We start from the raw sequence: 447,144 nt of genomic DNA, 5'->3' as shown, positions 1-447,144 counted from the left end.
CGCCCAGGAGGCCCACGATCTGCTGCTGAGGTTCCTCAGCCGCGTCGCCGACGCCGGCCGCCTCCGCGTCCCGGCCCTCACCGCCGCCGGCCTCCTGCACAGCGGCGTCACCGGCGTCACCCTGTCGCTGATCGGCGCCCCGGCCGCGGATCGCGATCCGGAGATCTCCGCGCGGATGCGCGACACCCTCATCGGCTCCCTCACCACCGACCCGCCCCCTGTCACCGACCCGAGCCTCGCCGCCCGGGCCCTCGCCCTCGACTCCGCCCTCGACGCCGCGGAAGAGGCCGCCGAAGGGGCCACGGAAGGGGCCGCCCTCCCGCTCCGCCCGGCCGAAACCGCCCTCCTGCGCGACTGGCTCAACCAGCTCGCCCGCTGACCCCGGACACCCCGGAGACCCTCGCGGCCCGACCCCGGCGAAACGTGGGCGCCCACGCGGAAGATCGGGCACGGCTGGCCGGGCAGGCAGGTTCCGGTCGTCGCCATCGCTTGCGCCGCCGCGCTGGGAGCCAGGCCCGACGTCCCGTCCCGGGCTCAGGTGGCGTCCGAGATCAGCGCCGGTTACGGCCGTCCGCTAGCGCACTGTTCCTTCAGTCCGGAGGGCCGCTCTCGACGCTCCATGAGCGGCAGGCGCATCGAGGAACCCATGGGCTCGTCCGTAGTTTCAGACCAACGCCCATCCGTCAGAGCCACCGACAGGTGCGCGTCTGCATCCGCGCAAGGCTCTGACGCTGGGGGCTTCTTGCCTGCTTGCCTCTACGAGATTAGGTTCACACGGAATGGACCTGCCTCTACTGTGAGTGAGGTGGGCGAGGATTTGAACGAGGCGCTTGGTGTGGTGGCGCTCCTCGGGGGTGTGCTGCTGCTTGTCATGCTGGTGTCCGGTGACTCCGAAGCCAAGCCAGCCGATAACGAAGTCGACCCGGCTGTGAAGCGACGGCGGTGGGAAGTGCGGGTCCAGGTGGCACGCCGCCTCCTGGAGGTCTGCCTCACCAACGCCGCCCACGGGGACAAGCACTACCAGGAGGCTGAGAGGCGCCTTGCCACCCCTGGTTCGGAGAGCCTCGCGGTCATGGACATCGAACAGGCCTGCATCTACAGGCACTGGCGGGCGCTGCTGCACTTGGCGGTTATCCGCGCCATGGAGATGAAGCCCCAAGAGGCGATATATGCGTTCGACAAGGCCGTCCTGATGGTGAACCCTGCGGGGATCGAGCCCGACGACTTCCGGCCCAAGATGGTCGGGATGGCCCTGGTCTGGCTGGAGGTTCGCTCGGGGCTGGCCAAGGTGTGGGAGGAGTCTGTGGGCCGGAGACATCCTGGCCTGTCCGGCTCGCAGTTGCGCGCCAAAGCGGTCGAAGAGATCATCGAGACGATCCCGCCCTTGAAACCATGACGCCCTCGCAGGGCTGCCACAGGCCGGGCGGGTTCTTGCCGCTGCCCGGCGCCGCACACTACGCCGCATCCAAGGCCGCCCTCGAACAACTCGCCCGCGGCTGGGCGCTGGAACCGGCCGGCGACGGCATCCGCGTCAACGCCCTGGCCCCCGGCCCTGCCCAAAGCCAGGCTCTGACCGCCGCCGGCCTGCCCGAGACCGTCGTCCAGCAGATCAAGCGCGAGGAGGCCGCTTGCCCGCTGGGCCGTAGTCGGTGGAGTGACAGCGTTCGGTGATGACCTGGGCGGCGCCGGGCATCTGCCGGCCCGCCCGCCGGATCGCGCGATCAGTTGAGTGATGGTGTCCTGGGTCGCGACCGCGTCTTCCAGCACCACCGAGTCCAGCACCCGCCGGGTGCGGCCGGACAGCACCCCGCTGGCCGCGGCCACCTGGCTGACCCGGGCAAAGATGCGGTTCGGATCACCCGATCGGCGCAGCGGCTGCCGGAAGTACACCAGCAGCGAGGGGTCGAACCCCCGATCGTGCAGGCCGAGCCCGCAGGCGGCCTTCCACCGCAGATCACAGCGCAGCGCCGGCGCCGCCTCCGGGTCGGAGTGATGCAGTAAGGCCTGCAACACCAGCACACACGCCAGTTCCTGCGGCGGGATGCTCGGCCGGCCATCGGTCGCGGCGTACAGGTCGGCGAACATCTCCTCGGGAAACAGCTCATCGCGATGCTCGGCCAGGAACGCGTACACGCTGCCTGCCGGAATCAGCTCCCGGCAGATGCTCCACACATCCGGCCCTACCGGCCGTGCGGGACGATGCCCCATCATGCCGCCATATGTCACAACGGGGCGTGGCGGATCGTCCTTGTGCCATGTATGTCGTTATCACGCTGCTGACGGCCGCGGTCGTCGGCCTGGCCGCCGTCGCCAACCTCGCCCGGCACTCCTACGGGCGGGCTCAGGCCGAAAGGCAAGGTGTTCCGGTCTCCTGGCAGGTCCCGCTCGGGTTCGTGCTCGGGGCTGGGGCCGTCGGGCTGCTGGTGGGGCTGGCCGTTCCGGTGCTCGGGACGGTGGCCGCCGCCTGCCTCGTCGCTTACTTCACTGTCGCGTTCATCCCTGAGGTGCGGGCGCGACCTCTGCGGATCGGCCCATGGGCCGTGTACTTCGTGCTGGCCGTGGCCTCGCTCGCAGCGAGCTTGATCCTGCGGTGAGCCCCACGTCTTGACGAACGGGCTGTCGGCCCGCTCGGCAGGCAGGGCTTGCAGAGCGGCATGGAAGCGCGCCACTGCGTGGGGAAGAGCCGTTCGGCGGGGTCCTGCTCCCGGTGGACGTGCTCGGCGCCCTGCCGGAGCCGCTCCTGCTCGGCGAGGTGGTCGGCGCGGTCGCCGGCGGGGTCCTGCTCGACCGTCACGCCGTTCTCAACCCATAGGCTGACCGCCTTACCGCCGGCCAGTGGAAAGGTGGCCTGGCAGGTCGGGCACGGCCGCGTCGCGACGGGGTGCTGAGTCATTTACACCGCTTTGCGGATCGGGGAGCTGGGGGCGGGCCGTCGCCCGGGGTGGGCAGTTGCAGCAGGCCGGCGTCGAAGGCCAGGTGGAACATGGCGCCCAGGCGCACCGCCGCGGAGCCGGGGTCGATCGCGGCGGGCGTACGGGCGTACGGCGGCCTCCGGCAGGCTGGCCAGCACGGCGTGGGTGTGGCCCAGCAGGTAATAGGCCAGGGACGTCTTGTCGGTGAGCAGCTTGGCCAGCTGCGGCCCTTCCTGTTTCAGGTCCCCGCGGATCTCTGCCGCGAGGTCGCTGATCGCCGCGCTGAAGGCCGGGTCGACGGCCGCGCACGTAGATGCCGCGCCCGTACCGCTCGTACAGCGAAGAATCCAACGAAGTGGCTTCTGACCTGCGGTGACGTTCGTCGACCCGACCCGACCCGGCGCGGTGAGGTCTAGTCGCGGCTCGCGATTCGCCTCACGGTGGAGAACGTGAAGCCTGTCTCGGTGGTGGTGACCGCGGTCGGCGTGGCGCTGGTGGTGGGGATCGTCTGGGTGCTGGACCCGGGGGCGCGCTGGGTGCTGGAGCACGTGGATGGCGTGGTGATCGGCGGCCCGACGGGGCTGGCCGGCGAGAAGCCAGCAGTGGCCGTGGACGCGGTCCGTGGCCGGGTGCTGGCGGTGGCCACCGGGCTGGCCGCGCTGGTCGCGGTGTTCTACACCGCGCGCAACGCCCACACCGCCCGGCGTACCTTCCAGCTCGGTGAGCGCGGCCATGCGACCGACCGCTACGGCAAGGCCGTCGAGCAGCTCGGCAGCGACCCGGCCCCGGGCCGCCTGGGCGGCCTGTACGCCCTGGAACAGCTCGCCCAGGACAACCGCGACCCCGTGCTCCGGCAGACGGTCGTGGACGTGATCTGCGCGTACCTGCGCATGCCGTACACCCCGCCGCTGGACGGGGACCGATCCGGTCACCTGCGCTACCAGGAGCCGCCCGCCGCTGGTGGCAGTTCCGCACCCCCGACGCTGACGACCGCCACTGGCCGGGCCTCCGCCTCGACCTCACCGGCGCCACCCTGATGGACTTCAACCTGCCCCGCTGCCGCGTCAGCGAGGCTCGGTTCGGCGGGCCGAGCAGGCCGTGGCGATCGCCGGGTCCTGCGGTTTCCGCCTGCTGGAAAGGCAGGCCCCAGTCCGCCCTGCACGCGTCACGGCGATGAGCCGCTACCCGTCGATCCAGCCGAGCTCGACCGCCCATCCGCGCGTCATGGCTTCGGCCGCGGGCAGCGTCAGGAACGAGACGGCGTACAGAACGACGAGGAGCCCGATCGGCACCGCCCAGGCGCGAGGGCGGCGGCCGGCGGGCCGGAGACTTACGTGCTCGGCGGAGCGGTCGCGACGGAGTCGCGTCTCCGGGAGCCCGCGGTCGGCGGGCCTCAGCGCCCACGACGCGATGGCGCACATCCCGAACACCAGCGGCACCCCCCACGTCCGCGGGCCGTCGCCGACGATCAGATGCGACACCACGGCGCTCGACCAGAGGAACAAGGCGCCCGCGTACGCCCATTCCTTGATCAGCGCAAACCTGGGCACGATGATCGCGACGGCTGCGGCGGCCTGCCACAGGGCCAGGATGTAGGCGAAGAAGGGCGGGTATCCCAGATGGCGCAGCTGGGCCTGCACCCATTCGATCGGCACCAGGTTCCACAACGATCCTGCGGCCAGCTCGAAGACGATCACGAACGTGGTAGCCCCGTAGACGATGGGGCGGATCCGACTCCCGTTCCAGGCGCCGCGTGCGACGGCCGGCTTCCCGCCCGTCGCGCGCGGAACCGTCGTGGTCGTCCGGGTTCGCGTCTCAGCCTTCTCGTCCAGGCCATCTGGCATGCTCACGAGATCCTCCTTGTGTTGTGTAAGGCTCCGGTCCGGCATCGCGGGTGGCGATCGACTCCATGCGGGAGCGGCCGGCGCACTGGTTCGACAACACAGCGCCGTGGAGTGTGAGGCCGGTCATAGGGGACGCGCCGACCTCACAGATCACCGCGCTGTCTTGTCGGACCCGGTGAGAGCAGATCCGAACTGAGGGAGTCAGCGCATGACGGCCAGGACACCATGACTACCCCAGCCGAGCCGGGAGGCGGCCGGCTCGATCCCGGCCTGGCCGTGATCATGGGCGAACGACGACAGCTGATCAACCTCGCCTACCGGCTCCTCGGCTCCCTGGCCGACGCCGAGGACGTCATCCAGGAGACCTACGCCCGCTGGTACGCCATGTCCCGGCAGGAGCAGGACGCCATCGCGGCCCCCGGCGCCTGGCTGACCACGGTCGCCGGCCGCATCTGCCTCAACGTGCTGTCCTCGGCACGGGCCCGGCGGGAGACCTACGTGGGCGAATGGATCCCCGAGCCGCTGCCCGAACCCGCGGAGTGGATGAGTGGGCGCTCGGACGGCGTCAGCGCCGACCCGGCCGATCGGGTCACCCTCGACGAGTCGGTCAACATGGCCTTCCTGGTCGTGCTCGAATCGATGACCCCGGCCGAGCGCGTCGCGTTCGTGCTGCACGACGTCTTCCGGTACTCCTTCGCCGAAGTCGCCGAGATCGTCGGCCGTACCCCGGCGGCCTGCCGTCAGCTGGCCTCCTCGGCCCGCCGCCGCATCCGCGCCACGCAGGCCCCCGCGACCCCGGCGCCCCTGCAGGCCCGCGTCATCAGGGACTTCAAACGGGCATGGGAAGCCAAGGACATCAACGCCCTCATCGGTCTCCTCGACCCCGCCGCCACGGCGACCGCCGACGGGGGCGGCGTCGTCGGCGCGGTGCTGCACCCGATGGAAGGCGCCGAGCAGATCGCGCGTTCGCTGCTTCATCTTGAGGGCAGGCTCCGCGACCTGACCCTCCTGGAACGCACGGTCAACGGCTGGCCCGGCCTGGTCGCCGAGCTGGACGGCGTCACCGTGTCGGTGTACGCGTTCGAGGTCGCGGGCGACCGGATCAAGCACATCTGGGCGGTGCGCAACCCCGACAAGCTCCGGCCGTGGACGGCAGGACCGCGGCACCCGACGACGACAACATGGATGGACGGACGATGACACAAGCACTGGAATTGCCGTTGCATATGCGGCGGAACGGTCTGGCCCCCGTCGAGGAGCTGGCGCGGGCACGCGACGACGAGGGGGTGGTGCGGGTGAACACGGCTTTTGGCGTGCCCGCATACCTGGTCTGCCGCCATGAGGATGTTCGCCAGGTGCTGGCGGATCCGGCCCGGTTCAGCAGCGCCCTGCCGCCGTTCCCGGGATCGGGTGGGCTGGACGCCGAAGAGCTGGCCAGGATGCGGGCGGGGGCGCTGATCGGGTTCGACCCGCCCGAGCACACGCGGTTGCGCCGGATGCTCACCCCGGAGTTCACGGCACGGCGGATGCGCAGGCTGGAGCCGCGGATCACCGAGATCGTCCAGATGGCTCTGGACAATCTGGAGCGGGCGGGCAAGCCGGCTGATCTGGTGGAGCACTTCGCGCTGCCGGTGCCGTCGCTGGTGATCTGCGAGCTGCTGGGTGTGCCGTACGCCGACCGCGCCGAGTTCCAGGAGCGTTCCGTGCGCATGCTGGATGTGTCGCTGCCGATGGAGCAGCAGGCCACCGCGCGGCGGGAGGACCGCGCCTACATGGCCGGTCTGGTGGCCCGCGCGCAGGCGGATCCGGGCGAGGACCTGCTCGGGATGCTGGTGCGCGAGCACGGCGACGATCTGTCCACCGATGAGCTGATCGGCATCGCCGGCCTGCTGCTGCTGGCCGGGCATGAGACGACCGCGAACATGCTCGGCCTGGGCACCCTGGCCCTGCTGCGGCATCCTGACCAGCCGGCGGCGATCCGGGACGATCCGGCGCGGGTCGAGCCCGCCGTCGAGGAGCTTCTGCGCTGGCTGTCCATCGTGCAGGCGCTGCCGCCGCGCACGACGACGACGGACGTGGAGATCGCCGGGCACGCCATCCCCGCGGGGTCGTTCGTGATCTGCGCGCCTCCCGCCGCCAACCGCGACCCCGCCTTCATCGACGACCCCGGCACCCTCGACCTCACCAGGGGAGCCGCCGGTCATGTCGCCTTCGGCCACGGGATACACCACTGTCTCGGGGCGCCGCTGGCGCGGATGGAGATGCGCATCGCCTTCCCCGCCCTGCTGAAGCGCTTCCCGGGCCTCGCTCTGGCCGACGAGCCGGCCGGCTTCCGGATCTTCAGCGTCGTGTACGGCCTGAACGCGCTGCCGGTGACCTGGTGACAGCCCCGGCAGGTCGATGACCTCGCCACGCCGCCTCAGCTCCTGTCGCCGGCGCCCAGGCAGAACGGAAGCGCCTGGATGATCAGCTCGCTGGTCGCTTCGACGTAGGCGTCGTCGACGGTCCGGCCGGTGTTGAGCACACGCCACTGCGTGAGCCCGACCAGGAGGTCGAGGGCCAGGTCCAGGTCGAGGGCGGCGGGCACCCGGTGACCGGCGAGCAGTCGCGGCTGTTCGACTGAGACCGGGACGAGCCGTTTCGGTGCCCTGAGGCCGGGCAGGCCCCCCACGCGAGGCGGTCCCGCGCGGCCGGGCCTCTCGGACGCCGTCACCGGACGGGTACCTGGAGGTCGCCGAACGGGCCGATCTTCACCTGGAGGGTCTCGGTGGTGCCGGGCAGGGCGAAGAGGTTCCAGAACTCGCGGGCCCGGCCCGGTGCGAACTTCCCGGTGCTGAGGCGCACCCCGGAGAGGTCTGTGCACGCACAGTGGAAGTCCACGCCGTCGTCGGTGGGGACTTCCAGGCGGCCGGGCAGGTACTGGCGGCGGGCGGCGACGTCGGTCAGGCGGACGTTGGTCGCGGCCCGGTACTTGTAGGCCTCCCAGTCCTGGGTGCGGTGCAGGTCGTTGAACCAGGTCTCGGCCGCTCCCTCGTTGGTGATCGTGTAGGTGAGCAGGCCGAGACCGCCGGGCAGCCGGCGCAGACCGGTGACCTCCAGGTTGAAGGGCCGGCCGTCCACGGTGCCGCTCAGGCCGGTCGGGCCCGGAGAGGTCGTGGCCACCGGTTCCTCCGCGGCGGGCTGAGGTCTGGCGAAGGTCACCGTGACGCGGCGGTTGCGGCGCTTGCCCTCGTCGCTGGCGTTGTCGTACAGGGGGCGGCGCGAGCCGTACCCCTTGGCCTGGATGCGGACCCCGTCCCGGGACAGCAGCGCCGTCAGGGCGCGCCGCACCGCCCGCGCGCGGCGCAGCGACAGCGGGTCGTTGATGGCGTCGTCGCCGGAGGAGTCGGCGTGGCCCGCCGCCGTCACCACCGCGGCGGGGGAGGCGTCGATGAGCGCGGCCGTCCGGGCCATGATCGACGAGGCGTGGGCGGTGAGCGTGGCCTTGTCCACCGCGAACAGCACGTCGGAGGAGAGGTTGACGTGCAACCGCTCGCCGTCGTCCGCGGTCTCCTCCGATCTGTCCAGCGACTCGGAAGGAAGGATCAGACGGCGGGTGAGGGCGCTGACGGGCTCGGCATCGGGGTCGGGGAAGTCGCCGGCCGGAGCTTCGTCGCTGATCGGCACGTTGAGCATCGGCGGCGTCGCGGGGGTGAGGACGGTGGCCGTGGCGGGGTTGCCCGACGGAGCGGGCAGCACCGCGTAGACGGTGACGGACCGGCCGGGGTCGATGAAGCGGCCGAGGCCGTCGCGGTCCAGGTCGCTGCAGAGGCATGGGGAGCCGACCGGCACGTAGGGGAGGAGCCAGGCGCGGGCCCGCGTGTCGAGGACGCCGATGCCGGAGGCCCACTTGATCGCGCTGAGGGGACGGGTGCGGTCGCCCAACTCGCCGGGCCAGGACAGGTGCTGGTCGGTGCCGGTGTTGGACAGGCGGATCTGGGCGATGAGGTGCCTGCCCTCGACGCGGTTGAGGCCGACCACCTCGACCTTGAGGTGCTCGGTCATCGTGCTGCGGGTCACGGCCAGAGCTGGTCGGGTGTCCTGATCCGATGCGGTGACCGTGGCGGCTGGAGCGCTGGTGGCGGGGGCGCTCGACGCCGGCGCGGTCCGCTCCGCCGCCGGCAGCACTTCGCACCCGGCCGCTGCCAGGGCCAGCACGGCGCTCAGCGCCAGGATCCGATCAGCCACGTGCTTGCCGGCGCTCGGTCGAGCGTGTCATGGGGCCCTCTTTCTCCTCGTGGCATCAGAACGTTGCCATACCATACGGTATAGTACGGTTCTGGTGCAGCATGAGTCATTCAATGCCGGAGGAGAGAGATGTCAGCATTGCCCGACCCGGTCTGGCCGGTCGTCATCCTGGCGATCATCCAGGTCGGCGACGCCGTCATGTGCGTCAAGCCCGTTCCGTTCATCGCCCAATGCTTCGAGAACGTGAACTGGCCGCGCCGCCACTGGTGGATCATGCCGCCGCTGAAGCTCGCCGCCGCGACCGGCCTGATCCTGGGCATCTGGCTGCCGCACCTCGGCGCCGTGACGTGTGCCGCGCTCGTCCTCTACTTCGTGGTCGCCATCGCCATGCACATCGCGGCCAGGGACTTCGGCCGCAACCTGTTTCTCAACGCCACCGCCATGCTGCTGATCTGCATCGCGGCCGGCGTCTACAGCTTCATGGCATGAGCCTCGCGAACGCGGACCGCGCCATGCCCGATGCTACGTTTGCCGGATGAGCACGGCACGTGAGCGGTGGCTGAACGAAGGTCTGAAGGTCCTCGCGGAAGAAGGTGCGGCGGGCATTCGCATCGACCGGATCGCCGCCCGGCTCCACCTGTCGAAAGGGTCGTTCCACCATCACTTCGACGGTGCTGAGGGATACAAGAAAGCGCTTCTCGCCCATTTCGAGCAGCTGTCGATCAGAACGCTCGAGAACGCCATCGCGGAGGTCGGTGCAACGGCCGGCGCCCGGGAGATCCTCGCGCACCTGACGAAACTCGTTCAACCCGGCGGCACGGGTCTCTACTGTCCGGAGCTCGACATCGCCCTGAGGGCGTGGGCGACATGGGACGCGGAGGTGCGTGCCGTGCAGACCCGCCTGGACCAGGCCAGGCTGTCCGCGCTGCAGCGGGTGTGGAGATCAGCCGTGCCCGGCGACGAGGAGGCCAGGACGGCGGCCCTGCTGCCCTACCTGATCGCGGTCGGGGCGACCGTGGTCTTTCCCCCGGTCGACGCTGACGAGCTTCGCGACCTCTACGAGCTCCTCCTGCCCCTCGTGCCGGACGGCATGACGCCGCCTGCGTGACCACCTCCCGCGAGCCCCTTTGGGCGTTTGCCGTATCGGGGTTGAGGAACCTGCGGACAGCCATTGGCGGCACCCGCGAGCAACGTGGCTGGACGAGTCGGCAGCCCCCTCGGTCGTGGCGAGCATGGGCGAACCCGGATGGCCGGGCATCCGCTCGCTCAGAGCGGTTCGTATGGCTGCCCGGCTCACTCCGTGCGCCCGGGCGAGGGCCGCGATGGAGGTGCCGTAGTGGCAGCCGAGCAGCGAGGAAGAACACCCGCTCCAGATCAGCCTGCGTCGCTGCTCAAGCCCCGCGGCGGATCCGATCTCCAGCATGGCGGGCAACCTGCCGCACGCCCCGCGACCGCGACCCGGGCGGCCGGCGCCTTCCCCGCACCGCCAGAATCGACACTATGATGATAAAAATCGACATAGTGTAGAGTTTGTGGCAGGGGAGCGGACCAGCCCCCTTCGAACACCCCGTACGGAGAAAGCGATGCAGCACCAGAACTGGCTCATCACCGGCGTCAGCACCGGACTCGGCCGCGCCCTCGCCGAGGCCGCCCTGGCCGCCGGCCACACCGTGACCGGAACCGTCCGCAACCATGACGACCTGCGCGCCTTCGAAGCGCTCAAGCCCGGCCACGCCCACGGCCGCATCCTCGACGTCACCGACACCGCCGCCGTCCCGGCCGTCGTCGACGACACCGAGCACACCGCCGGCCCGCTGGACGTCGTCATCGCCAACGCCGGCTACGGCCTGGAAGGCATCTTCGAGGAGACCTCGCTGGCCGACGTACGACGCCAGTTCGACGTCAACGTCTTCGGCGCCATGGCCACCCTCCAGGCGGCCCTGCCCCACATGCGGCGGCGCCGCCGCGGCCACCTGATGGCCGTCACCTCCATGGCCGGCCTCATGGCCGTGCCGGGCATGTCCGCCTACTGCGGCAGCAAGTTCGCCCTCGAAGGCGTCCTCGAAGCGCTCGGCAAGGAGGTCGCCCCGTTCGGCATCCACGTCACCGCCGTCGAACCGGGCAGCTTCCGCACCGACTGGGCCGGACGTTCCATGACCCGCGCCGGCCGCGCCATCAGCGACTACGACGAGCTGTTCACGCCGATCCGCCAGGCCCGCCAGAAGGCCAGCGGCAACCAGCTCGGCAACCCGGCCAAGGCGGGGGAGGCCGTCGTGCGCATCGCCGCGCTCGAACGGCCGCCGGCCCACCTCGTCCTCGGCTCCGACGCGCTGCGCCTGATCGGCGCCGCCCGCCGCGCCGTCGACGACGACATCCGCACCTGGGAGACGCTCTCGCGCAGCACCGACTTCCCCGAAGGCGCCCAGCTCTGATGCCCGCCCACGCCCCGCGCGGCCGCCGCGCCACCGAACGCAAGGGCGACGTCCGCGAACGGGCCATCCTCGACACCTGCGAAGCCCTCCTGGCGGACAAGGGCTACGAGGCGATGACCGTCGGCGACATCGCCCAGGGCGCCGGCATCACCCGCGGCGCCCTGTACTTCTACTTCGGCTCCAAACAGGAGGTGGTCACCGCGCTCGTCGCCCGCACCGTGCAGCATCTGTGGGAACGCTCGCGCGCCACGGCCGCGAGCGACGACCCGCGCCGGGCCGTCGCCGCGGCGATGCGCCGCACGGTCGAGCTGTGGAACGAGCACGGCCTGGTCATGCGTACCGCCATCGACCTGTCGCTGACCGTGCCGGAGATCGGCGACCTGTGGCGCCACACCGCCGACCTGTTCATCGCCGCCATCACCGCCGTGCTGGAACGCGCGGGCGTGCGCCCCGGCACCGGGCCCGACCAGGCCGCCGCCATGGCCCGCGCCCTGTGCTGGATGATCGAACGCAGCTTCTACCACGCCTCACAGGAGTCCCGCGACAGCCTGCGCCGGGCATCGGCGACATGCGAGCACATCTGGCTCATCAGCGCCGGCCTCGCCCCCTGACCCAGCCGGCCCGTCACGCCGAGGGGGAGGAGCCGGGCCCCAGCACGCAGAACTCGTTGCCCTCGGGGTCGGCCAGCACCACCCACGACACCTCGCCCTGCCCCACATCCGCCGGCCGCGCACCCAGCTTCCGCAGCCGGGCCACCTCGGCCGCCTGCTCCTGCCCGCGAGACGGGATCAGATCGATGTGGATCCGGCTCCGCACCGGCTCCTGCCGGGCGAACTCCAGGAACGGGCCCACGCCCCGGGACGAACGCAGCACCGCCCGCTCGTCGCCCGCCTCGTGCACGGCCCAGCCGGCCGCCTCACCCCAGAAGGCGGCCAGGGCCCGCGGATCCGCGCACCCGACCACCACCGCCGCGATCGGCCCGGTGTCCCGGTGAGTCTCCCGCGGCTCCAGCACGCGGAACACGTTGCCCTCGGGGTCGGCCAGCGCCACCCACGGCCCGTCGCCCCGCTCCGCGTCCGCGGGTGTCGCGCCGAGCTTCCGCAGCCGCGCCACCAGCTCCGCCTGATGCTCCGGGGAGGTGGTGGCGAGATCGAGCCGCACCCGGTAATGCACCGTCTCGGGGTCCGGCACCTTCACCAGATCGACGTAGAAGCCGTCGGGATCCGGCCACGCGATGCCCTCGGGCTCGAGATTGGTCACCCCCGGGCCCTCACTCGACATGCCGTACCCGAGCGCCGCCGCCCAGAACCGGCCGAGCGCCGCGTCGTCCCGGGCCTTGAAGTTCACCTGCACAAGCCGCAATGCCATGGCGCCCCACCTTATGCCCCGCACCCGGGCCACGCCGACCCGTCCTCAGCGGAAGGACGGCAGGACCATCTCCACCAGCGCGTCGACATCGTCGCCGGCCATCGGCTCGCCGGTCATGCCCATGCGGTGCAGCAGGGTCCCGACGACGACGTCGATGAAGAACAGGACCCGGTGCTCCGGCTCGCCGAGCGCCTCCTGGAGCGCGAGCCGGTACGGGTCCTGAAACCGCGAGGAGAGGATCTCGCGCAGCCCAGGATCGCTGACACCGTCGCTGAACACGCCCGCGAACGCGTCGCCCACCCCCGGCTCGCCGATCTTGGCCGCGGCCCAGCGGATGGCCGACGCCATGATCTCCGCCCGGTCGCCCCCCTTCACCGGCACCGGCCCGAACGCGTCGAGCAGGCAGTCCACGATCAGCGCCCCCTTCGTCGGCCAGCGGCGGTAGATCGTCGTCTTGGCGATGCCGGCCGCGGCGGCGATGCGCTCCACCGTGGCACGCGCGTAGCCCAGCTCGCAGACCGTGCGCAGCGTCGCGGCGAAGACCACGTCGTTGACGCCGGAGCGCGGGCGGCCGGGCGGCCGGGCGGGAGTGCTCGAGGTCAGGCTCACGCTCACACGATACCAAGTTGCGCTACCGTAGGTTTCGAAACCAGAAGTAGCGAAACTGAGGAGAGGCCCATGAACGACCCCACCGCGATACGACGGCCCCCCGAGCCCGACTGGACCACGGTGACACCCGAGCAACTGACCGCCTACCGCGACGCCGAGAACCACGCCCGCGCCTCCACGGCCGCACGCGTCATCACCGGACAGCCCGACCCCGCCGCCACCATCACCTGGCAGCACATGCCGCTACCCGGCCGCGAACTCCCCGTCCGCGTGTACCGCCCCCCGGCCGCGGGCCCCCTGCCCCTCGTGATCCACGTGCACGGAGGCGGCTTCGTCGGCACGGCCGCACAGAGCGACTGGGTCAACAGCCACCTCGCCGCCCACCTGCCCGCGGCCGTCGTCTCGGTCGAGCACCGCCTCCTCGACCCGCAGACGCCGCTGCCGGCCGCCGCCGACGACGCCTGGGACGTCCTGCGGCACCTGCTGCGGCACGCCGCGACTTGGGACATCGACCCGGCCCGCGCCGCCGTCTTCGGCGAAAGCTGCGGCGGCCTCATCACCGCCCTGACCGCCATCAGAGCCCGCCAGGCCGGCCTGAACCTGCGAGCACAGGTCCTGGTCAACCCGGCCACCGACCTGACCTCCACCGCCTGGACCTACGACTCGACGACCCGATACCCCGACACACCCACCCTGTCCCTACCGCAACTGCTCCTCTTCCAGCGCCTGGCCGTCCCCGAAGGCACCGACGCCCGCGCCCTGTCCCCCCTGCACGCCGACGACCTCCACGACCTGGCCCCCGCCCTTGTGGTGGTACCTTCCGCCGACCCGATCGCCGACCACGGCCGCCACTACGCCCACCGCCTCCAGGCGGCCGGGACACCCGCCCGGCTCAGCGAACACCCGCAGGCGGGACACGCGTTCCTCAGCATGCCGGGCTTGGCCCCCCAGGCGGCACCCGCCCGGGCGGAGATCCTCGCCTTCCTCCAGGAGCACCTCCGTGACTGACACCCGCGTGACTGACACCCGGCCGGACACCGGCACCCTGACCGGCCTGCTGCGCCCCCACGCCGGCAGCTTCGCCGCCCTCGTCACCCTGCAGGTCATCGGCGCCGTGGCCGGCCTGGCACCCCTCCTGGCGGTGGCCGAAGTCGGACGCACCCTCCTGGCGCCCGGCCCGCCCGACCACGCCCACGCCTGGACCGCGGTACTCGCCGGCGTCACCGGCCTGCTCATCCGGCTGCTGTTCACCACCGCGTCCTCGGGGATCGGGCACCTGCTCGACGGCCAGGTCCAGCTCGCCTTCCGCCGCCGCCTGGCCGCCCACCTGGGCCGCGTCCCGATCGGATGGCTCTCCCAGCGCAGGACAGGCGAACTGGCCAAGGTGGTGGGGGAGGACGTGAGCGCCGTGCACCCGTTCATCGCGCACACCCCCGGTGAACTCGTCTCAGCCTTCGTGGTGCCCCTGGTGTCACTCATCTACCTGTTCACGATCGACTGGCGCCTCACCCTGATCACCCTCATCCCGGTCCTGCTGGCCATAGCGCTCGTCCCGCTGATGATGACCCCCGCACGACAGCGCGAACAGCGCGACTTCGACACGGCCATGGGACGCATCGCCGGCTCGGCCGTGGAATTCGTCCAGGGCATCGCGGTGGTCAAAGCCTTCGGCGGCGCCGACCGTACCCACCGCACCTTCCTGACCGCCACCGACACGTTCGCCGACACCTTCCTGCGCTGGGCACGCGGCCTCGCACCCATCGCCGCCGCCATGCAGACCGCGCTGGCGCCACCGTTCGTGCTCCTGGCCGTGCTGACCGGCGGCACCCTCCTCATCACGGACGCCGGCCTGTCACCCGCCGACCTGCTGCCCTTCCTCCTGCTCGGCCTCGGACTCACCGCACCGGTCGCCGCCCTCGGGCACGGCTTCGACGACCTGCAGACCGCCTGGCGCGCAACCGGCCGGATCAGAGACGTCCTCGCCGTCGACCCCCTGCCCGAACCCGCCTGCCCCGCCACCGCACAAGGGCACCGCCTGGAACTACGGAACGTGCACTTCGGCTACGACACCGGCCACACCGTCCTGCGCGGCATCGACCTGACCCTCGAACCCGGCACCACCACCGCCATCGTCGGCCCCTCAGGCAGCGGCAAATCCACCCTCGTCCAGCTCCTGCCCCGCTTCTTCGACCCCACCCACGGCTCCATCACCCTCGGCGGCACCGACCTGCGCGACCTCGGCAGCAACCAGCTCTACCGCACGATCTCCTTCGTCTTCCAGGACATCCGCCTCCTGCGCGCCTCCGTCACCGACAACATCGCCCTCGCCCTCCCGCACACCGACCACCATCAGGTGACCACAGCCGCCAGACTCGCCAACATCCACGACCGCATCCTGCGACTGCCACGCGGCTACGACACCATCCTCGACGAGGAAACCGGCCTGTCACGCGGAGAAGCCCAACGCATCGCCATCGCCCGCGCCCTGCTCGCCGACACCCCCGTCCTCGTCCTGGACGAGGCCACCGCCTTCGCCGACCCCCACACCGAACACGCCGTACGCCACGCACTGACCACCTCCCGGAGCGACCGCACCATCGTCGTCATCGCCCACCGCCTGGAGACGATCGCCGACGCCGACACCGTCGTGCTGCTGGAGAACGGAACGATCACCGAACACGGCACACCCGCCGAACTCCTGAACCAGAACGGCAGCCTCGCCGCGTTCTGGCGAACCCACCAAGGAGACGACCCCCGATGATCCGCATGCTCCTGCGCGTCCTGGGACACCACCACGCCCGGCCCGTGCGCCGCACCATAGCCCTCATGACCGCCACCGCGATCGCCGAAGGACTGTCCTACGCCCTGCTCGTCCCCACGCTGCACGCCCTGCTCGCAGGCGACACCACCGCCGCCCGCCCCTGGCTCATCGCCTTCGCCACCGCCGTCGCCACCTACGCCGCACTCCGCTACGCCGCCGACCTGTCCGGCTTCCGCGCCGGCACCACCCTCCTGCGCGGCACCTACCGGCGGCTCGGCGACCACCTGGCCCGCCTGCCCATCGGCTGGTACGCCCCCGGCCGCGTCGGCGAAGTCTCCCTCCTGGCCAGCAGGGGAGTACTCCAGGCGATGAGCGTCCTCGCACACGTCCTGTCGCCCTACATCGCCGCCGCCGTGACCCCCCTCACCATCGTCGCCGTGATGCTCGCCTACAACCCCCCGCTCGGACTGGCCGCACTCCTCGCCGTCCCCGTCGTCGCCGCCATCCAGCACTGGACCGGACGCGCCACCCACGCCGCCGACACCGAACGCCACCACCGCGACCAGCAAGCCACCGGCCGCGTCATCGAATACCTCCAAGCCCAGCCCGTACTGCGGGCAGGCGGCCGCACCACCGAACGCTTCACCCTGCTCGACGACTCCCTGCGCGAACTCCAGCACGCCTCCCGCCGCTCCACGCTCTCGGCACTGCCCGGCATCCTCGGCCTGACCCTCACCGTGCAGGCCATCCTCACCGCACTCCTGATCCTGGCCACCCACCTGGCTCTCGGCGCCACCATCGGCCCCGCCGAAGCACTCACCCTCCTCGTCCTGGCCACCCGCTGCGCCGACCCTCTGCTGTCCCTCGGCGACATCGGCGGCCAACTCCGCGGCGCCCGCGCCGAACTCACCAAACTCGACACCCTCCTGCGCACCCCGCCGCTCCCCGAACCCCCCGACCCGATCGAACCCACCCGCCACGACCTGGCATTCGACTCCGTCACCTTCCGACACGGCGACCACATCGTGATCGACCACCTCACCCTCACCCTCCCCGAAGGCCACCGGCTCGCCGTCGTCGGCCCCTCCGGCGCAGGCAAGACCACCCTGCTGCACCTCCTGGCCCGCTTCCACGACGTGAACACCGGCGCGATCCGCATCGGCGGCACCGACGTCCGCACCATCGACACCCAGGCACTCATGGCCCGCATCGCCATCGTCTTCCAGGACGTCTACCTCTTCGACGCCACCATCGAGGACAACATCCGCCTCGGCCGCCCCACCGCCACCACCGCCGAAGTCCGCGCCGCGGCGGCCGCGGCCCGCCTGGACGAAGTGATCGAACGCCTGCCCGACGGCTGGGCCACCCCCGTCGGCGAAGGCGGCACCCTGCTGTCAGGCGGCGAACGCCAGCGCGTCTCCATCGCCCGCGCCCTGCTCAAAGACGCCCCCATCGTGCTGCTGGACGAGGTGACCTCCGCCCTCGACCCGGCCAGCGAAGCAGCCGTCCACCAGGGCATCGAACGGCTCATGGCGGGCCGGACCGTGGTGATGGTGGCCCACCGGCTGCGCACCGTACGCAACGCCGACCACATCGCCTTCCTGGACGGCGGCCGGGTGGCGGAAGAAGGCACCCACGACGAACTCCTCCGCCGCGGCGGCCGCTACGCCGCCTACTGGGACCTCTCCATGACGCCGGCGGCGCCTGAATAGGGGAGAGGCCCACCGGTCGCCTGGAGCTCCAGGCGACCGGCTCGGCCGATGACGCTCATGATCGGCCGGCGGCACGCCGGCATGGGGGAGCGGAGCGTTGTGACGCCTGACCCATGGACACTTTTCGAACGGGGGACAGGGGAGCAGAACACCCGCGCACCCCGGCGATCATCGCAGGCCGGGACCGTCATGACGACGCGCTGACATCCCGGCACTCCTCCGCCCGGCGACGGCAGCCGTTCTCCTGCGAACCGCTGCGGACGGCATCCCGCCCAGCAGCACGAAAACGCACATTCGATACGAAAATTACCCATACCATACAGAAGCCCCATTCTGTTCGGTATGGCATCGAAGCGTGACCCGGCGCGGGCAGGGGGTCACAGACGGTTGACGAAGCGGGCGGCGGCGCGCTGGCTCATCCCGGTCTCACCGCGGACGAAGAACACGGCTTCCTGGATCTGGCCGAGCGCCTTCAGCTCGCGCACCTGATCGACAAGATCGACACTGATGCCGGGACGGTTGCGCGGGCTCTTGGTGAGGCGTACCGCGAGAATGATCAGCCAGATGGCGCCGGCGGTGACGACGGCGGTGAGCGCGACGAGGCTGGGGGCGGCGATGTCGAGCGGGAGCATGCGCTGCGCCTGCCCGCGCGGGCGCGGATTATTCGGCGCTTCCGCAATTGCTTGATAATGAACATTATGTCAAGTAGACGTCGTCGGGCCGCTCCCCACCGGCAGGCGACGAGCCTCATGGTGCGGGACGGGTGCGGTTGGTGGGAAGATTTTTCCGCTCTCCCCGAGCGGCTCGTGAGGGTGGTGGTGCGGGCCGGGCGGGGGTGGTGAGCGGGGGTTTCGGGGGCGGGCGGTGCGGTGTGGCGGGCTCCCGGGTGCGTTGACGGCTGGTTTGACGTTGTGTTGATTCGCTGTCCTTGGCGCCAGGTGTGGTTTTAGGGTGGGAGTCCTGCCATTCGCGCCGCGAGAGGAGCAGCACGTGGGGAACGAGTCGGTTTTATGTCCGATGTGTCGGGGGGTTCTGCCCGCTTCCGGTAAGGAGTCGTACACGGCGTCGCGGGGGCGGCTGATCGTGACGAACGGGTACTGCTCGGGCGGGTGTGCCGAGGCGGCGGATCAGACGCAGCAGATGGCGGCCCGGCAGCAGGTGCAGCAGCAGGTTGCGGAGGCGGCTGCGGAGGTGACGCAGCAGGTGGCGCGTCCGAGGCCGGCCCCCTCCCCTGCTCCGGTGCCGGTGCCCGCGGGTGCGGGGCGTGCGCCGTTGCGGGTGGTGCGCTGATCGCTGGAGGTGGCCCGTCCGGGAGGGGGACGGGTGGCGGTCTTCCTTCGTCCGGTACGGCTCGTCGCGCGGGGCGCGGCGGGCCTTCGTCATGGGTGGGCGCCGGTGGTCAGTGGTGGCCGTCGGTGGTGTGCCAGTAGTCGCGCGTCTGTACGGCGAGGCCGTCGGCGTCGAAGCGGGCGAAGACGCAGCCGGCCAGGGTGATGGGGCGGCCGTCGTCGTGGGCGTGGACGCGGAATTCGATGGCGGCCTGGTCGCCGTCGACGATGGGGGTGGCGAAGGTGACGTGGGGGTCGCTCTCGCCGGTGAAGGACCAGGTGATGTAGTCGGCGATGGCCTGGCGGCCCTGGTGCGGGGGGCGGAAGGGCATGCTGGTGTGGAGGGCGTCGTCGCGGTAGAGGGCGGTGATGGCGGCGACGTCGTGGTGGGTCCAGGCGTGCTGCCAGGTGTCGGCGAAGCGCTGGGCGGCGGCGCGGGTGTCCATGGGCGGCGTCAGGTGGTGGTGCGGGTGTAGGGGCGGGTGGCGGTGACGCTGGTCAGGGGCAGGGGGCCGTACAGGTGGGGGTAGCCGTTCTCGACGCGGACGTCGAGGCCGGCGGGGTCGATGTCGAGGATGATCAGTGGTTCGGTGAGGTGACTGTAGAAGGCGGTGTGGACGCCGTGCAGCTGGGGCAGGTCGCGGCTGCAGTGGATGTAGCCGACCTGGTCGAGGGTGCGTCCGAGGGTGGAGACGCGGTACTCCCCCGTGGTGCGGGCGTGCTCCCAGTCGGTGTGCAGGGCGAGGTGGTGGATCATGGTGTCCGTTCGCTGAGGGACGGGGCCCCGCTCCCCCCGGCCGAGCGGGGTGCGCGCGGGGCCGCTGGTTCAGTGGCCGCCGGCGAGGTTGAGGACGACGACGCCGGCGATGATGAGCAGGATACCGCCGACCTTGACGGGGGTGAGGGTCTCGCCCAGGAAGGCGGCGCCGATGAGGGCGATGGCGGCGGTGCCGGCGCCGGACCAGACGGCGTAGGCGGTGCCGACGTCGAGCTGGAGCTTGAGGACGCGGGCCAGCAGCAGGAACGAGATGATGTAGCCGGCGGCGACGGTGAGGCTCCAGCCGAGATGGGTGAAGCCGTTGCTGAGTTTGAGCGCGGTGGTGGCGACGACCTCGGAGGCGATGGCGAGGGCGAGCAGGATCCAGGCCATGAGGCGGGCTCCAGACGAAGGCGGGGCGGGGCGGGTGTGCCGCCAGTATCGTGGGTCCGCTCCCCCGCGCGGGCGGGCGGTTGGGGGGAACGGCTTGAAAACGGAGTCGAATGCGTGTTCCACTGGTGATGTGGGTTGGGACGCGCTTGCGCTTGTCGACGCCGCCGATGAGCGTCCGCTGATCGAGCGGCGCGCCGTGGCGCGTGACGGCTTCTACGAGATGCAGGCCCGCACCGTGATCGAGCGGGTGCCGCAGGTCGCGGGCATCGCGCAGCGGTGGGCGGTCTCCCCCTACCGTGGCTGCGCCCATGCCTGCCGCGGCTGCGGCGCCCGCGCGGGTCATCGCCGGCTCGGGCTCGACGCGGGCGCCGACTTCGACACCCGGATCGTGGTCAGGCCCAACGTGGTGGAGCGGTTGCGGGCGGAGCTCGCGCGCTGGGACGGCACGGAGATCGCGGTCGGGGTGGGCGGCGACTGCTACCAGGCGGCGGAGGAACGCTACCGGCTGATGCCGGGGGTGATCGGGGCGCTGGCGGGCGCGGGGGCGGCGTTCACGGTCTACACCAAGAGCGCGCTGGTGGTGCGGGACGCGGAGCTGCTGGCGCGGGCGGGTGCGCGGGTGGCGGTGTCGATCGCGTTCGTGGACGAGCGGATCCGGCGGGCGGTGGAGCCGGGGGCGCCGTCGGCGCAGGCGCGCCTGGAGCTGGTGTCGGCGCTGGTGGAGGCGGGGGTGGAGTGCCGGGTGCTGATGTCGCCGGTGCTGCCGCTGCTGAGTGACGCGGCCGATCAGCTGGCGGCCACCGTACGGCGGATCGCGTCGGCGGGCGCGGCGGCGGTGGAGCCGGTGGTGCTGCGGCTGCCGCCGGGCACGCGGGAGTGGTACCTGCGGTGGCTGGAGGAGGCGCATCCGCAGCTCGTGGAACGCTATGCGGAGCTGTACGACCGGGCGGGGCTGCCGTCGGCGGGCTATGAGGGCCGTATCACGGGCCAGATCGCGCAGTTGTGCCGCATGTACGGGATGGGGTGCGGGGCGCCGGTGGCCGAGCCGCGGGAGCCGGCGGCGGCGCAGCTGGCTCTGGTCTGAGTCCCCTGGGGCGACGCCCGGGTTGAGGGCCGGATGTGTGGATTTCTGCGCAGACTGGCGGGTCGACCGGCTCTAGCGTCGGCGTGGTCAGGATCCGAGGATCCCACGAGAGGAGAACCTCATGACCGCGAAGGCCATACGTCGTGGCCTCGCCGTCGCTGTCGCATCCCTGGCCGCCGCGGGCGTCGTCGGCACGCCTGCCGCGAGCGCGTCGGCCCATCCGGTGCCGGGATGCCGGGGCAGCACGTTTCCGGGGTATCAGGTCCAGCATGTGCACCTGTACCTGAGCGATCCGGCCGTGGCCGTGTGCAAGGCGTTCAAGCGGATCGGCGGCGGCAGATTCCAGGTGTTCTACAAGATCAAGGGACGCGGCGGCCCCCGCCAGGTGCAGATCCGCAACGACGGGACGCGCGTGCGCACCTACTTCGTGCGCGGCGGTACGGGCACGATCAGCGACCATCTGCAGGGGCGGCGCACGTTCTTCCGCGCCTGCCGCCCGGACGGCACGGTGTGCGGGCCGTGGCTGTGACGCCCCTCCGCCGGGTGACCGCGACAGCGTGACCCCGACCGTGATGGGGTGTGCCGCGCGTTCCTGGAGGGGGACGCGCGGCGCCGGCGCGTCAGGGGGCGGCGGCCGGGGTGGAGCGGGTGACGAGGTGATCGAGGGAGATGCCGAGCACGTCGGCCAGAGCCGCGATGGTGAAGAACGCGGGCGTGGCGATCCGGCCGGTCTCGATCTTGCGGAGCGTCTCGGCGGACATGCCGGCGGCCGCGGCGACCTCGACGATGCTCCGCTCCGCCCTGGCCCGTCGCAACACCAGGCCGAGCTGCTCGCCACGGAGGCGTTCTTCGGGGGTCAGCGGGGGTCGCACCATGGCACCCATGCTATACCCGGGATAGAAATACCGGATCCACGTCGTTCAACAGTCCTGGGCCACCGGTGACGCCGGCCGCGTCACCGGTTGAACCAGCGTGCCGCGGGCGCGGTGAGCAGCGCGCCGGCCACCCCGAGCGGCAGGAGCACGCTCAACGGCAGCGACGCCCACACGAAGCGGCCCGCCACCAGCATCGACACCAGGTTGCCGCCGCCCAGGACCGCCTCCACCGCCACCGCGGCCCACCGGACGAACGAGCGCCGCGACGACCACCGCAGGACCAGCCACACCATCACCACCAGGACCACGGCGGGAAGCAGGAACAGCAGCAGGAACAGCGAGGGGGCGCTCGCCGCGGCCGCCAGCACCCCGCCCATCACGACCAGCCCCAGAACGCTGGCGGCCACCTGCACGATCAGCACCACCCGCGCGGCCCGCACGAGAGCGGGCATGGGCTCTGCGGGAAGACTGTCGCTCGTCACCCGATCATTGTGCCGCACGCGCAACCGGCCCATCGTGCCCTGGCCGGGGAACCGGGCAGGAACAGAGAAGCGCCCGGCACCGGGCCGCGCCTAGCGTGATGGTCATGCACATCGCCATTCACGCCAGCTTCCTGCCGCACGACGACCCGGACGCCTCCCTGGCCTTCTACCGCGACCTGCTCGGCTTCGAAGTACGCGACGACGTCGGCTACAACGGCCTGCGCTGGATCACGGTCGGGCCCGCCGGCCGGCCCGGCGCGTCCCTCGTCCTGCAGCCGCCCGGCGCCGACCCCGGCATCACCGCCGCCGAGCGCGCCACCATCGCCCAGATGATGGCCAAGGGCACCTACGCCGGCATCCTGCTGGCCACCGACGACCTCGACGGCATGTTCGAACGGGCGCGGGCGGGCGGCGCGGAGGTCGTGCAGGAGCCGGTCGAGCAGCCGTTCGGGGTTCGTGACTGCGCCTTCCGCGACCCGGCCGGCAACCTGGTCCGCATCCAGGAACAGCCCTGAACCGCGCTCGTCCCGACGGCGACATGGACGGCGACATGGACGGTCACACGGGCGGTCACACGGGCGGTGGTCCGGTCGCCGACGCAGCGGCGGGCGCCGAAGACCGCGCGCGCCGGGGAGCGAGAGCCCGGCTCTCCGCCACCCTCTCCCCCTTGGCCGAGCCCGGCTTCCGCCGCTACTACCTCGGCCAGACCGCCTCCTTCTTCGGCGACGCCCTCACCCCCCTCGCCATCGCCTTCGCCGTGCTGCACCTCACCGGCTCCGCCGTCGACCTCGGCATCGTGATCCTCAGCACCCGGCTGCCGATCATCGCGCTGACCCTGCTCGGCGGAGCCGCGGGCGACCGTTTCTCGCGCCGCTCCATCATGCTGATCGCCGACCTCACCCGCCTGGCCGCCCACGGCGTCACAGCCGTGCTCCTGCTGACCGGCAGCGCCCACCTGTGGACCCTGGTGGCCCTGCAACTGATCGCCGGCGCCGGATCGGCGTTCTTCAACCCGGCCGCCGTCGGGCTCGTCTCCTCCCTGGCCGGCAAGGAGAACCTGCAGGCGGCCAACAGCCTGATCTCGATCTCCCGCAGCACCGTGTCGATCGTCGCGCTGGGCGTCGCCGGAGCGCTCGTGGCGCTGGTCGGGCCGGGGTGGGCGATCGCGATCGACGCGCTGACGTTCGCGGTGAGCGCCGTCTTCCTGTCGCGGCTCCCGCGCCTGCTCCCCGGCGGCGACCGCGGCCAGGGCCGCGGGCTGCTGGCCGGGATCGGCGAGGGGCTCGCCGAGGTGGGGCGGCGTACGTGGCTGTGGGTGTGGATCGTCCATCTCGCCGTCGCCAACGCGCTGGTGATCTCCCCCATCCTCGTGCTCGGCCCGTACGTCGCCGACCGGTCACTCGGCGGGGCGCCGGCGTGGTCGGCGATCGGCATCGCCTACGCCGTCGGCGGGCTGGCCGGCGGTGTCGTCAGCGCGCACTGGCGGCCCGCCCGCCCCATGGTGGCCGCCCTGCTGGCGTTCCTGCTGATCGCGCCGCTTCCGGCGCTGCTCGCTCTGCCCGCGCCCGTCTGGCAGCTGGTCGTCGCGGCCGTGGCCGCGGGCGGGCAGGTGACGGTGCACAACGTCATCCAGACCACGGCCCTGCAGCGGCATCTGCCGGCCGGCGCGGTGGCGCGGGCGGCCTCGGTCAGCATGCTCGGCGGACTCGTGGCGGCTCCCGTCGGCATGGGCTTGGCCGGGCCGGCGGCTTCGTTCTTCGGTACGCGTCCCGTTCTGCTGGCGTGCGCGGCGACCGCCGTGGTCGTCACCGCCGTCACCTTGCTGGTGCCGGCGGTCTGGCGGATCCGGGACGACGGCTCTCGCGAGCCGGTGCCGTCATGACGGGTGGGATGGTCCGGGGCTGCGGCCGGGTAATAACTGGTGGCGCGGGGACACGGTGGATCCGTGGCCGGGTTCGGGGCGTCCGCGCGGCTGCGCGCCGTTCGCGGTCAGGAGGTCAGGGCGGCGTGCGGGCTCGTTCGCCCGGCCCGCGGGCTCCGGGACCACCGCGCCCGCTCCGGCCCTGACGGCTCCGCCCGAGCCCGGTCCGGCGGGTCGCCGTAATAAGCCCGTGGCCGGCCGCATCCCGCGGCCGGCCCTTCGCAGCCGGGCGGCCGTCAGGGCTCGCAGGCGGGTGCCTTGCCTGTCGTCCGTCAGCGGGCGTGGCCGTGACGGCGGTCTCTCGCCGGTACGTACGTTCTCACCGGGCCGCCGCCCGGACGGGCCCCGGGCCCTGCGGCGTGCACGGGCGCGCCCCGCCGCGGCAGCTGTTCTTCTCGCGAGCACAGGTGCTAACTCCAGTCGATCAGCGCCCGCCCCGCCCGCGGCCAGGGCGGCACGGCCCCGGATCCCGGACGACGGCAGGCGGGAACGGTCAACGACCCAGGACGCACAGGGCACGGCGAACCCGGCGCCGGCTACCTCGTGCCGGCGCCCGGCGAAGCGTGTCGCCTCGGCCGGCCGGTCGCCCGCACGGCGCCTCCGGGAGGTCCTGATCGTCACCGCTGTCATGGTCGCCTTCAACCGACGCGGGCAGCGGGTCGCCGAGTGCGCCGCGACCCCGTCGTCGCCACCAGGCTATGTCCCCGCGACGGCGTGAGTGTGCCCTGGTCAAGAAGCCACAGCAAGTTTTGACCTGGCCATGAGATTCGCACGGCACACCCTCGGCGGGGCCCGCTCGCGATCGGGCCCGGCTTGACCCGCACGCCACGTCACCCGGCAAGCTGGACCCCATGAGCCACTCCGTCGGACAGGTCGCGCGGATCGCGCGCATCACCGTGCGTACCCTCCACCACTACGACGAGATCGGCCTGCTCACCCCCAGCGAACGCACCCACGCCGGCTACCGCCGCTACACCGACGACGACCTCACCCGTCTGCAGCAGATCCTCCTCTACCGCGAGCTGGGCTTCCCGCTCGACGAGATCGCCGTCATCCTCGACGCGCCGCACACCGACGAGCTCACCCACCTGCGCCGCCAGCACGAACTCCTCACCCGCAAGGCCGAGCACCTGCACGAGGTCATCGCCGCCGTCGAACGCACCATCCAGGCCCGCCAGGCCGGCATCGCCCTCACCCCGGAGGAACGCTTCGAGATCTTCGGCCACTTCCGGCCCGAGGACCACGACGCCGAGGTGGAACGCCGGTGGGGGCACACTCCCCAGTACGAGCAGAGCCGCCGGCGCGTCGCCTCCTACACCAAGGCCGACTGGCTGCGGCTGAAGGCCGAGACCGAGGCCATCAACGACGACTTCGCCGCCGCGTGCAAGGCGGGGCTGCCCGCCGACGGCCCGCACGCCATGGATCTGGCCGAACGGCACCGCGGCCACATGAACCGGTGGTTCTACGACTGCGACCACGACCTGCACGCGTGCATCGGCGACCTGTACGTCGAGGACAGCCGCTTCACCGAGGTCATGGACGCCGTCCATCCCGGCCTGGCCGCGTATCTCCGTGAGGCGTTCCGCGCCAACGCGCGCCGCGCCGCCGCGCCCTGAGCCCACAACATGCACTTGCGGGCATATAACCAGTCGAGTATATTCGCCCTCATGCCCTTCGACGTGCTAGCCGAACCCGCACGACGCCACATCCTCGACCTCCTCCTCCAACGCCCCCACCAGGTCAACGAACTCACCCACCACCTCGGCCTCACCCAGCCCGGCACCAGCAAACACCTGCGCGCCCTGCGCCAAGCCGGCCTCGTCACCGTCCGCAAAGACGCCCAACGCCGCTGGTACGAACTCAACCCCCAGCCCCTCGCCGAGATCGACGCCTGGCTCACCCCCTACCGACGCCTCTGGAACACCACCCTCGACCGCCTCGAAACCCACCTCGACACCATGGAAGACCACACCCCATGAACGAGACCCTCACCCTCCACCCCGACGGCCGCACCACCCTCCAGCTCCAGCGCCGCCTCCCCCACCCACCGGAAAAGGTCTGGCGCGCCATCACCACCCCCGAACACCTCTCCGCCTGGTTCCCCGCCGACGTCACCATCGACGGCGACCGCATCGCCTACGGCTTCGGCCCCGACGGCCGCATCACCGTCAACGACCCGCCCCGCACCTTCGCCCACACCTGGGGCGACGACGAACTGCGCTGGCACCTCCAGCCCGACGGCGAGACGACCCTGCTCACCTTCACCCACACCTTCGCCGACCGCCACGGCGCCGCCAGCTTCGCCGCGGGCTGGCACACCTGCATCAAGGCCATGCTCGCCCACCTCGACGGCCACCCCGCCCGCCTGCCGCAAACCCCCGACCCCGCCACCTCCGCCCGCCTGCACGAGGACTACATCGCCATCCTCGGCCTGCCCTCCGCCGCCATCGACACCACCGCCGGCCGCGACGGCGTCCGCGTCGAACGCCAGCTCACCCGCCCCGCCGAAGACGTCTGGCAGCTCCTCGGCGGCCCCGCCGCCCGGCCCGGCAGCCCCCCGCCCGAGGCGTTCACCGTCCCCGGGCTCAAGGCGGGACCCGTCGCCCGCGCCGAGCCCGCCAAGCTGCTCGCGTACGACACCCCGGAGGGCGGTGTGCGCTGGGAGTTCACCGAGGGCACCGGGCAGGGCCCCCGCCTGGTCGTCACCCACACCGGCGACACGGCCTTCCTCGACGCCTGGCGCGTCCGCGTGGAGGATCTGGCGGCTTCCCTGGTCGAATGAGATTTGTGGACTGTTTGAGTGAGAGTGTCTTCCGAGCAGCCTCGCCCTTTACAGCGTAGATCACTAAGCGGTGAGACCCAGCGCGGCCGCCGTCACCGCCCGCGCCCGCTCCGGCGCCACCAGCAGATCCGTCGAATCCGTCAGCTGATCCACACACCCCAGCGGCGGCAGCCCGGCGACCGCCGCATCCCCCACCGCCGCCATCAGCGCCCCCGCGAACCGCTCCCCGTCGATCACCCGGAACGGCCGGTCGAAGAACGGCCGCACCCGCTCGTCCTGCCGCTCGGCCAGCGCCGCCCGGTTCTGCCAGCCCGCCACCCGCGCGTACGCGGCCGACAGCCCCTCCTCCCGCTCCCGCCACGACCGCGCCGCCACCGCCGAGCTCAGCGACTCGGCCAGCTCGGCCGAGCCGGGCATCCGCGCCAGCGCACTGCCCAGCCATTTCGCGTACGGCGGATAGCGGCGCCGCAGCAGCAGCGCCAGGCGCATCACCTCCCGCGCCAGCCGCGCCCCCACCACCGCCGAGCCCAGCTCGTCACCCACCTCGCCGCACCGGCCGGGGAACGGCTCCTCCTGCCAGACGCGGCGCCACTGGCAGGCCAGCACATACCGCCACACGTCCTGCGGATACCAGCGCAACGCCGCCCTGGCCGCCTCCAGCCCCGGCTCCCCCAGCCCGTCGCAGAACACCTCGCCCCGCGTCACCTCCGCCAGGCGCTGCCACGGCACCGACAGCCAGTCCAGCAGCGTCACCCCCTCGCGCGGATCGAAGCCCAGCCGCCCGCGCAGCCACCCGCCCAGCTCCGTCACCGTCACGCCGGGCCGCAGCGCCCCGTGATAGCCGAACACGGTGGGATACCCGGCGAAGCGCTCCGGCAGCCCGGCCACCACCTTCGCCTCCACCTCGGCCACCCGCTCCCCCGGCACGAACAGCAGCACCCTGGGGCCCCAGTCATGGTCGGCCGAACGTGCCGTGTCGAACTCCAGCACCTCCGAGCCGGGCCCGATCAGCGCCGCCCCGTGCGCGACCCCGGCCAGCAGGGGCGCCACCACTTCGCCGTAGAAGGCGCGCGACAACTCGATACCAGGTACAAAATCGGACATCACTCCGCCAACTTTGCACCAGCGGTTCGCGAACCACATCCGGTTTTTCCGCCGGGGCCCGAGACCGCCGACCGGGTGCCGGTTCAGGGGGTGACGTGCGCGGCCATCACCGGACGCCGCCGGTAGCCGATCCGCTCGTACACGCCGATCGCGACGGCGTTGACGTCGTCCACCATCAGCGCGGCCCGCCCGTAGGCCGCCACCAGCTCCCGCGACACCCACCGGCACACCCGCTCGGCCAGCCCCCTCCCCCGGAACGCCGCGTCGGTGGCCACGCCCGCCAGCAGGCCCACCGTCGGCGCCGACCAGGCGTCCGCCGCCACGGCGGCGAGCCGCCCGTCCACGCGCACGCCCGCCCACCGGCTCACCCCCGCCGCTCCCGGCACGGCGTAGGAGTGCGGCGCGGCGGCCGCCAGCAACGCCGCCACCTCGGCCTCCGCCTCCACCCAGCCCACCCCCTCGCCCAAGACCGGCGCGGGGGCGGAGGCGGGGGCGGCGGGCAGGCTCATCCACGAGAACCGGCCCCGCTCACGCACCCCGTCCAGCCTCGCCGTCACCTCGCTCATCAGCTCCGCCTCCCCCAGCGGCCGGTACGCGGGCCCCAGCTCACCCAGCGCGTGCCGCAGCAACTCCGCCGCGCAATCGGCGCCGCCCCACACCGCCAGCCGGTCACGCCGCGAGATCAGCGGGCTGCCGGCCACCACCGCGTCGCCCAGCGCCCAGGCCCGGCCCGCACCCGTCAGGCCCTGCGCCGCCCACATCACCAGATCGTCGTCATAGCAGGCCGAGCCGAGCTCGCGGGCCGAGCGCAGCTCGATGATCACAGGATCGCGCCGGGACGATACCCGGCCGCCTCCGGATGCGCCGCCACGACCTCGCCCACGGCCTGCGCGACCGCCGCCACCTGATCGGCCGCCGCCCCCGTGAACGACACCCGGTCGGCCAGCAGCTCCGCCAGCCCGTCGCGATCCAGCGGGAACCGCTCATCGCCACCCAGGCGATCCAGCAGCTCGTTGGCCGCGCCGCGCGAGCGCATCGCCAGCGCCGCCGCCACCGCGTGCTCCTTGATCAGCTCGTGCGCCTGCTCGCGGCCCACCCCGGCCCGCACCGCCGCCATCAGCATCTTCGTCGTGGCCAGGAACGGCAGGTAACGGCCCAGCTCGGCGGCGATCACCGCCGGGAACGCCCCGAACTCCTCCAGCACCGTCAGCATCGTCTCCACCAGCCCGTCGAAGGCGAAGAACGCGTCCGGCAGCGCCACCCGGCGGACCACCGAGCACGACACGTCGCCCTCGTTCCACTGGTCGCCGGCCAGCTCACCCACCATGGAGGCGTAACCGCGCAGCACCACGGCCAGGCCGTTGACCCGCTCGCAGGAGCGGGTGTTCATCTTGTGCGGCATCGCCGAGGAGCCGACCTGCCCCTCCTTGAACCCCTCCGTCACCAGCTCCTGGCCCGCCATCAGCCGGATCGTCTTGGCCAGCGACGACGGCGCCGCCGCCAGCTGCACCAGCGCGGTGACGACCTCGAAGTCCAGCGAACGCGGATAGACCTGCCCCACACTGGCGAAACGGTGCTCGAACCCCAGATGGGCGGCCACCCGCCGCTCCAGCTCGGCCAGCTTGCCCCGGTCGCCGCCCAGCAGGTCGAGCATGTCCTGGGCGGTGCCGACCGGGCCCTTGATGCCGCGCAGCGGATAGCGGGCGAGCAGCTCCTCCAGCCGCCGGTAGGCGACCAGCAGCTCATCGGCCGCCGTGGCGAAGCGTTTGCCCAGCGTGGTGGCCTGCGCCGCGACGTTGTGCGACCGGCCCGCGATCACCGTCGCCTCGTGCTCCTCGGCCAGCGTGGCCAGCCGGGCCAGCAGCGCCACCACCCGGTCGCGTACCAGCAGCAGGCTGTCGCGCACCTGCAGCTGCTCGACGTTCTCGGTCAGGTCGCGCGAGGTCATGCCCTTGTGCACCTGCTCGTGCCCGGCCAGCGCGTTGAACTCCTCGATCCGGGCCTTCACGTCGTGCCGCGAAACGCGTTCACGAGCGGCGATGGAGTCGAGGTCGACCTGCTCGACCACCTTCTCGTAGTCGGCGAGCGCACCCTCGGGCACCGCCACCCCGAGCTCGGCCTGCGCCCGCAGCACCGCCAGCCACAACCGCCGCTCAGCGATGATCTTGTATTCGGGCGACCACAGGCGGGCCAGCTCCGCCGAGGCGTAGCGGCCGGCCAGGACATTCGGGATACGCGGCTTCGACGTCACGTCGGACAAGTCTATTCACCCCGCCCGCGTGCCGGATCAGGGGCCATAGAGGCGGGAAAGGCCGTCCGCCCCCGTCCCGAGCGACCGGCCCAGGCGCGGTAACGCAACCCCTCCACAGCCTCGCACCTGACACGACCGTGGAAAGCTCGCGGCCCTGATCCCGTCGGCGTTGTGGTTGAGCAGGGGTTAAGTGTGATCTGCGACATCCCAGCGCCTTTACAACGTAGATTTCTTATTGGGGGAAAGACGCGCCCGGGCCAACTTCCGCCGGTTCCCCCGCGTCGTATCCGTCGTGGATCTTGCCAGCCCCCCGGGGACGCGCATCGCGGCCGCGGCCATCACCCTCCTCTTCTCCCTCGGCGTCGCCGATCAGCTGAAGACACCCACCCTGCCGGCGCCCGCCACCGCTGCCACCTCGGTCGAGGAGATCGCCGATCGGCTCCGCCGGCACCTCGACGACGACGCCACCCGCGCCCCCTACGTCACCCCTCCCAGCGCTCCCCTGCTCGCATGGTGCCGGCCGCAGGGCGTCGCTACCCGGACGCCGCCCGAGGGTGTGCCCGCCTACAGCGGCGAGCTGCTCCTCCCGGAGCTGGAGCAGCCCTTGCGGGTCCGCTTCTGGTTCACCTCCCCCGAGGCGGCGGCCGGCGCGGCCACGGCCGCCCGCCGGGGCACCGGGGAGTGCGATCGCCCCGGCCGTGACGCGCTCCAGGACGTGGCGGGGTTCGACCGGCTGGGGTGGCGTGGTGTGCGGGCGCTGGTCGCGATGGAGGCCTGGGACGACGGCGAGCCGGGCGCCGTGGCGACGATCGTGGCCGCGCGTGGCGGGCTGCTGGCGGAGGTGACGTGGGCCTGGCCGTTCGATGTGGGCGCCGGGCCCGGCCGGCAGGTGCTGCTCCAGGGCACCGCCGGAACGGGCGCGCGCCCGCCCGCTCGGCTGGGACGGCTCATACTCCTCCGACCAGGACGAACCGTCCTACAGCGTCGATCCCAGGCTCGACCCCTTCACCAGCGGCCCGTGGGCCGGACAGATCAGGACGTTCGCCGTACGGCACCCCGAGCCGCCGCCCTGCGCACCGGCCGCACCGCCCTCATGCGCACCCTCGCCCGCCTGCCCGCCGAAGGCTGACCTGCCGATCCGGTCCCTGACACGCGTGCGGCGGGCGACGATCCGCATCGTCGCCCGCCGCACGCGTATCAGCCTGCCGGAGGTCTTACGCGGGCTGGCCGGCCAGTTTCTCCTGGCCCGCCTCCCCTGCGCCCTCCGCCGGACGCCCGGAAGCGTGCCGCGAGCTGCCGCCGCGCTCCCGGCTCACCACCACGTACAGCGTCGGCACCAGCACCAGGGTCAGCAGCGTCGAGGAGATCAGGCCGCCGATCACCACGATCGCCAGCGGCTGCGAGATGAACCCGCCGGACCCCGTCACCCCCAGCGCCATCGGCGTCAGCGCGCAGATCGTGGCCACCGCCGTCATCAGGATCGGCCGCAGCCGGCGCCGGCCGCCCTCGATCACCGCCTGCACCACGCCCATGCCCTGCTCGCGGTACTGGTTGATCAGGTCGATCAGCACGATCGCGTTCGTCACCACGATGCCGATCAGCATCAGCATGCCGATCAGCGCCGGCACGCCCAGCGCCGTGTCCGTCGCCACCAGCAGCCCGATCGCGCCCGTGGCCGCGAAGGGGATCGACACCAGCAGGATCACCGGCTGGATGAAGCTGCGGAACGTCGCCACCATGATCATGAACACGATCGCGATCGCCACCAGCATCGCCAGCCCCAGGTCGGCGAACGCGTCGGCCTGGTCGGCCGACACCCCGCCGATCTCGTACGAGGCGCCCGCCGACAACTGCAGCCCGTCCAGCTTCGTCGTCAGCGCCTGCGTCACTGTGCCCAGGTCGCCGGAGTCCTCCGCCTTGGCCGACACCGTCGCGGAACGCTCCCCGTCGATCCTGGTCACCTGCGTCGGCCCGGCCACCTCACGCACGTCGGCCACCGACGACAGCTTCACCAGCCCGCCCGCCGTGGGCAGCTTCAGGTCCCTGATCGCCTTCAGGTCGTCCGGCGCGTCGGCGCCGCGCAGCACCAGGTCGCTCGTACGGCCGTCGAGCACGATCTGGCCCAGCGGCGCGCCGCGGAACGCCTGCGCCACCGCCTGCCCGACCTGCGCCTCCGACAGGCCCCGCTCGGCGGCCTCCTCCCGGTCCACCACGACCTCGACGCGCGGCGCGCTGGTCTCCAGGTTCGACGACAGGTCCCGCAGGCCGGACACCTCGCCCATCGCCTGCTTCACCTGGTCGGTCGCGGCACGCAGCGCCTCGGTGTCGGGCGCCCGCACGATCACGTCGATCGAGTCGGAGGCGAACCCTCCCCCGCCGCCGCCCCCGCCGCCGACGGTGACCTCGCCGACCCCGGACAGGCCCCCGATCGCCGTACGCAGCTCCTGCTCGATCGTCGCGGTGTCGGAGTCCTCCGCCAGCGTCACCGAGTACGAGGCTCGGTCTGCGCCGCCGCCGGTGCCGCCCATCATGGCGTTGCCGCCGCCCACGTTCACCTGGTACGTCTCGACGCCGTCCTGCGCGGCCAGCACCTCCTCGACCTTCTTGGCCGCCTCGTCCGTGGTCGCCAGGTCCGTGCCGACCGGCATCCGCTGCGACAACGACAGCGTGTTCTGCCCGGAGGAGTCGAGGAAGTTCGTCTGCAGCCCCCCGGCCAGCCCCATCGTGGCGACGAACACCGCCACCCCGATGAGGATCGTCACCAATTTGAACCGGGTGGCGAAACGCAGCACCGGCAGGTAGGCCCGCTGCAGCGGCGAGCGCAGCTCCTTGGCCTCGGCCTCCTCACGCTGCTTGCGCGCCTGCTCCGGCGTCAGGTCCGGCGTCTTGAGGAACCAGTACGCCAGCACCGGCACCACCGTCAGCGACACCACCAGCGAGGCCAGCAGCGCCACCGTCACCGTGATCGCGAACGGGCTGAACAGCTCGCCCACCAGGCCGCCCACCAGCGCGATCGGCGCGAACACCGCCACCGTCGTCAGCGTCGAGGCCGTCACCGCCCCCGACACCTCACGCACCGCCGTCAAGATCGCCGGAAGCCTGGCCTCACCGTAGGCGAGATGCCGTTTGATGTTCTCCAGCACCACGATCGAGTCGTCCACGACCCGGCCGACCGCGATCGTCAGCGCGCCCAGCGTCAGCAGGTTCAGCGAGTAGTCGCCGGCCCACAGCGCCAGCAGCGCGATCACCACCGACAGCGGGATCGACACGGCCGTCACCAGCGTCGAACGCACCGACAGCAGGAACACCAGGATGACCAGCACGGCGAACACCAGGCCCAGCAGGCCCTCGGTGGTCAGGCTCTCGATCGACTGCTCCACGTACGGGGCCTGGTCGAACACCACCGACACCGCCGTGTCCGAGCCGTCGCCCAGCGCCTTGGTCAGGTCGGGCAGCTTCTCGCCGATGGCGTGCGAGATCGCCACCGCGTTGCCGTCGGGCACCATCGTCACCGACACGCCCAGGCTCGGCTTGCCGTCGGTGCGGGTGATGGCCGTCGCGGTCTCAAGACCGCGGGTGATCTTCGCCACGTCGCCCAGCTTGACCGGCTTGGGCGGCTTCGGCGGTGCGACCGGCTGCTGCGCGGTCTGACCCTGGCCCGGCTGCCCCGGCCGGCCCGCCTGAGCCTGCGCCTGCGCCTGGGCTTGCTGAGCCTGTGCCTGCTGCTGTTGCTGCAGTTGCGCGGCCGAGGGCTGGGCGGGCGTCAGATACAGGTTCTTCAGCTTGGTCACCGAGTCGACCCGCGAGCCCACCTGCACCGTCAGCGACTTCTCGCCCGAGATCAGCGTCCCCGCCGGGATCGGCGTGCCGTTCGCCTTCAGCACGTCGGGGATCTGCGCCGCCGACACCCCCGCCAGCGCCATCTTCTTCGTGTCCGGCTCGATGGTGACGACCTCGTCACGGGTGCCCGTGACCGTCGCCTCCCGTACGCCCTCCACGCTCTGCAGCTCCGGCACCACGATCCGGCGCAGCTTGTCGGCCATCGCCCGCTCGTCGCCGCCGTCGCCGACCGCCAGCACCAGCACCGGGATGTCATCGGTGCTGCCCGCCACGACCTGCGGATCCACGCCGTCCGGCAGCCGCACCCCGCTGATCGCCTGCTGCATCTTGTTCAGCGACGACTCGATGTCGGTGCCGTACTCGAAGGCCACCTGGATCTGCGCCAGGCCCTCCTTCGAGGTCGACGTCATCTGCTCCATCCCGGCCAGCCCCTGGAAGGAGTCCTCGATCGGAGCGGTAACCTGATCTTCGACGATCTCCGGTGACGCACCCGGGAACGGCGCGATCACGAACGCGCCGGGAAACGACAAGGACGGCAGCAGCTGCTGTTTCAGCTGCGGGATCGTGAACACGCCGAACGCGCTCAGCACGATCGCCAGCAAGATGACAAGGCTGCGGTTGAGCAAGCTCAGCCGGGCGAATGCGGTCATACTCCCCCTCCAAGAGTTCGCCCCACACTAACACTTCGCCTTGAACGAATATTTAGACGGACCGAGCTTTCCTGATAACCTTCTCAGGAAGCGAGAGGTGAGTGTGAGCAACGAACGCGAAGAGCTGATCAGCCGGATCACCCAGACCCAGCAGGGCCTGGGCAGGCTGTTCGCCCAGCACCAATCCCCCCTGTTCAGCTCCAACCTCACCATGAGGCAGCTCAAGGTCATCATGATCCTGTCCGCCGCCGGCTCCGCCTCCGGCCAGGACCTGGCCCACAACCTCGGCGTCGGCCTCGGCACCGTCACCGGCATCGTCGACCGCCTCGTCGCCCACGGCCTCGTCGGCCGGCACGAGGACCCGCACGACCGCCGCGTACGCCGCGTCGAGCTCACCCCGGCCGGCACCAAGCTGATCGAGGACATGAGCAACACCGGCGTCCAGCACTACCGGCGCATCATGGAGCACCTCGACACCGAGACGCTGCGCGCCCTCGACCGCGTCACCCGGACGATCCGCGACGTGGCCGACAAACTCGCCCGCGAAGGCAGCGCCTGATCCTCTCCCCTCGCCGGGAGGAATTTTTCGTATGGACGGCGAGCCCTGAACCGGCCCGCCGCCTTTACATTGTAGATTTCTAGGCCAGGCGGGACAGTACCGGCGGCAGCTCGCCCTCGTGCACCACCGTCAGCCGGCGCGTCGCCCGCGTCACCGCCACGTACAGGTCCTGGCCGCCCATCGGCGACTGCCCCAGGATCCCGGCCGGGTCGACCACCACCACCGCGTCGAACTCCAGCCCCTTGGCCTGCGTCACCGTCAGCACCACCACCGGCGCGTCCAGATCCCCCCGCGGGAACAGCGCGGCCACTTCTGCGTGCCGCGCGTCCGGTGTCACGACGCCCAACCGGCCCTCCCCGACCCCGGCCCCGCCGCCACTCCCAGCCCCGGTCCCGGCCCCGCCGTCGGTCTCAGGGCTTCCGGACTCAGGGCCGGTCTCGCCGTCCGTGCCGAGTTCGGCCCTGAGTGCGGCCAGCTCGGCCGCCACCAGCTCGGGCAGCCCGGACACCGGCACGCGGACCGCCCGCGGCTCCGCCCCGCCCTCGCGTACCGACTCCGGCGGCTCCTGGCCGGGCGCGTACGCGCGCAGCACGTCGGCCGCCACCCGCATGATCTCCACCGGCGTGCGGTAGTTGACCAGCAGCCGCTCCTCGCGCCAGCGCCCTTCCAGGTACGGGTCCAGCACCTCCCCCCACGTGCGCGCCCCCGCCGCCGACCCGGTCTGCGCCAGGTCGCCCACCACGGTCAGCGACTTGGCCGGCACCCGACGCATGATCATCCGCCAGGCCATCGGCGACAGCTCCTGTGCCTCGTCCACGATCACGTGCCCATAGGCCCAGGTGCGGTCGGCCACCGCCCGGTCAGCGGTGGTCAGGCCCGTGCCGTCGTCGGCGTGCCGCTCGGCCAGCACGTCGGCCCGGTCGAAGACGCCGGCCTCGGCCAGGCCCGTCGTGGTCAGCACCTCGCTCGCGTACAGCAGCTCCCCGGCCTGCTCCTCCTCCGCCAGCCGGGCCGCCACCCGCCGCGCCGAGTCGTCCTCGCCCAGCAGCTCGGCCGCCTCGTCCAGCAGCGGCACGTCACCGTCCGTCCACTCCGCCTCCACCGGGCGCGTCAGCAGCTGCCAGTCCAGGCCGGGCGGGGAGGCCGCCCACAGCGTCTCCGGCGAGGCCAGCAGCTCCGCCACCAGCCGCTGCGGCGTCAGCTCCGGCCACAGCTCGTCAAGGGCGCGGCGTACCTCCGGCTCGCCCCACAGCCGGGCCGAGGCGAGCTCCACGTCCAGATCGTCGAGATCGCCCTCCAGGTCCAGGGGCTCGCTCAGCTCCGGCTCGCCCTCGATCACCAGCTCCTCGATGTGCAGCGACTCCTCCAGCGCCCGCGCCTCGGCCCTGGCCAGCTCCTTGAGCAGCTCGGTGACGAACAGCTTGCGCGCCATGTTGTGCGGCAGCCGTACCGCGCGCGCCCGCTCGCGCAGCCGGGCGCACGTCTCGTGCGGCACCCGCAGGCGCAGGCCGTCCAGCTCCACCACCAGCTCGCCCTCCGGCACCCGCTGGCGCAGCCGCACCGCCTCCGCCACCACCTCGGCCATGCGCGGGTCGCCCTTGACCACCGCCGCCGCCGGCGTGTCGGACGCCGTCGCGCGCACGCCGGGGAACATCTCGCCGACCGTGGTCATCACCACCTGCGTCTCGCCCAGCGCGGGCAGCACCTGGCCGATGTAGCGCAGGAACATCGGGTTGGGACCCACCACCAGCACCCCGCGCCGTTCGAGGGTGTCGCGGTGGGTGTAGAGCAGGTACGCCGCCCGGTGCAGCGCCGCCACCGTCTTGCCGGTGCCCGGCCCGCCCTGCACCACCAGCGCCCCCTGCAGCCCGGCCCTGATCACCCGGTCCTGCTCGGTCTGGATGGTGGCCACCACGTCACCCATCCGGCCGGTGCGGCCCCGGCGCAGCGCGGCCAGCAGCGCCGCCTCGCCCACCAGCGTGCGCCGATCGCCCTCGCTCATCCGTTCCAGGTCGAACACCTCGTCGTCGATCCCGACCACGACCCGGTCCTTCAGGTGCAGGTGGCGGCGGCGTACCAGGCCACCGGGATCGGTCGCGGTGGCCACGTAGAACGGCCGCGCGGCCGGCGCCCGCCAGTCGATCAGCACCGACTCGTGCCGCTCGTCGCGCAGGCCGATCCTGCCGATGTACGTGCGCAGGCCCGACCCGTCGTCCACGCGGCCGAAGCACAGCCCCCGCTCGACCGCGTTCAGCTGCGCCAGCCGCCGCGCCTGCTCCGAGGCCAGCGCCTCGCGCTCCACCATCGCCTGCCGCGTTCCCGCTCCGGAGCCCCTGGCGTACACCTCGCGCAGCGTCGCCTCGGCCCGCTCCCTGGCGACGTCGAGCAGGTCGTAGAGCCACGCCACGGTGCGCTGCTCGGTGTCAAGGGCTCGCGCAAGACCATCTTGACGATTAGCCATTCCCTGGTATACTCCTAACAGGAGGTCTGTAGACGGCTCGCTTGAAGACATGCAATGTTCGAGCTTAGCGCCGTCCCTCCGGCCCGCGCAATCCCTCCCTCGTGACGCGTCCGGTCGCGGCCGTCTCAGAGTGACCACACGGCCATGAAGGCCATGCTGGCCGCCATTCCGGCCGAGCACAGATCCATGCCGTACGCCGTGCGCCGCCCGTCCCGTACCGGCAGGACCCGGACGAGACGGGCGCAGGTCCAGACCACCCCGATCACCACCGCGATCACCACTGGCATCGCGGCCGCCGAGCCGCCTCCGTGCGCGTGACCGGCCCCCGCGTGACCGGAACCGGACAGCGCCGGCAGCACCAGCAGGACGGACATCACCACGAAGTCCTGGATGTGATGACCGGACTCCGCGCGGCGGGACGGGGAGCCGCAGAACCAGCCGGCGCCCAGCAGCGCTGCCACCGCGACGGCCACGAACCCCAGATGCCCGGCCGCCATGCCCAGCGCCATGACGACGTGCGGCCACCTCCCGCCGGAACGCGCCGAGGGCAGCAGCGCCGGCAGGAGCGCCAGCGCGCAACCGGCCGACACCCCCACCACGTGCACGAGATGCATCACCGTCTCCTCACCGTCCGCGCTCCTCGCGCTCTCCGCCTGAACAGACTCCCGGCCCGGCCGGAACTCATCGCACCGGCCGGCTCAGTGTTCGAAGGCCGCACCTTCGGCGGCATCGAGGAGGGCATGGCCTACGTCCAGGAGGTCAGCTTCGGCACCGTGATCGAACGGGGCACCCGGGCGGCCGCCGACCTGCCCTCCGGACTGGTCTACGCCGGCTTCTCCATCGGGGTGCTCAGCGCGCAGAAACTCGCCCAGACCCGGCCCGGCGCGCGGGGCGCGCTGCTGTACTACGCCTGCGTGCCGCTGACGGAGTTCGGCGACGCCTGGCCCGACAGGGTGCCGGTCCAGGTGCACGGCATGGACGCCGACCCCTTCTTCGCCGGCGAGAGCGACCTCGGCTTCGCCCGGCAGGTGGTCGAGTCGGCCGGGCAGGGCGAACTGTTCCTCTACCCCGGCGACCAGCACTACCTCGCCGACCCCACCCTGCCCTCCTACGACCCGGACGCCGCCGCGCTGCTGCTGTCCCGGACGCTGGCCTTCCTCGACGCCGTCTCCTGACGCGCCGCCGGCCTACGGGCGGCGCAAGAGCGCCGACAGCAGGAACGCCTGGCCGAACAGCGCGGCGTCGCGCGGCTGTTCCTTCATCGGGCGCAGCTCCACCTCCGTGTAGCCGGAGAAGATCCGGCGCAGCTCCTCCGGCGTGTAGGCCAGCCCTCCGTGCAGGCGGCCGTCGCGGTAGAAGTCCTCGTCGGGCTGCTCGGAGCCCATGCGGCCGGCCGCGAAGCAGGTCAGCCCCAGGTGGCCGCCGGGCGCGAGCACCCGGTCCAGCAGGGCCAGGTAGCTCACGCGGCGGTGCGGCGGCAGGTGGTGCAGGCAGCCGGAGTCGTACACCAGGTCGTACGGCCCCGCCGGCGTCACGGTGAAGGCGTCCCCGCACACGAAGCGCACCTCGGCCCCCGCCTCGCGGGCCCGCTCCCGCCCCCATTCCACGGCCGTGGGCGACAGGTCCACCGCGTCCACCTCGAAGCCGAGCGAAGCCAGGTGGACGGCGTTGCGGCCCGGCCCGCAGCCCAGGTCCAGAGCGCGGCCGGGAGTCAGCAGCCCCCTGTCCACGTACGACGCCAGGCTCTCGTCCGGCCCGGCCGCGAAGAACGGCACCTGCCTGGAGCGGTCGGCGTAGAAGCCGTCCCACCAGCCGGACGCCCGCTCCGTCCACCGGTCGGCGCCGTCGGCGAACATCCGGTCCAGCAGGTCCATGACGTCGTCGATCGTACGGATGGTGCGATTCACCCGGGACCTCCAGGAAGAGGGCCGCCCCGCGCGGCCAGACCCGTCGATCATAGACCGCCACCACCCGCGTCCGCCCTGGTCAGAGCCGTTTCCGCATCCCCTTCCAGGCTCCTGAACGGGTGCGGGGAAGGCCGCTTCCCCGCCCTCCTCACTCCCCTCCGCGAGCGCGGCCGGCGTCCGGCGGCGCCGTTCTCGGCGGCGGGCGCGGGCCTTTCAGCGGCGCTCCGGCACCGGCCGGCGGCGGGAGCGGCTGTGGGCTTGCTCACACCTCACCCACCCGCTACGACAGTGGTGGCGGAGTGCTAGCTTGACCGTCCATGTCCGACTACCTGCGGGAGCTGTTCTCCCTACACGGCCGGCGCGCGCTGGTGACCGGCGGCAGTTCCGGCATCGGGTACGCCATCGCCGAGGCCATCGGCCGGGCCGGGGCCGAGGTCGTGGTGGTGGCCCGCAGGCAGGCCGAGCTGGACCAGGCGGTCGCCCGGCTGCGCGACCACGGCGTCACCGCCTCCGCGATCAGCGCCGACCTCGGCGACCGCGCCGCCGTCCAGCGGGTCTGCGAGAGCGCCGGCGACATCGACATCCTGGTCAACGACGCGGGCAACAACATCCGCAAGCCCATGGCCGAGCTCACCGTGGACGACTACGAGCGCACGATCGCGGTCAACCTGACCGCTCCCTACCTGCTCGGCCAGCACTTCGGCCCGCGCATGGCCGAGCGCGGCTGGGGCCGGATCATGAACGTCGGCTCGCAGCAGTCGATCAGCGCCTTCGGCGACAGCGGCGTCTACGGGGCGTCCAAGGCGGCGCTGGCCGGCCTGACCCGGTCGCAGGCCGAGGCGTGGTCGGCGCGCGGGGTGTGCGTGAACACGATCATGCCGGGGTTCGTGCTGACCCCGCTGACCGAGCCCGCCCAGGCCATCCCCGGCCGGGTCGAGGTCATGGCCGCCCGGCACATGGCCGGCCGCAACGGAACCCCGGAGGACTTCGCGGGCGCCGCCGTGTTCCTGGCCGGGGACGCCTCCGCCTTCGTCACCGGCCAGCTGCTCTTCGTCGACGGGGGTTTCTCCGTCCACTGACCCTGGTCGTACGGACGCCCAGCGCCTTTACAATGTAGATCAGTCGCGGCGGAACTCTCTCACCCCCACCCCTTCGCGCCAGGCGGTGATGACGAGCTCGTCGCCGCTCACCCTGGTCCAGGCCACCTCGGTCAGCTCGATCCGGAACAGGTGGGACTCGGCGCCGGGCAGCCCGAACGACGCCAGCAGCTCCGCGTCGGTGATCTCCACCGCCCGGCCGGCCAGCTTCAGGTCCCCCTCCCACGAGGACGGGTCGGCCCGGTCGGGGTCACGGGAGGTCACGTGCAGCGCCATCCGCGGATCGCGGCGCAGGTCGGCGGCCTTGACCGCGCGCGGCATGGAGCCCGTCCACAGCTCGCCGTCACGGAAACTCGTCTCGACGCCGCTCACCCGGGGCGAGCCGTCTTTGCGCAACGTGGCCAGGACCTTGTGGGTGTAGGCGTCCATGAGGCGCCGCGCCACCGCGGCCAGCTCGGGAGCCTGCTCGTCGAACTCGTTCCATGAAGCCATGGGACCCATCATGGACGCCGCCACCGACATCAGGACCGCCCGGCGCACGATCGGGCGAGGCGTTCACGCGCGGCGGCGGGCGCGGTAGGCGCTGGCCTTGGCGCGGTTCTGGCAGGACAGGCCGCAGAAGCGCCGCGAGGTGTTCTTCGTGACGTCGAAGAAGACCAGCTCGCACCCCTCGGCCTCGCACGAGCGCAGCCGCGCCCCCTGGCCCACCCCGATCACCATGGCCAGCGCCGTGGCCGCGTCGGCGGCCCAGGCGTCGGGCAGGCTCGCCCCCGCGCGGTGGAAGGCCAGGCGCGGCGGGTCTCCGTAGAGGCTGGGGACGGCGCCGTGGCGCAGCAGGACCTGGTTGAGCGCGGTGACGTCGCCGGCGAAGGCGGGGTGCAGCTCGGCGGCCACGCCGGCCAGGCGTTCGGCGTCGGCGTCCGTGAGCGGGCGGCCCGGCGTCCAGCCGTGGCCGTGCAGCGCCTCGTCGAGCGCGGCCCGCCGGTTCGCGGGCGGGGTGACGGGACGGCCCCGGGCACGGGTGACGTGCAGTTCGTTCACCAGGAGGACGGCGAGCTCCGCCCACCTCCCCACATAACTGTCTATTTGGGATTGACCAGTGATGTGCCAGGCCTCTATCGTCACTGGCATAGCTTATCTAGACAGTGAGGGATTTGGGTCATGAACGCAGCATCGAAGCTCGCCCGCCGCATGTGGCACCAGCTGGAGCCGATTCACGCCGTGTTGTACTTCTCGCCGCAGGCGTCCGACGCGGCGCGGGCGCTGGGATATGACGTCAAGTCGCGCTGGCCCAGCTATTTCGCCTACCGCACCGCCCCGCTGGGACCGGTCGGCGCGCGGCTGGCCACGGCGGCGTACTACAGCTTCAGCCCGGCGACGGTGGCCGAGCACGTGCCCGCCGCGTGGGAGGTGGCCTCGCCCGAGCAGGTGCTGCGGGCCCGGATGGAGGCGGTCGACCTGACCTACCGCCACCTGCTCGGCGACCAGGTGGCCGGGCCGGACGTGGCCGAGGCGGCGGAGCTGGCCAGGCGGGCGGCGCAGAGCGTCACGGTGGGCGGGCGGACGTTCGCGGCGGCCAATCTGGACCAGCCCTGGCCGGACGAGCCGCACCTGGTGCTCTGGCAGGCCGCCACCGTGCTGCGCGAGCACCGCGGTGACGGTCATCTGGCGGCGCTGGCCGCGGCCGAGCTGGATCCGTGCGAGGCGCTGGTGTCATTCGCGGCGATCGGGGCCGCGCCGGTGGAGAACTTCGCCGGGCGGGGCTGGAGCGAGCGGGAGTGGGCCGAGGCCGCCGACCGGCTGGCCTCGCGTGGGCTGGTGGACGCCGCGGGGCAGGCCACCGAACGCGGCCGTGAGCTGCGCGACCAGGTGGAGCGGATGACCGACGACCTGGCCGCCGAGCCGTGGCGGCTGCTCGGGGAGGAACGCGCCGGGCGGCTGGCCCAGCTCGCCGCCCCGTTCCTCGGCGCGGTCTTCGAGACCGGCCTGCTGCCGATGACCAGCACCCTCGGCATCGCCACGGTGAAGGTCCCCGACTGAGGCGACGGGCCGCAGCCGCGTCCTGGGCCGGCTCGCCGATCGGCCGGCGGCGCGGGGAGGCTAGCGGCGGCCGTACTTCTTGTGCACCGCCTGCTTGCTCACGCCGATCGCGTCGGCGATCTGCGCCCAGGCGAGCCCGGCCACCCGGGCGCGCCTGACCTGGACCGCCTCCAGGCGCTCGATCTCGCGGCGCAGCGCGGTGGCGGCGCGCAGGGCGAGCAATGGATCGTCGTCCTGTGCCTGCCGCACCAGGGTCGCCAGGTCGTTCGTCATCCCCTAAAGGTAGTCCAGCAGCAGCCGGTTGATCTCCTCAGGACGCTCCAGGCTCGGCAGGTGGCCGGCCCAGGGCAGCTCCAGCAGCCGCGCCCGCGGCATGTCGCCGGCCAGCTTGCGGGCGGTGGCCACGAAGTACGGCAGCTCGTGGCCACCGGTCACGACCAGGGCGGGCACGTCCAGGTCCGGCGGCGACAGCTCCCGTTCGAACTGCTCGGGCTCGGGGTCGGCGCCCAGTTGCAGCTCGAACGCGTGCCGCTGCATCCGCGCCAGCCGCAACCGGGCGGCCTCGTCCGCCTCCGGGCCGAGCAGGGTGCGCACGTTGAGCTCGGTGGCCTCCTCGACCTGCCCCCGCTCCAGCAGGCGTTCCTCCTCGTCCCAGAACGCCCGCAGGTCCGGGGTGGGTTCCAGGTCGACGATGGGGTTGAGCAGCACCAGCCGCCCGGCCAGCCCGGCCGCGGCCAGCTCCAGCGCCACCCGGCCCCCGCCGGACGAGCCGACCATGGCCGCCCGGGTGACGCCCAGCGCCGCCAGCACCTTGGCCACGTCGTCGGCGTGGTTGTAGCGGCCGTCGGCCCGGTACGGCGTGTGCCCGTACCCGCGGAAGTCCACCTTGATCACCCGGAAGCGGCCGGCCAGCGCCTCCCACTGCGGGTCCCACATGCCGGAGTCGGCCGCCGACGAGTGCAGCAGCACCACCGGCTCGCCCGTGCCGCGTTCGGCGTGCCAGATCGTCATCGTGACTCCACCACCATCCGCACGCCCAGCCCGATGAGCAGCACGCCGGAGATCCGCTCCAGCCGCCGCCGGACCGCGGGCCGGTCGAGGAGGACCCTGGCCCTGGCCACCGCCCAGACCAGCAGCCCGTACCAGAGCAGGTCCACCGCCACCCACACCAGGGCCAGCGTGACCAGCGTCAGCGGGACGTCGCGCCCGGCGACGCCGGCGGGGACGAACTGCGGCAGGAACGACAGCGCGAACACCGCGGCCTTCGGGTTGGCCAGGCAGGTGCCGAGCCCGGCCAGGTAGGGCCCGCGCCGCCCCGGCGCCGCCTCGGGCGTGGCCGGCGTCTTCTTCCCGGCCTGCCACAGCGCCTGGGCGCCCATCGCGAGCAGCAGCACGGCGCCTGTCACGCGCATGACGTCGTAGGCCAGCTGCGAGGCCACGAGCAGGGCCGACAGGCCGGACGCGGCGGCCAGGCCCCACAGCAGGATCCCGGTCTCGTTGCCGAGCGTGGCGGCCAGGCCGGAGCCGCGGCCCGAGCGCAGCGTCTGGCGCAGGATGACGGCCGTGCTGACCCCGGGCACCATGGCCACCAGGACGCACGCGCCCGCGAATGCGAGAAGGTACATGCCGGGATGCTGACAGATCAACTGCCGGATCTCGCCTGGTTTTTCGCGTGTCCCGGTGTCAGCCGTACAGTTTGGCCAGCTCGGCGACCGCCTCGCCCATGAGCGCCCGCAGTTGCGGCGGTCCCAGCACCTCGACGTCGGCGCCCATCCGCAGCAGCACCCAGCGGGCGTGCGTGATCGACTCCACCGGCACGGTCAGCGTGCGCCACCCCTCGGGGTCGGGCTCGCCGGCGGCGGCCAGCGCGGCGCCGACCACGTCGGCGCCCATCGTGAACGCCAGCAGGTCCTCCCGCCCGGGGGCCACCTTGACGACGGCCTCGGCGGTGTACATCCGCTCGCGGAACTCCTTGGCGTACGCCTGCCAGAACCCGCCCAGGTCGAACCCCTCCGGCCGGGCGAAGCGGCCCGGCAGCGTCTCCAGCGTCAGGATCCGCGCCACCCGGTACGTGCGCGGCGACCCGTCGGGCGGCGCCGCCACCAGGTACCAGGAGCCGCCCTTGAGCACGAGCCCGTACGGGTGGATGATCCGGTCGACCTCCTGCCGGCCCCACCGCCGGTAGGTCATGTGCAGCGGCCGCTGCTCCCACACCGCCTCCGACACCTCGCTCAGGTGCGGCACGTCGTCGGAGGCGCGGTACCAGCCGGGCACGTCCAGCAGGAACCGCTCGCGCATCCGGGAGGCGTGCGAGCGCGGCTCGGGCGGCAGCGCGGCCAGCAGTTTCAGCTCGGCGTTGGCCGCCAGCTCGGCCATGCCCAGCTCGGCGGCCGGGCCCGGCAGACCGGCCAGGAACAGCGACGAGGCCTCCTCGGCGGTCAGCCCGTTGAGCCGGGTGCGGTAGCCGTCGAGCAGCTGGTAGCCGCCCGCCGGGCCGCGGTCGGCGTAGACCGGGACGCCCGCCGCCGACAGCGCCTCGACGTCGCGGTAGACGGTGCGGACCGACACCTCCAGCTCGGCCGCCAGTTCCGGCGCGGTCATGCGGCCGCGCGTCTGCAGCAGCAGGAGGAGCGAGAGCAGGCGGCTGGCACGCATAACCGCCATTGTATTGCGCACATTGTCCGTGTTTGTATGAACAGATGGAACGTGTGCGCGCCATCATGAACACCCTGCGGACCGCCGACAGCGTGTCCGTGGCCGAGCTGGCCGCCGAGCACGGCGTGTCGGAGATGACGATCAGGCGTGACCTGGACGAGCTGGCCCAGCAGGGGGTGGTCCGCCGGGTCAGGGGCGGCGCGCTGTCGCTGCTGCTGCGCGGCGAGGAGCCGCCGTTCGGGGTGCGCGAGCGCGAGGCGGTGGAGGCCAAGCGGCGCATCGGGCAGGCGGCGGCGGAACTGGTCGCCGACGGGGAAGCGGTGATCCTGGACGGCGGCACGACCGCGCTGGAGGTGGCCCGCGCGCTGACCGGCCGTCGGGTGACCGTGCTGCCGCTGGCGTTGCAGGCCGTGTCGCTGCTGGCGGGCGCGCCTCGGGTGCGGGTGGTGCTGCCCGGCGGCGAGGTGCGCAAGGGCGAGCTGAACGTCACAGGACCGCTCACCGAGAGCTCGATCAGGGCGCTGCGCTTCGACACGGCCGTGATCGGCTGCTGCGGGCTGTCGGCCGAGCACGGCCTGACCGCGCACGACCTGCCGGAGGTGGCCGTCAAGCAGGCCGCCATCGCCTCGGCGCGGCGGGTGGTGGTGGTGTGCGACTCGGGCAAGTTCGCGCGGACGGCGTTCGGCGCGGTCTGCCCGATCGGCCGGCTGGACGTGGTGGTGACCGACCCCGGCATCCCGCCGGAGGAACGCGACGCCCTGGTGGCGGCCGGTGTGACGGTCAAGGAGAGCGGGTGAGCGGCCGCCGGGTCCTGCTCCGCGAGCGGACGGCCGTCTACCTGCTGTTCTTCCTGGCCGGGGCGGCCATCGGCACGTGGACGGCGCGCATCCCGGCCATCAAGGAACGGCTCGGGCTCGGCGACGGCCAGCTGAGCGTGGCCCTGCTGGCCATCGCCGCCGGGTCGGTGCTCGGCATGACGGTGGTGGGCCGGCTGGTCGACCGCCACGGCAGCGCCCGGGTGATGATCCCGGCCGCGCTGGCGCAGGGCGTGGTCCTCGTGCTGCCCGCCCACGCCTGGGATCTGGCCTCGCTGGCGGGGGCGCTGCTGCTGTTCGGGGTGGTGCACGGGGTTCTCGACGTGTCCATGAACGCCAACGCCGTGCAGGTGGAGCGGGCCCTGGGGCGGCCGGTCATGTCGTCGTTCCACGCCGTCTTCAGCGTGGGCGGGTTCGCCGGGGCGAGCACCGGCGGGCTGTTCGCGCATGCCGGGCTGACGCCCGCGGTCACGTTCTGGTCGGCGGGAGCGGTGATCGCGGCGCTGGCGGTCTGGGCGGCGCGGTGGGCGCTGCGGCCCGCGCCCGAGCAGGCGGACGGCGCGCGGGGGCGGGCCGGGCTGCCGAAGGGCATCGTGTTCCTGGGCGTGCTGGCGTTCTGCTGCCTGGTGGGTGAGGGGGCCGCGGCGGACTGGAGCTCGGTCTACCTGAGCGAGGACCTGGCCGCCGCACCCGGAGTCGCCGCCGCCGGATACGCGGCCTTCTCCATCATGATGACGGCGGGGCGGCTGGCCGGTGACCGCCTGGCCGCCCGGTTCGGGCCGGTGCCGCTGGTGCGCTGCTGCGGCCTGCTGGCGGCGGCCGGGCTGGGGCTGGCGCTGCTGGCCGGGCATCCGGTGGCGGGCGTGGCCGGGTTCGGCTGTTTCGGGGCCGGTCTGTCGTGCATCGTGCCGCAGGTGTTCGCGGCCGCCGGGCACCGGGATCCGGCCTACGCCGGGCGGTCGCTGGCGCGGGTGGCGGCGCTCGGCTACCTGGGGTTCCTGACCGGGCCCGTGATCATCGGGGGCGTGGCGGAGCTGACCGGGCTGCCCCGGGCGCTGGCCGTTCCCGCGCTGCTGGCCGCGTTCGTGGCTCTGGCCGCGACGGCGCTGCGCGTCCGCGCCGAAGAGCGGGCGCCCTGAGCGACGGGCTCGGGGCCAGAGCGGGCTCGGGGGTCAGCCGAACTGTTGCCAGCCGAGCCTGATCACCATCGCGACGACCACGCACAGCAGCACGATCCGGACGAACGACGAGCCCCGCTTCAGCGCCATCCGCGCGCCGAACTGGGCGCCGGCCACGTTGCACACGGCCATGCCGAGGCCCAGCCCCCACTGCACGTGCCCCTGGACCGCGAACACCGCCAGAGCGCCCACGTTCGTCCCGATGTTGATGATCTTGGCGGAGGCCGACGCCGAGACGAAGTCCAGACCGAGGATGGTGGTGAAGGCGATGATGAGGAACGTTCCGGTGCCCGGCCCCAGGATGCCGTCGTAGAAGGCGATCCCGACGCCGGCCGTGGCCACCGCGGTGGCGACGCGGGGCCGGGTGCGCAGGTGCGGCACGGGCACCGCGCCCATCGCCGGCCGCAGCGTCACGAACGCGGCCACGGCCAGCAGCACCACGATGACGGCCGGCCGCAGCACCTCGGCCGACAGCGAGGCCGCGGCCCACGCGCCCAGCCCGGCGCACACCACGGCCAGCGCCGCGCCCGGCACGGCCACCTGGCGGTCCACCTTGGTGGAGCGGGCGTAGGCGACGGCCGCCGAGGTGGTGCCGAAGACGGACGACAGCTTGTTGGTGGCCATCGCCTCGACCGTCGGCATGCCGGTCATCAGCACGGCGGGCAGCTGCAGCAGGCCGCCGCCGCCCACGACGGCGTCGACCCACCCCGCTCCGGCGGCCGCGGTCAGCAACACCAGGACCTGATCCAGCGGCACGCGCCACTCCCCCGATTCCCCCAAGAAACGACAAGAGTGTACAAGTCGGGAATCAGTGGCTCAGTGCCCGCCCTCCCCTGACGTCACATCCGGGCGCTCAGCCCGGCGTCACCTCCGGGCGCTCAGTCCGGCCGCCTCCACGCGCTCTTGCCGTCGCCGAGCGCGCAGGACAGCTCCCGCGCCGTCTCGGCCACCGAGACGCCGATCTCGTGCAGCCTGCCGAGCGAGGCCGCCCGGGTGACGGAGACGCTGATCGCCGCCGTGATCACCCCCCGGTGGTCGCGTACGGGGGCCGAGACGCCCGCCTCGCTGTCGTCCAGCTCGACGTCGGAGACCGCGTACCCGGCCGTCCGCACGTGGTCCAGCTCCTTGAGCCACTCGTCGCTGCCGCCGACGCTGCCGTCGAGCCCGGCGGGCAGGATGGTGCCGAGGAGCTCGCGCACGCGTTCCTCGTCCCATTCGGCCAGCAGCGACCGGCCGGCGGCCGCCATGATCACCGGGACGGAGACGCCCTCCCAGACCCGGTGGTAGGCGCGCGAGGAGGGCACCGACAGCAGGGTCAGCACCATGTTGCCGCGCAGCACGCACAGGTAGGCGTCCTCGTCGAAGGCCGCGGCCAGCCGCCGCACGTAGGGGGCCGAGATCCGGACCAGCCGGGACTGCTCGGTCCGCGCGGCGAGGGCGAACAGCCGCCAGCCGAGGCGGTAGCGGCGGGTGAGCGGGTCGCGCTCGACCATGCCCTCGATCTCCAGCCCGCGCAACGCCCGGGAGACCTGGCTCTTCTCCCTGCCGAGACGCTGGGCGATCCAGCTGACGCCGAAGCCGTCGGCGTCCCGCTCGTCCCCGTGACCTGCGAGTATCTCCAGGATTTCCATGTCCCGTCGCAGGCCGGCCGAGGACATGGGCGGCTTGTCTGTCATCCTTGTCCGTTCATCACGAAAGCGTTGCACTAGTGTTGCGCTAGTTGCACCATGTTTTGCGCTCACCGCAACAAATCACATACGTTTGCGAACCCATGCAAGCGTAAGCGAAGGCGGTTCCTCCATGAGTTTCAGCGAGTACGTGGTCTCACGATGGGACACCCTCTCGCTGGCCGCCGCGGAGCATGCCATGGTGGTGGCCATCGCCATGGCCGTCGCCACCGCCGTCGGCGTGCTCATCGGGCTCCTTTTCTACGACTCCCCGCGAGCGAGGGGAGGTGCGATAACGGCCTCGGCGGCCGTCCTGACGGTGCCCTCCCTGGCGCTGCTCACCCTCCTCATCCCCATCACCGGGCTCGGCTGGGGCTCCACCCTCGTCGCGCTCACCGCGTACGCCTTCCTGCCGATCATCCGCAACACCGTCACCGGGCTGCGCGGCCTGGACGCCGCCACCGTGGAGGCCGGCCGCGGCATGGGCCTCAGCCGCACCCGCGTGCTGCTGCAGGTGCAGCTGCCCCTGGCCTGGCCACTGATCCTCACCGGAGTGCGCGTCTCGGCGCAGATGCTCATCGGCATCGCCGCCATCGCCGCCTTCGTCGACGGCCCAGGACTAGGCACGCAGATCTTCGAGGGCCTGTCCCGGCTCGGCTCGGTGAACTCGCTCAACGCCACGCTCGCCGGAACGCTCGGCATCGTGGTCGTCGCCATCCTGTTCGACCTGTTCTTCTTCGCCGTCAGCCGGCTGACCACCCCGAGGGGGCTTCGTGTTCGATCGTGACACCGAAGGCGTGCGCATCGAGTTGCGCTCGCTGACCAAGCACTACCCGGGGCAGCCCGCCCCAGCGGTCGACGACGTCACCCTCGACATCCCCGCCGGAGAGCTCGTCGTGCTGGTCGGCCCGTCCGGCTGCGGCAAGACGACCACGATGAAGATGATCAACCGGCTGGTCGAGCCGAGCTCCGGCGAGATCCGCATCGGCGGCCAGGACGTCCTCGGCCTCAACCCCGACCAGCTGCGCCGGCACATCGGCTACGCCATCCAGCAGGTCGGCCTCTTCCCCCACCAGACGGTCGCCCAGAACATCGGCCTGGTGCCCAAACTGCTCGGCTGGAGCGCCGACCGGATCAACGCCCGCGTCGAGGAACTGCTCTCCCTGGTCAGCCTGGAGCCGTCGCTCTTCCGCGACCGCTACCCCCGCCAGCTGTCCGGCGGCCAGCAGCAGCGCGTCGGCGTCGCCCGGGCGCTGGCCGCCGACCCTCCCGTCATGCTCATGGACGAGCCGTTCGGCGCCACCGACCCGATCACCCGCGAGCACCTGCAGAACGAGTTCGCCCGGCTGCAGAAACAGCTGCGCAAGACGATCATCTTCGTCACCCACGACTTCGAGGAGGCCATCAAACTGGGCGACCGCATCGCGATCCTGCGCGAGCGCTCCCACATCGCCCAGTACGACACGCCCGCCGCCATCCTCGCCGCCCCGGCCGACGACTACGTCGCCGGGTTCATCGGCCAGGACGGCACGCTCAAGCGGCTGGCCCTGCTCAGCGTCGCCGACGTGACCCCGGCGCTGCCGCCGGACACCCGCCTGCCGCAGGTGAGCGCCGACGCCAGCCTGCGCGAGGCGCTGGACCTCATGCTCTCCCACGGCACCGACCAGTGCAGTTCGCCGACCGGCGTGCTCACCTACGCCTCGCTGTGCGAGGCCGTGGGCGCCCCGGCCGAGGCGGTGGTCTCCGGTGACCGCTGACACGCTGCCCGCCGCGCCCGCCCGCCCGGCCGTACGCCGCCCCGGCGCCCTGCGTCACCTGCTCACCCCCGCCGTCGTGGCCGTCGCGCTCGTCGCCCTGTACCTCTGGGTCGGCACGCTCGAACTGGACTCCATCGAGCAACGCAGCCTGAACGCCGCCGTGATCGTGGCCAAGGCCGTCGAGCACCTGGAGATGACCGCGGCCGCCACCGTCCTGGTGGTGATCATCGCCATCCCGCTGGGCATCGTCGCCTCGCGGGCGCGCAACCGGTTCATCGCCCCGATCATCCTGACCGCGGGCAACCTCGGCCAGGCGGTGCCGTGCATCGGGCTGCTGGTGCTGTGCACGTTCCTGATGGGCGTCGGCTTCCAGACCGCGCTCGTCGGGCTCGTCGCCTACGCCGTGCTGCCCGTGCTGCGCAACACCATGGTCGGTGTGCAGCAGGTCGACCCGGCCCTCGTCGAGGCCGCCCGCGGCATGGGCATGACCAGCGGCCAGATCCTGCGCCGGGTCGAGCTCAAGCTCGCCGTGCCCGCGATCCTGGCCGGGCTGCGCACGGCCCTGGTGCTGACCGTGGGCGTGGCCACGCTGGGCGCGTTCGTCGCGGCCGGCGGGTTCGGCGAGCTGATCATCAACGGGCTCAAGCTGAACCGCATGCCCGTCACCATCGTCGGTGGCGTGCTGACCGCGTGCATCGCCTTCCTCGTCGACTGGCTGGGCGGGCTCGCCGAGAACCTGCTCAAGCCGCGCGGCATGTGACCCACCTTTCCCCTACGCGGTTGACGTTTTCCGATCATCGAAGAACACGAGGTGTTTCCGACATGCTTTCCCGTCCCGTCCGGACGACCTTCGCCCTGCTCGCCGCCGCGGCACTGACCCTGGGCGCCGCCGGCTGCGGCTCGCCAGGGGAGGTCGAGGCGGGCGCCGCGGGCGACGAGCTGGCCGGCGCCAAGTTCATCGTCGGCTCCAAGGACTTCACTGAGAACATCATGCTCGGCAAGATCGCCGTCCAGCTGCTGAAGGCGCACGGAGCGGAGATCGTCGACAAGACCAACCTGGGCGGCACCGTGGCCAACCGCAAGGCCCTGGAGTCCAGTGAGATCGACATGTACTGGGAGTACTCCGGCACCGGCTGGATCGAGCACCTGAAGAACGCCAAGCCCATCCAGGACTCCGCCGAGCAGTTCAAGGCCACCGCCGACGCCGACCTGCAGAAGAACAAGATCCACTGGATCGGCCCGACCCCGCTGAACAACACCTACGCCCTGGCCATCCGCTCGGAGAAGGCGACGGAACTGGGCGTCAAGACGGTGTCCGACGTGGCCGCGCTGGCCAAGAGCAAGCCCGAGGAGGTCAGCATCTGCATCGAGACGGAGTTCTCCACCCGCGACGACGGGCTTCCCGGCCTCAGCAAGGCCTACGACATGACCATCCCCAAGGACCGCGTCAAGCTGCTCGACACCGGCGTCGTCTACACCGAGACCGACAAGGGCCAGACCTGCAACTTCGGCGAGGTGTTCACCACCGACGGCCGCATCGCCGCACTCGGCCTGACCGTGCTGGAGGACGACAAGAAGTTCTTCCCGATCTACAACGCGGCCATGACGATGCGGCAGGAGACCTACGACAAGTACCCCGCGCTGGAGAAGGTGCTGCAGCCGGTCATCGCCAAGCTGGACGACGCCACCATGCAGCAGCTCAACGCCCGGGTGGACGTCGAGGGCGAGGAGCCGGGCAAGGTGTCGGCCGACTGGCTGGGCAAGCAGGGCCTGCTCGGCTCCGACACCTGACCGGCCGCCAGGCCCGCCCCCGGGCCGTGTCACCAGGCCCGGCCCGGCGCTCCCCCGGCTGTTCTGCCGGGGCCGGGGGCGGCGGCGCGTTCCGCCCGTAGTTCGGCGCAGCTCTCGCCGATGATGTCGAGGAGCTGCTCCACCCGGTCCTGGTGGGTGCGGTGGCTGACGACGCACACCCGGATCATGTACCGGCCGTCGATCCGGGTGCTGGACAGCAGCGCCCGGCCCCGCGCCGTCACACGGCGCAGGAGTTCGGCGTTGAACGCGTCGGCATCCGCACCGTCACTGTCGCCGTTACCGTCACTGTCGCCGCCGCCGGGCGCCCAGCGGAAGGCGACGGCCGTCAGGCTCGGCCGCCACGGAACCTCGAAGCCCTGCTCGCGCAGCCGCTCGTAGACGAGCTCGGCCAGGTCGAGCTTCTCGTCCAGGGCGCGGCGGAAGGCGCCGAGGCCGTGCAGCTTGATCGGCAACCACAGCCGCAGGCCGCGGAAGTCGCGGGTCAGCTCAGGGGAGTACTCGCTGAAGTTGGGGATCTCCTCCTCCTCGCTCAGGTCCTGCAGGTAGGCCGCGTCCATGTGGTGGGCCTGGCGCAGCAGGGCACCGTCGCGTACCAGCAGCGCGCCGATCCCGTACGGCAGGAACAGGGCCTTGTGCGGATCCATCGTGATCGAGTCGGCCAGCTCGATGCCGCGCAGCCGGGCCCGGCCGCGTTCGGTGAGCTGGAACGGCCCGCCGTAGGCGGCGTCGACGTGGAACCAGGCCCCGGCCCGGCCGGCGACGGCGGCGAGCTCGGTGAGCGGGTCGACGGCCCCGGTGTTCGTCGTGCCCGCGCTGCCGATCACCAGGAACGGCCGCAGCCCCGCCCGCCGGTCCTCCTCGATCATCCGCTCCAGCGCGGCCGGATCCATGGCCAGGTCCCGGCCCGTCGGCACGGCGCGTACGTGCGCGCGCGGGACGCCCGCCAGCAGGGCCGCCTTGGCGCAGGAGGCGTGGGTCTGGCCGGTGACGTAGACGGTGCCGTCGAGGAAGCTCTCCCCGAGCCGGGCGTTCCTGGCGGTCACGATGGCGGAGAAGTTGGCCATGGAGCCGCCGGAGGTGAGGATGCCGCGCGCCTGCGCCGGATAGCCGAACAGGTCGCAGAACCAGCGGACGGCCGTCGCCTCGATCTGCGCGCACGCGGGGGCCAGCTGCCAGACGGAGACGTACTTGTTCATCACCGCGGCCAGGAAGTCGGCGAGCGCGGCCGCGTACAGGCCGCCGCCCGGCACGTAGGCGAGGTAGCCGGGACCGGCGCTGGTGGCTCCGACGCGGGCCGCCGCGTGCAGCGTGGACAGCAGGCCGGGCAGCGGGCTGCCCAGCTCGGGAGCCGGCTCGCGCAGCGCCCCCGCCAGCTCCTCGCCGCCGATCGGGTCGAAGGCGGGCAGCTCCGGCAGGTCGCGCAGGTACTCCTCGGCGAAGGCCAGCACGGCCTCGCCCATCTGACGCACCTGCTCCGGGCCTGGCTCAAGGGGGTACCGCGTGGCATCTGACATGATCCGTATCCTGACATCCACCCCATGCGGGACAACAACCATGGTCCCCGGCGGCCACCTGCCGAAGGGCGACCGTGGTCTCCGGGCGGTCGGCGACCGTGCTCGATGACGACCATGGAGTGGTCGGCGAATGTGCGCGGCGGCGGTCGCGGAGCGGACGTCGAGCGTGATCGACGACGGCCACGGATAGGCTTTGGCGCATGTTCCCGGAGGGAGAGCCCAGGCCGCGCCTGACCGGCACGGCGGGTGGCGAGCCGAAGTACCAGGCCATCTACCGCGATCTCCTCGCCCGGATCGAGGCGGGCGACGTCGCGGCCGGCCAGCCGCTGCCCTCGCAGCGGGAGCTCGCCGACCACTACGGCGTCAGCCTGATGACCGTCCGCCAGGCGTTGCAGCGGCTCGGCGGCGAGGGGCGGATCGAGCAGCGGCACGGGCTCGGCACGTTCGTCGCGGGGCCGCCCGTCATCCCCTACCAGCTCAACAGCCTGGGCAGCCTGGCGGAAGAGCTGGCCGAGCAGGGCATCGACCTGGAGACGGTGCTGCTCGGAGTGCGCCGCGGGCCCGCTCCCGCGCCGGTGCCGGCCCAGCTGGGGCTGGGGCCGCGCGACGAGGTCACGGTGATCGAACGGCTGCGCGTGGTGGGCGGGACGCCGGTGATCCACCAGCTCTCCTACCTGCCGCCCGCCCTGGCGGCGAACCTGGGCTCGGACGCCGGCCTGGACGAGGAGGAGCTGAAGCGGACGCCGCTCTACCGGCTGATCGAGGAGCGGGGCGGGGTCACGCCGTCGTGGGCGACCGAGGCGATCAAGCCGGTGGTCCTGTCGGAGGAGCAGGCCCGCCTGCTGGAGCAGCCCGCCGGAGGCGCCGCGCTGATGAGCGAGCGGGTCACGTACGACGTGGACGATCGGCCGGTGCTGGCCGACCGGGCGATCATGTGCGCGTCGCAGGTGGTGTTCACGACGCGGCGGCAGGCCCCGGAACGCCCGGCGGTCGCCCTGCGCCTCGACCACCCCACCACCTGACCGCCCAGCACACAACCACCCGGGATCTGACCCGCCGGTAACCGGCCGATGCCGCCTGACCGCTCGGCACCCGGTCACTCGGGATCTGACCCGCCGGCGCCGGACCCACCGGCACCCGGCCGATGCCGCCTGACCACTCGGTAACTGGCCATTCCGCCCTTGACCGGCCGACACCCTCAGCGCCGGCCACCGGGCTGCCCGGCGACGGGGTGCCGGCGGTTCGAGGCCGGGCTGCGCCGTACGCCGTGGGCGAGTTCGCGAGCCAGGGTCTCCACGGCCGCGATGCCGGCGGCCGGGTCGGGGGCGTCCGTCAGGGCGCGGACGAAGGCAGAGCCGACGATGACGCCGTCCGCGAACGCGGCGACCTCGGCGGCCCGCGCCGCGTCCCCGACGCCGAGCCCCACGCACACCGGCAGGTCCGTGACCTTCTTCACGCGCGCCACCAGGTCCTTCGCCCCCGAGCTCACCAGCTCCCGCTCCCCCGTCACGCCCATCACGGAGGCGGCGTAGAGGAAGCCGCGGGAGGAGCGGGCGGCCAGGTCGATGCGTTCGCGGGTGGAGGTGGGGGCGACGAGGTGGACGCGGTCGAGGTCATGCCGGTCGGCGGCGGCGTGCCAGGCGGCGGCCTCCTCGGGCAGGAGGTCCGGGGTGATCAGCCCGGCGCCGCCGGCCGCGGCCAGGTCCTCGGCGAAGCGGGCGACGCCGTACCGGTCGATCAGCGTCCAGTAGGTCATGATCAGCGCCGGTGTGCCGCGCAGGGCGCGGACGGCGCTCAGCCCGTCGGCCGGGGTGGTCCCGCGGGCGAGCGCGGCCTCGGTGGCCCGCTGGATCAGCGGGCCGTCCATGAGCGGGTCGGTGTACGGCAAGCCCACCTCGACGATGTCCACTCCGCCCGCGACCATGGCCCGCATGGCCGCCACCGAGGTCGCGACGTCGGGGAACCCGACGGGCAGGTAGCCGATGAGCGCGGCCCTGCCTTCCCGCCTCGCCCGCTCGACGACCGCCCGGGCACTTCCGTGCCCGCCTCCCCGAACCTCCTCGGACAGGCCCGCACGGCCGCCCTCCATCGGCTCCTCAAGCCCGCCTTGCCGCGGCCCCTCGGGCAGGCCCGCACGCCCGCTCGGCTCCTCAAGCCCGCCTTGCCGCGGCCCCTCGGATCCGCCCGCGTGGCCGGCTGGTGAACGGGGGTTCATGCGTCCGCCTCCATCAGCCCGAAGTACCGGGCGGCCGTGTCCATGTCCTTGTCGCCGCGCCCGGAGAGGTTGACCAGGACGATCCCGTCCGGTCCCAGCCGCCGCCCCTCCCTGATGGCCCCGGCCAGGGCGTGCGCGCTCTCGATCGCCGGGATGATCCCCTCGGTGCGGCACAGCAGCTGGAACGCCTCCATGGCCGCCGCGTCGTCCACGGCCTCGTAGCGGGCCCGGCCGGTGTCGTGCAGCCAGGCGTGCTGCGGCCCGATGCCGGGATAGTCGAGGCCGGCGGAGATGGAGTGGCTCTCCCGGGTCTGGCCGTGCTCGTCCTGCAGCACGTACGTACGGCTGCCGTGCAGGATGCCCGGCGTGCCCCCGGAGACGGCGGCGGCGTGCCGGCCGGTGCCGACCCCGGTGCCGCCGGCCTCCAGGCCGACGAGTTCGACGCCGGGATCGTCGAGGAAGGCGTGGAAGATGCCGAGCGCGTTGGAGCCGCCGCCGACGCAGGCGCAGACGACGTCGGGCAGACGCCCCGTCAGATCGAGGATCTGCCGCCGCGCCTCGATGCCGATGATCTGCTGGAACTCGCGCACCATGGCCGGGAACGGGTGCGGCCCCGCGACCGAGCCGATGAGGTAGTGGGTGTGCTCGACGTTGGTGACCCAGTCGCGCATGGCCTCGTTCATGGCGTCCTTGAGCGTGCGTGAGCCCGAGCTCACGGGGACGACGGTCGCTCCGAGCAGGCGCATCCTGACCACGTTCAGCGCCTGGCGGCGCATGTCGACCTCGCCCATGTAGATCACCGCCTCCAGCCCGAGCAGGGCGGCGGCCGTGGCGGCGGCGACGCCGTGCTGGCCGGCGCCGGTCTCGGCGATGATCCGGCGCTTGCCCATGCGCCGGGTGAGCAGGGCCTGGCCGAGCACGTTGTTGATCTTGTGGGAGCCGGTGTGGTTGAGGTCCTCGCGCTTGAGCAGGACGCGGGCGCCGCCGGCGTGCCGGGCGAAGGACGGCACCTCGGTGATGACGCTCGGGCGGCCCGAGTACGAGCGGTGCAGCTCCTCCAGCCGGTCGCGGAACGCCGGGTCGCCGAGCGCGTCGCGGTAGCCGGCCTCCAGCTCGTCCAGGGCCACGACCAGGGCTTCTGGGGTGAACCGGCCGCCGAACCGGCCGAAGTACGGCCCGGCGCGGCCGGTCAGGGTCTCCGTCTCCGTCATCGGGCACCTCCCTTGCTTCGAGTGTTCTAGAAGACTAGAACTCAAGGGGCAGACTCGTCAAACTTCGGTCTCGGCGGCCCGGCGCGCCTTCCGTACAGTGGAGGCAGGGGGAGCGACCACGACGGCGGGGAGCCGGCCATGAGCGCACACAGCACCCATCCGGACGGCACCCGCGACGGCGGCGGAATCTCGGTCGCCGTCGTGGGCGGCGGCATCGGAGGGCTCACCACCGCGCTCTCGCTGCTGCACCGTGGCATCGACGCGCACGTCTACGAGCAGGCCGCCGAGCTGAGCGAGGTCGGCGCGGGCGTGCAGATCAGCCCGAACGCCTCCCGCGTGCTGCACGGGCTCGGCCTGGCCGACGACCTGGAGCGGACGGGGGTCAAGCCGGTGGCCCTGCACCAGCGGCGCTGGGACGACGGCCGCACCCTGGCCCGCTCGCCGCAAGCCGGGCCGCTGGAGGCCGCCTTCGGCTTCCCGCACTACCTGATGCACCGCGCCGACCTGCTCGCCGCGCTCGCCCGGCGCCTGCCCGCCGAACGCCTGCACCTTCGGCACCGCCTCACCGGGCTGACCGATCACGGCGACCACGTCGAGGCGAGGTTCGCGAACGGCGCCCGCGCCGAGGCCGGCGTGCTGGTGGGCGCGGACGGGATCCACTCCCCCACCCGCGCGGCCCTGTTCGGGCCCGAACACCCCCGTTTCACCGGCTGCGTCGCCTATCGCGGACTGGTGCCGGCCGAGCGGCTGCGCGGCCTGGGGCTGGAGGTCACCACGCAACTGTGGATGGGGCCCCGCGCGCACTTCGTGCACTACTTCGTCGGCGGCGGCCGGCTGGTCAACTTCGTGGCGATCATCGAGCGGGACAGCTGGACGCGGGAGTCGTGGACCGACCGCAGGGACGTCGCCGAGGCGCTCGCCGCGTTCGAAGGCTGGCATCCGCAGGTGCGGGCGATCATCGAGGCGGTGGACGAGACGTACCTGTGGGCGCTGTTCGACCGCGCCCCGCTCCGGCGCTGGTCGGCGGGCCGGATGACGCTGCTGGGCGACGCCTGCCACGCGATGCTGCCGTTCATGGCCCAGGGGGCCGCCATGGCGGTCGAGGACGCCGCCACCCTCGCCGCCCGCCTGGCCGCCGCGCAGGCCGGCCCCCGCCGGGACCTCGCCGCCGCCCTGCCCGCCGCGCTGCTCCAGTACGAGGCGGCGCGCCTCCCCCGGACGTCACGGCTGCAGGCCATGTCGACGGCCAACAAGACGGAGTTCCACCTGCCCGACGGGCCCGGCCAGGCCGAACGCGACGCCCGGATGTCCGAGGGCGTGCCCGGCATGTCGCTCCAGGCCCTGGCCTGGGTCTACGGCCACGACGCCGCCGCCTGACCGATCCCGCCACCTGACCCGCCAGCCGACCGGTTCCGTCGGCCGGTTCCGTCGGCCGGTCCCGTCGGCCGGTGGGTGTCAGCCGCGGCGGGCCGGGGGCCAGCCGTGCCCCCAGCCGCCCTGGATCATCGTCTGGAACGCCCACCCCTCCTCCGTCCGGACGAGCAGGTCCGCGTAGCGCATGTGCTCCTCGCGGCCCTCGATCGTCATCGTGGCGTCGGTCTCGACGACCACGAGGTTCGGGCTGAGGAAGCGGGGGGTGCGGACGGAGGTCAGGCCGAGGCCCGCGGTGCCGCCGCCCATCGCCTCCTTCATCGCCTCGACGTACTCCCGCCTGCTCCACTGCTTGACGGCGGCGTGCCCGCCGGGCACGTCGGTGACCACGTTCATCGGGAAGACCGCCAGGTCGGCGAGCTGCTCGATCGCGCCCTGCTCTGCCAGGGCGTCGTACTGCGCGAACCAGCCCTCCACACTCGCCCGGTCGTCGTCGCTCGGCTGGTAGACCATGAGAACCCCTTCCTTGTCGTACGCCGTACCGTACACCATACGGCAGGGAGTCACGACCGCTTTTCCCGGCGGGCGGCGGGGGCAGGGGCGGTCGAACCGGGGCGGAGGTCCCCGCGTAGTCTCTAGAGACCAGCCAAGACTCGGAGGAACGCTCTGTGGTGAGTGGGATCCCAGGGGCCCGGCCCGCCAGGAGACCGAAACCGAACGCCATCTGCGTCGGCGGCCCCTGTGACGGCATGCTCACCCACATCGAGCAGGATGTCGGCGTCGTACGGGTGCGCTTAGAACCCGACCCCCAGACCCACGGCGTCCGCTACCGCATCACCGCGGGCCGCGTGCACCACCCTTCATGCAACGTCCCGTTCGTCGTGCTGAGCTGGGCCGACGACGACGGCGACTGACCCCCAGAGCCCCCAGAGCCCCCGGAAACTCCCCGCAAGACCTCCGCAACGCCTCCGGCGCCCCCATGCCGCGAGGCGTCTCTGGCATGCCCGGACTCGGCGCCCCATCGTCTCCACGCAGCACTAATTGCAACTTGCTGGCAATTACGAGTTCTGTGCAGAATGTGGTGTTTCCTCTGATCACCCACCTCGCCCCCGGAGTACTCACCGCATGAGAAGGTTGCTCGTCCTGCTGGCGGCCCTGACGCTGACCGCCTGCGGGCAGGCGCCCGCCGTCCAGGAATCCGGGCCCGCCGCGGCGCCGCCGGCCGGTTTCCCCGTCACGATCCAGAACTGCGGCCGCACCCTCACCTTCGACCGGCCGCCGGCCAAGGTGGTGACCGGCTACCACCCCTCGCTGGAGACCCTGTTCGCGCTCGGCCTGGCCGACCGGGTGGCCGGGCGGACGAACTTCTCCGAGAGCGCGTTCCTGCCGGGCCACCGGGAGCTGTACGCGCGGATCAAGGAGATCTCCCCGACGATCATGCTGCCGCAGAAGGAGGTCATGCTCGCCCAGGGCGCCGACTTCGTGCTGGACAACGCGATGGCCTCCTTCGACGCCGCCGGCGGCTACGCCACGGTGGCGGAGCTGGACGCGGCGGGCTCCCCGGTCTACATCCTGGGCGGCTGGTGCAGCCCTCGGGAGACGCTCGAGTTCACCCTGGAGGACACCTTCACCGACCTGCACAACCTGGGCCGGATCTTCGGCGTCCCCGACCGCGCCGCCAAGCTGGCCGCCGGCCTGCGCGCCGGGCTCGACGACGTGCGCGAGCGGGTCGCCGGCCGGTCGCCGGTCAGGGTGCTGGCCACCGACGGCGGCAGGGGCCCGGTCAACGCCTACGGCGGCGCCGGCCTGACCCACCAGATGATCACCGCAGCCGGCGGGCGCAACGTGCTGGAGGGCGTCGAGGGCGACTACACCGAGGTCAGCGCGGAGCAGGTCAGCGCCGCGCAGCCGGAGGCGGTCCTGGTCAGCGAGTACGCCACGCTGCGGGGCGAGACGACGCCGAGCGTGCGGGCCAAGACCGCCGACACCTTCGCCGTGGTCAGGAACAGCCCCGCCGCCGCGGACCGGCGCGTGCTGGCGCTGCCGGTGGCGGCCCAGCATCCCGGCTACCGCAACCTGCTGGCCATCGCCGGCATCGCCCGCTTCCTGCACCCCGGCGCGTTCCCCGCATGACCGCGGCGACCACCCCCGCCCAGGCGCCGGGCCGGCGCCGGGCCCGTTACCTCGCGCTCGTCGCCGGGCTGACCGTGGCCGTGCTCGCCTCCACCTGGCTGGCGGTGAGCATCGGCGCGGTGCACGTCGCGCTGCCGCAGGCGTGGGGCATCGTCGCCGACCGGCTGGCGCCCGGCCTGTTCCCGCGCACGTGGACGCCGGTGCAGGAGCAGATCGTGTGGGAGTTCCGGCTGCCGCGGGCGCTGCTGGCGCTGCTCGTCGGGGCCGGGCTGGCGGTGGTCGGGGCGGTGCTGCAGGCGCTGGTGCGCAACCCGCTCGCCGACCCGTTCCTGCTCGGCGTCTCCTCCGGCGCGTCGTTCGGCGCGGTGCTCGTGCTCATCCTGGGCGCGGGAGCGCTGGGCGGGCTGTCGCTGTCGGGCGCCGCCTTCGCCGGCTCCCTGCTGGCCCTGGGCCTGGTGTACGCGCTGGCGCAGCGGGCCGGCCGCATCACCCCGTCGCGGCTGGTGCTGGCCGGGGTCGCGCTGGCCTACCTGTTCCAGGCCCTCTACAGCTTCGTGCTGCAGCAGGCGCAGAGCGGCCGGGCCGCCCAGCAGGTGCTGTTCTGGCTCATGGGCAGCCTGGGCGGGGCCCGCTGGCACATGCTGCCGCTGCCGGCCGCCGTGCTGGGCGCGGGGCTGGCGTACCTGCTCACGCAGCACCGCCCGCTGAACGCGCTGGCCGCCGGCGAGGAGAGCGCCGTCTCCCTCGGCGTGAACGTGCCCCGCCTGCGGGTCACGCTCTTCTTCCTGACCTCCCTGCTGGTCGGCGTGCTGGTGGCCACCAGCGGCGCGATCGCGTTCGTCGGGCTGATCGCGCCGCACGCGGCCCGCCTGCTCGTCGGCGCCGACCACGGCCGGGTGCTGCCGGTCACGGCGCTGCTCGGCGCGGCGTTCCTGCAACTGGTGGACGTCGCGGCGCGCACCGTGAGCGCGCCGCAGGAGCTGGCGCTGAGCATCGTCACCGCGCTGTTCGGGGTGCCGTTCTTCCTGTGGCTGCTGCGCCGCCGCTCGGCCGAGCGGGCGGTGAGCGTCGCATGAGGCTCGACGTGAGCGGCGTCTCGGCGCGCCTCGACGGCCGGGACATCGTGCACGAAGCCGGTCTGCGGGTGGACGGCGGCGAGTTCGTCGCCCTGGTCGGGCCGAACGGTTGCGGCAAGTCCACCCTGATGCGGACGATCTACCGGGCGCTGCGGCCCTCGGCCGGGCTCGTCACCGTGGACGGCGACGACGTGCACCGCCTGCCCTGGCGCGAGTCGGCCCGGCGGACGGCCGTGGTGGCGCAGGAGACGCCGGCCGAGCTGGACTTCACGGTGGGCGAGGTGGTGCTGATGGGGCGCACGCCGTACCGGCGCGTCCCGGCGGCCGACGAGGAGCGGTGCGCGCGGGCCCTCGACCGGGTCGGCCTGTCCGGCGCGCGGGAGCGCGTCTACGCCACCCTGTCCGGCGGCGAGAAGCAGCGCGCGCTCGTCGCCCGCGCCCTGGTCCAGGAGACGCGCCTGCTGCTGCTCGACGAGCCCACCTCACACCTGGACGTCCGCCACCAGCTGGAGATCCTGCATCTCGTCCGCGAACTGGGGTCCGAGCTGGGCATCGCCACGCTGGCCGTCCTGCACGACCTCAACCAGGCCGCCGCGTTCTGCGACCGGCTCTACGTCATGAGCGCCGGCCGCATCGTGGCGGGCGGCCCGCCCGATCGGGTCCTCACGCCGGAGCTGATCTCGCGGGTGTACGGCGTGCGCGCCGTCCACCGGACCCAGCTCGTCTTCGAGCGCCTCGGGGGCAGCCCCTGAGCCGCATCCCTATTACGATACAGTTCTGCTCTGTATTTTAATGGGAAGGGACGGGATCAGCCATGGGTGCGTACGTGCTCGGGTTCCGCGACGTGGGCAGGGAGCGGCTCCCCCTGGTCGGAGGCAAGGGCGCCAACCTCGGGGAGCTGTCGTCCATCGGCGGCGTCGAGGTCCCGTACGGGTTCTGCGTCACCACCGAGGCCTACCGGCAGGTCGTGGAGGAGGACGCGGAGGCCGGGGCGCTGATCAACGGGCTGGCCGGGCTGCGGGCGGACGACCGGGAGGCGATCGCCGTCGCCGCGGCGCGGCTGCGCACCCTCATCGAGGGGCTGAGCGTGCCGGAGGAGATCCGGCGCAAGATCGCCCGGCACCTGGAGCAGGCGGGCGGCGACGGCGTGCCGTGCGCGGTGCGTTCCAGCGCGACCGCCGAGGACCTGCCCGCCAGCTCCTTCGCCGGGCAGCAGGACACCTACCTCAACGTCCGCGGCGCCGCCGCGGTGGTCGACGGCGTGCGGCGGTGCTGGGCGTCGCTGTTCACCGACCGGGCGGTGACCTACCGGACCAGGAACGGCTTCGACCACCGCGCCGTGCGGCTGTCGGTGGTGGTCCAGCAGATGGTCTTCCCCGACGCGGCGGGCATCATGTTCACCGCGGACCCGGTCTCCGGCAACCGGCACGTGGTCTCGATCGATGCCGGGTTCGGCCTCGGGGAGGCGTTCGTCTCGGGGCTGGTCAACGCCGACAACTACCGGGTCAGGGGCGGGCGGATCATCGGCAGGACGGTCGGCGTGCAGACGAAGGAGCTGCGCGCCGCCCCCGGCGGCGGCACCCTGGAGCAGCCGGTCGAGCCGGAACGACAGGGCGTCCAGAAGCTCACCGACGCCCAGATCCTGCGGCTGGAGAGCCTGGGCCGGCGGATCGAGGCGCACTACGGCGAGCCCCAGGACATCGAGTGGGCCCTGTCCGACGACCGCCTGTACGTGCTGCAGAGCCGCCCCGTCACCACGCTCTACCCCGTGCCGCCCGCGCACGACGGCAGGAACCACGTGTACGTCTCCTACGGCCACCGGCAGATGATGACCGACGCCTTCGCCCCGCTCGGCCTGTCGTTCTTCGCCCTGCTGCACGACCGGCTCGGCCGCACCGCGGGCGTGGTGGCGGGCAACCGCTTCTACAAGGACGTCTCCGCCGAGCTCACCTCGGCCTGGGCCAGGCCGGCCACCCTGAAGAGCCTCGGCCAGGTGGACGTCCTCATGGCCGACGGCCTGCGCACCGTGCTCAAGGACAAGCAGTTCACCGCCGAGCTGGCGCGCGGCAGGACCTCGATGCTGGACTTCGGCGACGCCGGCCCGCTGACGATCGCGCGCCAGTACCTCAAGCTCTCTCGCGAGGACGACCCCGGTGTCGTGCCCGCCCTCATCGCGCACACCGAGGAGACGGTGGAACGGCTGCGCGCCGGCCTGGCGGGCAGGTCCGGCGACGAGCTGTTCCAGTACATCCTCGACGACCACGCCGTCCTGGCCGAGCTGACCTTCGACCCGCGCAGCGTGGCCGCGGCGTTCGTCGGCATCCAGGCGGTGAACTGGGTCGACAAGCACATGGAGTCCTGGCTCGGCGTGCGGAACGCCGCCGACGCGATCGCCCGCTCCGCCGACCACAACGTGGTGGCCGCCATGGGGCTCGGCCTGCTGGACGTCGCCGACGTCGTCCGCGCGCACCCCGAGGTCGTGCGCCACCTGGAGACCGCTCCGCGCGGGGAACTCCTCGCCGGGCTGGACGGGCTCGACGGCGGCGCCGCCGTACGGGAGGCGCTGGAGGGTTATCTGCGCGCGTACGGGATGCACTGCGCCGGCGACATCGACATCACCAGGACCAGGTGGAGCGAGGACCCGGCGCCGCTCGTCCCGCTCATCCTGGCGAACGTGCGCGCCTTCGCGCCCGGCGAGCGCCGCCGCAGGACGGAACAGGGCCGCGCCGAGGCGGAACGCGCCATGGAGGACCTGCTCGGCCGGGTCGGGAAACTGCCCGGCGGCGCGGCCAAGGCCAGGAGGGCGGCCAGGAGGATGAGCCTGATCCGCCACTTCATCGGCTACCGCGAGTACTCCAAGCACTCCCTGCTGCTGCGCTACGAGCTGTACAAGCGGGCCCTGATGGCGGAGGCGGCGCGGCTGGCGGAGCGCGGGGTCGTCGAGAAGCCGGAGGACGTGTACTTCCTGTCCATCGAGGAGTTCAGGAGCGCGGTTGCCACCGGCGAGCTCGACCCCGCGCTCGTCACCGCCCGGCGGGAGGCGCACGAGGTCTACCGGAAGCTGACCCCGCCGCGCGTGATCACCTCCGAGGGTGAGGTCTTCTCCGGCGCGTACGACGCCGGCGCCCTGCCCGAGGGGGCGCTGGCGGGCATCGCCGTGTCGTCCGGCGTCGTGGAGGGCCGCGCCCGGGTCATCCGCGACCTCGCCGAGGCCGACGTCGAGGAGGGGGACATCCTGGTGACGGTCTGCACCGACCCGAGCTGGTCGCCGCTGTTCGTCTCGGTCAAAGCCGTGGTGATGGAGGTCGGGGGCGTGATGACGCACGGCGCCGTGGTGGCGCGCGAGTACGGCCTGCCCGCCGTCGCCGGGGTGGACGGGGCCACCGAGCGCATCGAGGACGGCCGGCTGATCCGGGTCAACGGCAGCGAAGGCTATGTCGAACTGCTCCCCTGAAACGCTCCAGGCGGCTAGGCGGGCTCGGTCGGCTCGGCCCGCTCGTACAGGTCCACCGCGGCGAGCGCCTGCTCGACGTTGTCGTACACGGTCACGGCCCGCTCGGCGCCGGTGATCTCCAGCAGCCGGGCCACCCTGGGCCGGAGCCCGGCCAGGTGCACGCCCGCGCCGTGGACGCGGGCGAGCGTCGCCGCGGCGAGCAGGACGGCCAGCCCGGAGCTGTCGAGGAACGTCAGCCCGCTCACATCGACGACCAGGTGCTCGTCCAGCCGCCGGCGCACCTGGTCGAGGTAGGTCTCCAGGTCGGCGGAGGTGGTGGCGTCCACCTCGCCGGCGATCGTGATCACGCTCACTCCGGGCAGGTGACGGCCGGCCAGGCGCATCACAGACCTCCGGAGGGGGACGCGGGCGGCGCGCACACCGCCGCGGCCGCCTCCTCGACGCCGGCGTGCACGTTCAGGACCTCCTCGACACCGGTGATCTCCAGGACCCGGGCGGGAACGTCCCGCACCGCGGCCAGGTGCAGGCAGCCGCCCCGCTCACGTACGCCGGCGTGCACGCGCAGCAGCGTGTGCAGGCCGCTGCTGTCCATGAAGGTGAGCCCGTCGAGATCGAGGAGCAGCGGCTCGCCGGGCCGGCCAGAACCGCCGACGAAGGATTCGAGGTCCCCGGCGGTGGTGGCGTCGAGTTCCCCGATGACGCTGATCACTTCGCCGGCCGCCAGGGGCCGGCGGCTCAGGCTGAGGGCGGACATGGCGACCTCTTGACGCTCAGAGTGCCGACAGGATGCACGGAGGCGTTGCGGTGAACGCCGTCCACTCCGTAGGTTACGGCTGAAGACTGTTGCACGAAAGACTATTCGTCATAGGATCTTCATGTAAAACTTTTCATCCATCTCCGCAGAGCCGGAGAAGCCGCGGAGGAAGCACACACGGCCGTGCACGCAACCGAGAACGAAACGTCCACTTGGACCTTCCTGACCCACCACGCACGGGTGCTGGTGGCGATCACACGCGACCCCGGGGTGCGGCTGCGTGAGATCGCCGAAGGCATCGGCATCACCGAGCGGGCGGTGCAGAAGATCGTATCCGACCTCTACCAGGCCGGCTATCTGACCCGGGAGCGGGTCGGCCGGCGCAACCACTACAGCCTCAACCTCGACCAGCACTTCCGTTATCCGACGGAGGCCGACCTGCCGATCAGCCTGCTGATCGGGATCTTCACCGAGCGCGGGCTGCCGCACCAGGACGGCTGACGGCGCGACGGGCGCCTTTGCCAAGACCATGCGCACCCGGGCAGACCGCCAGGACGGCTCCCGGGTACGGATGAGTCGACGGGGCCAGGAGGATCGCCGTCACCGAGGATCGCCGTCACCGGCGGTCGACTCGAAAGGGGGCCCGCCGATGTCCGGGTGGAGCATCCACGAGCTCACCGCGATCGGAACGGCCGAGAAGCTGCAGCTCTCCTCCCGGCGCGGCGACGGCACCCTGCGCCGGCCCGTGCCCGTCTGGGTGGTGCGGCACGGCGACGAGCTGTACGTCCGCTCCATGCACGGCCGCGAGGGCGCCTGGTACCGGGGCACGCTCACCCGGCACGAGGGCCGCGTGTCGGCCGGCGGGGTCGAGCGGGATGTCGGCTTCGCCGACGCCGGCCCCTCCCTCGACGACGAGATCGACGGGGTGTATCTCGCCAAGTACCACCGTTACGGGCCGAACCTCCTGGCCGGCGTCGTCAGCCCCGAGGCCAGGGCCGCCACGATCAGGCTCGTGCCCCGCTGATCCCGGCTCCGGGAGGCGGCTGCCGCCTACTCGTCACCGCCCAGCTGTCGCCGCCGGCTCGGACGTACGCACGCGTACGGGAGCGGCGGGGCGCATGAGGTGGACCAGCAGGGCCAGCCCGGCGAAGAGGGCGGCGGCGACGAGGCCGGTGACGTGCAGGCTCGTCGTGAACGCGGCCCGCGCGGCGTGCAGCAGCTCCGCGGCCTGGCCCGCGGGGAGGTGCCCGGCGGCGGCGATGGCCCCGGCCAGCGAGTCGGACACCGAGTCGGCCAGCGGACGGGGCAGCTCACTGGGCAGGGAGCCGGGCAGCGACTCCGTGAGCGAGCCGGACGTGCCGTTCATCCGGCTGCCGTAGACCACCGCGCCGAGCGCGCCGAGCAGTCCCAGGCCGAGCGAGCCGCCGAGGTAGTTGCCGGTCTCCGACATCGACGCCGCCGAGCCCGCGCGGTGCGGCGGCACGGACCCGACGACCAGCCCGGTGCCGAGCGCGAACAGCGGGCCGGTGCCGAGCGCGAGCACGGTGATGCCGGTCATCACCAGCGGCAGGGAGCCGGCCCCGCCCACGGCGGCCAGCAGCAGCGCGCCCAGCGCGGAGCAGGCCAGCCCGGCGGCGATCGCGGTCGTCCGGTCCATCCGCCTGGCCAGGGCCGGCGCCAGCATGGTGCCGGCCGCCGTGCCCAGTCCCATCGGCGCGAACAGCACCGCCGCGGCGACGGGCGAGTGTCCGAGGACGCCCTGGAGGTACTGGGTGACCATCAGCCCGGTGCCGGCCATGGAGACGCCGGCCAGGACCAGAGCGACGAGCACGGCGGTGAACGGGCGGTTGCGGAACAGGCTCAGGTCCAGCAACGGGGCCTCCAGCCGCAGCTGCCGGCGGACGAACACGGCGCCGACGGCCGCGCCGGCGACGAGGGCCACCGCCGGTCCGGCCTGCGCGCCCTCGACGGTCAGCTGCTTGATGCCGTAGATCACCGCCAGGACCGCGACGAGGGACAGCCCGACGCTGACCGGGTCCAGCCGGCCGGCCTGGTCGCTGCGCTGCTCCGGCAGCAGGAAGGGCCCGGCGAGCAGCAGCACCGCCATCGCCGGGACCGCGACCAGGAACACCGACCCCCACCAGAAGTGCTGCAGCAGCAGCCCGGCGAGCACGGGCCCGAGCGCGCCGCCGGCGAACTGGCAGGTCGCCCAGATGGCGATGGCCCGCCCGCGCCGCCGTTCGTCGCGGAACAGGTCGGTGATCAGGGCGAGGGTGGACGGGGTCAGGCTCGCGCCGGCGACGCCCAGCAGCGCGCGCACGACGATCAGCATCAGCGGGCTGACCGAGAAGGCGGCCACGACCGACAGCACCAGGAAGGCCGCCGCGCCGATCATCAGCAGTCTCCTGCGCCCGATCCGGTCGCCGAGCGTGCCCATCGTGATGACCAGGGCGGCCACGGTGAATCCGTAACCGTCGGTGATCCACAGTTGCTGGACGCTGGACGCGCCCAGGTCGGCGCTCAGTTGCGGCAGGGCCAGGAGCAGGGCCGTCATGTCCATGGCGACGAGCAGGGTCGGTAGTGTGAGGACGGCCAGTCCCAGCCAGGCCCGGTTGACACGCATGTTGCGAACTTCCTGTTCTCTCGACGTTTCGCCGGGAGGTCGGAGCGGCCGGACGTTTCTTGACATCGGCGCGGGCCGGATTTTCGCCGCGTACGCGCACCGCCGGGGTTCCATGAGAAATTCGGCAAAAAGTCCGGCCGGGGATGTCAAGACGGCGGCGGCGGCTCCGACCAACCGGCGAAGGGCCCCGCTCCGGGGCTCGTACCACACGAGGAGTACGCGATGAAGTTCCTGATCAACCTGCACATCAACCCGGCCGTGCTGGACGCGCTGACCGACGAGGAGAAGGCGGCGATCGGCGACGGCCACGCCGCGTTCATCGAGGCGCTGAAGAAGTCCGGCGAGCTGATCACGACGCAGGCGCTGGCCGACCCGTCGCAGGCGGCGGTGGTGTCCGTGCGCGGCGGCCAGCCGGTGGTGACCGACGGCCCTTTCCTGGAGGCCAAGGAGTTCCTGGGCGGCTTCTATCTGATCGACTGCGAGAGCAAGGAACGGGCGATCGAGCTGGCGGCGCAGATCCCGGACAGCGCGATCGAGGGCCTGGGGGTGGAGGTGCGTCAGGTGATGTTCGCTGACGGACAATTGGAGTCATGACATCTCCGGCCATCGAGGACCTGCTGCGTGAGCTCACGCCGCAGGTCCTCGGCACGTTGCTCCGCCGCCACGGGCAGTTCGAGGGCTGCGAGGACGCCGTCCAGGAGGCCGTGCTCGCCGCGGCCGTGCAGTGGCCGGCCGAGGGTGTGCCGGACAACCCGCGCGGCTGGCTGACGACCGTCGCCTCCCGCCGGCTCATCGACCAGTTGCGCAGCGACCACGCGCGGCGCGAACGGGAGTCGGCCACGGCCGCCGAGGTGCCGCCGGAAGAGATCCCCGACACCGACGACACGCTCGTGCTGCTGTTCCTGTGCTGCCATCCGACGCTGACCGGGGCCTCTCAGACGGCGCTGACGCTGCGGGCGGTCGGCGGCCTGACCACCGCCGAGATCGCCCGCGCGTTCCTGGTGCCCGAGGCCACGATGGCGGCCAGGATCAGCCGGGCCAAGCAGCGCATCAAGGCGGCCGGCAGCTCGTTCACCCTGCCGGACGGCGCGGAGTGGCAGGAGCGGCTGCGGGTCGTCCTGCACGTGCTCTACCTGATCTTCAACGAGGGCTACACCGCCTCCTCGGGCAGCGAGCTGCACCGCGCCGACCTCGCGCACGAGGCGATCCGGCTGACCAGGATGGTGCACGCGCAGCTGCCCGGGGACGCCGAGGTGACCGGGCTGCTGGCGCTGATGCTGCTGACCCACGCGCGGCGCGAGACCCGTACGACGGCGGCCGGCGACCTGGTGCCGCTGGACGAGCAGGACCGCAAACAGTGGGACCGGGCGATGATCGACGAGGGCATCGAGCTGGCCAAGTCGTCACTGGCCGCGCCGGAGCTGGGGCCGTACCAGCTCCAGGCCGCCATCGCCGCCACGCACGCCGACGCCGCCTCGGCGGAGGAGACCAACTGGGCGCAGGTGCACGCCCTCTACCTGATCCTGGAACGCATCGCGCCCAACCCGATGGTCACCCTCAACCGGGCCATCGCCCTCGCCGAGATCGAGGGCCCGGCGGCCGGGCTGGCCTTGCTGGCCACGCTGGACGGTGACGCGCGGCTGGCCGGGCATCACCGGCTGCTGTCCGTACGGGCGCATCTGCTGGAGAAGGACGGGGATCCTGGCGGGGCGTACGAGCACTACCGGCGCGCCGCGAAGGCCACCGCCAGCCTGGCCGAGCAACGCTACCTGGAGTCCCGGGCCCGCCGGGTACGGCCTTAGCCCGCGCCGCGTGCCGTCCTGTGGGGCGAGCGGCCGCTTCGGACGGCCGCTTCGCACACGACGTCGATGACGCCTTCGACCGCCCTGACGGCCTCGGTGAGGGCGATGACCCGCGACCGGGTCGCGACCTCGCCGGTGAGTGTGACGACGCCGCGATCGATCCGCACGCCCACCCCGTCCGAACCGGTGAGCGCCGCGTCGACGTCGGCCGCCGGCTCGTGCTCGGGGCGGGTGAAGACGCGCAGGACGTCGCGCTGGTGCAGGGTGCCGGCGATCCGCCCGGTGACCGGGTCGATCACGGGCAGCCGCTTGACGCGCTTCTCGTGCATCAGGCGAGCGGCGCGGCCACGATGTCCGCGAACGACGCGTCCTGCGGCATCGCTATGGCCACCCTGCCCATGACGTCCTTGACTGCGATCGGCATGACGTCCACCTCACCTTCTCCCCTTGCCGTCCTCCGCGACGGGCCGGCCCGGCAGCGGCGAACGTCCCGAAACGCGTCACTGCCGGCCCGGACCGGGGCACGTGCCGGCGATCCAGGCCCGGCCATGCGCGGGAACCCAGACCTGATCATGAGCCAGGGCATATGCCGGCGCCCTCGATTCGGCTACGTGCTCGGCAGCCAGGACCCGGCCGCAGGCCAGGGCCAGGTTGATCGCGCGTCAATGTCGGCTGCCGGATATATCAGCACGTGCCCTACCTTCTACTGAGCGAGTGCCGACAGAGAGGATCTCCCGTACATGAGGCATCACGAGAGCGCGGCCGGAAGGCCGGGTGGGCGGCGATGAGCGGCGCCGAGCTGATCGAGCGTGTGCACGCCCTGCTGGAGGCGCCCCGGCCCTGGTCCGTCACCCAGGTCGGCGACCCCGTGCTGCGCCGCACGGCCGCGCCCTACGACGGGCAGCTGCCCGACGGGCTGCTGCGCGAGCTGCTCGACGCGATGTTCCGGCACCTGCCCGGCGTCGGCGTGGGGCTGGCGGCGCCGCAGATCGGCATCCCGCTGGCGCTGGCCGTCATCGAGGACCCCGCCGACGTCCCGCCGGACATCGCGGCCGCGCGGGAACGGCCGCCGCAGCCGCCGCTCGAACTCGTCAACCCCGTCGTCACCCCGCTCGGCTCCGAGCACCGCGCCTTCTATGAGGGATGCCTGAGCGTCGAAGGGATGACCGCCGTCGTCGCCAGGCACGCGCGGGTCCGGCTGTCGGCGCTCGACGGGAGCGGGCGCGCGTACGATGCGGAGCTGTCCGGATGGCCGGCGCGCATCGCCCAGCACGAGACCGACCACCTGAAGGGCCTGCTGTACCTGGACCGGGCCGATCTCCGCTCGCTCTCGACGATCGCCAACCACGAACGTTTCGTGGCCGCCCCGCAGACCGGCCCCGCACCGGCCTGACCGATCCCGCTCCGGGAACGTTTTCCGGAGCGGGAGCACCGGTGTGCGCCTCGGATCCGGCGTCGTGCCAGGGGGCCGACGTTTGGGTGGCGTGAGGCGGGTGATCATCTCACCTGGGGGAAACGGTCACGATGTGTCACATTCGGGGGTCGAATCCCGTCATGAAGGTATCTGGGGGAAACCCCGAAACCGCACGACAGGGTGAGCATGGAGACCTCTTCTTCACACATCGAGCACACCGGTCCCGGCGCCTGGCGGATCGCCATGGACGCCACCGAGGCGACGCTGTCCGTGGGCGCGTCGGGGCGGCGGCGTTCGCTGTCCGATCCGCCCGGCGTCAGCGGCGCCTTCTACCTGCGGCCGAGCGGCGCGCTGGCCGGGTTCGCCCTGCGCCTGCCGCTGCGGCCGCCAGCTCCCGGGGCCGAGGCGCCGGTGCTGCTGTGGGAGTCGGCCGACCTGGAGAGCGAAGGGCGGGCGTGGCTGCGGTTCGGGCGGCAGGAGGTGTGCCGGGCCGTGTCGGTGCTGTGTGCCGGGGTTCCGGGCGCGCACCCGTACGTGAAGATCGTCATGGAGACGGCCTTCTCGTCGTGGAGCCTGCGCCTGCCCGGGGTGCGGTGGCCCCGGCCCCGGATGGTGACGCTCAGGCTGTTCAGCGAGATCCGGCCGGCGTGACGCGCGCAGCGGGGCGCGGTTACAAGACCTCGTAGACGCGGGTGGTGCCGAAGACGCTCTCGCCGCCCCGCCGCCACCAGGGCGCCACCGTGCGCAGGTGGCGGAAGCGGCCGGTGCGCAGCAGGCGGTGCTCCTCGACGGGGTTGAAGTAGATCAGGGTGAGCGGGCGCGGGTTGCGGTCGACCGAGTCGAGCAGGCGGTCCATCGTGGTGGCGAACGTCTCGCCCCTGAACGGGTTGTTCAGGAAGACCACGCTGACGTCGTCGGGGATGCGGTAGTCGAGCACGTCGGAGCGGACGAACTCCACCTCGCCGGCCCGCAGCCGGAGCCTGGCGCCCGACAGGTTGGCGCGGGCGACCTCGGTCAGCTCGGCGGACAACTCGACGCCGATCACCCGCTTGAACGCGTACGCGCTGGCCGCCTCCAGCACCATGCGGCCCTTGCCGGCGCCGAGGTCGAGGAACACCTCGTGGCCGGCGACGTCGCGGGCGGGCAGCGCCCGGCGCAGGGTGCCCCAGTGGGCGGGCGAGTAGTAGACGCGTTCGGGGTGGTCGAGGCCGAAGTCGGCGAGATCGGCGAAGTCGGCGGTGCTCACGCCGTAGCGGCGGTCGTACAGGAGGCGGGCGAGCCTGCGGCGCAGCGGGCGCAGCCGGATGGGCAGGCCGCCCATCATCAGGACCTCTTCGACGGGCAGCGCCGCCTCGCCGGCCAGGGCGATCGGCGCGCTGGTGGCGAGCGCGCCGAGCAGCAGCGGGATCCGCTCGCGGACGTCCGTGCGTGGGGCCGGGATGGACGGGACGGCGGCGTGCCGGGGGCGGGCCAGGTCGTCGATCAGGGTCACGGCACGTCTCCTCGGGAGATGCGGGGTGGCTCCGGCCGGCGAGGCGGGGCAGGCTGCGGCGCCGTTCGCCGTCTCGATTATGACCCGCCGCAGGCCGCCACGCCGCATGTCCGCCTGTTGTATCGCTCCCCACCGGGCCCCACGTCACACGCCCGCAGGCTGCACCGCTCGCGGCCGGGCGCCGCGTGTCGTCGTCAGGAGGCCGGGCGGACGTGGGGTGCGTCCGCGCGGCGGCGGGCCGTGGCGCGCACGGCGGTGACGGTCAGCAGCAGTGTCAGCGCCGACACGCAGGCCAGCAAAACCAGGCCCAGCCCGTACGAACCGGACCGGCCGTACACGAAGCCCATGACCAGCGGCGGCACGAACCCGCCCAGCCCGCCCGCGGCCCCGACCAGCCCCGTGACCGAGCCCACCTTGTCGGCCGGGGCCGCCGTCGCGACCAGGGCGAAGGTGGCTCCGCTGCCCGCGCCGAGGGCGGCGGCCATGATCAGGAACGCGGCCGTGCCCGCCGGCATCAGCGGCGGGGTGAACGCCTGGGCCGCCGCGCAGAGCGCCACCACGGCGAAGACGGCGGCCAGGACGGGGATCGGGCCCAGCCGGTCCGACAGCCAGCCGCCGGCCGGGCGCGCCACCACGGCCAGCAGCACGAACCCGGCCATCCGGTTGGCCGCGTCCGCCTGCTCCAGGCCGTACGCGGACTCCAGGTAGACGGGCAGGTAGACGGAGAAGGCGACGTATCCGCCGAACGCGACCCCGTACAGGATGCAGGCCTGCCAGGTGATCGGCAGGCGCACGGCCGCGGCCAGGCGCGCGGCGATCGGCGTGACCGGTGCGGCGCGGCCGGGCGGATCGCGCATCAGGAGCCAGGCGACGGCGGCGTACAGGGCGAGCGCGGCGGCGGTGAGCAGGAACGGGGTGGCCGCGCCGCCGGCCTCGACCAGGCTGACCGTGGTGAGCGCGCTGATCGCGGTGCCGCCCATGCCCATGCCGAACACGCCGACGGCCAGGCCGCGCCGCTCGGGCGGGAACCAGCCGCTGACGTAGGGGACGCCGACGGCGAAGACCGTGCCGCCGATCCCGAGGAAGAACCCGCCGGCGAGCAGCGCCGCCAGGGAGCTCTGCCCCACCAGGCCGATGAACAGCACCGGCACGATGGTGGCGGCCGAGATCAGCGGGAACATCGTCCGGCCGCCGAAGCGGTCGGTGAGCGCTCCGACGGGGATGCGGCCCAGCGAGCCGACGATCACGGGGACCGCGACGAGCAGCGCCTGCTGGGCGGCCGTGAGGTTCAGGGTCTCCTTGAACCTCGGGCCCAGCGGGCTGAGCAGGGCCCACGCCCAGAAGTTCACGGCGAACCCCGCCGTCGCCAGCAGCAGCATCAGCGCCGGTGTGCCGGCCGGCCGTGCGCTGCTCTTGTCGATGCTCATCCTGCTCGTCCTCCCATAAGGCCTGCTCAGGGCCATATGGCCTGCTCAGGGCATTCCCCTGGGGTGGAGTCCGGTAAGCATCCGGCCGTCGGATCGCTGCCGCCGACCGCCACGACCTCTTGCGGCAACCTCACTACCTTTTATACTAAACCTACATGTAGAGTAGGTTTTGGAGCCGCTGATGAGTCTCACGTTCCTCTGGTACATCCCCAACCAGGCGCAGCCCGGCCACCGGGGCGACGACGTCGTCGAGGACCACAACAGCTTGCCGACCCTCACGAGTCATGCCCTGGCTCTCGAACAGCACGGCTGGGACGGGGCGCTGCTCGGCACCGGATGGGGGCGGCCCGACACGTTCACGGTCGCGACCGCGCTGGCCGCGCGGACGACGACGTTCCAGCCGCTGATCGCGGTGCGGCCCGGTTACTGGCATCCGGCCAAGTTCGCCTCGGCCGCCGCGACCCTGGACCACATGAGCGAGGGGCGGGTGCTGGTCAACATCGTCTCGGGCAAGGACGATCTGGCCGCGTACGGCGACAGCGAAGGCGACCAGGCCCACCGCTACGCCCGTACGAGAGAGTTCATCCGGATCGTGCGCAGATTGTGGACCGAGGAGAACGTCACCTACCACGGGGAGCACTTCGGCGTCACCGACTCCACCGTGGCGCCGCGCCCGGTCGTCCGGGGCGAGCGCCGGCATCCTCCGCTCTACTTCGGCGGCGCCTCCGAGGCCGCCGAACGGGTGAGCGCCGCCGAGGCCGACGTGCAGCTCTTCTGGGGCGAGCCGCTCGACGGGGTCGGCGAGCGGATCGAGCGGCTCAAGCGGCTCAGCGAGGAGGTCGGGCGCGAGCACGCCCCACTGGAGTTCGGGCTGCGCATCACCACGCTGGTTCGCGACACCACCGAGCAGGCCTGGGCCGACGCCGAGGCCAAGGTCGCGCAACTGGCGCAGGGCCACATCCCGCGCGACCCGAACTGGCGCGCCGCCGTCGGGCAGCAACGACTGCTGGAACTCGCCGCACGGGGCGACGTCCTCGACGACAACCTGTACACGGCGCCCGGCCGGTACGGGGCGGGCGGGGCGGGGACGACGTGGCTGGTGGGGTCGGCCGAGGACGTGGCCAAGTCACTCCGGCGCTACCAGTCCCTCGGCATCACCCACTTCATCCTCTCCGACACCCCGTACCTGCCCGAGATCACCCGCCAGGGATCGCAGCTCCTACCGCTCCTACGCCCCTGAACGCACGCCGCCGCGACATCGGCACTCCGGCGGCCATCCCAGTCCTGCGACCCACGCACCGCCGACGGCAACCGCTTCTCGGACCCCAGCGAGCACCCCCGGCCACCGAGCAGGCCACGTGAACCACAACGAGCGGCCCCTTCAGATCCGACAAGCGATCTTCGAACCAGCCGCCCCGACCGGCACAGGCACTCCACGACCGCCGGACCCGCACCTGAGCAACGGGAGCCGTGGACGACCAGCCGAGACAGCGCTCCACCACCCAATCCGCCAGCCGATCTTTCCAGGGTCAGAATGCGCTGAACGTCGCCTCCGGGCGGTCGCGCTTGGTGAAGAGCTCCCAGGCGCCGTCCGCGAGCGCGTCCGGGTCAAGGGAGCGGATCTGACCGCCGAAACGTTCGGGCTGGGAGGCGACCAGCTGATAGATGTCACCCCGTTCGATCAGCCCTCCGATGATCAGGTTTCCGGCGTACACACCCTGTTCGGCCAGGGCCGCGTTCAATGTCAGCCCGTAGTTGCGCAGTGCCGCCGAGGCGAGGGCCAGGCCGCCGAGTGCCGGCATCGGCATGACGGCGCTGAGGCCGCCGGCGAACAACAGCCCGCCCTCTCCCCTGCCGAGCATGCCCGGCAGCACCTTGGCGACCACGTCGATCGCCGGATAGAGCAGTTCCATCGCCTCCCTGGCCTGCGCCTGGGTGGTCTCGGTGATCGGTTCCGGCCAGGCGGACGGGTCGGCGGCCCCCGGGCCGTAGTAGACCACGTCGATCGTCCCGAACCGTTCGGCGATCTCGTCGAGCGCGCCGTGCAGCCGGTCGCGGTCGTGCACGTCGGCGGCGAAGCCGGCCGCCTCGATGCCCGCCTCGGCCAGGGACGCCACGTATCCGGGATGGCGATCTGCGCTGCGCGAGACGAGCGCCACGGCGTACCCCTCGCGCCCGAACCGGTGCGCCACCGACAGTCCGAGCCCGGGTCCGGCCCCGATGACGACGATGGTCTTCCTTGCTGCTGTGGACATGACTATCCCCTTCCAACCAAGTCGAGGGTTGCCTCAACTTTCTCTCCAGACCGTACCACGGAACTTGAGGGTGTCCTCGATTTCGTATGATGGAGGGCATGGCAGCCGAATCGAAGCCGCTGCGGGCGGATGCCGCGCGCAACCGCGACAAACTGCTGGTCGCAGCCGCCCAGACCTTCGCCGAACGCGGCCTCGACGCGCCTCTGGAACACATCGCCCGCCGCGCCGGGGTCAGCATCGGCACGCTCTACAACCACTTCCCGACCCGGGAGGCACTGCTGGAGGCGATCCTCCCCCAGCGGCTGGCCGCGCTGGAGGAGATCAACGCCTCCGCCCTGGCCGACCCCGACCCGTGGTCCGGGTTCGTCGGCCTGCTGGAGGGGATCTTCACGCTGCAAGCCGAGGATCACAGCCTCAACGACGCCATGGTGCAGAACTTCTCGCTGAGCACCGACATGAGCCAGGCCTGCGGCGGCGGCCTGGGGGACGTCGAACGCATCATCGAACGCGCCAAGGCCGCCGGCCGCCTCCGCGCCGACTTCGACGTCCAGGACCTGGTCACCCTGATCTGGGCGATGTCGCAGGTCATCCGGGAGTCGATGGCCACGGCACCGGGCATGTGGCGCCGCTGCCTCTCCTTCTTCATCGACGGCCTGCACGCCGAACCCGCCGCCCAGCCACTCCCCTCCCGGTAGCCTCCGCAGCCGACCCGTCCCAGCCTGACCAGCTCGCCGGTGACCAGCCGGCTGGAGACCGGTTGACTCCACTTCCGATCCGCGGGACGAGGCGAGGATGGTGGGCTGCTGGAAGTCAACGGGAAACACTGCGACTGTCTGGTCCGTCCGGCCCTGAGGACGAAGCTTTCCGAGGCCGAGATCGCCCGCTACTACCCGGCCTGTCAGCAGCGTCTTGGTTCAGGTACGCGGGCGGCTTCGTCAGGGGCCGGTCACAGCGGGGTCACTGGGCTTGCCTCCGGTACATAGATCAGGGCGTCGTAGGACTTGGCGGGCACCATCTCCACCGTGTACGCCCACAGGATGGAGCTGTAGGCCGACCGGAAGCCGTCGCCGACGCTGCCCATCCTGATCTTCGAGGTGAGCAGCTCACGGTTGCCCGGGTCGGCGGAGGCCTGCGCGAGGTTCACGTAGCCCATCGGCTCGCCGCCGAACAGCTTGGCCACAGGTGCGTCGTGGCTGACGGTGAAGCGTTTGCGTGCGCCTGAGTCTTCGTCCTTGCTGATGAAGGTGCTCCTGCCGAACTCGGTGCCGATCGCGAAGTAGCCGCCGCCGTAGGTCTTGGCCAGCCGCTGCCCCATCGACTGGAACGGGAACGCCGCGCCGCTCTTGTCGATGTGACCGTTGTGCCCGGCCACGATGATCTTCTTGCGTCCCTGGGCCGCTTCGGTGCCGGCGATCCACCCGATGCTCCCGGCCATCCAGGCGTCCCGTTTGGCGGCGTAGTCGTTGCCCGAGGTCTGCAATCGCGCGCCGCGCCAGATCGTCTCGGCGTGGTGCAGGGCCGGCGCGTACGACTGCGCGGAGCTCGCTTTCACGTACCGCTCCCGCCCGGCCCTCATCGTGGCGACGAGCCGGCCTGCGGCGGTGGCAGCGGCGGCGGTCTTCTTCGGGTCCTGGGTGGTCCGGGTGGCGTCGGTGAGGTCGGCCAGCGACGTCTCCGCCTCGCGTCTCAGGGCGGGGTCGACCTTGGCGAGATAACGCAGCAGCCGTTCCTTGTTGCGGTCGTAACGCTGCATGTCGAAGCCGTAGAGGCGGATCTTGTCGCGGTCGTCGGCGGCGGCGTTGTGGTCGTGGATCCACTTGATCAGGTCGGCCGTCTCGCGGGTGCGGTAGAGGTCGAACCCGAGCGCCTTCGCCGCGCCCTCCGCGCTGCCCTCGCCGCCCATGACGTAGTCGCCGGCCACGGCCGTACCGCCGAAGTCGGCCTCGATGGCGACGGTGCGGAAGCCGTGGTCGCGCACCAGCCGCTGGATGACCAGCAGCCGGGTTCTGACGAACTCCTTGTTGCCGTGGGTCGCCTCGCCGATCCCGACCACGCGGGCGGGCGCGGCGTCGGAGAGTGGCGCCTGGTCGAGGGGGACCACGTCGGCGGCTGTCACCCGGGAGGTGTCCACTCCCCCGCAGCCGGCCGCCGCCGACGCGCCGGTCAGGCCGCTCAGGATGATGGCCGCGAGCTTGCGGAACGGCCGGGCCCTCATGCCGGCCCGCCCTGGACGGCGGTGGCGGGGGGAAGGGGGTCGGCGCATGCGCCGATGTGGTCGTACTCGATCATGCGATCGATTACATCGCAGGCGGGATCGGCCGGTCATCGGACTCAGGTCGAGAGCGGACGGGCGCAGGGATAGCCGGTTCGGGCCGGACGTAGACCCGCGGCCAGGGCGATGTGGACCTGGGTAGCCAACGCGCCCGGGGTAGCGGGCCCGTGCGACGGCAGGAGACGGGGATCGGCTGGAAGCGGGCGGTGGCGTCGTGGGTCAGGAAGTGGGGCTCCAGGAGCCGGCGAAGGCGGTTCTGTAGTGTTCGGCGGAGGCGGCCATGTCGTCGCTGAGCAGTTGGAAGAACCGGCTCGCGGTCAGGAGTCTGGTGCTGGCCGGGGTGTCCGCGCCGAGCACGTCCGCGCCCTCCCTGACGGTGGCCGCCCACAGCGCCATCGACCGGGTGCCCACCAGCCAGGCGCGGTACCAGACGTCGTCGTCGATGCGGTACCGCTCGCGCCGGTTGTCACGCTCGCGCTTGAGGAGTCCGAGCTGTTCCAGAGCGCCGACCGCCTTGGAGATCGACGCGGGGCTCACGCGTAGCCGTTCGATCAGGTCGGCCACGGTCATGTTCCCGCTGTCGCTGGTGAGCAGGCAGACCATCACCTTGGCCGCCATCGGTGGCCAGCCTCCCGCCAGCAGGCCGGTGAGCTTCTGCTCGTACGCGCGCACCGCCTCCGGGTCGCGCCCCGCGACCTCATGTCCGCCGCGGTCGTGTCCTCGGGGATCACCGGCGGCGGCCGGCGGCAGTGGCGGGGTGGGGCGGCGGCGGGCTCGCCAGGTGGTCGCCTGCTGCGCCCTGGCCGCGTGGTAGCCGTGCGGCCCGCCGTTGCGGGCGATCTCCCGGCCGATGGTGGATCTCGGCCGTCCGAGGCGACGGGCGATCTCCGCGTAGGGCAGCCCATCGGCCAGCCCGTCGGCGATCCCGCGGCGCTCCTCGTACGTCAGATGGCCTCCAGGCATGAGCCCCTCCCGATCGGTGCTGCCGAGCCGAGTATGTCGCCGTTCGAGGGTCGTTGCGACACGCGGCGGGCGGTTGTTGCGTTCGGCGGCAAGGTCGTTGCGCCAATCAGTCCGTCCTGAGCTGGGAAGACATTGTAGGTACGTTGCCGCCGGCTCGAACGCGGACGTAGCTTTCCCGGTGCGTGAACGATGGCCGTTCCCGCAGAAAAGAAGCGAGATGACCCAGTCACACCTGGCGTCCGCGCCACCGATCGGGCGTGCGGCGGAGTGCCCCTTCGATCCTCCTCCAATACTCACGCGGGTACGTCGGCGTCGCCTTCCCGCTACCGGAGGCGTCCATGCCGTGACGTGGGAGGCGTGATGGCATCGCACCGCACCGGCGTCCGGGAGAAGGCCGGCCGGGTGTGCCTCGTCACCGGCGCCTCGTCCGGCATCGGGCTGGCCACCGCGCTGGAGCTCCTGCGCGCGGGCCACATCGTGTACGGCGCCGCCCGCCGCGTCCCCAGGATGGCGCCGATCGTGGCAGCGGGAGGCTACACCCTGCCGCTGGACGTCACCGAGGAGGACGACCTCCAGCGCGTCGTCAGCACCGTCATGGACCGGCACGGGCGGATCGACGTGCTGGTCAACAACGCCGGAACGGTCGTCCACGGCGCGGCCGAGGACACGCCGGTCGCCATGGCGCGTGATCTGTTCGAGGTGAACGTGCTCGCCCCGGCGCGGCTGGCTCAGCTGGTGCTGCCGGGGATGCGGCTGCGCGGGTCGGGCACGATCGTCAACGTGTCGTCGATCGGCGGCGTGATCGCCCTGCCGCTCGGCGCCTGGTATTACGCCTCCAAGCACGCACTCGAGGCCTTCTCGGACACGCTCCGGATGGAGGTGGAGCAGTTCGGCGTCGACGTGGTCGTCATCCGGCCCGGCATCATCAGGACCGGCTTCGAGGCCGGTGCGGCCCGGCAACTGCGGGAGGTCTCCGGGCACGGCGCCTACGGCCGGATGGCCGAGGCGATGGCACGCGCGGCAGAGGCCCAGACGGACGCGGAGACGCAGACGGACGCGCAGGCACAGACGGACGCGGAGACGCCAGCGGACGCGGAAATGCAAATGGACGCGCAAGCCGACGCTGAGACGCAGACGGACGCGGACGGCCCGGCGTCCCGAGCGACGGACCCGCTCGTGGTGGCGGAGGTGATCCGGCGGGCCGTCGAGGCGGACCGGCCGGAGACCCGCTACGTCGTCGGATGGCAGGCCGAAGCACTCCTGAACCTCCGCGAATCCCTCACCGACCGGGATTTCGACGCCCGCGTCACCGCCCCGCTGCTCTGAACCGCCGTCCCCATCGGAGAACCACCCATGACCCCTGCCATCACCGTCTCAGGACTCGTCAAGACGTTCGGGCCCGCCCGCGCGCTCGACGGCCTCGACCTCACCGTGAACACCGGCGAGGTGCACGGCTTCCTCGGCCCCAACGGAGCCGGCAAGTCCACCACCATCCGCATCCTGCTGGGCCTGGTGCGCGCCACCTCCGGCACCGTCCGGCTGCTGGGCGGCGATCCCTGGGCCGAGGCCGTCGCGCTGCACCGGCGGCTGGCGTACGTACCCGGCGATGTCGAGCTGTGGCCGAACCTCACCGGAGGTGAGGTCATCGACGTGCTCGGCCGCCTGCGCGGCGGGATCGACGAGCGGCGCAAGAGAGAGCTGATCGAGCGGTTCGAGCTCGACCCGCGGAAGAAGGCGCGCACCTACTCCAAGGGCAACCGGCAGAAGGTCGCCCTGGTCTCCGCCCTGGCCGCGGACGTCGAGCTGCTCATCCTGGACGAGCCGACGAGCGGTCTGGACCCGCTGATGGAGGCGGTGTTCCAGCAGGTCGTCGCCGAGGTGAAGGCCGCCGGGCGCACCGTGCTGCTGTCCAGCCACATCCTGGCCCAGGTCGAGACCCTGGCCGACCGGATCACCATCGTCAGGGACGGCAGGGCGGTGGAGTCGGGGACGCTGGCGCGGCTGCGGCATCTGACGCGGACGACGATCGTGGCGGAGACCGCCTCCCCCGTCACCGGCCTCGACCGGCTGCCCGGCGTGCACCGGGCGCGGGCCGACGCGGGGAGTGTCAGCTTCAGCGTGGACGCCGAGCACCTGGACGCGGCCGTCCGGCATCTGACCACGTTCGGCATCCGCTCGCTGGTCAGCCATCCACCGACGCTGGAGGAGCTCATGCTCCGCCACTACGGGACCGAAAAGGCCGCCGCATGACCGCCACGTCGTCCCGGCCGCGGGACGGAGGCGGCCCGCTGACCGGCACCGGCGCCATGGTCCGGCTGGCGCTGCGCCGTGACCGGCTCAAGCTGCCGATCTGGGTGCTGGTCGTCGTGGCCCTCGTCCCGCGCTTCTATTACGCCGCCACGTCCGCGGTCGTCCCCACGCCGCAGGCGCTGGCCGACGCCACACGGCTGATCCGGGCCTCGTTCATGCGGGTGCTGGCCGGGCCCTTCTTCGGCGCCGAGGCCGTCACGACGCAGAAGTACTTCCTGGCCGCGTACTGGGTGGAGTTCCTGCTGGCCGCGGCGCTGATGAACATCCTGCTCGTCACCCGGCACACCCGGGCCGAGGAGCAGAACGGCCGGGCCGAGCTGGTCAGGGCGGCGGTCGTGGGCCGGCCCGCGCAGCTGACGGCGGCGCTGGTCGTGGCCGCGGCGGGCAACGCCGTGCTCGCGCTGCTCGCCGCGGTCGCGGCCGGCGCCATCGGGTTCACGGCCGGCGGCGCGCTGCTGTTCGGCTCCTCCCTCGCCGCCGCCGGGATGGTCTTCGCCGCGGTCACCGCGGTCACCGCGCAGCTCACCGAGCATCCGAGGGGCGCCACCGGGCTCGCCGGGGCGGTGCTGTTCGTGGCGTGGCTGCTGCGCGGCGCGGGCTCGTTGCAGGCGGAGCAGGGCGGGCCGCTGTTCTGGCTGTCGCCGATCGGCTGGTCGCAGCAGACCCGGGTGCTGGCCGGCGATCGGTGGTGGCCGCTCGGCCTGTCGGTGCTGCTCGCCGCGCTGCTGGTCGCGGGCGCGTACGCGCTGGCGGGCCGGAGGGATCTGGGCGCCGCCCTGGTGGCCGCGCGTCCCGGCCCGGCCGGCGCTCCAGCCTGGCTGCGCTCGCCGTTCGCGCTCGCGCTGAGGTCCCGGCGGGCGGCCATCGTGTCGTGGGCGGCGGCGTTCCTCGCCGTGGGCCTCGTCCTGGGCGGCATGACCCGCGCCATGTCGGTCACCGACCTGCCCATCTTCGCCGGGGCGGACTTCGGGCGGGCGTGGCTCGGCCTCATGGTGTTCACCGGGTCCCTCTACACCGGCGTGCACGCGGTGCTGTCGGTTCTGCGGCTGCGTGCTGAGGAGGTGCGCGGGCTCGCCGGTCCGGTGCTGGCCGGGCCGACGAGCAGGCGGGCGTGGTTCGGGTCCTCCCTGCTGGCCTCGGCGCTCGCCGTGGTGGCGCTGCTCACGGTGTACGGGGTGGCGCTCGGGGCCGGCGCCGCCCTCTCGACCGGCGACGGGGGCCTCGTCGCCGAGGTCGCCTGGGCGAGCCTGCGCCGCGTCCCGGAGGTGCTGGTCCTGCTCGCCGTGCCCGCCGCCCTGCTCGGGCTCGCCCCGCGCGCGGCCGGCGCGACGGCCTGGGCCGTGCTCGGCTGCAGCGGGTTCGTCTCGGTCCTGGGGGCGTACCTGCGGCTGCCCGGCCCGCTGGTGAACGCGTCGGTGCTGTCCCACCTGCCCTGGCATCCGCTGGAGGCGGTCGCGCCGGTGGCCACGGTGGTGCTGCTCGGCCTCGCCGCGGCGCTGACGGCCCTCGGCCTGTACGGTCTGCGCCGCCGCGACCTCAGCACGGGATAGGCCTGCCCGCCGGTGCGGAGACGGGGCGCCTGGCCCGCCGGTTTCCCCGACGACCTCGCCGTCCTGCGGCGCGCGCCGTACGAGGCCAGGGCGGACTCGGTCATGTACCGCCAGGTCCTGGCCGAGGTCGCCCGGGCGCGGGGCCGGCTCGTTCACCTCTACGACGCCAAGGACGTGGAGGCCCAGGCCGCTCGCGTCCTTGGCGGGCGGGCCGGCGAGGTCCTGCGCGGCCCCAGGGCGGCCCTCGGACCACCCTGGACGAAGGATCAATGGCGAGCCTTGTCTACAAGCCGCGCCGGCCGTCACTGCGGCGGGCGTACGGCCGGGAGTGCCGCCTCGACGGTGTCGAAGATGGGCAGGTGGGCGTACAGCCCGGTGATCCGCAGCCACTGCCGCACCAGCGGGGCGGGCTGGGTGAAGGCCATCGGCACGCCGGCCTGGCGCAGGCGCTCGGAGGTCGAGAGCAGGCTGGAGATGCCGGCCGAGTCGAGGAACGTCAGCGCCGACAGGTCCACCAGGACGGGTACGCCGGAATCGCCCGCCACGTGCCCGTCGAGCCACGACCGCCAGTCGGCGACGGTCTCCCACACGAGCTCTCCGGCCGGTCTGACGACGAGCACGCCGTGCTCCTCGGCCACGGTCACGGCGATCGCGTTGCCGGGCATCCCGCCTCCCCATGGTGGCCGCGTCTGCTGGCGAGCGGACGGCGGCCGCGTCGCCGCCGGGGCCGGCACCGAACCCCGGCGCTCACCCACAGTACCCGGATCGGGCCGCCGCGTTCGATCGCGCCGCTCGCACACGCCGCTCGATCGCCCCGGGCAGGCGTCCTGGGCGAATCGTGGCGGTCAGAGGCGGTCAGAGTGTGGTCAGAGGCGGTAGACGCGGGTGGCGGTGGCGGTGAAGACGTCGTGGACCTCCTCGACCGTCCGGCCGGCGAGCGCGTCCTGCCAGGCGGTCAGGAGGGTACGCAGGTCGGTCCAGAGCTTCTCGATGGGCAGATTGCTGCCCCACATGCAGCGGCGGGAGCCGAACAGGTCCAGGCACGTGGCCGTCACCCGTTCGATCAGCGCTCGGTCGACGCGGTGCACGAAGGTGCCCTGGCCGCTGAGCTTGACCACGACGTTGGGCCGTTCGGCCAGCAGCCTCATGCCGCGCGTCCACTCGGCGACGGCGTCGGATCCCACCGGCATGCCAGCGTGCACGAGCACGAACGTGATCTCGGGGAAGCCGGCGGCGAGGTCGGCGGCGTCGGACATCTGGGCGGGGAAGACCTGGAGTTCGAACAGCCAGCCGAGCTCGGCGAGCGTGGCCAGATTGCGCCGGAAGGTGGCGTCCTTCATCCGGTCGGGGGCTTCGGCGAAGCGGAACTCGGGCCGTTCGTGCCAGTGGAGCTGCAGCCGGGTGCCGCGGACGAGCGGGGTGAGCGCGGCCTGGCGGCGCAGGACGTCGGCGGCGCCGGCGTCGAAGAGGTCGGCGCTGCCGACGACGGCGGTGGGCCAGCCGGTCTCGGCGTGGACGTCGCGCAGCCAGGCGACCTCGTCCAGGGCGCGGCCGAGCGGCCAGTTGGTCTGGACGTAGACCGACGAGGTGATGCCGCAGGGCGCGGCTTCCGCGAGGTATTCGGCGATGGGATAGTCGCGGCGGATCGGCTCGTACGGGCCGAAGATGCGCGGGACCATCTCCCCTTGCAGCCAGGGCAGGTCGGCGGCGCGCCAGATGTGGTGGTGCGCGTCCACGATTCCGGCGCGGTGGTGGGACGGATCGGTCATCGGGCGGCTCCCATGGGGTGCGGGGTCCAGTGCCTGGCGGCGGTGCGGCGCGGGCCGGACAGGACGGCGGGCAGGAGCCGGACCTCCGCCAGCGCGGTGGCCAGGTCGCGGACGCCGCCGAGGTGGTCCAGGCTCGGCAGCTGGGCCGACATGGCGCGGGTGGCGGGACGGTAGTCGGGTGAGCAGGCCAGCGGCGTCCACCAGACGAGCCGGTGGCCGAGCCGCGACAGCCGGGCCGTGGCCCTGACCATGGGGGCGGGGTCGCCGCGTTCGAGCCCGTCGGACAGGACGATCACGAGCGCGCCGCGGGCGAGCGCCGCGTAGCGCGGGTTGGCCAGGAAGCGGTGCAGCGCCGCGCCGATCGCCGTGCCGCCGTCGGCGTCGGTGACCAGCCGCGCGACCGACGTCAGCGCGTGGTCGGCGTACGGGTGCGACAGCGCGGCGGTGATCCTGGTGAGCCGGGTGCCGAAGGTGAACACCTCGGTACGGGCCGGCGCGGCGCGCAGCGCGGTGTGCGCCACGCGGAGCAGGTCGGGAGTGTGCTGCCGGAGCGAGCCCGAGACGTCGACCAGGAGGAGCAGGCGGCGGGGGCGGGGCGGGCGGGCGAGGCGGCGCAGGTCGACGATCTCGCCGTCGTGGCGGCGGGCGCGCCGCCAGGCGTGCCGCACGTCCAGCCGGTCGCCTGTCCTGGCCGGGCGGCGGCGTCTGGACGGGGTGGCGGGCAGGGCGGCGGGCCAGGCGGCTTCGAGCGCGCGCATGAGGACGTGCCCGCGTTCGCCGGTGCGGCCGAGGTCCCGCGTGCCGTAGGTGCTCAGGGTGCTGGCCCGGGTGCCGTCGCCGGGCCGCAGCTCGTGCGGCGGCGGGTCGTCGTGGCCCGGCGCGCCGGGGGACGGCGTGCGCTCGTCGTCGCGCGGGAGCGGGGGGTCGTCGAGGGGGCCCTGCCGGAACCAGGCGTCGAAGACGCGGTCGAAGGCGGGCAGGTCGCCGGCGTCCTGGAGCAGGGTGACGCGGGCGTACCAATACAAGGTGGTCAGGTCGGACGGTGGCGACTCGGCGATCACGCGGAGCAGGTCGGCCCGCTTCGGCGGCGCCGCCGGCAGCCCGGCCGCGCGCAGCCCCGTCAGGAACCCCCACAGGTGGTCGGCGGCTAGCCCGGCCGGATCCGCCGCCACCGAGCCGGCCCTCCCGTCGGCCCTCCCATCGGCCGCGTCCGCCGCCACGTCCGCCGCCGGCCGGTCCTCGCGCGCGGCCGGGTCAGGCATCGGTGAACAGCTCCTCGGCGTGGTCGAGGAGGAGCCGGGTGTCCTCCTCGTCCTTGATCAGCAGGCCCAGGGCCCGGCGCAGCGCCACGGGCCACGGGCTGCCGTCCTCCGCCAGCGCCACCGCGCCGCGTGCCCACTCCACCGACTCGGCGATGCCGGGCCGCTTGAGCAGCGGCAGCCGCCGTACCCGCTGCACCGCCGCGACGAGCCCCTCGGCCGCCCGTTCCTCGAGGCCGGGCACCGACGCGCGCAGGATGGCCCGCTCCCGGTCCGGGTCGGGGAAGGCGATCCAGTGGTAGAGGCAGCGCCGCTTGAGCGCGTCGTGCAGCTCGCGGGTGCGGTTGGAGGTCAGCACCACGATCGGCGGCGTGCCCGCCCGTACGGTGCCCAGCTCGGGGATGGTGATCTGGAAGTCGCCCAGGAATTCGAGCAGGAACGCCTCGAACTCGCTGTCGGCCCGGTCGATCTCGTCGATGAGCAGCACCGCGCCCCGCTCCGCCCGTACGGCGCGCAGCAGCGGCCGGCGCAGCAGGAACTCCTCGCGGTACAGCTCGCCGACGTCCTGGCCGCGGCTTTCGGCCACCCGGACCTGGAGGAGCTGCTTGGGGTAGTCCCATTCGTACAGCGCCTGGCCGGAGTCGAGCCCTTCGAAGCACTGCAGACGGATCAGCTCCAGCCCGGTGACCCGCGACAGCACCGAGGCGACCTCGGTCTTGCCGACGCCTGGCTCGCCCTCCAGCAGCAGCGGCCGGCCCAGCCGCAGCGCCAGGTGGACGGCCGTGCACAGGCCCTCGTCGGCGAAGTACCCCTCGCCCTCCAGCGCGGCGGCCAGCTCGCCCGGGCGCAGGGTCACAGCTGCGCGTGCTCGGTGGTCAGCAGGTGGACGCGCTGGGAGGTGTGCGCGGCCGCGTCGGCCGCCGCGGCCTTGCCGTGCTCGGAGCCGAACGCGGCGGCGCGGGCGTCCTCGTCGTCGAAGTAGAGCTCGTTCACCGAGTCGTACGCCCCGTCCGCGCCGTTGCTCACGCTGACCGTGTACCTGCGCAGGCCGGGCAGCTTCTTGGCGAACTCGACGTGCTCCTCCACGACCCACTTGGCGAACTCCTCGTGGGACAGTCCCTCGGCCCGCTTGAGCAGGGAGATGACCTTCAGCATGTTTCCTCCGTCTTCAGGGCGTCCAGCCCTCGCAGGACGCGTTCGGGGGTGAACGGCATCGACGTCAGGCGTACGCCGCAGGCGTCGAAGATCGCGTTGGCGATGGCCGGGATGGGGGCGTTCGCCGTCATCTCGCCGATCCCCTTGGCCCCGTACGGGCCGTTGGCGGACGGGCGTTCCAGCAGCAGGCTGTGCTGGACGGGGAGGTCGGCCGGCCCCGGCATCAGGTAGCCGGCGAAGTCGCGGGGGCCGTGGTCGCGGGCCGGGTAGTACGGCTCGGTGGTCTCGAACAGTGCGTGCGACAGCCCCATCCACGCCCCGCCCTCCACCTGCTGGGTCGCCATGGCGGGGTTGAGCGCCCGGCCGATCTCGTAGGCGTTGAACAGCTCCAGCACCTCGACCACCCCGGTCTCGTCGTCGACCTCGACGACGGCGACCGTGCACGCGTGCGCCTGGCAGGAGTCGGGGTCCATCTCCCCCGTCTCGGGCACGGGCACGCTGGGCTCCTTGAGGTAGATGCCGCGCCCGGAGATCGTCCGCCCGTGCTTGAAGTGCGCGGCCAGCGCCAGGTCGGTGATGTGCACCCGCTTGTCCTGCGCGCCCTTGACCGCGATGTAGCCGGTGCCGTCGGTCTCCAGGTCGGCCGCGTCGACCTCCAGCTCCTCCGCGGCGACCTCCAGCATCACGCCGCGCGCCTCGGCGGCGGCCATGATGACGGCGTTGCCGACGCGGTGGGTGCCGCGGCTGGCGAACGTGCCCATGCAGTGCGGCCCGGTGTCGGTGTCGGCGGTGTCGACCAGGATGTTCTCCATCGGCAGGCCGAGCGTCTCGGCGGCGCACTGGGCGGCGATCGTCTTGATGCCCTGCCCGAGGTCGACGGAGGACAGCGAGATCACGAACGTGCCGGTGGTGGTGGCGTGGACCAGGGCCTGCGAGGGGTCTCCGCCCAGGTTCATGCCGGTCGGGTAGTTGACCGAGGCGTACCCACGGCCGCGCAGCTTCGCCATCACAGCCCCTCTCGTGTCGTGGACGACATCCGGCGGAAGGTCTCGGGCAGCTCGTGCCCGGACATCTCCGCCGCCTTCTGGATCACTTCGACCAGGGCCGTTCCCTCGGCGACCTTGCGGTGCGCCTTGACGTCGCCGTCGCGGTAGGCGTTGAGCAGCCGGAGCTGGAGCGGGTCCATGCCGAGGGTGCGGGCGACCTGGTCCATCTGCGACTCCAGCGCGAAGTCGGCGATGGTGACCCCGAAGCCGCGCATGGCGCTGGACGGGGTGCGGTTGGTGAACACGCAGTGGCAGTCGGCCCACACGTTCGGGATCGCGTACGGGCCCGGCAGGTGCGCGGCGGCCTTGGTGACGCCGTAGGGGCTGTGGCGGGCGTACGCGCCGGCGTCCACGTACAGGGTGATCTTGCGGCCGATGATCTTGCCGTCGTTCATGACGGCGTCCTTGATGTAGAGGCGTTCGGCGGCGCGCGGCGAGGAGACCTGCATCTCCTCGGCGCGGTCGTAGACGAACTTGACCGGCCGGTCGGTCGCCATCGCGGCGACGCACGCGATCGGCTCGACCACCACGTCCACCTTGCCGCCGAAGCCGCCGCCGACCGTCCCGCCGACGATGCGCAGCTTGTTGAACGGCGTCTCCAGGATCAGCGCGGTGTTGTCGAGGGTGAAGAAGCACGCCTGGGTGTCGGAGTGGATCCGCAGCCGGCCGTCGGCCTGCGGGATCACCACGCAGCCGGTGGTCTCGACGGGCGCCTGCTCGATCGGCGCCGACTGGTAGCGCCACTCGAGGACGTGGTCGGCGCGGGCGAAGGCCGCCTCGACGTCGCCGAAGCGGATCCGCCGGCAGTGGTGGCCCTCGTAGATGAAGTGGTTCTGGCCGTGGTACTCGTTGACCAGCGGCGCGCCCTCGCGCAGCGCCTCCTCGACGTCGAAGACGGGCGGCAGGTCCTCGTAGGTGACCTTGACCCGGGCGGCGCCCTCCAGCGCGGCGGCCTCGGTCTCGGCTACCACGGCGCAGATGGGCTCGCCGAGGTAGCGCACCTTGTCCACGGCCAGGATCGGCTCGTCGTCCGGCCCGACGCCGATCAGCTTGAGCGGGGTGAACAGGTTGTTCGGCACGTCGGCGTGGGTGAGGACGCGCAGGACGCCGGGCACGGCCAGCGCCTCGCCCAGGTCCACGGCGGCGATCCTGGCGTGGTGGCGGGCCGAGCGGTGCATCTTCAGGTGCGCGAGCCGGGGCGGGGCCACGTCCTCGAAGAACTCGGTCCTGCCGGTGACGTGGCCGCGGGCGTCGGAGCGCTGGACCACCGAGCCGATCACGGTGAGGTCGCCGCCGCCCCGCTCGGCGGCGAAGGCGGTGGTGTCGACGGGGGCGAGCCGGTACGTCATCGCGTCACCGCCTCCTCCCTGCGCCGGGCGGCCGCCTCCAGGACGGCCTGCACGATGGGCCGGTAGCCGGTGCAGCGGCAGACGTTGCCCGAGATCGCCTCGATCACGTCCTCCTCGCTCGGGTCGGGGTTCCGGTCGAGCAGCGCCTCGGCGACCATGATCATGCCGGAGGTGCAGAAGCCGCACTGGGTGGCGAAGCAGTCCACGAAGGCGCTCTGCACCTCGTCCAGGTCGCCGCCGGTGGCGACGCCCTCCAGGGTGCGGACGGACCCGCCGGCCACGGTCTCGACGGCGACCAGGCACGAGGCCTCGGGCCGGCCGTCGACCAGGACCGTGCAGCTGCCGCAGGCGCCCTGCGCGCAGCCGCGCTTGGCGGCGGTCAGCCCCAGCGACTCCCGCAGGCACGCGAGCAGGGTGGCTCCCGGCGCGGCGATGAACTCACGGTGCTCGCCGTTGACGACGAGCGAGACGATCTGTGACGGCACGGTCCCACCTCTTCGGATGCGGGCGCTTCACGGGTGACAGGGTCGGGGATGACAGGGGTCGGGGATGACAGGGGTCGCTCAAGGGAGTTCAGGACAGGAAGGCGCGGCGGAGGTGCACGGGCAGGACGCGGGCCCGGTACCACGCGCTGGCGTAGGCGTCGTCGAAGGGGTCGATGTCGGCGCGGGCGGCATGGCCCGCCTCGGTGAGGCTCTCCTCGGTCAGTGGACGGCCGCGCAGCGCCCGTTCCGCGGACGGCGCCCGTACGGGGCGAGGGGCGACGCCGCCCAGCGCGATCCTGCACTCGCCGGCCACGTCTTCCGGAGTGGTCTTCGTGACGACGGCGGCGACGGTGACGATGGAGGCGGAGTTCAGGCGGCGGCGCATGGCCTTGTGGTAGTGCCAGGCGCCTGGCGGGGGCGGCGTGAGCCGGACCGCGACGACGACCTCGCCGGGGGCGAGCCCGGCGGCCAGGACCTCCGCGACCGGCGCGTCCCGCCGGCCGGCCGGTCCGGCGATCTCGCAGGCGGCGTCGAGGGCGAGCAGGCAGACGGCCAGGTCGCCGTACGGCTGCGCGACGAACAGGTTGCCGCCCACGGTGGCCTGGTTGCGCAGGGTCGGGGAGGCGATCGTGCGCAGCGCCGGGCGCAGGAACGCGAGCCCGGGATGCTCGGCGACGGCGGTGAGCGTGGCCGCCGCCCCGATCGTGGCCACGCCGTCGCTCACCTCGATGCCGTCCAGGCCCGCGCGGCGCAGGCTGATCAGCTCGGTCACGCCCGCGGATCCGCTGTTGACCAGCGGCATCACGACCGTTCCCCCGCCCATGACCAGGCCGCCGGCGGCCGACCGGGTCACCACGGCTTCGACGGACTCGGGCACGTGCACCGCCTCGATCACCATGTGCGGCCTCCCTGCTCGGGGTTTACGGCGCTATAATTCTCGATAATTGATTATCGAGATTCCCGCGTCAAGAGATCTTCTCCTCTTGCTGATCGGTAGGATCGCGCCATGACCGAAGAGCCCCCGAAGTTGCCGCGGCTCACGCTGGCGCGGCAGATCCGCGACTCGCTGGTCAGCAGGATCGTCTCCGGGCAGGTCAGGCCGGGCGAGCGGCTGGTGGAGACCCGGCTCGCGGCCACCTACGGCACCAGTCAGGCGCCCGTGCGCGAGGCGCTGCGCGAGCTGGAGGCCATGCGGCTGGTGGAGACGCTGCCGCGCCGGGGCACGTTCGTGCGCCCGTTCGTACAGGAGACCCTGCGCGAGAGTTACGTGGTGCGGGCCGCGCTGGAGGAGACCGCCACCCGGCTCGCGCTGCTGGCCGGGACGGTGCCGGTGGAGGCGATGCGGGCCGACGTGGAGGCGATGCGGGACGCCGCCGGCCGCGGCGACGACGAGGCGTCGGCGCGGGCGAGCGTGTCGTTCCACCGCCATCTCGTCGAGGCGGCGCGCAACGAGCTGCTCAAGCTCACCTGGGAGAGCCTGCAGATCGAGGCGCGCACCTCGGTCACCATGGTCGCCACCGAGGTCGACCTGCACGACGTCGCCCGCGATCACGCCGAGCTGCTGGCCGCGATCGAGGAGGGCGACCTGGAGACGGCGTGCCGGCGGGCCCGCGACCACCAGTGGCACTACGCCGACCTGCCCCACGACGCCCACGGCCGTACCCGTGACTCCGCTACGGGCTGACCCCCCTTCCGGGGCGAAATACATCGATATTTGATATAAATACGGGCGTGACGCCCGCGCCACCGGATCCGGAGCCCGGCTCCGCGCCGGACCCTGCACCCGACCTCGACCTCGACGTGCTGGCCACCGCGATCGAGGACTTCAACACCTACTTCATCCGGCTCCCGTCGGTCAGGAGGCTCAGCTTCTCGACGCTGTCGGTGCTGCACACGCTGGAACGCCGGGGGCCGATGCGCCTGACCGCGCTGACGGCGACCGAGCAGCTCAAGCAGCCCGCGCTCACCAGCCTGGTCGCCAGGCTGGAGCAGGACGGGCTCGTCTCGCGCCGCCCCGACCCGCGCGACGGCCGGGCCGTGCTGCTGGAGCTCACCGAGGAGGGCCTGCGCATCGTCCGCTCCCGCCACGCGGACCGGGTGGCGCGGCTGTCCCGGCTGGTGGAGCACCTGGACGAGGACGAGCGGGCGGCGCTGGCCGGCTCGGCGCGGATGCTCGGCCGCCTGACCGAGATCGCCGCGAGCCTCGGCGACTGACCGCCTACGACCTGCTCCAGGAGGAGACCCATGCCGACCCGGCCGTTCCCGCTCGAACCGCAGCCGCTGCACGTCCCCGACGAGGTCCTCGACGACCTGCGGCGCCGGCTGGTGACGACCCGGTGGCAGCCGGACGCGGGCAACGACGACGGCTACTACGGCGTGCGCCGCGCCTACCTGGAGGAGCTGGTCTCCTACTGGGCGGACGGCTTCGACTGGCGGGCCGCCGAGCGGGAGATCAACGCGTTCGAGCACTACCGGGTGGACGTCGGCGGCGTGCCCGTGCACTTCATGCGCAAGCCCGGCGTCGGCCCCGGCCCGGTGCCGCTGATCCTCAGCCACGGCTGGCCGTGGACGTTCTGGCACTGGTCGAAGGTGGCAGGCCCGCTCGCCGACCCGGGCGCGCACGGGGGCGATCCGGCGGAGGCGTTCGACGTGATCGTGCCGTCGCTGCCGGGCTTCGGCTTCTCGACCCCGCTGACGGACCGTCCGGACATGAACTTCTGGAAGATCGCCGAGATCTGGCACGAGCTGATGACCGGCGTCCTGGGGCACGACAGGTACGCCGCCGGCGGCTGCGACGTCGGCGCGCTGATCACGGGGCAGCTCGGCCACAAGTACGCCGCCGAGCTGCACGGCATCCACATCGGCTCCGCGCTGAAGCTCACGCTGTTCAACGGCGACCGCGCCTGGGACTTCAGCGGCGGCGCGCCCATCCCCTCCGGCCTGCCCGCCGACGTCCACGCGCGGATCCTGGAGATGGACCGGCGCTTCGCCGTGCACCTGGCCGCGCACATGCTGGCGCCGTCCACACTCGGTCACGGGCTGAACGACTCCCCCGCCGGCATGCTGGCCTGGATCCTGGAACGGTGGGCGAAATGGTCGGACAACGGCGGAGACGTCGAGCGGGTCTTCAGCAAGGACGACCTGCTCACCCACGCGACGATCTTCTGGGCGGGCGGCGGGATCGGCACCTCGATCCGCACCTACGCCAACAACAACCGCTACCCGTGGACGCCGTCGCACGACCGGTGGCCGGTGGTCGAGGCGCCCACGGGCATCACGTTCGTCGGCCACGAGAACCCGCCCGGCGTGCACACCAGCGAGGAGCGGGTGCGCGGGTTCCTCGAGAGTGACCGGGCGGCCTGGTACAACCACGTCAACATCACCGCCCACGACCGCGGCGGCCACTTCATCCCGTGGGAGACCCCCGCGGAGTGGGTGGACGACCTGCGCCGCACGTTCCGTGACCGCCGCTGACGGGCCCGCTGCCGGGATCCGCTCACCGGCGGCTCACAGCCCCAGCCTGACCGGCTCGTCCGGCACGCCACCGGCCAGCAGCGCGCCCAGCGTCCCGGCCAGGTCACGGGGCGAGAACAGCTCGCCGCCATGGCCCGCGGCGATCTCCGCCAGCGTCCACCAGCGCATCCCGTGGATGTGCTCGGCCGCCAGCCGCTCCGCGGACCAGGCGGGGTTCGGGACGAACGCCGGGATCCGTACCAGGTGGTAGCGGTTGATCACGCCGTCGTAGCCGGGCGCGTACCCCGGGCCGCTCACCTCCTGGTGCCAGACGAGCGGCGGGTCGCCGTCCAGGCGCAGCCCGATCTCCTCCATCAGCTCGCGGCGCAGCGCCCGCAGGTCAGTCTCGCCCGGCTCCACCCCGCCGCCCGGCATCGCCCAGACGACGGGGCCGTCCAGGGCGGTCAGGTCGTGGCGGCAGAGCAGGACCCGATCGCCCGGGTCGAGGACGATGGCGCGGACGGACCTGCGCTTGCGAGATTCCGGCATTCCACGCACCTTACCCGAGCCGATCTTGCTCGGGGCCGCTGCCAGGTGCGGCTGGAGGATCACGGGTTGCCGGAGCGGCAGACCGGGTTCGAGCGGTACTCCACGGACGCGCCGGTGCCGTCGGAGATCACCGCCCGGATGTCGTAGCGGAAGGTCGGCTGGCAGCCGATCCCGACGAACGTCCGGTTGTCGTACGCGGGCACGTGCGATCCGTCCACGAACCAGCGGACGCTGACCGGCGCGACCGCTCCGCTGAAGGCGACCGAGCAGAGGAAGCGCCGTGCGAGGCCCTCGCAGCTGCCGCCGGTGAGGGTGAGGGCCGCACTGGCGGCCGCCGCCGAGCCGGCCGAGGTGGACGAGGCCGACGCTGGGAGCGCGCCGGGGAACATCAGCATGGCGGCCGCGGCCACGGCAGGCAGGGTGAGCTTGTACGACGTGCGACGCATGTCCGTCTCCTCCGGGTAGGGGGCTCGGACGGGACCGGTGCCGCGCACGGACGCCTCCGGCGCGGCGATCCCGCTCATCCCTTGCTTCGCCCGGCCCGCGATCCCGGATGACCATCACCGGGCGCCGATTCCCTCCGGAGCCCCCTCCGCCGCGTCCGTCGCAGGCGACAAGCGGTGCGGACCGGCCAAAACGCCCCAAAGGCCCTCGGATACGCTCCTGAACGTCCAGTTCGTGGAAGGGGACAGGTTGTCGGGGGTTGTCGCGGCGTTCGCCGCTCTGGTGTCGGTCGCCGTGCTCGGGTACGTCATCGGCGTCATCGGCGTGCTGCGCGCCACCGACGAGCTGGTGCTGTCACGGCTGGCGTTCTTCGTGGCCACCCCGGCACTGATGTTCGCCACCGTGTCCCGGGCCGACCTTGGCGCGCTGCTGTCGCCGGTGCTGCTGACCCAGGTCGTCGCGGTGGCGTTCACGGCGCTCGTGTTCGTACTGGTGGCCAAGCTCGCCTGGCGGCGTACCGCGCGGCAGCTCACGATCGGCGCGCTCGCCTCCTCCTACGTCAACGCGGGCAACCTGGGCGTGCCGATCTCCCTGTACGTGCTCGGCGACGCCGCCCTCGTCGCCCCGATCCTGCTCTTCCAGCTGCTCGTGCTCACCCCGCTCTCCTTCCTCGTCCTGGACAAGGGCTCCCGCTCGCCGCGGGCCGCGCTGCTGCTGCCACTGCGCAACCCGCTCACGGTGGCCTCGCTGCTCGGGCTCGCGTTCGCGCTGGCGGGGGTCGCGCTGCCGGTCACGGTCATGCGCCCGATCGACCTGCTCGGCGGCGCGGCCGTGCCGGTGGCGCTGCTGGCGTACGGGCTCAGCCTGTACGGCTCGCGCCGCGCCGCCCCGGCCCCGGAGGAGGACGGCGTGGGCCGGGACATCGCCCTGGCGGTGGCGCTCAAGGCGTTCGCGCAGCCCGCCGTGGCGTACGCGACCGCCCGCCTGCTCGGCCTGGAGGGCACGCACCTGCTGGCCGCCACCCTCTTCGCGGCCCTGCCCACGGCGCAGAACATCTACGTGTACGCGGTCACGTACGACACCGGCAGGCGGCTGGCCCGCGGCGCCGTCCTGGTGACCACGGGCCTGTCCATCCCGATCATGACGACGCTCGGCGCGGTCCTCGGCTGACCTCGAAAAAACTTCGCGGCGGATGTCGATCCGCGCCCGGCGCGTTCGACGCCCTGGTGAACGACCACGACGACTCCTGATGGAGGGACTCACCATGCGGAAGATCACCACGTGCCTCTGGTTCGAAAGCCAGGCCGAGGAGGCCGCCACCCTTTACACGTCGCTGATCGCCGACTCCCGGATCCTGGAGGTCCAGCGGTTCGGCGAGGCCGGCCCCGGCACCCCCGGGACGGCCATGGCGGTCACGTTCGAGCTGGCCGGCCAGCAGTTCATGGCGCTGAACGGCCGGCCGGGCTCCGCCTTCACCGAGGCGGCGTCCGTGTACGTGGCCTGCGAGTCGCAGGCGGAGATCGACGAGCTGTGGGCCGGACTCACCGCGGACGGCGGCGAGGAGGGGCAGTGCGGGTGGTTGAAGGACCGCTGGGGCGTCTCCTGGCAGATCGTCCCCCGGCAACTGTCTGAGCTGCTCGGCCACGCCGACCCGATGGCGGCTCAGGGGGCGATGAAGGCGATGCTCGGCATGCGCAAGCTCGACCTGGCCGCCCTGTACGAGGCCGCCGGCCTCTGAGACCGGTCCCCGCCCGGCGCAGAGGCAGACCGCGCCCAGCGCCACCGGACGCTGAGATGCGTCGCGTCTGACGCCGGGTCGGGATGCCGCCGATGCTTGGGTGGGTCGCGTCAGCGGCTGAGGCGGGCCGCCGCCGGTGCTGAGGTGGGCCGCGTCAGCGGCTGGGACGGGATGCCGCCGCGCTGCAACGCGGGTCGCGTCAAGGGCTGACGTAGTGGTGCACCAGGGCGGGCTCGCCTGCCGCGTTGAGCCAGGCGGCCCGGTCGCTGCCGATCCTGCGCCAGCCCGCGCGCTCGTAGAAGGCGATGGCCGCCTTCCCCTCCGAGGAGACCTGCAGCTTCAGCGGCCCGGCCGCGGCGGCCCTGGCGGTTTCGAGGAGCCGCGCGGCCAGTCCGCCGCCGCGCGCCGCCGGGGTCACGAACAGCCGTACGATCTCCGCGTCCCCGGTCAGCCCCACATGCCCGACCACCACACCCGACTCCACCGCGATCCAGGCCGCCGCCAGGTCATCGGGCGTCAGCCAGCCGCCCGGATCGTCCGGCCAGTCCACCGGATACCGGTCGGCGGCCTGGACCTGAGCGAGCGCGTCGACACATGCGGGAAGGTCTTGCGGGGTTCTGGGGCGGATCGTCACCCGGGCTAGGGTAGCCGCGACGTCACCCGGCCCCGACACCGCGGTCGATCCTTATCCGGGGCGTCGCACTGGCCCTCCTGACAGACGCGTGCTCAAACTCAGCCGTCTCTGCGGAACGGCCCCGTTCCGGTCAGTGCTTCATGCTCAGCAGGACCGCGGCGGGAACAGCCGCGACGAGGGTCATGACGAGCGCGGCGGGGCCGAGCAGGTCGGCGGCCAGGAGGGGGGTGACGATCGCGGCGCCGATCGGCGGCGTCGCCTGCATGAGCGTCCTGAGGATGGCGAAGCCCCGGCCACGCAGGGGCGCGGGGATGGTCGTCGACCGCGAAGGCGTCGCCGGGCTGGCCGCCCGCCTCGGCTACAGCCCGCGCCAGGTGCACCGTCAGCTCGTCGCCGAGGTCGGCGCCGGACCCCAGGCCCTGGCCAGGACGCGACGGGCGCAGACCGCGCGGATGTTGCTGGAGTCCGGCCCGCTGCCGATCAGCGACGTGGCCTTCGCCGCCGGGTTCGCCAGCATCAGGCAGTTCAACGACACCATCAGGCAGGTGTACGCGACGACGCCGAGCCGGTTGCGCGGCGCCGGGAACGGTGCCCAGCCGCCGGGGGTCACCACGGTGCGGCTCGCCTACCGGCCGCCCATGGACGTGCCCGCACTGCTGGCCTGCCTGGGCGCGCGGGCCGTTCCCGGCATCGAGCACTATGACGGCGACGCCTACAGCAGGTCGCTGTCGCTGCCGCACGGCGCGGGCGTGATCACGTTGCTGCCCGGGGCCGGGCACGTGGTCTGCGCTCTGCGGCTGGAGGACCTCAGAGACCTCGCCGCCGCGGTGCAGCGCTGCCGGCGGCTGCTCGACCTGGATGCCGACCAGCAGGCCATCGACGCCTTCCTCGGCGCGGACCCGGCGCTGGGACCGCTGGTCGCGGCCCGCCCCGGCCTCCGGGTTCCGGGCTGCGCCGACCCCGGAGAACTGGCGATCCGGACGGTGCTCAGCCACCGGACGCGAGCCGCGACGGTACGCGACCTGCTCGCCGGCCTGGTCAGCACGTACGGGAGACCGCTCACCACCCCCTTCGGCGCGATAACCCATATGTTCCCCGACATGTCGGCCTTGGCCGATACCGCGTCCGCAGGCCGTACCGGGCGGGAATTGGCCCGCGCGCTGGCCGACGGAACACTCAGGCTGGACACCGGCTGCGACCCCGCCCAGGCACGCGAGCAACTGCGCGACATCCCCGGGATGAGCCGGTGGGCGATCGCCTGCATCCAGATGAGGCTCCTCGGCGATCCCGACGTCCTCCTCCCCGGCCTGCCGGTACGGCGAGCCGTGCACCGCCTGGCGGCCGATCCCGGCCGGTGGCGCCCTTGGCGCTCATACGCCATGCGGCACCTGGCCCTCATACCCGACACCTCCGGGATCCGGCCCCACGCCATGTCTGCCGCACGACCACGTCCGCGGCACCACCCGCTCGTAACCCGCGGCGCCGTCCGTTCGTAGCCCACGTGCCAGTCCCCATCCGCAACACGAGGCGGGGCCGGTATGCCCACCGCATCGCGCCCTCCCGCTCGCAGCACCTCAGCTCGTCTCGTCCAGGGGAGCTCGTCGAGCCGCCCATCCCGGGAGTAGGTGCACCCCGGTTCTGCCGCCACCCTCAACCATGTCCACGTCGCGTCCTGCCGCCCATATCACCCCGGCTCATCCGCTTGGAGGAGCTGGTCAAGCCACCCGCCCCGGGTGCAGGTGCGCTCCGGTCGTGCCGCCCCAGCCCCGCCGCGCCCACGTCGTGCACTCCCATCGGCAGCACGAGATGGCCCAGCCCTTCCGGGCTCCTCCCCCACAGGCGACGCACCGGGCCGCCCGACCCGTCCTCAGACCGGCGGCATCCCGAATCGCCCCCTTTGGGCGGCACTCCGGGTCGCCCAACCCGTCCTTCAGCCGCAGCGCCCCAGCTCATCCCTTCCGCTTCCCGGGAGGTAGCGCCCCGGCTCATCCCCTCCGTTCTCCGGGGGCAGCGCCCCGGCTCATCCCTTCTGTCCCCCGAGGGCAGCGCTCCGGGGCGTCCATTCCGCTCTTCGGCCGGCAACGCTCGCTCGCCCATCTCGCCCATCTCGCCCTCCCGCCGGGCAGCACGCCGGCCTGCCGCTTCTCCCCTCCGGCCGACAGCAACCCAGCCCTCCCGCGGCCACGCGCAGCATGTGGCGATTGACATAGTGGGCGCTCGCCCATTTATAGTGGGCGCATGACCACTTCTACGCCGGACTCCGGCCGTACGTCCATGTCCACCCCCGGCAACGCCCACGTCGCGAACTCTCATCGGCAGCGGGAGATGGCCGAGTCCTTCGGGGTGGACGCCGAACGTTACGACCGCACCCGCCCTGCCTACCCGGACGCCCTGATCGATCAGATCATCGCCACCAGCCCCGGGCGCGACGTCCTCGACGTCGGCTGCGGCACCGGCACCGCCATGCGGCAGTTCCTGTCGGCCGGCTGCACCGTGCTGGGCGTCGAACCCGACCCGCGCATGGCCGCCTTCGCCCGCCGGGGCGGGCTCGACGTCGAGGAAGGGACGTTCGAGACATGGGACCCTGCCGGCCGCACCTTCGACGTCGTCGCCGCCGGGACGGCCTGGCACTGGATCGACCCGATCGCCGGCGTCACCCAGGCCGCGCGCATCCTGCGGCCCGGCGGGCGGCTGGCGGCCTTCTGGCACGTCTACCAGCTGCCGGCGGAGGTGTTCGAGTCCTTCACCGCCGCCTTCCGGCAGGCCCTGCCCGTCTCACCGGTCAACGGCCAGGCGCCCGGCCAGTCCCTCGACGCCTACCAGCCGCTGCTCACCAAGGCCGCGAACGGCATCCGCGAGGCGGGCGGCTTCGCGGAACCCGAGCAGTGGCGACACGACTGGGAGCGGACATACACCCGCGACGAGTGGCTCGACCAGCTCCCCACCTCGGGCACCCTCACCCGGCTCCCGCGCGAGGAACTAGAGCCGATCTTGAACGCTGTCGGCGCCGCCATCGACGCCCTCGGAGGCCGCTTCACCCTGCCGTACGCCACCATGACCGTCACCGCGACCCGGCTTCCTTGATCAACCTGCCTCTTTGAGCAATCCACCTCCCGATACGCGCGCACCCCCTGGCGGCCCTCTTACGCCGCCCGACCGGCTCCCTACAGGGATCGGTCTCCGCTGAGCGACCCGCTTCCCACGCAAGCCGTCTCCGCATCTTGACCCACTTCCATGAGCGACCATCCCGAGAACGGTCGACCCCCGAACGGCCGACTCCCTGAAACGACCAGCCCGAACGACAGGCCCGAGCTACCGGCCCCCGAACGACCGCTCGCCTGGCCGGTCTCCCCTTGACAAGCCGCCTCCGGCACTCAACCCGCCCCATCGAGCAACCCGCTGTCGGGTCGTCGTTGCTTGTTGTGTTTCAGTTCGTTCTCTTCGAAAGATTTGCAGGTAGCGACGGCCTTTACATTGTAGATTTCTGCGGTGACGCGTCGGCGATCCCGATCAGTCGTCGCGCCTCCAGGACGAGTCTGGACGATCCCTTGCGGGCCGCGACCACCGCCACCTCCGGCAGGTCAGCCTGGGCGCCCGCGATCCTGGCGGCCCGTGCCCCCGCCGCCAGGAGGTCCGCTGCTCCGGCTCGGGGCCGCTCCCCCTCCTTGGGCAGCAGGCCGGGCAGCAGGTGGGTGATCACCGCCCACACCGCCTCGTGCGCCCCGGCCTGGGTGGCGTCGTCGAGGACCGACACCACCCGGTTGAGCCTGATGAACTCCTGCGTCACCAGATCCGTCACCGCCTCGCCCAGCTCCCGTGCCGGCACCTCGCCGCGTGCGGCCAGGGTGAGGAAGGCGTCGGTGGCGGCGGCTCGTTCCGTGGTCTTCTCGTGGCTCATCCCGCAGGCCATGGCGTAGGCCGTGGCTAAGCCGAGCGGCCCGTCGCCGTGGGCCAGGACCGCGAGCGCGCGCGTCTGGCCGTCGCTGGACTCCATGGACGACGGCAGGTAGCCCGTCAGATGTGCCGCCGCGAGCTCCCGGTGGCCGGGCAGGGCGAGCGGCCACCAGGTGAGGGTGTAGCTGTGGCCCGACCGCATCTCGAACAGGGCGCGGATCTCCTCGGGCAGCCCGTCGGACGCGGGGATCTCGGGCTCAGCCTCAAGCAGGTGCCACCCCGCCTGGTTGTAGCGGCCCCAGCGCCGTACGGACATGCTCACCGGCGGATCGGCCAGCCCCCCGCTCCGCATCCACGCCGCGCACTCGCGCCCCGCGTCGGACGTCAGCCGGCCCGCCCGCTCCACCTCCGGCTCGGAGAACGGGCGCGGCAGCCGGAGCAGCGCCTGGGCCAGGTCGGCCGGCAGGGCCCGCACGCCCTCGGTCTCCAGCGCCTCCAGCCGGTCGAGCAGGGTGGCCGGGTCGAGGTGGCCGGTGCCCGATGTGGGCGTGGCCAGCAGGACCGGGTAGCCGGTGCCCTCCTCGAACGGCGTCACCAGCTCCAGCGCGCGGCGCAGGTAGAGGCGGTCGAGCGGGCCGGGGGACGCCGGTCGCCGCCGTGTCCCGGACGCGGCCAGGGTCAGGCTGATGCTGTGCTCAGGGGCGGCGAAGGCGAGGAAGGCTCGGGAGACGGCTTGGATCAGGCCCTCGTGGATCTCGCTGCCGTAGTGACCGTACCAAGAGGGATTGAACGGGTACCACCAGGGCCGCAGCGCCTCGCGCAGCTCGTCCGGCGCGCGGTGCGACCACTCGGCCAGGCCCGCCAGCAGGCGTTCGAAGGCGTGGACGTCCTGGGCCCAGCGTCCGGCGGTGAGGACCTCGACGAGTTCGCCGGGTGAGGCGACGGGCGGGGGCATCGACGGCGCGGCGGGGAGGATCAGCGGGAGCGCGGCGGGCGCCTCGGCCGCGGCGATGCCGCCCCCGAACGCCGCCGAGACCCGTTCCCGCAGTTCGTCGGGCAGCTCGGTGGCGGCCTGGCGCACCGCCTCGCGTGCCGCCTGCCCCGCGCGGGGCGCGAGTTTGACGGCCAGGCGTACGGCGCGATCCTGCAAGGCCAGCGTGTCCTGGGCGAAGATCAGCGCCAGCGCCTCCAGCACCGTGCCGGTCCGGCCGGCGTCGCGCAGCACCGCGTCGCCCGCCCACGACATGGCCGCCCGCAGCAGCTTCTTCTCCGGCCGGAACGCCAGCGCCCGCATCACCTCCGCGAACAGCTCTTCCTCCAGCCGTCCGGCCTCCTCCAGCCGCCGCAGCTGGGCGAGCGCCAGGTCGGCCACCGCGACCGGCCCCGCGGGCAGCAACCGGGCGTAGTCTCCGGCCCGCGCGTACGCCTCGTCGATGTCGGGGTCGAGCCGGTCGTGCAGGCCCGCCAGCGGTACGAGCGCGCCGAGGCCGTCGCGCAGCAGCCGCCCCACGACCGCGTCGAGGACGGCCACGCGGTCCAGCCGGCCGGTGTCGACGAGCCGCACGACCGTCTCGACGACCTGCCACAGGTCGGTCTCGGCCAGCGCGTCGATCTCGAAGATCCGGTCGACGTAGGCGGCGAACAGCGGATCGTCCGCGACCTGCCCCAGCTTCTTGATCGCCCCCGCGATCGGCCCCGCGGTCAGCCCTTCGACCGGCTCCCTGATGGGCTCCGAGCACAGTTCGCGCAGCCAGCCGACCATGAACGCGTCGTCGCCGGGCGGCTCGATGCCCGTTTCGCGGACGAGCCGTGCCGCCAGCCCCCAGCGCCGCAGCTCGGGCACCCGCAGCCGCCCGCACATCCGCCGCGCCAGGTCGGCCCGCCATGCCACCGGCCGCCCGCCGAGCAGTTCGAGCACCCGCTCGGCGGCCTCCGCCTCGCGCCACCACCGGAACTCGCGCCGGAACAGCCACGACGCCACGGCGGCCGGCCCGCCCAGGCACACCACGCCGGCCAGCACGAGCGGCGTCATCTGCCGGTCCCACGACTCCCATCCCGCGGCGCGGGCCTCGCCGGTGACGTACGCGGGCAACTCGGCGGCGACCGCCTTCCGGCCGGCCGCGTCCAGCTCGGTGACCACCCTGATCGTGCCGAACACGTCGCCCGCTCGCACCAGCTTGCGCACGTCCGCCCACGCGTCCACGCCTGCACCTCCTTAGGGAGGCACCGCGCCTCCATACCGAAAAGGGACGGCCGGGCGCGGCCTGATCACGGCCGCGCCGACCATGATCGGGACACTAGCGACCGGGGACGACAGTTCCGGGATCACGACGGTCCCCGTGACCCGCGGCGGGATCACGACGGCTTCCCCGTCACCCCCGAGGAGGTCTCGACTGGTCCCCGTCGCCCCAGGCGAGGTCCCGACGGTCGCCAGTCGCCCCAGGCGAGGTCTCGATGGGTCTCCACTCCGCCCATGGCGGGATCATGACCGGTCCCAGGTCCCTGGCGCCGGTGGGTACACCACTTCCATGGACGCGGCCCGCCGGCGACAGCGCGCCGCCGAGCTCAGTGATGGCGCCAGTAGCCGCAGAACATGATGTGCTCCTTCGGCACCCCGGCCCTCACCCGGTGCCGCCGCAGTCGCACGGGCAGCTCCGACTCCCCCACCACCCACCCGCAGCACGGCTCCTCAGGCATGGGCAGGGCCAGCGCCGCCGTCAGCGCCGCCGTCAGCGCCACCGTGCCGGGCACCGCGCCGGGGTCGTCGCGGACGATCCAGCCGCTCGACCCCCTCAGGGTGGTCGAGCGGCTGCCGGTCCTGCGGGGAGGGGATCTCGGCCAGCGCGTGCCCGCGGGCGTCGGCGGGCAGGGAGGCCAGGATGCCGGCGAGGGCGGGCAGGCCGCTCTCGCCGGCCGCGACGACGACCCGCCGCGTCCCGGGCGGCGGGTTGAAGCCGATGCCCTCGTCGATGAGCGCCACGCTGTCGCCGGGTACGCAGGTCTCCGCCCACGTGTGGCCGTGCCGTCGGCGGCGGAGCCGTGCGGCACGAAGTCCACGTCGATCTCGGGGCCGGCGGGACGGCAGGCGCGTACGGAGTAGTTGCGCAGCACCGGACGGTCGGTCTTCGAGATCGTCAGGAACCGGGCGTAGCCGAGCGTGGTGAGCCGGGGCGGGAGGCGGGTCAGCGAGTTCGCCGAGACGGGCAGGAAGAGGCGGAACCACTGGTCGTACCCCATGGGCGTGAAACGTTCGATGTCGCCGCCCCCGAGCGTGACGCGGGCGACATGGGGCTTCTCCTCCGCAGGCGGGTGCCTTTACGTTGTAGATTCACCGGCGGAGGCTGCGGGGACGCAGGTCCGTCCAGTTGCCGGCCACGTACGCGAGACAGGCCGCCCGCGCGTCAGGCCCGAAACGGACCTCCCAGCCGTCGGGCACGGCCGCGAAGGAGGGCCAGAGGGAGTGCTGGTCCTCATCGTTGACCAGGACCAGGAACTCGCCGTCCGGGTCGTCGAAGGGGTTCATCGGTTCGCTCCTCAGTTAGGTAAGCCTTGCCTAATTTGATCGGAAAGTCGTGATCTGTCAAGGAGGAAACGGACTCCGAGGTGCAACACCCGGCGGGGGTGCCGGACACTGACCACGGTGTCAGGCACCTTTCGCGAGGAGAATCTGTGACACACCGGGATCGCTTCGAAGCGGTCTACGACGCGTACTATCCGGCGATCCACCAGTACGCCGCCCGCCGTACCGGCTCGGCCGACGACACCGCCGACGTCGTCTCCGAGACGTTCCTCATCGCCTGGCGACGCGCCGGCGAGATCCCCGAGGGCGAGCGGGCGCTGCTGTGGTTGTACGGCGTGGCACGCCGGGTGCTGGCCAACCACCGGCGCGGTGACTCGCGCCGGGCCATGCTCGCCGACCGGCTGCGCGCCGAGCTGTCGGCCCAGCGGCCGGAGCGAGCGGCGGGGCCGGCCGAGCTGGACCACGTACGCGCCGCGTTCGACCGGCTGCCCGAGCGCGACCGCGAGGTTCTGGCGCTGGCCTGCTGGGAGGAGCTGACCAGCGAGCAGATCGCCAAGGTCGTGGGTTGCACGGCCATCGCCGCCCGGACCCGCCTGCACCGGGCGCGCAGACGGCTGGCGGCGGCGCTGGAGCGGCGGCCGTCCTCGACGATCGTGATGGGGGAAGCGTGAACGACATCGACCACCTGGTTAAAGCCATCGACCCCGCACCGCGGGCGCCGGAGCGGGGGCCCGGCGCGCGCGAGCTGCGGGCGGAGATCATGGCGACCGAGCCGGCGCGCAGCCGCCCGTTTCGAGTAAGGACGCGCGGGTTCGTGCTCGCGGGGGCGGCGACCGCGCTGGCCGCGGCCGGCGCGGTCGGGATCGGCCTGCCCGCGACCGGCCCGGCCACCGAGTACGCCAACGCGGCCGTCGCCATCAAGAAGGCCGCGGACCACTTCACCGTCACCGTCACCGACCCGGCCGCGGATCGCGAGCGCTTCGAGGAGGCCTTCCGAGCCGTCGGGCTGAACGTCACGGTGAAGATCGTCCCCGTGGCCCCGGGGAAGGAGGGCGAGCTCATCGGCCCCGTCGTGCCCGAGGGTTTCCGCTGGCACGGGAGCGTCGGCGTGCAGACGGTGCGGCCTTGCGCGTCGGCGTTCTGCGGGAAGGTGTGGCTGCCGTCCGACTTCCCCGGACGGGTCGTGTTCGGGATCGGGCGGCAGGCGGCAGCCGGCGAGGCCTACGTGCGCGACGACCTCGCCACGGATTCCGAGTGCATGACCGGCTACCCGACCCACGGCAGAACGGTCGAAGCCGTGCGGGCCGAGGTGCTGCGGCGCGGGGCGAAGATCGGCTACCGCCTGCTCTGGTCCTCCCCCGGAGGCGGCTGGTACGAGCAGTCCGTCCCGGCGGAGAGGATCAAGGCGGACTGGATCGTGGCCGGCTGCCGCCCGTACAGCTCCGACACCATGGAGGTCTACGTCAAGCCCGGCCCCGGCGCCGGCCCGGCCCCCGATCCGCGCACGGTCGCCACGCCCGAGTGGTACGACGACTGAGCCGCGCCGGCCGCCAGGCGGCGCCTGCGCCTGGGCAGGCCGTAGGTGGGGTGCCGGGTGGCCCACAGCGCCATCCTGAGGATCCACGCCTTGATCCGCGCCCCCTCGCGGCCGCCGTAGTACCGCGATTTCGCCCGTCCTTCTTCGTCGAACGTCTGCAGGATCCCGTCCCGCCGTCCGAGACTGATGTGGTTGTACGTGTGGACCAGCCTGGTGTGCGCGATCGTGCGCCCGGTCAGGCGTCCCACGATCGCCTCGATGGCCTGCCGCCCGGTGTAGCCCGCCGACGCGCAGGACATCGGCAGCGGCCGGCCGTGGTCGCCGACGACGTGCACGCTGTCGCCGACGGCGTACACGTTCGGGTGCGAGACCGACCGCATGGTGCGGTCGACGACGATCTGACCGGTCCCGGTGACCTCCAGCCCGCCGGCTGCGGCGATGGAGGTGACGGCGAACCCGGCCGTCCACACGGTCGCGTCGGACGCCAGGGCGGTGCCGTCGGCGCACCGCACCCGCGCCGCTTCGACGGCCGCGACGCTGGTGTGCTCCAGGACGGTGACGCCGAGCCGGTCGCAGGCCCGGCGCAGGTGGCGGCGGGCGCCGGCGGAGAGCCGGGCGCCCAGCTCGCCGCGGGCGATGAGCGTCACCGACAGGCCGGGCCGTGATTCGGCGATCTCGGTGGCGGTCTCGATGCCGGTCAGCCCGTCGCCGACGACCAGCACGTTCCCGTTCCCGCCTGGCCCGGACAGCCGGTCCAGGCGTTCGCGCAGGTGCAGCGCCGAGGGCCGGCCGGTGACGTCGAAGGCGTGCTCGGCCACGCCGGGGACGCCGTGGTCGGCGACGCGACTGCCGAGCGCGTAGACGAGCGTGTCGTAGCCGAGCTCATCTCCACCTTCGCCGTCAGCGTCAGCGGCGGCCACGGCGACGACCTGGCGTAGGGGGTCCACGGCGGTGACGCGGGCCAGGCGCAGCCGTATCTCCGTGCCCGCGAAGACGTCGGCGAGCAGGGGCGCCTCCACCTCCTGCCCGGCAGCGACCTGGGGCATCCGCATGCGCTGGACGAAGTGCGGCACGGCGTTGACCACGGTGATCTCGGTGTCCTCCGGGGACAGCCGGCGGGCCAGGTTCCCGGCCACGTAGGCCCCGGCGTATCCGGCGCCGAGGACGATGATGCGGTGCTTCATGGGTGACTCCTCGTGTTGATCCCGGCCGGCGGAGGCAGGGCGTCCTGACCATGCGGCGCCGGCGCCCCGCGCCCTGTGACAGCGCGGCCATGTGACGTGTGTCACCGGGCACGGGTGTCACACAACGGCGGGCTCCGACGCCTTGTGCATAGAGCGACAGGCAGGAGCCAAAGATGAACGAGTACGGGGACGCCACGAGGAGCGGCCGGACGGACCCGGCCACCGAAGCGTTCCTCGCCCACCGCAACCTGCTGTTCACCGTCGCCTACGAGCTGCTCGGCTCGGCGGCCGACGCCGAGGACGCCCTGCAGGAGACCTGGTTGCGGTGGGTCAGGGTCGACCTCGGGCAGGTGCGGGACCAGCGCGCCTACCTGGTGCGGATCACCACCCGGCGCGCGCTCGACCGGCTGCGCGCCGTCCGGCGCCGCAAGGAGGAGTACGTCGGCCCCTGGCTGCCCGAGCCGCTGCTGACCACGCCGGACGTGGCCGAGGACGTCGAGCTCGCCGAGAGTGTGTCGATGGCGCTCATGCTCGTCCTCGAGACGCTCTCCCCCACCGAACGCGCCGTCTTCGTCCTGCGCGAGGTGTTCGGCGTCAGTCACGAGGAGATCGCCGCCGCCGTCGGCAAGAGCCCGGTGGCCGTCCGGCAGATCGCGCACCGGGCCCGCCGGCATGTCGAGTCACGCCATCCGCGTGAGGTGGTCTCCCCGGGCCAGACCCGGGTGGTGCTGGAGTCGTTCCGGCGCGCGCTGGAGACCAGAGACCTGCAGGGCCTGCTCGACGTGCTCGCCCCTGACGTCGTCCTGGTGAGCGACGGCGGCGGCGTCAAGCAGGCCGCGCCGCAGCCGGTCACCGGCGCCGGCAAGGTGGCCCGCATGATCGTCAACGGGCTCGGCCGAGCCCCGTTCCAGCTCACCAGCGAGCCCGCCGTGGTCAACGGCAACCCGGCGCTGCTGCTCCGCCTGGACGGCGCGATCGACGGCGTCATCGCGGTCCGGGTGGAGGACGCCCGCATCACCGGCCTCTACTACGTCCGCAACCCGCAGAAGCTGACCCGCATCGCGTCCGAGACCCCGCTCACCCTGCGCTGAACACCGGCGCCACGCCCGAGGCCGTCGCCGGCACGGACAGAACCCGCCAGATCCATCAGGAGGTCATTCATGATGAAGAGTCGCACCGAAATCGAGTTGCCGGTCGAGCGGGACTGCCCGTTCGCCCCGCCCACCGCCTACGACCGGCTGCGCGAGCAGGCGCCGATCAGCAGGGTCCGCCTGGCCGCCGGCGGCGAGGCCTGGTGGGTGGCCGGGCACGAGGAGGGCCGCGCCGTCCTCGCCGACCCCCGTTTCTCCTCCGACAAGCGCAAGGACGGTTTCCCGCTCTACAGTCTCGATCCGGCGACCCTGCGCCAGCTCCGTGAGCAGCCGCCGTTGCTGCTCGGCATGGACGGCGCGGAACACGCCGCGGCCCGCCGCCCGGTGATCGGCGAGTTCACCGTGCGGCGGCTGGCCGCGCTGCGCCCGCGGATCCAGGCCATCGTCGACCACTTCGTCGACGATCTGCTCGCCGCCGACCGGCGGCCGGTCGACCTGGTGCGGGCGCTGTCCCTGCCGGTGCCGTCCCTGGTGATCTGCGAGCTGCTCGGCGTCCCGTACGCCGACCACGACTTCTTCCAGAGCCGTGCCTCCATGATGGTGAGCCGGAGCTCGCTCGAAGACCGGCGGCGAGCCTTCGCCGACCTGCGCGCCTACCTCGACGACCTGGTCACCCGCAAGGAGTCGGCACCCGGCGACGATCTGCTCGGCCGGCAGATCGCCCGGCAGCGGCGGGAGGGCGCCGTCGACCACGGGGGCCTGGTGAGCCTGGCGTTCCTGCTGCTGACCGCCGGGCACGAGACCACGGCGAACATGATCTCGCTCGGCGTGGTCGGGCTGCTCTCCCACCCGGAACAACTCACCGTGATCAGGAACGACTCGGACAGGACGCCCTTGGCCGTGGAGGAACTGCTGCGCTACTTCGCCGTCGCCGACGGGGTCACCACTCGGGTGGCCACCGAGGACGTGCGGATCGGCGGGGTGAGCATCAAGGCCGGCGAGGGTGTCGTCGTCTCGACGCTGTCGGCCAACTGGGACCCCGCGGCGTTCACGGAACCGGGCGAACTGGACGTCGAGCGCGGGGCCCGCCACCACCTCACCTTCGGCTTCGGCCCGCACCAGTGCCTGGGCCAGAACCTGGCCAGGATGGAGCTGCGGATCGTCTTCGACACCCTGTTCCGCCGCGTCCCCGCCCTGCGGCTCGCCGTACCGGCCGGGGATCTGCCGTACAAGGCCGACGCCGTCGTCTACGGCGTGCACGAACTCCCGGTCACCTGGTGAGCGGGACGTCGATCACCTCGGCGACCAGCGGGCTCGCCGTCACTGCTGGCCGGGGCGGCGGGCCGGGGTGGGAGCCGGGCCGGCGGTGCCGTAGGCGAAGCGGTCCGGCCGGAACGGGGCCAGCAGCGCCGACTCCTGCCCGAACACCTCCCCCGCGACCTCCTCCATCAGCAGCGGCGCCAGCGTGACCCCGCTGTGCGTGGCCACCGTGTAGATCCGCCGGCCCGCGTCGGCGAACCCGGCCACGGTGAGCCCGTCGCCGGGCATCGCGCGCTGGCCGACCACCGCCCGCTCGGCCGTGGCGCCCTCCGTGCCGCGCAGGACGCCGGGCAGCAGCGTCAGGATCTCGTTGATCACCTCGCCGGGCACGGGCGCGTCCGGTCGGGCCAGGCCGTCCAGGGGCAGCGACTGCAGCAGCAGCCGTCCGCCTCCGTCCGGGCGCAGGTTGAGCGCGGCGGTGGTGAGGACGCGCGACAGCCGGGCCGGGAGCGCGGCCGTGGTGACCAGGAAGCCGTTGGTGACCGTGCCGGACACGGCCGGGTCCAGCATCGGGATCGTCACCCCGGCCAGCGCGGCGACCCGCTCGGTCCAGCGGCCGGCACAGGTGACGACCACGTCGCCGGCGAACGTACGCCCGTCGGCCAGCGTCACCTTCGCGCCCGAGGCGGACGTCTCGATCGCGGTCACTTCGGCGCCCGACTCGACCGTGGCGCCGCCATCGCGGGCCTCGCCGAGCAGCCGGCCCAGCAGGCGCAGCGGCTGCACGTACGCCTCGCCGGGGAAGAACACGTACTCGGTGCCGGGCGGCGGGGGCACCAGGTCCGGCTCCAGGGCCAGGGCGCGGCGGGCGGTCACCCGCTCCACCGGGTAACCCATGGCGATCAGCCGGCCGACCCGGGCCTCGAGCTGCTCCTTGTGCTCGTCGGTGAGCGCGCATTCGAGGTTGCCGGTGGGGAAGAACCAGTCGCCGGGCAGCTGGTGGTGCGCCCAGACGGCGGCGTGGTTGAGGTCGAAGTACTCCTTCGGCGTCTTGTTGTTGGCGTTGACCCACGCGACCGAGGTGGACGACGTGCCGGCCCCCGGGGCGCGCGCCTCCAGCACCGTGACCTGTGCGCCGCGCCGGGTCAGCCCGGCCGCGACCGCGGATCCGAGCACCCCCGCGCCGATGACGACGACTCGCACGCTCATTCCTTTCCCTCGTGCTCCTCGTCGGCGCCGAAGAGCTTGGCGACGCCGACGAATCGTTCGATGACGACGACCGCGACCAGCGCGAACAGCACCATCAGGGTGCCGATGGCGGTGACGGTGGGGTCGTAGTCGTACTGCATGTAGTTGAAGATGCGCACCGGCAGCGTCTGCAGGTCGGTGGTGACCACGAACAGCGCCACGGTCAGGTCGTCGAAGGAGGTGATGAACGCGAAGAACGCCCCTCCGATCAGCGCCCCGCGCACGGCCGGCAGGGTCACGTGCCAGAACACCAGGAACGGCGGCGCGCCCAGCCCGGCGGCGGCCTTCTCCGCCGAGCGGTCCAGCCCGGCCAGCCCGGCGAGGACCAGCCGCACCGCGTACGGGACGGTCAGCACCAGGTGGGCCAGCAGCAGCGTGAACGGGCTCGACGCCAGCCCCATCTGCGCGAACCACTGCAGCAGCCCGATGCCGAGCACGATCGTGGGCACCGCGAACGCGCTGGACAGCACCGTCTCCAGCGCTGCCCGGCCCGGGAAGCGGTAGCGGTGGATGGCCAGCCCGCCGGCCAGCCCCACCACGGCCGAGATCGCCGCCGCGGCCACCGCCACGCCCGCGCTGACCGCGAACGACGACAGGAACTCCGGCTTGCGCAGCACCTCGGCGTACCAGCGCAGGGTGATGCCCTGCGGCGGGAACGTCACGTACGAGGTCTCGGTCAGGGAGGAGGCCACGGTCACCGCGACGGGCGCGATGAGGAACGCCCCCACCAGCGCCGCGAACACGCCGCCGAGCACCCGGGTCAGCCGGCCCGTCCCGGTCATTGGAACACCACCTCCCCCTTGCCCCGCCGCAGCAGCCGCGAGTAGCCGAGCAGCAGCCCCGTCGTGACGACCACGAGCACGAAGCCGATCGCCGCCGCGTACGGCCAGTCGAGGGTGGTCGTGGCCTGCGTGTAGACGAAGTACGGCATGAGCTTCACCTTGGGTCCGCCGAGGATGGCCGGGGTGACGAAGCTGGAGGCGGTCAGGCTGAACACGATCATCGCGCCGGCCAGCGTGCCGGGCGCCGACAGCGGCAGCGTGATCCGCCAGAAGCAGGTCCAGCCGGGCGCGCCGAGCCCCTTGGCGGCCGGGACGAGCGTCGGGTCGATCCGGTCGAGGCTGCCCATGAGGGGCAGCACCATGTACGCCAGCATCACGTGAACCATGCCGATGAGCACGGCGGTGTCGTTGTAGAGGAGCTGCGGCGGCGTGAGCCCGAACCACTTGATCACCGAGGCCACGGGGCCGTTGGGCCCGAGTACCACCAGCCATCCGTACGCGCGGATGACCATGCTGATCAGCAGCGGCGACAGCAGGAGCAGCGCCAGCCAGTTGCGCGCCCTGGGCGAGCGCCCGCGCAGGTAGAGCGCGAACGGGTAGCCGACGAGCAGGCAGCCGAGCGTGGTGAGACCGGCGACTTTCAGCGTGTTCCACAGCACGTCCCGGTAGAACGGGTCGCCGAGGAAGCGCGCGTAGTTGCCGAGCGTGAACGCCCCGGTCTGCGTCCTGAAGCTGTTGGCCACCAGCGTGAACAGCGGCGCCACGAACAGCAGCGCGAAGATCACGAGGGCGGGCAGCGCGAGCAGCAGCCCCGTCCGGCGGGCGGAGCGGCCGGCTCCGGCGATCACCGCGCCGCCAGCGACGCGTCCGACGGCCGCCATGAGCAGGTCACCTCCTCCCCCGCCGCCGGCACCCGGGCGTCGAACGGCAGCGCCGCCGTCACCTCTCCGGCCGGGGTGGACACGACGCAGCGGATGCGTGAGCCGAGGAAACGCGTGTCGCGCACGGTCCCGCGCAGTCCTTCGCCCTGATCGCCGGGACCGACCCGGACGACCTCGGGCCGTACGTACACCCGCACGGCGGCGCCTTCGGCCGGAGCCTGCCCGACCGGGGTGGCGGACACCTTCCGGCCCGCGACCTCGCAGGTCCCGCCGCCGGCGGCGGTGCCGTCGAGGGCGTTGACCTCGCCGATGAACTGGGCCACGAAGTCCGTGGCCGGGCGCAGGTAGACCTCCTGGGGCCGGTCGAGCTGGTGGATGACGCCGTCGGCCATGACCGCGATCCGGTCGGAGACCGCGAGGGCCTCCTCCTGGTCGTGGGTGACCAGGATGGTGGTGGTGCCGATCCTGCGTTGCAGCGCGGAGACCTCGTCGCGCAGGCGTACCCGCAGCTGGGCGTCGAGGTTGGAGAACGGCTCGTCGAGCAGGAGCAGGTCGGGCTGGATGACCAAGGCCCTGGCCAGCGCGGCGCGCTGCTGCTGGCCGCCGGACAGCTGGCGCGGATGCCGCTCGGACATGCCGTCCAGACCGACCAGCTCCAGCACCTCGGCGACCTGTTTGCCGCGCCGGGCGGCGGCGACCTTGCGCATGCGCAGGCCGAACGCGACGTTCTCGGCGACCGTCATGTGCGGGAACAGGGCGTAGGACTGGAAGACCATGCCCATGGAGCGGCGGTGCGGCGCGACCGTGGTGATGTCGCGGCCGTCCACCTCGATCAGGCCGCCGTCGGCGGTCAGGTGGCCGGCGATCATGTTCAGGGTGGTCGTCTTGCCGCAGCCGGACGGGCCGAGCAGGGTGAGGAACTCGCCCGGCTCGGTCTCCAGGTCCACGGCCGAGACGACCTCCTTGCCGCCCAGGATCTTGCGCACGCCGTCCAGGCGCAGCCGCCCGCGCGGGGCGTCCGTCCCGGGCGGCGTCTTCGCGCTGGTCAAGGGGGTGCTCGTCACTGTTCGACCTCCTTCGTCCATCGGTCGGTCCAGGCCGCGCGGTGGGCGTTGACGTCCTTCCAGTCGAGCGCGGTCATGCCGGCCGCCTGTTTCGTGCCGACCACCCGCCGGGCCAGTGCGGCGTCGAGGGTGGCGTCGGTGACGGTGGGGCCGTCGTAGCCCTCGGCGGCGAGCTTGCGCTGGATGGCCGGCTCCAGCAGCGCGTTGACGAACTTCTGCGCCAGATCGGGATGCGGGGCCTTGGCGACGACGTTCGCGGTGGCCAGCAGCGGGATGGCGCCTCCTTCCGGGTAGACGAACGTGATCGGGAAGTCCTTGTCCGCCAGCGTCTCCACCCGGGAGCCGCCCCACACGCTGGCCACGGCCTGCCCTTGCAGGAAGTAGTTGGACACGTCGGCCGTGGTGTCGAAGGTGAAGGCGTTGGCCGCCACCTTCTTGATCCCGTCGAAGCCGGCCTCGATCGAGCCGCCGCCCTCACGGGCCGCCAGCATGAGGGCGCCCACGCCGTACGTGTTGCTGATCGAGGGCAGCACGACCTTGCCCTTGAGCTTCGGGTCGGCCAGGTCGGACAGCTTCTCCGGGGCGGGCAGGCCGTTCTTGGCGTACCACTCGCTGTTGTAGGCCAGCCCGGTCGCGGTCATCGCGAAGCCGACGCCGACGTCGCCGTCCAGCCGGGCGATCCGCTCCACCTTGCCCAGCCGGGTGACGACGGCCGGGTCGAGCGCGGCCAGCAGCCCCGCCTGCGCCGCCTGGGCCTGCGGCCCGTCGTCGATGAGGGCGACGTCGATCTGCGGGGCGGCCTGCTGAGCCTTCAGCTTGGCCACGGTGTCGGTGGAGCTGCCGGCGATGTAGGTGACCCGGCAGCCGCACGACTTCTCGAAGCCGGGCAGGACGGCCTGCTCGAACGCCTCCTGGTAGGAGCCGCCGTACCCGGCCACGACGAGCGTGCCCGCGGACGCGGCCGGGTTCGGCGGGGAGCAGGCCGTCAGGCCGATGAGGGCCAGCGCCGCGGCGAGCAGCCTGGTCATGAGGTCTCGATCTCCTTGTTCCAGCGGTCCGTCCAGGCGGAACGGTTCTCGTTGATCGCGGCCCAGTCGAGTTTGCGCAGCTCGGCGGCCCGGTCCTGGCCGACCACCTTGTCCGCGAGGGCGGGGTCGAGTTCGACGCCCTTGACGGTGGGGCCGTTGAAGTTGGACTCGGCCATGGCCTTCTGCGCGGCCGGTTCGAGCAGCGTGTTGACGAACTTCTGGGCCAGGTCGGCGTGGGGGGCCTTGTTCACCACGTTCACGGTGGCGATCAGCGGCAGCGCGCCCTCCTCCGGGTAGACGAATTCGACCGGGAAGCCCTTCTTGGCCAGCATCTGCACCCGCGAGTTGCCCCAGACGCTGGCCACGGCCTGGCCTTGCAGGAAGTAGTTGGACACGTCGGCGGTGGTGTCGAACGTGACGGCGTTGGCCGCGACCTTCTTGACGCCGGCGAAGCCGGGGTCGACCTCGCGCTCGGATCCGCCGCCGACCTTGGCCGCGATGAGCAGGGCGCCCAGGCCGTACGTCTGCGTGATGGACGGCATCACCAGCTTGCCCTTGAGCCCGGCGTGCGCCAGGTCGGCCAGCCGTCTGGGGGCGGGCAGGCCGTTCTTGGCGTAGTAGTCGGTGTTGTAGGCGATGCCGGTGGCGTTCAGGGAGAAGCCGACGCCGACGTCGCCGGGCAGGCGGGCCAGGTCGATGACGTCGGCCAGGTTCGTGACGGTCTTGGGGTCGAGCTTGGCCAGCAGGCCCGCCTGGACGGCCTGGTTCTGCACGCCGTCGTCGATGAGGGCGACGTCGATCTGCGGGGCGGACTGCTGGGCCTTCAGCTTGGCGACGGTGTCGGTGGAGCTGCCGGAGATGTAGGTGACGCGGCAGGAGCAGGACTTCTCGAAGCCGGGGATGACGGACTGCTTGAACGCCTCCTCGTACGAGCCGCCGTATCCGGCGACGACCAGCGTGCCGGGAGCGGCGGACGGGTTGGGTGCGGCGCAGGAGGACAGGGCGAGGGTGGCGAGCATGAGGCCGGCGATCGGCGTGACGGGTTTCATGGCGACCTCCGAAGGGGGCGGTCCGGGGCTAGGTGGCCGATGCCGCGCGTGGTCGCGCCGCTCTCGACCAGGTCGGCGACGATGTCGCCGAAGACGGGGGCGAGCTTGAAGCCGTGCCCGCTGAAGGCGGCGGCGACGACGGTGCGGCCCCGCCGGCCGAGCAGGCCGTGGCCGTCGGGGGTGAAGGCGTCGGCGTACGTGGCCACGCGCACCGGGTCGGGCCGCAGGCCGGGCAGCGTGGCGGCGACCGCCCGCGCGACCTGCCTGACGTACGCGGCGGGGACGCTGCGGGCCAGGGAATCGGGCGAGCCGATCTCCTGCCACGGCACGTGCAGGTTGACCTTGACGCCGGCGCCGTCCACGGAGGGGAAGCAGGAGTAGGCGGGCTCGCCGACGCGGATGGCGATCGGGCACCGGCCGGGGTCGAACAGGCTCTCGTCGCGGCGCGGGAACCAGGTCGAGGTGATCGCCTTGGCCACGATCGGCTCGTGCGGGAGCAGGGTGCGCGCCCACGGGCCGGGGGCGAGGACGGCGTGGGTGAAGCGCTGTTCTCCTTCCGCGGTGACGACGGTGACGCCGGCCGCGTCCTCGCGTACCGCCGTGACGGGGGTGTAGCGGGCGATGCGGGCGCCCGCCTGTTCGGCCGCCGCGGCGGCGGCCACCACGGCGGGCTCGGGGCGCAGGTGGCCGGCCTCGGGGTCGGCGACCATGACCTCGCCGTCGCGCAACGGGTGCTCGGGCACGCGCTCGCGAGCGTCCTGGCCGGTCAGGACCTCGACGGGCAGGTCGCAGGCGCGGGCGGCGTCCAGCACGGCGCGGATCGAGGGGTGCTCGCGCGGGCCGACGGTGACGCCGCCGACCGGGGTCAGCAGGCGGCGGCCGCACCGGCGTTCCAGCTCCTCCCACAGGTCGCGGGCCTGACGCAGCAGCGGCACGTACGCGACGCCCTCCTTGTAGGCGGTGCGGAAGATCCGTGACTCGCCGCCGGCCGCGCCGCGGTCGTGGCCGGGTGCGTAGGCGTCGAATCCGACGGCGGGGATGCCGCGCTCGGACAGCCGCCACAGGGCCATGGAGCCGACGGCGCCGACTCCGACGACGGCGACAGAGGTCATGGATCCGCTCCTTCTCGGGTGCATGGCTGGGGACGGTTACTCGTGCATGGCTTCGCGTGCATGGCTTCGCGTGCATGGCTGGGGACGGTTTTTCGGGCATGGCTGGGGACCGTGGCGCGGGCGGGCCCGGCGCACGGGGGTGGGCCGATCTGTCGGGAAAAGGGGATTCAGCTGTGGTCGGAGGAGCCGCTCAGATCGGTCTCGACGTAGAAGCGCTCGGACCCGGCCGGGATGACGATCTCGACCACTTCGGCGATCTCGCCGCGGCGGGTCCAGGTCTCGCGGGTCCAGCGGAAGACGGGCGCGCCCGGCGGCAGGGCGAACAGCTCCGCCTCGGGCCCGGTGAGGACGTGCGGCTCCACGTAGAGCCTGGCCCGCACCAGCTCGACCCCGCGATCGCGCAGGTAGGCGTGGGTGGTCAACGGTTCTAACGGCTGGTCGAGCAGGTCGGGCGCGAGCCGGAACGGCAGGACGTGCAGTTCGATGTTGGCCGCGGTGCCGTCGGGCCGCAGCTTGTGCCGTTCCATCTGGACGACCGCCTCCTCGCCGGGCACGCCCGGCAGCCGCAACCGCGCCGCCTGGGCGGGCAGCACCTGCGCGGAGACGACCCGGTGGTCGCCCGGCATCTCCGGTCCCTGGATCAGCAGGCCGGTGTAACGCAGCAAGTTGTGCCGGCCGACGGCCTGGGCCACGAAGCTGCCGCGCTTGCGGAAGCGCACGATGAGCCCGGCGTCGGCGAGATCGCGCAGGGCCCGCTGCACGGTGATGCGCGAGACCCCGAACTCCTCGCAGAGCTCGACCTCGGTGGGGATCCGGGTGCCTGGACCCCACTGTCCGTCACGGATACGTGCCTCAAGCGCCCTGCGGATCCGCACATGAAGCAAGAGGTCACGTTCTGACATGCCAAAATACTCGTTGTAGCCTTAAGTTATGTCAATAGGCCTTTAGGTATAACTTATCGGCTTACGGCGAGGTGAGCGCCGTCGTGATCAGCGTGCCGCGGACGTCTCCGCGACCCAGGGCAGCAGCAGGCGCTCGGCCAGCACCAGCGCGTAGAACAGCGCCATGCTCATGACGCCCAGCAGCGCGATGGCGGCGAACGCGAGCGCCGTGTCCGCGCTGCCGCCGGCCTGGACGATGACGAAGCCGAGCCCTGCGTCGCCCGCGCTGAACTCGCCGATCACCGCGCCGACCGAGGCCAGGGGCATGGCCACCTTCAGCCCGACGAAGATCTGCGGCAGCGCCGCGGGCAGGCGGATCCGCACGAACGTCTGCCCGCGCGGCGTGTCCAGCGACCTGGCCAGCTCGACCAGCTCGGGCGGCGTGGACGTCAGCCCCGAGGCCACCGACAACACGACGGGGAAGAAGCACACCAGCAGCGCCATGACCACCTTGGGCTGCTGCCCGAAGCCCATCCACACCACCAGCAGCGGCGCCAGCGCCACCTTGGGCACGGCGTTGAAGGCCACCAGCAGCGGCGCGAACATCAGCTCGGCCACGCGCCAGGCCGCGATCACCAGCCCGATCGCCAGCCCGCAGACCACCGAGAGCGCGAAGCCGAGCGCGGTCTCCGCCAGGGTGATCGCGGCCTGCTCCAGCAGGTAGCCGGGCAGGCGCAGGAAGGCGGTGACGACGGCGGCGGGCGAGGGCAGGATGATCTCCGGGATCGCGAAGGCCGCGGCGGCCAGCGCCCAGCCGCCGATCGCGGCCGTCACACCCAGCGCCGACCAGCCCGCCGCCGTCACCGCGTCCCGGTGCCGCCCGCCCTCCTCCACGGCTCAGCCCTTGGGGACGAGGCCGAACGACACCACCGACTCCGGCGCCACCTCGCCCGTGAAGGCCCCGGCCTCGCGCAGGACGCCGATCGCGCGTTCGACGCGCTCGCGACTCATCGCCCCCATCGGCTCGCCTCCGGCCGGGCGCACGTACGGGGCGATCAGGGTCAGCTCGGCGGCCGCGGCCTCGGCGTTCTGGGCTGGCTGGTGCGCGAGCAGGATCCTGGCCGCCTCCCGGGGGTTGTCCACCGCGTACGCCAGCCCCTTGAACAGGGCGCCGGTGAACCGCCTGACCAGGTCGGGGTTCTGGACCGCGAGGGTGGCGGAGGTGCTCAGCGCCGAGCCGTACATGTCGGTGATGACATCGCCGAACGGCAGCACCTTGACCTCCTTGCCCCGGGCGGCGTTGGCCACGGTGGGCCGGCCGACCACGTACTGGCCGATCGCGTCCACCTTCCCCGAGGCCAGGTTGGCGGCCAGCTGCGCCGGCTGCAGGCTGACCCACTTGACCTTGCTCCTGTCCACACCGGTGAGCTTGGCGTAGGTGGGGAACATCATGGCGATCACCGACGTGGCCGTGTCCCCGACGGTTCTGCCCTCCAGGTCCTTCGGCTCGCTGATGCCGCTGTCGCCGAGGGTCATGAGCGCCGCCAGCGTGCGCTGGTGGACGGCGGCGACCGCGACCGTCCCGGTCGCTCTGCCGCTGCCGGCGGTGAGCAGCATCGCGGTGAAGTCAATGGGCGAGAAGTGGGCCCGGCCGCCGGCGAGCGCGGCCATGTTCTCGCCGCTGCCCGTGCCCGGCTGCACGCTGACCTCGATGCCGGCCTCGCGGAAGTAGCCCTTGTCCATGGCGACGTAGACGTAGGCCTCACGGCCGAAGGTGCCGAAGCCGGTCACGTAGGTGACCTGGTCGGCGGCCGGCCGGGCAGGTGACGGCTCCGTGCCTCCCGAGCCGCAGCCGGCGGGGAGGGAGAGCGTCGCGACGATGGCGGTGGTCATGATGACACGCGGCAGTCGCCTCATGACACCGATCATGACCGTTTGACGCCTCCGGTCAATATCGCGGCAGGATTTCGTCAGGTGGACGCGGCGGGCGTCGTCTACGATCGAGATCGATCCGGCGAGATCGACCCGGCTGGACCCGTCCGGCTGGATCGAGCCGGCTGGATCCTCCGGCGAGATCGATCCGGGCTCGGGGCCGAGGAGGTCGCCAGGTGATCCGGCTGAGCAAGGTGTCCCAGGTGTTCGGCGGGCGCCGGGGTGCGGTGGAGGCGCTGCGCGAGGTCGATCTCGACGTGGCCGGCGGGGAGTTCGTGGCGATCGTGGGCCGGTCCGGCTGCGGCAAGTCCACGCTGCTGCGGCTGATCGCGGGCCTGCTGGTGGCCGGGTCGGGCGAGGTACTGGTGGACGGCGATCCGGTGGTCAGGCCGCGCCGTGACGTGGCCATCATGTTCCAGCGTCCCGCGCTGCTACCGTGGCGTTCCGTGCTCGGCAACGTGCTGCTGCCGGTCGAGGTGTTCGGATGGCGCGGGGAGGAGCACCGGCGGCGGGCGCGCGAACTGCTGGACATGGTGGGGCTGGAGGCGTTCCACCGGCGGCTGCCGCACGAGCTGTCGGGCGGGATGCAGCAGCGGGTGGCGCTGTGCCGGGCGCTCATCCAGCGGCCGCGCGTGCTGCTGATGGACGAGCCGTTCTCCGCCCTCGACGCGCTGACGCGGGAGGAGTTGTCGATCGAGCTGCAGCAGATCCACATGGAGCACGCGGCCACGGTCGTCCTGGTGACGCACTCGATCGAGGAGGCGGTGCTGCTCGCCGACCGGGTCGTGGTGCTGACGCCGCGTCCCGGGCGCGTCCACACGATCGTGGAGGTGAACGTGCCCAGGCCGCGCACGCTGGGCAGAGGCGCGCACGCCGAGGAGCTGGCCCGCTGCTCGGCCGAGCTGCACGAGGTGCTCGGCGCCCGGCGTGCCTGACTCCGGGCCTCGTCAATCCGGTTGCCTGGTGGGCGTCTTTGCCCGAATCATGTGGATGTGGTGCGGCTGGCATTCGGAGTGGTGACGGGACGCGACCAGCGGGTCTGGGACGCGCGGGGGCGACCGGTGATGGACCACGGTCCAAGGCGCGGCACGGGGAGCGGCGGGGAGGACCGTCCGGGGAGTGACACGGAAGGCCACGTTGGGGGCGGCGCGGAGAGCGACGCGGAGGGGCGCGTTGGAGACAACGCGGGGAGCGACGCGGAGGGCCGCGTAGGGAGCCGTGCGGAGAGCGGGGCGGTGGTGTGGGTTCCGGCCGAGGGTGCGCCGGTCGTGGTGGGGCCCGCCGGGGGCGATCCGGGGCCGGCGGTGGCTGAGCTCGGCCGGCTTCTCGCCGACGGTCCTACGGCGGCCGGGGCGGGGATGGAGTTGTGCCCGGGGTTCGTCTCCGCTCGGCTGGACGGCGCGCGCGGCGATCGGCGGGACGCGGTGCTGGCCGCGGTGCGGGTGCTGGGGATGGAGGGCATGCACCGGCTGGGTGAGCGGGCCGGGGTGCTGGTGGCGCTGTTCGGGGCGGAGGCGACCAAGCGGGTGGCCGCCGCCGCGGGTCAGGCCATCGCCGACGGCCGCTGGGCGGCGCTCCAGCTTGCTTCGGCGGCCAGCGGCGTGCTGGGGGCCGAGCAGCTCGAACGCGTCCTACGCCTCGGCCCGCCCACCCCCACCCGGGAGGGGGACGCCGCGCCGACCCCGGCACGGCCACCCAGCGATCCAGCTCCCGGGGGAGCCGCGGCCGGGGCAACTCCAGGACCAGCCGTCGTCGAACCCCTACCGGAGCCCGCCGTTGTGGCGCTCGCGCCGGAGGCCGCCGTCGTGGAGCCCACACCGGAGCCCGCACTCGCGGACCCCACACCAGGCCCCGCCGTTGTGGAGCCGGGGTTGGAGGCTGCCGCGTCTACGATGGCTGGTCATCTGGAGCGGGTGCTCAGCCCGTTTCCGCGCAGGCGGCGGCTCGATCTGCTGCTCGATCTGTGGGAGCGGGTGGCGGCCGAGCGGGAGCGGGTCGGGCGCAGGCGGCGGTTGCGGGCCATGCAGGGCAGGCAGAGCAGGCTGGAGGAGCTGACCGCCCGGTACGAGGCCCACGAGGAAGAACTGCTGATCGCGCACATCACCCAGCAGCTGGGCCACGAGCCGTCGCTGGCGGAAGCGGCCCGCTGGTCCCCCGAGCCGTGGGAGCGGGCGGCGCTCATGCGGCGCGTCGTGGCCGACGCCCTCGCCGCCACCGTGCTGGTACGCACCGCCGTGGCGGTGGCCGATCACGGTGTGCGCGAGGGCATCGCCCGGTGCGCGGACCAGCTCGTCGCCGCGGCCGCCCTCATGAAGCCGGACGAGGCGGGGCGGGCGGCCCGGCGGGTGCCCGGGCTCGCCGGTCTGCCCGCCAGGCCCGGCAACTACGTCCGGGATCTGGCCGCCAAACGGCACGACCCGCGGGAGCCGTACGTCAGGCAGCGCCTGGCCAGGGCGGCCGAGTACGCGGAGGTCGTCATCGAGGCCGTCACCGACCGCGTCCTTGAGGCCCGCCCGCAGCCGGGCGCCTGGGCGGGCGCGGGGATGCGTGAGTGGCGGGCCGTCGCCGGATACACCCCGCAGCGCGACCCCGCCTCGTGGTCGCAGCCGCACCAGGAGGAGTCGCGGGCGTCGCTGAGCGAACGGCTGGCGGCCCGGCCCGGCACGGCGCCGGAAGAGGAGGAGACGGCCGGGGACCTGCTCTGGTACGCCGAGCTCGCCGACGCGCTCGCCCAGCTCAACGGTCACGAACGGGCGGACATCGACTTCGGCCCCACCTACCCCTACCTGAACTGGAATCCCTTCCCCCGCCCGGAGGAGCAGCTCACGCCGCCGGTGGAGTCGGTCCCGGCGGCGCTGGCCGGGGCGGCGCAGCTGATCTCGTTCGGCGGGCGGCCGCCCCGGCAGTGCCGCACCTGGGAGGAGCTGGTCACGGGGCTGATCGCCGATCTCCGGTTCACGGAGGCGTTCACGCGGGACTTCTCGCTGCCCGAGCCGCTGGCGGCGCGCGACGGCACGATCCTGCCCGGTACGCGGCTGCGGGTGGAGTGCGCGCGCAACGCCCGCATGCTCACCCGGTGGTCGGCGTACATGGGGAACTGCATCGGCTCACCGCACTACGCCGAGGCGGCCGCGCAGGGCAGGTGCGTGCTGCTGGCCCTGCGCCGTGAGGACGGCGCGATCGCCGCAAACGTCGAGCTCGTCCAGCACAGGCGCGGGTGGCGGATCGAGGAGTTCCGGGCCAGGTTCAACGCCGACCCCGACCCGGCGCTGCGCCAACGCGTGCTGACCTGGGTGGCCGGTCTGCCGGTGCCCGCGCCCGCCGCGCCCGAGCCGCCTGACCTGCTCCCCGGGCCGCGCCCTGCGGCCCGGCGGCGGCCGAGGCGGGCGTCTCTCGAGGTGAGCGGCCCGCTGGCGGAGCTCGTCGCGGACGCCTTGACGGTCCCTGATGTGGTGGCGGCCCTGAACACTTTCGATCGCCTGTACGCCGCCCGCGACGGCGCCCCCACGTCCAGCACCGCTCCTGGATTCCGGGCGTCCGGAAGCGCGGTTCCCCGATCCCGAACGCCTGCGGGTGCCACGCCCTCGGCTGCCGTCCCTGGATGGCGAACGCCTGCGGGCGGTGCCGCTTCCGGATTCCGAGCGACCTGGAATGCCGCCCCCGGATCCCCAGAACCCGCGAGCGCCACCACCGGACCTCAGGAATCCACGGGTGCCACGCCCGGACACCAGGCGCCCACGGATGCCGCCCCCGAATACCAGGCGCCCACGAGTGCCGCGCCCGGATCCCGAGCGTCCGAGGGCCCCGTGCCTGGATATCGAGTTCCCACGGGTGCCGTACCCGGACCCCGAACGCCCACGAATGCCGTGCCAGGAGCCCGAACGACCGCAGGTGCCGCTCCCGGAGCCCGAGGCGCGCCCGCGATCCAGGTGCCGGCGGGTCTGACGGCGCTGCGCCGGCTGCCGGCCGAACGGATCGAGCGGGCCTGCCGGTACGGCCTGGCCGCGGCGGGCCTGGTGGCGCTGTGGCGGGCCACCGGCGTGCGTCCCCTGGAGCGCGCGCTGGCCGCTCTCGACCCGCGCCTGCGTGAGCAGTACGACCAGCTCCCCCTGCTGCTGGCCGACGCCCCGCTCCCCGGCTCGCTGCGCCGGCTGGCCAGGCATGAGGCGATCGCGCCCGCTCGCTCGATGGAGCTGGTGGCCCGCCGGATCCGTGCCGCGCTCGGCCGCCTGGCGCGGGCCGGGGATCCGGTGCTCGCCGACCACGTGGCCCGCCGTGCCGACACGGCGCTGCTGTGCGCGCTCGTCGTCGCGGTCACCTCCTGGCCGGGCGCGGAGCTGCCGACCGTCCCGGTGACGCGGCCGGGCGAGACGGGCGTGCCGGGCTTTCCCCGTACGGACCTGGATGACCCGGACGGGCCGTGGCGGCGGTCGTTCCCCGCGGCCGTCGAACTGGGCGCCGACCTCGCCGTCTTCAGCGAGCGGGTCGCCACGGACGGCCTCCGGGTCCCGTCCGCGTGGCTGGGCCACGGCGGCTGGCCGGCGCTGTGGCAACGCGCCGCACGCTGAGCCCGCCGACGCCGCCCGCTTCAGGCCGGCCCCTGGACGCTACGCACTGAGGCCGCTGATTTTGCCCGCTTTAGGCTGATCACATGGACATCTCCTCTGCCGCGGGGCTCTGGGACGCTCACCAGGGCTGGCTCAACACCGCCTCCTACGGTCTGCCGCCCCGCCGTGCCTTCGACGAGTTGCAGGCCGTGCTGACCGAGTGGCGGCACGGCAGCGGCGACTGGCAGCCGTGGGACGCCTCCGTCGGCCGCTCGCGCGCGGCCTTCGCCCGGCTCGTCGGCGCCCAGGCGGCCGATGTGAGCGTCGGGTCGACCGTCTCGCAGATCATGTCGGTCGTGGCCACGGCGCTGCCGCCGGGGGCCGAGGTGGTCGTGCCCGAGGTCGAGTTCACCAGCAACCTGTTCCCGTGGGCGGTGGCCGCCGACATCGTGACGGTGCCGCCCGACCGGGTGGCCGACGCGATCACCCGGGACACCGCGGCCGTGGCGTTCAGCGTGGTGCAGTCGGCGAGCGGCTACGTGGCGCCGGTGGCCGACATCGTGACCGCCGCGCGGGACCATGACGCGCTGGTCATCGCCGACGCCTCGCAGGCGTGCGGCTGGCTGCCGGTGGACGTGACGGGCGTGGACGCGCTGGTGTGCGCGGCGTACAAGTGGCTGATGGCGCCGCGCGGAGCGGCGTTCGCCTACCTGTCACCGCGGCTGCGCGAGCGCATGCGCCCGCTGGCCGCCAACTGGTACGCCGGCGCCGACGAGGGCGGCTCCTACTACGGGCCGCCGCTGCGCCTGGCCGGCGACGCGCGGGCGTTCGACCTGTCGCCCGCGTGGTTCAGCTTCGTCGGAGCCGCGCCCGCCATCGAGCTGCTGAACGAGCTCGGCGTCGAGCGCGTGCGCGAGCACAACGTGGCCCTGGCCAACCGGTTCCGCGCGGGCCTCGGCCTGGAGCCGTCCGACACGGCCATCGTCTCGGTGGACGCCCCGGGCGAGCGGCTGGAGGCGGCGGGGATCAGGGCGGCGGTACGGGCCGGCCGGGTGCGCGCCAGTTTCCACGTCTACACGACCGAGGCCGACGTGGACCGCGCTCTCGACGTCCTGACCTGACCTCCCCCGCACACCGAGGACGCCCACGCCAGAGGCCATATTTCACGAAATTTCGAAGTATCAGGACGGGTGCCCTCAGGGCGCCGGGACACCCGTCGAGGGGATCGGCGCTTGGCGTGTCCGACAGCGGAACGTAACCGATGGTCACGTTCCGTAGTTGCCGTGAGCGGCAAGAAGACTCATGGAAACCATCGGCCCCCTCCGTCACAGAAGGGCACCCCAGAATGCGCCAGTCAACCCGTATCGGCACCGTAACTCTCGCCGCGGCCTTCGCGCTGTCCGCGCTCGCGGCCCCGGCGGCCGCGATCGGCCCCATCTCCGTCGACGGCACCGTCAACGCGCTGAACGACACGAAGGTCTGCGCGCCCGGGCTCAAGGCCGCGGGCCTGGGCCTGGAGATACCGATCGCCTCCCCGCAGACGTCGGCCTGCGCGCAGAGCTGACGGCCTGAGGGGGGCTGAGGCGCGCGCCCCTCTCCCCCGGGGCGACGCCTCAGGCCCCCTGCCGACTCGGGACACACCCCCTCCGACCAGCGTTTCCTTCCCACCGGTACGGCCGCCCCGGCTCCATACTCGTGACATGGACCCGCGGACGGAGATCCTTCACCTGCCGGCCGGCTACCGAAACCAGGAACAGACCGTGACGCTGGCGTGGCCTGAGGTGCTGGCCCGGCTGGCCGCCGCGCCCAGCTACTGGCTGGCCACCGTACGCGCCGACGGCCGGCCGCACGTCGTGCCCGTCGGCGGGGTCTGGCTGGACGACGCACTCCACTTCGGCGGCAGTCTGGAGACCGTCCACGAGCGCAACCTGCGCCGCAGCGGCCTGGCCGCCGTGCACCTCGACGACGCCGCCTCCGCCGTCATCGCCGAGGGCCGGGCCGTACGCGTGCATCCCGCCGCCGAGCAGGCCCGCCGCCTCGCGGACGCGACACGGGCGAAGTACGGCCTCGACTCGGGCCCCGACACTTACGCACAGGGCTGCTGGTCGCTGACGCCGTCTCGCGCCATAGCGTGGACCGCCCTGGCGACGGACGCGACCCGGTTCACCTGGGACGGCAGGTGACCTCCCGACGCGTGGTCACAGTTCGTAGCGGCTCGGCCGCGGGTTCCGGCGACATCGGTGTCGGCCACCGGGCGGGTGGGCCGTCACGGGAGCGGGTCGCCCACGAGGTAGTGCTGCACCACCGGCCCGACGTCGCGCACCAGCGTCTCTATGTCGGCGTCGGCCATCGGCGGGAAGCGCAGCACGTACCGGGTCAGGGCCAGGCCGAGCACCTGGCTGCTGACGAGCCCCGCCCGGTGCGCGGCGTCGCCGGCCCCGGTGACGGCGGCCACGAACGCGGCGATCTGCGTCTCGAACACCTCGCGCATGCGCTCGGCGGCCATGGGGTTCGTGCTGGCCGAACGCAGCAGCATGATGAGCACGTCGTCGGACAGGTCGCCTTCCCACCGCGCCAGGAAGTGCCGGACGAGCAGCTCGCCCAGCCGTTCCCTCGGCGGCCGCTCGACCACGCCGAGCCGCAGGTCCACGTCCACGGCGGCGCTGAACAGCCCCGCCTTGCTGCCGTAGTAGCGCATGACCATGGACGGGTCCACGCCGACCATGGTGGCGACCGCCCGGATCGTCATGGCCTCGTAGCCGCGTTCGATGAGCAGTTTCCTGGCGGCGGCCAGGATGGCGGTCCTGGTCGCCGCCGAGCGTTCGGTGAAGGCCATGACAACAAGTGTAGGCCAACATCTGTTGGGAATCGTCCGTCGCTCACCACCCCTGCCCGGACATCCACTCCCTGACGGCGGCCGCGACGACCTCCGGCTGGTCCTCGGGGGTGTGGTGACCGGCGACCTCCTCCCGCCGGACGATCTCCAGCGCCGCAATGTTCTCCGCGCACCAGGCGAGGGTCTCCTCCGTCCACATCGTGCCGGGCCCGGGACGGAAGCCGAGCAGCAGTTTCGGCACCTCCGCGCTGGCGGCCAGCCACCGGCCGAACGCCTCCACCCTCTCGACCACGTCGGCCGGCTCCCCGCCCAGCGGCATCGAGCGGGCCCACCGCAGCAGCGGCAGCCGGCTCTCCCTGGTCGGGTACGGCCGCAGGTAGGCCGCCCGGTCCTGCTCCGTCAGGGTGGCGGCGGTGGCGGGCAGGCCCGCGCGGAGGAAGGCGTTGTCGTCCAGCATCATGGACTCCCCGACGCCGCCGGTCTTGATCGCCCGGAACAGCTCGCGCCCGCCTTCAGGGAACTCCTCCCAGGTCATCGGCTTGACGATGGCCTCGGTGAAGGCGATCCCGCGGACCCGTCCCGGATGGCGGGCGGCCCAGTCGAAGGCCAGCGCGCCGCCCCAGTCGTGCCCGACGAGCACGACGTCGTCGAGGCCGAGGGCGTCGAACCAGGCGTCCAGGTGGCGGGCGTGGTCGGCGAAGGTGTAGCCGATGGCGGGCTTGCCCGACTCCCCCATGCCGATCAGGTCGGGAGCCAGGCGCCGGCCGCGGCCGACGGCGGGCATCACGTGCCGCCACAGGTGGGAGGAGGTGGGGTTGCCGTGCAGGAAGACGATCGGATCGCCTTCGCCCAGCTCCCGGTAGGCGATCGTGGACCCGAGGACCGGCAGGCTCCGCATGACGGAGCCGGTCCCGTCCCGTCCGGGCGCAGGAGTGCGCGGGCCGACCGGAGCGTTGAAGATGCGCGGGGCGTTCATGGTGCGCGGGGTGCGCGCGGTGCCGGTCATGGGCGGAAGGCGGCGGCGTTGCGGGCGGCCCAGTCGGCGAAGGAGCGCGGGGCGCGGCCCAGGACGCGCTCCACGTCGGGGCTGACCCGCTGCTCGGCGGGGAGCGGCGTGCCGAGGATGGCCAGGGTGCCCTCGACGACCGGCTCCGGCATGAACTGCAGCATCTGCTCGCGGGCCTGCTCCGGGGTCTGCTCGACGAAGCTCACCGGCGCGCCGACGGCCTGCCCGATCGCGGCCGCCCTGTCGCGCGGGGTGACGGGCGCGGGCCCGGTCAGCTCGTACGTACGCCCTGCGTGCCCGTCCGAACGCAGCACCACGGCCGCGACCTCGGCGAGGTCGGCCGGATCGACGACCGGCAGCGCCACGTCGGCGAACGGCGCGGCGGCGGTGCGGTGCGCGCGGATCGGCTCGGCCCAGGCCAGGGCGTTGGAGGCGAAGCCGCCCGGCCGCAGGATCGTCCACTCCAGCCCGGACTCGCGCACCGCCCGCTCGAAGGCGGCCGGGTGCTCGTACGCCCCCGGCCTCGTCCCCGCTCCCTGGGAGGAGAGCAGGACGACGCGCCTGATGCCACCCGCCTGGGCGGCCTCGAGGACGGCGCGCGGGTCGGAGCCGGCGACGAGCAGGAACAGCGCGTCGGCGCCGTCGAAGGCGTCCTTCAGCGTCGCGGGGTCCGCCAGGTCGCCGGCGCTGTGCCGGACGCCCTCGGGGAACGTCGCGGGCCGGCGGGAGAGCGCGGTCACCCGCTCGCCGGCCGCGGCGAGCAGCCGGACCAGCTCGCCGCCCACGTTGCCGGTGGCTCCTGTCACTACGATCATGTCCGCTCCTGAGAGTTAGTTAGTTGACTGACTTAGAACGAGACCATAGCGAGCCGCCGGGCTGCTTGTCTATAGTCAGTCAGGTGACTAACTCAACACGGGCGGGGAAGCGGGAACGGCTGGCGGGCGCCGCCGTACGTGTGCTACACGAGCAGGGGGTCGAGAAGACGACCCTCGCCGACATCGCACGCGCGGCCGACGTCCCCGTGGGCAACGTCTACTACTACTTCAAGACGAAGGACCAGCTCATCGAGGCGGCCATCGAGGCGCACGGCCACCACCTCCAGACGATGCTCGACGAGCTGGGCCGGCTCGCCGAGCCCCAAAACCGGCTCAAGGCCCTGCTGCGCGGCTGGATCGGCGAGCGCGACCTGACCGCCCAGTACGGCTGCCCCACCGGAACGCTCGCCTCCGAGCTCGACAAGCGCGACGACGGCCTGGACCGCGCCATCGCCAAGGTGATGGGCCGGCTGCTCGCGTGGGTGGAGGAGCAGTTCGCGGCCATGGGACGGACGGACGCCAAGGAGCTGGCGGTGGCGCTGTTCGCCTCCTACCAGGGCGTCGCCCTGCTGACCAACACCTTCCGCGACCCGGACCTGATGGCCACGGAGGGAGCCCGCCTCGAACGCTGGATCGACTCGCTGACCTGAGCGCACCGACACCGCGGCATGAGAGCACGGCCGGAAAGCCGGGCAGCAGCTGGGAGGCGTGCTCGGGGAGGCGATCGGGCTCCGGGCGACCCTCTGGGCGGCGGCGGCCGCCATCGTGCTGGTCAGCCCAGGACGGGGAAGTTGGCGCGGATCACGCCGTGCGGGTCGCGGGCCCGCTTGATCGCCCGCAGCCGCGCCAGGTCAGGCCCGGTGAAGGCCGCCGCGGCCCGCTCCCCGGCCCCCAGCATCGTGTACGGCTTGCGCCCGCCGACCCGCTCCCCCAGCTCCTCCGTGTAGCGCCGCTGCCTGGCGCCCACGGCCGCGCTCAGCTCCGGGTTCAGCGCCAGGCCGAAGGTGGACAGCAGGTAAGACTCGGTCACGGGACCGCTCGGCCCTCCGTCCGGCCGGGCGGCGGCCAGCGCCCCGCCCAGGTGCCTGAGCTGCACGCCGACCACCGGTTCCGCGGGCGTGTCCAGCAGGATCCCCGCCACCTCGTCGTCCAGGCCGGTCAGCAGCTCGGCGCGGGAGCGGGCCGGCGCCGGGTCGGTGGGTTCGGCGGTGACGGCGCCGAGGTCGGCCACGGCGACCGGCCTCCGGCTGTCGGAGAGCGCGTCGCCGATCTTGTCGAGCCGGGCGAGCAGCGCCCTGCCGTCGCCCTCCTCGCCGAGGTAGGTGACGTCCAGGGTGACGAGGGGCGGCGCCTGCGGCAGGCGTACCCGGTTGAACCAGACGCTGAGCTCGTCCGGCGCGTCGAAGGTGATCTCGCGGAATGCCTCGAACACCTCCCTGGCCCGGTCGCCGGGCCAGACGACCCGGCCCCCGTACAGAGCGGGGGCGGGATGCAGGTCGAACTCGACCGCCGTCACCAGCGCGAAGTCGCCACCGCCGCCGCGCAGCGCCCAGAACAGGTCGGGGTCGGAAGCGGCGGTCACGGTGGCGGGCTCCCCGTCGGCCCGCACCACCTCGAAGGCGCGCACGCTGTCGGCGGCGAACCCGTACCGGCGGCCGAACCAGCTGAGGCCGCCGCCGAGCGTGTAGCCGGTCACGCTCACGACAGGGTTGCTGCCCGCCAGCCCGGTCAGGCCGAGCGGCCCGGCCGCGGCCAGCGTCTCCCCCCACGTCACTCCGGCGCCGACGCGGGCCACCCGCTCCTCCCCGCGTACCTCGACGCCGCCGAGCCGCCGGGTGCGCAGCAGGACGACCCCGTCGGCGTCGCCGGAGGCGCCGTGCCCGCTGGGCTGCGCGCTGACCGCCAGCCCGGCTTCGGCCGCGTACCGGACGACGGCGGCGACGTCGGCGGCGTGCGCGGCCTCCACCACGGCCGCCACGCGCTGCTCCACCGACAGGTTCCACGGCCTGGCCGCCTGCTCGAACCCGTCGTCTCCGGGCAGCAGCACCCGGCCCGCCACCGCGCCGCGCAGATCTGTCTTCGACATGTGCTCTTCCAGCCTTCCCGTGTCCGTCATCGGCCCCCGGTCGTCCGGGGGCATCGCTATGACGGAGGCCGCGGAAGAGATGTGACGGGAAGGCCGGAGTCCGGCGAAAAGGGTTTGGGGTGGGGCGACGCCGTCCGGCATATTGCCTGCCATGGAACGCGACCTGATCAGCCATCTCGCCCACGGAGACCACCCCATCGCCGCGCCCGTCTCCGAAAGCGGGCTCGAACGCCTGCTCACCAGGGCCGGGCTGCCGCCCCGGGCCCGCATCCTGGACCTGGGCTGCGGGGAGGGCGCGTGGCTGACGCGGGCGCTGACGCTCTACCCGGATGCGACGGCCGACGGGGTGGACGTCTCCGAGTCCGGCCTGGCCGCGGCCGCCGAGGAGGCGGGCCGCCGCGGCGTGGCCGACCGGCTGCGGCTGCACCGCACGCCCGCCGCCGGCCACACGAGCGCGGAGCCGTACGACCTGGTGCTGTGCGTGGGAGCCACGCACGCCTACGGCGGGCTCGCGCCGACGCTGGCCGCCGTCCGCGGCCACCTGCGGCCGTCCTCGGGGCTGGCGCTGGTCGGCGAGGGCTTCTGGGAGCGCCCGCCGACCCCTGAGCTGCTCGCCTCGCTCGGCGCCGAGCCGGACGAGTACGCGGACCTGGCCGGCACGGTGGAGCGGATGGAGGCCGCCGGGTACGCCGTGATCCACGGTCACACCAGCACGCTCGCCGAGTGGGACGAGTACGAGTGGTCGTGGACCGGCACGCTCAGCCGCTGGGCCCTCACCCATCCGGGCCCCAACGGGGACGCGGCCCTGGCCGCGGCGCGGGAACACCGCGAGATGTGGCTGCGCGGCTACCGCGGCGTCCTGGGCTTCGTCACGCTCCTCCTTCACCAGACCCCTGAGCCGGGATAAGGCGTTGTCAGCGGGTCCGTCCGGCTGCGAGGATCCCGTGCCTGTGAGCCGTTCCGTCGCCGCCGAGATCCCGGCCGGCCCTGTGACCGTCCCCGCCGTCGTCGCCGGCCTGGCCGGCGGTGACGTCATCACCCCGGTGTGGCGCAACGAGCTGGGCGGGCTGACGTTCCGGCTCGACGGCACGGGAGGCGAGGTCCGCTACGCCAAGTGGGTCGCCGCCGGCACTCCCGAGATCGATCTCGGCGCCGAGGCCGAGCGGCTGGCCTGGGCGGGGCGGTGGGTACGGGTGCCGCCGGTGCTCACCCACGGCGCGGACGCCGACGGCGCGTGGCTGGTGACGGCCGCCGTGCCCGGGGTGTCCGCGGTGGACGCGCGCTGGGCCGACGACCCGGCCGTCGCGGCGACGGCCATCGGGCGGGGGCTGCGGATCCTGCACGACGCGCTGCCCGTGGCGGAGTGCCCGTTCGACTGGAGCGTCGAACGGCGGCTGCCCCGGGTGGCCGAGCGGATCGCCGACGGCGAGGGTCCCGGCGACTGGGCCCCCGAACATCGCCCGCTCGGCCTGGCCGAGGCGCGGGCCCGGCTCGAAGCGCCGCCACCGGTCGACCGGCTGGTGGTCTGCCACGGCGACGCGTGCGTGCCGAACACACTGCTGCTCGACGACGGCACGGTCGCCGCCCACGTCGATCTCGGCTCGCTCGGGGTCGCGGACCGGTGGGCCGACCTCGCCGTCGCGGCGTGGAGCGCCGAGGAGGACTACGGGCCCGGGCACGACGCCCACGTCTACGCGGGGTACGGGATCGAGCCGGACGCCGAGCGCATCGGGTACTACCGGCTGCTCTGGGACCTGGCCTGATCCGGTTCCGGGGTGATGTTGAAGTTGTCGCGGAAGACGTTGTCCGGGTCGTAGCGGCGTTTGAGCGCGCGCAGCCGGCGCAGATGGGCGTCCGGGTAGGCGTCGTGCAGGCGTTCTGGGCGCAGGTCGGTCTCGAAGTTGAGGTAGAGGCCGGAGAAGTGGGGCAGCATCGCGTCCCAGGCGCTGTCCAGGGCGCGGCGGTTCGCGCCGAACGCGACGAGCTGGAAGTTCGCCGAGCGCCCGGCGTACGCGGTCGCGTCGGAAGGTACGTCGGCCACGGCGCCGCCGACCGAGCGGATCGCGAAGAAGTACGACAAGCCGCCCGCGATCAGCCGTCCCACGTCGCCGGCCAGCTCGGGCGTGAGGTGGCCGGCCAGCGCGGACCTGGTCACCGGCTCGCCCTGGCCGTCGTGGGGCGCCTGCGGCGCGTTCATGATCGCCTCGTACGGCAGCACCTGGATGGAGTAGTCGAGCACCGGCGCCACGGACGCGAGCGGCTTCAGGCGGGCGACGATGCTCTCGGCGTCGCGGGAGTCGACGACGGCCATGACCTGGGCGACGGTCGGCTGTCCCAGGCGGGGCCGGCCGATGATGAGGAAGCTGGTCAGGTCGCGCGGCGCGGCCTCCATGACGGCGCCCCACCGTTCGAGGAACCCGGCCGTGTCACTGGCGTCCATCACGAACTGCCCGAAACCCACCTCGCCCACCTCGTCGGCCTCGAACTCGAAGGAGGTGACGATGCCGAAGTTCGCCCCGGCGCCGCGTACGCCCCAGAACAGCTCGGCGTTCTCCTCCTCGTCGGCGCGCACCCGGGTGCCGTCGGCCAGCACCAGGTCCACGGCGCGGAGGTGGTCGACGGTGAGGCCGTGCTCGCGGACGAGCCAGCCGATGCCGCCCGACGTGGCCAGCCCGCCGACGCCCACGCCGCCGTAGTCGCCTGAGCTGAGCGCCCAGCCGTGCGGGGAGAGCGCGGCGGCGACGTCACGCCAGCGCGCGCCCGGCTCGACGCGGACGCGCCGGGTGGCCTTGTCGAGTATTTCGATGGCGTGCAGGCGGGACAGGTCGATGACGATGCCGCCGTTGTTGGTCGAACGGCCGCTGATGCCGTGCCCGCCGCTGCGGACGGACAACTTCACCGGCTGCGTACGCGCGAACCGCACCGCCTCGGCGACCTCGCCCGGAGTGCCGGGGCGCAGGACCAGGCCGGGGGATCCGCCGCGCAGGTACGTCGAGCGCACCCGGCCGAAACCGGCGTCCCCCGGCTCGATCGCGGAGCCGGCCAGCGACTCGGGGACGGCGTCGTAGGCGATGCCGTCGCGGCGGTGGCGGCGGACGTACAGGCTGGGGACCTGCTCCGACCTGGGGATCTCGCCCCGGGCGGCGCGCAGCGCCGGGGCGACGTCGGTGGCGAAGCGGCGGATGGTGGCGGGGTCGTCGGTGGTGAGGATGAGCGTGCTGACGCCCTGGTCGAGGATGAGAGGGAGCAGTGCGGCGATCCAGCGTTCGGGCGGGCCGGTCAGCGAGCTTTCCGCGCCGTCGGCTGCGGTGGTGAAACGGCCCGTGATGTGGGTCAGGCGGCGGATCTCGCGCGGATCGCGCCCAGCCGCGACGGCGGCCTGGTCGATGGCGGCATTCGCACCCGCCCAACCCTCGGCACCCGCCCATCCCTCGACACCTGCCCAGCCGTCGGTGGCCGAGCCGCCATCGGCGGGCGGCCGTAGCCAGCCGTCCGCCTTGGTGCCGGCCAGGCGGAGGAGGGCCGGGTCCGGGGTGCCGGTGAGCAGGATCGGGAGGTTGTGCGCGGGAGCGGGGCCGCGTTCGGCGCCGGCCAGCCGGTGGTGCTCGCCCGCGAAACTCAAGGGTGAGCGGAGGTGCGCCGTCCAGATGCCGCGGACGATGTCGATCGCCTCGTCCAGGCCGGGTGACGCGCTCAGGATCAGCTCGGCGCGCCCGTCCGCGAGCAGGTCGAGACTCGCCGCCGCCCGCGCCACGACGGCGGGGTTGATCCCCGGCCCGCCCGGATGCGCGGCGAGGTGGATGCGGGTGGTGCGGGCGGCGGTCCAGCTCAGCAGCGTCCACGGGTCGAGCTCCGAGGCCCCCGGCCGGAACGACACGAGGTCGTAGCCCAGCTCCTCCCCCAGCCGCGCCCGCTCCACCACCGCCTGCGGCCCGTCGTCCTCCGGGGTGAGCAGCAGGCCGAGCCGCAGCGGATGCCGGTAGTCCACGCTCATCGCCCCGCTCCGGCGACCCCGCCGACGCGGGTCGCGCGTTCGGTGGCCACCAGGTCCCGGACGAGCGGCGCCACCTCCTCGCCGAACGTCCGGATGGTGACGGCGTCGTCGCCCATGACGATGTAGCCGGACAGGCCGTACTCCAGGGTCAGCGCGGCGAGCTGTTCCGCCCACTGCTCGGGAGGCCCGGACAGGAGCCGGTCACTGCGCGGCCCGAAGCTCCCGCCGAGGTTGAGCAGGCGGCGGACGGCGGCGGGTTCGCGCCCCGCCTCCACGGCGGCGGCGTCGATGATCTCGTTGGCCCGGGCGATCTCGTCCAGGCTCTTCATGTACGGCAGCGACGGCAGCCACCCGTCGGCCTTGGCGCCGGTCAGGCGGAGCATCTTCGGCTTGTACGCGCCCAGCCAGATGCCGATGTCGTGCGCCGGGGCGGGCCCGCGCTTGGCCCCGTCGACCTGGTAGTACGTCCCGTCCACCCGGAACAGGGACCCGTCGGCCACGTCCCAGACGCCACGGATGACGTCGATGGCCTCACTCAGCGCCTCGACGGCCTGCCCCGGGGTGAGCCGCCGCCCGCCCATGGCCTCGATCGCGTCCCAGAAGGCGCCCGAGCCGAGCCCCAGCTCGAACCGGCCCCCGCTGAGCAGGTCGAGGCTGGCCGCGGCCCTGGCGAGCACGGCCGGCGGGCGGAGCGGGAGGTTGAGGACATTGCCCGACAGGCGGATGCGCTCGGTCCGCGCGGCGGCGTACGACATCAGCGTCCAGGTGTCGAGGAAGGCCGACTGGTAGGGGTGGTCCTGGAAGGTGGCCAGGTCCAGCCCCGCGGCCTCTGACTCCCGCACCAGCGAGACGACCTCCTTGGGTGAGGCGTTCGCGGGGGTGATGAAGGATCCGAACATGAGCTCGTGGCCGTAGTCAGCCATGTGCCCTCCCCTTGCGCCCTCCGACAGGGCGGATGTGTTGTTGTGAAGACTATCTAGATGTCAGACGAGTTGCACAACAGTCGGTTGCACGCGGACATTCCCCGCGCATGCAAGTACTTGGGGCGCGGCTCAGGCGCCGTCGGCGAGCACCTGTTCGGCCACTTCGCACGGGTCGGTGGCGGGCTCGATGTCGCGCACGTCACAGGCCACCCTCCGCAGCAGGCTCCTGAACGTCTCCCGTTCGGCCGCGTCGAGCGCACCGAGCAGGCCGTCCTCGGCCTCGCGTACGCGCCGCTCCAGCTTCTCGAACGCGCGCACGCCCTCGGAGGTGGCCACGATCCTGCGCTGGCGGCGGTCGGCCGGGTTGAGCCGCCGCTCGACCAGGCCGGCCTGGACGAGGTCGTCGACGAGGTACGTCATCACGGTCCTGTCGATGCCCAGATGCGCGGCCAGGGCGAGCTGGGTCGGATGGTCTCCGGCCACGACGGCGGCGAGGGTCTGGTAGCCGCGCGGGCCGTGCGGCAGGTCGCCGATCACGGTGACGACCGAGCTCTGGTACGCGCGCAGCAGCACGCCGAGCGTCCAGCCGAGATTGTCCTCACCCGAGGTCTCGCCGCTCATGCGCCCCAGCATAGTCACCACCCTGGACGGCGGCCGGTGGCCGGATGTTTCACAAAACGCTGAAGCGTGACGAAGAGGATTCCGCGCGCCACTAACGTGGCCTCCCATGACGTACGGCCCGCACCAGCCCCAGCATCCCGCGCCTTACCCTCCCCAGCAGCCCCCGCAGTCCTTCGGCCCGCCTCCCGTGGTGATCGACGTCGGCGGCGACGCCAAGGTGAAGGCGATGATCGGCGGCTCCGTCTCGGGCGTGATCGGGCTCTTCGTGATCTTCTCGGTGCTGACCGGGCAGACCACGGGCGGCGCGGGGACGGCGGTCGTGGCCGGGCTGCTGGGGCTGGTCTTCCTGGGCATCGGCCTGCTGCCGGTGTTCGCCTGGAAGAAGATCAGCCGGCCGCGCCTCCTGGTGTTCGACGGTTTCGGCGTGCGCTGGGACGATCCCCGGGGCAAGCCGTGGGCGGTGGCGTGGGCGGAGCTGTCCGGGGTGGGCATCTCGCGGACGCGGCAGCGCCGGGTCAAGCTCGCCGACTACATCTTCCGCAAGACGATGGTCCGGCTGGACCTGTTCCCCGCCGACCAGGGGTTTCGCACGCGTCATCCGGACATGGAGCACCTGTGGGAGTTCCACACGGTCAAGAACGGGTACCGGCTGCCGCTCGGGTCGAATCCCAGGTACATCCCGGTGATCGAGGGTGCGATGCGGCAGTACCGGCCGGGGGCGTACCTGGGGGTCAAGGACGAAGGATTCATGGTCGGGCTCGTCTGAGCCTCATCGAGCGGCGTCGCCGGCCGGGGTGGCCAGCGAGAGGGCGCGCAGGTCGTCGAAGGCCTGGAGGAGGTACGCGTCCAGGCTCCGCGTAGAGTCGTCGATCCAGGCCTGGGCCGCATGGTGGAAGGCGGCCCACCCGGTCTGGGCGGCCAGGCCGGCCAGCCGGTCGGCGACACCGCGCCGCCGCAGCGCTTCCGCCACGGCTTCGGCCATCGACGCGGCCTTGGCCAGGTCCCGTTCACGCAGGGCCGGCGTCTCCGCGATGACCCGCAGCCGGGGCTCCGCGAAGGGCCGGTTGCCCTCAAGGATGTGCTCGACCTTCCTGAACGCGTGCAGGATCAGGTCGAGCGGCTGCAGACCGTCGGGCGCCTCGGCCACCGCCTCCGTCAGGGCCGCGCGCAGGTCGGACTCGCCGTCGAAGAGCACCTCGCGCTTGTCGGGGAAGTGCCGGAAGAACGTGCGTTCGTTGAGGCCGGCCCTGGCGGCGATCTCGGCCGTGGTGGTCCGGTCGAACCCGCGTTCCCGATACAGCTCCAGAGCCGCCTGCTGAAGGCGGCGGCGCGCTTCTGCTCCGCTCCGTGGCACGCTCCCCAGGATACGCATATGTCAGCCACTGGCGCTACTTGACGCCAGTGACTGACGCTACCTACAGTCGGCGGCTGAACGTAGTGTCAGTAACTGGCGTCAAGCGGGAGAGTTCTCATGCATGTCTTCGTCACCGGCGGTACCGGCCAGACCGGCCCCGCCGTCGTCGCCGAGCTCATCGCGGCGGGCCACACCGTGACCGGTCTGGCCCGGTCGGACACGGCGGCCGCCCGGCTGAAAGCCCTGGGGGCCACCCCCCGTCACGGCTCGCTGGACGACCTCGGCAGTCTGCGAGCCGGCGCCGAGGCCGCCGATGGCGTTCTCCACCTGGCCTACGGCGGCGACTTCTCCGACCTCGACGACATGCTGCGGCGCGACAGGACCGCGATCGAGACGCTCGGCCGGCCGCTGGAGGACTCGGGCAAACCGCTCGTCGTCACCTCGGGCACGCTGGTCATGCCGGCCGGCCGGGAGAGCACCGAGAAGGACGAACCCGACCCGGCCGGGCTCGCCGCCTTCCGCGTCGCCGGTGAGCGGGCGGGCCTTGACTTCGCCGCCAGGGGCGTGCGCGCCAGCGTGGTGCGCCTGGCTCCGACCGTCCACGGGCCCGAGGACCACGGTTTCGTCCCCATGCTCATCGCCACCGCACGGAAGACCGGCGTGTCGGCGTACGTGGGCGACGGCGCGAACCGGTGGCCCGCGGTGCACCGGCTCGACGCGGCGGTCCTGTTCCGGCTGGCGCTGGAGCAGGCGGCCGCGGGCAGCGTGCTGCACGGAGTGGCCGAGAGCGGGATCCCCTTCAGGAGCATCGCGGAGGTGATCGCCCGGGGGCTGGGCGTGCCGGCGGTCTCGCTGACTCCGGAGGAGGCCGCCACGCACTTCGTCAGCCCGTTCATGGCCAGGGTCTACGCCTTCGACGGGCCCGTCTCCAGTTCCCTCACCCGGGAGTCGCTCGGCTGGTCACCCGGACACCCGACGCTGCTCGAAGACCTGGAACACGGCGACTACCTGGCCCCTTGACCTGCGCTTCTCACGGGCAGACGTTCTGGTACGGCAGGCCGGGCACGAAGGCCGCCCACTCCTCGCGGGTCAACGAGCGCCCCGCCTGGGCACAGGCCGTGGCCGTCACGTCTCCGGTCAGCGACGCGGTGTCCCACTTCCATACGGCGTACGCATCCCCGGTCACCTGCACGAGGTCGGCCACCGCCACCACTAACTCCCTGCCGTCGCGGGTGAACGCCAGCGCCCGCACCTCACCACCGTGCCCGGCCAGCGGCGGCCCCAGGGGCCGGCCGGTGGCGGTGTCCCACAGCCGCACGGTGCGATCCTGACCGCCGGTGGCGAAGACCGTCCCATCCGGGGCGAAGGCCACAGCGCGGACCTGCCCGGTGTGACCGATGAGCGGGCGCCCGTGGGGGCGGGCGGTGAGCGGGGTTTCGTGAGGGCGGACGCTCAGCGGGGCTTCGTGGGGACGGGCGGTGGCCACGTCCCAGAGCCGGGCCCGCTGGTCCTCGCCGCCCGACAGGAGCAGACCGCCGTCCGGCGCGAAGGCGAGCGAGGTCACCGGCAGGGCGTGGGCCCGCACCGTGCCACGCGAGCGGCCGGCCGCCACATCCCACAGCGACACGGAACCGTCCGAGGTGCCCACAGCCAGCAACACGCCACGCGGATCAAAGGCCGCCGCCGTCACCCGCCCCGCATACCCGACCGGCCCACCTTTTACCTGCCCGCCAGCCTTAGACCAGATCAGAACCCCGCCCGGCTCCTGGCCTGGTGTCCCGTCGCTCTCGTTCTCGATCTCCGTGGCCAGGAGGCGGCCGTCCGGGCTGTAGGCGAGGGGGCGGCCGCGGATCGAGGTGGGGCCGTCGAGGACGGTGGTGTTCAGGCCGTGGGCGGCGTCGTCGGAGCCGGAAGCCGACAGCACGCGGCCGTCCGGGCTGAGGGCCATGCCGTCCACGAGGTCGTCGGGGCGGATGCGCAGCCGTTCGCCGAGCCGGCGGGGCCGCCGCACGTCCCACGACCACACGGCGCCGTATCCAGGTGTCGTTCCGTCGTACGGCTGGACCATGAGCCTGCTCGCGTCGGCGCTCAGTACGGCCTGGGTGGTGTCCTGCCGCTCGTACCAGCGATCGGGCATCGGCCGGTCGGCCGGGACCTCACCGCCTGCGCCGCCCGTACCCGGCAGGGTGAGCCGGTGCCGGACGCCACGCGGGATCCGCCACAGGCGCACGGTCGCGTCGGCGCCCGCGCTGGCCAGCAGACCGCCGCCGGGGCTGAACGCGACGGCGTTGACGGCGTGCGTGTGCCCGGTCAGCGGCTCCCCGAGCGGGCGGCGGGCGCGCACGTCCCACAGCCTGATCGTCGCGTCCTGGCCGGCCGTGGCCAGAACGCTCCCGTCGGAGTTGAAGGCCGCCGAGGTGATCAGGCCGGTGTGGCCGGTGAGCGGCCGGCCGATGGCGCGCCTGGTGGCGACGTTCCAGAGCTGGATGTGCTCACTGCCCGTGGTGCCGGCCAGGATCCTGCCGCCCGGCCCGAACGCGAGCGCGCCCGCCTCCTCGCGCGGCTCCGGCACGACACTCCCCCGGACCGGCCGCAGCAGGTCTCCCGTCAGCCTGCCCGAGGCGACGTCGAACGTCCTGATGAGCCCGCCCGGATACGCGGCCGCGAGCAGCGACCCGTCCGGGCTGAACGCGACCGGTCCCGGGGCACCGTCGAGGGAGTGCAGCGCGGCCACCGGCCTGCCCGAGCCGACGTCCCACAGGCGGGAGGCGCCGGTGGAACCGCTCGTCGTGGCCAGCAGCCTCCCGTCGGGGCTGAACGCGACCCAGCGCCGGCTCCACGGAGCGGTCTGACCACCGCTCCAGCTCTCGCGGGTACGGGTGTCCCACACGCGCACCCGCCCGGTCGCCGACGCGACGGCGAGATGACGGCCGTCGCGACTGTACGCCACCGCCATCCCGTCCTCCATCCCACCCTCCGACCGCCCATCCGCTTCCTCCTCCCCTGGCGCTCCTTGCCCTGGTTCCCCCTGCCCCGGATCGCTCTGCCCTGGTTCGCCCTGCTTCGTTCCCCTCTCCCCCTGTGGCCAGGCAACGAGGGTCAGGCCGGCCGTCTCCCACAGACGTAACGGCGTGCCGCGACCGGCAGCGGCCAGGGTCGCACCGTCAGGGCCGAACGCGACGGCGTGCATCTCCCCGGGGAACCCATCCAGCACGGCCAGCTGCGGCATCACCGTGGCCGCGCGAACGGCCGCTCCGGCCTCAGCGGATGCAGGCATGATGCGGGCGGCGGCGACAGCGAGCAGCCTGGCCAACCGCGGCGATGCGACGGCCATGGCCCGGCTCTGCGCGCTGAGCTGTCGGCTGAGCGCCTGGTCACGCTGAACGCGGACACGATCAAGCTCGCCCCGGGCGGCGACGTTCACGACCACCAGCCCACCCACGACGACCAGCAACATCACCACCAGCACGGCCAGCACCACAACCGGCCTGACCCGGCGCCGCCCCCGCCGAGAAGGCGCCACCCCCAGAGAACCGCGCGACACTCGACCGACGGGCGCCGGGTCTGCGGGTGGCGGGTCCGGGGTGTCGGGTGGCATCGCGGACCTTCCCTGGGGGTGCGGACCACTCGTCACGCTAGTGAACGGTGGCCCCCACGCCTCTGACCGTGGGCGTCTCTGTTCCGTTCCGGCTCGCGTTCACAGGGACAGGACGGTCACCGAGTGGGGTGGGATGGCCCATCTGCCGTCGGCGGCCTCGACCGGGCCGAGGTCGCGGACGGCGATCGTGTCCGGCGCGGTCAGCGTGTTGGCCGCGCCGAGGTCGGGCACGTCGGCGCCCACCTCGCGGATCCGGGCGGTGGCGGGCGGGGCGGCGTCGTCGAGGACGAGGCGCAGGCGTACGGTGGCGGAGCGGTGCCGGTTGATCACGGCGACGCGTACTGAGCCGTCGTCGGCGCGGGTGGCCGAGACGTCCAGGTACGGGACGGTCATGGGCGCGGTGAGCAGGCTGCCGTCCGGCCCCCGGTTGTCGCCGAGGACGACCGAGGCGGTCCGTCCCGGGCCCTCGACCTGGCAGGGCAGCACGGTGCGGCCGGTGTGGTGCCGGTAGAGGTGCCAGATGGGGTGGATCGCCGAACGCACCGCGCCACCGGGCCGGGCGACCACGAGGCCGTTGGCGTTGACCAGGTTGACCGGGTTGGCCATGGCGACGGGGGCGGGCAGGCCGGCGGTGCGGTGGATGGCGTGGAAGACGCCGGCGCAGAAGAGCGCGTCGGCGACGGTCCTTGGGCTCCACCGGTTCACCCGCACGGCCCCGGGGCCGCCGTCGGGAACGGTGGTCTCGCGCGGGGCGACGCCGCCGTCGTCGCCGGGCATCGGCTCCGGCCAGGCGGCGGGTTCGAGATGGCGCATCGTCCACTCGTCCAGTGCGAGCGCCGGCGGCCGGTCCAGGCCGGCGTCATGGGCGAGGGCGGTGACGAGCTGGGAGTAGGTGTGGATCTCGCGCTCGAAGTAGAGCGACTGAGCCACCACGGCGTCGTAGTCGTCGCCGGTCCACAGGTGCGTGCCGGCCCCGTACAGGTGCAGGGACAGGTAGTCGAGCAGCGAGCCGGCCCGCTTGAGCAGGGGCCGCGTCCACTCCTCCTGCCGCCACGGGATGCCGACCCCGACCAGTTTGACGTCCGGGTCGACCAGGCGCATGAACAGGGCGTGCTCGCGGGCCGCGGCGGCGTACTGCCCGGCCGTGCGGTGGCCCATCTGCCACGGGCCGTAGACCTCGTTGCCGACGCCCCAGAAACGCACCTTCCACGGCTCGGCCCGGCCGTTGCGCGCCCGGCGCGCGGTGAGCGTGGTGTCCCTGGCGGAGTTGGTGTACTCGATCCACCGCACCGCCTCGTCCACGTCCCGCGCCGAGTGCACCAGGTACGGCTCCGCGCCCACCGCCTCGCACCAGGCCAGGAACTCGTCGGTGCCGAACCGGTTGGACTCCCGCCCGCCCCAGGCCAGCTCCAGCCTGCTGGGCCGCTCGTCCCTGGGGCCGACGCCGTCCTCCCAGTGGTAGGCCGAGGTGAAGTTGCCGCCCGGCCAGCGGATCGGGCCGGGCCCGAGCTCGCGGCAGAGCGCCAGCACGTCCGTACGCACGCCGCGCAGCAGGCCGGGCTCGCCGATCGACAGGGGCGAGCCCTCGTCGAACACCCCGCCGTCGATGTTGCCGAAGAAGGCCGACTCCAGGAAGTGCCCGTAGACGTCGTCGTCGAGGCGGCCCGACGGCCGGCGGGTGTCGACGGTGACGACGGCCTCGGGACTGGGGACTGGCATATCAGGAAGACTCCGTTCTGGTCGTGGCCGGCGCCGCTCCCGCGCTGCCGCCGGCGTACTGGCGGCCCCGCAACCGGGCCACCGCGCGGATCGGCGTGATCGCGGCGGCCTGACCCGGCTGCCGTCCCTTTCCCGCTCGTCCACGGCAACCGTCATGCCCACCCCCGGCGTGCGCCGACCGGGCTCGCGGGAAGAGTCCTCATCCGGCGCGCTACGACGGCGGGAGAGCCTTCATCCGGCGCACGCCGACCGGGCGCGGGAGCGGTTCTCATTCGGCGTGCGGAACGCTCCTCATCCGGCGTTAAGAATGGCCGCCTAACGTGGCCGTCTGTGCTGGTGCGAGACGACGTGGAGACGGCGGGGGCGGCGCGGCCCCGCCGGGTGTGGCGGGGCCGGGCGGTCATCGGGGTGAGCGTGCTGTTCGCGGCGGGGACGGCCATGCGGGCCGGCGGGTGGGAGGCGGGCCCGCTGCTGGTGCCGCTGGTCTCCTTCACCCCCTACTTCGGGGTGGCGGCGCTGGTCGCGCTGGCGGTCGCGGTCGCCGTCAGGAGCCAGGCCGCGATCGCGATCCTGCTGGTGGTGTGCGCGGTCCTGGCCTGGTTCGTGCTGCCGCGGGCGATCCCGGGCGACGGGGCCTCCGGAGGTCGGGCGTTGCGGGTGCTGACGGCCAACCTCAACGGCGGGCGCGGCGACGCGGCGGTGATCGTCGATCTGGTACGCAGGCTCGACGTGGACGTCCTGAGCATCCAGGAGCTCACGTACGCGGTACGCGACCGGCTGTCGGCCGCCGGATTGGAGCGGCTGCTGCCGTACCACGTCGGCCGGGCGGACTTCCGCGGCCCCGAGGGCAGCGGCGTGTACTCCCGCTACCCCCTGACCGAGCGGACCGGCCTGTTCAAGCCGGTCGGGCACCACATGCCGGTGGTCGAGGCGGCGCTGCCCGGCGGCTCGCCGGTGGAGATCGTGGTCGTGCATCCGGTCGCGCCGGTGCCCCGTACGGTGCCGGAGTGGGCGGCCGGGGTCGCCGCGCTCCCGCCCGCGCCGTCGTCGGGGCCGCCGCGGATCCTGGCGGGCGACTTCAACGCGACGCTCGACCACGCGGTGCTCCGCCGGCTGCTGGACACCGGCTACACCGACGCGGCGGCGGCCACCGGGCAGGGGCTCGTCCCCACCTGGCCGCACGGACGCTCGCTGCCGCCGCTGGTGACCATCGACCACGTGCTGACCGACGCGCGGTCGGCCGCGGCAAGTGTGCGAGTGTTCGACGTGCCGGGGTCCGACCATCGTGCGCTCTTCGCCGACCTTCGGGTGAAGAGCTGACCATTCATCGGACATCTGGCGCTTATTTCGCTTCGGGCATGACGTAAAAAGGAGTCTCCGCGTGCGGGCGTTTAGCTGAGACAGGGAATCATGGGTCCACGTGCCGGCCGGCACTTTTCAGCATCGAGGCCGGAGGTGGACGGGAATTGTCGTTTTTGTTTCGTATGGCGGTTGCGCGGAGAATTGCGGCCGGTGTGGTGCTCGGCTGGGTGGCCGTCGCCGCGGTGGCCCTCCTGGCGGGCGGGCCGCTCGACGACGTACGCGTCACCAGCGGCACCTCCATGCTGGCCAGGGGCGCCGAGTCGGCCCGCGTGCTCGACCTGCTGGCGAAACAGGACGGCAGGGTGGTGCCCGCGCTCGTGATCTACGAGCGCGACGGGCCGCTCCAGGCCGGCGACCTCAAGGCGGCCAGGAAGGACCTGCGCCGCTTCACCGCCGTCCCCAACGTGCTCGGCACGGCCTCCGACCCCATCCCCAGCGCCGACGGCCGCGCCCTGCAGACGACCGTGCTCGTCTCCGGCAAGCCCGGCGTGCTGGTCAGCCCGGTCGCCGAGGAGTTGCGCAGGATCGCCGCGGAGGGCGGCCCGCCCGGGCTGGTCACCTACGTGAGCGGCGCCGTCGGGGCCGCCGCCGACTACGTCGACTCCTTCGGCCACGTCGACGGCACCCTGCTGGCGCTGAGCGTGGGCGTGGTGCTGCTGGTCCTGCTGGCCGTCTACCGCAGCCCCGTGCTGTGGGTGATCCCGATGCTGGCCGTGGTGGTGGCCTACATCTGCTCGGCGGCGGCGGTCTACGCGCTCGCCCGGGCCGGGGTGATGACGCTGCGGGCGGCCACGCCCGAGATCTTCACCGTGCTGGTGTTCGGGGTGGCCACCGACTACGCGCTGCTGCTCGTGGCCCGCTACCGGGAGCGGCTGCGGGTGACGGCCGACGAGCGGGCCGCGCTGAAGGACGCGCTGTCGGGAGGGATCCGCACGGTCGTCGCCTCGGCCCTCACGGTGGCGGGCGGCGTGGGCTGCCTGGTGGTGGCCGACACCAACGCGCTGCGCTCGATCGGCGCGGCCGCCGCCGCCGGCATCGTGATCACGATGGTGGTGATGGTGACGCTGCTGCCCGCGCTGATGCTGCTGGGCGGGCGGCGGGCGTTCTGGCCCAGCGTGCCGCGTCCCGGCGAGGCCGCCCGCGACGGGCTGTGGCGGGGCGTCGCCGGTTTCGTCGGCCAGCGGCCCCGGCTGTCCTGGGCGGGCTCGGCGCTGCTGCTGACGCTGCTGTGCCTGGGGCTGACCACGCTGGACGCCTCGGGCATCCCGCCGTCGGCGCTGTTCACCATGCGTACCGACTCCGTGGCCGGCTACGACGCGCTGAAGCGGCACTATCCCGCCAGCGCTCCCGTGGTGGTCCTGGCCAGGCAGGACAGGAGCGCCGCCGTGGCCGAGGCCGCCCGGCGGTCGGAGGGGGTCGTCTCCGTGCGGCCGGGGCCGCCCGCGCGGTGGCGCGGCATCGACGTGGTGCTCGCCGCCGAGCCCAACACGCCGGAAGCCCAGCGCCTGGTGGAGCAGTTGCGCGCGTCCGTACGCGGCGTCGCCGGCGGGGCGGCGCTGATCGGCGGGTTCACCAGCGAACTGCTCGACGTCAAGAACGCCGCCGTCGACGACGCCTACCTCGTCGTGCCGCTGATCCTGCTGGTCGTGGGGCTGATCCTGGTCGTCCTGCTGCGCTCGGTGGTGGCGCCGCTGCTGCTGATGGGCACGGTCGTGCTGTCGTTCGCCGCCACGCTGGGGCTCTGCTCGGCGCTGTTCACCCAGTTCCTCGGCTATCCCGTCATGGACGCCTCGTTCGCGCTGTACGCGTTCGTCTTCCTCATCGCCTTCGGCATCGACTACAACATCTTCCTGATGGCCCGCGTACGCGAGGAGTCCATGCGTCTCGACACCCGCGAGGCCACCCTGCACGCGCTGCGGGCGACCGGCGGGGTGATCACCGCGGCGGGCGTGGTGCTGGCGGCGGCGTTCTTCGTGCTGACCGTGCTGCCGCTGGTGCCGATCGTCCAGCTCGGGCTGCTGGTGGCAGTCGGGGTCGTCATCGACACCGTGGTCGTGCGCTCGTTCCTGGTGCCCGCGCTCGCCCACCACCTGGGGCGGGTCATCTGGTGGCCGGCGCGAGCGACTCCGTGAGCTCCCGCCGCAGCAGTTCGGGGAACTCCTCCGTACGGGCGACGCGGGGGTCGAACACCGCCGAGATCGCCACGTTCGCGCCGGCGGGCAGGATCACGACCATGCCGGCCAGGGCCGGCGGCAGGCCGGGGACCGCGAACACCTCGCCCTGACCGGCCAGGTCCCTGGGCACGGGCAGGGCGGTGGCGCCGAGCCGGCGGGGAAAGCCCCGGCCGAGCAGCGGCGACAGCAGCCGCAACATCGGCACGGCCACGGCGGCGGGCAGCCCGTACAGGCGGCGGGCGGACCGGCGGGCGTGACCGATCCGCGTGATCGTGGTCTGCTCGGCGATCCGTTCGAGCCTGGCCGCGGGGGACGGCTCGTCGCAGGGCAGGGTGATGGGGAGCAGCCCGGTGTGGTTGCCGAGCCCGGTGTGCTCCCGATGCCCGACCAGCCCCACCGGCAACCCCACCGGTAGCCCCCTCGACAGCCCCCTTGGCAGTCCCCTTGGCAGTCCCTCGGGCAACTCGTCCGGCGGCCCCGCCGATGGATCGGCCGCCTGCCCGGCCCGCAACTCACCTCGCGGGCCGGCCGCCGGCTGCCCGTGTCCGTCCAGGGCCGGCCCGCCGTCCATGGACGGCCGGTTCCAGGTGCGCAGGGCGCCGGTGACGAGGGCGAGCCCGATCTGCGCGATGCTGGCGCCGGTGGCCCGGGCGACGGCGTCGAACGCCGCCCGGTCCAGGTTCGCCACCTCCAGCCGGGGACCGTCGCCCGTGCTCTCGCCGGGGTCCGGGTGCGTGGCGAACCACGGGGGCGAAGCCGCCGCGAGGCGGCGGAGGTCGGCGAGCGCGCGCCGGGCCGGACCCGGCGACCCCCGGTACGCCGGTCCGGCACCACGCCCCCGTCCGGCACCACGCCCCCGTCCGGCACCACGCTCCCGTTCGGGTGCGGGGAGCGTGCCGGTGCCGAGCAGGGCGCGGGCGGCGGCCACGACTCCCATGCCGTCCTGGAACGCGTGGTGCGCCCGGTAGCAGATGACGTGCCCCTCCCCCGGCTCGCCGTACAGCACCATCAGGCTCCACAGCGGCCGTTCCCAGGACAGCGGCCGCAGCCGCATGGCGTCCACGACCGCCTGGTACGCCCCGGCCCCGCGCGGCAGCCGATGGAACTCGACGTGGTCGGCGGCGTCGAACCCGGGGTCCGGCTCCCAGTACGCGTTCCGTCCCCGCCCGGCCGGCCGGTAGGTCAGCGCGGGGGCCGCCACGCGCACCCGTTCCGCGACGAGTTCGCGCAGCGACTCGGGCTCGGGCGGCGGTCCCCAGCGGCGGACGGCGAGGCCGCAGTGCATGCGGGAGTCGTGCGCCGCCCCCGCGCCGAGGCGGATCGCGTAATGGTCGCCGAAGGTCAGGGGCACCGCGCCGGCGGCGAATTCGCCTTTCACGCTTGACCACGTTATCGCCGCCACCCGCCCGGCCGAAGCCATTCGTGCGAGGCGTGCCGCGACTATATTGAGCCCCAGCGAATGGCGCGGAATGGCGGCGCAACGGGCGCGAGGGGCGCGGGACTTATGGTGGAATTCAGACCGGTTGAAAAGCTAATGCTGGGCTATTTCGGGATAATGGCGGTCATTGTGGCCGTGGCCCGGAATCGCCTGCCCGACTGGCCGATGCTGCTCACCGGCTACGCACTCGCCGCGCTGCTCCTGCTCGCCCTGGCCGCCGCCGTGCGACGGCGGCCCGGCAGCAGGCCGGTCGCCGTCCTCCGGTACGCCGCTCCGCTGCTGGTGCTCCCGTTCGTCTACTCCGCCGCCGCCGAGACCGTCCTCGTGCTCCACGGCCGCTTCGTCGACGACGTGGTGCTCGCCTGGGAGCGGGCGCTGTTCGGGGGCTCCCCGAACGTGGCCGCGGTGTCCGCCGGCAGCCCGCCGCTGACCGAACTGCTGACGCTCTGCTACTTCTCCTACTACGGCTGCTTCCTGCTCCCCATCGTCCTCTACGTCCGCGGCCGTGAGCCCCTGGCCGAGCGTTACCTGTTCGCCGCGATGACGACGCTGCTGATCTGCTACCTCGGGTTCATCGCGGTCCCGCTGGCCGGTCCGGTGCCGGCCACGCCCGAGCTCGCCGCGGCGTACAAGCCGTCCGGCTACCTGATCACGTCGCTGCAGAACCAGATCATGGCCGCCTTCGACCCGCCGGGCGCGTGCTTCCCCTCGCCGCACGTGGCGGGCGCGTGGATCACGCTGCTCTGCCTGCGCCGGCACATCTCCACCCGCGCCCGCCTCGCGCTGGGCGCGCTGACCGCCGGTCTGACGGCGGCCGTCGTGTACGACTGGTACCACTACCTCTCCGACGTGGCCGCCGGGCTGGCGGTGGCGCTGGCGGTCCACTTCGCCATCGAGCGGTACGCGGCCAGGCGGCCGGCCCAACAAGCGCGGTCACGTGTCCTGCAGAGCTCGCACCGCTAGCCGCGTCACGCGGGCCGTCGTGCGTCCACCTCGATCTCGAACTTCATCCGGGGGTCCGACAGGCCGCACACGAGCATGGTCGCGGCCGGGCGGACGTCGCCGAAGCGGCGGCGCAGGGCCGGCCAGCACGGCGGGAAGTCCTCGCGGTCGGGCAGCAGGTATCTGACCCGGACGACGTCGGCGAACGAGCAGCCCGCCTCGGCCAGGGCCGCTTCGACGTTGCGCAACGCCTGCTCGGCTTGTTCGGCCACGTCGCCGGAGATCGTCATGGTCGTGTAGTCGAAGCCGGTCGTCCCGGACACGTGCACCCGGTCGCCGTCGATCACCGCCCGGGCGTAGCCGATCTCCTCCTCGAAGGTGGACCCACTCAAGATCGCGCGTCGCTCTGTCATAGGGCCACAACGTAGAAGACCAGGAGTGATATGTCCAAGACGGTCCCCATCATCATCTGATATCTCTAAGCGTATGGACCGTCCCGAGCTCAACCTTCAGCAGTTGCACGCCTTCACGGTCCTGTCCGAGGAGCTTCACTTCGGGCGCGCGGCCGAGCGGCTGGGCATCGCGCAACCGCCGCTCAGCCAGCAGATCCGCCGGCTGGAGGCGAAGGTCGGGCATCCGCTGTTCACCCGGGGGCCGGGCGCGGTCGCCCTCACGGCGGCGGGCCGGCAGCTCCTGCCCGCCGCCCGGCGCGCGCTCGGCGAGGTCGCGGCCGGTCTGGACACGGCCCGGCGCGCGGGCAGCGGTGAGGCGGGGCTCATCCGGGTCGGCTTCGCCGCGTCGCTCGCGCTGACCGTCCTGCCGGGCTTACTGCGTACCTACCGGGACCGGTACCCGCAGGTGCGGATGGAGATCCGCGAGATGACCTCGGCGCCGCAGGTGACGGCGCTGCACGAGCACGTGATCGACGTCGGGCTGCTGCGCGAGCCGCCGGACGAGCCGGGGCTGGTCGCCGAGGCGATCCTGGCCGAGGAGTTCATCGCGGTCCTGCCGGTCGCCCATCCGCTCGCGGCCCGGCGCGTCGTCCCGGTCGAGGAGCTCGCGGACGAGCCGTTCGTGCTGCTGCCCCGCGATGCCGGGCCGAGGTTCCACGACCGGATCCTCGGCCTGTGCCGCAGCGCGGGCTTCGAGCCCCGCCTCGGCCAGGAGGCCGTCGAGTGGCAGACGGTGTGCGCGCTCGTCGAGGCCGGGCTGGGCGTGTCGCTCGCCCCGGCGAGCATCCGCCGGATCCGCCTGAACGGGGTCGCCTACCGCCGGATCAGTCCGAACGACGCCCGCACCACCGTCGCGGTGGCCTGGCGCCGCGACGACCATGATCCCCTGGTCGCCCGCTTCCTCACGGCCGCCCGCAGCGACCTCTGATGCCCTCTGGCGACTTCCGGACGATCTTGAACTGGGTGAAACCCGTCTCCTCCCGCGCCTCGCGGAGGGCGGCCGCCTCCGGCGATTCCTCCGGTCGCATGCTTCCGCGGGAACCTGGCTTGATGACCTTCTCTGTCATGGGTCCCCTTCCCGTTGAGGGCGAGCGGCGCCGCGGGGGAAGAGATGTGTCGCGGTGGCGGTGCCGAGTCGGTGGTCGGCGGTCTGCAGGATGAGGAGCCGATGCTTCCAGTGAAGTCGGACGGCTGCCGGCGAGGAGGGGCATCGCTGCTGTCGACCCGGCGCGTCACCGGGCCCGTGTGTTCCGCGAGTGCAGGGTCGCGTCCCGCCCGAAGAAGGCCACCGACGCCCCGGCCATGCGATCGCCGTCGGCTTCACAGCTCGCGGCCGTAGATGCGGTACGTCCTGGCGCGGGCGCAGCCGAGTCGGCGCAGGTAGCCGTTGACGGCCTGGTTGTCCTCCAGTGTCCAGCCGTACTCCGTGCCGCCGGTGTAACCGCGCGCCGCGATGGCCTCCTGGCCCCTGGCGAACAGCACGGTCTCGACGCCGCGCCCGCGCGCGTGCGGCAGGACGCCGAACAGCACGCCCCTGACCCGGTCGATCCGGCGCACCGCCCGGACCAGGCGCAGCATCCCGATCGGCAGGCCGAAACGGGTCAGGCGGCCGCGCGCGGCGGTCAGGGCCTGGTTGAGGTCGGGCAGGGCGAGGGCGACCCCGGCGGGTTCCCCGGCCACCTCCGCGAGCTGCACGATCGCGGGATCGAGGTGCGCCTTCAGCCGCCCGGTGACGTCGGCGAACTCGGCGCCGGTCATCGGCGTGAAGCCCCAGTTGCCCTGCCAGGCCCGTTCGAAGACCTCCTGCACCACCCTCATGTCGGCGTCGTAGCCGGAGCCCAGGTCGAGGGGCCGCACGGTGACCTGGTGACGCCGCTCGGCCAGCCGCGCCACGCGCAGCAGCCGCTCCATCGGCAGCCCGCCGGCCGTCTCCTCCCACGTCCACAGGTCCTTGGCCTTGCTCAGCCCGCAGGACTCCAGCAGCGGCGGGTAGTAGGCCGGGTTGTACGGCATCATCACGCTCGGCGGCCGGCCGAACCCGTCCACCAGCACCCCGCACTCGTCGTTGGTGGTGAACCCGACGGGCCCCAGCATGGTGCGCAGCCCGCGCCCGCGCAGCCACGACGCCGCCGCGTCCAGCAGTTCGCGCGCCACCGACGGGTCGTCGGCGCAGGTGAACTGCCCGAAGAACCCGTCGCGGGCGGCGCGGAGCTCGTTGTGCCGCGGGTTGTGCACGGCGGCGACGCGCCCGGCCACCCGGCCGCCCCTGCGCACGGTGAACAGCTCGACGTCGCCGTACTCGAAGAACGGGTTGCGCCGCCGGTCGAGCAGGCGCCGGCAGTCCTCCCGCAGCGGCGGCACGAAGGCCGGATCGCGGCCGTGCAGCCGGTACGGGAGCTCGATGAACTCCCGCAGCTCGCGGCGGCCCCGCACGGGCACGGCCGCCGTGGCCGGCCCGCTAGGGGCGTGCGGAGGTGAAGACGAGGCTCGCATTATGGCCCCCGAAGGCGAACGAGTTGGACACGACGGCTCCCGGACCGAGCGGGCGCGGCCGGCGTACCACGTCGATCTCGCACTCGGGGTCCTGGACGTCGAGGTTGATCGTGGGATGGATGAGGCGTTCGTGCAGCGTCAGCACGCTGACCACGGCCTCGATCGCCCCGGCCGCGCCGATCGCGTGGCCGAGGATGCTCTTGGTGGAGGTGACGGGCACCTGTCCTGGCCCGCACAGCCGGGCGATGACCTGGGCCTCGGTGATGTCGTTGAGCGGGGTGCCGCTGCCGTGGGCGTTGACGCAGGCGACGTCGCCGGAGCGCAGGCCCGCGTCGGCCAGCGCCTGCCGGACGCACCGCTCGGCGCCCTCGCCCTTGGGGTCGGGAGTGGTCAGGTGGTGGGCGTCGGAGGTGCGGCCGTACCCGGACAGTTCGGCGTAGACACGGGCGCCGCGCCGTTCGGCGTCCTCCAGCCGTTCGAGTACGACGAACGCCGCGCCCTCGGCCAGCACGAACCCGTCGCGGGCGGCGTCGAACGGCCGCGAGGCGCACTCCGGCTCGTTCACCCGCTGCGACAGCGCGCCGCAGCGGTGGAAGGCGAGCAGGATCGTGGGCGACACGCACGCCTCCGTGCCGCCGGCCACGACCAGGTCGGCCGAGCCGTCGCGGAGCAGGCGCAGGCCCTCCCCGATCGTGTGGCCGCCGGAGGCGCAGGCGGTGGAGACGGTCAGGCTGGGGCCGAGGATCTGGTGACGCATGCTGACGAACGCGGCGGAGGCGTTCGGCATGATCCTCGGGACGTAGAGCGCGCTCGGCTGCGCACCGGCCCCGGGCGGGCTGGGCTGCGGGCTGGGCGGCGCGGCGTACGCGGCGCCGAGCAGGGTGGCCTCGGCGGTCTCGTTGCCGCCGAGCGCGGTGCCCGTCACGACCGCCCGCCGCTCGGGCGGCACCCACGCGCCGCCCAGGCCGCTCATGCCGCTCGGATCGATCAGCCCGGCGTCGGCGAGCGCGTCGTCGGCCGCGCACACGGCCAGCAGCGTCGCCCGGTCCATGCGGCGCGCCTGCTTGCCCGTCACGTAGGGGCCGGTGTCGAAGCCGGGGACCTGGCAGGCGAAGCCGACCGGCAGGGACGAGGCGTCGAAGGAGGTGATGGTGCGCGCGGTGGAGCGCCCGGCGATCAGGGTGTCCCAGAACGTCCGCAGGTCGTTGCCGCCCGGTGTGCGCACGCCCAGGCCGGTGACGGCGACGCGGACCCGTTCCGCCATCAGCCGGCCTGGGCCCCGGCGCGGACCAGGGAGGCCACGTCGGCCAGGGTGCGGGCCTGCTTGGCGGTGTCGAGGTCCACGACGAGCTGGAAGCGGTCCTCGCTCGCCGCGGCCAGCTCGGCCATGTCGAGGCTGTCGGCGTCCAGCTCCTCGCGCAGGTCGGTGTCGGGGGCGATCCGCGCCGGATCCACCGAGAGGATCCTGGCGCAGATGGCGCGCAGCTGGTGGAAGATCTCGTCCTCGGTCATGCTCACGTCCTTGTCGGCTCTCGGCTGTCGCCCGGTCAGGTGCTGGTCGGGCGCTTGGTCGGGCATCGGGCCGGCGACGCGGCGGACCCGGGCGCCGCACGGCACGGAGCACTTCCCCCGGACCTGGGCACCGCGAAGCACGAGGCGCTTCCCCCGGACCTGGCCGGTTACTCTACTCTTACGCTTCGACACTGTCAGCTACGATCGCCTGACGCGGAGCGAGTCGCCGGACCGCTCCGGACAAGGCGGAAAGTGAGTGCCGTGACGGACCCGTTCAGCAAGTGCCGGCTGCCCGGCGAGATCGAGGCGCTCATCGCGCCGGGCGTCTACCCCTTCTACGTGCCGGTGGAGGAACGGCCGGGCGGCGGGGAGGCCGTGGTGGGCGGCCGTCGCGTGCTGATGGCCGGCTCCAACGACTACCTGGCGCTGTCCGGCGACCCCCGGTTGAAGGAGGCGGGCGCGCGGGCGCTGCGCCGGCTGGGCGCGGGCAACTCCGGCTCGCGCGCGCTCAACGGCACGCTGGCCCTGCACCAGCGGCTGGAGGAGGAGCTGGCGGCGTTCCTCGGCCACGAGGCGGTGATGGTGGTCTCCACCGGCTACCAGGCCAACCTCGCGCTCAGCGCCCTGTTCGGGCCGCGTGACCTGCTGCTGGCCGACCGCGACATCCACGCCTCGCTCATCGACGCCGCCCGCCTCGGCCTGGCTCCGCTGCGCCGCTACCGGCACAACGACCTGGACCAGCTGGAGCGCCTGCTGGCGGAGGCCGATCCGGCGGCCGGGGTGCTCGTGCTCACCGAGGGCATGTTCTCGGTCGGGGGCGATCTGTGCGACCTGCCCGGCATCGTCAAGCTGGCCGAGCGCCACGGGGCGCGGATCGTGCTCGACAGCGCGCACGACCTCGGGCTGCTGGGGCCGGGCGGGCGGGGCGCCGCCGAGCACTTCGGGCTGCAGCCGGCGGTGGACGTGCAGACGCTGACGTTCTCCAAATGCTTCGGCACGCTCGGCGGGGCGGTCGCCGGGCCCGGTCACGTCATCGCCTACCTGCGGCACAGCGCGCGGGCCGCGCTGTTCTCGGCCTCCCTGCCGCCGGCCTGCACGGCGGCGGCGCTGGCCGCGCTCGACGTGGTCCGCACGGAGCCGGAGCGCCGCCTGGCCGTGCTCTCCGCGGCCGAACGGCTCCGCTCAGGGCTGGCCGCGCTCGGCTTCGCCGTCCCGCCCGGGGGCACCCCGACCGTGTCGCTGCGGGTGGGCGACGCCATGACGTGCTGCCGGTTCTGGTCGGGGTTGCTGGAGGAGGGGGTGCTGGCCAACGCCATGCTGCCGCCGGGGGTGCCCGAGGGCCGGGCACTGATCCGGCTGAGCGTCACCGCCGCCCACACCGGCGCGCAGGTGGACCGGATCCTGGACGCGGTCTCCGCCGTCGCCACCCGCCTCTCCCTCCCCGCCGGCTGACCGTCCCGGCTTCAAGCGTGAGTCCCGGCAGTACGGAGCCGCCGCCTCTCAGGCGCCGGTCGAAGAAGCCGCGACCCCGGCGACCTGCCCGGGTCCCTGGAGCGGATGATCGGCCTCATCGGCGACGCCCCGGCCGGCGGCGGCCCGTGCGCGGGGCTCCGGATCGGACGGGATACGCTGGCGCGCGTTGCCGGTGGGCGAGCGGGAGGGGCCGATGTTGCGTACCTGGCTGACCGAGCGATTCGGGCTGGAGGTGCCGCTGGTCGGGGCGCCGATGGCGGGAGTGAGTGACGGGCGGCTGGCGGCTGCCGTGTCGGCGGCGGGCGGGCTCGGCATGTTCGGGGCGCCGGCCACCGCGTCGGCCCCGTGGATCGCCGAGCAGGCCGCCGTCGCCGCCGCGAGCGGCCGGCCGTATGGGATCGGGCTGATGGCCTGGGCGCTGGAGGAGCGGCCCGGCCAGCTGGACGCGGTGCTGGAGGCGCGACCCGCCCTGGTGTCGGTGAGCTACGGGGACTTCGCGCGTTACGTGGAGCCGCTGCGTGCGGCCGGGATCACCGTGGCCACGCAGGCGGGCACCACGCGGGAGGCACTGGAGGCCGAGCGGGCCGGGGTGGACGTGATCGTGGCGCGCGGCGGAGAAGGCGGCGGCCACGGCAGGGACGAGGTGGCCACACTGCCGCTGCTGCAGGGCGTGCTGGACGCGGTGAGCGTCCCGGTGCTGGCCGCCGGCGGCATCGCGACGGCCCGCGGGCTGGCCGCCGTGCTGGCCGCGGGCGCGGAGGGCGCCTGGGTGGGCACGGCGTTCCTGGGGTGCGCCGAGACGACGCTGTCCGGGGCGGCCAGGGAGCGCGTTCTGGCCACGGAGGAGACGGGCACCGCCTACGGCCGGGTCTTCGACGTCGCGCAGCGGCTGGCCTGGCCGCCGGAGTTCGGGGGGCGGGCGCTGCGCAACGCGTTCTTCGACCGGTGGGACGGGCGGGAGGAGGCGCTGGCCGCCGACGAGGCCGCGCGGGCCGAACTGGAGGCCGCACGGGCGAAGGGCGACTTCGACGGCGCGTACGTCTACGCGGGCCAGGCGGTGGGTTTGGTACGGCGGGAGCGCACGGCCGCGGACGTGGTGGCCGGCTTCAAGGCCGCGCGGGAACTGCTCGCCCGCCGCTTCGACGACCCGCCCGCTTAGGAACGAACTCCGCTCGGCGCGTCGCCGCCGCTCCGGGGCTGTCCCGACCGGCGCTCTACCGCCGTCCCATGGCTGCCCCTCCCGGCGCTGCACGGCGCGGCGATGTCCGGCGTTCCCCGGCGTTCGGTGCGTTCGTGATCCCGGGGGCGGCTCGGTGGGTAGGGAGCCGTCAGGGCAGGAGCCGGGAAGGGAGCGGATGTGCGGGACGAAGGTGAGCGCGCCCTCAGCGGCCTGCTGGAGTTCATGCACCTCAACGGGATGGAGGAGCTGCCGTCCGCCGTCGAGGAGCACGCGCGGCCGCTCGGCCTGTCCGAGACGGACATCTACCTGACCGATCTGCAGCAGTTGCAGCTCATCCGCCTGCCGGGCAGACAGGACCAGGACGACGAGCCGCCCAAGCCGATCCGGATCGACGGCACCCTGCCGGGCCGCGCCTTCCGCTTGGTGGAGATCGTCCGCGGCCGCTCCCCCGCCACCCCGGCGGACCCGGAGGGCCGGCCGCGGTTGTGGGTGCCGTTGCTCGACGGCGCCGAACGGGTCGGCGTGATGGGCATCACCGTCCCCGGCTACACGGAGCCGGTCGAGGAGCGGGCCAAAGCTCTGGCCTCGCTGGTGGCGCTGCTGGTGATCAGCAAGCGCCTGCACAGCGACTCCTACGCCCGGCTGGTACGCGCCCGCCCGCTGACCCTGTCGGCCGAGGTGCTGTGGAACCTGCTGCCCCCCGGCACGTTCGCCAACGGTGACGTGGTGGTGAGCGCGGCGCTGGAGCCCGCGTACGAGATGGGCGGCGACGCGTTCGACTACGCCGTGGACGGCCGCCACCTGCATCTGTCGATCTTCGACGCCATGGGGCACGACACCGCCGCCGGGCTGACCGCCTCCATCGCCATGGGCGCCTCCCGCACCCATCGCCGTCAGGGGCTGGCCCTGCCGGAGGTCGCCGAGGCGGTCGACGCGGCCGTCAAGGAGCAGTTCACCGGGCGGTTCGTCACGGGGATCCTGGCCCGGCTGGACCTGCGAACCGGAGCGCTCACCTGGGTCAACCGGGGTCACCACCCGCCGCTTGTGCTGCGGGAGGGTCGCCTGGTGACGACGCTGGACAGCGTGCCCGACCCGCCGATGGGCTTCGGCCTGACCCCCTCGACGGGCCTGCTGCGGTACCAGTTGCAGCCGGGTGACCGGCTGCTGTTCTACACCGACGGCGTCATCGAGGCGCAGAGCCCGGCCGGGGAACTGTTCGGGCTGAAGCGGTTCATCCAGTTCGTGGTCCGGCGGGAGGCGGACGGGCTCGCGGCTCCCGAGACGATGCGGCGGCTGATCCAGGAGATCCTGGAGCACCAGCATGGGCGGCTCCAGGACGACGCGACGGTGATGACGGTGGAGTGGCGCAGCCGGAGCAGCAGGCAGCAGTTCCGGCTCTGATCCGGCTGTCGCGGGATGCCGTGGGATGATCGGGACGAAGAGGCGAAAAAGGAGAGGCAGGCCACGGTGCCAGAGCAGCACGAGCGACGCGTACCCGGAATGTCAGGCCCGCTGGAGGCGGTGACCGTCGGCCTGTCGGCGCTCGGCCGCGAGCCGGACGGCGAGAAGCTGGCGGACGCGCTCATGTCCGGCCGCTTCCGCCAGCTCGACACCTCCAACGAGTACGCGGGCGGCCGCAGCGAGACGCTGATCGGGCAGGCGCTCGCGAACGCCGGCGGCGCCGGGGTGACGATCTTCACGAAGGCGGACCGCGACCCGGACACGGGCGTGTTCGACGGTGACCGGGTGATGCGCTCGTTCGAGGAGACGATCACCCGGCTGGGCGTCGAGCGGCTGCCGGTCTACCACCTGCACGACCCGTTCACGATCACGCTGTCGGAGGCGATGGCGCCCGGCGGCGCGGTGCCGGCGCTGGTGTCGCTGCGCGAGCAGGGGCTCGTCGGCGAGATCGGCATCGCGGCGGCGGGCGGCACGCTGGTGCAGGACTACATCCGTACGGACGCGTTCGACGCGGTCCTCACCCACAACCGCTACACGCTGGTGGACCGGCGGGGGGAGGACATCCTCGACCTGGCCACGGAGCGGAACATGACGGTCTTCAACGCCGCGCCGTTCGGCGGCGGCATCCTGTCGGGCTCCCCGCGCCGGGCCGGCCGGTACGGCTACCGGCCGATCTCGCCCGAGTTCGGGCAGCACGTGGAGCGGCTGCGGGAGCTGGCGGAGCGGTGGGGCATCGGCCTGGCCGCCGCCGCGCTGCACTTCTCGCTGGCCGAGCCGCGGGTCCATTCGACGGTGGTGGGGGTGACGTCGGTGGCGCGGCTGGAGCAACTGGGGGCGCTGGCCGACACGGTCGTGCCGGACGGCTTCTGGGACGAGGTGGCCGCCCTGGGCTCCCCGCCGCCCTCGCCGGTGGACTGAGCCGGTCGGCCGGTTCAGGGTAGCGGGGACAGGCCCTCGTGGTGGACCGTCCACGTGCCGGGGAAGCCCGGCGTGGGCGGGCCGCCGTCCCAGCCTCTGGCCATGAGCGCGACGGCCGTCAGCAGCCCGCCGTTGCCCGGCAGGTAGACGGGGAGCGTGGCGCTCTGCCGGTTGTGGCCGTTGGGCAGGTACGTGTTCTTCGTCTCGGGCCGCAGCAGCGCCTCGACGGCCAGGTCAGGCTCGCCCAGCCGGGTGGCGGTCATGGCGATGGCGGGGTAGTCCCAGCCCCAGGTGCTCTCCCAGTTCCAGCGGGCGAGCACGTCGTCGAGGGTGCGGCGCATGGTGGCGTTGTCGACGAGGTGCGTCGGGGGGACGACGCCGAGCGCGTACAGCATGGAGGGGTGGTCGTCGCGCACCGTGTACGGCGGCGCGTCCATGGCCGCGTACACCCCGTCGCGCACGAGCGGCCGGGCCATCCCCTCGGCCACCTCGGCCCAGCGCGGCTCGGGCGGCAGGCCCAGCAGCAGCCGCCAGCGCTGCGCCACCCGCAGCGCCCACGACCAGTAGGCCAGCTCGAACGTCGGATTCGCCGCCTCGGCGCGCACGTCCGCGTACGACTCCTGGGCCGGCACCAGCGGCGGCCCCAGCCCGTACCCCTGAGGTCCCTTGACGGCGAAGGCGGCCATGAAGGCGGCGGTGTCGAGCACGAGGTCGCCGTAGCGGGACAGCGCCCGGCGGGTGCCGGCGGCGCGGCGCACCAGCTCGGCCAGGTAGATCGGGTGGGGCTGCTGCCACACCAGGAACGGCCCGATCGGGCTCGGGCTCTCCCGCCCGTCGGGGCCGGTCTGCTTGGGCCAGCGGGCTCCGGGGCAGCCCTGCGCGCGGGCGGTCCCGCGGGCGCGGGGCAGGATGTCGGCGTACCAGGACAGGCTGCGTTCCAGCAGCTCAGGGCGTCCCCACAGCGGGAAGTGCGCCGCGTGCCACCAGTGCATCTCCAGGTGGAAACGGCCACGCCAGCTGTTGGCGATCAGCCCGGTCTCGGCGGGCGGTGAGGAGCCGGCGCAGTGGATCGCCGTGAGGTATTGCGACAGGACGATCCGCCGCTCCAGCTCCGGGGCGCGCTCGTCGCGGCTGCCGGACAGGTCCACCGCTCCGCCCGTGCTCCAGAAACGGGGCCAGTGCCGCGCGGCGGCCTCGGTGACCTCGTCGTGACCCGGGAGTTCCGCCACCGCGTAGCCCGGCGATTCCGCCCCCAGGTGAACCGGCTGTTCCGCCCCGGCGTCGCCTGGCAGGAAGGCGAACGTCAGCTCGGCGACCGGCTCGCGGAAGGTGATCAGGAACTCGTGGGCGCCGGCCACGGTCACCTCGCCACTGCCCGTCATCCGCACGCTCACCTGGTACGCGGTGCCGTCGAGCCGCCGCAGCACCGTGCCGCCGCCGGCGCGGGCGAGCAGGCGGGAGGTGTGCTCCCCCGGCCTGGTCCAGTCGGCCGCGTTCCCCCACGCCTCGGACCCGTACGGGAACGCCAGCCGCACCCCCGTCTCCCCCAGCGCGGGCGACTCCAGCCGCACGCTGATCACGTCCCGGTCGGGATGGCAGACGGTGACGACGTGGAAGGGCGCGCCGCGCAGCAGGTAGCGGCTGGTCAGCGTGCCGGTCCACAGGTCGAGGCGCTGGCGGGCGCCGCTCACGTCCCCGGGGGTGAAGGGCGCTCCGCCGGCCGAGGTCAGCCCGAACCGGCCGAGGTCGAGCCGGTGCGGGTTGGCGCGCAGCCACGACTCGGCGGCCGAGGCGGGGTTCTCGCCGTCGCCGCTCAGGTCGCCGCGCATGTCGACGTACGGGACAGGCCCCCGGGCCGTCCCGTACACGCGGGTCGTGTCCGCCAGCCGGTACGAGCCGGGCATGCTGTGCCAGCCCCACGACGCCATGGTGGCCAGCAGCGTCCCCGGCGCCGTACCGGTGCGGTCCTCGACCGGGTAGGAGCCGGGGAACGTCTGCAGCCCGGTGAGGTCAGCGGTGAAGCAGAGCTCCCCGTTGCCCACCGACAGAGGTGACTCGGGCAGGATCCGGGTCACCTCGACGGCGTGCCGTGCGGCGAGCGCGCGGCGGTCGATCACTGCTTGATCGCCGTCCCGACCTGCTGGACGAAGTCCGTCGCCGCGGCGGCGGGCTGCTGGCGGGCGAACAGCACCTCGGCGTTGACCCGGTCGAGGATCTTCGGCGTGTCGGTGGATCCGGCGGGCCCGATCACCAGCGGCGGCCCGGCCTTCGGCGTGAGCGCGTCGATGAAGGTGGCCTGCGCCTTCTCCGGCTCGCCGAGCACGTCCTGGATGGCCGTGCGGACGTCGGAGTTGGCCGGGATGCCCCGGTCAGCCAGGATGATCTTGCCCGCGTCGGGGCTGTTGACCAGGAAGTCGACGAACTTGGCGGCCTCCTGCGGATGCTCGCTCTTGGCGTTGATGCTGTAGATCTGCGAGGCCTGCAGCCACATGCCGGGCTGCGTGGCGCCGCTCTCGCCGGGCACCCGCATCAGCCGCAGCGGCTGCCCGGCGGCCTTGCTGAGGGCGCTGAGCTGGTTGCTCCAGTCGAACTGCATCGCCGCCTGGCCGCGGCCCATCAGCGACTGCTCGGGCGCGGGCTGGGTGATCAGCTCGGCCGTCTGCGAGGCCGGCGGGGTCGCCCCGGCGTTCATCAGCTCCAGCGTCATCGTCCACCAGTCCACCAGCGTCTTCTCGCCGATGCCGACCTTGCCGTCGGCGGTGTAGAGCGCCTCGCCGCGCTGGCGCGAGTACACGTCCAGCATGTCGGTCCTGGTCGGGTCGGCCAGCGCGAACGTGCCCTTCGGCAGCTTCTGGGCCAGCTCCTTGGCGATGCGCTTGAAGTCGTCCCAGGTCCAGGTGTCCTCCTCGGGCAGGTCCACGCCCGCCTTCTCGAACACGGACTCGTTGACGATGAGGGAGATGGCGTTGACGCCGGTCGGCACGCCGTACTGGACGCCGCCGAACTTGCCGTTGTCCAGCGCGGCGGCGCCGATCTTGTCGGTCTTCAGCCCGGTCTTGGCCAGGTCGAGCAGGGCGCCGCGGTCGCCGTACTCGCGCGGGTAGGCGCCGCCGAGCGTGATGACGTCGGGTGCGCGCCCGCCCGCCACCTCGGTGGCCAGCCGGTCGAAGTAGGAGTTGAAGTCGGTGTAGCCGCCCTTGACCTTGATGCCGGGGTTCTTGGCCTGGAAGGCCTCGATGACCTTCTGGGTGGCGGCCGCCCTGTCGTTGTTGCCCCACCAGCCGAAGCGCAGTTCGACCGCGCCTCCGTCCGAGCCGCCGGACGAGCCGCCGCCGCACGCGGAGACCGCGAGCAGGACGCCGGTGAGACAGAGCGCCGCCAGGCCACTGGTTCTTCTCGGCATGGCCTTCTCCTTCTGTTGGTACGTGGTGACACGGGGGGGGTGACGCGGGTGGGTGGGCGTGGCTCAGCGGAAGCCGGTCGTGGAGATGCCCTGCGTCAGGTAGCGCTGCCCGGCCAGGAAGAACCCGAAGATCGGCGCCAGGCCCACGATGGACATGGCGAACAGCTGGCCCCAGGCCGTCTCGCCCTGCCCGTCCATGAACGAGCGCAGCGCCACGGGCATGGTCCACAGCTCGGGGTCGGTCAGGAAGATGAGCTGGCTGAAGAAGTCGTTCCAGGTCCAGATGAAGGTGAACAGCGCCGAGGTGGCCAGCGCCGGCACCGACAGCGGCATGATGATCCGCCAGTAGATCCTGAAGTGCCCGCAGCCGTCGATGCGGGCCGCCTCGTCCAGCTCCCTGGGCAGGCCGCGGATGAACTGCACCATCAGGAAGATGAAGAACGCGTCGTGCGCCAGGAACTTCGGCACGACCAGCGGCAGGTTCGTGTTGATCCAGTCGAGCTGGGAGAACAGCACGTACTGGGGGACGATGAGCACGTGGATGGGCAGCATCAGCGTCGCCAGCATCATGGCGAAGAAGACGTTCCTGCCCCGGAAGTTCAGCCGCGCGAAGGCGTAGGCGGCCAGCGAGCACGAGATCAGGTTGCCGGCCACGGCCAGCAGGGCGATCACGGCCGAGTTCAGCAGGTAGAAGTGGAACGGGTGCTCCAGCGCCGTCCAGCCGTCGGTGTAGTTGCCCAGGTCGAAGCTGGTCGGCCAGATGGAGGGGTCGCGGAAGATGGTCTCGCTGGGCTTGACCGAGCTGGACACCATCCACAGCAGCGGATAGAGCATCACCAGGCCGAAGCCGATGAGCAGCGCGTGCTTCGATAGGCGGCGCGAGCGTCCGCCGGAGGCCTTGGGTTCAGCCGCCATAGAACACCCACCGCCTGGCGAAGAGGAAGTTGATTCCGGTCAGCACGGCGATGATGGCCAGCAGGAACCACGCCATCGCGGAGGCGTAGCCCATGTCGAAGGAGCCGAAGCCGCGTTCGTACAGGTAGAGCGTGTAGAGCAGGGTCGAGTCCGACGGCCCGCCGCGCCCGCCGCTGACGACGAACGCCTGCGTGAAGCTCTGGAAGGCGCCGATGAGCTGCAGGACGAGGTTGAAGAAGATGATCGGGGTGAGCATCGGCAGCGTGATGTGGAAGAACCTCGTCACCGTGCCCGCGCCGTCCACCTGGGCCGCCTCGTAGTACGAGGTGGGGATCTGGCGCAGCCCGGCCAGGAAGATGACCATGGGCGCGCCGAACGTCCAGGCGTTGAGCAGCACGAGCGTGCCGAGGGCGAAGTCCGGATGCGACACCCAGCTGACGCCCTCCGTGCCGAACAGCGCCAGCACCTGGTTGACCAGGCCGTCCTTGCCGAAGATCTGCCGCCACAGGATGGCGATCGACACGCTGCCCGCCAGCAGCGAGGGCAGGTAGTAGACCGACCGGTAGAAGCTCAGCCCGCGCACGCCGCGGTTGAGCAGGAGCGCCAGGGCCAGCGCCAGCACGAGCTGGATGGGCACCGACACGAACACGTAGACGAACGTGACCAGCAGCGACTTGTGCAGCCGCGGGTCGGCGAGCATCTCGCGGTAGTTGTCCAGCCCGAGCCATTCCGGCGGCTTGAGCAGGGTGTACTCGGTGAAGGACAGGTAGAGCGAGGCCAGGATCGGCCCCACGGTGAACAGTGCCATGCCGATGAACCAGGGCGTGAGGAACAGATAGCCGATCCGGTCGCGTGGCGGGCCGCTGATCTTTCTGTGGCCGTCCGGACGCCGGGCCTTGAGCCGCGTCCGGACGGGTGAGGTGCTGGTCGGCGAGACGGTCGTCTCGGGGGTTCCGGGGGTTTCGGGGGTTTCGGGGGTTTCGGGGGGATGCAAACGTTCGCTCATCTATTACCCTTCACGGTCGCGCTGAGCCGCACGCGACCGGGGACCATCAGGGACGCAAGCCGTGAGGCGCCTGCGAGTAACCAGTTTCTAACATTGCCCACATCGGGTGTCAACGCTTGGTCAGCCGTGCGATGACCTGCGTGGACGGGCATCGGCGCAGGACTTGCGCTGTTTTCGGCAAGCGGTTGTAATACCTGGTGAGAAACCGGTATCTCAGCGTCGGCGCCCGGCCGGGGGGCCGGTGTGATGTCATGCGTGCGAGACGACGGCCGAGCGCGTGGGGGAGAGCGGATGAGGGCGAGCCCCGAAGACAGAGACGGAGACGATGAGCGGGAAGCGGCGCTGCCCACGGCGGGGCGTGTGACGGGGCGGCGCGGGCCGCGACCGGCCGGGCCGGCCACGATCAGCAGTGTCGCCGCGGCCGCGGGGGTCTCGCGGGCCACGGTGTCGCGGGTCATGAACGGCTCGCCGAGCGTGCACCCCGAGCTGGCCGCCCGGGTCAGGGCCGCGGCCGCGGCGCTCGACTACGAGCCGAGCGCGGCCGCGCGCCGGCTCGCGCTCGGCCGCACGGGCACTGTCGCGCTGGTCGTCCCCGACCTGTCCAACCCGCTCTTCCAGAACGTGCTGCGCGGGCTCAGCCAGGCCGCCGGCAAGGCGGGCTGCCAGTTGCTGGTGGTCGAGTCGGACGAGGACCCCGAGGAGGAGGTGGTCCTGGCGCTGGAGGCGCGGCGCAACGCCGACGGGATCGTGCTGGCCTCGCCCAGGGCGCCGGACGCGCGGCTGCGTGAGCTGAGCGAGCGGCTGGCGCCGTTCGTGCTGGTCTACCGGGAGGTCGCCGGGCTGGGCGCGCCGTCGTTGTCGATCGACAACCGGGCCGGCATCGGCGAGATCGTGGCCCACCTCACCGCGCTCGGCCATCGCCGGGTGGCCTACCTCGCCGGACCGCCGGCCAGCGCGGGCAACGCCGAGCGGCTGGCCGCGCTGCGCGCCGCCCGCGGGCTGGAGCTGACCGTGCTGCCGTGCGGGTCGATGTTCGACCACGGCCACGCCGCCGCCGGGGCGGTGGTGGCGTGCGGGGCCAGCGCGGTCGTGGGGTTCAACGACATGGTGGCCTCAGGCGTGCTGACCGGCCTGCGCGAGCTGGACGTTCAGGTGCCCGGCGAGGTGTCGGTGGTCGGGTTCGACGACATCGCGTTCGCCCGCTACACCTCGCCGCCGCTGACCACGGTGGCCATCCCGGCGAACGAGCTGGGGCGGCAGGCGTGGGAGCGGCTCTGGGCGCTGATGAACGGCGAGAGCGGCGGCTACAACGTGCGCTACCAGCCCCGGCTGCTCGTCCGCGACAGCACCGGCCCCGCACCGTCCTGAAGGTCACCGCGCCCTGAAGGTCCCCGGTGTCCCGAAGGTGCCCGCCGTCCTGAAAATCCCCGCCGTCCCGAGGATCCTCGCCGCCCCGAGGATCCCGCCCTCGGCGGCCAGGTGGCGGGCGGTGGCGGCGCCGATTTCGCGGCCGGCGCCGGTATCCGTCTCCCGGCGACTGAACATCGGCGGAGCGCACTGCGTACCTCCTGACGAAGCCATGACGAGGCGACGGCGAGGCGACGCGGAGGAGGCGGGACGGTGACGATGGCCGGGCTCGGACGGATGGCGGGCGTCATGACCGTGACGGTGACGGCCGCTGTCACGGTGGCGGTGACGGGCGCCATGGCCGTGCCCGGCGCCGCGCTGGCCGATCCCACGCCGGCCCAGGCCAGGGCCAAGCTGGTGAAGCTGAACGAGCAGGCCGACCAGCTCGTCGAGCGCTTCAACCAGGCCACGGAGACCTACGGCAAGGCCAGGAAGAAGTACGAGAAGCTGGACACCGAGCTGCGCGCCAAGCAGGCGCAGGCCGAGGCGCTGCGCGGCGAGGTGGCCGAGCTGGCGCTCAACGACTACCAGATGGGCGGCCCGCTCGGCTGGCAGCGGTACGTGGTCCAGGGCCGGCCGGAGGCGATGCTCGGCGGCATGGCCTCCCTGGAGCAGATCATGCTGGACCGGGCGGCCAAGGTGCGCGCCTTCCACAGCGCGACCGAGGACCTGCGCAAGCGGCGCGACGCGGCCAAGGGTGTGCTGGCCGAGGCGGAGAGCGCCCGCGACGACGTACGCGACGAGAAGTCGAAGGTGGACAAGCTCGTCGGCGAGCAGACGAAGCTGCTGCGCAGGCTGGGCGCCTTCAACACCGGCAACCCGCGCAGCACCGGCATCACCTACACGGGACCCGCCTCCGGCAACGCCCGCCAGGCGCTGCAGTTCGCGTTCGCGCAGGTCGGCAAGCCATACCGGTACGGCGGCACGGGGCCGGGCTCGTGGGACTGCTCGGGTCTGGCCCAGGCGGCCTGGCGCGCGGCCGGGGTGCGGCTGCCGCGCACCACGTACACGCAGTGGAGCTGGGGCGCCGCCCGGCGCGTGCCGGTGAGCCAGGCGCAGCCGGGCGACCTGCTGTTCAGCAGGGGTCTCGGGCACATGGGCCTGTACGTGGGCGACGGCAAGATGGTGCACGCGCCGCAGACCGGGGACGTCGTCAAGGTCGTCGTGCTGGACGACTACTGGCGCAACCGCCTCGTCGGCGCGGTCCGCCCCTGAACCTCCTGACGACGCCTCGGACAGCGCCGCCGGCGACGACCACGGACGACAGCGCCCCGACGACGCCCCCGGCACAGCTCCCGAGAGCGCCCTGGCCGGGCACTCCGTTACAGGTTGACGGGCGCGCGGGTGAACACCGGCCCGGCGTGCCGCCCGGTGGGGACGCCGGCGGCCGGCACGGGCATGGTGGCCAGCATCTGGCCGGCCAGCTTCAGCTCGAACATGACGCCCATCGCCGCGTCGAGATGCCCGGGGTCGCCGTCCACGCAGCGCTGCAGCCCGTCGAGCAGCCGGGTGAACGTCACCCTGAACTGGTGCACGCGCCGCCACGCCTCGCTCTCCGGGTCGAGGTCGGCGGCCCGCTGGTTCGGCGTGAGCGGCCACACCCCGTCGGCGTCGAAGGGGTAGGGGGCGCCGCTGTAGGAGAAGCCGGCCGGGGCGGACGGGTCGCGCACCAGGCGGCGGCCCTTGGCGATGGCGGCGAAACGGTAGTAGTGGGCGATGTCGCCGTCGGGGTCGACCGGCGAGTCGGGCGTGCCCTCGCCCTCCTCCACGATGAGCCCGATGGCGCGGGCGGCGTCCTTGGTGGTCGTGATCGGGAAGAGCCGGTCGGGGCCGAACCACGCGGGCGCGACCACCTGCCGCCGCACGTCACCGGGCAGCACGGCCTGGGGCAGGGCGAGCAGCGCGTCGGACAGCGTGCGGTAGAACTCGCCGATCGTGGCGAACTCCGGCGGCGCGCCCGCCCCGTCGGCCTGCCGGAACGTCAGCGGGTTCTCCGGCTCCTCGATCCGCATGAACACCGACTCCATGAGCCCGAGGGAGAACGGTTCGAGCCCGACGACGAGGTCCTCGCCGATGCCGAGCGGCAGCGGCCCCGGATAGTCGGGGACGAAGTCCGCGGCGTCGAGCGCCGGCCTGGCGCCGAGGGCGTTCAGCAGATTGCACCCGATGAGCAGGTGCAGCATCTCGTCCACGACGACGTCGTGCACGGCCCACCAGATGTCGCGGTTGCGGCCCGGCTTGAGCGACAGCATGGCGGTGAGGTACGGCGGGATGGTGGCGAACTCCAGCCGGACGGCGTCCTGGACCCGCGGGACGAGGTCGGCGGGCTGCTGCGCCCTGCTCAGCTCCTCGACGGCGGCGCGGTCGATCTTCAGCATCGGTCAGTCGCTCCCTTCGGCGGCCCGGTCGAGCCGTCTCCTGATCCGCTCGGCGCTCTCGTGCGCGGCCGTCGTCTTGGCGACGGACTCCCGCTCCGCCCGCCCCGGCACGGTGCGCGCCATGGCCCGGGGGCCGGTGGGCAGCCCGCGCAGCCAGCGCAGGATCGTGGCCCGCTTCGGCTCGGACAGGTCGCGGGTGACGGGCATGTGGTTGGGGTCGGTGATGTCGCGCGACAGCGCCAGCAGCATGGCGGCCCGCCAGGGCTTGAGCGCCTCCAGGTCGCCGAGGTTCACCAGGTGCTCGCCCATGATCGGATAGTGCAGGGCGTACGGGGCGAGGAGCCGCCGTACCTCGTGTTCGAGGTCCTCGTCCGCGGGCGGGACGTGGGCGTCGCGCACGTGGGCGACGATCACGTCGAAGCGCGGGTCGAGGCCGGTGCCGTCCAGGTCGAGCGTGCCGTCCGCGGCGACGCGCGGGCTGTAGCCGACCTGCTCGACGATGCCGTCCAGCGCGCCGCGCGGGTTGCCCGGGTCGGCGGCGTCCAGGGGCACCGTGGCGGTGCCGCCGGGACCGGTCTCGACCGTGGCGGGTCCCGTGAGCACGGAGCCGGGGCCCTGGGCGGAGGCGAGGTGGATCGTCAGGCCGGCGGCGGGCGCGCCGCGGCGCCGCGCGTGCAGGGTGACCGTGGCGCGGGCGCCGGCCTCGACGCGGTGCACGAAGTCGTCGGCCCTGACGTACAGGCCGTCCGCGATCTCCCTGGAGACCACGAGCCGGCTGCCGTCGGGCCTGGCGGTGACCAGCGCGAGCGGAAGGCGGGCGAGCGCCTCGGCGGCGTCGCGGGCGAGCGGGAGCGAGACGACGCCCGCGGGCGGGAGCTCCGGCAGCAGCGAGATCGTGCCGAGGTCGAGCCCGGCGCCGGGCGCGAGGACATCGCCGGCCCGCACGTCCTCGCCGGGCAGCACGGCGACACCGATCGCGGCCGCCTCGGGGTGCACGGTCCCGGTCACGTCGGCGAGCGGATAGGCGTTGCCGAGGTCGAGCACGAGCCGGTCGCCGGTGACGACGGCCACGGCCGTGCCGATGGGGACGTCCTCGGTCAGCAGGCCCGCGTCGAGCCGGCGTCCCGCGACGAACGACGTCGGCTCCCCCTCCCGCCACGGCCCGACGCAGCCGGTGAGCCTGCCGGTCGCGAACGTGACGCCGCCGCGCCTGGCGTCGATCCCGTACACGTTGAGCCCGATCGACAGCCGCTGCGGCGACGCCTCACGCAGGGCGGCCAGCACGGGGACGGAACCGGCGCCCGGCCCGTACTCGACGTCCTCCAGGACGGAGATCCACGAGGCGCCGAGCCCGCCGAAGCCGTCATCGGGGACGCGCGGCCACAGGTCGCGGAAGGCCGCGGGCCGGTAGCGGCCGGACAGCAGCGTCTCGCCGTCGTAGCCGGTGAGCCGGACGGTCAGCCCCCAGATCTCGGTGGAGAACTGCCAGTCGGGGTCGAGGTCGGCGAGCTTGGCCGCGGCCCGGTCGCGGGTGGCGGCCACGACCAGACCGAAGGCCGGGTCGTCCTTGGTCAGCGGCCTGCCGGGCGCGCTCTCCCCGCCGTCGACCACGCAGCCGAGCAGGTCGAACGTGCCGCAGCCGTACGGGTTCCAGCCCGGATCGGGCGCGCCGCCCGTGCCGAAGGAGGACGGGTCGTTGTTCATGGTCGGCACGTCGCTGAGGAACCGGCCCGCGAAGGTGATGCGCGGGCTGTCGAGATGACTCATGGTGGCGCTCCCCCTGTCCGTTCGGTATCGGATCGTGCGAAGGACGCTGAGATCGGGCCCCGTCCCCTTCAGCTCCCACCACACACTGATGCCGCACCGCCGGGCCGGGCACTGCCCCCGGGGATAGACCTCAGGGACCGCGCTCCGGGCCGCGCTCCGCCGGAATCTTCACGACTTTTCCGGCTGCGCTCGGGTACGGCATGCTAATGATCTGTAAGCACCCGCCCGCGATCGCCGCGGGCCGAGGTCACGATCACGAGCACATCCAGCAGTGATCACATACCGCGACTGAGCGGCCACCAATCGTCGATCGAAGGTTGTGAGACTCATCGAGACACATGACGGAGGTACCCGATGCCCTTCCTGACCCAGCTCGCCGACGTCGCCCGCCGCACCGGGCACCCCGTGACCGAGGTGGGCGGCTGGAAGACGCGCGGCCACGGGCCGCAGCCGGAGGTGAAGGGCATCGTCTGCCATCACACCGCCGGACCGGCCGCCGGCGGCGACTACCCCTCGCTCGCGGTGGTGCGCGACGGCCGCCCCGGGCTCGACGGGCCGCTGTCGCACTTCGGGCTCGGCAGGTCGGGGCACGTCTACGTCATCGCGGCCGGGCGCTGCTGGCACAACGCCCCCTCGACCTCGCCGCAGCACACCAACTCCAGCTCGATCGGCATCGAGGCGGAGAACGACGGCTCCCAGCCGTGGCCGGCCGTGCAGCTGGACGCCTACCGCAAGCTCTGCGCCGAGCTGTGCCGCGAGTTCGGGCTGCCCGCCTCGCGGGTCAAGGCGCACCGGGAGGTCAACACGGCCAAGCCCGACCCCCACTCCATCGACATGAACGACTTCAGGGCGGCCGTCGCCGCCCTCGTGAACGGCGCGCCCGCGCCCGGACCGACCGGACCACCCGGACCTACCTGGACGGAGGACATCTTGCGCGAACTGCCGCTGATCCGGCTCGGTGACGACAACTACGACGTCAAGACCGTGAGGGGGTGCCTGTTCGCCCGGGGGCACGTGCCGCCGACGGCGTACGCCGGCATCCAGGACGGCCTGGAGGGCTGGCTGAAGACCACGCAGTGCGACAACGGGCTGGTGGAGCTGGTGCGCGGCTTCCAGCGGGCCGAGGGCATCGACGAGGACGGTCTCGTCGGGCCCGCGACCTGGGCGCCGCTGCTGCGCGTTTAGGCGTGCCATACTTCGGGAATGGCGCGGATCGTCTTCATCGGGGTCGGTGACGTGGAGCTGACGCGCCGCGTCGCCTCCGCCCTGATGCTCGCCCCCTCGCTGCGCGGCGAGCTGGAAATCGTGCTGCACGACGACGACCCCGGCCGGCTGGCGACCACCGAGCGGCTCGTGCGGGCCCTCGACGCCGAGGCGCGGGCGGACGCGAAGATCCGCAGTGTGTTCGACCGCAGGCAGGCGCTCAAGGGCGCCGGGTTCGTCGTCGCCCACCTCGACGTCGGAGGCTTCGAGGCGACGCTGCGCGACTTCGAGATCCCCCACCGCTACGGTCTGCGCCAGACCATCGGCGACACGATCGGCATCGGGGGCGTCTTCCGCGGCCTGCGGATGATCCCCGTGCTGGTCGAGCTGGCCGCGCAGATGGCCGAGGAGTGCCCCGACGCCTGGCTGCTGAGCTGCAGCGATCCGATGGCGATGACCGGGTGGGCGGTGCACGAGGCGACCGGGTTCGAGCGGTTCGCCGGGTTGTGCCACTCGGTGTGCGACACGCACGCGTACCTGGCCGACCTGGTGGGCCGCGACGAGGACGAGGTGAGCTTCCTCAGCGCGGGCCTCAACCACCAGTCGTTCGTGCTGCGCTTCGAGGCGGGCGGGCGCTCGCTCTACCCGGAGCTCGACGCGGTGCTCGACGCCGATCCGCAGCTGCGGCGGCACGTACGCGCCGAGCTCTACCGCACCTTCGGCTACTTCCCCACCCAGTCGAGCGAGCACGCCGCCGAGTACGTGCCCTGGATCATGCGGCACCCCGACGAGACCTCACGGCTCGGCGTGCCGGTCGAGGAATACCTGCGCCGCGTCGGCAAGAGCCTGCACCTGTACGAGGAGACGCGGCGGGCCCTGTCCGCCGGCCATCCGCTGCTGATCCGCTGGCAGCACCAGGAGCCCGCCGCGGCGGCGATCCTGGCCATGCTGACCGGCGAGGAGAAGGAGATCTACGTCAACGTGGCCAACCGGGGCCTGATCGGCAACCTGCCCGCGGGCAGCTGTGTGGAGGTGCCGGCCGACGTGGGCGCGGGCGGGGTACGGCCCAGGGCCGTGGGCGACCTGCCCGTGCAGCTGGCCGCGCTCAACCGGACCTTCCTCAACGTGGTCGAGCTGACCGTGCGCGCCGCCCTCGACGGCGAGCGCGGCCACGTCTACCACGCGGCGATGCTCGACCCGAACACGGCGGCCACGCTGCCGCTGCCCGCGATCGAGCGGCTCTGCGACGAGCTGATCGAGGCGCACGGCGACCTGCTGCCGCCGGCGGTCCGTGCATGATGGAGTCGATGCCGACCGAGGTGCGGCGCGAGCGCATGCTGGCGCTGCTCACCGAGCAGGAGTTCGCCAGGGTCGCGGAGCTGGCCGAGGCGTTCGGGGTGTCCAGCGTGACCGTCCGCGCGGACCTCGACGCGCTGGAGGAGCAGGGCCGGGTGCGCCGGGTGCGCGGCGGCGCCGTGTCGGCCGGGCCGGCGCCGCACGTCGAGCCGTCGTTCGAACTGTCGCTGGGCACGGCGGCGGTGGAGAAGTCGCTGATCGGGAAGATCGCCGCCCGGCTGGTCGGCTCGGGCGAGAGCGTGCTGATGGGAGCCGGCACCACCACCTCCTACGTGGCCAGGGAGCTGGTCGCGCGCTCCGACCTGACCGAGGTGACGGTGTTCACCAACGGGCTGCGCACGGCGCTGGAGCTGGAGCCGGCGCTGCCCAGGATCTCGGTCGTGGTGACCGGCGGCAGCCTGCGCCGCCAGCAGCACTCGCTGGTCGACCCGCTGGGCGGCAAGCTGCTGGAGGGCATCAGGGCCCACACCGTCATCCTGGGCTGCGGCGGCGTGGACGCCGTGGGCGGGGTGACCAACGTGAGCCTGCCCGACGCGGAGATGAAGCAGCGCATGTTGCGCGCCGCCGCCAGGAAGATCCTGGTCGCGGACGCGTCCAAGCTGGGCGTGGTGGAGATGGCGCCGATCTGCGCGATCGGCGACATCGACCTGCTGATCACGGGCGAGTCGGCCGACCCGGAGTGCGTGGCGGCGCTCCGGGACAAGGGACTTGAGGTCGAGATCGCCCGCTGAGCACGCGTGCTGAGCTCGCTGAGCACGCGTGCTGAGCCATCGTGCTGAGGTCACCCGCGCAGGGCCTCCGGGAGGAGGTCGCCATGGGCGCGGGTCAGTTCGTCGGCCATGCGCCAGATGTCCTCCAGCGGAAGTGACGCCGCGGTGTTGGGGTCGATCATCAGGGCGTGCCGGACGTGGCGGGGCTCTCCTTCCAGCGCCGCACGTACAGTGAGCTCATTGACGCTGACATAAGTCCTGTTCAGAGCGGCGAGCTGCGGGGGCAGCGCGCCGACCGCGGTCGGCCTGACGCCGGTCGCGTCGGCCACGCAGGGCACCTCCACCACGCAGCCGTGCGGCAGGTTCGAGATGAGCCCGTCGTTGACGACGTTGCCGTAGACGACGCGGGGCGTGCCGGTGACGATGCTGTGGATGATCTGAGGGGCGTACTCGTCGGTGCCGGCGATGTCCAGCTCGCCGCCCTGCCGGACGAGGTCGCGGGTGCGCTTGTACTCGGCCAGGTTCTCCTCGCTGACCCGCAGGTACTCCCCCACCGGGATGCGCAGCCGGTCGATCTCGGAGTCGTGGTGCATCAGCCAGGGCACGTACTCGGCGGAGTGCTCGCTGGTCTCCGTCGGGTAGTAGCCGAGCCGCCGGTACATGTCCACCCGCACCCTGCGGCGCAGCTCCGGGTCGTTCACGTCGAGCAGCGGGTAGAGGTCCTGGCCGTCGCGCTCGAAGCGCAGCACCCACGCCTGGTGGTTGACGCCGGCCGCGAGGTAGGTGATCTCCTCGTACGGCACGTTCACCAGCTCGGCCAGGTCCCGCATGGTCCAGTAGACCGAGTGGCACAGCCCGACGACGTTCCTGACCTTGCCCGACAGGTACCAGACGTTCATCGCCATCGGGTTGGTGTAGTTGAGCAGGAGCGCGTCGGGGCAGACCGCGTTGATGTCCGCGGCCAGCGCGTCGAGCAGCGGGAACGTGCGCAGCGCGCGGAAGATGCCGCCCGCGCCGATGGTGTCGGCGATGGTCTGGCGCAGCCCGTACCTGGCCGGGATCTCGAAGTCGGTGACGGTGGAGTCGTAGCCGCCGACCTGGACCATGTTGATCACGAAGTCGGCGCCGTCGAGCGCCTCGCGCCGGTCGAGGTGGGCGGTGACGGTCGCGGCGTCGCCGGTGATGCGGCGGGCGACGGCCTCGGCCACCTGGAGCCGCTCGGGGTCGATGTCGTGCAGGGCGATGCGCATGCCCCGCAGCTCGGGGAACTTGACCAGGTCGGCGAGCAGCCCGTGGGTGAAGACCACGCTTCCCGCGCCGACGAACACGATCTTCTTCATGAGGTAGCTTCCTCCCAGGTGGGCTGGGCCGCGGTGCCCCCGGCGGCGCGGGTGGAAAGGGTGCCGCAGGCCACGGCCACCGTCATGGCCTGGCGCAGCGGGCGGCCGCGCAGGAGCGCGGCGAGCAGGCCGGCGTTGAAGCTGTCTCCCGCGCCGACGGCGTCGACCACGGTGACGGGCGGGGCGGGGGCCTCGACGAGCTCGCCGTCGGCGAGGGCGAGCGCGCCCCGCTCGCCCCGCTTGACCACGGGCAGCGTGCCGCGGGCGGCCAGCTCCTTGACGGCCTGCTCCAGCGTGGTGGCGCCGGCGATGGACAGGGCCTCCGCCTCGTTCGGCAGCAGCACGTCGGTGACCGGGAGGACATCCTCCAGGCCCGCCCAGCGGCCCGCCGGGTCGTCGTTGGTGTCGAGGGAGGTGGACGCGCCCGCCGCCCTGGCCAGCCCGAACAGGCCGCCGAGCCCGGCCGCGAGCAGCGGCTGCAGGAAGTACGACGACACGTGGACGTGCGCGGCCCGCTCCAGCAGCCCCGGCGGCACGTCGGCCGCGCCGAGCCGGTCCAGGCAGCCCGGGGCGGTGAGGATGGCCCGGTCGTCGCCGTCCACGAGCGCCACCGTCATGGCGGTGGGCACCGCGGGGTCGACGACGCACGCGGACACGTCCACGCCGCCGGCGCGCAGGGCGTCCAGGACGAAGGCCCCCGCGGGATCGTCCCCGACCCGCCCGACGAACGCGGTGCGCAGGCCGAGCCTGGCGGCGCCGTACGCGGTGATGGCGCCGGAGCCGCCGAGCACCAGGCCGGCGGCGGGGACGAGCTGCTCACGCTGGCCGAACTCGGGGTGGCGAGGCGAACCCGACACGATCACGTCCGGGTTGGCGTCGCCGACGACAAGAAGGTCGAAGGTCGTTCTGGACACCACGGCACCGTCCCAGGAGTTGTGAAACCTTGTCAAGCCTTGCGCTTTTTCGAAGGTATTGACAAGACTTCGAAAGTAACCATGATTGGCTCCAACATTCCGGGAGGAGCATCCACAGTGCGAAGAAGAACCGCGGTGGCCCTGGTCACGGCGATCATCCTGACGGCAGCAGGCTGCGGGGGGTCGTCCCAGGAGGGCGCCAAGACGGTGGACCCGCAGGCGAAGGTGAAGCTCACCTGGTGGACGGGCCAGACCTCCGATGCGGAGAAGATCCTGGAGAACCTGGCCGCCGAGTTCACCAAGAAGCACCCCAACGTCACCATCGACGTCTCCTCGGGAGCGTCCACCACCGACGAGCTGCTGCAGAAGCTGTCCGCCGGCTTCGCCAGCGGCGTTTATCCCGATATTTCGTACTCTTTCGGGAACTGGGCGTCGCAGCTCCAGGAGTCGGGCAAGACCTTGGACCTGACGGAGAAGGTGAAGGACCCGGCCGTCAAGTGGGAGGAGTTCGCCGCCTCCGCCCGTACCACCGCGACGCCGAACGGCCAGGTCATCGGCTTTCCCGCGATCGTGGACAACCTCTCGCTGCTCTACAACAAGAAACTCTTCGACGCCAAGAACGTGCCGTACCCGACCGACGAGTGGACCTGGGACGACTTCAGGGCGGCGGCCAAGAAGCTGACCGACCCGGCCGCGAAGGTCTACGGGACGGCGTACTCGGTGAGCGCCTCCGAAGACACCACCTGGCACTTCTGGCCGCTGCTGTGGCAGCGCGGCGGCGCCATCCTGTCGCAGGACCAGAAGCAGGCCGCGTTCAACGGCCAGCCCGGGGTGGACGCGCTGGAGTTCCTGCGGGCGATGGCGGTGGACGACAAGAGCGTCTACCTCGACCAGACCGACGAGCGTTACGCGCCGCTGTTCGCGGACGGCCGGATCGGAATGATCATCAACGGACCGTGGACGCTGTTCGACCTGAAGCAGAAGAAGACCGACTACGGCGTGGCCTTCCTGCCCGGCACGAACGGCGACCACCAGACGGTCTCGGGTCCCGACCTGTGGACGCTGTTCGACAACGGTGACGCCAACCGGGCCTACTGGTCGTTCGAGCTGATCAAGTGGCTCACCTCGGCCGAGGGCGACTCGCAGTGGAACCTCGTCCAGGGCAACCTGCCGCTGCGGGCCTCAGAGACGTCTCTGCCCGCGTACGAGGACTACGTCAAGGAGTACCCGGGCGTGGAGAGGATGGTCGCGAACATGGCCAACGCCAAGCAGGCCCGGCCGACGGTCAGCGGATACGTGGAAATGTCGAGACATGTCGGCGAGGCCATCGCCAAGGTGCTGCAGGGCGCGGCCGCGCCGAAGGCGGCGCTGGACGAGGCCGCCACCAAGTCGGCCCAGGCGCTGGCCGGGGGCTGACCATGTCGCTGCTGTTCGCCGGGCGGCGCCAGAGCGCCGCCCCCCGCGCGGCGATCCCGTCCGGCCGGGTGCGGTGGCTGCACCGCACCCTGACCGGCTGGGGATTCGCGGGCCCCGCCACCGCGCTCGTGGTGGGCCTGTCGATCTTCCCCGCGGTGTGGGCGTTCCTCATCTCGCTGCAGAAGTGGAACGGCATCGCCCCGGCCAAGCCCATCGGCCTGCTCAACTACGAGTTCATGGCCCAGGACCCCGACCTCTTCGCGGCGGTGCGGCACACGCTGGTGTTCACCGTGCTGTTCGTGCCGTCGTCGATCTTCCTCGGGATGCTCGTCGCCGTCGCGCTCAACCGGCCGATCAAGCTGGTCGGCTTCTACCGTACGTGCATCTTCATCCCCTTCGTCGCCTCGGCGGCGGCCACCGGCATCCTGGCCAGCTTCGTCTTCAACCCCCAGTACGGCGCGGCCAACAGCGTCCTGCGCGTGCTCGGACTGCCGCAGCAGCAGTTCCTGGAGAGCCAGTCGCAGGCGCTGACCGTGATCTGCCTGATCGCCCTGTGGGGGCAGGTCGGCTTCACCGTCGTCGTCTACCTGGCCGCGCTGCAGGACATCCCCAAGGACGTGGTCGAGGCGGCCCGCATGGACGGCGCCAACCGCTGGCAGGTCTTCCGGCACGTCACGCTGCCCGCGCTAGGGCCGGTCACGGTGTTCACCTCCATCTGGCAGACGATCACCGCGCTGCAGCTCTTCGACCTGGTCTTCACCACGACCAGGGGCGGCCCGCTGGGGGCGACGCAGACGATCGTGTACTACGTCTACACGCAGGCGTTCAAGCTCACGAAGTTCGGCTACGGCTCGGCCGTCGCCTACGGGCTGTTCGCCGTGACCATGCTCATCACCGTCGGGATGATCCTCTACTCCCGGCGCAGCAAGATCGAGGCCTTCTGATGAGACGCCTGCCGTTCAGCCCCTGGCACCTGCTGCTGATGCCGCTGGCCCTGCTGTTCGCGCTGCCGCTGGTGCAGATGGTGCTGACCGCGTTCATGCCGGACGGCGACATCAACCGCTTCCCGCCCCGCTTCATCCCGACCCGGTTGCAGCTCGACGGCTTCATCGGCCTGTTCAACGAGTCGCAGGCGCTGCGCTGGCTGCTCAACACCGTCATCGTCTCCGCCATCGCGGTCATCGCCCACCTCGTGCTCTGCTCGATGGCCGGCTACGGCTTCGCCCGGCTGAAGTTCTTCGGCAAGAACGCCGGGTTCCTGATGATCCTGGCCACCATCATGATCCCGGCCCAGCTGCTGATGATCCCGACGTACGTGATGTTCACCCGGCTCGGCCTGATCGACACCCTGGCGGCGGCGTTCGTGCCGTGGCTGGCGTCGGCCTTCGGGATCTTCCTGATGCGGCAGTTCTTCCTGTCACTGCCCGCCGAGCTGGAGGACGCGGCCCGCATCGACGGCTGCAACACCTTCGGGGTGTTCTGGCGGGTGGTGCTGCCGCTGGCCAAGCCGGCCCTGGCGACGCTCACCGTGTTCACGCTGCTCGGCTCCTGGAACGACCTGATCTGGCCGCTGGTCGCGATCAGCGACGAGAGCATCTACACGATCCAGCTGGGCCTGGCCAACTTCCAGGGCACCCGGCACACGCAGTGGTCGCTGCTCATGGCCGGCAACGTCGTGGCCACGATGCCGCTGATCATCGCCTTCATCGTGGCGCAGCGGCAGTTCGTGGCCACGATGACGTTCAGCGGCCTGAAGGGGTGAGGCGAGCCGGGTTCAGCGGACCAGCCGGAAGAACGCACGGACGTCGGCGACCAGCAGGTCCGGCGCCTCCATCGCGGCGAAGTGGCCGCCCCGGCCGAACTCCGACCAGTGGATCACGTGGTGCTCGCGCTCGGCGACGCGGCGGATCCCGGGGTCGCCGGGAAAGACCGCCACCCCGGTGGGGACGTCGGACTTGTCCACGGGCTGCCCCCAGTCGGTCGCGCCCTCCTTGTACAGCCGGGCCGACGACCCCGCGGTGCCGGTGAACCAGTAGATGGACACGTCGGTGAGCAACTGGTCGCGGTCCACGGCGTCTTCGGGCAGGTCGCGGGCGGGGTCGGTCCACTCCTTGAACTTCTCGGCGATCCAGGCCAGCTGACCCGCGGGAGAGTCGTGCAGGCCGAAGGCCAGCGTCTGCGGGCGGGTCGACTGGATCATGGCGTAACCCGAGCGGTCGTGGTCGGTGTAGAGGGCCAGCCGGGCCCGCTCCGCCTCCGTCAGCCCCTCCGTCTCGCCGGGCTCGAACGACGGGAAGCCCAGGGCGCCGTTGACGTGGACGCCGGCGACCTCGCCCGGCGCGACCCGGCCGAGCTCGGGAGAGACCAGCGCGCCGGTGTCGCCGCCCTGGGCGCCGTAACGGTCGTAGCCGAGGCGGCGCATCAGCTCGGCCCAGGCGCGGGCCACGCGGCGCAGGTTCCAGCCGGTCTCGCGGGTGGGGCCGGAGAACCCGAAGCCCGGCAGGGAGGGCGCCACCACGTGGAAGGCGTCGGCCGGGTCGCCGCCGTGGGCGCGGGGGTCGGTGAGCGGGCCGATGACCTTCATGAACTCGGCGATCGAACCGGGCCAGCCGTGCGTGATGATCAGCGGGAGCGCGTCCGGCTCGGGCGAGCGTACGTGCATGAAGTGCACCGTCTGGCGGTCGATCTCGGTGGTGAACTGCGGGTACGCGTTGAGCGCCGCCTCCTGCGCGCGCCAGTCGTACGTGGTCCGCCAGTATTCGGCCAGTTCCCTCGCATACGAGGTCGGGACCCCGTAGGACCAGCCGACTCCGGGCAGCTCGTCCGGCCAGCGGGTGCGGCCCAGCCGGTCGCGGAGGTCGTCCAGGTCGGCCTGGGGAATGTCGATGCGGAACGGGTCGATGCTCGTCATGCCTCAGACGTTAGAAGCCGCCTAGGACGGATTCCGTCCTAGCTCGGAGGCAGAATGGGTCTCATGTTGGAGACCTCGGCCCGGCTGCTCAGACTGCTGTCCCTGCTGCAGACCCATCGCGACTGGTCCGGCGCGGAGCTGGCGGAGCGGCTGGGCGTCACCACGCGGACCGTGCGCCGCGATGTGGACCGGCTGCGCGAGCTGGGCTATCCCGTGCACGCCACGCCCGGCGCGCCGGGTTACCGGCTGGGCGCCGGGTCCGACCTGCCCCCGCTGCTGCTCGACGACGACGAGGCGGTCGCGGTCGCGGTGGGGCTGCGCACGGCCGCCGGCGGCACGGTCGCCGGGATCGAGGAGACGTCCGTGCGGGCGCTGGCCAAGCTCGAACGCGTGCTGCCCGCGCGGCTGCGGCAGCGCGTGCACGCGCTCCAGTCGATGACGGTGCCCCTGACGGGAGCCGCGGCACCGGTCGACGCCGCCGTGCTGACCGCCATCGCCGCGGCCTGCCGGGATCATGAGGGGCTGCGGTTCGACTACCGCTCACACGACGGCCGCGACAGCCTCCGTTCCGCCGAGCCCCACCGGCTCGTCAACTCGGGGCGGCGGTGGTATCTCGTCGGCTGGGACGTCGACCGGCGCGGCTGGCGCACGTACCGGGTCGACCGGCTGCGGCTGCGGACGCCGAACGGGCCGCGTTTCGTCCCTCGCGACCCGCCCGACGACGACCTCGCCGCCTATATGTCCCGCGCGATCTCCAGCGCTCCGTACCGGTACCGTGCGCGCGTCGTCATGCACGCGCCGGCCGAGGTCGTGACCGGGCACATGCCACCGACGATGGGGACGGTGGAGCCCCTCGACGAGCGGACCTGCCTCCTGCTGTGCGGCGCGAACACCCTCGACGAGATCGTCGTGTGGATCGCCCTGATGGACATCGGGTTCGAGGTGCGCGATCCGCCCGAGCTGGTCGAGCGGGTCGGCGTGCTGGCCGACCGCCTCCGGGCGGCGTCCCGGTGAGGATCGCGGCCGGCCGGGTCCGGGTCAGTCGGTGAGGGCGGTGCGGAGCTGGGTGAGGACGGCGCGCAGGATGCGGGAGACGTGCATCTGGGAGATGCCGAACTCCTGGGCGATCTCGCTCTGGGTCATGTTGCCGTAGAAGCGCATCAGCAGGATGTTCTTCTCCCGGGCCGGCAGGGCGTCGATGAGGGGTTTGACGGCGTGCTTGTCGAGGAGGTGGTTGAGGGAGTCGTCCTGGGCGGGCAGGAAGTCGCTGAGTTCGGCGGCGTCGTCCTCGCCGTTGTTGACGGGGGCGTCCAGGGACAGGGTGCTGTAGGCGGTGGAGGCCTCCAGGGCGAGCAGGACGTCCTCTTCGGAGATGCGGAGTTTGGCGGCGAGTTCGGCGACGGTGGGGGCGTGGCCGAGGGTCTGGGTGAGTTCGGCGGTGGCCTTGTTGAGCTCGATGCGGCGTTCCTGGTAGACGCGGGGGACGCGGATGGCCCAGGTGCGGTCGCGGAAGTGGCGTTTGACTTCGCCCATCATGGTGATCATGGCGTAGCCGCGGAATTCGTGGCCGAGGTCGGGGTCGTAGCCGTTGACGGCTTTCATGAGTCCGACGTAGGCGGCTTGGCGCAGGTCTTCCATGGGTTCGCCACGGTAGCGGTAGCGGCGGGTGACCTCGGAGACGAGTCCTTCGTGCATCTGGACGAGGCGTTCGCGGATGCGGTCGGCGTGCTGGTCGGAGATGCTCGGGTCGGCCAGTTCGGCGAGCAGGTCTTCGGCGGTGAGCTGCTCGAATGCGACGGTCATGACGGACATGTGCTGCTCCAACAGGTGCCAGCGGCTCCGCCCATGACAAAAAGCCCAGGCAGAGGCACGCTTCGGTGACGCGTGAGGGAAGCCCTCTGCTGGACTTCTGCGATCAAGAGTGCCCCCTCTCCGGGGCTTTACTCACCGTTTGCTGGTCACAAAACCGTTACGACTGCCTCGTTGAACAGATTGTTCACAACGAAAAGTTGACAACGACTTGTGTCGTGCCGCATGGTTGAACGCATGACCTCCTCCGCTGATCCCTTCATGGCGCCGCAGCCCGAGCAGGCGCGGGCCCATCGGGTCTACGCGTCCCTGCACCGCATCTCCGAGCGGCACGCCGCCACCGACGAACAGCGCGCCCGGCAGGCGCACCCCTCGATGCTGGGTGCCCATGAGGCCGTCAGGCTGGTGTCGTTCCTGCTCAGCGGGGCCGCCCAGGTGCGGGAGGGCGAGCCGGAGGTGGATCACGCCGACATCACCGCGGCGCTGAGCCTCGTTCCGCTGATGCGCGGGGAGATGGACGCGCTGGAGGCCGGGCTCCTGGAGATGGCCAGGGGGCGGGGCATGACCTGGCAGGACATCGCTTTCGGCCTCGGCCTGCGGACCGCGCAGGCGGCCAGGCAGCGGCACGAAAGACTGGCCGGCCGTACGACGGCCGATGAGGACGTGCCGGGCTCGGATTGACGGCCACGCCCAAGCGGCGCGGTGCCGCCCGGGGTGGCCGGGCGGCACCGCGCCGGGGTCGTCAGCCGGCGGCGGCCGAGTTGCCCAGCGCCACAGGGGCGGGGCGTTCGCAGGTGCTCTCGACGTCCACCGAGCGCCCGGACTTGGCCGAGGCGAGCAGCGATTCCATGATGTCGAGCACGTGGATGCCGAGCGTTCCGCCCGCCCTGGGCTCGCGGCCGAAGGCGAAGTCGATCAGGCCGACGCCGCGCCCCGCCTCCTCGTACCCGGCCGACACCGGCAGGGGGGCCGCGTCCTTCTCCCCCAGCCGGGTCAGCAGCACAGTGCCGTCGAAGCGGTTGGGGTCGGGGACCACGAGCGAGCCCAGTTCCCCGTGCACCTCGATGTTGGGGGCCTTGGTCGCCACCGCGTCGAAGCTCATGACCAGTGTGGACAGCGCGCCCGACTCGTGCGCGAGCACGCCGGTGACGTGGGTGTCCACCAGGACCGGGATCTCCTCGCCCTGGCGCGGGCCCTTGCCGATCGTGCGCTTGGCCCGCGTACGGCTGGCCGCCCCGATGACCGTGGCCACCGGGCCGAGCAGCGTCACCAGGCTGGAGATGTAGTACGGGCCCATGTCGAGGAGCGGCCCGCCGCCCGGCACGTAGTAGAAGTCGGGGTTGGGATGCCAGCGCTCGTGGCCGGGCGTCAGCATCGTCGCCGTCGCCGCGACCGGCCGGCCGATCAGCCCGTCGTCGATCGCCACGCGGGCCGTCTGCGTGCCGGTGCCGAGCACCGTGTCGGGCGCGCACCCGACCCGTACCCCCGCCTCTGCGGCTGCCTCCAGCACGCGTCGCGCGTCCGCGCCGGTCGCGGCGAGGGGCTTCTCGCAGTAGACGTGCTTGCCGGCGGCGATGGCCTGGAGCGCGATCTCGGCGTGGGCGGCCGGGATGGTGAGGTTGAGCACGGTGTCGATCCGCGCGTCCGCCATCAGGTCCGGCACGCTCAGCACCTCGACGCCGGCGTACGGCCGCACCGCCTCCCGCGCCCGGTCGAGGTCCAGGTCGGCCACCGCCACCAGGTTCACCTGCGGCAGCCGGTCGATGGTCTGGAGGTACTGGGCCGAGATGGCCCCGCAGCCCACGATGCCGAGGTTCACCGGCTGGCCCACAGCATGCCCCTTTCGATGATCGTGCGCACGCTGTCGTTCTCCAGGACGTCGACGCTGTGCCCGGGAGTGGCGACGAAGATCTTCCCGTTGCCCCAGCGCCGGGTCCAGATCGCCGGCGAGGTCACCTCGCGGTGCCAGGGGTCCCACGGGCGGACCTTCTGCGTGGTGGTGGCCAGCACGTCGATGTAGGCGTCGCTCAGCACCCAGTACTGCTCGGTGACGAGGTCGAAGTCGGCGATCCCCCGGGTGATGGGGTGGTCGGCCGCCTCGGGGAGCATGTTGACGGTGTAGGGGACGAAGTTGTGCCGTTCCGTGCCCGCGTCCTCGTCGTCCGGGTGCTTGCCGGGGTGGCAGGCGAACTGCCCGCCGATGAGGTGCAGGTAGTCGGAGGAGTTGCGGTAGGAGTCGGCGATCCCGCCGTGCCAGCCCGCCATCCCGGTGCCCGCCTCGATCGCGGCCCGCAGGCCCTTGAGCTCGGCCGGCTCGATCTTGCCCATGGTGTAGCACTGGACGATGAGGTCGACTCCGGCCATGTACGCGGGGTCCGCGTAGGGCGCCGGGCTGTCCGACAGCCGCACCTCGAAACCGTTCTTCTCAAGGAAGGGTACGAAGAGGTCGGTGGCCGCCACCGGGGCGTGCCCTTCCCAGCCGCCCCGCACCACGAGGACCGTGCGCGTGTTCTCGCCCGCCATGCAATCGCCAATCGCTCGATGAACCATAAATCGGCCGTGTGCCGCCAAAGACATAGAAGCGGCACACTTCGCCAATTGTGTCTGAGTCCGGCGGAAAACTCCCGTTGATATTGCTGCCGATGACGCCGGGATTGTCGGGATTCCGGCGTCATCGCACAACGGGCTGGTCAGCGAGGTGATCGCCGAACCGGCCCGGCGGTGGCGGGCAGGCGGGGGACGGCGGCGACCAGGTCGCGGGTGTAGGGATGGCGGGGACGGGAGAACACCTCGTCCACGTCTCCCTGCTCCACCACCCTGCCGTCCTTCATGACCAGCACGCGGTGGGCGAGGTGGTGGACCACGCCCAGGTCGTGCGAGATGAACAGCAGCGCCGTGCCGTCCTCGGTCTGGAGGTCGGCGAGCAGGTCGAGCACCTGCGCCTGGATCGAGACGTCGAGCGCGGAGACGGGCTCGTCGCACACGAGCACGTCGGGGCGCGGGGCCAGGGCGCGGGCGATGGCGACACGCTGGCGCTGCCCGCCGGACAGCTCCCTGGGGTGACGAGCGGCCGTCTCGGGCGGCAGGCCGACGCGGGCCAGCAACTCCAGGACGCGGGCGCGCCGCTCGGCCCGCCCGCCGGTTCGCAGCGGCTCGGCGATCAGGCGGCCGGTGGTGTGGCGGGGGTCGAAGGAGTCGAGGGGGTTCTGCGAGATGAGCTGGATTCTGGGACGGAACGGGCGGCGCCGGCGTTCCGGCAGGGTGCTCCACGGCTGTCGGTGCAGGGTGACGCCGCCCTCGTCGGGGGTCAGCAGGCCGAGGGCCAGCCGGGCGAGCGTGGTCTTGCCCGAGCCGGATTCGCCGACGACGCCCAGGGTCTCGCCGCGGTGCAGGGTGAAGGACACGTCGTCGACGACGCGGCGGGAACCGTACGAACGGGACAGCCCGGTCGCCGCGAGCACCGGCGCGGGGCCCGGCGTCTGAACGGTGGACTCCGGCCTGGGAGTGACGCGGGCCTCCTCCGTGGCGCGGCTTCCGTCGGCGAGGCGGATCCCGTCGGAGCGAGCGGTGCCGTCGGTGAGGCGGGTGCCTCGGGAGGAGGCGGAGGGGACGGCGGCCAGGAGTGAGCGGGTGTAGGCGTGTGCCGGTGCGGCCAGTACGTCGCCGGCCGGGCCCTGCTCGACGAGCCGGCCGTCCCGCATGACCAGGATGCGATCGGCGATCGACGCCACCACGGCCAGGTCGTGGCTGATCAGCAGCAGCGCGGTGCCCGCCGCCTTACGTGCGGCCAGCAGACGCAGGATTCCGGCCTGTACGGTGACGTCGAGCGCGGTCGTGGGCTCGTCAGCGATGATCAGCTCGGGCGCGGCGGCGAGGGCGGAGGCGATGAGCACGCGCTGCCGCAGCCCGCCCGACAGCTCGTGGGGATGCTGCCCCGCCCGCAGCGCCGGCTCCGGTACGCGTACCGACTCCAGCAGCTCCAGCACCCGCTCCGCCCGGCGCGCCCTGGGCACCACGTCATGGGTGGCCAGCACTTCGGCGATCTCCGCGCCCACGGTCCTGAGGGGGTCGAGCGAGACCAGCGCGTCCTGGAGGACCAGCCCGGCGAACCTGCCGCGCACCCGCCGCCAGTCCCCCGGCCGGAAGCGGAGCGCGTCCCTGCCCGCGATCGTGAACGCGGACGCCCGCACGCGGGATCCGGGACCCGCCAGGCCCAGCAGGCTGCGGGCGGTGACGCTCTTGCCCGAGCCCGACTCCCCCACGATCGCCACGCACTCGCCCGGGGCGATCGAGAGTGACACACCCCGCACGACCTCGGCCGCCCCGAAGCCGACCCGCAGGTCCTCGACGGCCACGAATGCGGAGGACGAGCCGAACGACCCGGTGGGGTGCGCTCCGGAGCCGGCGGCCGGGGCGGTTCCGTCGTGGGTGGTGGTCATGCGGGCGGGGTCCTTCCTTCGAAGCGGCGCTGGAGGCGGCGGCCGACGACGGTGAGGCAGGCGACGGTCAGCGTGATCGCCAGGCCGGGGAACAGCGCCTCCCACCAGGCCACCCGCAGGTAGTTGCGGGCTTCCGAGAGCATCGCGCCCCACTCGGCGGCCGGTGGCTGCGGGCCCATCCCGAGGAAGCTCAGCCCCGAGCTGGCGATGACGGCCCCGCCGAGCCCGATCGTGGCCAGCACGGGGATCGGGCCGAGCACGTTGGGCAGCACGTGCCCGGCGGTGATCGCCAGGCGGGAGCGGCCGAAGGTGAGGGCCTGCTCGACGTAGCCGGAGCGGCGTACGACGAAGGTCTGGGCGCGGATCACGCGGGCGTAGTTCGGGATCTGGGCGACGGCGATGGCGAAGATGACGTTCCCGGTGCCGGGGCCGAGGATCGCCACGATGAGCAGGGCCAGCAGCAGCTCGGGCAGGGTGGACAGGACGTCGAACGAACGGGCCAGCGCCTCGTCCAGCCACTTGGGGGACAAGCCGGCGGCCAGGCCGAGCAGCACGCCGGCGGTGACGGCCAGCACCGTGGCCGCGACGCCGATGCTGATGGAGTGCCGGGCTCCGTACACGACCCTGGACAGCACGTCGCGGCCGAGATGGTCGCTGCCGAACCAGTGCTCCCCACCCGGCGGCGCGAGCGCGCGCAGCGGGTCGGCGGCCAGGGGGTCCGCGGAGGTGAGCAGTCCCGGCGCCGCCACCGCGACGGCGAGCAGGACGAGGACGGCGACCGGGAGCAGCAGACCCGCCGACGGGACCCCGCGCCACAGCCGCCGGACCTCGGGTGCGGGGGTCGAGGTGGGTGCGGTCATGGGGTCAGCCTCGGATTCGGGGGTCGATGGCGCGGTAGGCCAGGTCGAGGAGGGTGCTGATGACCACGTACACGACGGCCGACAGCAGCACCACCGCCATCACCACCGGCATGTCCCGCCCGGTGACGGCCTCCATCGCCACCCGGCCGAGACCCGGGCGGCCGAACAGGACCTCGGTGATCACCGCGCCGCCGAGCAGGGTGCCGGTGAACCAGCCGGCCAGCGTCACGGCGGGGATCAGCGCGTGCCGGAGCGCGTGCCCGGCCACGAGCGCGCGTTCGGTGAGCCCGCGCGCCCTGGCGGTGACCGCGAACGGCTGCTCCAGCGCCCGTTCGAGGCCGCCACGCAGCACCTGGCCGAGCACGCCGGCGACGGGCAGCCCGAGCGCGAGCGCCGGCAGCACGAGCGCGCGCGGTCCCGCGGCCCCCGAGACGGGGAACCAGCCGAGCGTGAACGAGAACACCGACAGCAGCACGATCCCGATGAGGAACGGCGGCACCGACACCGCCACCAGTTCGGCCGCCGAGGCCGCGCCGCGCGCCGCCCGTCCCCGGCCGGCGGTGAGCAGGGCGATGAGCCCGGCCAGCGTCACGCCCGTGCCCGCCGCGGCGAGGGTGAGCTGCGCGGTGGGCCCGACCTGCGTGGCCAGGACCTCGCCGACACCCCGCTGCAGCTGGTACGAGCGCCCGAGGTCACCCTGGACGAGCCGCCACAGGTAGGACACGTACTGGACGATCTCGGGCCGGTCGAGCCCCCACTCGCGGACGATCGCGGCCCTGATCTCGGGCGTGTCGGCCCCGTCGCCGACCAGGATGTCCACGGTGTCGCCGGGAGCGAGCACCAGGGCCACGTACGAGGCGGTGGCGGCGGCCCACAGGACGGCCAGCCCGGTGCCGAGCCGCTTGATCACGTCTCGATCCGCACGTCGTAGGCGGAGGCGGGGGTGCCGGAGGCGGGGTCGAACCCGAGCCCTCGCACGCTCTTCCTGGCCGCGATCTGGTCGGCGGGCACGTAGATCGGGAAGACGATCGCCTTGTCCCTGACCACGATCCGCTGCACCTCGGCATAGAGCTTCGCGCGCCGCGCCTGGTCGGAGCTGGCGCCCGCCTCGGCGATGGCCTTCTCGACGCCCGGGTGAGAGAAGCGGGTGCGGTTGAGCGCGCCCTTGCCCGGCAGGAGCAGGTTGAGCGCGGCGCCGGCGTCGGAGTCGCCGCGGGAGTTCTCGAAGATCTCGTACGCGTCGTCCTCGAGCGCCTTCTGCGCCGTGCCGGTATCGACGATCTTGACCTGGAAGTCGATGCCGGCGTTCTGCTTGACCTGGGCCTGGATGGCCTGGGCGAGGACGTCGCGGCGGTCGCGTACGTAGGCGGAGGCGGAGACCGTGCGCACGCTGAGCCGCCGGCCGTCCTTGACCCGGTAGCCCTCGGCGTCGCGCTGCTTCCAGCCGGCCTGGTCGAGCAGCGCGTTGGCGCGGGCCACGTCGCCGCCGAACGAGCCTTCGAGCCCGGCGTCGTAGAAGGGGCTCGCCTTGCCGACGACGCTCCACGCCCGGGTGGCGGTGTCCTGGTAGACCGATTTCAGCACCGCGTCCACGTCCACGGCCGCGCGGAACGCCTCGCGTACGCGCTGGTCGTCGAACGGGGGGTGTGAGGTGTTGAAATAGTAGGAGAAGGCGGTGCCGCTGTTGAGCGCGGTCTGCAGAGTGAGCTCGGGGTCGCTCTTGATGAGCCCGGCTTCGGTGGCGGGGACGCCCTCGATGACCTGCACCTGACCGGAGGTGAGCGCGCCGACCCGGACGGCCGCCTCGGGCAGGAACCGGTAGGTGATCTCCGCAAGATGGGCGGGGCCCTGGTGGGCGGCGCCGGCGGGCGGCCACCGGTAGGCGGGGTTGCGGCGGTAGTGGATCTCCTGGCCGGGCACGTAGCGGTCCAGAATGAACGGCCCGGTGCCGACCAGGTCGGGCCCGCCGAACTTCAGGTCCTTGGCGCTCTTGAGCGATTTCGGGGAGATCTGCCCGGCGTACGGCGAGGCGAGGAAGTCGAGGAACAGCCCGTCCGGCTCCTTGAGGGTGATCCGCAGCGTGGTCGGCGAGACCACCTCGGCCTGCTCGAACGCCCGCAGCTGGATCGTGGCCACGGCGGCGTTGTAGCCCTCGACCTTGAACTGGTCGAGGTTGGCCTTCACCGCGGCAGCGTCGAACGGGGTGCCGTCGTGGAAGGTCACGTCGTCCCGTAATTCGAGGGTGTAGGTGAGCTCGTCGTCCGACACCTTCCACGACCTGGCCAGCCACGGCTGGAAGGAGCCGTCCTTCGCCCGCGACAGCAGCGCGTCGAACTGGTTGAAGACGAGCAGCCTGACCTTGTTCTGCGACCACTGCTGGGGGTTGAGGGTGAGCGGCTGGGTCTCGACGGCCCAGGTCAGGCCGGCCGGGGCGGTCTCCTCGGCGGCCGGCGCGGTGCCGCACGCGGCCAGCGTCACCGAGGCGAGGAGCAGAGTGGAGGTCAGGCGCTTCACGGGCGGTCCCAGGCTTCGGCGAGCAGCTCGTACGAGCGCACCCGATCGTCGTGGTCGTGCGTGATGGTGGTGACGAGCAGCTCGTCGGCCCCCGTGACACGCCGCAGCGTGCGCAGCCGCTCCACGACCTGGTCGGGGGTGCCGGTGAACTGAGTGTCGACGCGGTCCTTGACCAGCTCCCGGTCCGCCTGACTCCACTCGTGGACGGCGGCCTCGGCGGGGGTGGGGAAGCGCATGGCGCCGGCGCCGGTCCTGATGCTGCGCACCCACAGGCCGTAGGGGGAGGCCAGTTCGCGCGCCTTGGCCTCGTCCTCGGCGACGACGGCGTCGGCGGAGACGATGACGTACGGCTCGGCCAGGTCGTCCGACGGTTTGAACGCCTCCCGGTAGGCCTCGACGGCCTCCAGCACGCTGGAGGGGCTGACATGGTAGTTGGCCGCGAACGGCAGCCCGCGCTCCCCCGCCACCTGGGCGCTCTGGCCGCCACTGCTGCCGAGGATCCACACCTCGACGTCGGCGCCCTCGCCGGGCACGGCGTGCGCCTCGTGGGTGCCGGTCAGGAAGGCGAGCACGTCGTCGATCTGGTCGGCGAAGTCGGGCGTGGTGGCGCCGGGCTGCTGGAGCAGGGTGGCGTAGTGGGCGAGGTGCGGGTGCTTGGCCAGCTGGGAGAAGTCGAACGGCGGCGGGATGAGCAGCCCGTCCACCGTCCTCGCGGCCGACGCGGCTCCAGGGGCCGATGCCTCAGCCGCCGCCGTTCTGGCGGCGAGTTCGGCGCGGCGCTGGCCCGAGCGGCCGATGCCCAGGTCGAGCCGTCCCGGGTACAGCGCGTCGATGAGGCCGAACTGCTCCACCACCGACAGCGGCGTCTGGTGCCCGAGCTGCACGGCCCCCGACCCGACCCGGATCGTCGTGGTGGCCGCCGCGACGAGCGCGATGAGCACGGCGGGCGCCGAACTGGCGACGCCGGGCGCGAAGTGGTGCTCGGCCAGCCAGTAGCGGCGGTAGCCGGCCGCCTCGGCGCGCCGGGCCAGGTCGATGGAGTTGCGCAGCGCGTCGGCGGCGCTCCGCCCCGAGGAGATGGGGGCGAGGTCGAGGATGGACAGCGTCATGAGGCTCCTCGGGCTTCGGGGAACGGCCTGCTCGGGATCTCGGCGCGCAGCACGGGCGCGACCTCGGCCTGGAACAGCTCCAGCGTGGCCTGGTGCTGGGCGGGGGTGAGCCCGTCGGCGTCGGCGTGCAGGTGCATGACCTCGTGGCCGAACCGCTTGTGGTAGCGCAGGACCTTGTCGATGATCTGCTGCGGGCTGCCGACGAGGATCGAGCCGCGCTCGATGGCGTCCTCCAGGGTGAGGAAGACGATCGGCAGGCCCAGCCTGCGCTGCAGTGCCACGCGCGCGTCGAAGATCGGCCGGTACGCGGCCACCGCCTGCTGCGAGGTCGGGGCCGCGTAGAAGCCGGCCGACCCCGCCCCGACCAGCGCGTCGGCCGGGTCGTGACCGTAGTGCGCCCAGCGTTCGCGGTAGTGGTCGATCAGCTCGGCGTACGGCTCGATCGGGTTGGTGACGTTGGCGGAGAACAGCGGGTCGCCGTAGCGGGCGGCCAGGTCGACGGACTCCTTGCTGGTGGCGCTTCCGTGCCAGACGCGGATCGGGCGTTGCAGGGGGCGCGGCCAGGTCTCGGCGTCGGTGAGCGAGGGCCGGAACCGGCCGCTCCAGGTGACCTTGTCCTCCCGCCACAGGCGGCGGAACAGCTCGTACGACTCCCGGTTGCGCTCCCACTGGTCCTCGGCGGTGACGTGGAACAGCTGGGCCTGGGCCGCGCCGTTGCCCTTGCCGATGATGAGGTCGAGCCGCCCGTCCGACAGGTGGTCGAGGGTGGCGTAGTCCTCGTAGGCGCGGACGGGGTCGAGCAGGCTCAGCGTGGTCACGGCGGTGAACAAGCGGATCTTCGTGGTCTTGGCGGCGATGTGGCTGAGCACGACGGGCGGCGAGGAGGAGATGAAGGGGCGCTCGTGCCGCTCCCCCACGCCGTAGCCGTCGAAGCCCAGTTCCTCGGCCAGCACCGCGTTCCGGACGACCTCGCGGAAGCGTTCCGTGGTCGATCGTTCGCCGGTGTGCGTGATCAGGGTGATGAGCAGGAACTTCATCGTGCCTCCGCGTAACGACCGGCCGGGCGGGGCAGGCCGAGCAGCCCGCGCAGCGTGCCGGCCTCGTACCGGCTGCGGAACTCCCCGCGCTCGCGCAGTTCGGCTGTCAGGCCTGAGGCGATCTGCCACAGGTCGTACGGCACCGCTCCCGGCCGCAGCCGGAAGCCCTCGATGCCGGCCCGCCGCCACTCCAGCAGCCGGTCGGCCAGCTCCCGCACGGTGCCGGTGAAGATCGCGGCGTCGGAGACGAGCTCGGCCCCGTCCAGCTCGTCGAGGCGGGCCTTGCGGGCGGCCGCGTCGTCGCCGAGGAAGACGACGAGGTCGGCGAAGATCTTCAGCTCGCCGGACAGCCCTCTGACCTCGTCCACGATGGCGCGCGCGTGCTCGGCCGAGTGCGGGGTGACGAAGACGACGTCGGCGCTGGAGGCGGCGAACTCGTACGGCAGTCGCGCGTGCGCGAGCGCGGTCACCACCGGCTGTCCCTGCGGCGACCTGGGCGTGATCGAGGGCCCGCGGACCGAGAAGAACGCGCCTTCGAAGTCGATGGGGTGGAGTTTGTCCCGGTCGATGAACCTGCCGGTGGGTACGTCCCTGATCTCGGCGTCGTCCTCCCAGCTGTCCCAGAGCCGCCGGGCCACCTCGACCGCGTCGGCGGCTTCGGCGAACAGGGCGCGCACGTGCGGGTCGGCGGACAAATCGGTAAGGCCGGTCAGGTCGAACGGCGGGAACTCCCTGCGGCCGAAGTGGCGGGCGTCGGAGGCGCGCACGGAGACCTGCGGCCGCCATCCGGCGCGCCCGCCGCTGACGTGGTCCAGGGTGGCGATGCCGATGGCGAGGTGGAACGGCTCGGTGTGCGTGGTGGTGGCGGTCGGCACCAGGCCGATCCCCCGGGTGAGCGGGGCCAGGCGGGCGGCCAGCAGCACGGCGTCGAAGCGGCCGCGGACCTGGTCGGTACGGTCGTCGTCGCCGTCGGGCAGGCTCGACTGCAGGCCGAGCGCGTCCTCGATGGTGACGAAGTCGAGCAGCCCGCGCTCGGCCTCGGCGACGAGCCCGGCCCAGTAGCGGGCCGAGAACAGCGCGCGCGGGGCTGCGCTCGACTCCCGCCATGCGGCGGGGTGCCAGCCCGCGCCGTCCAGCGCGGCGGCCAGGTGCAACGTCATGCCAGCTCCAGGTGTTCGCGCAGGGTGGTGCCGGTGTAGTCGGCACGGAACGAGCCGCGCTCCTGCAGCAGGGGCACGACGCGGTCGACGAAGTCGTCCAGGCCGCCCGGCGTGAGGTGGGGGACGAGGATGAATCCGTCGGCGGCGTCCCCCTGCACGTGTTCGTCGATCTGCCGGGCCACGGTCTCGGGAGTGCCGATGAACGTCTGGCGGCCGGTCACCTCGATGACCAGTTCGCGGATCGAAAGCCCCTTCTCCTCGGCCAGCGCCCGCCACTTGGCGGCCACGGCCGCGCGGTCCTTGATCGGCACGCGTCCCTGGGAGACGCCCTCGTCCAGGTCGGGCTCGACGTCGGGCAGCGGGCCGTCGGGGTCGAAGGCGGACATGTCGCGGCCCCACACCTGCTCCAGGAAGGCGATCGCGGTCTGCGGCCCGACCTGCTGGCGCCGGATGGCGGCGGCGTTCTCGGCGGCCTCCCCCGTGGTGTCGCCGAGCGCGTACGTGACGCCGGGCATGATCTTGAGCTGGTGCGGCTCGCGGCCGTGCCGGGCCAGGCGGCCCTTGACGTCGGCGTAGAAGCGCTTGCCCTCCTCCAGCGTGCCGTGCCGGGAGAAGATCACGTCGGCGGTGGCGGCGGCGAACTCCCTGCCCTCGTCGGAGTCGCCGGCCTGGATGATGACCGGGTGGCCCTGCGGGGCGCGGGGCAGGGTGAAGCGGCCCTCGATCGAGAAGTGCGCGCCGTCGTGCCGGACCGTGCCGACGGCGTCCTCGCGGACGAACCGGCCCGTGGCCTGGTCGGCGAGCACGGCGTCCGGCCGCCAGGAGTCCCACAGCTCGCGCGCCAGGCGGACGAACTCGGCGGCCCGCGTGTAGCGGTCGGCGCGGTCGAGGTAGCCGCCGCGGCGGAAGTTCTCGCCGGTGAAGGCGTCGGACGTGGTCACCACGTTCCAGGCGGCCCGGCCGCCGCTCAGGTGGTCGAGCGTGGACAGGCGCCTGGCCAGCTCGTACGGCTCGTTGAAGGTGGCGTTGACCGTGCCGGCCAGGCCGAGCCGGCCGGTGACGGCGGCCAGGGCGCTGAGCACGGTGAGCGCTTCGGGCCGCCCGACCACGTCCAGGTCGTGGATGCGGCCCTTGAGCTCGCGCAGCCGCAGCCCCTCGGCCAGGAAGAAGAAGTCGAACTTGCCGCGCTCGGCCGTCCTGGCCAGGTGGGCGAAGGAGGCGAAGTCGATCTGGCTGCCGGATCGGGGGTCGGCCCAGACGGTGGTGTTGTTCACGCCGGGGAAGTGGGCGGCCAGGTGGATCTGCTTGCGGCTCATCGCGGCCGCTTCATGGGTCGGGTCACGCTGGGCTCCGGGGTGCTCAGTCTTCTGGATGCGGGAGGAACCGGCCGAAGCGGCCCTGGTGGTAGAGGAGGGGGCGGCCAGGGCTGTGCGTGGTCACCTCGGCGACCAGCCCGACCACCAGGATGTGGTCGCCGACCTCGGCCGTCTCGTACGGCAGGCAGACCAGGTGCGCGGAGACGTCCTGGAGCAGCGGCGCGCCGAGCGGCCCCGGCCGCCAGCGGGTGGGCGGCGCGAACCTGTCGATGCCCTTGCGCGCGAACCGGGCGGCCACCTCGGCCTGGTCGCTGGCCAGGATGTTGACCGCGAAGTGGTCGGCGGTGCGCAGCCAGGGCCAGGTGGAGGAGGACCGGTCGACGTAGAAGGAGACCAGCGGCGGTTCGAGGCTGACCGAGGAGAAGGAGGTGGCGGTCAGCCCGACGGGGACGCCGTCGTTCTGGGCGGTGATGATCACGACGCCGCTGGCGTGCACGGCCAGCGCCTTCCTGAAGTGCTCGGCTTCGACGGCGCGGTCGGGCAGGGTGTCCGTCATGCCCGGCCCCTCCTCTCGGATGCGTGGCGGGCGGCCATGAACCTGGTTGAGATCACGGAGTTGTTCCTCACGAAGAAGGGCGCGCTCAAGCGGCACGGCGCGAGCATGGGCGAGCGCGGGCGAGCGCGGGCGGAAGGGTTCGTCAGCGGAGCGTGGACGGCGTCGGCCACGCCGGAGCACGAGGGTGAAGGGCGGGCGGGGGCCGCGCCGCCGGCTACTGGTCCGTGATCAACGACACTGGGCGCTGGCGACGTGGCAGCAGTCCACGTGCGGGCGTCCGGTCAGGAGGAATCCCTGGCTCATGTCAACGACGCTAAGCCGCGATCCCGAATAAGTCAATATTTCCTACTGGTTATGAGGGAAATTGGCGAGGGAGCCCGGCGTAGACCTTCATCGCGTTGCCCGCGAGCACGGCCGCGGCCACCTCGTCCGGCAGCAGCCCGGCCACCGCGCGGGCGTTGGCGGCGGTGCCGGGAACGCCCGGCCAGTCGGTGCCGAAGATGCACTTCCTGGCCAGCCGGGCCAGGTCGAACCGGGCGTAGTACTCCGGTAGCCGCTTGGGCGGCAGGCCGGACAGCTCCAGCCAGACCGTCTCGTTCGACAGGGCCAGGAAGGCGGCCGCGTCATACCACCAGCCGCGCCCGCCATGTGCGAGCACCACGTCGAGCCCGGGGAAGTCGCGCACGACCGGGATGAGGAAGGCCGGGTCGGCGTTCTCGTTGGCCGAGCCGGGGAAGGTGCTGGTGCCGCAGTGGACCACCAGCGGCACGCCCTGCTCCTCCAGCACCTGGTAGGCCGGGTAGAGCGCCGCGTCGTCGCAGCGGAAACCGCCGTGGACGGGGTGCAGCTTCAGCGCGGCGGCGCCGAGGGCGAGCTGCCTGCGCACCTCGGCGGCGAGGGGGAAGTGCAGGTGCGGGTTGACGTTGGCGACCGGGCGGAACCGGGACGGATTGTGCTCGACGATCGGCAGCAGATCCTCGAACGCCTGCGTGCCGGTGGCCTTCGGGCTGTATTCGCACAGCAGCAGCGCCACGTCCACGCCCTGCGCGGCGAACACCTCGTCCAGGCGGGCGGGACGGGGACGGCCCCCGGCGTCCCAGACGTCCTCGATCAGCCCCTCGGGGCCGAAGTCGCGGGCCCAGCGCAGCCAGGCGGGCTTGAGGGTGCCGAGCACCGGCACATGGACGTGAGCGTCGATGAGCGGCGTGCCGTCGAGCATGCCCCGTACATTACGCTCTACACAGCCATAATGGTTCGGCGGTGGTTTGTAGCACGTGAACGGCGAGAAGAGAGCCTGCATGACCCAGGGCGAGACACACGTCCAGACAAAGGCCAGGGGGTCGGCGGGAGCGCGTTCGCTGCTGCTGACCGTGCTCGGCGAGTTCGTCCTGCCGCGCGGCGGCGAGGTCTGGACCGGCACCCTGGTCACCGCGCTGGGCGCGCTCGGCGTCGAGGAGAAGTCCGCCCGCCAGGCCCTGTCGCGCACGGCCGCCGAGGGTCTGCTCGGCTCCGCCCGGCACGGCCGCAGGGTGCGCTGGAGCCTGTCCCCGGCCGGCGACCGGCTGCTGCGCGAGGGCACCGAGCGCATCTACGGCTTCATGCGCGGGTCGCACGACTGGGACGGCCGCTGGCTCGTGCTCACCGCCGGGGTGCCGGAGTCGCAGCGGCGGCTGCGCCACCGCCTGCGCACCCGGCTCACCTGGCTGGGGCTCGGCTCCCCCGCCCCGGGGCTGTGGGTGATCCCGGACGCCTCGAAGGAGGCCGCGGTCCGCGAGGTGGTGCGCGAGCTCGACCTCGGCGACCGCGTCTTCGCCTGGACGGGCCCGTCGGCCGGGATCGGCGACCCCGCCAGGCTGATCACGGCCGCGTGGGACCTCGACGACGTGGAGAAACGCTACCTGGCCTTCATCGAGCGCTTCGCGGGCCTCACCACGGCCACCGGCCGGGAGGCGTTCGTCCACCAGGTGCGGATCGTCCAGGAATGGCGGGGTTTCCCGTTCCTCGACCCCGACCTGCCCGCCGAGCTGCTGGAGCACGACTGGCCGGGGCCGCGGGCCGCGGCCGTCTTCCACGACCTGCGCAACCGCTGGCACCGCAGGGCCCAGGCCGAGTGGGACGTCATGGACGGCGAGGCCGGCACCCGCCCGTGACGCCCGTCGACACTCTACGGAGTCTCGACGCCGGACCATCCGCCTGTCGCCGATCCCCGGGCTTTCCGCTCAGTTCTTGATGCCGGTGAGCGTGACCCCCTCGATGAAGTAGCGCTGCAGGAAGAAGAACAGGGCGATGATGGGCGCGATCACGGCGGCGGAGGCGGCCATCAGGTATCCCCACTGGGTGAGGTACGTGCTCTGGAAGGAGGCCAGGCCGAGGGAGAGCGTGTACTTCTCCTCGTCGTTGAGGTAGAGCAGCGGGCCGAGGAAGTCGTTCCAGGTCCCGATGAAGGTGAAGATCGTCACCACCACGATCGCGGGCTTGGACAGCGGCATGACGATCGTCCAGAAGACCCGCCACGGCGAGGCCCCGTCGATGTAGGCGGCCTCGTCCAGCTCGAACGGGATCGTCAGGAAGAACTGCCGCAGCAGGAACACGTTGAACACCCCGCTGCCCGCGCCGGCGAACCAGCTCGGCACCGTCAGCGGGACGAACGTGTCGAGCGCGCCCAGCTCCTGCCACATCACGAAGGTCGGGATGAGCGTCACCGCGTACGGCAGCATGACCCCGCTCAGCAGCACCGCGAACGCCACGTTCCGGCCTCGCCAGCGCAGCCGGGAGAAGCTGAACGCGGCCACCGAGCAGGTCAGCACCGTGCCGAGCACGCTGATCACCGCGATGACCACCGTGTTGACGAAGTACAGCCAGAACGGCTGCGCCGTGAGCGCCTCGGTGAAGTTGTCCCACTGGAACGGCGACGGGATCCACTCCGGCGGCGCGACGAACATCTGCGCGTCCTGCATGAGCGCGCTGCGCACCAGCCAGACGAACGGCAGCAGCGTCGGCACGGCCCCGGCCACGAGCGCCACGTACAACAGCGCCTTGCCGTACCTGCGCGGCCGGCGCGGGCCCGCGACCGGGGCGACCCGCGCGGCCCGCGGCGGCGTTTCCAGCGCGGTCATCGGGCCCCCGCCATCTCGTAGTAGACCCAGCGGCGGGCGTTCCTGAACAGCAGGAACGTGATCACCACGATGATCATGAACAGGACCCAGGCGAGCGCGCTGGCGTAGCCCATCTCGCTCTCCTTGAACGCCATCCGGAACAGGTAGTAGACGTAGAACAGCGTGGCGTTGTTGGGTCCGCCCTCGGTCATCACGTACGCCTGGTTGAACACCTGGAAGGTGCCGACCACGCCCACCACGAGGTTGTAGAAGATGGTGGGCGTCATCATCGGCAGCGTCACGTGCCAGAAGCGCCGCCAGGGGCCGCCGCCGTCGATCGAGACCGCCTCGTACAGGTGCCGCGGCACCCCTTGCAGGCCGGCCAGGAAGATGACCATGGTGTTGCCGAAGCCCCAGGTGCTCATCACGATCAGCGACGGGATCGCCATCGCCTCGTCGTAGATCCACTGGCCGGCCGGCAGCCCGGCCTGGCGCAGCAGCGAGTTGAGCAGCCCGAAGTCCGGGTTGAAGATCCAGATCCAGAGGACCACGTTGGCGATGGCGGGCACGAGTGTGGGCAGATAGAAGATGGTCCGCCAGATCGGCAGCCCGCGTACCTTCTGGTTGAGCAGCATGGCGACGGCGAAGGAGACGATCAGGACGAGCGGGACCGCGCCGAGCGTGTAGTACGTGGTCGCGCTCAGCGACGTCCAGAACAGCGCGTCGTCCACCAGCTCGGTGTAGTTGCCGAGCCCGATGAACGAGGGCGAGCCGCCCACCTGCCAGTCCGTCAGGCTGAACACGAGCGAGGCCACCATCGGGCCCGCCGTGAAGATCACGAAGCCGAGGATCGCCGGGAGCGCCATGAGCAGCCCCCAGCGCCGCTCCATGCGGCGCTGCCCGGACAGGCGCTGCCCGGACAGGCGCCGACCGGACAGGCGCCGGTCCGGCGGTTTCCGGCCGCTGGGGCTGTGGTCCGGAGTGCCCGGCATGTCACGCCTCCTGCACGTGCTGCCAGCCCTGCAGCATGCCGGTGATCTTCGGGCTGACCTCCTTGAGCACCTCCGCCGCGGGCCGCTTGCCCGACTCGAGCTCCTGCAGCGCGGGGGTGAGCACGTCGCTGGAGATGGCGGACAGGTTCTTGACCCGGTTGCGCAGGTCGGGCACGCCGTGGTCGCGGGCGTAGTCGACGACGGCCGTGCGGAACTCCGGCGGGTGGCCGTCGTTCCTGGTCCAGGAGTCGACGGCGGCCTGGTCCTCGTAGTACTTCTTCTCCTGCGGCATCCACAGGCCCTGCTGGTAGAGGTCCACGTACCGCGGGTCGATGTGGAAGGCGAACAGCTCGACGGCCTCCTCCACGTGCTTGGTCGTGCTGAACACCGAGGAGGCGCCGGCGACCTGGGAGGTGGTGAACGGCTCGGCGTACTTCGGCAGCACGCCGATGCCGAAGTCGACCTTGCTCTCGTTCATGTCGAGCAGGCTCCAGTGGCCGTCCACCACCATCGCCACCCGCTTGGTCTTGAGCAGGATGTTCGTGCCCGGCACGTCGTCGCCGGTGGCCGCCAGCTGGCCCGGGCCTGGGGCGACGCGGTGCTTGTGGATGAGGTCCTGGAGGTTCTGGAACACCTGGATCGCCTCGGGGGTGTCCAGCAGGCACTTCTTGCCGGCCTCGTCGGCGAAGTCGGCGCCGTTGCTGCGCAGGAAGCCGTACCAGGCGGCGGCGTAGGTGAGGCTGATGGAGATGCCGAACTGCCTGACCTGCTTGGGGTCGAAGCCGGACTCGTCCGGGTGCTTGCCGTTCTGGTCGACGGTGAGCTTGTAGGCGTTCTCCACTAACTGGTCCCACGACCAGGCCGAGGAGGCCACGGCGGGCGGCGTGGCGGCCCCGGCCGCGGCGATGGCCGACTTGCTGTACCACAGCAGCTCGATCTCGTTGGCGGTGGCCACGCCGTGCAGCTTGTCCTGGCCGTACCAGAGGTAGGCGTCCGGCAGGTAGCCGGCCAGCTGCGGATACTTCTGCAGGTACGGGAACAGGTTGACCAGGTTGCCCTGTTCGGCCAGGCGGAACGACATCGACATCGGCACGTACCCGAGGTCCGGGGTGTTGCCGCCGGCGACCAGGCTGTTGAGCTTGACGTCGTACTCGTCGGGGGTGAAGACCGGCTTCACCTTGATGTCCTGGTTCTTCTGCTCGAAGGACTTGAGCATCTTCTCGACGGCGGCCTTCTCGAACGTCGAGCCCCAGTACATGAACTGCAGCTGCGTCGCCCCGGCCGCGCCCGACCCTCCGCCCGAACCGCAGGCGCTCACGCCCGCCGCTCCCAGGGCGGCCAGGCCGCCCATCCTGAACAGGTCTCTTCTCTTCATGGGTGCGTGTCCTTACGCGAGGGGGGTCCAGACCCGCATGACGCCGCCGTCGCGGTTGTCCCACTGGTAGTAGGGAACGGCCACGGCGGTGGTGGGGGCCGGGAGGCTTGCCGGGGGTGCGGTGCCGTACGGGAGGCCGTCCGGCGGGGCGGGAGGCAGGCGGACGGCGTCCGCCTCGATGAGCACGGTCCTGCCGACGCCGGGCAGGTCGCGCTCGACGGCGCGCAGCCCGGAGTCCGGGGTCAGCGCCAGGTCTTCCAGATCGCCGTCCTGGTCGATCTGCTCGAAGCAGTAGACGAGCGGGCCGCGCTCGATCGCGGCGCAGCCGCGCAGCGCGTCGATCCTGCGGTGCGGCAGCACGAGCCTGGGCGTCATGTCCAGGTCGACGGTGAAGGTGTCGCCGGCCCGCCAGTCGCGGCGGATCTCGGCGTAGCCGTCGGCGTTGGGGGTGAGCTCGCCGGAAGCGCTCCAGGCGGGGATACGCAGCTTGAGCGTCCACTCCCCGCCCGGCGTGTCGTGGACGGTGAACCGGATCCGGCCGTCCCAGGGGTAGTCGGTCTCGACGGCGAGGGTGATGCCGCCGGCCCTGATGGTGCCGGGCACGTACTGGTGCACCGACAGGCCGTCGTCGTCGGTGGTGGCGACGTAGTGGCCGAGTGAGGCGACCAGGCGCATGATGTTCGGCGGGCAGCAGGCGCAGGCGAACCACTCCCTGCGCCGGCCCAGGTAGGCGTCCTCGAACAGGTCGGCGCGGCGCTGCAGCGGGTTGACGTAGAAGAAGCGGACGCCGTCGGCGGAGGTGGAGGCGGCGAAGGCGTTGTAGAGGGTGCGCTCGATGAGGTCGGCGTAGCGGCCGTGGCCGGTGGCCAGCAGCAGCCGCCAGTTCCAGTGGATGCCGGCGATGGCGGCGCAGCTCTCGTTGTAGGCGCGGTCCGGCGGCAGCTCGTAGCGCTCGCCGAACGCCTCTCCGTCGTGGCGTGAGCCGTGGCCGCCGGTGATGGCGGTCTTGGTGGCGACCAGGTCCTCCCAGCGCCGCACCGAGCAGGCCAGCAACGTCTCGTCGCCGGTCTCGACGGCCACGTCCACCACCCCGGCCTCCAGGTAGAGCTGGCGCACGGCGTGCCCGACGGCGGTGTCGGCCTCGCGTACGGGCAGGTGGTCCTGGGCGTAGAGCGGCCCGAGCCCGGTCTCGGCGATCAGGCCCCGGCCGCGGTTGTCGATCAGCTTGCGGGCCAGCTCCAGGTAGGAGCCCTCCCCGGTGAGCCGGTACAGCTCGACCAGCGCCGTCTCCACCTCGGCGTGCCCGTCGATGGCGTCGTCGCCGTCCACCAGGAAGCGCCGGACCAGCAGGTCGGCGAAGCGGCGGGCGACCGCCGGCAGCTCGTCGCCGAGCCCGGCCCGCGCCGCGGCCACCGCGGCCTGGATGAGGTGGCCGGCGCAGTACATCTCGTGGCTGTACTCCAGCTCGGTCCAGATCTTGTCCGGCTTGACCATCTGGTAGTGCGAGTTCAGGTAGCCGTCGGGGCGCTGGGCGCGGGCGAGCAGCGCGGCCGTCTCCGCGACGAAGGCGCGGTAGCCGTCGTCCGGCAGCCGGCCGTGCTCCCACGCGACCGCTTCGAGCTGCTTGTACAGGTCGGAGTCCTGGAAGCGGAAGCCCTGGAAGGAACCCTCGCTCTCCCCTGCGGCCAGCCGCAGATTGGGCAGGGCTCCCGACTTCTCCATCTGCTCCAGGCCGAGCGGGATGCCGGCCTCCCTGTTGATCCGCTGCCAGCGCCCGAACGGGCCTCCTTCGATCTCGACGTCGTCGATGCCCAGCGGTCGCTGAACGCCGGTGGACGGTGCCAGCGGGCCGCGGACGCGGTCCGTGCGGTCAGACATCGCGCTCCCTGTGCCTGGGAAGAGGTTTTCTCGCCGAAATGTAGGATGTGATACAGCACTAGTCAATAGTCCCAGCATGTGCGGCGTATCTTCGTCGGCAAACGATTGCCTTCTCTTGCCCCCGCCGCAGGCTCTCCGGCGAGCTTCGTGGCGGCCGAAGACGACTGGCCGCCGTGGCCGCGTCACTCGCCGAGGGCACCTCCCGGCTGATGATGGACCTGCCCAGCCGGCTCACCGCCACCGGCGCGGCCAAGACGCTGACGTTCGCGAACGCCGCCGGGTCCAAGGTCTTCCGGCTGGCCATCCACTCCAAGCGCGGTCCCGGCGCCGACGAGCGGCACACGCTGCGGCTGACGACCAGGGACGCGGGCGGGGCGACGTACGAGCAGTCGATGCCGATCTTCGTGCAGCAGGACGAGAAGACGGCGTTGCAGCCGTCGCTGCCGATCGCCTTCGACTACCGTCACGACACCGTCACCGGCTACTTCGGCGACGCCGGCGTGCGCACGGCCGCCGAGGAGGCGGTCAAGGACTGGTTCCGCTTCTTCGACATGGAGCCCTTCGACACCGTCGCGGCCGGCGCCGAGCCGAACCATCTGCCGGGCGATGACTGGCAGAACACCGCCGACGTCACCAACGCCTCCGCCTACACCGGCATGTACGTGCACTTCCGCGGGATCCAGACGCCGTACTCGACCGGCTACCCGGCCGCCAACGGCCGCTACAGCACGCGCGGCGGCCGGCAGGTCGCGGGCCCGCTGCACCGCTCGACCGCGATGATCCTGGAGTACGACGAGGCGAACATCGACGGCAACCACCACATCCCCGGCGACCAGCCCTCCTGGGACCGGCTCAGCGGGCGGAGCGGCGGCTGGACCCACCTGGTCCCCACCCGCAGGTGGATGCTGACCAAGCCGGCCCTGCTGGTGGCGGAGAACGCGGGCTGGAAGCTCAACCGGAACCTCACCCCGTTCCTGGAGCCGTCGATCACCACCACCTCGCTCCCCAGGCCACGCCCGGCTCCGCCTACCGGCAGACGCTGGCCGCCAAGAGCGGCGTCCCCTTCTGCGACTGGCAGGTCACCGGCGGCTCGCTGCCGGCGGGGCTCGCCCTCGACCGTTTCACCGGCGCGATCACCGGCACACCCACGGCGGCGGGCACCTCGGCCTTCACCGTCCAGCTCAGGGACTACGACCGGCTGAGCACCCCGGCGAGCAGGACCTTCACGCTCACGATCGGTGCCGGCGGCGGCGCGAACCTGGCCGCGGCCGCCACCCCGTCACCAGGCTCAGGGTGGTGCTGCAGGGCGGCGCGGCGTCGGTCGGGCTGCTGTAGTGAAGGCGTACGCCTGAGGGGTTCCGAGGACGTCTTGAGACTGCCTGAGGACGTCTTCAAGCGCCTGGGCGGCCTGGTCAGGCGCCTGCGGGAGCCAGGCCCGCGCCGCCGAGCAGGTCCAGCTCGATCGTCTCGGCCGACTTCACCAGCCGGAACGCCTCGGCCGCCTCCGAGCTGCCTCTGACCTGCGCGAGCGCGGCGTCGAGGTCGGCCTGACTGCGCCACAGCTCGGTCACCCAGACGGTGTCGGGCGCGTCGGCCTGCCGGTTGACCAGGTACAGCTCGCAGCCGGCCGCACCCTCCAGCCGGGCGGCGGCGGCCAGGAGGAGGTCGGCGAGCTCCTGGCCCCGGCCGTCCTGGGCGATGAACTTCCCGTAACGGGCTTGTCGAGTCACGACGCCGAGCCTACCGGTGCCGATCAGTCCCCCGTGAACAGGGAGGACGGCAGCGGGATGGCGGGGAACGGGTTGTCGGGGAGCAGGACGACCCGGCGCGGCCGGTCCGCCTGGCCGGCCGCGTCGAGGTGCAGCAGGGCCGTGCCGATGCCGGCCGCGCCGACCATGTAGCCGGTGTCGGCCGTCACCTCGCCGGGCCGCAGCCGCCGGTACGCCTGGTACCAGCGGTAGCCCTGCCCGTTGTGGTCGGTGGCCCGGCCGATCAGGTCGGCGGCGAGCGTGCGGGCGTATTCGAGGTGGCGCGCCTCGCCGGTCGCCGCCCACAGCCCGGCGAACAGCTCGATCACGCCGGCCGTGCCGCAACACTGGCAGGCGACGTTCCAGTAGCCCTCGGTACGGTGGTGCGGCACGCCGCTGCTCACGATGCCGTGCGCCAGCCGTCCGGCCCACTCCAGGTCGCCGGGGTCGCCGGCCACCCGGTACAGCTCGTAGAACATCCTGGCCACGCCCGCCGAGCCGGAGCAGAACCCGAGGTAGTGCAGGTCGCGGGCCTGCGGCACGTGGTGCGGGACTACCGCGCAGGCGCCGGTCACGTGGCTGACCTCGCGCACGAAGGCGGCGCCGCTGCGCGCGGCGTGCAGGAAGCGGTCCTCGCCCGTGACGCCGTACAGGCGGGCGAGCAGGAACGCGGTGCCGGACGTGCCGGCCAGGAAGCCCGGGGTGACGGCGTCGACCGGCAGGTCGGCGCAGTCGCCGAAACGGTGGCCCGGAACGGGCAGCCGGGCGATGCGCCGCCCGGCCTCGACCGCCGCCTCCTCGTACGCGGGCACGCCGAGGTGGGTGGCGGCGCGGAGGAGCCCGAGGATGATGCCACCCTCGCCGCGCTGCGCCGGGTCGCGTGACCACCGCACCCCGTCGCCTGAGCTCTGCTCCACGCCCCGGCGGACGATCAGGTCGGCGATGGCCGCCGCCTCCGCCTCGAACTCGGCCTCGCCGAGCGTCCAGCCGGCCTCCATGAGGGCGATCATGACGCCGGTCAGGCCGTGGTAGAGGGTCAGGTCCTCCTGCTCACGCCAGGTGGCGGCGAGCCGGCGGGCGCCTGCTCTGGCATCCTCCAGGTACGCCTCGTGCCCGGTGGCGGTGGCCAGTTCGAGGAAGAACAGCACGATGCCGGCCGCGCCCGAGTAGAGGGACCAGGGTTCGGAGGTGACCGCCGAGGCACCGCGCGCGTCGGGGTTGGCCAGCCAGCGCCGGCCGTGCTCGTCGTCGATCGCGGCCGACCTGATCCACCGGCCGGCCATGATGGCGGCGGTCAACGGGGAATCGGCGCGGGCGCTCGACGCGCGCATCTCCTCGAGGCTCATGCCCTTATTTTCCCATAGGTTGAGTAGGAATACTGGGAATTCCGGGATTTCGTCTCTTCACCCGGCGGCTTCGGCGGACCGTACCAGTATGGCGGCATCCCACCGCTCCGCCGATCCCGCCTACGCCATCGTCTCGTCACCGTGACCCGTCCCGATCGGCCGCGTCGTCGTCGGTCACGCCGAGGACCCGCAGCAGGACGGTTCTGAGCTCGGCGTGGCTCGCGCCGCCGTCGAGCCGCTGCTCGGTCGCGATCCTGCCGTCCTCCAGGACGAGCACGCGGTCGGCCAGCGCGATGGCCTCGTCCACGTCGTGGGTGACCAGGAGCACGGAGGGGCGGTGCTGCTCGCACAGGCGGCGCAGCCGGACGTGCATCTTGAGCCTGGTCAGCGCGTCGAGCGCGCCGAAGGGCTCGTCGGCCAGGAGCAGGCGGGGCTCGCGTACCAGGGAGCGGGCCAGCGCGACCAGCCGCTGTCCGAGCCGCTGTCCGGGCCGCTGTCCGAGCGGCCGCCCGACCGGACACGCCAGTCGGCGCAGCCGCCCGACGGTCCGCGTGCGGGCCGGCCCGAGAAGCCGCAGGTAGGCTGGTCGGAGCAGCCGCAAGCGGCTTCGCACGCGGCCGGAGAAGCCGGAATCCGTCCGCGTGCGGACCGGCCCGAGAGGCCGTCGGTCAGTCCGCGTGCAGGCGGTGGAGGTCGGCGAGGCTCTGGCGGTAGAAGGCGAGGTCGCTCTCCAGCTTGGCCCGGGTGAAGCGGCCGGGGGCGGCGTCACGCGCCGAGCGGCCCATCTCCGTCCAGAAGGACTCCGGATCCGGCCCGTCGGCGCCCGCGTCGCCCTCGGGGACGAACTTGAGCGCCTCCGCGACGGCGTCGGCGGCGAAGGACCAGTCGGCGGCGACGGCGTCGAGCCCCTCCGGGTCGGACGGATCCTCGGCGAGCAGGAGCCCGCCTTCCAGGGCCCGGCTCGCGTACGTGGCCGAGACCAGCACCCACTGGCCGGGGTCGAGCAGCGCGCTCAGCCCCGTGCCGAACGTCGCCTCCGACTGCCTGGCCGCCTCCTCCGCCTCGTAGGGGACGAGCACCTCGACGCCGCCGGCGCGCACCAGCCAGCCCTCGTCCCCGTCGGCGACCGCCGCCTGCTCGGAGCCGCCCGGCGCCACCAGGTCGAGATAGACGTACGCCTCCACGAGGCTCCGCGCGGGACCCGGCCCGTCAGCACGGCGGTCCAGACCGTCTGTCAGGCGGTGGTCCGAGCCGTGGTCTGGACCTTGGTCCGAGCCGTGGCCGGAGGCTTGGCGGCGGGCGTCGGGTCCAGGGCGCTCGGGGCCGTGGTCAGGCATGCCGGGCCGCCAGGTCACGGTAGGAGTCGCGGACGATCAGCAGCCGGTCGAGCCGGAACCTGCCGGGCTCGGCCGCACGCACCTCTCGCCCGCGCGGCGACCAGAACCCGTCGTCGGGCACCGCCTCCGCGCCGGGCGGGATGAACTTGACGACCTCCGCCACCGCCGCGGCCGCCACCGACAGCGTGCGCCTGGCCTCGGCCTCGTCGTCCACCGGCACGTTGCCCGCGGTCAGATCGGCCACCCACATCCACTCCCCCGCGTCCAGCAGCTGCGAGCGCTCCTGACCTCCGAAGGTCGGATAGCCCGCCGGCATCACGGGACGCTCAGGCAGCCCGAACACGAACTCCCTGTCCCTGCCGCACTCCCCGCAGACGCCGCTGTAGCGGTTGGCCGGCCCGCCTTCGGCGCCGACCAGACCGCTCTCCCAGGTCGTGTCCACCGAACCGCAGGCGCATGGGTGCAGGTCGAGGTAGAGGTGGGCCTCATCCCTCGTCCGCGCTACCGCGAAGGTCATCTCCGTCCTCTCCTCAGGGGTGTAGCCGGGGTTCCCATCATGCCCGGACCCGGCCGGTCCACGCCCGCAGTCCGCACCCGCAGGGGCCGTCCGCGGGGCAACGGCACTCCTCCTCCGGCGGCTGGAGGCCGGTGCCGTCGTTGAGGCGACGCATCCGTTCCCAGTACGCGTGCCGCGCGGCGGAGCGGCGGGTCGTTCCGAGCAGGGTGGTCAGGTGCGCGGCCATGGGAGCGGGCACGAGGTGGAACGGGGCGGCGGCGGCGAGGTCGCGCAGGACGCCCAGCCGGCCGGGGCGCTGGGCGGCGGTGGCGGTGCGGACCTGGCGTGCGGCCTCGTACAGCTCGGCCAGTCTGGCGTGATCCGCGACCGGCAGACCCACGGCCCGCGCCACGGCGGCGGCTGCCGTGGCGGCGGCGGCACGCTCGTTCGCGCCGATCGTGCGGTGATCGTCCACCTGGAACGTCAGCACGCTCCCGTCCTGAGCGGACCCGTCCCGAGCGGACCCGTTCTGAGCGGGAACCCCTTGGGCAGGTCCGCCCTGCGCCGGCCCGCCCTGAGCGGCGTCGGCGCCGGGGGGCGTGGCGCGGCCGGCGGGCTGGATCTCGACGGCGATGGACGGCCGGCCGGGCATCTGGATGTCCAGCAGGCCCGGGCCGTGCGTGCGGACGCGGGCGCCCAGGAGGGCGGCGCCGCGTTCGACGGCCTTGGCGGCGGCGATCTCGGGCAGCGCCACGGGACCGCGGATCGCCGCGATCTGCTCCTGGGTCAGCTCGCCCGCCCGCGCCAGGAAGATCGTCCTGGCCGCCGCGCCCGGCTGATCCACCGCCAGGCCCGCCCTGCGTACCTCGGCACGGAGCTCGGCGGCGGCGGTCCTGGCGTCGGACGGCGCGCCGCCCAGCAGGGACGACAGGGTGCGGCCCCGGCCGGGCGCGGGCTCCTGCCGCGTGGCGGCGTCGATCAGGCCCCGGAGGCGGGCGATCGGCCCCTCTCCTCCGCGCTCCGGCCGCTGCGGGCCCGTGCCCCAGGGCGGGGGCGGCGGGGTGTGGCCGCGGCGCTCGATGTCGGCGGCGAGGGTGCCGATCGCCTCCGCCAGCCGCGACCGCGCGGCCGGGTCCTGCTCCGCCCGCCACTTCCGTGACAGGTGGGCGTGCTCGTCCAGGCGCGGCACCAGGCAGTGGTCCGTGCCCTCTTCCAGGTCGTGCGACAACGACGGCCGGACGACCCCCTGCCGGGCCCCGGCCGCCGCCGCGGCGCTCGCCTGGGCGGCGTGCGAGATCTCGTGCACCAGCACGGAGGACACGACCTGCGGGTCCACCCTCAACCCGATCCATATCACGTGCGGGCTGGTGGCGGTGCCGGCCCGCAGGTCCGTGCGGCCGAGCAGGCCGGCGCCCGGGTCCTCGACCAGCACCTGGACGTGCTGGTCGGGCGAGCCGGTGAACTGCAGCACGATCCGGTCGCCGCCGGCCCAGCGTACGTTCGCCACCGCCCCGCCGAAGTCGGCGGCCGAGAGGTGCTGGGCGCGCACCTCGGCGAGGGTCAGGTCGGGGCTTCCCTCCGGCCTGGCCGCGGCGTCGAACGGCGTTCCGGCGATCGCCTGGTCGGTCGCCGAGGCCCCGGACCCCGAGCCCGCCGACCCGCCCGTCAGCCCCTGCGCGACACTGCCTCCCGCGGACGCGTGCGACGGCCCGGTGGCGGCGGGCCAGGCGGGCGCGGAGGGCACGCCGGGAACGGCGGCCGTGCCGGGAGTGCCCGGCGAGGCCGTGCCCGTCGCGTCAGGCGTGCCCGGGGCGGGTGCGCCTGTGGCGCCTTGCGCGGGCGTGCCGGTGGTGCCTTGCGCGGGCGGGAGGGCGCCGCGGTCGCGGAGCGCGGCGGTCACCTGGTCGGTGAAGGTGCCCTCCACCTCCGAGTTCATGAAGACGTGCCGCAGGTCCAGCCGAGGGTGGCGGACCTGGTCGGCGGCCTCCAGCAGGCCGGGCGGAAGGGTGGAGAAGGCTTCGGCGAAGCCCCCGTCGGGGGTGCGGCTGCTGATCCTGCCGTCGGGGTAGGCGTCGTAGCGGTGCAGGCCGTCCGGCTCGCGTACCGCGACGACCGCCACCGCCCCGCGTTCCCTGGCGGCGAGGCGGGCGTCGCCGAGCACCTGGATGAGCCCCTGCCGACCGGACGCGGGCACGAACGGGAAGGTGTGCGACACGTCGGACTCGGGCCCGATGCGCACGCCCGACTCCATCCGCTCGCGCAGCTCCTCGATCTCCTCGCCGAAGAGGGTCACGTCCACCTCGCCGCCGCTCGCGGCCGGCATGTGGACCGCGTCGCCGACGGGCCGCACGTCGCCGTCGCGCAGCCGGGCCACGTGCTGGAAGACGAGGTCGTAGTCGACCCGCATCCGCACGGTGTAGACCTTGCCGCGGACGAACCTGCTGCGTTCGCGCCGCGCCCCGTGGTGGTCGTTGACGTTCTCCGACGACTGCTCGCCGGCCCTGGTGCCGACATCGATGCCGAGCCCGGTCTTCGCGACGCCGTTCCCGGCCACGGGCAGGACGCGGCTGCGCGACACGCTCACGTTCTGGGCGTCGGCCTTCCTGTCCACGTCGCCCTTCTCGGCGTCGAACGGCCCGGCCACGACGGTCATGTCGGACAGGCGGGCGCTGATCGTGACGTCGGCGCCCTGGTCCTTGAACTTCTGCCGGGCCATCCGCACGACGACGTCGCCGCCGGGCCCGGCCATCCGCTCGAAACCGCTGATCAGCGCGGACGGGTCGAGCCTGGCGACGAGTTCGGCCCGGCGTTCCGCGACCGTGTTGCGGCCCAGCATCTTGCCCAGCTGGGCGGTGGCGACCTCGAGCAGCGTGGGCCGGGCTGGGTCCTGCCGCAGCGTCTCGACGAAGTGGCCGGAGTGCAGCTCGACCCGGCGGGGGTCGGTCACCATGACGAGCGGGCCGGGGTCCTCGCTCGCGGGCCTGGCCATGCCGGTGGGCAGGCGGCGGACGAGCTTGGCGTCGTACCGGACGGGGCGCACCTTGGGACGGCGGCGGACCCGCTCGGCCGCGGCCTTGATCGCGGCGGCGGCGCGGGCCCTGGTGCTCGCGCCCGGCGCGCTCCTGACGCGGGCCGGCTTGCGCTCGACCTCGATGACCAGGACCATGTCCTGCTCGACGCGGTTGAGGCCGTTGAACAGGCCGATGCGCTGCAGCCTGGTCCCCTGCTCGTTGTTGGTGCTGGAGTAGGAGCGGCCGCGGTCGGTGGACAGGCCCGCGCCGGTTCCGTCCCCGTCGTCGCTGCTGGAGGTGTCGACGCCGGCGGAGTAGGACCCGTTGTACGCCTCCACGTGCGACAGGTCGGTGTAGCGGTAGCGCTGGATGATGATGCCGGAGTCGGAGGTGTGGCCGAGGAGCCTGCCCTTGCGCGGGTCGGCTCCTTCCGCGGGCTCCAGCCGCACCCGTACGGTGACCGCCTCCGGCCCGTCCGCCGGTCTGCCGCTCTGCACGTGGTAGGTCTTCTCGAAGCCGTTGGACGACCACATGGAGGGGATGCGGATCTGCGCCCGGTCGCCGGCGAAGTCGACGCTCGCCTCCCTGCGCAGGGTCGGCGTGTTCTCCTCCGCCCCCGGCATCGCCTCGTCCACGGCGTGCAGGACCGCGTCCAGCAGGTTGACGTCCTCGCCCTGGTCGTCGGTCAGGTCGAACGACTCCACGACGCTCAGGCCCATGCCGTTCTCGTACTGGGGCGCGAGCACGACCTCCTCGGTCCGCCTGATGTGCTCCTGGGCGTCGTTCAGCACCTGGTCGAGCTGGCGTTCTTCGTCTCCCTGCCTGGCCCGCGTGGCTTCCGGGCCGAGTCCGGTGACGTCTCTGAGCGACTTCAGCAGGCTCTTGGCGGTGTGCCTCTTGGCCAGCGCCGGCTCCTCGCCGCGGGCGCGCGCCTCGGACAGGGCCTTGACGTAGGTGTTGACGAGGGGCACGGCGAGATTGCGGTCCAGGGTGAGGCTGCCGTTGCGGAAGCGTTCGACGGCGTCGGCGACCAGGTGCAGCGGGAGCGCGAGGTCCCCGTCGGCGTACATGGTCAGCGCGTCGTACTCGGGGATGGAGAACAGGACGGCGCCCTCGGCGGCGGCGGTCCCCGGCTTGCCGGCCGGGATCCGTCCCTCCTCCGTGGGCAGCGCGTTCGGATAGCTCTCCGAGCCGGTGAAGGTGACGCCCATGTCGGCGCGCAGCATGTACTGGCGGCCGAACTCGATCGTCAGCTCCTCGGTGCCCCAGATGTCCAGGATGGAGGTGGAGGTCGAGGTGCCTCCCGAGCGCGAGGGCAGCGAGAGCGTGCCGCCGTCGCTCTGCGTGCCGCCGCCGTCCAGGTCGCTGAGGCCGGTCGAGGCGCCGATCGAATGGCCGGTCGAGCCGCCCCACGACACTCCGGCGCTGCCCAGCCCGAACATGATCCGGCCGACCACGTGGTCGACGACGCCGATCACCTCGGCCTCGCCCAGCTCGCCCTGCACGTCCAGCGACGACCGGGTGGGCGCCGCCCCCTGCGGCCGGATCGCGGTGTCGCTGTTGATCGGTGTCTCCAGCATCTCGGGGTGCGAGACGAGGTTGCGCGTGTTGAGGAAGGCCGCGAAATGGTGGTACGCGGGCGAGTCCTCGCGCATCGCGGCGGGCAGCACCCGTCGCGCCGTGGCCATCGCGTCGCGCACGTCCATGGCCAGGAGCGTGGCCCGGCTCATCAGCTTGCGGGTCGGCTTGCCCACCGAGGCGTTCTGGGCGGGGCCGTCCACCGGGAGGAGGTCGAGCGGCACCGACAGTCTCGCCTTGCCGTCGCGGGAGGCCAGCGGCGTCGTCTCGCCGTCGTGCAGGAGCTCCGCGGACACCACGTGCTTGACGTCCAGGAGCGCCTGCGCTCCCTTGGTCTCCCCGAGCGTCACCACGTTCAGGGTTCCGCCGGTGCTGGAGCCCGCCGTGCTGGTGACGTTGCCGCCGGCGTTCACCCCGACCTCGTGCTTCAGCCCGTCGTGACCCTCTTCCGGGCCGTCGCCCATGCTCGCGGAGGGCCCGCCGCTATACGTCCTGGACCGGCTGATCCCCCGCGCCGAGGTGTCGGTGCCGATGTCGAGGTCGACGTTCGTGTCCTCCTCGGTCACGCCGACGTACGTGCCGCGGTCGCTGAAGTCCTGCTTCAGCGACAGGCGCACGGTGTAGTGATCGGGGGCCTGGTTGAGGCCGTGCATGACCAGGTCGACCAGGATGGCGTCCTGCGCCACCTGGCTGTAGGCGGCGCGCAGGCGCCCCTCGGACAGCTGCTGGACGATCTCCTGCAGGTTGAGCACCTGGCTGGCGCGTTCGAGGGCGTTGGAGGAGTACTGCGGGACGCCGTCGACGATCCTGGGCACCAGGCCCTTGTCGGCGAGCTGGTCGATGACCTCCTCGGTGAACCCGTCCAGCCCGAACAGCTCCTGCACGATGCCGGGGCCCGAGCCGCGGATCTGCCCCGGCCCGTCGCCCATGATCTCCGGCAGCTCGGTCTTGCGTCCCTTGATCGGCACCGGCAGAGGGTCGCCGCGCAGTACGTCGTTGCCGTCGGCGTCGGTCAGGACCTTCCCGTTCATGCGGATCAGCGCCGCGTCGTCCACGGGCAGGCCGAACCGGTAGGCGAGGCGCTCCTGCATGCGCACGAGCGCGTCGCTCCGCATCGGCGGCAGCGTGACCGGCGGATCGCCGATCTTCTCGACGGTGAACGTGTGCCGCAGCTCCAGCCGGTAGCCCTGGGTGTGCCGGGTCTTCCTGAGCACGGTGGGATGGATGGCCTGGCCGTTGGCCGTCGCCGAGTACGTCTGGGACGCCGACCGTGCCCCCTTCAGCCTGGGCCCGATGGCCGGGTCGTACCCCGCCATGATGTCGACCGCCTGCAGCCCGGGGATGTTCAGCCCGGCCGAGGAGTTGCCCTCCAGCGATCCGCCCGCCGAGACCCCGCCGGGCGACGCGGCGAAGTCGACGAGCACCTCCTCTTCCCACTCCTGGTTGCTCGGCCCGCCCACCGGGCGGCTCGCGACCAGGACGACTTCGGTCTTGACGCGGATGCGGGCCTTGGGCTGGCCGTCCACGTCGATGGTCCGGTCGATCCCCTTGTCCGTCGCCTCCCGCAGCCGGCTCGGCAGCTCGTCGATGATGAACTTGCGCAGGTTGGACCGGGAGTTCGTGCCGATCTCGGCGAAGTCGCCGCCGAGCCGGCCCGCGAGCGCGTCGAGGGCCTCCTCCAGGCCGGTCATGCCGGTGACGACGTGGTTGGGCAGCGCGCTGGTGCGGCGCGCGTCGTCGATCGAGGCCAGCTTGCGGGGCGGCTGGTCGGTGTAGGAGTGCGTCACCCACAGCCGCTGGGCGGCGCTGTCGCCGGGCAGGCTCTCGGTGACCTGGGTGGTGTCGCGCCAGGCCGTGTCCCGTCCGGTGCGGATCTCGACCGTCCACGCGGCGGCCGCGTCGAACAGCAGGGACTCGCTGCGGTTGTCGGCGACCGAGCCGCCCTGCGCGTACGTGCCCGCCCCGCCCGACGTCGACCAGTTCCGCCCGGCGCTCACGCCCAGGGCGAGTCCGATCAGCTCGCCCACCGTGCGCACCCACTGGCCCTCGGGCAGCGTCTGCGCGAGCCCGCTGGTGTTGAGGTTGCCGAACACGCCGGCGCTGCCCGACTCGGTCGCGGTGACCGTCCGACCGGCCTGGAAGAAGATGCCCACCATCATCTCGGACGCCTGCACGGCCGGGTCGATGACCTCGATCAGGTCGGAGAGCGTGAGCCGGATCCGCAGCTCGGCCGCCGACCTGCCGTGGCCGGTGCGCAGCACGACGCCTTCTGGCGTGACGACCTTGTGGAAGTCCGCCCGGATGGCGCGCCCGAGCTCGTCGGGGGTGAACTGCTTGGCGATCCCCTCGCGTTCGAGCATGGTGTTGACCGTGCGGGTGAGCGCGCCGAGGTGCGCCAGCCGGCCCGCGGGCATCGCGGCCGACAGGGAGACCTCCTGCGGCAGCGCGGCGGCCAGCGCGTCCAGATAGCGCTGGTGCTGTTGCGTGGCCTGCCTCGCCAGACGTGCCGCGATGTCGGCCATGCTGACCTCGCCCGGCGCCGGGGGCATCGTGGCGAACGGCAACGCGCCCAGCAGCTGTTCGTACGCCTGCCTGGCGCGCGTCGCCTCCTCCAGCGCGGCGGCGTAGGCGTCGGCGATCCTGGTGTGCCTCAGTTGCGTGTTGCGGTGGCCGCGCGCCTCCCGCTTGGACTGGCGGGCGCGCTCGAAGCGGCCGGCGTCGTGGTGGTTCAGCGTCCTGCGGGCCGACCGGCTGGCCTTCTTCCTCGCCTTGCGGGCGTTCTCCGCGCTCTCCCGCTTCGCGTCGATCTGCTGCTGGAGAGCCCGTTCCGCGCCTTCCAACGCCGTGACGACCGCGGCCACGTCGGCGGTGCGCGGATCGCCCGGTACGGGTGGCGCGTGGCTCGGGCGGCTGTCGCTCCCCGGAGCCCAGGGCGGGGCCGGCGGGGTGTCCCCATGCTCCTGCAGCTCGCGCATGACGCCGTCGATGTCCACGGCCAGGCGGCGCTTCTCGGGCAGCGTGCGGGCCCGCCTCCACTGCTCGGTCAGGTACGCCAGCTCGTTGCGCCGGGCGGGCACGCACTCGTCGCGGGTCGGCCGGTTGCCGGGCAGCACCCGGCGCAGGACCCTCTGCCCCGAGTTGTGCCCGGTGGCCTGCAGGCGCTGGAGGGTGTCGGTGATCTCGTGCAGCCAGAGCCTCGGCAGCTGGTCGGAGGCGACGCGGGGGTTGATGTGGACGATGTGCGGGTCGTCGGGGACCGTGCCCTGCTTCAGCTCCGTCTGGCCCATCAGGCGGGAGTCGAGGCCGCCCACGACCGGGACGAAGTGATGCGTCTCGCCGTCGCTGGTGGTGACCATGAAGGTCCTGCCGTCCGGGGACCAGGCCAGCGCCTGGACCTCCTCGGCGCCGAAGTGGTCGGGGCGCAGGTCCGCGGTGGCGTCGCGGGCCTCGTCGGAGGTGAGGTCGGGGCCGGTGCGGGTGCCGGGGACGTAACCGGTGCCGGGCACCGGCTGGGAGGTCACGGTCCCGGGCGCGCTCGCCATCGCGGGGGCCGCGGCGCTGCCCGGGGGCTGCGCGGTGTCCGGGGATTGCCCGGTGTTCGCGGACTGCCCGGCGTCCGGGGCGCCGCGTGGCGACGTGTCCGGCCCGGTGCGGGGGGCGGTGTCCTGGACGCCTTGGGGAGACGTGTTCGGGGCACCGTGCGGGGACGCGTCCGGGCCCGCGTCCGGAGCAGTGTCCGAGCTGCCGTCCAGGCCGCCTTCTGGTGCCGCCGCTGAGAATCGGTCGTCGGCCTGGGCCACCAGGAGCAGCGAGGCCGCCTCCACCTCCAGGTCGGCCTGGCTCTGTACCTCGGTGGCGCGGGCGTGGAGCACGGCGCCGATGCGGTTCAGCGTGGCGGCGGGGATGACCCGGGGGCCACCGGGGGCCGGGACGATGAGGTCGCCCGCGGGGCCCATCACCGCGTCGGGGAAGTTCGTGCCGATCGCGTCCACCAGCGCCGTCCGCGCCCGGGCCACCGGCGTCAGCTGGGCCGCGGCGGGCACCGCGGCACCCTGGGTCCGGTCGGGCCCGTCACCGGGCTCCGGCACCGGCGTGGCGTCCGCGGGACGCGACTCACCTCGCGGCACCGCTCCGTCCTGGGCCTGACCATTCTGAGAGGACCCATCCTGATTCGGGCCGCGCCGAGCGGACCCGTCCTGGTCTTGACCGTTCTGAGCGAGCCCGTCCTGAGTGGAGCTGTTCTGTGCGGGACTGTTCTGGGCGGGGCCGGTCTGTCCGGCTTCGTCCGGCCGGGATCCCGGCGAGGCCGGGTCACCGTCGGTCGGCGCGCCGCCATCCTGTGCCATCGCCCCTTGGGCGCGCGCCCCCGCGTCGGCTTGGGCGGATGCGTCCGCGTCGGCTTGGACGGACGCCCTCGCGTCGGCTTGGGCGGGGGTGTCGTCGGCGGCCGGGGGCGTCGCAGGCGACGTTTGGTGGTCGGCGGTGCCGGGCCGGCGGCCGGTGCTCTGGTCCCCAGCAGGGTCGGCGGCAGGGTCCGACTTCAGGACCGGCTCCGGCTCGGGGGCCGGCTCCGGCGTCGGCTTGGGGGCCGGGTCCGGAGCAGTGTCCGGGGTGGACGGGGCGCGGCGGGGGGCGGACGTGTCGGGGTCGGGCATCGACGGGCGGCCGCCCTGCTGCGAGGAGGACGAGGAGGTGCGCTGGGCGGGCACGCCGGGCTGGTCGGGGACCCGGGTGGCCGCCTGGTTGCCGGGCCGGCCGCCCGCGGCGGGGCCTCCGGGCGCGGGGCCGGTCGGCGCCGTGGGACCGTCCGGGGACTGCGGCCCACCGGGACCAGCGCCAGGGCCGGAGCCGGGACCCGCGCCTGGACCGGCGTCCGCGCGGGCCGCGTCGGCCCTGGCGGCGGCGGTGTGCGCGGCGGCGAGCGTGCTCAGCGGGTGGGCCAGGGCGGAGGCGACGTCCGGGTTGAACGGGCTGATGCTGCCGGTCCGCCCCGCGCCGCCGAGGAAGCCGCCCATCAGCGAGTCGGCGGTGAACGGGTTCTGCACCTGCCCGTACACGGCGGTGTTGGCGATGAAGCTGCCCACCGGGGAGGCGATCGTGTTCGTCAGGCCGGTGGTGAGGGCGCGGCCGGTGAAGCCGGGGACGCCGCTGGTGAGGCGGGACACGGGCCCGGACAGGCGGGTGCCGATGACGGCGCCGGTGCCCGCCCCGACGATCGCGGCGGTGGACTTCTGCCAGTCCCAGTCCTGGCGGGTGCCCATCTTGATCTGCTGGTATTGGGCCGCCGCGTCGATGAAGAACTCTTCGCCGATCTCCTCGATGAGTTCCCGGCCGATCGGCGAGGCCAGCAGCCGGGTGATGGCGCCGCGCCCGGTGGCGCCGCTGAGCACGGCCACCCGGGCCAGCCTGGTGGCGCCGGCCTCGCGGCCGGCCACGGTCGCCAGCCGGACGAGGATGCGGCTCAGCGCCGCGCGGGCGCCGGCCGCGTACGGGCCGATGAGCGCGGTGGAGGCCCCGGCGCTGAAGAAGGAGGTGACGATGGCGATGCCGATGGCGATGACCGTGATCCAGAACGCCACGTTGATGGAGAGCTTGGAGTACTGCGTCTCCACAGCGAAGTCGTTGGCCTGCTGCGCGTAGGCCCGCGCGTTGCGGTCCACGCCGGAGATGCCGTCGTCGCCGTACAGGGCCTTGATCCTGGTGACGAAGTGCGCGGTGGCGGGCGAGGCCCAGCCCGTGACGACGGTACGCGCGGCGGAGCCCGCGGGCCCGGCCGAGCCGACGGCCCCGTCGCCCAGCGCCTCGTACGCCCGCGCCAGCTGCGACAGCCCGCTCTCGCTGGCCTCGGGCCATTTCTGGCCGGCGGACAGCATGGGGATCAGCCAGTAGACGACCCAGCCGGGCAGCGCCTCGGTCTCCCAGACGGGACGCGTGTCGCTGTCGATGGTGACGGCACGCGTCCGGCTCGGCCGGCCGGCCGAGTTCTGGACGTCTATTCCGCCCGTGTGCGTCATCCCCGGGCGCCTCTAGACCTCTCGCCGCTGTGTGAGGCCCGTGAGGTCGTGCTTGATGTCGGCGTCCGTCTGGAGGGTGTTGTCGATGGCCGTCCTGAGCCGGTCGCCCGCGTCCGTGATCTCCTTGGCGAGCCGGGCGCACTGGTGGAGCATCTCGCCGGGCCCGTCGTCGCGGAAGTGCGTGCGGATGAACGCCTCGCCCTCCATCCCGCCGCCCCAGGGGGCGCTCGCGATGCGCGCCTCGACCTCGGAGACCAGCTTGGGCAGGCTCCGTTCGACCTCCTCGGCCATCACGGACCACGCGGAGATGCCCCGGTCGACGATCGGCTTGGCGATGGCCGCGCCTTCCCAATCCTTCACTCGGCACCTCCGGCCAGCTGGGACAGGACCGCCTCGACGTCTCCGTCGAGGTGCGCCTGGAACTGCTCGGGCGGGATCACGGGCGCGAAGATCTCCACGATGCGCTCGCGTGCGGTGGCGGCGGCGCGTTGCCCGGTGGCCACGATCGTGTCGGCCAGGCCGCGCGCGTCAGGGCGCCGGTAGATGCGCGGGTCCAGGTCGATCCGGACGAGCTCGCCGCGTGATCCGACGGTCACCGACACGAGGCCGTCGGGTGAGGTCTCCGTCACCTGGACCGCTCTGGCCCTGGTGTGCAGTTCGAGACCTTCCTCCTGTAGCCGGGTGAACATCTCGCGCAGTTCATCGGCGTAGGCCCGAACTCCCGCCACGTCTGGCCGCTCCACTGATCCCATGACCCTCTCATGACGCTCTCGCCTGTAACGACACATGTTCCTGACGGGTAAGTTTCCGTCACATGAACACCATCAAACAAGAGCCTGTCGCAAAAGTGAGGATTTCGTTGGATTTTCACGGCCTGACAGGTACGGCCTCTTCGCGCATTTCGTCCACTTCGTCCCGGTTCGCCCAGCAGCGGTAGACGCCCCGTTCGACCCGGTCGAGCCCCAGCCGGCGCGCGGTGAGCACCGATCCGCCGAGGTATTCGAGCAGCAGCCGCCCGTCCCGCTCCCCGTGCACCTGGAACGGCTCGCCGCGCCAGCGGCACACCACGGTCACGAAGTGCAGCGACTCACACTCCCCGACCGGGACCGTGCGCACGTGGCAGCCCGGCTCGACCTCCTCGAACCCGTCGGCCGGGTCGGTCCTGCGCAGGCGTACCCACAGCTCCAGGGCGTGCGGCTCGGGGCTGGCGGTGTAGTCGGCGCCCCGCCAGCGGGCCCGGTAGGCGTGCCAGGCGGTCACGACGCCCTCCCGATCAGCAGCCAGCGGCGCAGGTCGCCGTGGTAGACGGCCCTGCGGTGCTCGGTTCCCGCGAGGGTCAGCTCCCAGATCTCGGCGCCGTGGGGCAGGCCCACGCCGTACACCTTGTACTCGCGGATGACGTTGTCTGGGCTGGGCACCAGCCCCATGCCGACGAACGGCGGCTCCTCGACCACCCAGCCCGCCACCGCGTCCCGCCCCTCCTCGTCGGTCCCCCCGTACGGCGTGCGGTAGAGGCCGAGCCCGACGGGACGCCAGCGCAGGATGTTCAGCGAGCCGCTCGCGCTCAGCAGGTCAGGCCGGCCCAGCGCCGCCGCGAGGACCGCGGGCGTGGCGATGTGGGAGACGTCGAGCGCGTGGTGGCAGTAGCCCGACACCCTCGGCTCGCTCGCGGCCAGCAGGTCGGGCAGCTCGCCGGTGGCGAGCAGCTTCTGCACCACGGGCACGCCAGAGCCCGGTTCGAGCAGGAGGTCCTGGGTCAGCGTGGGCACCGCGAGCCGCGCCACCGTCCCCGGTTCGAGCTGGAACGAGACCGGCAGCCCCGCGTTGACCGCCAGCCCCCAGCGCGGGTCGGGCCAGCCGGCCGCCAGCTCCGTCATCGACGTGATCCGGCAGTGCGTGGCGGCCCCGCCGGTGGCCAGCAGCATCGCCTCGACCGAGGTGTAGGCGAGCAGCCACGTCCGCCCGGGTCCCGCGGCGGTCGCCCAGGCGGGCGTCTCCTCGCCCGCCGCCGCGGCGGCGCTGATCGGCAACGCCAGGTCGGCGCCGCGCAGCAGGCTGAGGCAGAGCGCCAGGTGCCCGTCCCGGTGCGCGGCCCACAACTGCTCCTCGAACGGGGTCACCGGCAGATGATCATCGTCGGCCATCCGCCCATTCTGCCGGGTACGCCCACCACCTACCGCGCACCGGCCCCGGCACCGGCGACCGGGCTGCCACCGCCGCGGGTCGGTCACGGGTCCGTCGCCCGGTCACGAGTGGTTCCCGGCGCGGGTCGGTCAGGAGTCCGTCACCAGGTCGCGGGTCGTTCCCGTCGCGTGGATGATGCGTTCGGTGGCTTCGTCCCAGCGCCACGGCACGTCGCGCCCGTGCAGGCGTACCCCGCCGATCCACCGGTCGAGGCCGTTGAGCTCCACGTGGTCGGCCACGCCGGCCAGCACCCGCGACCCCGCCGGGGTCAGCCGCAGCTCGGTGCCGGGCCCGACCGGGCGGCCGGCCGGTTCGGCGTCCAGGAGGGGGACGGGCGCGCGGGCCATCCGCTCCATCATGGTGAAGCACCAGGAGTCACCGAGGTACGGGCGCGTCTCGCGCGCGGCGGCGTGGACGAACGCCGCCCCGGCGTCGGTGGCGCCGCCGGCGACGGCGGCCAGCACGCGCCGTTCGGTCAGCGACAGCCCGTCGCGGGTCGAGGGGTATTCGCGGCTGAGCCGGTCGAACGCCTCGCCCAGGAAGCGCAGCTCGGCCGAGCGGTCGGCGGCGACGGCGCCCAGGCCGTCGGGGGCCGGGGCGCGGAAGGCCGCCCACGCCCGGGTGGCCAGGTCGAGCGCGGCCGGGCTGAGCCGGATTCGGGCGTTCGTGCCGGGCAGCGCGCGCAACTGGCCGGCCGTCAGCTGCCCGAGCCCGCCGAAGCGGGCGATGCCGGGGTACTCGCCGATGCAGATCAGCGTGATCCGCTCCGCCGGCACCCCGAAGCCGGCCAGGCGGGACAGGATCTCGATGATCTGCAGCTGGTCGTACAGGTCGGCCTCGAACCACAGCACGTACGCGCCGGCGCGGTTGTCCGCCAGCGTCCGGTCCCGGTCGGCGAACATGCGCTCGCCCTCCGCGTGATCGTCCGCGTCCGCCCCGGTCAGGAACGCCACCCTGATCCGGCGCAGCTCCTCCGGCTCCACCTCGGGCACGGGACCCTCGTGCAGGACGTCGCGCCAGTAGATGAGGCGGGGCGCGAGCCCGGTGCCGGGCAGGTCGGTGGCATCGCCGTTGCTCACGTGCAGCGCCGCCGTCAGGGTCTCGGCCCCGCGGGCACGCTTGAAGCCGGACAGTCTGGTCATCGTCGTCTCCCGCGCTCCGCCGGGGATGGGGCGCGGACCGCATTTTACCTGGTACGACGGCTCTTCATGAGGTGAGCAGCTGGATCGGCAGCAGCACCGCGTTCGCCAGGCCGCCGCCCAGGATCAGCCCTGAGCCGACGGTCACGGCGAAGGCGCCCTCATCCCCTCTGCGGCGCTGCGAGACCAGCTTGGCCACGCCGCCGAGCAGGATGGCGGCGGACGTGGCGGCGGGCAGCAGGACGCCCAGCCCGAGCAGGGTCGTCAGGGCCGGCGTCCAGGCGAGCGCCAGGCCGGCCAGCCCGGCGGGGACGAGGAAGAGCAGGGCCGAGCGCGCGTACTCCGGCGACCCCCGGAGCAGGCCGTTCAGGAACTCCAGGGCACTCGACGTGGGCGCGGGGAAGGCGGCGGTGCCGACGCCGCCCGCCTCGCCGACCAGGAAGAGCAGCGTGATGCCCGTGCCCACGCCGGCGACACTGCCGATCGCCTGGCAGGCGACGAGCTGCCGGGTGCGGAGCGCGTCCCGCGCCGGCGCCGTGGCGGCGACCTTGGCCGCCTCGATGAAGTACGCCGACGCCAGCGCCGAGCCGCAGATGAGACCGACGAGCAGGTACGCCGCCCCCTGCGGCACGTGGGCCAGCGCGAGGACGACCAGGGTGAGGAACTGCAGCACGCCCGTGGGCGCCATCCCGGTGGCGGCGTTGACCCGGTTGAGGATGACGGCGAAGAGCGGGGCGAGGACGACGAGGGCGACGGCGATCGTCCGGTACGGCGGCGGCAGCGCCATGAGAGCCGTTACCGTCACGGCGGCCACGCCCGCCGCCGCGAGCCACCGGTGGCCGCCTCTCCCCCGCATCGCCCTGACGGCGGCCCGGCGCGGCCCGTCCGCCGTTCTCACCACGAAACCGCAGGCGTAGCCGAGCAGCAGGCCCACTCCCGCCGCGAGGATCCAGGGCGAGCCGAGATGCTCGGCGTAGGCGGGCGCGGGCCGCGGTGCCGCGCGCAGCGCGGTGGCGTACCAGACGACGAGGGAGTACGCCGCCCCGAGGCCGATCCAGACCGTGGCGGCCCCCGACAGGCGCAGACCGAGCCCGAAGAGCATCGGCGACAACGACAGGACGAGGTACGGCGGCAGGCCGGGTGCGGGCGGCAGGGAGTCCCGGCCGGCGGCCGCAGCCGTGAACGCGAGCACGGCGGCGGCGACGGCGGACACGACGATGAGACGCTGCCGCCCCGCACCCGCGTCGCCGGAACCGGTGAGGGCGCGCATGAGGTCGATGACCGGCCACAACGCCGGATACTTCAGGCCGGGGTCACCGATGATCGAGGGGGCCAGGACGACGCCCAGGAGGAGGCCCAGGAGGTTCGCCAGGAGCGCGAGGCCGACAAGCGCGATCCAGGCCGGCATGGGCGCGCCGCCCAGGAGCGCGGCACCGATGCTCGTGTCGATCGCGGAGACCGCCAGGGTGCCGCCCGAGGCGGTCGCGTAGGTGACGAACAGGGTCCGCCAGTTGAGCTTCCGCAGCAGGCGCAACGCGGCGCCGCCGAGCAGCACGGTGATGATCGCTCCGCCGGATCCGGTGCCCGCCTTGAAGGCCAGGATGACGTTGAGCACGCTGAGGCAGCCGCCGAGCAGCACACCGAGGGCGACGGGCGCGAGCGTGAGGTGACGGGGTGACGGCGGCGGGGGTTCCTCACGGGGGCCCGGCGGCATGAGCCGGCCTACGCCCGCTCGTGAAGCAGGCGCAGGCCGGCGGCCCGGAGACGGCGATCACGCCTGGTCTCCACCAGAGATCCTCCTCACGACCGCGCGCACCGAGCAGACCACGCACGGCTCGCGTTCCTCCCGGCCGCGCACGCATGTCCACCCGGCGCGCACCTGCCAGGCCGGCCGGGACGGCGGCCCCGCTGATCCCGAGCCCCCAGGATCTGACGCGGGCCCACCCGATGTCGAGTGCGGCCGGGCGCGTACCGACCGCTCGACGCCGAGCCGGCGGGCGGCGAGCGGCTCGACCGTGAAGGGGTCGTCCTCGCCGAAGCTGTCCTCGCTCCAGCCGCCGCCCGTGCGCTGGATGAGGACGCCGGTGCCGGAGGTGGCGCCGACGACCAGGATGTTCACTGCGGCAGGGTGCTGCGCTCGCCACCGTTGGCGACGATGACGGTGCCGTTGACGTAGCTGCTGTCGGCGTGGACGAGGAACTGGACGATCGAGGCGATCTCCTCGGGTTCGCCGATCCGCTCGCGCAGGTTGACCTTGCCCATCATCTCGATGTTCTCGCCGAGCATGGCGGTGGTGCCCGCGGTGCGGACCGGGCCGGGCGAGACCCCGTTGATCCGGACGCCGCTGGGGCCGAACTCCGTGGCCCAGGAGCGGGTCAGCAGTTCGATCGCGGCCTTCGACGCGCCGTACGCGCCGCCGATCGGCGCGGGCGAGGTCGCCGCGGTCGAGGTGATGTTGACGACGAAGCCGTGCCCGCGCTCGGCCATGCCCGGCGCCAGCGCGCCGACCAGCAGGAACGGGGCCCGCGTGTTGATGGCGAACTGCTCGTCGAAGCTCTCGGCGCTGGTGCCCGGCGTGCTGGTGAAGGTGTAGATCCCGGCGTTGTTGACCAGGATGTCCACCTCCCCTGCCGCGGCGGCCAGCGCCCGGACCTCGCCGGCGTTCGCCAGGTCGGCCGTGACGAAGCGCGCGGTGCCGCCGGCCGCGGTGATCTCCTTGACGAGCTGGGCGCCGCGTTCCGGGTCGCGGCCGTGGGCGACGACGTGGCTGCCGTCGGCGGCCAGCCGCAGCGCGACGGCGCGGCCGATGCCGGCGGTGGACCCGGTCACGAGGGCGGTGAGGGTGCGTGCGGGGGCGATGGCCATGGTGCCGATCTCACTTTCTGGGTTGTTCTGTCCAGAAAACGTAGGGGCATTTTCTGGATTGCGCAACCCAATCCGGTAGGCTCTGGACGTGCCCGAAGCAACCAAGCCCCGTCGCCTGACCCCCAAGGGCCAGGCGACGAAGAACCGCATCATCGAGGCGGCGACCGGGCTCATCGCCCAGCGCGGCGTGGCCGGCACCGGCATCGAGGACGTACGCGCCGCCGCGGGCGTCAGCGGCTCGCAGCTCTACCACTACTTCGCCAGCAAGCAGGCCCTGATCAGGGCGGTCATCACCCGCCAGGCCGACTCCGCGCTCGATCCCGGCCTGCCGCGGATCACGGCGCTCGACAGCTTCGAGGCCCTGCGCGCCTGGGCCGACGCGGCGATCGAGCGCCAGCGGGAGAACGGCTGCCGCGGCGGCTGCGACCTCGGCACGCTGGCCGGCGAGCTGAGCGGCACCGACGAGGAGTCCAGGACCGACCTGGCCAACGGCTTCCTGCGCTGGAAGGACCTGATACTCAACGGCCTGCGGGCCATGCGCGACCGCGACGAGCTGCGCGCCGACGCCGACCTCGACGAGCTCGCCTTCGCACTGCTCTCCGCCCACCAGGGCGGCACGCTGCTGTCGCAGACGGTGCTCGACGTGCAGCCCCTGGAGGCGTCGATGAACGCGACGCTGGCCTACATCCGCTCGTTCGCCACGGACCAGCGCCAGCCCGTACGGTAAGGGCAGTTATCTCCCTTTTGCCCTGTCCACCTATAGTGAGGTTTACCTACCCGATATACATAAAAGCGGCCGCCCCCGTCCCGCGTGGTGGCCGTTTTGCTCAGGAGTCACCTTGACCAGGAAGTTCGCCGGCGTCGCGGTCGCCTTGGCCCTCGCACTCGCCGCATGCGGATCGGACCCGGCGGCCGCGCCCCAGGAGGGCGCGGGCAGCGGCGCCGCCACGATCGAGATCGGCTCCCTGTACGAGCCGCAGAACCTCGACAACACCGCCGGCGGCGGCCAGGGCGTGACGGAGACGTTCAACGGCAACGTCTACGAGGGCCTGTACCGGCTCACCGACGCGGGCAAGGTGGAGAATCTGCTGGCCGAGAGCCAGGAGGTGTCGGCCGACGGCCTCATCTACACCTTCAAGCTGCGCCAGGGCGTGACGTTCCACTCCGGCAAGGCGCTGACGGCCGCGGACGTCAAGCACAGCATCGAGCGGGTGAGCGCCGAGGACTCGCAGTCGGCGCGCAAGAGCCAGCTCCAGGTGATCAAGTCGGTGACCGCGCCCGACGAGCACACCGTGGTGGTCAAGCTCTCCAGCAGGTCGATCTCCCTGCTCTACAACCTCAGCTACGTGTGGATCGTCAACGCCGACGCCAAGGACCTGACGACCGGTGAGGACGGTACGGGGCCGTACAAGCTGGGGTCGTGGAAGCGCGGCTCGACGCTCAGCCTGGAGCCCTTCCCCGGCTACTGGGGTCCGAAGCCGGCCAACGGCGGCGTGGTGTTCCACTACTTCACCGAGGCCACCGCGCTCAACAACGCGCTGATCACCGGCGCCGTGGACGTCGTCACCAGCGAGCAGAGCCCCGACGCGCTGGCCCAGTTCACCGGCAACCCCGACTACAAGGTGGCCGAGGGTCACTCCACGACCAAGCTGCTGCTCGCCTTCAACGACAGGAAGGCGCCGTTCGACAAGCCGCTGGTGCGCAAGGCCGTCTCCTCGGCGATCGACGACGCCAAGCTGCTGGAGTCGATCTGGGCCGGGCACGGCAGCCTGATCGGCTCGATGGTGCCGCCCACGGACCCGTGGTACGAGGACCTGACGAAGGTCAACCCGTACGACGTCGAGCTGGCCAAGAAGCAGCTCGCCGAGGCCGGGTACGCCGGCGGCTTCCGTTTCACCCTGGACACGCCCAACTACGACCCGCATCCGACGGTGGCCACGTTCGTCAAGAGCGAACTGGCCAAGGTCGGCATCACCGTGGACATCAACGTGATCACCGCCGACGAGTGGTACAGCAAGGTGTTCAAGAAGCGGGACTTCGCCGCCACCCTCCAGGAGCACGTCAACGACCGCGACGTGGTCTGGTACGGCAACCCCGACTTCTACTGGGGCTACGACAACAAGCAGGTCACCGGCTGGGTCGAGCAGGCGGAGCGGGCCAAGACCGCCGAGGAGCAGACCGAGCTGCTGAAGAAGGCCAACCGGCAGATCGCCGAGGACGCCGCCAGCGACTGGCTCTACCTCTATCCGCAGATCGTCGTGGCCTCCTCCAAGCTGTCGGGCTATCCGGTCAACGGCCTGAACTCGCAGTTCTACGCGTACGGGATCAAGAAGGGCTGATGGCGCGTTACCTGCTGCGCCGCACGGCCTTCCTGCTCGGCTCGCTGCTGCTGGCGGCCTCGCTGCTGTTCGTGCTGCTGCGGCTGCTGCCCGGCGATCCGGCCAACGCCCTGCTGTCCATCGGCGCGACCCCTGAGCAGATCGCGGCGGCGCGCCGCCAGACCGGCTCCGACCTGCCGCTGCCCGAGCAGTTCGCCGCCTGGCTGGGCGGCCTGGCCCGGCTCGACCTCGGCACCTCCTACGTCAGCAAGCTGCCGGTCGGCGGCGAGATCGCGGCCCGGCTGGTGGTCACCGTGCCGCTGACGCTGCTGGCGTTCGCCCTGGCGGTGGTGGTGGCGGTGCCGGTCGGTTTCCTGGCCGCGCACCGGGCGCAGCGCTGGTACGGGCCGCTGCTGAGCGGTTTCGCGCAGCTCGGGATCGCGGTGCCGGTGTTCTGGATCGGCATGCTGCTGGTGACGGTGTTCGCGCTGCGCCTGCGGCTGCTGCCGGCCGGCGGGTTCCCGCGCGAGGACTGGGCCGAGCCGGGACGGGCGCTGGCGGCGCTGGCCCTGCCGGTCGTCACCATCGCGCTGGTCATGTCGGCCTCGCTGATCCGCTACGTCCGCTCGGCCACGCTGGACGTGCTGGGCAGCGACCACCTGCGCACCGCGCGGGCGCTGGGCGAGTCGTTCGCCGGCGCCATGTGGCGGCACGGGCTGCGCAACGCGGCCGGGCCGGTCATCGCGGTGCTCGGCATCGAACTGGCCACGACGTTCCTCGGCGCCGTGGTGGTGGAGAGCGTGTTCGCGCTGCCGGGGCTCGGCACCCTGCTCATCGAGGGCATCTCCGAGCACGACTATCCGGTGATCCAGGGTGTGCTCGCGGTCAGCACGTTCGCGGTCCTGGTGATCGGGTTCGCCGCCGACGTGGCGCAGCGGCTGGTCGATCCGCGGCTGCGGACCCGTCTGGGGCGGTCGTGAGGGGGCTCAGGAGCAAGGGGCTCGCCGCGGGTTGCGTGCTGGTCGGCGTGGTGCTCGCGGTGGCCGTCGTGTCGCTGGTGTGGCTGCCGTACGATCCGGCCGACACCTCGGGCGGCCGGCTGGTCCCGCCGGGAGGCGAGCACCTGCTGGGCACCGACAAACTGGGCCGCGACCTGCTCACCCAGTTGATGATCGGCGCCCGCATCGCGCTGGTGGCCGGCGGCGGCTCGGTGCTGCTCGGCGGCGTGCTCGGAGTGCTCGCCGGACTGGCCGCCGGATTCGCGACGCGCTGGCTCGACGACGCGCTGGCGGCGGCGCTGGACGCGCTCATCGCCTTCCCGACGCTGCTGCTGGCCATGCTGGTGGTGGCGGTGCGGCAGGCGTCGCTCGGCTCGGCGGTGCTGGCGATCGGGCTGGCCATGTCGGCGGTGGTCGCGCGGCTGACGCGGATCCTGGTCAAGCGGGTGCTCGCGCAGGACTACATCACGGCGGCACGTACGTCGGGCAGCTCGTGGCCGCGGATCATCGCCGAGCACGTGCTGCCGAACATCTGGCCGACGCTGCTGGTCAACCTGGCCCTCCAGCTCGGCCTGGCCGTGCTGGCCGAGGCGTCGCTGTCCTACCTCGGCCTCGGCCCGCCCCCGCCGAACGCGTCCTGGGGGCGGCTGCTGCACGAGGCCCAGGCCACCGTGCTCACCGCGCCGGTGGGCGCGATCGCGCCGGGCGTGCTGCTGGTCGTGCTCGTCGTCGGCGTGAACCTGGTCGCCGACGGGCTGCGCGACCTCGCCCCTGGGAGGAGCCGATGACCGGGGAGAAGCCGATGGTCCCGGACCGGTCGCCGGCACCGGGGATCCCGGCGGAGCCGGCCGCCCTGCTCGACGTGGACGGCCTGTCGGTGCGCCGGGCCGACGAGCACGAACTGCTGCGCGGCGTGTCGTTCACGCTGGCGGCCGGTGAGCGGCTGGGCCTGATCGGCGAGTCGGGGTCGGGCAAGTCGCTGACCGCGCTGGCCGTCCTGGGCCTGCTGCCCGCCGGGCTCAGCGCGCACGGCAGCGTGCTGCTGGCCGGCACGCAGATCGTCGGCGCGCGGGACCGCCGGCTGGACCGCGTCCGCGGGCGGACGGTGAGCGCGGTGTTCCAGGAACCCCTCACCGCGCTGGACCCGCTGATGCGCATCGGCAGGCAGCTCGCCGGGCCGATCCGGCGCCGGCGCGGGCTGCGCGGCGCGGCGCTGCGGGCCGCCGTCTCGACCGCGCTGGACGAGGTCCGCCTGCCGGAACGGGTCGCGGGCGCGTACCCGCACGAGATCTCCGGCGGCCAACGGCAGCGCGCGGCCCTCGCCATGGCGCTGGCCTGCGAGCCCGACCTGCTGATCGCCGACGAGCCGACCACGGCCCTCGACGTGACCGTGCAGGCCGAGGTGCTCGCGCTGCTCAACGGGCTGGTCTCGGGCCGGTCGATGGCGCTGCTGCTCATCGGCCACGATCTGGCCGTGGTCGCGGGCGTGACGGACCGGCTGGCCGTGCTCGAACGCGGCTCGCTGGTGGAGACGGGAAGGGCGGAGGACATCGTGCGCGAACCGCGGCACCCCTACACCCGTGCGCTGGTGGAGAGCGCGGAGGCGTTCGAGGCCGAGTTCGATCGGCTGGCGCCATGACGCTGCTGGAGGCCAGGGAGGTCGGGTTCGCCTACCGGGGCGGGACGCCCGTGCTCTCCGACGTGTCCGTCGCGGTGACGGCGGGGCGCAACCTGGCGCTGGTCGGTGAGTCGGGAGCGGGCAAGAGCACGCTGCTGCGGCTGCTGCTGGGCCTGGCCCGGCCCAGTACGGGTGAGGTTTTGTTCGACGGCCGGCCGCTGCGGCCGGGACGCGACCGGGAGTTCCGGCGCAGCGCGCAGCCGGTGTTCCAGGACCCGTACTCGTCGCTCGATCCGCGCCAGCGGGTGGACCGCATCGTGTCGGAGCCACTGCGGGCGATGCGGATCGGCGCCCGCGACGAGATCGGCGACCGGGTGGCGCAGACGCTGCGCGCCGTCGGCCTGCCGGCGGACGCCGCGCGCCGCTATCCGCACGAGTTCTCCGGCGGGCAGCGGCAGCGCATCGCGATCGCCAGGGCCATCGTGTGCGAGCCGCGGATCCTGCTGGCCGACGAGCCGGTCAGCGCGCTCGACGTGACCACCCGGGTGCGCCTGGTCGAGTTGCTGCGGGAACTGAAGGCCACCAGGGAGCTGACGCTGGTGATGGTCTCGCACGACCTGGCCGTGGTGAGCGCTCTGTGCGACGAGATCGCCGTGCTGGACGCGGGCCGGATCGTGGAGCGGGGGGCGAGCGCGGCCGTGCTCGGCTCGCCCGAGCACCCTCACACGCGCCGCCTCGTCGCCAGCGTCCCCCGCCTGCGCCGGGACACCGGCCCGGCGGCTCCCTGACCTGGGTCGTCCTTCGCGTCCTGGTCAGGGCGCGGGGCGGGGGCCGCCGTCCTTGGGCGCGGCCCGAGCCTGGTCCGTGCGCGGCTCGGGCTCCGTCGCCGGCTCCTCGCCGTCTTCATCCAGGTACGCCTCGGGTACGTCCGGCATGACCGGCATCATCTCCTTACGGGACACGAACGTGTCCACCAGCGACAGCAGCATGGCCAGCACCGGCACCGCCAGCAGCGCGCCCACCGCCCCGAAGAGCTGCGCCCCCAGCAGCACGCCCGCGAACGCGACCCCCGGATGCATGTTCACCGCCCGCCCGCTGATCCGCGGCTCCAGCGTCAGGTTCTCCACCTGCTGGTACAGGATCCCCCAGGCCAGCGCCGCCAGCCCGATCCACGGCTGGGGCGAGACCAGGCCCACCACGGTGGGCAGGGCGATCGCGATGTACGTGCCGATCGTGGGCACGAGCTGGGCCACCATCCCGGTCCACACCGCCAGCGCCAGCCACGAGGGCAGGCCGATCAGCAGGAACACGACGGCCGAGGTGGTGCCGTTGATCGCGGCCAGGATGAGCCGGGCGGAGACGTACCCGCCGGTCTTGACCAGCGACACGTCCCACACCGTGAGAAAGACCTGCTGGATGCGGCCGGGCAGCAGCTGGGCCAGCCAGCGCCGCAGCCGGGGGCCGTCGGCCGAGAAGTAGAACGTGAGCAGCAGCAGGGCGAAGGCGTTGAACACCGCCGCGGTGATCGTGCCGAGCAGGCCGAGCACGCCGCCGAGCAGGTCCTGGGCGTAGGTGGCGGCCTGCTGGGGCGTCAGGTTGATGGAACTGAGGATGGTGGAGATGTCGTACCTTGTGCCGAACCGGGTGTTGATCCACTCGATGACGCCGGTGACCACCTCGGGCAGCGCGCGGACGAGTAAAGCGGCCTGCTCGACGAACAGGTTGCCGAACAGGAAGAGGAAGACCGCGGTGAGCAGGGCGATCCCGATCATCACCAGGACGGCCGCGGCGCCCCGGCGCATGTGCCGGGCCAACCGGCCGACCGCGGGCTCCATCGCCAGCGACAGGAACCACGCCATCACCACGACGACGACCAGCGAACCGGCGTCGGTGAGGACGAAGCGGATGAGGTACACCACGACGACGACCGCGACGACGACGAACCCCACCCGCCACACGTTGGCCGGCGAGAACAGCACCTGGACCCGCTGGGTGGCCTCGGGGCGGGGCTTGCGGGGACTCCGGGGCTCGAACGGCTTGGTCATGGCACCCTCCTGACCGGAGCACGCGGCGATATGCCTCACCGGCATCTCTTCCCCGTCCGGAGTGGATCGTGCACGACGCCCCCGGGCACCTGAGCGGACGTGAGGTCCATCAGGGGCTCGCGGGCAGGTGATCACGGTGCCCGCGGCCGGCGCCGGGTGGTCACGGGCGGGTGGCCGCGGCGACGAACAGCGGCAGGGCGAGGAAGAGCCGGTCGCGCCGGCCCCGTTCGCGCTGCTCGGTGAGCCACGCCTCGGCCTGCGCGGCGCTGATCGACCCGGCCGAACGCGCCCGTTCCGCGAGGTCGGCCAGCACGGGCACCGCCGCCGCGCCCGTGAGGACCCAGGTGTGGACCTCCACGGTGACGTCGGTGAAGCCGGCGTCGAGGAGGAGGTTGCGGTGACGGCGGGCGACGCGCGGGCCGGTGACCAAGTCGGCGCGGGCGTGCACGATGGCACGGGTGAGCGCGGCGTCGTCGGAGTCGACGACGTAGGTGTCCCAGTCCTGCCCGATCAGCACGATGCGCCCGCCCGGCGCCAGCACGCGCCGCGCCTCGGCGACCGCGCGGGCGGGGTCGTCCAGGATGTGGTACAGCTTCTCGGCCCGGTAACCGCTCAGCTCGCCGTCGGCGAACGGCAGCGCGTAGGCGCCCGCCACGCGGAAGTCCGCTGCGGGCCATCGCCGGCCGGCCACCTCGATCATCCGCTCGTCGAGGTCCACGCCGACCGGCCGCGCACCCCGTCCGGCCATCTCCCCCACCGCGCGGCCGGCCCCGCACCCGACGTCGGCGATCGCCGCGCCCGGCGCGAGGCCGAGGAGTTCGTAGGAGCGGGCGCGCAGGCCGGCCGCCCCGGGGAGTTCGTCGCCGAGGTCGAGCAGGGCGATGAGCGCGTCGGTCTGCTCGCTGGTACGGCCCGTGCCCGGCGTCCTGTCCAGGTTCGTGTTCGTGTCCATGGGGGCGATCCTGCGACTTCAAGTCCGCTTGAAGTCAAGCGACCGTCCCGGGCCGGTGAGCAACGCCCCCGCCGGCGACGAAGCCCGGCGCGCCGGGTGACCATCTGGAGGACGGTCACCCGGCGACGGCCGGGCGGAGCCGCCGGTCAGGCCGCGCGGTGCACCCGGCGCGGCCGAGCCGGTCGTCAGGCTCTCGCGGTGCAGGCGCCCGGCCTGGGAGCCCTGGCCGTGATCAGGTAGCGGTCGATCTGCCGTTCCAGGCAGGTGGACCCGCCGGCGTAGGCCGTGTGACCGTCGCCGTTCTTCGTCAGCAGCACGCCCTTCGACAGCTGCGCCGCCAGCGCCTTGGCCAGCGCGTACGGCGTCGCCGGGTCACGGGTCGTGCCCACCACGACGATCGGCGGCGAGCCGTGGGCCCGCACCTTCTTGGTGAACCTCTTGCCCTTGACCGGCCAGTACGGGCAGCGCAGCTCGGGCCGGTCGAGGCACTGGATGGCCCGGAGTGCCTCCAGGGTGTTGGCGTACGTGCCGTCCTCCCGGCGCCCGTTGTACAGGTCGGCGAGACGCAGCAGCAGCGAGCCGTCGCCCTTGAACCCCTGGGCCAGCGCCAGGCGCAGCGTCGGCCAGTACGCCACTCCGTACAGCGCCTGCTGCACCCCGGTGCGCACGACCGCCTCGCTCACCTGGCGGCCGTCGTAGGTGTTGCGCAGGGGCGCGCGATCGGCCCGCTGGTACAGCGCGTCGATCCGCTTGACCGCCGCACGCACCGAGTGCTTCTTGAACGGGCAGCCCTTGGCCTTGAAGCAGTCGCGCAGGAACGACTCCAGCGCCGTCCCGAAGCCCGTGGCCTGGCTCTGGACGAACTCGCCGCCCGACTGGTCGGGGTCTTCGGCGCCGTCCAGCACCATGGCGCGGATCCGCGTCGGGAACAGGTCGGCGTACCGGGCGCCCAGGTAGGTGCCGTACGACCAGCCGAGGTAGGTCAGGCGGGAGTCGCCCAGCGCCGCGCGCATCACGTCCATGTCGCGCGCGGCCTCGCCGGTGCCGACATGCGCGAGCAGGTCCTTGCCCGCGTTGGTCGCGCACGCCTTCGCGAACGTCTTCGCCCACATCCTGGCCTGCTTGAGCTCGGCCTTGGTGTCGGGCGTCGGGTCGGTGGAGTAGTAGGCGTCCAGGCCCAGCGTGCCCAGGCAGCGTACCGGGGCCGATCCGCCCACGCCGCGCGGGTCGAAGCTCACGATGTCGAACCGCCGGCGCAGTGAGGCCGACACGATCGTCTTGCTCACCTTCAAGCTGTCCACTCCCGAGACTCCGGGACCGCCGAAGTTGAGCACCAGCGAGCCGATCTTCTTTCCGGTGGCGGGAAGCCGGATCAGGCTGATCTTAATCCGTTTCCCGGCCGGCTTCGAATAGTCGAGTGGAACTTTTAATCTGGCGCACTGGAAGCCGCCACCGCACGCTGACCAGGCCAGACGCTGTCCGTAAAAATCGGAGACCCGGCCGGGCGCCGTGGCGTTCGCCGTACCGGCCAGGCCGGTCATGGCGATCACGGCGGCGATCACGGGCGAAATGATGATGATGAAACGTCGCATAAGGAAAAAGTGACCGCTTAACCTTGCGGCCCTCTTTAAAGGCGCTGGAATAGATCGCTTGCAAGACCGCCCGCGCCATGGCCGCGCGCCGCCGTCCAACCCGCGGCCTTTCGTGACCGCGCGCCGCCGTCAGGGCGCGGAGCGCTCCGGGGCGCGCAGGCCGGCGATGATGCGGTCGAGGGCGGCCAGGTCCGCGGGGTCCAGGGCGAGCAGGGAGCGCGGCGGGCGGGCCAGGATGCGCTCGGCCTCCTCGGCGACCGCCGTTCCCGCCGCCGTCAGCGTGACGATCCTGCTCCGGCGGTCACCCGGGGCGATGCTGCGGGTCACGTAGCCGCGCCGCTCCAGGTCGTCCACCATCAGCGTGGTGTACGGCTTGTCGGTGGCCAGCTCGGCGGTCAGCTCCCGCATCGTCATCGGCCCGGCCAGCAGCCGGCGCAGCGCCTTGACCCGGAAGAAGCTCATGCCGAGCGTCTCGGCCACCTCCTTGCGACGGTCCTCCTGGCGCAGGACGAGGTCGTACATGCCGGACCAGACGCGGGCCACCGCCTCCTGGTCGGGGGTGTCGCTCATGAGGTGTACGCCGTTCCTTCCGCGGTGGGGGCGAGCCGTGCGGCGGTGCGGGCGGCGCTGTCGCGGGCCCAGCCGGTCGTGGTCAGGATACCGAGCAGGAGGATCACCAGTCCGGTGCCGGCCACGATCCACCAGCCGATGCGGCTGGCCACGGGGAAGCCGGTGACGAACGGGCCGGACACCGCCGAGGTGACCAGCGAGCCGATGACCGCGACGCCGAGCACCTGCCCGATCTGGCGGCTGGTGGAGGCCACCGCCGCGGCCACCCCGGCCCGCGCGCGCGGCATGCCGGACACGGCGGTGTTCGTGATCGGCGCGTTCACCATGCCGAACCCCAGCCCGAACAGCACGTACGCGACCATGAGCCGCCACAGCGGCATGTCCGCGGACAGCCCCGTCAGGACCAGCCCGCTGAGCGTCAGGCCGGTCCCGGCCACGACCAGCGGCACGCGCGGCCCGGCGCTGCCGACGATCCGGCCGGCCAGGGGCGCGCAGACCACGGTCAAGCCGGCCATGGGCAGGGTGTAGAGCCCGGCGTGCAGGGCGGACAGGCCCAGCACGTCCTGGAGGTAGAGGGTGTTGAGGAACAGGAATCCGCCCAGCGCGGCCAGGGCGCACACGGCGATCACGGTGGCTCCCGCGAACGGGACGCTGCGGAAGAAGCGCAGGTCGATCAGGGGTTCGGCGCAGCGCAGCTCGTACGGCACGAGGCAGGCCAGCGCCAGAGCGGCGACCGCGAAGCAGGCCAGCGTCCGCGGCGAGCCCCAGCCGGCCGCCGGCGCCTCGATGAAGGCGTACGTCACGGTCGTCAGCACCACGATGACCAGCAGCTGGCCGACCGGGTCCATCCGGCGGGCGCGCGGCGCCCGCGACTCCGGCACGAACAGCGCGCACAGCACGAACGCGGCCAGCCCCACCGGGATGTTGATCCAGAAGATCGCCTGCCAGCCGGCCGACTCCACCAGGCTGCCGCCGACCAGCGGGCCGAGCGCCATGCTGACGCCGACCACGCTGCCCCACACGCCGATGGCCCTGGCCCGCTCGCGCGGCTCGGTGAAGGTGTTCGTGATGATCGACATGGCGACCGGGTTGAGCATGGAGCCGCCGACGGCCTGCAGCGCCCGCGCCGCGATGAGCCAGCCGAGGCCGGGCGCGAGCGAGCACATGAGCGAGCCGAGCGTGAACAGCACCAGCCCCGTCTGGAACGTGCGGCGGCGGCCGAACCGGTCCCCGGTCGAGCCGGCCAGCATGAGCAGGCTCGCCAGCACCACCGTGTAGGCGTCGATGATCCACTGCAGGCCGGAGACGGAGGCGTTCAGGTCGTGGCGGATGGCGGGCAGCGCGATGTTCACGATCGTGTTGTCCAGCCCGACGATGAACAGGCTCATGCAGCAGATGCCGAGGACGAGCATCCGCCGGCGAGAGCTGAGCACGGGGGCCGAGTCAGGCGGGGCGGAGACCCGCCCGGTTATCGACATATAATGATTATATTCGCATAACTAAGTACCTTGAAACCGCATCGAGCGGGCCCGGACGCTACACGGGCGGGCCGAACCCGATGCCTTCGCCGCCGTCCTCCTCAAGCTCCAGCAACCCCTCGATGCCGTTCTCGAGGAACCGGGCGGTCTCCGCGGCGCGGGGCAGCATGGTCTTCTCGTACGTACGGACGGCGTCGCCGACCGTGGCGGAGCCGGCCAGCGCCAGCGCGAGTTCGCAGGCGTCCAGCATGGCCAGGTTGGCGCCGACGCCCAGCGGGGGCATGAGGTGGGCGGCGTCGCCGAGCAGGGTCACGGCGGGGTCGTGCTCCCAGGCGTGCGGCACGGGCAGGGCGAACAGCGGGCGGTCCACGTACGGGCCGTCGTTGTCGGTGATCATCCGGAGCATGGACGGCGACCAGCCGGAGAAGGCGTCCAGCAGCCGGTCGCGGATCCCGGCGGTGTCGCCTGCGTCCAGCCCGCTCGCCGCGATCCAGTCCTGGGGCAGGCGCTGGACGATGTAGACCCGGATGTGGTCGCCGCTGTTGCGCTGGGCGAACAGGGCGCGGTCGCCGTCGGCGGCGAGGGCGCCGCCCTGCCCGACGAGCGCGGCCAGGCCGGGATGCGCGTTCTCGACGTCGTGGAACCAGGCCTCCAGGAAGCCGGCCCCGATGTAGCGCGGCACGGCCGCCGACACCGCCGGGCGGACCCGGGAGAACGCGCCGTCGGCCCCGATGACCAGGTCGGCCTCGGCGGCCGTCCCGTCACGGAACCGCAGCCACCTCGGACCACCTCCCCGACCACCACCCGGGCCGTCACGCGAGCCGTCTTTCACCCCGCCACCCGAACCGCCCACCGGGCCGCCATCCGGGCCGTCGCCGGGGCCGCTGACCGCTTCGAGGGCGTGGTCCCATCGCACGGTGCCCGGCTCCAGCGAGTCGAGCAGCAGCTCGCGCAGCACGCCCCGGTCGATCTCCGGCCGGGACAGCTCGCCCTCGTCCGGAAGGTGACGGCGCACGATCCGGCCCCCCGGATCGAGCCGGCGCATCTCCTGCCCCTCCGGGCGGGCCAGCCGGAGGAACTCCTCGATCAGGCCGGCCTCGCGCAGGGCGATCTGCCCGTCGTCGGCGTGCAGGTCGAGGGTGCCGCCCTGGTCGCGGGCCCGTGGATGCGGGTCGCGGTCGTAGACCGTCACCGGGATGCCGTGGTTCTGCAGGATGCGGGCGCAGGTGAGCCCGCCGGGACCCGCTCCGACGACGGCGATCCTGGCGGCGGCCGGTGCTGGTGAGCGCATGACTTGTCCTCTCGTTCATGACCCCCGCGAAGCCGTGAGGGCTCCGTGGAACGAGCTCCACAAAAGCAGACTCGATTAAAAAGTGCAACCAGTCAACTTTTGAACTGTGACCACCTTTGCTAGGGTGTCCGTATGGACAAGCCACCCGTCGTCGGCCGCCGCGAGCGCAAGAAGGCGGCCACCCGTCAGGCGATCGCCGACGCCGCACTGGAGCTGTTCCTGGAGCGCGGCTACGACGGGGTGAGCATCAGGGACATCGCCGACGCCGCCGACGTGTCGACCACGACGCTGTTCAAGCACTTCCCCGGCAAGGAGGCCCTGGTCTTCGACCAGGAGGAGAATCTGGAGGCGGAGCTGATCGGCGCCGTACGTCAGCGCCCCGCCGGTCAAAGCGTCATCGACGCGCTGCGCGAGCACGCACTCAGGTCCTGGCTTCCCGTCGCGACCCACCCGCGCTGGGCCGAGTTCAGCCGGCTCCTCGACTCCACACCGGTGCTCCGCGAATACGCCAAGCGCATGTGGACCCGCCACGCGGACGCGCTCAGCGCCGCCATCGCCGACGACGCGGGGGTCGGCCACGACAACCTCGCCTGCCAGGCCCTCGCCAGGTTCGTCCTGGAGATCCCGGCACTCACCCGAAGCCGCCCGGACCATCGGGCCGCCGTGGAAGAGCTCTTCGACCTCCTCACCCACGGCTGGCGCCCGCCCGTGCCCGCGAAAGGTCAGGCCCGGCTTCCCGCTCCCCAGTAGAACGGGCCGGAGGTGGGGTACACGCTCCCGTCCAGAAGCCGCCGCCGGATGCTCGTCGAGGAGTGCTTGCAGAGGTGCGCCGACAGCGATGTCATGAGACGACTGTCACCGAACGTCCGCCGGACTGCGACACCTCTCGGGCCGGGCGGGGGTGAGGCGGGGCGTTCTCGCGGGGAGGAGACGACCATGGGCGAACCGGCCTCCGCACGGCGCGATGAAGGCGAGGAGCGCGGCACCGCGATCCTCGATGTCAGCGGGCTGCGCTGGGCCTCGGAGCAGAACGTGGTCGTGGCCGTGCTCGGCCGGCGTCCCGGGGTGCTGCACGTCGAGGCCAACCCGGTCGCGCAGACGGCGACGGTGCGCTTCGACCCGCGCCGCACGTCCGTCGCCGAGCTGCGTACGTGGATCGTCGAGTGCGGCTACCACTGCGCCGGGCAGTCCGTACCCGCCCACCTGTGCGACCCGATGGCCGAGCCGGGCCGGCCGGCCGATCACGCGACGCGCGCCGGCGCTGAGGCGGCGCCGCACGGCACGGCGGTTCACGACGGCGCGGAGGCCGCGCCGCACGAGACGGCGGACCACGGCGGTCACGGTCACGGTGGTCATGGCGGGATGTCGATGGCGGCGATGGTCGCCGACATGCGGAACCGCTTCCTGGTGGCCGTGCTCTTCTCCGTCCCGATCGTGCTCTGGTCCCCGATCGGCACGGACGTGTTCGGGCTGGAGCTGCCCGTGCCGTTCGGATGGCGGCAGGACGTCTGGGCGTTGCTGCTCAGCCTCCCGGTGATCTTCTACTCGTGCTGGATCTTCTTCGCCGGAGCCGTACGCGCGCTCAAGGCCCGTACGCTCGACATGATGGTGCTCGTCGCGGTCGCGGTGGGCGCCGGCTGGCTCTACTCCCTGATCGTCACCCTCACCGGCGGCGGCGAGGTGTTCTACGAGGCCGCCACCGTCCTGGCCGCCTTCGTGCTGCTCGGCCACTGGTTCGAGATGCGCGCGAGAGGCGGCGCGAACGACGCCGTCCGCGCCCTGCTCGACCTGGCCCCGCCCATGGCGACGGTCCTGCGCGACGGCCGTCCGGTGGAGGTGCCGACCGCCGAGGTGGTGGCCGGTGACCTGCTGCTGGTACGCCCCGGGTCGAAGATCCCCGTCGACGGCGTGGTCGAGGACGGCCAGAGCGAGGTGGACGAGGCGATGGTCACCGGCGAGAGCCTGCCGGTGCACAAGGAGCCGGGCTCGGCCGTCATCGGCGCCACCCTCAACCGCGACGGCACGTTGCGCGTCCGCGCGACCAAGGTCGGCGCCGACACGGCCCTGGCACAGATCGTCCGCCTGGTGCAGGAGGCGCAGAACTCCAAGGCGCCGGGGCAGCGGCTGGCCGACCGGGCGGCGTTCTGGCTCGTCCTGGTGGCGCTGGCCGGCGGGGCGCTCACGTTCCTGGTCTGGCTGCTGGCGGCGGGGCAGCCGCTCGGCGTCGCGACGTTGTTCGCCATCACGGTCGTCGTCATCACCTGCCCGGACGCGCTCGGCCTGGCCACCCCGACCGCCATCATGGTCGGCACGGGGCTGGGCGCCGAGCGGGGCGTGCTGTTCAAGAACGCCATGGCGCTGGAGACCTCGGCCCGCGTCGACGTCGTCGTGATGGACAAGACCGGCACGTTGACCAAGGGCGAGCCGGAGGTCACCGACGTGGTGACCGGCGGCGCGCTGCCGGAGGAGGAGTTCCTGCGCCTGGTCGCGGCGGTGGAGCGGGAGTCGGAGCATCCGCTGGCCGCGGCGATCGTCCGGCACGCCGACGACCTGGGCCTGGCCCCGATGGCGGCGAGCCGGTTCGAGAACGTCCCCGGGCACGGCGCCGTCGCGGAGGTCGGCGGGCGCAGGGTCGTGGTGGGCAACCGGCGGCTGCTGGAGCGCGAAGGCGTGGCGCCGGGGACGCTGGCGAGCAGGCGGCAGGAGCTGGCCGAGGGCGGCAGGACCGCGGTCATGGTCGCCGTGGACGGCGCCGCGGCCGGGGTGATCGGCATCGCGGACGCGGTCAGGGACACCTCGTCCGCCGCGGTCACCGCGCTGCACGAGCTCGGCGTCGAGGTGGTGATGCTCACGGGCGACAACGCGGCCACCGCGGAGCGGATCGCGCGGCGGCTCGGCATCGACACCGTGGTCGCCGAGGTGCTGCCGGAGGAGAAGGCGGCCAAGATCGCCGAGCTGCGGGCCGGTGGCCGCAGGGTGGCCATGGTCGGCGACGGCGTCAACGACGCCCCGGCGCTGGCCCAGGCCGACCTGGGCATCGCCATCGGAGCCGGCACCGACGTGGCCATCGAGACCGCCGACGTCGTGCTCATGCGCTCCGACCCGCTGGACGTGCCGGCAGCGCTGCGGATCGGGTGGGGCACGCTGCGCAAGATGCGGCAGAACCTGGGCTGGGCGATCGGCTACAACGCGCTCGCGCTGCCGATCGCCGCCGGGGTGTTCGAGCCGGCGTTCGGCCTCGTGCTCCGGCCCGAGATCGCCGCGCTGTCGATGTCGGGTTCGAGCCTGATCGTGGCGGTCAACGCCCTCGCGCTCAAACGGCTGCGCCTGCCCTCCCCCGGTTCCCCGTGACGCTCCCCTGCTGTCCGGCGTCGCACAGGGCCCGGTTGACCAGCCGGTCCACGGCCGCCTCAAGCCGCAGAGCGCGCTCGGTGGAGTCGAAGCGCTCGGTCGATACGGAGACCACAATGCTGCGTTTGCCGTCGGCGGTGACTCCCGTCCGGGTGGAGTAGCCGAGAATGTCCCCGCCGTGCCCTGAATAGGTGCCGCCGCACGGCAGCGGACGCCGCATCAGGCCGAGGCCGTAGCGGGCGCCGGGCCAGATCCGCCTGAGCTCCTTGGCGACGGGGACGGTCGTGCGCATCTCGGCGAGCTGGGCGGGCCGCAGCAGCTCGCCGCCGAGCAGGGCGGTGAAGAAACGATCGAGGTCCGCGGTGGTGGAGATGAGCCCGCCTGAGGCGTCCGCGTCGCGGTGCCGGGTGGTGTCGACGAATCCCTCACCGGTCTTGAACACGCTGTACCCGCGCGCGTGCGGCCGCGGCAGCCCGGCCGAGCGTCCGGGCCAGCGGGTGTGCGTCAGGCCCAGCGGCTTGACGACGCGCCTCTCCACCTCGGCGTGCCAGGGGCGGCCGGTCGCCTTCTCGATGATCAGGCCGAGTACGGCGTATCCGGTGTTGGCGTACGACCAGCCCTTGCCGGGGGCGAAGGCCGGCCGGTGGCGCATTGCCCTGGAGACGACCTGCCGCGGGGTGTAGGTGTCGTACCGGTGGCGGCGGTATTCGCGGGAGGAGGCGATGGCCGTCGGGAACGGGTAGTCGTCGACGATCCCGCTGGTGTGCTGGAGCAGGTGGCGGACGGTGATCTTCCGCCCGTCGTTGCCGTGCCCCTTGATCAGCCCGGGGAGCCACCGGTCCGCGGTGTCGTCGAGCGACAGCTTCTCCTCGCCCACCAGTTGCAGCACCACGGTGGCGACGAAGGCCTTGTTGCTGGAACCGATCCGGAAGTATCCGTTCGGCGGCACCGGGCTCTTCGTCCGGACGTCGGCCACGCCGGCGGTCGCGACCATGCTCCCGCCCTCGCCGGTGACGCGCACCTGCATCCCCGTGGCTCCCGCGGCGACGATCCGCTCGGCGTCCCGCCGCAAGTCCCCCCGGTCGTACCCGGGGGCGGCGGTGATCGCGGCGGCCAGCACGGCGGCGGCCATGCCTAAATGAGTGACGAACATGATTTTTCCGCTTTCGTCGGCGTACGTGATCGGACGCGTCCCACTTTCGCGGCGGGCGCGCGGGCCGGCATCGGTCGTTCGGCCGATCCCGGCTGGACGACCGGCTGATCGATCACGGCAAGCGACGACGAACGGCTCCGCACCGGCCGGTGCGGAGCCGTTCGGGGGACGACGTCAGCGGAAGCGGCGCAGCCGCAGGCTGTTGCTCACCACGAAGACGCTGGAGAACGCCATCGCCGCGCCCGCGATCATCGGGTTGAGCAGCCCCATCGCCGCCAGCGGCAGCGCGGCCACGTTGTAGGCGAACGCCCAGAACAGGTTGCCCTTGATCGTGGACAGCGTGCGGCGCGACAGCCGGATGGCGTCGGCCGCCACCCGCAGGTCGCCGCGGACGAGGGTCAGGTCGGAAGCCTCGATGGCGGCGTCGGTGCCGGTGCCCATGGCCAGGCCCAGGTCCGCCTGGGCCAGCGCGGCGGCGTCGTTGACGCCGTCGCCCACCATGGCGACGACCTTGCCCTCGGCCTGCAGCTTCTTGACCACGTCCACCTTGTCGGCGGGCAGCACCTCGGCGATCACCTCGTCGATGCCCACCTCCGCGGCGACGGTCTTCGCCACGGCCTCGTTGTCGCCGGTCAGCAGGACGGGCGTGAGGCCGAGGGCGCGGAGCCTGGTGATGGCATCCGCGCTGGTCGGCTTGACCACGTCGGCCACGACGAGCACGGCGCGGGCCTGACCGTCCCAGCCGACCGCGACCGCGGTGCGGCCGGCCTCTTGGGCCTCGTCCAGCTCCCGTTCCAGGTCGGCGGGCAGGTGCTGGGACCACTCGGCCAGCAGCCGGGGGCGGCCGACCAGGACGGCGTGCCCGTCCACGACGCCCTGCACGCCGAGGCCCTCGACGTTGGCGAAGTCCTCAGGCGCGGGCAGCCGGCCGACGCGGGCGGCGGCGCCCTTGGCCACGGCCTGGGCGATCGGGTGCTCGGAGGCGTGCTCCAGCGCGCCGGCCAGGCGCAGCACCTCCTCCTCGCTCTCCCCCTCGGCCACGTGGACGGCCGTGAGCGTCATCCTGCCCTCGGTGACCGTGCCGGTCTTGTCCAGCACGACCGTGTCGATGCCGGGGGTGGACTCCAGCGCCTCGGGGCCCTTGATCAGGATGCCGAGCTGGGCGCCGCGCCCGGTGCCGACCAGCAGCGCGGTCGGGGTGGCCAGGCCGAGGGCGCATGGGCAGGCGATGATCAGCACCGCGACCGCGGCGGTGAAGGCCGCTCCCGCGCCGGCGCCCGTACCGAGCCAGAATCCGAGCGTGCCGAGGGCGAGCGCGATCACGATGGGCACGAAGATGCCGGAGATGCGGTCGGCGAGCCGCTGCACCTGCGCCTTGCCGGTCTGGGCCTCCTCGACCAGCTTGGCCATCTGGGCGAGCTGGGTGTCGGCGCCGACCCGGGTGGCGCGCACGACCAGCCGGCCGCCCGCGTTCACGGTGGCGCCGGTGACGGCGTCGCCCGCCCCGACCTCGACCGGCACGGACTCGCCCGTCAGCATCGAGGTGTCCACGGCCGAGGAGCCCTCCTCGACCACGCCGTCCGTGGCGATCTTGTCGCCGGGCCTGACGACGAAGCGGTCACCGGCCTTGAGCTGATCGACCGGCACGCGCCGGCCGTCGGCCAGCTCCACCTCCTTGGCGCCCAGCTCCAGCAGCGCCCGCAGCGCGGCGCCGGCGCGGCGCTTGGAACGGGCCTCGAAGTAGCGTCCGGCCAGGATGAACGCCGTGACGCCGGCCGCCGCCTCCAGGTAGATGTTGCCGGAGCCGTCGGTGCGCTCGATGGTGAACGCGAACGGGTGCGTCATGCCGGGCGCGCCCGCGCTGCCGAAGAACAGCGCCCACAGCGACCAGCCCAGCGCGGCGATCGTGCCGATCGAGATCAGCGTGTCCATCGTCGCGGCGCCGTGGCGCAGGTTGGTCCAGGCCGCCTTGTGGAACGGCCAGCCCGCGTACACCACGACGGGCGCGGCCAGCACCAGCGACAGCCACTGCCAGTTGGTGAACTGCAGCGGCGGGATCATCGCCATCGCGATCACCGGCACCGCCAGCACCACGGAGGTGACGAGGCGCTGGCGCAGGGACCGGAGCTCGTCCTGCGGCTCCTCCTCCCCCGTCTTGTTCCCGGTATCGGGGGGCGCGGGCAGGGCCGCCGTGTAGCCGGCCTTCTCCACCTCGGCCACGAGCAGGCTCGGGTCGACGTTCTCGGGGAAGGTGACCTTCGCCTTCTCGGTGGCGTAGTTGACCGTCGCGGTCACGCCGTCCATCTTGTTCAGCTTGCGCTCGATGCGGTTGGCGCACGAGGCGCAGGTCATGCCACCGATCGAGAGTTCGACCGCGTTGCGCCGGTCATCGGTGAGCTGGGACATCACCGTTCTCCTTCCTCTCGCTCAGTGGCCGTGGCCGTCGTCGTCGTGCCCGGTCGCAGTCGCAGTCGCGGCCGGGGTCGGCTCGGCCGTCGCCGGCCGCTCCCCCGCCGCCGCGGTGAAGGCGGCGGTACGGACCTCGTCCCCGTGCTGGAAGTCGAGGAAGAGGCGGTAGTCGCCGGTGCTGGGCACCTCGGCGTAGAAGACGATCTCGGGGCCGGCCTGCGTCCTGCCGTCACCGGGCTCGCCGTCGGGGTGGACGTGCAGGTAGGCCAGGTCCCTGGCGCGCAGGGCCACCAGGTGGCCGTAGGCGCCGAGGTAGGGCTGCAGGTCGGTGACGGGCTTCCCGTCCTTGCTCACCTTGAGGGTGAGCTTACTCGACTGTCCGGGCGTCAGCTCGCCGTCGAGGGTGACCTCGTAGCCGTCGACCTTGGTCGTACGGGTCTGCTCGGGCAGCTTGCCTGGCCGGTAGCCGCCGGCCGCGGTCAGGTCGGCTCCCAGCGTCAGGCCGCTGCCGCCGGCCGGCACGAAGTCGGCGAAGGCGCGGTACGGCCCGGCTTCCGGCAGCGTCAGCCTGACCGACCAGACCCCGTCGGAGCCCAGCTCGGGGTGCACGTGCTGGAAGTTCCTCAGGTCGCGGGAGGCGACGATGAGGTGCAGCTTCTTGTCGTGCTCGACCTCGTAGCCGGTGACCGGCCGGCCGTCGGGCCCGGTCACCGCGAAGCGGAAGTCGGCCGGCTCGCCCGGCTCGAACGTCGCCGTCAGCGGTTCGAACGTGTAGCCCTTCTCGGACACCTGGAGCCCCCCGGGGGTATCTTCCTTCGCCTGTCCAGCGTCGTGGCCGCCGTCATGCCCGGCCTCCGCGGCGGGCGTCGCGGCGTCCTGGCCTGGGGTGGTCGCCGTCATGCCGGCGTGGTCGCCGGCCTTCGGCGCCCCTGCCACGCCGGCCTCGGCCGTTCCGATCGGGCCCACCACCTTGCCCGCGCCCAGGGCGCCGCCGAAGACGACGGCCAGCCCCAGCACGTACGCGCCGAGCTTCGTCGCGGCGTTCACTGGTTCACCACTTCATAACCGGCCTCGTCGACCGCGGCCGCGATCCGCGCCGCGTCCACGGGGCCGTCACTGTCGACGGTCAGCAGGCCGGTCGCCAGGTCCACCTCGACGTTGGTGACACCGGCCACTCCGCCGACCTCCTCCTTGACCGAGCTGACGCAGTGGCCGCAGGTCATGCCCTTGACGGTGTAGGTGGCGGTGTTCATATCGATGCTCTCCTTCAATCCTCGGGGGTCAGGAACGTACAAGTCGTGCGATGGCATCGGAGGCCTCCTTGACCTTGGCCTCCGCCTCGGGCCCGCCCTTCCGCGTGGCCTCGGCCACACAGTGGGCCAGGTGCTCCTCGAGCAGCGACAGGGAGAACGACTTCAGCGCACTGGTCGCCGCCGACACCTGCGTCAGGATGTCGATGCAGTATTTGTCGTCCTCGACCATCCGCTGCAGGCCGCGGACCTGCCCTTCGATCCGGCGCAGGCGCGTCGCGTGGTCCTGCTTGCTGCCGCTGTATCCGGCCATGTCCACCCCTTCCCTCGGCCAGCTGCTCTAACAACACCATACCCCCCTATGGTATTCCGGGCAACGCCCCCACGCCCTCACCCCCTACCGTCACCACCCCGAACCCGTCCCCTCACCCCACCACCACCGCCCCCGGGCCTCGCTCCTCCGCAGGCACGAGCCCGCGCCGCACAGGTCATGACACCGTGCGGCACGGACGCGGGTCTGCCCGTCGGCTCCTTTCCTTGAGCGGCTTCTTGGGGCGACTTTCCTTGGGCGACCTGGGGCGCGGCCGGAGCGAGTACGTCCGCAGAAAAAAACTTCCGGCGGGGATGTCGAGTGGCGTCGAGCCCGTTCGTAGCCAGGGTGAGAGGCCGGCAACGGACCGGTCGCCACTCACCGGAGGAACACCATGTCCGTCATCACCACCCCCGCTCCCACCACGTCACTCACCATCCGCGGCCTGGCCGCCACGGCCGTCGCCGCCGCGGCGACCGCAGCCGTCGCCGCGGCGGGTGAGCTCGCCGGGATCAGCCTGGTCGTCAACGGTGCGCCGATCCCGGTGTCGGGGTTCGCCACGCTGACGGTCATCTTCTCCCTGGCCGGCCTGGTGCTGGCCGTCGCGCTGGCCCGCTGGGCCCGGCACGCGCGCAAGGCGTTCGTCCGCATCACCCTTGCGCTCACGGTGGTGTCCCTGATACCGGATGTGCTGGTCGGCGCATCGGTGGCCACGAAGGTGCTGCTGATGTTGACGCACGTGGTCGCAGCCGCGATCGTGATCCCGGCGGTCGCCCGCCGCCTGTCCGCCTGATCCCTGGTCGAAGGAGTGCGTTCGTGAAGAAGTACCTGCTCGCCGTCCAATACGACGAGAGCACGCCGTGGCCGGCCGAGGACGACATGCGCGAGCAGCATGCCCAGACGGCCAAGGTGACCGCCGACATGCAGGCGGCCGGTTGCTGGGTGTTCGTGGGCGGCCTGGTGGGCTCGCATGCCACCACCGTCGTACGCCCCGGCGACGGCGCGACCACGATGACCGACGGGCCGTTCGCCGAGACCAAGGAACAGCTCGGCGGGTTCTGGGTGATCCAGTGCGACGACCTGGACCAGGCGCTGGCCTGGGGCGAGAAGTGCGCGCTGGCCTGCGGCTCGCCGATCGAGGTGCGCCCGTTCGAAGACGCGCAGTGGACGTGAGCAGCCGATGAACACGGTGGATCTGGACAGCGTCTACCGGGCCGAGTACGGCCGGTGCGTGGCCACGCTGACGCGCCTGCTCGGTGACATCGGCCTGGCCGAGGAGTTCGTCCAGGACGCGTTCGCGGTGGCTGTCCGGAAATGGGAGCAGAAGCCGCCGCCCAATCCCGGCGCGTGGATCGTGACCACCGCCCGCAACCGGGCGATCGACCGCCTGCGCCGCGAATCCACCCGCCAGGCCCGCCACGCCCAGGCACTGCTGCTGCACCAACCCGACGAACCCCAGGAGGTGGGACCGGTGCGCGACGACCAGCTCCGCATGATCTTCACCTGCTGCCACCCGGCGCTGTCCCCGCCCGCGCGCACCGCACTCACCCTGCGCCTGCTCGGCGGGCTGGAGGTGGCCGAGATCGCCCGGGCGTACCTGGTGCCGGAGGCGACCGTCTTCCAGCGGATCGTCCGTGCGAAGAAGAAGATCCGCGACGCCGCCATCCCCTACCGCATCCCCGGCTCCGCCGAACTGCCCGACCGGCTCGCGTCCGTACTGACCGTCCTCTATCTGATCTTCAACGAGGGGTACGCGTCCACGTCCGGAGAGCTGCTGCGGACGGACCTGTGTCTGGAGGCGGTCCGCCTGGCCAGGGAACTGGCCGCCCTGATGCCCGACGAGCCCGAGGCGATCGGCCTGCTGGCGCTGCTGCTGCTCACCGAGGCTCGGCGCCCCGCCCGGGTCGGGCCCTCAGGTGAGCTGGTGGTGCTCGCCGAACAGGACCGCTCCCGGTGGAACCGGGAGCTGATCGCCGAGGGACACGAGCTGGTACGCCGGTGCCTGCGCCGCAACCAGCCGGGGCCGTACCAGCTGCAGGCCGCGATCAACGCCGTGCACACCGACGGCCCCGCCACCGACTGGACCCAGGTGCTCGCCCTGTACGACCAACTCCTGCACCACACCCCGACCCCGATCGTCGCGCTGAACCGCGCGGTCGCCGTCGCCGAGGTACACGGCCCCGGCCCGGCCCTGGCCGCCATCGAGCACCTGGACCTGCCCGGCTACCACCTCCTGCCCGCCACCCGCGCCGACCTGCTGGCCCGCCTCGGCCGCACCACCGAAGCCCGCGCCGCCTACGACCAGGCCATCACCCTGACCACCAACACCACCGAACGCACCCACCTACAAGCCCGCCGAGCCCGCCTAACCCCAGCCCCCTGACCTCGCACTCGTGCGCCCGGCCACCTGACCCCGAAAACCTGACCCGCACTCGTGCCCCCGGCCACCTGACTCCGAAAACCTGACCACGGACCCTGACCCGGACACTTGACCGCGCTCCACCCGACCGGCGCCCCACGATGCGCTCCATCGCAGGCGAGGGGTCCTCGTGTCCCCCGGGCAGACCGCCGCGCCGACGCCCGGCAGCCGTGGACGAGCCTTGCCGAAGGGGGTGACGCTCCGGGTTCACCGACCCACCGGGCGCCCCGCAGCACGAAAGGTGAGGCCGGTGCCGCGCTGGTGTGTCGGTCAGCGGCGGCCGTCCGTGGTGGTGATGAGCCCGCCCTCGTAGGCGGCGACGACGAGTTGGGCCCGGTCGCGGGCGTGCAGCTTGGCCAGCAGCCGGCTGATGTGGGTCTTGACCGTGCCGACGGTGAGGTGGAGGTGCTCGGCGAGCTCGGTGTTGGACAGTCCCCTGCCGATGAGGGTGAGGACCTCGCGCTCGCGCGGGGTGATGTCGCTGAGCTCCCGGACGACGGGAGCGGGTTGAGCGCCGCACAGGAAGTCGGCGATGAGCCGGCGGGTCACGGTCGGCGCGAGCAGCGCCTCGCCGGAGGCGACGACCCGGATGGCGGCCAGGAGCTCGGTCGCCGTGGCGCTCTTGATGAGGAATCCGCTGGCACCGGCCCTGAGCGAGGCGTACACGTAGTCGTCCTGGTCGAACGTGGTGAGGATCAGCACGCGGGTCCCAGCGTTGACGGGGTCGGCACAGATCCGTCTGGTCGCCTCGATGCCGTCCATGTCGGGCATCCGCACATCCATGAGGACGACATCCGGCCGCTGAAGACGAGCCAGCCGTACGGCCTCCGCACCGGTGCCCGCCTCGCCGACGGCGGTCATCCCAGGAGTGGCGTTGATGAGCACTTTGAGGCTGTCACGCACCAGGACCTGGTCCTCGGCCAGCAGCACCCGAACCTGCGTCGCCGGCGGCACGTCGTCCGGGGCGCCATCCCCGCTCACGCCTCCACTGCTCACCCCACCACTGCTCACATCGACACCGCCCTTGTCACCGTTCGAGATGTCAACCTCCCAACCTGAGCACCCCCAACCTGAGCGCCCCCAACCTGAGCGCCACCGCGCCGACTCCGCTCACGTCACGGCGTCGTTCTGGTCGTACGGTAAGCGGGCCGCGATGCGGAAGCCGCCTTCGGGGCGGAAGTCCGCCTCGAACGTGCCTCCGTACATCTTGACGCGTTCGCGCATGCCGATCAGGCCGTGGCCGCCGCCTCGGCTCGCTCGCGGAAGGCGGCCGTGGCGGGGGCCGTCGTCGGTGACGTCGATGGTGGCGGTCCGTCCGTCGATGCCGACGGTGACCGAGCAGCGGGTGGGGCCGGCGTGCGTGATGACGTTGGTCAGCGCCTGCTGCACGATCCGGTAGACCGACATCGCGACCGTGGGCGGTAATGCGGCCTCCCCGTGGACGGTCAGCTCCACCTCGACTCCGGCCGAGCGGGCGTGGCCGGCCAGCTCGGGCAGGTCGGCCATGCCGGGGGCGGGCACGTGGGTGTCGGCGAGGTCGCCGTCGGAGCGCAGGAGGCCGAGCACCCGCTGGATCTCGGTCAGCGCGCCGCGGCTGGTCCGTTCGATGACGGCCAGGGCGGCGCGCACCTCCTGCGGGCGCTCGTCGGCGACGTGGTTGGCCACGGTGGCCTTGACGGCGATCAGGCTCATGCTGTGGCCGATCACGTCGTGCAGCTCCCGGGCGATGCGCCGCCGTTCATCGGCCACCGCGGCCTCGGAGAGGTGGCGGACGAGGCGGGCGGTCGTCTCCCGTTTCCACCTGACGGCTCCTCCCACGGCCCAGCCGACGACCAGGAACAGGCAGATCGCGCCGATCTCCACCGGCCAGGACGGCGGCAACTCGCTGGGGGTCTGCGGCAGCGGCAGGCCGGGGAGCACCTGATCGTAGAAGATCAGGATCGCGCCGGTCGCGGCGAGCACGCAGGCCACGAGGCCGCTCACCGACCAGGTGGCCGAGGCGGTGGTGGCCACCAGGTAGAGCGCCAGGACGGTCGGCACGAACGTCAGCCAGATCATGCCCGCCGCGACCGCGCCGGACAGGGTCGCCAGAGTGGCCGCGGCGCACGCGAGGACCAGCATGGGCCGGGGCCGGCGCCGCCGGAGGGCGACCGGGAGGCTCACGAGCGCCGCCACCGGCCAGGCCGACCAGGTGGGCCACGGCGACGACGGCCCGGGCGGATCGACGATGGCGTAGCCGATGGTCAGCGCCACGACGATCGCCGCCGCCACGTCGGTGACGACTCCGCCTTCGATCCGCCGGGCCCAGGTCATGACGAGAAGGTACCGTCACGGCGGATCATCGGGCATCTGACCAGGGTCGTACTTTTGCCGTCTGTCTGGGGTTGTACAACCGCTGGTGACGGCCGTACAAGATGCGACCTGAGTCAGACGCGCGGGCCGGGCGTCGCCCAGCACGCTACTGCTGTGCCCCGGCGTCCGGCCGGGGCGCTCGGACACGGACGGACGGGCGGCAGAGCATGGACATCGACCTACGCGGGCGCATCACCCGGTGGCGGCAGGACGGCGCGGCGCGGCGAGCCGCCAACGCCGAGGCCAACCTGGGCCGCCGGCCTCCCTTTCCCGGCCGGTGGGTGAGCGCCGTCTCGCTCATCGGCGGCCCCTCACTGATCATGGCAGGGACCCTCCTGCGTTCCCCGTTCTACTTCTTCGTGCCATACCAGCTCGTCGCCTACACCCGCCATCCCGCCCTCATCACCGCCGCCTACGTCTGCTTCGCGGCCGGGTTCGTGCTGCTCTGGCCGGCGATCATGGCGCTGGCGCACCGGATCGCCGTCACCCATCCGCTGTGGGGCATGTGGGGCGGCTGCCTGGTGATGGTCGGCCTGTTCACCCGGATCTTCCAGTACGGCACCGACCACCTGGCCTTCCACCTGACCGACACTCTCGGCCTGCGGACCATGCTCACCGGCATCGACGGCTACTACCTGGCCTGGCGCGACTCGGTGTGGCACCCGTTCAGATCCATGTCGGGGCCGGCCTTCTTCGGCTGGGTGGTGCTGGCCGTCGGCGCCTACCGCTCCGGCGCCCTGGGGCTGGGCCGCTCGGTCGCGCTCGGGCTGATGTCGGCGCTCGCGCTCGGCACCCTCAAGGGCACCGAACCGCAGTCGTACGTCGCCGTCGGCGGGCTGTGTCTCGCCCTCATCCCCATGGGCGTCTCGTTACTGCGCGAAGGCCCCCCGCCGACCAGGCGCGCCCTGGTCTGGGTCGTCGTCCTCGCCGCCGTGCACGTCCTCATGACGGCCTTCGGACCGAGAGGGTGACGCGACTGGCAGGTTCGCGCGGCTTGGACGGCTCCTTGTGGTCGGGTCCACGTACGGTTCCCGGCGGTTTGGCCCGTGAACGGTTCCGGGCTGTCCGGCCCGCCCAACAGTTTCGGGCTGCCCGGCCCGCGAACGGTTCCCGGTGGGCCGGGCCGTGACCGTTCCCGGTGGTCCGAGCCGTGACGGTTCCCGGTGGTCCGAGCCGTGAACGGTTCCCGCCGGTCGAGGTCTGCCTGGACGTTGTCACGATGCGAGCCGCCCGGCGCTCGGAGCCTGGACGGTGCAGCGTGCAAGGCACCCGCCACCCGGAGCCTGGGCGGTGCAGGGTGCGAGCCACCCGGCACTCGGAGGCTTGTGGCTTCAGGGTGTGAGGCACTTGCCGCCCCTGACTTGGGCGGTGCAGGGGTGCAAGTCACCAGCCGCCCGGATTCTGGAGGGTGCAGCATGCGAGTCACCCGCCACCCTGCGGCCCGGACGTTTCAGGGCACGAGCCACCCACCGCTCGGAGCCCTATGGCTTTCGGGGGTGAGACACCTGCTACCCGCTACCTGGACGGTGCAGGGTGCAAGTCACCCGCCGCCCGGGCGCTGGACGGTGTGGGCGCGAGTCACCCGCTGGCCGGGGGCTGGATGTTCGGGCTGTGAGTGGGCCGTCCCGTGGGCGGGCGTCTCTTTGTGCCTGGGGTCGGTTGTGTCAGTCGATGGCGCCGGAGCGGGTGAGGAGGTTCTGGTACCAGGTCTCGTACGGGTGGTTGGTCGCCGGGTAGGTGGCCGGCGGGTTGGTGGCCTGGGCGGCCGAGTCGATGTCCCAGCCGCGTACGAGGCGTCCCGCCTGGCGTGCTGCGGTGATGAAGGAGGACTCTCCGGCGGGTGCCGCGTAGAAGAGCGCGTCCTGCTGCAGTTCCGCGCTGTCGCCCTTCTGGAACTCGACGAACGCGCGCTGCGGGTAGCGGATGCGGTCGCCGGTGCGCCGGTCTGTGTCCACCCGGAGGGTCTGCGCCGGAGTCGGGCCGTCGGCGCCGTTCCAGACGCGCACGCGCGACGTGCCGCTGGTCGAGGTGGTCTTGTCGTAGCGGGCGTCGGAGGTCCTGGCGTTGCCGCTCCAGGTGACCGTCGCCGCGCCGGAGTCGAGCACGCCGTCCCAAGTCCAGTTCTGGCTGTTGCTCTGGCTTCGGTGGATCTCGCGGATCCGGGTGCCCGCCGGGTCGGTGAACCTGACCGTCGGCAGGACGCCGTCGTCGTAGCGGCGGCTGGACGACCAGGTGATCTCGCCTTGGGCATCGAGGCGGCCGACGCGGTACCAGAGCGTGGTGGCGTTCTGGGACTGGTGCACCTCGACCAGGTCCCCCGCGTCGTTCAGGGCGACGGCCGGTGTGACGCCGTCGTCGTAACGGCCGTGGCGGTGCCAGGTCACGCGGCCGTCGGCGCCGTACGAGCCGGTCCAGTACCACAGCTCGCCGGAGCCGGAGTCGTGCACCTCCACGACCTGACCGCGCCCGTTGATCGCGATGGCGGGGCTGTTGCCCGCGTCGCGCTTGTAGGCGGCGCGGGTCTTGCCGTTGCCGGAGATCACCGTCAGCACCCGGCCGCGCAGCGCGTCCACCGACGGTGGGCCCGCCGGGTAGTCCCGGGCCTCGAACAGTCGCGTGCCGAAGACGGAGGTGAGCTCCTGGTTGAGCGCGGCCAGGTTGCCGGCGGCGTACGAGGTGTTGTCCGTCAGGTCGTCTTTGACGTCGAGCGCGACGACGACGGGCGCGGCGGCAGGATGCCGTGCGGACCAGGTGTCGATCACGGTGAGCCAGTCGCGCAGGAGGTTCGACGCCGGGTTGCCCGAGTGGTCGACCTGGTTTCCCGGGGAGTCGTGGCCGATGGCGTAGTCCTTCGAGGTGGCGTACCCGTTGTCGTGGATGTCGAGCTCGATGAAGCGGACGCCGCTGTCGAGCTGGCGGACGATCGAGTCTCTGGCACCGTTGATGTCACCCGAGTAGCTGTTGTGCGTGGCGCGGAAGATCGCGGCGGATAACGGCGTGTCCGCCGCCGCTGCCTCGGTGGGAAGGGCGACCAGTAACGCGGACGCGGTGACGGCGAGGACGGACAGCGCGGTTCCGTTTCGGGGCATTCATTGATCTTGAGGCTTGGGAGGGTCACGGACAAGGCGATCACGCGTTTTCGTCCGCGCTCGGCAGGAGGAAGGGTTCGTCGCGCGCAGGGTCCGTCCGCGAAGGGCTCGTGGCGCGTGCCCGGGGGTCATTTCGTCGCGCGCTCCGGGATGCTCCAGGCTGCGCACCCACGAAGGGCCCAGGACAGCACGACGGTGGACGGCTCGGGCGGCGTACACGCGAAGGGCTCGTGGCGGCGGGTGCCCGATGGGTCAGTGTCGTCGCGCGCTCCGGAAGGCTCGGGGCGGCGTACACGCGAAAGGCTCAAGACAGCGCGCCCGTGGAGGGCACGGGGCAGCCACGCACGAAAGGCTCAGGACGACGCATCTGCGGCCAGCTCGGGCGACGTTCAGGTGCAGGGTCGGGGTGGTGGGTGCGGGGTTGGGCGTTGGGCGGGTGGGGGTTAGGGCCCAGGTGGGGTGGGGGCTGCGGCGGTTCTCAGGGCGGTGATCGCGCTCCTAGCGTTGCTGGCACAACGCTTGCAACGCAGGCAGAAAGCCGGAGGTGGTCGGTCGTGGGTCAGGTTACGCGCCGCGGATTCGTGGGTGGGGCGGCGGCGCTCGGTGGGACGGTGGCGGTGGGGCTGGGCGCACCGTCGAGGGCGCAGGCGAAGGAGCTGGGGCCCGTTCGGGTGGCTCCTGGTGATCCGCGTTACGAGGATCTCGCCGTACGCCGGACGAATCAGCGCTTTCAGCCCAGACCGGAGTACTTTCACGTGGTCGGCTCGACCGAGCAGGTGGTCAAGGCGGTGCAGGACGGGGTCAGGGCTGGTAAGCGGATCACGGTGCGCAGCGGCGGGCACTGCTACGAGAACTTCGTCGGCGAAGGCGCGCAGGTCGTGATCGACATGTGCGAGATGTCGAACGTGTACTTCGACGACCGGCGCGGCGCGTTCGCGATCGAGGCCGGAGCGACGCTGATGCAGGCGTACCGGAGCCTGTATCTGGGCTGGGGGGTGACGATTCCCGGCGGGCAGTGCGGCGGGGTGGCGGCAGGCGGCCACATCGCCGGAGGCGGTTACGGTCAGCACTCCCGCCGGCTGGGCTCGGTGGTCGACTACCTGCACGCCGTCGAGGTCGTGGTGGTGGACCGTTCGGGACGGGCACGCGCGGTGGTCGCCACCAGAAACCCGTCCGACCCCCACCATGACCTGTGGTGGGCGCACACAGGGGGCGGCGGCGGGAACTTCGGCGTCGTGACGCGTTACTGGATGCGCGATCCGAAGGCCGCGGGAAAGGATCCGGCCAAGCTGCTGCCCAAGCCGCCGCCGGCTCTGCTGGTCTGCCATCCGGCCTGGTCGTGGGCCGACATGACCAGAGAGTCGTTCAGCACCCTGCTGCGCAACCACGGCGAGTGGCACGAACGCAACAGCGAGGCCGGCACGCCGTACGCGGGGCTCTGGAGCGCGCTGATGGTCCAGAGCCGCGTCCAGGGCGCGGACCCCGGCGGCATGATCCTGCCCACTCTGATGGAGTCCTCGGTCCCGGACGCCGAACGCCTGCTCTCCGCCTACTTCGCGGCGGTGACGCGGGGAGTCAGCGCGCGGGCGCACATCCCGCCGGTCGTGCGGATGCCGTGGTACCAGGCGGTCAGCACGCAGGCACTGGGCGGTGACGAGGGGACGGGGATGTTCAAGGCCAAGTCCGCCCATCTGCGCCGGCGCTTCACCGACCGGCAGATCGGTGTCGCCTACGATCATCTCGCCGTGCCCGGTCCCGGCTCCGCCGGCGGCACGATGGTGCTGGCGTCGTACGGCGGGCGGATCAACGCCGTGGCCCCGGGCGCGACCGCCGTGGCCGAGCGCTCCTCCGTCATCAAGGCCCTCTTCGTGAACACGTGGGAGGAGGGGAACGGGGCCGAGCACATCGCGTGGGTGCGGCGCTTCTATCGCACGATGTACGCGGACACGGGCGGCGTGCCGGTGCCGGGCGGCGGCAACGGGGGCGCCTACATCAACTATCCCGACATCGACCTGGCGGATCCGGCCTGGAACACCTCCGGCGTGCCGTGGTCCACGCTCTACTACGGGGACAACTACGCCCGGCTGCAGCGGGTGAAGGCGCGCTGGGACCCGCGCGGGGTGTTCCGGCACGCCCTGTCCATCCGCGCCGCCCGTTGACCGAGGGCCGGCCGCGAGGCCGCCATCCGCGATCGAGGCCTCGTCGCGGTTGAGAGCGGTTGAGAAGGGCGCACGTGATCACGCGCGGTTGAGAAAGGCCAGGACGGCGAGAACGCGGCGGTTGACGTCGTCGGCGGCGTCCAGGCCGAGCTTGGCGAAGATGGCGGCGATGTGCTTGCCGACCGTCCCTTCGCTGATGTACAGCCGCCCGGCGATGGCCACGTTCGACCGCCCCTGCGCCATGAGCTGCAGCACCTCGCGCTCACGGGGTGTCAGCGAGGCGACGGGATGCAGGGGCGAGGTGCCGCCGAGCAGTTTCGCGATCACCTCCGGGTCCATGGCGGTGCCGCCGGAGGCGACCCGGCGCAGCGCGTCCACGAAGTGGCCGGTGTCGAACACCCGGTCCTTCAGCAGGTACCCGACCCCGCCGGCGCCGTCGGCCAGCAGTTCGCGGGCGTAGATCTGCTCGACGTACTGCGACAGGACCAGCACGGGGAAGCCGGGACGGCGGGTGCGGGCCTCGATGGCGGCCCGCACCCCTTCGTCGGTGAAGCCGGGCGGCAGCCGTACGTCCACGATCGCGGCGTCCGGCCGGTGCCGGGCCAGGGCGTCGAGCAGTTCCTCGCCGGTGTCGACGGCCGCCACGACTTCGACGTCGTGGGCTCTCAGGAGGTGGGTGAGCCCTTCCCTGAGGAGGTAGACGTCTTCGGCGAGGACAACGCGCATGGGATCTCCAAGGTGGCGGCGGTCGGTCCGCCGGGTGGGCTGGACAGGGTGAGGACTCCGTCGAACCCGTCGAGGCGGCGCCGGATGCCGTGCAGCCCGCCGCCGTGGCCGGCGACCGCGCCTCCCTGCCCGTCGTCGGTGACAGTGGCTCTGAGCAGGCCGTTCTCGTACGTCAGCGCCACCGAAACCTGAGAGGCGGCGGCGTGCTTGGCGACGTTGGCCAGCAGTTCGGACACGGCGAAGTAGACCGCCGCCTCGATCGGCGCGGCCGCCCGTCCCGGCAGGTCGACATGCACCTCGGCCTCCAACGGAGCGTCCATCGCCAGGGTGCGTACGGCGTCCGCGAGCCCGCGGTCGGCGAGCACCGGCGGATGGATGCCGCGGATGAGCTCGCGCAGCTCGCCGAGCGCGGCCACGGACATGTTCTTGGCGCCGGCGATCACGGCCTTGGCGGCCTCGGGGTCGCGGTCGATGAGCTCCTCGGCCGCCCCCAGCGTCATGCCGACGGCGACCCAGCGGGCCTGGGCGCCGTCGTGCAGGTCGCGTTCGATGCGGCGCAGCTCGGCGGCCTGGGCGTCGCTGATCCGAGCGCGGCTGCTGGTCAGCGTGTCGACCCGGTTCGCCAGCACGGCCGCCCTGGTCGGGGCGAGCAGGGCCCGGCTGAGCAGGGCGTGGCAGCGCAGCAACGCGGGGGCGGCCGCGATGCCGAGGGCGGCGGCGGCCAGGCCGGCGACCGGTGCGGGGATGTTCGCCGACATCGGTACGGCGGCGTGCAGCACGTCGCCGGGTGACCAGGTCAGCCCGCTGATCAGGCTCAGGGCCCCGGTCCACGCCCACAGCCAGCACAGCAGGATCAGCCCGCCGCCGATCAGCAGGGCCGGTACGGCGAACAGCACGGCGGCGACGGGCACCTCCAGGAGCAGCCAGGCCAGGTCCCGCCATGAGGCCGGGTCGCGTACCGTCCACTCGAACCGCCGGGCGCGCACGGCGGCCGCCCGCGTCCGGTAGACCGTGCCGACGGGGCCCCATCCCAGCCGGTACGTGCCGTCCGGCTCGGGCTGCGGCAGCGGCGGCTCGGGACGATAGGGCTCGGCGATCCGTACACCCGTCCACGCGCCGATCTTCGCCCGGCGCCAGGAGACGAAGCGGCGCGAGCCCAGCACCGTCTCCGGCCACAGCCGTACCGGCATCAGCGCGATCGCCAGCACCTGGGCCAGCGCGAACACCGCCGCCACGCCGGGCAGGACGGCGCTCGCGCACACGCGTGCCCCGGCGGCGGCGCTCCGCCCGATCGCGCTCATGACACGGCCCGGCGCCTGGCGGGCCGGCGGGGCGAGCAGCACCCGGGTCCAGCGGGTGTGCGCGCGCAGCAGCGGGGGCCCGAGCGCGATGCCGAGCAGCGCCGCCGCGACAGCGAGGGCGAGCCCGCCCGGGTTCGGGTGGAGCCAGGCCGTCACGAGCCCGCCGGCGATCAGCGCCGGCGCGAGTGCCGCGAGCGGGCCGCCGATCCACGGGTTGAGCGCCATCCAGGCCAGGTCGCGCACGGTCGCGGGGTCTCGGAAGATCCAGCGCAGCCGCGCCAGGTAGGCGGGCGGGAACGCCGAGCGGAACAGGGCGCCGCCGTCGCGGTACCAGCCGTCGGGATCGCGCGCGGGCGGCGGCGGAGCCGGACGGTACGGCGAGGGGAGGTCGGCGCCGCCCCACCGGGCGGCCAGCCGGCGGGCCAGCGCGGGCAACCGGCGGCCCCGCTCGACGAAGAACGCCGGGGACGGCAGGCCGGCGTGCGCGCCCACGAAGATCAGGATCAGCAGCGGCGGTCCCAGCAGCGCGAGCCCGGCCAGCGCCAGACCGCGCACGGGTGCGCGCGCGTACGCGACGACCCTCTCGCCTCGCCCCACGGTACGCCTCCATGTGCGTCACGACCCGGCACCCGAACCGTCCGTCACGGCCCGGAACCCCGGCCGGCTCCTTGATTCTGCGTCGCCGTGCCGGCGACTCGCGCACGATGAAAGCACGTGAACGGGAGTGGCGGCATGGGTGCCAGCCCCCATGCGGACCGGCGGGCGAAGGCCGGAAGCCCTCACACCCCATATGTCGCAAAAGTTACCAGTTGTCACTTATATGATCATTAAGATAGATATGCGCCATGACTGAACGCGAACGACGTACCGGCGACCCCGAACTCGACCGGATCATGACCGAGTTCCGGGCGAACTCCCAGGAGTACGCCGACGTCATGGCCGGAATCGGCGACGTCGTCGGCCAGGCGGCCGGCCGCGACGACAAGATCAGGGTCCGGGTGTCGTCCTCGGGCCAGCTGGTGGGGCTGCACCTCGACCCCCGCGTGATGCGGATGTCCTCGCACGAGCTGACGGAGACGATCATGGACCTGTCGCGGCAGGCCACCGAGGACGCGGCCCGCCGGGTCATGGAGCTGACCCGGCCCTACCTCGACATCGACGGCCGATAGGGGCACCCGACAGGGGCGCCCGTCAGAGCCGCGGGATGAGGCTGCGGCTGCCGTGGACGATGAACTTCTGGTACATGTCCTGCTCGGTCAGCCCGTGCTCGGTGCCGGGCAGCGGATTGTCGCCGTGCTGCGCGTCCAGGGTCATCGAGTACGCGGTCGAGGCGGTCAGCCGGGGCAGGAAGTTCCCGGTGTTCAGCGTCGTGCCGTTCGGCAGCGTGAGGTTGGTGGCGACCGTGCGCAGGCCCGGCACCTTGGCCATGAGCGCCCCGCTGCCGTCGATGACCCCGTCGAAGACCATGTTGGCGACGAAGTTCTCGCGGAACACCGTCAGGTTGTGGCCCACCGAGCGCACGTCGTTCCCCTGCTGGTCGGTCTTGATGCCGCCCGCGACGTTCAGCCCGAGCGGCAGCAGCACCTCGCCGGTGGCGTAGGCGGCGCTGTCGGCGACGTAGTACGTGAACAGGGGCAGCAACATCGTGACGTAGCGGCGCGCGGTGAACCTGAGCAGCAGCGCCTGCCGTTTCATGATCGCCTGGAACAGCTTCCAGGTGAACACCTGGTACCCGATGGTGTACATCATGTCCACCGTCATGATCCAGCACAGCACCCGCAGCGCGTGGTTGATCTTCTCGATGACGTCGGCGTAGGCGCGGCAGGCGTTCGCCGCCCTGCGGTGCTTGAGCGAGACGGCGAGGACGGCCGGGCCGTACCGTTTGGTCCAGAACTTCGCGAACTCCTCGACGGCCGGGCCGGAGCTCTTCGTCCAGACGACCGCGGCGGCCGTGTTCGCCTCGCGGAAGTGGCTGTCGACGGCGTCGGCGATCTCGTCCAGGACCTCGGCCGCCTCGCGGATCTTGTCCGGGTCGCCTTCCAGGTACGAGACGCCGAACAGGAACTCGGGCGCCAGCAGCCCGGCCGCGCCGGCACCGGCCATGCCGCCCAGGGCGACCTTGCCCGCGAGCCCGATGGGCATGTTCTCCTCCTCAGGCTCGCTCGACGGGCGTGGCCGGCACCGCGATGTCGTCGTTCTTGCGCTCGGCGAACTCGAAGAGCTCCTTGATGAACGGGTTGTCGCCGAGCGTGCCGGCCAGGTCGGCGGCCTTGACGTTCTTGCTCATCGCCACCACCGCGGAGCCGATGACCCGGTACGCCTCGCCCAGGTTCGTCAGGGCCTTGCTCAGGTCTTCATAGGCCTGGTCGAAGCCGGCCTGGCCCTCCTCGCCCTGGCGGAAGAGACGCGCGGCCTCGTCGCTGGACGGGTTGCCGAAGTAGGGGATGAACCGCTCCACCTGGGCGCCGAGCCGGTTCACGTCCCGCAGGAACTCCCCTCCCTCGGTGTGGACGGCCCGGCCGGCCGTCTCCATGCTCGTATGGTCGATGTCCATGATGATCACCTTCAGGATGTCCGCTGGGTGGCCAGTCTCCGTCCTGCCGATTACCGGAAGATGATCGGTATGTTGCCATCGTGCGTGCCGCCCGCGTCACCGGTGTGTCGTGGCGCCCAGATCGGCGCCGGCGATCCAGCCGGTGATCGAGCGGTGGCGGGGGCGCCAGCCGAGCTGTTCGCGGGCGCGTACGGCGCGGACCCGGCTGTTGGAGCCGAGGGCGTGCCTGGCGAACTCCGGGTGCCAGACGTCGCCGGCGGCGCCCGGCTCCCAGGGGCGCGGGCCGGGCAGGCCGAGGCGGCGGGCGATGGCCCCGGTGATGGCGGCGAAGGACTCCTCGCCGTTCTCGACGAAGCAGAACAGGCCGGGCGACGCCTGGTCCAGCGCGAGGAGGTACAGGTCGGCGACGTCGTCGAGGTGCACGGTGGACCAGCGGTTGGTCCCGGCGCCGACGTGCCTGACCACCCCGCCGGCCCGCGCCTGCCGGACGAGCGCGGCGATCAGGACGCTGTCGCGGGGCAGGCCGCGCGCGTCTCCGTAGATGAGGCTGTGGCACAGGACCGTGGCACGTACCCCCTGGTTCGCGGCGGCCAGGACGAGGCGGTCGAGGGCGAGGCGGGCCCGGCGTACGGGATGCTCGGGCTCCCAGCCGGAGTCAGGGTCGAGCAGGTCCTCGCCGAAGATCGTCCCGTCGGCTTCGCCGCTCGTGCCGACGCCCACGATGCTGGTGCCGCTGGTGTGGACGAGCGGCTTGCCCGATCCGGCCAGCGCGGCGACGAGCGCCTCCGCGGCTGCGCGGTGGTCGCTGTCGGCCGCGTTGACGACCGCGTCGGCGCGGCCGGCCTGCTCGGCCAGCGTGCCGGCGTCGTTCAGGTCGCCCACCACCGGCTGGACGCCCAGCCGGGCGAGGCCGTCCGCGGTGGCCGCGTCCCTGGTCAGGCCGGTGACCGTATGTCCTGCTTCGAGCAGGCGGGTGGCGACGGCGCCGCCGATGTAGCCGCTCGCGCCGGTGACGAAGACGTGCATGGGAGTCCTGCTTTCTCACGTGGTACGCCGGTCGTCCGGCCCTCGGCCATCGTCGTCACCCCTGTCCTGAGGGCTCAAATCCCGTTGCCGGAACGGCAAACGCGCGGCATCCACCCCGCCCACCACGGTGTCCCGGCGTGAGGGTGTCCGGCAGGCCCGCCGGCCCAGCAGCGGGCTGAGCACGCCTGCGTTCGTCTTGGCAGGCCGGTGTCGCGGGCCACCGGCTAGCAGTCGCAGCTGCAACCGTCGCAGCAACAGCCGTCGCCGCAGCAGCCGTCCTCACCGCAGCAGGAGCAGCAATCGCCGCAGTTGCTGCAGGCGTCGCAGCCGGAGCAGTCCAGCCGCCCGCAGCAGGAGCTCTCGTGCTCCTCGTCCCAGGCGGGCCGGTACAGGCCGCACGTGCAGCAACTCAGCGTGGTGCACGCCAGCGACAGCAGCCCACCGGGGTCCCGCTTTCCCGGTGGCCGCTGCTCCGGCGGCGCGCCGGGCTCACCGGCCGGGCGGCCGTCGCCGTGCGCTCCGGCGGCGGCGAATGCGCGGGAGACGGCGTTGCCGGTCTCGCGGACCAGCAGAGCACGTGTCAAGGCGGGACGGGGCAGGTCCAGCGCGCCCACGGCGGCACGCAGCTCGGCGTGCGCGGCGTCGCAGCGGCGGCGCGCCTCGTCCAGGCCGGTGCCGGTGGCGACCAGCGGGTTGTACGCCCCGGACGCCCGGTCGTCGGCCAGGTCCTCGACCGCGTCGATCAGGTGGGCCAGCCTGCCGAAGCCGCGCCCGGCCGTCTCCAGGGCCTCCCGGTTGTGCGGCTTGCCCGCGAGCACCGCCGTGTGCGCGAACGCGGCGGCCACGGCGTCCTCGGCGGGCGCCGTCAGCTCCGGTAACCCGGGCGCCTGTCCGGCCCCCGCAGACGCCCGTACCGAGGCACGTTCCAGGACCGCCTGACGTCCGGCCGCCGCCGTCAGCGGGGCGGGGTCGAATCCCAGCGTGCCCGCCATGGCTGTGCCGGCCGAGGACCAGCGGCCGGCCAGCCGGGTGGCGCCGGCGGCGACCGGGCGGCGGGCGTACACGCCGTCACCGTCGGCCACGTGGTCGCTCATCTTGCCGGCCGCCAGGAGCAGCGACACCGAGGCCGCCAGCCGTACCCCTTCCGACTCCGCCACCGTCGCGCCCTTGAAGCCGCGCAGCGCGCACGGGCCGACCTTGCGGCGGGACGTGGACGCGGGCGACTGGGCCTCGGTGAGCACGGACACGAGCAGGCCGTCGTAGTTCGTCACCAGCCGCGACAGGTGTCCGTGCTCGTCACGAAGCGCCAGGCAGAGCCCGCACAGGTGACCCATCCAGTCCGCGTAGAGCCCTTTGCACAGGACGTGCCGACACGGGCGGACAATGCCGAACATACGTCCCCTTATACGCACGGTGAGAGCCCACCGTAGCACCGGCCCACCCGGCCGATCGCCGGATGAGCTCAACGGGTCCCGGGCACGGCGTCGGACATGATCGGAGCCTATGCGGCGGCACTGACGTCTCCGGGGTGGCCGCGGCTGCCTCGCGGCATGAGGCAGAGGGTGATCAGGGCGGACGACAGAGCGAGGGCGCAGGCCGCGTTGAGCGCCGGCGCGAGGCCGGTCCACGCGCTCATCGCGGGTGCGGCGAGGGCTCCGGCCATGTTCGCGGCGGCCTCGACGGTGAGGAAGGCCGAGCTGACGCGGCCGAGGAGCGGCTTCGGGGTGGCGCGTTGCAGCCAGGTGTGGGAGGCGACCATCACGGTGACCGCGGGTATCCCGAGCAGGATCGCGGCCGTCAGCGCGACAGGGAGGGAGGTGGCGTTGAACATGAGGAAGAACGCGCCCGCGACGAGTGCCTGGCAGACGGCGAGGGTCGTCCTGGCGGGGAAGCGGTCGATCAGCGTTCTGCTGGCGGGTGCGCCCAGGAGGAAGCCGAGGCCCAGCGCCGACAGCAGGTAGCCGACCTGGACGCTTCCCCCGAGGCGGGTCACGGCGAAGGGGACGAGCAGCGCGGTGAGGCCGGCGTTCGCGAGCAGGTAGGCGCTGTTCGTGACCAGCAGCGCCCGGGTGGCCGGCGCTCGCCGGAGGTGCCGCAGCCCCTGGACGAGGTCGGAGAGCACGTTCTGGTCCCGGTCATGGGCGCGTGACCTCGTCGTGGTCCTGGCGATGGCCGCCGCGGACAGCAGGCTCGCGCCTACGGCGGCGCAGACGACGACGTCGATGCCTGCGGTGGCGAACACCAGGCCGCCGATCGGCGGCGCGCTCAGGCTCGCCACTCCGGTGGACACGGCGCCGAGCGCGTTCGCGCCGCTGAGCAGGGTGCCGGTGCCCACGACGGCCGGGGTATGCGCCTGGGCGGCCGGGCGGAAGATCACCGCGGCGGCGCCCTGACCGAGCATCGCCGCGTAGACGAGCCAGATCGTCTCAGGCGTCCGGGCCAGCAGGACCGCGGCGATCGCCGTCGCGTGCACGAGATCGGTGGTGATCATGACGCGCGGACGGTCCCACCGGTCGGCTACGACTCCGGCGAACGGCCCGAGGAGCAACGCGGGCAGAAATCTGCAGGCCAGGCTGACACCGGTCGCGAGCGCCGAGCCGGTGACGGCGTAGAGGTGGGCGGGGACCGCGACGTCGAGCAGCCCCGTGCCGAGAGCGGCGATCGAGCGTGCGATCCAGAGCAGCCGGAAGTCCCGTACGCGCAAGGCCTGAAGCATTCTTCCCCCCGAGATATTCCCTCAAGAGACAAGCGTGCTTCTGATTATTCTGTCAAGATAGTTCCATGGATCACGTCGAACTGGGCCGGCGGTTGCGCGCCCGCCGTGCCGCCCTCGGCAGGACGGTCGCCTCGGTGTCCACGGAGGCCGGGGTGTCGGTGCCTTATGTGGCGAATCTGGAGAACGGCCGCGGGAATCCGACGGTCGCGGTGCTCGACCGGCTCGCCGACGCGCTGGGGACCCGCCTGGTGATCGAACTCGCCGATCCGACCGCGGATCCGATGATCACGGCTCTGCCGCCGTCGCTGGTGGACTTCTCCCGAAGCCCCCGTTTCCGGCGCGAGGTCGGCCGGCTCGCCGCGGCGCTCGGGGAGGAGCAGCGGGCGATCCGCGCCAGGCTCGTCGACGCCCTGGCGGCGACCGCCGCCGCGCTCCGGCGCGACCTGCGCGAACCCGACTGGCAACGACTGCTCGACGCGACGGTGCTGATCCTGGCCCACCCACCGGAGTGACGGACGAGCGGCATCAGGCTGTCCGCTGCGCTCTCAGGGCGGCTCCCCGAGCAGCTTGGCGGGCTCAGAGCTGAAACCGTTGGATAGACGGCATCGGCGACTCTTGTCGAGGCCGGGAAGGGCCCGTTCAACCGGTCGATCGCGTCGACGACTTCCCCGAGCAGTTCCTCAGCTGTGATCCAGGTGACGACCTTGCCGAACCGGCAGCTCGCCAGGTCATGCGCGCTCGCCCGGGCGCCCTCGTCGAGAGTCGTCGCCACCCAACCGGCCGCCGAATGAAGATCGGGCGGAGGATTCCGTCGATCCGTTCCTCATCGACGATGCGGTAGGTCCGATTCCCCGTCATCTGAGCCATCGTAGGCAACAAGCGCCGTCTCAGGCGGCAGACGATGCTCGGCCGGGACGGCTTTCAGGCGGCGGAGGCCTGGTCGTCCACGATCTGGTCGCGTAGCGGGGCGAGGGCGCCGGCGATCGTCGTGATGGTCTCCGGCGGGACCCCGCAGTGCGTCAGTGCGCCGGCCAGGTGCCCGACCACCGTGTCGAACGCCTCGGCGGTGATGGCCAGGCCGGCGTGGGCCTCCCCCATCGTCCGGCCCCGGTACTCCTGCGGTCCCCCGAGGGCGGCCGCCACGAAGCTGCGCTGGTGGGCCTTGAGCTTGTCCAGGTCGGTGCCGGTGAAGTAGCCGGCGAGCGCAGGGTCGGCCACGACCCGCCGGTAGAACTCGTCGACCACCGCGGAGACCGCGCTCGCGCCGCCGATCTGGTCAAAGATGGACGCCATGGTGACCTTCCTTCCTGGGTCCGCTTGGAAAGAGGGTCACAGCGGGCCGTTCCATCGCGGTGACACGGCGGCAATGCGCCCGCACCAAGGTGCTCACCGCCGTGACGCGGGCGTAACGCGCGTGACGCTCAGCAGTCCGCGCCGGGGCGCTCAGCCATCCGTGCCGGGGTGCTCAGCCATCCGTGCCGGGGTGCTCGGGCAGCCAGTCGCGGGCCGGATCGTGTTCCAGCCAGCGACGGCGCTCGGCCTCCGCCGCGAAGGCGCTGGTCAAGGTGTCCAGCAGAGGGTGGCCGCCGTTGTCACGCCGGAGCAGCGACCAGGCGTACAGCGGTGTGGGGTCGATCAGCGGGACCGGGCGGATCGCCGGGTGCGGCGGGAGGGGCAGGTCGGCGGGCAGCAGGGTGAAGCGGCGCGGGCCGGCCGCCAGGTCGGCGGGCAGGTGGTCCAGGCCCAGGTTCGTGCCTTCGGCGTGCTGATGGATGCCGAAGGCCAGGGCGAACCGGTGCAGGAAGTCCAGCCGGTGCAGCGGGCCCGGGGTCCACAGCACGCCGTCGCGCAACTGCGCCGGACGGATCGCGGGCGCGTCCGCCAGCGGATGATCGGCGTTCAGTACGGCGTCCACGGGCTCCAACCGGACCAGACGATGCGTCAGCCCGGCGGGCAACGGCGCGTGCACGCGGCCGAAGGCGGCGTCGATGTCGCCGTGCAGCAGCGCGGTGATCGCCGACGGCAGGTCGCGGCCGTGGCCGAGTTCCAGCCGCGGCTCGCCGGTCGCCACCTGGGCGAGAGTGCGCATGGGCGCGTACAGGTGGCCCCACACGTCGATCCGCAGCGGGCGGCGCGTGTCCAGCACCGCCGCGACGGCCAGGTCGGCGGCGGCCAGCGTCTGCCGGGCGGGCTCCAGGAAACGCCGGCCGGCCTCGGTGAGGCGCACGCCCTGGCCGCCGCGGTCGAGCAGGCGGCTGCCCAGCGTGGACTCCAGGCGGGCGATCCGCTTCGATAGGGCCTGCTGGGAGATGGACAGCTCCGCGGCCGCGTGGCCGAAGTGCAGTTCTTCCGCCGTCCGTACGAACGCGCGTACCTGCGCCAGGTCCAAGTCCACGGCTGTCACCATAGGCGACAACCTCTGGTTGTCGACTGCTCGCGTCGGTTGTTGGCTCAGGCAAGCCGTTCGCCGGTTTCATGGCCACATGCGTAGATTGATCTGCCGGGAACGACGGAGCCGTGGCGAGGCCGTACCGACGATCGGAGCAGCGCGATGAGCGCCGCGGACTTCGCCGCCGCCAACCTGTCCCGCGCCACCGGAGCCGGGCTGGACCCGCACGAGTACCTGCGCGTCACCGGCGGGCTGACGGACCTGGACCAATGGGGCGAGGCCTTCATGCGTTCCGCGCGCGAGCACGTGGCGCGCGCCGGGCGGGCGGGCACGGCGATCTCGGCGGGCGAGCACCTCCAGGCGGCAGCACGCTGGTTCCACTTCGCCACCCTGGGACCGAACCGCGAGAGCGCGCTCGCGGCGGCCGAAGCCGACGCCGCCATGGGACGCGCGCTGGAGGCGCTGGAGCCGCGGGCGCGCCGGATCGAGGGGCCCGGCTTCACCGGCCGGCTGCGCGGCCCGGCCGAGGCCGCAGCCACGGTCGTGGTGGTTCCCGGGCTGGACTCTGGCAAGGAGGAGTTCCACGATCTCGTCGCCGCCCTGCTGCGCCGGGGATTGGCCGTGTTCGCCATGGACGGGCCGGGACAGGGCGCGCTCGCCGCCGGCAGCACCGTCCGTGCCGACTACCACCGCGTGATCGGCCGGGTCCTCGACGCGCTCCGCCCGCGCAGGGCGGGGCTCGTCGGGCTCAGCCTCGGCGGCTACTACGCCGCCGAGAGCGCCGCTCTGGAGAGCCGCGTCGCCGCCGCCGTCACCGTGAGCGGTCCTTTCCAGCTGCGCTGGGAGCTCCTGCCGCCTTCCGTACGGGAGCTGCTCAGCCGGCGGGCCGGCGGCGAGGAGGCGGCCCGCCGCTTCGCCGGTCAGGTGGACCTGTCCGCCCTCGCGCCGCGGATCACCTGCCCGCTGCTGGTCGTCGACGGCGGCCGGGACGTCATCCCCGGCGTGACCGGCGGCGAGCCGCTGGCCCGCCTGGCGCCGCACGGGCGGTACCTGTCCGTGCCCCATGGCGACCACCTGCTCGGCAACGCCCGTCCCGACTGGCTGGCCACGGCCGCCGACTGGATCGCCGCGGCACTCGCATGACCCGATCGTCCGCGAGCGGGGCCCACCCGGGGGCTCACGAGCCGGACGGCTCAGTCCCGGTTGCGGCCGCTCACGGCCTCGGGGAGCGGGCGGTGGCGAGGCGGTCGAGGATCTCGGCGAGGTTCGGGGTGCTGGTCGCGAAGTTGAGCCGGGCGAACGCGGCGGTGTCGACCGTCGTGTGCTGGGAGAACTCGGCCCCCTCGCTGAGCTTGACCCGCGCCAGGCGTTCCAGCCGCGCCGCCGGCTCGTCGCCGCCGACTGGGCTCGCGGTGAAGTCGAGCCAGCTCAGGTACGTGCCCTGCGGCGAGTGGTAACCCGGGTCCCACGGCAGCGAAGCCGCCCACTCCCCGATCAGCCGCCGGTTGCGTTCCAGGGTGCGCATGAGGCCGGCCAGCCAGTCCTCGGACCGCTGCCAGGCGGCCAGGGTGGCGACCCGGCTGAGGATGCTCGGCGTGCCGAAGAAGTCGAGCGGCGCCCTGGCCAGCGCGTCGTGCAGCCGGTCCGGGCCGACGTGCGCGACGGCGCAGCGCAGCCCGGCGATGTTGAACGCCTTGGTCGCCGACGTGGTCGTGACCGTCCGCGCGGCGGCCGTGCCGAGCGAGGCGAACGGCACGTGCCGGTGCGGGGCGAACACCAGGTCGGCGTGGATCTCGTCGGCCAGCACCACCAGGTCCAGTTCCTCGGCGGCCGCCGCGTACGCGCTCAGCTCGCCGGGCGTCAGGACGCGGCCGGTCGGGTTGTGCGGGTTGACCAGCACCAGCAGGCGGCAGCCCTGCTCGCGCAGGTGTCCGGCCAGGTCGCCGGTCGGGGGATGCCATCCGCTCTCGTCCCGGTTCATGGGCAGCGGCACGATCCGCCGTCCCGCGCGGGCGATGCTCGCCAGGAACGGCGGGTACGCGGGCACGTGGATCGCGACGCCGTCGCCCGGCGCGGTGGCGTACTCGATGATGACCTGGAGCACCTGCAGCAGGTCGGTGAAGACGCGCGTCCGGCCGGGGCTCGGGCGCCACCCGTGGCGGGTGGCCATGCGCTCCTCGAACGCCTCGACCACCGGGTCCTCGCCCGTCCAGTACGGGTAGCCGAAGTCCGCGCGGCCGGTGACGTGCAGGATGCTCTCGCTCACGGCGGGCGGGACGCCGAAGTCCATGTCGGCCACCCAGGCCCCGATGGTGCCCTGCGGCAGGGAGCCCCACTTGACGCCGTGTCCTGAGCGCAGCCGTTCGACGTCGATGGCCTCGAACGGTCCGGCCGGCCGGCCGGTCACGGCGTCGCTCCGGCGAGGATGGCGTCGCGCAGGATCTCCATCTGGCCGTGGTGCTGGGCGAGCTCCTCGTACACGTGCAGCAGCGCCGCGCCCTGGGTCAGCTCGCGGTCGGGGCCGAGGAAGCTCGGGGGTGGCGTGCCGCGGAGCCCGGCGGCGGGGACGGCGGCGCGCACGTCCGCGGCGAGCCTGGCCCGCACCGCCGCCACGTCCTCAAGCAGCGGGCCGACGGGGCCGGCGCCGGCGAACTCGGCGTCGCGGTCGCGGGCGACCTCGCGTCCCGCCACGAGCTCCCCCGCCCAGTACGAGGTCACGCCGAGGCAGTGGGTGAGCAGCGCGTACGGGGTGTTGGCGCCGGGCAGCGGCGGCCTGGTGTTGGCGAGCCGATCGCCGAGGCCGGCGACGATGGCGGCCATCCCGTCCAGGGCGCGATCGACGTAGTAGAGGTAGTCGTCTTCGGTGATCAACCTGTCTCCCAGGCGTGCTGTAACCGGCTTAGGTGGTGTACGCACACCTTGCGGCATCCGGATGTAACCCGTCAAGATGGTGTCGTGAGTTTCGTCTTCGTCAGCGGCAACCTCGCCCTCGACTTCGCCGGCACCCTCAAGTGGCGCCGCAACGAGCCGGAAGAACTGCTCGCCACCCCCGCCGACCTGGGCCGATGGGCCGTCGAGGCCGGGGCGACGAACGAGGCGCCGGCGGCCGGCGACGCCGACTTGCGGCGGTTGCGTACGTTGCGCGAGGCCGTCTACCGGCTCGTCATCCACGGCGTGAACGGCCTGCCCTGGCCGGACGGCGACCTGCGCGTCGTCAACGAGGAGGCGGCCGGGGCGCCTCCGGGGGTGCGGCTGACCCCCGCAGGGCTCGTCCGGACGGGAGACGTCGGCACGGTGGCCGCCGCGGTGGCCCGCTCGGCGGCCGAGCTGCTCGGCGAGCTGGGCGAGCTGCGTGTGCGGGAGTGTGCGCTGGCGGAGTGCACCCGCCTGTTCATCGACCGCTCCCGGGGCGGTAACCGGCAGTGGTGCGGGATGGAGGAGTGCGGCAATCGCGTCAAGGTGGCCAACTACCGCTCCCGCAAGAACGCGACCACGGCCCCGTGATGAGACCCGGCGGCGCAGGTGTCCGCCGAGTCATCGATGAGCAGCGCGTCCTGGAAGGTCAGGCCGTTCCGGCTCAGCCAGGGCCCGAAGAAGCGGACGATGCCTTCGCTCTTGAGCGCTGCGACGTCGCTGGAACAGATCAGGTCGTCACAGACGAAGGCCCACTCGGCGAACGTCCCCCGACGAGGGCCTGCCGGGCGCCGGGTCTCGCGTACCCGCCGGAAAGTGTCGGCGAAACAGTCCATGTTGTCGGTGGACACGACGATCGAGGCATCCGGCCCGACCTCGCGGAGCATCTGCAGCAACGGAACGTTGACCTGCATCCGGGCGCAGTCGGTCAGCAGCCGGCGCTGGAGGAAGTCACCACGGAACCGGCGGTCCAGCCGGATGCCCATGCCCGCGATGACCTGAGCGGCCGACACCTGGCCCTTCATCCAGCCGTGCGCCCCGTCGCCGGTGAAGATGGGGGCGAGACTCGCCACCAGTTGCGCGTGCAGCGGATGCCGGGCGTTATCCCGGATGGACGCCCAGAAGGGGTCACAGGAAAGCACACCGTGCCAGTCGACGAACACCACTCGGCCAGGGCGCGGCACCTGCTTCGTCCCTTCTCTCGCCGATCATGCCAGCGGCACGCCGTCCTGAACCGTTGACCTCGCCCAGCCGAGGTGCCGGGTGATCGCCGGGTAGACGGCGCTCATGGCGGGACCAAGATGATCCCATCTGCTCGCTGACGTCATCACACGGCTCCACTCGTGGTCGGGACACTGCGTGATCATGACTATCAGCCGGGACCGGCACTCCCGCGCGGTACGCCGACGCCGCCCGGATCGCTAGAGGTTGAAGCCGCCCGAGATCTCGATGTCCTGCGCGGTGACCCAGCGGCTCTCGTCGGAGACCAGGGTGGCGATCATCGCGCCGACGTCGCCGGGTTCGCCGACCCGGCCGAGCGCGGTCTTCGCCGCGAGGACCTCGGCGACCTCGGGGAACCGGGTGAAGGCGTCGCCGCCGAGCCGGGTACGGGTCGGTCCGGGTGAGACGGAGTTGACGCGGATGCCTCGCGTGCTGAACTCCTTGGCCATGTACCGGGTCAGCACGACCAGGCCGCCCTTCATCGACGCGTACGCCGCGTAGCCCGGCTCAAGGCCGGCCGACGCCGCCGAACTGCTGCTCGTGTTGACGATCGCCCCGCCGTCCACCATCAGGGGCAGCAGCCGCTGCGTGAGAAAGAACGGCCCCTTGAGCAGGACCCGCATGAGCTTGTCGAACGTCTCCTCGCTCGTGTCCTCGATCAGCGACGCCTCGGCGTAACCGGCGTTGTTCACCAGATGGTCGAAAGTGTCGCGCTGAAAGGTGTCGCGCAGCGCGCCGGCCACCGCGTCCCGGAAGGCGGCGAAGCCGGCCACGTCGCCGAGGTCCAGCGGCAGCGCGACGGCTCTGCCGCCGTCCTTCTCGATGGCGGCGGCCGTGTCCAGCCCCGCCTGCTCGTTGGCGCCGTAGGTCAGGATGACTCCGGTTCCGCGCTTGGCGATCTCGACGGCGGCGCTCTGCCCGATGCCGGAGCTGGCGCCCGTGACGACGGCGACCTTCATGATGTGTTCCTCCTGCGTACGTGTCCGCATGGCTGCTTGGAATGAAGTGATTCCATTCAACCGGCGTGACCTGCGGAAACGTTAGACCGATCCTCGCCCGTACGTGCACATTCCTCTCACGCGCGGGAATCGGGGCCCGGGATCGTGCTGCAATGGCCGTATGCCGCTCGACGAACTCCGTGCTCTGCTGGCCCGCCACGCCCGGCCCGACTGGACCACCGAGATCGACGGTGTCCTCGTCTCGAAGATCGACCGTTCGGAACCGCCGGCGCTCTCGATGTCCGGCACGGTGCTGGCGGTCATCGCGCAGGGCGCCAAGCGCCTCGCGCTGGGCGACCGGATCTTCGAGTACGGCGCCGGCCAGTACCTGGTCGCGTCGGTCGACCTGCCGATCACCGGGCAGTTCCTGCAGGCCGACCCCGAGCGGCCGGCGCTGGGCTTCGGGCTCACCCTGGACCCGTCCGCCGTCGCCGAGGTGCTGCTGGCGGCCGGACCTGGCGACCTTCCTCCCTCGGGTGGCGGCGCGACGTCGGGGATCGCCGTCAGCGACGCCCCGGCCGCGTTGCTCGACGCGGTGGTGCGGCTGCTGCGCCTGCTCGACGAGCGCCGCGACCGGGCCGTGCTGGCCCCGCTGATCAAACGCGAGATCCTGTGGCGGGTGATCAGCGGCGAGCAGGGGGCGACGGTACGCCAGCTCGGCCTCACCGACAGCGGTCTCAGCCACGTCGCCAGGGCCGTGCGCTGGATCCGCGAGCACTACGCGCAGCCCTTCCGGGTCGAGGACGTCGCGAGGCTGGCCGGGATGAGCGTCTCCGCGTTCTACCGCAACTTCCACGCGGTGACCGCGATGAGCCCCATCCAGTTCCAGAAGCGGATCCGGCTGCAGGAGGCCCGGCTGCTGCTCGCCACCCACCCGAACGACGTCATGGGCGTCTGCCAGCGGGTCGGCTACGACAATCCGTCGCAGTTCAGCCGGGAGTACCGCCGCCAGTTCGGCCTGCCGCCCAGCCAGGACGCCGCCCGCCTGCGTCACACGGCACGTACCCCCGCGACCGTCCTCCCCTGAGCCGGACCCTCAGTCACGACGATCGATCATCATGAGGCACCTGATCTGCTTCGAGGACGAAGAACAGGAAGCACAGGAACCTCGTCCGCGTGGGCTCGATGTCGCTCAGCTCTTCGGGGAACACGTCGCGGGCGGCCGGCACGAACGGCGGTTCGCTGACGACGCTGATCCGGAAGCCCGCCGCGGTGAAGGCTTCGGTCATCGCGTGCAGCGGCCGGTCCCAGAACCTCATCTGGACGGTCCGCCCGCCCAAGGTCCATTCGTCGGTACGGCTGCGGGTCTCGAAGTACCTGGGCTTCTCCCCGGCCAGCTGCTGGAAGAAAGTGACGCTGAAGGGATGGTCGACCGAGACGAGAAGCCTGCCACCAGGCTTCAGCACACGTCGCAGCTCGGCCAGCGTCGGCCCCCAGTCTTCGAGATAGTGCAGCACCAGGGACGCGATGACGTCGTCGAACGTCTCGTCGGGGAAGGGCAGCAGGCCGGCCAGATCGGCGACCCGCAGGTCCGCGTCGTCGCCCAGCCGCCGCCGGGCCAGCTCCAGCATCCCGGCACTCGCGTCGACGCCGGTCACGACGGCACCCCGCTCACGCAGCTCGGCGAACAGCGGCCCCGAGCCGCACCCGGCGTCGAGGATGCGCCTTCCTGCCACCTCCCCGGCCAGCTCCAGCATCGCGGGCCGCTCGTAGTAGGCGTTGAGCAGATTGCTGTCGTTCTCGGTGGAGTACCCCTCGGCCATCAGGTCGTAGTCGTTGAGCGAGGAGGTGTTCGCGGTCGCAACGTGATCTTCGGGCAAGGCAGACATGCGGGCCATTCTGTCCCAGCAATCTCAACCCTGCCCGGCGAAGTGCTCACCCTGCCACCATCCCGCGAGGACCGGAAACCGACGGACACCGTTCGTCCCACGACAACTGTTCCAGAAAGTCTGTACCGAGCCTTTTCGGTACGAATATCGGAGTGGGAACTGGTAATGATCATCTCCAGGCGAGACTTGAACTCGGCTACGCCCGCGTCTCCACCACCGAACAGTCCCTCGATCGTCAGCTCGACGCCCTTGCCGCTCGCCGGCATCCCGGACGAGCGGATCTTCGTCGGGCGACTCCCTCAGCCAGATCGCGGCCAAGACCGGCATCCCCAAGACATCGCTGCACCGCTACCTCTGCGATGCCGTCGCCCCAGCCGGCAGGGGCCGGGGCGCAGCGGGCGCGGCCGACCTGAAGATCCACCTTCCGCAGAGCCGGGAGGAGTGGGCGGCGTCGACGCCCGCCACCGCGCGGGAGCGGGCCCTGCTGCGGCGCTTCATGGACGCCCACGAGCAGGCGGACACCGCTGCGCTCGCACAGGTGCTGAGTGGAGACGCGCGGATGAGGATGCCTCCGCTTCCCTTCTGGTTCTCCGGCCGCCAGTCGGTCACGGACTTCGCCGCCCACGCCCTCGGCCCCGACGCGCCGTTGTTCCGGATAGAGTGGCGGAGCGTGCCGACCCGGGCGAACCAGCAGCCGGCGGTTGCGGGTACGTTCGCGTGCCGGGAAAGCGGAGTACCGGGCTCAGGTGCTCAACGTGCTGCGGGTCCAGGACGGGAAGATCGCCGAGATCACCGCCTTCGAGCCGCGGGTGTTGCCGCGTTCGGATCTGCCGCTGACGCTGTCCTGGCTCTCGGACACCCCTGTGCTCGATCGTCGCCCTGGGCGGTGATGCCTCTGCCTGACAGTTATGTGAGACGTGATCCGGTCACCAGCCGAGATGTCAGCGGTGCGCGGTCGCGGTTATCCGTTCGCGCAGCAGAGCGAGCTTTTCGGCGTCTGGGGTGCCGGGTTCGGCCCAGTTGAGCACGATGTGCAGGTCGGCGCACTCGATCGTGAGGATGTCGCAGTCCAGCGTGATCTCACCGAGCTCGGCGTGGACGACGGTCTTGCGTGAGCGTCCGGTCGGCACTGTCTCGTAGCGGGCCCAGAGGTCGGCGAAGCGTGGGTTCGCCTCGCGCAGGCCGCCGATCAGCTCGGCGACGGCACGGTCGTCGGGATAGCGGTCGGCGGCCCGTCGCAGGTCTGCGACCATTCTGCGCTCGAACGCGTCGGTGTGCGCGGGGTCGCGATCGATGCGGGACGTGCCGGCGGGCGGCGCGCCGGCGAAGTGGCCCCAGATCAGGTTCTGTGTCCGGGGGCCCACCTCGGTGGCGTTGCCGAACAGCTCACCCCACAGCGGGTTCCATTGCACGGCGTCCCATGCGGCGGTGAAGACGGCCACCGGGGTGTCGCTCATCCGGTCGATCATGCGCTGCACGCCGCGGGGTACTTCGTTGGGCACTGAGCCCGAGGGTGGGGCGACCGAGCCGGCCAGGCGGTAGAGCAGTTCCCGGTCCACGGCGTTCAGACGAAACACCTGCGCGAAGGCCCCGAGCACCTGAGAAGAGGGGTTGGTGGCGCGGCCTTGTTCGAGCTGCACCAGATAGTCGACTGAGATGCCGACCATCAGTGCCAGCTCCTCACGCCGTAGTCCCGGCACCCGGCGGTCGCCGCCGACCGGCAGGCCGATGTCGGCTGGGCCGATCCGCCCTCGCCATGCCCGCAGGGCGGCGCCCAGTTCGGTATGGGTCTTCATTTCTCCAGTATGCGGCGCGGCTTCAGGGACTGGGTGGTACTGGAATTCCCAGGGACGGCGGGCGCCTGGAGCGCCGCCCGGGCCGACAGCAACCCGGGCCCTCTCCGAGACCGAACTGCTCCCCCAGGTCAGCGCCCCGACGCTCGTCATCTGCTCCGGACCGACCCGCCTGAATCGCGATCTTTGTGATGTCGCCCCTGGTCAGACCGGGAGCCGGCGTATCCGAACTCGTCGAGAACAGATGTGTGCCTTGCTCTGTGGCCGCCTTGCCGGTCCGCTGCCTCAGCGCATGCCCGTGCCCGTTTACCGGATCGGGGCTCCGGCTGCGACCGCAACGGCCGGCGCGATCCTGTCGGATGCGCCCTCGAACTGGTTGTCCGCGAGCAGGTGCACCAGGACGTTGAGCTGCTCGATGTTGCGTGCGGAGGTCAGAGGGCCCGCGTCGAGCGCGGTGAAGCCGGCGTCCTGCGCGAGCGTGCGTACCTGGACCTTGGCCGAGGTGTCGTCTCCGGCGAGGAACACTGCCGGCAGGGAGCCCGGCGCGAACCACCGCAGCGGCTCGTCGAGCAGGTTCGAAGGAATGGTGTTGAAGGCCTTGACCACCCGTGCACGTGGGAATCGGCGCTGTAGCTCCTCGCTGGTCGACGACCGCGCCATGAACGCGGCGTCGTAGAAGTGCTCAAAGTCGCTGCTCACCTGCAGGGGGTTCATGGTATCGATGATGATCTTCCCGTCGATGGGCCCGACGGCGCCCGACACCGCGTCCAGCCGTGGCCAGTACACCGAGAACAGCACCACATCGCCGAACTCGGCCGCTTCCCCGGGAGTACCACGGATGGCCCGCGGATTCTGCTCGATGAACGCGTCCAGCTTCTGCTGCCCGCCGTCTTTCGCCACCATGACCTCGTGGCCCGCGGCGAGCCATGCCCGGGCCAGCGCTCGTCCGATGTTTCCTGTGTTGACTATTCCGATGCGCATGTCTTCCTCTGTGGAGCTGGTTGGTTGCGGTGCCAGAACGGTCAGAGCTTGTAGCCGCCGCTCGCCTCGATGACCTGACCTGTCACCCAGCGGCCGTCCTCGGAGGTCAGGAAGGCGACCACCGCTGCGATGTCGGAGACCTCGCCGAACCGTCCCAGCGCGGTGTCCGCCTCGATCGCGGTCACGAGGTCGGCGTTCTCACGCACCGCTGTGTTCATGTCCGTGCGCACCCAGCCGGGCGCCACGGCGTTCACCGTGATGCCGCGCGGTCCGAGCTCGATCGCGAGCGTGTGGGTCAGGTTGTTGATGCTCGCCTTGGCCATGGAGTAGACGGGGACGGCCTGCATCGGCCGGGTGCCCGCCGCGGAGGAGACGTTGACGATCCGTCCGCCGTCGGCGAGGCGGCCCAGCGCCGACTGGACCACGAAGAACGGTGCTCGGACGTGGACCGCGAACATGGCGTCCCAGCTCTCGGGCGTGGCGTCCGTCATGCCGCCCCAACCCGAATTGCCCGCGTTGTTGATCAGCAGGTCGAGCGCCGTGCTCCCGGTGCGCTCGGCGAACTCCCGGTCGAGCCGGTCGAACAGGTCCGGGATCGACCCCGCGTCGGCGAGGTCGGCGTACAGCGCGACGGCGCTTCCCCCTGCCTCCTCGATGGCCGCGACCGCCTCGTCGGCGCCGGCCTTGCTCGCGTTGTACGTGAGCGCGACGGTCGCACCCTGGCTCGCGAGGCGTTCGGCGATCGAGCGACCGATACCCCGTGAGCCCCCGGTGACGAGAGCGGTCTTCCCAGAAAGCAACAGTGACATTGAACATTCCTCGTTCGGTGATGGATCGCGGTTGGATCAGCGCGACTTACAGGCGGTTCCAGGTCGCCGCCACCCAGCCAGGCCGACCGCTCCTCGACCAGGACCGGCCGGCACGAGATCGATCCTCGGGCCGCCTGCTCTGGGGTGCCAGGCGCCCGTATTCCCCAGGACTGCGGGTACCACCCAGGCCCTGCCCGTGCCCTCCGGACGGTTCGTCCGGTCGAGGCCGCTCTGGACACCGCCGCCCGGACGACATGCACCTGCGGGTGCGCGCTACTTCTGGACGGTGTTGCCGCTCGCAAGCGCCAGGAAGATGGCGACGTGAGCCGGAGGCATGCTTGCAAGCGTTCCGCCGACGGGCGACGGGCGCACCGCGCGGTCGATCATCTTTCGGGCTGTCTCGGTTGTGACGGGCGGCACCGGGGCCTCGAGGTAGTGCCGCTTCTCCTCGTCCTCGGTGAGTCCGTCCGGCACTACGGGCGCGTACGGCCAGAAGTAGATCGGAGCGCCGGGCTCGATGCGCCAGCTCTCGGCGAGCGAGCCGGCGTCGACGACGTCGTAGCCGATCGACTTCAAGAACTGCGTCACGAGCCGCTTGGCGTCATCATCGTCCCCTGCTACCGGGATCGTCATCCGTTCGGCGTCGCCCTTCGGGCGGGCGTTGGAGTACATGTGGTTCCAGTCGAAGTTGTGCAGCCCCTTGATGACGATGGAGTCCTTGAGGTGGCGCTGCACGAGTTCGCTCGAGGTGAGCGCCAGGTTGTCCAGCTCGGCGTTGCGCCAGAACTCGGGGTAGTAGTTCGTCTGATCAAGGACCACCTTCCCGGCGAGCTTGTCAGCCGGCAACGCCTCGAAGCTGGCCAGGGGCAGTGGGAGCGCAATGATGTCACCCGCCGCGATCGCTTCGTCGACGGTTCCGGCGCGTGCGAGCGGTCCGAGCTCTTGGACCAGTCCCGAAATCGTCTCCGGGCCCCGCGAGTTGCTGAGGACGACGTTGTAGCCTGCGTCGACGGCCAAACGGGCGAGCGCACCGCCGACCAGGCCTGAGCCGATGATTCCGATGGTCTGTGTCATCACGAGATCTTTCTTGTGCTGGCAGCGACGTGAGCCGCTGCCGGGGATCTGTTCGGCAGAAGGGCGACGGGGCCCGTCACGAATCGCCGCACTCGGACGGCGAAGCGCCCTTCCGACGAGTCGATCCTCTGCGTGCTCGCGGGGCGGTACCAGGCGTCGTTCTCGCTATGACTGCCAGTACCACCCAGCCCCGCAGGCAGCGGCTCATACTGAAAGAATGCGTACCCGGACCGAGCTAGGTAGCGCCCTGCGCGCGTGGCGAGAGAGCATCGGCCCTGCCGACGTCGGCTTGCCGGCCGGCGGCCGCCGCCGGGTGGCTGGCCTGCGGCGTGAGGAGCTGGCGCTGATGGCCGACATCTCCTTTGACTACCTGGTGCAGCTCGAGCAGGGCCGTGCGACCAACCCCTCGCCCCCGGTGCTACGGGCCTTGGCGGAGGTGCTGCGCCTGAACGCCGTGGACCGGGAAGTGCTCTATCGTCTCGCCGGTTCGGCGGTCCCTCCCTCAGGCTCGGTGCCGAGAGAGATACCGGCCGGTGTGCAGCGCATGATCGACCGGATGAGCGACACACCGGTGGCCGTCTTCACCGCCACGTGGGATGCCGTGCAGTGGAACCCGCTGTGGGGAGAGTTGTTCGGCACGCCCACCGTGCTTGACTCCCGAGCGGGAGACCACGCACTGGCTCGAAACATGATCTGGGGACACTTCGCCGCTGAGGCGCCGGCCGGCGCCTCCGGCGTGGAGCGAGACGCTGCACACACCGATGCGTTCGAGCGCATGATGGTGTCTGATCTGCGGCGGGCTGCCGACCGATATCCGGACGACCGCGCCGTCGCAGAGCTGATCGACGGTCTGCGCACGTCGCCGCGCTTTGACGAGCTCTGGGCGCGCTACGAGACCCTGCCGCTCGAGGGCTCGCACAAGACGATCGTGCACCCGGAGCTCGGACCGATCACTGTCGACTGCGACATCCTCGCCATCGAGCGCGCTGACCTGCACATCGTCCTGAACTGGGCCGTTCCGGGCACTCGTCATGCAGCCAAGCTGGACGCCCTGCGCGAGCGGGCAGTCACCGCAGCACACTGACCGTCGAGCACCGAGCGGGATCCTGACGCACCCGCTCCGACCGTGCCCCAGCGTAGCCAACGGTCGACAACCTCGGTCCGTCGTCTTTGGCAGTGCTGAACCCGTTCCCGTCGCCGGCGTCGAACAACACCGTCTTGGCGACGGTGGCGGACGCGTTCGACGAACACTCCATCTCGACCCTGCCCTTCCCGGACGTGGACGCGGTGTGGGTGCAAGGGCGTTCAGCGCGTCGGTACGAGCGTGCGGAGTTCGTCGAGCAGTTCGATCTGGAGGCACCATGGCTCTGGCCTCCGGGGCTTTGAGATCCTCAGTGCTTGTCAGCGCGCGGCCAGGTCCAGGGCGAGCGTCGTGCCGGCCAAGGCGAGAAAGCAGATGCACTCCTCGCATTCGGGACCTGACCCGTGCCGTTCTGACATCCCCGAGCGCGCCGGACAACGGTGTCTGGACGCAGCGAAGAGGACAGTGGAAGCTGCTCCCGACCTGCACTGTCACTTCGATGGACGTCGAAATACTGGCGCTCGCGTCATCGAAGTTGACAGTAGTCGACCGAAGATCGTTCTTCTTGACCCGCGCAGGGATCAGGCGACCGTCAGATGATCAGGCTGAGCATGCCGGAGCATCCCAGCATCAAGGGGGCGGCGACCTCCAGCGCTTTCTGCGGTGGGTGCCGTGGGTGCTAAGCGAAATCTGGAATCGGGAGTGACAGAATCGGAGCGGGACTGTTCATCAGCTCCCAATCCAGGCGAACGCCGCTTTGGGCTTCGACCACAGCGAGGCAGGCTGCGACGATGTCCACTGACGCATCCGCCTCCTCGCTGTCATAGCACCTGTTGAAGAGACCGACATAGGCACTCATCGGTCCGAGAACCTCGGTCCAGGGTGTGAAAGGCCGGGAGGCCGGCTCGGGACCTTCAAGGTCACCTTCGGCTTCTCCGTAACGGACGTGCATGCTGGTGCAGCCGTTGATGTCGAAGGCCACATACCAGTGCCGGAAACCTTCGCCGCCCAGGTGGTCAGTCACCTGTCGGCGCTCGGGCACGGGGAAGACCCAATCCAGGGTGACGATGCCAGCACCGACCTGGTGAAGTGAGATGCTGCCGCGGGGATGCGGCAGGTCGTCGGGGTCCTGCAGGTCGGTAGCGGTATATCCCATGCGGCGCACGGCGTCGTCGATGGTGAGGACGCCCGAGTCGGGAATCGTCACCGTGTAGGCCATGTCCTCACCGAACTGATCGCACATGTCGGTGTAACGAGCAACAGCCTCATCCAACACGACCAGCTGGCCTTTCTCTGCGAAGGAGCATCCCCAAGACCAGCAGGCAAGAAGGCTCAAGGGGCCTACAGTATCCTGAAACCACGCGGGTGGTGGCGTACGGAGCTGAAGATCAACTGTTGGGCCCGTACTCGCTTCAAGGATGCCCGGACGGCTGAGGTGGTTTGCCAGGGTCGGGTGCCTTCGCCGGCCAGGAGCAGCGCGGCCTCGGGCAGGTCGAGGCCTTCGGCGGTTTCGGCTGGATGCAGGTGGTGGGGCGCGCCGGATTCGCAGAGGGCGAGCGGTTTGAGCAGCGCCGGGTCGACGGTTCTGATCTTAGGGTGGTTGAGGACCCGGTTGGTGACGGCGGTGGGGTGGCAGTCGTCGCAGTATTCATGCCAGAGGGTGCCGGCCCACGGGTCGTAGCGGGGTTGGTCCACGAAGTAGCGCAGAGCGTCCAGCAGGTTGCCGGTGAAGCTGAGTTCATCGATGATGAGCATCGCCGTCGCTCTCAAGACCGCGAACCACTGACCGGCACTCACCACCCGGCCCGCGATCAGCGCAGGCCGCCGGCGCATCGCCACCTCAAGCAGGAGTCGTTGCTGATCAGCAAGTTTGTGACTCACGACTGTCTGGACGCAGCGAAGATGGCAGTGGGAGCTGCTCCCGACCTGGGCACTGTCACTTCGACTCACGTCGAAATACCGGTGGTTGCGTCATCGAAGTTGGCAGTAGCCAGCCGAAGATCAACTGTCGGGAGAACATCTCAGCCCTCGAAGGGGGCGCGCGAGAGCCTGATGCCCCGGCGGAGGTGCCTCGGCGAGGTCGGGATGGCGCCGAGCTGCCGCAGCTGCGAGAAGACGTCCACGACCCCAGATCTCGGCGATCAGGCCGTCGGCGAACCGGAAGATGAAGATCTCGTTGTAGGTGACGGATCTGCCCGTCGACGCCATGCCCCCGGTACTCGCCCCGGTGGGTGCCGGTGACCGTGTTCCTGTAGACGACCTTGTCGCCCTCCGCGATCACGACCTCGATCGTGACGCGAAGGTCGGGGAAGGCGCGAAGGAGCACCGTCCGCACCTGCTTGTGCGCCTGCACCCCCGTCGCGTCGATCGGCGCCGGCGCGTGGAACAGCACATCCGGCGCGACGAGCTCGTCGATCGTCTTGGCGATCATCTCCGCGTCGCCGCTGTTGATCGCCTCGTGGAAACGGCTGAACAACGCCTGTTGCCGGTGACCTGCTCTGCTGACATGTGGCTTCTCTTCGTCCAGATGGCCGACGGTCGGCGGCGGCCGTCGCCTGTACGACGAAAGTGCGGCCACGAATGTGACACCCGTCGATGCCGCCCCGGCGGCATCGACGGGGCCACCATGAGCAGGGCGTAGCCGACGAGCCCGAGCGCCGCGACGGCCCCGGGTCTCGTTGATGACAGGACGGGCTCAGACGGTGATGACGATCTTTCCTCGCGCGTTTCCCGCGACGAGGTGGCGCATGGCCTCCGGCGCCTGCTCCAGTGCGAAGGTTCGGTCGATGCTCGGCGTCACCTTGCCCGCCTCGATGAGGTCGCCGAGCCGTTCGATGTCACTGGCACGTTCGCTGGCGATGAGACCGGTCAGCCGCTGGCCGACGAAGCGTGACAGGACCAGGGCGCGCAGTTGCCGGTCGATGCCTCCCGTCAGCCGGCCGCCGTCCTCGCCGCCGACGAAGACGGCCGTCCCGGTGGGCGCGAGCGCGCGGCGCAGCCGTGACAGGGTGGGGTTTCCCGCGATATTGATGATCACGTCGTAGCGCTGGGCGCCGTCGGCGAAGTCGTCGCGGGTGTAGTCGATGACATGGTCGGCGCCGAGCGAGCGCACCAGGTCGAGCTTGGCAGGGCCGCACACGCCGGTGACCTCCGCCCCGGAGGCCTTGGCCAGTTGCACGGCGTAGCTGCCGACCCCGCCCGACGCGCCGGTGATCAGCACCCGCTGCCCTTGCTGGACCCGGCCGACGTCGCACACGGCCCTCAACGCGGTGACCCCCGAGATCGGGGCCGCCGCGGCCTGCTCGAAGGTGGCGTTCGCCGGCTTGCGGACCAGCTTGTCCTCGCGGGCCACGGCGTATTCGGCGAACGAGCCCGGGGCGACCCCGAACACCTCGTCGCCCACGGAGAACCTGGTCACCGCCGAACCGACCGCGACGACCGTGCCGGCGACATCACGCCCGGGCACCGGATTCCTCGGTCTGCGGAATCCGAAGGCCAGGCGGATCAGATACGGCAGGCCCGCCATCACATGCCACGTGCCCCGGTCGAGCCCGGCCGCGTGCACCCGCAGGAGCACCTGGTCGCCGGTGACCTTCGGCCGGGCGATCCGCGCCAGGCGCAGGACGTTCGCCGAGCCGTAGGCGTCCTGCACGATCGCCCGCATCGTGCCGCCCGCCGTGCTGCCGCTCTGGCCGTCTGTCGCGGCGTTGCGCTGGTGAGATTCCATCATCGTTTCCCTTCGCGTGCCGGTGATCTTCACGCGCGCCGTCCCGGCCCATCAGCGCCGAGGGGCGCGATGGAGATCACTTCGATGTTGACCGAAATCAAATGGGCCAGGACGCCGTGCAGGTGTGAGCTGTCACCGATGTGGCCGACCAGGCGGGTGACGCCGTCGCCGGCATGGTCGAGGGTGAAGTCGTCGAGCAGCGGCCGCAGGAGCCTGGCACTGACCCGGCCCCGGATCACGATCTCGTAAGTGGTCGGCTGACGCATGACCCGATCATCACGGCGAGCGGCATGACGCGGCCTCACACCGCCGGCCATCTCACCCGGGTGAGATCCGGGGCGGTAGGTTCTAGAACGTGAGCACGATGGGGGAGACGAGCCTGGCGGCCACCAAGCTGCGCCCGCCCCCGCCGCCCGGTCAGCTCGTCCGCCGCTCCAGGCTCGACGACCTCCTCGACCGCGGCGTCGGCGGCCAGGCCCGCCTGGTCCTGGTGAGCGCCCCGGCAGGCTCGGGCAAGTCGACCCTGCTGGCGTCGTGGCTGGCCGGCCGGCCAGAAGCCGTCGCGTGGCTGCAGGTGGAGGAGAGCGACTCCGACCCGGTCAGGTTCTGGTCCTATCTGGCCGAAGCCATCGGGCAGGCGCACCCGATCGCCGCGAACGACCTGAAGGCGATCGTGGTCGGCTCGAACGGCGACGAGTTCGTGGTCGTGACCGCTCTGGTGAACCAGCTCGCCGCCGTCGCCGGCCCGCTCGTCGTCGTCATCGACGACTACCACCTGATCGACAACGCCGGCGTGCAGCGCGGTGTGGAACGCCTCATCGAGCTCTGCCCGCACCAGGTCACCATCGTGCTGTCCACCCGGATCGACCCGCCCTTCCGGCTCGGCCGGCTACGCGTACGCGATCAGCTGGCGGAGGTCCGGGGCGCCGACTTACGTTTCGACGCCGACGAGGCAGCCGGTCTGCTCGGTTCGCCCGCGCTCGACCGGGCTCTTCTCGATCAGCTCTGTGGCCGGACCGAGGGCTGGGCCGCCGGACTCGTGCTCGCGGGCCTGTCGCTCGAACGGGCCGCCGACCCCGGCGGGTTCATCGAAGCGTTCCGGGGCGACGATCAGTTCGTGGTCGACTATCTCCGCGACGAGTTCCTGGCCACGGTCGGCGCCGACGATCGGCGGCGCCTGCTGGAGACGTCGATACTCGACCAGTTCAACGGCGCCCTCGTCGATGCCGTCACCGACGCGTCCGGGGGGGCGGCCTGGCTCAACGACACCGCGAGCGCCAACCAGCTCCTGATCGGTCTCGACCGCACCCGCACCTGGTTCCGCTACCACCACCTCTTTCGCGATCTGCTGCGGCTCGAAGCGCACCAGGCCTTCCCTGAGCGCGTCCCCGGCCTCCACGCCCGCGCCGCGGCGTGGTTCGAAGCCCAGGGCGATCACGGTCAGGCGATCGTCCATCGGCTCGCCTGCGGTGACCTCCACAAGGCCGGCCGGCTGCTGCTCGTGCACGGACCGCGGCTGATCGCCGACGGCCAGACGGAGACCCTGCGGGGGTTGCTCGACCGGCTCGGCGAGGTGGCGAAGACCCTGACGTGGTGCGCTCTGATGTACGGCTGGTGCGAATACATCAGCGGTCGTTACGCGCGCGCCGAGGAGTGGCTCGGCATCATGCTCGACGCGGCGCCCGAGGGCTTCGACCAGACCCCGTCGATCTCGCTGCGCGTGAACATCCAGCTCGCCCGGGGTGACGTCGCCGCCGCGCTCGGCACCGCCCGGCAGGTGAGCGCGTCCCTGATGGCGTACTCAAGCGATCTCACGACCGCGGCCGGCGCGGCCTACGCGTGGGCGGGGCAGGCCGGCGAAGCCAGGCGGGCCCTGCGGCTCGCGGCCGAGATGGCCGCCGCCGACGAGATCAGGACGGCGCAGGTCCTGGCCCTGGTGTACCTGGCCGTGGTGGAGTTCGACGACGGCCACGCGGTGAGCGCTCAGAGCGCCGCGTGCACGGCGGTGGACACGGCGCGGCGGTTCGGGCTGGCCTCCTATCACGGAATCGCGCCCGCCTACGCGATCCGAGCCAGAACCGGCGAAGACCCGGCGCGCGCTCACGCGGACGCGACGCACGCACTGAGCCTGGCCAGACGGGCCTCCACCGATCTTGCCCTGGGCTTCGTCCTGACGGCCTGCGGCGACACGCTCATCGGCTTGGGCGATCCGGCCGGAGAGCCGCTCCTGGCCGAGGCCCGGGCCGTCTTCGCCCGCTGCCCCGACCCCGGCATCGCCGGTCGCTACCTGGCGCGTACGCGATCCCGCCATGGCGTCGCCGAGGCGCGGGCCGGTCGCGTGGCCGTGCTCGCCGAGCAACTGACCGAGCGGGAGCTGGCCGTGCTGCGGTATCTGCCGGCGAACCTGTCGCAACGCGACATCGCGTCGGAGCTGTACGTGACGCTCAACACCGTGAAGACCCATTGCCGGGCGATCTACCGCAAGCTCGGCGTCGGCGACCGCAGAGCCGCCGTCCAGGCCGCACGCGACCTGCACCTGCTGTAGACCGTCACCCCTCCGCTCGATCAAGGTTCTCCCCGCTGCTCACGGCCGCCGCCCTGCCCCTGACAGACACCAGATGTCTGGACGCAGCGAAGATGACAGTGAGACCTGCGGCCGACCTCGGCGCTGTCACTTCGACGTGGGTCAAAATATGAGCGCTCGCGTCATCCGCGTTGGCAGTAGCCGGTCGAAGATCACATGTCATACTTCGGGTTGGATTGGGCGCAGGCTATGGCGTCGGGGTCCAAGCTCAGCTCACACTGCGCCAGTAGGCAAGTTGGTGGCTCGTGCTTTTGACCACATGCGGTGTGGATGCATCCTGCGGCCAGATCCGCAGCAGATAGCGGTCAATGACCACGTCCATCGAGCTGTTCACCTCCGCGCCCTCGTCCATGTTCACGGCGTGGTAGCGCAGCCGATACCACCCCGGACCCGAGGGCAGATCCGGTAGATCGTGGACTCGTTCGCCCGCCCACTCGCATAGCCCTCTCTGCCAGGCGGACTGAGTCCTTTCCCCCACGCGGACACCTGTCAGATCCACAGCCGAGCCGTCGAACACCTCCAGGTGCATCCCACGCACGACCTCCGAGCTCACGCCTGTGGCAGCCTCGATCGCCCTACGCGTCTCCGGCGTCGTGACGATGCCGTACGCCAGTGAACGGACGTCACCTCCCGCGTATATCGAGCCCTAACGCCTCGACAATCGTCCACGCCGGACATCCGTTCCGCAGGGCCATCCGATCTACCCACGACGCGAACGACTCGCCGGACGCCGGTGCCACCACCAACGCCAGCCGACGGGGCCATACCGTCCTCATTTCCCTGGCCGACCCCCTGCTGTACACGCGCCTACTGACATCTCCGATGGGCCTACTGCCAGGTCCACTGACATCCCTGGTGCCGTACTGACATCTGCAAGGCCGTCAGACAACAACGGTCCTGATGAAACCCCGTGGGCTTGACGGGACAAATGAACGCTTTTTTAATTCGCTCAACGACGTGTCCCACCACAGACGGGAAACGAGAGCCCATGAAGGTACAGATCGACCCCGGACGTTGTCATGGTCACGGGCGCTGCTACGACCTCGCGCCCGGCCTGTTCGGCGAGGACGACGAGGGCTACGGCACCGTGCTCGGCGGTGGCGAAGTGCCGCCTGAGCAGGAGGAGGGTGCGCGCCTGGCCTCGTCCAACTGCCCGGAACGCGCGATCGAGGTGCTGGACGGAGCGCTGCGATGACGGCCGGCGAGCGCTTCGGCGAGGAACTGGAGGAACAGCGCAAGAGCCGCCCGATCGGCACCGTCACCGAGATCGTCACCGACCCGGTCGCCGACTGGGCGACCGATTTCTCCCATGTCGATCCCGTATGGGCGGCCGATCCTTATCCGATCCAGGACGACCTCCGGCAGCGCTGCCCGATCGCGCACACCGAGCGGTTCGGCGGGGTGTGGCTGCCCACCACGTACGAGGACGTCGCCGCGGTCGCGTACGACACCGAGCGCTTCACCTCCCGGGCCATCATCGTGAGCAACGTGCGCCCGCCGAAGGACTTGGCCCCGGTGGGAGCCGTGCCGCCGATCTCCTCCGATCCGCCCTTCCACCACGACGCCAGGAAGCTGCTGCTGCCGGCGTTCACCAAGTCGGCGGTGGCCAAGCGGGAGGAGGCGACCAGGGCGTTCTGCCACGCGCTGATCGACCAGATGGAGGGCCGGGAGGTGGTGGACGCCGCCCGCGAGTACGCCCAGCACATCCCCATGCGGGTGATCTCCGACATGCTCGGCTTCCCGCCGGAGGACGGCCCGCGCTTCGCCAGGTTCGTCGAGATCGCGCTGGAGAGCATCAACAAGCCGCAGGACGAGCGGCTGCAGGGCTTCGACCAGCTCACGGACTACCTGGTGGCGCAGATTCAGGACCACGTCGCCAACCCGCGCGACGACCTGACGACGTACCTCATCAACGCCGAGCTGTACGGCCGCAAGCTGGAGCCCCTGCACGTCGTCGGCACGATGACACTGCTGCTCATCGCGGGGATCGACACGACGTGGAGCGCGATCGGCGCGTCCCTGTGGCATCTGGCCAAGACGCCGGCCGACCGCGAACGGCTCGTGGCGGAGCCGGGGCTGCTGCCGACCGCGATGGAGGAGTTCCTGCGCGCCTACGCGCCGGTCACCATGGCCCGCCTGGTCAGGGAGGACATGACCTGGAACGGCGTGGACATGAAGGAGGACGACTGGGTCCTGCTCTCCTTCCCCGCCGCCAACCGCGACCCGGCCCAGTTCGACCGGGCCGGCGAGGTGGTCATCGACCGGGAGGTGAACCGGCACGCCGCCTTCGGGCTGGGCATCCACCGCTGTGTGGGCTCCCACCTGGCCCGGATGGAGCTGCGGGTGGCGCTGGAGGTGTGGCTGGAACGGGTTCCGGTGTTCGAGCTGGCCGATCCGGCGTCGGTGACGTGGGCCGCCAGCCAGGTGCGCGGGCCTCGGGCGCTCCCCCTGCGCATCGGCTGACCCGGCGGGCATGGCCCACGCCCTGGACGGCGGGATGGAGTGAATCTAGAATCGAAATCTAGAATTAAGCTCTCATACCTGAGGTGGGCCATGCCACATCGGATCTACGTTGACGGCGAGTGGGTTCCGGCCGGCGGCGGCACGGCGATACCGGTGGTGAACCCCGCCACCGAGGAGGCCTTCGCGGAGGTGCCGCGCGGCGACGCCAAGGACGTGGCCAGAGCCGTGGAGGCGGCGGCCGCCGCGCTGCCCGCGTGGTCGGCCCGGCCCGCCGCCGAGCGCGCGGCGCTGTGCGCGGCCGTGGCGGACGCGCTGCGGGACCGCACGGACGAGCTGACCGAGATGATCGTGGACGAGCTGGGCATGCCGCTCCGGCTGGCCCGGCCCATCCAGGTGGGCGCGCCGGTCCGCACGTTCGCCTCCATGCCGGACATCGCGGCCGGGCTGGAGTTCGAGGAGCGGCTCGGCGACTCGGTGGTCTACCGGGACCCGATCGGCGTGGTCGGCGCGATCACGCCGTGGAACTATCCGCTGCACCAGATCGCGGCCAAGGTCGCCCCCGCGCTCACCGCGGGCTGCACGGTGGTGCTCAAGCCGAGCGAGGTGACGCCGCTCAACGCGTTCGTGCTGGCCGACGTGATGCACGAGGCGGGGTTCCCGCCGGGCGTGTTCAACCTGGTCTCGGGCACGGGGCCGGAGGCCGGGGAGGCGCTGGCCGGGCATCCGCTGGTGGACATGATCTCCTTCACCGGCTCCACCCGCGCCGGGCGGCGGGTCGCCGAGCTGGCCGCCGCCGGGGTGAAGCGCACCGCCCTGGAGCTGGGCGGCAAGTCGCCGAACGTGCTGCTCGACGACCTCGACGACGCCGCCTTCGAGGACGCGGTACGCAAGGGCGTCGGCGCCTGCTATCTCAACTCGGGCCAGACCTGTTCGGCGCTGACCCGGCTGCTGGTCCCGCGTGAGCGACTGGCCCAGGCCGAGCTGATCGCGGCCGAGGAGGCGCGGACGTACACGACGGGCGATCCCCGCGACCCGGCCACGCGGCTCGGGCCGCTGGTGTCGGCGGTGCAGCGGGAGCGCGTACGCGATCATCTGCGGGCGGCGGCCGCGGCCGGCGCGACGGTCGTGACCGGCGGGCCGGACGCCCCCGACGGGCTGGAGCGCGGCTACTACGTGCGGCCGACCGTGCTGAGCGGCGTCACGCCCGAGTCGCGGATCGCCCAGGAGGAGATCTTCGGGCCGGTCCTGGTCGTGCTGCCCTACGACGGGGAGGACGACGCGGTCCGGATCGCCGACGGGACCGCGTACGGGCTGGCGGCCGGCGTGCGCTCCGCCGACCCGGAGCGCGCCCGCCGGGTGGCCAGGCGCCTGCGGGCCGGGCAGATCCGGATCAACGACGGCGCGCACAACGGCCTGGCCCCCTTCGGCGGCTTCAAGCAGTCGGGATACGGCCGCGAGTACGGCCGCTTCGGGCTGGAGGAGTTCCTCACCACCACGTCCGTGCAGTTCTGAATCCCGGGGGAGATCACATGCGAGGCGTCGTCCTGCGCGAGGCGGGCAAACCGGTCGAGGTCAGCGACGAGCTGACGCTGCGGCCGCCGGGGCCCGGGGAGGTGCGGGTACGGCTGCGGGCGGCCGGCGTCTGTCACTCCGACCTGTCCATGTGCGAGGGCAGGCTGCCCGCGCGCCTGCCCCTCGTGCCCGGCCACGAGGGCGCGGGCGAGGTGGTCGAACTCGGGCCGGGCGTGACGGGCCCGCCGGTCGGCACCCATGTGATCCTGTCCTGGATCCCGCCCTGCGGCGCCTGCCACCTGTGCCTGGGCGGCCAGCCGAACCTGTGCGTCAGCGTCCGCCCCTCCGGGCCGCCCGCGCTGCGGCTCGGCGCCGAGCCCGCGCACGCGGCGCTCGGCGTGGGCTGCTTCGCCGAGGAGTGCGTGGTCGACGCGCGCGCGGCGATCCCGATCCCGGACGACGTGCCGTTCGACGTGGCGGCGGTGGTCGGCTGCGCGGTGCTCACCGGCGTGGGCGCCGTGGTCAACACCGCCCGGGTCCGGCCCGGCTCGTCGGTCCTGGTGATCGGCTGCGGCGGCGTCGGGATCAACGTGCTGCAGGGCGCCGCCCTGGCCGCGGCCGCCCCCGTGCTGGCCGTGGACCGCGTGCCGGAGAAGCTGGAGGTGGCGCGCGGGTTCGGCGCCACGCACACGGCCACGCCGGACGAACTGGACGAGGTGGCCGAGGAGCTGACCGAGGGGCGGGGGTTCGACTACGCCTTCGAGGTCGTGGGCCGTTCGCAGACCATCAGGCAGGCGTGGCGGGCCACCCGCCGCGGCGGCACCACCGTCGTGGTCGGCGCCGGCAGCGCCGACGACATGGTGTCGTTCAGCGCCGCCGAACTGTTCGCCACCGAGCGGCGGCTGCTCGGCTGCCTGTACGGCTCCGGCGACGTGCGCACGGACTTCGGGCGGCTGCTGCGGCTGTGGCGGGCCGGGCGGCTCGACCTGGACGGGCTGATCAGCAGGCGCATCACGCTGGACGACGTGGGCGAGGCGTTCACGGCCATGGGATCGGGCGACGTGATCCGCTCCCTGGTCACGTTCTGACGATGCCACGGCCCACGCCCGCACCGACCTCGGGGGCCCGCCCCAGCCCTCCCGCCGAGCAGGACGAGCGGGCGCGGCTGCGGTACGCGTGGCGGGTGCTGTCGGTGGTCGGCCTGGCCAGCATCGTCACCGCTCTCGGCAGTAGCTCGCTGAACGTGGCGCTGCCCGAGGTCGTGCGGCACTTCGATTCGAGCGCCGCCGCCGCGAGCTGGATCCTGCTGTCGTTCATGCTGGCCAATACCGTGCTCATGGTGGTGTTCGGCCGGCTGGCGGACATGTTCGGCCGGCGTTCGCTGTATCTGTGGGGCCTGGCCGTCTACACCGGCGCCAGCCTGCTGCTGGGCTTCGCGCCGACCGACTGGTACGTCGTCGGGCTGCGGGTGGTGCAGGCGGCCGGCGGCGCGATGTTGCTGACCAACAGCGCCGCACTGCTCACCGACGCCTTCCCGCGCCGTCACCTCGGCCGCGGCATGGGGATCTACATCGCCTCCTTCTCGGTCGCCCAGCTCGCGGGGCCCACTCTGGGCGGGTTCCTGACGCACCGGTTCGGCTGGGAATGGGTGTTCTGGTACAACGTGCCTCTCGGCGTGCTCTGCCTGATCTGGGGCGCGGTCACACTGCGCCGCACCGAGGACGCCACCGGGGAGCGCGGCATCGACGTGCCGGGCAACCTGCTGGTGCTGGTGTCGCTGGGCGGGCTGCTGTTCGGGCTGTCGCAGGCGGCCGACCTCGGCTGGACGGATCCGGTGGTGCTGGGCGGGATCGTGCTGTTCGCCGTGCTCGTCCCGGTGTTCGTGCTGGTCGAGCGGCGCAGCCGCCATCCGGTGGTGGACGTGCGGCTGTTCGCCGACCGGGTGTTCGCGCTCGACCTGCTGGCCTCGTTCCTCAGCACGGTGGGCCGGATGGCGGTCGTGCTGCTGATCGCGCTGTTCTACCAGGCGGTGCACGGCGAGGATCCGGTGTCGGCCGGGCTGAAGGTGCTGCCGCTGTCCGTCGCGATGACGGTCGCCTCGATGTGCGCGGGGCCGCTGCACGGGTGGCTGGGCGCGCGGGTGACGGCCCTGCTCGGGAACGTCGTCGGCACGGCCGGGCTCGTGGTGCTGCTGTCGTTCGTCTCGGCCGACGCCGGGTACGCGGTGATCTGCCTGGGGATGGTGCTGGTCGGGGCCGGGGCGGGGATGTTCATGCCCGCCACCGCCACCTCCCTGCTGGACCGGCTGCCCGCGCACCGGGTCGGCATCGTCAACGCGATGCGGCTCATGGTGCAGAACACCGGCGTCGTGGTCAGCACGGCGCTGGCCCTGTCGCTCGTGACCGGCCCGCTGCCGGCCGCCCTGCGGCCCGCGGTCTTCGCCGGCACCCTGTCGCACGTCTCCCCCGGCGATGTGGCCCACCTCGTCACCGGCTACCGGATCGCGCTGGGGGTGCTGACCTCCGTCTCCGTGCTCGCCGTGCTCGCCTCCCTGTTCAGCCGCCGGACCGGCCGACAGCCCGAACCGGTGCGGCCGATCGGCGGGCCCACCTCGTGATCCTTCCTCCTGACACCTCGCGGGACGTGCGCCCCGGCTGGGTGCGGGTCGACTGTCACGTGCACACCGTCACGTCCGGCGACGCCGTCACCACGATCGCCCAGCTCGCCGAGCGGGTCGCGGCCCACCGGATCGACGTCGTGTGCCTCACCGAGCACAACCAGCTCGCGGGGACGGCGGAGCGGCTGTCCGGGGAGATCGGGGCCCGGGTGGTGCCCGGTGAGGAGATCCGCACCGGCTCGGGCGAGCTGATCGGGCTGTTCCTGACCGAGCGGGTCCCGTACGTGCTGGCGGCCCGCGAGGTGGTACGGCGGATCCGCGCGCAGGGCGGGATCGTGTGCGCGCCGCACCCGTACGACCCGCAGCGGTCGGGCGTCGGGGCCGAGCTGGGCGAGCTGTGCGCGGCCGGGCTGATCGACGCGGTCGAGGTGTTCAACGCCAAGGTCGCCGACCAGGAGCACAACCGGGCCGCGCGGCGGACGGCGCTGGCGTACGGGCTGCCCGGCACGGTGGGCTCGGACGCGCACGACCCGGACGGGATCGGGGCGGCGTACCTGGAGATGCCCGACTTCGACGGACCGGACTCCTTCCTGACGGCCCTGCGCGAGGCGGTGCGGCACGGCGAATACCGCCCGCACGCGCCCCGCTACCCGCGAGGTCCGTCCTGAGCGGTGCCGCCCAAGGTGCCGAGGGCCATGGTGAGGCCGGTGACGGCCGTGACCAGGTCCGCGCCGAGCCGCCGCCACGCCGCCGCGGCGACCGGGGCGGGCGGTTGCTCCCGGGCCAGCTCCGTCTCCAGCTCGGCCGACATGTGCACGATGAGCTGCCGGGTCATGTCCTTCGACCGGGCGCTGCCCGGGTGACCGGCGTCGTGCAGGCGGCGCAGCGAGGCCGTGTTCAGATGCGCCCGCACGGCGTACTCGCGCAGCGCCGGCTCGACCGTGACCTGCGCGAGGAAGCGGCCGTACCAGGAGGGGGTGCCCAGCTCGATGTGGTGCTCGATGCGGGGCAGCACGATGTGGCCGACCCGGTCGCGCGGCCCCGGCTCGCCCCGGCGCGCCGCCAGGGCGAGCCGGTGCCGCTCGATCGCCTCGGCGTGCTCGGCCAGGATCGCCTTGATCAGGTCGTCGCGGCCGGAGAAGTGGTACTGCACCGCCGACTTGTTCCGCTGCCCCGCGGCCTCCCCGATCTGGCGCAGGGAGACCTCGGCCAGGCCGTGGGTGGCGTACAGGCGCTCGGCCGTACGCATGATCACGTGTCTGGCCAGGGCGGAGCGGGCCGACGCCGGCGCGGAGGTCACCAGGTGACCCACACGTCCTCGAGCCCGCCGGACAGCAGCCCCTTGCGTAGCCGCAGGTCCTCCACGCCGTCGCGCAGCCGCAGCGTGGGCAGCCTGCGGACGAGCGTGCCGAGCACCACCTGCAGCTCCAGGCGGGCCAGCGGCTGGCCGAGGCAGTAGTGGGCGCCCGCGCCGAAGCTCAGGTGCTGGGCGGCGTTGGCCCGGCGCGGGTCGAACCGCTCGGGCTCGTCGAATCTGCGCGGGTCGCGGTTGGCGGCCGGGCGGCACGGGATGACGGTCGCTCCGGCCGGCACCACGGATCCGTCCAGGTCGGCGTCCTCGGTGGCGACGCGGGGGAAGCCGATGACGCTGAGCGTGGTGTCCAGCCGCAGGACCTCCTCCACGGTGCCCTGGATCAGCTCCGGGTCGTCGATGACCGCCTGGTAGCGCTCGCGCTCCGACAGGAGCATCGCCGCCATGATGGCGATCATGTTGGAGGTGGTCTCGTGGCCGGCCAGCAGCAGCGCGCGTACCGTGGCGATGAGCTCCTGGTGGCTGAGCCGCCCGTCCTCGCTGTCGGAGATCTGGGTGAGCTCGCTGAGCAGGTCGTCGCCCGGGTCGGCGCGCCGTTCGTCGACGAGGGCGGAGACGTAGGCGTCGAACTCCCGGTAGGCCTCCTCCACCTCCGCCTGGCTGTAGCGGGTCAGCGTGAGCATGACCTGCGACCAGCGGGCGAACTTGTCCTGGTCCGCGCTCGGCGCGCCGACCAGCGCGCAGATGACCCGTACCGGCAGGGGCAGCCCGAGCCCGGCCGACAGGTTGGCCGGGGAGCCCCACTTGACCAGCTCGTCCACGAGTTCGTCGGCCATGGCCTGCACACGGGGCCGCCAGGCCTCCATCCGCTTGATGGTGAAGGAGCGGCTCAGCAGCCGCCGCCAGCGCATGTGCCCCTCCCCCTCCCGCATGTCCGTGCCCTCGCCGGCCCGGGCGAAGATGCCGCCGTCCTTCGTGGTGGACACGCGCGCGGCGTCGCCGCCGCCGCGGCGGAAGCGCGAGTCGGTGAGCACGGTACGCACGTCGTCGTAGCGGGTGAGCAGCCGGGCGGTGTCGCCGCTGGGCAGCCGCACGTGCGCCACGGGGCAGCCGGCCTGCAGCTCGGCCCACTCCTGCGGCGGCTCCAGGGTGGCGGATCGGTCGAACGGGTAGTTCGGCAGGCTGTCGCTCATCGGCCCCTCCATCGTTGACATTCCGATCAACTTTAAGGCGATCGCCTTAGTTAAACCAGGGCCCCGGTGGATTCCACCTGCCCGAAGCAGGCAGGCGGGGTACGAGTCTCCCGATGTGTGCATGAAACACTCGATGTGTAGAGTGCACACCGCTTGCGTCGATCACAGAAGGGGGAATCGCGTGGCCGAGCCCGGTTCCGGGGGCCGCCCCCAAGGCATCGTCACCGTGATGGCGGTGGCCGGCATCGTCGCCTCTCTCACCCAGACCCTGGTCGTGCCCCTGATCGGCGAGCTGCCGGTGCTCCTCGGCACCTCGGCGTCGAACGCCTCCTGGGTGGTCACGGCCACACTGCTGGCCGGAGCGGTCACGACGCCGGTGATGGGGCGGCTGGGCGACCTGTACGGCAAGCGCCGCATGATGCTCGTCTGCACGGTCCCGCTCGTCCTCGGCTGCGTCGTCTGCGCGCTGGCCGGCTCCCTCACCCCGATGATCATCGGCCGTGGCCTGCAGGGCATGGGCATGGGGATGATCCCGCTGGGCATCAGCGCCCTGCGCGACGTGCTGCCGCCCGACCGGCTCGGCCCGGCCATCGCGCTCATGAGCTCGTCCATGGGCATCGGCGGCGCGCTCGGGCTGCCGGTGGCCGCCGCGGTCGCCGAGTACGCCAGCTGGCGGGCGCTGTTCTGGGCCACGGCCGTGCTGAGCCTCGCGGTCGGCGTCCTCATCCGGCTGCTGGTGCCGCCCACGCCCACCGGAGCACGCGGCCGCATCGACCTGGTGGGCGCGCTGGGACTCGGCGCGGGCCTGATCTGCCTGCTCCTCGGCGTCTCCAAGGGCGCCGACTGGGGCTGGGGCAGCGGCACCACCCTCGGTCTGCTGGCCGCGGCGGCGATCGTCCTGCCGGTGTGGGGCTGGTGGGAGCTGCGCGTCCGCGACCCCCTGGTCGACCTGCGGGTCACCGCCCGGCCCCAGGTCCTGCTGACCAACGTGGCCTCGATCGTGGTCGGCTTCTCGATGTACGCCCAGTCGCTCATCGTGATCCAGATCCTGCAGCTGCCCGAGGCCACCGGCTACGGCCTGGGCCAGTCGATGCTGGCCTCCGGTCTGTGGATGGCGCCGTCGGGGCTGATGATGATGATCGTCTCGCCGGTCGGCGCCCGGCTGTCGGCCGCCCGCGGCCCCAAGGTGACGCTGATCGTCGGCAGCCTCGTCATGGCCCTCGGGTACGGCTCCTCCATGCTCCTGCTCGGCAGCCCGTGGGGCCTGCTGATCGTCACCTGCCTGTGCGCCGTCGGCATCGGGTTCGCCTACGGCTCGATGCCCGCCCTCATCATGGGCGCGGTGCCCCGCTCGGAGACCGGCGCGGCCAACAGCTTCAACACCCTCATGCGCTCCATCGGCACCACCGTGTCGGCGGCGGTGGTCGGGCTGGTCCTGTCGCAGCTGACCATCGACTTCGCCGGCCGGGCGCTGCCGTCGGAGGCGGGGTTCCGTACCGGCATGCTGATCGGGTGCGGGGCCGCGCTCGCGGCCGCGGCGATCACCCTGGCGCTGCCGGGGCGGCGCGATCTCGACCCGGCGGCCGTGCCCGTCTCCGCCGTCGGACAGCACTGACCCCTCAAAAGCTCGCGCGCGGGCACCATCATGCCGCCTTGACCAGCGCGGACGTCGGCCCGACGCGGTCAAGATTCCTTGAACGTCATGACGCGGGGTGGTTCGTGGCGCCGCCGCCTCCCCTGGCTTAGCGTGCCGCTGCAGATCTCTTCTGCGGGTGTACCAAAGGGGGTAATCCATGCTGCGTCATTCCCTGGCCGGCGGTCTCGTCCTGGCCGCCGCGAGCTGTTTCCTGGCCGCCGGATCCGTCGCGCACGCCGACATCTACGCGCCGTACGCGAGGGCCGGCGCGATCGTCGACGCCGACGGGGGACTGAACAACTACAAGAACGTCATCTCCTCCGAGCGGGTCGCCACCGGCCGCTACTGCGTGGAGGTCTCCCACAAGGTGGACGTCACGGGCGCGCTGATCCAGATCACCCCGCGTGACGCGCGGCGGCTGCCGCACATCGCCTACCGGAACCCGTCCCCGACGTGCGAGGGGCACAACACGCTCGCCGTCCACGTCTACGACACCAGCACGGGGCACCTGGCCGACGGCGGCTTCGACGTCACCATCTCCTGACCGGGACCCGGGACAGAAAGGCACACAGACATGAACACCATCAAACGCCTGGCCGCGGCGGCGCTCACCACCGCCGCGGTCCTGGCCCCGGTCGCTCCCGCGCTGGCCGACACGCCGTACGCCCAGGCGTCGATCGTGATCGGCCGGGACGGCTCGCCGGTCGGTGACAGCAAGAACGTCGTGCACGCCTGGCAGGTGCGCGAGGGGCTCTACTGCGTCATCCTCGGCCACGAGGTCGACCTGGAGGGCCCGGTGGCGGTGCACGCCACGCCGGTGGGCCTGTGGGGCGACCCGCGCTGGCTGAGCGTGACCGTGAAGTCCCCGTGGTGCCACGCGGGCCTGCACGGCGTCTCCGTCCGCAGTCTCGACACCGAGGGTCATCCGAGCGACGCCTCGTTCGTCCTGACCGTCTCCTGACGGACCTTTCCGGGGGCCCGCCACCATCGTGGCGGGCCCTCGCCGGTTTTCCGGGACTTTCGTCCCTACGATCGCGGCCGCGCCCGCTGTAGCGTCGGAAGCATGATTCGGGTGTTCCTGCTGGACGATCACGAGGTCGTCCGGCGCGGGGTGGCGGCGTTGCTGGAGTCCGAGGACGACATCGAGGTGATCGGCGAGGCCGGCACGGCCGAGTCCGCCATCGCCCGCATCCCGGCGCTCGTGCCGGACGTGGCGGTCCTGGACGTACGGCTGCCCGACGGCAACGGCGTGGACGTGTGCCGCGAGGTGCGCTCCCGGGTGCCCGGGCTCGTGTGCCTGATGCTGACCTCCTTCGCCGACGACGACGCCCTGTTCGACGCCGTGATGGCCGGGGCCGCCGGCTACGTGCTCAAGCAGATCCACGGCTCCGACCTCGTCGGCGCGGTCCGCACGGTCGCCTCCGGTCAGTCGCTGCTCGACCCCCAGACCACCGCCGCCATGCTGCACCGCCTGCGCGACCAGGCCGCCAGGAAGGACCCCCTCGCCTCCCTGACCGAGCAGGAACGCCACATCCTCGACCTCATCGGTGAGGGGCTGACCAACCGGCAGATCGGCGAGCGCATGTTCCTGGCCGAGAAGACGGTCAAGAACTACGTCTCCAACCTGCTGGCCAAGCTCAGCATGCAGCGCCGCACCCAGGCCGCCGCGCTCTCCGCCCGGCTGCGCGCGGGACGCGGCGACTGAAGGCCACCCCGCTCACTCCACGGTGAAGACGAAGCGGTGCGCGCCGGAGGGGACGCGGGCGGTCAGGCGCACGCGGTGGATCGTCTCGCTCTCGCCGCGATGGCCGCGTACGTCCCGTTCCTCGGCCTGGGCCCGCCATCCGGGCGGGACCGCGAGCGCGAGCGGCCCCCAGGTCACCCGCCCCGGCTCCACGGACGGGCGGACGCGGGAGACGAACAGCTCCTCCACCAGCGCCTCCCCGCTGCCGAGCGTGAAGTCGTCCTCCAGCTCCAGCCGGCCGGCCCGCCAGCGGAACGTGCGGACGAGCCGGTCGAGCGCGGGGGCGTCGTAGGCGGCGGTGAGGTCGAGCGCGAACGTCAGCGCGCCGTCGCCGGCGGCGTGCGCGACGACCTCGGCCCGGCGGTCTTCCCCCGGCTGCTGGCCGGCGCCGTCGATCAGCGGGACGGAGTGCCATTCCGCCGAGGCGTGGGGCACCTGGTAGCGGCCCTCGCGGAAGTAGTCGCGGGTGTACTCCGGCGCGCCGAGGTCGTCCAGCAGCGTCCGCCCGTGCCCGCGCAGCACGAAGTGGCCGAGGTCGAGGTGGTTGTGCGGCTCGTCGTTGTGCCCGCCCTTGGCGGCGAAGGCGGTGCCGCCCGACCTGGCCACCACGATCGCGGCGTCCGGCAGGTACGAGTACGGCTCAGGACCTGTCTCGGGGACGTCCTGCGACCACCACAGCGTGCGGCTCAGGTGGGCCCACCGGTAGCAGGGGTCGTCGTGGAAGGACGGCTCACCGGTGCGGACCGGCAGCGGCACGCCGAGACGGCCGGACAGGCGGCAGAGCAGCCCCAAGGGGTAGCCGCCCTCGCCGTGCGCGTCGGCGAAGGCGGGCCTGGCGCCGTCGCCGAGGTCGATCCTGGCCGGGTAGGCGGCCATCTCCCGTACGTGCGGATCGTCCAGCGGATCCTCGCCCGTGTGCTCGCGCAGCGCCTCGGCGAAGTAGGTGAAGTAGCCGAACCCGTAGGTCCAGTAGTCCGGCCCCTCCAGGCAGGCCCCGTCCCGGCCCGCGCCCGACAGGAACGCCTCCATGGCCCCGCGCAGCCGGGGCAGCAGCGCGGGCAGGTGCGGAGAGCCGAGGGCGAGCGCGGCCATCCCGGCGGCGCCGGCGCACACGGCCGGCCAGTTGTGCCGCGCGCTCTCCCACCACATCGGGGCCGGATCGGCGTACAGGGGACGCAGCACCCTGCGGTCCACCTCCTCCCGGACGCGGGCCAGGACGCGCGGGTCGGCCAGGCCGTCGAGCAGGACGGCGGCCTCGGCCAGGGTGTGACCGGTCTCTGCGGCGAACAGGTCCACGAACGCCTCCCCCGGGCGGTCCTGGGACTCGTGGGCCGGCAGGACCCAGGTGCGCTCGTCGCACACCGACCACAGCAGATCGTCCAGGGCCGGATCGGGCCGGCCGTCGAGGTGCGCGGCCAGGACGAGGGCGGCCAGGCGCCGTCGGCGTTCGAAGTAGGCGCGCTCGTAGGCCAGCCGGTCGCCGGTGTCGGCGAAGCGGCGCCAGAGGGTGAAGGTGAGCTCGGGGGCCGGGGTGGCGCGGGCCCGGTCGGCCTCCGCGCGGATCTCACGGACCAGCCGCCCGAGGCCGGCCTGCTGAGGGATGGGGGTGGCGATCATGCGTCCTTCCGGTTCCTGGCCTCACGGCGCGGTCGTACCAGGAGAAATTGTCTCGCGACCGGCCGCGGCCCCGGATAGATTCGCTGGTGTGCACGAACCCCTCGAGATCGCGTGTGACGAGTCCGGCGCGGAGGGCGAGAAGCTCATCGGCGGCAACACCGACACGTTCGCGCACGCCAGCGTGCTGATGGACGCCGAGACGGCGGCGGCGTGCGTCGCGGAGCTGCGCGTGCGAGCGCCGACCCCCGCCACCCAGTACTCCGCGGGCCACGTGCTGCGCGACAAGCACCGGGCGGGGCTGCTGTGGCTGCTCAGCCCGAGCGGGCCGGTGCTCGGCAACGTGCGCGTGTTCCTCACCGACAAGACCTTCTACCTGGTGGGCAAGGTCGCCGGGCTGCTCCAGGACGACCACGCGCCGCGCCTCGGCCTCGACCCGGCGGCCGCGGCCACGGCCGTGACCCTCTACCGGGAGGGCCCGCGGGCGTTCGGCGCCGAGCGGTGGGCGGCCTTCCTCGACTCCTTCAACTACCTGCTGCGGGCCAAGAACGGCCAGGGGGTCGTCACGTCGGTCGAGGAGACGTTCGGGCTGGTGGACGAGCTGCGCGGGGCCGGCGGCGCGGCGGAGGCGATCATGGAGTCGCTGTGGCGGTCGCGGGACCGGGTCGAGGCGTTCAGGGAACGGCTGCTCGACGACCCCTACGTGTTCCCCGCGCTCGACCCGCTCATCCCGGCGATCGTCCGCGCGGTGACGTACTGGGGCGCGGATGGCCGCCCCGTCATGGTCGTGCACGACCAGCAGACCACGCTGACCGACGAGCGCGTCGCGCAGATGCGCGAGATCGCCGGCGGCCGGATGGCCGGGCTGCACCTGGTCGACTCGGAGCTGGACCAGCGGGTGCAGGTCGCCGACGTGATGGCGGGCGTGGTCCGCAAGGTCGCCACCGACGAGCTGCACGGCCGCGGCGATCCCGTGCTGACCGAGCTGATCCGCCCGTACGTGGATCCGGAGTCGATCTGGGGCGCTCCCGGCGTGGCCCCCGACCAGGTCATGTCCCGGTAAACAGGGCCACCCCACCTCTATCGTCACGATACGTGTCGTTAGAGTGACTTATTGTGAACAACTCTAAGCAAGTAGAGATATCGTGGCCGAGCCTCGGCATCACCGTGGCCGCCGAACTCGACCAGCGCAACCCCGCCCTGGCCCAGTGCCTGTGGGATGCGCTGCCCTACCGCAGTCTGCAAGGACACGCCCTGGTCGCCGGGTACCACCTGTACCACCTGGCCCCGGTGCACTCGCTGCTGCACACCGACGCCGAATACCGGGTGGACCGGCGTACGGTGCCCGACGGCACGCTGTTCTGCTCGCGGCTGCAGCACCTCGGCATCAAGTACGGCGAGCTGACCGAGCCCATGAACGCCACCCCGGTCGGCCTGGTCGCCGAGGACGACCTCGACGCCCTCGCCGAGGCCGGCCGCGAGGTGTGGCGCTCGGTCTACACCACCAAGGAGCCGGTCATCGCCGAGGTCCGCCGGGCCGGCCAGAGCGGCGGCCACGAGCTGCCCCGCCTGCCCATCGGCGACCCCGAGCTCAACCGGCTCGTCACCGAGGTGCACGCCGAGACCCAGCGCATCTGGCTGGAGCCGCCGCAGGAGCTGCTCGACCTGCACGAGGGCCGCATCCCCTCGGGCGCGGGCAGCTACGAGACGGTGCTGACCACGCTGCTGTTCGTCAACGGCGAGACCCGGCCGCTCGGCTACAGCTGCTACGGCGGGCTCGTCCGCGCCGCCCTGGACGGCATGCCGATGCCGTGGCTGCGCCAGATGACCCGGCAGCTGGCCCACACCCCGGCCGAGTTCCTCGGCTACTGCGGGCTGGACCGGCTGTGGGACTTCACCCAGCGGCTGCTGGCGGGGCTGGAGCGGCTGGACAGCCACGAGGACTTCGTCGCGGTGATGGCCCACATGGCCCTCTACTGCAACTGCCTGGGCGGGTGGAACCTGCACCTGTTCCCGTGGCAGGCCGGTGAGAACCTGCGCAGACTGCAGGCTCCCGCATGAGCCGCGACTCGCGCGTGGTGGTGATCGGCGGCGGCGTGATCGGGCTGTCGATCGCCTTCCACCTGGCCGAGGCCGGGGTCGACGTGACGCTGCTGGAGCGGGGCACGCTCGGCTCCGGCGCGTCCCGGGCCACCGCCGACGTGGTGCGCTCCTACTTCGCCGGCAACCCGGTCAGCTCGGCGCTGGCCGTGCGCAGCCTCGACGCCTACCGGGCCTTTCCCAGCAGGCCGGGCACCGAGCTGCCGCTGCGGCGGGTCGGCTACCTGGTGCTGTTCTCCGAGCCCGAGCAGGTCGCCGCGTTCGAGGCCGACCTGCCCGCCCAGCGGGCGGCCGGGGTCGACGTCGGCCTGATCGGCGTCGAGGAGGCCAGGGAACGCAATCCGCTCATCGGCGACGTGCCGCTCGTCGCGGCGGCGTACTCGCCCGACGCCTACATCTCCGACGCCACGGCCATCGTCACGGCCTACGCCCGCGCCGCGGAGCAGGCCGGGGCGGCGCTGCGCACCGGCTGCGCGGTCACCGCCATCGACGCCGAGGCCGGCCGCATCCAGACCGCCGACGGGGAGATCTCCGCCGACGCCATCGTGTGCGCGGCCGGCGCCTGGTCGGCCTCGCTGGTCCGGTGCGCCGGCGTGGACATGCCGCTCACCGACCCGATCGAGCAGGAGCTGCTCACCACCGACCCGCTCCCGCCCGCCACGCCGGACATCCCCGTCACCCTGCACGCCGCCACCGGCCTGCTGGTGCGGCTGCGCGGCGACCGGCTGCTCATCGGCATGGGCTATCCGGGCGCCGACCGCGAGTCGTGGCGGCGCGAGGTGGCGGAACGGCTGGCGGAGACGTACCCGAGCCTGGCCGGGCTCGCCCTGCACACCGCCGTCACGGGGCTGCGCGACGCCAGCCCGGACAAGACCGCCTTCATCGGGCACCGGCCGGGCCCGCCGGCCTTCCTGTACGCGACCGGCTTCTCCGGCCACGGCCTGTGCAACGCGCCGGCCGCCGGCGAGCTCGTCCGCGACCTCTACCTCGACCAGGACCCCGGCATGGACGTGGCCGCGCTGGCGGTCAGCGCGCGAAGGACGGGATGACCTCAGATGACCGACGACAGCCCCTTCATCCTCGACCCGGCCACCGCCGACCTGCACGGAGACAACGAGCGGCTGCGTGAGGCGGGCCCGCTCGTCCCCGTGACCGCGGAGGGCGTGCGGGCCTGGGCCGCCACCGACTACGCCACGCTGATGACCGTGCTGACCCATCCGGACATGTCCAGGGAGCTGCACCACTGGGCGGACCGGCACACGCTGCCGCCGGGCACGGCCATCGACCGCATCGTCACCGACACGTCCATGCTCAACGCCGAGGGCGAGCGCCACCGCCGGCTGCGCATGCCGCTGACCGCCGCCTTCTCGCAGCGGCGGCTGAACGGGTTGCGCCCGCGCATCGAGGAGCTCACCGCAAGGCTGATCGACCGGCTGGCCGGTCTGCCCGCGGACGCGCCGGTGGACCTGCGGCTGGAGTTCGCCTATCCGCTGCCGCGCGAGGTCATCTCCGAGCTGATCGGCATCCCGGCCGCCCACCAGGACGATCTGCACCGGCTCAGCGACGCCATCGCCCAGGTCGGCGGCCTGGAGGACTCGCCCGCCCTGCGCAGGGAGCTGCGCGAGCTGCTCGACGAGATCATCGAGGAGCGCCGCGGCACGCCCGGCGAGGACCTCATCACCGACCTGTTCGAGCTGCACGAGAAGGACGGCGGGCGGCTGTCGGAGGACGAGCTGTTCGCCACGATCGAGCTGCTGTTCATCGCCGGTCACGTGACGACCGTCAACCTGATCACCAACGCCATCCGCGTCCTGCTCAGCGAGCCGGACCAGCTGGAGCTGCTGCGTTCGGGGCGCTGCCCCTACAGCGCGGCCGTGGAGGAGACACTGCGGTGGGACTCCCCCATCGCCTACTTCCCCATGCGGTACGCCGTGCGCGACGTCGAGATCGACGGCGTCCGGCTGCGCGGCGGCGAGCCGGTGCTGGCCTGCTTCGCCTCCGCCGGGCGCGATCCCGGCCAGTACGAGCAGGCGGACGTCTTCGACATCACCCGGCCGCAGGTCACGCACCTGGCCTTCGGGCACGGGCCGCACTTCTGCCTCGGCGCGCCGCTGGCCAGGCTGGAGGGCGAGATCGCGCTCAGGGCGTTGTTCGGGGCGTTCCCGGCGATGAAGCCGGTCGCGTTGCCGGACGAGCTGCCGCCGCTGGACACGCTGCTGGGCAACAGCACCCGCACGATGCCGGTCATCCTGGGCCCGCGCGCCCGCTGACCGGGCCGCACGGGGCCGCACGGGGCCGCACGGGGCCGCCTTCCTCGCGCGCGCGGCGCGTCTCGCGCGCGCTCGCGCGGGGCGGCGGTCCTCAACCCGTGCGGGCGGTCCTGTCGTAGTGGCGCAGGAACAGCTCCTCCAGTGTGGGAGGCCGGCTGACCAGGCCGCGGACGCCCGCCCGGGTCAGCCGGCGCAGCGCCGGGTCCAGCGCCGCGGCCTCCACGGTGAACCGCACCCGCCCGCCCGAAGTACTCAGGTCATGGACGCCCGGCAGCTCGGCCAGCCCGTCGGGCGGGCCGGCCAGCTCCGCCTCGATCGAGGTGCGGGCCAGCCGGCGCAGCCCGTCCAGGGTGCCCGTCTCGACCGTCCGGCCGTCGCGCACGATCGTCACCCGGTCGCACAGCGCCTCGACCTCCGCCAGGATGTGGCTGGACAGCAGCACCGTACGGTCGCCGCGCCGCCGCTCCTCCCTGACGCAGTCGCGGAACACCTCCTCCATCAGCGGGTCGAGACCGGAGGTGGGCTCGTCCAGGATGAGCAGCTCGGCGCCGGAGGCCAGCGCCGCGACCAGCGCCACCTTCTGCCGGTTGCCCTTGGAGTAGGCGCGGCCCTTCTTGCGCGGGTCCAGGTCGAACCGTTCCAGCAGTTCCGCCCTGCGCCGCCGGTCGAGGCCGCCGCGCAGCCGGCCGAGCAGGTCGATGGCCTCCCCGCCGGACAGGCCCGGCCACAGCGTCACGTCGCCCGGCACGTACGCCAGCCGCCGGTGCAGCCCGGCCGCCTCCGTCCACGGGTCGCCGCCCAGCAGCCGGGCGTTACCGCCGTCGGCGCGGAGCAGCCCGAGCAGGATGCGGATCGTGGTGCTCTTGCCCGCGCCGTTGGGCCCGAGGAAGCCGTGCACCTCCCCCGCGCGTACGGCGAGGTCCAGCCCGTCGAGGGCGGTGGTCGTGCCGAAGGCCTTGCGCAGGCCGGAGACGGCGATGGCGTCGGTCATGACGGAGCTCCTTCGAGCGCGGCCCTGGCGCGCGCCGCCTCCTCGGGGGTGAGCAGGGGGTGGGAGTGGATGTCGAGCAGCGCCCGCAGCAGCTTGTCCTGGCCTTCCGCGCTGTCGATCGCGGCTCCCATGCCCCGCTCGACCAGCTGCGACAGCACGGTGGGGGCCAGCGCCATCGCGGCCAGCACCGCCGCGCGGGTGCGCGGGTCGACGTCGGGGGGCTCGGGCCGGTCCTGGTCGGCCTCGGCCAGCCACCGCTCCCCGACGCGCACCATCTCGTCGAAGAACGGGGTCGCCCAGCCCTCCGACAGCGCCCGCGCCAGGTAGCGCCGGTAGGGGCCCATGACCGCGACCGGATTGAACCCGGCCGGCGGCCGCTGCCCGGCCTGCTCGTGCAGGCGGTGCATGGTCTTCGTCAGGTGCTCGTCGCACGCCTCGCGCAGCGCCTGCTTCGAGCCGTAGTGGTGGCGTACCAGGCCCGGTGACACGCCGGCGGTCTCGGCGATGCCGCGGATGGTGGCCCGCTCGTAGCCGTGCTCGCCGATGTGGCGCAACGCCGCGTCCCTGATCCGGGCACGCGCCGTGAGGTCCGCTGGGTCCGGTGCGGTCGTCACTCCGCGCCTCCTGTCCGTTCGTACAGCATGCTGTTCGTCCGGAAAGCAGACTATACCGGCGTATAGTCGGTGTCGAACGGGCGCCCCCGGCCGCGCGTACGCGGCGCTACCGTTCTACGCTCCAGTACGACGATTGGAGCCGACGCCGTGCCACAGCCCGACCTGCCACCGGCCAGCGCGCCCATGCGCCTGGCCACCACCGTCCGCCCCTACGACTGGGGCTCGGTCACCGCCCTGCCGCGCCTGTTCGGCACGGAGCCGACCGGGAAACCGCAGGCCGAACTCTGGATGGGCGCCCATCCAGGCGCCCCCTCGACCGTCGGGGACGTCCCGCTGGGCGACCTCATCGCCCGCGACCCCGCCGCCACGCTCGGCGAGCGCACCGCCGCCCGGTTCGGGGCCGAGCTGCCCTACCTGCTCAAGGTCCTGGCCATCGAACGCCCGCTCTCCCTCCAGGTCCATCCCACGAGCGAGCAGGCCGCGGCCGGTTTCGCCGACGAGAACGCGCGCGGGATCGCGCTCGGCGACTTCGCCCGTACGTACAAGGACGCCTCCCACAAGCCCGAGATGGTCTGCGCCCTCACCCCCTTCCACGGCCTGTGCGGCTTCCGCGCGCCCGCCTCCGCCGCCGGCCTGCTCGACCGGCTCGGCGTGCCCGGCCTGCGGCCCTGGATCGACACGCTCATCGGCGGCGAGCCCGCGCGGGCGGTGCGCACCGTGTTCGCCGAGATGCTCGGCGACGCCGCGCGCCCCCTGCGCGACCTGATCGAACGGGCGCTGCTCGACTCGGACGAGCCCGAACTGGCCGCCTACGGCGACATCGCCCGGGCCTACCCCGGCGACCCGGGCATCACCGCAGTCCTCCTGCTCAACCACGTCGAACTGCTTCCCGGCCAGGCCCTCTACCTCGGCGCCGGGGTGCCGCACGCCTACCTCGGCGGCATCGGCGTCGAGATCATGGCCAACTCCGACAACGTCCTGCGCTGCGGCCTGACCTCCAAGCACGTGGACGTGCCCGAGCTGATGCGCGTCGTCGACTTCGGCCCGTCCGAGCCGTTCCTGGTCGAGCCCGAGCGCGACCCCGCCGGCGCGTACGACTACCGTCCTCCGGCCCCCGAGTTCGCCCTGACCCGCTACGAACTGGCCGGCGAGAGCACCCACGAGCTGGCCGGGGGCGTGCCGCGGATCGTGCTCTGCGTGGAGGGCGAGGCCCGGCTCGGCGACGACCTGACGCTGCGGCCGGGCGAGTCCGCCTTCGTGGCCGCCGCCGCTTCGACGCGGCTCTCCGGCAAGGGCACCGCCTACGGCGCCCGGCCCGGCGCCTTTACAGTGTAGATCCGTTAGCGCAGGCGTCGGAGCAGGAGCAGGTTGTCCGTACGGGTGGTCGGCCGCCCTTCCGGATCGTTCTGGAGGCGTTCCTGCTCCTCGCTGCGCAGCACCTCCCACTCGCCCTCGGCCGGCTCCAGCGAGTCGAACACCTCCTGCGGCGTCGGGAAGTGCACGCCGGGGATCGGGTCGGGGTGCCAGGACGGCCAGCCCGCGTGCCCGGCGACCAGCAGCACCCCTCCGGGCGCGACCGCCGCGGCGGCCCTGCGCAGGATCTTCTCGCGCGGCATCTCCACCGTGGAGTGCAGGAAGCAGGCCGAGACGAGGTCGAAGACGCCCTCGGGGAAGGAGACGGCGAGGTCGTGCCGCCGCCAGTCGATCCGGTCCGCCACGCCCGCCCGTTCGGCCTGCTCGGCGGCGCGGCGCAGGGCGACGCCCGAGACGTCGGCGGCGGTGACCCGCCAGCCGCGGCGGGCGAGCCAGATCGCGTCCCCGCCCTCGCCGCTGCCCAGGTCGAGCGCCCGGCCCGGCGGCAGGTCGGAGACCTCGCGGACGAGCACCGCGTTGGGCTCGCCGCTCCAGATCTGGCCGCTCTCGGTGTAACGGGCGTCCCAGTGCCGCTCCAGCTCCTCGGTACGGCGGGCGGCGACCGCCTCGCGGGTCTCCTGCGCGACGAGGTCGGCGTTGATGGCCGCCCCGGCACGCACACCCGCGGCGGCGGCGGCGACCACCTGGTCGATCACGCTGGTCACGTTGCCCGCCACCCACACGCCGGGCACCGCAGTCTCCCCCATGGGCCCCGAGGGCACGTACACGCCGAGGACGTGCCCGCCCATCTCCTGCTCGGCCGTCTCCAGCCCGAGCCCCTCCAGCAGCTCGGTCCGGCCGGTCATGCGCGAGGCGACGGCCAGGGCCTGGCAGGGCACCTCGCCGCCGGCCGCCAGCCGTACGCCGCTCAGCCGGCCGCCGCTCACCGCGAGCCCCGCCACCTCGCCCTCGACCACCGTGATCCCCCTGGCGGCGAGCTGCTCGCGCGCCTCCTCCCCCGGCTCGGGGCCGGTGTGCAGGTAGAGGGTCACGTCCTGGCTCAGCTGCCGCCACAGCAGGGCCTGGTGCGTGGCGAGCGGCCCGGTGTTCAGGACGCCGATGATCTGGTCGCGCACCTCCCAGCCGTGGCAGTACGGGCAGTGCAGCACGTCCTTGCCCCACCGCTCGGCCAGGCCGGCCACCTGCGGCAGCTCGTCCACCAGGCCGGTGGTCACCAGCAGCCGGCCCGCCTCGACGGCGGAGCCGTCGTCGAGGACGACGCGGAAACGCCCGTCGCCGGTCCGCTCCGCCTTCTCGACCGTGCCCGTCACCACCTCGCCGCCGTACCCGGCGACCTCTTCGCGTCCGGTGGCGAGCAGGTCACGCGGCGGCACGCCCTCGTGCCCCAGGAACGTGTGCACGCCCGCGGCCGGGGCGTTGCGCGGGCTGCCCGCGTCGATCACCAGCACCCTGCGTCGCGCCCGCCCCAGCGTGAGCGCCCCGCTCAGCCCGGCGGCCCCGCCGCCGATCACCACCACGTCGTATGTCGCGTCCATCACCCGATTCCTCTCGAACGTCTGCTGTGCCTGTCTGCGCTCCGGCCACTTTCCGTCCGTGAGGGCCCGCTTGACAAACTTCATTGCCGAAATGGCAATCTGGAGCGCATGGAACTCGACGACGTGCTGCGGGCGGTCGGCCCCCGGCTGAAGGCGCTGCGGCAGAAGCGGGACACGACGCTGGCGCAGGTCTCCAAGAGCACCGGCATCTCGGTCAGCACCCTGTCGCGGCTGGAGTCGGGCGGCCGCAAACCCACCCTGGAGCTGCTGCTCCTGCTGGCCAGGGCCTACCACGTCCAGCTCGACGAACTGATCGACGCCCCGGTCACCGGCGACCCGCGCGTGCACATGACGCCGATCGACCGCCACGGGATGACGTACATCCCGCTGAGCCGGCGGCCGGGCGGGATGCAGGCGTACAAGCAGATCTATCCCCCGCGCTGGCCCGGCTACGAGCCCGAGCAGCAGGTCCACGAGGGTTATGAGTGGCTCTACGTGCTGTCGGGGCGGCTGCGGTTGTTGCTCGGGCAGCATGACGTCACGCTGGCGGCGGGCGAGGTGGCGGAGTTCGACACGCGGACGCCGCACGCGTTCGTCAACCCGGACGACGAGCCCAGCGAGGTCCTGGCCCTGTTCGGCCCTCAGGGCGAACGCATGCACGTCCGCGCCCGCCCCACCGCCAAGTAAGCCCGCCACCCGGTCCGCCACACGACCCACGGCCGATCGATCCGCCACCAGTCAACCCAGCACCAGTCACCCCAGCAACGGTCAGCCGACTGTCACGATCAGTCCGTCATCACCTCGTCACGGTCAGGTCGAGGGTGGCCAGGCGGTCCGGGTCGGCCAGGATGTCGATCCCGACGATGCGCCCGTTCTCGATCGTGAAGCTCATCACCGCGGACGGCCGGCCGTCGATGGTGTTGACCAGCCCCGCCTGGCCGTTGACCAGTGCCGGGTGCGCCGACGACGGCGAATGGCGGCGGAACGTGACCGCCTGCCCGGCCACCTGCTCCGCGCCGCGCAGCTCCGCGTAGCCGCCTCGGGCCAGCGCGCCCACCTTGGCCCGCGGACCCGCGGCCTCGGCCAGCGCGCCCGCGTCGACCCGCAGCACCACGTCCGGGTCGAGCACGGCGACCAGCGCGGTCAGATCACCCCGGTGCGCGGCGGCCACGAACGCCTCGACGACCTCCCGCTGCCGGCCCATGTCGGGGTCGGGCACGGGAGCCGACCCGCGCACGCGCCGCCGGGCCCGGCTGGCCAGCTGCCTGGCCGCGGCGGGCGAGCGCCCCACGAGCGGCGCGATCTCCTCGAACGGCACCGCGAACATGTCGTGCAGCACGAACGCCAGCCGCTCGGCCGGGCTGAGCGACTCCAGCACCACCAGCAACGCCAGCCCGACGGAGTCGGCGACCAGGGCCGCCTGCTCGGGATCGAGGCCGTCGGGCGGGCTCACCACCGGATCGGGCAGCCGCGACTCAAGCGACTCCTCACGACGCGACGTGCGGGTGCGCAGCATGTCGAGGCACACCCGCCCGACGACCGTGGTGAGCCACCCGCCCAGGTTCTCCACATCTCCCGCACCGGCCCGGCTGAGCCGCAACCACGCCTCCTGCACGGCGTCGTCGGCCTCACTGAGCGACCCCAGCATGCGGTACGCCACCGCCTTCAGGTGTCCCCGGTGCTCCTCGAACCGGCCGGCCAGGAAATCGTTGTCGTTCATGGCGCCCTACCTCGTCATCGCGATCCTTCACCGCTTTGACGTTCCCGACCGCCCCGATGTGACGAGCCCGCAGCAGCGGCCACCGGCGGAAGAGGAGGATGGGTGCTCAGGGGGTGGGACCGCTGGAATCGGGTGGGGTGGCGTTCAGTGCCGAGTGGCGGCGGCTGTAGGTGAAGTAGATGATCAGGCCGATGACGAACCAGACGCCGAAGCGGAGCCACGTCGCCGGGGCGAGGAAGGTGATGAGCCAGATCGAGAAGACGACCCCGACCGCCGGCACCACCGGCATCCACGGTGTGCGGAAGGAGCGGGGCAGGTCGGGCTGGCGGTAGCGGAGGACGATGACGGCCACGCACACGACCACGAACGCCAGCAGGATGCCGATGTTCGTCAGTTCGGCCGCCTCGCGGATCGGCAGGAAGCCGGCGATCACCGCGGAGGCGGCCCCGACGATCCAGGTGACCCGGGTCGGCACCCGCCGTACCGGATGCAGCTTGGCGAACCAGGCGGGCAGCAGCCCGTCCCTGCTCATCGAGAACCAGACGCGGGTGACGCCGAGCATGAACGTGAACATGACGGTGAGGATGCCGACGATGGCCCCGACCGCGATCAGGGTGGCCAGGCCGGAGAGCCCGACCGAGGCGAAGGCCGTGGAGAAGCCGCTCTCCGGGTCGATCTCCCGGTAGTTCTGCATGCCGGTCAGGACGAGGGTGGCCAGCACGTACAGGATCATGGCGATGATGAGCGAGTAGATGATGGCCCTCGGCATGTGGCGGGTGGCGTCGCGTGACTCCTCCGCGGCGGTGCTCATCGCGTCGTAGCCGAAGACGGCGAAGAAGACGGTGGCGGCGCCGGTGATGGCCCCGCCGATCCCGAACGGGAAGAACGGCGAGTAGTTGGCGGTGTTGATGTGGAAGAAGCCGACGACGATGACCAGCAGCACGACGGCGACCTTGATCCCGACCACGACGGTCTCGAACCGGGCGGCGGCGCGGATGCCGAGGTTCAGCAGGAAGGCGATGAGCAGGCAGAGCACCACCGCGAACAGGTCGACCACGTGCCCCTCGCCGGTGCCGGGCGCGCCGAGCATCCACGCGGGCAGGCCGAGGCCGAGTTGCTGGAGCAGGAAGCCGAAGTAGCCGGAGATGCCGATGCCGACGACCGCGACGATCGCGGTGTACTCCAGCAGCAGGTCCCAGCCGATGAACCAGCCGACGATCTCGCCGAGGACGGCGTAGCCGTAGGTGTAGGCGGAGCCGGCCTTCGGGATGAGCCCGGCGAACTCGGCGTAGGAGAGCGCGGCGGCGGCGCTGGCGATGCCCGCGATGAGGAACGACACCAGCACGGCGGGCCCGGCGGTCTCATTGGCGACGGCGCCGGCCAGGGCGAAGATGCCCGCGCCGATGATGCCGCCGACCCCGATGGCGGTGAGCTGCCACAGGCCGAGCGACCTTTCCAGCTCGCCCTCGTGTTCGGTGGCGATGCGGTCGACCGGTTTGCGCCGGAACACGCTGCGCGAAGTGACCATGACGCCCCCACTGCCGATCGTCTCCCCGTGGATGCGATCTTCCCCGCTGGGCGTTCCTTAACCTATGTCCGCAGGTGAGGCGGCCTGCCGGCGGAGCACGTTCTTCTGGATCTTGCCGGTGGAGGTCTTCGGCAGCTCGCCGAAGCGGACCGCCTTGGGGGCTTTGAAGCGGGCCAGGCGGGTGCGTACGTGTTCGATGAGCTCGGCCTCGGTGACCTGAGCGCCGGGTGCGAGGGTGACGAAGGCGACGGGCACCTCGCCCCAGTGTTCGTCCGGCCGCGCGACGACCGCGGCCTCCGCCACGCCGGGATGGCTGAGCAGCGCGTTCTCTACCTCGACGGAGGCGATGTTCTCGCCGCCCGAGATGATCACGTCCTTGGCGCGGTCGACGAGGCGCACGTAGCCGTCGGGGTGGACCACCCCCAGGTCTCCGGTACGGAACCAGCCGTCGGGCGCGGCCCGCTCCGTGGCCTCCGGGTCACGGTGGTAGCCCACCATGACGTCGTTGCCGCGGACCGCGATCTCGCCGACCGTGGTGGCGTCGGCCGGCACGTCGCAGCCGTCCTCGCCGACGACCCGCACGCGCTGGGCGATCACGTTGCCCACGCCCTGGCGGGCGGTCAGCGCGGCCGACTCCTCGGCGTCCAGGCCGCTCCACTCGGGCTGGGGCTGGCAGATGACGGCGGGGCCGTAGGTCTCGGTCAGGCCGTACAGGTGGATGACGTCGATCCCGGCGCGCAGGGCGCGGCGCAGCAGCGCGGGGCTCGGGGGCGCGCCGCCGACGCAGGCCAGCAGGCGGGGGTCGAGCTCGGCCGCGGGCGCGTCGTCGTGCGCGAGCAGCGAGGTGAGCACGGTCGGGGCGCCGCACAGGTGGGTGACGCGGTGGGCGCGGATCAGCCGCCACGCCTCGCCCGGCTCGACCTTGGGCAGGCAGATGTGGCGGGCGCCGGCCAGCGTCACCGCCCATGGGAAGCACCAGCCGTGGCAGTGGAACATGGGCAGAGTCCACAGGTAGCCGCTGCCGGCGTCGAGCCTGGTGTGCAGGGCCATGGCCAGGGACTGGAGGTAGGCGCCCCGGTGGTGGTAGACGACTCCCTTCGGGCGTCCGGTGGTGCCGCTGGTGTAGTTGATCGACAGGGGCGACAGTTCGTCCTCGATGGGGACGAGGAGGGGGTCGGCCGCTTCGACGCGCTGCTCGTACTCGGCGGACGGCACCAGCAGCACCGCCGTTCCGCGGGCCGCCGCGCGGGCGAGAGCCGCGGACGCGTCGTCGTGCAGCAGCACGGACACCTCGGCGTGGCCGAGGATGTAGGCCAGTTCGGCGGCGGACAGGCGGATGTTCATCGGCACCATGACGGCGCCCGCGGCGGGGACGCCGAAGGTGGCCTCCAGCAGCTGGTGGCCGTTGGCGGCCAGCACCGCGACCCGGTCCCCCGGCCGTACTCCGGCCGCCGCCAGGGCGCCGGCCAGCCGCTGCGTCCGGTCCCACAGCCGGGCGTACGTGAGCGTCAGCTCGCCGTCCACGACCGCCGTCCTGGGGCCGAACACGGCGGCCGATCGCTGGAGGAAGCTCGTGGGGGTCAGGGGTTCGTACGAGAGCGCCGGCCTGGGTCGTTCGTTCCTCATGTGTGCTTGCTCACCTTCATCACCTCCATGCCATGGTGATCCCTTACCGGGGATCGAGCCAGGGGCGGGGCCCGGCTGGACTCTCCCCCCGGGGGAGACGGCATGCTCGGTCCCGTGCCCTTCGACCCGACGCACCACTGGAGCAGGACATGACGATCGTGCCGGACATCGAGGCCCGGGGCGGGCACCACTGCGAGACGACGGCGCTGGGCGTGCTGCTGCGGCACGAGGGGCTCGACCTGTCCGAGCCGATGCTGTTCGGGCTCGGCTCCGGGCTGTCGTTCGTCTACTGGGACAGCAGGAACCAGCCGTTCCCGTTCCTCGGGGGCCGGGTCAAGCCGTACGCGCTGACCGTGAACCTGGCCGCCCGGCTGGGGCTGACGTTGCGCACCGAGGAGACGACGTCGGCGGGCAGGGCGTGGCGGAACGTGGCCGGGCCGATCGACGCGGGCCGGCCGGTCGGCCTGCAGCTCGACTGCTACCACCTGGAGTACTTCGGGACGAGGACGCACTTCGGCGGTCATGTCGTGGCGATCTACGGCTACGACGAGCACGAGGCGCACCTGGTGGACACCGAGCAGCAGGGCGGCGCAGTGCGGACGAGCCTGGCCTCCCTGGCTCTGGCGCGGGCGGAGCGGGGGCCGATGACCGCGCGGAACCGGTCGTTCACCATCGCCGTCCCCGGCGACGCGCGCCGCTGGCAGGAGCGGCTCGTGCCCGCGATCAGGGCCTGCGCGGAGGCGTTCCTGGCCCCGCCCATCGCGAACCTGGGCCATCGCGGCATCGAGAAGGCGGCCGGGCTGGTGCCCGGCTGGCTCGCCCGCGCGGAGCGGCCAGGGCGGGACCTGGCGCTGGCCGCCGACCTGATGGAACGGGCCGGTACCGGCGGCGGCCTGTTCCGTGCCCTGTACCGGGACTTCCTCGGCGAGTGCGCCGGCCTGACCGACGCCGCCGCCCTGCGTACCGGCCATCGGCTGTACGGCGAGGCAGCCGTCCTGTGGGCGGAGGTGGCCGCCCTGGTCGCGAAGGCCGGCGAGAGCGGCGACGCGGCGCCCCTCCAGCAGGCCGGCGCCGTCCTGCACGACCTGGCCCGCCTCGAACGGGAGGCCATGCGGGCCCTCAGCGGCCTGTGACCCGCGCCGGTGGCCACGACGCGAGGGGGTTAGCCAGGCACCGGTGGTACCTGGCTGACGCCGGCGGCGGCCGGGCAGACTGGGAGCATGGACAGAAGAGAGCTGGCCGCCTTCCTGCGCAGCAGGCGCGAGCGGATCGCGCCGGCCGACGTGGGGCTGCCCGCCGGGCCGCGCCGCCGTACGCCGGGGCTGCGGCGCGAGGAGGCGGCGAACCTGGCCTTCATCTCGACCGAGTACTACACCCGGCTTGAGCAGGCCCGCGCCCCGCGCCCGTCGCGCGAGGTGCTGGCGGGGCTGGCCCGCGCCCTGCGCCTGTCGGACGCCGAGCGCGCCCATCTGCACCATCTCGCCGGCGCGCCGCCCGGACCCGCGCCCGGCCCGTCGCGCGAGGTGCGGCAGAGCATCCTCGACCTGCTGGAGCGGCTGCCGCAGGCGGCCGCGATCGTGATGTCGGCGGCGTTCGAGGTGCTCGCCTGGAACGATCTGGCGGCGGCGCTGATGGAGGACTTCTCCGCGGTGCCGCGGCGCGACCGCAACCTGGTGCGCCGGGCCTTCCTCGGCCCGCGTCCGGACGGGCGACGGCTGTACGGGGTCTCCGACGTGGCCGAGTTCGCCCGGTCCGCGGCCCGCGACCTGCGCGCCACCACCGCCCGCTACCCCGACGATCCCGAGCTGGCCGGGCTGGTGGCTGAGCTCCTGGCCGGCAGCGAGGAGTTCGCCCGGCTGTGGGCCTCGCACGACGTGGCCGCCGAGCCCGTCCTGTGCAAGACCTTCCAGCATCCGCTGGTCGGCCCGATCACCGTCAACTGCGACGTGCTGGGGATCTCCGGCCAGGACCAGCGGGTCGTGATCTACACCGCCGTTCCCGGCTCGCCGTCCGAGCAGGCGCTAAGGCTGCTGTCCGTGGTCGGCACCCAGCGCATGGACGTGGCCCGCTGAGCGCCGCCCGCGCGCGATCGTGACGGCGACCAGCAGGACGCAGACGGCCGCGACGGCCGCGACCGCGGCGGTCACGCCGATCCCGGTCGCGGCCAGGGGCAGCAGCAGGACCGCCGCGACGCCGGCCGCGACCACGGGCGGGCGCACGGCGGCCCGCGCCGTGAGCAGCGCGTGCAGCGCCGCGATCAGGACGAGGAACACGGCGACGGGTACGGCGACCGCGTAGCCGACCGCCACGGGCGAGACCTCCAGCCGGTGCCCGCCCTGCTCCACCGCGACCTCCAGCCCGGCGCCGAGCGCCGCGAGCGCGGCGAAGATCCCGTAATGGCCGTAGCCCCACAGGAACGAACGGTGGCGGCGCTCGGTCAGCCCTTCACCGGCCTCGACGAGGAAGTACAGCCACCACAGGGCGAACAGCAGCACCAGCCCGGAGCCGGCCACCACCACCAGGGCGCCGCCGCCCCGGCCCGCTTCGAGCGCTCCCTGCACGCCGCTGCTCGCGGCCAGGACGCTCTCGCCGAGCAGGATGATGGTGAACAGGCCGTAGCGTTCGGCGATGTGGTGCGGGTGCCAGGTGGTCGGGTTCACCCGTTCGGCCCAGCGCGGCACCGCGAGCTCCAGGACGGCGAGGCAGAGGAAGAACGGCAGCCGGAGCGAGGGCGGCAGCACGCCCGCCTCGTCCAGGACGAGCCGGAGCACCCAGCCGACCTGGAGCAGCCCGACACCGGCCGCGTAACGCAGCGCCGTACGACGCCGCTCCCGGTCCTCGAGCCCGGCCCGCACCCACTGGGCGACGAGGCCGAGCCGCATGATGAAGTAGCCCAGCGTGACGATCGCGTAGTCGTCGTGGCCGGCCGCGGCGGGCACCCCGGCGGCCAGCACCAGCACGCCGGCCATCTGCACCATGGTCAGCAGCCGGTAGGCGACGTCGTCGGTGTCGTAGCACGAGGCGAACCAGGTGAAGTTCATCCACGCCCACCAGATCGCGAAGAACACCTGGAGGAACGGGATCAGCCCGGCGAGGCCGTGACCGCCGGCGATGTGGTGCGCGAGCTCGGCGGTGGCGGCCGCCACGGCGACCACGAAGGTGAGGTCGAACAGCAGCTCCAGCTGGCTGGAGACGCGGTGCGGCTCGTCGATGGGACGGGCGCTCATCCGGATCCGGATCCGGGACGGGGGGCTGGCGGGTGGCAAGGGTCTGGCTCCTGTCGCTACGTGACGTCCGTACCGACAAGGACAGGACAGCCCGCCGCCCTGTGACGGCGGGCTCCGACCCGACGGTGTCGCGGTCAGCGACCGTGCCGGTGGGCGCGCAGCTCGCGGCGCGCGGCGCGGCGGTCGCGGCGGCGGTCCTCACGCCGGATGAAGGACCACTCCCCGGCCCCGCCCGCGCCGCCGAGGTCGAACAGGTAGAAGGAGGTGGCCTGCCAGTGGCAGCCGCTGAGACGGCGGTTCAGGGACGCGCTCGCGGCGGTGATCTCCGCGGTCAGCGTGCACGGCCCGAAGCGGTGGTCGTGCACGGGCGCGCACGTCACCATGGGCGCGTCGGCCAGCCGCACCCACCACGGCCGGGTCTTGTCGGTCTTGCTCATACGGTCACCTTTCGGCTCCGTGACACCCCGGGATGGGGCTGTCATGGGACCGGATGCACCGTGATCACCTCCTGACCTACGCACGAGACACGGGCGGCGCCGCGCTCCCACATTACCCAGTCGTGATCGCGGTGACGCATGACGGTTGCGGCGCCTCGCCGGCGTAGGCGAGACTCGTCCGCAGTCGCGAGGCAGGCGGAGGGGTCGATGAGCACCGCTGGCAAGGGCAACGCCTATCTGGACCAGGTCGTGGCGCAGCAGGCGGTGCTGGAGGACGACCTCAGGGCCCGCCGCGCCCCCGCCGAGCAGCCGCCCATGGCCGCCGGCCCACTGGCCAAGCGGGAGCGCGCGCTCGGCGGCGGGCAGCCGGACCGCTCCGGGCCGGGCCCGGTGGACGTGCGGATCACTGGCTTCTGGCGGTGGAAGAACGTGCTGGTGCCGCCCAACGCGTACGTGGTCCACACCAGGCGCGGGCGGGACCGGCCGCTGCACATCGGTCTCGGCGTCTCCTTCCGCTTCAACCCGGCGATCGACTCGTTCCTGGTGGTGCCGGGCGCCACCCAGACCATCCTGATCAACGCGTACTGCGTCTGCCGCGAGCTGCAGGGCGTCCTCGTGCAGGGGTACGTGCAGTGGGGCATCCAGGCCTTCCCCATCGCCTACCGCAAGCTGGACTTCGGCGACCCCGAGGATCCGATGCGGCTGGTCAACCTGCAGCTGCGCGAGCAGGCGGAGGCGGCCATCAAGGACAAGGTGGCCACCATGGGCGTGCGGGACGTGCTCAGCGACAAGCAGCCCATCATCGAGGAGCTGACCGCCCGGCTGCGCGCGGTGGCCGAGGGCGAGGACAACAGCGACCAGGGGCTCGGCCTGCGCATCGTGACCGTGCAGATCAAGGAGGCGGTGGTCAGCTCGGCGCAGCTGTGGGAGAACCTGCAGAAGCCGTACCGGGCCGAGCAGGGGCAGGTCGCCCGGCTGGCCGAGCTGCGCTCCGAGGAGGCGATCGCCGAGCGGGAGATGGCGGCGGCCCGGCTGAAGGAGACGCTGCGCCTGGAGCACGAGCGGGAGCTGGCCGAGCTGCGGGCCGCCAACGAGGCGGCGCTGTTCGACACCGAGGTCGCCGAGCGGCTGCGGCGGACCCGGCGCGAGCACGACGACTCCAGGGCGGTCGCGGAGCTGGAGGCGGAGACGATCAGGCACGGGCTGCGGATGGAGCGTGAGCGGCACGCGGAGGAGGCCGAGACCGGCAGGCTCAGGATCGAGCGGGAGCAGGAGCTCAGGCGGCTGGAGCTCGACGGCGAGCTGCGGCTGACGCAGTCCAGGGCGCTGGCCGACCACGAGCGGGCGCTGCTGGAGGTGGAGCGGGCGCGGTTGCGGGCCGACATCGACAACGCGCAGACGCCGGCCAGCCTGCAGGCCAGGCTGATCGAGTCGCTGCCCGAGATCATGGCGAAGCTGCCGAAGCCGGAGGAACTGCGCATGGTGTCGTTCAACGGCGGCGACCGGACGACGGTGTCGGGGCTGCTGACGGAGCTCGCCATGGTGGTCGGGGTGCTGCGGTCGGCGATCGACGGTGACGACCGCCCCTGAACGGCCCCCTCGACGCGTGCGGGCGGCCCCTCGACGCGTGCGGGCCGGCGCCGGGCGGAGATCTCCGGCCGATAGGATGCGCCCCTAAGGGTCGACACCACGCAAAGGGGCCGAAACAGGATGGGCGGCGCTGTCACGGCGGTCAGCAGCAACGGCGAGCACTCCTTCTCCAAGCCGACCCGCGAGAGCATCACACTGCTCGCGGGCCTCGGGGTCGAGGGGGACGCGCACATGGGCGTCACGGTCAAGCACCGCTCCCGGGTCGCGCAGGACCCCACGCAGCCGAACCTGCGTCAGGTGCACCTCATCCACGAGGAGCTCTTCGCCGAGGTGCGCGCGGCCGGGTTCGCGGTCGCGCCGGGCGAACTGGGCGAGAACATCACCACCCAGGGCATCGACCTGCTCGGCCTGCCGGTGGGCACGCTGCTGCTCATCGGCGGCGAGGCCGTGGTGGAGGTGACCGGCCTGCGCAACCCGTGCCTGCAGATCGACGCGTTCAGCAAGGGCCTGCTCAAGGAGGTCGTCGGCCGTGACGAGGCCGGGAACCTGGTGCGCCGCGCGGGCGTCATGAGCGTGGTCAAGGCGGGCGGCGTCGTCCGTCCCGGCGACACGATCGAGGTACGGCTTCCGGACGGCCCGCACCGTCCCCTCGACCGGGTCTGACCCGAAGACCTGGGAACGCCCTCCGGGCCTTCCTGCGACGCCCGCTAGCCCCTCGCCGAATTAATCCGGGTTATTGACCGAATTAGTGCGAATTAGGCAGACTAACCGGACATAGCCGGATTGGACCCGGCAGTTGCCGATCTGAAGGGACATGGCTGATGAGTGGTGCTGAGCCCGGAGCCGACGTCGGCCGGCGCTCCTTGCTGGCGGGCGCCGCCGGCCTCTTAGGAGCCGCCGCACTGCCCGCCACGGCCGCACAGGCCCAAACACAGGAGCAGGCGCACGGCGCCGAGGCGGCCAAGCGGTATCCGCCGAACTGGCCCGCTCCCGAGCCGTACGGCCTCGCCGACATCCGGCCCGACCTGTGGCCGCGCGACGACAACTCCTTCGTCCTGCCGCTCGAACACCGCCCCCGCGACAGGGAGCTCGGCCGGGTGTGGATGCGCGACACCTACGTCAACTGCTTCGTCGTCGGCGGCCGGCCGCTCTACGTGGCCACGGGCACCACCCGCGTCCCCGGCCTCCCCGCGGCCGGGCCGTGGAACGACGGCATCTTCGTCTGGACGGCCCGGTCGCTGCGCGGGCCGTGGCGGCTGGCCGACACCACCCGCGTGCGGCCCGGCGCCGAGAAGGGCAAGGTCTGGTCGCCGGAGTTCGCCGCCGAGAACCGTCGCGGCCGCACGGTCGTGGCGCCGTGGCAGGAGTACTGGACCGACGAGCAGTTCGGCAAGCGCGGCAACGTCTGGGCTCCCGAGGTGCACCGCTTCGGCGGCAAGTGGTACATCGTCGCGTGCATGGGCGACCACTCGCAGAAGGTCGGCTCGTTCCTGCTGGTGAGCGAGGGCGGCGTCGAGGGGCCGTACCGGCTGGCCGAGGGCAACCTCGGCAAGCCGTTCGGCGACTCCTTGGCCGGCGGGCCCGCGTTCATCAAGCCGGGCGCGTACCACCACATCGACGGCAGCCTCTACACCGAGGGCCGCGACGCCTGGCTCGTGCTGCACAACAACCTGTACGCGAAGTTCAGGGACGACATGGAGGACATCGTCCCCGCGACCGATCTGCCGGCCTTCCGGCAGACGCCGTACACGCCGGAGCCGTACCTCGAAGGCGCGTACGTGTTCAAGCACCACGGCAAGTACTACCTGCTGCACGCCGCCTGGGACCGGGTGTCGGGCGGCGGCGAGCGGCACGCCTACGATCCGCCCGGCGCGGGCCGCACGCAGTACCAGTACGACGCGGTGATCGCGGTCGCGGACCGGTTCGAGGGGCCGTACTCCGAGAGGTGGACGGCGGGGGTCGGGGCCGGCCACAACAACCTGTTCGCCGACCACGCGGGCCGGTTGTGGGCCACGTTCTTCCGCAACCCCGCCGCCGGCTACTGGTCCGACCCGTCGCGCGTCGCCGAGGCCGCCGTGCCCGGCGTCGTCCGCGTGGAGTGGACCGGGCCTGAGGGCAACCGCCTGTACGTGCAGCGCCGCCACGGCCGCTGACACCGCCAGGCCGGTGTGGGCCCGGCCGTCCCGCCCGGGTCCGCACCGGCGGTTCGCGCGCCCGGGACGCGGCCAACCCCGTACACCATGGTTACGGTGAGTACATGTCCTCTCACGATTCCCGCCCGACGGCAGGGTCGGCGGCGGCGCGGGCGGCGATGTTCGGCGAACTGATCTCCGCCAGCCACACCTCCACGCTGGAGCAGGTCCCCGGCCTGGTGTCCGAGCACGCGGCCCGGGTCGGGCTCTGCGACGTGCTGATCTACCTCGCGGACCTGCAGCAGGAGGTGCTCTCCCCGCTGGTCGCCGAGCCGGCCCCGGCCGGCGAGCGCGAGCGCGACGAGATCGCCATCGAGGGCACGGTGGCGGGGCGGGCCTTCCAGCACGGGAAGATCATGCCGGCGACGGTACGCGACCCGCTGCAGTGGTGGGTGCCGCTGGTGAACGGCACCGACCGGCTGGGCGTGCTGAGCGTGACCCTGCCCGCCGTCGACCATGACGCGCTGCTGGACATGGAACGGCTGGCCGGGCTGGTGGCGCTGCTGGTGGTGTCCAAGCGCACCCTGAGCGACGTCTACGCCAAGCTGGTGCGCCGCAGGCGGATGAGCGTCTCGGCCGAGATGGAGTGGCGGCTCATGCCGCAGCGCACGTTCGCCACCGACCGGCTGGTGATCAGCGCGGTGATGGAGCCCGCCTACGACGTCAGCGGCGACGTGTACGACTACTCCTTCGGCGGCACGAAGGCGCACCTGGCGATCTTCGACGCGATGGGCCACGACACCGGCGCCGGGCTGACCGCGAACCTCGCGCTGACGACGCTGCGCAACAGCCGCCACGAGGGCGACGGGCTCGCCGTGTCGGCGGCCAGGATCGACCAGGCTCTGACCGAGCAGTTCGGCGGCGACCGGTTCACCACCTGCGTGGTGGCCACGCTCGACATCGTGAGCGGCCACCTCGAATGGGCCAGCTGCGGCCACTACCCGCCGGTCATCGTCCGCAGGCGCGCCACCGTCGAGCTCGGCTGCTCCCCCGCGCCGCCGGCCGGCACCGGGCTGGGCCTGCCGGTGACGGTGTGCCACACCCAGCTCCAGCGCGGGGACCGGCTGCTGCTCTACACCGACGGCATCACCGAGGCACGCAACCGGCACGGCGAGGAGTTCGGCATGGAACGCTTCGCCGACTTCCTCATCCGGCACCAGGCCGACGAGCTGCCGGTGCCCGAGACGCTGCGCCGCCTGATCCACCACCACCTCGACTACCACGAGCACCGGCTGCGCGACGACGCCACGGTCCTGCTGGTCGAATGGCCCGGCTCGCCGTACTCCAGGCACGAGGTCGAGGCTCTCAGCGGCGTCCCTCCGGAGGACGACCTTCCGTAGCCCCCCGGCGTACGGGCGCGGCTCACTCGCTCGTTACCATCCGTCGTCGAGCGAGACGAAAGGCCGTCATGAGCGAGCACCCCCTGTGGCCCACGACCGGCGCGGCCACCATCACCGCCTTCCCCGTACGCGCGGACGCGCCGGCCCCGGCGGTCGTCGTGTTCCCCGGCGGCGCGTACCACCACCTGGCCGGCCACGAGGGCGCCCCGGTCGCCCGGTGGCTGAACTCGCTGGGGATCGCCGCGTTCGTCGTGCGCTACCGGATCGCGCCGCACCGCCACCCGCTGCCCCTCCTCGACGCCGCCAGGGCCGTGCGCTGGGTACGGCACCACGCCGCCGGCACCGGCGTGGACCCGGCCCGCGTCGGCGTGCTCGGCTTCTCGGCGGGCGGCCACCTGGCGGGACTGCTGGCCACCGAGACGGGCCCGGCGCTCGCGGAGGGCCCGCACGACGCGATCGACGAGGCCGACCACCGTCCCGGCCTGGCCGTGCTCTGCTACCCCGTCACGACGCTGACCGGGCCGGCCGCGCACCGGGGTTCGGCGGCCAACCTGCTCGGGGAGGACGCGCCCGAGTCGCTGCGCGACCGGTTGTCGCTGCCCGGCCGGGTCGGGCCGGGCACGCCGCCGACGTTCCTTTGGCACACCGCCGACGACGACGGGGTCCCGCTCGACAACACCCTGCTGCTGTCGACGGCGCTGGCCCGGCACGGCGTCCGCCAGGAGGTGCACGTGTATCCCAGCGGCAGGCACGGGCTCGGGCTGGCCGGCGAGGAGCCCGCCGCCGCCGACTGGACCCGGCGCTGCGCCGTCTTCCTGCGCGGCCAGGGCTGGTAATCCCCCAGGCTTCAGCCGCGCGGGAGCCTCGTCTCGGGCGCGGGGAGACCTCGGCCATTTCTTGCCGACCGTACTCAGCGACGGTCGGCGAACATTACTCATGCGGCGCGCGCCCGGAGGCCTCATCATGGAGTCCCCCCGCCGAGGGAGAGGTGACGCGCCATGCCGCAGCACACGTCCCACGCCACAGGTCACCACCCGGACGGGCTGTCGGGGGTGACCGAACTGCGCCTGCACGGGGTGGGCGGGACCTCGCCCGGATCGCTGCTCGGCGACCTCGCGCCCACGCAGGTCGCGGGCGACCGCATCGCCGGTTTCTACCGCACGGCCGACCACGAGGGGCGGCACGTCGAGGCGTACTCGTGGGGTGGCCTGACCTCGGGCAGCTCGTGGCGGGTGCTGTGGCTGGTGCTGCTGCCGTTCGCGCTGGCCAACATGGCGGCCCACATGTTCCCGCCGTGGCTGGCCGATCGCCCGGTGCGGTTCCGGCTGTTCCGGTGGGCGGCCCGGCTGGCCTCGTTCGGCCTGACGCTCAACCTGGTGCTGCTGGCCGCCGCCGTACCGATCGACTACGTGGCCTACCAGTGCGGCGGCGTGCCCTCGTGCGCGCGCTGGCCGGCCTGGGTGCTGCCGCCGGACCTGCCCGCGGTGCGGATCCTGGTGGGGGCGCTGGCGCCGCTGCTGCTGATCGGCGCGCTGTACCTGCTCGCCCACACCACCCAGAACCGCTACGACCAGATCAAACCCGCCGCCCCCGACCCGGGCAAGGAGCGCCGCCCCGACGCGGAGGACGGGTTCCCCGGCCTGTCCGACCCGGCGTTCTGGAACGGCGTCCAGCACACCCGCGTCCTCACCCGCCTGCACGTCGCCGGCTCGCTGGCGCTCGTCGCGGCGCTGGTCGCGTGGACGGCGCACGGCGTCAGGCCGGTGGCGGGGCCCTGGCTCTGGCCGCTCCTGGCGGTGCCGGCGGCGGTCGTCGCCCTGTGCGCGATCGAGCTGCGCGCCGACACGGCGGGCGCGGGCGGCCGGTGGCGGTCGTGGGCGCTGCTGGGCGTCGCGGGCGCGGCCGTGGCGGGGGCGGCGGTGCTGGCCGTGAGCCGGCGGCCGGGGGATCCCCTGGGGACGGGCCCGCACGAGCTGCCCGGCCTGCAGGTCTTCATGGACGCGGTGTACGGGGTCGTCTTCCTCACCCTCTTCCTCGTCCCCGTCACGCTGGTCGCGGGCGCGTGGACCAGGGAGAACTGGGCGGGGGTCGCCCGGCGTACCGTCCTGGTGGCCGCGGCCTTCGCCGCCGGGGTGGCCGTGCTGGCGATCTGGGGCACGGACTCGCTGTGGATCTGGATCGGCACGGGACTCGGGATCGCCGTCGGCGCGGTCGGAGCCCTCTCCGAGCGCCGCTCCGGTTCCGAGGGCGGCTCTGACGGCGGGTCCGGGGGCGGTCCCGGCAGCGGGTCCGGGGACGGCTCCGACGGCGGGTCCGACGGCGGCGGGAGGTTCCGGTGGGCGGCGCCGTTCGTGGTCCTCGGGGTGGCCATGGCGGTGCTCAACACGTTCATGCTGGCCACGCTGCTGCTCGTCGCCGAGTGGCTGGGCACGCTGCGGCCCTGCCACGACCCGCGCCTCGGCGGCTGCCTGGACGTCGCCACTCCGCCGGGAGGCGAGCCGCCGATCGCGGTGTTCCCGCTGATCAGGAACATCACCCCCTACCTCGTCGCCGTCCCCCTGCTGCTGGTGACCTGCTTCGCGCTCTACCAGCTGGCGCGCTGGCTGATCAGCGGGCGGACGGGCCGGCAGGCAGTGTTCGACTACTACTGCCCGCGTGACGTGGCCCGCGAGCCGGACCCCGAGTGGTGGGTCTCCACGGTCGCCCGCGGCCCCGTGCCGGAGTGGCAGCGGCGGCTGGTGCGCCGCTGGCCCGGCCGGGTGGCCAGGGCGCGGCGGCTGGCCCGGGCGCCGCGCGACCTCGATCTGCTGCTCACGGCGGTGGCGGTGGTCGGGGGCGTGCTGTTCGTGTGGATCCAGTGGCGGCTGCGCACCTCCGGCGGGCCGCCGGCGAACCCCAACTGGCTGATCACCGCCTGTTCGGGGGCCGCCATGCTGCTGCCCGCCCTGCTGCTCGTGCTGCTGCGGCTGGGCTGGAAGGACGAGCGCCACCGCCGGTCCATCGGGGTGCTGTGGGACGTGGCCACGTTCTGGCCGCGTCACTCGCATCCGCTCGCGCCGCCGTCGTACGCCGAGCGGGCGGTGCCCGAGCTGCAGCGGCGGCTGTGGTGGCTGCACGACAACGGCGGGATCCCGCTGCTGGCCGCGCACAGCCAGGGCTCGATCATCGCCGTCGCGGCGCTGGCGCAGGCGGACGCGCGTCCCGTCCGCGACCGGGTGGCCCTGGTCACCTTCGGCTCGCCGCTGCGCACGCTCTACGCCTGGGGCTTTCCGGCGTACTTCGGCGAGGCGTTGTTCCGGCGGCTGGCGTACGGGCCGGGGATCAAGGTGGCGTGCTGGCGGAACTTCTGGTGCGACACCGACTACATCGGCGGCCCCGTGCGCGACAGCGCCGTGGACGAGCGCTTGCCCGACCCGCCGACCAGCCGTTTCCTGTACGGGCAGCCGTTGCCGCGGGTCGGCGCCCACACCGGCTTCTGGGCCGACGAGGAACTGCGCCGGCAGGTGTCCGCCCTGGCCGCGAACCTGGCCGGTCCGCCGCCCCGCCCGTAAGTGGCCGTAACGTCACATCGTCTTTACGCCGGGACAGCATTCCTCACTACCAAGATACTCTACGCTTAGTGTCCGCATAACTACGTTAAGTAGCGACCGCTTGCCCGACCCCCCGGAGGAGCAATGCCCACCGAGCCCACGGACACTCGGCTGAGCCTGGACACGCGGGCCGCGCGCAACCTGGCCACCACCACCAAGACCCGCCCGCAGATGCAGTCCATCAGCTCGCGCTGGCTGCTGCGCATGCTGCCCTGGGTGGACGTTCGGGGCGGGACCTACCGCGTCAACCGCCGGCTGACGCACCGGGCCGGGCGCGGGCGCGTCGCGGTGGCCCAGGCCGGGGCCGGCGACGTGCGGATCGTGCCGGAGACGCTGACGGAGATCCCCGCGCTGCGCGGCTTCGGTGACGCGGGCGTGCTGGCGGCCGTCGCGGAGTCGTTCACGGCGCGCGAATACCGTCCAGGCGAGGTCGTGGCCCGGGCCGGCGATCCGGTCGGCGAGACCTGCGTGATCGCCCACGGCCGGGTGGAGCGGCTGGCCACCGGCCGATACGGCGACGCCCAGTTCCTCGGCGTCATCGCCGACGGCGACCAGTTCGGCGACGAGGCCCTCACGGACGACGATCCGCGCTGGTCGTGCACGTACCGGGCGGCCACGGCCTGCACGATCCTGTTCGCGCCGCGCGAGGCGCTGCACCGGCTGGCCGAGCGCTCGCCCGCGCTGCGCGAGCACGTCGCCCGCCACCGCGAGAGCCTGCTGCGGCCGGTCAACCGGCGCGGCGAGGCGGCGGTGGCCGTGTCGGCGGGGCACACCGGCGAGCCCGTCATCGACGGCACGTTCGTCGACTACGACCTGCACCCGCGCGAGTACGAGCTCAGCGTCGCCCAGACCATCCTGCGCGTGCACACCCGGGTGGCCGACCTCTACAACGACCCGATGAACCAGATCGAGCAGCAGCTCCGGCTGACCGTGCACGAGCTGCGCGAGCGCCAGGAGTGGGAGCTGCTCAACAACCGCGAGTTCGGGCTGCTCCACAACACCGACTACGACCAGCGGATCTACCCCTGGTCGGGGCCGCCGACGCCGGACGACCTCGACGAGCTGATCGCCATGCGCCGCAAGACCCGCCTGCTGCTGGCCCACCCCAAGGCGATCGCCGCGTTCTTCCGCGAGTGCAACAAGCGCGGGCTGGTCGTGGGCAGCATCGAGGTGAACGGCCACGAGGTGCCCGCCTGGCGCGGCATCCCGATCTTCCCCTGCGGCAAGATCCCGATCTCGGCCGGGCGCACCACCTCGATCCTGGCGCTGCGTACGGGCGAGGACGATCAGGGGGTCGTCGGCCTGCACCAGACCGGCATCCCCGAGGAGTACGAACCGGGCCTCAACGTGCGCTTCATGGACATCAACGAGCAGGCCGTCATGTCCTACCTGGTCAGCGCCTACTACTCGGTGGCGGTCCTGGTGCCCGACGCGATCGGCATCCTGGAGGACGTCGACATCGCGGCTCCGCGCTCCTGACCCGCCGACCCCTGGGAAGATCCTGACCGCCGAGCCTGGAAGAGACGCGACATGCTGGACTTCTCCGCATTCGATCCCTCCGCGACGCCGGTGCCCGCCGGGCCCACGGGGCTGGGCGCGTACACGCTGAGCCTGCGTTCGGCGCTGCGGCCGTACCGGCCGGGCTTCGAGGAGGGCGACGGGCACGAGGACGGCGTCCCCGGCGGGCCGCGCCCGTCGGGCGGCGACCGCGGCCTCAGCCTCGCCCCGCTGGCCTGCCGCGAGCGGGAGTGGGGCGACGGCACCTACCCGCCGCTCTACGTGCCCGAGACCGTCCGCGTCGACGACGCCCTCGGCGCGGAGGTCGATCGCCGGCTGGTGGCGTGGGCGGAGCGGACCGGCGTGCACGAGGGGCGGATGGAGCAGTTCGCCGCCACCGGCTACGGGCGGCTGGCCATGCTCACCCACGCCGACAGCGACGACCCCGACCACCTGCTGATCGCCGCCCAGCTGAACGCCGCGTGGTGGGCCGCCGACGACTACTACGCCGACGAGAGCGACCTCGGCGCCACCCCCACGGAGCTGCCGCCCCGGCTGGCGCTGGTCACCTCGGCCATGGACCCCCCGCCCGACGCCGGCCGCTACACCGCACAGCTGGAGGAGCACATCGGGAGCGATCCCGTCCTGGTCGCGCTGCGCTCGGCCACCAGCCACGCGGCCCGCCACTCCACCCCGGCGCAGGTGATGCGGATCCGCGGCATCACGAGCCAGATGTACGTGAGCTGGGCCGCCTACGCCGCCTGGCGTTACCTGGAGACGCCGCCGCCCGTCTGGCGCTACCTCGCGGCCCGCCAGCACGACAGCTTCTACACCTCCATGGTCCTCATCGACGTCGTCGGCGGCTACGAGCTGCCCGCGAACCTGTTCGGCGAGCCGCGCTTCCACACCGCGCTGATGCAGGCCGGCACCGCGAGCGTGCTGGTCAACGACCTGCACTCGGTGGAGCGGGAGGCGGCGGACGAGCTGCCCGACTCCAACGTGATCCTGCTGATGGCCGCCGAAGAGGGCTGCTCGATCCGCGAGGCCACCGAACGCACCGTCCACCTGCACAACCATTTCGTGCGCGGGTTCGAGCAGAGCCAGCGTTCGCTGGCCGCCCTCCCCTCCCCCGAGCTCAAGCGTTTCCTGCGCGGCGCGCAGGCGTGGATGGCCGGGGGCCTCGAGTGGCACCAGAGCACCAGCCGCTACCAGTCCTGACGATCCACCTGACGCAAGGAGCCCGCCGTGACCGTCACGTCCAACGCCTCGCCCGTTCTGAGCAGCCTCTACCAGCAGTCCGTCGCCGACTACTGGAACACCGAGGAGAACCCCGTCAACCTGAAGCTCGGTGAGGTGGACGGCCTCTACCACCACCACTACGGCATCGGCGACGTGGACTGGTCCGTCCTGGACGCCCCCGCCGAGTCCAGGGAGGAACGCGTCGTCCAGGAGTTGCACCGGCTGGAGAGCGCGCAGGCGCACACGCTGATGGCCCACCTCGGGCCGCTGCGCCCCGAGCACCGCGCCCTCGACGCCGGCTCGGGCCGGGGCGGCTCCAGCATCCTGGCCAACCTGCGCTTCGGCTGCCAGGTCGACGGCGTGTCCATCTCCGAGTCCCAGGTCGCCTTCGCCAACCAGCAGGCCAAGGAGCGCGGCGTGGACGACCGGGTGCGCTTCCACTTCCGCAACATGCTCGACACCGGCTTCGAGACCGGCGCCTTCCAGGCGAGCTGGAACAACGAGAGCACCATGTACGTGGAGCTGTCGCTGCTGTTCGCCGAGCACGCCAGGCTGCTGCGGCGCGGCGGGCGCTACGTGTGCATCACCGGGTGCTACAACGACGCCTACGGCCTGCCGTCCAGGGCGATCAGCCAGATCAACGCCCACTACATCTGCGACATCCACTCGCGCAGCACGTACTTCAAGGAGCTGGCGGCCAACCGCCTCGTGCCGGTCAGCGTCGTGGACCTGACTCCCGCCACGATCCCGTACTGGGAGCTGCGGGCCAGGACGCATCTGGCGACGGGGATCGAGGAGGCGTTCCTGGAGGCGTACAAGGGGGGCAGCTTCCAGTACCTGCTGATCGCCGCCGACCGCGTCTGACGCCCCGGGCGGGACGCGGCCGCACCCGCGTCCCGCCCGGAAACCGCCCGGCGGCTTCTCCCACGGCAACCTCAGAGCCGCCGCGGACGACCGCAGCACCCTCGGGCGGCACCTCCCCCACTACCTGGACGGCCTCGACGGCCGGTTCACCACCGCCGACGTGGAGTTCGGCTACCGGGCTGCGCTCGGGGTGGGCGTGGACAGGTGGCGGCGCAGGAGCGTGGGCAGGTCGGTGGGGTCGTGGCCGAGGAGGGTGGCCAGGGCCGGGTCCGTGGCGGCGAACTCGCCGGCGCGGGCGGCGGTGAAGGCGCCGAGCAGTTGCTCCGCCGCCTCGGCCGGGACGCCGTGGCCGGTCAGCCCGTGCACGAAGCGCTCGTCGGGCACCGTGTTCCTGGTGATCGGACGGCCGGTGATCTCGGCGGCCTGGCCGGCGATGTCGGCGAAGGTCAGCGCCTGTGACGCCGTGAGCGGGGGTGTGGGGCCGTCGAAGCGGCCCTCGTCGGCCAGGATGGCGGCGGCCGCCTCGGCGAGGTCCTCGTGGGCGGTCCAGCTGACCGGCCCGTCCGCGGGGAGGTCGGCCTGGCCGGTGCTGGGCGCGTCCCCGAGGAAGCGCAGCGCGTTGGCGGCGTAGAAGCCGTTGCGCAAGGACGTGAACGGCACGCCGCAGGCCCGCAGCGCGTCCTCGGTGGCGGCGTGGTCGCGGCAGGGCTGGAACCGCGACGCGGCGGCGGCGCCCATGTGACTGGTGTACAGGACGCGGCGGGCTCCGGCGGCGACGGCGGCGTCGATGGCCGTACGGTGGCGGCGCACGGCCTCCTCCCCCATCAGGTCGACGGAGACGATCAGCACCTGGGCGGCCCCCTCGAAGGCGTGGGCCAGGCTGCCCGCGTCGGCGAAGCTGCCCTGGCGCACCCGTACGCCCCGATCGGCGAGCGCCCGCGCCTTCTCGGGGTCGCGGACGCTGACGCCGATCCGGCCGGCCGGCACGCGGGCCAGCAGCCGCTCGACGATCTGACGTCCGAGCAGCCCCGTGGCCCCGGTCACGATGATCATGATGCACTCCAAGCGTTGGTTCCAGTGGAAACACTTCAACGTTAGCACTGATAATAACGCCGGAAGCAAGAATGCGATATCGTTGATACATGGCACCACCTCCGCCCGCGGACGAGTCCGACGCCACGCTCGCCGGTCGCGAGCAGACCCGGCACCGCGTCATCGAGGCCGCCGCCGGCCTGCTGGCGCGGGAGGGCCGCGACGCCGTCACCACGCGCGCCGTCGCGGTCGCGGCGGGCGTGCAGGCGCCGGCCATCTACCGGCTGTTCGGCGACAAGGAGGGGCTGCTCGAAGCGGTCGCCGAATACGGCTTCACCAAGTTCCTCGCCTCCAAGCGCGTCGACCCCGACCCGCCGGACCCCATCGAGGACCTGCGGGCGGGCTGGGACCTGGCGGTCGAGTTCGGCCTGGCCAACCCCGCCCTCTACACGCTGATGTACGGCGAACCGAGCACCTTCGCCTCCCCCGCCTTCCAGGCCGGCATGGAGATCCTCAAGGGCCGCATCCGCCGCCTGGCCGCGGGCGGCTGGCTGCGCGTGGGCGAGGAGCTCGCGATCGCGATCATCCACGCCACGGCGCGCGGCGCGGTGCTCACCTGGCTGTCCCTGCCCGAGGAACGGCGCGATCCGGTCCTGCTGACCACGCTCAGGGAGTCGATGGTCACCGCGGTGACCGTCCTGGAGCCCGCCGTCCGCGACGCGGGCCCGGCCGGCGCCGCCCGCGCCCTGCGGGCGGCCCTGCCCGAGCAGAGCATCCTCAGCGGCCCCGAGCGGGAGCTGCTGAAGGAGTGGCTCGACCGGCTCGCCGCCGACGGCTGACCGCTCGGGGCCCGGCGGGGCGTCGCGGGTGGGACAAACTTTGCCAGGCGTTGGGCCTGGGCTGGGCTCCAAGGGCGGCCATACGGGAAGGTTCGTCGGCAGATCGGCTCAAAACCACCGCACCGGGAGATGATCGTGCCCGCCAAAGGCAACAGCACCACCAGCAAAGCGTCGAGGAAGACGACGAGCAGCCAGCCCTGGCTGCACGTGGACGGCACCCAGATCCAGGAGTTCGGCACGGTCCGATCGTGGCCGCTCGGACTGTCGGACGAGGCGCGCAGCTACTCGTGCGGCCGGCTCAACCAGATCCTGGCCGACACGCAGATCCTGTACGCCCTGTACAAGAAGCACCACTGGCTGATGCGCGGCCCGACCTTCTACCAGCTCCACCTGCTCCTGGACAAGCACGCCGGCGAGCAGCTCGAACTCGTGGACCAGCTGGCCGAGCGGGTCCAGACCCTGGGCGGCATCGCAGTCGGCGACCCGCGGCACGTCGCGGAGATCACGGTCATCCCGCGCCCGCCGAACGGCGCCGAGGAGGTGCCGGCCATGCTCTCGCGCCTGATCGAGGCACACGAGACGATCCTCGTGGCCTGCCACGACGCCGCCGCCCGCGCCGAGGAGATGGGCGACGACGGCACCAACGACCTGCTGGTCTCCGGCGTCATCAGGACGGGCGAGCTGCAGACCTGGTTCCTGGTCGAGCACCTGGTGGACACGCCGCTCGTGGAGACCCCGCACAACGGTCACTCCGACCGGTCGCGCCCGGGCATGAAGTAATCGGAGCCCCGGAAGCGCCGGGTGCGGCGCCTCCGGGGTGGGCCGGGTCAGAACTGCTGGTTGTCCAGCGAGTTGACCTTGACCGCAGTGATCTTCACCTGCTGCATCCGCACCTGCGCCGTGCCTCCGGGCTTGGTGCAGCCGAAGCTGAGCAGGCCGGTGCTGGTGTAGTTGTGCACGACGTTCAGGAAGACGCTCACCTTGCCGTTGGCGGGCAGGGTGACGTCCGTCCTGTCGGTGTCGGCGCCGCCGGCGGCGCTGATCAGGCACGTGTAGTCGATCGCCGCGGAGCCGGTGTTGACGGCCGTGAGCTTGGCGGTGATCGTGTACGGCCCCGTCGCCAGGAACTGGTTGAACCCGGGGCTGAGGCTGCCGGAGTGGATCAGCTCGTTGTTCCAGCGGCTGATCACCTCCGGCGGGACCGCCTCGGCCGACGTGGCGTTGCCCGCCAGCAGCGCGCCCGTGGCCACCGCGGCCACCGCGGCGGCCAGCACAGTAAGGCGCAGGCGCCCGGCACGGCGGGACGGAACGGTTGACGGCATGGTCATGCGAATCTCCAGGGTGTGGATGCGATGCCCCGCGCGGGATCGCGGGAGGCGCGGCACGCCCGTCGCTGGCCGAGGCGGCGCCCACCGGCTCACGTGCACCCGAGGAAGGTAACGTCCCGCCACCCCGGCCAACCGCGCACAAATACCCGCCCCAGGTGTGCCCCGCGTCATCGCGCTCACCCGCCTGCCCGCGGCGTCAGGACGCCGTCGCGCGGAGTGCCGCGACATGGCACCGGCCGGCGGCACCGCGCAGGTGCCGCGCTCATCGCCTCCGCCGGCCGGCCGCCGGCGTCAGGACTCGGTGCCGAAGCCGTCCATCTGTTCCCGTTCCTCCTGGGTGGTCAGCTCCTGGAAGAGCGTGATGTGCAGGCCGGCGGGCGCGTCGAGCCGGGAGTTGAGCGACTGCCAAGGGGTGAGGGTGGGCGGCGCGACCTGGCTGGCGCCGGCCGACACGAGCCGGCCGGTCGCCTCCTCCGCGTCGTCCACCTCGAACGCGACCCGCAGCTTCGGCGCCACCTGCCGGCCCACCTCGACCTCGTCGATCATCTTCTTCTGCGCCGGGTTGGCGATCTCCAGCGTGGCCCGGCCGGCGTCCAGGATGGCCACCCGCGCGCCGCCGTCCGCGGTGAACGCGGCCTCCTCGGGCAGGCCCAGGACGTCGCGGTAGAAGGCCAGCGCGGCCTCGTAGTCCTCGGCCTCGACGACCAGCCTGAGCTGCCGGACTGCGGGGCGGCCCGCGGGGTCTGCGTTCGTGGTCATGGGGGCTCTCCTCGTGGCAGGGGTCCCGGCGGTCCCGGGGCGTCGCAAACGTTAACCCGCCCGCCCCGCGGGCTTCATCCCCGTACGAGCCGAGCGGCCTCAGCCCCGCCCGTAGCGGTCCTCGGCCCGCCAGAAGTACCAGAACCCGGCCACGAGCGCGACGAACGCCCAGACCAGGCACGACAACCACACCAGCGGCGGCGGGGCGTGGCCGGGGATGAGGATGTCCCGCATCCACTCGATGTAGGAGGCCGCCGGGTTCAGGTACATCACCGTGGCCACCCACTCCGGCAGCCCCGCGGACCCGACCACCTTGTCGTGGATGGCGAAGAAGACGCCCGAGGAGTACAGCCACGTGCGCATGATGAACGGCAGCAACTGGTTGAGGTCGCGCATCGACGAGCCCACCCGGGCCATGATCAGCCCGGCCCCGACGTTGAACATCGTCTGCAGCACCAGCACGAGCGGGATCATCAGCCAGAACCAGCTCGGCAGCTCCCCGGTGACGACCACGATGATCAGCAGCACCCCCATCGAGAACGCGAGCTGCTGCAGCTCCTGGATCGTGTACGCCAGCGGCAGCGAGGCGCGCGGGAAGTGCAGGGCGCGGATCAGCGACAGGTTGCCGGAGATCGACTTGGCGCCGGCGGAGACCGTGCGCTGCGTGTAGGTGAAGACGAACATGCCGGTCAGCAGGAACGCGGTGTAGTTCTCGATGCCCCGGCTGCCGCCCAGGATGAGGCCGAACATCACGTAGTAGATGGCGGCGTTCAGCAGCGGCGTGATCACCTGCCACAGCTGCCCGAGCGCCGAGCCGGAGTACTTGGAGACGTTGCGCGAGGTCGCGTACGTCAGCACGAAGTGCCGCCGCTCCCAGAGCTGGCGGAGGTAGACGGTGAACCTGGGCCGCGCGATGGCGGGCCGCAGCCCGTGCTTGCGGGCCAGCTCCGCCAATGGCTCGCGGGCCGGGTCTTCCACGTGGCTCATACGCACCTCGCCGGGTCGTCCTTCGAGGATCATCCCTTGTCGGAGGGGGTCCGGGTCCAGTCTCGGACCGGAGCGTCGCGGAGTCGAGCATCAAGCTCACGAGGGCCGCCCGTGTTCGTGGCCCGAGCGGCGTGCCGGAGACGCCCGTGTCCGTGGCCCGAGCCGCGTGCCGGGGGCGCGCCCGCGTCAGCCGGCGGAGGCGGCGCCGCCGCCGGGCTTCCCGAGGTCGGGCAGGTGGCGGCGGGCGTGCTCGATGAACGCCCTGGCGGCGGGGCTCATGGGGCCTTCGGCGCGCCACACGACGCCCATCCGCCCGCGCAGCGCCGGCTCGGTGACCTCCAGGACGCGCAGCTGGGACGCGGCGCCGGCGACCGCCGACTCGGGCAGCACGGCCAGGCCCAGCCCGCGCGCGGCCAGCTGACCCAGCACGTAGGGCTCGCTGGCCTCGTACGCCACCTGCGGCGCGAACCCCGCCCGCGCGCACGCGTCCTCCAGCGCCGCCCGCAGTCCGGTGCCGACGGGCAGGCTGACCAGCCGCCGGCCCGCCAGCTCGGCCACCGTGACCGAGCCGGCGCCGGCCAGCTCGTGGTCCGGGTGCACGACCGCCACCAGCTTCTGGTCCACGACGACCTGCACCGCCACGCCCGGGGGCAGCGGGGCCCCGAGCCCGAGCAGGCCGAGGTCGAGCCGCCCGGTGGTGATGCCGTCGAGCAGCGAGTCCGGGTCGTTCTCCACCAGTGCGATCTCCACGGCGGGGAAGCGGTCGTGGAAGGAGGCGAGCATGCCGGGCAGGTCGAGCACCGAGGGCGTGGAGACGCCGCCCATCACGACCCGGCCGCGCAGCAGCCCGGTGAACTCGTCGGTGACCAGCCGCATGCCGGAGACGGCCGCGAGGGCGGCCCGCGCGTACGGGAGCACGGCCTCGCCGACCGCCGTCAGCCGCACGGCGCGGGCCGACCGGTCGAACAGCGGCTCGCCCAGCTCGCGTTCGAGCTGGCGGATCTGCGCGCTGACGCCCGGCTGGGCGACGTGCAGCCGGGCGGCGGCCTTGGTGAAGCCCGCCTCCTCGGCGACCGCCACGAAGTATTCGAGCTGCCGCAGTTCCATGGCCGAGATGCTAACGGCCGCCACCACACCCGGCCCACGACCCTGGCCGCCGGTCCAGTGCTCAGCTCGGCATGGTCACGCCCGTGACGGCGAAGCGTTCGACGGTGGCGACGTGGCCGCCGGTGGAGGCCACGACGGTCAGCGTCCCGCCCGGCTGCGCCGTGAAGTCCACCTTGGCCGTCCAGGCCGCCTTCTCCCCGCCGGCGCTCAGGCAGCAGCGCTCGCCCAGCGGGCCGTCCGCGCCGGGGTGGAGCACCTGGACCCTGATGCTCTCGTCCACGCCGGTGATGCGCCCGCCGACGGTCAGCGGCGATGAGGCGGACGCGCCGTAGGCCGGTCTGGTGAGGGTGAGCGAGGTGTCGTCGGTGCCGACCACCTCCCAGGGGGCGTCCTTGCCCTTGCCGTAACGCATGAGGTGCACCACGGCCGCCACCAGCGGCTCCGGCCCCTCCTCGGCGCGGTAGCCGACGTGCACCCGGGCGTGCTCGCCGTCCTTGACGACCTTGACGGCCTGGTCGATCTCGGTGAAGCCGAGGTAGTCGCGGGAGAAGGCGACGGCGGTGCGGCCGGCGTCGAGGTGCCAGGCCTCGCGGCCGTCGGCCTGGTGGGCGCGCCGCCACGCGGTGGCCTCCGCCGGGCCGGCGAACGGCCACAGGGGGTGGTAGTGACCGGCGATCAGGCTCTCACCCGGGCCGGGCGACGCGTCCGCGGTCTCGGCCGGGTCGGGGGCCGCGGTGGACGGCGTGGCGGGTGACGGGTCCGTGGAGGTGGCGGTGGCGGGCGGCTCGGCCTGCCGGGGGTCCGCCGGCCGAGGGTCCCCGCAGCCCGCCACACCCATTCCCAGCACGATCAGCAGCGGCAGGGTTCGTACGGCGAGCACTCTCATGCGGATACCTCCAGTGACGTGCCGACGGTACGAGGATGACGTACCCAGCGGCGGGACGAAGGTCCCTTGCCGCGAGGCCCTACGGCCATGGCTGAGGTGCGCCTGCGCGGGTACCGTCCACGCATGGGGGCCATACCCGTCGGAACGGGGCATACCGGTCGCGGCGTCCGCCGCCGGGGGGCGGGTCCTCACAGGGCGAGCGCCGACGGCGCGGCCCGCACCCATGACGCGAGGAGAACCGATCATGACAGGCACCGGCGATCTCGGCCGTCGCATCATCCATCACCGCGAGCGCCTCGGCCTGACCCAGGAGCAGGTCGCCGAGCGCGCGGACATGTCACCCGGTTACCTGAGATATCTGGAGGAGAACGCCGACAACCCGGACACCGGAGCTCTGTTCAGGCTGGCCGACGCCCTGGACACGACCACCGACGAACTGCTCGGCGGCGGCCAGGACCGGCCTCCCGGCCAGGGGCCCGCCACGGCCCACCCGAGGCTGGAGACCATGGACAAGGCCGAGTGCCTGCGCCTGATCGAGCCGGGCGGCATCGGGCGGGTGGCGTTCAACGGCTCGTACGGGCCGAGCGTGCTGCCGGTCAACTACACGATGCACGACGGGGCGATCGTCTTCGTCACGGCCGTCGGCGGGGCCATGGACCAGGACCTGCGTACCGGGACGGAAGGCGTCGAACTGGTCATCGCCTTCCAGATCGACAACATCGACGAGGCCAACCGGGAGGGGTGGAGCGTGCTGGTGCAGGGGCCGGCGCACCACGTGCCGGAGGAGGAGGCGGCCAGCGTGGCCGGGGCGGAGGTGACCCCGTGGGCGGGCGGCGACCGCAAGCTCTTCATCCGGATCATCCCGCAGCGGGTCATCGGCCGCCGCATCCACGCCATGTGAGCGCCCCGCCCCTCAGCCGCGGCCCGTGGTGATCGCCGTCGTCAGCGGCGACTCATGCCGGCGAGGCGGCCCTCGTCAGCCGGCCCGTGCCGGCGGGGCGTCGTCGTCAGCGGCAGCCCGTGGCGGCGAACGCCATCATGAGGGTCATCTCCCGCTGGTCGAAGTTGTCGTCGGAGCCGATCACCAGCGTGCACTCGCCGCTGCGCAGCCGCGGCCCCCAGGCCAGGCTCTCCAGGTTCTGCACGGGAGGACGGAACTCGCCCAGGTCCTTGACCAGGCGCTTGGCCACCGGCCGGTAGCCGCCGCGGATCAAGGAGTCACGGTCGAGGACGTTCGTGGCGCCGCGCAGGTCGATCTCGTACAGCCTGACCCGGTAGCCCACGCCCTGGATCCAGGCGCGTTCGAGGGCGAGGTAGCGGTAGTCGTCGATGGCCAGGATCTCCGACACGCCGCTGTCGGTCTGCCCGGTCGGCGGGTTGGGGGCGGCGGGCAGGCGGTCGAGCGGGTAGGCGTACTGGCCGCGTACCTCACCGTCGCGGTTCCACACGGTCAGCCGGGTGACCGCGCCGCGCTCGGCGGTCGGGACCGGACCGTCCTCGTAGCGCGGGCCTTCCGTCACGGCGGTGATGGAACGCGCTGTTACGGCCAGTCCCTCGAAACCGAAATTGCGCCGCGGGCCGCGTTCGGTGTCCGTCAGCCGCAAATTCGGCGGCGTCCGCATTTCTCCCGTGTGCCGCCCGTTCAGGTCCATTCCGCGTACTGCTGCGCGTGAAAGGGGAATATCCGGATGGGCCGGGTCGGGCCGGTCGCCCTCGTCGCCCCAGAGCAGCCGCCCGCTCCACCGGTCGAGCCTGATCGACTCGGGGTCGGCCGCCTCCGGGTTGCCGTAGCCCGGGTACGGCGTCCCGTCGCGCCGGGTCAGCGTGACGGCCCCGGTCATCCGCACGCCGGTGAACGCGCCGGTCACCCGGTCGATGTCCAGCTCTCCGGTGTAGAAGCGGGCGGGGTTGTAGCGGTGGCGGTCGTCGGAGACGAAGTACCACGTCCCGGTGCGCGGGTCGCGGTCGATGCCGGACAGGCCGCCCACGACGGTGCCGTCGATGCGCTCCATGTACGGGATCCGCTGCTCCCCGAGGAAACGGGTGATCCGTACCGGCTCGCGCCGCTCCGCCGCCGCCGGCGGGGCTGCGGCCATTACCGCCGTGAATGCGATGGCGAGGTGTAGTATTTTCCGCGAACGAGCCATTTGATCCTCCGTCATGAAAATCGACGGAGGACATGAAAGCGCGATTCGGCGGCCAAGTCCACGAACGGACATCCGCGTGCCCCGCTGTAAAAGGGGCGAATTCGCTAATCGATGTCGGGCAGGGTGACGAGGTGCACGGCGCCGTCGCGCGGCCCGGCCGCGGAGAGGTCCAGGACGCTGCCGTTGGCGTCGATCTTCGTCGCGGACGTGTCCCACGTCCCGGCCGGTGTGCGTGTGCGGTCCCAGACGCCGGCGCCGGGCACCACGGTCTGGACGTGCAGGCCGCCGTCCGGCCGTCCGGCCGCCGACAGGGCGCTCACCGAGCCGTTGGCGTCGATCCTGGCGCGGGCGCCCCAGGCTCCCGCCGCGTTCCTGGCCAGGTTCCACACGCCTGAGCCCGGCACGGCGAGCTGCACGTGCAGGGTGCCGCCGGGCAGACCGGCGGCCGAGACCGCCGTCACCGCCGGGCCGGCGTCGATCTTCACCGAGGCGGCGGCCCAGGTCCCGGCGGCGGAGCGCGTCCGGTTCCACACGCCCGCCCCCGGCACGACGGTCTGCACGTGCAGGGTGCCGCCGGGCAGGGCGGCGGCCGAGACCCTGGAGACGGAGCCGTTGTCGTCGATCTTCACGGCGCTCGCGTCCCAGACCCCGGCGGCGGAGCGGGCGCGGCCCCACACCCCTGAGCCCGGCACGACCGTCTGCACGTGCAGGCTGCCGTCCGGCAGGGCGGCGGCGGAAATATCGGTGATGTCGCCGTTACCGTCGATCTTGACGGCGTGCTCGTCCCACACGCCGGCCGCGCTGCGGCCCCGGTCCCACACGCCGCTGCCCGGCACCACGGTGAGCAGGCGCAGGCCGCCGTCCGGCAGCGCCGCCACCGCCACCGCCGAGACGCCGCCGTTGTCGTCGATCAGGGCCGCGCCGCCGTCCCACGCTCCCGACGCCGTGCGGGCACGGCTCCAGACGGTGCCGCGCAGGCTCTGGTCCACGACGCCGTAGTACGGGCTCCACACCCGCGCCTTGTAGAAGGCCGCGCCGACGCGCCTGCGGGTCATGGCGGGCGCGAAGAAGTCCACGGTGTCGGTGCACCAGGTGCTGGCCACGCACGAGCCGGGCGGCGATTTGGCGGAGTCGGCCCGCGTCTGGACGATCTGGCCGGACGGCTGGCTGCCGATGGACTTGACCGCGTTCCTGTCCGCCCCGGCGGGCGCGGGGGTGAAGGTCTTCGCGGTCTTGTCGTACAGGTAAGCGGCCGAGCCGGTGGTGAGCCAGAGCTTGCCGGGGTCGAGCGGGTGGGCGTACACGTCGTGGCCGCCGCCCGTGGGCAGCTCGGCCCGGCGGCCGGTGTCCTCGCGCAGCGCCGGGGCGGCGGGGGTGCCCTCGACCGCGAGCGCGGTGAGGATGTGCCGGTCGGAGCCGGGATCCCGGCCGATGACCCACAGCCGTCTGACGGCCGGGTCCCAGAGTGCGGCGTGGGCGTCGGTGAGTCTGAACTCCGCGTACGTGGCCGCGCCCGGCCCCTGTGAGGAGGCGTACACCCTGATCCAGCCTCCGGTGGAGGCGGCCACCGCGATGTTGCCGTCGGGCAGCAGCTCGGCGGCGTGCAGGTTGCCCGGCAGGACGCGCGCCCACTGCCGGGTGCCGCCCGGGTAGGAGACGACGGCCGCCACGCCCCTGCTGCCGCCGGCCGCCACCACGAGGCTCTGCGCGCCGGACGGGCGGCGGCGCAGCTTGAAGTCGGCGATCAGCCCGAAGGCCGAGACCTCGTCGGCGCTGAAGCCGCCGGGGGTGACGGTGGGTTGCCAGGTCCACTTCACGGCCTGGACGGTGTTCCAGTCGGCGACGGCGGGATCGTAGGCGGTCAGCCGCCTGCCGGTCTGGTCCCCGCCGACCACCCAGTAGTCGTCCGTCATCGCGGCCGCGTGCGTCGTCGCGGTCGCGTGCGTCGTCGCGGCCGGTGTCGCATTTGTGGACGCCTCCGCCGGCGGGACTCCCGTTCCGGCGAGCAGGGTTCCGAGCATGGCGACGATCACCGCTGCGGTCCGCACCCGATGCCTCCTTCGTCCTGCCTCGAGACGATGATCGCCGATCAAGGAGGGATCAGGAAGGGCGCGTGCCGATGATCGCGGTGGCGTCCAGCTCGTCCGAGGTCGTCACGCGGGCGTCCAGCCCGGCCGCCGTCACCGCGCCGGCCGTGGCCTCCGCCTGGCGTTCGCTCGTCTCCACCAGCAGGTGGCCGCCGGGGGCGAGCCAGCCGGGGGCTCCGGCGATCACCCGGCGCACCACGTCGAGCCCGTCCGGGCCGCCGTCGAGGGCCATCAGCGGCTCGTGCAGCCGGGCCTCGGAGGGCAGCAGGCCGACCGACTCCGTCGGCACGTACGGAGGGCTGGCGATGAGGACGTGCACCCGGCCGCGCAGGGTGACGGGCAAGGGGTCGTACAGGTCGCCCTGGTAGACGTACGCGCCGGGCAGGTTGCGGCGGGCGCAGGCCACGGCGGCGGGGTCGAGGTCGGCGGCGTGCAGCTCGGCCCGGTCGAGGCCGGCCGCCACCGCCGCGCCCATCGCGCCGGTCCCGCAGCACATGTCCAGGACCACCGCCGCCCCCGCGGCCGTGCGCCCCAGCTCGACCGCCTGCTCGATGAGGAACGCGGTGCGCGGCCGGGGCACGAACACCCCGGGCGCCACGGCGACGCGCAGACCGCAGAACTCCGCCCAGCCCAGGACGTGTTCGAGCGGTTCCCCGTCCACGCGGCGCGCGACCATGGCGGTCAGAGCCTCGGGAGTGGGCGCGGCGGAGACGAGCAGCGCGGCCTCGTCCTCGGCGAACACGCATCCGGCGGCCCGGAGCCGCAGGACGATCTCAGCGGTGGTGGTAGATGACGAAAAAACCGACATGAATGCCTTTCGGAACGCCGATGGGCGCTCCCGCGGCCGCCTCAGTCCCGGTGGGCCGCTTGGCTGATGGAAGGGAGCACCCAGCCTGACACAGCGTTGATGGGGCTCACCTCCTCCGGCCGATCTCGTCGAACGACCGTCACAGTATCAGAACCGTTCTCACCTCCTGGGGTCGGGCGTGGAGACCACCCGCCTGGCGGTGCGGGCGCGGGGGAAGTGGTCAGGGGATGGGGGGCGGCGTACGGTCGGGAAGAGGAGAGGAAGGCGGGGCATGGGGCCGGTTGTGGTGACGGGCGGGTTCGGGCGGGTGGGCAGGCTGGTGCGGCCGGCACTGCTGACGGAGTACCCGCTGCGGATCGTCGACCGGGTGACGGGCGTGGCGGCGCCGGGCGAGGAGATCGTGACCGGCGACCTGGCCGAGCCGGGGCTGGCCGAAGAGGTGCTGGCCGGGGCGTCCGCGGTGGTGCATCTGGCGGCCGATCCCAGGACGGACGCCCGCTGGGAGGAGGTCTACCGTGCCAACGTGGCCCTCACCGAGCGGCTCCTCGACGCCGCCGCGACGCGTGCCGTGCCACGGGTGGTCCTGGCTAGTTCGGTGCACGTGATGGGCGAGTACAACCGGCCCGAGCACCACCCGGTGGACCCCGGGTGGGAGCCGCGCCCCTGCTGCTCGTACGGGCTGAGCAAGCTCGTCGTCGAGTCGCTCGGCCGGCTGCACGCGGAGCGGACCGGCGCCTCGGTGGTCTGCCTGCGTCTCGGCGCGACCGGTTACCCCCTGTCCGAGCGGCGCTATCTCGGCGTGTGGCTGTCGGACCGCGACGTGGGCGCGCTGATGCTGGCCGCGCTGCGGGCCGGTCCCGGCTGGAGCGCCCATTTCGGCATGTCGGCGAACACGAGGCGGCATTGGGACATCTCCTCGGCCATGAAGCTCGGCTACGAGCCGCGTGACGACAGCGAGCCGTACGCGGCCGCGGCCGGGCCTCCGACGGTGCCGATCTGCCGCATGTTCGTCGGCGAGGACGCCCCTTAGGCCGGATCTCCTTCAGGCCGGATCTGCTTCAGGCCGGATCTCCTTCAGACCGGGTCGGCCGGGCGCAGGGTGACGGGCAGGGAGGCCAGGCGCAGGGTGCCCGGGTCTGGCAGGTACGCGGCCCGGCCGGCGAGCTCCAGCCGGGGGAAGCGGCGCAGCAGGGCCCCGAGCGCGATGCCGGTCTGGACGCGGGCCAGCGACGCCCCGACGCAGAAGTGCGGCCCGTGCCCGAAGGCGAGATGCGGCCCCGGCTCCCTGGTGATGTCGAGGGTGCCGGGGTCGCCGAACACGCGCGGGTCCCGGCTGGCGGACAGGATCGAGGCGGTGACGCGCTCCCCCTTCGGGATGCGTACCCCGCCGAGCTCCACGTCTTCGGCGGGGAAGCGGGGGACGGTCATCGGCTGCGGGGTGCACCAGCGCGCCAGTTCCTCGACGGCGCGCGGCATGAGCGCGGGGTCGTCGCGCAGGGCGGCGAGCTGGGCGGGGTGGGCGAGCAGGGCCGCGACGGCGTTGGCGATGAGGTTCGTCGGCGTCTGGCCGGCCAGCACCAGCAGCCACACCATGGTGACGAGCTCGTCGTCGGACAGGCGGTCGCCGTCCTCCTCGTTGACGCGGGCCAGGTCGGAGAGCAGGTCTGTGCGCGGCGCGGCCCGCACGCCCGCGATGGCCGCCTTGGCGTCCTCCATGATGGCGGGGATGGCCCGTGCGAACGTCTCGCCGTGGCCCGCGGCGATGGCGGCGCCGTACTCGCGCCAGGCCGGGCGGTCTTCGGCGGGGATGCCGACCAGCTCGCAGATGACCTCCATCGGCAGCGGCCTGGCGAAGCGCGCCAGCAGGTCCACCGGCTCGTCCTGGGGCAGGTCGTCCAGCAGACGGGCGACGATCTCCTGGATGCGCGGCGCGAACTCGGCCGCCCGGCGCGGCGTGAACGCGGGCGCGACCAGCCGGCGCAGGCGGGAGTGCTCCGGGCCGTTCATCTCGGACATGGTGCGCATGTAGCGCAGGCAGTGCTCGGGCACGTCGGGGCGCATGAAACTGGAGCCGCGGATCTCCATGCGCGAGTCGGCCAGCATCGCGCGGGCCTCCTCGTGCCGCGTCACGGCCCAGAACGGGCCGAGCCCGGGAGCCACCAGCCGCGCGACCGGTGATTCCTCCCTGACCGGTGCGTACGCCGCGTACGGGTCCGCCAGCACCGCCGGGTCGGTCAGGTCGATCTCCGGCACTTCGGTCATGTCCTTGCCTCCCATTTTCACATGATCGGAGATTTTGGATGATGACATCATCTGAATGGCCACGGTATCTTGGTTCGAGCGCTTACGGCAACGAGTGGAGGACGGTTGGCCCGGCTCACGAGGGCGGAGGCCCAGGAGCGCAATCGCGCGAAGGTGCTGGCCGCGGCCAGGGAGGAGTTCGCCGAACGCGGATTCAGGGACGCCAAGATCGACGAGATCGCCGATCGGGCCGAGCTGACGCGCGGGGCGGTGTACTCGAACTTCCCCGGCAAACGGGCGCTCTACTTCGCTGTCCTCGCCGACCTGGCCGAACGCGCCCCGGTGATCCCGCCCGACGAGCCGGCGCTCACCGTACGGGAGGCACTCGGGGAGGTCGCGCGGGCCTGGGTGACCCGGCTGCCGCTGATGACCGAGGACCGGCACGCGCCCAGCAGGCTCGGGGCCGACCTGATGCCCGAGATCCTCGCCGACGAGACCCTGCACAAGCCCTTCGCCGAGCTCACCCGGCTCAACGCGATCCTGCTGGGGCTGGCCATGGAGCGGCTGCGGCCGCCGAAGGAGCCGGACGGGCGGCTGGTGCGGCTGGCCGGGGCGGCGCTCACGGTGCTGCAGGGGGCCGGGCAGCTCTCGGCGGCGGCGCCGGGGTTCGTCGACGCGTTCGACGTGATCCGGGTGTGCGAGGGGCTGGCCGAGCTCGACCTGGACGACCGCTGGACGGCCGCGCCCATGATCCCGGAGGTCCAGGAGACCGACGAGCCCTGGTCGCCGCCGCGCGCCGTCCGTGGCCTGGCTGATGGCGAGGCGGCGCGGCTGGGGCGTGACGGGGTGGTGGCGGTGCTCGGGGTGCACCGGCTCTCGGCGGCCGAGGAGGCCGTACGCGCCGCACCACTCGGGGCCGAGGTCACCGCCGTGGTCGTGACGCGTACGCCCGCGGAGGTGCTGCCGCTGGCCCGGCTGGTGGTCGCCGAGATGGGCACCTGCCTGCGCCAGGCGTTCCCGAAGCCGGCGTGGCCGAGACTGCGGATCCTGTACGACGAGTCGGGCGCGCTGGCGGCGGCGGCCGGGGTCGCGGAGCCGGAGGACACGACGGAGGTCGCGATCCGGGTCCGCTCAGGCCGCATCGTCCTGCGCACGGAGGGCTTCGGCGCCTGCCACACGGCCGCGTCCCAGCGCTATCGGCCTTGACGGCGCCCGCCTACGGGGGCGACCCGGCACCCTCGCCCTGGCCCGGCGGCACCCCCTCGTGAAGATGCGGCGCCAGCACCTCATATCTGATCATCGCCAGGGCACGCCCGGCCTCGCCGTGAAAGCGCTCGCTGTCCGGCCCGGCTTGTGCATGGTGTTCGCTCGCAGTGCTCACCTTTCATCGTCCGTCCCCACAGGGGACGCCCACCGCGTGGTTACTCCGCTTCTTCCAGCGGCCTGCTGATCTGATCGATCCGGCGGATCCGACCGTCTGACGCCAGGTGGCCGAACATGTAGATCTCCGCCGCGAAGGTCTTGCCCTTGCGCAACTTGGTGCGCAAGGTCCACCGAGCGGCGATCCGGTCACCCGAGACCAGCGCCTCGTGGATCTCGACACCAGACCAGTCGCCAGCGGCCATCGCCTCTTTGTCGACATTCTTACGGACAGGGCGGACATGATCGATCATGCGCTGCCGGCCGATCACGAGCCCGTCGTTGCAGTACTCGAAGTCCGGAACGAAGTAGCGGCCGAGGATCGCGTCAGGCTCCTCGTCGGAGACAGCCATGTCCCGGATGTAGGTGATCAGAAAGTCAGCGAGGTCGCGCTCGGAGCTGATGCCCATGATGCTTCCTTGAAGGGAGAGGGTGCCGTGTTCACGAATCATATACCGTACCCCCGTACGGTGCTACGACCTCAACTTGCGGCGCGTTCCAGCACGTGATCGGTACCAGTCGTCCGGGACACGTGCGCGATGGCGTCGAACGCCTCGAACACCGGCAGGTCCAGGAAATAGTCGGCCATGCGCGAGTGCCGGAAGGACGCCGCGTCGTGGATGTGCGGGCGGGCGGCCCCCAGATCGGCGAGCGTCCAGAGCCGGTCGGTGGAGAACGCCGCCTCGATGCTGCCCTCGGCAGGCGGTGGGAGCGGCGCCCCGTACCAGGCGCCCTGCGGACGCTGCGGGGTCGGTTCGCCCAGCACGGTGGTCCGGCCCAGGCTCGATGTCACGCCGATGGCCCGGTAACCGTCCCCGAGGGCGGCCGCGAGGTGGACGCCGGCCGGCAGGAGCAGGCGCTCCTGGCTGTCCATCGTGGGCGTGCGCTGGATGTGCCAGTTGTGGGCCGCCAGCACCACGCGCGCGCCGCCCTCGACAAGGCGCAGCACGGACTCCGCCATATAGACGTCGCGAAACGTCGAGGCGGACTCGAAACCCTCGGCGGCGTTGGCGCGATGGAGGTGATCGAGATAGTAAGCGCCGCGCAGATGCCACATCGCCGTTTCGTGCTCGGCTCCGTGGCCGCGGGCGCGCTGGACGAGGGCCAGCCGCCGCATGTGGGCCATCAGCCGGCTCAGCGCGCCGGTGAGCACATCCCGCTGGCCCGGGTCGATGTTCTCATAGCGGCCCAGAGCCGCGAAGACGACCGGGTCGTCGAACCGGCGTACGACGCGGACCGCCTCCTCCAGCACCGGGAGCGCCTCGGGCGCGGCCCAGCGCAGGTAGCCGGCCAGCTCTTCCAGCGCGGGCATGGGCGATGCGGCGGAGCCGGGCAGGTCGGTGCCCACACACCGCAGCGGCGGCCCGGCTGCGGCACGGTTGTGCTCCCGTATCCATCTCAACGTCTCGTGCATCTCCCGGCACTGCCCCAGCGACAGGGCGATGCCCTCCGCCGCGGCCTGCTCGACGGTGCCAGGACCGCCTTGGACCCAGGAGTCCAGGACCTGCCCCTGGGTGAACGGGGCCTCCAGGGCGTACACCTCAAAACCGCACCGTTCCACTAGGAAGCGCAGGATGCGGTGGCGTACCTGGTAGAACTCCCGGATGTGGTGGGAGCTCTCGCCCAGCGCCACGACCTGCGCGCCGCCGACGATGTCGCGGAGCGGCCCGAGGTCGTCCACGGGCGCCTGGAAGTCCAGGGTTTCCATGGTCGAGGCATGATCATCGACCCATCCGGCGAAACGCGTTCGACGGTTCGTTCTCACGTTCATGGCGAACAGCGTCTCGCCACAGGCCCGCCACGGTCGTCATGCCAGGGGAGGGGCTTGGAGATACGGCCGGCGAAGTAGTCCCGCTGCGGATTACGACGCCGGAAGAAGTGCCAAGTGCGCTGTCCCGCTGGACGGTTCCATGCGGCGAGTTCGGCGGCGATGTCGGCCTCGATGTCGGCCTCGATGTGAGTGACGGCGGTCATGGCGCCGCAGGCCGGCAGGAACACCGTGCGGTGGTCGCTGAGGCGGTGGTCGGTGGCGCGCCAGGCGGTGACCTGCTCGTCGGCCACCGCCTCAGCGGCGGCGGGCGTGAGCAGGCCGGCGCCCTGCGCCGCGATGGCGGCGAGCGTGGCGTACGCCGTGCCGATCGGCAGGCCGGTCGCCCACGCCGGTTCCTTGCCGGCAGGCAGCCCGTCCAGCACCGGCAGGGTGGCGCCCGGGCGCAGCTCCTGGTCCAGGTCGCGCAGGACTGGGGCGCCCTCGAACGGCGGTTCGTCGTCGGCGGCGCCTCCACCTGGTCACCTCCAGTGGCGATCGCGCCGACCGGCCGAGGGGTCCTCCGCCGGCGTTCCGTCCGACGGGTCCGGCGTCGGTGGCCGGGCGGCGGGCTCGTGGCCCGGTGCGGGGCCCGGTGCGGGGCCCGGTGCGGGGCCCGGTGCGGGGCCCGGTGCGGGGGCCGAGGTGGGGGCCGAGGTGGGGGCCGAGGTGGGGGCCGAGGTGGGGGCGGGGTCGATCGCGGACGGGGTGGCACGATCGATCCCGGCTGCTGAGCAGGCCGTAAGCGCCAGTGGCAGCACCGCCACAACGGTCCACGTACGAGCTCGCATGACACCCTCCCCCCACCGTCGGCCTGACCTCAGAGTAGGAAGGGCCGGGCCGGTGGGTCGAAGGACAAATAACGCCTCCGGGGACGTACTTTTCCCTTGCGCCGCCGCGCGAACGGTGCGCGTGACGATGACGGCAGGCGGGGCACCGGCAGCTTCAACTGGTACCGGCACCGATGGAACCGGCAGGGGTGGACGGGTGGTCCAAGTCATGGGCGACGTTCACGCCGGCGCCCCGCCGCCCGCCGTCCGCCTGTGAGCGGCCGCGGGTCCCGCGGAGCCGGCTGACGCCGCTGACGGCCCTTCCCGTCCGCGGGCGCGCGCTGAGCGTCGCCCCCCGCCAACGTCCCAGCTGACGGACGTCGCCCCGCCAGGCGTCTCAACCGCCGGACATCGCCCCCGCCAGCGTCTCAAGCGCAGAATGTCGGCCTCGCCAGCGTGCCTGGGCGTCGTCCTTCCCGCCGACGGACTACCCGCGCACCTGGCGCGTGCCGGCGAGGTCGCCGTCGAGGACGCGTTCGAGGAAGGCGTCCAGGTTCGCGGCGGCCCTGACGACGCGCTCCGCCACGCTGAGCGACTCGAACCGCTCCCCCAGCTCTGTCCGCTTCTTGTCCCGGATGTAGAGCGAGCAGTCCAGGTCGGCGCACATGTAGAGGCCGACCGTGTTGCCCTGACGGCCGGCCGGGCCGACGCGGGGCGCGGTGAACAAGGCGACGCCGGGGCCGGTGTGCGGTGTCACGCAGACCGAGCAGAGCGTGGTCTTGGTGACGCTCCTGCGTACGCCCTGGGCCAGGCGCAATGCCACGCCCACGGGGCTGCCGTCCCGTTCGGCGACCAGGTAGGCGCGCTCTGGCGCCCCCGGATCGCGCCAGCCCAGGAAGTCGAGATCGGGCCAGGAGGCGCGGAGCAGGTCGCGGGGGACGCCGAGGCGGCGGGCCTCGCCTTTGGAGCAGTTGACGAAGCTGGCGCGGATGCCGGCTTCGGTGATGGGGGTCATGACGGAATACCTCCGGTAGCCTAAGGTCTCTAGTTCTAACCTAGAGACCCTAGGCAAGGAGGTGCAAACCCTTTCCGCGCGAGCTCAGAGAGCGTCAGGGCGGAGCACACGGGCCTCAAGGGTGCGGGCTCACAGGGCCGTGGACTCAGAGGGGATGGGCTCAGAGGGTGGTGGGGAGCACCGGCAGGCCGCGCACGCCGGGCTCGGCCGTGAACAGGCTTCCGGCCAGCGGCTGCGCCGCCCGGTCCACGTCGAGGGCCGAAGTGGTGATGAACAGCCGGTCGAGGTTGTCCCCGCCGAACGTGACCGCCGTGACCTTGCGCGCCGGCAGGCTGATGACGGCGTCGAGCCGCCCGTCGGCGTCGTACCTGTGCACCGCCCCGCCCTGCCACAACGCCACCCAGACGCCGCCCTCGGCGTCCACCGTCAGGCCGTCGGGGCCGCCCTGCTCGGGGTCCACGACGGCGAACGGCCGCCGCCCGCTCAGCCCGGCCTCAGGATCGTAGTCGAGCACGTCCACGCGCCCGACCCCGGTGTCGGCGTAGTAGGCCCGCCGCCCGTCGGGGCTGAAGCCGAACCCGTTGGAGATCGTCGTCCCGGCCAGCACCACGCTCAGCTCGCCGCCCGGACCCGCCACGTAGAACGAGCCGCGGCCCGGGCCCGCGTCGTAGCCCATGGTGCCGATGTAGAACCGGCCGTCGGGGTCACAGCCGCCCTCGTTCATCCGGATCGTCGGGTCGCCGAACGCCTCGCCGAGAGAGCGCAGCGGGGCGTCCAGGTCGTCGGAGTCGGCCAGCAGCAGCTCGCGCTCGGCGGCGACGACGTAACCGCCGTTCACGCGCGGGCGTACGACGGCGGCCACGGTGCCGACGTGGCGGCGGCGTACGTTCCCGTCGTCGCCGAGCTGCAGCACGTCCCCGGCCATCATGTCCACCCACCGCAGGCCCCAGCGGTCGGACCACACGGGCCCTTCACCGTGGTCGGCGACGGGGTCGGTGACGGGGTGCGCGGTGATGGTCATGCCGCCCTCCTTGGCGATGGCAGAAGTACAGATCATGACCTTATGCGCAGCGGCCACTTCCCTACCGCGCGCCCCGGGCCGGACCACCCGCCGAGCCGTGACGCCGGTCCGGCCCGAGGACCGATGCGACGCACCGATGGAAGGCCGGTACGGGACCAGCGGCGCGATCCGGCACCAGGACCGGTGGCGGGAGCCGGGGAGGGAAGCCGGTGAGAGGGCGGTCAGCGGCGGCGGCCTCGGGACGGGCGCCGGTTCGGCCGGGAGCGAGGGGTCGGAGCTGGAGCGGCCGGTTTCTCCGTCCAGTGCGTGGGGCGGGTGAGGGTGGGGGGTAGGTGGGTGGCGGTGTCGCCTTTGGCTGCGTTGAGCTGGGCCTGGGTGAGGAAGACCGCGCCGGTGAGGTCGGCGCCTGACAGGTCGGCCCCGCGTAGGTCCGCGCCGATCAGGTCGGCTTGCCGCAGGTCCGCGCCGCGCAGGTCGGCTCCGATCAGGTACGCCCCGCGCAGGTTGGCACCTCTCAGCCGGGCTCCGCGCAGGCGGGCGCCGATGAGGTCGGCCCCGCGTCGTTCCGCGCCCTTGAGGCCGGCGCGCGCCAGCTCGCTCGTACGCAGCAGCAGTTCGTTGACGGCGGCCCGGTGGGCGGACACGTCGAGCTGCTCCAGCGTGCCGGCCTCCTCCCGGGTGAGCCGCTCGGTCTCGTCGAAGGCCCGGCGCAGGGAGGCGTGGATCGGCTCGGCCGCCTCCAGCGTGAGCGCCTCCGCCAGGTACCACAGGAGCTCGTGCAACTGCCGCATGACCGGGAACACCGCGTACATCCGCGCGGCCGTCTCCGGTGCCTCGCGCCAGCTTCGCCCCTCGAACGTGACCTGCGAGACCTTCTGACCGGCGCCGAAGCAGTCGAACACCGTGCAGCCGGGGAAGCCGCGATCCCTGAGGCGCTCGTGGATCGAGCAGCGGAAGTCGTCGCGCAGGTTGTGGCAGGGCTGCCCGCCCTCCTTGTCCACGGCGAAGTCGGACGAGGCCGAGAACGGCAACGCGACGCAGCACAGCCCGAAGCAGCTCTCGCAGTCGGCGGTCAGGCCGAGCTCGCGCGGATGGGTTCCGGGCAACGCGATGGTCTCCTAAACGGGTCAAGGAGGGTGAACGGGTCAACGGGTGGCGGCGCGGCTCACCAGCGTACTGGCGGGTGACGAGTAGGGTCGCTCACCAGCGTACTCACGGGTGAACGGATGAGGCGGCTGGCCACCGTACTCACGGGTGACGGGCGGGGCGGCTCGCCGGCGTGCTCAAGGTGAACGGGTGGCTCGCCGGCGTACTCACGGATGGACGTACGGCGTCGTCGTGGTCAGCGGTGCGAAGCCCAGCCGTTCCAGGATCGGCCGGCTCTGGTCGGAGGCGTCCACCTGGAGGTAGCGGTAGCCGCGCGCGACCGCCTCGCGGGCCCGGTAGGCCACGAGCGCCCGGTAGACGCCCTTCCCCCGCCAGCCCGGCACGGTGCCGCCGCCCCACAGGCTGGCGAACGCGGTGCCGGGGTGCAGGTCCATGCGGGCCGCGCTGATCGGCGTGTCGCCGGCCATGGCGACGACGGCGATGACGGTCCCGGCGGCGAGCTGGGCCGGCAGGGCCTTTCTGAGGTGCTCGTGGACGGCGCCGAAGGCGAGGTCGTGCACGTCGGCCAGCAGGTCGACGCCGTCCTGACCGGTGACGGGGACCAGCCGCACGCCCGCCGGCACCGCGTCGGGCTCCGCGGCGATGCCGGCGGCTTCGGCGATCATGAGTGTCTCGGCCGGTTCCGGGGTGAAGCCGGCGGCCAGGAGGCGGCGGTCGAGGTCGGCGGGCCGGTCGTGGGCGTACAGCTTCCACTCGAACGGCCGTCCCAGCGCGCCGAAATGACGCACCTGCTCGGCGATGGCCGCGTCGGCGTCGGCGTCGCCGAGGCCGGACCAGAGGATCCCGTTCCAGCCGTGCTCGGGCCCGATCATGCGCACGACGTCGCCGTCCCGCTCCACCACGCTGCCGGCGCCCCCGGGCGCGGCCTCGCGCCGCAGTTCCCTGTCGAACGCCGCCAGTACCTCGTCAGAATTCATCCGCACACCTCACCAGCCGCCCCTGCCACCTGGCAACCGGTTTACGCCCCCGCCGCGTCAGCCGCCGTAGCGCCGCTGCCGGGCGGAGAAGCTGCGCAGGGCGCGCAGGAAGTCGATCTCGCGGAACGCCGGCCAGTACGCCTCGCAGAAGTAGAGCTCGGAGTAGGCCGACTGCCAGAGCAGGAAGTTCGACATGCGCTGCTCGCCGCTGGTCCTGATGACCAGGTCCGGGTCCGGCTGCCCGGCCGTGTAGAGGTGGGGGGCGATGTCGTCCACCGTCAGCGCCGCGGCCAGCTCCACCATCGACTGGCCCTGCTCGGCCCGCTCGTACAGCAGCTCGCGCAGCGCCTCGACGACCTCCTGGCGGCCGCCGTACCCGATGGCCAGGGTGAGGTGGAAGCCGGTGGCGCAGTCGCGGGTCGCCTCGACGGCGCTCTTCAGCGCGCGAGCGGTGGTGTCGGGCAGCATGTCGAGCATCCCGGCCACGTGGACCTGCCAGCGGGCGTCGGGACGGTCGAAGTGGTCGGTGACCAGCTGCTCGATGACGCGCAGCAGAGTGGCCACCTCCTCGTCGCCGCGGCGCTGCAGGTTCTCCGTCGAGCACAGGAACACGGTCACGTGGTCGATGCCCAGGCCCTCGCACCACGACAGGACGTGGGCGATGTGCTCGGCGCCGTACTTGTGGCCGATGCTGGGGTTGGCCATGCCCATCTGCCTGGCCCAGCGCCGGTTGCCGTCAGTGATGATGCCGACGTGGCGGGGCAGGGGGCCGGTCATGACCTGCCGCCGCAGGCGCCGGGCGTAGAGGGGGTGAAGGAGGTGGGTCATCCGCATCCCTCAAGGATGGACCCACCGGCGGACCGGAATCCGATCTTTCCCGATTTCCGGCTCAACCGGCCGTGCGGTCCGCCCGGGACACCGACAGGGGCAAATCACCATCACGAGCCAACAGCTCTCAGGGCCGGATCACGGTCAGGTGGAACGGCTCGGCGTGCTCGGCGGCGTGGGCCACCGCCGCCGGCGCGTCGTCGAGCGTGAACTCGGTGACGTCGAACTGACCGAGGTCGAGCAGCCCGCTGCGGGCCAGGGCGGCCAGCCATACGGGGGCGTCGCGCGGGTACATCCACTGCCCGCGCACCGTGACGCTGTTGCGCATGAGCCACGGGTACGGCAGCGCCAGGTCGTCGCCGCCGAGCATGCCGACGCCGCCCATGAGCACGACCCGGCCCCGCTCCCGCACGGTCATCGCGGCGGCCCGCACGGGGGCCGTCCCGGCCTGGGGCGGGAGGAGGTCGAGCACGAGGTCCACGGGGGCGCCGCCGGCCGCCGCGACCATGCGCTCGCGGTCCTGGTCGGCGTCGCCGGTGAGCCGTACGGTGCCGGCCCGCTCACCGAACCGGCGTTCCAGCGCGGCCAGCGCGTGCTCGTTACGGCCGGGAGCGATGACGCGGGCGGCTCCCATGGCCAGCGCCACCGCCACCGCCGCACCGCCGAAATTGCCGGTCGCCCCGCTGACCAGCACCGTCTCCCCCGGCTGGAGTCCGCCCGCGAGCAACCCGCCGTACGGGACGAGACACAGGCACAGCGCGCTCCAGCGCCCCGCCTCGGCGGGGTCGAGCGGGCCGAGCGGCACGGCGTTCTCCGTGGGGACGAGCAGGCGCTCGGCGAAGGAGCCCTGGCCGAAGTGGCGCTGGAGGAGCAGCCCGCCCTCGCCGCGCGCGCTCAGGCCCTGCAGCGTGATGTCCGGGGTCAGCGCGTCGTCGCGGGCGCGTACGGTCGGATCGCACAGCACCCAGTCGCCCGGGGCGAGCTTCGTGGCGTCGGGCCCGCACGCGCGCACCCGGCCGACCGCCCCGGCGCCGGGCGTCACCGGCAGCGTCAGCAGGTACCGCCGCGCTCCGGCGAACACCTCGGCCGCGTACGGCAGCACCGGCGCCGCCACGACGTCCACCACCACCTCGCCCGAGCCCAGCACGGGCTCCGGCACCCGCTTCATCGACAACGGTGACCCGAACTCCGTCAGCACAGCCGCCTTCATGATCGTGACGCTCCTCTCTCCTAGGCGGGCTTCATCCTGGCCGTCGGGGGGCGTCGCAACCAGGGCCGGTATCGTCATGGGACAGCTCGATACCACCTTGCGGGGAGGCGGCGATCATGACCGCACCGGCCGGCCGTGCGTTCGGTGACTTCCTGCGCTCCAGGCGCGAACGGCTGACACCCGAGCTGGTGGGGCTGCCGCCGCGCCCCCGCCGCCGTACGGCGGGCCTGCGCCGTGAGGAGGTGGCCGAGCTCGCGGACATCGGCATCGACTGGTACGTACGGCTCGAACAGGGCCGCGCCGTCTCCCCCTCCCCCGCCACGATCGACGCGCTGGCCGGCGCGCTGCGCCTCGACGAGGCCGAGCACGCCCACCTGCGCACGCTGGCCCGCCGCCCGGCCCGGCCCGCGTTCGCCAGGGAGCGGGCGCCGGAGGGGTCGGCCCGCCTGGTGCACGGCCTCGACCGGCCCGCCTACCTGACCGGCCGCCGCTGGGACGTCCTGGCCGTCAACGCCGCCGCGGCCGAGCTGTTCACGGGGATCGACCGGCTGCCGCCCGGCGACCGCAACGTGCTGGTCTACCTGCTGCTCACGCCGATGGCCCGCGACCTGCTCGGCGACCGCTGGGCCGAGCAGGCACGGCACGCCACCGCCCAGTTCCGGGCCGCCTTCGACCTGTGGGCGCCCGACGCGGCCTTCACCGGCCTGGCCACCCGGCTGCGGCGCGGCTCGCCCGAGTTCGGCCAATGGTGGGAACGCCACGACATCGCCCAGGGCGGCGCGGGCGGCAAGGTGCTGGGCGGGCGCGCCTACGACTACGCGACCTTCCAGGCCAACGAGGATCCCGGTCTCCGCCTGACCGTCTACACGCCGCGATGACGCGCGGCCGGGTTCACTGAAGCCCAGACCCCCGCCCGACCCGGATCGAGCCTCTCGGGAACCTCTAGCCGGCGCCCGGGAACGTGAGGACCGACGGCACGGCGCCACCGTGTGCCCGGCCGAACTGCTCCTCCACGGCGGCCAGCAGGTCACCGGTGGTCAGGACGGAGATCTTCCACATGCCGCCGCCCTCGCTCCCCGATCCGGCGACGGGCGCGAGGTCGATCGAGACGGCGAGTCCGGTGCTGAGGAGGTCGTGGGCCAGGTCGACGGCCCGGTCCTCACCCTCGACATTCGTGTGTACCTCGATCATCTCGGCCATGGCGCCGTCCTTCGCGGAGGTGGGAGCCCCACCCTATCCACGCGAATCGCCCGGCGAGCCTGGTTCGCGGCAGACGGCAGGCAAAGGGTTTCACGCCCGCGGCGGGCCGGGTACGCGGCAGACGGCGGGCCAACGCTTTCACGCCCGCGGCGGGCCGGCCGTGTGCCGCGACAGGAGGGTCTCGACCGTTGAGGCCAGCAGGTCCCGGTGACCGGCAGGAAGGTCGCCCGCCAGCGTCTCCAGCCGCGCCGCCACCCCTTCGTGCGCCAGCTCGCCCATCCGCTGCCCCTCGCCGGTCAGCTCGATGAGGCAGGCGCGGCGGTCACGGGAGGAGCGGGTACGCCGGACGAGCCCGCGTTTCGCGGCCCGGTCCACGAGCCCGGTCAGGCTCGACTTCTCCAGGTGCAGCGCACGGCTCAGCTCGCCCATGCCCACCGGCCCGCCCACGAGCAGGCAGAGCAGCTGCGCCTGCTGCGGCGTCAGGTCGTGCTCGCGGCTGACCTCGCCGAAGACCTGCTGCACCAGGTGCGCGAGCCGGACCAGCGCGGAGGTGAAGGACAGCGTCGGCTCTTTCGTCGTGACCACGGGCCGAGTCTAGTTGACAAAAGTTCGTAAAACGAACTACTTTCCTTCGTATCACCAACTGTTCGTATTGCCAACTATAGCCTCGGCCCCAGGAGCCCTTCCATGCCCGACTACGGCCACGATCTGCTCTTCAGTGTCAGCGTGGTGCCGTCCGCGCAGGAGGCGGACGGCGTCGTAGCCCTCGCCCAGCTCGCCGAGCGCGCCGGACTCGACCTCGTCTCCTTCCAGGACCACCCCTATCAGCCGGCCCTGCTCGACACCTGGACCCTGCTCGGCTACGTGGCCGCCGCCACCGAGACCATCAGGCTGGCCGGCAACGTGCACCCGCTGCCGCTCCGGCCGCCCGCGATGCTCGCCCAGGCCGCCGCCAGCCTGGACCTGCTCAGCCACGGCCGGTTCGAGCTGGCCCTCGGCACGGGCGGCTACTGGGACGCCATCGCCTCCATGGGCGCGCCCCTCCTCACTCCTGGCCAGGCCGTGGACGCGCTGGAGGAGGGCATCGCGATCATCCGCGCCGCCTGGGACACCGACGCTCCCGGCGGCATCCGGCACCTCGGCGAGCACTACCGGGTGGAGGGCGCGCCACGGGGGCCGCGACCGGCGCACGACATCGGCATCTGGCTCGGCGCGTACAAGCCGCGCATGCTCCGCCTCACCGGCCGGCTCGCCGACGGCTGGCTGCCGTCCCTGCCCCGCTACCGGTCCTTCGCCGAGCTCGGGGCGGGCAACGCGGTCATCGACGAGGCGGCCGCCGAGGCGGGCCGCTCGCCCGCCGCCATCCGCCGCCTGCTCAACCTGGACCGCGAGCGGGCGCCCGAGGAGCTCGCCGAGCTCGCCCTCGACCACGGCGTCAGCGTCTTCATCCTGATGGCGCGCGACGCGCGCACCGTCGAACGCTTCGCCGCCGAGACGGCGCCCGCAGTCCGCGCCCTGGTCGCCGCCGGCCGCTCCCCCGCCGCACCCGAGCCCCCTGCCGCACTGGAACGCGACCCAGCCGTCTCCGAACGTGCTCCCGCCTCAGCCGGAAGGTCACAGATGCCCGCAGAACCGGGAAAGCCGCCGCCGTCCGCGCGCACGGGAGGGGCGCCGCTGGCCGCCGTGCCGACACCGGACGACGGGGTGCGGCTCAGCTCCGTCCGGGTCTGGGACGAGTCCACCCGCCCCGCCGGCCCGGCCCCCGACCCGCACCGCCGCTACTCCCCCAGGGAGCAGGCCGCCGGACGGCACCTGATCGACGTGCACGACCACCTGCGCGCCGAGCTGGCCCAGCTGCGCGACCTGGCCGACCAGGTCGCCGCCGGAACGCTGGACGCGGGTGCGGCCCGCGACCACATCAGCACCATGACCATGCGCCAGAACAACTGGACGCTCGGCGCCTACTGCGAGTCCTACTGCCGCCTGGTGACGATGCACCATTCGGCCGAGGACGCCATGGTCTTCCCGCACCTGCGCCGGGTGGAGCCCGGCCTCGCCCCGGTGCTCGACCGCCTGCGGGAGGAGCACCAGGCCATCCACAAGGTCCTCGAACGCGTCGATCGTGCCCTGGTCGCCTTCGTCACCGATCCGGCGGGCCTGGCCGACCTGCGCGGCGCGGTGGACCTGCTCACCGACACCCTTCTGTCGCATCTGTCGTACGAGGAGCATGAGCTGGTCGAGCCCCTCGCGCGGCACGGCCTCTGACACCCACCCGTCGTCAGCGCACGGCCCCGCGCAGTGCCTGCGCCGGCTGCCCGGGCAGGTCGCGGTGGCGCGCCCTGGCGGCCCGTCCGGGAAAGGCGTGCCGCCGGGCCGCCACGACGATCGTCAGGGCCACCGCCACCACCGGGAACGCCGTCCACGGCAGCGCCCCGGCCCCGGCGCTCTCCAGCACCACCCCACCGGCCAGCGAGCCCGCGGCGATGCCGGCGTTGTAGACGGTCGTCTGCAGCGAGGTGGCCACGTCGGCGTTGGCGGCGCCGGCTGCGTCCACCAGCGCCGTCTGCAGCAACGTCGGCACGCCGCCGAACGCCGCCCCCCACAGCCCGGCGGCGGCCAGGACCACGCCGCCGGCCCCGCCCGGGACCCAGCCCGACGTCCCGAGCAGGGCCATCGCCGTCGCCACGGCGGCCAGCGCCGCGATGAGGGTGCGGCGCGCGTACCGGTCGATGACGGCGCCGACCGCCCAGATCCCCGCCACCGTCCCGGCCCCGAACACCAGCAGCACCAGGCCGGCCGGCCCGCCTCCCGACGCCTGCGCCAGCGGCGCCAGGTAGGTGTAGACCGCCTGGTGCCCGAGCAGCGTCAGCAGGGTCACGCCGAGCGCGACGCGTACACCGGGAAGGACGACCACCCGCCGCAGCGGCACCCGCGCCGCGGCGGGCTCGCCGGGGAAGTCCGGCACCCGCCACAACACCCACGCGATCAGGACGACGGCGGCCACGGCCAGGCCGCCGAAGGCCGCGCGCCATCCGGCCACCGCCGCCAGCGCCGCGCCCGCCGGGATCCCGGCGCACAGCGCGACCGTGATGCCCGCGGAGACGATCGCGATCGCCCGCCCCCGCCGCTCCTCGGGCACCATCCTGGCCGCGTAGCCGACCAGCATCGCCCACAGGACGCCGCCCATGACCCCGGCCAGGATCCGGGCCGCGAAGGTGAGCGGGTAGGAGGAGGAGAGCGCGGTCACCCCGTTCAGCACGGCGAACCCGGCGAGCGTCCCCACCAGCACGGGACGCCGGTTGCAGCCGCGCAGGAGCGCCGTCACGGGGACGGCCGACACGAACGACGCCACCGCGTACGCCGTCACCAGGAACCCGGCGCGGCCCTCCGGCACGCCGAGCGCGCCCGCGATCCCCGGCAGGAGCCCGGCGGGCAGCAGCTCGGTCATCACGGCCGTGAACGCCGCCGCGAAGAGCGCCAGCAGCGCCGGCCAGGGAAGTCTCCGCGCACTGGCAGCGGTTACGTCAGACATGCGACCATGCTGAAACCTTCACATCAATGTGAAGGCAAATCCGGAGGAAGCACGCATGAGGATCGGGCTGTTGGCGCAGCGCACGGGCGTTCCGCCGCGCCTGCTGCGCTACTACGAGGAGCAGGACCTCCTGCACCCCGAGCGCGCCGACAACGGCTACCGCGACTATCCGGAGTCGGCGGTCCGGCTGGTCCAGCAGATCCGCGGCCTGCTCGACTCCGGCCTCACCACGGAGATCATCCGGCGCATCCTGCCGTTCCTGGACGATCCCAGCCGGATCCACCTGCATCCGCAGTGCCTCACCCCGGACCTGGCCGCCCTGCTGGAGGCCGAGGCGGATCGCCTCCAGGAGCGCATCGACTGCCTGTCCCGCAACCGCGACGCCATCCACGCCTACCTCGCCGCCGTACGGGCGCTGCGGAGCGGACCGGCGTGACGACCCTGGCCGAGATCCTGGCGAACGTGCGGCGCGGTCGCTTCCCGGCGGCCGACGGCGGGCTGACGATCGTGCCGCAGCCCTCGCCCCGCGACCTGGGCGTGCTGTCCTTCACCGCGCACGCGGTGGTCTTCGCCGACGCCGACCCCGCCTGGATCCGCGGCCTGCTGCCGCCGGGCGACCTGTCGGCGCCGCTCGGGCCGGCGTTCCTCCAGGCGCTGGCGGGCCGTACGGGGCGCGGCATCGGCAACGTGGACCTGCTCGGCCTGGCCGCGCCACTGCCGGGACCGCCGCCGGTCGCGCTGGACGAACTCACCCGCAGCGACCACCCCCGGGTGGCGCGGGCCCGCCGCTACCGCGACTCCGTCCGCGTGTGGACGGCCGCGGAGGGCGGCCTGCTGACCGTGGGGCGCGGGGTGGCGGGCCGCTGGGAGGCGGCGGTCGAGGTCGAGCCGGAGTGCCGTGGCCGGGGCCTGGGGCGGCGGCTGGCCGCGGCGGCCAGGCACGTCGTGCCCGAACCGGTGTGGGCGCAGGTCGCGCCGGGGAACGTGGCGAGCGTGCGGGCGTTCCTCGCGGCCGGGTACGCGCCGGTGGGCGCCGAGGTGCTGCTCGCCTGACCGTAGGCGTCTGACCGTGCTCGTCTGACCGTCGGCGGTTGAGCCTGTGTGCCGGACCGTCCGCCGCGAGCCGGCCGCGTACACCCCTGCCCTGGAGCCCGGTGGTGAGTTTGCTGGTAGAGGGTCGCCTGTTGGGTGAAACGGGGTGTGGCGCTGCCTTCGTCGCCCAAGATCGCTCCGTAGAGTGATGGCCGATGTCACTTCGTGATTACAGGGGGAGATCATGAGAAAGAGCCTCATCGCCGCCGGGAGTGCGCTGCTCACCGCGGCCGCGCTGTTCGGGACCACCGGCACCGCGGCCGCCGACATCTGGACCGACTGGAACCACACCTACCCGAAGGACTGCGGTGTCGGCCTGAACGAGGACACCACGTACCACCACGTCACCGACCACGGCGTCTTCGCCGGCACCCGCGACGCCGACGGCTGCAAGAGCGGCGAGCACCACGGCCACCACGGCGACCACTGGTACGGCCAGTACGGTGACCACGACGAGGTCCGTAAGTGGCTGCACCGCAACTGGCCCACCAGCGGAAACGGCAACTGGGTCGGCCACGGGCTCGGCCCCGGCGTCGGCGCGGGCGTCCGCGGCTGACCTCCCGTCACGTGACCGTCCCGGCACCCGCGGTAGGGGTGCCGGGACGCTGCGCGTCCCCACCTGAGCGGTGCTGGATTTCCGCGGTGGGTGATCACTCGATAGCCTGACCGGGTGCGACTAGGTGTGAACGTCCCCAATTTCGGTCCGGGCACCGACCCCGGCATGATCCGCCACTGGGCGCAGACGGTGGAAGGGCTCGGGTTCGATCTGCTCATGGTCTCCGACCACGTGGCGATCACCCCCGACGTCGCCGCGAAGTATCCCGCGCCCTTCTACGAGCCGTTCACCACGCTCTCCTGGCTGGCCGGCGTCACCACGCACGTCGCGCTCGGCACCACGGTGCTGATCGTCCCCTACCGTCATCCGCTGCTGGTGGCGCGCATGGCGGCCAACCTCAACGACCTCAGCGGCGGCCGGCTGGTGCTGGGCGTCGGGATCGGGTGGGCACGGCAGGAGTTCGAGGCCCTCGGGGTGGCCCACGACCAGCGCGGCCGGCTCACCGACGAGCATCTGGCGGCCATCACCGCCGCCTGGGCCGACGAACGCGACTACCGCGGCGGCGTGCCGATCTGGGTCGGCGGCGAGAGCCGGGCGGCGCTGCTCCGCACGGTGCGCTTCGGCCAGGCCTGGCACCCGCTCTGGAACACCCTGCCCTACCTGCGTGAGACCTATCCGCGTGTGGTGGCCCTGGCCGCGGAGCAGGGCGTGGCCGCCCCCGCGCTGGCCCCGCGGATCCAGCTGCGGGTGACGCCCGAGCCCGTGACCGGCACCGACCGGCTGGCCGGCGTGGGCACGATCGAGCAGATCATGGACGACCTCGAAGAGCTGCGCGTGCTCGGCGCGGAGACCGTGGTGCTCGACCCGTTCCACGGTGACCCCGAGCAGACCCTGCATCCGGAGACGTCGTGGGAGATGCTCGCCGCGGTGATCGCGCGGAGATCGGGGAAAGAACGCCGCTGATATCCTTATGCCGTAAAGAATTGTCCAGGACGGGGAGTTCCGCTTGGTCGTCTACGCAGGTCAGGGTGACGCGCGGCGGTCCATGGCACTCCTGTGGCGCAGCGGCGAGCCGGGCGAGGTGCGGCCGGGCCCCAAGCCGGGGCTGAGCGTCGACGCGATCGTGGAGGCCGCGATCGCGGTGGCCGACGCCGAGGGCATGGCGGCGCTGTCCATGCGGAAGGTGGGCCTGCGGCTGGGCCGCACGGGCATGGCGCTGTACACGTACGTGCCGAGCAAGGGCGAGCTGGTCGACCTCATGTACGACCGCGCCCTGGCCGAGTTGCCCTCCGCCTACGACCTGAGCCGGGGCTGGCGGGCGGCCGTCGCCGCGTGGGCCGAGGACACGCTGGCCTTCTACCTGCGTCACCCCTGGGTGCTGCAGGTGTCGCAGGCGCGGCCGGTGCTGGGGCCCAACGAGTTCGCGATGCTGGAGAGCGTGGTGGCGGTGCTGCGCGCCACCGGGCTGCGCCCGCGCCGGCTGCGCGGGGTGGTGGCGCTGCTGTTCGACTTCGTCAGGGGGGCGGCCAAGACGGTCAGCGAGTCGCGGCTGGCGCCGTCGGAGACCGGGGTCTCCGACGAGGAGTGGTGGCAGGCGCGCTCGTCCCTGCTGGAGGAGGTCGCGCCGGGGTTCGCCGCCCGGTTTCCGATGGTGGCGTGGATCGAGTCGGAGGACGACGGGCCCGGCGGCGACGAGCCGTACCTGGAACATCGGGTCAGCGAGACGTTCGCGGTGGGGCTGGGCGTGCTGCTGGACGGCATCGAGACGGCCGTCAAGGCGGGCTGAGCTCCGCCGAACCGGCCGGACGGCTTCGGGGCGGCCGTGCGGGCGTCGCCGGTCGGGCGCGGGCGGAGATCGGTGACGTCAGCCGAGGGTCGCGTGGCGGGTGGTCAGTTCCTCGTCGTCGCGGACGAACCAGAGCTGGCGGCCGCGGTTGCACTCGTAGATCCAGTCGCGCACGGACGAACTGCTCGCGGCGTGGCCGGCGACGTCGCCCACGATGGCCAGGCCGATGCCGTACTGGGCGAACTTCTGCGTGATCTCGCCCGCCACGCCGTTGCTCAGCGTGAAGAAGCCGCCGGGCAGGCGGTCGGCGGGCACGGAGACCCAGGTGGCGCGCGTGGACCAGGCCTCGCCGATGAGGTCGAGCACGTCGCGGACCTCGCTCAGGGGCCGGCCGTCGGGGTCGTAGCGCAGGATGTCGGTCATTTCAGGGAATCTCCAGGAAACGGGTGGGAGCCGGGGGTCAGGGGCGTACCAGCGCGTCGATGAGGCGGAGGACCTGGGCGCTCTCCTCCAGGCCGCCCAGCACGACGACCTTGAGCTGCTCGCGTTCCTCGTCGTAGACGAACTGCACGCGCACGCCGCTCGGCTCCCCGCCCAGCGCGCCCAGGACCGCCGTGCTGAGCCGGTCCATCGCGGGTCTGGGCAGGCCGTCGACCTGCACGATGCTCGACACCTCCGCGCGGCGGGACGCGGCGGGCCCGGCCGGCGTCACGGGAACGCCGGTGAACGCCTCGAGGTCCTCCTTGGCGATCCGGTATCGCCTGCCGATCCTGACGGCGGGCAGCCGCCCCTCGCGTACGTAGTTGCGGACGGTCTTGACGTGCAGCCCGAGCAGATCGGCCACCTGCTCGACGGTGTATCGCTCCATATCACTCCCTATTATGCCGTACGAAAGGGAGTCACATGGAGTCTGTCAGGCGTGCGCACCCACGGTGACCGGGCCGATGGTCAGGCGCGGCCGGGCCTCCAGCACCTCGCCCAGCCGCTCCACCTGCTCCTCCAGCTCGCGCGACCGGCCTGCGGTGAGGTCACGCAGCGGCTCGACCGTGACGTCGATCCGGTTCCCCGAGCGCCGCTGGTGCCAGACGCCGGCCACGTTCCCGTCCACCAGCAGCACGGGGAAGTTGCCCGCCTGGCCGCCGGCCAGCGCCCGCGCGGCCGCGTCGCCCGCGTACAGGAGCTCGCGGGGCCGGCCCGCCACCACGTACGCGTCGAAGTACGGCAGCAGCCGCACGCCGCGCGGCGGCTCCTCCGGCACCGCGGTGTCGCCCGCGAGGACCCAGGCCCGCCGCCCCTCGAACAGCACCTCCTCCAGCTCCACCGCGCCGAACCCCTCGCCGGCCCAGCGCACCGGCCCGCCGGCCCAGCGGGCGAAGTCCTCGGGCGTGGCCGGCCCGTACGCCGTCAGGTAACTCGTGACGAGCCGGGCGAGCCCGTCCGTCACGGGCGGCGCGTCCGGCGGGGCGGTGTAGGTGACCTTGCGGCCCCGTACCGGTCCAAACACGAACGCGCCCCGGTGCGCCGCGAGTGCCATCGCCTGCCGCCAGCGCGGCCAGTAAGCCTGGAAGGCGGGCATGACCAGGTCTGCCGCCCACGGCCCGGTGGCGGCGACGACCGCCTCGCTCAGCTCGTCGATCGTCAGCGCGGCCCCGGTGACAGCCTTCCGGATGGCCTCGACCACCTGCTCGGTCTGCTCGCCCGTCATCCTGACGTCGCCCGTGGCGACGGGGGTGGCGGCGGGGGCCGACGACAGGGCGCTGACCCACATCGGCAGGTCACGGGCGGGCAGCAGGTGTACGGTGCCGCGCGGGCCGTGCGTCTTGACCAGGGTGCGCTCGCTCCACAGCGCCTCGCGGACGGCGGCCCGGGTGACGCCGGGCAGCCGCAGCCCGATGGACGCCTCGGCGGCCGACATCACCTGCGCGTGCGCCCCGCACATCGCCGCCACCGTCGCGACGGGCCCCGCGGCGTCCGATCCCGCCGCATCCGGCCTCGCCACGTCAGGCCCGGTGGGGCCCGGTGGGCGGCCGTTCAGGCCGGCGCGTTCCAGCCGCCTCGCGCTGACCTGCGGCCACGACAGTTCGATCACCATGTCCTCCTCGTCCGGTGCACCCACGCTAGAAGAGAACGCGGAAAGGTTCGTTCCGCATGTGCGCCGTTATACCGATGAAAGTGGACTTAAAGCGATCTTTCATCTGATCGCACTAATGTCACCCGTCATGATCCGCCTCAGCCCCGCCCTCGGGCCGCTCACCCCTCGCCAGCGCTGGCGCAGAGCCCGGCTCCAGGCCTACTCCTGGGCCCTGACCGGCGCGTACCGGCTGGGCGCCCTGCACCCCGCCGTCTGGCGGCTCGTCGCCCGCGGCTACCACCCCGCGCTCGACCGGGTCGCGGCCAGGCACGCGCGGGTGGCCTGCCAGTTCGCGGCCGTGGACGTGCCCGCCTACCGCCACTTCCTGCGCGCGAACGGCGCCGAGCAGGCCCGCGGGCTGGCGGACTTCCCCGAGACCACCAAGCAGAACTACGCCGGGGTCTACGACGAGGCGAGCCGCTGCCAGGAGGGCCGGCTGCACCGGCCGGGCGTGATCGTGGACGAGTCGTCGGGGTCGAGCGGCAAACCGTACAACTGGGTACGGGGGCCGCGCGAGCTCAAGGGCATCTACCGCAACGCGGCCGGCTACATCGAGCTGGTCTTCCCCGGCGAGCGGCTGTTCGTGATCAACGCGTACTCGATGGGCGCGTGGGCCACCGGGACCACCACGGGCGCCGCCATGGCCCGCATCGCCATGGTCAAGAACACCGGCCCCGACCTGGAGAAGATCGCCGACACGCTGGAGCACTTCGGGCCGGGCTACGACTACGTGGTGGCGGCGTACCCGCCGTTCCTCAAGCATCTGCGCGACCGCCTCGACGAGGCGGGCTTCCCCTGGGCCGAGTACCGCGTGCGCGGCATGGTCGGTGGCGAGGGCATGACGGAGGCGCTGCGCGACTACCTGGAGGAGCGCTTCGAGGAGGTCCGCTCCGGCTACGGCGCCAGCGACCTGACGATCGGGATGGGCGCGGAGAGCGGGTTCAGCGTGCGGCTGCGCAAGCGGCTGGCCACCGACCAGGACCTGCGCGACCGGCTGCTCGGGCCGGGCGAGCAGCGGCTGCCGATGATCTTCCACTACAACCCGCTGGAGACGTTCCTGGAGGTGAACGCGGACGGCGAGCTGCTGTGCACGATCAACACCAAGAGCTGCCTGCAGCCCAAGCTGCGCTACAACGTCGGCGACGAGGCTCGGCTGCACACCCTGGCCGAGGTCAGGCGGGCACTCGGCGACGACGCGTACGCCCGCATGTGGACCGACGAGCGGATGAGCCTGCCGCTGCTGTTCCTGTTCGGCCGCAAGGACTCGACGATCTCCTACATGGGGGCCAACCTCTATCCGCAGGACGTCGAGTACGGCCTCTACCAGGGCAACCCGCACGCCGCCGCGATCAACCGGTTCTGCCTGTCGCTGGAGGAGCTGCCCGGCCTGGAGTACCGCCCGGTGATCAACCTGGAGGTGCGTGGCGAGGTGGACAGGGACGATCTCGTGGCGATCTGCCGCAAGGGCGTCGTGGCCCACCTGAGCGCCGTCTCGCGTGACTTCGCCGAGTCGCTCAAGGAGGACCCGTCGGCCGCCGACCTGCGGATCAGAGTGTTCGGGCTGGGCGAGGGGCCGTTCGCGGGGCTGACCAAGATGAAGAACGTCTACCTGGTGAAGGACGCATGAGGACCACAGACTTCAGCCAGGCGCCGCCGCAGGGGCGGGCGACGGCGATGTTCGTCGGGGCGACCCGCTACCGGGGGCCGCTGTCGATCATCAAGCTCACGCTGACCTGGTTCCGGATGGTCCGTGACATGAAGCGCATGCGCGGTTACCGCTGGCACAAGATCTACTGGGAGTTTCCGTACACGCTGGGCACCATCGCGTTCTTCGAGGACCGCGACGCGCTGCTGCGCTTCGCCCGCAGCCGGCACCACCGCGAGCTCATGCGATGGGTGACCGACGGCACCAGGAACGCCACCGCCGGCTACATCCGGCTCTACAACGCCGAGCCCGAGGGCTACAGCAACGGCGCGTGGCGGGCCGAAGGCGGCCCGATGGCGCACATCGAGACGTTCACGCCGCTGTCCACCGAGGACGGCGAAGGCCCGCGGGTGGTGCGCCCGTGAGCCCTGGATCGCTGAGCCGGGTCGAGACGCGCCGCGACCTGCGCGACTTCCTCGCGCTGACGGACCGCCTGTACGCGGGCGACGAACGTTTCGTGCCGCCGCTGCACGCGACCGTGCGCGGGTGGCGGCGCCGCGGCGTGCCCCTGTACGTGCTGCGGCGCGGCGGCCGGGTCGTGGCCAGGACCACGCTGCACACCGACGCCGCCCTCGACGCCAGGCTCGGGCGGGCCACGCGGCTGTTCGGGCTGACGGAGTTCGCCGAGGAGGCGGCGGAGGAGCTGTTCGACGGGATCGCGGCGGCGGGGGGCGGGCGGCCGCTGTTCGGGCCGGTCTCGCTGCTGCCCAACCAGGCGGGCGGCGTCATCACCTCCGGCTTCGCCGAGCGCGGCTTCATCGACAGCGCCTGGAACCCTCCCTACTATCCGGCCGCGTACGAGGCGCACGGCTTCACCCGGCGCTTCGAGTCCGACACCTGGATCTGCCCCGTGCCGGACAAGCCGGTCTTCGCCTTCGACGACATCCGCCTGCGGGCCGAGGAGCTGCGGGTGCACCGGGGCGACCGGCGGCGGGTGAAGGAGCAGCTGCCGATCCTGCGGGAGATGCTGAACGCCAGCTTCGCCTCGCTCGGCTACTACACGCCGATCTCGGCGGAGCAGCTGGCCGAGCAGACGGACGGGCTGGCGTACCTGCTGGACGAGGCCCTGCTGCTCTATCTGACGAAGGCGGGCCGGCCGATCGCGTTCGTCCTGTGCCTGCCCGACATCTCTGCCTTCGTGGCCCGGATCCGGGGGAACCTGCATCCGCTCAACCAGCTCCGCCTGCTCGCCACCCGCTCCCGTTTCCGCCGTGAGGCCGTGCTGATCGTCAAGGGCACGGTCCCGGACGAGCAGGGGCGCGGCTACATGCGGCTGCTCTCGCGCGAGCTGCACGACGGGCTGCGGCGGGGCGGCTACCACACGCTGCGCAGCACGTACGTGGAGCGGACCAACCCGGGCTCGGCCGCCCAGTACACCGCAGATGGGCGGCCGGCCGCTGCACGGCTACACCTTCTACGCCAAGGACCTCGTGTGAGAGAGCTGCGGGCGCTGGAGCCCGACTTCTGGCGTGCGCCCAGCGCGCACAACACCCAGCCGTGGACGCTCACGTACGACGGTGACGAGGTGGCCGTCGGCTGGGACCCCGCCCGCGCCCTGCCCGTCAGCGACCCGACGGGGCGTGACCTGCGGCTCAGCCTGGGGGCGTTCGTCGAGTGCTGCCTGATCGTGTGCGCGGACGCCGGCCTCGACGTCGCCTTCCGCCCCGATCCGGGTCCGCTGCGGGTGGGCTTCCTGCACGCGGCCGAGCGACGGTACGAGACGCCGTTCACCACGGCCGACGTACGGGCCAGAGGGGCCAATCGCGGCGAGTACCACGGCGGGCGGCTGCCCGAGGAGGTGGCCGGCGCCATGGAGGGGATGCGCCGGCTCCCCTGCCGGGACCTGGCGGACCTGCTGCACGCGGCGGACCTGCACCAGTTCGGCGACCGGCGGGTGACGCGGGAGCTGCGCGCCTGGCTGCGGCTGACCCGGCGGCACCGGCGCTACTTCCTCGACGGCCTGAGCGACCGGGCCCTCGCGCTCACCAGGGTGGAGGCGCTCGGGCTGCGCGCCTCTCTGGCCCTGTACCCGGCGCTGCGGCGGCTCGGCCTGCCCAGGGTGCTGGCGGGGGCGTCGCGGGGGCTGCTCGACTACGACGGGGACGTGCTGGTGCTGGTGGGCGACGTCACCGAGGAGGTCGGGCTGGGCCGGGCGCTGATGCGGAACTGGCTGACGTTGTCCGGGCTCGGGTACACGACACATCCGCTCAGCCAGGTCATCGACTGCGAGCCGACCAGGGAGGTGCTGGCGGGGCGGCTGGGGGTGTCCGATCCGGAGACGCTTCTCCACGTGGCCCGCGTCGGCCGCCCGAAGTCCCCGTCCCCGCCGTCGGCCCGCTGCCGCTCATGACCGCACTGAGACGGGGCAGCGGTGCCGGGGCCGGCCCGGTGCCGGTGACGGCGTCCAGCAGGGCGCTCTTGCCCACCACGTTTGAGCCGAGCAGCTCCTCAGACAGCTGGTGACATACCCGGACCGCCACCCGGCACGGCCCAGAATGACATGCTTCGACCTATGAGCGTCGAGCACAGATCCATCCAGATCCGTCCCGTTCGCGCAGAAGATCGCCAGGCCGTCATGGCCCTCGTCTCCCGGCTGGGCGAAGGGCTGCCCGGATGGACCGACCCCGACGCCGTCGTCGAGGCGGCCAGGCAGTGGCTCGCCGGCTACTTCACGCCCGAACAGGACCATCCCGGCGCCGCGTTCGTCGCCGAAGCCGAGGGCGAGGTCGTCGGCGTGGTCTCGGTCAACACCCGTCGCCACTTCACCGGGCCGATGGAGGCCTACATCGGCGAACTGGCCGTCGCCCGCCGCTTCTACGCCGCCGCGGGCTACCGGGAAGAGGCCATCCGGTTCACCCGCGCCCTCGACCAGCCGGTCTGAGCGCCAAGCCGCCCGCCTCCGGCATCGCGTTCAGCGACGCAATACCACCTGCATGTCGGTCGGCGGGTGGTCGCGCAGATCAACCGCGAAATGCTCCAGGATGTTGAGTATCGAACTGCCGGGCAGCCCCTGCAGCTCTCGCTCCTTGCGCACGAACGGTTCGAGTGCGGCCCAGGCTTCGACATAACGCCTGCGCAGCAGGGACCCGATGAACTCCCGGTCGATGACGTCAAGATGCGCGAGGATGCTGTAGAGCTGGAAGAAGTATCCGATGTCGTAGATCTTGCGCTGGACCTCCTCGTCCAGCCCGGAGATGCCCAGGTCACTGGAGAGTTTCGGTAGCTCGTTCCTGATGAAGGCGTAGTTGCGGTGAAACTCCAGCGAGCGGAACTCCTTGAGCAGTTCGACGAGCGGGCCGACATGGTTGCCGTGCCGTTGCGCCTTGAACTGGTTACGCGCCAGCAGCGCCGAGGTGACCAGAGCCAGGATCGACACGATCACCGCTCCGATGTTGATGAGCACGGACACGTCCACGATGGCATCCCCTCATCCGCCGATAAGTCCGAGCCGGGTCAGGAACTGGTGCAGTGCCTCGTTGACCGCGTCAGGACACTGCACGTGCGGCCAGTGCCCGCCGCAGCGCGGGCGCAGATCCGCTGTCGAGATCAACGGGTTGAGCGTCCGGAGCAGCCGCAGGTCGGTGTCGCGCCGGGACCTGATGTACAGGGCGGGCACCGTGACGCGGCGCCACAGGTACTCCGGCTCGAAGGCCAGAACGCTGTGCCAGAACGGCTTGGCGACGTGGATGGGCGTGCGTTCCAGCGTCCGGAACACCGCGGCCCGGCCGTGCTCGCCCGTGCCCCACGCTCGGGTCATCGCGCCCATGAAGTGGCGCCGCCAGTCACTATTGTCTGATTCGATGGAACGTGCCCGGTTTGCCTGGAGCTCGGGCTCCGTGAGCGCGATGGTGGAGTCCACGACGACGACACCACGCACGAGATCGGGTCGTGTCGCAGCGACCAGGAGGGCGGCGATGCCTCCTGCACTGTGCCCGACCAGGACGATCTCGCCCAAGCCCCGCCTGACCAGGTCGTTCTCCACCGCCGCGGCCACCGTCGCCACCCCGTACTCGCCACCGGGCAGCGGCGGTGACGCGCCATGGCCGGGCAGATCCAGGCTGAGCAACAGCAGCCGCCGATCGAGGCCCGCGAGCTGGGCAGCGAACTGGTCGCGGGCGCAGCCCACGCCGTGCAGGAACACCACGACAGGGGCGTGCTCCCCCGCGGTCGCCGCCCGCTCGGTCGCCGCCAGAGGCGGTTGGTCGTCCGGCATCGCCAGTACAACGCTCGCGGATCCGCCGCGGTTCCGGCGGTACGACGCGCGCTCCACGAAAGTTCCGGGTGCGGGCTTGAGCGGTCAGGCAACCGGGCGCCGGCTTGAGCGGTCAGGTGCTGCGGGCCGTACCCTGTCAGGTGCCGCAGACTGTGCGGACGTCGGTGATGAGGTGGGTGGCGGCGTCGATGGTGTGGCCGATCTGCTCCGGGGTCTCCCCCACCGCCGCCAGGAGTGCGCCCGCCCGGTCGCCGAAGCCGTCCGGGGCCGACGGGAGCCGGTCGGCTGAGGCGATCATGCCCTTCTCGTTGATCAGCCAGGTCTCGTCGGCCGCGTGCAGTGCGTGGCAGGCCACGCCGATCGCCCGGAACAGGGTCGCCGCCGCGTAGGCCGGGTCGCGGCCGGCGGCGCCGTACCGGGCGGTCGTCAGGGCGAAGTCGCACTCCCACAGCCCGCCGATCAGGGCCTCCCGCAGCGCGGGAGGGTAGCGCTTGGTCTCCTCGCGCAACGCGGCGAGCTCGCCCCCGGGGTCGGCCAGCACCTGGCACAGGGCCACCTCGCCGGCGTAGGCGTGGGAGTAGAAGCCGAGCGGGTGGCCGACCTGGAAGCCGATCTCGTAGCGGCCGGCCAGGCAGTCGTCCCAGATGCGGCGTACCCGGTCGAGGTCGCGGTAGATCCAGTCCACCCGCCAGCCGTCCACGGTGAGCCAGCCGCCCCCGTCCACCCAGGGGCCCCAACCGCCCGGCTCGGTGATTTCGGTGTCCTGGCCGGTCAGCTTCGCGGCGAGGGTACGCAGCTCGCCGACGTCGAGGTCGCCGCGGTAGTAGAGGCCGAGGTCGATGTCGGAGTCGGGCCTGTGGGTGCCGCGGGCCCGGCTGCCGCCCAGGACGACGGCCGCCACCCCGGGGACGGCGGCCAGCCTATCGGCGATGCCGGCGAGGTCGGGGGCGGGATCGGGGGTACGCACGGTGTCAAGGGTAGACGTTCGCCCTCACCCGTGACGGCCGGCCACTCGGCTTCTTGACAAGGATTTTTTTCGGTGGCATCGTTCAGCCCATGCACGAAGTGGCGGTGATCGAGGACCCCGCGGCGGCCGAGGCGTCGCTCGACCCCATGCGCTCGAAACTGCTGTCCGAGCTGGTCGAGCCGGGTTCGGCGACCTCGCTGGCCGCCAAGGTAGGCCTGGCCAGGCAGAAGGTCAACTACCACCTGCGCACGCTGGAGCGGCACGGGCTGGTGGAGCTGGTCGAGGAGCGCAAGAAGGGCAACGTCACCGAACGGGTGATGCAGGCGACGGCCGCGTCCTTCGTGATCTCGCCCGTCGCGCTGGCCTCCGTGCAGCCCGATCCGGGCCGGTTCTCCGACCGGCTGTCGGCGCGGTGGCTGCTGGCGCTGGCCGCGCAGCTCGTACGCGATGTCGGCACGCTGATCACGGGGGCCGCCAAGACGCGCAAGCGGGTGTCCACGTTCGCCCTCGACGGCGAGGTGCGCTTCGCGTCGGCGGCCGACCGGGCGGCGTTCGCGGAGGAGCTGGCGCAGTGCGTCACCTCACTTGTCAGCAAATATCACGACGAGAGCGCCGAGGGCGGGCGGGACCATCGGCTGATCGTGGCCGTCCATCCCGCGGTGAAGGAGCACTGACGTGGGGCACGGGTTCGAGCTCCCCCAGGAGGCGCAGGTCGGGGCGAGTCCGGAGGAGGTCTGGGAGGCCATCTCGACCGGCCCCGGCATCGACTCCTGGTTCATGGGGCGCACCGAGGTGGCCGACGGCGTCGTCCGCACGGCGTTCGGGCCGTTCGAGCTGCCGCCGTCCACCGTGACCGAGGCCGAGCCGCCGGCCCGCCTGGCGCACGGCAGCGACAAGGGCGAGGACGGCCGTTTCGTCGCGTACGAGTTCATGATCGAGGGGCGGGAGCGGAGCAGCACCGTCATCCGCATGGTGACCAGCGGGTTCCTGCCGGGCGACGACTGGCAGGACGAGTTCGAGGCCATGTCCAGGGGTCTGGAGATGTACTTCGCGACGCTGGTCGAATACCTGAACCACTTCGCGGGGCGGGCCGCGACCCCGCTCACCGAGTTCAGCCCGCCCGTCACGGACTGGCCGCACGCGTGGGAACGGCTGAACGCGGCTCTGGGCGGCCCGCCGTCACCCGGCGACCGGATCCGCTTCGGGCCCGGGGACGGGGTCGAGGGCGTCGTCTTCTATCGCAACTCCCAGACGGTGGGGGTGCGGACCGGCGACGCGATCTACCGCTTCCTCCAGGGGTTCGGCGGTTCCATGATCGCCTCACACCTGCTGTTCGGCGGTGGCGGGGAGGAGCAGGGCACGCGGTGGCGGGAGTGGCTACGGGAGCTGTACGACCCGGCATGATCGACCCAGGCGAGCCTGGCCGGTTCGTGCGGCCGGCTCGCGAGGGTAAAGCGCGGGTGAGGCGCGGGTGAGGCGCGGGTGAGGCGCGGGTGAGTGGGGGTCGGTCGCGGGTGAGGCGCGGGTGAGTGGGGAGGACTGAGCGGGTGAAGGTGGTCGCTCTATCCGACACGCACGCGCCCAGACGCTGGCGCGAGTGCCCGCCGCGGGTCGCCGGGCACCTGCGGGGCGCCGACGTCATCCTGCACGCGGGTGACGTCTGTGTCCCCTCGGTCTTGGACGAACTGGCCGCCTACGCTCCCGTGCACGTCGTCAAGGGCAACAACGACGGCCCCGACGTGAAGGCGCCGGAGACGCTGGAGCTGACGCTGGACGGCCTTCGGGTCGGGATGATCCACGACAGCGGTCCGGCCAAGGGCCGCCTGGCCCGGATGCGCCGCCGCTTCCCGGACGCGGACCTGGTGGTCTTCGGGCACTCGCACATCCCGCTCGACGAGTCGGGCGAGGGCCTGCGGATCTTCAACCCGGGCTCCCCCACCGACCGCCGCCGCCAGCCGCACGGCACCATCGGCCTGCTCACCATCAAGGGCGGCTTCCTGACGGCGGCGGAGATCGTCCCCGTCACCTGATCCGGCACCCGGCAGTCGGCACCCGGCAGTCGGCTCCGGTAATCGGCTCCGGCAGCCGACAACGGGCAACTGGCAACTGGCAACTGGCAGGCGGCTACTTCACCACGTCGTCCCGGGACTTCTCCAGGTTCGTCTTCCGCACTTCCATCACCTTGGCGTACCCGAGGTAGCTGTAACGCTCGGCCGCGTGCCACGGGTAGAGCTGGCCGGCCTTGACCGCGGGCAGCTTGGCCCAGGTCGGCTTCGCGGCCATCTCCTCGATCTTCATCGACTGGGCGACGACGCGCTGCGGCCGCCGCGGGAGTGAGATGTTCTTGCCGCGGTCATCGGTCCAGGTCCACGAGCCCTCCCCCGAGGCGGAGGGGGCGGCGGGGCCGGAGGGCGGTGCGGAGGTCCCGCCGCATGTGCTTCTACGACGGTGTACGCGGACCGCCCCTCTCCTACACCCCTCGGCGTATCCCCCGTGGCGACGACCGGCCGATTCGGCGGCGGCCCCGGCCGGACGATCCTGGAGTCCTTCAGGCGCTTAAGGGCCGCGGTAAGGCGATCGGAACAAGGCCGTAAGCGCCCTCCAGCACAGTGATCTCAGATCACCGAGGACGAGAAGGGCCGCAGACATGAGCCAGCCGTACACCATCCAGGACGAGATCCGCCTGCCCGGGTTCACCGGACCCGTGCACCTGCCCGGCGAGGCCGGCTACGACGAGGCGCGCCGTTCGCTGAACCCGGCCGTGGACTCCCGCCCGGCGCTGGTCGCCGAGGCGTACGGTGCCGCGGACGTGCGCGCCGCGCTGCTGGCCGCGCGGGCCAACGGGGTGCCGTTCGCGGTCCAGGCCACCGGGCACGGGACGCACACCGCCTGCGACGGCGGCATCCTGGTCAAGACCGCCCCGATGGCATCGGTCCTGGTCGACCCCGCCCGCCGGATCGCCCGCGTGGGGCCGGGCGCGCGCTGGGGCGAGGTGGTCGCCGCCGCCGCGCCGTTCGGGCTGGCGCCGCTGTCCGGTTCGTCGCCGTCCGTGGGCGTCGTCGGCTACACGCTCGGCGGCGGGCTGGGCTGGCTCGGGCGCAAGCACGGATTCGCCGCCGACAGCGTGGTGCGGGCCGAGGTGCTGCTCGCCGACGGCCGGCAGGTCACGGTGAGCGCGGACAGCCATCCGGAGCTGTTCTGGGCGCTGCGCGGCGGCGGTGGCGGGTTCGGGGTCGTGACCTCGCTGGAGTTCCGGCTGTACCCGGTGTCCGAGGTGTTCTCCGGGTTCGCGTACTTCCCGGTGGAGGTGGCGGCGGAGCTGCTGACGGCGTACCGGGACTGGATCGACGACGCCCCCGACGAGATCAGCACCGCCGTGGTACTCAGGCGGATGCCCGGCGACGAGGGAACGCCGGCGGCGGTGCGTGGCCGGCACGTGGCGATGGTCAAGGTCGTGCACACCGGACCGGCGCGCGAGGCCCGCGAACTGCTCGCGCCGCTGTGGCGGGCGGCCGGTCCGGCGCTGCTGGACGAGACCCGGATCAGCACGTACGCGGCCACGGCCATGGGCGGGACCCCGAACCGGCACATGGACATGTTCGACACCGTCCCCGACGCGCTGATCGGCACCCTGGTGCGGGCCGCCGAGCGGGCGCAGACGGTGGAGATCCGGCACTGGGGCGGCGCCCTGGGCCGTCCCGGACCGGACGCCGGGCCTGTGAGCCACCGTTCCACCCGGCTGTCGGCGATCGTGGACACCGTCGTGCCGGGGCTGGCCGAGGAACTGCGGCCGTACGCGAACGGCGGGACTTTCCTGAACTTCCTGGCCGACCCCGCGCGGACGGCGCAGGCCTTCACCGCGGCGGACTACGCGGAGCTGCGCGAGGTCAAGCGGGCCTACGACCCGGACGGCTTCTTCCGCGTCGGCCACGTCGTCTCCCGGTGAACGGCCGGAGTCTCACGGACCCGGCACGGCCGGTTCCGGACGGCCGGAGCCTCACGTGCCCGCCGGTCAGGACGGTTCCGGACGGCCGGAGCGTCACGTGCCCGCTGGTCAGGACGGGCGACGTGCGTCCACCGAGTGGCACGGCCGGTCGGCGCCGGCCGTGCCACATCGGAGGTCACCCCGGCCGGGGGCCGAGGTCTGGCCTTGTCACGGGCGCTGGGTGCGGTGCCCCATGTGCTCGGCGCTGCCTACGTGGTTGCGCTGCTTGCGCATACCGGCGAAGCCGAGCAGACCCAGCAGGCCCAGCAGGCCCCACAGGCCGGCGTTGCCGCCGCCTTCGTCTCTCCTGTCGTCCTGTGGTGCGGGTGTCACCTGGCTCTGCGCGACGGGCGCGACCGGCGAGTCGGCCGTCGCGACAGCAGCCGGAGCTAGCGTCAAGAAGAACGCCAGGCCCAGCCCGGTGAGGGTCTTGCGCATTGGGTTCCCCCGATCCGGCGGTCTCAGTAACCGCGGAGACCGCCTATCACGCCTTCTCTGAAGGCTCCCGATAGCGGGGCGATCTCCATATCCCCTGCTAAATACGCCTCTACCATTCTGCCGATGCCATCAAACACCTTCGCCCCACGCCCCGGGGCGGTGGTGACGCGGATGCCCGTGCGCACACGGGTCTCGGACATTTTCCGACAAATCACCCTACGAGCGCCACACCACTCTTCATAACGCTACGTGACCAAATAGGCACCCAAAGCCGCACATCAGGCGGAAATATTCGATTCCCTCCGCCGTACGCCGTCGCTACACTCCTTGATCGACGCCATCACGGGACGAGGAAGGGAGCCGGCCATGCGTGACCACACCGCCGCCGTCGTCCCCCCGTCGCGTTACGAGGTGATCCTGGTGTCTTCGCCCTCCCGGCGCCGGCTGCGCGGCCGCCGCTGGATGCTGCCCTGACGGATTCCCCTTCGCCGGGGTAATCGCGCCGTCCTCGAACGACAACGTCCCGGAAGGGGCAAGGGCCGTGCGTGCTCACCTGCTCAACTCCCTGACCACCGTCCGCAACATCGGCATTCTCGCCCACGTGGACGCCGGCAAGACCACCGTCACCGAACGGGTGCTCTACCTCACCGGCGCCACCTACAAGCGCGGCGAGGTGCACGACGGCACGACCGTCACCGACTTCGACTCCCAGGAGCGCGACCGCGGCATCACGATCTTCGCCGCCGCGGTGAGCTGTGACTGGGACGGGCACCGGATCAACCTGATCGACACCCCCGGCCACGTCGACTTCTCCGACGAGGTGGAGCGCTCGCTGCGGGTGCTCGACGGCGCGATCGCGGTGTTCGACGGTGTCGCCGGGGTCGAGCCGCAGAGCGAGTCCGTCTGGCGGCGGGCCGACCGGCACGGTGTGCCGCGCGTCGCTTTCGTCAACAAGCTGGACCGGGCCGGAGCCGACCTCGACGCGGCCGTCGAGTCGATCCGGCGGCGGCTGCATCCCGCGCCGCTGGTGGTCCAGCTGCCGATCGGGCGCGAGGACGGCTTCACCGGCGTCGTGGACCTGCTCACCCTGCGGGCCCTGGTCTGGAACGACGGCGTCTGCCACACCGGCCCCGTGCCGGCCGACCTGCGCCAGGAGGCGCTGCGGCGGCGCCGCCTGCTGGAGGAGGCGGTCGCCGAACTGCATCCGGCCGCCCTGGAGGAGTTCTGCGCGGCCCCGGCGGATGCGGGAATGCCGGATTCGTGGCCCGCGGATCCGGGATCCCCGGATCCGGGATCCCCGGATCCGGGATCCCCGGCCCCAGGGCCGGCGATCTCCGAGGCGACGCTGGCCGCCGCGTTGCGTGACCTGACCGGCAGTGGTGCCGGGCTGGTCGTGCTGTGCGGTGCGGCGTACCGCGACCGGGGGATCGAGCCGCTGCTGGACGCGGTCGTCCGGTATCTGCCCTCGCCGCTCGACGTGCCTCCCGTGCGCGGGCAGGACGGCGGGGAACGGGCCGCCGACCCGGACGCGCCCCTGGCCGCGCTGGTGTTCAAGATCAGCTCGACCGCGACCGGGCGGCTCACCTACGCGCGCCTGTACGCGGGCACGGTACGGAAGGGGGACACGGTGCTGGACGCCGGCACGGGCCGGACGGAGCGGATCAGCCGGATCCTGCGCGTGCAGGCCGACCGGCACGCCGAGACGGAGCAGGCGGTGGCCGGCGACATCGTCGCGCTGGTCGGGCCGAAGGCGGCCCGCACCGGGACGACCCTGTGCGCGCCGGGTTCGCCGCTGCTGCTGGAGCCGCCGGGCGCGACCGAGCCGGTGGTGTCCGTGGCGGTCGAGGCGCGCAGGAGCACCGACGCCGACCGGCTCGCGGCGGCGCTGGCGCGGCTGGCGGAGGAGGATCCGTCGCTGGCCGTGCGGACCGACGCCGAGACCGGGCAGACCGTTCTGTCCGGGATGGGCGAGCTGCATCTGGAGGTGGCGGCGGAGAAGTTGCGCCGCGACCACGGGCTGGAGGTCTCCGTCGGCCGGCCGCAGGTGTCGTACCGGGAGACGGTCGGGCGCGGCGTGTCCGGGCTGCTGTACCGGCACGTCAAGCAGGACGGCGGCGCCGGGCAGTTCGCGCATGTGGTGATCGACGTCGAACCGCTGGCGGAGGGCTTCGCGTTCGCCTCGGCGGTGACCGGCGGGCGGGTGCCGCGCGAGTACGTGCGCGCGGTCGAGGCCGGCTGCCGGGACGCGCTGGCGGACGGCCCGCTGGGCGGTCATCCGGTGACCGGCCTGCGGGTCACGCTGACCGACGGGGCCACGCACGTGAAGGACTCCTCGGAGATGGCGTTCCGCACGGCGGGGCGGCTCGCGTTGCGCGAGGCGCTGCGCTCTTGCGTGATGGTGCTGCTGGAACCGGTGGTGGAGGTGACGGTGACCGTTCCCGACGACATGGCGGGCGGCGTGCTGGGCGACCTGCCGGCCCGGCGCGGCCGCATCTCGGGCTCGACGGCCCGTGGCGGCACGGTGGTGATCACCGCGGTGGTGCCGCTGGCCGAGATGTTCGGGTACGCCACCCGGCTGCGCGGCCGTACCCAGGGCCGCGGCACGTTCACCACCCGCCCGGCCGGTTACGCACCCGCCTGACCGGCCGAGCGGGCTGACGCCGCCCGGAGTCGGGCCGCCCGCGCCTTGGACGCCGGCGGCCTGACGAGGGTGCGGCCTGGCCAGGTGTCAGGCGGTGAAGGAGATCCACACGTCCGGGGGGACGCCGGGCCGGTGCGGTACGGGCCGGCGTTCCTCGGTCCACGCCTGGCCGGCGAGCTCGGTGGCCACGCGGCGCCAGAACGAGACGGCCGTCGTGTTGGCGTCCTGGAAGGCGATCTCCCAGGGGCCGGGATGGCGGGAGATCACGTCCCGTACGGCCGCCATCCCGATCCCGGACCGGCGGGCGCCGCGTACCACGAAGAAGCTGTTCAGCACGCGCGCCGGGCCGGACAGCGCGCGGACGAACGCGAAGCCCACGGGATGGTCGCCGCTGGTGAACAGGTAGGCGGCCCAGTCGTCGCCGGCGAGCGCCGCGTTCAGCCGGTCGCTGTGGTACGTGGCGTCGGGGCTGGGCAGTCCGCCCTGGTAGTCGGCCATGTCGTGGCGGAACATGAGCCACAGTCGTTCGGCCACGGGACGGTCGGCGGCGCTCATGGGCCGCACCGATGCTGGTGGAGAGGTCATACAAACACCTTCCGGCCGGGATCAAATCCGGCCGGAAGGTGTGAATCTAGCACAGTCTGATCATGGGCCCGGTCAAGGGGTGGTGACCGTGACCGAGCTCGACCAGTACAGCGCCCTGGCCACCTGCGCGAACAGGCCCTTGGGATGGTTGCGGAACATCGGCTCGGTGCCGAAGAGCACCACGGCCGCGCCCCGCTCGTCCCGCCCGCTGACCACGGCCGCCTGTCCCCTGGCCGCGTCCGGGCCGCCCGCCCCCTGCCCGTCGGGCCGCCAGTGGCCGGACACGAGGGGGCCGTCGGCCGCGTACGACTGCTCGACCGTGACCTCGGGCCCGAGACCGGTGAACCAGAGCGGCGAGTACACGAACGAGTGCGCGGGCGATCCGCCGCCCACGGGCCCGCCGGAGGAGACGGTGCGGACCACGCCGTTGGCGTCGCCGCGGCCGGGCACCGTGGTGGCGGTGAGCAGGCCCGCGTCGGTGTTGAAGCGGGCGCCCGTCTGACCTCGGGTGATCACGCCGCCGCCGGCCAGGAACGCCTCCAGCGCCGTCCTGGCCGCCGGGTTGAGCGCGGCGTGGCTGAGGCCGCTGGAGACGTACAGGACGTCGATGCCGCTCCAGTCGAAGCCGGCGTTGAGCACGGCGGTGGAGACGGGCGTGACGGGGAAGCCCAGCTCGCGCAGCGTGAACAGCTCGTCCGCCGAGGCCGCGGCGGCGACGCGCACCTGACCGAGCGGAGCGCCGGCGGCAGGACCCGCCGGAGTGCCCGCCGAAGCACCTGACGATGTGCCCGCCCGAGCGCCTGCCGGGAAGCTCCCGTGAGCGCCCGCGTGACCGCCCGCCAGGGTGAACGCGACGCCGTGGCGTTCGGCGACGGTTCTGGCGGCGTTCCTGGCCGAGGCCGGGATGATCGCCGTGCCGCCGTTCCACGTCACCGCGACCCCCTGGGCCAGCAGGTCGTTGAGCGCCCTGACCTCCTTGGCGTCCCCGGCCCTGAGCGCCAGCGGCCCCGGCGCGCGCGGGACCGAGCCGGTCGGCGCGGCCGCCTTGACGGGGACGGTGTCGGCGCGCAACGACGAGACCGGCTCCGCGGTGGCGCCCCAGAGCAGGGCGTGACTCCAGCCCGAGATGTCATACATGGCATCGACCCGAGGGGAGATGTCCGCGCCGGGCTCCAGCATCACGTTGGCCAGACCACGCTTGGGCTGGCGCATGTCGACCACGTACGACCCGGCCGGGTACGTCCTGCCGCCCGAGCGGAAGGAGCTCCGCGCCCGCTCGACCCGGACGTCGTTCGCGATCAGGTGGTCCACCAGGCGGGCGGCGGCCGTGGCCGAGCGCTGCCCGGAGCCCGCGGGGATGACGTACGCGCGCGGGAAGGTGGTGGTGTAGACGTCCTCGGGCCCGAAGCCGGGCACGATGCCGAGCGGCACGGGCTTCGACGGCTCGCCGGCCGCGCCGCGCCTGAAGACCTCGATCTGGTCGGCGACCAGCCGGTCGTGGCGGGACCGGACGAAGGTGTACGTCGCGCGGATCGCGGCGGCGGCCACGTCGGTGTTGACCGCCGAGCGGCGGCGCAGCTCCTCGGCCGGGGTCTGGTCGTAGGCCGAGCCGTTGACCCGCAGCGGGATCTCCACGGTGTGCGCGGCGACCGCGCCGTGGAAGGGGGCGTACTGCGGGGTGAAGATCGGCGGCCAGTCGTCCCAGCCCTCGGCGGAGTCGCGGAACGGGATCTGGGCCGGCTCCACGCCGTCCGTCGCCGGGGTGTAGCCGAGGCCGTTGATCGCGGCCTCCATGCCCAGGCCGTTGGCGTAGGCGTTGGTGATGAACAGGTCGTACTCGTAGTTGGCGCCGTGCGGCGGCGTGGTGGGCTCGATGAGCGTGCCGTTGACGTAGCCGTGCAGGTCGAGCATGGCGACCGGCTGGGTGTCGATCATGATCTGGCGCATCGCCCTGACCTCGGGCTGCGAGGCGGTGACGAAGTCGCGGTTGAGGTCGAACCCGGCGCCGTTCTGGCGGGCGTTGTTCACCCGGCCGTCGGGGTTGGCGGTGACGTTGAAGTACAGGCGGGTGCGTTTGAGCAGGTCGGTGACGGCGGGGTCGGTGCTGGTGGCGAGCTGCTCGATGGTGCGCAGGGCGGCGTCGGCGCCCTCCCACTCGTTGCCGTGGATGTTGCCGTTGACGAAGATCGGCGCCTTGTAGGTCCTGGCCAGCTTGCGGTCCCGGGCGGCGGCGGCCGGATCGTCTCCGATGCGCTCGCGGATGCGGGCCTGCTCGCGCGCCTGGGCGGCGCTCTCGGGCGCGGTGACGGTGACGAGGTAGAGGTCGCGCCCCTGGGCGGAGCTGCCGATGATCTCCGCGCTCACCCGGTCGCCGCGCCACTGCAGGTCGTTCAGCTTGGGCGCGATGCCGTGGTACGGCACCAGGCCCAGCTTGATCGAGGCGTCGGCCGGGTTCTCCGGCGGCAGCGGCAGCCGGGTGCGCCTGGGGTAGCCGCGGTCGTGCGACCACCCGTACGGGCGCTCCCCGGCCGGGGCGCCGCGCAGGGCGGCGGCCTCGCCGGGCGTGCCGGCGGCGACCTCGTTCCGCTCGGGGCCGTTGCCGAAGTCGCGCACCGCAGGAGGCGCCGGCTCGGCCGGGTCGGCCAGCGCGGGCAGGCCTCCGGCCTGCGGCATGACGATCAGCGCGACCGCGACGACGACGCCGAGCAGGCGGGCGGGCAGCCGGGCGGGCAGCCGGGCGGGCAGGCCGGCAGGTGGTCTGAGACGCGGATCCATCACGGCTCCCGGTAGTCGGCGGCGATGCCGATCAGGGAGATCAGGCCCGCGGCGAACTCCATCGCCTCGGCGTGTCCCTCGCTGAACGGCGGCTGGAAGCCCACGCCCTCCCACCGGCGGGTCGAGGGGTTCCACAGGTCGGCGCCCACCTCGAAGTCCCACCCGTAGACGCCGTAGTCGTACCACAGCTCGTCGGCGGAGTTCCCGGCCGCCGAGTACAGCACGTCCGTGACGGGGCCGGTCTGCTGCGGCCAGATGACGGTGCCGCGCTCGGCGACGATGGCCTGCTCGATGGTGCGGGCCGAGCGCAGGAAGTACGCCTCCTCCTGGCGCGTCGGCCTGGGCAGGGTGACCCGGCCGTCGAGCCGGTAGGCGCCGGGCGGCCACATGAAGTAGCCGCCGTAGCTGTGCACGTTCATCGCGAACCTGATGTTGCGGTAGCGCTGCGCCAGCCAGACGACGTTGCGGCTCTCGGGCTCGGAGTGCTCGGCCGGGCCGGCGTACGTGCCGGACTGGCAGCTCGCCGACGCGCCGAAGTAGCCGTCGGACAGCGAGCCGACGGCGTAGTTGCGGTTGACGTCCACGCCCCACGTGTTGCGCGCCGCCGGGTCGGCCTGCTGCGCCGGGCAGTGGTTGGTCATGTTCTTCCGCTGGGCGTTGAAGTCGTAGAAGCTGTAGTTCGCCCCGTCGGGGTTGACGGTCGGCACGATGAAGATGTCGGTACGGTCGAGCAGCCGCCGGGTGGCCTTGTCCCGGTCGTGGTTGCGCAGCAGCCGTTCGGCGGCCTCGATGGTGACCAGCGGCGTCACCCATTCCCGCGCGTGCTCCTGGGCGTAGGCCAGCACGCCGGTGCGCGAGCCGTCGCGGCGGCTGCCGATGCGCAGGGCCAGCACCTGAGCGGGCGCGCGGGAGACGTCGGCGGGGGCGCTGAGGAAGTCGTCGAGCTGGACGGGCGGCGCGGGCGCCATGACGCCGGCGCCCGGGTCGGTGCGGTAGACGGAGGCCCTGACGGGCAGGCCCGGCGTGGCGTTGATCGCGGCGGCGACCTGGGCGGCGGTGCTGACCGGCGCGCCGGAGTCGTCGGTGGCCAGGCTGACGGCGACGAGCTTGCCGTCGATGCTGACGCGGAGCGGGCTGCCGGGCGTGCCGGGATCGGTGAGCTCGACGGACAGGTCGTTGCCGCCCTCGGAGCCGTAGGCCGTGGAGGTGATCACGACGGCGGCGGCGGGCGCGGTGCCGATCAGCGCCTGGGCGTGGCGGCGGTAGCCGTTGGTCCGGTACGGCAGCGCGATCAGCTCGGTGAGCTTGGGATAGCGCCGGTTCAGCGCCCTGATGCGCTCGTTGAGCTGGGCGGGCGTCATGTACTGGGTGACGAAGTCCTTCTGGTAGCCGGGGCCGGTCTTGGCGGGCCGGTCACCGCCCGGCCATTCGGCCACCCGCGCCTCGGCCTTGCCGCCGGCGGCGGAGGTGACGGTGATCCTGGTCGGCTGGGCGTCGGCCGGGACGGGGGCGGTGAGCTGGTGGCCCAGGTAGGCGCCGGCGTCCACGTACGCGACCATCTCGGCCTGCCCGCTGGTGCCGCGCCGGCCCTTCCAGGCGACGGTGAGCGTGGCGGCCTGGGCGGCGCTGCTGGAGGCTTCGACGGACAGGAAGTACCCGTCGCGCGACTTGTACCAGACCGCCCGCTCGATGACGATCCGGTCCCGGGTGCCGTCGGCCGTCGTGCTCGCCCGGGGCGCCGCGTCGGGGGCCAGGCTCGCGCCGAGCTGGGGCAGGGCGGCGAGCTGGGTGGGGGTGAGCACCGCGTCGACCTGGACGCTGCCGTCCGGCTGCGGGCGTACGCGTTCGGTGAGGTCGGCCCCGGACTCCACGAGCCGTTCCATCGCGGCCGCGTCGGGCACGGAGATGGTGACCAGCGAGACGGGTTCGGGATCGGCCGGCCCGGCTACGGCCGGGGCGGACGGCTGTGCGCCGAGAAACGCGGCGCCGACGATCAGTGTGAGGACGGCGGACACCCGTAAGCCGTGCATGTAGCCCCTTCCAGGGATCACCTGTATGGGGATCATTCAAAGCCGACAACGGGCGACCGGCAAGACCCATGAGCGCATCGCCCGCCGGGCGGGCGGGCGGTCACGAGGCCGTGACGTGCGGCACCGCGTCGTAGGCCGCCCAGTCGGCGCTGATCGCGCTCGCCGTCCTGAGCAGCAGCGGCAGGTGCTCCTCGGTCAGCTGCTCGATCGAGGTCTCGGCGGCGTGGGCGTTGACGTTCACCGCCGCGATGACGTTGCCGAGCCCGTCGCGCAGCGGCGCCGCGACGGAGCGGATGCCCAGGGCGAGCTGCTCGTCGGTCATCGCCCAGCCCTTGGCCCGCACGGCGCGCAGGGCCGCCTCCCGCTCGCCCGGATCGGGCCGCCAGCGCGGCTCGATGCCGGAGCGGCTCGGCTCGGCCAGCACCCGCTCGACCTCGGCCGGGGACAGCGCGGCCAGCAGCACCTTGCCCAGCGAGGTCTGCAGCGCGGGGAAGCGGGTGCCGATCTGCACCGACAGCGCCACGATCTTCGGCACCGCGACCCTGGCCACGTAGACGATGTCGGAGCCGTCGAGCTGGGCGATCGAGGACGACTCGCGCGTCTCCTTGACCAGGGTCTCCAGGTGCGGCCTGGCCACCTCCCACAACCCCATCGAGCGCACGTAGGTGACGCCCAGCTCCAGCACCCGAGGTGTGAGGGCGAACCCGCCCCGTTCGGCCCTGGCGTAACCCAGTTCCTGCAGGGTGAGCAGGATGCGGCGGGCCGTCGGCCTGGCCAGCCCGGTGGCGGCCGCCACCTCGGTCAGCGACATGACCGGGCAGCCCGGCCGGAAGGCCCTGATGACGTCGAGGCCTCGGGCCAGCGCCTCGATGAAGTCAGGTCCGGTCTCACCACGTGCCATGTACGCCCTCACTCGCTCGGATCTGTCGATCCGACTCTAGACGGTCGCCCGTCCGCACAGCGGCCGGTCAGAGGCGGTGCGTGGCGTCGCTGCGATAGTCCGTGTACGTGTACGGGTTGTCGAGCACCTTCGCCGAGGGGATGTCGGGGTTCATCCCCCGCTCCCACGCCTCCTCCCCCATCTCGCCCCTGAGGTATTCGATCGTGCTGTCGGCCTGGGCGCGGACGGCGGCCAGGTCGATGCCGAGCAGGCGGTGCTCGTGCTTGACCACGCGCCCGTTGACCAGCACGGTGTGCACGTCGCCGCGCTGCGCCTGGAAGGCCACGTGCCCGAACGGGTTGAGCAGCGGGAACGACACGGGCGACGCGTCGTTCTTGATCAGTACGAGGTCGGCCTTCTTGCCGGGCTCGATCGTGCCGAGGTCGTCGCGGCCGATGGCGCGGGCGCCGCCCCTGGTGGCCCAGTCGACGACCTGGTCGGCGCGCAGGGCGCAATGGGTGACGGTCTCGCCCTTGGCGTGCGCCTCCAGGTGCTCGCGCGAGCGGTCGGCGCCGAGCGTGGTGCGCATGGCCGAGAACAGGTCGCCGCTCCACCATACGCTGGTGTCCATGGACAGCGAGACGGGGATGCCGTGGGCGCGGATGGCCCACGTGGGCGGGTAGCCCTGTCCGGCGCTCTGCTCGCTCTCGGTGGAGACGGAGATCGAGCCGCCGGTGGCCGCGATGCGGTGGTAGGAGTCGGCCGACAGCGAGGCGGCGTGCACGTAGACGGTGCCGGGGGTCATGAAGCCGTGGTCGTACATGAGGCGGATGCCGTCGTCGCTGGTGGCGCCCCACACGCCGGCGTGGGTGGTGACCGTCGCGCCGAGCTCGCGGGCCACCTCGAAGGCGGGGCGCTCGGGGAAGGACGGGTCGCCGGTCACGTCGAAGGCGATCTGGAAGCCGAGCAGGTCGTCGCCGGTGACCCGGCGGCGGACGAAGTCGCGGAACTCCGGCGCGGCGGTCCACTCGGCGGGCGGCTGCTGGATGTTGCCGTAGGCGAGCACGTACCGTCCTGGCACGGCCTGCAGCGCGTCGGCGGCGGCGTCGGCGTGGTCGGGGGTGCGCAGGCCGTGCGACCAGTCGACGACGGTGGTGACGCCGGCGTCGAGGGCCTCGATGGCGGCCAGGGTGTTGCCCGCGTGCACGTCCTCGGGCCGGAACAGCTTGCCGTGCTCCAGGTAGTACCAGACGAAGTACTGGGTGAGCGTCCAGTCGGCGCCGTAACCGCGCATCACGGTCTGCCACATGTGCCGGTGGGTGTCGATCATGCCCGGCATGACGATGCCGCCGGTGGCGTCGATCTCGGCGGCGCCCTCGGGCGCCTCCAGCTCGGGGCCGACGGCGGCGATCCTGTCCCCGGTGACGAGGACGTCCGTGCGGGTGAGCACCCGCCTGCCGTCCATGGGCAGCACGGTGCCGCCGCGCAGCACCACGGGGCGTCCGGCCTCGAACTCGTTCATGACACGCTCCTCGATTGCGAACAGTCGTCCGCTGTACGGTCAACGCCACTGTGATGAGATGCCGCCGCACTGTCAAGATGGTTGACGAGACAGCTTTTAGATGCTGGGATCGCCTCAGCGGACATACGTCCGTTGAGCGGACGAACGAGCTGAGCGAACGGAAGAATGGATCCGGATGACTGACCACGTGCCCGACGGGCCGCTGTCCGGTGTGCTGGTGGCCGACTTCTCCCGGGTGCTGGCCGGCCCGTACGCCACGATGCTGCTCGCGGATCTGGGCGCCGACGTCGTCAAGGTCGAGGGCCCCGGCGGGGACGACACCCGCTCGTGGACGCCGCCCGCGCGCGGCACCGCGTCCACCTATTACCTGGGCGTCAACCGGGGCAAGCGGTCGATCGCGCTCGACCTGCGCCAGGAGGGCGACGCCGGGCTCGCCAGGGAGCTGGCCCGGCGGGCCGACGTGCTGGTGGAGAACTTCCGCCCGGGCGGGCTGACCAAGTACGGCCTCGACTACGACACCGTCAGCGCGGCCAACCCCGGCCTCGTGTACGCCTCGATCAGCGGGTTCGGATCGGGGGCCGGCGCGCGGGTGCCGGGCTACGATCTGATGGTGCAGGCCATGTCGGGGCTGATGAGCCTGACCGGCGAGCCGGACGGGCCGCCCTACCGGGCCGGGATCTCCGTGTTCGACGTGATGGCGGGCAACCACGCGGTGATCGGCGTGCTGGCCGCGCTGCGCCACCGCGAGGCCACCGGGCAGGGGCAGCACGTCGAGGTGAACCTGATGTCGTCGGCGCTGACCGGGCTGGTCAACCAGAGCTCGGCGTACGTGGCGGGGGACGTGGTTCCGTACCGGATGGGTAACGCGCATCCGAGCGTGTTCCCGTACGAGCCGCTGCCGACCGCCGACAACGACCTCATCGTGGCGGCCGCGAACGACGGGCAGTTCCGCAAGCTGTGCCAGGTGCTCGGCATCCCCGAGGTGGCCGACGACCCGCGCTTCGCCCGCAACGCCGACCGCACCGAGCGGCGGGAGGAGCTGCGGCCCCTGCTCGTCGAGCAGCTGGTCCGGCGGCCTGCCGATGAGTGGTTCCAGCTCCTGGTCGAGGCCGGGGTGCCGAGCGGGCCGATCAACACCATCGACGGCGGGTTCGCCGCGGCGGAGCGGTTCGGGCTGGACCCCGTTGTGGTGGTCGGCGAGGGCGATCGGGCGGTGCCGACGACGCGGCACCCGATCCGCTTCTCCCAGACGCCCGCCGGGTACGCCCTGCCGCCGCCCGACCTGGACGAGCACGGCGCCGAGCTGCGCAAGTGGCTGGAGGACGGACGTGCCTGAGTATCCGACCGCGCTCGGGGCGTCGACGCCCGACACGATCACCCTGCTGGGCCACGACCTGGCCGCCGACGTGATGGGCGAGGTGGGCTTCGGCGAGCTGGCCTTCTGGCTGGCCACGCAGCGCCGCCCGTCGCCCGGCGAGGTCCGCGTCTTCGAGGCCGTGCTGGCCGCGCTGGCCGACCACGGGTTCACGCCGACCGCGATCGTGACGCGGCTGACGTACCTGTCCGCGCCCGACTCCGTACAGGGGGCGCTGGCCGCGGGCCTGCTCGGCGGCGGCTCCCGCTTCCTCGGCGTCACCGAGGACTGCGGCCGCTTCCTGCACGAGGTGATCGTCGCGCACGACCCGCTGCCGGCCGAGGAGCCCGGCTGGGACGCGCTCGCCCTGGACACCGTGCGGGCCCGCCGCGAGTCCGGGCGTCTCATCCCCGGGCTCGGCCATCACGTGCACAAGAACGGCGACCCGCGCACGCCCAGGCTGTTCGAGATCGCGGAAGAGGAGGGCCTGCTCGGCCCGCACCTGTCGCTGTTCGCCGCCATCGGGCGCGTGCACCCGCAGGTCCTCGCCCGCACGCTGCCGCTCAACGGCGCCGGCGTCTGCGGCGCGGCGCTGGCCGACCTGGGCCTGCCACTGGAACTGCTGCGCGGGTTCGCGCTGCTGGCCAGGACCGCCGGGCTCATCGGGCAGCTCGCCGAGGAGCTGCGCCGGCCGGTGGCCAACGAGATCTTCCTGTCCGTGGACCTGAACAACCGGTCCATCCCGCCCGAGCCGCTCCCATCCCCCGACGGAGGTTCGCATGACTGAGGTCATCGGAGGTTCGCATGGCTGAGGTCGTCGCGGTCATCGCGTCCACCCACCACCCCTTCTACTACCGCGCCAGCACCGCCACCGGAGAAGACCGCCCGCCGTTCGCCGACGAGTGGGTGCGCAAGGTGGAGGCGTTCCGGGAGACGCTGACCAGGGCCAGGCCCGACGTGCTGGTCATGGTCGGCTCCGACCACTTCCACCAGCTCTGGCTGGACAACATGCCGCAGTTCCTGATCGGCAAGGCGCCCTTCTACGACGCCAACTTCTACAACGAGGAACGCGAGTTCGGGCTGCCGCGCATGGTGTGCCAGGGGCAGGAGGAGCTGTCGTCGTACATCCTGCGCGAGGGCATCGACGCCGGCTTCGACCTGGCCTTCTCCAACGAGCTGCGGATCGACCACTCGATCACGTGCCCGATCATCACCCTGCGCCCGCAGAACGACCTGCCGATCGTGCCCGTCTACACCAACATCTTCGCCCCTCCGCTGCCGCGGCCGAAGCGGTTCGTGCAGCTCGGGCAGGCGATCAGGGAGCTGGTGGAGTCGTGGCCGGCCGAGCAGCGGGTCGCGATCATCGGCACCGGGCACCTGTCGCTGGAGCTCGGCGGCCCGCGCCAGTTCGGGCCGCACGGCCCCGACCCCGAGTTCGACCGCAAGGCCGTCGAGTGGATCTCCTCGGGCGACATCGAGGGCTGCCTGGCCGAGGTCACCCTCGACAGCCTGCACCTGCCGGGCAACGCCACCCACGGGTTCATGGACTTCATGCTGATGATGGGGGTCGCCGGGGAGGGCCGCAAGGCGGACTACGTGGACACCTACGACCTGTTCCACACCATGGAGGCGTACTTCACCTGGTACCCGGACGGAGGCGCCGGCGCATGAGCAAGTACCTGCTGAACAAGTTCCTGTTCACCGTGGACCGCGATCCCGAGCTGCTCGAGCGCTACCGCGAGGAGCCGCGCGCCACGGTGGAGTGGTGGGAGGGCGAGTACGCCAACCGCATCCTCAACTGCCACGACGGCGAGTCGTCCACCTGGCTGCGCTTCGACGACGTGGAGCGGGAGGCACTGGCCGCCCACGACTATCCGCGGCTGTTCGAGCTGGGGGCACATCCGTTCCTGACGCTGACCCTGTTCATCGCGATGTTCGAGCGCGACCATCCGCCGCTGGGCTTCCAGACGGAGTACGCGCGGCGGCTGTCGCACATGCGGCTGCCGTATCCGGACATCGCCACCTGATCCACCTTCCGGCAGCGGCGGTCACGGAGGTCCGGGGCCGCCGGTAGGCGTACGACGCAGGAGCCCGATGATGCGAGCCCTCCAGATCGACGAGTGCGGGCGGCCGCCGGCCGTGGCCGCGCGCCCGGAACCGGTGCCGGGTCCCGGCCTGGAGCTGGTGCGGGTCGTCGCCGCGCCGATCACCCCGCTGGACCTGTTGTGCGCGACCGGCACGTCCTACTTCGGGCTGCCCGCGCTGCCGTACGTGCCCGGTGTCCAGGGCGTCGGGTCGGCCGGCGGGCGGCTCGTGTGGTTCCCGACCGCTGCCGGGATGGCTCCAGGGGACGGCAGCATGGCGGAGCTGGCCCTGGCACGGGCCGAGGACCTGGTCGAGCTGCCCGAAGGCGCCGATCCGTTCGCCGTGGCAGCGCTCGGGCTGTCGGCGGTGGCCGCGTACCAGGCACTGACCTGGCGGGGCGAGCTGGCCGCGGGCGAGCAGGTGCTGGTGCTCGGCGGGGGCGGCGCGGTCGGGCAGGCGGCGATCCAGCTGGCCCGGCTGGCGGGCGCGCGCCGCGTGGTGGCCGCGGCCCGTTCGGCGGCCGGCCTCGAACGGGCCCGCCAGGCGGGCGCCGACGCCGTCGTCCCCCTCCCCCCGGCCGCTTCCGCTTCCGACGACGTGGACGGGCTCGCGCGGCGGTTCGCCGACGCCTGCGACGGACCGGTGGACCTGGTCCTCGACCCGCTGTACGGCGTCCCCGCCGCGGCGGCGGCCAGGACGCTGCGCCCGGGCGGGCGGCTGGTCAACCTCGGGAGCGCGGCGGCGGAGACGTGCCCGCTGGACTCCGCCACCCTGCGCAGCCGGTCGCTGCGCGTCCTCGGCTACACCAACAACGAGCTGTCCAGGGAACGGCGGGCGGCGGCCGTCGCCCACGTCGCCGAGCAGTCGGCGGCGGGCAGGCTCGCCGTGACGCACGAGGTGGTGCCGCTGGACCAGGCCGCGCGGGCCTGGCACGGCCAGGCATCCGGCGCCTCCGGCGTCCGCATCGTGCTGGACCTCGGCTGACCAGCCCCCCAGACCAACCGAGACCGGCCCCCCCCCGCCAGCGTGGCTCCGGTCTGACGGCGTCAGCCGCGCGACGGCCTGACCGCGTCAGCCGGTCGAAGGGGTCAGCACGAGTCGGCCGAAGACTTCACCGGCGTTCATCTTCCGGTGTGCCGATGCGGCCTGCTCCAAGGGCAGCACTTCGTGCACCACCGCCTCCAGTTCGCCCCGGCCCGCCGCGGCCAGCAGGGCGGCCGTGGCGGCGCGCCGGTCGTCGTGGGACACGGAGTCCGCGCTGAAGACCGCGAACGACAGCGACTTGCGGAACGCCGCGAACACCTCCATGCCGAAGTCCGCCGGCGGAAAGCCCGCGACCGCGCCCAGGGCCACCATGCGCCCGTTCGGGTTGAGCTTGGCGAAGAACGACGGCAGGCCCGCGCCGGCGACGATGTCGATGATGACGTCGTACGCCGCCGGAGCGCCCTCGTCCCCCTCGCCGGAACGGTCGAGCACGTGGGTCGCGCCGAGCTTGCGCAGCCGGTCGCCCCGCTCGGCCGAGGACGTCGTGACCGCCACCACGCCGGCGCCGTCACGCGCGGCGAGCTGGACCGCCATGATGCCGATGCCGCCGGCCGCGCCGCGCACCAGCACGGACTCGCCGGGGACGAAACGGGCATGGCGGAGACCGAAGCGGGCCACCGTGCCGGAGCTCCCCAGTGTCACCGCATCGGCGGCGGACACGTCCGCGGGGAGCGGGACGAGCGCCGAGGCCGGAGCGACGGCCTGCTCCACGTAGCCGCCGCCCCCGTCGGTGAACGCCCACACGCGCCGGCCGCGCCAGGACGCATCCACGCCCTCGCCCACGGCGGTCACGGTGCCCACCACCTCGCCGCCCGGGATGTGCCCCTCCTGGAAGCCGTACCCGGCCAGGGCGCCGCTGAGGATCAAGGCGTCGACACCGCCGACGCCGATCGCCTCGGTGGCGATCACCACCTGGCCCGCGGCGGGGCTCGGGTCGGGCACGTCGATGACCGCGAGTCCTTCCGGGCCGCCGAACGTCTGGATGGCCACTGCCTTCATCATCGTCTCCTGCTGGTCGAGGCGTTCTCTCAGAGCGCTGAGGACACTAGTGGACGCCCCCGTCCGTTTAGCTAAAGTGAGAACGGTGAACGACCGTTTGACTCACAAGCTGCGCTCCGACGCCCTCGACAACCGCGAACGCATCCTGGAGGCCGCCCGCGCGGTGTTCGCCGCCGAGGGCCTGAACGTGCCGATGCGGGAGATCGCGCGCCGCGCCGGAGTCGGCCCCGCCACGCTCTACCGGCGCTTCCCGACCAAGGAGATGCTGGCCACCGAGGCGTTCGCGGACCAGATGCGCGCCTGCGAGGTCATCGTCACCGAAGGACTCGACGAGCCTGATCCGTGGCGCGGCTTCTGCCACGTGATCGAGCGGATCTGTGAGCTGCACGCCCGCGACCGGGGCTTCACCGCGGCCTTCATGGCCACCTTCCCCGGCGCGATCGACTTCGCGGCGAGCCGGGGGCGCACGCTGGAGGCGATCTCCGAGCTGGCCCGCCGGGCCAAGGCGGCCGGGCGGCTGCGCGCCGACTTCGTCCTGGACGACCTGGTGCTCGTCCTCATGGCCAACAACGGCCTCCAGGCCGCCTCACCGGCCGGCCGGGTGGCGGCCTCCCGGCGCTTCGCCGCGCTGACCATCCAGGCGCTGCGCGCCGCCCCCGACGCCGCCCCGCTCCCGCCGTCGCCCCGGCTGCTGCCAGGCCGCCCGCTCTCACCGACGGCCTGAACGCCACCCGACCGAGCACCGCCCGACCGGACGCCCGCCCGGACGCCCGCCCGGACGCCCGCCCGGCCCGGGGCGGGCGCCGCTCATTCGCGGCGGACTCGGCGCGTCATTCCCCGCCGGGCTCGGCGGTCTGCTCCCACATCGACTTCATCTCGGCGAACCCCTGCTCCATGATCCGCACCATGGCCCGCCTGGCCCGCTCGCCGTCGCGGCGCTGGATGGCGTGGGCCACGTCGGTGTGCAGTTGCAGCGCCTCCTCGTCGGGGTAGTGCGGCATCAGGTGGTAGTGGTGGCGGCCGGCCAGCACCTCGGCCACGATCAGCTGGAGCTCGGCGAACATCTCGTTGCCCGAGGCGACCAGCACCCGCCGGTGGAAGTCGATGTCCAGGTCGAGGAAGCGGGCATCGTCGCCCGCCTTGCCGGCGGCCCACATCTTGCCGGCGAGTCCCACTAAGTCGCTCGCCGCGTCGTCGTGGACGCGTTCGGCGGCCAGCCAGGCCGCGTACGGCTCGATCGCCGTACGCAGCTCGGTGATCGAGCGCATCTGCGCCATGCGGTCGTCCGAGGCCAGCCGCCACCGGATCACCTGCGGATCGAAGACCTTCCACGCCTCGGGGGGCTGGATCATGATGCCGACGCGGCGCCGGGTCTCGACGAGTCCCATGGAGGCGAGCACCCGCAGCACCTCGCGGATCACCGAGCGGGAGACCTGGTAGCGGTCGACCAGGTCTTCGATGCTGAGGACGGCGCCGGCGGGCGGGTCGCCGTTGCAGATGACGGTGCCGAGTTCGTCGAGGACACGAGCATGAAGCCCAGCCTCGGCAGGGGCCTGTGGGCTCGATGCGCCCCTGGGGGAGGACTGGGTCACCGACAAAGCATATCAATTGAACGTCGATACTTGAATAAGTCAGCTTTTTTGGCCTAGCATCCCGACATTAAACGGATGTTACGGATGCGTGGCGCTCTACCGGGGGGCGGCGACCATGACGAAAGGCGAGATGACGTGCGACATCGATCGATAATCGGTCCATCTCTGGCCGTGGTTGTGGCCATGAGCCTGTCCGCGTGCGGCGGCGGTGGCGACGGCGGCGGTGAGGGCGGATCGACCACGGTCCGGGTCACGCTGGCCAACCACGTGTGGACCGACAACATCAAGAAGGCGCTGCCCGAGTTCGAGAAGCAGTCCGGGCTCAAGGTCGAGGTCACCCAGCTCGGCGAGGACCAGCTCTCCGACCAGTACAACGTCAAGCTCAACGCCGGCTCGTCCGACATCGACGTGATGATGTACCGGCCCCTCCAGGAGGGCAAGCTCTTCGCCAAGAACAAGTACCTGGCGGACCTGTCGGACCAGGTGAAGGCCAACGCGAACTGGGACTTCGCCGACTTCCAGGCCGGCCCGACCGAGGCCACCACGTACGAGGGCAAGCCGGTCGGTGTGCCGATCATCACCGAGCAGGAGGTCCTGTACTACCGCAAGGACCTGCTGGAGAAGGCCGGCCTGGACGCCGCGCCGAAGACCCTCGACGAGCTGAAGGCCGCCGCCGCCAAGATCAAGGCGGCCGACCCCGGCGTCGCGGGGTTCGTCGCCCGTACCGGCAAGTCCACGGCGGTCACCCAGTTCTCGAGCTTCCTGTACAGCTTCGGCGGCGACTTCGTCGACGGCGGCGGCAAGTCGGCGGTGGCCAGCGACGCGGCCAAGCAGGCGTACGCCTTCTACGGCGGCCTGATCAAGGACTCGGGACCGGCGAACGTCAGCACCGACATGGGCTGGCCCGAGGCGATGGCCATCTTCACCCAGGGCAAGGCCGCCTTCTACACCGAGGCGAACTCCCTGTACAAGAACGCCACCGACCCGGCCAAGTCCAAGGTGTCGGACCAGGTCGGCTTCGCGCCGTTCCCCGCCGGCCCGGCCGGTTCGAAGCCGTACAACATCCCGTCGTGGGCGCTGGGCGTCAACGCCAGCTCCGAGAACACCGCCAACGCGTGGAAGTTCATCGAGTGGGCCACCGGCAAGGACCAGACGCTGGCGCAGCAGAAGTCCGGCGTGCCGGGCGCCCGCACCTCCGTCTGGGCCAACCCCGAGGGCACCTCGACGTTCCCGAAGGACCTCGCCGACGCCATCGCGGCCAGCACCAAGACCGGCGTGGGGCATGACCGCCCGCTGGTCGTGAAGGTCGCCGAGTCGCGCGAGATCGTCGGCCAGCCGATCGTGGACGCCATCACCGGCAAGGACGCCGCGGCGTCGGCCGACACCGCCAACACCGCGTTCCAGAAGTTCCTGGACGACGAGGCCAGGTAAGCGGCGCACGCGGGTGACGGGCACGGCCCGTCGCCCGCGTCCTTCCGCAGTCCCGCCTCATCTGGAGACCTCATGGCAACGACCACCACCAAGGCGCCGCCCGGCGCCGCCGCCACCCCCGCCACGCCCGGCTGGGCCCGCTGGGTCGATCACCACCGCAAGTGGCTGTTCGCCGCGCCCGCGATGACGTTCGTGGCCGCGCTGCTCATCTTCCCCCTGGCCTGGACCGGCTACCTCAGCCTGACCGACGCCGAGGGGTCTGTGCGCGCGGAGAGCGAGTTCATCGGCCTGCGGAACTACCTCGACGTGCTCACCGACGTCGAACGGTTCTGGCCGGCCGTCGGGCGGACCGCCACGTTCACCGTCGTGGCGCTGCTGTTCGAGGTGGTCCTGGGGATGGCGATCGCGCTGCTGCTGTGGCGGCCGTTCAAGGGCGAGCGCTGGGTCCGGGTCGCCGTCCTGCTGCCGCTGGTCGCCACCCCGGTCGCGGTCGGCATGATGTGGCGGCTCATCTTCGACCCGAACATCGGCCTGGCCAACCAGGCGCTCGGCTGGGTCGGCATCGGGCCGCAGCCGTGGCTGGCCGGCCAGCACACGGCCCTGCCCACGACGATCTTCATCGACGTGTGGCAGTGGACGCCGATGGTGGTGCTGATCCTGCTGGCCGGCCTCACCTCGCTGTCGGAGGAGCCGCAGGAGGCGGCGCGCATCGACGGCGCCAGCACCTGGCAGCGCTTCCGGCACGTAACGCTGCCGCTGCTGATGCCGACACTGACGGTGGCGATCCTGCTGCGCGGCATCGACGCGCTGAAGACCTTCGACATCCTGTACGCCACCAAGGGCCGCGGCGGCGGCTCCTTCCACGAGGTCGAGACGCTCAACGTGTACGCCTACGGCCTCAGCTTCGACTACAACGAGTACGGCGTCTCCTCCACCGTCCTCATCCTCTTCTTCCTCATCATCATCGGGGCGATGTGGGCCCTGACCACCCGGCGCAAGGAGGCCCAGCGATGAGACCCCGGACCTCGTACCAGGTGTTCCGGGGGGTGGCGCTCACGGTCGTGGTGCTCGGGCTGATCGCGCCGCTGGTCTGGATGGTCGCCGCGTCGTTCAAGACGAACGTCGACATCTACGACCCCGGCAAGGCGCTGGCCTTCGTCCCCACCCTGGCCAACTACGCGACCGTGCTGCAGCAGGCGAACTACATCGAGTTCATCCTCAACAGCCTCTGGGTGGCGTTCGCCGCGACCGTGGCCTCGCTGATCCTGGGCGTGCCGGCGGCGTACTCGATGAGCCGGTTCAACATGCGCAAGTCGGCGCTGGTGGTGCTGATGGCGCGGGTCATCCCCGGCGTCTCACTGCTGGTGCCCTGGTTCTACGTCTTCTCCAACCTGAAGATGGTCGGCGGCTTCGGGGTGCTGATCATCAGCCACATGTTCGTGTCGCTGCCGCTGGTGGTCTACATCATGATGGGCTACTTCGACAGCCTGCCGGAGGAGCTGGAGGAGGCCGCGCTGGTCGACGGGCTGACCCACGTGGGCGCGTTCCGGCGGATCACGCTGCCGCTGTCGGTGCCGGGGATCGCCACCGCGGGGATCCTGTCGTTCATCTTCTCCTGGAACAACTTCATGTTCGCTCTGGTGCTGTCCGACGCGGACACCAAGACCCTGCCCGTGGCGATCTTCGACTTCGTCGGGTACGCCAGCATCGACTGGGGCGGCCTGATGGCCGCGACCACCGTGGTCACGCTGCCCATCATGGTGATCGCCCTGTTCGTGCAGAAGTACGTCGTCTCCGGCCTGACCGCCGGCGCGACCAAGGGCTGACGGCATGACGACCATCACGCGCGTCGAGACCTTCCTGGTCGCCCCCCGCTGGCTCTTCGTCCGGGTCGAGACCGCCTCCGGCGTCGTCGGCTGGGGCGAGGCCACCTGCGAGGGGCGTTCCGAGACCGTGCGCACCGCCGTGCACCAGCTCGCCGAGCTGCTGATCGGCCGGGACGCGCTGCGCATCGAGGACCACTGGCAGGTGATGACCAAGGGCTCGTTCTACCGGGGCGGGCCGATCCTGGCCAGCGCCGTGGCGGGCCTGGACCAGGCGCTGTGGGACATCGCCGGCAGACACTTCGGCGCGCCGGTGCACCAGCTGCTCGGCGGCCCGGTCCGGGACCGGATCCGCGTGTACGGCTGGGTCGGCGGCGACGAGCCGAACGAGGTGCGCGACCACATCTCCGCCCAGGTCGAGGCCGGGCTGACCGCGGTGAAGATGAACGCCTCCGGCCGGATGAGCCCGCTCGCCTCGGTCGCCGAGCTGGACGGCGTGGTCGCCCGGGTGGCCGCCGCCCGCGAGGTGCTCGGCGACTCCCGCGACGTGGCCGTGGACCTGCACGGGCGCTTCACCCTGGCCAACGCCCGCCGGCTGGCGCCGCTGCTGGAGCCGTACCGGCCGCTGTTCCTGGAGGAGCCGGTCGTCCCGGAGAACTCGCACCTCATCGGCGAGTTCGTCCGCTCGACGCCGGTCCCGGTGTCGACCGGAGAGCGGCTCTACAGCCGGCAGGAGTTCCTGCCCGTGCTCCAGGCCGGCATCGCGGTCGCCCAGCCGGACCTCGCGCACGCCGGCGGCATCACCGAGGTACGCAAGATCGCCGCCCTGGCCGAGGTGTACGACGTGCAACTCGCCCCGCACTGCCCACTCGGCCCGATCGCGCTGGCCGCCTGCCTCCAGGTGGGCTTCGCCACGCCGAACTACCTGATCCAGGAGCAGAGCATCGGCATCCACTACAACCGGGGCGCCGACGTGCTCGACTACTGCGTCGACCGGGCCGCGCTGGCGTTCGCGGACGGCCACATCGAGCGGCTGACCGCGCCCGGCCTGGGCATCGAGATCGACGAGGCTTCGGTCCGCGCCGCCGACAAGCGGGGGCACGCCTGGCGCGGCCCGATCTGGCGGCACCGCGACGGCTCGTTCGCGGAATGGTGAGCCCCGTTCCTGTTGTGAGAAAGGCACCCTTGTGAAGATCATCGCCGCGGACGTCGTCGTCACCAGTCCGGACCGCAACTTCGTCACCTTGAAGATCACCACGGATGACGGGATCACCGGGCTGGGCGACGGCACCCTCAACGGGCGCGAGCTGTCGGTCGCCTCCTACCTGGCCGACCACGTCGTCCCCCTGCTGATCGGGCGGGACGCGCACCGCATCGAGGACACGTGGCAGTTCCTCTACCGCTCGGCGTACTGGCGGCGCGGGCCCGTCACCATGGCCGCCATCGCGGCCGTGGACGTGGCGTTGTGGGACATCAAGGCCAAGGCCGCCGGGATGCCCCTCTACCAGTTGCTCGGCGGCGCCTCCAGGACCGGGATCATGGCGTACGGGCACGCCTCGGGCCGGGACGAGCAGGAGCTGTTCGACTCGATCCGCCGGCACCTGGAGCAGGGTTACCGCTCGATCCGGGTGCAGACCTCCGTGCCGGGCATCAACGCCGTGTACGGCGTCGCCGCCCAGCCCAGCGTGGACGGCAAGCGTTACGACTACGAGCCGGCCCAGCGCACCCCGCTGCCCGCCGAGGAGGACTGGGACACCCGCGCCTACCTGCGCCACCTGCCCGGCGTCTTCGAGGCGGTGCGTAACGAGTTCGGTCCCGAGCTGCCGCTGCTGCACGACGGGCACCACCGGATGACGCCGATCCAGGCGGCCAGGCTGGGCAAGGCGCTGGAGCCGTACGACCTGTTCTGGCTGGAGGACTGCACGCCGGCGGAGAACCAGGACGCGCTGCGCCTGGTGCGGCAGCACACGACCACGCCGCTGGCGATCGGCGAGGTGTTCAACACCGTGTGGGACTACCAGACGCTGATCCGCGAGCAGCTCATCGACTACGTGCGCTCGGCCGTCACCCACACCGGCGGCATCACGGCCATGCGCAAGCTGCTCGACTTCGCCGCCCAGTACCAGATCAAGTCCGGCATCCACGGCCCGACCGACATCTCCCCGGTCGGCATGGCCGCGGCGCTGCACCTGGACCTGGCGATCCACAACTTCGGCATCCAGGAGTACATGCAGCACGGGGCGGCGACCAACGAGGTGTTCCGGCAGTCGTTCACCTTCGAGGACGGCTATCTGCATCCGGGTGAGCTGCCGGGGCTCGGGGTGGAGCTCGACGAGCAGGCCGCGGCGCGGTTCCCGTACCAGCCGGCCTACCTGCCCTTCAACCGGCTCAAGGACGGCACCGTCCACGACTGGTGAGCACGGGCCTCAGCCCCCGGTGCCTCGTTCGCGCGGGCGCCGGGGGCTTCGCCGTCTCTCGCCGGGCGTCAGGGCCCCTTCTCCGCTCCGCGCGGGCGGGCGTACCAGGTCCAGCCGCTCAGCCCGGCGAACAGCAGGGCCACGAACGGCGATCCGGCCAGCAGCGAGATGACCGCGAACGCCGCGCCGAACACGGTCATGATCGTGTACGCCTCCCTGGGCAGGAGCGGTGGCGCCGCCCGTTCCAGGCGTTGGGCGCCGGCGCCGAACGATCGGGCGAAGTCCGGATCGTCGTCTGATAACCGGCGCTGGATGTCCCGCAGGGCCGCACGTTCGTAGTCATCGAGCACGACACACCTCCAGGGCGATGCCACCAGGCACGCTCCCACGCCACCTGGACATTTTGTATCGTAGCACGATATAAAATGAAGTCCATGGACGCTGTCACCCGCGGCCCGGGCCGCGGGTGACCCGGGAGACGCGAGAGAGAGGCGGCGCGGTCGTGGACGACGCAGCGGCGCAACCTGAGCCCCTGACCAAGCAGGACTTCGAGGCGCTGGCCAGGTTCCGCTTCGCGATCCGCGCCTACCTGCGCTTCAGCGAGGACGCGGTGCGCGCCGCCGGCCTGACCCCGCAGCAGTACCAGCTGCTGCTGGCGCTCAAGGGCTTTCCCGGCCGTGACTGGGCGAGCGTGCGGGAGCTCGCCGACCGGCTGCTGCTGCGTCACCACAGCGTGGTCGAGCTCATCGGCCGGGCCCAGAACCAGGGCCTCGTGCAGCGGAGCGCCCATCCCAGCGACGGCCGGGCGGTGCGGGTGGCGCTGGCTCCGGCGGGCGAACGCGTCCTGACCCGCCTGGGCGCGCTGCACCGCGACGAGCTACGGCGGATGGACACCGCGATCCTGCCCCCTGAGTGGGAAAGCGCCTCGCCCTCGTCCTCACCCGAGCCCTCACCCGCGCCCTCGTCGTCACCCGCGCCCTCACCCGCGCCCGCGCCCGACTGACGCGCGTGTGCCCATCGGCTCCGGTTCGCTCCGCTCCTCTCGAAGGGAAGGGATCATGGATACCCAGACGACGTTGCCCATGGAACACGCCCACCTCCTGACCCAGGTCACCGGCCGGGCCCGTGACGTGCTGCGGGTCGCCGCCCAGGACCGCTGGCCGGGCCGCGAGCTGACCGCGCTGGCCGGCTACCTGCGCGCCGAGCTCATCAGGCAGGTCACCGACGAGGAACGGCTGCTCTTCCCCGCCCACGAGGCCACCCCCGAGCTGTCCCGGCTGGCCCGCGACCACGCCCGGCTGCGCGCCTGCGTGGACACCCTCGCCGCCGCGGCCCGCGAACGCGGCGCCCGCTCCCCCGCGCAGATCGCCACGACCGTCCGCGACCTGCTCACCCAGCTCGGCGACCACCTCGCCACCGAGCAGGCGGTCCTGGCCGCGCCGGGCGGACCGGCCTCCTCCACCTCCGCCCTCGGCGCCTGCCCGCACCGCTGGTACCCGCTGACCGAGGGCCCCGCCGTCGACCTGGACGCCCTTCCGGCCGACCGGCTGACGGAGGCCATCGGCGACCGGCTGCACCGGCTGTCCCGCGGCGAGCAGCTCGATCTGTGCTCAAGCACCGACCCGGGCGACCTGTGCGACGCTCTGGCGGCCGGCCACGACGACTACGGCTTCACGTACCTGGCCTGCGGGCCCGGCTTGTGGCGAGTACGCGTCACCCACCGTCTCGGCCGCTGACCCGGCCGGCTCAGGCACTGACTCCGCCGGCCGCGTCACCCACCGGTTCGGGCGCTGGTTCCGGCCAGCTGCGCCACCCCCGACCTCGGCGACGACAGCACCGGTACGCCCGGCGCATCGTGCCCCTGCGCCGCCTCCGCCACGATCCGCGCCATGGACGCCTGGGCCAGCACCACCACGTCCACCTCCCCGCTCAGCTCCCTGAAACCGTCCAGGACCAGCCGGTCGTGGCGGGCCGGGTCGCCGGAGCGCAGCGCCTCGAAGGCTCCTTCGCACAGGTACGGCACCACTTCCCGCTCCGCCTCCTGCCGGGCCGCGGCCCGCTGGACGGCCCGGGTGGTGGGGCCGAGCGTGGTGGCGAGGGTGGCCAGCACGCCGACGCGCGCGCCGGACCGTACCGCCTCCTCGGCCATCGGCTCGTCGATGCGCAGAACCGGCAGCCGCGTGAACGACCGGGCCAGCTCGGCGGCCTCGCCGATGGAGGAGCAGGTGACCAGCAGCGTGCCCGCCCCGGACTCCTCGGCGTAGGCGGCGTACGACACCACCCGGCGCAGGACGTGCGGCGGCGGACCGCCGTGCGCGATCGTGTCCTGGAGCAGGCTCTCGTCCACGAAGTGCGACACCCGCGCACCGGGCCGCACCTCGCCTGCCAGCTCGGCCAGCGGCGCGGCGAGAGCGGGCACGGTGTGCAACATCGCGATCGCCGTCCTGGTCACAGGGCGCTCCACGGCCGCGCGCACTCGATCCCCGTCCCGCTCGCCCATCCCGCGCTCCACGGCCGCGCGCACTCCATCGCCGTCCCCTTCGCTCATCGCGCGTTCCAGGGTCGCGCGTACTCGTCCACGATGGCGGCCAGGCTGCGCAGCCGGGGCACCGAACGCGCCCGCAACTGCGCGGCCAGGTCAGGCTCGCCGACGACGTCGCTCCAGATGGCCCGGCCCGCCAGCATGCCCGACGCGCCCGCCCGGCAGGCCGCCCGCACGGACGCCGGGAAGTCGTCGCGCTCCACGCCCTGCGACAGCACCACCCACGGGACGGGGATGACCTCGTCCAGCAGGGCACACTCCTCCAGCAGCTTCTCCTCCGGCGCGGCCCCGCCGAGCGGAACCTGCGCCTTGTACAGGCTCGGCCGCAGCCCGGCCAGCTCCCGCGCCGCCTCCCTGATCGCGGCCGGCCCGTCGAACCCGGTCTCCTCGGCAGCGGGCTTGGCGACGCCTTCGAGCACGGAGAGCAGTCCGGCGGCTGCACAGCGCCGGACGAACTCGGCCGCCGTCTTCAGCCGGCGCTCCCGTTCCTCGTCGTCGCGCCAGATGAGCAGCAACTTGGCCGCCACCGCCCCGGCCGCGCGCGCGGCGGCCAGGTCCACCCGCTCGTCGATCCCGGTGTCCTCGACCGGCCCGTCCGGGTCCTGCCGCAGACTGTCCACGGCGACGATCAGCCCGCCGGGCACCGCGCCCTCGGCGGCCACCTGCTCGAACCCGTAGTCCTGGTCGATCAGGAACCCGGAGCCGTACGGCCCGACCTCACGCGCCACCGCCAGCTTGAACGACGTCAGCACCTCATCGCCGACCCGCTCGCCCGTGGCGGCGGCGTACATCTGCCGCAGGCTCTCGCGCTGGTCCATGGCGACCATCGCGAACCCGCCGGAGGGGCGGGCGAGCAGGTCGAGTGTCGGCTCGGGGGTAGTGCCGGGGCTGGTCATCGGTGCTCCTGTTCTGTGCTGCAGCTTCTGGGGTGCTTCTGTGTCCCAGCTTCTGGGGTGCTCTGGGCTGTGGCTCGGGTCAGGAAGCGCTCGTACTGGGGCAGGTAGGCGGCCTGAAGTGCGAGGTCGGACGGCATCGGCTCGCGCGGCAGTACGGGAACGTCGTGCAGCGACCCGCCCGCCTGCCCGGCGACGAGCGCCGCGCCCGCGCAGACCGCGTCGTCGGAACGGACCACCTCCACGGGGACGGGCGAGACGGCGGCCTTGACCCGCATCCACAGCGGAATCCTGACCTGCCCACCGAAGACCGCCAGCCGTTCCGGCGCGGTGCCCGTTACGGCGGTGAGCTCGTCCAGAATCCAGCGGACGTGCAGGCAGGTACCCTCAACGGCAGCGGCCAGCAGATCACCCGCCCCGTGCCCGGAGCCGACCCCCGACACCGCCACCCGCCTGTCCCGATCAGGCGCAGGCGCGACCCGGCCCCGCAGATACGGCTCGACCACGATCCCGGTAGGCAGCGACACCCCGGCGAGCAACCCGGGCAGCGCCGTGTAGTCACGTCGTTCACCGGGCCGGGAGTGCGGCGCGGGGTCGTCACCTGTCGGCGGGCTCAGCAGATCGAGGAGCCAGTCGAGCATCGCGCCGCTCGTCGGCAGCCCGCCGACCAGCACCGTTCCGGTTCCGTCCAGCGACGGGTCCACCGTCACGCCCAGCGCCAGTCCCGTACGAGGGTCGGGGCGTTCCCTGGCCGGCACCATCACGGCCTCGGCGGTGCCCAGCGAGTCGGCCACGTCGCCCGGACGCCGTACCCCGGCGGCCCACGCCCCCACGGCGTGATCATGACCCGCGACCACCACCGGAACGCCCGGCGTCACCCCGGGAATGGCGGCCACCAGCCCACCGACCGGCTCCACCGCCGACACCACGGGTGGCAGCCGGTCCGCGGACAGTCCCGCCAGGGCCAGCAGGTCCTCGTCGTAGCGCCCGCGCCGCACGTCGTAGGCCAGGGTGCGCGCGGCCAGCGTCGGATGAGTGCGCAGCACCCCCGTCAGCTCGTACGCCAGAGCGTCCGGCACGCTCGCCCACCACCGCATCGCCCGCAGCACCTCCGGCGCGTGGGCCCGCAACCACAGCCACTTGGCCAGCGGCGCCTTGGCGTCGGCCCACCTCCCGGTCAGCGCGTACAGGCCGAGCGCGTCCCGCCCCAGCCGTGCCGCCTCCTCCGCGCCTCTGGGGTCGTTCCACCACAACATGGGACCGAGCGGGCGCCCCGACGAGTCGAGCGGCACACCGGTCTCGGCCATCCCAGCGATCCCGATCGCCTCCGGCCCCCGCCCCGCCCGCGCGGCACACTCACCAAGCGCGTCCGACACGACGGCGACCAGCGCGGGCAGCTCGCGTGGCGTCTCCCGCCGCACCGCCGCGACACACCCGCCCCACCGATCGAAGAGCCCCACCTTGACGTGAGTGGTGCCGACATCAACCCCACCCGACAACCCGTCCTTCGCCACGACGGCCTCCACCCGCACGCCCTCAGCACGCGAAGCGGTGAGAGGGGCCGGCAGGGTCCGTGGCGTCGTCATGTTGTCACTATAAATCCAGAAGTTGGCGGAAAAGCGCCAACCTATGAGGCATCATGGTCACATGAGCCGCGCCCCGGAGGCCACCAGCCTGCGCTACACGTCCGCCCCGGCGCGCCGCGAGGCGATCCTGCGCCGTATCGAGCTGGACGGGTACGCAGCCGCCACGGACCTGGTCACCCACCTGGGCGTCTCCCCCAACACCGTCCGCCGCGACCTGCGCAGACTGGCCCAGGACGGCCTCATCCGCGTCGTGCACGGCGGCGCGACGGCGGCGGACGCGACGGCGCCGCCGTTCGCCGACCGGTCGGAGCAGGCCGCCGTCGCCAAGCACGCGATCGCCGCCGCGGCCGTGCGGCATGTCGAGCCCGGCACGACCGTGGCGCTCGACTCGGGCACCACCACGCTGGAGATCGCCAAGCTGCTGCCGCCCGACGCCGGCCTCACCGTGATCACCCATTCGCTGCCCGCCATCGCCACCCTGGCCCCCCGCCCGGACGTCACGCTGATCGGGGTCGGTGGTCAGTACGGCAGGGACACCCGCTCCTTCGGCGGCCCCGAGACCCTGGCCGCGCTCGGACACCTCAGCGTGCGGACCTTGTTCCTGGCCGCCACCGCGCTCGACGCCTCGGGGGTGTACGGGGCCACGCCGTACGAGGCGGAGACCAAGCGCCGGCTCATCTCCGTCGCCCGCCGGACGATCGTCGTGGGCGACGCGCGCAAGTTCTCCTTGAACGCCCCGATCCGGGTGTGCGGCTGGGACGCGGCCGACCTGCTGGTGACGGACGGTGTCCCAGCGGGCTTCACCGGGGTCGAGGTGCAGATCGCGCCATAGGCGTTTCCGCTCATCGCCCGGCGAATCGCCTTATTTCCACTAACGACTATTTCGCGGCGAACGCCCCATTTCGCCACGCCAGAAATCGACCGGCAACAAAGCCTTGACAGAGGCCGCTATCCACCAATACTCTCCCAGCTAAAATTATATCGATTTAATCAGCGGAGCTCGTGACCATGAGACCCCCCAGCAGCATCCGCCGAGCGCTGGCCACCGGCCTGGCCACTCTGCTCTGCCTGCCGCTCACCGCGCTCCCCTCGATCGCGGACACGGCAGGCACCCCGGGCGCCGGCGCCGCGAAGAGCACGAGCGCCTCCAAAAGCTCCAAGGCCCCGCACACCTCCGGCCGCCACCGCCCCGGCCCCCGGCTGGAGCAGCTGGACCGCGGCCTGGTCGCCGCGTCCACCGGCGAAGGCGTCTTCCTGAGCTGGCGTCTGCTCGGGGACGAGGTCTCCGGCCACGGCCCGAACGGCATGACGGGCGCCACCTTCCGCGTCTACCGCGACGGCCGCCCCATCGCCACCGTGACCGACAGCACCAACTACAAGGACGCCAGGGGCACGGCCCGTTCGGAGTACCGGGTGGCGCCGATCGTCAAGGGCCGCGAAGGCCGTAAGAGCGATTCAGTCACCCCTTGGCTTAAAACGTTTTATGACCTCCCGCTGAAGAAGCCCGCCGACGGTGTGACCCCGGCCGGCGAGGCGTACACGTACGCGGCCAACGACCTGAGCGTCGGCGACGTGGACGGCGACGGCCGATACGAGTACGTCGTCAAGTGGGACCCGTCCAACAGCAAGGACGTCTCCCAGCGCGGCTACACCGGCAACACCTACGTGGACACGTACGAACTGGACGGCACCCTGCGCTGGCGCCTCGACCTGGGCGTCAACATCCGCTCCGGCGCCCACTACACCCAGTTCCTGGTCTACGACTTCGACGGCGACGGCCGTTCGGAGATGATGCTCAAGACCGCCCCCGGCACGAAGATCATCCGGTACGGCAGCAGGGGCCAGGTCGTCTCCGAGCGTTATGTCACGATGCCGCGCGCGGACGTCAAAGCCGGATACGCGAATACCGACGACTATCGAAAAAGCGCCGCAGACTATTTCGACCATGTCGCCGCCATGTTCGAGAAATGGCACGAGCACCCGGAGGTCGTCGCCGGACGCTGGCCGGCCACGCTCGAAGCGGCGTTCGGCATCGCGCCCAAGTACCGCTACCCGCTCTCCCACGCGGACGCCGTCGAGCTGGCCACGTACTTCGTGGACGTCTACGCGCCCGCCCGCAGCGGCAACAACCGGCTGCGCGAGTTCGCCGGCTTCGTCCTGACCGGCCCCGAATACCTGTCGGTCTTCGAGGGCGCGACCGGCCGCGAGCTGCAGACCATCCCCTACAAGCCCGGGCGCGGCGACGACGGCCTGCTGTGGGGCGACTACGCGATGGCCAGGGTCGAGCCGGGCAACCGGGTGGACCGCTTCCTGTCCTCGGTCGCCTACCTCGACGGCAGGCGGCCGTCGGCGATCTTCGCCCGCGGCTACTACACCCGCACCACGCTGGTCGCCTACGACTGGGACGGCAGGCGGCTCAAGGAGCGCTGGTACGTCGACAGCGGCCACGTCCCGATGGCCAACCCGTTCAACGCCAGTCCGCACGGCGTGGACGGCAGCGACCCCGAGTATGCCAGTCTGACCACGCAGGGCTTCCACTCGATGAGCGTGGCCGACGTGGACGACGACGGCCGGCAGGAGATCGTCTACGGCTCCGCCACCATCGACGACGACGGCGACCTGCTCTACTCCTCCTTCGCGCAGGCTCCGCCGCAGAGCAACGTGCCCGGCCAGAACGTCCGGCTCGGCCACGGCGACGCCATGCACGTCGGCGACATCGACCCCGCCCGGCCCGGCCTGGAGATCTGGACCGTGCACGAGGGCGGCGCCTGGGCCCCGTACGGCTGGGCGCTGCGCGAGGCGGCCACCGGCAAGGTGATCCACGGCGGCTACAGCGGCGTCGACACCGGGCGCGGCATGGCCGGCGACATCGACCCGGCCGTCCCCGGCCTGGAGACCTGGTCGTCGATGCCGCCCGACCAGGCCATCCAGGCGGGTCTGTGGTCGGCCCGCGGCGAGTACCTGGGCCGCGACGCCCCCGGCACGAACATGAGCATCCGCTGGGCCGCCGACATGACCACCCAGATCGTCAACGGCACCGCCACCACGGAGCTGCAGACGCCCACGATCGACGACCGCCGGCGCGGCACACTGCTGACCGCCGAGGGCACGCTGACCAACAACTGGACCAAGGGCAACCCCGGCCTGGTGGCGGACGTGTTCGGCGACTGGCGCGAGGAACTGCTGGTCCGCACCGCCGACAGCAGCGCCGTCCGGATGTACGTCAGCACCGAGCTGACCGACAGGAAGCTCTACACGCTGATGCACGACCCGCAGTACCGGGTGGACGTGGCCCGGCAGCAGACCGCCTACAACCAGCCCGCCTACCCGAGCTTCTACCTGGGCTCGGACATCGACTGGTCGAAGGTCCCCGTCCCATCCCTCAGGTGACCGGCGTTCGGCGGGCGGGCCTCCAGGACCCGCCCGCCGAACCCCGCACCACCCGCGAGGACTGTCGCGGGCTGGAAACCGCTTGCCCCGTTCAGCCACCCGTGCGAGGCTCCGCCGGGACGAGACCGGCGGAGGAGGCCGGCGTGAGCAGGTCCTCGATCTTGAACGTGACGTTCGACTGCGCCGACCCCGAGTCCATGTCGCGCTTCTGGAGCGAGGTCACCCGCTGGCCCCGCTCGAAGGCGGACATGCCAGGCAACCCGTTCTGGTGGGTGGGCCTCGACGGCGGCGACTCCCCTCACCTCGTCTTCGTCGAGGTGCCTGAGCCGAAGCGGGTCAAGAATCGCCTGCACCTCGATCTCGTGCCTCGTGACGGATCGCAGGAGCAGGAGATCGCCCGGCTCGAATCGCTGGGCGCGCGCCTCGTGGACGACCGCCGGAGCGTCACCCCTGGCGGGTGGGTGGTCATGGCCGACCCCGAAGGCAACGAGTTCTGCGTCGAGGGCGAATAGCCCTCACCGAATCGGATGGTGCCCACCCCGCGTTCCCGGGCACAACCACCTCCGTGCCAGAGAACAACTTCGACGAACACACCGCGCGCACGTACGAGGACAAATGGCCGGAGCTGTTCGATCCCGCGGTCGTCGACCCGGCCGTGGACTTCCTCGCCGCCCTGGCCGGCCCGGGCGGCACCGCCCTCGAACTGGGCATCGGCACCGGCCGCATCGCGCTGCCGCTCAGCCGGCGAGGCGTCCGAGTGCACGGCATCGAGCTGTCACCGGCGATGGCGGCCGAGATGGACGGCAAACCGGGCGCGGAGCACGTCGGTGTGACCATCGCCGACTTCGCCACCACGAAGGTGGGCCACGACTTCACCCTCGCCTACCTGGTCCGCAACACCATCACGAACCTGACCACCCAGGATGAGCAGGTCGAATGCTTCCGTACCGTGGCGGACCAGCTCCAACCCGGCGGTTCGTTCGTCATCGAGGTCTACATCCCCGAGCTCCGGCGCCTGCCCCCGGGCCAAACCGTCCACCCGTTCACCGTGACCCCGGCGCATCTCGGGTTCGAGGAGTACGACGTGGCGTCACAGACCGCCGTCTCCCATCACTACTGGGTCGTGGACGGCCGGCTGGAGACCCGTTCGACACCGCACCGCTACGTGTGGCCGTCCGAGCTCGACCTGATGGCCCGCATCGCCGGAATGACCTTGCGCGAACGGTGGTCCGGCTGGAACCGCGAGCCCTACACCGGCGACAGCCGGAGCCACATCTCGGTCTGGCGGAAGACGTCGTGACGGCTCAGGCGGGTGCGGCCCTCCGCCGGTGCACGATGATCGCCGCCCCGAGGACGACGACGACGTAGCCGCAGGCCACCGTCAGACCCGCCCACGGCGCAAGCGGGTAGTGGCCTTCGAGGAGTGACGGGCCCACGTCGACGTGCGCGAACGCGGGCACGCTCTGCGTGATCGCGAACCCGGCGGCGGGAGTGATCGCCAGCAGCCATGGCGCCACCCCCGCGCTCGCCAGCAGATACGGCACCACGATCAGCGCGACGGCCAGCCCGGCGGCGAGGATCCTGCTCCTGACCAGCGCGGCCAGCCCGAGAGCCAGCAAGGCGGAGATCGCGGCCAGCGCCGCGTACCCGACGATCACCCGCAGCTCGGTGCCCAGGGTGATCGGCTGGATCGGGTTCCGGTGTGCTCGCAGCAACGCCAGCCCGGCGGGAACCACGACCCCGGCGGCCACCAGCCCGGCCACGAACGCGACCGCACCGACCACCACGGCCTCTGCCGCCAGCACGCTTCGCCCCCGTTCCGCCGGGTGGAACATGACGGCGGCCACGAGCACCAGGATCAGCCCCAGGCCCCCGCCGCTCAGCAGGAGGTCGGCACGCAGGCCGCCCTCCACCGTGGCGGGCCCGATGTCCCCGCCGCCGGTCACGACGACCTTGCCGCCCGACTCGACGGCTCCGCCCGGGTGATGCGGGGTCCTGCCGTCGGGACCGAGGGTGACGCCGACGTCGTCATGCCGCCACGAACCGCTCGCGCCCCGCAGCGTGATCCGGTCGAAGGTGGCCGTCGCCTGGGCGAAGGCCGAGGCCATCGTCCACAGCGCGCCCGGCGAGGTGGCGAAGAGCCCGATCTCGACGGTCTCCGGCAGCCCGGCCAGCCGGGCCTCGCCGACCCGGGTCCACGTCCTGCCGTCGCCGGACTCGTACCCGGTGAGGAGGTCGCCCGACCTGTCCAGCCGCAGCCACCGCGGCCCCCGCGCGGCGCTGCCGGCCACGTCGTGGATGAAGTCGTGCTGCATCCGCACCCCGTGACCGCGGGTGATCATGACGGCGGCGTACGACGTGCCCTGCTGGAGACTCCGCCTGACGAGGAGCCCCGCCTTGGCCCACGGCACCGCCCCGTGCCTGACGTTGCGCACGCCGGGCACGAGGTCCGGCTGCCGCATCTGCCCGGTCAGGTCCGACACCCGGGCGGTGATGCTGCCGTCGCCCTTGAGCGGCTGGTGCACGAAGTAATACTTGTCGCTGACCGCCGTACCGTCGGGACCCACCAGGGGCGCGGGGCAGGGCCCCTCTCCCGCCGAGGTCACGCAGGTGCTGCGCACGCCTCCGGCGATCAGCAGTCCGAGCGACACGGTGACCAGCACGGAGGCCGCCATGGCGAGCGTCCGGCCGCGGCCGGAGCGGAAGCCGGCCCACCGCGCACGCAGCAGCCGGCGGAAGCCGTCCCGCGAGCCGGTGGGGCTGGAGGTGAAGGAACTCATGGCGACGGTTGTACGCGGCACCCGGTTCCGGTGAGGTCGCGGCCGCCGCGACCCGGCTGCGACCGGGGATCTGACATCGTTGCCCCATGGCACCCCGATCCCGTGTCCGGTCCGGCCGCCCCGCCCGCACGACGGCGGGCGGTGAGCGGCGATGAGGGTCCTCGTCGTCGAGGACTTCGAGGTTCTCGCCCGCTCCATCGGCACCGGCCTGCGCCGCGAGGGCATGGCCGTGGACGTCGTCCTGGACGGGACCGCCGCCCTCGACCGCCTGGCCGCCACCCGCTACGACGTGGTGATCCTCGACCGCGACCTGCCCGGCGTCCACGGGGACGAGATCTGCCGGCGGCTGGCCCACGGCCGCTGCGAGTCCCGCGTGCTGATGCTCACCGCCTCCGGCACCATCGAGGACCGCGTCGACGGGCTCGGCCTCGGCGCCGACGACTACCTGCCCAAGCCGTTCGCGTTCGCCGAACTGGTCGCCCGCGTCCGCGCGCTGGCCCGCCGCGCCACCCCGCCACTCCCGCCCACGCTGACGTGGGGCGACCTCACCCTCGATCCGGCCCGCCGGACCGTGTCACGGGCGGGCCGGCGGCTGGAGCTGAGCCCCAGGGAGTTCGCCCTGCTCGAATGCCTGCTCGCCGTGCCCGGCCTGGTCGTCTCCGCCGAGGAACTGCTCGAACGCGTCTGGGACGAGGCCACCGACCCCTTCACCAGCGCCGTCAAGCACACCGTGCACCGGTTGCGCGTCAAGCTCGGCGACCCGCCCGTGATCGAGACCGTCCGCGAGGGCGGCTACCGCGTCGGCCCGTCATGACCGCCCGTACATCCGCCAGAAGGTCCCTGCGGACCCGGCTCGCGCTCGCCTACGCGGCGGGCGTCTACGCGGCCGGGGTGTTCGTGGTCGTCCTCGTCGACGTCCCGCTGGCCAGCGTGCAGATGACCACCCCTGTGGGCGGCCTCTCACCGGGCGTGATCACCGCGTCGGGGCCGGGGATCAGCCTGACCCGGCTTCTCGCGGGATCCGCCGTCGCGCTGGTCCTGCTGGTCCCCGTCGCCCTGGCTATCGGCTGGTACGTCGCCGGCCGGTTCCTGTACCCGCTGCGCGCCATCACCGCCACCGCCGGGATCATCTCCGCCGGCACCCTTGACCGGCGCCTCGGCCTCGGCGAGCCCATGGACGAGCTGACCGAGCTCGGCCACACCCTCGACGGCCTGCTCGCCCGTCTGCAGGCCGCGTTCGACGCCCAGCGCCACTTCGTCGCCAACGCCTCCCACGAACTGCGCACCCCTCTCGCCGGCCAGCGCACGCTGCTCGAAGTCGCACTCGCCGACCCGGACGCCGATGCCGGCACGCTGCGATCGGCCTGTCAGGAGGCTCTCTCCCTCGGCGAACACCAGGAGCGGCTCGTCCAGGCACTGCTCGCCCTGGCCACCAGCGAGCGCGGCGTCACCCGCTGGGACGCCGTCGACCTCTCCGCCGTCGTCGAAGAGGTGCTCGCCTCCCGCCGCGAGCACGCGATCCGGGAGGGTGTCGACCTCGCCGGGCACCTGGCGCCCGCGACGACGTCCGGGGATCCGCGACTGGTCGAAAGCCTCGTCGCGAACCTCGTCGACAACGCCGTCCGCCACAACCACACGGGCGGGCACGTGACGGTCACCACCTGGACCTCGGGCACGGAGGCGTCCCTCACCGTGGCCAACAGCGGGCCGGTCGTCCCCGATGACCAGCTCCCGCGCCTCTTCCAGCCCTTCCAGAGACTCGCCTCCGAACGCCACGGGCGCGGCGACGGCTACGGCCTCGGCCTGGCCATCGTCGACGCCGTCGCACAGGCCCACCAGGCCACCCTCGCCGCCGTCGCCCGACCGGAAGGCGGTCTGTCCATCACCGTGCGGTTCCCCGCATCGTCCCTGATCGCGGCCCGGACGGTCGCTCGCGCCGCAAGCAGACGCGAGCGACCATGAGGCGCACCTCGTGGAACGTGCTCAGCCGACGGCCGGGCCCGGGACCGGGGTGAACCCGCCGAACTTGTGCGGCGGCTGGAGCGTGGGAGAGGGGTCCACGTTCAGGCCCAGCGATCCGCCGGCGAGGCGGGCCAGCAGGAGGCCGGGCCCCAGCGCGCTGACGCCGGGGCCGAACGCCGCCGGGTTGCCGGCGACGGCGCCGTCGATCCGCTCGTAACCGCGGTAGGGGGCATCGGGCGAGGCCGCCTTGTTGACGTACAGGGCGTCGTCGGTGCCCCGGACGTACAGGGAGGTGACGTTGCCCTGGAAGCTGATGGCGGGGTCGCTGGTGGCGGTCCCGCCGAGGGGCTTCCATACGTACGGGATCGTGAACAGGTTGAGCATCCAGACACCGCTGTCCGCACCCCGGGCGGCGATGAAGCCGCCGCCGAAGAGGGCGTCCTCGGCGATGGCGATGTCGCTGGTGACCTGGAGGTCGCCCAGCGGCTCGAACGCGGTGACGCCGCCGGCGCTCACCCTGCTGACGTGGACGCGGTGGTCGGCGCCCCGGACGAACACCCGGACGGTGTCGTTCGGGACGGCGAAGGTGCGGGCGGCGGTGATGTCGCTGGTGGCGAAGCCGCCCAGGCTGCTCCATCCCGCCCACGCGCCGCCGTTGAGGCTGTTGGTCCACACGGCGCCGTCGGGTCCGCGCGCGAAGATCCGCAGGCTGCCCGCCGGAGCGAGGTTGGGCACGAGCGCCTCGACATCGCCGGTGACGGTCAGGCCGGGCACCGTCGAGTAACCGGTGACGGCGCCGGACGGGGTGATCGTGTTGGTGTAGACCTGATCGTCGGTCCCGCGGACGAAGAAGTGGGTGCCGAAGGAGTTCACCACCACCGACGGATCGCCGACGATCACCCCGCCGAGCGACTGGAGCGGCCCGAACGTGGAACCCGAGCGGGCGCTGTAGAGCAGCGCGCCATCGGCCCCGCGCACGGCGACACCGGTCGCGACGGGCTGACCGGCACGGTCGTAGGCCACGGCCGGGGTGCTGAGATCGGGCAGGTCAGCCGCGTAAGGCGGCGGCACGACGGCGGTCGAGACGCCGGCTGCCGAGGCGGAGGATGCGGGCGCCAGAACGCCCGCGGCGGCGGCCAGGATCGCTCCGGCCGCGAGAGTCTTGCGTAACCAGTGAGGCTGGGCCATCGAAGTCCCTTCTCGGAGAGGTGACCTTGATTCGTCTCCCGTACGCCACTTGGATCACCGGGCGGTCGATCAGCCGGACGCCTTTACAACGTAGATCACTCAACTGGCGCCAGGGTGTCGACGATCGCGACGGCGCCGCCGGGCCGGGTCCTCAGGGGCGCAGGGCGTAGACGTTGCCGCCGCCGCCCGTGTAAAGGAGGCCGTTGGCAAAGGTGAGGGCGTTCCCGGCGATGGAGTCCTGCTCCTGCGCGTCGCCGGTGTTCATCCGCCATCGCCGCGCGCCGGTGGCACCGTCCAGGGCGTGGACGGTGCCACCGGCGGTCGAGACGTACACGACGCCCCGGTGCACGACGGGGCCCACGATGACGGCGCCGCCCAGCGGCATGCTCCACCCCTCCGCGCCGGTGGCGGTGTCGAAAACGCTGATGATGCCGGCGGCGGTGACCGCGTACAGGCGGTCCTGGCCGGCGGCCAGGACGAGGGCCGATTCGACGACGCCGGTCAGGGCGGTCCATCGTTTCCTGCCGGTACGGGCGTCGAGCGCGTGCACCTCGTGGTCCGTGCTTCTGACGTAGACGGCGGCGCCGGCGGGCAGCGGGGCGGAGGTGAGAACGGCGCCGAGCCGGATGCTCCACCGCTGCGCGCCGGTGGCGGCGTCCAGAGCGCGGACCCGGCGGTCGGCGCCCGCGACGTAGACGACCTTCCCCGCCAGAGTGACCCAGGGGCCGGCACGCTCGTCGGTTCCCGTCCGCACGCTCCATCTTCGGCGGCCGGTGGCGAGGTCCAGCGCGTGCACGATGCCCGCGTAGTCGGCTATGTAGACGGTGCCGCCGGCCTGCTGGGGACGGGACCCGGCACAGCTGCCGGCCGTGCGGAACCGCCACCGCCGCCGGCCGGTGGCGGCGTGCAGGGCGATGACCTCGTTTCCGGCGCAGAGGATGACGCGTCCCCGCGTCGCCAGGAAGTGAAACCCCAGGTCACGCGAGGAGTACCGCCACCGCGGCCGGCCTGTGCGGATGTCCAGGGCGTGCAGGGCGATGCCTGTTTCCCCGGCGTACACCAGGTCTCCGGCAACCTGCGGCGGCCCAGACACGTAAGTGCTGATCGCCCGGCTCCACCGCGGCCGACCGGAGGAGGCGTCCATGGCGTAGACCCGGCCGCCGCCGGCGGCGTAGACGGCGTCCCCGCTCACCGTCGGCGCGCCCTCCAGGTGGCCGTCCACGGGGAAGCTCCAGCGCAACTGCGGGAGAGCAGCGGGAGTGGGACGCGCGAGGCTGTATCGGGCCAGTAGTGCGTCCCGGACCAGCGGGGCCAGGAGCCGCAGGGCGGAACGCGAGGTGGAGACGAGCCGGACGATGACCTGGCCCGCGCCGACGACGGCCTCGGGCGCGCCGCTGCTGCCGGTCGCGGTGGGGCGGAGGTAGTCGAGCAGGTACGGGTCCTCCGTGGCCGCGTCGTAGGCCAGCCCATGCTTGATGGCAGTCGTCTCGGCCGCGTAGATCCGCCGTGTGGTCGCGCTGGAGGAGGAGACCCACTCCACCGCGAGGGAGACGACGGGGGCGTCGTCGGTGGGCGGGATCCAGTCGCACCGGGCGGGACGGGGCAGGCGCTGACCGAATCGGGCCGGCGTCGCGGGGCTGGGGGTGTAGCCGTCCGCGATGGGGCGAAGGTCGGCGGCGCTCAGCAGGCCGCACGCGTCCGGCCAGGCGTCCAGGGGGACACCGTCGAACAGCTCGCGCCCGGTCGGGACCCCGTAGGTCAGGGTGTAGGCGGCGACACGACCCGTGCTGAGCAGCACGAAGGCCGTGCCGGGGGCGGTTCCCACGAGGGTGGCGGGGACGGAGGGCACGTCGAGCGGCAGCGAGTGCCGTCGTCCCGTGTCCTGGTCGAGGGAGGTCAGGAACGCGGGCGCCGACTGGGCGGGCCCGACGGGGACCCCGGGCTCGCCGCTCAGGAAGAGCGGCTCGCTCCACCGGCTGCCCCTGACGGAGCCGGCGGCAGGCGGCGCCTCGCGCGGGGCGGGCAGCCGGCGCCCGTCCGGCGCGTAGACCGCGTCGCCGGCCATGGCGTATCCGTCGCCGCTGACGGTGAGACCGAGCGAGAACGGGTCCCCGAGCTGATGCGAGTCCGGGAAGGTACGGCCGGGTGAGGACATCGTGCGGCGCCAGTCGGCCCGCAGCGTGGACGGGTCCAGCGCGGAGAGCCGCACCCGGTTGCCCGCGCAGTGATCGAGCAGCACCAGCAGGGAGCGGGCGCCGGCCGCCGTCAGGTCGCAGTGCCGCTCGTGGGTCGTCCTGGCCACGGCAGCGCCCGAGCGCGGATCCAGGGACAGCAGGGTCAGCGGCTCGTACCGTCGTTCGGCGATCACGATGCCGCGTTCGGTCACCACGACCCGGGGGCCGGAGTAGCGGCCGGCGCCGGGGACGCGCTCCAGGTCGAGGAACTGGACGGCCCGCCGCCACAGCGTGGCGCCCGTGACCGCGTCGAAGGCCTGTAACCGCTGCTCGCCGTCGTCCCACTTGCCCGTGAGCACGACGACGGAGCCGGACGTCACCCACACCCCGGCGACGGGGGCGCTGGACAGGTGCTGGACGCGGACGAGCCTGCCGGTGCGAGCGTCGTGGACGCTTACGCCGCTGTCGCCGGTCGCCATGGCCAGCACCTGCTCAGAGGCGCCGTGCAGCGGAACCTCCCAGTCGGAGTTCGAACCTCCGGCCTCGCCGTCGGTGGACGCCGACCACACCATCCGCCACTGGACGGGGGCGAGCCTGCCGCCGGAGGCGTCGGCGGCGGTGCCGAGCAGCAGCGCCACCGCCATCAGGACGGCGGAGGCCCGCGCGAACAGCGCTTCCCCGAGGCCACGCACGCCGGGCCGGGGAATGTCCGCGACCACCCGCGCGATCAGCACTGCTCCGAGGCCGTGCACGCTGGGTCGGGGGAAGTCCGCAACCAGAAGCCGCCTCCCGATTCGCGGTATTCGGTGCGGTAGGAGTCGGCGGAACCCGTCAGCCGGAACGGCGTGCCGCCCGGCCCGTTGATCACGATCTTCTCGGAGCGCTCCCCGGCCAGCACCGTGGCCACCAGATCGAACTCGTAATACGCCTTCCCGCCGACGATCGACAGGCTGAGCGTGACCATCTCATCGCGTTTCAGATCGATCTGCTTCTTCCTGAAGTACGCGGTGCGCGGGTCCTCCTTCGTGACGAAGCGGACCGGCCGCCGGTCGAGGTCGGCGACGAGTTCCACCGTGCCGGTCTCCCCGGCGCTGCCCGGCACCAGGAGGGCGCCGTCGGAAGGGGCCGCGCGGGTGAGCACCCGCGGTTCGACGTCGATGATGCGCAGGCTGCTGCGGTTGCCCGTCAGGACGACGGTGGCCGTCATCTTCCCGATCGTGGCGACGTGATGGCGGGCCAGCATGGCGGCCACGTCGGTGTCGCTCGCCGCCTTGCCCAGCAGGATCGCCCGGTCCCGGGCGTCGGTCACCGGCTCCCTGAGCACCAGCGGGCGTTCGTCGAGCTCGACCTCCACGTGCCCGACCGTCAACGGCGGCTCGCCGGCGACCTGGTCGACGGCGTCGGACCCGCTCGCGGTGTACCAGGTGGTGAACACCACGCCGACCGCCGCGATGAGCACGGCGCTGGCCACCCCGGCCACCCACGTGCGCGCGGCCTTCCAGCCTCCCGGGCTCGGCTCCGGCTCCGGCCGATCACCGCCTCCGCCCCGGCTTTCGCCACCCTTCTTGCCCTGGCGCACTTTGGCCATGACCGTCTTTCCGATGACTGTCGAACGGCGAATCCTGACCGTGCACCCACCAATATGCCCGCTAGTCACCCTCCGCGCACCAGAAAGACTTTTTCGGTTAGCTACGGCCACATCGCCGAGGCTCGTGCGGCCGGCTGGTCAGCTCCCGGCAATTCCCGGTGAAGGCGACACGGCCCGAACGGCGAAAATCGATGGGGGAAGCGTGCCACCGGAAGGAGCATGGCCACGGGTCACCGTTGGGCCGACACCTCGCAGAGCGACGCCACCTGGCCCTGCGCCACCTGGTCGGCGACGCACACCCCCTGGACCCGAGCACCCCCATACGGACATGAAGCATCCCGGACCGCTCAGAACTTGGCTCCCGCACCAGGCCAGAACCCACGGCCTGACCGCCGAGCAGCACCAGCCGGACACTGCACGACCAGCCCATCGATGGACGTGGCGGTGCACGATGGGACCGTTGCTGCGCCGCTTACCGGGGCACCACCCCGACCTGCGAAAAGCATCCGTACGCGAAAAGGGCGCCCCTGGTGGTGGAGGGGCGCCCTTACGAGCGTGCGGCCGGGCTGCGGCCGGTGGGAGGGGTCAGCCGGTGGGCTTCTTGACGGACACCGGCTGGGTCACGGGGTTGGTGTCCTTCTCGGACCAGGAGCCGGTGGAGAAGGCGACCGGGAAGTTCTTCCGGCCGACGCCGTCGCCCCACTTGGTGACGACGTAGTCGATCTTGATGTGGCCCTCGCCGCCGATGCCGTCCACGCCCAGGGTCTCGGGGTTGAAGCGGCCGCCGGTCAGCTCGGCGAAGGTCTTGGCGTCGAGGTCCAGCATCACACCACGGCTGGAGGGGTCGCCCGGGCCTCGGTCGCCCACGAAGAAGGGCATCTTCTTGCCCTTGTAGACGACGTAGCCCTCGGTCATGAGCGGCCAGCTCGGGCTGGCGACCAGGCCCTTCTGCATGGGCTTGCCCGCGGCGGGCAGACCGGTGTCTCCGGCGCGGCCGGAGGAGTCGTCCCAGAAGTAGGACGCGGTGGTCGAGCCTTGCAGAACTCCCCGCTGGCCGGTGCCGGTTTCGGCGTGCGCCGTGGCGGCCGAGCCGACGGTCAGCGCGGTGACGGTGGAGGCGGCGAGCAGAGCGATGGAACGCAGGCGAGCAGACATGAAGAAATTCAGGTCCTTTGTTAGGGGACGGGAACTTGCGCTCGCTGGACGAACGTAACCTGAGCAGCGTGCCGTGACGGACGCTGCGTGGAGCGCGGGAGGAATCCACTGGAGTCGGGATTCGGAGATCCGGGCGGGGCCCACCTCGAGACGTGAAGTACTGGACCCTTCGCCGGGAACGAGACCTACGTTACGGTCCAAACCGGACAAACGCAAACATAACCCCATGAAACCGGCAAAGATCTACGTTGCCGGTAAAGCGAAATCAGCGCACTTCCCTCCTCAGCACCCGCAGAACGCCCACCCCAGCGGGGATGACGATCCAGAGCACCACCGACACGGCCAGCCGCGCGGCGTCGCCGCCGGTCAGGCCGGAGCTCATCAGCACACTGATGGTCCTGTTGGGATCGAGCCACTCCCCTGCCGACTCACCCACCGGGCCGAGCTGCCCGACGAAGCTCCACAACATGGGATTGACCAGGTAGATCACCATCGCGGCCGGCGCGTTGAGCAACAGCAGCCCCAGGGCGAGCCCCTGCGCGGTGGACAGTACGGTCGTCGCGATCCAGCCCAGCACCTGGCCGGGGTCGAGCTCCCAGGCGACCTGCCCGCCCTGGGCGGCCGAGGTGAGGGCGGTCGTCGGCACGGCCACCAGCAGCGCCAGCAGGCACCCGACCACGGCCGCGGCCAGCACGGGCAGGCACTTGGCCGCCAGCACCCGGCCTCTGCGCGGCTCCAGGGTGAACGTGGTCAGCGCGGTGCGATGGCTCCACTCACCGGTCAGCGACAGGATGCCGAGCACGGGCAGCAGCGTCCCCGACGCGATCCCGGCCGTGCCGGCCAGGGTGAACAGGTCGGTCGGCCCACCGGCCAGGGCCCGGCCGACGACGAGCGCCACCGCCACCCCGATCAGGACACCCATCATGATCATGCTGGTACGCGTGTCGAGCAATTTACGGGCCTCCACCCGCAGCAACCTCCCGAAGGGAAGGCGGTACGCCGTCGGCGTGTCGGTGGTCATCGGATACCTCCGAGAGAAACCCCGCCTTTACGCGAGGGAGAAATCGGACTCTTGTGGCGCGGGACAGGCGGCAGGCGATAGGCCGCTGGGCGGATCACCGTCTGCGCACAGCGCGATGCCCACGGCTCGACAGCGTGTTCGGCGGTCGTGACAACCCAGCCGCCGAGACAGCGCTCGGACATACCCTCGCCACCGGGCCGGCGGAGCGGTGAAACGCCTGTGGAGCTGGTGTAAGACCTCAACGAGAGATCCTCGTCTCGGGACGGCCAACCGGCGGTGAAGCAGTAAGCCCCACGGACGATCGTGGGAATCCCCTTCCCGTCAAGAGGGGGGAGCTCAAGCCAACCTCCGGTCGGCGTTGGAGGTGAGGTCGAGGAAGGTCTGTTCGAGGTCGCGGCCCCGGCCGAGGTCGGCGAGGGTGCCCTCGGCCAGCACCCGGCCGCCGCCGATCATCACGATGCGGTCGGCCACCTGCTCGACCTCGTGCAGCAGGTGGGAGCTGAGCAGCACCGCGCACCCCGAGCCGGCCAGATCGCGCAGCAGGCCGCGCATCCAATGGATGCCCTGGGGGTCGAGGCCGTTGACCGGCTCGTCGAGGATGAGCGCCCTGGGCCGGCCGAGCAGCGCGTGGCCGAGGCCCAGCCGTTGCCGCATGCCCAGGGAGTAGCCGCCGACGGGCCGCTTGCCCTCCTTGGAGCTCAGGCCGACCAGCCGCAGCACCTCGTCGACGCGCGAGCGGGGCAGGCCGAGCATCATGGCGCCCAGGGTCAGCACCTCGCGGCCAGAACGGCCGGGATGCTGAGCGCCGGCGTCGAGCAGGGTGCCGACCTCGTAGCCGGGCCGCTCCAGCTCGGCGTACGGCCGCCCCAGCACGGTGGCGGTGCCCGAGGTGGGGCGGGACAGACCGGCCAGGATCCGCATGGCCGTGGACTTGCCCGCGCCGTTGGGACCCAGGAATCCGGTGATCGTGCCCGGCTGGACGGTGAAGGACACCTCGTCCAGTGCCTTCACCTCGTTGTACGCCTTGCTGAGGCGGTGGAATTCAATCACGGGTCAAGTTCACCGAAAAGGCGGCCGGATCTCATCGGTCCTGGGTCCAGCGTTGGGGCCGAGAATGTGGACCACGGTCGGCAGTGAGGTGGACCTGGGGTGCTAAAGCCCTGGACAGGAGGTCTCTAGGCTTGGAGACGTGCAGGACCACCCCGACGAGCGCCGGCCGTCCCCAGGAGCGGGGCCGCCGCCGCCCTCCAGCCGGCGGCCCTCCGAGCGCGCCCGGCCCGCCGAGCACGAGCGACCACCCCGCCCCGGCCCCGCGCTCCCCGAGGAGCCCCACCCCACCGAAGCCCTCCCTCCGACCTCCCCAGGAAACCCTCCGCCAACGCCTGGGAGTGGCTTTCCCGCAGGGGCCGGCAGGCTGCCGGTGGCTGATCGGCTGGGTACCGTTCTGCTTTATCTGTTCGCCTCGCTCCCCCTGCTCCTCTACATGGTCGTGCTGGCCACGCTAGGGCCGGGGCGTGCCGGGTCCGACGATCACCGGCTGATGCTCGACATGGGCATCGGCGCGACCGGGCTGGTCCTGCTGGGGTTCCGTGATAGGTGGCCGGTGCCGGTCGCGCTGGCGCTGATCCTGCCGACCGTCTTCTCCTTCACCGTCACCGGTCCCGCCCTCGTCGCCTTCGCCTCCCTGGCCACGCACCGGCGCTGGCGGCAGGTGGTGCCGGTGGCGGTCGTCTTCTGGTTCTGTACGCTCGCCTCCACCCGATGGCAGGACGGCTGGGTGCTGACCCTCGTCTTCGGCGCGATCGGCGCCGCCGTGCTCGGCGTGCTCACGGTCCTCGGCCTCTACCTGCGTGGGCGCGGCGAGTGGGCGGACGCGCAGCGGGCCGCGGAGGTGGCGGCGCAGGAGCACCGGGTGGAGCAGGCCAAGCTCGCCGAACGCCTGAAGATGGCCCAGGAGATGCACGACGTCCTCGCGCACCGGATCTCGCTGCTGACGATGCTCGCGGGCGGCCTGGCCTACCGCAAGGACCTCGGCCCCGAGGAGATGCGCGAGACCGCGCTGGCGATCCAGGACAACGCGCACCAGTCGCTCAACGAGCTGCGCGCCGTGCTCGGCACGCTGCGCCGTGACGGCGGACTGGAGGCGCCGCAGCCGACACTGGCTCACCTGGACACCCTGTTCGAGGAGGTACGCGCGGCCGGGCAGCGGGTCGAGGTGGACGACACCGTGCGCGGCAGGGAGCACTTGCCGGCGCAGACGGGGCGGCACGCGTACCGGATCGTGCAGGAGGCGCTCACCAACGCCCGCAAGCACGCGCCCGGCAGCCCCGTGCGGGCCGAGCTCGGCGGGCGGCCGGGGGTGGGGCTGCGGATCCGGGTGAGCAATCCGGCCCCGGCCGGCGTCGCGGCCGGGCCGGGCGGGCGGCTGGGGCTGGTCGGGCTGGCCGAACGCACCCGGATGGCCGGTGGCACACTCAGCCATGACGTACGGGATGGGCGCTTCGTCCTGGACGCCCTGCTGCCGTGGGAGGCTTGACGTCGTGATCCGAGTGGTGATCGTGGATGACGACCCGATGGTGCGCACAGGGCTGCGTCTCATCCTGGGCGGCGAGCCCGACCTCGACCTCGTGGGTGAGGCGGCCGACGGGAAGCGGGCCATGGCCGTGATCCGGGACCTGCGGCCCGACGTGGTGCTGATGGACATCCGCATGCCGGAGCAGGACGGGCTGACCACCACCGAGCTGCTGCTCTCCCGGCCGGCTCCGCCCCGCATCCTGGTGCTGACCACGTTCGACGCCGACGACATGGTGATGCGGGCGCTGCGGCTCGGCGCGCACGGGTTCCTGCTGAAGGACACACCGCCGCCGAAGATGATCGAGGCTGTGCGGGCGGTGGCGAAGGGCGAGCCGGTGCTGTCGCCGAGCGTCGCCCAGCAGGTGATCGCGGCCGCCACCGGCCGTTACGAGCCGCAGCGTCCCGAGGCGGCCCGCGAGCTGGCCACCCTCACCGAACGCGAGCGCGAGGTCGCGATCGAGGTGGCCAAGGGCAGCTCCAACGCCGAGATCGCGCGGGACCTGTCGGTGAGCGTGGCCACGGTGAAGGCCAACGTCACCCGCATCTTCGCCAAACTGGGCACCGACAACCGGGTCCACGTGGCCAACAAGGTCCGCGACGCCGGCCTGCTCTGACCACATCCGACGGCCCCTCCCAAAGAGCCGGTTTCCAAGGCCCAGCGTCCAGAGTGCCGTTTTCGGGGTTCGTCTTCCGATGACCGGCGCGGGGCCGATCACCGGTGCTCGGCTACGGACGGGCCCGGCGTGGCGTGGTTCCCGGTGATCGGGCCGGGTCGGGGTGGAGTGGGGCGGTGCTGTCGCGGACGACGAGGGTGGTGGCGAGTTCGATGCGGGTGCCGGAGGGGCCCCGTGGGTGGGTCACTTCCTCGGCGACGAGCCGTACCGCTTCGTTGGCCATGTCGTCGAGCGGCTGGCGGACGGTCGTGAGCGGTGGGGAGAGCATGTCGCACAACATCGAGTCGTCGAACCCGACCACGGACAGCTCGCCGGGCACGCGGACGCCGCGCTCGGTGGCGGCCTGGTAGACGCCGGCGGCCTGGAGGTCGTTGCCGGCGAAGACGGCGGTGGGCGGGTCGTCGTGGTCGAGCAGGTCGCCGCCGATCGCCTTGCCTCCGGTGACGAGGAAGTCGCCGTAGCGGGCGAGCGCCGGGTCGGAGTCGATCCCGAACGTACGGTGGGCGGCCAGGTAGCCCTCGTACCGGTCGAGCGTGCACTGCGTGTCGAGCGGCCCGCCGATGAAGGCGATCCTGGTGTGCCCCAGCTCCAGCAGGTGGGTGGTGGCCATGACGCCGCCCAGCCAGTTGGTGGCGCCGACCGAGGACAGGCGCGGGTCGCGCTGCCCGACCGGGTCGACCAGCACCAGGGGCACGTGCAGCAGCTCCTCCAGGGCGGTGATCTCGCGCTGGTCGGCGCGGGAGAGCACGAGGACGACGCCGTCGGTGTTGCGCTTGCGCACCATCCCGATCCAGCGCCGCAGGTCGAAGTCGGAGCGTGCGGACGAGGTCACGACCAGCGAGAACCCCCACCGCGCCGCCGCCTTCTCCGCGCCGCCGATGAGCACCTGCGCCCACGGTGAGCCGAGCCCTTCGATGAGCAGGTCGACGACGCCGGCCCTGGGCCTGCTGGGCGGGCGCGGCGCCTCGTAGCCGGAGGTTCTGACGGCTTCGAGCACCTTGTCCCTGGTGGCGGCGGAGACGTGTTTCTTGCCGCTGAGGACCTTGGAGACGGTCGGCACCGACACTCCGGCGGCGGCCGCGACGTCGGCCAGCGTGGCTCTGCGCACCGGATCTCCCGTTCTGCCGTGCCGCCGCCTCTCGGCGGCATCAGGACACGAAAACTTTCGGCAGTCCAGATCGGCCTGGGTCAACCCATCTGACCTGGCGGTGTCGCTGTGGGTCGAGGACTGTTGACAGTGCTATGAGCCGGAGCCTAGCGTAATACTCCGGCAATGTCACGGTCATCTTTCGGCAACATTATCCGAAACTTTCCGATCCAGCAGAGGCGCGCTCCAGCAGGGGCGGAGCAGGTCTGTCAGCGCTATCAACGCCGCGCGAGATGGCTCCTGATCGGGGACGCACGCGAGACTCAAGGACCGAAGAACCATGGGAGTCAGTGAAATGTCACGCATGGCAGCCTTCCGCCGGCGCGTGGGCGGTTTCGCCTTCGGCGGGGACTACAACCCCGAGCAGTGGGACCGCTCGGTCTGGCGCGAGGATGTCCGTCTCATGCGCGAGGCCGGCGTCAACACCGTCAGCCTGGGCGTCTTCGCGTGGGCCTCGCTGGAGCCGGAGCCCGGCACGTACGAGTTCGGCTGGCTGGACGAGGTCATGGACCTCCTGCACGACCACGGCGTCAGCGTCAACCTGGCCACACCCACCGCGGCGCCGCCCGTCTGGCTCACGCACCTGCACCCCGAGGTGTTCCCGATCAGGGAGGACGGGCACCCGTTCGGCTTCGGCAACCGCCTGCACTACGACCCTTCGTCGCCGATCTACCGCGAGTACGCGGCCCGCATCACCACCAGGCTGGCCGAACGCTACTCCTTCCATCCGGCGCTGGCGATGTGGCACATCAGCAACGAGTACGGGCCCACGTCGTTCGGTCCGGCCGCGGGGGTCGCGTTCCGGAGCTGGCTGCAGCGCAGGTACGGCGACCTCGACCGGCTGAACGAGGCGTGGACCACGCGGTTCTGGGGCCAGGTCTACACCGGCTGGGAGCAGATCGACGTGCCGCACATCCCGCGTACGTGGATGAACCCCACCCGCCGGCTCGACTTCAAGCGCTTCACCTCGGACGCGCTGCTGGAGTGTTACCTCGCCGAGCGGGACATCGTCCGCTCCTTCCGCGACGACGTCCCCGTCCTGACCAACTTCATGCGTTTCTTCCGCCACGCCGACTACTGGAAGTGGGCGCCGGAGGAGGACGCGGCCGCGCTCGACATCTACCCCAACCCGGCCGAATCCGACTCGCACGTGTCGGCGGCCTTCAACTACGACCTGTTCCGCTCGCTCAAGGGCGGGCAGCCGTGGATGCTGATGGAGCAGTCCAGCAGCGCGGTCAGCCAGTGGCGGCTCAACGTGGTCAAGGAGCCGGGCCGGATGCGGCTCGGCTCGCTGCAGGCGGTGTCGCGGGCGGCCGACTCGGTGATGTTCTTCCAGTGGCGGGCCAGCCGGGGCGGGCAGGAGCGCTTCCACTCGGCGATGCTGCCCCACTCCGGGCCCGATTCGCGCACGTTCCGCGAGATCAGCGACCTCGGGCGGGAGATGCAGCTGCTGGCCCCGGTCGCCGGCACGCGCTCTCGGGCGGAGATCGCGATCGTGTTCGACTGGGACGGATGGTGGGGGCTGGAGGAGGTCTTCGGCCTGCCGCGCAGCGACTTCAGCTACACCGACACGGTCATGCGGCACTACACGCCGCTCTGGGAGCGGCACCACGCCGTGGACGTGGTGCCGCACGGGGGGTCGCTCGACGGGTACAAGGTGCTGGTCGTGCCGAACGCGTACCTGATCGACGACGAAGGTGCGGCCCGGATCCGCGAGTTCGCCGCGGACGGCGGGACGGTGATCATGTCCTTCTTCTCCGGCGTCGTGGACGCCGACAACCGGGTGCGGCCGGACGGGTATCCGGGAGCGTTCCGGGAGCTCATCGGGGCCAAGATCGACGAGTACTGGCCGGCCAGGCCGGACGAGGTGTTCGCCGTGTCCTTCGCCGATGGACGTTCGGCGACGGCCACGTGGTGGCGGGACGATCTGCACCTGGAGGGCGGCAAGGCGCTGGCGACGTACGCCGACGGGCTGCTGGAGGGACGCGCCGCCGTGGTCGAGAACCGGTACGGGGCCGGGCGGGTGGTCTACTTCGCGACGCTGCTGGAAGTGGGCGCGTTCGACGACGTCGTGGCCCGGGTGGTGGCGGAGGCCGGGGTGCGTTCGCGGTTCGAGGGGGTGCCGGCGCACGTCGAATGTGCGGTGCGGGGGGACGACGCTGACGAGTACGTGTTCCTGCTCAACCACAGCGCGGCCGAGAGCGTGTCCGTTCCCGTGGGAGGGGAGGGGACGGATCTGCTCACCGGGGCGCCGGTGTCGGGCACGGTGTCGCTGGCTCCGCTGGGCGCGTCGGTGATCCAGATCGCCCGCGGCTGACAGCGGGGGCCGGAACCGGGCCCCCGACGCCTGCCGGGCCGGTTGCGCTCGCCCGCGACCGAGGGCCTGGAGCCAGGCCCTCGGCCCGCTGCCTTACGGCCGCCACCCGCTGCCTTTCGACCGCCACCTGCCGCCTTACGGTCGCCATTCATCCCGGTAGCCGGGGTGGTCGGCGTAGGGGGCGGCGAGATCGCGCAGGTCCGGGCACGGCCACGGCTGTCCGTCGTGCTGACAGCGGGGCGGGGCATCCGGCTCGGCCTCGGCCGCCGGCTCGGTCCCGGCCGGCTCGGCCCCGGACGGCGGTTCGGCGTTCGGGGGTGGAGCGGTCTCCGTCTGCGGGTCGGAGCCGTGCCGGGCCACGGTTCGGCGTCCGGCCTCGGTCGGCGGGCCAGGGGCGTGTCGGGCCAGGGTGCGGCGTCTGGCCTCTGTTTCGCGCAAGGTGCGCGCCGGGTCGTGGGCGGCGATGTACTCGGCGTCCTTGGCGGACTGCGCGTGCCCGGCGTCGCCGGTGATGCAGACGGCGCCGCGGAAGGGTGACAGGCCGCCGTAGCCGACGAACTCCTGCCCGTTGGTCATGGTGACGAAGTCGTCGCCGTCGTACCACTCCTTGCCCGGGTCGTACGACCACGGGCCCGGCGTCGCGTCCCGCGCCCCGCGCTCGTCTTCGTCGAGCCGGGCCCGCATGAATGTGATCAGCTCGTCCATCGAGACCCATTCTCCCCCGTACGGCGCCGCGCCGGCGTGATCGCCCTCAGGACACCGGCGGGTGCCGGACCGCTCCCCCAGGGTGAACGGGCCCGCGGTCGGCGTGGGCGAGCGCGACCTCGATCGCCGGGCGGTGAACCGCGAGCTGGTCCGGGGTCCAGCCCGCGGGCCCGTCTACCAGGTCAAGGGTGACGATCCGGTAGATGAGGGCGCGTATCAGCATCTGCCCCCACTCCGGCAGATGGGCCCAGCGGGCGGCCAGGGCGGGTGAGGCGCCGTACCAGCACAGGGCGTCGGCGACCGCGACGGCCGCCGCCCACGACGGCGGCCGCCAGTAGACGGGCCAGTCGATGATCGCCGGCGGCAGGCCGTCGGCGAACAGCACGTTGCCGGGCAGGTCTCCGTGGACGGCCTGGCAGGGCAGGTCGACCGGACGGCGCGCTCGTACGAGCGGCTCCAGCAGCCCGCCGGCCGCGCCGGGGACGGGCAGCTCCTCCCAGGCGACGCGGTCACCCTGGGTCCAGGGGTCCTCGCGCCGGTCGAGGAACCCGGGTCTGGGCAGGTGCGCGATCGCCTCGTGGAAGGCGGCTCCGGTACGCAGCACGTCGTCCTGCCGCCGGACGTCGGGCACACCCGGCACCATCCTGGTCGCCTCCCAGCCCTGGCTCACCCAGCCGCCACCGGCCGCCGCGACGGGACGGGCCACCCGGAAGTGCGGCGAATCGGGCAGCTCGGCGAGCACGCCGGCCCGCCAGAGCGTCTCGGGCAGGAAGCCGACCTCCTTGAGCGCCAGCTCGCCGGCCCGCCACGCCCCGCCCATCCACACCGGCTCCCCCGCCGCCCCGAAGGCCGCGAGCACGTCCGGAGGCGGCGGCTCCTCTCCCTCAGGTGCGGGCGATCCGCCGGCGGCGGACTCGGGGGTCATGAGGCCGTCTCCGGGGTCGCCAGCCAGGCGTTCACCCCGGCCCTGAGCTCGGCCTTCATCTGTTCAGGAACGAAGGCGGCGTCGATGGAGGCGTGGGCCAGGTCGGCCAGGTCCGCGTCCGTGAAGCCGAAGACGTCGCGCAGCCGGGCGTACTCGTCGGCCAGCGCCGTCTCCCCGTCGGTGTTGATCGTGACCGTCAGCCCCGCCTCCCGCAGCCGCGGCAGCGGGTGCTCGGCCAGCGAGGGCACCAGGCCGAGGAGCACGTTGGAGGTCGGGCAGACCTCCAGGGGGACGCCGCGCTCGCTCAGCTCCGCCACGAGCTCGTCGTCGTCGAGCACCCGGATGCCGTGGCCGAGCCGCTCGGCGCGTCCCGGGCCGAGCGCGTCGCGGATGCTGTCCGGCCCGGCCGTCTCGCCCGCGTGGTGCACCAGGTGCAGCCCCGCGTCCCAGGCCGCGGCGAACACCTCGGTGAACGGGGCCAGCGGGTAGCTCTCGTCACCCGCCAGCCCGATCCCGATCACCCCTTCGTGGCGGACGGCCATCCGGTACGTCCGCCACAGCCGCTCCACCGGCCGCCGCCTGGAGTGGTCGAGCAGCACCCCGCAGTCGATCCCGTACCGCTCCCGCCCTTCGGCGAGCCCGTCGAGCACCGCCCGCAGCGGCATCTCGTGGTCGCCCACGCGCTCGCCGTGCGCGGCGGCGGTGAAGGTCACCTCGGCGTAGCGGGTGCCCTGGGCGGCCTCGTCCGCGCAGAACTCGACTGCGATCCGCCGGAAGTGCTCGGCCGTGCGCAGCACCTCGCGCACCTTGGCCCGCTGGTCGGCGAACTCCCTGAAGGTCGCGAACGCCCCCTCGGGCTCGGGCGGGCCGCCGAGCTCGCGCACGGTCCGCGGCCGTACGGTGCTCTCCAGGTGAACATGCAGGTGGGCCTTGGGCAGGGCACGTACGTCTCTCACGTGCGCCCACCCTACGCGCTGCCCGAAATCCGGTGCACCTGGTTATCGGCGGGGGTAGGAAGGGCGTGAGCCCTCGCCGGAGATGGAGCCGATCATGACCGTAGTCCTGGTCCATGGCGTGCCGGAGACCTCAGCCGTCTGGGACCCTCTCCGTGCGGTCCTGCGCCGCGATGACGTGCGCGTGCCGGCACTCCCCGGGTTCGGCCGCCCCCGGGCCGAGGGGTTCACCGCCACCAAGGAGGAGTACGTCGCCTGGCTGACCGCCGAGCTGGAGGACCTGGCCGGGGAGGACGTCGACCTGGTCGGCCACGACTGGGGCGGCGGCCTGGTGGTGCGCCTGGTCAGCCTGCGCCCCGACCTGGTGCGCTCGTGGGTCACCGACGCCGCCGGCCTCGGCCACGCCGACTTCCGCTGGCACGATCTGGCCAGGCTGTGGCAGACGCCGGGCGCCGGTGAGCAGTTCTTCGAGCGGCGGCGCGGCCTGCCGGTCGAGGAGCTGGCCCTGCCGTACGAGGGCTTCGGCGTCCCGCGCGAGCACGCCCTGGCGATGGCGGCCGAGGCGGACGAGGTCATGGCCGGCAGCATCCTGGCCCTCTACCGGTCGGCCGTGGACGTGGGGCGCGAGTGGTCGCCCGCCTTCGCCGGCGTCCCTGTGCCGGGGCTGGTGCTGGTGGCGTCGGAGGATCCGTTCCTGGACGGGGACGTGGCGCGGGCGGCGGCGGCCAGGGCGGGCGCGGCGGTGGCCGAGCTGCCGGGCCTGGGTCACTGGTGGCTGCTGCAGGACCCGGCGGCCGGCGCGGCCCGGCTGGAGGAGTTCTGGGACAGCCTCGCCAAGTGACCGGCGATCAGCGTGCCTCCGTACGCCGATCAGCGGCGGGTCAGGCGGCCCGGCGCCGGGTGATGCGGATCTTCGACTGCTTGTGCCGGTTCTCCCAGTCCTCCATGAAGACCGCCCGCAGCCCGTGCTTCTCGGCCAGCGCGACGAGGGTCTCGGTGCGGTAGTAGAAGTCCTCCCGCAGCACCTGGTGCTCCTTGCCCTCGGTCCGGTCGAAGGTGAAGTCGAACCAGCCGTCCGGCTTCATGATCCGGCCCACGTGGGCGAAGCACTCCTCGATCACGCCGGGCGGGGAGTGGGAGAAGACGCTGTGCGCGTGGACGACGTCGAAGTACTCGTCGGGCAGGAAGGCGAAGCGCAGGTCCCGTACGGGGGTCAGGTAGGGCATCTTGTCGCCGAGCCCGTGCCTGACGATCGTGTCCTGGGCCGCCATGAGGATGTCGGGCGAGATGTCGATGCCGTAGTAGTTGCCGGTGTAGAGGTAGCCGACGAACAGCCGGCCCGCCCGCAGGTTGCCGCAGCCGATCTCCAGCATCCGGCATTCGGGCTTGAGCCCGTGTTCGAGCAGGTAGTCGAACTGGAGCCGGCCCAGGGCCAGCCAGCGTTTGTGGGTGTGCGACCCGACGGCGCCCTCGGGGTCGCGGGCGGTGTCGGACTTCATGACCGCCCGGTAGTAGGCGACATGGTCGCGCGTACGCAGCCGGAACCACGTGTCGCGGGCCAGCCGGCGCAGATGGGGCAGGATCTTGTGGGGGTTCTTGGTCGCGTACGTCACCTGGTGGACGAGGCTCGAACGGGAGCGTTTCACGCCTTGGAATGTAGGTCACCGTGGAGGGGGCCCATGGGCCAGCGGCGACACTCTTGAGTTCCCGTTTGCGCAGCCTTTCTGTCCGCACCTCGTACCAAGCGGCGAGCCGGGTCAGCTCAGGTAGTCGCGCAGCGCCAGGGACCGGGACGGATGACGCAGCTTGGACATCGTCTTGGCCTCGATCTGCCGGATGCGCTCCCGGGTGACGCCGTAGATGCGGCCGATCTCGTCGAGGGTCATCGGCTTGCCGTCATTGAGGCCGTACCGCATGCTGATCACCCCCGCCTCGCGCTCGGAGAGCTGGTCGAGCAGGGCGTGCAGTTGCTGCTGGAGCAGGGTGAAGGAGACGGCGTCGGCCGGGGAGACGGCCTCGGTGTCCTCGATGAGGTCGCCGAACTCGCTGTCGCCCTCCTCCCCCAGCGGCGTGTGCAGGGAGATCGGCTCACGGCCGTAGCCCTGGATCTCGCTGACCCGGTCGACCTCCAGCTCGCACTCCGCCGCGATCTCCTCGGGGGTGGGCTCGCGGCCGAGCTCGCTCTGCAGCCGGCGCTGGGTGCGCGCGACCTTGTTGATCAGCTCCACCATGTGCACGGGGATGCGGATCGTCCTGGCCTGATCGGCCATGGCCCGGGTGATGGCCTGCTTGATCCACCAGGTGGCGTAGGTGGAGAACTTGTAGCCGAGCCGGTAGTCGAACTTCTCGATCGTCCGGATCAGGCCGAGGTTGCCCTCCTGGATCAGGTCCAGGAAAAGCATGCCGCGCCCGGTGTAGCGCTTGGCGATGGACACCACCAGCCGCAGGTTGGCCTCCAGCATGCGGCGCTTGGCCTGCAAGCCGTCGGCGGCGATCCACTCCAGGTCGGCGCGCATCTCGTCGGACAGGCCCGCCTCGGTGTCGAGCCGCTCCCTGGCGAACAGGCCGGCCTCGATGCGCTTGGCCAGCTCGATCTCCTGCTCGGCGGTGAGCAGCGGCACCCGGCCGATCGCCTTGAGATAGACCTTGACCGAGTCGGCGCCGACGACCGCACCGCCCTCGGCAACGTTGTCGTCCAGTTCTAGAACCTCTGCTGCTTGGGACAAAACCTCACTCCTCGCTCGCTTTGGGGGCTGTGGACGGCGGCATAAATTTAGGTCGAACCTAACATTAGGTTGCCTCGTAAGAGGAGTCAACCTAAAATAAGGTCGAACCTAAAATTTTGTGGAAGACTGCGGCTATGAGCATCGACACCTTGGGCTTGAGGGAACAGAAGAAGCGAGAGACCAGGCAGGCCATCTCTGACCACGCTACCCAACTGTTCCTGGTGCGCGGCTTCGACCGGACCACCATCGCCGACATCGCCGCCGCCGCCAGGGTGGCCAAGATGACCGTGACCAACTACTTCCCGCGCAAGGAGGACCTGGCGCTCGACCACCACGAGGAGTTCGTCGCGGGCCTGGCGCGGGTGGTGGCGGGCCGGCCTCCCGGCGAATCGGCGCTGGCCGCGGTGCGCCGGGAGTATCTGGCGGCGCTGGACCGGCGTGACCTGGTCATCGGCTTCACCGGGCCCGCGTTCGCCCGGATGATCGCCGACAGCCCGACCCTGGTCGCCCGGCTGCGCGACCTGCACGAGCAGCGCGAGCAGGCGCTGGCGGCGCGGCTGACGGCGGAGGCGGAGACGACGGGAGGGGACCCGGTCGTCGCCCGCGCCGTGGCCGCCCAGCTCGCGGCGGCCGACCGCCTGCTCTTCCGCGACCTGCACGAACGCATGCTGGCGGCCTTCCCGAACGACGACGACGAGACTGCGGACGCGCTGGCGCGGGCTCTCGCCGAGACCGCGCGCCGGGTGTTCGGCCTGCTGGAGCCGGCGATCGGCGCGTACGCCGTCCGCTGAGCACGCCGTCGGCCCGGTCAGCGGATCAGCCCTTCCCGCGCCCCCACCCGTTCCCCTCTCCGCCGGACCCCGGCACCGCGCCCTCCCATAGGTTCCCCCGCTCGCGCGGCGGAAAGCTCCTGGAGGCCAACCATTCGATCTCCTCCTCCGCGGTGACGGGAGCTATCGCGGTGGGACGGCGTCCACGTCGAGCAGCTCGTCCAGCGCCTCGCGCAGGTTTCCGGCCAGCTCCCACGCGTCCGGCACCATCTCCCTGTCGGTGACGACGCCTATGTCGAGCGAGCCGTCGTAGGAGAAGGCGGTGATGTTCACGCCGCCGCTCACGTCCGTGATCACCGAGACGGGATAGTGGCTGAGCAGCCGTGCCCCGCACACGTACAGGGGGAACTGCGGCCCCGGCACGTTCGAGACCATCAGGTTGATCGGCGGCGCCGCCTGGCCCACGAGGTCGAACGCGGAGCGTGAGGCCAGCCCCATGAGCGCGGCCGGCATCGACTCGCTGAACTCGCGCAGCCACCGCGCGGGGGACAGCGAGAAGCGGTCCTTGATCCGGTGCATGGCGTGCCGTACGTGGCGCAGCCGCTCGACGGGGTCGGCGACGTGCACGGCCAGCGGCGCGGTCATGATCGCCACCTGGTTGCCCGGCCCCTCGTCGCCGGCCGCCCGCAGCGAGAACGGCACGCCCGCCACCAGCGGCTGGGCCGGCACGCCGCCGTGCGCGGCCAGCCAGCGGCGGAGTCCGCCGGCGCACACGGCCATGACCACGTCGTTGACCGTGACCCCGGCCTTCCCCTCCGCCGGCGACTGGAACGCCTTGCGCACCCGCTTGATCTCCTCCAGCGGCAGCGACACGAAAGCGAAGCGCCGGTGCGCCGACAGCGGCCCGCTGAACGGGGTCCGCGGCGCGGGGAGCGGCGGCAGCTCCGGCACCCGGCCGCTGCCGGCCAGGCGGCGGGCCAGGCTGGAGACGGTCCCGGCGCCGGGCAGCCAGGAGACGACGGGGATCTCGTCCAGGTGCGGGATGGCGCGGGCGGCGAAGCGCACGGCGTGAGCGGGGTTGCCCGCCAGCCTGGCCAGGCCGCGCGCCAGCATGCCCGCGGGTCCCGGCGGGGCCGGGTCGTGCTCGGGCGCCGCCTCGGGCGGCGGGGCGGGCTCGGGCGTGAGGTCGAGCAGCGCGGCCAGCACGTCGGCGCCGCCGACCCCGTCCACGGCGGCGTGGTGGATCTTCGTGTAGAGGCCCATGCGCCCGCCGGACAGCCCGTGGATCAGGTAGATCTCCCACAGCGGGCGGCCGCGGTCGAGGCGGCGGGCGTGCAGGCGGGAGACCTGGTCGGCCAGCTGCCGCTCGTCGCCCGGCGGGGGCAGCCCGATCTCACGTACGTGGTAGTCGAGATCGAGGTCGTCCTCCTGGGTCCAGTACGGGTGGTCGAGCCCCAGGGGCACCGGCGCCAGCTTGCGCCGCATCGCGGGCACGTGCGGGAGCCGCTGCTGGAGCAGGGCCTGCAGATCGGCGCGGTTGACGTCACGGTCGAGGATCGCCAGGCCGGCGATGTTGGCCGGATTCGTGGCGGTCTCGAAGTGCAGGAACTGCGCGTCGAGTGCGGTCAGCTGCGGCATCGTCACACCTCCGTCCCCGAACCAATCAGACCTGATCCGCCAGTTCAAGCGAGCGCGTCGCGGCGTCGGGCTCGGCGAAGGCGAGCAGCCGCAGCCCCTCCTCTTCCAGCGGCTCCAGGCCGGCCGGTCCGAACGGGCTGACGAGCAGTTTGGCCTTCTTGCCCGACCGCTTGATCTGCCAGGTCCCGGCCGCGAACCCGTCGACCAGGTAGACGGCCCGCACCCGCAGGTTCTTGGTGACGACGCGGCTCTTGTGCTCGTCGGCCAGCACCCGGGTCCGGTCCGCGTGGCCGAGGATCAGCGTGTCGAAGTCGGGCAGGAAGCGTACGGGCGCGGGCACGTCACCGCCCGGCCGCGGCGCCCCAGGCAGGTCGAACAGCTCCCTTCCGGCGAAGTCGGTCACTCTGTCCAGCTCCATACCCTCCATGACCTTGCGCAGTCCGTTCAGCCCGGACCAGGTCTGCACGTCGGCGGGGGTGGCCGGGCCGAACGCGGCCAGGTAGCGCTCGATCAGGACCGGCGTGCCGGCGGGCGCCGGTTCGATGCCGGGCAGCCCGAACGCCGCCTCGCGCGGGAAGCTCCACCGGTCCTCGGTCGGCTCCATGATCAGCGGGGTGAGCATGCGCACGGCGTACCCGAGCGCGCGGTCGTACGCGCCGGGGAACTCCGCCAGCAGCCGGGGCCGCAGCTCGTTGAAGGTCATGGGCCCCGCCGCGAGCAGCCGGTCCGCGGCGGCCACCACCGCGTCGAAGTCGATCCCGTCGAAGCGGCGGGCCGCGGCGGCCAGCACGGGCGCCACCTCCGGCCGGAACGCGGCGAAGTCCGCCGCCGTCACCAGGTGCAGCGTGGCCCGCCACAGGGTGGCCCGGACCAGCGTGCGCGCGTGCAGCGCCGCGTGCAGGTCGTCGCGCTGAAACCCCTCCAGCCGGGTCCACATCGCCAGGTAGGGCGGGCGCGGCTCCTGCGCCTGCAGCCCGGCCAGCCGGTGCACGACGTCGGCCGCGTCCCCCTGGTGGCGGGAGAGGAGATGCTGGCGGGCCAGCGTGGCACGGTTGAGGTCGCGGAGGCTGAGCATCTACATATCATGCCCTTCCCCATTAAAGAGGTACGCGCCACATACCCAGCGCTGTCCGACGGCTACGCCTATCTCGACGGCGCGGCCGGCACGCAGACCCCCCGGCCCGTGATCGACGCCATCGCCACCGCCTACCGGACGGGGATCGGCAACGTGGGCGGCGCCTTCCCGGCCAGCCACCGCTCCGACGCCATCGTGGCCGCCTGCCGCGCCGCCGTGGCCGACCTGGTCGGCGGCGATCCGGGCGGTGTCATCCTCGGCCCCAACATGACCACGCTCACCTACCGTCTGGCCCGCGCCATCGCGGGGCCGGGGGACGAGGTGGTGCTCTCCCGGCTCGACCACGACGCCAACGTGCGCCCCTGGACGCAGGTCGGCGCCACCGTACGCTGGGCCGAGGTGGACCCGGTCACCGGGGAGCTGCCGGTCGAGCAGTACGCCGAGCTGATCAACGAGCGCACCCGGGTGGTCGCGGTCACCGCGGCCAGCAACATCCTCGGCACCCGCCCCGACGTGCCCGCCATCGCCGAGCTGGCGCACCGGGCGGGCGCGCTGATGTACGTGGACGGCGTGCACGCCACCCCCCACGGCCCGGTGGACATGCGGGCGCTGGGCGCGGACTTCTACGCGACGAGCGCGTACAAGTGGTCGGGCCCGCACATCGGCGCGGTGGTCGCCGACCCGGCGCTGCTGGAGACGATCAGGCCGGACAAGCTGGCCTCCTCGGCGGACACGGTGCCGGAGCGGTTCGAGACGGGGACGGCGGCCTTCGCCGACCTCGACGGGGTGACCGCCGCCGTGGACCACCTGGCCGCGATGGTGCCGGGCACGGGCAACCGCCGCGAACGCCTGCTGGCCTCCATGAGCGCGGCCGAGGAGCACGAGACGGCGCTGTTCTCCGTCCTCACCGGGGAGCTGGAGACGATGCCGCACGTCACCCTGTACGGCAAACCGGCCAGGCGCACCGCCACCGTGTACTTCAACGTGGCCGGGCACACCCCGCGCCAGGTGGCCGAGCACCTGGCCAAGCGCGGCGTCAACGTGTGGAACGGGCACAACTACGCCTGGGAGCTGACCGGCGTGCTGGGCATCCGTGACACGGGTGGCGCGGTGCGCGCGGGCCTGGTCCACTACAACGACCGCTCCGACGTCGATCGGCTCCTGGAAGGGGTGGCCCGGCTGGCCTGAACCGGAAGCGGATCGTCCGGAACCTGTCCTAACGTGACGGCCATGACCTCTGAATTCCACGAGCAGGACCTGACAGGGGCACGCTTCGAGCGCGTGACCCTGTCGGGCGCCTCCTTCAACCGGGTGAAGCTGGACGGCGCGAGCATGCGGTCGGTCGACTTCTCCGGCGCGCGGATCCGCGGCGCCTTCTTCGAGGGCACCCGGTTGCGGGGCGTCGAGCTGGTCGACGTCGAGATCAGCGGCGAGCTGGGACACGTCGTCGTGAACGGAGTGGACATCGCGCCGCTGGTCGACGCCGAGCTGAACCGCCGCATGCCGGACCGGGCGAAGATGCGCCCCGCCGACGCCGACGGCTTCCGCGAGGCCTGGGCGATCCTGGAGCGGCTGTGGGCGGGGACCGTGGCCCGGGCCAGGACGTTCCCGGAGGCGTCGCTGCACCGCGAGGTCGACGAGGAGTGGTCGTTCATCCAGACGCTGCGCCACCTCAACTTCGCCACCGGCGCCTGGGCGGGACGGATGATCCTCGGCGACCTCTCCCCCTGGCATCCGCTGGACCTGCCGTGGGACGAGGCGCCGCAAAGGGGCGGCTATCCGTGGGATCGCGCGGCCCGGCCCGCGCTCGACGAGGTGCTCGCGATCCGCCGCGAACGCCAGGCCATGGTCCGGCGCGTCATGGAGTCGCTCACCGAGGAGCGGCTGGCCTCCGAGGTGTCGCGTCCCGAGCCCGGCTGGCCGCAGGCCGACAGCTTCCCGTTCAAGGACTGCCTGCTCATCATCCTCAACGAGGAGTGGGAGCACCGGCTCTACGCCGAACGCGACCTGACCATCCTGGAGAAGGAGGGCGCTGGGCAGGCACCTGTCCCGGAGGAGCAGGGCTGACCTCCACGGCGGCAGGCTAGCGGCGCGCGGTGACCGGCCGTCGTGGGGCGCCCAGGCGGGTGGCGGTCTGGGCGAGCAGCGCGCCCGACAGCAGGATCAGCCCGCCCACGATCTGGAACGCGCCCAGCCGCTCCCCCACCAGCGCCCAGGCCACCACCGCCCCGCCGACGACCTCCAGCGACGCCACGGTGACGGCCACGGCGGCCGACAGCCGCCGCACGGCGTTGACCCCCATGATGTACGCGATCACGGTCGCGACCAGCACCATCCACAGGTACGCCAGCAGCACGGGCAGCCGCTGACCGCCGGCGGCGGGCGTGACGGACATCGTGAACGCCTCCCAGTTCAGCGCCCAGGGCCGCGCGAACGGGATCAGCACCACGGCCGCCCCGGTCATCCCCCAGGCGACGAGGCCGAGCGGATCCATCTCCGCCCCGAAGCCATCGTTCATCAGGAAGTATCCGGCGGAGCACGCCGCCGCCAGCAGGCCCAGCAGCAGGCCCAGCGCGTCGAGGCGTACCTCCTGCCAGACCTCGGCGACGATCCCGAGGCCCGCGATCGCGACGACCGCCCCGGCGTACGCGGCCGGCGCCGGCCGGGCTCTGCGTACCAGCCGTACCCAGGCGACCACCATCACGGGCGCCATGTAGACGAGCAGCAGCGCGATCCCCACCGGCAGGCGTGTGATCGCGGCGAAGTACAGCGACTGCACGCCGGCCACCGCCATGATCGCGTACAGGCAGACGAACGCCACCCTGGAGCGCGGGATCCGCAACGCCTGCGGCCTGACCACGGCCAGCACCGCCACGAGCAGCAGCCCCGCACCCGCCATCCGCGCCCACACCGCCTCCATCGGCGCCAGCCCGGCCGCGTCGAGGTATTTGGCCATCGGCCCGGAGAACCCGAAGCACCACGAGGACCCGAGCGCGAGCGCCAGCCCCGCGTACCGCATCCCCATCACCTGCCCTGACATCACGTCCAGCGACGCTGACACATCGAGCGCCCATCGGGCAATCGGATATCGACTCCCTGGTGGGCGTGGCCGGCACTCGGAGCACGTTCAAGCCGGGCGCGGGAGTTCGTTCGAGCCGGGCTCCCGGAGCGGGTTCGAGCCGGTGGGTCCTCGGTCCGTCGTCAGCGGCTCGCCTGCTCGGCGTATTCGAGCAGGTGGCGGACGGCCGTCCGCAGGTCGGCGGCGGCAGTCACGCAGGCGGCGCAGTGGGCGTGCACCGCCGCGCGCAGCCAGGGCGGCGCCGCGCCGGCCGCTTCCAGGGCGGCCTCGATCGCGCGCAGGCGTTCGGTGCAGGCGGTGAGGGCTTGAGCGTCCCTGCGCAGAACCTCGGCGTGCGCGGCGATCGTGCTCTGTCCGTCGGGCATGGCGTCCTCTCAGGCGGGCGGTACGGGAGCGGCGGCGTCCCGGATCGATTGACGAGTGGCCGCCGACAGGCACAGCAGCGGGCGAGCGCCGTCGACTCCCAGTTCGCGCAGCCGCCGAGCCAGCGGATGGGGCGACCGGGGCTCGACGGTCAGCCGCATCGGCGGCGCGGGGTGCAACCGGGCGAGCCCCCGCGCCCGTACGGTCGAACGCAGCAGAGCACCGGCCTCACCGGCGTAACCCACCGAGCCGGGATCGCTCATGGGCAGCCCGGGGCCCAGCCTGCCCTCCATCGTGAAAATCCCGTCGGCGACGACCAGCGCCGACCAGGCCCCCGGCCCGGCCCCGCGCCGGACGCCGACCCGCACGTCCAGGGCCGTCAGGTACGTCTCACCGCCCCACAAGCGCGGGCCGAGCTCACGCGCCATCGGGGTGTCGACCGCGGAGCCGAGCAGGAAGTCGCCGGACCGGCGCAACTCCGCCCGGCGGAACAAGCCACGCCAGCCCGACCACGCGGATCGGCGGCCTGGGCCGGAGACGACGATGCCGATCTGCAGCTCGCGGTGGCCGCCCGCACTGCTGCGCCGGTTCCAGGCCGCGTGCACGCCGACCAGGGCCCGGCCCGCCACCAGCAAGGGGGCGAGCCCGCTGCCCTTCAGCAGCCGGGCCGCCACGCCCGGGCGCGCGGCGAAGTAGGCGGTGAGCGCGGAGCCGTCCCGGCACCGGATCGGCAGGTCGGCCGTCGCGCCGGCGGTCTCGACCGGGCGCGTGGGCACGGTCAGGAAGGGGAACTCCCCCGGGTCCGGCGGCCGGTCGAACAGCAGGTACGCCTGCGAGCGCACGACCGGCCCGTGGAAGGGCTTCAGCCGTTCGTCGATGTGCTCGCGGGCCTCGGGCAGGTCGTCGGCGAGGTTGGCCAGGTAGTGCTCGATGCCGTGGCAGAGCGGGAACAGGTGGGTGGAGTCGGTGTAGTCGACGGCGTACCAGCCGGGGTGCAGGTCGAAGCAGGTGCCGGCGCCCTGTCCGTCGAGGGTGGGGACGAGGTCGTGCTGGTTGGTGACGCTGGCCACCCACGTTCGCGGGTCGGCGGGCCGTTTGAAGTCGACGGGAGCGCCGACGGCGATGGCGTGGGTGACGCGGTGGCGGGCGCAGAAGCCGGAGTCCTGCGCCAGGTTCATGATCGCCGCCCCGCCCGCGCTGTGGCCGACGAGCGCGAGTTCGGCGTCCGGGGGCAGCCCGTAGTCGGCCACGGCCTGGGCCAGGGCGCGGCTGTAGGGGCTGCTGTCCAGGACGGCGCTGCTGAACGCGCCGAGCAGGTCCTGGGGCGAACGTCCGTCGGGGTGTCCCACCCGCATGCCCGGCGCCTGGAGGATGTGGCGGATCACTCCGTCGGGGCCTTCGACGCTCTGGATGAGGGCCCGTCCGGTGGTGCCGATCGTGCCGATGTTGCCCAGGACGTCCAGCAACGATCCTCGTGTGCTCAGCCGGGCCGACTCGGCCGGGGTCGGCTCGACCCGGCGGGCGGCTCCTTCACCGAAGTCGAGGAGCGCGACGGCCCTGTTGCTCATGCCCGTGACCGGGTCGGCGGTGGCGAAACCCCTCCCGGTGGCGATCAGCCAGGCGGTGGCGTCGTTGAGCGGGTTCTCGTCCAGCAGCGCACGCAACGCGAGCACCTCACCGAAGACGGGGGCGAGCAGGCTGAGCGCCCGCACCGCGCCCCGGTCCTTGAGCAGGGCACGCAGCGCCCGAACGGCCTCCAGATCCCGATCCGCGGCGGCGGCCTCGATGAGCCTGACCACCAGAGGATCCTCGCTCAGCTCAGGATGATCGACAGCCACGGCCGCCACCCGCAACCGCAACGAAGCAGCCAGCACCCGAACAGCCAGACTCTCACCTCCCAGCATCGCCCCGACCTTCCCGGCCAACGTGGCCAGCACACCGAAGACGGCCGAGCTCGTCGAACCGGTCAACGCTGCGGTGGTCGGAGTCGCTGCGGTGGGCGCGGTGGGTGTGTGGGTGCCGGTGAGCGCGTAGCCGAGGCCGTGCCGGTTCGTCGCGGCTCGCAGCAGCGCGCGGTAGGCGGGACGGCCCGTGGCGGGGGCGTGGGGCAGGGCACGGAGCAGTGCGGTGTCGGTGAGGGCGGCCGTGGTGTGCGCCGCCGCGTCCTGGATCAGGATCGCGATGTCCACCAGTTCGCGGGCGGCAGCGCGCAGCGACCCCGCCGGGTCCTCACCGTCGTTCGCGACGGCGCCGGTGGGACCGCCGGTGGGACCGCCGGTGGGACCGCCGGTGGGAACATCGCCGCCGTTCACCACCGCATCCGCCGAAACAGCACCGGCGGTCACGGTCGCAGCCGCAGGGTCGTCGGCGACCGCGTCCGCCGGATCGGCGCCGCTGCTCATGGGCGGGTCCGGCGGGACATGCTGATGAAGCGGGGGGTCGGGTCCTCGGGGGTGTTACGGCGTACGACGTCGGCGAGGGTGCGGGTGGCGGTGATGACGCGGGCGCCGTACGGGGAGAAGGTGGCGGCGTTGAAGACGCGTGGGGCCAGGAGCGGGTTGGTGAGGGCCTGGGAGAAGGCGTCGATCGCGATGATCTTGGTGAGCAGCGGGGGCAGGATGGCGTCGGGGCATCCGGGTTCTTCGGCGAACAGTCCAACGTACAGGTCGATGTCGTCCACGTCGCGATAAAGCTCGCGCAACGCACCACTGATCCGCGGATCACCGTTGATGTGCTCGAAGCGACGTACCGCCGGAAAGCGGCAGTGCTCGCGGTAGCTGTTGTACGGCGCCAGCCCGAGCGCCCGGGACTCGGCGATGCTGGCCGTCTCGATCGGGTGCAGGACGGGGTCGGTGTTGAACAGGCCGATGCGGCCGGCCCGCTGGCCGGAGGCGTCCTCGAAGAGCCGGGCCAGGCCGGCCTCCGGGATCAGCGGCCCGGCGAGCAGGGTCTCGGCCAGCGGCAGGTCGCGCCCGCCCACCGACAGGCGGGACGGGATCAGGCTGTGCCAGCGGTAGACGAGGTTGAACTCGACCGACGCCCAGTTCTCGCGGTGCCACGGCGCGCGGGCCAGCGCCGCCGACAGCCGGGGGTCCAGGGTGAAGCGGAAGTGGTAGGGGGTGATGTGGTTGATGTACTCCTCGACGACCAGTTTGATCAGCAGCACGATGAGGACGTTGCGGGCCGTCTGGAAGAGCCGTTCGTCGTCCCAGCGCGGATGACGCCGGGCCAGCAGCCGGGCCACCCGGTTGTGCTCGCGCAGGAACAGCACCGTGAGCATGGTGAAGCCGATCTGGATGTTGCCCCGGTCGCTGCCGGTGGCGAACAGGGTGTCGCGTCGCGCGTCGGTGAGTTCGTCGAAGTCGATGACGCTCAGCGGGGCGAACTCCGGTTTGATCTTGCCGTGTTCGCACAGGTAGGGCGGGAACTCGCCGCCGTTGATGAGCCGGCTCTTGAGCTGCCCGCCTTCGAGCGTGCGCAGCGCGGTGGTCGCCACCGCGTCGAGGCCGTACACCTGGTTGAGGTCGATGTGGTGGTTCGAGCTGTTCTTGCGCGGGTCGCGCGGGACGTTCGCGTCGCTGCGCAGGAAACCGTCGGTGAACCATTGGGCGAAGTACGCGAACAGCACCGTGGAGCGCCGGCACGGGACCATGGACTCGCCGCGGGCGAACAGGCCGGCCGCGACCTCGGGAGCGGGCCGGCGATCCTCGTCGGCGTGCACCGGCGGCAGGTGCCTGCCGCTGTAGGTGCGGTCGGTGAGTGAGGCCCACGAGGTGTAGTCGGCCATCGTGCTCAGCGGCTCGGGGCGCGGCGGCATCTCGCGGACCGCGTGGTCGATCAGCGTGGCGTTGACCCGGCGGCGTAGCGGCGGGCACTTCTGCACCAGGTCCCAGAACGGCCGGCCGTTGGTCAGGGCCAGGAACCTGAGCCGGTTCGCCAGGCCGTCCGTGGCGATGCCGCGCGCGCTCGCCGGGCGTCGCGCCGCCATCGGTCCTCCTGCCGCCACCGATCCTCCCGCCGTCACGGGCCCTGCCGGCGTCGTCGATCCCTCCGTCGTCGTCGGTTCCTTCCTCGTCATCGGCCCTCCTGCCCCTTCGCGCCGGTTCCGAGGACGAACGCGTCGGGGAAGATGCCGAGTGACCGTTCGACGCGGCCTCGCGGTGGCGGCAGCAGGCGTACGCCGGGGCGCAGCAGCAGCAGGCGGCGGACGGTCTCGGCGATCACGGGGCCGGCCACGTGCACGCCGAGGCAGGCGTGGTGGCCCGAGCCGAAGAACAGCCGGTGGTGGCGGGGACGGTCGAGGCGGAACTCCTCGGGCCGGGGCACCACGTCCGCGTCGAACATCGCCGACGCCGGCGCCGCGAGCACGAAGGTGCCGGCCGGGATGAGCGTGCTGCGCGGGGTGCCGGCGGCCAGGACGTGATCGCGCTCGCACAGCCGGGGGATCAGCTTGAAGAACGGGCTGAACCGCAGCGCCTCCCAGACGTACGGGTCGAACCGGTCGGGGTCGGGGGCCGCGGCCACGGCCTTCGCGAGCACGTCGGGGCGCAGCAGGAGCTGTTCGACCGCCTCCGCCATGGCCCCTGGCGCGCTCTCCACGAAGCCCAGCGGCATGCCCGCCATGTTGGTCACGATGCGTTCGTCGGTCAGGCCGGTGCCGGCGGGCAGGGACGAGCGGACCAGGCGGGTGAAGACGTCGTCGGGCAGGTCTCGTCCCGCCGCCAGGTCGGCCCGGTGCCGGGCCATGAGGTCGCGCAGGTGGGCGACCAGTTCGGCGCCCGCCTGCTCGGACGCGGCCCGCATCGCCGGGTCGCCGACGAAGTTGGCGAAGCCGTCGGCGACGACGGCCCGCGTCCAGCGCGACAGGGTGGCCTGGTCGGGTCCTGGCACGCCGAAGTAACGCGCGCACACGGCGAGAGCGACGGGCCGGAACAGCGCACCGACCGCCTCCACGCTCCCGTCCGAAGCCCCACCTGAGAGGGCCGCGTCGAGGAGGTCGTCAGCGAGGCGGCCGGTCAGGTCGCGGACCCGGGCCGCGTCGCCCGGGTCGAGGATGGCCTGCATCAGGCCCTTCTCCCGCCAGTTCATCGGGGTGGCGTCCCGCCCCAGCATGAACGGCGCGCCGAGCGCGGCGTCGAGGCGCGGGCCGAAGGCGCGGACGGAGAAGACCTCCTCGTGCGACAGCACCTCCGTGACGTCGGCGAAGCGGGTCACGACGGTGAAGGCGGGGGTGACGAAGACGGGCCGTCGTTCGCGCAGCTCGGCGAACAGGTTGCGCCAGTCGGTCCGCATCCACTCCCTGACCAGCCCGAACGCCGACATCGGGGCACGGGCGAGAGCCTGCTCGTACGCCTCCAGGTAGCCGCCCGCGGTCGTCTGTTCGACAGCACCCATGGCGCAGACCTCCACCGATATCGGAACGAACGGGCATGATCACACTGTGCAATCACAATCTATGGAGAGGGCCCGGCTTTCCTTCATGGCTACGGCGCGCATTGTTTTGCTTCCTGAGAGTAACTGATCCGTCACTGCGGGGACATTGCCGCGCTCCAGGGGGCTGGCCCTTCAATGGGGACCTCATCCTCTTGTCGCACCCGTGGGGGTAACGTGACGTCACCCATGCCGCAGCCGGACCCCACCGGAACGAGCAGGGCGGAGACGGTGACGGTCACCGCCGGCCGCCGCGCGGCCTATCTGGTCGTCCTGATCGTCCTGCCCGTGCTGCTGCCGGTGCTCGCGATCCCGGCCGCCTGGGGCTGGGGCGTCGGCCCGCGTGACCTGGTCATCGCGGTCGTCATGTACCTGGTGAGCATCTTCGGCATCGCCATCGGCTACCACCGGCTCTTCACCCACCGCGCCTTCAAGGCGAACCGGCCGCTGCGGCTGGCGCTCATGCTGGCCGGCGGCCTGGCCGTGGAGGGCTCGGTGTCCTTGTGGGCGGCCGAGCACCGCCGCCACCACAAGTACGCCGACCGCGAGGGCGACCCGCACTCGCCGTGGCGCTACGGGGACAGCGGCCTGGCGCTGCTGCGCGGCATGCTGCACGCGCACATCGGCTGGTTCTACACCGCCCGCCGCCGCTCCAGCCGCGCGCACTGGGTGCCCGACCTGCTCGCCGATCCCGACGTGCGGCGCTTCGACGCCGCCTATCCGCTGGTCGTGCTGCTGTCGTTCGCGCTTCCCGCCGCCGCGGGCGGGTTGTGGTCGATGTCGTGGGCGGGCGCGTGGAGCGGGCTGCTGTGGGGCGGGCTGGTGCGGTACGCCGTGGTGCACCACGTCACCTGGTCGGTGAACTCGATCGCCCACACCTTCGGCGACCGGCCGTTCCGTACCAGGGACCGCTCGTCCAACGTGCGCTGGGTGGCGCTGCTGACGCTGGGCGAGGGCTGGCACAACTGGCACCACGTGGAGCCGGCCTGCGCCCGCCACGGCGTGCTCAAGGGCCAACTCGACCCGAGCGCGCGGCTGATCCGCTGGTTCGAGCGGGCGGGCTGGGCCCACGACGTGCGCTGGCCCCGCGCCGACCGCCTGGTGGCCCGGACGAGCAGCTCGACGACCAGCTCGACGACCGGCCAGATCACCGATCCGACGGCGGGCCGGATCGCCGCCCAGGTGACCGATCCGACGAGCGGCCGGATCTCCGAACGCGGCGCTGGCCCGCCGTCCTGAGGCGCGTGCCGTCCCCGTCTCCGGTTCCCTCATCGTCCCCACGCCCATGGAGCTCGTATGGAACGAACGGTTCTCGCCGCGATCGCGGAGCGTCCCGACGCCGACACGGCGCTCGCCGAGCAGGTCCGCCGCGTCGGCGCGGCGATGGGCCGGCTCGGCGTGCAACTGCGCTGGACCTACCGGGTCCAGGACGCGCTGGCGGTGATCGGCTCGGACGCCTCGCTCGCCGGGATGCTGGCCGACTGGGACGCGCCGGGCGCCGAGCAGAGCCTGGACGCGGTCCTGCGCCGCTTCCGTGGCCTGCCGGTCTTCCTCATGACCGCCGAGCAGGAGCTCCCCCTGTGGGTGTACGAGGTCATCCAGGGCTTCGTCTTCCCGCTGGAGGACACGCCCGACTTCATCGCCGGGCGCATCGTGCACGCCACCGAGGAGTACGCCGACCGCATCCTGCCGCCGTTCTTCCGCGCGCTGCGCGACCTCCAGGACCACCACCAGTACTCCTGGCACACCCCGGCGCACGCGGGCGGGGTCGCGTTCCTGAAGTCCCCCGTCGGGCGGGCGTTCTTCGACTTCTACGGCGAGCGCCTGCTGCGCACCGATCTGTCCATCTCCGTCCCCGAGCTCGGCTCGCCGCTGGAGCACACGGGCCCGGTCGGCGAGTCCGAGCGCAACGCGGCCCGCGTGTTCGGCGCCGAGCGCACCTTCTTCGTGATGAACGGCAACGCCACCGCCAACCGCGTCGTCGGCCACCACGCCGTCGCCCGCGACGAGACCGCTCTGGTCGACCGCAACTGCCACAAGTCCCTGCAGCACGCGCTGACCATCAGCGGCGCCCGCCCGCTGTACCTGGTGCCGGAGCGCAACGGCCTGGGCCTGGCCGGTCCCATCCCGCCCGCGGCGCTCGACCCGGCCGCGCTGCGCGCCCGCCTGGCCGGCCATCCTCTCGCCGAGACCGATCCGGTCTACGCCGTGATCACCAACTCGACGTACGACGGGCTCTGCTACGACGCCGTACGGGTCGCGGAGCTGCTCGGCGAGAGCGTTCCCCGCGTGCATTTCGACGAGGCGTGGTTCGCCTACGCCCGTTTCCACCCCTTGTACGCCCGCCGCTACGGCATGGCCGTGACCGAGGAGACGCTGCCGGGGCCGCGCCGGCCCACGGTGTTCGCCACCCAGTCCACGCACAAGCTGCTGGCGGCGCTGTCGCAGTCGGCGATGCTGCACGTCAGGCCGGCCGAGCGGGCGCCGGTGGACTACGAGCGGCTCAACGCGACGTACCTGATGCACTGCTCCACCTCGCCGCTCTATCCGATGATCGCCTCCCTGGACGTGGCGGCGGGCATGATGGACGGGCCGTCGGGGCCGTACCTGGTGGGTGAGGCCGTCACCGAGGCGGTGCGCTTCCGCCAGGCCATGGTGCGGCTGGCCGGCCGCATCAGGGAGGACGGCCGGCGGCCCGACTGGTACTTCGGCGTCTGGCAGCCTCCGCACGTCACCGAGCCCGGCACCGGCCGTGCGGTCCCCTTCGCCGAGGCCGACCCGGTCAGGCTGGCCGCGGATCCGGGGTGCTGGGTGCTGGAGCCCGGCGCCGCCTGGCACGGCTTCCAGGGGCTGAGCGACGGCTACTGCCTGCTCGACCCGGTGAAGGTGACCATCGTCTGCCCGGGGGCCGACGCGGTGGCGGGCACGCTCGGCTGGGGCATCCCCGCCCGGATCGTCGCCGCCTATCTGCGGCGGCGCGGCATCGTGGTGGAGAAGACCGGCGACCACACGCTGCTGGTGCTCTTCTCCATGGGCATCACCAAGGGCAAGTGGGGCACGCTGATCGACGCGCTCACCGACTTCAAGCGCGCCTACGACGACGACCTGCCGCTGGCCGAGGTGCTGCCGGGTTTCGGCCCGGCGGCCACGACGCTGCGCCGGTTCTGCACCGAGGTCCACGAGCGGCTGCGCGCGCTGGGGCTCGGCGAGCTGGTCAACGAGATCTTCACCGACCTGCCCGAGCAGGTGCGCACCCCGGCCGACAGCTACCAGGCGCTGATCCGCTCGCGCACCGAGCGGGTGCCGCTCGACCGCCTGGCCGGCAGCGTGAGCGCCGCCATCGTGGTCGTCACGCCGCCGGGCATCCCCATGCTGATGCCGGGCGAGGCGGCCGGGCCCGCGGACGGGCCGCTGATCACGTACCTGCGGGCGCTGGAGGAGTTCGACCGTTGCTTCCCCGACCTCGCCACCGACATCCACGG

The 447,144-nt window shown here is 72.5% G+C and carries 422 protein-coding genes and 4 pseudogenes (2 of these 426 only partly in view); 190 read left to right on the top strand and 236 right to left on the bottom strand.

Features of this window, described 5'->3' with window-relative positions; genetic code table 11:
* From OIE67_RS19115 to OIE67_RS19105, 3 genes are all read left to right on the top strand, one after another.
* A protein-coding gene (locus tag OIE67_RS19115; protein ID WP_326642163.1) for a TetR/AcrR family transcriptional regulator crosses the window boundary here: on the top strand, window positions 1-379 show its 3' portion. 347 nt of this gene lie to the left of the window's left edge; only the last 379 of its 726 coding nucleotides appear in the window; its start codon lies beyond the left edge, outside the window; it ends in the stop codon at window positions 377-379.
* Window positions 380-805: 426 nt separating this feature from the next.
* Complete coding sequence (locus OIE67_RS19110) at window positions 806-1,396, top strand: hypothetical protein (protein ID WP_326642161.1); 591 nt, start codon at window positions 806-808, stop codon at window positions 1,394-1,396.
* Window positions 1,393-1,671, top strand: coding sequence for an SDR family oxidoreductase (locus OIE67_RS19105; RefSeq protein ID WP_326642159.1), 279 nt, complete (start codon window positions 1,393-1,395; stop codon window positions 1,669-1,671). The genes OIE67_RS19110 and OIE67_RS19105 overlap by 4 nt, the downstream gene beginning before the upstream one ends.
* Window positions 1,672-1,845: 174 nt before the next feature.
* Here the strand turns inward: OIE67_RS19105 and OIE67_RS55475 are convergent.
* A pseudogene (locus OIE67_RS55475) lies at window positions 1,846-2,085 on the bottom strand (transposase); the annotation flags it as partial.
* A 170-nt stretch (window positions 2,086-2,255) separates the two neighbouring features.
* Between OIE67_RS55475 and OIE67_RS19100 the strand changes: the two are divergent.
* Together OIE67_RS19100 and OIE67_RS19095 are read left to right on the top strand one after the other, a co-directional pair.
* Window positions 2,256-2,594: a DoxX family protein gene (locus OIE67_RS19100; RefSeq protein WP_326642156.1), complete on the top strand. Its 339-nt coding sequence runs from the start codon at window positions 2,256-2,258 to the stop codon at window positions 2,592-2,594.
* Window positions 2,595-3,361: 767 nt separating this feature from the next.
* Window positions 3,362-3,949: a hypothetical protein gene (locus tag OIE67_RS19095; protein ID WP_326642154.1), complete on the top strand. Its 588-nt coding sequence runs from the start codon at window positions 3,362-3,364 to the stop codon at window positions 3,947-3,949.
* 144 nt (window positions 3,950-4,093) lie between these two features.
* On the opposite strand, the gene OIE67_RS19090 is transcribed toward OIE67_RS19095, so the two are convergent.
* Window positions 4,094-4,756 (bottom strand): DoxX family protein, encoded by a 663-nt coding sequence (locus OIE67_RS19090; RefSeq protein WP_326645396.1) that lies wholly within the window; start codon window positions 4,754-4,756, stop codon window positions 4,094-4,096.
* A gap of 225 nt (window positions 4,757-4,981) precedes the next feature.
* Between OIE67_RS19090 and sigJ the strand changes: the two genes are divergently transcribed.
* On the top strand, window positions 4,982-5,956 hold the full coding sequence (gene sigJ / locus OIE67_RS19085; RefSeq protein WP_326642153.1) for an RNA polymerase sigma factor SigJ: 975 nt from the start codon (window positions 4,982-4,984) through the stop codon (window positions 5,954-5,956).
* Window positions 5,953-7,140: a cytochrome P450 gene (locus tag OIE67_RS19080; RefSeq protein WP_326642151.1), complete on the top strand. Its 1,188-nt coding sequence runs from the start codon at window positions 5,953-5,955 to the stop codon at window positions 7,138-7,140. Before sigJ ends, OIE67_RS19080 begins: the two co-directional genes overlap by 4 nt.
* 35 nt (window positions 7,141-7,175) lie before the next feature.
* Here the strand turns inward: OIE67_RS19080 and OIE67_RS19075 are convergent, their stop codons facing one another.
* Window positions 7,176-7,427 carry a hypothetical protein gene (locus tag OIE67_RS19075; RefSeq protein ID WP_326642149.1) on the bottom strand — a complete coding sequence of 84 codons (252 nt, stop codon included), beginning with the start codon at window positions 7,425-7,427 and terminating at the stop codon, window positions 7,176-7,178.
* A gap of 38 nt (window positions 7,428-7,465) precedes the next feature.
* Window positions 7,466-8,983, bottom strand: a complete 1,518-nt coding sequence (locus tag OIE67_RS19070; RefSeq protein WP_326642147.1) for an OmpA family protein — start codon at window positions 8,981-8,983, stop codon at window positions 7,466-7,468.
* Window positions 8,984-9,112: 129 nt separating this feature from the next.
* On the opposite strand from OIE67_RS19070, the gene OIE67_RS19065 reads away from it, so the two are divergent.
* The 4 genes from OIE67_RS19065 to OIE67_RS19050 all read left to right on the top strand — a co-directional run bounded on the left by OIE67_RS19065 (window position 9,113) and on the right by OIE67_RS19050 (window position 12,026).
* A complete protein-coding gene (locus OIE67_RS19065; protein WP_326642145.1) occupies window positions 9,113-9,472 on the top strand; it encodes a DoxX family protein in 360 nt (119 codons plus the stop codon).
* Window positions 9,473-9,518: 46 nt separating this feature from the next.
* Complete coding sequence (locus OIE67_RS19060) at window positions 9,519-10,091, top strand: TetR/AcrR family transcriptional regulator (RefSeq protein ID WP_326642143.1); 573 nt, start codon at window positions 9,519-9,521, stop codon at window positions 10,089-10,091.
* A 475-nt stretch (window positions 10,092-10,566) separates the two neighbouring features.
* Complete coding sequence (locus tag OIE67_RS19055) at window positions 10,567-11,415, top strand: oxidoreductase (protein WP_326642141.1); 849 nt, start codon at window positions 10,567-10,569, stop codon at window positions 11,413-11,415.
* Window positions 11,415-12,026 (top strand): TetR/AcrR family transcriptional regulator, encoded by a 612-nt coding sequence (locus OIE67_RS19050; RefSeq protein ID WP_326642139.1) that lies wholly within the window; start codon window positions 11,415-11,417, stop codon window positions 12,024-12,026. Before OIE67_RS19055 ends, OIE67_RS19050 begins: the two co-directional genes overlap by 1 nt.
* Window positions 12,027-12,039: 13 nt before the next feature.
* Here OIE67_RS19050 and OIE67_RS19045 read toward each other — a convergent pair whose 3' ends face one another.
* Together OIE67_RS19045 and OIE67_RS19040 are read right to left on the bottom strand one after the other, a co-directional pair.
* Complete coding sequence (locus OIE67_RS19045) at window positions 12,040-12,783, bottom strand: VOC family protein (protein WP_326642137.1); 744 nt, start codon at window positions 12,781-12,783, stop codon at window positions 12,040-12,042.
* A 45-nt stretch (window positions 12,784-12,828) separates the two neighbouring features.
* Window positions 12,829-13,392: a TetR/AcrR family transcriptional regulator gene (locus tag OIE67_RS19040; protein WP_326642135.1), complete on the bottom strand. Its 564-nt coding sequence runs from the start codon at window positions 13,390-13,392 to the stop codon at window positions 12,829-12,831.
* Window positions 13,393-13,461: 69 nt separating this feature from the next.
* On the opposite strand from OIE67_RS19040, the gene OIE67_RS19035 reads away from it, so the two are divergent.
* From OIE67_RS19035 to OIE67_RS19025, 3 genes are read left to right on the top strand one after another with little or no spacing between them, the layout of a single operon-like run.
* Window positions 13,462-14,400: an alpha/beta hydrolase gene (locus tag OIE67_RS19035; RefSeq protein ID WP_326642134.1), complete on the top strand. Its 939-nt coding sequence runs from the start codon at window positions 13,462-13,464 to the stop codon at window positions 14,398-14,400.
* Window positions 14,393-16,153 (top strand): ABC transporter ATP-binding protein, encoded by a 1,761-nt coding sequence (locus OIE67_RS19030; protein WP_326642132.1) that lies wholly within the window; start codon window positions 14,393-14,395, stop codon window positions 16,151-16,153. The genes OIE67_RS19035 and OIE67_RS19030 overlap by 8 nt, the downstream gene beginning before the upstream one ends.
* A complete protein-coding gene (locus tag OIE67_RS19025) occupies window positions 16,150-17,865 on the top strand; it encodes an ABC transporter ATP-binding protein (protein ID WP_326642130.1) in 1,716 nt (571 codons plus the stop codon). The genes OIE67_RS19030 and OIE67_RS19025 overlap by 4 nt, the downstream gene beginning before the upstream one ends.
* A gap of 377 nt (window positions 17,866-18,242) precedes the next feature.
* Here OIE67_RS19025 and OIE67_RS19020 read toward each other — a convergent pair whose 3' ends face one another.
* The 4 genes from OIE67_RS19020 to OIE67_RS19005 all read right to left on the bottom strand — a co-directional run bounded on the left by OIE67_RS19020 (window position 18,243) and on the right by OIE67_RS19005 (window position 20,343).
* Window positions 18,243-18,497 carry a hypothetical protein gene (locus OIE67_RS19020; protein WP_326642128.1) on the bottom strand — a complete coding sequence of 85 codons (255 nt, stop codon included), beginning with the start codon at window positions 18,495-18,497 and terminating at the stop codon, window positions 18,243-18,245.
* A 767-nt stretch (window positions 18,498-19,264) separates the two neighbouring features.
* Window positions 19,265-19,639: a nuclear transport factor 2 family protein gene (locus OIE67_RS19015; RefSeq protein WP_326642126.1), complete on the bottom strand. Its 375-nt coding sequence runs from the start codon at window positions 19,637-19,639 to the stop codon at window positions 19,265-19,267.
* Window positions 19,640-19,647: 8 nt separating this feature from the next.
* Complete coding sequence (locus tag OIE67_RS19010) at window positions 19,648-19,950, bottom strand: DUF952 domain-containing protein (protein ID WP_106239534.1); 303 nt, start codon at window positions 19,948-19,950, stop codon at window positions 19,648-19,650.
* A 69-nt stretch (window positions 19,951-20,019) separates the two neighbouring features.
* On the bottom strand, window positions 20,020-20,343 hold the full coding sequence (locus OIE67_RS19005; RefSeq protein WP_106239531.1) for a DMT family transporter: 324 nt from the start codon (window positions 20,341-20,343) through the stop codon (window positions 20,020-20,022).
* A gap of 130 nt (window positions 20,344-20,473) precedes the next feature.
* Here OIE67_RS19005 and OIE67_RS19000 point away from each other — a divergent pair, with 130 nt between their 5' ends.
* Together OIE67_RS19000 and OIE67_RS18995 are read left to right on the top strand one after the other, a co-directional pair.
* Entirely contained in the window at window positions 20,474-21,427 is a 954-nt protein-coding gene (locus OIE67_RS19000) for a radical SAM protein (RefSeq protein WP_326642122.1), read from the top strand.
* Window positions 21,428-21,548: 121 nt separating this feature from the next.
* The gene (locus OIE67_RS18995; protein ID WP_326642120.1) at window positions 21,549-21,956 is read left to right on the top strand and encodes a hypothetical protein; all 408 of its coding nucleotides are present in this window, start codon (window positions 21,549-21,551) and stop codon (window positions 21,954-21,956) included.
* Window positions 21,957-22,047: 91 nt separating this feature from the next.
* Here the strand turns inward: OIE67_RS18995 and OIE67_RS18990 are convergent, their stop codons facing one another.
* On the bottom strand, window positions 22,048-22,302 hold the full coding sequence (locus OIE67_RS18990; protein ID WP_106239526.1) for a helix-turn-helix domain-containing protein: 255 nt from the start codon (window positions 22,300-22,302) through the stop codon (window positions 22,048-22,050).
* A gap of 80 nt (window positions 22,303-22,382) precedes the next feature.
* Window positions 22,383-22,784, bottom strand: coding sequence for a hypothetical protein (locus tag OIE67_RS18985; protein ID WP_326642117.1), 402 nt, complete (start codon window positions 22,782-22,784; stop codon window positions 22,383-22,385).
* Between the two features lie 104 nt (window positions 22,785-22,888).
* Here OIE67_RS18985 and OIE67_RS18980 point away from each other — a divergent pair, with 104 nt between their 5' ends.
* From OIE67_RS18980 to OIE67_RS18960, 5 genes are all read left to right on the top strand, one after another.
* Entirely contained in the window at window positions 22,889-23,299 is a 411-nt protein-coding gene (locus OIE67_RS18980) for a VOC family protein (RefSeq protein ID WP_326642115.1), read from the top strand.
* A 35-nt stretch (window positions 23,300-23,334) separates the two neighbouring features.
* Window positions 23,335-24,666, top strand: a complete 1,332-nt coding sequence (locus OIE67_RS18975) for an MFS transporter (protein WP_326642113.1) — start codon at window positions 23,335-23,337, stop codon at window positions 24,664-24,666.
* Between the two features lie 890 nt (window positions 24,667-25,556).
* Entirely contained in the window at window positions 25,557-26,321 is a 765-nt protein-coding gene (locus OIE67_RS18970) for a MerR family transcriptional regulator (RefSeq protein WP_326642111.1), read from the top strand.
* Window positions 26,322-26,372: 51 nt separating this feature from the next.
* Window positions 26,373-26,684, top strand: coding sequence for an ArsR/SmtB family transcription factor (locus OIE67_RS18965; RefSeq protein ID WP_326642109.1), 312 nt, complete (start codon window positions 26,373-26,375; stop codon window positions 26,682-26,684).
* A complete protein-coding gene (locus OIE67_RS18960) occupies window positions 26,681-27,487 on the top strand; it encodes an SRPBCC domain-containing protein (RefSeq protein WP_326642107.1) in 807 nt (268 codons plus the stop codon). Before OIE67_RS18965 ends, OIE67_RS18960 begins: the two co-directional genes overlap by 4 nt.
* 63 nt (window positions 27,488-27,550) lie before the next feature.
* On the opposite strand, the gene OIE67_RS18955 is transcribed toward OIE67_RS18960, so the two are convergent.
* From OIE67_RS18955 to purB, 3 genes are all read right to left on the bottom strand, one after another.
* The gene (locus tag OIE67_RS18955) at window positions 27,551-28,591 is read right to left on the bottom strand and encodes a DUF4037 domain-containing protein (RefSeq protein ID WP_326642105.1); all 1,041 of its coding nucleotides are present in this window, start codon (window positions 28,589-28,591) and stop codon (window positions 27,551-27,553) included.
* Window positions 28,592-28,674: 83 nt separating this feature from the next.
* The gene (locus OIE67_RS18950; RefSeq protein WP_326642103.1) at window positions 28,675-29,415 is read right to left on the bottom strand and encodes a GNAT family N-acetyltransferase; all 741 of its coding nucleotides are present in this window, start codon (window positions 29,413-29,415) and stop codon (window positions 28,675-28,677) included.
* Window positions 29,412-30,842, bottom strand: coding sequence for an adenylosuccinate lyase (gene purB, locus OIE67_RS18945; RefSeq protein WP_326642099.1), 1,431 nt, complete (start codon window positions 30,840-30,842; stop codon window positions 29,412-29,414). The genes OIE67_RS18950 and purB overlap by 4 nt, the downstream gene beginning before the upstream one ends.
* 292 nt (window positions 30,843-31,134) lie before the next feature.
* On the opposite strand from purB, the gene OIE67_RS18940 reads away from it, so the two are divergent.
* Window positions 31,135-31,971, top strand: a complete 837-nt coding sequence (locus OIE67_RS18940; protein WP_326642097.1) for a hypothetical protein — start codon at window positions 31,135-31,137, stop codon at window positions 31,969-31,971.
* Window positions 31,972-32,056: 85 nt separating this feature from the next.
* Here OIE67_RS18940 and OIE67_RS18935 read toward each other — a convergent pair whose 3' ends face one another.
* Window positions 32,057-35,332, bottom strand: coding sequence for an efflux RND transporter permease subunit (locus tag OIE67_RS18935; RefSeq protein ID WP_326642095.1), 3,276 nt, complete (start codon window positions 35,330-35,332; stop codon window positions 32,057-32,059).
* A gap of 103 nt (window positions 35,333-35,435) precedes the next feature.
* Here OIE67_RS18935 and OIE67_RS18930 point away from each other — a divergent pair, with 103 nt between their 5' ends.
* The gene (locus tag OIE67_RS18930; RefSeq protein ID WP_326642093.1) at window positions 35,436-35,891 is read left to right on the top strand and encodes a MarR family winged helix-turn-helix transcriptional regulator; all 456 of its coding nucleotides are present in this window, start codon (window positions 35,436-35,438) and stop codon (window positions 35,889-35,891) included.
* 79 nt (window positions 35,892-35,970) lie between these two features.
* Here OIE67_RS18930 and OIE67_RS18925 read toward each other — a convergent pair whose 3' ends face one another.
* Together OIE67_RS18925 and OIE67_RS18920 are read right to left on the bottom strand one after the other, a co-directional pair.
* A complete protein-coding gene (locus tag OIE67_RS18925; RefSeq protein WP_326642091.1) occupies window positions 35,971-38,352 on the bottom strand; it encodes a HelD family protein in 2,382 nt (793 codons plus the stop codon).
* Between the two features lie 125 nt (window positions 38,353-38,477).
* Window positions 38,478-38,966: a hypothetical protein gene (locus OIE67_RS18920; RefSeq protein ID WP_326642089.1), complete on the bottom strand. Its 489-nt coding sequence runs from the start codon at window positions 38,964-38,966 to the stop codon at window positions 38,478-38,480.
* 87 nt (window positions 38,967-39,053) lie between these two features.
* On the opposite strand from OIE67_RS18920, the gene OIE67_RS18915 reads away from it, so the two are divergent.
* Window positions 39,054-39,527 (top strand): dienelactone hydrolase family protein, encoded by a 474-nt coding sequence (locus OIE67_RS18915; protein ID WP_326642087.1) that lies wholly within the window; start codon window positions 39,054-39,056, stop codon window positions 39,525-39,527.
* Between the two features lie 12 nt (window positions 39,528-39,539).
* Here the strand turns inward: OIE67_RS18915 and OIE67_RS18910 are convergent, their stop codons facing one another.
* Window positions 39,540-40,259 (bottom strand): class I SAM-dependent methyltransferase, encoded by a 720-nt coding sequence (locus OIE67_RS18910; RefSeq protein ID WP_326642085.1) that lies wholly within the window; start codon window positions 40,257-40,259, stop codon window positions 39,540-39,542.
* Between the two features lie 317 nt (window positions 40,260-40,576).
* Here OIE67_RS18910 and OIE67_RS18905 point away from each other — a divergent pair, with 317 nt between their 5' ends.
* Entirely contained in the window at window positions 40,577-41,338 is a 762-nt protein-coding gene (locus tag OIE67_RS18905; RefSeq protein WP_106239498.1) for an SDR family NAD(P)-dependent oxidoreductase, read from the top strand.
* Between the two features lie 39 nt (window positions 41,339-41,377).
* Here OIE67_RS18905 and OIE67_RS18900 read toward each other — a convergent pair whose 3' ends face one another.
* Both OIE67_RS18900 and OIE67_RS18895 read right to left on the bottom strand, forming a co-directional pair.
* The gene (locus tag OIE67_RS18900) at window positions 41,378-41,848 is read right to left on the bottom strand and encodes a pyridoxamine 5'-phosphate oxidase family protein (protein WP_326642082.1); all 471 of its coding nucleotides are present in this window, start codon (window positions 41,846-41,848) and stop codon (window positions 41,378-41,380) included.
* A 63-nt stretch (window positions 41,849-41,911) separates the two neighbouring features.
* On the bottom strand, window positions 41,912-42,397 hold the full coding sequence (locus OIE67_RS18895; protein ID WP_326642080.1) for a CGNR zinc finger domain-containing protein: 486 nt from the start codon (window positions 42,395-42,397) through the stop codon (window positions 41,912-41,914).
* Between the two features lie 120 nt (window positions 42,398-42,517).
* On the opposite strand from OIE67_RS18895, the gene OIE67_RS18890 reads away from it, so the two are divergent.
* The gene (locus OIE67_RS18890; protein ID WP_326642078.1) at window positions 42,518-43,396 is read left to right on the top strand and encodes an SCO6745 family protein; all 879 of its coding nucleotides are present in this window, start codon (window positions 42,518-42,520) and stop codon (window positions 43,394-43,396) included.
* Between the two features lie 60 nt (window positions 43,397-43,456).
* On the opposite strand, the gene OIE67_RS18885 is transcribed toward OIE67_RS18890, so the two are convergent.
* From OIE67_RS18885 to OIE67_RS18870, 4 genes are read right to left on the bottom strand one after another with little or no spacing between them, the layout of a single operon-like run.
* Entirely contained in the window at window positions 43,457-43,669 is a 213-nt protein-coding gene (locus tag OIE67_RS18885) for a hypothetical protein (protein ID WP_106239492.1), read from the bottom strand.
* Window positions 43,670-43,672: 3 nt separating this feature from the next.
* The gene (locus OIE67_RS18880; protein ID WP_326642075.1) at window positions 43,673-44,407 is read right to left on the bottom strand and encodes an alpha/beta fold hydrolase; all 735 of its coding nucleotides are present in this window, start codon (window positions 44,405-44,407) and stop codon (window positions 43,673-43,675) included.
* Complete coding sequence (locus OIE67_RS18875; protein WP_326642073.1) at window positions 44,404-45,021, bottom strand: LysE family translocator; 618 nt, start codon at window positions 45,019-45,021, stop codon at window positions 44,404-44,406. The genes OIE67_RS18880 and OIE67_RS18875 overlap by 4 nt, the downstream gene beginning before the upstream one ends.
* A 58-nt stretch (window positions 45,022-45,079) precedes the next feature.
* Window positions 45,080-46,051, bottom strand: coding sequence for a helix-turn-helix transcriptional regulator (locus OIE67_RS18870; RefSeq protein WP_326642071.1), 972 nt, complete (start codon window positions 46,049-46,051; stop codon window positions 45,080-45,082).
* A gap of 44 nt (window positions 46,052-46,095) precedes the next feature.
* On the opposite strand from OIE67_RS18870, the gene OIE67_RS18865 reads away from it, so the two are divergent.
* Both OIE67_RS18865 and OIE67_RS18860 read left to right on the top strand, forming a co-directional pair.
* Window positions 46,096-46,848, top strand: coding sequence for a DeoR/GlpR family DNA-binding transcription regulator (locus OIE67_RS18865; RefSeq protein WP_326642069.1), 753 nt, complete (start codon window positions 46,096-46,098; stop codon window positions 46,846-46,848).
* Entirely contained in the window at window positions 46,845-48,005 is a 1,161-nt protein-coding gene (locus tag OIE67_RS18860; RefSeq protein ID WP_326642067.1) for an MFS transporter, read from the top strand. The genes OIE67_RS18865 and OIE67_RS18860 overlap by 4 nt, the downstream gene beginning before the upstream one ends.
* Window positions 48,006-48,038: 33 nt before the next feature.
* Here OIE67_RS18860 and OIE67_RS18855 read toward each other — a convergent pair whose 3' ends face one another.
* Together OIE67_RS18855 and OIE67_RS18850 are read right to left on the bottom strand one after the other, a co-directional pair.
* The gene (locus OIE67_RS18855; RefSeq protein ID WP_407674867.1) at window positions 48,039-48,800 is read right to left on the bottom strand and encodes a TSUP family transporter; all 762 of its coding nucleotides are present in this window, start codon (window positions 48,798-48,800) and stop codon (window positions 48,039-48,041) included.
* 122 nt (window positions 48,801-48,922) lie between these two features.
* Window positions 48,923-49,720 carry an IclR family transcriptional regulator gene (locus tag OIE67_RS18850; protein ID WP_326642065.1) on the bottom strand — a complete coding sequence of 266 codons (798 nt, stop codon included), beginning with the start codon at window positions 49,718-49,720 and terminating at the stop codon, window positions 48,923-48,925.
* 124 nt (window positions 49,721-49,844) lie between these two features.
* Between OIE67_RS18850 and OIE67_RS18845 the strand changes: the two genes are divergently transcribed.
* From OIE67_RS18845 to OIE67_RS18830, 4 genes are all read left to right on the top strand, one after another.
* Entirely contained in the window at window positions 49,845-50,498 is a 654-nt protein-coding gene (locus OIE67_RS18845; protein WP_326642062.1) for an ABC transporter permease, read from the top strand.
* Window positions 50,485-51,468 (top strand): ABC transporter ATP-binding protein, encoded by a 984-nt coding sequence (locus OIE67_RS18840; RefSeq protein WP_326642060.1) that lies wholly within the window; start codon window positions 50,485-50,487, stop codon window positions 51,466-51,468. The genes OIE67_RS18845 and OIE67_RS18840 overlap by 14 nt, the downstream gene beginning before the upstream one ends.
* A complete protein-coding gene (locus tag OIE67_RS18835; protein ID WP_219911833.1) occupies window positions 51,458-52,228 on the top strand; it encodes an ABC transporter permease in 771 nt (256 codons plus the stop codon). Before OIE67_RS18840 ends, OIE67_RS18835 begins: the two co-directional genes overlap by 11 nt.
* Window positions 52,229-52,290: 62 nt before the next feature.
* Window positions 52,291-53,259 (top strand): glycine betaine ABC transporter substrate-binding protein, encoded by a 969-nt coding sequence (locus tag OIE67_RS18830; protein ID WP_326642056.1) that lies wholly within the window; start codon window positions 52,291-52,293, stop codon window positions 53,257-53,259.
* A gap of 29 nt (window positions 53,260-53,288) precedes the next feature.
* On the opposite strand, the gene OIE67_RS18825 is transcribed toward OIE67_RS18830, so the two are convergent.
* The gene (locus OIE67_RS18825) at window positions 53,289-54,794 is read right to left on the bottom strand and encodes a pyridoxal phosphate-dependent decarboxylase family protein (RefSeq protein WP_326642054.1); all 1,506 of its coding nucleotides are present in this window, start codon (window positions 54,792-54,794) and stop codon (window positions 53,289-53,291) included.
* 200 nt (window positions 54,795-54,994) lie between these two features.
* Here OIE67_RS18825 and OIE67_RS18820 point away from each other — a divergent pair, with 200 nt between their 5' ends.
* Window positions 54,995-55,816 carry a GntR family transcriptional regulator gene (locus OIE67_RS18820; RefSeq protein WP_326642052.1) on the top strand — a complete coding sequence of 274 codons (822 nt, stop codon included), beginning with the start codon at window positions 54,995-54,997 and terminating at the stop codon, window positions 55,814-55,816.
* A gap of 176 nt (window positions 55,817-55,992) precedes the next feature.
* Here OIE67_RS18820 and trpA read toward each other — a convergent pair whose 3' ends face one another.
* Window positions 55,993-56,883, bottom strand: a complete 891-nt coding sequence (gene trpA / locus OIE67_RS18815) for a tryptophan synthase subunit alpha (RefSeq protein ID WP_407674901.1) — start codon at window positions 56,881-56,883, stop codon at window positions 55,993-55,995.
* Between the two features lie 122 nt (window positions 56,884-57,005).
* The gene (trpB, locus tag OIE67_RS18810; protein ID WP_326642047.1) at window positions 57,006-58,220 is read right to left on the bottom strand and encodes a tryptophan synthase subunit beta; all 1,215 of its coding nucleotides are present in this window, start codon (window positions 58,218-58,220) and stop codon (window positions 57,006-57,008) included.
* Between the two features lie 138 nt (window positions 58,221-58,358).
* Between trpB and OIE67_RS18805 the strand changes: the two genes are divergently transcribed.
* Window positions 58,359-59,597: an FAD-dependent monooxygenase gene (locus OIE67_RS18805; RefSeq protein WP_326642045.1), complete on the top strand. Its 1,239-nt coding sequence runs from the start codon at window positions 58,359-58,361 to the stop codon at window positions 59,595-59,597.
* Window positions 59,598-59,675: 78 nt separating this feature from the next.
* Here the strand turns inward: OIE67_RS18805 and OIE67_RS18800 are convergent, their stop codons facing one another.
* Window positions 59,676-60,143, bottom strand: a complete 468-nt coding sequence (locus OIE67_RS18800) for a nuclear transport factor 2 family protein (RefSeq protein WP_326642043.1) — start codon at window positions 60,141-60,143, stop codon at window positions 59,676-59,678.
* Window positions 60,144-60,340: 197 nt separating this feature from the next.
* On the opposite strand from OIE67_RS18800, the gene OIE67_RS18795 reads away from it, so the two are divergent.
* From OIE67_RS18795 to rph, 5 genes are all read left to right on the top strand, one after another.
* Window positions 60,341-60,505: a hypothetical protein gene (locus OIE67_RS18795; RefSeq protein ID WP_326642041.1), complete on the top strand. Its 165-nt coding sequence runs from the start codon at window positions 60,341-60,343 to the stop codon at window positions 60,503-60,505.
* A 211-nt stretch (window positions 60,506-60,716) separates the two neighbouring features.
* Entirely contained in the window at window positions 60,717-61,724 is a 1,008-nt protein-coding gene (locus OIE67_RS18790; protein ID WP_326642039.1) for an ABC transporter substrate-binding protein, read from the top strand.
* A complete protein-coding gene (locus tag OIE67_RS18785) occupies window positions 61,721-62,800 on the top strand; it encodes a FecCD family ABC transporter permease (protein ID WP_326642037.1) in 1,080 nt (359 codons plus the stop codon). The genes OIE67_RS18790 and OIE67_RS18785 overlap by 4 nt, the downstream gene beginning before the upstream one ends.
* Window positions 62,797-63,552, top strand: coding sequence for an ABC transporter ATP-binding protein (locus OIE67_RS18780; RefSeq protein WP_326642035.1), 756 nt, complete (start codon window positions 62,797-62,799; stop codon window positions 63,550-63,552). The genes OIE67_RS18785 and OIE67_RS18780 overlap by 4 nt, the downstream gene beginning before the upstream one ends.
* 62 nt (window positions 63,553-63,614) lie before the next feature.
* Window positions 63,615-66,254: a rifamycin-inactivating phosphotransferase gene (gene rph / locus OIE67_RS18775; protein ID WP_326642033.1), complete on the top strand. Its 2,640-nt coding sequence runs from the start codon at window positions 63,615-63,617 to the stop codon at window positions 66,252-66,254.
* A gap of 14 nt (window positions 66,255-66,268) precedes the next feature.
* On the opposite strand, the gene OIE67_RS18770 is transcribed toward rph, so the two are convergent.
* Entirely contained in the window at window positions 66,269-66,637 is a 369-nt protein-coding gene (locus tag OIE67_RS18770) for an STAS domain-containing protein (RefSeq protein WP_326642031.1), read from the bottom strand.
* Window positions 66,637-67,008, bottom strand: coding sequence for an STAS domain-containing protein (locus tag OIE67_RS18765; protein ID WP_326642029.1), 372 nt, complete (start codon window positions 67,006-67,008; stop codon window positions 66,637-66,639). The genes OIE67_RS18770 and OIE67_RS18765 overlap by 1 nt, the downstream gene beginning before the upstream one ends.
* Window positions 67,009-67,191: 183 nt before the next feature.
* On the opposite strand from OIE67_RS18765, the gene OIE67_RS18760 reads away from it, so the two are divergent.
* Window positions 67,192-67,509: a helix-turn-helix transcriptional regulator gene (locus OIE67_RS18760; RefSeq protein ID WP_326642027.1), complete on the top strand. Its 318-nt coding sequence runs from the start codon at window positions 67,192-67,194 to the stop codon at window positions 67,507-67,509.
* 148 nt (window positions 67,510-67,657) lie between these two features.
* Window positions 67,658-68,032 (top strand): DUF2255 family protein, encoded by a 375-nt coding sequence (locus tag OIE67_RS18755; RefSeq protein ID WP_326642025.1) that lies wholly within the window; start codon window positions 67,658-67,660, stop codon window positions 68,030-68,032.
* 33 nt (window positions 68,033-68,065) lie between these two features.
* Here the strand turns inward: OIE67_RS18755 and OIE67_RS18750 are convergent, their stop codons facing one another.
* A complete protein-coding gene (locus OIE67_RS18750; RefSeq protein ID WP_407674866.1) occupies window positions 68,066-69,697 on the bottom strand; it encodes an MFS transporter in 1,632 nt (543 codons plus the stop codon).
* A 156-nt stretch (window positions 69,698-69,853) separates the two neighbouring features.
* On the opposite strand from OIE67_RS18750, the gene OIE67_RS18745 reads away from it, so the two are divergent.
* Together OIE67_RS18745 and OIE67_RS18740 are read left to right on the top strand one after the other, a co-directional pair.
* Window positions 69,854-70,225, top strand: coding sequence for a YciI family protein (locus tag OIE67_RS18745; RefSeq protein ID WP_106239443.1), 372 nt, complete (start codon window positions 69,854-69,856; stop codon window positions 70,223-70,225).
* Window positions 70,222-71,433 (top strand): RNA polymerase sigma factor, encoded by a 1,212-nt coding sequence (locus OIE67_RS18740; protein WP_326642021.1) that lies wholly within the window; start codon window positions 70,222-70,224, stop codon window positions 71,431-71,433. The genes OIE67_RS18745 and OIE67_RS18740 overlap by 4 nt, the downstream gene beginning before the upstream one ends.
* Here the strand turns inward: OIE67_RS18740 and OIE67_RS18735 are convergent.
* Window positions 71,430-71,762 (bottom strand): BON domain-containing protein, encoded by a 333-nt coding sequence (locus tag OIE67_RS18735; protein ID WP_326642020.1) that lies wholly within the window; start codon window positions 71,760-71,762, stop codon window positions 71,430-71,432. The genes OIE67_RS18740 and OIE67_RS18735 overlap by 4 nt on opposite strands.
* Before the next feature lie 455 nt (window positions 71,763-72,217).
* Between OIE67_RS18735 and OIE67_RS18730 the strand changes: the two genes are divergently transcribed.
* Both OIE67_RS18730 and OIE67_RS18725 read left to right on the top strand, forming a co-directional pair.
* Window positions 72,218-72,826, top strand: a complete 609-nt coding sequence (locus tag OIE67_RS18730) for a peptide deformylase (protein ID WP_326642019.1) — start codon at window positions 72,218-72,220, stop codon at window positions 72,824-72,826.
* Between the two features lie 207 nt (window positions 72,827-73,033).
* Window positions 73,034-73,498: a hypothetical protein gene (locus OIE67_RS18725; RefSeq protein ID WP_326642018.1), complete on the top strand. Its 465-nt coding sequence runs from the start codon at window positions 73,034-73,036 to the stop codon at window positions 73,496-73,498.
* A 19-nt stretch (window positions 73,499-73,517) separates the two neighbouring features.
* On the opposite strand, the gene OIE67_RS18720 is transcribed toward OIE67_RS18725, so the two are convergent.
* Window positions 73,518-74,339, bottom strand: coding sequence for a class I SAM-dependent methyltransferase (locus OIE67_RS18720; RefSeq protein WP_326642017.1), 822 nt, complete (start codon window positions 74,337-74,339; stop codon window positions 73,518-73,520).
* Window positions 74,340-74,533: 194 nt separating this feature from the next.
* Window positions 74,534-75,766 (bottom strand): MFS transporter, encoded by a 1,233-nt coding sequence (locus tag OIE67_RS18715; protein WP_326642016.1) that lies wholly within the window; start codon window positions 75,764-75,766, stop codon window positions 74,534-74,536.
* A 181-nt stretch (window positions 75,767-75,947) separates the two neighbouring features.
* On the opposite strand from OIE67_RS18715, the gene OIE67_RS18710 reads away from it, so the two are divergent.
* On the top strand, window positions 75,948-77,006 hold the full coding sequence (locus OIE67_RS18710; protein WP_326642015.1) for an LLM class flavin-dependent oxidoreductase: 1,059 nt from the start codon (window positions 75,948-75,950) through the stop codon (window positions 77,004-77,006).
* Window positions 77,007-77,295: 289 nt separating this feature from the next.
* Here the strand turns inward: OIE67_RS18710 and OIE67_RS18705 are convergent, their stop codons facing one another.
* Window positions 77,296-78,021: an SDR family NAD(P)-dependent oxidoreductase gene (locus tag OIE67_RS18705; RefSeq protein ID WP_326642014.1), complete on the bottom strand. Its 726-nt coding sequence runs from the start codon at window positions 78,019-78,021 to the stop codon at window positions 77,296-77,298.
* Window positions 78,022-78,119: 98 nt separating this feature from the next.
* Between OIE67_RS18705 and OIE67_RS18700 the strand changes: the two genes are divergently transcribed.
* Window positions 78,120-78,716, top strand: coding sequence for a TetR/AcrR family transcriptional regulator (locus OIE67_RS18700; RefSeq protein WP_326642013.1), 597 nt, complete (start codon window positions 78,120-78,122; stop codon window positions 78,714-78,716).
* A 251-nt stretch (window positions 78,717-78,967) separates the two neighbouring features.
* Here OIE67_RS18700 and OIE67_RS18695 read toward each other — a convergent pair whose 3' ends face one another.
* Both OIE67_RS18695 and OIE67_RS18690 read right to left on the bottom strand, forming a co-directional pair.
* Window positions 78,968-80,236 carry an erythromycin esterase family protein gene (locus OIE67_RS18695; protein WP_326642012.1) on the bottom strand — a complete coding sequence of 423 codons (1,269 nt, stop codon included), beginning with the start codon at window positions 80,234-80,236 and terminating at the stop codon, window positions 78,968-78,970.
* Window positions 80,237-80,512: 276 nt separating this feature from the next.
* Entirely contained in the window at window positions 80,513-81,256 is a 744-nt protein-coding gene (locus tag OIE67_RS18690) for a GbsR/MarR family transcriptional regulator (protein WP_326642011.1), read from the bottom strand.
* Between the two features lie 360 nt (window positions 81,257-81,616).
* On the opposite strand from OIE67_RS18690, the gene OIE67_RS18685 reads away from it, so the two are divergent.
* The 3 genes from OIE67_RS18685 to OIE67_RS18675 are packed head-to-tail and all read left to right on the top strand — an operon-like array spanning window position 81,617 to window position 85,116.
* A complete protein-coding gene (locus OIE67_RS18685) occupies window positions 81,617-82,582 on the top strand; it encodes an SDR family NAD(P)-dependent oxidoreductase (RefSeq protein ID WP_326642010.1) in 966 nt (321 codons plus the stop codon).
* 27 nt (window positions 82,583-82,609) lie between these two features.
* Entirely contained in the window at window positions 82,610-83,506 is an 897-nt protein-coding gene (locus OIE67_RS18680; protein ID WP_326642009.1) for an ABC transporter ATP-binding protein, read from the top strand.
* On the top strand, window positions 83,503-85,116 hold the full coding sequence (locus OIE67_RS18675) for an ABC transporter permease (protein WP_326642008.1): 1,614 nt from the start codon (window positions 83,503-83,505) through the stop codon (window positions 85,114-85,116). The genes OIE67_RS18680 and OIE67_RS18675 overlap by 4 nt, the downstream gene beginning before the upstream one ends.
* Window positions 85,117-85,418: 302 nt before the next feature.
* On the opposite strand, the gene OIE67_RS18670 is transcribed toward OIE67_RS18675, so the two are convergent.
* From OIE67_RS18670 to OIE67_RS18630, 9 genes are all read right to left on the bottom strand, one after another.
* Window positions 85,419-85,781 (bottom strand): STAS domain-containing protein, encoded by a 363-nt coding sequence (locus OIE67_RS18670; protein WP_326642006.1) that lies wholly within the window; start codon window positions 85,779-85,781, stop codon window positions 85,419-85,421.
* Between the two features lie 201 nt (window positions 85,782-85,982).
* Complete coding sequence (locus OIE67_RS18665; protein ID WP_326642004.1) at window positions 85,983-86,885, bottom strand: amidohydrolase family protein; 903 nt, start codon at window positions 86,883-86,885, stop codon at window positions 85,983-85,985.
* Window positions 86,882-88,147, bottom strand: coding sequence for a vWA domain-containing protein (locus OIE67_RS18660; protein ID WP_326642002.1), 1,266 nt, complete (start codon window positions 88,145-88,147; stop codon window positions 86,882-86,884). The genes OIE67_RS18665 and OIE67_RS18660 overlap by 4 nt, the downstream gene beginning before the upstream one ends.
* A complete protein-coding gene (locus tag OIE67_RS18655) occupies window positions 88,140-89,000 on the bottom strand; it encodes an AAA family ATPase (protein ID WP_326642000.1) in 861 nt (286 codons plus the stop codon). The genes OIE67_RS18660 and OIE67_RS18655 overlap by 8 nt, the downstream gene beginning before the upstream one ends.
* Window positions 88,997-89,299: an EthD family reductase gene (locus tag OIE67_RS18650; protein WP_326641998.1), complete on the bottom strand. Its 303-nt coding sequence runs from the start codon at window positions 89,297-89,299 to the stop codon at window positions 88,997-88,999. Before OIE67_RS18650 ends, OIE67_RS18655 begins: the two co-directional genes overlap by 4 nt.
* Entirely contained in the window at window positions 89,293-90,306 is a 1,014-nt protein-coding gene (locus OIE67_RS18645; RefSeq protein WP_106239398.1) for a xanthine dehydrogenase family protein molybdopterin-binding subunit, read from the bottom strand. Before OIE67_RS18645 ends, OIE67_RS18650 begins: the two co-directional genes overlap by 7 nt.
* On the bottom strand, window positions 90,306-91,694 hold the full coding sequence (locus OIE67_RS18640; RefSeq protein WP_326641995.1) for a xanthine dehydrogenase family protein molybdopterin-binding subunit: 1,389 nt from the start codon (window positions 91,692-91,694) through the stop codon (window positions 90,306-90,308). Before OIE67_RS18640 ends, OIE67_RS18645 begins: the two co-directional genes overlap by 1 nt.
* Entirely contained in the window at window positions 91,691-92,179 is a 489-nt protein-coding gene (locus tag OIE67_RS18635) for a (2Fe-2S)-binding protein (protein ID WP_106239393.1), read from the bottom strand. The genes OIE67_RS18640 and OIE67_RS18635 overlap by 4 nt, the downstream gene beginning before the upstream one ends.
* An 88-nt stretch (window positions 92,180-92,267) precedes the next feature.
* Window positions 92,268-93,077 (bottom strand): FAD binding domain-containing protein, encoded by an 810-nt coding sequence (locus OIE67_RS18630; protein ID WP_326641993.1) that lies wholly within the window; start codon window positions 93,075-93,077, stop codon window positions 92,268-92,270.
* Window positions 93,078-93,185: 108 nt separating this feature from the next.
* Here OIE67_RS18630 and OIE67_RS18625 point away from each other — a divergent pair, with 108 nt between their 5' ends.
* Genes OIE67_RS18625 through OIE67_RS18615 form a run of 3 tightly spaced genes read left to right on the top strand, consistent with a single transcriptional unit; the run spans window position 93,186 to window position 95,653 of the window.
* Entirely contained in the window at window positions 93,186-93,863 is a 678-nt protein-coding gene (locus OIE67_RS18625; protein ID WP_326641991.1) for a GntR family transcriptional regulator, read from the top strand.
* Window positions 93,864-93,910: 47 nt separating this feature from the next.
* Window positions 93,911-94,393, top strand: a complete 483-nt coding sequence (locus tag OIE67_RS18620) for a MarR family winged helix-turn-helix transcriptional regulator (RefSeq protein WP_326641989.1) — start codon at window positions 93,911-93,913, stop codon at window positions 94,391-94,393.
* A gap of 30 nt (window positions 94,394-94,423) precedes the next feature.
* Window positions 94,424-95,653 (top strand): epoxide hydrolase family protein, encoded by a 1,230-nt coding sequence (locus OIE67_RS18615; protein WP_326641987.1) that lies wholly within the window; start codon window positions 94,424-94,426, stop codon window positions 95,651-95,653.
* Window positions 95,654-95,686: 33 nt separating this feature from the next.
* On the opposite strand, the gene OIE67_RS18610 is transcribed toward OIE67_RS18615, so the two are convergent.
* Both OIE67_RS18610 and OIE67_RS18605 read right to left on the bottom strand, forming a co-directional pair.
* Window positions 95,687-96,181, bottom strand: a complete 495-nt coding sequence (locus tag OIE67_RS18610) for an NUDIX hydrolase (protein WP_326641986.1) — start codon at window positions 96,179-96,181, stop codon at window positions 95,687-95,689.
* Between the two features lie 59 nt (window positions 96,182-96,240).
* Window positions 96,241-96,627, bottom strand: a complete 387-nt coding sequence (locus OIE67_RS18605; protein WP_326641984.1) for a hypothetical protein — start codon at window positions 96,625-96,627, stop codon at window positions 96,241-96,243.
* A 247-nt stretch (window positions 96,628-96,874) separates the two neighbouring features.
* On the opposite strand from OIE67_RS18605, the gene OIE67_RS18600 reads away from it, so the two are divergent.
* Both OIE67_RS18600 and OIE67_RS18595 read left to right on the top strand, forming a co-directional pair.
* Window positions 96,875-97,795, top strand: coding sequence for an AEC family transporter (locus tag OIE67_RS18600; protein WP_326641982.1), 921 nt, complete (start codon window positions 96,875-96,877; stop codon window positions 97,793-97,795).
* Between the two features lie 94 nt (window positions 97,796-97,889).
* Window positions 97,890-98,363 (top strand): VOC family protein, encoded by a 474-nt coding sequence (locus tag OIE67_RS18595; RefSeq protein WP_326641980.1) that lies wholly within the window; start codon window positions 97,890-97,892, stop codon window positions 98,361-98,363.
* Between the two features lie 199 nt (window positions 98,364-98,562).
* Here the strand turns inward: OIE67_RS18595 and OIE67_RS18590 are convergent, their stop codons facing one another.
* Together OIE67_RS18590 and OIE67_RS18585 are read right to left on the bottom strand one after the other, a co-directional pair.
* Window positions 98,563-98,997, bottom strand: coding sequence for a GNAT family N-acetyltransferase (locus OIE67_RS18590; protein ID WP_106239377.1), 435 nt, complete (start codon window positions 98,995-98,997; stop codon window positions 98,563-98,565).
* A 130-nt stretch (window positions 98,998-99,127) separates the two neighbouring features.
* Window positions 99,128-99,262, bottom strand: coding sequence for a hypothetical protein (locus OIE67_RS18585; protein WP_326641977.1), 135 nt, complete (start codon window positions 99,260-99,262; stop codon window positions 99,128-99,130).
* A 13-nt stretch (window positions 99,263-99,275) separates the two neighbouring features.
* Here OIE67_RS18585 and OIE67_RS18580 point away from each other — a divergent pair, with 13 nt between their 5' ends.
* Together OIE67_RS18580 and OIE67_RS18575 are read left to right on the top strand one after the other, a co-directional pair.
* Complete coding sequence (locus OIE67_RS18580) at window positions 99,276-100,493, top strand: AlkA N-terminal domain-containing protein (protein ID WP_326641975.1); 1,218 nt, start codon at window positions 99,276-99,278, stop codon at window positions 100,491-100,493.
* Between the two features lie 742 nt (window positions 100,494-101,235).
* A complete protein-coding gene (locus tag OIE67_RS18575) occupies window positions 101,236-102,081 on the top strand; it encodes a class I SAM-dependent methyltransferase (RefSeq protein ID WP_326641973.1) in 846 nt (281 codons plus the stop codon).
* A 385-nt stretch (window positions 102,082-102,466) separates the two neighbouring features.
* On the opposite strand, the gene OIE67_RS18570 is transcribed toward OIE67_RS18575, so the two are convergent.
* The 5 genes and pseudogenes from OIE67_RS18570 to OIE67_RS18555 form a co-directional block, all read right to left on the bottom strand.
* Complete coding sequence (locus OIE67_RS18570) at window positions 102,467-105,094, bottom strand: DUF7825 domain-containing protein (protein WP_326641971.1); 2,628 nt, start codon at window positions 105,092-105,094, stop codon at window positions 102,467-102,469.
* Window positions 105,095-105,456: 362 nt separating this feature from the next.
* Window positions 105,457-105,666, bottom strand: a complete 210-nt coding sequence (locus tag OIE67_RS55470) for an SIP domain-containing protein (RefSeq protein WP_407674900.1) — start codon at window positions 105,664-105,666, stop codon at window positions 105,457-105,459.
* Window positions 105,581-105,871: an SIP domain-containing protein gene (locus OIE67_RS55465; RefSeq protein WP_407674899.1), complete on the bottom strand. Its 291-nt coding sequence runs from the start codon at window positions 105,869-105,871 to the stop codon at window positions 105,581-105,583. The genes OIE67_RS55470 and OIE67_RS55465 overlap by 86 nt, the downstream gene beginning before the upstream one ends.
* Window positions 105,872-105,918: 47 nt before the next feature.
* Window positions 105,919-106,170: pseudogene (locus tag OIE67_RS18560) on the bottom strand (siderophore-interacting protein); the annotation flags it as partial.
* Between the two features lie 49 nt (window positions 106,171-106,219).
* On the bottom strand, window positions 106,220-106,414 hold the full coding sequence (locus OIE67_RS18555; protein WP_326641969.1) for an MbtH family protein: 195 nt from the start codon (window positions 106,412-106,414) through the stop codon (window positions 106,220-106,222).
* Between the two features lie 146 nt (window positions 106,415-106,560).
* Here OIE67_RS18555 and OIE67_RS18550 point away from each other — a divergent pair, with 146 nt between their 5' ends.
* Entirely contained in the window at window positions 106,561-107,082 is a 522-nt protein-coding gene (locus tag OIE67_RS18550) for an RNA polymerase sigma factor (protein WP_326641967.1), read from the top strand.
* A complete protein-coding gene (locus OIE67_RS18545; RefSeq protein ID WP_326641965.1) occupies window positions 107,079-107,948 on the top strand; it encodes a hypothetical protein in 870 nt (289 codons plus the stop codon). The genes OIE67_RS18550 and OIE67_RS18545 overlap by 4 nt, the downstream gene beginning before the upstream one ends.
* Here the strand turns inward: OIE67_RS18545 and OIE67_RS18540 are convergent.
* The gene (locus OIE67_RS18540) at window positions 107,870-109,132 is read right to left on the bottom strand and encodes an NAD(P)/FAD-dependent oxidoreductase (RefSeq protein WP_326641963.1); all 1,263 of its coding nucleotides are present in this window, start codon (window positions 109,130-109,132) and stop codon (window positions 107,870-107,872) included. The genes OIE67_RS18545 and OIE67_RS18540 overlap by 79 nt on opposite strands.
* Before the next feature lie 173 nt (window positions 109,133-109,305).
* Between OIE67_RS18540 and OIE67_RS18535 the strand changes: the two genes are divergently transcribed.
* The gene (locus OIE67_RS18535) at window positions 109,306-110,223 is read left to right on the top strand and encodes an RNA polymerase sigma-70 factor (RefSeq protein ID WP_326641961.1); all 918 of its coding nucleotides are present in this window, start codon (window positions 109,306-109,308) and stop codon (window positions 110,221-110,223) included.
* Between the two features lie 69 nt (window positions 110,224-110,292).
* Window positions 110,293-111,504, top strand: a complete 1,212-nt coding sequence (locus OIE67_RS18530; RefSeq protein ID WP_326641959.1) for a cytochrome P450 — start codon at window positions 110,293-110,295, stop codon at window positions 111,502-111,504.
* A 39-nt stretch (window positions 111,505-111,543) separates the two neighbouring features.
* On the opposite strand, the gene OIE67_RS18525 is transcribed toward OIE67_RS18530, so the two are convergent.
* From OIE67_RS18525 to OIE67_RS18480, 10 genes are all read right to left on the bottom strand, one after another.
* Window positions 111,544-112,692 carry an NAD(P)/FAD-dependent oxidoreductase gene (locus OIE67_RS18525; protein ID WP_326641957.1) on the bottom strand — a complete coding sequence of 383 codons (1,149 nt, stop codon included), beginning with the start codon at window positions 112,690-112,692 and terminating at the stop codon, window positions 111,544-111,546.
* Window positions 112,689-113,513: an ABC transporter permease gene (locus OIE67_RS18520; protein WP_326641955.1), complete on the bottom strand. Its 825-nt coding sequence runs from the start codon at window positions 113,511-113,513 to the stop codon at window positions 112,689-112,691. Before OIE67_RS18520 ends, OIE67_RS18525 begins: the two co-directional genes overlap by 4 nt.
* Window positions 113,510-114,394, bottom strand: a complete 885-nt coding sequence (locus tag OIE67_RS18515) for an ABC transporter permease (RefSeq protein WP_326641953.1) — start codon at window positions 114,392-114,394, stop codon at window positions 113,510-113,512. The genes OIE67_RS18520 and OIE67_RS18515 overlap by 4 nt, the downstream gene beginning before the upstream one ends.
* Entirely contained in the window at window positions 114,358-115,458 is a 1,101-nt protein-coding gene (locus tag OIE67_RS18510; RefSeq protein ID WP_326641951.1) for an ABC transporter ATP-binding protein, read from the bottom strand. The genes OIE67_RS18515 and OIE67_RS18510 overlap by 37 nt, the downstream gene beginning before the upstream one ends.
* A complete protein-coding gene (locus OIE67_RS18505) occupies window positions 115,455-116,486 on the bottom strand; it encodes an ABC transporter substrate-binding protein (RefSeq protein ID WP_326641949.1) in 1,032 nt (343 codons plus the stop codon). Before OIE67_RS18505 ends, OIE67_RS18510 begins: the two co-directional genes overlap by 4 nt.
* Window positions 116,483-117,535, bottom strand: a complete 1,053-nt coding sequence (locus OIE67_RS18500) for an ABC transporter substrate-binding protein (RefSeq protein ID WP_326641947.1) — start codon at window positions 117,533-117,535, stop codon at window positions 116,483-116,485. Before OIE67_RS18500 ends, OIE67_RS18505 begins: the two co-directional genes overlap by 4 nt.
* Window positions 117,532-118,647 carry an N-methyl-L-tryptophan oxidase gene (gene solA / locus OIE67_RS18495; protein ID WP_326641945.1) on the bottom strand — a complete coding sequence of 372 codons (1,116 nt, stop codon included), beginning with the start codon at window positions 118,645-118,647 and terminating at the stop codon, window positions 117,532-117,534. The genes OIE67_RS18500 and solA overlap by 4 nt, the downstream gene beginning before the upstream one ends.
* A gap of 167 nt (window positions 118,648-118,814) precedes the next feature.
* Window positions 118,815-119,549 (bottom strand): GntR family transcriptional regulator, encoded by a 735-nt coding sequence (locus tag OIE67_RS18490; RefSeq protein ID WP_326641943.1) that lies wholly within the window; start codon window positions 119,547-119,549, stop codon window positions 118,815-118,817.
* An 87-nt stretch (window positions 119,550-119,636) separates the two neighbouring features.
* A complete protein-coding gene (locus OIE67_RS18485; protein WP_326641941.1) occupies window positions 119,637-120,422 on the bottom strand; it encodes an ABC transporter permease in 786 nt (261 codons plus the stop codon).
* A gap of 3 nt (window positions 120,423-120,425) precedes the next feature.
* Window positions 120,426-121,445, bottom strand: a complete 1,020-nt coding sequence (locus tag OIE67_RS18480; RefSeq protein WP_326641939.1) for an ABC transporter substrate-binding protein — start codon at window positions 121,443-121,445, stop codon at window positions 120,426-120,428.
* Window positions 121,446-121,636: 191 nt separating this feature from the next.
* Here OIE67_RS18480 and OIE67_RS18475 point away from each other — a divergent pair, with 191 nt between their 5' ends.
* The 5 genes from OIE67_RS18475 (at window position 121,637) to OIE67_RS18455 (ending at window position 128,190) form a co-directional block, all read left to right on the top strand.
* The gene (locus OIE67_RS18475; RefSeq protein ID WP_326641937.1) at window positions 121,637-122,395 is read left to right on the top strand and encodes an ABC transporter ATP-binding protein; all 759 of its coding nucleotides are present in this window, start codon (window positions 121,637-121,639) and stop codon (window positions 122,393-122,395) included.
* A 300-nt stretch (window positions 122,396-122,695) separates the two neighbouring features.
* Window positions 122,696-126,028 carry a hypothetical protein gene (locus OIE67_RS18470; RefSeq protein ID WP_326641935.1) on the top strand — a complete coding sequence of 1,111 codons (3,333 nt, stop codon included), beginning with the start codon at window positions 122,696-122,698 and terminating at the stop codon, window positions 126,026-126,028.
* Window positions 126,029-126,111: 83 nt separating this feature from the next.
* On the top strand, window positions 126,112-127,128 hold the full coding sequence (locus OIE67_RS18465) for an aminotransferase class V-fold PLP-dependent enzyme (protein ID WP_326641932.1): 1,017 nt from the start codon (window positions 126,112-126,114) through the stop codon (window positions 127,126-127,128).
* Window positions 127,129-127,352: 224 nt separating this feature from the next.
* Window positions 127,353-127,571 (top strand): hypothetical protein, encoded by a 219-nt coding sequence (locus OIE67_RS18460; RefSeq protein ID WP_106239326.1) that lies wholly within the window; start codon window positions 127,353-127,355, stop codon window positions 127,569-127,571.
* A 136-nt stretch (window positions 127,572-127,707) separates the two neighbouring features.
* Window positions 127,708-128,190 (top strand): pyridoxamine 5'-phosphate oxidase family protein, encoded by a 483-nt coding sequence (locus OIE67_RS18455; protein WP_326641929.1) that lies wholly within the window; start codon window positions 127,708-127,710, stop codon window positions 128,188-128,190.
* Between the two features lie 83 nt (window positions 128,191-128,273).
* On the opposite strand, the gene OIE67_RS18450 is transcribed toward OIE67_RS18455, so the two are convergent.
* The 3 genes from OIE67_RS18450 to OIE67_RS18440 are packed head-to-tail and all read right to left on the bottom strand — an operon-like array spanning window position 128,274 to window position 130,664.
* Complete coding sequence (locus OIE67_RS18450; RefSeq protein ID WP_326641928.1) at window positions 128,274-128,843, bottom strand: TetR/AcrR family transcriptional regulator; 570 nt, start codon at window positions 128,841-128,843, stop codon at window positions 128,274-128,276.
* A gap of 43 nt (window positions 128,844-128,886) precedes the next feature.
* Window positions 128,887-129,849, bottom strand: a complete 963-nt coding sequence (locus OIE67_RS18445) for a haloalkane dehalogenase (RefSeq protein WP_407674865.1) — start codon at window positions 129,847-129,849, stop codon at window positions 128,887-128,889.
* Window positions 129,846-130,664 carry an NAD(P)H-binding protein gene (locus OIE67_RS18440; protein WP_326641926.1) on the bottom strand — a complete coding sequence of 273 codons (819 nt, stop codon included), beginning with the start codon at window positions 130,662-130,664 and terminating at the stop codon, window positions 129,846-129,848. The genes OIE67_RS18445 and OIE67_RS18440 overlap by 4 nt, the downstream gene beginning before the upstream one ends.
* Before the next feature lie 83 nt (window positions 130,665-130,747).
* On the opposite strand from OIE67_RS18440, the gene OIE67_RS18435 reads away from it, so the two are divergent.
* Complete coding sequence (locus OIE67_RS18435; RefSeq protein WP_326641924.1) at window positions 130,748-131,314, top strand: TetR/AcrR family transcriptional regulator; 567 nt, start codon at window positions 130,748-130,750, stop codon at window positions 131,312-131,314.
* A gap of 122 nt (window positions 131,315-131,436) precedes the next feature.
* On the opposite strand, the gene OIE67_RS18430 is transcribed toward OIE67_RS18435, so the two are convergent.
* Window positions 131,437-132,750: an FAD-binding oxidoreductase gene (locus tag OIE67_RS18430; protein ID WP_326641922.1), complete on the bottom strand. Its 1,314-nt coding sequence runs from the start codon at window positions 132,748-132,750 to the stop codon at window positions 131,437-131,439.
* 151 nt (window positions 132,751-132,901) lie between these two features.
* On the opposite strand from OIE67_RS18430, the gene OIE67_RS18425 reads away from it, so the two are divergent.
* Together OIE67_RS18425 and OIE67_RS18420 are read left to right on the top strand one after the other, a co-directional pair.
* Window positions 132,902-133,657: an SAM-dependent methyltransferase gene (locus OIE67_RS18425; protein ID WP_326641920.1), complete on the top strand. Its 756-nt coding sequence runs from the start codon at window positions 132,902-132,904 to the stop codon at window positions 133,655-133,657.
* A 43-nt stretch (window positions 133,658-133,700) separates the two neighbouring features.
* On the top strand, window positions 133,701-134,513 hold the full coding sequence (locus tag OIE67_RS18420; RefSeq protein WP_326641919.1) for an aminoglycoside 3'-phosphotransferase: 813 nt from the start codon (window positions 133,701-133,703) through the stop codon (window positions 134,511-134,513).
* Here the strand turns inward: OIE67_RS18420 and OIE67_RS18415 are convergent.
* The 3 genes from OIE67_RS18415 to OIE67_RS18405 all read right to left on the bottom strand — a co-directional run bounded on the left by OIE67_RS18415 (window position 134,486) and on the right by OIE67_RS18405 (window position 138,288).
* Window positions 134,486-136,744 (bottom strand): LLM class flavin-dependent oxidoreductase, encoded by a 2,259-nt coding sequence (locus OIE67_RS18415; protein WP_326641917.1) that lies wholly within the window; start codon window positions 136,742-136,744, stop codon window positions 134,486-134,488. The genes OIE67_RS18420 and OIE67_RS18415 overlap by 28 nt on opposite strands.
* Complete coding sequence (locus tag OIE67_RS18410; RefSeq protein ID WP_326641915.1) at window positions 136,741-137,667, bottom strand: LLM class flavin-dependent oxidoreductase; 927 nt, start codon at window positions 137,665-137,667, stop codon at window positions 136,741-136,743. Before OIE67_RS18410 ends, OIE67_RS18415 begins: the two co-directional genes overlap by 4 nt.
* A 129-nt stretch (window positions 137,668-137,796) precedes the next feature.
* Window positions 137,797-138,288, bottom strand: coding sequence for a MarR family winged helix-turn-helix transcriptional regulator (locus tag OIE67_RS18405; RefSeq protein WP_326641913.1), 492 nt, complete (start codon window positions 138,286-138,288; stop codon window positions 137,797-137,799).
* A 106-nt stretch (window positions 138,289-138,394) separates the two neighbouring features.
* On the opposite strand from OIE67_RS18405, the gene OIE67_RS18400 reads away from it, so the two are divergent.
* Window positions 138,395-139,054 carry a hypothetical protein gene (locus tag OIE67_RS18400; protein WP_326641911.1) on the top strand — a complete coding sequence of 220 codons (660 nt, stop codon included), beginning with the start codon at window positions 138,395-138,397 and terminating at the stop codon, window positions 139,052-139,054.
* Window positions 139,055-139,057: 3 nt separating this feature from the next.
* On the opposite strand, the gene OIE67_RS18395 is transcribed toward OIE67_RS18400, so the two are convergent.
* Complete coding sequence (locus OIE67_RS18395) at window positions 139,058-139,642, bottom strand: TetR family transcriptional regulator (RefSeq protein WP_326641909.1); 585 nt, start codon at window positions 139,640-139,642, stop codon at window positions 139,058-139,060.
* 117 nt (window positions 139,643-139,759) lie between these two features.
* Between OIE67_RS18395 and OIE67_RS18390 the strand changes: the two genes are divergently transcribed.
* Window positions 139,760-140,662: an SDR family oxidoreductase gene (locus OIE67_RS18390; RefSeq protein ID WP_326641907.1), complete on the top strand. Its 903-nt coding sequence runs from the start codon at window positions 139,760-139,762 to the stop codon at window positions 140,660-140,662.
* 10 nt (window positions 140,663-140,672) lie between these two features.
* Here OIE67_RS18390 and OIE67_RS18385 read toward each other — a convergent pair whose 3' ends face one another.
* Together OIE67_RS18385 and OIE67_RS18380 are read right to left on the bottom strand one after the other, a co-directional pair.
* Entirely contained in the window at window positions 140,673-143,120 is a 2,448-nt protein-coding gene (locus tag OIE67_RS18385) for a WD40 repeat domain-containing protein (RefSeq protein ID WP_326641905.1), read from the bottom strand.
* Window positions 143,121-143,339: 219 nt separating this feature from the next.
* Window positions 143,340-144,959, bottom strand: a complete 1,620-nt coding sequence (locus OIE67_RS18380) for an alpha-L-arabinofuranosidase C-terminal domain-containing protein (protein WP_326641903.1) — start codon at window positions 144,957-144,959, stop codon at window positions 143,340-143,342.
* 330 nt (window positions 144,960-145,289) lie between these two features.
* Between OIE67_RS18380 and OIE67_RS18375 the strand changes: the two genes are divergently transcribed.
* Together OIE67_RS18375 and OIE67_RS18370 are read left to right on the top strand one after the other, a co-directional pair.
* Window positions 145,290-146,279 (top strand): endonuclease/exonuclease/phosphatase family protein, encoded by a 990-nt coding sequence (locus tag OIE67_RS18375; protein WP_326641901.1) that lies wholly within the window; start codon window positions 145,290-145,292, stop codon window positions 146,277-146,279.
* Window positions 146,280-146,443: 164 nt separating this feature from the next.
* Window positions 146,444-148,453 (top strand): MMPL family transporter, encoded by a 2,010-nt coding sequence (locus OIE67_RS18370; RefSeq protein WP_326641899.1) that lies wholly within the window; start codon window positions 146,444-146,446, stop codon window positions 148,451-148,453.
* On the opposite strand, the gene OIE67_RS18365 is transcribed toward OIE67_RS18370, so the two are convergent.
* Window positions 148,422-149,873, bottom strand: a complete 1,452-nt coding sequence (locus OIE67_RS18365; RefSeq protein WP_326641898.1) for a wax ester/triacylglycerol synthase domain-containing protein — start codon at window positions 149,871-149,873, stop codon at window positions 148,422-148,424. The genes OIE67_RS18370 and OIE67_RS18365 overlap by 32 nt on opposite strands.
* Window positions 149,874-150,068: 195 nt before the next feature.
* Between OIE67_RS18365 and OIE67_RS18360 the strand changes: the two genes are divergently transcribed.
* Complete coding sequence (locus tag OIE67_RS18360) at window positions 150,069-150,896, top strand: phosphatase PAP2 family protein (RefSeq protein ID WP_326641896.1); 828 nt, start codon at window positions 150,069-150,071, stop codon at window positions 150,894-150,896.
* Window positions 150,897-150,901: 5 nt separating this feature from the next.
* Here the strand turns inward: OIE67_RS18360 and OIE67_RS18355 are convergent, their stop codons facing one another.
* Window positions 150,902-151,288, bottom strand: a complete 387-nt coding sequence (locus tag OIE67_RS18355; RefSeq protein WP_326641894.1) for a RidA family protein — start codon at window positions 151,286-151,288, stop codon at window positions 150,902-150,904.
* Window positions 151,289-151,361: 73 nt separating this feature from the next.
* On the opposite strand from OIE67_RS18355, the gene OIE67_RS18350 reads away from it, so the two are divergent.
* On the top strand, window positions 151,362-152,255 hold the full coding sequence (locus tag OIE67_RS18350) for a LysR family transcriptional regulator (RefSeq protein ID WP_326641892.1): 894 nt from the start codon (window positions 151,362-151,364) through the stop codon (window positions 152,253-152,255).
* Here the strand turns inward: OIE67_RS18350 and OIE67_RS18345 are convergent.
* The 4 genes from OIE67_RS18345 to OIE67_RS18330 all read right to left on the bottom strand — a co-directional run bounded on the left by OIE67_RS18345 (window position 152,230) and on the right by OIE67_RS18330 (window position 155,332).
* Window positions 152,230-152,355 carry an NUDIX domain-containing protein gene (locus OIE67_RS18345; protein ID WP_326641890.1) on the bottom strand — a complete coding sequence of 42 codons (126 nt, stop codon included), beginning with the start codon at window positions 152,353-152,355 and terminating at the stop codon, window positions 152,230-152,232. The genes OIE67_RS18350 and OIE67_RS18345 overlap by 26 nt on opposite strands.
* Before the next feature lie 292 nt (window positions 152,356-152,647).
* Complete coding sequence (locus tag OIE67_RS18340; RefSeq protein WP_326641889.1) at window positions 152,648-153,766, bottom strand: hypothetical protein; 1,119 nt, start codon at window positions 153,764-153,766, stop codon at window positions 152,648-152,650.
* Window positions 153,767-153,785: 19 nt separating this feature from the next.
* Window positions 153,786-155,084, bottom strand: coding sequence for a beta-ketoacyl-[acyl-carrier-protein] synthase family protein (locus tag OIE67_RS18335; RefSeq protein ID WP_326641888.1), 1,299 nt, complete (start codon window positions 155,082-155,084; stop codon window positions 153,786-153,788).
* Window positions 155,084-155,332: an acyl carrier protein gene (locus tag OIE67_RS18330; protein WP_326641887.1), complete on the bottom strand. Its 249-nt coding sequence runs from the start codon at window positions 155,330-155,332 to the stop codon at window positions 155,084-155,086. The genes OIE67_RS18335 and OIE67_RS18330 overlap by 1 nt, the downstream gene beginning before the upstream one ends.
* A 261-nt stretch (window positions 155,333-155,593) precedes the next feature.
* Between OIE67_RS18330 and OIE67_RS18325 the strand changes: the two genes are divergently transcribed.
* The 4 genes from OIE67_RS18325 (at window position 155,594) to OIE67_RS18310 (ending at window position 160,364) form a co-directional block, all read left to right on the top strand.
* A complete protein-coding gene (locus OIE67_RS18325; protein WP_326641886.1) occupies window positions 155,594-156,784 on the top strand; it encodes an aminotransferase class I/II-fold pyridoxal phosphate-dependent enzyme in 1,191 nt (396 codons plus the stop codon).
* 193 nt (window positions 156,785-156,977) lie between these two features.
* Window positions 156,978-157,964, top strand: a complete 987-nt coding sequence (locus OIE67_RS18320; RefSeq protein WP_326645387.1) for an NAD(P)H-dependent flavin oxidoreductase — start codon at window positions 156,978-156,980, stop codon at window positions 157,962-157,964.
* A 198-nt stretch (window positions 157,965-158,162) separates the two neighbouring features.
* On the top strand, window positions 158,163-159,386 hold the full coding sequence (locus tag OIE67_RS18315; protein WP_326641885.1) for a PP2C family protein-serine/threonine phosphatase: 1,224 nt from the start codon (window positions 158,163-158,165) through the stop codon (window positions 159,384-159,386).
* 66 nt (window positions 159,387-159,452) lie between these two features.
* The gene (locus OIE67_RS18310) at window positions 159,453-160,364 is read left to right on the top strand and encodes an aldo/keto reductase (protein WP_326641884.1); all 912 of its coding nucleotides are present in this window, start codon (window positions 159,453-159,455) and stop codon (window positions 160,362-160,364) included.
* Between the two features lie 14 nt (window positions 160,365-160,378).
* Here OIE67_RS18310 and OIE67_RS18305 read toward each other — a convergent pair whose 3' ends face one another.
* From OIE67_RS18305 to OIE67_RS18290, 4 genes are all read right to left on the bottom strand, one after another.
* Window positions 160,379-162,481: a glycoside hydrolase family 95 protein gene (locus OIE67_RS18305; protein WP_326641882.1), complete on the bottom strand. Its 2,103-nt coding sequence runs from the start codon at window positions 162,479-162,481 to the stop codon at window positions 160,379-160,381.
* The gene (locus tag OIE67_RS18300) at window positions 162,478-163,767 is read right to left on the bottom strand and encodes an ABC transporter substrate-binding protein (RefSeq protein WP_326641880.1); all 1,290 of its coding nucleotides are present in this window, start codon (window positions 163,765-163,767) and stop codon (window positions 162,478-162,480) included. Before OIE67_RS18300 ends, OIE67_RS18305 begins: the two co-directional genes overlap by 4 nt.
* Before the next feature lie 63 nt (window positions 163,768-163,830).
* Window positions 163,831-164,682: a carbohydrate ABC transporter permease gene (locus tag OIE67_RS18295; protein WP_326641878.1), complete on the bottom strand. Its 852-nt coding sequence runs from the start codon at window positions 164,680-164,682 to the stop codon at window positions 163,831-163,833.
* A complete protein-coding gene (locus tag OIE67_RS18290) occupies window positions 164,672-165,688 on the bottom strand; it encodes a carbohydrate ABC transporter permease (RefSeq protein WP_407674863.1) in 1,017 nt (338 codons plus the stop codon). Before OIE67_RS18290 ends, OIE67_RS18295 begins: the two co-directional genes overlap by 11 nt.
* A gap of 291 nt (window positions 165,689-165,979) precedes the next feature.
* Between OIE67_RS18290 and OIE67_RS18285 the strand changes: the two genes are divergently transcribed.
* Both OIE67_RS18285 and OIE67_RS18280 read left to right on the top strand, forming a co-directional pair.
* Window positions 165,980-167,056 carry a LacI family DNA-binding transcriptional regulator gene (locus tag OIE67_RS18285; RefSeq protein ID WP_326641876.1) on the top strand — a complete coding sequence of 359 codons (1,077 nt, stop codon included), beginning with the start codon at window positions 165,980-165,982 and terminating at the stop codon, window positions 167,054-167,056.
* Window positions 167,057-167,314: 258 nt separating this feature from the next.
* Complete coding sequence (locus tag OIE67_RS18280; protein ID WP_326645384.1) at window positions 167,315-168,310, top strand: C40 family peptidase; 996 nt, start codon at window positions 167,315-167,317, stop codon at window positions 168,308-168,310.
* 107 nt (window positions 168,311-168,417) lie between these two features.
* Here the strand turns inward: OIE67_RS18280 and OIE67_RS18275 are convergent, their stop codons facing one another.
* Window positions 168,418-169,473 (bottom strand): ferritin-like domain-containing protein, encoded by a 1,056-nt coding sequence (locus tag OIE67_RS18275; protein ID WP_326641874.1) that lies wholly within the window; start codon window positions 169,471-169,473, stop codon window positions 168,418-168,420.
* A 3-nt stretch (window positions 169,474-169,476) separates the two neighbouring features.
* Window positions 169,477-171,240, bottom strand: a complete 1,764-nt coding sequence (locus tag OIE67_RS18270; protein WP_326641873.1) for a hypothetical protein — start codon at window positions 171,238-171,240, stop codon at window positions 169,477-169,479.
* Window positions 171,241-171,594: 354 nt separating this feature from the next.
* On the opposite strand from OIE67_RS18270, the gene OIE67_RS18265 reads away from it, so the two are divergent.
* From OIE67_RS18265 to OIE67_RS18255, 3 genes are read left to right on the top strand one after another with little or no spacing between them, the layout of a single operon-like run.
* Window positions 171,595-172,425 (top strand): peptidoglycan recognition protein family protein, encoded by an 831-nt coding sequence (locus tag OIE67_RS18265; protein ID WP_326641871.1) that lies wholly within the window; start codon window positions 171,595-171,597, stop codon window positions 172,423-172,425.
* 18 nt (window positions 172,426-172,443) lie between these two features.
* Window positions 172,444-173,742 carry a family 4 glycosyl hydrolase gene (locus OIE67_RS18260; protein ID WP_106239257.1) on the top strand — a complete coding sequence of 433 codons (1,299 nt, stop codon included), beginning with the start codon at window positions 172,444-172,446 and terminating at the stop codon, window positions 173,740-173,742.
* A gap of 8 nt (window positions 173,743-173,750) precedes the next feature.
* A complete protein-coding gene (locus tag OIE67_RS18255; protein WP_326641867.1) occupies window positions 173,751-174,530 on the top strand; it encodes a DeoR/GlpR family DNA-binding transcription regulator in 780 nt (259 codons plus the stop codon).
* A 50-nt stretch (window positions 174,531-174,580) separates the two neighbouring features.
* Here the strand turns inward: OIE67_RS18255 and melA are convergent, their stop codons facing one another.
* On the bottom strand, window positions 174,581-175,849 hold the full coding sequence (melA, locus tag OIE67_RS18250) for an alpha-glucosidase/alpha-galactosidase (protein WP_326641865.1): 1,269 nt from the start codon (window positions 175,847-175,849) through the stop codon (window positions 174,581-174,583).
* Complete coding sequence (locus tag OIE67_RS18245; RefSeq protein WP_326641863.1) at window positions 175,846-176,763, bottom strand: carbohydrate kinase family protein; 918 nt, start codon at window positions 176,761-176,763, stop codon at window positions 175,846-175,848. Before OIE67_RS18245 ends, melA begins: the two co-directional genes overlap by 4 nt.
* 117 nt (window positions 176,764-176,880) lie before the next feature.
* Between OIE67_RS18245 and OIE67_RS18240 the strand changes: the two genes are divergently transcribed.
* Genes OIE67_RS18240 through OIE67_RS18230 form a run of 3 tightly spaced genes read left to right on the top strand, consistent with a single transcriptional unit; the run spans window position 176,881 to window position 179,941 of the window.
* Window positions 176,881-178,179 carry an ABC transporter substrate-binding protein gene (locus tag OIE67_RS18240; RefSeq protein WP_326641861.1) on the top strand — a complete coding sequence of 433 codons (1,299 nt, stop codon included), beginning with the start codon at window positions 176,881-176,883 and terminating at the stop codon, window positions 178,177-178,179.
* A gap of 2 nt (window positions 178,180-178,181) precedes the next feature.
* On the top strand, window positions 178,182-179,123 hold the full coding sequence (locus tag OIE67_RS18235) for a carbohydrate ABC transporter permease (protein ID WP_326641859.1): 942 nt from the start codon (window positions 178,182-178,184) through the stop codon (window positions 179,121-179,123).
* Window positions 179,123-179,941, top strand: a complete 819-nt coding sequence (locus OIE67_RS18230; RefSeq protein WP_106239246.1) for a carbohydrate ABC transporter permease — start codon at window positions 179,123-179,125, stop codon at window positions 179,939-179,941. Before OIE67_RS18235 ends, OIE67_RS18230 begins: the two co-directional genes overlap by 1 nt.
* Before the next feature lie 12 nt (window positions 179,942-179,953).
* Here OIE67_RS18230 and OIE67_RS18225 read toward each other — a convergent pair whose 3' ends face one another.
* Window positions 179,954-181,090, bottom strand: coding sequence for an epoxide hydrolase family protein (locus OIE67_RS18225; RefSeq protein ID WP_326641856.1), 1,137 nt, complete (start codon window positions 181,088-181,090; stop codon window positions 179,954-179,956).
* A gap of 63 nt (window positions 181,091-181,153) precedes the next feature.
* Between OIE67_RS18225 and OIE67_RS18220 the strand changes: the two genes are divergently transcribed.
* On the top strand, window positions 181,154-182,104 hold the full coding sequence (locus OIE67_RS18220) for a helix-turn-helix transcriptional regulator (RefSeq protein ID WP_326641854.1): 951 nt from the start codon (window positions 181,154-181,156) through the stop codon (window positions 182,102-182,104).
* A 24-nt stretch (window positions 182,105-182,128) separates the two neighbouring features.
* Here OIE67_RS18220 and OIE67_RS18215 read toward each other — a convergent pair whose 3' ends face one another.
* On the bottom strand, window positions 182,129-182,902 hold the full coding sequence (locus OIE67_RS18215) for a SigB/SigF/SigG family RNA polymerase sigma factor (protein ID WP_407674862.1): 774 nt from the start codon (window positions 182,900-182,902) through the stop codon (window positions 182,129-182,131).
* A 234-nt stretch (window positions 182,903-183,136) separates the two neighbouring features.
* Between OIE67_RS18215 and OIE67_RS18210 the strand changes: the two genes are divergently transcribed.
* A complete protein-coding gene (locus OIE67_RS18210) occupies window positions 183,137-183,580 on the top strand; it encodes a DNA-binding protein (RefSeq protein ID WP_326641847.1) in 444 nt (147 codons plus the stop codon).
* Between the two features lie 61 nt (window positions 183,581-183,641).
* Here the strand turns inward: OIE67_RS18210 and OIE67_RS18205 are convergent, their stop codons facing one another.
* The 11 genes from OIE67_RS18205 to OIE67_RS18155 form a co-directional block, all read right to left on the bottom strand.
* Window positions 183,642-184,730 carry a Gfo/Idh/MocA family protein gene (locus OIE67_RS18205; protein WP_326641845.1) on the bottom strand — a complete coding sequence of 363 codons (1,089 nt, stop codon included), beginning with the start codon at window positions 184,728-184,730 and terminating at the stop codon, window positions 183,642-183,644.
* Window positions 184,715-185,422, bottom strand: a complete 708-nt coding sequence (locus OIE67_RS18200) for a ThuA domain-containing protein (protein WP_106252433.1) — start codon at window positions 185,420-185,422, stop codon at window positions 184,715-184,717. The genes OIE67_RS18205 and OIE67_RS18200 overlap by 16 nt, the downstream gene beginning before the upstream one ends.
* Before the next feature lie 167 nt (window positions 185,423-185,589).
* Window positions 185,590-187,338 carry an ABC transporter ATP-binding protein gene (locus OIE67_RS18195; protein WP_326641840.1) on the bottom strand — a complete coding sequence of 583 codons (1,749 nt, stop codon included), beginning with the start codon at window positions 187,336-187,338 and terminating at the stop codon, window positions 185,590-185,592.
* On the bottom strand, window positions 187,335-188,198 hold the full coding sequence (locus tag OIE67_RS18190) for an ABC transporter permease (RefSeq protein ID WP_326641835.1): 864 nt from the start codon (window positions 188,196-188,198) through the stop codon (window positions 187,335-187,337). The genes OIE67_RS18195 and OIE67_RS18190 overlap by 4 nt, the downstream gene beginning before the upstream one ends.
* Before the next feature lie 4 nt (window positions 188,199-188,202).
* On the bottom strand, window positions 188,203-189,108 hold the full coding sequence (locus tag OIE67_RS18185; RefSeq protein WP_326641833.1) for an ABC transporter permease: 906 nt from the start codon (window positions 189,106-189,108) through the stop codon (window positions 188,203-188,205).
* On the bottom strand, window positions 189,105-190,712 hold the full coding sequence (locus OIE67_RS18180; RefSeq protein ID WP_326641831.1) for an ABC transporter substrate-binding protein: 1,608 nt from the start codon (window positions 190,710-190,712) through the stop codon (window positions 189,105-189,107). The genes OIE67_RS18185 and OIE67_RS18180 overlap by 4 nt, the downstream gene beginning before the upstream one ends.
* On the bottom strand, window positions 190,709-191,821 hold the full coding sequence (locus OIE67_RS18175; protein ID WP_326641829.1) for an LLM class flavin-dependent oxidoreductase: 1,113 nt from the start codon (window positions 191,819-191,821) through the stop codon (window positions 190,709-190,711). The genes OIE67_RS18180 and OIE67_RS18175 overlap by 4 nt, the downstream gene beginning before the upstream one ends.
* On the bottom strand, window positions 191,818-192,858 hold the full coding sequence (locus tag OIE67_RS18170; RefSeq protein ID WP_326641826.1) for an LLM class flavin-dependent oxidoreductase: 1,041 nt from the start codon (window positions 192,856-192,858) through the stop codon (window positions 191,818-191,820). The genes OIE67_RS18175 and OIE67_RS18170 overlap by 4 nt, the downstream gene beginning before the upstream one ends.
* A complete protein-coding gene (locus tag OIE67_RS18165; protein WP_326641824.1) occupies window positions 192,855-194,018 on the bottom strand; it encodes an LLM class flavin-dependent oxidoreductase in 1,164 nt (387 codons plus the stop codon). The genes OIE67_RS18170 and OIE67_RS18165 overlap by 4 nt, the downstream gene beginning before the upstream one ends.
* Window positions 194,015-195,334 carry an NtaA/DmoA family FMN-dependent monooxygenase gene (locus tag OIE67_RS18160; RefSeq protein ID WP_326641822.1) on the bottom strand — a complete coding sequence of 440 codons (1,320 nt, stop codon included), beginning with the start codon at window positions 195,332-195,334 and terminating at the stop codon, window positions 194,015-194,017. Before OIE67_RS18160 ends, OIE67_RS18165 begins: the two co-directional genes overlap by 4 nt.
* A gap of 43 nt (window positions 195,335-195,377) precedes the next feature.
* Complete coding sequence (locus OIE67_RS18155) at window positions 195,378-195,890, bottom strand: flavin reductase family protein (RefSeq protein WP_326641820.1); 513 nt, start codon at window positions 195,888-195,890, stop codon at window positions 195,378-195,380.
* A 36-nt stretch (window positions 195,891-195,926) separates the two neighbouring features.
* On the opposite strand from OIE67_RS18155, the gene OIE67_RS18150 reads away from it, so the two are divergent.
* On the top strand, window positions 195,927-196,118 hold the full coding sequence (locus OIE67_RS18150) for a hypothetical protein (RefSeq protein WP_106252437.1): 192 nt from the start codon (window positions 195,927-195,929) through the stop codon (window positions 196,116-196,118).
* A gap of 124 nt (window positions 196,119-196,242) precedes the next feature.
* Here OIE67_RS18150 and OIE67_RS18145 read toward each other — a convergent pair whose 3' ends face one another.
* On the bottom strand, window positions 196,243-197,109 hold the full coding sequence (locus OIE67_RS18145; RefSeq protein WP_326641816.1) for an amidohydrolase family protein: 867 nt from the start codon (window positions 197,107-197,109) through the stop codon (window positions 196,243-196,245).
* Window positions 197,110-197,188: 79 nt separating this feature from the next.
* Between OIE67_RS18145 and OIE67_RS18140 the strand changes: the two genes are divergently transcribed.
* A complete protein-coding gene (locus OIE67_RS18140) occupies window positions 197,189-198,040 on the top strand; it encodes a PaaX family transcriptional regulator (protein WP_326641814.1) in 852 nt (283 codons plus the stop codon).
* 69 nt (window positions 198,041-198,109) lie between these two features.
* On the opposite strand, the gene OIE67_RS18135 is transcribed toward OIE67_RS18140, so the two are convergent.
* Genes OIE67_RS18135 through OIE67_RS18120 form a run of 4 tightly spaced genes read right to left on the bottom strand, consistent with a single transcriptional unit; the run spans window position 198,110 to window position 203,230 of the window.
* Complete coding sequence (locus OIE67_RS18135) at window positions 198,110-199,006, bottom strand: carbohydrate ABC transporter permease (RefSeq protein WP_326641812.1); 897 nt, start codon at window positions 199,004-199,006, stop codon at window positions 198,110-198,112.
* Window positions 199,003-199,977 carry a carbohydrate ABC transporter permease gene (locus tag OIE67_RS18130; RefSeq protein ID WP_326641810.1) on the bottom strand — a complete coding sequence of 325 codons (975 nt, stop codon included), beginning with the start codon at window positions 199,975-199,977 and terminating at the stop codon, window positions 199,003-199,005. Before OIE67_RS18130 ends, OIE67_RS18135 begins: the two co-directional genes overlap by 4 nt.
* A gap of 1 nt (window position 199,978) precedes the next feature.
* On the bottom strand, window positions 199,979-201,352 hold the full coding sequence (locus tag OIE67_RS18125; RefSeq protein WP_326641808.1) for an extracellular solute-binding protein: 1,374 nt from the start codon (window positions 201,350-201,352) through the stop codon (window positions 199,979-199,981).
* Between the two features lie 12 nt (window positions 201,353-201,364).
* On the bottom strand, window positions 201,365-203,230 hold the full coding sequence (locus OIE67_RS18120; protein ID WP_326641806.1) for a glycoside hydrolase family 127 protein: 1,866 nt from the start codon (window positions 203,228-203,230) through the stop codon (window positions 201,365-201,367).
* An 898-nt stretch (window positions 203,231-204,128) separates the two neighbouring features.
* Here OIE67_RS18120 and OIE67_RS55460 point away from each other — a divergent pair.
* Window positions 204,129-204,749 carry an Ig domain-containing protein gene (locus OIE67_RS55460; protein ID WP_407674861.1) on the top strand — a complete coding sequence of 207 codons (621 nt, stop codon included), beginning with the start codon at window positions 204,129-204,131 and terminating at the stop codon, window positions 204,747-204,749.
* Here OIE67_RS55460 and OIE67_RS18110 read toward each other — a convergent pair.
* From OIE67_RS18110 to OIE67_RS18045, 14 genes are all read right to left on the bottom strand, one after another.
* A complete protein-coding gene (locus OIE67_RS18110) occupies window positions 204,643-204,960 on the bottom strand; it encodes a putative quinol monooxygenase (RefSeq protein ID WP_326641802.1) in 318 nt (105 codons plus the stop codon). The genes OIE67_RS55460 and OIE67_RS18110 overlap by 107 nt on opposite strands.
* Before the next feature lie 23 nt (window positions 204,961-204,983).
* Window positions 204,984-206,324 carry a lanthionine synthetase LanC family protein gene (locus OIE67_RS18105; RefSeq protein WP_326641800.1) on the bottom strand — a complete coding sequence of 447 codons (1,341 nt, stop codon included), beginning with the start codon at window positions 206,322-206,324 and terminating at the stop codon, window positions 204,984-204,986.
* Window positions 206,325-206,460: 136 nt separating this feature from the next.
* Window positions 206,461-206,937: a hypothetical protein gene (locus OIE67_RS18100; protein WP_407674860.1), complete on the bottom strand. Its 477-nt coding sequence runs from the start codon at window positions 206,935-206,937 to the stop codon at window positions 206,461-206,463.
* Between the two features lie 55 nt (window positions 206,938-206,992).
* Window positions 206,993-207,508, bottom strand: coding sequence for a hypothetical protein (locus tag OIE67_RS18095; RefSeq protein ID WP_326641798.1), 516 nt, complete (start codon window positions 207,506-207,508; stop codon window positions 206,993-206,995).
* A gap of 145 nt (window positions 207,509-207,653) precedes the next feature.
* Window positions 207,654-208,178: a hypothetical protein gene (locus OIE67_RS18090; protein ID WP_326641796.1), complete on the bottom strand. Its 525-nt coding sequence runs from the start codon at window positions 208,176-208,178 to the stop codon at window positions 207,654-207,656.
* Window positions 208,179-208,215: 37 nt separating this feature from the next.
* Entirely contained in the window at window positions 208,216-218,760 is a 10,545-nt protein-coding gene (locus tag OIE67_RS18085) for a WXG100-like domain-containing protein (protein ID WP_326641794.1), read from the bottom strand.
* Window positions 218,761-218,772: 12 nt separating this feature from the next.
* Entirely contained in the window at window positions 218,773-219,120 is a 348-nt protein-coding gene (locus OIE67_RS18080; protein ID WP_326641792.1) for a hypothetical protein, read from the bottom strand.
* Window positions 219,117-219,488: a YbaB/EbfC family nucleoid-associated protein gene (locus OIE67_RS18075; protein WP_326641790.1), complete on the bottom strand. Its 372-nt coding sequence runs from the start codon at window positions 219,486-219,488 to the stop codon at window positions 219,117-219,119. Before OIE67_RS18075 ends, OIE67_RS18080 begins: the two co-directional genes overlap by 4 nt.
* Window positions 219,489-219,627: 139 nt before the next feature.
* Entirely contained in the window at window positions 219,628-220,020 is a 393-nt protein-coding gene (locus tag OIE67_RS18070) for a hypothetical protein (protein WP_326641788.1), read from the bottom strand.
* Entirely contained in the window at window positions 220,017-220,904 is an 888-nt protein-coding gene (locus OIE67_RS18065) for an SseB family protein (protein WP_326641786.1), read from the bottom strand. Before OIE67_RS18065 ends, OIE67_RS18070 begins: the two co-directional genes overlap by 4 nt.
* Window positions 220,905-221,033: 129 nt before the next feature.
* Entirely contained in the window at window positions 221,034-222,086 is a 1,053-nt protein-coding gene (locus OIE67_RS18060; RefSeq protein ID WP_326641784.1) for a hypothetical protein, read from the bottom strand.
* A 64-nt stretch (window positions 222,087-222,150) separates the two neighbouring features.
* Window positions 222,151-223,797, bottom strand: a complete 1,647-nt coding sequence (locus OIE67_RS18055) for an OPT/YSL family transporter (protein ID WP_326641782.1) — start codon at window positions 223,795-223,797, stop codon at window positions 222,151-222,153.
* Window positions 223,798-223,854: 57 nt separating this feature from the next.
* The gene (locus OIE67_RS18050) at window positions 223,855-224,202 is read right to left on the bottom strand and encodes a hypothetical protein (protein WP_326641780.1); all 348 of its coding nucleotides are present in this window, start codon (window positions 224,200-224,202) and stop codon (window positions 223,855-223,857) included.
* Window positions 224,199-224,948, bottom strand: a complete 750-nt coding sequence (locus OIE67_RS18045) for an SDR family NAD(P)-dependent oxidoreductase (protein ID WP_326641778.1) — start codon at window positions 224,946-224,948, stop codon at window positions 224,199-224,201. The genes OIE67_RS18050 and OIE67_RS18045 overlap by 4 nt, the downstream gene beginning before the upstream one ends.
* An 88-nt stretch (window positions 224,949-225,036) precedes the next feature.
* On the opposite strand from OIE67_RS18045, the gene OIE67_RS18040 reads away from it, so the two are divergent.
* The 6 genes from OIE67_RS18040 (at window position 225,037) to OIE67_RS18015 (ending at window position 230,670) form a co-directional block, all read left to right on the top strand.
* Window positions 225,037-225,675: a TetR/AcrR family transcriptional regulator gene (locus OIE67_RS18040; RefSeq protein ID WP_326641776.1), complete on the top strand. Its 639-nt coding sequence runs from the start codon at window positions 225,037-225,039 to the stop codon at window positions 225,673-225,675.
* A gap of 112 nt (window positions 225,676-225,787) precedes the next feature.
* Window positions 225,788-227,287 (top strand): ABC transporter substrate-binding protein, encoded by a 1,500-nt coding sequence (locus OIE67_RS18035; protein WP_326641774.1) that lies wholly within the window; start codon window positions 225,788-225,790, stop codon window positions 227,285-227,287.
* Window positions 227,287-228,246 (top strand): ABC transporter permease, encoded by a 960-nt coding sequence (locus OIE67_RS18030; protein ID WP_326641772.1) that lies wholly within the window; start codon window positions 227,287-227,289, stop codon window positions 228,244-228,246. Before OIE67_RS18035 ends, OIE67_RS18030 begins: the two co-directional genes overlap by 1 nt.
* On the top strand, window positions 228,243-229,052 hold the full coding sequence (locus OIE67_RS18025; protein ID WP_326641770.1) for an ABC transporter permease: 810 nt from the start codon (window positions 228,243-228,245) through the stop codon (window positions 229,050-229,052). The genes OIE67_RS18030 and OIE67_RS18025 overlap by 4 nt, the downstream gene beginning before the upstream one ends.
* The gene (locus OIE67_RS18020) at window positions 229,049-229,903 is read left to right on the top strand and encodes an ABC transporter ATP-binding protein (protein ID WP_326641768.1); all 855 of its coding nucleotides are present in this window, start codon (window positions 229,049-229,051) and stop codon (window positions 229,901-229,903) included. The genes OIE67_RS18025 and OIE67_RS18020 overlap by 4 nt, the downstream gene beginning before the upstream one ends.
* Window positions 229,900-230,670 (top strand): ABC transporter ATP-binding protein, encoded by a 771-nt coding sequence (locus OIE67_RS18015; protein WP_326641766.1) that lies wholly within the window; start codon window positions 229,900-229,902, stop codon window positions 230,668-230,670. Before OIE67_RS18020 ends, OIE67_RS18015 begins: the two co-directional genes overlap by 4 nt.
* 24 nt (window positions 230,671-230,694) lie before the next feature.
* On the opposite strand, the gene OIE67_RS18010 is transcribed toward OIE67_RS18015, so the two are convergent.
* The 6 genes from OIE67_RS18010 to OIE67_RS17985 all read right to left on the bottom strand — a co-directional run bounded on the left by OIE67_RS18010 (window position 230,695) and on the right by OIE67_RS17985 (window position 237,810).
* The gene (locus OIE67_RS18010) at window positions 230,695-231,927 is read right to left on the bottom strand and encodes an AI-2E family transporter (RefSeq protein WP_326641763.1); all 1,233 of its coding nucleotides are present in this window, start codon (window positions 231,925-231,927) and stop codon (window positions 230,695-230,697) included.
* A 160-nt stretch (window positions 231,928-232,087) separates the two neighbouring features.
* The gene (locus OIE67_RS18005; protein ID WP_326641762.1) at window positions 232,088-232,879 is read right to left on the bottom strand and encodes a methyltransferase domain-containing protein; all 792 of its coding nucleotides are present in this window, start codon (window positions 232,877-232,879) and stop codon (window positions 232,088-232,090) included.
* 185 nt (window positions 232,880-233,064) lie between these two features.
* A complete protein-coding gene (locus tag OIE67_RS18000; protein ID WP_326645383.1) occupies window positions 233,065-234,420 on the bottom strand; it encodes an alpha/beta hydrolase in 1,356 nt (451 codons plus the stop codon).
* Window positions 234,421-234,600: 180 nt separating this feature from the next.
* A complete protein-coding gene (locus OIE67_RS17995) occupies window positions 234,601-235,041 on the bottom strand; it encodes a MarR family winged helix-turn-helix transcriptional regulator (RefSeq protein WP_326641760.1) in 441 nt (146 codons plus the stop codon).
* Complete coding sequence (locus OIE67_RS17990) at window positions 235,038-236,519, bottom strand: MFS transporter (protein WP_326641758.1); 1,482 nt, start codon at window positions 236,517-236,519, stop codon at window positions 235,038-235,040. The genes OIE67_RS17995 and OIE67_RS17990 overlap by 4 nt, the downstream gene beginning before the upstream one ends.
* A gap of 58 nt (window positions 236,520-236,577) precedes the next feature.
* The gene (locus tag OIE67_RS17985) at window positions 236,578-237,810 is read right to left on the bottom strand and encodes an FAD-dependent oxidoreductase (RefSeq protein ID WP_326641756.1); all 1,233 of its coding nucleotides are present in this window, start codon (window positions 237,808-237,810) and stop codon (window positions 236,578-236,580) included.
* Window positions 237,811-237,942: 132 nt separating this feature from the next.
* Here OIE67_RS17985 and OIE67_RS17980 point away from each other — a divergent pair, with 132 nt between their 5' ends.
* Window positions 237,943-238,560 carry a TetR/AcrR family transcriptional regulator gene (locus OIE67_RS17980; protein WP_326641754.1) on the top strand — a complete coding sequence of 206 codons (618 nt, stop codon included), beginning with the start codon at window positions 237,943-237,945 and terminating at the stop codon, window positions 238,558-238,560.
* A gap of 186 nt (window positions 238,561-238,746) precedes the next feature.
* The gene (locus OIE67_RS17975; protein ID WP_326641751.1) at window positions 238,747-241,161 is read left to right on the top strand and encodes a heavy metal translocating P-type ATPase; all 2,415 of its coding nucleotides are present in this window, start codon (window positions 238,747-238,749) and stop codon (window positions 241,159-241,161) included.
* Here OIE67_RS17975 and OIE67_RS17970 read toward each other — a convergent pair.
* From OIE67_RS17970 to OIE67_RS17950, 5 genes are all read right to left on the bottom strand, one after another.
* On the bottom strand, window positions 241,124-242,314 hold the full coding sequence (locus OIE67_RS17970) for a serine hydrolase domain-containing protein (RefSeq protein WP_326641749.1): 1,191 nt from the start codon (window positions 242,312-242,314) through the stop codon (window positions 241,124-241,126). The two genes, OIE67_RS17975 and OIE67_RS17970, sit on opposite strands and share 38 nt — an antisense overlap.
* Window positions 242,315-242,488: 174 nt before the next feature.
* On the bottom strand, window positions 242,489-244,720 hold the full coding sequence (locus OIE67_RS17965; RefSeq protein WP_326641747.1) for a heavy metal translocating P-type ATPase: 2,232 nt from the start codon (window positions 244,718-244,720) through the stop codon (window positions 242,489-242,491).
* A 21-nt stretch (window positions 244,721-244,741) separates the two neighbouring features.
* Window positions 244,742-245,770, bottom strand: a complete 1,029-nt coding sequence (locus tag OIE67_RS17960; protein ID WP_326641745.1) for a hypothetical protein — start codon at window positions 245,768-245,770, stop codon at window positions 244,742-244,744.
* A complete protein-coding gene (locus tag OIE67_RS17955) occupies window positions 245,767-245,976 on the bottom strand; it encodes a heavy-metal-associated domain-containing protein (RefSeq protein WP_326641743.1) in 210 nt (69 codons plus the stop codon). The genes OIE67_RS17960 and OIE67_RS17955 overlap by 4 nt, the downstream gene beginning before the upstream one ends.
* 28 nt (window positions 245,977-246,004) lie before the next feature.
* A complete protein-coding gene (locus tag OIE67_RS17950; RefSeq protein WP_326641742.1) occupies window positions 246,005-246,286 on the bottom strand; it encodes a metal-sensitive transcriptional regulator in 282 nt (93 codons plus the stop codon).
* Window positions 246,287-246,677: 391 nt separating this feature from the next.
* On the opposite strand from OIE67_RS17950, the gene OIE67_RS17945 reads away from it, so the two are divergent.
* Genes OIE67_RS17945 through OIE67_RS17935 form a run of 3 tightly spaced genes read left to right on the top strand, consistent with a single transcriptional unit; the run spans window position 246,678 to window position 248,666 of the window.
* A complete protein-coding gene (locus OIE67_RS17945; RefSeq protein WP_326641740.1) occupies window positions 246,678-247,076 on the top strand; it encodes a DUF6069 family protein in 399 nt (132 codons plus the stop codon).
* 23 nt (window positions 247,077-247,099) lie between these two features.
* Entirely contained in the window at window positions 247,100-247,456 is a 357-nt protein-coding gene (locus OIE67_RS17940) for a YciI family protein (RefSeq protein ID WP_326641739.1), read from the top strand.
* A 7-nt stretch (window positions 247,457-247,463) separates the two neighbouring features.
* Window positions 247,464-248,666, top strand: coding sequence for an RNA polymerase sigma factor (locus tag OIE67_RS17935; protein WP_326641737.1), 1,203 nt, complete (start codon window positions 247,464-247,466; stop codon window positions 248,664-248,666).
* A gap of 306 nt (window positions 248,667-248,972) precedes the next feature.
* Here the strand turns inward: OIE67_RS17935 and OIE67_RS17930 are convergent, their stop codons facing one another.
* A complete protein-coding gene (locus OIE67_RS17930; protein WP_326641735.1) occupies window positions 248,973-249,683 on the bottom strand; it encodes a response regulator transcription factor in 711 nt (236 codons plus the stop codon).
* A gap of 129 nt (window positions 249,684-249,812) precedes the next feature.
* Window positions 249,813-251,015 (bottom strand): sensor histidine kinase, encoded by a 1,203-nt coding sequence (locus OIE67_RS17925; protein WP_326641733.1) that lies wholly within the window; start codon window positions 251,013-251,015, stop codon window positions 249,813-249,815.
* 206 nt (window positions 251,016-251,221) lie between these two features.
* On the opposite strand from OIE67_RS17925, the gene OIE67_RS17920 reads away from it, so the two are divergent.
* Window positions 251,222-252,025 carry a hypothetical protein gene (locus OIE67_RS17920; protein WP_326641731.1) on the top strand — a complete coding sequence of 268 codons (804 nt, stop codon included), beginning with the start codon at window positions 251,222-251,224 and terminating at the stop codon, window positions 252,023-252,025.
* Window positions 252,026-252,718: 693 nt separating this feature from the next.
* Here OIE67_RS17920 and OIE67_RS17915 read toward each other — a convergent pair.
* Window positions 252,719-254,143 (bottom strand): phosphatidylinositol-specific phospholipase C domain-containing protein, encoded by a 1,425-nt coding sequence (locus OIE67_RS17915; RefSeq protein ID WP_326641729.1) that lies wholly within the window; start codon window positions 254,141-254,143, stop codon window positions 252,719-252,721.
* Window positions 254,144-254,697: 554 nt separating this feature from the next.
* Here OIE67_RS17915 and OIE67_RS17910 point away from each other — a divergent pair.
* Window positions 254,698-256,302, top strand: coding sequence for a BBE domain-containing protein (locus OIE67_RS17910; protein WP_326641727.1), 1,605 nt, complete (start codon window positions 254,698-254,700; stop codon window positions 256,300-256,302).
* Window positions 256,303-256,380: 78 nt separating this feature from the next.
* On the opposite strand, the gene OIE67_RS17905 is transcribed toward OIE67_RS17910, so the two are convergent.
* Window positions 256,381-257,028, bottom strand: coding sequence for a response regulator transcription factor (locus tag OIE67_RS17905; protein WP_326641725.1), 648 nt, complete (start codon window positions 257,026-257,028; stop codon window positions 256,381-256,383).
* Window positions 256,968-258,926: a sensor histidine kinase gene (locus OIE67_RS17900; protein ID WP_326641723.1), complete on the bottom strand. Its 1,959-nt coding sequence runs from the start codon at window positions 258,924-258,926 to the stop codon at window positions 256,968-256,970. The genes OIE67_RS17905 and OIE67_RS17900 overlap by 61 nt, the downstream gene beginning before the upstream one ends.
* A gap of 248 nt (window positions 258,927-259,174) precedes the next feature.
* Here OIE67_RS17900 and OIE67_RS17895 point away from each other — a divergent pair, with 248 nt between their 5' ends.
* Window positions 259,175-259,498: a hypothetical protein gene (locus tag OIE67_RS17895; RefSeq protein ID WP_326641721.1), complete on the top strand. Its 324-nt coding sequence runs from the start codon at window positions 259,175-259,177 to the stop codon at window positions 259,496-259,498.
* Window positions 259,499-259,520: 22 nt separating this feature from the next.
* Here the strand turns inward: OIE67_RS17895 and OIE67_RS17890 are convergent, their stop codons facing one another.
* The 5 genes from OIE67_RS17890 to OIE67_RS17870 all read right to left on the bottom strand — a co-directional run bounded on the left by OIE67_RS17890 (window position 259,521) and on the right by OIE67_RS17870 (window position 264,613).
* Window positions 259,521-260,471 carry a hypothetical protein gene (locus OIE67_RS17890; RefSeq protein WP_326641719.1) on the bottom strand — a complete coding sequence of 317 codons (951 nt, stop codon included), beginning with the start codon at window positions 260,469-260,471 and terminating at the stop codon, window positions 259,521-259,523.
* 10 nt (window positions 260,472-260,481) lie between these two features.
* Entirely contained in the window at window positions 260,482-260,883 is a 402-nt protein-coding gene (locus OIE67_RS17885; RefSeq protein WP_326641716.1) for a hypothetical protein, read from the bottom strand.
* A 96-nt stretch (window positions 260,884-260,979) separates the two neighbouring features.
* Window positions 260,980-261,909 (bottom strand): NAD-dependent epimerase/dehydratase family protein, encoded by a 930-nt coding sequence (locus tag OIE67_RS17880; RefSeq protein WP_326641715.1) that lies wholly within the window; start codon window positions 261,907-261,909, stop codon window positions 260,980-260,982.
* Window positions 261,910-262,133: 224 nt separating this feature from the next.
* Window positions 262,134-263,303, bottom strand: coding sequence for a DUF5685 family protein (locus OIE67_RS17875; RefSeq protein WP_326641713.1), 1,170 nt, complete (start codon window positions 263,301-263,303; stop codon window positions 262,134-262,136).
* Between the two features lie 107 nt (window positions 263,304-263,410).
* Window positions 263,411-264,613, bottom strand: coding sequence for an MFS transporter (locus tag OIE67_RS17870; RefSeq protein ID WP_326641711.1), 1,203 nt, complete (start codon window positions 264,611-264,613; stop codon window positions 263,411-263,413).
* A gap of 77 nt (window positions 264,614-264,690) precedes the next feature.
* On the opposite strand from OIE67_RS17870, the gene OIE67_RS17865 reads away from it, so the two are divergent.
* Window positions 264,691-265,137, top strand: coding sequence for a helix-turn-helix domain-containing protein (locus tag OIE67_RS17865; protein ID WP_326641708.1), 447 nt, complete (start codon window positions 264,691-264,693; stop codon window positions 265,135-265,137).
* Between the two features lie 134 nt (window positions 265,138-265,271).
* Here OIE67_RS17865 and OIE67_RS55755 read toward each other — a convergent pair.
* The 3 genes and pseudogenes from OIE67_RS55755 to OIE67_RS17855 form a co-directional block, all read right to left on the bottom strand.
* Window positions 265,272-265,397, bottom strand: a pseudogene (locus OIE67_RS55755) (DUF7638 domain-containing protein); the annotation flags it as partial.
* Window positions 265,398-265,546: 149 nt separating this feature from the next.
* Window positions 265,547-265,918, bottom strand: a complete 372-nt coding sequence (locus OIE67_RS17860) for a group I truncated hemoglobin (RefSeq protein WP_326641706.1) — start codon at window positions 265,916-265,918, stop codon at window positions 265,547-265,549.
* A 172-nt stretch (window positions 265,919-266,090) separates the two neighbouring features.
* Entirely contained in the window at window positions 266,091-267,020 is a 930-nt protein-coding gene (locus OIE67_RS17855) for a LysR family transcriptional regulator (protein ID WP_326641704.1), read from the bottom strand.
* A 156-nt stretch (window positions 267,021-267,176) separates the two neighbouring features.
* Between OIE67_RS17855 and OIE67_RS17850 the strand changes: the two genes are divergently transcribed.
* Window positions 267,177-268,157, top strand: coding sequence for an alpha/beta hydrolase family protein (locus OIE67_RS17850; RefSeq protein WP_326641702.1), 981 nt, complete (start codon window positions 267,177-267,179; stop codon window positions 268,155-268,157).
* 70 nt (window positions 268,158-268,227) lie between these two features.
* Here OIE67_RS17850 and OIE67_RS17845 read toward each other — a convergent pair whose 3' ends face one another.
* Both OIE67_RS17845 and OIE67_RS17840 read right to left on the bottom strand, forming a co-directional pair.
* Window positions 268,228-269,421 carry a MalY/PatB family protein gene (locus tag OIE67_RS17845; protein ID WP_326641700.1) on the bottom strand — a complete coding sequence of 398 codons (1,194 nt, stop codon included), beginning with the start codon at window positions 269,419-269,421 and terminating at the stop codon, window positions 268,228-268,230.
* Window positions 269,418-269,885 carry a mycothiol transferase gene (locus tag OIE67_RS17840; protein ID WP_326641699.1) on the bottom strand — a complete coding sequence of 156 codons (468 nt, stop codon included), beginning with the start codon at window positions 269,883-269,885 and terminating at the stop codon, window positions 269,418-269,420. Before OIE67_RS17840 ends, OIE67_RS17845 begins: the two co-directional genes overlap by 4 nt.
* An 84-nt stretch (window positions 269,886-269,969) precedes the next feature.
* Here OIE67_RS17840 and OIE67_RS17835 point away from each other — a divergent pair, with 84 nt between their 5' ends.
* Window positions 269,970-270,518, top strand: a complete 549-nt coding sequence (locus OIE67_RS17835) for a CGNR zinc finger domain-containing protein (RefSeq protein ID WP_326641697.1) — start codon at window positions 269,970-269,972, stop codon at window positions 270,516-270,518.
* Here OIE67_RS17835 and OIE67_RS17830 read toward each other — a convergent pair.
* The gene (locus OIE67_RS17830; protein WP_326641695.1) at window positions 270,482-271,093 is read right to left on the bottom strand and encodes a hypothetical protein; all 612 of its coding nucleotides are present in this window, start codon (window positions 271,091-271,093) and stop codon (window positions 270,482-270,484) included. The two genes, OIE67_RS17835 and OIE67_RS17830, sit on opposite strands and share 37 nt — an antisense overlap.
* A gap of 255 nt (window positions 271,094-271,348) precedes the next feature.
* Window positions 271,349-272,107: an SDR family NAD(P)-dependent oxidoreductase gene (locus tag OIE67_RS17825; protein WP_326641693.1), complete on the bottom strand. Its 759-nt coding sequence runs from the start codon at window positions 272,105-272,107 to the stop codon at window positions 271,349-271,351.
* Between the two features lie 160 nt (window positions 272,108-272,267).
* Between OIE67_RS17825 and OIE67_RS17820 the strand changes: the two genes are divergently transcribed.
* Complete coding sequence (locus OIE67_RS17820) at window positions 272,268-273,173, top strand: AraC family transcriptional regulator (protein WP_326641691.1); 906 nt, start codon at window positions 272,268-272,270, stop codon at window positions 273,171-273,173.
* Between the two features lie 13 nt (window positions 273,174-273,186).
* Here OIE67_RS17820 and OIE67_RS17815 read toward each other — a convergent pair whose 3' ends face one another.
* A complete protein-coding gene (locus tag OIE67_RS17815; protein WP_326641689.1) occupies window positions 273,187-273,984 on the bottom strand; it encodes a class I SAM-dependent methyltransferase in 798 nt (265 codons plus the stop codon).
* 737 nt (window positions 273,985-274,721) lie between these two features.
* Here OIE67_RS17815 and OIE67_RS17810 point away from each other — a divergent pair.
* Complete coding sequence (locus tag OIE67_RS17810; protein WP_326641687.1) at window positions 274,722-274,865, top strand: hypothetical protein; 144 nt, start codon at window positions 274,722-274,724, stop codon at window positions 274,863-274,865.
* A 51-nt stretch (window positions 274,866-274,916) separates the two neighbouring features.
* On the opposite strand, the gene OIE67_RS17805 is transcribed toward OIE67_RS17810, so the two are convergent.
* The 4 genes from OIE67_RS17805 to OIE67_RS17790 all read right to left on the bottom strand — a co-directional run bounded on the left by OIE67_RS17805 (window position 274,917) and on the right by OIE67_RS17790 (window position 278,632).
* Window positions 274,917-275,771, bottom strand: a complete 855-nt coding sequence (locus OIE67_RS17805) for a helix-turn-helix domain-containing protein (RefSeq protein ID WP_326641686.1) — start codon at window positions 275,769-275,771, stop codon at window positions 274,917-274,919.
* A 303-nt stretch (window positions 275,772-276,074) separates the two neighbouring features.
* Entirely contained in the window at window positions 276,075-276,749 is a 675-nt protein-coding gene (locus OIE67_RS17800; RefSeq protein ID WP_326641684.1) for an NADPH-dependent F420 reductase, read from the bottom strand.
* Between the two features lie 41 nt (window positions 276,750-276,790).
* Window positions 276,791-277,558, bottom strand: coding sequence for an SDR family NAD(P)-dependent oxidoreductase (locus OIE67_RS17795; RefSeq protein WP_326641682.1), 768 nt, complete (start codon window positions 277,556-277,558; stop codon window positions 276,791-276,793).
* A 273-nt stretch (window positions 277,559-277,831) separates the two neighbouring features.
* Entirely contained in the window at window positions 277,832-278,632 is an 801-nt protein-coding gene (locus OIE67_RS17790; RefSeq protein ID WP_326641680.1) for an NADPH-dependent F420 reductase, read from the bottom strand.
* Between the two features lie 217 nt (window positions 278,633-278,849).
* Here OIE67_RS17790 and OIE67_RS17785 point away from each other — a divergent pair, with 217 nt between their 5' ends.
* Together OIE67_RS17785 and OIE67_RS17780 are read left to right on the top strand one after the other, a co-directional pair.
* Entirely contained in the window at window positions 278,850-279,716 is an 867-nt protein-coding gene (locus OIE67_RS17785; RefSeq protein ID WP_326641678.1) for a helix-turn-helix domain-containing protein, read from the top strand.
* 92 nt (window positions 279,717-279,808) lie between these two features.
* On the top strand, window positions 279,809-280,018 hold the full coding sequence (locus OIE67_RS17780) for a hypothetical protein (RefSeq protein WP_326641676.1): 210 nt from the start codon (window positions 279,809-279,811) through the stop codon (window positions 280,016-280,018).
* Window positions 280,019-280,392: 374 nt separating this feature from the next.
* Here the strand turns inward: OIE67_RS17780 and OIE67_RS17775 are convergent, their stop codons facing one another.
* The 5 genes from OIE67_RS17775 to OIE67_RS17755 all read right to left on the bottom strand — a co-directional run bounded on the left by OIE67_RS17775 (window position 280,393) and on the right by OIE67_RS17755 (window position 283,706).
* Window positions 280,393-281,049: a hypothetical protein gene (locus tag OIE67_RS17775; protein WP_326641674.1), complete on the bottom strand. Its 657-nt coding sequence runs from the start codon at window positions 281,047-281,049 to the stop codon at window positions 280,393-280,395.
* Between the two features lie 5 nt (window positions 281,050-281,054).
* On the bottom strand, window positions 281,055-281,594 hold the full coding sequence (locus OIE67_RS17770) for a hypothetical protein (RefSeq protein ID WP_326641672.1): 540 nt from the start codon (window positions 281,592-281,594) through the stop codon (window positions 281,055-281,057).
* 55 nt (window positions 281,595-281,649) lie between these two features.
* Complete coding sequence (locus tag OIE67_RS17765; protein WP_326641670.1) at window positions 281,650-282,291, bottom strand: ester cyclase; 642 nt, start codon at window positions 282,289-282,291, stop codon at window positions 281,650-281,652.
* Window positions 282,292-282,408: 117 nt separating this feature from the next.
* A complete protein-coding gene (locus tag OIE67_RS17760) occupies window positions 282,409-283,443 on the bottom strand; it encodes an NAD(P)-dependent alcohol dehydrogenase (protein WP_326641668.1) in 1,035 nt (344 codons plus the stop codon).
* Window positions 283,444-283,469: 26 nt separating this feature from the next.
* Complete coding sequence (locus tag OIE67_RS17755; RefSeq protein ID WP_326641666.1) at window positions 283,470-283,706, bottom strand: hypothetical protein; 237 nt, start codon at window positions 283,704-283,706, stop codon at window positions 283,470-283,472.
* A gap of 98 nt (window positions 283,707-283,804) precedes the next feature.
* Here OIE67_RS17755 and OIE67_RS17750 point away from each other — a divergent pair, with 98 nt between their 5' ends.
* Entirely contained in the window at window positions 283,805-285,985 is a 2,181-nt protein-coding gene (locus OIE67_RS17750) for a LuxR C-terminal-related transcriptional regulator (RefSeq protein ID WP_326645381.1), read from the top strand.
* A 247-nt stretch (window positions 285,986-286,232) separates the two neighbouring features.
* Here OIE67_RS17750 and OIE67_RS17745 read toward each other — a convergent pair whose 3' ends face one another.
* Window positions 286,233-286,382, bottom strand: coding sequence for a hypothetical protein (locus OIE67_RS17745; protein ID WP_326641664.1), 150 nt, complete (start codon window positions 286,380-286,382; stop codon window positions 286,233-286,235).
* A 630-nt stretch (window positions 286,383-287,012) separates the two neighbouring features.
* Between OIE67_RS17745 and OIE67_RS17740 the strand changes: the two genes are divergently transcribed.
* The 6 genes from OIE67_RS17740 (at window position 287,013) to OIE67_RS17715 (ending at window position 293,284) form a co-directional block, all read left to right on the top strand.
* A complete protein-coding gene (locus tag OIE67_RS17740) occupies window positions 287,013-287,219 on the top strand; it encodes a ferredoxin (RefSeq protein ID WP_106246865.1) in 207 nt (68 codons plus the stop codon).
* Window positions 287,216-288,487 (top strand): cytochrome P450, encoded by a 1,272-nt coding sequence (locus tag OIE67_RS17735; RefSeq protein ID WP_326641660.1) that lies wholly within the window; start codon window positions 287,216-287,218, stop codon window positions 288,485-288,487. Before OIE67_RS17740 ends, OIE67_RS17735 begins: the two co-directional genes overlap by 4 nt.
* Before the next feature lie 90 nt (window positions 288,488-288,577).
* Complete coding sequence (locus tag OIE67_RS17730) at window positions 288,578-289,999, top strand: aldehyde dehydrogenase family protein (protein ID WP_326641658.1); 1,422 nt, start codon at window positions 288,578-288,580, stop codon at window positions 289,997-289,999.
* A 17-nt stretch (window positions 290,000-290,016) separates the two neighbouring features.
* Window positions 290,017-291,087, top strand: coding sequence for a Zn-dependent alcohol dehydrogenase (locus OIE67_RS17725; RefSeq protein WP_326641656.1), 1,071 nt, complete (start codon window positions 290,017-290,019; stop codon window positions 291,085-291,087).
* 2 nt (window positions 291,088-291,089) lie between these two features.
* Window positions 291,090-292,616 carry an MFS transporter gene (locus OIE67_RS17720; RefSeq protein ID WP_326641654.1) on the top strand — a complete coding sequence of 509 codons (1,527 nt, stop codon included), beginning with the start codon at window positions 291,090-291,092 and terminating at the stop codon, window positions 292,614-292,616.
* Complete coding sequence (locus tag OIE67_RS17715) at window positions 292,613-293,284, top strand: PHP domain-containing protein (protein ID WP_326641652.1); 672 nt, start codon at window positions 292,613-292,615, stop codon at window positions 293,282-293,284. The genes OIE67_RS17720 and OIE67_RS17715 overlap by 4 nt, the downstream gene beginning before the upstream one ends.
* Here the strand turns inward: OIE67_RS17715 and OIE67_RS17710 are convergent.
* Together OIE67_RS17710 and OIE67_RS17705 are read right to left on the bottom strand one after the other, a co-directional pair.
* Window positions 293,263-293,916, bottom strand: a complete 654-nt coding sequence (locus tag OIE67_RS17710) for a TetR/AcrR family transcriptional regulator (protein ID WP_326641650.1) — start codon at window positions 293,914-293,916, stop codon at window positions 293,263-293,265. The two genes, OIE67_RS17715 and OIE67_RS17710, sit on opposite strands and share 22 nt — an antisense overlap.
* Window positions 293,913-295,121 carry a cytochrome P450 gene (locus OIE67_RS17705; protein ID WP_326641648.1) on the bottom strand — a complete coding sequence of 403 codons (1,209 nt, stop codon included), beginning with the start codon at window positions 295,119-295,121 and terminating at the stop codon, window positions 293,913-293,915. The genes OIE67_RS17710 and OIE67_RS17705 overlap by 4 nt, the downstream gene beginning before the upstream one ends.
* 181 nt (window positions 295,122-295,302) lie before the next feature.
* On the opposite strand from OIE67_RS17705, the gene OIE67_RS17700 reads away from it, so the two are divergent.
* The 4 genes from OIE67_RS17700 (at window position 295,303) to OIE67_RS17685 (ending at window position 298,462) form a co-directional block, all read left to right on the top strand.
* Window positions 295,303-296,736 (top strand): MFS transporter, encoded by a 1,434-nt coding sequence (locus OIE67_RS17700; protein ID WP_326641646.1) that lies wholly within the window; start codon window positions 295,303-295,305, stop codon window positions 296,734-296,736.
* A gap of 178 nt (window positions 296,737-296,914) precedes the next feature.
* On the top strand, window positions 296,915-297,301 hold the full coding sequence (locus tag OIE67_RS17695; RefSeq protein ID WP_326641644.1) for a hypothetical protein: 387 nt from the start codon (window positions 296,915-296,917) through the stop codon (window positions 297,299-297,301).
* Between the two features lie 30 nt (window positions 297,302-297,331).
* Window positions 297,332-297,718 carry a hypothetical protein gene (locus OIE67_RS17690; RefSeq protein WP_326641642.1) on the top strand — a complete coding sequence of 129 codons (387 nt, stop codon included), beginning with the start codon at window positions 297,332-297,334 and terminating at the stop codon, window positions 297,716-297,718.
* Window positions 297,719-297,820: 102 nt separating this feature from the next.
* The gene (locus OIE67_RS17685; RefSeq protein ID WP_326641640.1) at window positions 297,821-298,462 is read left to right on the top strand and encodes a response regulator transcription factor; all 642 of its coding nucleotides are present in this window, start codon (window positions 297,821-297,823) and stop codon (window positions 298,460-298,462) included.
* Between the two features lie 12 nt (window positions 298,463-298,474).
* Here OIE67_RS17685 and OIE67_RS17680 read toward each other — a convergent pair whose 3' ends face one another.
* Window positions 298,475-300,118 (bottom strand): heparinase II/III family protein, encoded by a 1,644-nt coding sequence (locus OIE67_RS17680; protein WP_326641638.1) that lies wholly within the window; start codon window positions 300,116-300,118, stop codon window positions 298,475-298,477.
* Window positions 300,119-300,206: 88 nt separating this feature from the next.
* On the opposite strand from OIE67_RS17680, the gene OIE67_RS17675 reads away from it, so the two are divergent.
* From OIE67_RS17675 to OIE67_RS17660, 4 genes are read left to right on the top strand one after another with little or no spacing between them, the layout of a single operon-like run.
* Complete coding sequence (locus OIE67_RS17675; RefSeq protein WP_106246843.1) at window positions 300,207-301,178, top strand: HAD family hydrolase; 972 nt, start codon at window positions 300,207-300,209, stop codon at window positions 301,176-301,178.
* A gap of 53 nt (window positions 301,179-301,231) precedes the next feature.
* Complete coding sequence (locus OIE67_RS17670; protein WP_106246841.1) at window positions 301,232-302,176, top strand: cucumopine synthase-related protein; 945 nt, start codon at window positions 301,232-301,234, stop codon at window positions 302,174-302,176.
* Window positions 302,173-303,264, top strand: a complete 1,092-nt coding sequence (locus tag OIE67_RS17665; RefSeq protein WP_326641635.1) for an NAD(P)/FAD-dependent oxidoreductase — start codon at window positions 302,173-302,175, stop codon at window positions 303,262-303,264. The genes OIE67_RS17670 and OIE67_RS17665 overlap by 4 nt, the downstream gene beginning before the upstream one ends.
* 6 nt (window positions 303,265-303,270) lie before the next feature.
* Entirely contained in the window at window positions 303,271-304,485 is a 1,215-nt protein-coding gene (locus OIE67_RS17660) for a cytochrome P450 family protein (protein ID WP_326641633.1), read from the top strand.
* A 91-nt stretch (window positions 304,486-304,576) separates the two neighbouring features.
* Here OIE67_RS17660 and OIE67_RS17655 read toward each other — a convergent pair whose 3' ends face one another.
* Together OIE67_RS17655 and OIE67_RS17650 are read right to left on the bottom strand one after the other, a co-directional pair.
* Window positions 304,577-305,476 (bottom strand): ABC transporter ATP-binding protein, encoded by a 900-nt coding sequence (locus OIE67_RS17655; protein WP_326641631.1) that lies wholly within the window; start codon window positions 305,474-305,476, stop codon window positions 304,577-304,579.
* On the bottom strand, window positions 305,473-306,090 hold the full coding sequence (locus OIE67_RS17650) for a TetR/AcrR family transcriptional regulator (RefSeq protein WP_326641629.1): 618 nt from the start codon (window positions 306,088-306,090) through the stop codon (window positions 305,473-305,475). The genes OIE67_RS17655 and OIE67_RS17650 overlap by 4 nt, the downstream gene beginning before the upstream one ends.
* A gap of 183 nt (window positions 306,091-306,273) precedes the next feature.
* Between OIE67_RS17650 and manA the strand changes: the two genes are divergently transcribed.
* Window positions 306,274-307,425, top strand: coding sequence for a mannose-6-phosphate isomerase, class I (gene manA, locus OIE67_RS17645; RefSeq protein WP_456094167.1), 1,152 nt, complete (start codon window positions 306,274-306,276; stop codon window positions 307,423-307,425).
* A gap of 5 nt (window positions 307,426-307,430) precedes the next feature.
* On the opposite strand, the gene OIE67_RS17640 is transcribed toward manA, so the two are convergent.
* Window positions 307,431-308,999 carry a bifunctional NAD(P)/FAD-dependent oxidoreductase/class I SAM-dependent methyltransferase gene (locus OIE67_RS17640; RefSeq protein WP_326641625.1) on the bottom strand — a complete coding sequence of 523 codons (1,569 nt, stop codon included), beginning with the start codon at window positions 308,997-308,999 and terminating at the stop codon, window positions 307,431-307,433.
* Window positions 309,000-309,107: 108 nt separating this feature from the next.
* On the opposite strand from OIE67_RS17640, the gene OIE67_RS17635 reads away from it, so the two are divergent.
* Entirely contained in the window at window positions 309,108-309,686 is a 579-nt protein-coding gene (locus OIE67_RS17635; RefSeq protein WP_326641623.1) for a helix-turn-helix domain-containing protein, read from the top strand.
* 109 nt (window positions 309,687-309,795) lie between these two features.
* On the opposite strand, the gene OIE67_RS17630 is transcribed toward OIE67_RS17635, so the two are convergent.
* The 3 genes from OIE67_RS17630 to OIE67_RS17620 all read right to left on the bottom strand — a co-directional run bounded on the left by OIE67_RS17630 (window position 309,796) and on the right by OIE67_RS17620 (window position 313,873).
* Window positions 309,796-310,719: a sigma-70 family RNA polymerase sigma factor gene (locus tag OIE67_RS17630; protein ID WP_326641621.1), complete on the bottom strand. Its 924-nt coding sequence runs from the start codon at window positions 310,717-310,719 to the stop codon at window positions 309,796-309,798.
* A gap of 106 nt (window positions 310,720-310,825) precedes the next feature.
* Window positions 310,826-312,247, bottom strand: coding sequence for an amino acid permease (locus tag OIE67_RS17625; protein WP_326641619.1), 1,422 nt, complete (start codon window positions 312,245-312,247; stop codon window positions 310,826-310,828).
* Window positions 312,248-312,304: 57 nt separating this feature from the next.
* Window positions 312,305-313,873 carry a long-chain-fatty-acid--CoA ligase gene (locus OIE67_RS17620; protein ID WP_326641617.1) on the bottom strand — a complete coding sequence of 523 codons (1,569 nt, stop codon included), beginning with the start codon at window positions 313,871-313,873 and terminating at the stop codon, window positions 312,305-312,307.
* Window positions 313,874-314,022: 149 nt separating this feature from the next.
* Between OIE67_RS17620 and OIE67_RS17615 the strand changes: the two genes are divergently transcribed.
* Complete coding sequence (locus OIE67_RS17615; protein ID WP_326641615.1) at window positions 314,023-315,006, top strand: BtrH N-terminal domain-containing protein; 984 nt, start codon at window positions 314,023-314,025, stop codon at window positions 315,004-315,006.
* 87 nt (window positions 315,007-315,093) lie between these two features.
* A complete protein-coding gene (locus tag OIE67_RS17610; protein WP_326641613.1) occupies window positions 315,094-315,945 on the top strand; it encodes a helix-turn-helix transcriptional regulator in 852 nt (283 codons plus the stop codon).
* Here the strand turns inward: OIE67_RS17610 and OIE67_RS17605 are convergent.
* The gene (locus OIE67_RS17605) at window positions 315,895-317,100 is read right to left on the bottom strand and encodes a low temperature requirement protein A (protein ID WP_326641611.1); all 1,206 of its coding nucleotides are present in this window, start codon (window positions 317,098-317,100) and stop codon (window positions 315,895-315,897) included. The two genes, OIE67_RS17610 and OIE67_RS17605, sit on opposite strands and share 51 nt — an antisense overlap.
* A 134-nt stretch (window positions 317,101-317,234) precedes the next feature.
* Entirely contained in the window at window positions 317,235-317,537 is a 303-nt protein-coding gene (locus OIE67_RS17600) for a hypothetical protein (protein WP_326641609.1), read from the bottom strand.
* 207 nt (window positions 317,538-317,744) lie between these two features.
* Between OIE67_RS17600 and OIE67_RS17595 the strand changes: the two genes are divergently transcribed.
* The 9 genes from OIE67_RS17595 (at window position 317,745) to OIE67_RS17555 (ending at window position 329,849) form a co-directional block, all read left to right on the top strand.
* Window positions 317,745-319,127 carry an SPFH domain-containing protein gene (locus OIE67_RS17595; protein ID WP_326641607.1) on the top strand — a complete coding sequence of 461 codons (1,383 nt, stop codon included), beginning with the start codon at window positions 317,745-317,747 and terminating at the stop codon, window positions 319,125-319,127.
* 120 nt (window positions 319,128-319,247) lie between these two features.
* Window positions 319,248-319,790 (top strand): MOSC domain-containing protein, encoded by a 543-nt coding sequence (locus OIE67_RS17590; RefSeq protein WP_326641605.1) that lies wholly within the window; start codon window positions 319,248-319,250, stop codon window positions 319,788-319,790.
* A 158-nt stretch (window positions 319,791-319,948) separates the two neighbouring features.
* Window positions 319,949-321,280 (top strand): family 43 glycosylhydrolase, encoded by a 1,332-nt coding sequence (locus OIE67_RS17585; RefSeq protein WP_326641602.1) that lies wholly within the window; start codon window positions 319,949-319,951, stop codon window positions 321,278-321,280.
* A 104-nt stretch (window positions 321,281-321,384) separates the two neighbouring features.
* Window positions 321,385-322,659 (top strand): PP2C family protein-serine/threonine phosphatase, encoded by a 1,275-nt coding sequence (locus OIE67_RS17580; RefSeq protein ID WP_326641600.1) that lies wholly within the window; start codon window positions 321,385-321,387, stop codon window positions 322,657-322,659.
* Window positions 322,660-322,727: 68 nt separating this feature from the next.
* On the top strand, window positions 322,728-323,495 hold the full coding sequence (locus OIE67_RS17575; RefSeq protein WP_326641598.1) for an alpha/beta hydrolase: 768 nt from the start codon (window positions 322,728-322,730) through the stop codon (window positions 323,493-323,495).
* A gap of 162 nt (window positions 323,496-323,657) precedes the next feature.
* Window positions 323,658-326,210 carry a hypothetical protein gene (locus OIE67_RS17570; RefSeq protein ID WP_326641595.1) on the top strand — a complete coding sequence of 851 codons (2,553 nt, stop codon included), beginning with the start codon at window positions 323,658-323,660 and terminating at the stop codon, window positions 326,208-326,210.
* A 123-nt stretch (window positions 326,211-326,333) separates the two neighbouring features.
* A complete protein-coding gene (locus OIE67_RS17565) occupies window positions 326,334-327,728 on the top strand; it encodes a family 2B encapsulin nanocompartment shell protein (protein WP_326641593.1) in 1,395 nt (464 codons plus the stop codon).
* Window positions 327,729-327,779: 51 nt separating this feature from the next.
* On the top strand, window positions 327,780-328,964 hold the full coding sequence (locus OIE67_RS17560; RefSeq protein ID WP_326641591.1) for a family 2 encapsulin nanocompartment cargo protein terpene cyclase: 1,185 nt from the start codon (window positions 327,780-327,782) through the stop codon (window positions 328,962-328,964).
* Window positions 328,965-328,991: 27 nt separating this feature from the next.
* Window positions 328,992-329,849 (top strand): geranyl diphosphate 2-C-methyltransferase, encoded by an 858-nt coding sequence (locus tag OIE67_RS17555; protein ID WP_326641589.1) that lies wholly within the window; start codon window positions 328,992-328,994, stop codon window positions 329,847-329,849.
* 171 nt (window positions 329,850-330,020) lie between these two features.
* Here the strand turns inward: OIE67_RS17555 and OIE67_RS17550 are convergent, their stop codons facing one another.
* On the bottom strand, window positions 330,021-330,902 hold the full coding sequence (locus OIE67_RS17550) for an NmrA family NAD(P)-binding protein (protein WP_326641588.1): 882 nt from the start codon (window positions 330,900-330,902) through the stop codon (window positions 330,021-330,023).
* Between the two features lie 89 nt (window positions 330,903-330,991).
* Here OIE67_RS17550 and OIE67_RS17545 point away from each other — a divergent pair, with 89 nt between their 5' ends.
* Window positions 330,992-331,720 (top strand): TetR/AcrR family transcriptional regulator, encoded by a 729-nt coding sequence (locus OIE67_RS17545; RefSeq protein WP_326641585.1) that lies wholly within the window; start codon window positions 330,992-330,994, stop codon window positions 331,718-331,720.
* Window positions 331,721-331,855: 135 nt separating this feature from the next.
* Complete coding sequence (locus tag OIE67_RS17540) at window positions 331,856-332,500, top strand: Dps family protein (RefSeq protein ID WP_245956197.1); 645 nt, start codon at window positions 331,856-331,858, stop codon at window positions 332,498-332,500.
* Between the two features lie 47 nt (window positions 332,501-332,547).
* Here the strand turns inward: OIE67_RS17540 and OIE67_RS17535 are convergent, their stop codons facing one another.
* The 5 genes from OIE67_RS17535 to OIE67_RS17515 form a co-directional block, all read right to left on the bottom strand.
* Entirely contained in the window at window positions 332,548-333,048 is a 501-nt protein-coding gene (locus tag OIE67_RS17535) for a hypothetical protein (protein ID WP_326641583.1), read from the bottom strand.
* A gap of 291 nt (window positions 333,049-333,339) precedes the next feature.
* Complete coding sequence (locus OIE67_RS17530; RefSeq protein WP_106246798.1) at window positions 333,340-333,807, bottom strand: VOC family protein; 468 nt, start codon at window positions 333,805-333,807, stop codon at window positions 333,340-333,342.
* Window positions 333,808-333,906: 99 nt separating this feature from the next.
* Window positions 333,907-334,794, bottom strand: coding sequence for an ABC transporter permease (locus tag OIE67_RS17525; RefSeq protein WP_326641580.1), 888 nt, complete (start codon window positions 334,792-334,794; stop codon window positions 333,907-333,909).
* Between the two features lie 186 nt (window positions 334,795-334,980).
* Complete coding sequence (locus OIE67_RS17520; protein WP_326641578.1) at window positions 334,981-335,901, bottom strand: LysR family transcriptional regulator; 921 nt, start codon at window positions 335,899-335,901, stop codon at window positions 334,981-334,983.
* Window positions 335,902-335,962: 61 nt separating this feature from the next.
* Window positions 335,963-336,787 (bottom strand): hypothetical protein, encoded by an 825-nt coding sequence (locus OIE67_RS17515; protein WP_326641576.1) that lies wholly within the window; start codon window positions 336,785-336,787, stop codon window positions 335,963-335,965.
* 244 nt (window positions 336,788-337,031) lie between these two features.
* Here OIE67_RS17515 and OIE67_RS17510 point away from each other — a divergent pair, with 244 nt between their 5' ends.
* Window positions 337,032-337,688: a helix-turn-helix domain-containing protein gene (locus OIE67_RS17510; RefSeq protein WP_326641574.1), complete on the top strand. Its 657-nt coding sequence runs from the start codon at window positions 337,032-337,034 to the stop codon at window positions 337,686-337,688.
* A 106-nt stretch (window positions 337,689-337,794) separates the two neighbouring features.
* Here OIE67_RS17510 and OIE67_RS17505 read toward each other — a convergent pair whose 3' ends face one another.
* The 3 genes from OIE67_RS17505 to OIE67_RS17495 form a co-directional block, all read right to left on the bottom strand.
* Window positions 337,795-338,883 carry an esterase-like activity of phytase family protein gene (locus OIE67_RS17505; protein ID WP_326641572.1) on the bottom strand — a complete coding sequence of 363 codons (1,089 nt, stop codon included), beginning with the start codon at window positions 338,881-338,883 and terminating at the stop codon, window positions 337,795-337,797.
* 155 nt (window positions 338,884-339,038) lie between these two features.
* Window positions 339,039-340,982 carry a DUF6528 family protein gene (locus OIE67_RS17500; RefSeq protein WP_326641570.1) on the bottom strand — a complete coding sequence of 648 codons (1,944 nt, stop codon included), beginning with the start codon at window positions 340,980-340,982 and terminating at the stop codon, window positions 339,039-339,041.
* Between the two features lie 52 nt (window positions 340,983-341,034).
* Window positions 341,035-341,829: a putative protein N(5)-glutamine methyltransferase gene (locus OIE67_RS17495; protein ID WP_326641568.1), complete on the bottom strand. Its 795-nt coding sequence runs from the start codon at window positions 341,827-341,829 to the stop codon at window positions 341,035-341,037.
* A gap of 271 nt (window positions 341,830-342,100) precedes the next feature.
* Between OIE67_RS17495 and OIE67_RS17490 the strand changes: the two genes are divergently transcribed.
* Complete coding sequence (locus OIE67_RS17490; protein WP_326641566.1) at window positions 342,101-342,859, top strand: NAD-dependent epimerase/dehydratase family protein; 759 nt, start codon at window positions 342,101-342,103, stop codon at window positions 342,857-342,859.
* Window positions 342,860-342,903: 44 nt separating this feature from the next.
* On the opposite strand, the gene OIE67_RS17485 is transcribed toward OIE67_RS17490, so the two are convergent.
* Complete coding sequence (locus OIE67_RS17485; protein WP_326641564.1) at window positions 342,904-344,091, bottom strand: cytochrome P450 family protein; 1,188 nt, start codon at window positions 344,089-344,091, stop codon at window positions 342,904-342,906.
* 105 nt (window positions 344,092-344,196) lie between these two features.
* On the opposite strand from OIE67_RS17485, the gene OIE67_RS17480 reads away from it, so the two are divergent.
* The gene (locus OIE67_RS17480; RefSeq protein WP_326641562.1) at window positions 344,197-345,276 is read left to right on the top strand and encodes a TetR/AcrR family transcriptional regulator; all 1,080 of its coding nucleotides are present in this window, start codon (window positions 344,197-344,199) and stop codon (window positions 345,274-345,276) included.
* Between the two features lie 215 nt (window positions 345,277-345,491).
* Here OIE67_RS17480 and OIE67_RS17475 read toward each other — a convergent pair whose 3' ends face one another.
* From OIE67_RS17475 to OIE67_RS17435, 9 genes are all read right to left on the bottom strand, one after another.
* The gene (locus OIE67_RS17475) at window positions 345,492-345,899 is read right to left on the bottom strand and encodes a nuclear transport factor 2 family protein (protein WP_326641560.1); all 408 of its coding nucleotides are present in this window, start codon (window positions 345,897-345,899) and stop codon (window positions 345,492-345,494) included.
* Window positions 345,900-345,970: 71 nt separating this feature from the next.
* On the bottom strand, window positions 345,971-347,197 hold the full coding sequence (locus OIE67_RS17470) for an erythromycin esterase family protein (RefSeq protein WP_326641558.1): 1,227 nt from the start codon (window positions 347,195-347,197) through the stop codon (window positions 345,971-345,973).
* Window positions 347,198-347,256: 59 nt separating this feature from the next.
* Window positions 347,257-347,682: a hypothetical protein gene (locus OIE67_RS17465; RefSeq protein WP_326641557.1), complete on the bottom strand. Its 426-nt coding sequence runs from the start codon at window positions 347,680-347,682 to the stop codon at window positions 347,257-347,259.
* 871 nt (window positions 347,683-348,553) lie between these two features.
* Window positions 348,554-349,081, bottom strand: a complete 528-nt coding sequence (locus OIE67_RS17460) for an FBP domain-containing protein (RefSeq protein ID WP_326641555.1) — start codon at window positions 349,079-349,081, stop codon at window positions 348,554-348,556.
* 160 nt (window positions 349,082-349,241) lie between these two features.
* Window positions 349,242-350,102: an SMP-30/gluconolactonase/LRE family protein gene (locus tag OIE67_RS17455; protein ID WP_326641553.1), complete on the bottom strand. Its 861-nt coding sequence runs from the start codon at window positions 350,100-350,102 to the stop codon at window positions 349,242-349,244.
* Window positions 350,103-350,323: 221 nt separating this feature from the next.
* A complete protein-coding gene (locus OIE67_RS17450; RefSeq protein ID WP_326641551.1) occupies window positions 350,324-351,208 on the bottom strand; it encodes a pentapeptide repeat-containing protein in 885 nt (294 codons plus the stop codon).
* 207 nt (window positions 351,209-351,415) lie between these two features.
* Window positions 351,416-352,186, bottom strand: coding sequence for a GNAT family N-acetyltransferase (locus OIE67_RS17445; RefSeq protein ID WP_326641549.1), 771 nt, complete (start codon window positions 352,184-352,186; stop codon window positions 351,416-351,418).
* Window positions 352,187-352,243: 57 nt separating this feature from the next.
* On the bottom strand, window positions 352,244-353,020 hold the full coding sequence (uppS, locus tag OIE67_RS17440; RefSeq protein ID WP_326641547.1) for a polyprenyl diphosphate synthase: 777 nt from the start codon (window positions 353,018-353,020) through the stop codon (window positions 352,244-352,246).
* Between the two features lie 121 nt (window positions 353,021-353,141).
* Window positions 353,142-354,224 carry an alcohol dehydrogenase catalytic domain-containing protein gene (locus OIE67_RS17435; protein WP_326641545.1) on the bottom strand — a complete coding sequence of 361 codons (1,083 nt, stop codon included), beginning with the start codon at window positions 354,222-354,224 and terminating at the stop codon, window positions 353,142-353,144.
* Window positions 354,225-354,340: 116 nt separating this feature from the next.
* Between OIE67_RS17435 and OIE67_RS17430 the strand changes: the two genes are divergently transcribed.
* Entirely contained in the window at window positions 354,341-355,102 is a 762-nt protein-coding gene (locus OIE67_RS17430; protein ID WP_326641543.1) for a helix-turn-helix transcriptional regulator, read from the top strand.
* Window positions 355,103-355,166: 64 nt separating this feature from the next.
* Here the strand turns inward: OIE67_RS17430 and OIE67_RS17425 are convergent, their stop codons facing one another.
* Complete coding sequence (locus tag OIE67_RS17425) at window positions 355,167-355,424, bottom strand: hypothetical protein (protein WP_106246766.1); 258 nt, start codon at window positions 355,422-355,424, stop codon at window positions 355,167-355,169.
* A gap of 138 nt (window positions 355,425-355,562) precedes the next feature.
* Window positions 355,563-356,009 (bottom strand): MarR family winged helix-turn-helix transcriptional regulator, encoded by a 447-nt coding sequence (locus OIE67_RS17420; RefSeq protein ID WP_326641540.1) that lies wholly within the window; start codon window positions 356,007-356,009, stop codon window positions 355,563-355,565.
* 102 nt (window positions 356,010-356,111) lie between these two features.
* On the opposite strand from OIE67_RS17420, the gene OIE67_RS17415 reads away from it, so the two are divergent.
* Complete coding sequence (locus OIE67_RS17415) at window positions 356,112-357,689, top strand: LLM class flavin-dependent oxidoreductase (RefSeq protein WP_326641538.1); 1,578 nt, start codon at window positions 356,112-356,114, stop codon at window positions 357,687-357,689.
* Window positions 357,690-357,702: 13 nt separating this feature from the next.
* Here OIE67_RS17415 and OIE67_RS17410 read toward each other — a convergent pair whose 3' ends face one another.
* Window positions 357,703-358,956 (bottom strand): MFS transporter, encoded by a 1,254-nt coding sequence (locus tag OIE67_RS17410; protein ID WP_326641536.1) that lies wholly within the window; start codon window positions 358,954-358,956, stop codon window positions 357,703-357,705.
* Between the two features lie 55 nt (window positions 358,957-359,011).
* Here OIE67_RS17410 and OIE67_RS17405 point away from each other — a divergent pair, with 55 nt between their 5' ends.
* The 5 genes from OIE67_RS17405 (at window position 359,012) to OIE67_RS17385 (ending at window position 362,390) form a co-directional block, all read left to right on the top strand.
* Window positions 359,012-359,392: a MerR family transcriptional regulator gene (locus tag OIE67_RS17405; protein WP_326641534.1), complete on the top strand. Its 381-nt coding sequence runs from the start codon at window positions 359,012-359,014 to the stop codon at window positions 359,390-359,392.
* A complete protein-coding gene (locus OIE67_RS17400; protein ID WP_326641532.1) occupies window positions 359,389-360,009 on the top strand; it encodes a GNAT family N-acetyltransferase in 621 nt (206 codons plus the stop codon). Before OIE67_RS17405 ends, OIE67_RS17400 begins: the two co-directional genes overlap by 4 nt.
* 223 nt (window positions 360,010-360,232) lie before the next feature.
* Window positions 360,233-360,604 (top strand): hypothetical protein, encoded by a 372-nt coding sequence (locus OIE67_RS17395; protein WP_326641530.1) that lies wholly within the window; start codon window positions 360,233-360,235, stop codon window positions 360,602-360,604.
* Between the two features lie 114 nt (window positions 360,605-360,718).
* On the top strand, window positions 360,719-361,567 hold the full coding sequence (locus OIE67_RS17390) for an LLM class flavin-dependent oxidoreductase (RefSeq protein ID WP_326641528.1): 849 nt from the start codon (window positions 360,719-360,721) through the stop codon (window positions 361,565-361,567).
* Between the two features lie 43 nt (window positions 361,568-361,610).
* Window positions 361,611-362,390: a TetR/AcrR family transcriptional regulator C-terminal domain-containing protein gene (locus OIE67_RS17385; protein ID WP_326641526.1), complete on the top strand. Its 780-nt coding sequence runs from the start codon at window positions 361,611-361,613 to the stop codon at window positions 362,388-362,390.
* A 78-nt stretch (window positions 362,391-362,468) separates the two neighbouring features.
* On the opposite strand, the gene OIE67_RS17380 is transcribed toward OIE67_RS17385, so the two are convergent.
* The 3 genes from OIE67_RS17380 to OIE67_RS17370 are packed head-to-tail and all read right to left on the bottom strand — an operon-like array spanning window position 362,469 to window position 364,506.
* The gene (locus OIE67_RS17380; protein WP_326641524.1) at window positions 362,469-362,813 is read right to left on the bottom strand and encodes a DUF4180 domain-containing protein; all 345 of its coding nucleotides are present in this window, start codon (window positions 362,811-362,813) and stop codon (window positions 362,469-362,471) included.
* 37 nt (window positions 362,814-362,850) lie between these two features.
* Entirely contained in the window at window positions 362,851-363,258 is a 408-nt protein-coding gene (locus OIE67_RS17375) for a helix-turn-helix domain-containing protein (RefSeq protein ID WP_326641522.1), read from the bottom strand.
* A 45-nt stretch (window positions 363,259-363,303) separates the two neighbouring features.
* Window positions 363,304-364,506 carry a winged helix DNA-binding domain-containing protein gene (locus tag OIE67_RS17370; protein WP_326641520.1) on the bottom strand — a complete coding sequence of 401 codons (1,203 nt, stop codon included), beginning with the start codon at window positions 364,504-364,506 and terminating at the stop codon, window positions 363,304-363,306.
* Window positions 364,507-364,609: 103 nt separating this feature from the next.
* Between OIE67_RS17370 and OIE67_RS17365 the strand changes: the two genes are divergently transcribed.
* From OIE67_RS17365 to OIE67_RS17350, 4 genes are all read left to right on the top strand, one after another.
* Complete coding sequence (locus tag OIE67_RS17365; protein ID WP_326641518.1) at window positions 364,610-366,148, top strand: phenylacetate--CoA ligase family protein; 1,539 nt, start codon at window positions 364,610-364,612, stop codon at window positions 366,146-366,148.
* A complete protein-coding gene (locus tag OIE67_RS17360; protein WP_326641516.1) occupies window positions 366,145-366,591 on the top strand; it encodes a DUF4188 domain-containing protein in 447 nt (148 codons plus the stop codon). The genes OIE67_RS17365 and OIE67_RS17360 overlap by 4 nt, the downstream gene beginning before the upstream one ends.
* Window positions 366,588-368,576, top strand: a complete 1,989-nt coding sequence (locus OIE67_RS17355; RefSeq protein ID WP_326641514.1) for a nitroreductase family protein — start codon at window positions 366,588-366,590, stop codon at window positions 368,574-368,576. Before OIE67_RS17360 ends, OIE67_RS17355 begins: the two co-directional genes overlap by 4 nt.
* A 162-nt stretch (window positions 368,577-368,738) precedes the next feature.
* On the top strand, window positions 368,739-369,107 hold the full coding sequence (locus tag OIE67_RS17350; RefSeq protein ID WP_326641512.1) for a GNAT family N-acetyltransferase: 369 nt from the start codon (window positions 368,739-368,741) through the stop codon (window positions 369,105-369,107).
* Between the two features lie 30 nt (window positions 369,108-369,137).
* On the opposite strand, the gene OIE67_RS17345 is transcribed toward OIE67_RS17350, so the two are convergent.
* The 3 genes from OIE67_RS17345 to OIE67_RS17335 all read right to left on the bottom strand — a co-directional run bounded on the left by OIE67_RS17345 (window position 369,138) and on the right by OIE67_RS17335 (window position 371,406).
* Window positions 369,138-369,641, bottom strand: a complete 504-nt coding sequence (locus OIE67_RS17345; protein WP_326641510.1) for a DUF4760 domain-containing protein — start codon at window positions 369,639-369,641, stop codon at window positions 369,138-369,140.
* 12 nt (window positions 369,642-369,653) lie between these two features.
* Complete coding sequence (locus OIE67_RS17340) at window positions 369,654-370,439, bottom strand: alpha/beta fold hydrolase (RefSeq protein WP_326645379.1); 786 nt, start codon at window positions 370,437-370,439, stop codon at window positions 369,654-369,656.
* 136 nt (window positions 370,440-370,575) lie between these two features.
* On the bottom strand, window positions 370,576-371,406 hold the full coding sequence (locus OIE67_RS17335; RefSeq protein ID WP_326641508.1) for a nucleotidyltransferase domain-containing protein: 831 nt from the start codon (window positions 371,404-371,406) through the stop codon (window positions 370,576-370,578).
* Between the two features lie 89 nt (window positions 371,407-371,495).
* Here OIE67_RS17335 and OIE67_RS17330 point away from each other — a divergent pair, with 89 nt between their 5' ends.
* The 3 genes from OIE67_RS17330 (at window position 371,496) to OIE67_RS17320 (ending at window position 373,436) form a co-directional block, all read left to right on the top strand.
* Window positions 371,496-372,080 carry an ArsR/SmtB family transcription factor gene (locus OIE67_RS17330; RefSeq protein ID WP_326641506.1) on the top strand — a complete coding sequence of 195 codons (585 nt, stop codon included), beginning with the start codon at window positions 371,496-371,498 and terminating at the stop codon, window positions 372,078-372,080.
* 1 nt (window position 372,081) lies between these two features.
* Complete coding sequence (locus OIE67_RS17325; RefSeq protein ID WP_326641504.1) at window positions 372,082-372,810, top strand: SRPBCC family protein; 729 nt, start codon at window positions 372,082-372,084, stop codon at window positions 372,808-372,810.
* Window positions 372,811-372,953: 143 nt separating this feature from the next.
* On the top strand, window positions 372,954-373,436 hold the full coding sequence (locus tag OIE67_RS17320) for a metallophosphoesterase family protein (protein WP_326641502.1): 483 nt from the start codon (window positions 372,954-372,956) through the stop codon (window positions 373,434-373,436).
* 94 nt (window positions 373,437-373,530) lie between these two features.
* Here the strand turns inward: OIE67_RS17320 and OIE67_RS17315 are convergent, their stop codons facing one another.
* A complete protein-coding gene (locus tag OIE67_RS17315; RefSeq protein WP_326641500.1) occupies window positions 373,531-373,704 on the bottom strand; it encodes a hypothetical protein in 174 nt (57 codons plus the stop codon).
* Between the two features lie 349 nt (window positions 373,705-374,053).
* Here OIE67_RS17315 and OIE67_RS17310 point away from each other — a divergent pair, with 349 nt between their 5' ends.
* Window positions 374,054-375,352 carry an FAD-binding oxidoreductase gene (locus OIE67_RS17310; RefSeq protein WP_326641498.1) on the top strand — a complete coding sequence of 433 codons (1,299 nt, stop codon included), beginning with the start codon at window positions 374,054-374,056 and terminating at the stop codon, window positions 375,350-375,352.
* 207 nt (window positions 375,353-375,559) lie between these two features.
* On the opposite strand, the gene OIE67_RS17305 is transcribed toward OIE67_RS17310, so the two are convergent.
* The gene (locus OIE67_RS17305) at window positions 375,560-375,829 is read right to left on the bottom strand and encodes a WGxxGxxG family protein (protein WP_106246730.1); all 270 of its coding nucleotides are present in this window, start codon (window positions 375,827-375,829) and stop codon (window positions 375,560-375,562) included.
* A 541-nt stretch (window positions 375,830-376,370) separates the two neighbouring features.
* On the opposite strand from OIE67_RS17305, the gene OIE67_RS17300 reads away from it, so the two are divergent.
* The gene (locus tag OIE67_RS17300; protein WP_326641495.1) at window positions 376,371-378,470 is read left to right on the top strand and encodes an elongation factor G; all 2,100 of its coding nucleotides are present in this window, start codon (window positions 376,371-376,373) and stop codon (window positions 378,468-378,470) included.
* Window positions 378,471-378,557: 87 nt separating this feature from the next.
* Here the strand turns inward: OIE67_RS17300 and OIE67_RS17295 are convergent, their stop codons facing one another.
* The 5 genes from OIE67_RS17295 to OIE67_RS17275 form a co-directional block, all read right to left on the bottom strand.
* Complete coding sequence (locus OIE67_RS17295) at window positions 378,558-379,055, bottom strand: GNAT family N-acetyltransferase (RefSeq protein ID WP_326641493.1); 498 nt, start codon at window positions 379,053-379,055, stop codon at window positions 378,558-378,560.
* Window positions 379,056-379,127: 72 nt separating this feature from the next.
* Entirely contained in the window at window positions 379,128-381,830 is a 2,703-nt protein-coding gene (locus tag OIE67_RS17290) for a M14 family zinc carboxypeptidase (protein ID WP_326641491.1), read from the bottom strand.
* Complete coding sequence (locus OIE67_RS17285) at window positions 381,830-383,860, bottom strand: M14 family zinc carboxypeptidase (RefSeq protein ID WP_326641488.1); 2,031 nt, start codon at window positions 383,858-383,860, stop codon at window positions 381,830-381,832. The genes OIE67_RS17290 and OIE67_RS17285 overlap by 1 nt, the downstream gene beginning before the upstream one ends.
* Window positions 383,861-383,960: 100 nt before the next feature.
* Complete coding sequence (locus OIE67_RS17280) at window positions 383,961-384,761, bottom strand: IclR family transcriptional regulator domain-containing protein (protein WP_106246721.1); 801 nt, start codon at window positions 384,759-384,761, stop codon at window positions 383,961-383,963.
* A gap of 67 nt (window positions 384,762-384,828) precedes the next feature.
* Window positions 384,829-386,262: an amidohydrolase family protein gene (locus OIE67_RS17275; protein ID WP_106246719.1), complete on the bottom strand. Its 1,434-nt coding sequence runs from the start codon at window positions 386,260-386,262 to the stop codon at window positions 384,829-384,831.
* Between the two features lie 175 nt (window positions 386,263-386,437).
* On the opposite strand from OIE67_RS17275, the gene OIE67_RS17270 reads away from it, so the two are divergent.
* From OIE67_RS17270 to OIE67_RS17250, 5 genes are all read left to right on the top strand, one after another.
* Window positions 386,438-387,598, top strand: coding sequence for a CaiB/BaiF CoA transferase family protein (locus tag OIE67_RS17270; RefSeq protein WP_106246718.1), 1,161 nt, complete (start codon window positions 386,438-386,440; stop codon window positions 387,596-387,598).
* On the top strand, window positions 387,591-388,403 hold the full coding sequence (locus tag OIE67_RS17265) for a citryl-CoA lyase (protein ID WP_326641482.1): 813 nt from the start codon (window positions 387,591-387,593) through the stop codon (window positions 388,401-388,403). Before OIE67_RS17270 ends, OIE67_RS17265 begins: the two co-directional genes overlap by 8 nt.
* Window positions 388,404-388,420: 17 nt before the next feature.
* A complete protein-coding gene (locus OIE67_RS17260) occupies window positions 388,421-389,287 on the top strand; it encodes a DODA-type extradiol aromatic ring-opening family dioxygenase (RefSeq protein WP_326641480.1) in 867 nt (288 codons plus the stop codon).
* Window positions 389,284-389,643: a hypothetical protein gene (locus tag OIE67_RS17255; protein WP_326641478.1), complete on the top strand. Its 360-nt coding sequence runs from the start codon at window positions 389,284-389,286 to the stop codon at window positions 389,641-389,643. Before OIE67_RS17260 ends, OIE67_RS17255 begins: the two co-directional genes overlap by 4 nt.
* 67 nt (window positions 389,644-389,710) lie before the next feature.
* Window positions 389,711-390,685 (top strand): zinc-binding dehydrogenase, encoded by a 975-nt coding sequence (locus OIE67_RS17250; protein WP_326641476.1) that lies wholly within the window; start codon window positions 389,711-389,713, stop codon window positions 390,683-390,685.
* A gap of 87 nt (window positions 390,686-390,772) precedes the next feature.
* Here OIE67_RS17250 and OIE67_RS17245 read toward each other — a convergent pair whose 3' ends face one another.
* On the bottom strand, window positions 390,773-391,747 hold the full coding sequence (locus OIE67_RS17245) for a zinc-binding dehydrogenase (protein ID WP_326641474.1): 975 nt from the start codon (window positions 391,745-391,747) through the stop codon (window positions 390,773-390,775).
* Between the two features lie 82 nt (window positions 391,748-391,829).
* On the opposite strand from OIE67_RS17245, the gene OIE67_RS17240 reads away from it, so the two are divergent.
* On the top strand, window positions 391,830-392,468 hold the full coding sequence (locus OIE67_RS17240) for a TetR/AcrR family transcriptional regulator (RefSeq protein ID WP_326641471.1): 639 nt from the start codon (window positions 391,830-391,832) through the stop codon (window positions 392,466-392,468).
* 106 nt (window positions 392,469-392,574) lie between these two features.
* Here the strand turns inward: OIE67_RS17240 and OIE67_RS17235 are convergent, their stop codons facing one another.
* Complete coding sequence (locus tag OIE67_RS17235; RefSeq protein WP_326641470.1) at window positions 392,575-393,336, bottom strand: FadR/GntR family transcriptional regulator; 762 nt, start codon at window positions 393,334-393,336, stop codon at window positions 392,575-392,577.
* 183 nt (window positions 393,337-393,519) lie between these two features.
* On the opposite strand from OIE67_RS17235, the gene OIE67_RS17230 reads away from it, so the two are divergent.
* The 5 genes from OIE67_RS17230 to manD all read left to right on the top strand — a co-directional run bounded on the left by OIE67_RS17230 (window position 393,520) and on the right by manD (window position 399,007).
* Complete coding sequence (locus OIE67_RS17230) at window positions 393,520-394,767, top strand: ABC transporter substrate-binding protein (RefSeq protein WP_326641467.1); 1,248 nt, start codon at window positions 393,520-393,522, stop codon at window positions 394,765-394,767.
* Window positions 394,768-394,839: 72 nt separating this feature from the next.
* A complete protein-coding gene (locus OIE67_RS17225; protein ID WP_181308058.1) occupies window positions 394,840-395,781 on the top strand; it encodes a carbohydrate ABC transporter permease in 942 nt (313 codons plus the stop codon).
* Window positions 395,778-396,593 (top strand): carbohydrate ABC transporter permease, encoded by an 816-nt coding sequence (locus tag OIE67_RS17220; protein WP_106246705.1) that lies wholly within the window; start codon window positions 395,778-395,780, stop codon window positions 396,591-396,593. Before OIE67_RS17225 ends, OIE67_RS17220 begins: the two co-directional genes overlap by 4 nt.
* Window positions 396,594-396,597: 4 nt before the next feature.
* A complete protein-coding gene (dgoD, locus tag OIE67_RS17215; protein ID WP_326641464.1) occupies window positions 396,598-397,746 on the top strand; it encodes a galactonate dehydratase in 1,149 nt (382 codons plus the stop codon).
* 31 nt (window positions 397,747-397,777) lie between these two features.
* Window positions 397,778-399,007 carry a D-mannonate dehydratase ManD gene (gene manD, locus OIE67_RS17210; protein WP_106246702.1) on the top strand — a complete coding sequence of 410 codons (1,230 nt, stop codon included), beginning with the start codon at window positions 397,778-397,780 and terminating at the stop codon, window positions 399,005-399,007.
* Between the two features lie 68 nt (window positions 399,008-399,075).
* Here manD and OIE67_RS17205 read toward each other — a convergent pair whose 3' ends face one another.
* A complete protein-coding gene (locus OIE67_RS17205; protein ID WP_326641462.1) occupies window positions 399,076-399,357 on the bottom strand; it encodes a DUF3040 domain-containing protein in 282 nt (93 codons plus the stop codon).
* A gap of 152 nt (window positions 399,358-399,509) precedes the next feature.
* Here OIE67_RS17205 and OIE67_RS17200 point away from each other — a divergent pair, with 152 nt between their 5' ends.
* Both OIE67_RS17200 and OIE67_RS17195 read left to right on the top strand, forming a co-directional pair.
* Complete coding sequence (locus OIE67_RS17200) at window positions 399,510-400,010, top strand: MarR family winged helix-turn-helix transcriptional regulator (RefSeq protein ID WP_326641460.1); 501 nt, start codon at window positions 399,510-399,512, stop codon at window positions 400,008-400,010.
* Between the two features lie 55 nt (window positions 400,011-400,065).
* A complete protein-coding gene (locus OIE67_RS17195) occupies window positions 400,066-400,743 on the top strand; it encodes a hemerythrin domain-containing protein (RefSeq protein ID WP_106246697.1) in 678 nt (225 codons plus the stop codon).
* A gap of 35 nt (window positions 400,744-400,778) precedes the next feature.
* On the opposite strand, the gene OIE67_RS17190 is transcribed toward OIE67_RS17195, so the two are convergent.
* From OIE67_RS17190 to OIE67_RS17180, 3 genes are read right to left on the bottom strand one after another with little or no spacing between them, the layout of a single operon-like run.
* The gene (locus OIE67_RS17190; protein ID WP_326641457.1) at window positions 400,779-401,555 is read right to left on the bottom strand and encodes an aspartate/glutamate racemase family protein; all 777 of its coding nucleotides are present in this window, start codon (window positions 401,553-401,555) and stop codon (window positions 400,779-400,781) included.
* Entirely contained in the window at window positions 401,552-402,445 is an 894-nt protein-coding gene (locus OIE67_RS17185; RefSeq protein WP_326641455.1) for a hypothetical protein, read from the bottom strand. The genes OIE67_RS17190 and OIE67_RS17185 overlap by 4 nt, the downstream gene beginning before the upstream one ends.
* Window positions 402,442-404,028 (bottom strand): FGGY-family carbohydrate kinase, encoded by a 1,587-nt coding sequence (locus OIE67_RS17180; protein WP_326641453.1) that lies wholly within the window; start codon window positions 404,026-404,028, stop codon window positions 402,442-402,444. The genes OIE67_RS17185 and OIE67_RS17180 overlap by 4 nt, the downstream gene beginning before the upstream one ends.
* 61 nt (window positions 404,029-404,089) lie before the next feature.
* Between OIE67_RS17180 and OIE67_RS17175 the strand changes: the two genes are divergently transcribed.
* From OIE67_RS17175 to OIE67_RS17160, 4 genes are all read left to right on the top strand, one after another.
* Window positions 404,090-404,860: a DeoR/GlpR family DNA-binding transcription regulator gene (locus OIE67_RS17175; RefSeq protein ID WP_326641451.1), complete on the top strand. Its 771-nt coding sequence runs from the start codon at window positions 404,090-404,092 to the stop codon at window positions 404,858-404,860.
* Window positions 404,861-405,036: 176 nt separating this feature from the next.
* On the top strand, window positions 405,037-407,418 hold the full coding sequence (locus OIE67_RS17170) for a rhamnogalacturonan lyase (protein ID WP_326641449.1): 2,382 nt from the start codon (window positions 405,037-405,039) through the stop codon (window positions 407,416-407,418).
* 143 nt (window positions 407,419-407,561) lie between these two features.
* Window positions 407,562-407,930: a VOC family protein gene (locus OIE67_RS17165; protein WP_326641447.1), complete on the top strand. Its 369-nt coding sequence runs from the start codon at window positions 407,562-407,564 to the stop codon at window positions 407,928-407,930.
* A gap of 53 nt (window positions 407,931-407,983) precedes the next feature.
* Window positions 407,984-408,718, top strand: a complete 735-nt coding sequence (locus OIE67_RS17160; protein ID WP_326641445.1) for a class I SAM-dependent DNA methyltransferase — start codon at window positions 407,984-407,986, stop codon at window positions 408,716-408,718.
* Window positions 408,719-408,722: 4 nt separating this feature from the next.
* On the opposite strand, the gene OIE67_RS17155 is transcribed toward OIE67_RS17160, so the two are convergent.
* Window positions 408,723-410,198: a DUF1349 domain-containing protein gene (locus OIE67_RS17155; protein WP_326641443.1), complete on the bottom strand. Its 1,476-nt coding sequence runs from the start codon at window positions 410,196-410,198 to the stop codon at window positions 408,723-408,725.
* 151 nt (window positions 410,199-410,349) lie between these two features.
* On the opposite strand from OIE67_RS17155, the gene OIE67_RS17150 reads away from it, so the two are divergent.
* Window positions 410,350-411,012 carry a response regulator transcription factor gene (locus OIE67_RS17150; RefSeq protein ID WP_326641441.1) on the top strand — a complete coding sequence of 221 codons (663 nt, stop codon included), beginning with the start codon at window positions 410,350-410,352 and terminating at the stop codon, window positions 411,010-411,012.
* Window positions 411,009-412,160: a sensor histidine kinase gene (locus OIE67_RS17145; RefSeq protein ID WP_326641439.1), complete on the top strand. Its 1,152-nt coding sequence runs from the start codon at window positions 411,009-411,011 to the stop codon at window positions 412,158-412,160. The genes OIE67_RS17150 and OIE67_RS17145 overlap by 4 nt, the downstream gene beginning before the upstream one ends.
* Before the next feature lie 21 nt (window positions 412,161-412,181).
* On the opposite strand, the gene OIE67_RS17140 is transcribed toward OIE67_RS17145, so the two are convergent.
* The 6 genes from OIE67_RS17140 to OIE67_RS17115 all read right to left on the bottom strand — a co-directional run bounded on the left by OIE67_RS17140 (window position 412,182) and on the right by OIE67_RS17115 (window position 420,336).
* Window positions 412,182-413,348, bottom strand: a complete 1,167-nt coding sequence (locus OIE67_RS17140) for a hypothetical protein (RefSeq protein ID WP_326641437.1) — start codon at window positions 413,346-413,348, stop codon at window positions 412,182-412,184.
* A gap of 151 nt (window positions 413,349-413,499) precedes the next feature.
* A complete protein-coding gene (locus tag OIE67_RS17135; protein WP_326641436.1) occupies window positions 413,500-416,256 on the bottom strand; it encodes an outer membrane protein assembly factor BamB family protein in 2,757 nt (918 codons plus the stop codon).
* Window positions 416,250-417,110 carry a hypothetical protein gene (locus OIE67_RS17130; protein ID WP_326641434.1) on the bottom strand — a complete coding sequence of 287 codons (861 nt, stop codon included), beginning with the start codon at window positions 417,108-417,110 and terminating at the stop codon, window positions 416,250-416,252. Before OIE67_RS17130 ends, OIE67_RS17135 begins: the two co-directional genes overlap by 7 nt.
* Before the next feature lie 585 nt (window positions 417,111-417,695).
* Window positions 417,696-418,265: a hypothetical protein gene (locus tag OIE67_RS17125; RefSeq protein WP_326641432.1), complete on the bottom strand. Its 570-nt coding sequence runs from the start codon at window positions 418,263-418,265 to the stop codon at window positions 417,696-417,698.
* A 265-nt stretch (window positions 418,266-418,530) separates the two neighbouring features.
* A complete protein-coding gene (locus tag OIE67_RS17120; RefSeq protein ID WP_326641430.1) occupies window positions 418,531-419,286 on the bottom strand; it encodes an ABC transporter permease in 756 nt (251 codons plus the stop codon).
* 336 nt (window positions 419,287-419,622) lie between these two features.
* On the bottom strand, window positions 419,623-420,336 hold the full coding sequence (locus tag OIE67_RS17115) for an ABC transporter ATP-binding protein (RefSeq protein ID WP_326641428.1): 714 nt from the start codon (window positions 420,334-420,336) through the stop codon (window positions 419,623-419,625).
* A gap of 370 nt (window positions 420,337-420,706) precedes the next feature.
* Here OIE67_RS17115 and OIE67_RS17110 point away from each other — a divergent pair, with 370 nt between their 5' ends.
* Both OIE67_RS17110 and OIE67_RS17105 read left to right on the top strand, forming a co-directional pair.
* Window positions 420,707-421,822 (top strand): sensor histidine kinase, encoded by a 1,116-nt coding sequence (locus OIE67_RS17110; protein ID WP_326641426.1) that lies wholly within the window; start codon window positions 420,707-420,709, stop codon window positions 421,820-421,822.
* A 4-nt stretch (window positions 421,823-421,826) separates the two neighbouring features.
* Window positions 421,827-422,474 carry a response regulator transcription factor gene (locus OIE67_RS17105; protein WP_326641424.1) on the top strand — a complete coding sequence of 216 codons (648 nt, stop codon included), beginning with the start codon at window positions 421,827-421,829 and terminating at the stop codon, window positions 422,472-422,474.
* A 112-nt stretch (window positions 422,475-422,586) separates the two neighbouring features.
* Here the strand turns inward: OIE67_RS17105 and OIE67_RS17100 are convergent, their stop codons facing one another.
* Entirely contained in the window at window positions 422,587-423,642 is a 1,056-nt protein-coding gene (locus tag OIE67_RS17100; RefSeq protein WP_326641422.1) for a LacI family DNA-binding transcriptional regulator, read from the bottom strand.
* Between the two features lie 343 nt (window positions 423,643-423,985).
* On the opposite strand from OIE67_RS17100, the gene OIE67_RS17095 reads away from it, so the two are divergent.
* A complete protein-coding gene (locus OIE67_RS17095; protein WP_326641420.1) occupies window positions 423,986-425,998 on the top strand; it encodes a beta-galactosidase in 2,013 nt (670 codons plus the stop codon).
* A gap of 135 nt (window positions 425,999-426,133) precedes the next feature.
* On the opposite strand, the gene OIE67_RS17090 is transcribed toward OIE67_RS17095, so the two are convergent.
* From OIE67_RS17090 to add, 3 genes are read right to left on the bottom strand one after another with little or no spacing between them, the layout of a single operon-like run.
* Complete coding sequence (locus OIE67_RS17090) at window positions 426,134-426,703, bottom strand: DUF6221 family protein (protein ID WP_326641418.1); 570 nt, start codon at window positions 426,701-426,703, stop codon at window positions 426,134-426,136.
* A gap of 46 nt (window positions 426,704-426,749) precedes the next feature.
* Entirely contained in the window at window positions 426,750-427,628 is an 879-nt protein-coding gene (locus OIE67_RS17085) for a TIGR02569 family protein (RefSeq protein ID WP_326641416.1), read from the bottom strand.
* A complete protein-coding gene (gene add, locus OIE67_RS17080) occupies window positions 427,625-428,584 on the bottom strand; it encodes an adenosine deaminase (RefSeq protein ID WP_326641414.1) in 960 nt (319 codons plus the stop codon). Before add ends, OIE67_RS17085 begins: the two co-directional genes overlap by 4 nt.
* A 94-nt stretch (window positions 428,585-428,678) precedes the next feature.
* Between add and OIE67_RS17075 the strand changes: the two genes are divergently transcribed.
* A complete protein-coding gene (locus tag OIE67_RS17075) occupies window positions 428,679-429,422 on the top strand; it encodes an alpha/beta fold hydrolase (protein ID WP_326641411.1) in 744 nt (247 codons plus the stop codon).
* Between the two features lie 40 nt (window positions 429,423-429,462).
* Here the strand turns inward: OIE67_RS17075 and OIE67_RS17070 are convergent, their stop codons facing one another.
* Complete coding sequence (locus OIE67_RS17070; protein WP_106246664.1) at window positions 429,463-430,227, bottom strand: class I SAM-dependent DNA methyltransferase; 765 nt, start codon at window positions 430,225-430,227, stop codon at window positions 429,463-429,465.
* A 111-nt stretch (window positions 430,228-430,338) separates the two neighbouring features.
* A pseudogene (locus OIE67_RS17065) lies at window positions 430,339-431,292 on the bottom strand (RNA polymerase sigma factor); the annotation flags it as partial.
* A 149-nt stretch (window positions 431,293-431,441) separates the two neighbouring features.
* On the opposite strand from OIE67_RS17065, the gene OIE67_RS17060 reads away from it, so the two are divergent.
* Complete coding sequence (locus tag OIE67_RS17060; protein WP_326641408.1) at window positions 431,442-432,098, top strand: TetR/AcrR family transcriptional regulator; 657 nt, start codon at window positions 431,442-431,444, stop codon at window positions 432,096-432,098.
* Window positions 432,099-432,260: 162 nt separating this feature from the next.
* Here OIE67_RS17060 and OIE67_RS17055 read toward each other — a convergent pair whose 3' ends face one another.
* Window positions 432,261-433,715: a WS/DGAT/MGAT family O-acyltransferase gene (locus OIE67_RS17055; protein WP_326641406.1), complete on the bottom strand. Its 1,455-nt coding sequence runs from the start codon at window positions 433,713-433,715 to the stop codon at window positions 432,261-432,263.
* A gap of 25 nt (window positions 433,716-433,740) precedes the next feature.
* A complete protein-coding gene (locus OIE67_RS17050) occupies window positions 433,741-434,790 on the bottom strand; it encodes a winged helix DNA-binding domain-containing protein (RefSeq protein ID WP_326641404.1) in 1,050 nt (349 codons plus the stop codon).
* Between the two features lie 9 nt (window positions 434,791-434,799).
* Here OIE67_RS17050 and OIE67_RS17045 point away from each other — a divergent pair, with 9 nt between their 5' ends.
* Complete coding sequence (locus OIE67_RS17045) at window positions 434,800-435,978, top strand: cysteine desulfurase-like protein (protein ID WP_326641402.1); 1,179 nt, start codon at window positions 434,800-434,802, stop codon at window positions 435,976-435,978.
* Between the two features lie 42 nt (window positions 435,979-436,020).
* The gene (locus tag OIE67_RS17040; RefSeq protein ID WP_326641400.1) at window positions 436,021-436,857 is read left to right on the top strand and encodes a DinB family protein; all 837 of its coding nucleotides are present in this window, start codon (window positions 436,021-436,023) and stop codon (window positions 436,855-436,857) included.
* A 16-nt stretch (window positions 436,858-436,873) separates the two neighbouring features.
* Here the strand turns inward: OIE67_RS17040 and OIE67_RS17035 are convergent, their stop codons facing one another.
* The 5 genes from OIE67_RS17035 to OIE67_RS17015 all read right to left on the bottom strand — a co-directional run bounded on the left by OIE67_RS17035 (window position 436,874) and on the right by OIE67_RS17015 (window position 443,626).
* Window positions 436,874-437,830 carry an EamA family transporter gene (locus tag OIE67_RS17035; RefSeq protein WP_326645377.1) on the bottom strand — a complete coding sequence of 319 codons (957 nt, stop codon included), beginning with the start codon at window positions 437,828-437,830 and terminating at the stop codon, window positions 436,874-436,876.
* Between the two features lie 161 nt (window positions 437,831-437,991).
* Window positions 437,992-438,234 (bottom strand): hypothetical protein, encoded by a 243-nt coding sequence (locus OIE67_RS17030; protein ID WP_326641398.1) that lies wholly within the window; start codon window positions 438,232-438,234, stop codon window positions 437,992-437,994.
* 9 nt (window positions 438,235-438,243) lie between these two features.
* Window positions 438,244-440,634 (bottom strand): hypothetical protein, encoded by a 2,391-nt coding sequence (locus OIE67_RS17025; RefSeq protein ID WP_326641396.1) that lies wholly within the window; start codon window positions 440,632-440,634, stop codon window positions 438,244-438,246.
* Window positions 440,631-442,220 (bottom strand): peroxidase family protein, encoded by a 1,590-nt coding sequence (locus OIE67_RS17020; protein WP_326641394.1) that lies wholly within the window; start codon window positions 442,218-442,220, stop codon window positions 440,631-440,633. The genes OIE67_RS17025 and OIE67_RS17020 overlap by 4 nt, the downstream gene beginning before the upstream one ends.
* 86 nt (window positions 442,221-442,306) lie before the next feature.
* Window positions 442,307-443,626: a cytochrome P450 gene (locus tag OIE67_RS17015; protein WP_326641392.1), complete on the bottom strand. Its 1,320-nt coding sequence runs from the start codon at window positions 443,624-443,626 to the stop codon at window positions 442,307-442,309.
* Between the two features lie 225 nt (window positions 443,627-443,851).
* Here OIE67_RS17015 and OIE67_RS17010 point away from each other — a divergent pair, with 225 nt between their 5' ends.
* A complete protein-coding gene (locus OIE67_RS17010; protein WP_326641390.1) occupies window positions 443,852-444,901 on the top strand; it encodes an acyl-CoA desaturase in 1,050 nt (349 codons plus the stop codon).
* A 57-nt stretch (window positions 444,902-444,958) separates the two neighbouring features.
* Window positions 444,959-447,144: the 5' portion of an Orn/Lys/Arg family decarboxylase gene (locus OIE67_RS17005; RefSeq protein ID WP_326641388.1), read on the top strand. It continues 52 nt past the right edge of the window; only the first 2,186 of its 2,238 coding nucleotides appear in the window; it begins with the start codon at window positions 444,959-444,961; its stop codon lies off the right edge, out of view.

The organism is Nonomuraea fuscirosea (assembly GCF_035917475.1).
Taxonomy (GTDB): Bacteria; Actinomycetota; Actinomycetes; order Streptosporangiales; family Streptosporangiaceae; genus Nonomuraea; species Nonomuraea fuscirosea.
The sequence above is the reverse complement of the archived record's forward strand: the minus strand, read 5'-3'. Positions and strand labels throughout refer to the sequence as shown.

Bases quoted from the DNA above. Each gene is read 5' to 3' on its own strand.
- OIE67_RS18625 (WP_326641991.1), top strand. From the start codon at position 93,186: ATGACCGAAGAGCCCCCGAAGTTGCCGCGGCTCACGCTGGCGCGGCAG.
- OIE67_RS18255 (WP_326641867.1), top strand. From the start codon at position 173,751: ATGCCGACCGAGGTGCGGCGCGAGCGCATGCTGGCGCTGCTCACCGAG.
- OIE67_RS17375 (WP_326641522.1), bottom strand. From the start codon at position 363,258: ATGGAGCGATACACCGTCGAGCAGGTGGCCGATCTGCTCGGGCTGCAC.
- OIE67_RS18060 (WP_326641784.1), bottom strand. From the start codon at position 222,086: ATGACCAGACTGTCCGGCTTCAAGCGTGCCCGCGGGGCCGAGACCCTG.
- OIE67_RS18535 (WP_326641961.1), top strand. From the start codon at position 109,306: ATGAACGAGTACGGGGACGCCACGAGGAGCGGCCGGACGGACCCGGCC.
- OIE67_RS17725 (WP_326641656.1), top strand. From the start codon at position 290,017: ATGCGAGGCGTCGTCCTGCGCGAGGCGGGCAAACCGGTCGAGGTCAGC.
- OIE67_RS17470 (WP_326641558.1), bottom strand. From the start codon at position 347,197: ATGGAAACCCTGGACTTCCAGGCGCCCGTGGACGACCTCGGGCCGCTC.
- OIE67_RS17460 (WP_326641555.1), bottom strand. From the start codon at position 349,081: ATGACCCCCATCACCGAAGCCGGCATCCGCGCCAGCTTCGTCAACTGC.
- OIE67_RS18450 (WP_326641928.1), bottom strand. From the start codon at position 128,843: ATGGCCTTCACCGAACGCTCGGCGGCGACCAGGACCGCCATCCTGGCC.
- OIE67_RS17895 (WP_326641721.1), top strand. From the start codon at position 259,175: ATGACTGAACGCGAACGACGTACCGGCGACCCCGAACTCGACCGGATC.
- OIE67_RS18215 (WP_407674862.1), bottom strand. From the start codon at position 182,902: ATGTCCGTCATGACCGTCGCATTCGAGCAGCTCACCGCCGAAGACCTG.
- OIE67_RS17665 (WP_326641635.1), top strand. From the start codon at position 302,173: ATGAGCCGCGACTCGCGCGTGGTGGTGATCGGCGGCGGCGTGATCGGG.
- OIE67_RS17605 (WP_326641611.1), bottom strand. From the start codon at position 317,100: ATGAGCGCCCGTCCCATCGACGAGCCGCACCGCGTCTCCAGCCAGCTG.
- OIE67_RS18410 (WP_326641915.1), bottom strand. From the start codon at position 137,667: ATGGCTGACTACGGCCACGAGCTCATGTTCGGATCCTTCATCACCCCC.
- OIE67_RS18715 (WP_326642016.1), bottom strand. From the start codon at position 75,766: ATGAGCATCGACAAGAGCAGCGCACGGCCGGCCGGCACACCGGCGCTG.
- OIE67_RS18525 (WP_326641957.1), bottom strand. From the start codon at position 112,692: ATGAGCGTGCGAGTCGTCGTCATCGGCGCGGGGGTGCTCGGATCCGCG.
- OIE67_RS17760 (WP_326641668.1), bottom strand. From the start codon at position 283,443: ATGATGGAATCTCACCAGCGCAACGCCGCGACAGACGGCCAGAGCGGC.
- OIE67_RS17295 (WP_326641493.1), bottom strand. From the start codon at position 379,055: ATGACCTCTCCACCAGCATCGGTGCGGCCCATGAGCGCCGCCGACCGT.
- OIE67_RS17360 (WP_326641516.1), top strand. From the start codon at position 366,145: ATGAGGACCACAGACTTCAGCCAGGCGCCGCCGCAGGGGCGGGCGACG.
- OIE67_RS18355 (WP_326641894.1), bottom strand. From the start codon at position 151,288: ATGACAGAGCGACGCGCGATCTTGAGTGGGTCCACCTTCGAGGAGGAG.
- OIE67_RS17550 (WP_326641588.1), bottom strand. From the start codon at position 330,902: ATGATCATCGTGACCGGGGCCACGGGGCTGCTCGGACGTCAGATCGTC.
- OIE67_RS17965 (WP_326641747.1), bottom strand. From the start codon at position 244,720: ATGTCCCAGCTCACCGATGACCGGCGCAACGCGGTCGAACTCTCGATC.
- OIE67_RS18705 (WP_326642014.1), bottom strand. From the start codon at position 78,021: ATGTCCACAGCAGCAAGGAAGACCATCGTCGTCATCGGGGCCGGACCC.
- OIE67_RS17185 (WP_326641455.1), bottom strand. From the start codon at position 402,445: ATGACCAGCCCCGGCACTACCCCCGAGCCGACACTCGACCTGCTCGCC.
- OIE67_RS18520 (WP_326641955.1), bottom strand. From the start codon at position 113,513: ATGACCGGGACGGGCCGGCTGACCCGGGTGCTCGGCGGCGTGTTCGCG.
- OIE67_RS18335 (WP_326641888.1), bottom strand. From the start codon at position 155,084: ATGGCGGAACGGGTCCGCGTCGCCGTCACCGGCCTGGGCGTGCGCACA.
- OIE67_RS18010 (WP_326641763.1), bottom strand. From the start codon at position 231,927: ATGACCAAGCCGTTCGAGCCCCGGAGTCCCCGCAAGCCCCGCCCCGAG.
- OIE67_RS17145 (WP_326641439.1), top strand. From the start codon at position 411,009: ATGACCGCCCGTACATCCGCCAGAAGGTCCCTGCGGACCCGGCTCGCG.
- OIE67_RS17685 (WP_326641640.1), top strand. From the start codon at position 297,821: ATGATTCGGGTGTTCCTGCTGGACGATCACGAGGTCGTCCGGCGCGGG.
- OIE67_RS17015 (WP_326641392.1), bottom strand. From the start codon at position 443,626: ATGGGTGCTGTCGAACAGACGACCGCGGGCGGCTACCTGGAGGCGTAC.
- OIE67_RS18500 (WP_326641947.1), bottom strand. From the start codon at position 117,535: ATGAAACCCGTCACGCCGATCGCCGGCCTCATGCTCGCCACCCTCGCC.
- OIE67_RS19035 (WP_326642134.1), top strand. From the start codon at position 13,462: ATGAACGACCCCACCGCGATACGACGGCCCCCCGAGCCCGACTGGACC.
- OIE67_RS17850 (WP_326641702.1), top strand. From the start codon at position 267,177: ATGAGCGCCGCGGACTTCGCCGCCGCCAACCTGTCCCGCGCCACCGGA.
- OIE67_RS17140 (WP_326641437.1), bottom strand. From the start codon at position 413,348: ATGGCCCAGCCTCACTGGTTACGCAAGACTCTCGCGGCCGGAGCGATC.
- OIE67_RS19100 (WP_326642156.1), top strand. From the start codon at position 2,256: ATGTATGTCGTTATCACGCTGCTGACGGCCGCGGTCGTCGGCCTGGCC.
- OIE67_RS19005 (WP_106239531.1), bottom strand. From the start codon at position 20,343: ATGGCCTGGATCCTGCTCGCCCTCGCCATCGCCTCCGAGGTCGTCGCC.
- OIE67_RS18515 (WP_326641953.1), bottom strand. From the start codon at position 114,394: ATGGCGGCCGTCGGACGCGTCGCTGGCGGCGCGGTGATCGCCGGAGCC.
- OIE67_RS18295 (WP_326641878.1), bottom strand. From the start codon at position 164,682: ATGGCGGCTGAACCCAAGGCCTCCGGCGGACGCTCGCGCCGCCTATCG.
- OIE67_RS18665 (WP_326642004.1), bottom strand. From the start codon at position 86,885: ATGACCGATCCGTCCCACCACCGCGCCGGAATCGTGGACGCGCACCAC.
- OIE67_RS18445 (WP_407674865.1), bottom strand. From the start codon at position 129,849: ATGACCGGCACCGCGCGCACCCCGCGCACCATGAACGCCCCGCGCATC.
- OIE67_RS17525 (WP_326641580.1), bottom strand. From the start codon at position 334,794: ATGAGCCACGTGGAAGACCCGGCCCGCGAGCCATTGGCGGAGCTGGCC.
- OIE67_RS17430 (WP_326641543.1), top strand. From the start codon at position 354,341: ATGACCGCACCGGCCGGCCGTGCGTTCGGTGACTTCCTGCGCTCCAGG.
- OIE67_RS17405 (WP_326641534.1), top strand. From the start codon at position 359,012: ATGAGGATCGGGCTGTTGGCGCAGCGCACGGGCGTTCCGCCGCGCCTG.
- OIE67_RS17790 (WP_326641680.1), bottom strand. From the start codon at position 278,632: ATGACACAGACCATCGGAATCATCGGCTCAGGCCTGGTCGGCGGTGCG.
- OIE67_RS18430 (WP_326641922.1), bottom strand. From the start codon at position 132,750: ATGTCGAAGACAGATCTGCGCGGCGCGGTGGCGGGCCGGGTGCTGCTG.
- OIE67_RS17755 (WP_326641666.1), bottom strand. From the start codon at position 283,706: ATGCGTCAGCCGACCACTTACGAGATCGTGATCCGGGGCCGGGTCAGT.
- OIE67_RS18235 (WP_326641859.1), top strand. From the start codon at position 178,182: ATGTCGCTGCTGTTCGCCGGGCGGCGCCAGAGCGCCGCCCCCCGCGCG.
- OIE67_RS18675 (WP_326642008.1), top strand. From the start codon at position 83,503: ATGACCGCCACGTCGTCCCGGCCGCGGGACGGAGGCGGCCCGCTGACC.
- OIE67_RS17915 (WP_326641729.1), bottom strand. From the start codon at position 254,143: ATGCCCCGAAACGGAACCGCGCTGTCCGTCCTCGCCGTCACCGCGTCC.
- OIE67_RS17255 (WP_326641478.1), top strand. From the start codon at position 389,284: ATGAGCAAGTACCTGCTGAACAAGTTCCTGTTCACCGTGGACCGCGAT.
- OIE67_RS17805 (WP_326641686.1), bottom strand. From the start codon at position 275,771: ATGAAGACCCATACCGAACTGGGCGCCGCCCTGCGGGCATGGCGAGGG.
- OIE67_RS18350 (WP_326641892.1), top strand. From the start codon at position 151,362: ATGGACCGTCCCGAGCTCAACCTTCAGCAGTTGCACGCCTTCACGGTC.
- OIE67_RS19050 (WP_326642139.1), top strand. From the start codon at position 11,415: ATGCCCGCCCACGCCCCGCGCGGCCGCCGCGCCACCGAACGCAAGGGC.
- OIE67_RS19025 (WP_326642130.1), top strand. From the start codon at position 16,150: ATGATCCGCATGCTCCTGCGCGTCCTGGGACACCACCACGCCCGGCCC.
- OIE67_RS17125 (WP_326641432.1), bottom strand. From the start codon at position 418,265: ATGTCTGCTCGCCTGCGTTCCATCGCTCTGCTCGCCGCCTCCACCGTC.
- OIE67_RS19065 (WP_326642145.1), top strand. From the start codon at position 9,113: ATGTCAGCATTGCCCGACCCGGTCTGGCCGGTCGTCATCCTGGCGATC.
- OIE67_RS17920 (WP_326641731.1), top strand. From the start codon at position 251,222: ATGGACATCGACCTACGCGGGCGCATCACCCGGTGGCGGCAGGACGGC.
- OIE67_RS18905 (WP_106239498.1), top strand. From the start codon at position 40,577: ATGTCCGACTACCTGCGGGAGCTGTTCTCCCTACACGGCCGGCGCGCG.
- OIE67_RS19090 (WP_326645396.1), bottom strand. From the start codon at position 4,756: ATGCCAGATGGCCTGGACGAGAAGGCTGAGACGCGAACCCGGACGACC.
- OIE67_RS19015 (WP_326642126.1), bottom strand. From the start codon at position 19,639: ATGGACACCCGCGCCGCCGCCCAGCGCTTCGCCGACACCTGGCAGCAC.
- OIE67_RS18265 (WP_326641871.1), top strand. From the start codon at position 171,595: ATGCCCTTCCTGACCCAGCTCGCCGACGTCGCCCGCCGCACCGGGCAC.
- OIE67_RS17490 (WP_326641566.1), top strand. From the start codon at position 342,101: ATGGGGCCGGTTGTGGTGACGGGCGGGTTCGGGCGGGTGGGCAGGCTG.
- OIE67_RS17225 (WP_181308058.1), top strand. From the start codon at position 394,840: ATGGCAACGACCACCACCAAGGCGCCGCCCGGCGCCGCCGCCACCCCC.
- OIE67_RS18650 (WP_326641998.1), bottom strand. From the start codon at position 89,299: ATGCTGAAGGTCATCTCCCTGCTCAAGCGGGCCGAGGGACTGTCCCAC.
- OIE67_RS17305 (WP_106246730.1), bottom strand. From the start codon at position 375,829: ATGCGCAAGACCCTCACCGGGCTGGGCCTGGCGTTCTTCTTGACGCTA.
- OIE67_RS17975 (WP_326641751.1), top strand. From the start codon at position 238,747: ATGGGCGAACCGGCCTCCGCACGGCGCGATGAAGGCGAGGAGCGCGGC.
- OIE67_RS17615 (WP_326641615.1), top strand. From the start codon at position 314,023: ATGACGATCGTGCCGGACATCGAGGCCCGGGGCGGGCACCACTGCGAG.
- OIE67_RS17825 (WP_326641693.1), bottom strand. From the start codon at position 272,107: ATGAAGGTCGCCGTCGTCACGGGCGCCAGCTCCGGCATCGGGCAGAGC.
- OIE67_RS18030 (WP_326641772.1), top strand. From the start codon at position 227,287: ATGGCGCGTTACCTGCTGCGCCGCACGGCCTTCCTGCTCGGCTCGCTG.
- trpA (WP_407674901.1), bottom strand. From the start codon at position 56,883: ATGGAGGGCGGCCGTGCGGGCCTGTCCGAGGAGGTTCGGGGAGGCGGG.
- rph (WP_326642033.1), top strand. From the start codon at position 63,615: ATGGGTGCGTACGTGCTCGGGTTCCGCGACGTGGGCAGGGAGCGGCTC.
- OIE67_RS18685 (WP_326642010.1), top strand. From the start codon at position 81,617: ATGGCATCGCACCGCACCGGCGTCCGGGAGAAGGCCGGCCGGGTGTGC.
- OIE67_RS18170 (WP_326641826.1), bottom strand. From the start codon at position 192,858: ATGAAGTTCCTGCTCATCACCCTGATCACGCACACCGGCGAACGATCG.
- OIE67_RS18105 (WP_326641800.1), bottom strand. From the start codon at position 206,324: ATGAGCCTCGAGGAGATGCGCGCGTCGAGCGCCCGCGCCGATTCCCCG.
- OIE67_RS17315 (WP_326641500.1), bottom strand. From the start codon at position 373,704: ATGAAGATCGAGGAGATGGCCGCGAAGCCGACCTGGGCCAAGCTGCCC.
- OIE67_RS18690 (WP_326642011.1), bottom strand. From the start codon at position 81,256: ATGCCTGGAGGCCATCTGACGTACGAGGAGCGCCGCGGGATCGCCGAC.
- OIE67_RS18695 (WP_326642012.1), bottom strand. From the start codon at position 80,236: ATGAGGGCCCGGCCGTTCCGCAAGCTCGCGGCCATCATCCTGAGCGGC.
- OIE67_RS18700 (WP_326642013.1), top strand. From the start codon at position 78,120: ATGGCAGCCGAATCGAAGCCGCTGCGGGCGGATGCCGCGCGCAACCGC.
- OIE67_RS18345 (WP_326641890.1), bottom strand. From the start codon at position 152,355: ATGCGACCGGAGGAATCGCCGGAGGCGGCCGCCCTCCGCGAGGCGCGG.
- OIE67_RS18490 (WP_326641943.1), bottom strand. From the start codon at position 119,549: ATGTCAGAACGTGACCTCTTGCTTCATGTGCGGATCCGCAGGGCGCTT.
- OIE67_RS17595 (WP_326641607.1), top strand. From the start codon at position 317,745: ATGAGCACCGCTGGCAAGGGCAACGCCTATCTGGACCAGGTCGTGGCG.
- OIE67_RS18615 (WP_326641987.1), top strand. From the start codon at position 94,424: ATGCCGACCCGGCCGTTCCCGCTCGAACCGCAGCCGCTGCACGTCCCC.
- OIE67_RS17660 (WP_326641633.1), top strand. From the start codon at position 303,271: ATGACCGACGACAGCCCCTTCATCCTCGACCCGGCCACCGCCGACCTG.
- OIE67_RS17635 (WP_326641623.1), top strand. From the start codon at position 309,108: ATGGAACTCGACGACGTGCTGCGGGCGGTCGGCCCCCGGCTGAAGGCG.
- OIE67_RS17625 (WP_326641619.1), bottom strand. From the start codon at position 312,247: ATGGTCACTTCGCGCAGCGTGTTCCGGCGCAAACCGGTCGACCGCATC.
- OIE67_RS17695 (WP_326641644.1), top strand. From the start codon at position 296,915: ATGCTGCGTCATTCCCTGGCCGGCGGTCTCGTCCTGGCCGCCGCGAGC.
- OIE67_RS17995 (WP_326641760.1), bottom strand. From the start codon at position 235,041: ATGAGCGACACCCCCGACCAGGAGGCGGTGGCCCGCGTCTGGTCCGGC.
- OIE67_RS18165 (WP_326641824.1), bottom strand. From the start codon at position 194,018: ATGACGTTGCACCTGGCCGCCGCGCTGGACGGCGCGGGCTGGCACCCC.
- OIE67_RS17020 (WP_326641394.1), bottom strand. From the start codon at position 442,220: ATGGCGGCGCGACGCCCGGCGAGCGCGCGCGGCATCGCCACGGACGGC.
- OIE67_RS18800 (WP_326642043.1), bottom strand. From the start codon at position 60,143: ATGGTGTACGGTACGGCGTACGACAAGGAAGGGGTTCTCATGGTCTAC.
- OIE67_RS17905 (WP_326641725.1), bottom strand. From the start codon at position 257,028: ATGCGCGTTGTCCTCGCCGAAGACGTCTACCTCCTCAGGGAAGGGCTC.
- OIE67_RS17365 (WP_326641518.1), top strand. From the start codon at position 364,610: ATGATCCGCCTCAGCCCCGCCCTCGGGCCGCTCACCCCTCGCCAGCGC.
- OIE67_RS17340 (WP_326645379.1), bottom strand. From the start codon at position 370,439: ATGCCGGACGACCAACCGCCTCTGGCGGCGACCGAGCGGGCGGCGACC.
- OIE67_RS18555 (WP_326641969.1), bottom strand. From the start codon at position 106,414: ATGAACCCCTTCGACGACCCGGACGGCGAGTTCCTGGTCCTGGTCAAC.
- OIE67_RS18000 (WP_326645383.1), bottom strand. From the start codon at position 234,420: ATGACCGGCCTGGCCGGTACGGCGAACGCCACGGCGCCCGGCCGGGTC.
- sigJ (WP_326642153.1), top strand. From the start codon at position 4,982: ATGACTACCCCAGCCGAGCCGGGAGGCGGCCGGCTCGATCCCGGCCTG.
- OIE67_RS17150 (WP_326641441.1), top strand. From the start codon at position 410,350: ATGAGGGTCCTCGTCGTCGAGGACTTCGAGGTTCTCGCCCGCTCCATC.
- OIE67_RS17075 (WP_326641411.1), top strand. From the start codon at position 428,679: ATGACCGTAGTCCTGGTCCATGGCGTGCCGGAGACCTCAGCCGTCTGG.
- OIE67_RS18730 (WP_326642019.1), top strand. From the start codon at position 72,218: ATGAGCGGCGCCGAGCTGATCGAGCGTGTGCACGCCCTGCTGGAGGCG.
- OIE67_RS18150 (WP_106252437.1), top strand. From the start codon at position 195,927: ATGAACCTGGTTGAGATCACGGAGTTGTTCCTCACGAAGAAGGGCGCG.
- OIE67_RS17050 (WP_326641404.1), bottom strand. From the start codon at position 434,790: ATGCTCAGCCTCCGCGACCTCAACCGTGCCACGCTGGCCCGCCAGCAT.
- OIE67_RS18920 (WP_326642089.1), bottom strand. From the start codon at position 38,966: ATGCATCTCGTGCACGTGGTGGGGGTGTCGGCCGGTTGCGCGCTGGCG.
- OIE67_RS17190 (WP_326641457.1), bottom strand. From the start codon at position 401,555: ATGAGCGAAGGGGACGGCGATGGAGTGCGCGCGGCCGTGGAGCGCGGG.
- OIE67_RS18680 (WP_326642009.1), top strand. From the start codon at position 82,610: ATGACCCCTGCCATCACCGTCTCAGGACTCGTCAAGACGTTCGGGCCC.
- OIE67_RS17170 (WP_326641449.1), top strand. From the start codon at position 405,037: ATGAGACCCCCCAGCAGCATCCGCCGAGCGCTGGCCACCGGCCTGGCC.
- OIE67_RS17275 (WP_106246719.1), bottom strand. From the start codon at position 386,262: ATGAACGAGTTCGAGGCCGGACGCCCCGTGGTGCTGCGCGGCGGCACC.
- OIE67_RS18785 (WP_326642037.1), top strand. From the start codon at position 61,721: ATGACCGCGGCGACCACCCCCGCCCAGGCGCCGGGCCGGCGCCGGGCC.
- OIE67_RS17510 (WP_326641574.1), top strand. From the start codon at position 337,032: ATGACAGGCACCGGCGATCTCGGCCGTCGCATCATCCATCACCGCGAG.
- OIE67_RS18175 (WP_326641829.1), bottom strand. From the start codon at position 191,821: ATGACGCTGTCCATCCTCGACCTCGCCCCCATCTCCTCGGGGCGGAGC.
- OIE67_RS18645 (WP_106239398.1), bottom strand. From the start codon at position 90,306: ATGGCGAAGCTGCGCGGCCGTGGGTACGCCTCGGTCAACTACCCGACC.
- OIE67_RS19060 (WP_326642143.1), top strand. From the start codon at position 9,519: ATGAGCACGGCACGTGAGCGGTGGCTGAACGAAGGTCTGAAGGTCCTC.
- OIE67_RS17545 (WP_326641585.1), top strand. From the start codon at position 330,992: ATGGCACCACCTCCGCCCGCGGACGAGTCCGACGCCACGCTCGCCGGT.
- OIE67_RS18970 (WP_326642111.1), top strand. From the start codon at position 25,557: ATGAGCCACTCCGTCGGACAGGTCGCGCGGATCGCGCGCATCACCGTG.
- OIE67_RS17495 (WP_326641568.1), bottom strand. From the start codon at position 341,829: ATGTCGGTTTTTTCGTCATCTACCACCACCGCTGAGATCGTCCTGCGG.
- OIE67_RS17290 (WP_326641491.1), bottom strand. From the start codon at position 381,830: ATGGATCCGCGTCTCAGACCACCTGCCGGCCTGCCCGCCCGGCTGCCC.
- OIE67_RS17045 (WP_326641402.1), top strand. From the start codon at position 434,800: ATGCCCTTCCCCATTAAAGAGGTACGCGCCACATACCCAGCGCTGTCC.
- OIE67_RS17090 (WP_326641418.1), bottom strand. From the start codon at position 426,703: ATGGACGAGCTGATCACATTCATGCGGGCCCGGCTCGACGAAGACGAG.
- OIE67_RS18660 (WP_326642002.1), bottom strand. From the start codon at position 88,147: ATGCCTGACCCGGCCGCGCGCGAGGACCGGCCGGCGGCGGACGTGGCG.
- OIE67_RS17155 (WP_326641443.1), bottom strand. From the start codon at position 410,198: ATGAGTTCCTTCACCTCCAGCCCCACCGGCTCGCGGGACGGCTTCCGC.
- OIE67_RS18630 (WP_326641993.1), bottom strand. From the start codon at position 93,077: ATGGTGATCGAGGCGGTGCACGTGCCCGAGTCCGTCGAAGCCGTGGTG.
- OIE67_RS17485 (WP_326641564.1), bottom strand. From the start codon at position 344,091: ATGACCGAAGTGCCGGAGATCGACCTGACCGACCCGGCGGTGCTGGCG.
- OIE67_RS18125 (WP_326641808.1), bottom strand. From the start codon at position 201,352: ATGAAGAGAAGAGACCTGTTCAGGATGGGCGGCCTGGCCGCCCTGGGA.
- OIE67_RS17600 (WP_326641609.1), bottom strand. From the start codon at position 317,537: ATGAGCAAGACCGACAAGACCCGGCCGTGGTGGGTGCGGCTGGCCGAC.
- OIE67_RS17520 (WP_326641578.1), bottom strand. From the start codon at position 335,901: ATGGAACTGCGGCAGCTCGAATACTTCGTGGCGGTCGCCGAGGAGGCG.
- OIE67_RS18480 (WP_326641939.1), bottom strand. From the start codon at position 121,445: ATGAGGCGACTGCCGCGTGTCATCATGACCACCGCCATCGTCGCGACG.
- OIE67_RS18880 (WP_326642075.1), bottom strand. From the start codon at position 44,407: ATGACGATCTGGCACGCCGAACGCGGCACGGGCGAGCCGGTGGTGCTG.
- OIE67_RS18825 (WP_326642054.1), bottom strand. From the start codon at position 54,794: ATGTCAGATGCCACGCGGTACCCCCTTGAGCCAGGCCCGGAGCAGGTG.
- OIE67_RS17350 (WP_326641512.1), top strand. From the start codon at position 368,739: ATGAGCGTCGAGCACAGATCCATCCAGATCCGTCCCGTTCGCGCAGAA.
- OIE67_RS18765 (WP_326642029.1), bottom strand. From the start codon at position 67,008: ATGTCCGCCCTCAGCCTGAGCCGCCGGCCCCTGGCGGCCGGCGAAGTG.
- OIE67_RS18845 (WP_326642062.1), top strand. From the start codon at position 49,845: ATGAGTTTCAGCGAGTACGTGGTCTCACGATGGGACACCCTCTCGCTG.
- OIE67_RS19045 (WP_326642137.1), bottom strand. From the start codon at position 12,783: ATGGCATTGCGGCTTGTGCAGGTGAACTTCAAGGCCCGGGACGACGCG.
- OIE67_RS19010 (WP_106239534.1), bottom strand. From the start codon at position 19,950: ATGATCCACCACCTCGCCCTGCACACCGACTGGGAGCACGCCCGCACC.
- OIE67_RS18200 (WP_106252433.1), bottom strand. From the start codon at position 185,422: ATGGCGGGCGAGAACACGCGCACGGTCCTCGTGGTGCGGGGCGGCTGG.
- OIE67_RS18505 (WP_326641949.1), bottom strand. From the start codon at position 116,486: ATGACCAGGCTGCTCGCCGCGGCGCTGGCCCTCATCGGCCTGACGGCC.
- OIE67_RS17120 (WP_326641430.1), bottom strand. From the start codon at position 419,286: ATGACCACCGACACGCCGACGGCGTACCGCCTTCCCTTCGGGAGGTTG.
- OIE67_RS18455 (WP_326641929.1), top strand. From the start codon at position 127,708: ATGGACCCGCGGACGGAGATCCTTCACCTGCCGGCCGGCTACCGAAAC.
- OIE67_RS17055 (WP_326641406.1), bottom strand. From the start codon at position 433,715: ATGCCGCAGCTGACCGCACTCGACGCGCAGTTCCTGCACTTCGAGACC.
- OIE67_RS17740 (WP_106246865.1), top strand. From the start codon at position 287,013: ATGAAGGTACAGATCGACCCCGGACGTTGTCATGGTCACGGGCGCTGC.
- OIE67_RS18005 (WP_326641762.1), bottom strand. From the start codon at position 232,879: ATGGACACGAACACGAACCTGGACAGGACGCCGGGCACGGGCCGTACC.
- OIE67_RS17250 (WP_326641476.1), top strand. From the start codon at position 389,711: ATGATGCGAGCCCTCCAGATCGACGAGTGCGGGCGGCCGCCGGCCGTG.
- OIE67_RS18015 (WP_326641766.1), top strand. From the start codon at position 229,900: ATGACGCTGCTGGAGGCCAGGGAGGTCGGGTTCGCCTACCGGGGCGGG.
- OIE67_RS18055 (WP_326641782.1), bottom strand. From the start codon at position 223,797: ATGCCGCCGGGCCCCCGTGAGGAACCCCCGCCGCCGTCACCCCGTCAC.
- uppS (WP_326641547.1), bottom strand. From the start codon at position 353,020: ATGCGGATGACCCACCTCCTTCACCCCCTCTACGCCCGGCGCCTGCGG.
- OIE67_RS17395 (WP_326641530.1), top strand. From the start codon at position 360,233: ATGAGAAAGAGCCTCATCGCCGCCGGGAGTGCGCTGCTCACCGCGGCC.
- OIE67_RS17410 (WP_326641536.1), bottom strand. From the start codon at position 358,956: ATGTCTGACGTAACCGCTGCCAGTGCGCGGAGACTTCCCTGGCCGGCG.
- OIE67_RS18870 (WP_326642071.1), bottom strand. From the start codon at position 46,051: ATGCGTGCCAGCCGCCTGCTCTCGCTCCTCCTGCTGCTGCAGACGCGC.
- OIE67_RS18285 (WP_326641876.1), top strand. From the start codon at position 165,980: ATGAGGGCGAGCCCCGAAGACAGAGACGGAGACGATGAGCGGGAAGCG.
- OIE67_RS18145 (WP_326641816.1), bottom strand. From the start codon at position 197,109: ATGCTCGACGGCACGCCGCTCATCGACGCTCACGTCCATGTGCCGGTG.
- OIE67_RS18605 (WP_326641984.1), bottom strand. From the start codon at position 96,627: ATGCGTCGCACGTCGTACAAGCTCACCCTGCCTGCCGTGGCCGCGGCC.
- OIE67_RS17095 (WP_326641420.1), top strand. From the start codon at position 423,986: ATGGCAGCCTTCCGCCGGCGCGTGGGCGGTTTCGCCTTCGGCGGGGAC.
- OIE67_RS18530 (WP_326641959.1), top strand. From the start codon at position 110,293: ATGATGAAGAGTCGCACCGAAATCGAGTTGCCGGTCGAGCGGGACTGC.
- OIE67_RS17180 (WP_326641453.1), bottom strand. From the start codon at position 404,028: ATGACGACGCCACGGACCCTGCCGGCCCCTCTCACCGCTTCGCGTGCT.
- OIE67_RS18670 (WP_326642006.1), bottom strand. From the start codon at position 85,781: ATGCCCGGCAACGCGATCGCCGTGACCGTGGCCGAGGAGCACGGCGTG.
- OIE67_RS17280 (WP_106246721.1), bottom strand. From the start codon at position 384,761: ATGGCACGTGGTGAGACCGGACCTGACTTCATCGAGGCGCTGGCCCGA.
- OIE67_RS18990 (WP_106239526.1), bottom strand. From the start codon at position 22,302: ATGGTGCGACCCCCGCTGACCCCCGAAGAACGCCTCCGTGGCGAGCAG.
- OIE67_RS18065 (WP_326641786.1), bottom strand. From the start codon at position 220,904: ATGGCCGACGATGATCATCTGCCGGTGACCCCGTTCGAGGAGCAGTTG.
- OIE67_RS18380 (WP_326641903.1), bottom strand. From the start codon at position 144,959: ATGCCAGTCCCCAGTCCCGAGGCCGTCGTCACCGTCGACACCCGCCGG.
- OIE67_RS17815 (WP_326641689.1), bottom strand. From the start codon at position 273,984: ATGGCCCGCATGTCTGCCTTGCCCGAAGATCACGTTGCGACCGCGAAC.
- OIE67_RS18770 (WP_326642031.1), bottom strand. From the start codon at position 66,637: ATGCGCCTGGCCGGCCGTCACCTGCCCGGAGTGAGCGTGATCACGATC.
- OIE67_RS18955 (WP_326642105.1), bottom strand. From the start codon at position 28,591: ATGTCCGATTTTGTACCTGGTATCGAGTTGTCGCGCGCCTTCTACGGC.
- OIE67_RS17820 (WP_326641691.1), top strand. From the start codon at position 272,268: ATGCCGCTCGACGAACTCCGTGCTCTGCTGGCCCGCCACGCCCGGCCC.
- OIE67_RS18135 (WP_326641812.1), bottom strand. From the start codon at position 199,006: ATGACCGCGCTGGAAACGCCGCCGCGGGCCGCGCGGGTCGCCCCGGTC.
- OIE67_RS17980 (WP_326641754.1), top strand. From the start codon at position 237,943: ATGGACAAGCCACCCGTCGTCGGCCGCCGCGAGCGCAAGAAGGCGGCC.
- OIE67_RS18725 (WP_326642018.1), top strand. From the start codon at position 73,034: ATGGAGACCTCTTCTTCACACATCGAGCACACCGGTCCCGGCGCCTGG.
- OIE67_RS17970 (WP_326641749.1), bottom strand. From the start codon at position 242,314: ATGTTCGTCACTCATTTAGGCATGGCCGCCGCCGTGCTGGCCGCCGCG.
- OIE67_RS17800 (WP_326641684.1), bottom strand. From the start codon at position 276,749: ATGCGCATCGGAATAGTCAACACAGGAAACATCGGACGAGCGCTGGCC.
- OIE67_RS18925 (WP_326642091.1), bottom strand. From the start codon at position 38,352: ATGGCTAATCGTCAAGATGGTCTTGCGCGAGCCCTTGACACCGAGCAG.
- OIE67_RS17565 (WP_326641593.1), top strand. From the start codon at position 326,334: ATGCCCACCGAGCCCACGGACACTCGGCTGAGCCTGGACACGCGGGCC.
- OIE67_RS17985 (WP_326641756.1), bottom strand. From the start codon at position 237,810: ATGCGCTCACCAGCACCGGCCGCCGCCAGGATCGCCGTCGTCGGAGCG.
- OIE67_RS17990 (WP_326641758.1), bottom strand. From the start codon at position 236,519: ATGTCGATAACCGGGCGGGTCTCCGCCCCGCCTGACTCGGCCCCCGTG.
- OIE67_RS17885 (WP_326641716.1), bottom strand. From the start codon at position 260,883: ATGGACATCGACCATACGAGCATGGAGACGGCCGGCCGGGCCGTCCAC.
- OIE67_RS17455 (WP_326641553.1), bottom strand. From the start codon at position 350,102: ATGACCATCACCGCGCACCCCGTCACCGACCCCGTCGCCGACCACGGT.
- OIE67_RS17875 (WP_326641713.1), bottom strand. From the start codon at position 263,303: ATGTTCGGCATTGTCCGCCCGTGTCGGCACGTCCTGTGCAAAGGGCTC.
- OIE67_RS18935 (WP_326642095.1), bottom strand. From the start codon at position 35,332: ATGACCGCATTCGCCCGGCTGAGCTTGCTCAACCGCAGCCTTGTCATC.
- OIE67_RS17515 (WP_326641576.1), bottom strand. From the start codon at position 336,787: ATGAGAGTGCTCGCCGTACGAACCCTGCCGCTGCTGATCGTGCTGGGA.
- OIE67_RS18330 (WP_326641887.1), bottom strand. From the start codon at position 155,332: ATGACCGAGGACGAGATCTTCCACCAGCTGCGCGCCATCTGCGCCAGG.
- OIE67_RS18370 (WP_326641899.1), top strand. From the start codon at position 146,444: ATGGCGGTTGCGCGGAGAATTGCGGCCGGTGTGGTGCTCGGCTGGGTG.
- OIE67_RS18160 (WP_326641822.1), bottom strand. From the start codon at position 195,334: ATGAGCCGCAAGCAGATCCACCTGGCCGCCCACTTCCCCGGCGTGAAC.
- OIE67_RS17425 (WP_106246766.1), bottom strand. From the start codon at position 355,424: ATGGCCGAGATGATCGAGGTACACACGAATGTCGAGGGTGAGGACCGG.
- OIE67_RS18190 (WP_326641835.1), bottom strand. From the start codon at position 188,198: ATGACCGCACCCACCTCGACCCCCGCACCCGAGGTCCGGCGGCTGTGG.
- OIE67_RS17245 (WP_326641474.1), bottom strand. From the start codon at position 391,747: ATGATGAAGGCAGTGGCCATCCAGACGTTCGGCGGCCCGGAAGGACTC.
- OIE67_RS18290 (WP_407674863.1), bottom strand. From the start codon at position 165,688: ATGAGCGAACGTTTGCATCCCCCCGAAACCCCCGAAACCCCCGAAACC.
- OIE67_RS17285 (WP_326641488.1), bottom strand. From the start codon at position 383,860: ATGCACGGCTTACGGGTGTCCGCCGTCCTCACACTGATCGTCGGCGCC.
- OIE67_RS17590 (WP_326641605.1), top strand. From the start codon at position 319,248: ATGGGCGGCGCTGTCACGGCGGTCAGCAGCAACGGCGAGCACTCCTTC.
- OIE67_RS18805 (WP_326642045.1), top strand. From the start codon at position 58,359: ATGAGCGCACACAGCACCCATCCGGACGGCACCCGCGACGGCGGCGGA.
- OIE67_RS17230 (WP_326641467.1), top strand. From the start codon at position 393,520: ATGAGCCTGTCCGCGTGCGGCGGCGGTGGCGACGGCGGCGGTGAGGGC.
- OIE67_RS17795 (WP_326641682.1), bottom strand. From the start codon at position 277,558: ATGTCACTGTTGCTTTCTGGGAAGACCGCTCTCGTCACCGGGGGCTCA.
- OIE67_RS18195 (WP_326641840.1), bottom strand. From the start codon at position 187,338: ATGACCACCACCCACGACGGAACCGCCCCGGCCGCCGGCTCCGGAGCG.
- OIE67_RS18795 (WP_326642041.1), top strand. From the start codon at position 60,341: ATGCTCACCCACATCGAGCAGGATGTCGGCGTCGTACGGGTGCGCTTA.
- OIE67_RS17310 (WP_326641498.1), top strand. From the start codon at position 374,054: ATGAGCCAGCCGTACACCATCCAGGACGAGATCCGCCTGCCCGGGTTC.
- manA (WP_456094167.1), top strand. From the start codon at position 306,274: ATGCGCCTGGCCACCACCGTCCGCCCCTACGACTGGGGCTCGGTCACC.
- OIE67_RS17690 (WP_326641642.1), top strand. From the start codon at position 297,332: ATGAACACCATCAAACGCCTGGCCGCGGCGGCGCTCACCACCGCCGCG.
- OIE67_RS17880 (WP_326641715.1), bottom strand. From the start codon at position 261,909: ATGCACGTCTTCGTCACCGGCGCGAGCGGCTACATCGGCGGCGCCGTC.
- OIE67_RS17950 (WP_326641742.1), bottom strand. From the start codon at position 246,286: ATGGCCGGATACAGCGGCAGCAAGCAGGACCACGCGACGCGCCTGCGC.
- OIE67_RS17585 (WP_326641602.1), top strand. From the start codon at position 319,949: ATGAGTGGTGCTGAGCCCGGAGCCGACGTCGGCCGGCGCTCCTTGCTG.
- OIE67_RS18850 (WP_326642065.1), bottom strand. From the start codon at position 49,720: ATGACAGACAAGCCGCCCATGTCCTCGGCCGGCCTGCGACGGGACATG.
- OIE67_RS18260 (WP_106239257.1), top strand. From the start codon at position 172,444: ATGGCGCGGATCGTCTTCATCGGGGTCGGTGACGTGGAGCTGACGCGC.
- OIE67_RS18085 (WP_326641794.1), bottom strand. From the start codon at position 218,760: ATGACGCACACGGGCGGAATAGACGTCCAGAACTCGGCCGGCCGGCCG.
- OIE67_RS19105 (WP_326642159.1), top strand. From the start codon at position 1,393: ATGACGCCCTCGCAGGGCTGCCACAGGCCGGGCGGGTTCTTGCCGCTG.
- OIE67_RS19020 (WP_326642128.1), bottom strand. From the start codon at position 18,497: ATGCTCCCGCTCGACATCGCCGCCCCCAGCCTCGTCGCGCTCACCGCC.
- OIE67_RS18755 (WP_326642025.1), top strand. From the start codon at position 67,658: ATGTCCGGGTGGAGCATCCACGAGCTCACCGCGATCGGAACGGCCGAG.
- OIE67_RS17330 (WP_326641506.1), top strand. From the start codon at position 371,496: ATGCACGAAGTGGCGGTGATCGAGGACCCCGCGGCGGCCGAGGCGTCG.
- OIE67_RS18750 (WP_407674866.1), bottom strand. From the start codon at position 69,697: ATGTCAAGAAACGTCCGGCCGCTCCGACCTCCCGGCGAAACGTCGAGA.
- OIE67_RS17195 (WP_106246697.1), top strand. From the start codon at position 400,066: ATGGATACCCAGACGACGTTGCCCATGGAACACGCCCACCTCCTGACC.
- OIE67_RS18865 (WP_326642069.1), top strand. From the start codon at position 46,096: ATGGAACGTGTGCGCGCCATCATGAACACCCTGCGGACCGCCGACAGC.
- OIE67_RS18390 (WP_326641907.1), top strand. From the start codon at position 139,760: ATGCATGTCTTCGTCACCGGCGGTACCGGCCAGACCGGCCCCGCCGTC.
- OIE67_RS18595 (WP_326641980.1), top strand. From the start codon at position 97,890: ATGCGGAAGATCACCACGTGCCTCTGGTTCGAAAGCCAGGCCGAGGAG.
- OIE67_RS18220 (WP_326641854.1), top strand. From the start codon at position 181,154: ATGTTGGAGACCTCGGCCCGGCTGCTCAGACTGCTGTCCCTGCTGCAG.
- OIE67_RS17860 (WP_326641706.1), bottom strand. From the start codon at position 265,918: ATGGCGTCCATCTTTGACCAGATCGGCGGCGCGAGCGCGGTCTCCGCG.
- OIE67_RS17035 (WP_326645377.1), bottom strand. From the start codon at position 437,830: ATGTCAGGGCAGGTGATGGGGATGCGGTACGCGGGGCTGGCGCTCGCG.
- OIE67_RS18890 (WP_326642078.1), top strand. From the start codon at position 42,518: ATGAACGCAGCATCGAAGCTCGCCCGCCGCATGTGGCACCAGCTGGAG.
- OIE67_RS17655 (WP_326641631.1), bottom strand. From the start codon at position 305,476: ATGACCGACGCCATCGCCGTCTCCGGCCTGCGCAAGGCCTTCGGCACG.
- OIE67_RS17945 (WP_326641740.1), top strand. From the start codon at position 246,678: ATGTCCGTCATCACCACCCCCGCTCCCACCACGTCACTCACCATCCGC.
- OIE67_RS17570 (WP_326641595.1), top strand. From the start codon at position 323,658: ATGCCGCAGCACACGTCCCACGCCACAGGTCACCACCCGGACGGGCTG.
- OIE67_RS18225 (WP_326641856.1), bottom strand. From the start codon at position 181,090: ATGACGAGCATCGACCCGTTCCGCATCGACATTCCCCAGGCCGACCTG.
- OIE67_RS18230 (WP_106239246.1), top strand. From the start codon at position 179,123: ATGAGACGCCTGCCGTTCAGCCCCTGGCACCTGCTGCTGATGCCGCTG.
- OIE67_RS17175 (WP_326641451.1), top strand. From the start codon at position 404,090: ATGAGCCGCGCCCCGGAGGCCACCAGCCTGCGCTACACGTCCGCCCCG.
- OIE67_RS18580 (WP_326641975.1), top strand. From the start codon at position 99,276: ATGGCGAAGCCCCGGCCACGCAGGGGCGCGGGGATGGTCGTCGACCGC.
- OIE67_RS18575 (WP_326641973.1), top strand. From the start codon at position 101,236: ATGACCACTTCTACGCCGGACTCCGGCCGTACGTCCATGTCCACCCCC.
- OIE67_RS18830 (WP_326642056.1), top strand. From the start codon at position 52,291: ATGCTTTCCCGTCCCGTCCGGACGACCTTCGCCCTGCTCGCCGCCGCG.
- OIE67_RS18585 (WP_326641977.1), bottom strand. From the start codon at position 99,262: ATGCAGGCGACGCCGCCGATCGGCGCCGCGATCGTCACCCCCCTCCTG.
- OIE67_RS17620 (WP_326641617.1), bottom strand. From the start codon at position 313,873: ATGAGGAACGAACGACCCAGGCCGGCGCTCTCGTACGAACCCCTGACC.
- OIE67_RS17630 (WP_326641621.1), bottom strand. From the start codon at position 310,719: ATGAACGACAACGATTTCCTGGCCGGCCGGTTCGAGGAGCACCGGGGA.
- OIE67_RS18280 (WP_326645384.1), top strand. From the start codon at position 167,315: ATGGCCGGGCTCGGACGGATGGCGGGCGTCATGACCGTGACGGTGACG.
- OIE67_RS17040 (WP_326641400.1), top strand. From the start codon at position 436,021: ATGACCTCTGAATTCCACGAGCAGGACCTGACAGGGGCACGCTTCGAG.
- OIE67_RS17260 (WP_326641480.1), top strand. From the start codon at position 388,421: ATGGCTGAGGTCGTCGCGGTCATCGCGTCCACCCACCACCCCTTCTAC.
- OIE67_RS18960 (WP_326642107.1), top strand. From the start codon at position 26,681: ATGAACGAGACCCTCACCCTCCACCCCGACGGCCGCACCACCCTCCAG.
- OIE67_RS18120 (WP_326641806.1), bottom strand. From the start codon at position 203,230: ATGTCTGACCGCACGGACCGCGTCCGCGGCCCGCTGGCACCGTCCACC.
- OIE67_RS18745 (WP_106239443.1), top strand. From the start codon at position 69,854: ATGAAGTTCCTGATCAACCTGCACATCAACCCGGCCGTGCTGGACGCG.
- OIE67_RS18995 (WP_326642120.1), top strand. From the start codon at position 21,549: ATGACCGCGAAGGCCATACGTCGTGGCCTCGCCGTCGCTGTCGCATCC.
- OIE67_RS18090 (WP_326641796.1), bottom strand. From the start codon at position 208,178: ATGACCTTCGCGGTAGCGCGGACGAGGGATGAGGCCCACCTCTACCTC.
- OIE67_RS18820 (WP_326642052.1), top strand. From the start codon at position 54,995: ATGTTCCCGGAGGGAGAGCCCAGGCCGCGCCTGACCGGCACGGCGGGT.
- OIE67_RS18440 (WP_326641926.1), bottom strand. From the start codon at position 130,664: ATGATCGTAGTGACAGGAGCCACCGGCAACGTGGGCGGCGAGCTGGTC.
- OIE67_RS17445 (WP_326641549.1), bottom strand. From the start codon at position 352,186: ATGAATTCTGACGAGGTACTGGCGGCGTTCGACAGGGAACTGCGGCGC.
- OIE67_RS17575 (WP_326641598.1), top strand. From the start codon at position 322,728: ATGAGCGAGCACCCCCTGTGGCCCACGACCGGCGCGGCCACCATCACC.
- solA (WP_326641945.1), bottom strand. From the start codon at position 118,647: ATGACCTCTGTCGCCGTCGTCGGAGTCGGCGCCGTCGGCTCCATGGCC.
- OIE67_RS18975 (WP_326642113.1), top strand. From the start codon at position 23,335: ATGGACGGTCACACGGGCGGTCACACGGGCGGTGGTCCGGTCGCCGAC.
- melA (WP_326641865.1), bottom strand. From the start codon at position 175,849: ATGAAGAAGATCGTGTTCGTCGGCGCGGGAAGCGTGGTCTTCACCCAC.
- OIE67_RS18130 (WP_326641810.1), bottom strand. From the start codon at position 199,977: ATGCCGGGCACTCCGGACCACAGCCCCAGCGGCCGGAAACCGCCGGAC.
- OIE67_RS17730 (WP_326641658.1), top strand. From the start codon at position 288,578: ATGCCACATCGGATCTACGTTGACGGCGAGTGGGTTCCGGCCGGCGGC.
- OIE67_RS19080 (WP_326642151.1), top strand. From the start codon at position 5,953: ATGACACAAGCACTGGAATTGCCGTTGCATATGCGGCGGAACGGTCTG.
- OIE67_RS17530 (WP_106246798.1), bottom strand. From the start codon at position 333,807: ATGACCACGAACGCAGACCCCGCGGGCCGCCCCGCAGTCCGGCAGCTC.
- OIE67_RS18465 (WP_326641932.1), top strand. From the start codon at position 126,112: ATGGACATCTCCTCTGCCGCGGGGCTCTGGGACGCTCACCAGGGCTGG.
- OIE67_RS17505 (WP_326641572.1), bottom strand. From the start codon at position 338,883: ATGGCCGCAGCCCCGCCGGCGGCGGCGGAGCGGCGCGAGCCGGTACGG.
- OIE67_RS18965 (WP_326642109.1), top strand. From the start codon at position 26,373: ATGCCCTTCGACGTGCTAGCCGAACCCGCACGACGCCACATCCTCGAC.
- OIE67_RS18270 (WP_326641873.1), bottom strand. From the start codon at position 171,240: ATGAGTCATCTCGACAGCCCGCGCATCACCTTCGCGGGCCGGTTCCTC.
- trpB (WP_326642047.1), bottom strand. From the start codon at position 58,220: ATGACGGAGACGGAGACCCTGACCGGCCGCGCCGGGCCGTACTTCGGC.
- OIE67_RS18740 (WP_326642021.1), top strand. From the start codon at position 70,222: ATGACATCTCCGGCCATCGAGGACCTGCTGCGTGAGCTCACGCCGCAG.
- OIE67_RS17735 (WP_326641660.1), top strand. From the start codon at position 287,216: ATGACGGCCGGCGAGCGCTTCGGCGAGGAACTGGAGGAACAGCGCAAG.
- OIE67_RS18400 (WP_326641911.1), top strand. From the start codon at position 138,395: ATGACGTACGGCCCGCACCAGCCCCAGCATCCCGCGCCTTACCCTCCC.
- dgoD (WP_326641464.1), top strand. From the start codon at position 396,598: ATGACGACCATCACGCGCGTCGAGACCTTCCTGGTCGCCCCCCGCTGG.
- OIE67_RS17060 (WP_326641408.1), top strand. From the start codon at position 431,442: ATGAGCATCGACACCTTGGGCTTGAGGGAACAGAAGAAGCGAGAGACC.
- OIE67_RS18790 (WP_326642039.1), top strand. From the start codon at position 60,717: ATGAGAAGGTTGCTCGTCCTGCTGGCGGCCCTGACGCTGACCGCCTGC.
- OIE67_RS17610 (WP_326641613.1), top strand. From the start codon at position 315,094: ATGGACAGAAGAGAGCTGGCCGCCTTCCTGCGCAGCAGGCGCGAGCGG.
- OIE67_RS17890 (WP_326641719.1), bottom strand. From the start codon at position 260,471: ATGCCCATCGGGCTCGCGGGCAAGGTCGCCCTGGGCGGCATGGCCGGT.
- OIE67_RS17415 (WP_326641538.1), top strand. From the start codon at position 356,112: ATGCCCGACTACGGCCACGATCTGCTCTTCAGTGTCAGCGTGGTGCCG.
- OIE67_RS17580 (WP_326641600.1), top strand. From the start codon at position 321,385: ATGTCCTCTCACGATTCCCGCCCGACGGCAGGGTCGGCGGCGGCGCGG.
- OIE67_RS18415 (WP_326641917.1), bottom strand. From the start codon at position 136,744: ATGAGCGTGGACTACCGGCATCCGCTGCGGCTCGGCCTGCTGCTCACC.
- OIE67_RS17680 (WP_326641638.1), bottom strand. From the start codon at position 300,118: ATGATCGCCACCCCCATCCCTCAGCAGGCCGGCCTCGGGCGGCTGGTC.
- OIE67_RS17720 (WP_326641654.1), top strand. From the start codon at position 291,090: ATGCCACGGCCCACGCCCGCACCGACCTCGGGGGCCCGCCCCAGCCCT.
- OIE67_RS18460 (WP_106239326.1), top strand. From the start codon at position 127,353: ATGCGCCAGTCAACCCGTATCGGCACCGTAACTCTCGCCGCGGCCTTC.
- OIE67_RS18045 (WP_326641778.1), bottom strand. From the start codon at position 224,948: ATGGCCATCGCCCCCGCACGCACCCTCACCGCCCTCGTGACCGGGTCC.
- OIE67_RS18780 (WP_326642035.1), top strand. From the start codon at position 62,797: ATGAGGCTCGACGTGAGCGGCGTCTCGGCGCGCCTCGACGGCCGGGAC.
- OIE67_RS18885 (WP_106239492.1), bottom strand. From the start codon at position 43,669: ATGACGAACGACCTGGCGACCCTGGTGCGGCAGGCACAGGACGACGAT.
- OIE67_RS18405 (WP_326641913.1), bottom strand. From the start codon at position 138,288: ATGAGCGGCGAGACCTCGGGTGAGGACAATCTCGGCTGGACGCTCGGC.
- OIE67_RS18900 (WP_326642082.1), bottom strand. From the start codon at position 41,848: ATGGCTTCATGGAACGAGTTCGACGAGCAGGCTCCCGAGCTGGCCGCG.
- OIE67_RS18875 (WP_326642073.1), bottom strand. From the start codon at position 45,021: ATGTACCTTCTCGCATTCGCGGGCGCGTGCGTCCTGGTGGCCATGGTG.
- OIE67_RS17935 (WP_326641737.1), top strand. From the start codon at position 247,464: ATGAACACGGTGGATCTGGACAGCGTCTACCGGGCCGAGTACGGCCGG.
- OIE67_RS19055 (WP_326642141.1), top strand. From the start codon at position 10,567: ATGCAGCACCAGAACTGGCTCATCACCGGCGTCAGCACCGGACTCGGC.
- OIE67_RS18610 (WP_326641986.1), bottom strand. From the start codon at position 96,181: ATGCCGGAATCTCGCAAGCGCAGGTCCGTCCGCGCCATCGTCCTCGAC.
- OIE67_RS17705 (WP_326641648.1), bottom strand. From the start codon at position 295,121: ATGAGCGACAGCCTGCCGAACTACCCGTTCGACCGATCCGCCACCCTG.
- OIE67_RS18155 (WP_326641820.1), bottom strand. From the start codon at position 195,890: ATGACGGACACCCTGCCCGACCGCGCCGTCGAAGCCGAGCACTTCAGG.
- OIE67_RS18710 (WP_326642015.1), top strand. From the start codon at position 75,948: ATGAGTCTCACGTTCCTCTGGTACATCCCCAACCAGGCGCAGCCCGGC.
- OIE67_RS17535 (WP_326641583.1), bottom strand. From the start codon at position 333,048: ATGACCATGCCGTCAACCGTTCCGTCCCGCCGTGCCGGGCGCCTGCGC.
- OIE67_RS18210 (WP_326641847.1), top strand. From the start codon at position 183,137: ATGACCTCCTCCGCTGATCCCTTCATGGCGCCGCAGCCCGAGCAGGCG.
- OIE67_RS17435 (WP_326641545.1), bottom strand. From the start codon at position 354,224: ATGAAGGCGGCTGTGCTGACGGAGTTCGGGTCACCGTTGTCGATGAAG.
- OIE67_RS18980 (WP_326642115.1), top strand. From the start codon at position 22,889: ATGCACATCGCCATTCACGCCAGCTTCCTGCCGCACGACGACCCGGAC.
- OIE67_RS18540 (WP_326641963.1), bottom strand. From the start codon at position 109,132: ATGAAGCACCGCATCATCGTCCTCGGCGCCGGATACGCCGGGGCCTAC.
- OIE67_RS17030 (WP_326641398.1), bottom strand. From the start codon at position 438,234: ATGCCCGACGGACAGAGCACGATCGCCGCGCACGCCGAGGTTCTGCGC.
- OIE67_RS17130 (WP_326641434.1), bottom strand. From the start codon at position 417,110: ATGGCCAAAGTGCGCCAGGGCAAGAAGGGTGGCGAAAGCCGGGGCGGA.
- OIE67_RS17955 (WP_326641743.1), bottom strand. From the start codon at position 245,976: ATGAACACCGCCACCTACACCGTCAAGGGCATGACCTGCGGCCACTGC.
- OIE67_RS18300 (WP_326641880.1), bottom strand. From the start codon at position 163,767: ATGCCGAGAAGAACCAGTGGCCTGGCGGCGCTCTGTCTCACCGGCGTC.
- OIE67_RS18140 (WP_326641814.1), top strand. From the start codon at position 197,189: ATGACCCAGGGCGAGACACACGTCCAGACAAAGGCCAGGGGGTCGGCG.
- OIE67_RS17750 (WP_326645381.1), top strand. From the start codon at position 283,805: ATGGGGGAGACGAGCCTGGCGGCCACCAAGCTGCGCCCGCCCCCGCCG.
- OIE67_RS17475 (WP_326641560.1), bottom strand. From the start codon at position 345,899: ATGGGCATCAGCTCCGAGCGCGACCTCGCTGACTTTCTGATCACCTAC.
- OIE67_RS17220 (WP_106246705.1), top strand. From the start codon at position 395,778: ATGAGACCCCGGACCTCGTACCAGGTGTTCCGGGGGGTGGCGCTCACG.
- OIE67_RS17560 (WP_326641591.1), top strand. From the start codon at position 327,780: ATGCTGGACTTCTCCGCATTCGATCCCTCCGCGACGCCGGTGCCCGCC.
- OIE67_RS17925 (WP_326641733.1), bottom strand. From the start codon at position 251,015: ATGACCTGGGCCCGGCGGATCGAAGGCGGAGTCGTCACCGACGTGGCG.
- OIE67_RS18640 (WP_326641995.1), bottom strand. From the start codon at position 91,694: ATGACGTACCGGCTCGCCCCCGTCGACACCACCGCCTTCGCCGCCGAG.
- OIE67_RS18275 (WP_326641874.1), bottom strand. From the start codon at position 169,473: ATGCTGAAGATCGACCGCGCCGCCGTCGAGGAGCTGAGCAGGGCGCAG.
- OIE67_RS17640 (WP_326641625.1), bottom strand. From the start codon at position 308,999: ATGGACGCGACATACGACGTGGTGGTGATCGGCGGCGGGGCCGCCGGG.
- OIE67_RS17010 (WP_326641390.1), top strand. From the start codon at position 443,852: ATGCCGCAGCCGGACCCCACCGGAACGAGCAGGGCGGAGACGGTGACG.
- OIE67_RS17085 (WP_326641416.1), bottom strand. From the start codon at position 427,628: ATGACCCCCGAGTCCGCCGCCGGCGGATCGCCCGCACCTGAGGGAGAG.
- OIE67_RS18020 (WP_326641768.1), top strand. From the start codon at position 229,049: ATGACCGGGGAGAAGCCGATGGTCCCGGACCGGTCGCCGGCACCGGGG.
- OIE67_RS17270 (WP_106246718.1), top strand. From the start codon at position 386,438: ATGACTGACCACGTGCCCGACGGGCCGCTGTCCGGTGTGCTGGTGGCC.
- OIE67_RS17380 (WP_326641524.1), bottom strand. From the start codon at position 362,813: ATGACCGACATCCTGCGCTACGACCCCGACGGCCGGCCCCTGAGCGAG.
- OIE67_RS17865 (WP_326641708.1), top strand. From the start codon at position 264,691: ATGGATCACGTCGAACTGGGCCGGCGGTTGCGCGCCCGCCGTGCCGCC.
- OIE67_RS17025 (WP_326641396.1), bottom strand. From the start codon at position 440,634: ATGAGCAGCGGCGCCGATCCGGCGGACGCGGTCGCCGACGACCCTGCG.
- OIE67_RS17785 (WP_326641678.1), top strand. From the start codon at position 278,850: ATGCGTACCCGGACCGAGCTAGGTAGCGCCCTGCGCGCGTGGCGAGAG.
- OIE67_RS18425 (WP_326641920.1), top strand. From the start codon at position 132,902: ATGGAACGCGACCTGATCAGCCATCTCGCCCACGGAGACCACCCCATC.
- OIE67_RS18735 (WP_326642020.1), bottom strand. From the start codon at position 71,762: ATGCACGAGAAGCGCGTCAAGCGGCTGCCCGTGATCGACCCGGTCACC.